General features: G+C 69.2%; 394 protein-coding genes, 12 tRNA genes, 1 other RNA gene, 5 pseudogenes and 1 riboswitch (2 of these 413 cut by a window edge). Of the genes and pseudogenes, 177 read left to right on the plus strand and 235 right to left on the minus strand.

What is annotated here, in order from left to right:
* Positions 1-2,440, plus strand: the 3' portion of a protein-coding gene (locus SLW55_RS00235; RefSeq protein WP_152182826.1) for a TonB-dependent receptor. 323 nt of this gene lie to the left of the window's left edge; the window shows 2,440 of its 2,763 coding nt (coding positions 324-2,763); its start codon lies beyond the left edge, outside the window; its stop codon occupies positions 2,438-2,440.
* A 159-nt stretch (positions 2,441-2,599) separates the two neighbouring features.
* On the opposite strand, the gene rlmH is transcribed toward SLW55_RS00235, so the two are convergent.
* The 8 genes from rlmH to SLW55_RS00275 all read right to left on the minus strand — a co-directional run bounded on the left by rlmH (position 2,600) and on the right by SLW55_RS00275 (position 10,860).
* Positions 2,600-3,070 (minus strand): 23S rRNA (pseudouridine(1915)-N(3))-methyltransferase RlmH, encoded by a 471-nt coding sequence (rlmH, locus tag SLW55_RS00240; protein WP_010340439.1) that lies wholly within the window; start codon positions 3,068-3,070, stop codon positions 2,600-2,602.
* A gap of 22 nt (positions 3,071-3,092) precedes the next feature.
* On the minus strand, positions 3,093-4,250 hold the full coding sequence (locus tag SLW55_RS00245; protein ID WP_043090274.1) for a J domain-containing protein: 1,158 nt from the start codon (positions 4,248-4,250) through the stop codon (positions 3,093-3,095).
* A complete protein-coding gene (gene rsfS / locus SLW55_RS00250) occupies positions 4,243-4,653 on the minus strand; it encodes a ribosome silencing factor (RefSeq protein ID WP_043092642.1) in 411 nt (136 codons plus the stop codon). The genes SLW55_RS00245 and rsfS overlap by 8 nt, the downstream gene beginning before the upstream one ends.
* 56 nt (positions 4,654-4,709) lie before the next feature.
* Positions 4,710-5,501 carry a nicotinate-nucleotide adenylyltransferase gene (gene nadD / locus SLW55_RS00255; RefSeq protein WP_295965563.1) on the minus strand — a complete coding sequence of 264 codons (792 nt, stop codon included), beginning with the start codon at positions 5,499-5,501 and terminating at the stop codon, positions 4,710-4,712.
* Entirely contained in the window at positions 5,498-6,532 is a 1,035-nt protein-coding gene (holA, locus tag SLW55_RS00260) for a DNA polymerase III subunit delta (protein ID WP_017917515.1), read from the minus strand. Before holA ends, nadD begins: the two co-directional genes overlap by 4 nt.
* A 101-nt stretch (positions 6,533-6,633) precedes the next feature.
* Positions 6,634-7,248, minus strand: a complete 615-nt coding sequence (gene lptE, locus SLW55_RS00265; protein WP_017917516.1) for an LPS assembly lipoprotein LptE — start codon at positions 7,246-7,248, stop codon at positions 6,634-6,636.
* Positions 7,249-7,372: 124 nt separating this feature from the next.
* Positions 7,373-10,015, minus strand: coding sequence for a leucine--tRNA ligase (gene leuS, locus SLW55_RS00270; RefSeq protein WP_320744279.1), 2,643 nt, complete (start codon positions 10,013-10,015; stop codon positions 7,373-7,375).
* 221 nt (positions 10,016-10,236) lie between these two features.
* Entirely contained in the window at positions 10,237-10,860 is a 624-nt protein-coding gene (locus SLW55_RS00275; protein WP_320744280.1) for a DUF998 domain-containing protein, read from the minus strand.
* 154 nt (positions 10,861-11,014) lie between these two features.
* Between SLW55_RS00275 and trxA the strand changes: the two genes are divergently transcribed.
* The 7 genes from trxA to SLW55_RS00310 all read left to right on the plus strand — a co-directional run bounded on the left by trxA (position 11,015) and on the right by SLW55_RS00310 (position 19,573).
* Entirely contained in the window at positions 11,015-11,875 is an 861-nt protein-coding gene (gene trxA, locus SLW55_RS00280; protein WP_267093757.1) for a thioredoxin, read from the plus strand.
* A 160-nt stretch (positions 11,876-12,035) separates the two neighbouring features.
* Positions 12,036-13,712 (plus strand): FecR domain-containing protein, encoded by a 1,677-nt coding sequence (locus SLW55_RS00285; protein ID WP_320744281.1) that lies wholly within the window; start codon positions 12,036-12,038, stop codon positions 13,710-13,712.
* Between the two features lie 11 nt (positions 13,713-13,723).
* The gene (locus tag SLW55_RS00290) at positions 13,724-15,379 is read left to right on the plus strand and encodes a CHASE2 domain-containing protein (RefSeq protein ID WP_320744282.1); all 1,656 of its coding nucleotides are present in this window, start codon (positions 13,724-13,726) and stop codon (positions 15,377-15,379) included.
* A complete protein-coding gene (locus tag SLW55_RS00295; RefSeq protein ID WP_320744283.1) occupies positions 15,376-15,825 on the plus strand; it encodes a DUF4442 domain-containing protein in 450 nt (149 codons plus the stop codon). The genes SLW55_RS00290 and SLW55_RS00295 overlap by 4 nt, the downstream gene beginning before the upstream one ends.
* A gap of 214 nt (positions 15,826-16,039) precedes the next feature.
* Positions 16,040-16,717, plus strand: a complete 678-nt coding sequence (locus SLW55_RS00300; protein ID WP_017910205.1) for a DUF502 domain-containing protein — start codon at positions 16,040-16,042, stop codon at positions 16,715-16,717.
* A gap of 5 nt (positions 16,718-16,722) precedes the next feature.
* Positions 16,723-17,496 (plus strand): queuosine precursor transporter, encoded by a 774-nt coding sequence (locus SLW55_RS00305; RefSeq protein ID WP_320744284.1) that lies wholly within the window; start codon positions 16,723-16,725, stop codon positions 17,494-17,496.
* A 199-nt stretch (positions 17,497-17,695) separates the two neighbouring features.
* Positions 17,696-19,573, plus strand: a complete 1,878-nt coding sequence (locus SLW55_RS00310) for a DUF885 family protein (RefSeq protein WP_150410298.1) — start codon at positions 17,696-17,698, stop codon at positions 19,571-19,573.
* A 347-nt stretch (positions 19,574-19,920) separates the two neighbouring features.
* Here the strand turns inward: SLW55_RS00310 and mmuM are convergent, their stop codons facing one another.
* Positions 19,921-20,859, minus strand: coding sequence for a homocysteine S-methyltransferase (gene mmuM / locus SLW55_RS00315; protein ID WP_267099119.1), 939 nt, complete (start codon positions 20,857-20,859; stop codon positions 19,921-19,923).
* Positions 20,860-20,973: 114 nt separating this feature from the next.
* Between mmuM and SLW55_RS00320 the strand changes: the two genes are divergently transcribed.
* The 17 genes from SLW55_RS00320 (at position 20,974) to SLW55_RS00400 (ending at position 36,787) form a co-directional block, all read left to right on the plus strand.
* Positions 20,974-21,339 (plus strand): VOC family protein, encoded by a 366-nt coding sequence (locus SLW55_RS00320; RefSeq protein ID WP_295908617.1) that lies wholly within the window; start codon positions 20,974-20,976, stop codon positions 21,337-21,339.
* A 2-nt stretch (positions 21,340-21,341) separates the two neighbouring features.
* A complete protein-coding gene (locus SLW55_RS00325) occupies positions 21,342-21,731 on the plus strand; it encodes a VOC family protein (protein WP_295909058.1) in 390 nt (129 codons plus the stop codon).
* A 126-nt stretch (positions 21,732-21,857) separates the two neighbouring features.
* Positions 21,858-22,310 carry a DUF2147 domain-containing protein gene (locus SLW55_RS00330; RefSeq protein WP_152238286.1) on the plus strand — a complete coding sequence of 151 codons (453 nt, stop codon included), beginning with the start codon at positions 21,858-21,860 and terminating at the stop codon, positions 22,308-22,310.
* Positions 22,311-22,646: 336 nt separating this feature from the next.
* Positions 22,647-24,707 (plus strand): methionine--tRNA ligase, encoded by a 2,061-nt coding sequence (gene metG, locus SLW55_RS00335; RefSeq protein ID WP_320744285.1) that lies wholly within the window; start codon positions 22,647-22,649, stop codon positions 24,705-24,707.
* A gap of 95 nt (positions 24,708-24,802) precedes the next feature.
* On the plus strand, positions 24,803-25,393 hold the full coding sequence (locus SLW55_RS00340; protein ID WP_320744286.1) for an HAD family hydrolase: 591 nt from the start codon (positions 24,803-24,805) through the stop codon (positions 25,391-25,393).
* A 76-nt stretch (positions 25,394-25,469) separates the two neighbouring features.
* The gene (gene rnfB, locus SLW55_RS00345) at positions 25,470-25,934 is read left to right on the plus strand and encodes an Rnf electron transport complex subunit RnfB (protein ID WP_081613384.1); all 465 of its coding nucleotides are present in this window, start codon (positions 25,470-25,472) and stop codon (positions 25,932-25,934) included.
* A gap of 91 nt (positions 25,935-26,025) precedes the next feature.
* A complete protein-coding gene (locus tag SLW55_RS00350; protein ID WP_320744287.1) occupies positions 26,026-26,814 on the plus strand; it encodes a hypothetical protein in 789 nt (262 codons plus the stop codon).
* An 88-nt stretch (positions 26,815-26,902) separates the two neighbouring features.
* The gene (locus tag SLW55_RS00355; protein WP_267085097.1) at positions 26,903-27,274 is read left to right on the plus strand and encodes a DUF4345 domain-containing protein; all 372 of its coding nucleotides are present in this window, start codon (positions 26,903-26,905) and stop codon (positions 27,272-27,274) included.
* A 58-nt stretch (positions 27,275-27,332) separates the two neighbouring features.
* Complete coding sequence (locus SLW55_RS00360; RefSeq protein ID WP_267124874.1) at positions 27,333-27,890, plus strand: sigma-70 family RNA polymerase sigma factor; 558 nt, start codon at positions 27,333-27,335, stop codon at positions 27,888-27,890.
* Complete coding sequence (locus SLW55_RS00365) at positions 27,887-28,678, plus strand: anti-sigma factor (RefSeq protein WP_320744288.1); 792 nt, start codon at positions 27,887-27,889, stop codon at positions 28,676-28,678. Before SLW55_RS00360 ends, SLW55_RS00365 begins: the two co-directional genes overlap by 4 nt.
* 1,287 nt (positions 28,679-29,965) lie before the next feature.
* Positions 29,966-30,943 (plus strand): acyl-CoA desaturase, encoded by a 978-nt coding sequence (locus SLW55_RS00370; protein ID WP_295968333.1) that lies wholly within the window; start codon positions 29,966-29,968, stop codon positions 30,941-30,943.
* Complete coding sequence (locus SLW55_RS00375; RefSeq protein ID WP_320744289.1) at positions 30,940-32,193, plus strand: FAD-dependent oxidoreductase; 1,254 nt, start codon at positions 30,940-30,942, stop codon at positions 32,191-32,193. Before SLW55_RS00370 ends, SLW55_RS00375 begins: the two co-directional genes overlap by 4 nt.
* Positions 32,190-33,059: a DUF1365 domain-containing protein gene (locus SLW55_RS00380; RefSeq protein ID WP_320744290.1), complete on the plus strand. Its 870-nt coding sequence runs from the start codon at positions 32,190-32,192 to the stop codon at positions 33,057-33,059. The genes SLW55_RS00375 and SLW55_RS00380 overlap by 4 nt, the downstream gene beginning before the upstream one ends.
* The gene (locus SLW55_RS00385; protein WP_320744291.1) at positions 33,056-34,369 is read left to right on the plus strand and encodes a cyclopropane-fatty-acyl-phospholipid synthase family protein; all 1,314 of its coding nucleotides are present in this window, start codon (positions 33,056-33,058) and stop codon (positions 34,367-34,369) included. The genes SLW55_RS00380 and SLW55_RS00385 overlap by 4 nt, the downstream gene beginning before the upstream one ends.
* On the plus strand, positions 34,366-34,911 hold the full coding sequence (locus tag SLW55_RS00390; protein ID WP_295913288.1) for a DUF2878 domain-containing protein: 546 nt from the start codon (positions 34,366-34,368) through the stop codon (positions 34,909-34,911). The genes SLW55_RS00385 and SLW55_RS00390 overlap by 4 nt, the downstream gene beginning before the upstream one ends.
* Positions 34,908-35,690: a DUF1295 domain-containing protein gene (locus SLW55_RS00395; RefSeq protein WP_267085102.1), complete on the plus strand. Its 783-nt coding sequence runs from the start codon at positions 34,908-34,910 to the stop codon at positions 35,688-35,690. Before SLW55_RS00390 ends, SLW55_RS00395 begins: the two co-directional genes overlap by 4 nt.
* 20 nt (positions 35,691-35,710) lie before the next feature.
* The gene (locus tag SLW55_RS00400) at positions 35,711-36,787 is read left to right on the plus strand and encodes a cyclopropane-fatty-acyl-phospholipid synthase family protein (protein ID WP_267081747.1); all 1,077 of its coding nucleotides are present in this window, start codon (positions 35,711-35,713) and stop codon (positions 36,785-36,787) included.
* Positions 36,788-36,999: 212 nt separating this feature from the next.
* Here SLW55_RS00400 and SLW55_RS00405 read toward each other — a convergent pair whose 3' ends face one another.
* Together SLW55_RS00405 and SLW55_RS00410 are read right to left on the minus strand one after the other, a co-directional pair.
* Positions 37,000-37,344, minus strand: a complete 345-nt coding sequence (locus SLW55_RS00405) for a RidA family protein (RefSeq protein WP_017910151.1) — start codon at positions 37,342-37,344, stop codon at positions 37,000-37,002.
* Positions 37,341-38,033, minus strand: coding sequence for a DUF998 domain-containing protein (locus SLW55_RS00410; protein WP_320739342.1), 693 nt, complete (start codon positions 38,031-38,033; stop codon positions 37,341-37,343). The genes SLW55_RS00405 and SLW55_RS00410 overlap by 4 nt, the downstream gene beginning before the upstream one ends.
* A gap of 502 nt (positions 38,034-38,535) precedes the next feature.
* Here SLW55_RS00410 and mprF point away from each other — a divergent pair.
* Entirely contained in the window at positions 38,536-41,100 is a 2,565-nt protein-coding gene (mprF, locus tag SLW55_RS00415) for a bifunctional lysylphosphatidylglycerol flippase/synthetase MprF (RefSeq protein WP_150410310.1), read from the plus strand.
* A gap of 336 nt (positions 41,101-41,436) precedes the next feature.
* Here mprF and SLW55_RS00420 read toward each other — a convergent pair whose 3' ends face one another.
* The 5 genes from SLW55_RS00420 to SLW55_RS00440 form a co-directional block, all read right to left on the minus strand.
* Entirely contained in the window at positions 41,437-42,861 is a 1,425-nt protein-coding gene (locus SLW55_RS00420; RefSeq protein WP_051064877.1) for an AcvB/VirJ family lysyl-phosphatidylglycerol hydrolase, read from the minus strand.
* Positions 42,862-42,982: 121 nt separating this feature from the next.
* Positions 42,983-43,168 (minus strand): oxidoreductase-like domain-containing protein, encoded by a 186-nt coding sequence (locus SLW55_RS00425; RefSeq protein WP_017908246.1) that lies wholly within the window; start codon positions 43,166-43,168, stop codon positions 42,983-42,985.
* A 78-nt stretch (positions 43,169-43,246) separates the two neighbouring features.
* Entirely contained in the window at positions 43,247-43,846 is a 600-nt protein-coding gene (locus tag SLW55_RS00430) for a hypothetical protein (RefSeq protein WP_152180845.1), read from the minus strand.
* Positions 43,843-44,463 carry an RNA 2',3'-cyclic phosphodiesterase gene (gene thpR / locus SLW55_RS00435; protein WP_295911247.1) on the minus strand — a complete coding sequence of 207 codons (621 nt, stop codon included), beginning with the start codon at positions 44,461-44,463 and terminating at the stop codon, positions 43,843-43,845. Before thpR ends, SLW55_RS00430 begins: the two co-directional genes overlap by 4 nt.
* A 143-nt stretch (positions 44,464-44,606) precedes the next feature.
* Positions 44,607-45,062: a PA2169 family four-helix-bundle protein gene (locus SLW55_RS00440; RefSeq protein ID WP_041500455.1), complete on the minus strand. Its 456-nt coding sequence runs from the start codon at positions 45,060-45,062 to the stop codon at positions 44,607-44,609.
* A 618-nt stretch (positions 45,063-45,680) separates the two neighbouring features.
* Here SLW55_RS00440 and SLW55_RS00445 point away from each other — a divergent pair.
* Positions 45,681-46,676 (plus strand): tetratricopeptide repeat protein, encoded by a 996-nt coding sequence (locus tag SLW55_RS00445; RefSeq protein ID WP_320744292.1) that lies wholly within the window; start codon positions 45,681-45,683, stop codon positions 46,674-46,676.
* A 6-nt stretch (positions 46,677-46,682) separates the two neighbouring features.
* Here SLW55_RS00445 and SLW55_RS00450 read toward each other — a convergent pair whose 3' ends face one another.
* Positions 46,683-47,885 (minus strand): MFS transporter, encoded by a 1,203-nt coding sequence (locus SLW55_RS00450; protein WP_320744293.1) that lies wholly within the window; start codon positions 47,883-47,885, stop codon positions 46,683-46,685.
* Positions 47,886-48,148: 263 nt separating this feature from the next.
* On the opposite strand from SLW55_RS00450, the gene SLW55_RS00455 reads away from it, so the two are divergent.
* Positions 48,149-49,237, plus strand: a complete 1,089-nt coding sequence (locus SLW55_RS00455) for an alkene reductase (protein WP_320744294.1) — start codon at positions 48,149-48,151, stop codon at positions 49,235-49,237.
* Positions 49,238-49,301: 64 nt separating this feature from the next.
* Here the strand turns inward: SLW55_RS00455 and SLW55_RS00460 are convergent, their stop codons facing one another.
* Positions 49,302-49,643: a zinc ribbon domain-containing protein YjdM gene (locus SLW55_RS00460; RefSeq protein WP_017908239.1), complete on the minus strand. Its 342-nt coding sequence runs from the start codon at positions 49,641-49,643 to the stop codon at positions 49,302-49,304.
* Between the two features lie 105 nt (positions 49,644-49,748).
* On the opposite strand from SLW55_RS00460, the pseudogene SLW55_RS00465 reads away from it, so the two are divergent.
* The 8 genes and pseudogenes from SLW55_RS00465 to SLW55_RS00500 all read left to right on the plus strand — a co-directional run.
* A pseudogene (locus SLW55_RS00465) lies at positions 49,749-50,690 on the plus strand (cation diffusion facilitator family transporter); the annotation flags it as partial.
* A 125-nt stretch (positions 50,691-50,815) separates the two neighbouring features.
* Positions 50,816-51,286, plus strand: a complete 471-nt coding sequence (locus SLW55_RS00470; RefSeq protein ID WP_017908237.1) for a peptidylprolyl isomerase — start codon at positions 50,816-50,818, stop codon at positions 51,284-51,286.
* Positions 51,287-51,408: 122 nt separating this feature from the next.
* A complete protein-coding gene (locus tag SLW55_RS00475; RefSeq protein ID WP_320744295.1) occupies positions 51,409-52,767 on the plus strand; it encodes an Hsp70 family protein in 1,359 nt (452 codons plus the stop codon).
* A gap of 317 nt (positions 52,768-53,084) precedes the next feature.
* Complete coding sequence (locus SLW55_RS00480; protein ID WP_017908235.1) at positions 53,085-53,411, plus strand: YkgJ family cysteine cluster protein; 327 nt, start codon at positions 53,085-53,087, stop codon at positions 53,409-53,411.
* A gap of 16 nt (positions 53,412-53,427) precedes the next feature.
* Positions 53,428-53,628, plus strand: a complete 201-nt coding sequence (locus tag SLW55_RS00485; protein WP_017908234.1) for a hypothetical protein — start codon at positions 53,428-53,430, stop codon at positions 53,626-53,628.
* Between the two features lie 241 nt (positions 53,629-53,869).
* On the plus strand, positions 53,870-54,664 hold the full coding sequence (locus SLW55_RS00490) for an EAL domain-containing protein (protein WP_152180853.1): 795 nt from the start codon (positions 53,870-53,872) through the stop codon (positions 54,662-54,664).
* A gap of 91 nt (positions 54,665-54,755) precedes the next feature.
* Positions 54,756-55,334, plus strand: a complete 579-nt coding sequence (locus SLW55_RS00495; RefSeq protein WP_017908232.1) for a mechanosensitive ion channel domain-containing protein — start codon at positions 54,756-54,758, stop codon at positions 55,332-55,334.
* A gap of 109 nt (positions 55,335-55,443) precedes the next feature.
* Positions 55,444-55,689, plus strand: coding sequence for a DUF2789 domain-containing protein (locus SLW55_RS00500; protein ID WP_043092701.1), 246 nt, complete (start codon positions 55,444-55,446; stop codon positions 55,687-55,689).
* Positions 55,690-55,710: 21 nt separating this feature from the next.
* On the opposite strand, the gene SLW55_RS00505 is transcribed toward SLW55_RS00500, so the two are convergent.
* Both SLW55_RS00505 and SLW55_RS00510 read right to left on the minus strand, forming a co-directional pair.
* A complete protein-coding gene (locus tag SLW55_RS00505) occupies positions 55,711-55,977 on the minus strand; it encodes a DksA/TraR family C4-type zinc finger protein (RefSeq protein ID WP_010342319.1) in 267 nt (88 codons plus the stop codon).
* Between the two features lie 113 nt (positions 55,978-56,090).
* A complete protein-coding gene (locus SLW55_RS00510; protein WP_267105318.1) occupies positions 56,091-56,624 on the minus strand; it encodes a DUF2058 domain-containing protein in 534 nt (177 codons plus the stop codon).
* 117 nt (positions 56,625-56,741) lie between these two features.
* On the opposite strand from SLW55_RS00510, the gene SLW55_RS00515 reads away from it, so the two are divergent.
* Together SLW55_RS00515 and SLW55_RS00520 are read left to right on the plus strand one after the other, a co-directional pair.
* Positions 56,742-57,239, plus strand: coding sequence for a YgjP-like metallopeptidase domain-containing protein (locus SLW55_RS00515; RefSeq protein ID WP_267093740.1), 498 nt, complete (start codon positions 56,742-56,744; stop codon positions 57,237-57,239).
* A gap of 68 nt (positions 57,240-57,307) precedes the next feature.
* Entirely contained in the window at positions 57,308-58,018 is a 711-nt protein-coding gene (locus tag SLW55_RS00520) for an rRNA pseudouridine synthase (RefSeq protein WP_267085115.1), read from the plus strand.
* 98 nt (positions 58,019-58,116) lie between these two features.
* Here SLW55_RS00520 and SLW55_RS00525 read toward each other — a convergent pair whose 3' ends face one another.
* Complete coding sequence (locus SLW55_RS00525; RefSeq protein ID WP_267101131.1) at positions 58,117-58,923, minus strand: SGNH/GDSL hydrolase family protein; 807 nt, start codon at positions 58,921-58,923, stop codon at positions 58,117-58,119.
* A gap of 505 nt (positions 58,924-59,428) precedes the next feature.
* Here SLW55_RS00525 and SLW55_RS00530 point away from each other — a divergent pair.
* Positions 59,429-61,030, plus strand: coding sequence for a PQQ-binding-like beta-propeller repeat protein (locus SLW55_RS00530; RefSeq protein ID WP_295909054.1), 1,602 nt, complete (start codon positions 59,429-59,431; stop codon positions 61,028-61,030).
* A gap of 251 nt (positions 61,031-61,281) precedes the next feature.
* Here SLW55_RS00530 and SLW55_RS00535 read toward each other — a convergent pair whose 3' ends face one another.
* Positions 61,282-64,194 carry a TonB-dependent receptor gene (locus SLW55_RS00535; RefSeq protein ID WP_320744296.1) on the minus strand — a complete coding sequence of 971 codons (2,913 nt, stop codon included), beginning with the start codon at positions 64,192-64,194 and terminating at the stop codon, positions 61,282-61,284.
* A gap of 721 nt (positions 64,195-64,915) precedes the next feature.
* Between SLW55_RS00535 and SLW55_RS00540 the strand changes: the two genes are divergently transcribed.
* Together SLW55_RS00540 and SLW55_RS00545 are read left to right on the plus strand one after the other, a co-directional pair.
* Positions 64,916-66,316 carry an endoproteinase ArgC gene (locus SLW55_RS00540; RefSeq protein WP_026143237.1) on the plus strand — a complete coding sequence of 467 codons (1,401 nt, stop codon included), beginning with the start codon at positions 64,916-64,918 and terminating at the stop codon, positions 66,314-66,316.
* Between the two features lie 132 nt (positions 66,317-66,448).
* Positions 66,449-66,616, plus strand: coding sequence for a hypothetical protein (locus SLW55_RS00545; RefSeq protein WP_017908223.1), 168 nt, complete (start codon positions 66,449-66,451; stop codon positions 66,614-66,616).
* 103 nt (positions 66,617-66,719) lie between these two features.
* Here the strand turns inward: SLW55_RS00545 and SLW55_RS00550 are convergent, their stop codons facing one another.
* From SLW55_RS00550 to SLW55_RS00560, 3 genes are all read right to left on the minus strand, one after another.
* Positions 66,720-66,893, minus strand: coding sequence for a DUF1328 family protein (locus SLW55_RS00550; RefSeq protein ID WP_017908222.1), 174 nt, complete (start codon positions 66,891-66,893; stop codon positions 66,720-66,722).
* 153 nt (positions 66,894-67,046) lie between these two features.
* Positions 67,047-67,622 carry an N-acetylmuramidase gene (locus SLW55_RS00555; RefSeq protein ID WP_267102528.1) on the minus strand — a complete coding sequence of 192 codons (576 nt, stop codon included), beginning with the start codon at positions 67,620-67,622 and terminating at the stop codon, positions 67,047-67,049.
* A 97-nt stretch (positions 67,623-67,719) separates the two neighbouring features.
* Entirely contained in the window at positions 67,720-68,694 is a 975-nt protein-coding gene (locus SLW55_RS00560; RefSeq protein ID WP_320744297.1) for a lipase family protein, read from the minus strand.
* A gap of 289 nt (positions 68,695-68,983) precedes the next feature.
* Between SLW55_RS00560 and SLW55_RS00565 the strand changes: the two genes are divergently transcribed.
* Positions 68,984-69,472 carry a pyridoxamine 5'-phosphate oxidase family protein gene (locus SLW55_RS00565; RefSeq protein ID WP_010342308.1) on the plus strand — a complete coding sequence of 163 codons (489 nt, stop codon included), beginning with the start codon at positions 68,984-68,986 and terminating at the stop codon, positions 69,470-69,472.
* 171 nt (positions 69,473-69,643) lie between these two features.
* Here SLW55_RS00565 and SLW55_RS00570 read toward each other — a convergent pair whose 3' ends face one another.
* The 5 genes from SLW55_RS00570 to SLW55_RS00590 all read right to left on the minus strand — a co-directional run bounded on the left by SLW55_RS00570 (position 69,644) and on the right by SLW55_RS00590 (position 76,762).
* Positions 69,644-70,036 carry a hypothetical protein gene (locus SLW55_RS00570; protein WP_320744298.1) on the minus strand — a complete coding sequence of 131 codons (393 nt, stop codon included), beginning with the start codon at positions 70,034-70,036 and terminating at the stop codon, positions 69,644-69,646.
* Complete coding sequence (locus SLW55_RS00575) at positions 70,033-70,794, minus strand: M50 family metallopeptidase (RefSeq protein ID WP_295843215.1); 762 nt, start codon at positions 70,792-70,794, stop codon at positions 70,033-70,035. The genes SLW55_RS00570 and SLW55_RS00575 overlap by 4 nt, the downstream gene beginning before the upstream one ends.
* 311 nt (positions 70,795-71,105) lie before the next feature.
* Positions 71,106-72,152: an HDOD domain-containing protein gene (locus tag SLW55_RS00580; protein ID WP_320744299.1), complete on the minus strand. Its 1,047-nt coding sequence runs from the start codon at positions 72,150-72,152 to the stop codon at positions 71,106-71,108.
* Between the two features lie 335 nt (positions 72,153-72,487).
* Positions 72,488-72,973: a nuclear transport factor 2 family protein gene (locus tag SLW55_RS00585; protein WP_026143238.1), complete on the minus strand. Its 486-nt coding sequence runs from the start codon at positions 72,971-72,973 to the stop codon at positions 72,488-72,490.
* Positions 72,974-73,099: 126 nt separating this feature from the next.
* A complete protein-coding gene (locus SLW55_RS00590) occupies positions 73,100-76,762 on the minus strand; it encodes a methylmalonyl-CoA mutase family protein (protein WP_320744300.1) in 3,663 nt (1,220 codons plus the stop codon).
* A 218-nt stretch (positions 76,763-76,980) separates the two neighbouring features.
* On the opposite strand from SLW55_RS00590, the gene SLW55_RS00595 reads away from it, so the two are divergent.
* Positions 76,981-77,298: a hypothetical protein gene (locus SLW55_RS00595; protein WP_226978689.1), complete on the plus strand. Its 318-nt coding sequence runs from the start codon at positions 76,981-76,983 to the stop codon at positions 77,296-77,298.
* Positions 77,299-77,764: 466 nt separating this feature from the next.
* Positions 77,765-78,865, plus strand: coding sequence for a Glu/Leu/Phe/Val dehydrogenase dimerization domain-containing protein (locus SLW55_RS00600; protein WP_017908213.1), 1,101 nt, complete (start codon positions 77,765-77,767; stop codon positions 78,863-78,865).
* A 127-nt stretch (positions 78,866-78,992) separates the two neighbouring features.
* On the opposite strand, the gene SLW55_RS00605 is transcribed toward SLW55_RS00600, so the two are convergent.
* Positions 78,993-81,818 (minus strand): S8 family serine peptidase, encoded by a 2,826-nt coding sequence (locus SLW55_RS00605; RefSeq protein WP_320744301.1) that lies wholly within the window; start codon positions 81,816-81,818, stop codon positions 78,993-78,995.
* 204 nt (positions 81,819-82,022) lie between these two features.
* Here SLW55_RS00605 and SLW55_RS00610 point away from each other — a divergent pair, with 204 nt between their 5' ends.
* The 6 genes from SLW55_RS00610 (at position 82,023) to SLW55_RS00635 (ending at position 87,442) form a co-directional block, all read left to right on the plus strand.
* On the plus strand, positions 82,023-83,198 hold the full coding sequence (locus tag SLW55_RS00610) for a thiolase family protein (protein ID WP_017914368.1): 1,176 nt from the start codon (positions 82,023-82,025) through the stop codon (positions 83,196-83,198).
* Positions 83,199-83,320: 122 nt separating this feature from the next.
* Positions 83,321-83,662 carry a hypothetical protein gene (locus SLW55_RS00615; protein ID WP_048490955.1) on the plus strand — a complete coding sequence of 114 codons (342 nt, stop codon included), beginning with the start codon at positions 83,321-83,323 and terminating at the stop codon, positions 83,660-83,662.
* Between the two features lie 580 nt (positions 83,663-84,242).
* Complete coding sequence (locus SLW55_RS00620; protein WP_152237942.1) at positions 84,243-84,596, plus strand: hypothetical protein; 354 nt, start codon at positions 84,243-84,245, stop codon at positions 84,594-84,596.
* Positions 84,597-84,723: 127 nt separating this feature from the next.
* Positions 84,724-86,433, plus strand: a complete 1,710-nt coding sequence (locus SLW55_RS00625; RefSeq protein ID WP_320744302.1) for a diguanylate cyclase — start codon at positions 84,724-84,726, stop codon at positions 86,431-86,433.
* A gap of 104 nt (positions 86,434-86,537) precedes the next feature.
* Complete coding sequence (locus SLW55_RS00630; RefSeq protein WP_295919171.1) at positions 86,538-87,083, plus strand: polymer-forming cytoskeletal protein; 546 nt, start codon at positions 86,538-86,540, stop codon at positions 87,081-87,083.
* The gene (locus tag SLW55_RS00635; RefSeq protein WP_017916930.1) at positions 87,080-87,442 is read left to right on the plus strand and encodes a hypothetical protein; all 363 of its coding nucleotides are present in this window, start codon (positions 87,080-87,082) and stop codon (positions 87,440-87,442) included. Before SLW55_RS00630 ends, SLW55_RS00635 begins: the two co-directional genes overlap by 4 nt.
* 1,172 nt (positions 87,443-88,614) lie before the next feature.
* Here SLW55_RS00635 and SLW55_RS00640 read toward each other — a convergent pair.
* Positions 88,615-90,255, minus strand: coding sequence for an acyl-CoA dehydrogenase family protein (locus SLW55_RS00640; protein WP_320744303.1), 1,641 nt, complete (start codon positions 90,253-90,255; stop codon positions 88,615-88,617).
* Between the two features lie 111 nt (positions 90,256-90,366).
* Here SLW55_RS00640 and SLW55_RS00645 point away from each other — a divergent pair, with 111 nt between their 5' ends.
* Genes SLW55_RS00645 through pdeM form a run of 4 tightly spaced genes read left to right on the plus strand, consistent with a single transcriptional unit; the run spans position 90,367 to position 96,143 of the window.
* Positions 90,367-91,371, plus strand: coding sequence for a ligase-associated DNA damage response exonuclease (locus SLW55_RS00645; RefSeq protein WP_010342292.1), 1,005 nt, complete (start codon positions 90,367-90,369; stop codon positions 91,369-91,371).
* Positions 91,368-92,960: an ATP-dependent DNA ligase gene (locus SLW55_RS00650; protein ID WP_320694286.1), complete on the plus strand. Its 1,593-nt coding sequence runs from the start codon at positions 91,368-91,370 to the stop codon at positions 92,958-92,960. The genes SLW55_RS00645 and SLW55_RS00650 overlap by 4 nt, the downstream gene beginning before the upstream one ends.
* Entirely contained in the window at positions 92,957-95,503 is a 2,547-nt protein-coding gene (locus SLW55_RS00655) for a ligase-associated DNA damage response DEXH box helicase (protein WP_152181259.1), read from the plus strand. Before SLW55_RS00650 ends, SLW55_RS00655 begins: the two co-directional genes overlap by 4 nt.
* Entirely contained in the window at positions 95,493-96,143 is a 651-nt protein-coding gene (gene pdeM, locus SLW55_RS00660; RefSeq protein WP_152181258.1) for a ligase-associated DNA damage response endonuclease PdeM, read from the plus strand. The genes SLW55_RS00655 and pdeM overlap by 11 nt, the downstream gene beginning before the upstream one ends.
* A gap of 447 nt (positions 96,144-96,590) precedes the next feature.
* Here the strand turns inward: pdeM and SLW55_RS00665 are convergent, their stop codons facing one another.
* From SLW55_RS00665 to rlmD, 8 genes are all read right to left on the minus strand, one after another.
* A complete protein-coding gene (locus SLW55_RS00665; protein ID WP_193314124.1) occupies positions 96,591-97,841 on the minus strand; it encodes an NAD(P)/FAD-dependent oxidoreductase in 1,251 nt (416 codons plus the stop codon).
* A 95-nt stretch (positions 97,842-97,936) separates the two neighbouring features.
* Positions 97,937-98,143, minus strand: coding sequence for a cold-shock protein (locus SLW55_RS00670; RefSeq protein ID WP_003488188.1), 207 nt, complete (start codon positions 98,141-98,143; stop codon positions 97,937-97,939).
* 88 nt (positions 98,144-98,231) lie between these two features.
* Positions 98,232-98,984: an S-methyl-5'-thioinosine phosphorylase gene (locus SLW55_RS00675; RefSeq protein WP_267123396.1), complete on the minus strand. Its 753-nt coding sequence runs from the start codon at positions 98,982-98,984 to the stop codon at positions 98,232-98,234.
* Between the two features lie 89 nt (positions 98,985-99,073).
* The gene (locus tag SLW55_RS00680; protein WP_017917414.1) at positions 99,074-99,628 is read right to left on the minus strand and encodes a hypoxanthine-guanine phosphoribosyltransferase; all 555 of its coding nucleotides are present in this window, start codon (positions 99,626-99,628) and stop codon (positions 99,074-99,076) included.
* The gene (gene nagZ, locus SLW55_RS00685) at positions 99,628-100,635 is read right to left on the minus strand and encodes a beta-N-acetylhexosaminidase (protein WP_320744304.1); all 1,008 of its coding nucleotides are present in this window, start codon (positions 100,633-100,635) and stop codon (positions 99,628-99,630) included. The genes SLW55_RS00680 and nagZ overlap by 1 nt, the downstream gene beginning before the upstream one ends.
* A 365-nt stretch (positions 100,636-101,000) precedes the next feature.
* Positions 101,001-101,675: a DsbA family oxidoreductase gene (locus SLW55_RS00690; protein ID WP_267099087.1), complete on the minus strand. Its 675-nt coding sequence runs from the start codon at positions 101,673-101,675 to the stop codon at positions 101,001-101,003.
* 124 nt (positions 101,676-101,799) lie between these two features.
* Positions 101,800-102,324, minus strand: coding sequence for a CYTH domain-containing protein (locus SLW55_RS00695; RefSeq protein ID WP_152181255.1), 525 nt, complete (start codon positions 102,322-102,324; stop codon positions 101,800-101,802).
* A 76-nt stretch (positions 102,325-102,400) separates the two neighbouring features.
* Positions 102,401-103,747, minus strand: a complete 1,347-nt coding sequence (rlmD, locus tag SLW55_RS00700; protein WP_150409277.1) for a 23S rRNA (uracil(1939)-C(5))-methyltransferase RlmD — start codon at positions 103,745-103,747, stop codon at positions 102,401-102,403.
* Positions 103,748-103,899: 152 nt separating this feature from the next.
* Between rlmD and SLW55_RS00705 the strand changes: the two genes are divergently transcribed.
* Together SLW55_RS00705 and SLW55_RS00710 are read left to right on the plus strand one after the other, a co-directional pair.
* Positions 103,900-104,616, plus strand: coding sequence for a response regulator (locus tag SLW55_RS00705; protein WP_320744621.1), 717 nt, complete (start codon positions 103,900-103,902; stop codon positions 104,614-104,616).
* Between the two features lie 314 nt (positions 104,617-104,930).
* Complete coding sequence (locus tag SLW55_RS00710; RefSeq protein ID WP_295908453.1) at positions 104,931-107,108, plus strand: TonB-dependent siderophore receptor; 2,178 nt, start codon at positions 104,931-104,933, stop codon at positions 107,106-107,108.
* A 485-nt stretch (positions 107,109-107,593) separates the two neighbouring features.
* Here the strand turns inward: SLW55_RS00710 and recO are convergent.
* The 9 genes and pseudogenes from recO to rpoE form a co-directional block, all read right to left on the minus strand.
* Positions 107,594-108,310, minus strand: a pseudogene (gene recO, locus SLW55_RS00715) (DNA repair protein RecO); the annotation flags it as partial.
* Positions 108,311-108,540: 230 nt separating this feature from the next.
* Positions 108,541-109,446: a GTPase Era gene (gene era, locus SLW55_RS00720; RefSeq protein WP_010340598.1), complete on the minus strand. Its 906-nt coding sequence runs from the start codon at positions 109,444-109,446 to the stop codon at positions 108,541-108,543.
* Positions 109,443-110,123 (minus strand): ribonuclease III, encoded by a 681-nt coding sequence (rnc, locus tag SLW55_RS00725; RefSeq protein WP_026143959.1) that lies wholly within the window; start codon positions 110,121-110,123, stop codon positions 109,443-109,445. Before rnc ends, era begins: the two co-directional genes overlap by 4 nt.
* A complete protein-coding gene (locus SLW55_RS00730; RefSeq protein ID WP_010340596.1) occupies positions 110,113-110,490 on the minus strand; it encodes a DUF4845 domain-containing protein in 378 nt (125 codons plus the stop codon). Before SLW55_RS00730 ends, rnc begins: the two co-directional genes overlap by 11 nt.
* A 20-nt stretch (positions 110,491-110,510) precedes the next feature.
* Complete coding sequence (lepB, locus tag SLW55_RS00735; RefSeq protein ID WP_010340595.1) at positions 110,511-111,311, minus strand: signal peptidase I; 801 nt, start codon at positions 111,309-111,311, stop codon at positions 110,511-110,513.
* A 101-nt stretch (positions 111,312-111,412) separates the two neighbouring features.
* Positions 111,413-113,203 carry a translation elongation factor 4 gene (gene lepA, locus SLW55_RS00740; RefSeq protein ID WP_193314649.1) on the minus strand — a complete coding sequence of 597 codons (1,791 nt, stop codon included), beginning with the start codon at positions 113,201-113,203 and terminating at the stop codon, positions 111,413-111,415.
* Positions 113,204-113,908: 705 nt separating this feature from the next.
* On the minus strand, positions 113,909-115,468 hold the full coding sequence (locus tag SLW55_RS00745; RefSeq protein ID WP_193313860.1) for a DegQ family serine endoprotease: 1,560 nt from the start codon (positions 115,466-115,468) through the stop codon (positions 113,909-113,911).
* Positions 115,469-115,567: 99 nt separating this feature from the next.
* A complete protein-coding gene (locus SLW55_RS00750; protein ID WP_320744305.1) occupies positions 115,568-116,533 on the minus strand; it encodes a sigma-E factor negative regulatory protein in 966 nt (321 codons plus the stop codon).
* The gene (rpoE, locus tag SLW55_RS00755) at positions 116,530-117,150 is read right to left on the minus strand and encodes an RNA polymerase sigma factor RpoE (protein WP_010340494.1); all 621 of its coding nucleotides are present in this window, start codon (positions 117,148-117,150) and stop codon (positions 116,530-116,532) included. Before rpoE ends, SLW55_RS00750 begins: the two co-directional genes overlap by 4 nt.
* Before the next feature lie 239 nt (positions 117,151-117,389).
* Between rpoE and SLW55_RS00760 the strand changes: the two genes are divergently transcribed.
* Complete coding sequence (locus SLW55_RS00760; RefSeq protein ID WP_295908448.1) at positions 117,390-119,453, plus strand: 3-hydroxyacyl-CoA dehydrogenase NAD-binding domain-containing protein; 2,064 nt, start codon at positions 117,390-117,392, stop codon at positions 119,451-119,453.
* A gap of 398 nt (positions 119,454-119,851) precedes the next feature.
* On the opposite strand, the gene SLW55_RS00765 is transcribed toward SLW55_RS00760, so the two are convergent.
* From SLW55_RS00765 to SLW55_RS00775, 3 genes are all read right to left on the minus strand, one after another.
* On the minus strand, positions 119,852-120,865 hold the full coding sequence (locus SLW55_RS00765; protein ID WP_267119613.1) for a cation diffusion facilitator family transporter: 1,014 nt from the start codon (positions 120,863-120,865) through the stop codon (positions 119,852-119,854).
* Positions 120,866-121,130: 265 nt separating this feature from the next.
* Entirely contained in the window at positions 121,131-121,742 is a 612-nt protein-coding gene (locus SLW55_RS00770) for a DUF4142 domain-containing protein (RefSeq protein WP_295909051.1), read from the minus strand.
* Between the two features lie 150 nt (positions 121,743-121,892).
* Positions 121,893-122,906, minus strand: coding sequence for a putative sulfate exporter family transporter (locus SLW55_RS00775; RefSeq protein ID WP_295911326.1), 1,014 nt, complete (start codon positions 122,904-122,906; stop codon positions 121,893-121,895).
* A gap of 102 nt (positions 122,907-123,008) precedes the next feature.
* Between SLW55_RS00775 and SLW55_RS00780 the strand changes: the two genes are divergently transcribed.
* The 4 genes from SLW55_RS00780 to galA all read left to right on the plus strand — a co-directional run bounded on the left by SLW55_RS00780 (position 123,009) and on the right by galA (position 130,680).
* The gene (locus SLW55_RS00780; protein ID WP_320744306.1) at positions 123,009-123,902 is read left to right on the plus strand and encodes a LysR family transcriptional regulator; all 894 of its coding nucleotides are present in this window, start codon (positions 123,009-123,011) and stop codon (positions 123,900-123,902) included.
* Between the two features lie 325 nt (positions 123,903-124,227).
* Complete coding sequence (locus SLW55_RS00785) at positions 124,228-126,930, plus strand: TonB-dependent receptor (RefSeq protein WP_320744307.1); 2,703 nt, start codon at positions 124,228-124,230, stop codon at positions 126,928-126,930.
* A gap of 16 nt (positions 126,931-126,946) precedes the next feature.
* Positions 126,947-128,122: an arabinogalactan endo-1,4-beta-galactosidase gene (locus tag SLW55_RS00790; RefSeq protein WP_152237269.1), complete on the plus strand. Its 1,176-nt coding sequence runs from the start codon at positions 126,947-126,949 to the stop codon at positions 128,120-128,122.
* Positions 128,119-130,680: a beta-galactosidase GalA gene (gene galA / locus SLW55_RS00795; RefSeq protein ID WP_320744308.1), complete on the plus strand. Its 2,562-nt coding sequence runs from the start codon at positions 128,119-128,121 to the stop codon at positions 130,678-130,680. The genes SLW55_RS00790 and galA overlap by 4 nt, the downstream gene beginning before the upstream one ends.
* Before the next feature lie 186 nt (positions 130,681-130,866).
* On the opposite strand, the gene SLW55_RS00800 is transcribed toward galA, so the two are convergent.
* On the minus strand, positions 130,867-132,795 hold the full coding sequence (locus SLW55_RS00800; protein ID WP_320744622.1) for an alpha-L-fucosidase: 1,929 nt from the start codon (positions 132,793-132,795) through the stop codon (positions 130,867-130,869).
* Between the two features lie 445 nt (positions 132,796-133,240).
* On the opposite strand from SLW55_RS00800, the gene mutS reads away from it, so the two are divergent.
* Positions 133,241-135,868, plus strand: coding sequence for a DNA mismatch repair protein MutS (gene mutS, locus SLW55_RS00805; protein WP_320744309.1), 2,628 nt, complete (start codon positions 133,241-133,243; stop codon positions 135,866-135,868).
* Between the two features lie 536 nt (positions 135,869-136,404).
* Here the strand turns inward: mutS and SLW55_RS00810 are convergent.
* On the minus strand, positions 136,405-137,064 hold the full coding sequence (locus SLW55_RS00810) for a glutathione S-transferase family protein (RefSeq protein ID WP_267093712.1): 660 nt from the start codon (positions 137,062-137,064) through the stop codon (positions 136,405-136,407).
* A gap of 57 nt (positions 137,065-137,121) precedes the next feature.
* Positions 137,122-137,817 carry a YafY family protein gene (locus tag SLW55_RS00815; RefSeq protein WP_017907930.1) on the minus strand — a complete coding sequence of 232 codons (696 nt, stop codon included), beginning with the start codon at positions 137,815-137,817 and terminating at the stop codon, positions 137,122-137,124.
* A gap of 352 nt (positions 137,818-138,169) precedes the next feature.
* Between SLW55_RS00815 and SLW55_RS00820 the strand changes: the two genes are divergently transcribed.
* The gene (locus SLW55_RS00820) at positions 138,170-141,478 is read left to right on the plus strand and encodes an AAA family ATPase (RefSeq protein ID WP_320744310.1); all 3,309 of its coding nucleotides are present in this window, start codon (positions 138,170-138,172) and stop codon (positions 141,476-141,478) included.
* Positions 141,479-141,721: 243 nt separating this feature from the next.
* Complete coding sequence (gene katG, locus SLW55_RS00825; protein ID WP_320744311.1) at positions 141,722-143,971, plus strand: catalase/peroxidase HPI; 2,250 nt, start codon at positions 141,722-141,724, stop codon at positions 143,969-143,971.
* A 416-nt stretch (positions 143,972-144,387) separates the two neighbouring features.
* On the opposite strand, the gene SLW55_RS00830 is transcribed toward katG, so the two are convergent.
* Complete coding sequence (locus tag SLW55_RS00830) at positions 144,388-144,795, minus strand: RNA-binding S4 domain-containing protein (RefSeq protein WP_043092749.1); 408 nt, start codon at positions 144,793-144,795, stop codon at positions 144,388-144,390.
* A gap of 546 nt (positions 144,796-145,341) precedes the next feature.
* On the opposite strand from SLW55_RS00830, the gene SLW55_RS00835 reads away from it, so the two are divergent.
* Entirely contained in the window at positions 145,342-146,802 is a 1,461-nt protein-coding gene (locus SLW55_RS00835; protein ID WP_295911343.1) for an MATE family efflux transporter, read from the plus strand.
* 300 nt (positions 146,803-147,102) lie between these two features.
* On the opposite strand, the gene rplS is transcribed toward SLW55_RS00835, so the two are convergent.
* The 8 genes from rplS to ffh form a co-directional block, all read right to left on the minus strand.
* A complete protein-coding gene (gene rplS / locus SLW55_RS00840) occupies positions 147,103-147,519 on the minus strand; it encodes a 50S ribosomal protein L19 (protein ID WP_010342237.1) in 417 nt (138 codons plus the stop codon).
* Positions 147,520-147,650: 131 nt separating this feature from the next.
* A complete protein-coding gene (gene trmD, locus SLW55_RS00845; RefSeq protein WP_320744312.1) occupies positions 147,651-148,433 on the minus strand; it encodes a tRNA (guanosine(37)-N1)-methyltransferase TrmD in 783 nt (260 codons plus the stop codon).
* 72 nt (positions 148,434-148,505) lie between these two features.
* The gene (gene rimM, locus SLW55_RS00850) at positions 148,506-149,018 is read right to left on the minus strand and encodes a ribosome maturation factor RimM (RefSeq protein ID WP_017907937.1); all 513 of its coding nucleotides are present in this window, start codon (positions 149,016-149,018) and stop codon (positions 148,506-148,508) included.
* A 44-nt stretch (positions 149,019-149,062) separates the two neighbouring features.
* Positions 149,063-149,323, minus strand: a complete 261-nt coding sequence (gene rpsP / locus SLW55_RS00855) for a 30S ribosomal protein S16 (RefSeq protein WP_010342240.1) — start codon at positions 149,321-149,323, stop codon at positions 149,063-149,065.
* Between the two features lie 174 nt (positions 149,324-149,497).
* A complete protein-coding gene (locus SLW55_RS00860; RefSeq protein ID WP_295965501.1) occupies positions 149,498-150,298 on the minus strand; it encodes an aminotransferase class IV in 801 nt (266 codons plus the stop codon).
* Positions 150,295-151,359, minus strand: coding sequence for a nitronate monooxygenase (locus tag SLW55_RS00865; protein WP_284468855.1), 1,065 nt, complete (start codon positions 151,357-151,359; stop codon positions 150,295-150,297). The genes SLW55_RS00860 and SLW55_RS00865 overlap by 4 nt, the downstream gene beginning before the upstream one ends.
* A 219-nt stretch (positions 151,360-151,578) precedes the next feature.
* On the minus strand, positions 151,579-152,034 hold the full coding sequence (locus tag SLW55_RS00870) for an SRPBCC domain-containing protein (protein ID WP_284467618.1): 456 nt from the start codon (positions 152,032-152,034) through the stop codon (positions 151,579-151,581).
* A gap of 82 nt (positions 152,035-152,116) precedes the next feature.
* Entirely contained in the window at positions 152,117-153,496 is a 1,380-nt protein-coding gene (gene ffh, locus SLW55_RS00875) for a signal recognition particle protein (RefSeq protein ID WP_043092756.1), read from the minus strand.
* A 105-nt stretch (positions 153,497-153,601) separates the two neighbouring features.
* On the opposite strand from ffh, the gene ccsA reads away from it, so the two are divergent.
* The gene (gene ccsA, locus SLW55_RS00880) at positions 153,602-154,396 is read left to right on the plus strand and encodes a cytochrome c biogenesis protein CcsA (RefSeq protein WP_017910279.1); all 795 of its coding nucleotides are present in this window, start codon (positions 153,602-153,604) and stop codon (positions 154,394-154,396) included.
* A gap of 96 nt (positions 154,397-154,492) precedes the next feature.
* Here ccsA and SLW55_RS00885 read toward each other — a convergent pair whose 3' ends face one another.
* Positions 154,493-155,557 (minus strand): aldose epimerase family protein, encoded by a 1,065-nt coding sequence (locus tag SLW55_RS00885; protein ID WP_320744313.1) that lies wholly within the window; start codon positions 155,555-155,557, stop codon positions 154,493-154,495.
* A gap of 376 nt (positions 155,558-155,933) precedes the next feature.
* Between SLW55_RS00885 and SLW55_RS00890 the strand changes: the two genes are divergently transcribed.
* Positions 155,934-157,523 (plus strand): alpha-L-arabinofuranosidase C-terminal domain-containing protein, encoded by a 1,590-nt coding sequence (locus SLW55_RS00890; protein WP_320744314.1) that lies wholly within the window; start codon positions 155,934-155,936, stop codon positions 157,521-157,523.
* 137 nt (positions 157,524-157,660) lie between these two features.
* On the opposite strand, the gene SLW55_RS00895 is transcribed toward SLW55_RS00890, so the two are convergent.
* The 3 genes from SLW55_RS00895 to SLW55_RS00905 form a co-directional block, all read right to left on the minus strand.
* Positions 157,661-158,131 (minus strand): hypothetical protein, encoded by a 471-nt coding sequence (locus SLW55_RS00895; protein WP_152236242.1) that lies wholly within the window; start codon positions 158,129-158,131, stop codon positions 157,661-157,663.
* A 290-nt stretch (positions 158,132-158,421) separates the two neighbouring features.
* Positions 158,422-160,485: an elongation factor G gene (gene fusA / locus SLW55_RS00900; protein ID WP_152236241.1), complete on the minus strand. Its 2,064-nt coding sequence runs from the start codon at positions 160,483-160,485 to the stop codon at positions 158,422-158,424.
* 455 nt (positions 160,486-160,940) lie between these two features.
* Entirely contained in the window at positions 160,941-162,071 is a 1,131-nt protein-coding gene (locus tag SLW55_RS00905; RefSeq protein ID WP_226977737.1) for a membrane dipeptidase, read from the minus strand.
* A gap of 178 nt (positions 162,072-162,249) precedes the next feature.
* Here SLW55_RS00905 and SLW55_RS00910 point away from each other — a divergent pair, with 178 nt between their 5' ends.
* Complete coding sequence (locus SLW55_RS00910; protein ID WP_017910272.1) at positions 162,250-163,515, plus strand: cation:proton antiporter; 1,266 nt, start codon at positions 162,250-162,252, stop codon at positions 163,513-163,515.
* A 63-nt stretch (positions 163,516-163,578) separates the two neighbouring features.
* Here SLW55_RS00910 and SLW55_RS00915 read toward each other — a convergent pair whose 3' ends face one another.
* The 8 genes from SLW55_RS00915 to araD1 all read right to left on the minus strand — a co-directional run bounded on the left by SLW55_RS00915 (position 163,579) and on the right by araD1 (position 172,216).
* Positions 163,579-164,298 carry a hypothetical protein gene (locus tag SLW55_RS00915; protein WP_320744315.1) on the minus strand — a complete coding sequence of 240 codons (720 nt, stop codon included), beginning with the start codon at positions 164,296-164,298 and terminating at the stop codon, positions 163,579-163,581.
* A gap of 92 nt (positions 164,299-164,390) precedes the next feature.
* Positions 164,391-165,011: a glutathione S-transferase gene (locus SLW55_RS00920; RefSeq protein WP_267107905.1), complete on the minus strand. Its 621-nt coding sequence runs from the start codon at positions 165,009-165,011 to the stop codon at positions 164,391-164,393.
* A gap of 46 nt (positions 165,012-165,057) precedes the next feature.
* Positions 165,058-166,083: a galactofuranose ABC transporter, permease protein YjfF gene (gene yjfF, locus SLW55_RS00925; RefSeq protein ID WP_320744316.1), complete on the minus strand. Its 1,026-nt coding sequence runs from the start codon at positions 166,081-166,083 to the stop codon at positions 165,058-165,060.
* Entirely contained in the window at positions 166,080-167,135 is a 1,056-nt protein-coding gene (locus SLW55_RS00930) for an ABC transporter permease (protein ID WP_295942014.1), read from the minus strand. The genes yjfF and SLW55_RS00930 overlap by 4 nt, the downstream gene beginning before the upstream one ends.
* Entirely contained in the window at positions 167,132-168,643 is a 1,512-nt protein-coding gene (locus SLW55_RS00935) for a sugar ABC transporter ATP-binding protein (RefSeq protein ID WP_320744317.1), read from the minus strand. Before SLW55_RS00935 ends, SLW55_RS00930 begins: the two co-directional genes overlap by 4 nt.
* Positions 168,644-168,653: 10 nt before the next feature.
* Positions 168,654-169,652 carry an ABC transporter substrate-binding protein gene (locus SLW55_RS00940; RefSeq protein WP_295957346.1) on the minus strand — a complete coding sequence of 333 codons (999 nt, stop codon included), beginning with the start codon at positions 169,650-169,652 and terminating at the stop codon, positions 168,654-168,656.
* 98 nt (positions 169,653-169,750) lie between these two features.
* Positions 169,751-171,190 carry an aldehyde dehydrogenase family protein gene (locus tag SLW55_RS00945; protein WP_320744318.1) on the minus strand — a complete coding sequence of 480 codons (1,440 nt, stop codon included), beginning with the start codon at positions 171,188-171,190 and terminating at the stop codon, positions 169,751-169,753.
* Between the two features lie 18 nt (positions 171,191-171,208).
* A complete protein-coding gene (gene araD1, locus SLW55_RS00950) occupies positions 171,209-172,216 on the minus strand; it encodes an AraD1 family protein (protein WP_043092772.1) in 1,008 nt (335 codons plus the stop codon).
* 152 nt (positions 172,217-172,368) lie between these two features.
* Here araD1 and SLW55_RS00955 point away from each other — a divergent pair, with 152 nt between their 5' ends.
* Complete coding sequence (locus SLW55_RS00955; protein ID WP_267103735.1) at positions 172,369-173,352, plus strand: LysR substrate-binding domain-containing protein; 984 nt, start codon at positions 172,369-172,371, stop codon at positions 173,350-173,352.
* 105 nt (positions 173,353-173,457) lie between these two features.
* On the opposite strand, the gene SLW55_RS00960 is transcribed toward SLW55_RS00955, so the two are convergent.
* A complete protein-coding gene (locus tag SLW55_RS00960; RefSeq protein WP_150410456.1) occupies positions 173,458-174,255 on the minus strand; it encodes an SDR family oxidoreductase in 798 nt (265 codons plus the stop codon).
* A 174-nt stretch (positions 174,256-174,429) separates the two neighbouring features.
* On the opposite strand from SLW55_RS00960, the gene SLW55_RS00965 reads away from it, so the two are divergent.
* The 6 genes from SLW55_RS00965 (at position 174,430) to SLW55_RS00990 (ending at position 184,011) form a co-directional block, all read left to right on the plus strand.
* Positions 174,430-176,154 carry an IlvD/Edd family dehydratase gene (locus SLW55_RS00965; RefSeq protein WP_152236232.1) on the plus strand — a complete coding sequence of 575 codons (1,725 nt, stop codon included), beginning with the start codon at positions 174,430-174,432 and terminating at the stop codon, positions 176,152-176,154.
* Between the two features lie 256 nt (positions 176,155-176,410).
* The gene (locus SLW55_RS00970) at positions 176,411-176,935 is read left to right on the plus strand and encodes an RNA polymerase sigma factor (protein ID WP_026144275.1); all 525 of its coding nucleotides are present in this window, start codon (positions 176,411-176,413) and stop codon (positions 176,933-176,935) included.
* Positions 176,936-177,000: 65 nt separating this feature from the next.
* A complete protein-coding gene (locus tag SLW55_RS00975) occupies positions 177,001-177,999 on the plus strand; it encodes a FecR domain-containing protein (RefSeq protein WP_320744624.1) in 999 nt (332 codons plus the stop codon).
* Positions 178,000-178,274: 275 nt separating this feature from the next.
* Positions 178,275-181,166 (plus strand): TonB-dependent receptor, encoded by a 2,892-nt coding sequence (locus SLW55_RS00980; RefSeq protein WP_320744319.1) that lies wholly within the window; start codon positions 178,275-178,277, stop codon positions 181,164-181,166.
* A 129-nt stretch (positions 181,167-181,295) separates the two neighbouring features.
* On the plus strand, positions 181,296-182,597 hold the full coding sequence (locus SLW55_RS00985; protein ID WP_320744320.1) for a histidine-type phosphatase: 1,302 nt from the start codon (positions 181,296-181,298) through the stop codon (positions 182,595-182,597).
* Positions 182,598-182,706: 109 nt separating this feature from the next.
* Positions 182,707-184,011 carry a jacalin-like lectin gene (locus SLW55_RS00990; protein ID WP_320744321.1) on the plus strand — a complete coding sequence of 435 codons (1,305 nt, stop codon included), beginning with the start codon at positions 182,707-182,709 and terminating at the stop codon, positions 184,009-184,011.
* 298 nt (positions 184,012-184,309) lie between these two features.
* Here the strand turns inward: SLW55_RS00990 and radA are convergent, their stop codons facing one another.
* The 4 genes from radA to SLW55_RS01010 all read right to left on the minus strand — a co-directional run bounded on the left by radA (position 184,310) and on the right by SLW55_RS01010 (position 189,397).
* Positions 184,310-185,695 carry a DNA repair protein RadA gene (radA, locus tag SLW55_RS00995; protein ID WP_010341150.1) on the minus strand — a complete coding sequence of 462 codons (1,386 nt, stop codon included), beginning with the start codon at positions 185,693-185,695 and terminating at the stop codon, positions 184,310-184,312.
* 305 nt (positions 185,696-186,000) lie between these two features.
* Positions 186,001-186,537, minus strand: coding sequence for an adenylate kinase (locus SLW55_RS01000; RefSeq protein WP_267121216.1), 537 nt, complete (start codon positions 186,535-186,537; stop codon positions 186,001-186,003).
* A gap of 233 nt (positions 186,538-186,770) precedes the next feature.
* Positions 186,771-188,660 (minus strand): tetratricopeptide repeat protein, encoded by a 1,890-nt coding sequence (locus SLW55_RS01005; protein ID WP_320744322.1) that lies wholly within the window; start codon positions 188,658-188,660, stop codon positions 186,771-186,773.
* Between the two features lie 134 nt (positions 188,661-188,794).
* Complete coding sequence (locus tag SLW55_RS01010; RefSeq protein WP_017907385.1) at positions 188,795-189,397, minus strand: ATP-dependent Clp protease proteolytic subunit; 603 nt, start codon at positions 189,395-189,397, stop codon at positions 188,795-188,797.
* A 55-nt stretch (positions 189,398-189,452) separates the two neighbouring features.
* On the opposite strand from SLW55_RS01010, the gene SLW55_RS01015 reads away from it, so the two are divergent.
* A complete protein-coding gene (locus SLW55_RS01015; protein ID WP_320744323.1) occupies positions 189,453-190,259 on the plus strand; it encodes a sigma-70 family RNA polymerase sigma factor in 807 nt (268 codons plus the stop codon).
* A gap of 105 nt (positions 190,260-190,364) precedes the next feature.
* Here SLW55_RS01015 and cyoD read toward each other — a convergent pair whose 3' ends face one another.
* The 5 genes from cyoD to SLW55_RS01040 form a co-directional block, all read right to left on the minus strand.
* Complete coding sequence (gene cyoD, locus SLW55_RS01020; RefSeq protein WP_010341155.1) at positions 190,365-190,703, minus strand: cytochrome o ubiquinol oxidase subunit IV; 339 nt, start codon at positions 190,701-190,703, stop codon at positions 190,365-190,367.
* Complete coding sequence (gene cyoC, locus SLW55_RS01025; protein WP_010341156.1) at positions 190,703-191,329, minus strand: cytochrome o ubiquinol oxidase subunit III; 627 nt, start codon at positions 191,327-191,329, stop codon at positions 190,703-190,705. The genes cyoD and cyoC overlap by 1 nt, the downstream gene beginning before the upstream one ends.
* 3 nt (positions 191,330-191,332) lie before the next feature.
* A complete protein-coding gene (cyoB, locus tag SLW55_RS01030; RefSeq protein WP_148829215.1) occupies positions 191,333-193,333 on the minus strand; it encodes a cytochrome o ubiquinol oxidase subunit I in 2,001 nt (666 codons plus the stop codon).
* Entirely contained in the window at positions 193,333-194,274 is a 942-nt protein-coding gene (gene cyoA, locus SLW55_RS01035) for a ubiquinol oxidase subunit II (RefSeq protein WP_010341159.1), read from the minus strand. Before cyoA ends, cyoB begins: the two co-directional genes overlap by 1 nt.
* A 317-nt stretch (positions 194,275-194,591) precedes the next feature.
* Positions 194,592-194,667: transfer RNA gene (locus tag SLW55_RS01040), tRNA-Thr, on the minus strand.
* A gap of 119 nt (positions 194,668-194,786) precedes the next feature.
* On the opposite strand from SLW55_RS01040, the gene SLW55_RS01045 reads away from it, so the two are divergent.
* Together SLW55_RS01045 and SLW55_RS01050 are read left to right on the plus strand one after the other, a co-directional pair.
* Positions 194,787-195,743 carry a hypothetical protein gene (locus SLW55_RS01045; protein WP_267084583.1) on the plus strand — a complete coding sequence of 319 codons (957 nt, stop codon included), beginning with the start codon at positions 194,787-194,789 and terminating at the stop codon, positions 195,741-195,743.
* On the plus strand, positions 195,740-196,441 hold the full coding sequence (locus SLW55_RS01050) for a hypothetical protein (protein ID WP_267084584.1): 702 nt from the start codon (positions 195,740-195,742) through the stop codon (positions 196,439-196,441). The genes SLW55_RS01045 and SLW55_RS01050 overlap by 4 nt, the downstream gene beginning before the upstream one ends.
* A 184-nt stretch (positions 196,442-196,625) precedes the next feature.
* Here SLW55_RS01050 and ispH read toward each other — a convergent pair whose 3' ends face one another.
* The 5 genes from ispH to murJ all read right to left on the minus strand — a co-directional run bounded on the left by ispH (position 196,626) and on the right by murJ (position 203,978).
* A complete protein-coding gene (ispH, locus tag SLW55_RS01055; protein WP_017916364.1) occupies positions 196,626-197,576 on the minus strand; it encodes a 4-hydroxy-3-methylbut-2-enyl diphosphate reductase in 951 nt (316 codons plus the stop codon).
* Positions 197,577-197,633: 57 nt separating this feature from the next.
* Positions 197,634-198,137, minus strand: a complete 504-nt coding sequence (gene lspA / locus SLW55_RS01060; RefSeq protein WP_267123315.1) for a signal peptidase II — start codon at positions 198,135-198,137, stop codon at positions 197,634-197,636.
* Between the two features lie 109 nt (positions 198,138-198,246).
* Positions 198,247-201,078 (minus strand): isoleucine--tRNA ligase, encoded by a 2,832-nt coding sequence (gene ileS, locus SLW55_RS01065; protein WP_320744324.1) that lies wholly within the window; start codon positions 201,076-201,078, stop codon positions 198,247-198,249.
* Positions 201,079-201,084: 6 nt separating this feature from the next.
* Positions 201,085-202,083: a bifunctional riboflavin kinase/FAD synthetase gene (locus SLW55_RS01070; protein ID WP_152180458.1), complete on the minus strand. Its 999-nt coding sequence runs from the start codon at positions 202,081-202,083 to the stop codon at positions 201,085-201,087.
* Between the two features lie 302 nt (positions 202,084-202,385).
* Complete coding sequence (gene murJ, locus SLW55_RS01075) at positions 202,386-203,978, minus strand: murein biosynthesis integral membrane protein MurJ (protein ID WP_320744626.1); 1,593 nt, start codon at positions 203,976-203,978, stop codon at positions 202,386-202,388.
* A 116-nt stretch (positions 203,979-204,094) separates the two neighbouring features.
* Here murJ and rpsT point away from each other — a divergent pair, with 116 nt between their 5' ends.
* Positions 204,095-204,367 (plus strand): 30S ribosomal protein S20, encoded by a 273-nt coding sequence (gene rpsT, locus SLW55_RS01080; protein ID WP_010341167.1) that lies wholly within the window; start codon positions 204,095-204,097, stop codon positions 204,365-204,367.
* A 121-nt stretch (positions 204,368-204,488) separates the two neighbouring features.
* Here the strand turns inward: rpsT and cgtA are convergent, their stop codons facing one another.
* The 3 genes from cgtA to rplU all read right to left on the minus strand — a co-directional run bounded on the left by cgtA (position 204,489) and on the right by rplU (position 206,398).
* Positions 204,489-205,544: an Obg family GTPase CgtA gene (cgtA, locus tag SLW55_RS01085; protein ID WP_017916359.1), complete on the minus strand. Its 1,056-nt coding sequence runs from the start codon at positions 205,542-205,544 to the stop codon at positions 204,489-204,491.
* A gap of 260 nt (positions 205,545-205,804) precedes the next feature.
* Positions 205,805-206,065 carry a 50S ribosomal protein L27 gene (gene rpmA / locus SLW55_RS01090; RefSeq protein WP_010341169.1) on the minus strand — a complete coding sequence of 87 codons (261 nt, stop codon included), beginning with the start codon at positions 206,063-206,065 and terminating at the stop codon, positions 205,805-205,807.
* Between the two features lie 12 nt (positions 206,066-206,077).
* Positions 206,078-206,398: a 50S ribosomal protein L21 gene (gene rplU / locus SLW55_RS01095; protein ID WP_010341170.1), complete on the minus strand. Its 321-nt coding sequence runs from the start codon at positions 206,396-206,398 to the stop codon at positions 206,078-206,080.
* A gap of 296 nt (positions 206,399-206,694) precedes the next feature.
* Here rplU and uvrA point away from each other — a divergent pair, with 296 nt between their 5' ends.
* Together uvrA and SLW55_RS01105 are read left to right on the plus strand one after the other, a co-directional pair.
* Complete coding sequence (uvrA, locus tag SLW55_RS01100) at positions 206,695-209,694, plus strand: excinuclease ABC subunit UvrA (RefSeq protein ID WP_152247568.1); 3,000 nt, start codon at positions 206,695-206,697, stop codon at positions 209,692-209,694.
* A complete protein-coding gene (locus SLW55_RS01105) occupies positions 209,694-210,101 on the plus strand; it encodes a thioesterase family protein (RefSeq protein ID WP_267101181.1) in 408 nt (135 codons plus the stop codon). The genes uvrA and SLW55_RS01105 overlap by 1 nt, the downstream gene beginning before the upstream one ends.
* 19 nt (positions 210,102-210,120) lie before the next feature.
* On the opposite strand, the gene SLW55_RS01110 is transcribed toward SLW55_RS01105, so the two are convergent.
* The 3 genes from SLW55_RS01110 to SLW55_RS01120 all read right to left on the minus strand — a co-directional run bounded on the left by SLW55_RS01110 (position 210,121) and on the right by SLW55_RS01120 (position 212,724).
* Entirely contained in the window at positions 210,121-211,059 is a 939-nt protein-coding gene (locus tag SLW55_RS01110; protein WP_295915440.1) for an MAE_28990/MAE_18760 family HEPN-like nuclease, read from the minus strand.
* A gap of 12 nt (positions 211,060-211,071) precedes the next feature.
* On the minus strand, positions 211,072-212,070 hold the full coding sequence (locus SLW55_RS01115) for a DUF262 domain-containing protein (protein ID WP_295915442.1): 999 nt from the start codon (positions 212,068-212,070) through the stop codon (positions 211,072-211,074).
* A gap of 168 nt (positions 212,071-212,238) precedes the next feature.
* The gene (locus tag SLW55_RS01120) at positions 212,239-212,724 is read right to left on the minus strand and encodes a copper chaperone PCu(A)C (RefSeq protein ID WP_295915444.1); all 486 of its coding nucleotides are present in this window, start codon (positions 212,722-212,724) and stop codon (positions 212,239-212,241) included.
* Positions 212,725-212,772: 48 nt separating this feature from the next.
* Between SLW55_RS01120 and SLW55_RS01125 the strand changes: the two genes are divergently transcribed.
* The 3 genes from SLW55_RS01125 (at position 212,773) to SLW55_RS01135 (ending at position 215,064) form a co-directional block, all read left to right on the plus strand.
* Entirely contained in the window at positions 212,773-213,552 is a 780-nt protein-coding gene (locus SLW55_RS01125) for an enoyl-CoA hydratase/isomerase family protein (RefSeq protein WP_295915446.1), read from the plus strand.
* 71 nt (positions 213,553-213,623) lie between these two features.
* Positions 213,624-214,532 carry an acyl-CoA thioesterase II gene (tesB, locus tag SLW55_RS01130; protein WP_010341175.1) on the plus strand — a complete coding sequence of 303 codons (909 nt, stop codon included), beginning with the start codon at positions 213,624-213,626 and terminating at the stop codon, positions 214,530-214,532.
* 10 nt (positions 214,533-214,542) lie between these two features.
* Positions 214,543-215,064, plus strand: coding sequence for a pathogenicity-like protein (locus tag SLW55_RS01135; RefSeq protein WP_295915448.1), 522 nt, complete (start codon positions 214,543-214,545; stop codon positions 215,062-215,064).
* Positions 215,065-215,425: 361 nt separating this feature from the next.
* On the opposite strand, the gene SLW55_RS01140 is transcribed toward SLW55_RS01135, so the two are convergent.
* Complete coding sequence (locus tag SLW55_RS01140) at positions 215,426-216,046, minus strand: EF-hand domain-containing protein (protein WP_295915450.1); 621 nt, start codon at positions 216,044-216,046, stop codon at positions 215,426-215,428.
* A gap of 200 nt (positions 216,047-216,246) precedes the next feature.
* Here SLW55_RS01140 and SLW55_RS01145 point away from each other — a divergent pair, with 200 nt between their 5' ends.
* From SLW55_RS01145 to SLW55_RS01175, 7 genes are all read left to right on the plus strand, one after another.
* Positions 216,247-217,008 carry an arginyltransferase gene (locus SLW55_RS01145; protein ID WP_017912412.1) on the plus strand — a complete coding sequence of 254 codons (762 nt, stop codon included), beginning with the start codon at positions 216,247-216,249 and terminating at the stop codon, positions 217,006-217,008.
* A gap of 91 nt (positions 217,009-217,099) precedes the next feature.
* Positions 217,100-218,332, plus strand: coding sequence for an endonuclease/exonuclease/phosphatase family protein (locus tag SLW55_RS01150; RefSeq protein WP_267099038.1), 1,233 nt, complete (start codon positions 217,100-217,102; stop codon positions 218,330-218,332).
* A gap of 314 nt (positions 218,333-218,646) precedes the next feature.
* Positions 218,647-219,030, plus strand: coding sequence for a roadblock/LC7 domain-containing protein (locus SLW55_RS01155; protein ID WP_017909884.1), 384 nt, complete (start codon positions 218,647-218,649; stop codon positions 219,028-219,030).
* Between the two features lie 10 nt (positions 219,031-219,040).
* Complete coding sequence (locus SLW55_RS01160; protein WP_295927141.1) at positions 219,041-219,541, plus strand: PAS domain-containing protein; 501 nt, start codon at positions 219,041-219,043, stop codon at positions 219,539-219,541.
* Positions 219,538-220,293, plus strand: coding sequence for a PhnD/SsuA/transferrin family substrate-binding protein (locus SLW55_RS01165; protein WP_017912409.1), 756 nt, complete (start codon positions 219,538-219,540; stop codon positions 220,291-220,293). The genes SLW55_RS01160 and SLW55_RS01165 overlap by 4 nt, the downstream gene beginning before the upstream one ends.
* 7 nt (positions 220,294-220,300) lie before the next feature.
* Positions 220,301-220,942 carry a hypothetical protein gene (locus tag SLW55_RS01170; protein ID WP_223875685.1) on the plus strand — a complete coding sequence of 214 codons (642 nt, stop codon included), beginning with the start codon at positions 220,301-220,303 and terminating at the stop codon, positions 220,940-220,942.
* A complete protein-coding gene (locus SLW55_RS01175) occupies positions 220,939-221,574 on the plus strand; it encodes a hypothetical protein (protein ID WP_043092813.1) in 636 nt (211 codons plus the stop codon). The genes SLW55_RS01170 and SLW55_RS01175 overlap by 4 nt, the downstream gene beginning before the upstream one ends.
* Before the next feature lie 78 nt (positions 221,575-221,652).
* On the opposite strand, the gene purT is transcribed toward SLW55_RS01175, so the two are convergent.
* The gene (gene purT, locus SLW55_RS01180) at positions 221,653-222,840 is read right to left on the minus strand and encodes a formate-dependent phosphoribosylglycinamide formyltransferase (RefSeq protein ID WP_017916348.1); all 1,188 of its coding nucleotides are present in this window, start codon (positions 222,838-222,840) and stop codon (positions 221,653-221,655) included.
* Positions 222,841-223,034: 194 nt separating this feature from the next.
* On the opposite strand from purT, the gene SLW55_RS01185 reads away from it, so the two are divergent.
* The 12 genes from SLW55_RS01185 (at position 223,035) to SLW55_RS01240 (ending at position 232,624) form a co-directional block, all read left to right on the plus strand.
* Positions 223,035-224,186 (plus strand): Rieske 2Fe-2S domain-containing protein, encoded by a 1,152-nt coding sequence (locus SLW55_RS01185; RefSeq protein WP_267099037.1) that lies wholly within the window; start codon positions 223,035-223,037, stop codon positions 224,184-224,186.
* On the plus strand, positions 224,176-224,802 hold the full coding sequence (locus SLW55_RS01190) for a DapH/DapD/GlmU-related protein (protein ID WP_320744332.1): 627 nt from the start codon (positions 224,176-224,178) through the stop codon (positions 224,800-224,802). The genes SLW55_RS01185 and SLW55_RS01190 overlap by 11 nt, the downstream gene beginning before the upstream one ends.
* A 346-nt stretch (positions 224,803-225,148) precedes the next feature.
* Entirely contained in the window at positions 225,149-226,021 is an 873-nt protein-coding gene (locus SLW55_RS01195; protein WP_026143690.1) for an SPFH domain-containing protein, read from the plus strand.
* Positions 226,022-226,034: 13 nt separating this feature from the next.
* Positions 226,035-226,325, plus strand: coding sequence for a hypothetical protein (locus SLW55_RS01200; RefSeq protein WP_320744628.1), 291 nt, complete (start codon positions 226,035-226,037; stop codon positions 226,323-226,325).
* A complete protein-coding gene (locus SLW55_RS01205) occupies positions 226,322-226,501 on the plus strand; it encodes a hypothetical protein (protein WP_010341193.1) in 180 nt (59 codons plus the stop codon). Before SLW55_RS01200 ends, SLW55_RS01205 begins: the two co-directional genes overlap by 4 nt.
* Positions 226,498-226,674 carry a DUF4177 domain-containing protein gene (locus SLW55_RS01210; protein ID WP_320744334.1) on the plus strand — a complete coding sequence of 59 codons (177 nt, stop codon included), beginning with the start codon at positions 226,498-226,500 and terminating at the stop codon, positions 226,672-226,674. The genes SLW55_RS01205 and SLW55_RS01210 overlap by 4 nt, the downstream gene beginning before the upstream one ends.
* A 1-nt stretch (position 226,675) precedes the next feature.
* Positions 226,676-228,001, plus strand: coding sequence for an alpha/beta fold hydrolase (locus SLW55_RS01215; protein ID WP_320744336.1), 1,326 nt, complete (start codon positions 226,676-226,678; stop codon positions 227,999-228,001).
* On the plus strand, positions 227,998-228,591 hold the full coding sequence (locus tag SLW55_RS01220) for a hypothetical protein (RefSeq protein ID WP_320744338.1): 594 nt from the start codon (positions 227,998-228,000) through the stop codon (positions 228,589-228,591). Before SLW55_RS01215 ends, SLW55_RS01220 begins: the two co-directional genes overlap by 4 nt.
* A 246-nt stretch (positions 228,592-228,837) precedes the next feature.
* Positions 228,838-229,662: an APH(3') family aminoglycoside O-phosphotransferase gene (locus SLW55_RS01225; protein ID WP_267117837.1), complete on the plus strand. Its 825-nt coding sequence runs from the start codon at positions 228,838-228,840 to the stop codon at positions 229,660-229,662.
* Positions 229,663-229,744: 82 nt separating this feature from the next.
* The gene (locus SLW55_RS01230; RefSeq protein ID WP_267096969.1) at positions 229,745-230,554 is read left to right on the plus strand and encodes a M15 family metallopeptidase; all 810 of its coding nucleotides are present in this window, start codon (positions 229,745-229,747) and stop codon (positions 230,552-230,554) included.
* Positions 230,551-231,147 carry a hypothetical protein gene (locus SLW55_RS01235; protein WP_320744343.1) on the plus strand — a complete coding sequence of 199 codons (597 nt, stop codon included), beginning with the start codon at positions 230,551-230,553 and terminating at the stop codon, positions 231,145-231,147. The genes SLW55_RS01230 and SLW55_RS01235 overlap by 4 nt, the downstream gene beginning before the upstream one ends.
* Positions 231,148-231,187: 40 nt before the next feature.
* Positions 231,188-232,624 (plus strand): FAD-binding oxidoreductase, encoded by a 1,437-nt coding sequence (locus SLW55_RS01240; protein ID WP_320744345.1) that lies wholly within the window; start codon positions 231,188-231,190, stop codon positions 232,622-232,624.
* A 58-nt stretch (positions 232,625-232,682) separates the two neighbouring features.
* Here SLW55_RS01240 and SLW55_RS01245 read toward each other — a convergent pair whose 3' ends face one another.
* The 4 genes from SLW55_RS01245 to SLW55_RS01260 form a co-directional block, all read right to left on the minus strand.
* Positions 232,683-233,054: a DUF423 domain-containing protein gene (locus SLW55_RS01245; RefSeq protein WP_267093667.1), complete on the minus strand. Its 372-nt coding sequence runs from the start codon at positions 233,052-233,054 to the stop codon at positions 232,683-232,685.
* A gap of 101 nt (positions 233,055-233,155) precedes the next feature.
* Entirely contained in the window at positions 233,156-234,322 is a 1,167-nt protein-coding gene (locus SLW55_RS01250) for a polyketide cyclase (RefSeq protein ID WP_017907694.1), read from the minus strand.
* A 456-nt stretch (positions 234,323-234,778) separates the two neighbouring features.
* Positions 234,779-235,420: a response regulator transcription factor gene (locus tag SLW55_RS01255; protein ID WP_017907693.1), complete on the minus strand. Its 642-nt coding sequence runs from the start codon at positions 235,418-235,420 to the stop codon at positions 234,779-234,781.
* A complete protein-coding gene (locus tag SLW55_RS01260; protein ID WP_267099033.1) occupies positions 235,420-236,610 on the minus strand; it encodes a sensor histidine kinase in 1,191 nt (396 codons plus the stop codon). Before SLW55_RS01260 ends, SLW55_RS01255 begins: the two co-directional genes overlap by 1 nt.
* A gap of 140 nt (positions 236,611-236,750) precedes the next feature.
* Here SLW55_RS01260 and SLW55_RS01265 point away from each other — a divergent pair, with 140 nt between their 5' ends.
* The 5 genes from SLW55_RS01265 (at position 236,751) to SLW55_RS01285 (ending at position 239,835) form a co-directional block, all read left to right on the plus strand.
* Positions 236,751-237,344: a GNAT family N-acetyltransferase gene (locus tag SLW55_RS01265; protein WP_010341204.1), complete on the plus strand. Its 594-nt coding sequence runs from the start codon at positions 236,751-236,753 to the stop codon at positions 237,342-237,344.
* 2 nt (positions 237,345-237,346) lie between these two features.
* Entirely contained in the window at positions 237,347-238,108 is a 762-nt protein-coding gene (minC, locus tag SLW55_RS01270) for a septum site-determining protein MinC (protein WP_320744347.1), read from the plus strand.
* 36 nt (positions 238,109-238,144) lie between these two features.
* Positions 238,145-238,954 (plus strand): septum site-determining protein MinD, encoded by an 810-nt coding sequence (gene minD / locus SLW55_RS01275; protein ID WP_010340244.1) that lies wholly within the window; start codon positions 238,145-238,147, stop codon positions 238,952-238,954.
* Positions 238,955-238,956: 2 nt separating this feature from the next.
* A complete protein-coding gene (gene minE / locus SLW55_RS01280) occupies positions 238,957-239,214 on the plus strand; it encodes a cell division topological specificity factor MinE (RefSeq protein WP_017910131.1) in 258 nt (85 codons plus the stop codon).
* Positions 239,215-239,340: 126 nt separating this feature from the next.
* Positions 239,341-239,835 (plus strand): hypothetical protein, encoded by a 495-nt coding sequence (locus SLW55_RS01285; RefSeq protein WP_152240200.1) that lies wholly within the window; start codon positions 239,341-239,343, stop codon positions 239,833-239,835.
* 10 nt (positions 239,836-239,845) lie between these two features.
* Here SLW55_RS01285 and SLW55_RS01290 read toward each other — a convergent pair whose 3' ends face one another.
* Together SLW55_RS01290 and SLW55_RS01295 are read right to left on the minus strand one after the other, a co-directional pair.
* On the minus strand, positions 239,846-241,159 hold the full coding sequence (locus tag SLW55_RS01290; RefSeq protein ID WP_017910133.1) for a HAMP domain-containing sensor histidine kinase: 1,314 nt from the start codon (positions 241,157-241,159) through the stop codon (positions 239,846-239,848).
* Complete coding sequence (locus tag SLW55_RS01295) at positions 241,149-241,850, minus strand: response regulator transcription factor (protein WP_010340248.1); 702 nt, start codon at positions 241,848-241,850, stop codon at positions 241,149-241,151. Before SLW55_RS01295 ends, SLW55_RS01290 begins: the two co-directional genes overlap by 11 nt.
* A gap of 304 nt (positions 241,851-242,154) precedes the next feature.
* Here SLW55_RS01295 and SLW55_RS01300 point away from each other — a divergent pair, with 304 nt between their 5' ends.
* The 3 genes from SLW55_RS01300 to SLW55_RS01310 all read left to right on the plus strand — a co-directional run bounded on the left by SLW55_RS01300 (position 242,155) and on the right by SLW55_RS01310 (position 246,737).
* Positions 242,155-242,934, plus strand: coding sequence for a phosphatase PAP2 family protein (locus SLW55_RS01300; protein WP_267099032.1), 780 nt, complete (start codon positions 242,155-242,157; stop codon positions 242,932-242,934).
* Positions 242,931-244,592, plus strand: a complete 1,662-nt coding sequence (locus SLW55_RS01305) for a phosphoethanolamine--lipid A transferase (RefSeq protein ID WP_017915118.1) — start codon at positions 242,931-242,933, stop codon at positions 244,590-244,592. The genes SLW55_RS01300 and SLW55_RS01305 overlap by 4 nt, the downstream gene beginning before the upstream one ends.
* Before the next feature lie 126 nt (positions 244,593-244,718).
* Positions 244,719-246,737 (plus strand): M2 family metallopeptidase, encoded by a 2,019-nt coding sequence (locus SLW55_RS01310; protein ID WP_267099031.1) that lies wholly within the window; start codon positions 244,719-244,721, stop codon positions 246,735-246,737.
* A gap of 30 nt (positions 246,738-246,767) precedes the next feature.
* Here the strand turns inward: SLW55_RS01310 and SLW55_RS01315 are convergent, their stop codons facing one another.
* Genes SLW55_RS01315 through SLW55_RS01325 form a run of 3 tightly spaced genes read right to left on the minus strand, consistent with a single transcriptional unit; the run spans position 246,768 to position 249,013 of the window.
* Positions 246,768-247,298 carry a GNAT family N-acetyltransferase gene (locus SLW55_RS01315; RefSeq protein WP_017911298.1) on the minus strand — a complete coding sequence of 177 codons (531 nt, stop codon included), beginning with the start codon at positions 247,296-247,298 and terminating at the stop codon, positions 246,768-246,770.
* 3 nt (positions 247,299-247,301) lie between these two features.
* A complete protein-coding gene (locus SLW55_RS01320) occupies positions 247,302-247,712 on the minus strand; it encodes a hypothetical protein (RefSeq protein ID WP_017910138.1) in 411 nt (136 codons plus the stop codon).
* Between the two features lie 50 nt (positions 247,713-247,762).
* Positions 247,763-249,013 (minus strand): multidrug effflux MFS transporter, encoded by a 1,251-nt coding sequence (locus SLW55_RS01325; protein ID WP_295953509.1) that lies wholly within the window; start codon positions 249,011-249,013, stop codon positions 247,763-247,765.
* Between the two features lie 288 nt (positions 249,014-249,301).
* A riboswitch (glycine riboswitch) is annotated at positions 249,302-249,406 on the plus strand.
* A 102-nt stretch (positions 249,407-249,508) separates the two neighbouring features.
* Between SLW55_RS01325 and gcvP the strand changes: the two genes are divergently transcribed.
* Both gcvP and SLW55_RS01335 read left to right on the plus strand, forming a co-directional pair.
* Positions 249,509-252,385 carry an aminomethyl-transferring glycine dehydrogenase gene (gcvP, locus tag SLW55_RS01330; protein ID WP_295953511.1) on the plus strand — a complete coding sequence of 959 codons (2,877 nt, stop codon included), beginning with the start codon at positions 249,509-249,511 and terminating at the stop codon, positions 252,383-252,385.
* Positions 252,386-252,617: 232 nt separating this feature from the next.
* Positions 252,618-254,732, plus strand: coding sequence for a catalase (locus SLW55_RS01335; protein WP_152243678.1), 2,115 nt, complete (start codon positions 252,618-252,620; stop codon positions 254,730-254,732).
* An 817-nt stretch (positions 254,733-255,549) separates the two neighbouring features.
* Here SLW55_RS01335 and SLW55_RS01340 read toward each other — a convergent pair.
* A complete protein-coding gene (locus SLW55_RS01340) occupies positions 255,550-256,713 on the minus strand; it encodes a zinc-dependent alcohol dehydrogenase (RefSeq protein ID WP_017911294.1) in 1,164 nt (387 codons plus the stop codon).
* 153 nt (positions 256,714-256,866) lie between these two features.
* On the opposite strand from SLW55_RS01340, the gene SLW55_RS01345 reads away from it, so the two are divergent.
* Positions 256,867-257,217 (plus strand): nucleotide pyrophosphohydrolase, encoded by a 351-nt coding sequence (locus tag SLW55_RS01345; protein WP_017910143.1) that lies wholly within the window; start codon positions 256,867-256,869, stop codon positions 257,215-257,217.
* Between the two features lie 367 nt (positions 257,218-257,584).
* Here SLW55_RS01345 and SLW55_RS01350 read toward each other — a convergent pair.
* The 3 genes and pseudogenes from SLW55_RS01350 to SLW55_RS01360 all read right to left on the minus strand — a co-directional run.
* Positions 257,585-258,100: pseudogene (locus tag SLW55_RS01350) on the minus strand (DUF6496 domain-containing protein); the annotation flags it as partial.
* 124 nt (positions 258,101-258,224) lie between these two features.
* Complete coding sequence (locus SLW55_RS01355) at positions 258,225-258,866, minus strand: phosphatase PAP2 family protein (RefSeq protein WP_320744352.1); 642 nt, start codon at positions 258,864-258,866, stop codon at positions 258,225-258,227.
* A 298-nt stretch (positions 258,867-259,164) separates the two neighbouring features.
* Positions 259,165-260,550, minus strand: coding sequence for a DUF763 domain-containing protein (locus tag SLW55_RS01360; protein ID WP_295953519.1), 1,386 nt, complete (start codon positions 260,548-260,550; stop codon positions 259,165-259,167).
* 503 nt (positions 260,551-261,053) lie between these two features.
* On the opposite strand from SLW55_RS01360, the pseudogene SLW55_RS01365 reads away from it, so the two are divergent.
* The 3 genes and pseudogenes from SLW55_RS01365 (at position 261,054) to SLW55_RS01375 (ending at position 264,635) form a co-directional block, all read left to right on the plus strand.
* Positions 261,054-261,511, plus strand: a pseudogene (locus SLW55_RS01365) (DUF4291 family protein).
* 32 nt (positions 261,512-261,543) lie between these two features.
* Positions 261,544-262,134 carry a hypothetical protein gene (locus SLW55_RS01370; protein WP_152240207.1) on the plus strand — a complete coding sequence of 197 codons (591 nt, stop codon included), beginning with the start codon at positions 261,544-261,546 and terminating at the stop codon, positions 262,132-262,134.
* Between the two features lie 218 nt (positions 262,135-262,352).
* The gene (locus tag SLW55_RS01375; protein WP_152181994.1) at positions 262,353-264,635 is read left to right on the plus strand and encodes a glycoside hydrolase family 3 N-terminal domain-containing protein; all 2,283 of its coding nucleotides are present in this window, start codon (positions 262,353-262,355) and stop codon (positions 264,633-264,635) included.
* 361 nt (positions 264,636-264,996) lie between these two features.
* Here the strand turns inward: SLW55_RS01375 and SLW55_RS01380 are convergent, their stop codons facing one another.
* Together SLW55_RS01380 and SLW55_RS01385 are read right to left on the minus strand one after the other, a co-directional pair.
* Positions 264,997-267,513 (minus strand): excinuclease ABC subunit UvrA, encoded by a 2,517-nt coding sequence (locus SLW55_RS01380; protein ID WP_017916168.1) that lies wholly within the window; start codon positions 267,511-267,513, stop codon positions 264,997-264,999.
* Between the two features lie 127 nt (positions 267,514-267,640).
* A complete protein-coding gene (locus SLW55_RS01385) occupies positions 267,641-268,282 on the minus strand; it encodes an HD domain-containing protein (RefSeq protein WP_320744355.1) in 642 nt (213 codons plus the stop codon).
* Positions 268,283-268,508: 226 nt separating this feature from the next.
* Here SLW55_RS01385 and SLW55_RS01390 point away from each other — a divergent pair, with 226 nt between their 5' ends.
* The 6 genes from SLW55_RS01390 to SLW55_RS01415 all read left to right on the plus strand — a co-directional run bounded on the left by SLW55_RS01390 (position 268,509) and on the right by SLW55_RS01415 (position 273,260).
* Positions 268,509-268,970 (plus strand): GNAT family N-acetyltransferase, encoded by a 462-nt coding sequence (locus SLW55_RS01390; protein ID WP_320744357.1) that lies wholly within the window; start codon positions 268,509-268,511, stop codon positions 268,968-268,970.
* A 147-nt stretch (positions 268,971-269,117) separates the two neighbouring features.
* Entirely contained in the window at positions 269,118-269,378 is a 261-nt protein-coding gene (locus SLW55_RS01395) for a hypothetical protein (RefSeq protein WP_244667378.1), read from the plus strand.
* A 78-nt stretch (positions 269,379-269,456) separates the two neighbouring features.
* A complete protein-coding gene (locus tag SLW55_RS01400) occupies positions 269,457-269,879 on the plus strand; it encodes a hypothetical protein (RefSeq protein WP_320744360.1) in 423 nt (140 codons plus the stop codon).
* 338 nt (positions 269,880-270,217) lie between these two features.
* Complete coding sequence (locus SLW55_RS01405) at positions 270,218-270,673, plus strand: hypothetical protein (protein ID WP_320744361.1); 456 nt, start codon at positions 270,218-270,220, stop codon at positions 270,671-270,673.
* Positions 270,674-270,678: 5 nt separating this feature from the next.
* The gene (locus tag SLW55_RS01410; RefSeq protein ID WP_320744363.1) at positions 270,679-271,437 is read left to right on the plus strand and encodes a hypothetical protein; all 759 of its coding nucleotides are present in this window, start codon (positions 270,679-270,681) and stop codon (positions 271,435-271,437) included.
* 5 nt (positions 271,438-271,442) lie between these two features.
* Complete coding sequence (locus SLW55_RS01415) at positions 271,443-273,260, plus strand: XVIPCD domain-containing protein (RefSeq protein ID WP_320744365.1); 1,818 nt, start codon at positions 271,443-271,445, stop codon at positions 273,258-273,260.
* A gap of 164 nt (positions 273,261-273,424) precedes the next feature.
* Here SLW55_RS01415 and SLW55_RS01420 read toward each other — a convergent pair whose 3' ends face one another.
* The 17 genes from SLW55_RS01420 to hflK form a co-directional block, all read right to left on the minus strand.
* Entirely contained in the window at positions 273,425-273,721 is a 297-nt protein-coding gene (locus SLW55_RS01420) for a hypothetical protein (RefSeq protein ID WP_320744367.1), read from the minus strand.
* A 315-nt stretch (positions 273,722-274,036) separates the two neighbouring features.
* The gene (locus SLW55_RS01425) at positions 274,037-275,644 is read right to left on the minus strand and encodes a type I restriction-modification system subunit M (RefSeq protein WP_320744369.1); all 1,608 of its coding nucleotides are present in this window, start codon (positions 275,642-275,644) and stop codon (positions 274,037-274,039) included.
* A complete protein-coding gene (locus SLW55_RS01430; RefSeq protein ID WP_320744370.1) occupies positions 275,641-275,835 on the minus strand; it encodes a hypothetical protein in 195 nt (64 codons plus the stop codon). Before SLW55_RS01430 ends, SLW55_RS01425 begins: the two co-directional genes overlap by 4 nt.
* The gene (locus SLW55_RS01435; protein WP_320744371.1) at positions 275,832-276,350 is read right to left on the minus strand and encodes a zeta toxin family protein; all 519 of its coding nucleotides are present in this window, start codon (positions 276,348-276,350) and stop codon (positions 275,832-275,834) included. Before SLW55_RS01435 ends, SLW55_RS01430 begins: the two co-directional genes overlap by 4 nt.
* Positions 276,347-277,531 carry an AAA family ATPase gene (locus tag SLW55_RS01440; RefSeq protein ID WP_320744372.1) on the minus strand — a complete coding sequence of 395 codons (1,185 nt, stop codon included), beginning with the start codon at positions 277,529-277,531 and terminating at the stop codon, positions 276,347-276,349. The genes SLW55_RS01435 and SLW55_RS01440 overlap by 4 nt, the downstream gene beginning before the upstream one ends.
* Positions 277,528-278,826 carry a restriction endonuclease subunit S gene (locus SLW55_RS01445; protein WP_320744374.1) on the minus strand — a complete coding sequence of 433 codons (1,299 nt, stop codon included), beginning with the start codon at positions 278,824-278,826 and terminating at the stop codon, positions 277,528-277,530. The genes SLW55_RS01440 and SLW55_RS01445 overlap by 4 nt, the downstream gene beginning before the upstream one ends.
* Positions 278,816-281,830 carry a type I restriction endonuclease subunit R gene (locus SLW55_RS01450; protein ID WP_320744375.1) on the minus strand — a complete coding sequence of 1,005 codons (3,015 nt, stop codon included), beginning with the start codon at positions 281,828-281,830 and terminating at the stop codon, positions 278,816-278,818. Before SLW55_RS01450 ends, SLW55_RS01445 begins: the two co-directional genes overlap by 11 nt.
* 341 nt (positions 281,831-282,171) lie before the next feature.
* On the minus strand, positions 282,172-283,062 hold the full coding sequence (locus SLW55_RS01455) for a restriction endonuclease (RefSeq protein WP_320744377.1): 891 nt from the start codon (positions 283,060-283,062) through the stop codon (positions 282,172-282,174).
* Between the two features lie 90 nt (positions 283,063-283,152).
* Positions 283,153-283,341 (minus strand): hypothetical protein, encoded by a 189-nt coding sequence (locus SLW55_RS01460; protein ID WP_320744630.1) that lies wholly within the window; start codon positions 283,339-283,341, stop codon positions 283,153-283,155.
* Positions 283,342-283,429: 88 nt separating this feature from the next.
* Positions 283,430-283,843 (minus strand): hypothetical protein, encoded by a 414-nt coding sequence (locus tag SLW55_RS01465; RefSeq protein ID WP_320744379.1) that lies wholly within the window; start codon positions 283,841-283,843, stop codon positions 283,430-283,432.
* A complete protein-coding gene (locus SLW55_RS01470) occupies positions 283,827-284,498 on the minus strand; it encodes a transcriptional regulator (protein WP_232760428.1) in 672 nt (223 codons plus the stop codon). The genes SLW55_RS01465 and SLW55_RS01470 overlap by 17 nt, the downstream gene beginning before the upstream one ends.
* Before the next feature lie 98 nt (positions 284,499-284,596).
* Positions 284,597-286,759: a GGDEF domain-containing protein gene (locus SLW55_RS01475; RefSeq protein ID WP_320744381.1), complete on the minus strand. Its 2,163-nt coding sequence runs from the start codon at positions 286,757-286,759 to the stop codon at positions 284,597-284,599.
* A 363-nt stretch (positions 286,760-287,122) separates the two neighbouring features.
* Positions 287,123-288,358, minus strand: a complete 1,236-nt coding sequence (locus SLW55_RS01480; RefSeq protein WP_320744384.1) for a hypothetical protein — start codon at positions 288,356-288,358, stop codon at positions 287,123-287,125.
* Between the two features lie 310 nt (positions 288,359-288,668).
* A complete protein-coding gene (locus SLW55_RS01485) occupies positions 288,669-289,961 on the minus strand; it encodes an adenylosuccinate synthase (RefSeq protein WP_010340110.1) in 1,293 nt (430 codons plus the stop codon).
* Positions 289,962-290,226: 265 nt separating this feature from the next.
* Positions 290,227-290,412 carry a DUF2065 family protein gene (locus SLW55_RS01490; RefSeq protein ID WP_267093648.1) on the minus strand — a complete coding sequence of 62 codons (186 nt, stop codon included), beginning with the start codon at positions 290,410-290,412 and terminating at the stop codon, positions 290,227-290,229.
* Positions 290,413-290,647: 235 nt separating this feature from the next.
* A complete protein-coding gene (locus SLW55_RS01495; RefSeq protein WP_026144397.1) occupies positions 290,648-291,514 on the minus strand; it encodes a protease modulator HflC in 867 nt (288 codons plus the stop codon).
* Positions 291,511-292,653 (minus strand): FtsH protease activity modulator HflK, encoded by a 1,143-nt coding sequence (gene hflK / locus SLW55_RS01500; protein ID WP_026143730.1) that lies wholly within the window; start codon positions 292,651-292,653, stop codon positions 291,511-291,513. Before hflK ends, SLW55_RS01495 begins: the two co-directional genes overlap by 4 nt.
* Positions 292,654-292,795: 142 nt before the next feature.
* Here hflK and SLW55_RS01505 point away from each other — a divergent pair, with 142 nt between their 5' ends.
* Positions 292,796-293,800 carry an acryloyl-CoA reductase gene (locus SLW55_RS01505; protein ID WP_320744387.1) on the plus strand — a complete coding sequence of 335 codons (1,005 nt, stop codon included), beginning with the start codon at positions 292,796-292,798 and terminating at the stop codon, positions 293,798-293,800.
* 82 nt (positions 293,801-293,882) lie between these two features.
* Positions 293,883-294,260 carry a twitching motility response regulator PilH gene (pilH, locus tag SLW55_RS01510; RefSeq protein ID WP_010340114.1) on the plus strand — a complete coding sequence of 126 codons (378 nt, stop codon included), beginning with the start codon at positions 293,883-293,885 and terminating at the stop codon, positions 294,258-294,260.
* Between the two features lie 234 nt (positions 294,261-294,494).
* Here pilH and SLW55_RS01515 read toward each other — a convergent pair whose 3' ends face one another.
* Both SLW55_RS01515 and SLW55_RS01520 read right to left on the minus strand, forming a co-directional pair.
* A complete protein-coding gene (locus SLW55_RS01515) occupies positions 294,495-295,382 on the minus strand; it encodes a DnaJ C-terminal domain-containing protein (protein ID WP_148829409.1) in 888 nt (295 codons plus the stop codon).
* Positions 295,383-295,517: 135 nt separating this feature from the next.
* Complete coding sequence (locus tag SLW55_RS01520) at positions 295,518-295,985, minus strand: Hsp20/alpha crystallin family protein (RefSeq protein ID WP_010341349.1); 468 nt, start codon at positions 295,983-295,985, stop codon at positions 295,518-295,520.
* Positions 295,986-296,154: 169 nt separating this feature from the next.
* On the opposite strand from SLW55_RS01520, the gene SLW55_RS01525 reads away from it, so the two are divergent.
* Positions 296,155-296,637 (plus strand): peroxiredoxin, encoded by a 483-nt coding sequence (locus SLW55_RS01525; protein ID WP_010341348.1) that lies wholly within the window; start codon positions 296,155-296,157, stop codon positions 296,635-296,637.
* Positions 296,638-296,675: 38 nt separating this feature from the next.
* A complete protein-coding gene (locus tag SLW55_RS01530) occupies positions 296,676-297,260 on the plus strand; it encodes a ferritin-like domain-containing protein (protein WP_019801047.1) in 585 nt (194 codons plus the stop codon).
* 602 nt (positions 297,261-297,862) lie between these two features.
* On the opposite strand, the gene pbpC is transcribed toward SLW55_RS01530, so the two are convergent.
* The 15 genes and pseudogenes from pbpC to SLW55_RS01605 all read right to left on the minus strand — a co-directional run bounded on the left by pbpC (position 297,863) and on the right by SLW55_RS01605 (position 324,036).
* Positions 297,863-300,256 (minus strand): penicillin-binding protein 1C, encoded by a 2,394-nt coding sequence (gene pbpC / locus SLW55_RS01535; protein WP_320744391.1) that lies wholly within the window; start codon positions 300,254-300,256, stop codon positions 297,863-297,865.
* 139 nt (positions 300,257-300,395) lie between these two features.
* Positions 300,396-300,884, minus strand: a complete 489-nt coding sequence (locus SLW55_RS01540; RefSeq protein ID WP_320744632.1) for an ATP-binding protein — start codon at positions 300,882-300,884, stop codon at positions 300,396-300,398.
* 799 nt (positions 300,885-301,683) lie between these two features.
* Positions 301,684-303,078, minus strand: coding sequence for a sigma-54 dependent transcriptional regulator (locus SLW55_RS01545; protein ID WP_320744392.1), 1,395 nt, complete (start codon positions 303,076-303,078; stop codon positions 301,684-301,686).
* An 82-nt stretch (positions 303,079-303,160) separates the two neighbouring features.
* Positions 303,161-305,602, minus strand: coding sequence for an ADOP family duplicated permease (locus tag SLW55_RS01550; protein ID WP_320744393.1), 2,442 nt, complete (start codon positions 305,600-305,602; stop codon positions 303,161-303,163).
* Positions 305,599-306,369 carry an ABC transporter ATP-binding protein gene (locus SLW55_RS01555; protein WP_320744395.1) on the minus strand — a complete coding sequence of 257 codons (771 nt, stop codon included), beginning with the start codon at positions 306,367-306,369 and terminating at the stop codon, positions 305,599-305,601. Before SLW55_RS01555 ends, SLW55_RS01550 begins: the two co-directional genes overlap by 4 nt.
* A 21-nt stretch (positions 306,370-306,390) precedes the next feature.
* Positions 306,391-307,641: an efflux RND transporter periplasmic adaptor subunit gene (locus SLW55_RS01560; RefSeq protein WP_267093641.1), complete on the minus strand. Its 1,251-nt coding sequence runs from the start codon at positions 307,639-307,641 to the stop codon at positions 306,391-306,393.
* A 147-nt stretch (positions 307,642-307,788) separates the two neighbouring features.
* A complete protein-coding gene (locus tag SLW55_RS01565) occupies positions 307,789-308,730 on the minus strand; it encodes a glycerophosphodiester phosphodiesterase family protein (RefSeq protein ID WP_267093640.1) in 942 nt (313 codons plus the stop codon).
* Positions 308,731-308,749: 19 nt separating this feature from the next.
* Entirely contained in the window at positions 308,750-311,440 is a 2,691-nt protein-coding gene (locus SLW55_RS01570; RefSeq protein ID WP_295937533.1) for a TonB-dependent receptor, read from the minus strand.
* 453 nt (positions 311,441-311,893) lie between these two features.
* A complete protein-coding gene (locus tag SLW55_RS01575) occupies positions 311,894-312,685 on the minus strand; it encodes a DeoR/GlpR family DNA-binding transcription regulator (RefSeq protein ID WP_320744397.1) in 792 nt (263 codons plus the stop codon).
* On the minus strand, positions 312,682-313,341 hold the full coding sequence (locus SLW55_RS01580; protein ID WP_193312560.1) for an HAD family phosphatase: 660 nt from the start codon (positions 313,339-313,341) through the stop codon (positions 312,682-312,684). Before SLW55_RS01580 ends, SLW55_RS01575 begins: the two co-directional genes overlap by 4 nt.
* A gap of 28 nt (positions 313,342-313,369) precedes the next feature.
* Positions 313,370-313,924: a hypothetical protein gene (locus SLW55_RS01585; protein WP_226978480.1), complete on the minus strand. Its 555-nt coding sequence runs from the start codon at positions 313,922-313,924 to the stop codon at positions 313,370-313,372.
* Positions 313,925-314,027: 103 nt separating this feature from the next.
* A pseudogene (locus tag SLW55_RS01590) lies at positions 314,028-314,537 on the minus strand (MFS transporter); the annotation flags it as partial.
* Positions 314,538-314,981: 444 nt separating this feature from the next.
* Positions 314,982-319,871, minus strand: coding sequence for an alpha-2-macroglobulin (locus SLW55_RS01595; RefSeq protein ID WP_320744633.1), 4,890 nt, complete (start codon positions 319,869-319,871; stop codon positions 314,982-314,984).
* Positions 319,872-320,750: 879 nt separating this feature from the next.
* Entirely contained in the window at positions 320,751-321,740 is a 990-nt protein-coding gene (locus SLW55_RS01600; RefSeq protein WP_320744634.1) for a nucleoside hydrolase, read from the minus strand.
* Between the two features lie 76 nt (positions 321,741-321,816).
* Positions 321,817-324,036: a TonB-dependent receptor gene (locus SLW55_RS01605; protein WP_152181532.1), complete on the minus strand. Its 2,220-nt coding sequence runs from the start codon at positions 324,034-324,036 to the stop codon at positions 321,817-321,819.
* Between the two features lie 636 nt (positions 324,037-324,672).
* Between SLW55_RS01605 and SLW55_RS01610 the strand changes: the two genes are divergently transcribed.
* On the plus strand, positions 324,673-325,203 hold the full coding sequence (locus tag SLW55_RS01610; protein ID WP_152181531.1) for a hypothetical protein: 531 nt from the start codon (positions 324,673-324,675) through the stop codon (positions 325,201-325,203).
* Between the two features lie 59 nt (positions 325,204-325,262).
* Here SLW55_RS01610 and prpF read toward each other — a convergent pair whose 3' ends face one another.
* From prpF to prpB, 6 genes are all read right to left on the minus strand, one after another.
* Positions 325,263-326,456, minus strand: coding sequence for a 2-methylaconitate cis-trans isomerase PrpF (gene prpF, locus SLW55_RS01615; protein WP_152181530.1), 1,194 nt, complete (start codon positions 326,454-326,456; stop codon positions 325,263-325,265).
* Between the two features lie 38 nt (positions 326,457-326,494).
* Positions 326,495-326,998 carry an SRPBCC family protein gene (locus SLW55_RS01620; protein ID WP_017910829.1) on the minus strand — a complete coding sequence of 168 codons (504 nt, stop codon included), beginning with the start codon at positions 326,996-326,998 and terminating at the stop codon, positions 326,495-326,497.
* A gap of 30 nt (positions 326,999-327,028) precedes the next feature.
* Positions 327,029-329,644, minus strand: a complete 2,616-nt coding sequence (acnD, locus tag SLW55_RS01625; RefSeq protein WP_320744401.1) for a Fe/S-dependent 2-methylisocitrate dehydratase AcnD — start codon at positions 329,642-329,644, stop codon at positions 327,029-327,031.
* 314 nt (positions 329,645-329,958) lie between these two features.
* The gene (gene prpC, locus SLW55_RS01630) at positions 329,959-331,122 is read right to left on the minus strand and encodes a 2-methylcitrate synthase (RefSeq protein WP_320744402.1); all 1,164 of its coding nucleotides are present in this window, start codon (positions 331,120-331,122) and stop codon (positions 329,959-329,961) included.
* A gap of 40 nt (positions 331,123-331,162) precedes the next feature.
* The gene (locus tag SLW55_RS01635; protein WP_320744403.1) at positions 331,163-331,768 is read right to left on the minus strand and encodes a DUF1003 domain-containing protein; all 606 of its coding nucleotides are present in this window, start codon (positions 331,766-331,768) and stop codon (positions 331,163-331,165) included.
* 31 nt (positions 331,769-331,799) lie between these two features.
* Positions 331,800-332,687: a methylisocitrate lyase gene (prpB, locus tag SLW55_RS01640; RefSeq protein ID WP_017910833.1), complete on the minus strand. Its 888-nt coding sequence runs from the start codon at positions 332,685-332,687 to the stop codon at positions 331,800-331,802.
* Positions 332,688-332,806: 119 nt separating this feature from the next.
* On the opposite strand from prpB, the gene SLW55_RS01645 reads away from it, so the two are divergent.
* The 4 genes from SLW55_RS01645 to SLW55_RS01660 are packed head-to-tail and all read left to right on the plus strand — an operon-like array spanning position 332,807 to position 334,796.
* On the plus strand, positions 332,807-334,048 hold the full coding sequence (locus tag SLW55_RS01645) for a citrate synthase family protein (RefSeq protein ID WP_320744404.1): 1,242 nt from the start codon (positions 332,807-332,809) through the stop codon (positions 334,046-334,048).
* Positions 334,049-334,101: 53 nt separating this feature from the next.
* Positions 334,102-334,284, plus strand: a complete 183-nt coding sequence (locus SLW55_RS01650; protein WP_320744405.1) for a hypothetical protein — start codon at positions 334,102-334,104, stop codon at positions 334,282-334,284.
* A 3-nt stretch (positions 334,285-334,287) separates the two neighbouring features.
* Positions 334,288-334,443, plus strand: coding sequence for a type II toxin-antitoxin system RelE/ParE family toxin (locus SLW55_RS01655; protein ID WP_320744406.1), 156 nt, complete (start codon positions 334,288-334,290; stop codon positions 334,441-334,443).
* Complete coding sequence (locus tag SLW55_RS01660; protein WP_320744408.1) at positions 334,440-334,796, plus strand: XRE family transcriptional regulator; 357 nt, start codon at positions 334,440-334,442, stop codon at positions 334,794-334,796. Before SLW55_RS01655 ends, SLW55_RS01660 begins: the two co-directional genes overlap by 4 nt.
* 68 nt (positions 334,797-334,864) lie before the next feature.
* On the opposite strand, the gene SLW55_RS01665 is transcribed toward SLW55_RS01660, so the two are convergent.
* Entirely contained in the window at positions 334,865-335,920 is a 1,056-nt protein-coding gene (locus SLW55_RS01665) for a DUF6624 domain-containing protein (protein ID WP_320744409.1), read from the minus strand.
* Positions 335,921-336,314: 394 nt separating this feature from the next.
* Here SLW55_RS01665 and lexA point away from each other — a divergent pair, with 394 nt between their 5' ends.
* Genes lexA through SLW55_RS01685 form a run of 4 tightly spaced genes read left to right on the plus strand, consistent with a single transcriptional unit; the run spans position 336,315 to position 342,175 of the window.
* Positions 336,315-336,923, plus strand: coding sequence for a transcriptional repressor LexA (lexA, locus tag SLW55_RS01670; RefSeq protein ID WP_320744410.1), 609 nt, complete (start codon positions 336,315-336,317; stop codon positions 336,921-336,923).
* Complete coding sequence (gene imuA / locus SLW55_RS01675) at positions 336,923-337,543, plus strand: translesion DNA synthesis-associated protein ImuA (protein WP_320744412.1); 621 nt, start codon at positions 336,923-336,925, stop codon at positions 337,541-337,543. The genes lexA and imuA overlap by 1 nt, the downstream gene beginning before the upstream one ends.
* Before the next feature lie 10 nt (positions 337,544-337,553).
* Complete coding sequence (locus tag SLW55_RS01680; protein WP_320744414.1) at positions 337,554-338,966, plus strand: DNA polymerase Y family protein; 1,413 nt, start codon at positions 337,554-337,556, stop codon at positions 338,964-338,966.
* Positions 338,963-342,175: an error-prone DNA polymerase gene (locus SLW55_RS01685; protein ID WP_320744416.1), complete on the plus strand. Its 3,213-nt coding sequence runs from the start codon at positions 338,963-338,965 to the stop codon at positions 342,173-342,175. Before SLW55_RS01680 ends, SLW55_RS01685 begins: the two co-directional genes overlap by 4 nt.
* Positions 342,176-342,251: 76 nt before the next feature.
* Here SLW55_RS01685 and SLW55_RS01690 read toward each other — a convergent pair whose 3' ends face one another.
* On the minus strand, positions 342,252-342,701 hold the full coding sequence (locus SLW55_RS01690; RefSeq protein WP_267100639.1) for a nuclear transport factor 2 family protein: 450 nt from the start codon (positions 342,699-342,701) through the stop codon (positions 342,252-342,254).
* Positions 342,702-342,822: 121 nt separating this feature from the next.
* Here SLW55_RS01690 and SLW55_RS01695 point away from each other — a divergent pair, with 121 nt between their 5' ends.
* Positions 342,823-343,548, plus strand: coding sequence for a helix-turn-helix transcriptional regulator (locus tag SLW55_RS01695; protein ID WP_267100640.1), 726 nt, complete (start codon positions 342,823-342,825; stop codon positions 343,546-343,548).
* Between the two features lie 180 nt (positions 343,549-343,728).
* Here the strand turns inward: SLW55_RS01695 and SLW55_RS01700 are convergent, their stop codons facing one another.
* Positions 343,729-344,499 (minus strand): DNA-formamidopyrimidine glycosylase family protein, encoded by a 771-nt coding sequence (locus tag SLW55_RS01700; RefSeq protein WP_267100650.1) that lies wholly within the window; start codon positions 344,497-344,499, stop codon positions 343,729-343,731.
* Positions 344,500-344,661: 162 nt separating this feature from the next.
* Between SLW55_RS01700 and SLW55_RS01705 the strand changes: the two genes are divergently transcribed.
* Positions 344,662-344,913 carry a type II toxin-antitoxin system prevent-host-death family antitoxin gene (locus tag SLW55_RS01705; protein ID WP_017907919.1) on the plus strand — a complete coding sequence of 84 codons (252 nt, stop codon included), beginning with the start codon at positions 344,662-344,664 and terminating at the stop codon, positions 344,911-344,913.
* Entirely contained in the window at positions 344,910-345,167 is a 258-nt protein-coding gene (locus tag SLW55_RS01710; protein ID WP_017907918.1) for a Txe/YoeB family addiction module toxin, read from the plus strand. The genes SLW55_RS01705 and SLW55_RS01710 overlap by 4 nt, the downstream gene beginning before the upstream one ends.
* Positions 345,168-345,269: 102 nt before the next feature.
* On the opposite strand, the gene SLW55_RS01715 is transcribed toward SLW55_RS01710, so the two are convergent.
* The 13 genes from SLW55_RS01715 to SLW55_RS01775 form a co-directional block, all read right to left on the minus strand.
* A tRNA-Val gene (locus tag SLW55_RS01715) sits at positions 345,270-345,344 on the minus strand.
* Positions 345,345-345,431: 87 nt separating this feature from the next.
* Positions 345,432-345,785, minus strand: coding sequence for a PilZ domain-containing protein (locus SLW55_RS01720; RefSeq protein WP_010342469.1), 354 nt, complete (start codon positions 345,783-345,785; stop codon positions 345,432-345,434).
* Positions 345,782-346,744: a DNA polymerase III subunit delta' gene (locus SLW55_RS01725; protein ID WP_017917513.1), complete on the minus strand. Its 963-nt coding sequence runs from the start codon at positions 346,742-346,744 to the stop codon at positions 345,782-345,784. Before SLW55_RS01725 ends, SLW55_RS01720 begins: the two co-directional genes overlap by 4 nt.
* Positions 346,741-347,412: a dTMP kinase gene (tmk, locus tag SLW55_RS01730; protein WP_017917512.1), complete on the minus strand. Its 672-nt coding sequence runs from the start codon at positions 347,410-347,412 to the stop codon at positions 346,741-346,743. Before tmk ends, SLW55_RS01725 begins: the two co-directional genes overlap by 4 nt.
* Positions 347,409-348,470 carry an endolytic transglycosylase MltG gene (gene mltG / locus SLW55_RS01735; protein WP_267100643.1) on the minus strand — a complete coding sequence of 354 codons (1,062 nt, stop codon included), beginning with the start codon at positions 348,468-348,470 and terminating at the stop codon, positions 347,409-347,411. The genes tmk and mltG overlap by 4 nt, the downstream gene beginning before the upstream one ends.
* 74 nt (positions 348,471-348,544) lie before the next feature.
* The gene (locus SLW55_RS01740; RefSeq protein WP_267100644.1) at positions 348,545-349,894 is read right to left on the minus strand and encodes an aminodeoxychorismate synthase component I; all 1,350 of its coding nucleotides are present in this window, start codon (positions 349,892-349,894) and stop codon (positions 348,545-348,547) included.
* 183 nt (positions 349,895-350,077) lie between these two features.
* Positions 350,078-351,313: a beta-ketoacyl-ACP synthase II gene (gene fabF, locus SLW55_RS01745; protein ID WP_026144355.1), complete on the minus strand. Its 1,236-nt coding sequence runs from the start codon at positions 351,311-351,313 to the stop codon at positions 350,078-350,080.
* 129 nt (positions 351,314-351,442) lie between these two features.
* Positions 351,443-351,682, minus strand: a complete 240-nt coding sequence (acpP, locus tag SLW55_RS01750; RefSeq protein ID WP_010342475.1) for an acyl carrier protein — start codon at positions 351,680-351,682, stop codon at positions 351,443-351,445.
* Positions 351,683-351,887: 205 nt separating this feature from the next.
* Positions 351,888-352,631, minus strand: coding sequence for a 3-oxoacyl-ACP reductase FabG (gene fabG / locus SLW55_RS01755; RefSeq protein WP_010342476.1), 744 nt, complete (start codon positions 352,629-352,631; stop codon positions 351,888-351,890).
* Positions 352,632-352,722: 91 nt separating this feature from the next.
* Complete coding sequence (gene fabD, locus SLW55_RS01760; protein ID WP_043092930.1) at positions 352,723-353,667, minus strand: ACP S-malonyltransferase; 945 nt, start codon at positions 353,665-353,667, stop codon at positions 352,723-352,725.
* Positions 353,668-354,223: 556 nt separating this feature from the next.
* The gene (locus tag SLW55_RS01765) at positions 354,224-355,207 is read right to left on the minus strand and encodes a beta-ketoacyl-ACP synthase III (protein WP_010342478.1); all 984 of its coding nucleotides are present in this window, start codon (positions 355,205-355,207) and stop codon (positions 354,224-354,226) included.
* A gap of 97 nt (positions 355,208-355,304) precedes the next feature.
* Positions 355,305-355,499, minus strand: coding sequence for a 50S ribosomal protein L32 (gene rpmF, locus SLW55_RS01770; RefSeq protein WP_010342479.1), 195 nt, complete (start codon positions 355,497-355,499; stop codon positions 355,305-355,307).
* 101 nt (positions 355,500-355,600) lie between these two features.
* Positions 355,601-356,110 (minus strand): YceD family protein, encoded by a 510-nt coding sequence (locus SLW55_RS01775; protein WP_010342480.1) that lies wholly within the window; start codon positions 356,108-356,110, stop codon positions 355,601-355,603.
* Between the two features lie 131 nt (positions 356,111-356,241).
* Here SLW55_RS01775 and SLW55_RS01780 point away from each other — a divergent pair, with 131 nt between their 5' ends.
* Positions 356,242-356,814: a Maf family nucleotide pyrophosphatase gene (locus SLW55_RS01780; RefSeq protein ID WP_320744422.1), complete on the plus strand. Its 573-nt coding sequence runs from the start codon at positions 356,242-356,244 to the stop codon at positions 356,812-356,814.
* A gap of 1 nt (position 356,815) precedes the next feature.
* On the opposite strand, the gene SLW55_RS01785 is transcribed toward SLW55_RS01780, so the two are convergent.
* From SLW55_RS01785 to SLW55_RS01795, 3 genes are read right to left on the minus strand one after another with little or no spacing between them, the layout of a single operon-like run.
* Positions 356,816-358,663: a glycosyltransferase 87 family protein gene (locus tag SLW55_RS01785; RefSeq protein WP_320744424.1), complete on the minus strand. Its 1,848-nt coding sequence runs from the start codon at positions 358,661-358,663 to the stop codon at positions 356,816-356,818.
* Positions 358,660-359,646, minus strand: coding sequence for a glycosyltransferase family 2 protein (locus SLW55_RS01790; RefSeq protein ID WP_320744425.1), 987 nt, complete (start codon positions 359,644-359,646; stop codon positions 358,660-358,662). The genes SLW55_RS01785 and SLW55_RS01790 overlap by 4 nt, the downstream gene beginning before the upstream one ends.
* A 50-nt stretch (positions 359,647-359,696) precedes the next feature.
* Complete coding sequence (locus SLW55_RS01795; protein ID WP_320744427.1) at positions 359,697-361,541, minus strand: glycosyltransferase family 39 protein; 1,845 nt, start codon at positions 361,539-361,541, stop codon at positions 359,697-359,699.
* Between the two features lie 36 nt (positions 361,542-361,577).
* On the opposite strand from SLW55_RS01795, the gene SLW55_RS01800 reads away from it, so the two are divergent.
* From SLW55_RS01800 to SLW55_RS01815, 4 genes are read left to right on the plus strand one after another with little or no spacing between them, the layout of a single operon-like run.
* The gene (locus SLW55_RS01800; RefSeq protein ID WP_150410543.1) at positions 361,578-362,531 is read left to right on the plus strand and encodes a MoxR family ATPase; all 954 of its coding nucleotides are present in this window, start codon (positions 361,578-361,580) and stop codon (positions 362,529-362,531) included.
* 5 nt (positions 362,532-362,536) lie between these two features.
* Positions 362,537-363,493 carry a DUF58 domain-containing protein gene (locus tag SLW55_RS01805; protein WP_267100648.1) on the plus strand — a complete coding sequence of 319 codons (957 nt, stop codon included), beginning with the start codon at positions 362,537-362,539 and terminating at the stop codon, positions 363,491-363,493.
* The gene (locus SLW55_RS01810; RefSeq protein WP_320744429.1) at positions 363,486-365,435 is read left to right on the plus strand and encodes a DUF3488 and transglutaminase-like domain-containing protein; all 1,950 of its coding nucleotides are present in this window, start codon (positions 363,486-363,488) and stop codon (positions 365,433-365,435) included. The genes SLW55_RS01805 and SLW55_RS01810 overlap by 8 nt, the downstream gene beginning before the upstream one ends.
* Entirely contained in the window at positions 365,432-365,950 is a 519-nt protein-coding gene (locus tag SLW55_RS01815; protein WP_017914772.1) for a Slp family lipoprotein, read from the plus strand. Before SLW55_RS01810 ends, SLW55_RS01815 begins: the two co-directional genes overlap by 4 nt.
* An 84-nt stretch (positions 365,951-366,034) precedes the next feature.
* Here the strand turns inward: SLW55_RS01815 and SLW55_RS01820 are convergent, their stop codons facing one another.
* The 4 genes from SLW55_RS01820 to dnaX all read right to left on the minus strand — a co-directional run bounded on the left by SLW55_RS01820 (position 366,035) and on the right by dnaX (position 369,490).
* Positions 366,035-366,382, minus strand: a complete 348-nt coding sequence (locus SLW55_RS01820; protein ID WP_267124775.1) for a histidine triad nucleotide-binding protein — start codon at positions 366,380-366,382, stop codon at positions 366,035-366,037.
* Between the two features lie 75 nt (positions 366,383-366,457).
* Positions 366,458-367,072 (minus strand): recombination mediator RecR, encoded by a 615-nt coding sequence (recR, locus tag SLW55_RS01825; protein ID WP_017909283.1) that lies wholly within the window; start codon positions 367,070-367,072, stop codon positions 366,458-366,460.
* A gap of 213 nt (positions 367,073-367,285) precedes the next feature.
* The gene (locus SLW55_RS01830) at positions 367,286-367,606 is read right to left on the minus strand and encodes a YbaB/EbfC family nucleoid-associated protein (RefSeq protein ID WP_017909282.1); all 321 of its coding nucleotides are present in this window, start codon (positions 367,604-367,606) and stop codon (positions 367,286-367,288) included.
* Positions 367,607-367,612: 6 nt separating this feature from the next.
* Complete coding sequence (gene dnaX, locus SLW55_RS01835; protein ID WP_320744431.1) at positions 367,613-369,490, minus strand: DNA polymerase III subunit gamma/tau; 1,878 nt, start codon at positions 369,488-369,490, stop codon at positions 367,613-367,615.
* A 236-nt stretch (positions 369,491-369,726) separates the two neighbouring features.
* Here dnaX and SLW55_RS01840 point away from each other — a divergent pair.
* Positions 369,727-369,819 (plus strand) — tRNA-Ser (locus tag SLW55_RS01840).
* Between the two features lie 101 nt (positions 369,820-369,920).
* Positions 369,921-370,017, plus strand: an RNA gene (gene ffs, locus SLW55_RS01845) — signal recognition particle sRNA small type.
* 760 nt (positions 370,018-370,777) lie between these two features.
* Here the strand turns inward: ffs and SLW55_RS01850 are convergent.
* From SLW55_RS01850 to SLW55_RS01880, 7 genes are read right to left on the minus strand one after another with little or no spacing between them, the layout of a single operon-like run.
* Entirely contained in the window at positions 370,778-371,224 is a 447-nt protein-coding gene (locus SLW55_RS01850) for a molybdenum cofactor biosynthesis protein MoaE (RefSeq protein ID WP_320744432.1), read from the minus strand.
* Between the two features lie 3 nt (positions 371,225-371,227).
* Positions 371,228-371,473, minus strand: coding sequence for a MoaD/ThiS family protein (locus SLW55_RS01855; RefSeq protein ID WP_017915900.1), 246 nt, complete (start codon positions 371,471-371,473; stop codon positions 371,228-371,230).
* On the minus strand, positions 371,470-371,988 hold the full coding sequence (gene moaC, locus SLW55_RS01860; RefSeq protein WP_043092946.1) for a cyclic pyranopterin monophosphate synthase MoaC: 519 nt from the start codon (positions 371,986-371,988) through the stop codon (positions 371,470-371,472). Before moaC ends, SLW55_RS01855 begins: the two co-directional genes overlap by 4 nt.
* Positions 371,989-372,019: 31 nt before the next feature.
* Positions 372,020-372,394 carry a nuclear transport factor 2 family protein gene (locus SLW55_RS01865; RefSeq protein WP_043092947.1) on the minus strand — a complete coding sequence of 125 codons (375 nt, stop codon included), beginning with the start codon at positions 372,392-372,394 and terminating at the stop codon, positions 372,020-372,022.
* A gap of 3 nt (positions 372,395-372,397) precedes the next feature.
* Complete coding sequence (gene moaA / locus SLW55_RS01870) at positions 372,398-373,432, minus strand: GTP 3',8-cyclase MoaA (protein ID WP_320744435.1); 1,035 nt, start codon at positions 373,430-373,432, stop codon at positions 372,398-372,400.
* Entirely contained in the window at positions 373,429-374,187 is a 759-nt protein-coding gene (locus SLW55_RS01875; protein ID WP_320744437.1) for an MBL fold metallo-hydrolase, read from the minus strand. The genes moaA and SLW55_RS01875 overlap by 4 nt, the downstream gene beginning before the upstream one ends.
* Positions 374,187-374,936: a 3-deoxy-D-manno-octulosonic acid kinase gene (locus tag SLW55_RS01880; RefSeq protein ID WP_017914809.1), complete on the minus strand. Its 750-nt coding sequence runs from the start codon at positions 374,934-374,936 to the stop codon at positions 374,187-374,189. Before SLW55_RS01880 ends, SLW55_RS01875 begins: the two co-directional genes overlap by 1 nt.
* A gap of 20 nt (positions 374,937-374,956) precedes the next feature.
* Here SLW55_RS01880 and SLW55_RS01885 point away from each other — a divergent pair, with 20 nt between their 5' ends.
* Together SLW55_RS01885 and SLW55_RS01890 are read left to right on the plus strand one after the other, a co-directional pair.
* Positions 374,957-376,006: a glycosyltransferase family 9 protein gene (locus tag SLW55_RS01885; RefSeq protein WP_267113470.1), complete on the plus strand. Its 1,050-nt coding sequence runs from the start codon at positions 374,957-374,959 to the stop codon at positions 376,004-376,006.
* A 199-nt stretch (positions 376,007-376,205) separates the two neighbouring features.
* Positions 376,206-376,460: a DUF2798 domain-containing protein gene (locus SLW55_RS01890; protein ID WP_043092951.1), complete on the plus strand. Its 255-nt coding sequence runs from the start codon at positions 376,206-376,208 to the stop codon at positions 376,458-376,460.
* Between the two features lie 47 nt (positions 376,461-376,507).
* On the opposite strand, the gene SLW55_RS01895 is transcribed toward SLW55_RS01890, so the two are convergent.
* Both SLW55_RS01895 and SLW55_RS01900 read right to left on the minus strand, forming a co-directional pair.
* The gene (locus tag SLW55_RS01895; protein ID WP_017907820.1) at positions 376,508-376,912 is read right to left on the minus strand and encodes a DUF6165 family protein; all 405 of its coding nucleotides are present in this window, start codon (positions 376,910-376,912) and stop codon (positions 376,508-376,510) included.
* Between the two features lie 283 nt (positions 376,913-377,195).
* A tRNA-Ser gene (locus SLW55_RS01900) sits at positions 377,196-377,286 on the minus strand.
* 209 nt (positions 377,287-377,495) lie between these two features.
* On the opposite strand from SLW55_RS01900, the gene SLW55_RS01905 reads away from it, so the two are divergent.
* Positions 377,496-378,200, plus strand: a complete 705-nt coding sequence (locus SLW55_RS01905) for a protein phosphatase 2C domain-containing protein (protein WP_017907821.1) — start codon at positions 377,496-377,498, stop codon at positions 378,198-378,200.
* A gap of 195 nt (positions 378,201-378,395) precedes the next feature.
* Here the strand turns inward: SLW55_RS01905 and dnaQ are convergent, their stop codons facing one another.
* Genes dnaQ through SLW55_RS01920 form a run of 3 tightly spaced genes read right to left on the minus strand, consistent with a single transcriptional unit; the run spans position 378,396 to position 380,293 of the window.
* Entirely contained in the window at positions 378,396-379,133 is a 738-nt protein-coding gene (gene dnaQ, locus SLW55_RS01910; protein WP_267100307.1) for a DNA polymerase III subunit epsilon, read from the minus strand.
* Between the two features lie 29 nt (positions 379,134-379,162).
* Positions 379,163-379,621 (minus strand): ribonuclease HI, encoded by a 459-nt coding sequence (gene rnhA, locus SLW55_RS01915; RefSeq protein ID WP_267100308.1) that lies wholly within the window; start codon positions 379,619-379,621, stop codon positions 379,163-379,165.
* Positions 379,622-379,633: 12 nt separating this feature from the next.
* A complete protein-coding gene (locus SLW55_RS01920) occupies positions 379,634-380,293 on the minus strand; it encodes a hypothetical protein (protein WP_267100309.1) in 660 nt (219 codons plus the stop codon).
* Positions 380,294-380,305: 12 nt separating this feature from the next.
* Here SLW55_RS01920 and gloB point away from each other — a divergent pair, with 12 nt between their 5' ends.
* Positions 380,306-381,073: a hydroxyacylglutathione hydrolase gene (gene gloB, locus SLW55_RS01925; RefSeq protein ID WP_267100310.1), complete on the plus strand. Its 768-nt coding sequence runs from the start codon at positions 380,306-380,308 to the stop codon at positions 381,071-381,073.
* Positions 381,070-382,281 (plus strand): lytic transglycosylase domain-containing protein, encoded by a 1,212-nt coding sequence (locus SLW55_RS01930; RefSeq protein WP_267100311.1) that lies wholly within the window; start codon positions 381,070-381,072, stop codon positions 382,279-382,281. Before gloB ends, SLW55_RS01930 begins: the two co-directional genes overlap by 4 nt.
* Before the next feature lie 441 nt (positions 382,282-382,722).
* Here SLW55_RS01930 and SLW55_RS01935 read toward each other — a convergent pair whose 3' ends face one another.
* The 14 genes from SLW55_RS01935 to SLW55_RS02000 form a co-directional block, all read right to left on the minus strand.
* Complete coding sequence (locus SLW55_RS01935) at positions 382,723-384,711, minus strand: peptidylprolyl isomerase (protein ID WP_320744438.1); 1,989 nt, start codon at positions 384,709-384,711, stop codon at positions 382,723-382,725.
* Positions 384,712-384,897: 186 nt separating this feature from the next.
* Positions 384,898-384,974: transfer RNA gene (locus SLW55_RS01940), tRNA-Asp, on the minus strand.
* Positions 384,975-385,091: 117 nt separating this feature from the next.
* Positions 385,092-385,168, minus strand: a tRNA-Asp gene (locus tag SLW55_RS01945).
* Positions 385,169-385,195: 27 nt separating this feature from the next.
* A tRNA-Val gene (locus SLW55_RS01950) sits at positions 385,196-385,270 on the minus strand.
* Positions 385,271-385,281: 11 nt separating this feature from the next.
* On the minus strand, positions 385,282-385,695 hold the full coding sequence (locus tag SLW55_RS01955; RefSeq protein WP_267104330.1) for an HU family DNA-binding protein: 414 nt from the start codon (positions 385,693-385,695) through the stop codon (positions 385,282-385,284).
* A gap of 88 nt (positions 385,696-385,783) precedes the next feature.
* Positions 385,784-388,252, minus strand: a complete 2,469-nt coding sequence (gene lon, locus SLW55_RS01960; protein WP_043092956.1) for an endopeptidase La — start codon at positions 388,250-388,252, stop codon at positions 385,784-385,786.
* Between the two features lie 177 nt (positions 388,253-388,429).
* The gene (gene clpX / locus SLW55_RS01965; protein ID WP_017907830.1) at positions 388,430-389,716 is read right to left on the minus strand and encodes an ATP-dependent Clp protease ATP-binding subunit ClpX; all 1,287 of its coding nucleotides are present in this window, start codon (positions 389,714-389,716) and stop codon (positions 388,430-388,432) included.
* Between the two features lie 128 nt (positions 389,717-389,844).
* Complete coding sequence (gene clpP, locus SLW55_RS01970) at positions 389,845-390,471, minus strand: ATP-dependent Clp endopeptidase proteolytic subunit ClpP (RefSeq protein WP_017907831.1); 627 nt, start codon at positions 390,469-390,471, stop codon at positions 389,845-389,847.
* A 141-nt stretch (positions 390,472-390,612) separates the two neighbouring features.
* A complete protein-coding gene (gene tig, locus SLW55_RS01975) occupies positions 390,613-391,908 on the minus strand; it encodes a trigger factor (protein WP_320744440.1) in 1,296 nt (431 codons plus the stop codon).
* A gap of 190 nt (positions 391,909-392,098) precedes the next feature.
* Positions 392,099-392,183, minus strand: a tRNA-Leu gene (locus SLW55_RS01980).
* An 89-nt stretch (positions 392,184-392,272) separates the two neighbouring features.
* A tRNA-Lys gene (locus SLW55_RS01985) sits at positions 392,273-392,348 on the minus strand.
* Between the two features lie 76 nt (positions 392,349-392,424).
* A tRNA-His gene (locus tag SLW55_RS01990) sits at positions 392,425-392,501 on the minus strand.
* A gap of 34 nt (positions 392,502-392,535) precedes the next feature.
* Positions 392,536-392,612, minus strand: a tRNA-Arg gene (locus tag SLW55_RS01995).
* A gap of 44 nt (positions 392,613-392,656) precedes the next feature.
* Positions 392,657-392,733: transfer RNA gene (locus SLW55_RS02000), tRNA-Pro, on the minus strand.
* A gap of 153 nt (positions 392,734-392,886) precedes the next feature.
* Between SLW55_RS02000 and SLW55_RS02005 the strand changes: the two genes are divergently transcribed.
* Positions 392,887-393,687, plus strand: a complete 801-nt coding sequence (locus tag SLW55_RS02005) for a Bax inhibitor-1/YccA family protein (RefSeq protein WP_017917385.1) — start codon at positions 392,887-392,889, stop codon at positions 393,685-393,687.
* 138 nt (positions 393,688-393,825) lie between these two features.
* Here SLW55_RS02005 and SLW55_RS02010 read toward each other — a convergent pair whose 3' ends face one another.
* From SLW55_RS02010 to grxC, 3 genes are all read right to left on the minus strand, one after another.
* Positions 393,826-394,833 (minus strand): isocitrate dehydrogenase, encoded by a 1,008-nt coding sequence (locus tag SLW55_RS02010; protein ID WP_017914031.1) that lies wholly within the window; start codon positions 394,831-394,833, stop codon positions 393,826-393,828.
* Positions 394,834-394,997: 164 nt separating this feature from the next.
* Positions 394,998-395,408, minus strand: coding sequence for a carboxymuconolactone decarboxylase family protein (locus tag SLW55_RS02015; RefSeq protein WP_295931647.1), 411 nt, complete (start codon positions 395,406-395,408; stop codon positions 394,998-395,000).
* On the minus strand, positions 395,405-395,716 hold the full coding sequence (gene grxC, locus SLW55_RS02020) for a glutaredoxin 3 (RefSeq protein WP_017907836.1): 312 nt from the start codon (positions 395,714-395,716) through the stop codon (positions 395,405-395,407). The genes SLW55_RS02015 and grxC overlap by 4 nt, the downstream gene beginning before the upstream one ends.
* 148 nt (positions 395,717-395,864) lie before the next feature.
* Between grxC and SLW55_RS02025 the strand changes: the two genes are divergently transcribed.
* The 8 genes from SLW55_RS02025 to lpxH all read left to right on the plus strand — a co-directional run bounded on the left by SLW55_RS02025 (position 395,865) and on the right by lpxH (position 406,456).
* Positions 395,865-397,508, plus strand: coding sequence for a M48 family metalloprotease (locus tag SLW55_RS02025; protein WP_017907837.1), 1,644 nt, complete (start codon positions 395,865-395,867; stop codon positions 397,506-397,508).
* Positions 397,509-397,591: 83 nt separating this feature from the next.
* The gene (gene phoB, locus SLW55_RS02030; protein WP_017907838.1) at positions 397,592-398,281 is read left to right on the plus strand and encodes a phosphate regulon transcriptional regulator PhoB; all 690 of its coding nucleotides are present in this window, start codon (positions 397,592-397,594) and stop codon (positions 398,279-398,281) included.
* A 64-nt stretch (positions 398,282-398,345) separates the two neighbouring features.
* The gene (gene phoR, locus SLW55_RS02035) at positions 398,346-399,671 is read left to right on the plus strand and encodes a phosphate regulon sensor histidine kinase PhoR (protein ID WP_017907839.1); all 1,326 of its coding nucleotides are present in this window, start codon (positions 398,346-398,348) and stop codon (positions 399,669-399,671) included.
* Positions 399,672-399,682: 11 nt separating this feature from the next.
* Positions 399,683-401,782, plus strand: a complete 2,100-nt coding sequence (gene ppk1, locus SLW55_RS02040) for a polyphosphate kinase 1 (RefSeq protein ID WP_152240407.1) — start codon at positions 399,683-399,685, stop codon at positions 401,780-401,782.
* Between the two features lie 55 nt (positions 401,783-401,837).
* Complete coding sequence (gene ppx / locus SLW55_RS02045) at positions 401,838-403,364, plus strand: exopolyphosphatase (protein ID WP_017907841.1); 1,527 nt, start codon at positions 401,838-401,840, stop codon at positions 403,362-403,364.
* Between the two features lie 443 nt (positions 403,365-403,807).
* A complete protein-coding gene (locus tag SLW55_RS02050) occupies positions 403,808-404,941 on the plus strand; it encodes a glycosyltransferase family 1 protein (RefSeq protein WP_017907842.1) in 1,134 nt (377 codons plus the stop codon).
* Positions 404,925-405,449: a phosphatase PAP2 family protein gene (locus SLW55_RS02055; protein ID WP_152180698.1), complete on the plus strand. Its 525-nt coding sequence runs from the start codon at positions 404,925-404,927 to the stop codon at positions 405,447-405,449. Before SLW55_RS02050 ends, SLW55_RS02055 begins: the two co-directional genes overlap by 17 nt.
* Positions 405,450-405,718: 269 nt before the next feature.
* Positions 405,719-406,456 carry a UDP-2,3-diacylglucosamine diphosphatase gene (gene lpxH / locus SLW55_RS02060; protein WP_295943130.1) on the plus strand — a complete coding sequence of 246 codons (738 nt, stop codon included), beginning with the start codon at positions 405,719-405,721 and terminating at the stop codon, positions 406,454-406,456.
* 317 nt (positions 406,457-406,773) lie between these two features.
* On the opposite strand, the gene SLW55_RS02065 is transcribed toward lpxH, so the two are convergent.
* The 10 genes from SLW55_RS02065 to SLW55_RS02110 form a co-directional block, all read right to left on the minus strand.
* Positions 406,774-407,271, minus strand: a complete 498-nt coding sequence (locus SLW55_RS02065) for a hypothetical protein (protein ID WP_295966212.1) — start codon at positions 407,269-407,271, stop codon at positions 406,774-406,776.
* 141 nt (positions 407,272-407,412) lie between these two features.
* On the minus strand, positions 407,413-408,657 hold the full coding sequence (locus tag SLW55_RS02070) for a zinc-dependent metalloprotease (RefSeq protein WP_267118205.1): 1,245 nt from the start codon (positions 408,655-408,657) through the stop codon (positions 407,413-407,415).
* Positions 408,658-408,887: 230 nt separating this feature from the next.
* Positions 408,888-409,739 carry a ferritin-like domain-containing protein gene (locus SLW55_RS02075; RefSeq protein ID WP_320744638.1) on the minus strand — a complete coding sequence of 284 codons (852 nt, stop codon included), beginning with the start codon at positions 409,737-409,739 and terminating at the stop codon, positions 408,888-408,890.
* Positions 409,691-410,239: a hypothetical protein gene (locus SLW55_RS02080; RefSeq protein WP_295958962.1), complete on the minus strand. Its 549-nt coding sequence runs from the start codon at positions 410,237-410,239 to the stop codon at positions 409,691-409,693. The genes SLW55_RS02075 and SLW55_RS02080 overlap by 49 nt, the downstream gene beginning before the upstream one ends.
* A 28-nt stretch (positions 410,240-410,267) precedes the next feature.
* Positions 410,268-411,734, minus strand: a complete 1,467-nt coding sequence (purF, locus tag SLW55_RS02085; RefSeq protein WP_017913998.1) for an amidophosphoribosyltransferase — start codon at positions 411,732-411,734, stop codon at positions 410,268-410,270.
* A gap of 28 nt (positions 411,735-411,762) precedes the next feature.
* The gene (locus SLW55_RS02090) at positions 411,763-412,524 is read right to left on the minus strand and encodes a CvpA family protein (RefSeq protein WP_017915234.1); all 762 of its coding nucleotides are present in this window, start codon (positions 412,522-412,524) and stop codon (positions 411,763-411,765) included.
* Between the two features lie 95 nt (positions 412,525-412,619).
* Positions 412,620-413,726: an SPOR domain-containing protein gene (locus tag SLW55_RS02095; RefSeq protein ID WP_320744446.1), complete on the minus strand. Its 1,107-nt coding sequence runs from the start codon at positions 413,724-413,726 to the stop codon at positions 412,620-412,622.
* 69 nt (positions 413,727-413,795) lie between these two features.
* On the minus strand, positions 413,796-415,055 hold the full coding sequence (gene folC / locus SLW55_RS02100; RefSeq protein WP_320694350.1) for a bifunctional tetrahydrofolate synthase/dihydrofolate synthase: 1,260 nt from the start codon (positions 415,053-415,055) through the stop codon (positions 413,796-413,798).
* A gap of 416 nt (positions 415,056-415,471) precedes the next feature.
* The gene (locus SLW55_RS02105) at positions 415,472-416,116 is read right to left on the minus strand and encodes a histidine phosphatase family protein (protein WP_152236555.1); all 645 of its coding nucleotides are present in this window, start codon (positions 416,114-416,116) and stop codon (positions 415,472-415,474) included.
* A gap of 165 nt (positions 416,117-416,281) precedes the next feature.
* Positions 416,282-418,441, minus strand: coding sequence for a S46 family peptidase (locus tag SLW55_RS02110; RefSeq protein ID WP_320694351.1), 2,160 nt, complete (start codon positions 418,439-418,441; stop codon positions 416,282-416,284).
* A 151-nt stretch (positions 418,442-418,592) separates the two neighbouring features.
* Between SLW55_RS02110 and tdh the strand changes: the two genes are divergently transcribed.
* The gene (gene tdh / locus SLW55_RS02115) at positions 418,593-419,624 is read left to right on the plus strand and encodes an L-threonine 3-dehydrogenase (protein WP_026144006.1); all 1,032 of its coding nucleotides are present in this window, start codon (positions 418,593-418,595) and stop codon (positions 419,622-419,624) included.
* A gap of 89 nt (positions 419,625-419,713) precedes the next feature.
* Here tdh and SLW55_RS02120 read toward each other — a convergent pair whose 3' ends face one another.
* The 5 genes from SLW55_RS02120 to SLW55_RS02140 form a co-directional block, all read right to left on the minus strand.
* Complete coding sequence (locus SLW55_RS02120) at positions 419,714-420,412, minus strand: TorF family putative porin (protein ID WP_152244630.1); 699 nt, start codon at positions 420,410-420,412, stop codon at positions 419,714-419,716.
* Positions 420,413-420,715: 303 nt separating this feature from the next.
* Complete coding sequence (locus SLW55_RS02125) at positions 420,716-421,756, minus strand: sulfate/molybdate ABC transporter ATP-binding protein (RefSeq protein WP_017914302.1); 1,041 nt, start codon at positions 421,754-421,756, stop codon at positions 420,716-420,718.
* Between the two features lie 7 nt (positions 421,757-421,763).
* Positions 421,764-422,720, minus strand: coding sequence for a sulfate ABC transporter permease subunit CysW (cysW, locus tag SLW55_RS02130; RefSeq protein WP_267100340.1), 957 nt, complete (start codon positions 422,718-422,720; stop codon positions 421,764-421,766).
* Entirely contained in the window at positions 422,720-423,820 is a 1,101-nt protein-coding gene (locus SLW55_RS02135; RefSeq protein ID WP_319019453.1) for an ABC transporter permease subunit, read from the minus strand. The genes cysW and SLW55_RS02135 overlap by 1 nt, the downstream gene beginning before the upstream one ends.
* 4 nt (positions 423,821-423,824) lie before the next feature.
* A complete protein-coding gene (locus SLW55_RS02140; protein ID WP_017917609.1) occupies positions 423,825-424,847 on the minus strand; it encodes a sulfate ABC transporter substrate-binding protein in 1,023 nt (340 codons plus the stop codon).
* Positions 424,848-425,040: 193 nt separating this feature from the next.
* On the opposite strand from SLW55_RS02140, the gene kbl reads away from it, so the two are divergent.
* Positions 425,041-426,243 carry a glycine C-acetyltransferase gene (gene kbl / locus SLW55_RS02145; protein WP_320744451.1) on the plus strand — a complete coding sequence of 401 codons (1,203 nt, stop codon included), beginning with the start codon at positions 425,041-425,043 and terminating at the stop codon, positions 426,241-426,243.
* Between the two features lies 1 nt (position 426,244).
* Entirely contained in the window at positions 426,245-426,637 is a 393-nt protein-coding gene (locus SLW55_RS02150) for an HNH endonuclease (RefSeq protein ID WP_320744452.1), read from the plus strand.
* On the opposite strand, the gene SLW55_RS02155 is transcribed toward SLW55_RS02150, so the two are convergent.
* The 4 genes from SLW55_RS02155 to SLW55_RS02170 all read right to left on the minus strand — a co-directional run bounded on the left by SLW55_RS02155 (position 426,588) and on the right by SLW55_RS02170 (position 430,535).
* A complete protein-coding gene (locus SLW55_RS02155; RefSeq protein ID WP_295843231.1) occupies positions 426,588-427,361 on the minus strand; it encodes a pseudouridine synthase in 774 nt (257 codons plus the stop codon). The genes SLW55_RS02150 and SLW55_RS02155 overlap by 50 nt on opposite strands.
* Before the next feature lie 109 nt (positions 427,362-427,470).
* Complete coding sequence (locus SLW55_RS02160; RefSeq protein WP_152236546.1) at positions 427,471-427,965, minus strand: hypothetical protein; 495 nt, start codon at positions 427,963-427,965, stop codon at positions 427,471-427,473.
* Positions 427,966-428,248: 283 nt separating this feature from the next.
* The gene (locus SLW55_RS02165; protein ID WP_160966123.1) at positions 428,249-429,346 is read right to left on the minus strand and encodes an OmpA family protein; all 1,098 of its coding nucleotides are present in this window, start codon (positions 429,344-429,346) and stop codon (positions 428,249-428,251) included.
* Positions 429,347-429,623: 277 nt separating this feature from the next.
* Positions 429,624-430,535 (minus strand): LysR family transcriptional regulator, encoded by a 912-nt coding sequence (locus tag SLW55_RS02170; protein ID WP_017914119.1) that lies wholly within the window; start codon positions 430,533-430,535, stop codon positions 429,624-429,626.
* Between the two features lie 99 nt (positions 430,536-430,634).
* Between SLW55_RS02170 and SLW55_RS02175 the strand changes: the two genes are divergently transcribed.
* From SLW55_RS02175 to SLW55_RS02200, 6 genes are all read left to right on the plus strand, one after another.
* The gene (locus SLW55_RS02175; RefSeq protein ID WP_267100323.1) at positions 430,635-431,885 is read left to right on the plus strand and encodes an MFS transporter; all 1,251 of its coding nucleotides are present in this window, start codon (positions 430,635-430,637) and stop codon (positions 431,883-431,885) included.
* Entirely contained in the window at positions 431,882-433,183 is a 1,302-nt protein-coding gene (locus SLW55_RS02180; protein WP_320744453.1) for an SGNH/GDSL hydrolase family protein, read from the plus strand. Before SLW55_RS02175 ends, SLW55_RS02180 begins: the two co-directional genes overlap by 4 nt.
* A 37-nt stretch (positions 433,184-433,220) precedes the next feature.
* Positions 433,221-434,255 (plus strand): aldo/keto reductase, encoded by a 1,035-nt coding sequence (locus tag SLW55_RS02185; RefSeq protein WP_152236539.1) that lies wholly within the window; start codon positions 433,221-433,223, stop codon positions 434,253-434,255.
* Between the two features lie 42 nt (positions 434,256-434,297).
* Positions 434,298-435,323 (plus strand): zinc-binding alcohol dehydrogenase family protein, encoded by a 1,026-nt coding sequence (locus tag SLW55_RS02190; RefSeq protein ID WP_267100325.1) that lies wholly within the window; start codon positions 434,298-434,300, stop codon positions 435,321-435,323.
* Positions 435,324-435,837: 514 nt separating this feature from the next.
* A complete protein-coding gene (locus tag SLW55_RS02195; protein WP_267100326.1) occupies positions 435,838-437,886 on the plus strand; it encodes an NADPH-dependent 2,4-dienoyl-CoA reductase in 2,049 nt (682 codons plus the stop codon).
* Between the two features lie 49 nt (positions 437,887-437,935).
* Positions 437,936-439,309, plus strand: coding sequence for an MFS transporter (locus tag SLW55_RS02200; RefSeq protein WP_267100327.1), 1,374 nt, complete (start codon positions 437,936-437,938; stop codon positions 439,307-439,309).
* Positions 439,310-439,413: 104 nt separating this feature from the next.
* Here SLW55_RS02200 and SLW55_RS02205 read toward each other — a convergent pair whose 3' ends face one another.
* Entirely contained in the window at positions 439,414-440,535 is a 1,122-nt protein-coding gene (locus SLW55_RS02205; protein WP_152182206.1) for an ROK family protein, read from the minus strand.
* Between the two features lie 113 nt (positions 440,536-440,648).
* Here SLW55_RS02205 and SLW55_RS02210 point away from each other — a divergent pair, with 113 nt between their 5' ends.
* The 6 genes from SLW55_RS02210 (at position 440,649) to SLW55_RS02235 (ending at position 448,506) form a co-directional block, all read left to right on the plus strand.
* On the plus strand, positions 440,649-443,147 hold the full coding sequence (locus SLW55_RS02210) for a TonB-dependent receptor (RefSeq protein ID WP_320744457.1): 2,499 nt from the start codon (positions 440,649-440,651) through the stop codon (positions 443,145-443,147).
* Positions 443,148-443,170: 23 nt separating this feature from the next.
* Complete coding sequence (locus SLW55_RS02215) at positions 443,171-444,067, plus strand: glycerophosphodiester phosphodiesterase family protein (RefSeq protein WP_320744459.1); 897 nt, start codon at positions 443,171-443,173, stop codon at positions 444,065-444,067.
* Positions 444,068-444,276: 209 nt separating this feature from the next.
* Positions 444,277-445,434: a glycerophosphodiester phosphodiesterase family protein gene (locus SLW55_RS02220; RefSeq protein ID WP_043093006.1), complete on the plus strand. Its 1,158-nt coding sequence runs from the start codon at positions 444,277-444,279 to the stop codon at positions 445,432-445,434.
* Between the two features lie 89 nt (positions 445,435-445,523).
* Entirely contained in the window at positions 445,524-447,014 is a 1,491-nt protein-coding gene (locus SLW55_RS02225) for a hypothetical protein (protein WP_267100330.1), read from the plus strand.
* A 299-nt stretch (positions 447,015-447,313) separates the two neighbouring features.
* Complete coding sequence (locus SLW55_RS02230) at positions 447,314-447,775, plus strand: cell wall hydrolase (RefSeq protein ID WP_019797714.1); 462 nt, start codon at positions 447,314-447,316, stop codon at positions 447,773-447,775.
* Positions 447,776-447,897: 122 nt separating this feature from the next.
* Positions 447,898-448,506 (plus strand): glutathione binding-like protein, encoded by a 609-nt coding sequence (locus SLW55_RS02235; RefSeq protein ID WP_017911124.1) that lies wholly within the window; start codon positions 447,898-447,900, stop codon positions 448,504-448,506.
* A gap of 49 nt (positions 448,507-448,555) precedes the next feature.
* Here the strand turns inward: SLW55_RS02235 and prpE are convergent, their stop codons facing one another.
* The 9 genes from prpE to SLW55_RS02280 form a co-directional block, all read right to left on the minus strand.
* The gene (prpE, locus tag SLW55_RS02240) at positions 448,556-450,427 is read right to left on the minus strand and encodes a propionate--CoA ligase (protein WP_320744463.1); all 1,872 of its coding nucleotides are present in this window, start codon (positions 450,425-450,427) and stop codon (positions 448,556-448,558) included.
* A 449-nt stretch (positions 450,428-450,876) separates the two neighbouring features.
* Entirely contained in the window at positions 450,877-451,146 is a 270-nt protein-coding gene (locus tag SLW55_RS02245) for a GIY-YIG nuclease family protein (protein ID WP_320739507.1), read from the minus strand.
* A gap of 69 nt (positions 451,147-451,215) precedes the next feature.
* Positions 451,216-451,872 (minus strand): hypothetical protein, encoded by a 657-nt coding sequence (locus tag SLW55_RS02250; RefSeq protein WP_320739509.1) that lies wholly within the window; start codon positions 451,870-451,872, stop codon positions 451,216-451,218.
* A gap of 14 nt (positions 451,873-451,886) precedes the next feature.
* Positions 451,887-454,406, minus strand: coding sequence for a prolyl oligopeptidase family serine peptidase (locus SLW55_RS02255; protein WP_320744466.1), 2,520 nt, complete (start codon positions 454,404-454,406; stop codon positions 451,887-451,889).
* A gap of 99 nt (positions 454,407-454,505) precedes the next feature.
* Complete coding sequence (gene gstA, locus SLW55_RS02260) at positions 454,506-455,126, minus strand: glutathione transferase GstA (RefSeq protein ID WP_267100334.1); 621 nt, start codon at positions 455,124-455,126, stop codon at positions 454,506-454,508.
* Positions 455,127-455,205: 79 nt separating this feature from the next.
* Complete coding sequence (locus SLW55_RS02265) at positions 455,206-456,084, minus strand: LysR family transcriptional regulator (RefSeq protein ID WP_267100335.1); 879 nt, start codon at positions 456,082-456,084, stop codon at positions 455,206-455,208.
* Between the two features lie 70 nt (positions 456,085-456,154).
* Positions 456,155-457,141: a malate dehydrogenase gene (locus tag SLW55_RS02270; RefSeq protein ID WP_152182218.1), complete on the minus strand. Its 987-nt coding sequence runs from the start codon at positions 457,139-457,141 to the stop codon at positions 456,155-456,157.
* A gap of 37 nt (positions 457,142-457,178) precedes the next feature.
* On the minus strand, positions 457,179-457,556 hold the full coding sequence (locus tag SLW55_RS02275; protein ID WP_267100336.1) for a glutaredoxin family protein: 378 nt from the start codon (positions 457,554-457,556) through the stop codon (positions 457,179-457,181).
* Positions 457,557-457,647: 91 nt separating this feature from the next.
* Entirely contained in the window at positions 457,648-458,142 is a 495-nt protein-coding gene (locus SLW55_RS02280) for a peptidylprolyl isomerase (protein ID WP_010340465.1), read from the minus strand.
* A gap of 199 nt (positions 458,143-458,341) precedes the next feature.
* Here SLW55_RS02280 and typA point away from each other — a divergent pair, with 199 nt between their 5' ends.
* Positions 458,342-460,171: a translational GTPase TypA gene (gene typA, locus SLW55_RS02285; RefSeq protein ID WP_010340464.1), complete on the plus strand. Its 1,830-nt coding sequence runs from the start codon at positions 458,342-458,344 to the stop codon at positions 460,169-460,171.
* 16 nt (positions 460,172-460,187) lie between these two features.
* On the plus strand, positions 460,188-460,208 hold the start of the coding sequence (locus SLW55_RS02290; RefSeq protein ID WP_017913015.1) for a DUF2127 domain-containing protein. Its footprint extends 465 nt past the window's final position; only the first 21 of its 486 coding nucleotides appear in the window; its start codon is at positions 460,188-460,190; its stop codon lies off the right edge, out of view.

Below are 460,208 nucleotides of genomic sequence, written 5' to 3' on the forward strand. Positions count from 1 at the left end.
GCTGCGCGGCCTGGGCGCCGGCTCCACGCTGGTGCTGTTGAATGGCCGGCGCATGGCCACCTACGGCCTGGCCGACGACGGCCAGAAGGTCTTCACCGACCTGAGCACCATCCCACTGGACGCGGTCGAGCGGGTCGAAGTGCTCAAGGACGGCGCCTCGGCGATCTACGGCTCCGACGCCATCGCCGGCGTGGTCAACATCATCCTGCGCAGCGACTTCCAGGGCGCGATCCTGCGCGGCTCCTACGGTCTCTCCGGCGACGGCGACGGCGATGCGCGCAAGGCCACCCTGACCGCCGGTACCGGCGACCTCGCCAGCGACGGCTGGAACGCGTTCTTCAGCCTGGACGTGGGCAAGACCGACGCGATCAAGATCAGCGACCGCAAGGACCGCAAGTGGATCGGCACCGGCGACATCCGCCGCTGGGGCTATGCGGCACAGGATGCGCAGTTCCTCGGCGGCGCCTATCTCAGCGGCGGCACTGCCGGCGGCACGGGTCCCAATGGCTCGGTGTTCAACACCGCCGGCCGCTTGGTGGCACTGCCCGGCTGCGCCGGTCTGACCACCATCCCCGGCCAGAGCGACGCCACCGCGCAGGCGCAGGGCTGCCTGTGGGATCCGGCACAGCAGTTCCGCGATCTGACCCCCGAGGAGAAGTACGTCAACGTGTTCGGCCGCGCCAGCTTCGCCTTCGGCGAGGGCGGCGAGATCTACACCGAGATCGGCTACTCGAAGAAGAACACCGTGTTCTCCAATACCCCTTCCGGGGTATCCGGCGGCTGGGGCTACCCGGGCGGTCCGGTCAACGCCAACAGCGGCGCAGGCGCCACCGTGCTCTACGCCGGCCATCCCGACAATCCCCTGCCCTACGCCGCGCGCCTGCGCTACAGCGCCTGGGACGTGGGCCCGCGCGTCACCGACAACACCAACGAGTTCAACCGCTTCCTGGTGGGCGTCAAGGGCAACTGGGGCGACTGGAGCTACGACACCGGCTACCTGCACTCGGGTACCAACCTGGTCAACAAGCGCACCGGCTTCCTGCGCTACAGCGCCGTGCGCTGCGTGCTCGGCAACCCGGCCTGCCCGGCCGGCACCTGGCGGATCGGCGACAACGCCAACCTGAACTCGCAGGCGCTCTACGACTACATCTCGCCGACCATCAGCGCACGTGCCAAGTCCGAACTGGACATGTTCGACTTCACCGTCTCGCGCAGCCTGATGGACCTCAAGGGCGGGCCGCTGGGCCTGGCGCTGGGCGCGGAATGGCGCAAGACCAGCAACAGCCTGACCCCGCAGACCTACACCGACATCGGCGACATCATCGGCCTTGGCTACTCTGCCTACGACGGCACCCAGAACGTCTATGCCGCGCACGTCGAGTTGTCGGCGCCGGTGCTGGAGCAACTGGAACTGTCGGCGGCACTGCGCTACGACAAGTACGACGGCGGCGACGGCAAGGCCACGCCGAAGCTGGGCGTGAAGTGGACGCCGGCCAACTGGATCGCGCTGCGCGCCAGCTATGCCGAAGGCTTCCGTGCGCCGAACCCGGCCGAGAACGGCGACGGCGGCCTGGCCGCGTTCTCCAACGCCCGCGATCCGGTGCGCTGCGCGATCGATCCGGCCAACGAGTGCACCGCGCGCTCGGTGGCGATCATCACCCGTCCGAACCCGGCGCTGAAGCCCGAGGAGTCCAAGAGCTATTCGGTGGGCTTCGTGCTGCAGCCGACCTCGACGACCTCGCTGACCGTGGACGGCTGGGAGATCAAGCGCACCAACGAGATCGCCCAGGGCAGTACCGCCGATGCGATCGCCGCCGGCAACGTCTTGCGCGACAGCAACAACATCGGCGGCGTCGCCAACAGCGGCACCATCCTGGCGGTCAACACCGGCTACGTGAACGCGAACTCCTCGCGCGTGCGCGGCATCGACACCGACATCCGCCAGACCTTCGAGATCGGTCCCGGCCAGTTGGAGCTGGACGCGCAGTGGAGCCACCTGCTCAAGTTCGAGCGCACCGAAGGCGACACCACCGTCGACTACGTGGGCACGCACGGCAACTGCGACGTGACCAACTGCATCGGCACGCCGCAGGACCGCATCAACTTCGGCACCACCTGGAAGCAGGGCAGCTGGAGCGTGAGCGGCGTGGTGAACTACATCGACAGCATCGAGAACAAGGATCGCCGCGGCGGCGACTACCAGGCGTTCTACGCCGACGGTACGCCGGTCAAGAAGATCGCCTCGTTCACCACCTTCGATCTGTCGGGCCGCTGGAACATCACCGAGGCGTTCGAACTGAACGCGTCGGTGCAGAACGTGTTCGACCGGATCGCCCCGCTGGATCCGACCACCTACGGTGCGGTCAACTACAACCCGCTGCACTTCAGCGGTGCGATCGGCCGCTACTTCACGGTGGGTGCGAAGTACACGTTCAATTGATCGCGAACGTCGCAAGGCCGTAACGAAAAGCCCGGGCGAAAGCCCGGGCTTTTTTTGTTGCCTGAGCGGTGCGCCAGCATCGGCATCACGCACGCATTGCCGCCACGCGCACGCGATCCGCGATCCGCGATCCGCGATCCGCGATCCGCGATCAGGCGATCAGGCGCGATGGTAAGGATGATTGGCCAGCATCGCCGCCGCACGGTACAACTGCTCGGCCACCACCAGCCGCACCAGCATGTGCGGCAGGGTCAGCGGCCCCAGCGACCAGGATTCGCTGGCCACCGCCAGCACCTCCGGCGAATGGCCCTCGGGGCCGCCGATCAGGAACGCCAGATCGCGTCCCTGTCCACGCCAGTGCTCCATGCGCTGCGCCAGTTGCTCGGAACTGTGTTGCTTGCCGGGCACGTCCAGCGCCACCACCAGTGCATTCTTCGGCAGCGCCGCCAGGACCCGGCGGCCTTCGTCCTCGATCGCGCGCTGCGCATCGCGGCCCTTGCCGCGCAGGCCGGGTTCGATCTCGACCAGATCCAGCGGCAACCAGTGCGAGAGCCGCTTGCGGTACTCGGCGAAGCCTTGCGCCACCCAGGCCGGGGCGCGCTCGCCGGTGGCGATGAGGCGCGCCTTCATCGCTGCGCGCGGCAGGCGCGCTTCACCAACGCTCGCCCAGCAGCAGGGCGTCGTACATCGCGTCGTCCAGTTCCTGCTCGGCCAGCCGGGCACGCTCCCGCTTCAACCATTGTTTCAGCGTGTCGGCCTGCCGCGCCGCAGCGCGATCGTCGGCACAGGAGCGGATCTCCTCCTGCACCTGCCGCTTGATCTGCGCCAACAGCGCATCCAGGCGCTGCGGCTGCGGCGCGCGCTCGTCTTGAAGACCGTAACGCCCCATGAAGTCATCGACCAGTCCGGCCAATGTCTGCTCGACCTGCCGCAGTTGCGCGGCGAACAGGTCGTTGTAGTCACGGATGCGCTCCTCGGCCATCGCCGCGATGCCGGCCTGATCCAACTGGCCGATTTCCAGTTGCAGTTCCAGCAGTGCCAGCAGGTCGTCGTTTTGATACGCCTGGTTGAGCCGCTGCATCAAGGCGGTCTTGCGCTCGCGCTGCTGCGGATCGGGCTCGCGGTCCGGATGCAATGCGGCGACCAGGTTGCGGTACAGCGCGCGACGCGTCTGTTGCGGATCGGCGGCGACCTGCGCGGCCTTGCCTGCACCGGCACGGCGGCGCTTGTCGCGCTGCTGGGCGCGCCCGGCCGCATGCGCCTGCTGTGCGTGCAGCCGCTCCTGGATCTGCGCATACAGCGCTTCGGGGGAGTGGATATGCGCCATTTCCTCTTCGGTCAGGCCGAATTCCTCACCGATGACCGACGTCAGCAATGCCTCGGATTCGGCCAGATCCTGGTCGAATCCAAGGGGGCTATGCCGGTCGTAGATGTCCTTCAGGCCATCGTTGTCGCCGTCCCGGATCAACAGCGCAGCCAACTCGCAAATGAGCTCGGACAGATCGGCGCGATCGCGCTTGCTCAACTTGAAGGTGGCATGCGCTGCGTCCAGTTCCCGCAACAACTGTACCTGCGCCGCATCGCGCTCCTGCAGCAAGGGATCGACCTGCTCGTGGAAACGCTGCTCCCAGCGCGGCAGCGCGTCCTGCCACGCATGCAACTGCGCACGGGCGCGCTCCAGACGCTTGACCAGGGAGTCGAAGCGCTTGCGTGCCGGCGTCGCGGGTGTCGATTCGGTCGCGCCGACACGCTTGCTGACCGGCAACGCCTCGCTGCCGACGCTGCGCGCGGGATTGCGCCGCTTAGGCATCGCGTGCCGAGTCGTCGTCGCCCGGCGGCTGGTCGCCGACCGTCCACAGCCGCTCCAGCGCATAGAACTCGCGCACCCGCGGCAGCATCACGTGCACCACCACGTCGCCGAGATCGACCAGTACCCACTCGGCCTCGCGCTCGCCTTCCACGCCCAGCGGCATGACATCCAGGCGCTTGGCGTACTTGATGACTTCGTCGGCGATCGACTTGACGTGGCGGGTGGAGGTGCCCGAAACGATGACCAGGTAGTCGGTGACGCTGGACTTGCCGCGCACGTCGATTTCCGCCACGTCCTTGGCCTTGAGTTCCTCGACTGCCTCGCGGACGTGGGCGAGCAGGACCGGCAGCGGCGGCGGCGGATTGGGGACTTGGGTCTTGATGACGTGGGCTTGACTGGACAAAGCGGCGAACTCGATGGAATGGGGCGAATTATAGGCGACCCCGGCAGGGCGCGTATTCAGCCAGCGGCGGCGGCACCGGACGCATACAGCGCATGGTCGCGGATATAGGCCGCCACTGGTGCAGGCAGCAAGGCCGCCCAGTCCTCGCCGGCGGCGATGCGCGCGCGCACCAGGCTGGCCGATTCGCTGCGCAGCGGCTGCCGCAGGCACCACAGGCGGCCGCCCGGCGCACGGGCCAGCGCCTGCGGCGTGTCGGCCCAGCGTCCGGCCGCCGCCTGCGCCAGTTCCGCCGGCACCGCCCGCTCCCAGCCGCTGCCGGCGCGGTCGGCGACGATCAGGTGCGCGGCCTCGAGCAGCGCCCGCCACTCGCGCCAGCCGTTGAAGCCGACGAAGCTGTCGCTGCCGATCAGCAGCGCCAGCGGCGCGTCGGCGCCGAGCTCGGCGCGCAGCTCGCGCACCGTGTCGATGCTGTAGGACGCCACGCCCGGCCGGGCCTGCGCGCGCCGCACTTCGTGCAGGTCCAGCACCAGCCCCGGCGTATCGGCGATGGCCAGCGCCAGCATCGCGCAGCGCTGCTGCGCATCGGCGCCGGGGGCCGGCCGATGCGGTGGATCGGCCGCCGGCATCAGCCGCACCGGCACCCCGAACGCATCCCGCGCCGCCCGCGCGATCGCCAGGTGGCCGTTGTGGATGGGATCGAAGGTGCCGCCGTAGATCAGATGCAGTGGTGGGGAATGGGGAATGGGGAATGGGGAAGAAGCAACAGCCGCGGGCTGCGGGGTCTCTGGCGGAACCGCAGCGCCGCTGTTCCCATTCCCGATTCCCGATTCCCGACTCCCGGCGCTCATACCACCAACAACCGCACCGCCCGCGCCTCGGCGATCGCCAGCAGCAGGCGTTCCAGGGCGATCCAGGCATCGCCGTCGGCGCGGCCCTTGGCGATGCGGTCGATGCGGCCGGCCTCGGCGGCGAAACGTTCCCAGCGGCGCGGTTCGGCGTGGCGCTGCAGCGCGCGCTTGAACGGCGCCTGCCGCGATTCCCAGATGCCCTGCCCCTTCATTTCCGCCGCCAGGTTGCCGCCGGCGGCCTGCACCTTGGCCAGCGCCGCGGTACGCAGCAATTCCTTGATCAGGATCGGCAGCAGCGCGGCCACCGCCTCGCCCTCGGCGCGCAGGCCGGCGAGCATGCGCCGCACCGCCGGCGCCTGCCCGCCGAGCGTGGCCTCGGCCAGGCGGAACACGTCGTAGCGGGCGGCATCGGCGACCAGCGACTCCATCGCCGCCACGTCCAGGCCCTGGCCGTCGGCCAGCAGAGCCAGCTTGTCGATCTCCTGCGCCGCCGCCAGCAGGTTGCCTTCCACCCGTTCGGCCAGGCGCTGCACCGCGCCGGCGTCGGCGCGCAGGCCCTTGCTGCGCAGGCGCCGCTCGATCCAGTCGCCCAGTTCGTGCGGCTTGATCGCCCAGGCCACGGCGATGGTGCCGATGCGCGCGACCGCGTCGGCCCACTTGCCCTGGTGCGCCTTGCTCCATTCGTTGCAGGTGATCAGCAGCACCACGTCCGGCGGCGGATCGGCGCAGAACGCACTGATGACCTCGCCGCCCTCCTTGCCGGGCTTGCCGCTGGGCAGGCGCAGCTCGATCAGGCGTTGCGCGCTGAACAGGCTGGGCGCATTGAAGCTGGAATACAGCTGGCCCCAGTCGAAATCGCGACCATCGGCATCGAACACCTCGCGCTCGCCGATGCCGGCAGCGCGCGCGCGGGCGCGCACCGCATCGGCGGCTTCGAGCACGCGCAGGGTTTCCGGACCGGCGATCAAATAGACCGGCTGCAGCGGCTGCGACGCCGGCTGGGTGGCGAGTTGTTCGGGGCGCAGTTCCATGGCGACAGCCTACGCTGCTGCAGGCGGAGACGGCGAACGCCATGCGCCGGCAGCGAACGGCGTGGCCGCCGTGCGCGGCGGCGAAAGCAGCAGGGCCAAGCTCAAGGCTGCGGCGTGGTCGCCGGCTTGCCTGCGGCCGGGGTACCGTCGGCCGGCTTGCCCTCCACCGGCGTGCCATCGGTGGACGGCGGCGCGGCGTTGACGTCCTTGCCGTCGCGCACCTGCGCGCGCACCACGCTGTCGATCCGGCGCAGCATCGACGCCGACATCTCGCGGCGCAGTTCGTCGGCCAGGATCTCGCGCTCGGTGGAGGTACCGGTGGCGTCGGTCGGCGGGGAGACGTAGTCGCGCGACAGCTCGATCACCTGCTGCGGCACCAGCACGCTGCCGTCGGCCCGACGGAACAGGAAGATCGCCGCGTAGCGCAGGCTGTATTCCTGGGCGCGGCCTTCGGCGTCGAGCGCGATCGGCAGATCGCCCCAGCGCTCGGACAGCACCTCCAGGCGGGCCACACCGGTGTTGACGTCCTTGGGCGCGATCTGCGCGCCGGCCGCGCGCAGGCCGCGCTCAAGCAGCTTGGCCAGCTCGCTGTACGGCGCCGAGGACACCACCTTCACCGACGGCGTGTCGGCCGGCAGGGTCAGCTTGTTGCGCAGGTGGAAACCGCAGGCGGTCAGGGACGCCGCGAAGACGAGAGCGAGCAGGAGTCGGGTCATGGACACAGTCTGGAGGAGCCGGCTGGGCGCGGCAACAGGCGGCTAGCCTGCCGTACGCCGCGTGAACGCGGGTTGAGACCTGCCGCGCCGCACGGCCGCGACGCGGCCGCAGCGGCGCGCCGGCTCACGCCGCCACCAGATTCACGATCTTGCCGGGGACGATGATGATCTTGCGGATGCTCAGGCCTTCCAGGAACTTGGCCGCATTCGGCTCGGCCTGGGCCAGCGCCTCGATCTGCTCGCGCGGGGTGTCGGCGCCGACCTCGATGGTGCCGCGCAGCTTGCCGTTGACCTGCACCGCCAGGGTCACCGCGTCGCGCACCAGCGCGGCCGGGTCCGGCTGCGGGAACGGCACGTCCTCCAGCAGCGTCGCCGGATGGCCCAGCGCCTGCCACAGCGCGTGGCTGGCGTGCGGGGTGATCGGGTTGAGCAGCAGCACCGCCGCTTCCAGCGCTTCCTGGCGCACCGCGCGGCCCTGATCGCCGGCGTCGTCGAACTTGGCCAGCGCGTTGGTCAGCTCCATCACCGCGGCGATGGCGGTGTTGAAGCTGTGGCGGCGGCCGTAGTCGTCGGCGACCTTGCCGATGGTCTCGTGGGTCTTGCGCCGCAGCGCCTTGTGCTCGGCGTTGAGCGCGGCCGGGTCCAGCGCCGGCGCGGCGCCGTCGGCGACATGCTTGTGCACCTGCGCCCACAGCCGGCGCAGGAACCGCGCCATGCCGTCCACGCCGGCCTCGTTCCACTCCAGCGACTGCTCCGGCGGCGCGGCGAACATCGAGAACAGGCGCACCGTGTCGGCGCCGTACTTGCCGACCATCGCCTGCGGATCCACGCCGTTGTTCTTGGACTTGGACATCTTCTCGGTGCCGCCGATCAGCACCGGCTGGCCGTCGCCGCGGTGCACCGCGCCGATCACCCGCGCCTTGTCGTCGCGCTGCACGTCCACGTCGGCCGGGTTGATCCAGTCCTTGGAGCCGTCCGGGTTCTGCCGGTAGAAGGTCTCGGCGATCACCATGCCCTGGGTCAGCAGGTTGGTCGCCGGCTCGTCGCTGTCCACCAGGCGCGCGTCGCGCAGCAGCTTGTGGAAGAAGCGGAAGTACATCAGGTGCAGGATCGCGTGCTCGATGCCGCCGATGTACTGGTCCACCGGCAACCAGTAGTTGCCGCGCTTGTCGACCATGTCCTTGGCGCCGGGCGAGGTGTAGCGCGCGTAGTACCAGCTCGACTCCATGAAGGTGTCGAAGGTGTCGGTCTCGCGCTCGGCCGCCGCGCCGCACTGCGGGCAGGTGGTCTTGCGCCATTCCGGGTCGGTCTTCAGCGGCGAGCCGGTGCCGCTCAGGGCCACGTTCTCCGGCAGCAGCACCGGCAACTGGTCCTCGGGGACCGGCACCGCGCCGCAGCTCCGGCAATAGATCACCGGGATCGGGCAGCCCCAGTAGCGCTGGCGGCTGACGCCCCAGTCGCGCAGGCGGTAGTTGACCCGACGCTGGCCCTGGCCCTTGCGCTCGAAGCGCTCGGCCAGCGCCTCGAACGCGCCCTGGAAGTCCAGCCCGTCGAACTCGGCGGAATTGACCAGTTCCAGCTCGCGGGTCTTGTCGCCGTACCAGTCCTGCCAGCGGCTCGGGTCGTAGCTGCGCTCGTCGTCGTTCTTCGGCGCCTTCAGCGCGATCACCTGGCGGATCGGCAGGGCGTACTTGCTGGCGAACTCGAAATCGCGCTGGTCGTGGCCGGGCACCGCCATCACCGCGCCGGTGCCGTAGCCCATCAGCACGAAGTTGGCGACCCACACCGGCACCTGCTCGCCGCTGATCGGGTGCACCGCGGTCAGGCCGGTGGCCATGCCGCGCTTTTCCTGGGTTTCCAGTTCGGCTTCGGAGACGCCGCCCTGCTTCAGCTCGGCCAGCAGCGCGGCCAGCTCGGGATTGGACTTGGCCGCGTGCAACGCCAGCGGGTGCTCGCTGGCGATGGACACGAAGGTCACGCCCATCAGCGTGTCCGGGCGCGTGGTGAACACGCGCAGCGGGTCCAGCGCGCTGCCGTCGGCGTCGCGCACGTCGAACTGGATCTCCAGGCCCTCGGAGCGGCCGATCCAGTTGCGCTGCATGGTCTTGACCGACTCAGGCCAGCCCGGCAACTGGTCCAGGCCGTCCAGCAGTTCCTGCGCGTAGTCGGTGATGCGCAGGAACCACTGCGGGATCTCGCGCTTTTCGACAAGCGCGCCGGAGCGCCAGCCGCGGCCGTCGATGACCTGCTCGTTGGCCAGCACGGTCTGGTCGATCGGGTCCCAGTTGACCACCGCGTTGCGGCGGTAGGCCAGGCCCTTGCGCATCAGCCGGGTGAACATGCGCTGCTCGTGCACGTAGTACTCGGGCCGGCAGGTGGCGAATTCGCGCGACCAGTCGATGGCATAGCCCAGCGACTTGAGCTGGCTGCGCATGTGGTCGATGTTGGCGTAGGTCCACTTCGCCGGCGCGGTCTTGTTCTTGATCGCCGCGTTCTCGGCCGGCAGGCCGAACGCGTCCCAGCCCATCGGCTGCAGCACGTTCTTGCCGATCATGCGCTGGTAGCGGCTGATCACGTCGCCGATGGTGTAGTTGCGCACGTGGCCCATGTGCAGCGCCCCGGACGGGTACGGCAGCATCGACAGGCAGTAGAACTTGGGCTTGTCGGAGGTCTCGTCGACCTCGAAGGCGCGGGTGGCGTCCCAGAACTGCTGGGCGGAGGATTCGACCTGCTGCGGGTCGTAGGCGGTGGGCTCGACGGCGGACATGGAAACGGGCAAGGGCCAGGCGGCAACAAAGCGGCCAAGGGTACCGTAGCGCGGCAAGCCGCTCCAATCCCGGCGACGGGCGGCAGCGGCGCGGGACGCCGCGGCGGCGCCTGGCAGGCGCCGGAACCGCGGCTGCAACGCGATTGGCGACGCCGGGCCGCACGCCGGCATCGCCCCTGCCGCAGCCCACCTCGACGGCCGACTGCGCAAGTCCGACCGGGTCAGCCGCGGTGCGGGACCCTCGTTGGCCCCGGCCACCAGGCCAGCAGCGCCAGCCAGCCCCACCACAGCAGGAACACCAGCCGCTGCGCCAGCGCCGGCGACAGCAGCCGGTCCAGCGCGAACGCGCCCAGCGCCGCCAGCAACGCCATTGCCAACGCCAGCGCGGCCCAGCCGCGCGCGGCGGGATCGCGGCGCGCGCCCAGCCCCAGCAGGGCCGCGGCCGCCACCAGCGCCACCACCCACAGCAACCACGCGCTGGCATGCAACTCGGTCGCGCGCGCCTCCAGGTCGGTCGGGTCCAGCGGCAGCAGGCCCATGCCGGCGAAGGCCAGGCCGGCCAACAGCAGCAACTGCCCACCGACCCGCAGCGACCAGGGCGCGTGGCGGCCGGCGCGGCGCAGCAGCCGCAGCGCCAGCGCCATCGCCAGGCACCCGGGCAGCACGAATGCCAACAGGTTGAACGCCCAGGCGTGCGGGATGCCGCGCGCGCCGAGCAGGGCCAGCGGATGCGACCACGGCAGATAGCCGGGCAGCACCGCGCCGAAGCCCAGCATCGCCGCCACCGAGGCCACCGCCAGCAGCGGCCCGATCCAGCGCAGCACCCGTTCGCTCACCTCGCCCATCCGTTCCCGTCCTTTCGCGCCGCCATGGCGCCTCCAGCCCGGCATTGTCGCCGCTGCGGCCGCGGCCGGCACGCGCGGCGTGGCGGCGCCGCCCTTGCATCGGCGCCGCGACGCCTCCATACAGAGCGTCCTCTCGCCTGCGATGACACTGCCCATGTCCGACACGCCCCACGTTTTCGACGCCAAGACCGAGACCTTCGAAGCCGACGTGCTGCAGCGCTCGCTGCAGACCCCGGTGCTGGTGGACTTCTGGGCGCCCTGGTGCGGCCCGTGCAAGACCCTGAGCCCGATCCTGGAAAAGCTGGCGGCCGAGTACAACGGCGGCTTCGTGCTGGCCAAGGTCGACGTGGACCAGGAGCAGCAGATCGCGGCGGCGTTCCAGATCCGCTCGGTGCCGACCGTGTTCCTGGTCAAGGGCGGGCAACTGGTCGACGGCTTCCCCGGCGCCCTGCCGGAGGGCCAGTTGCGCGAGTTCCTGACCCAGCACGGGATCGCGCCGCTGGCGGCGCAGGAACCGGCCGAGGACGTGCCGGCGGCGCCGCTGGATCCGCAGGCCGAGGTACAGCGCCTGCGCGAGGCGGTGGCGGCCGAGCCGGACAAGGACGAACTGAAGCTGGATCTGGCCCTGGCCCTGGTCAAGGTCGGCGCCGCCGCCGAGGCCGAGACCCTGATCGACGCACTGCCGGCCAATCTCGCCACCGACGAGCGCGCGGTGCGGGCACGGGCGCGACTGGGCTTCGTCGGCGCGCTGCAGGCCGCCCCGCCGCTGGAGACCCTGCAGGCCACGCTGGCGCAGGATCCGGCCGATCTCAAGGCGCGCTACCTGCTGGGCGTGCGCCACCTTGTCGGCGGCGACGACGCGGCCGCGCTGGAACAGTTCCTGGAGATGCTGCGCCAGGACCGCACGTTCGAGGACGGCCTGCCGAAGAAGGCGCTGATCGATGCGTTCCGGGTGATCGAGGACGAGGATCTGGTCGGGCAGTACCGTCGGAAGATGTCCGCCCTGTTGTTCTGAGATTACAATCTCAGGTCCAGCGGCTGACTACGGCGTCTCCAGCCGCTGCGACGGACGGACGGACGCGACCCGGCCTGACCCCAGGATGCCGCGATCAGGGACGAACGCCGCCTGCAGCCCCGCAGGCAGCGCCGGCCTGGTCTTTTGCCGGATGTATGCCGTGAACCAGTTCGATCGCCGCATGGCCTCGCCCACCCGCACCTCGTGGGCAGGCGCACGCAGACTGGTCGGCCTGCTGTGCTGGATTGGCCTGCTGCTCGCCCCCACTGCGATGGCGCAGGACTGGCACTACCGGGTGCGCCCCGGCGATACGCTCTGGGATCTCGGCCGGCTGTATCTGCGCCCGGGCATGGACTGGGCGCGGTTGGGCCAGCACAACCAAGTCGCCGATCCGCAGCGGCTGGTGCCGGGATCGCGCCTGCGGTTTCCGATCGCCTGGCTGCGCATGCAACCGGCGCCGGCGCGGCTGGTCGCCCTGCGTGGACAGATCAGCGTGCAGACCGCCGACCGGGCGACGCTCTCGGCGCAGCAAGGCATGCCGCTGCCGATCGGCAGCGCCCTGCAGACCGGTGCCGATGCCAGCGCGACCGTGCAGTTCGCCGACGGCTCGCGCATGCAGGTGCGCGAGAACAGCCTGGTGCGCTTCGACCAGCTCGTCCGCTACGGCGCCACCGGCATGGTCGATACCCGGGTGCGGCTGGAGAAGGGTCGCACCAGCAACGACGTCATCCCCGCCACCGGCCCCGCCTCGCGCTACATCATCCAGACCCCGTCCAGCACCAGCAGTGTGCGCGGCACCCGCTTCCGGGTCGGCGCCGGCAGCGACAGCGCGTTCGCCAGCACCGAGGTGCTGCAGGGCGCGGTGCGCGTCGCCGGCCAGGGCGGCCAGCGCCTGCTGCAGCCAGGCGAGGCGGCGCGGGTCGCCACCGGGTCGGCGCCGCGGCAGGAAGCGCTGCTGCCGGCGCCGATCCTGGACCTGGCGCACAGTCGCCTGCAGCGTCCGCCCTACCTGCTCGCCTGGGCGCCGCTGGCCGGCGCCAGCCACTACCGCCTCGAGGCGGTGGACGCGCAGCAACGCGAGGTGCTGCGCTTCGCCCAGGAAACCGAGACCACCGCACTGGCGCTGGACGCGCTGCCGGCCGGCGACCTGCGACTGCTGCTGCGTGGCGTCACCGCCACTGGCGTGGAAGGCGAGGACGCCGAGCAGCCGCTGCAGGTCTCGGCCACGCCGCTGCCGCCGCTGACCGTGCAGCCGCTGCACGAGCAGCAACTGCGCATCGCGCGGCCGCGCTTCGCCTGGACCCGCAACCCGGAGGCGACCAGCAGCGTGCTGCAAGTGGCGCGCGATGCGCAGTTCCAGGACCTGCTGCTGGAGCAGGAGACCGACGCGACCCATCTGCGCGCGCCGCAGCCCCTGCCGCCCGGCACCTACTTCTGGCGCCTTGCCTCGCGCGATGCGCAAGGCCGGCAAGGCCCGTTCGGGCAGGCGCTGACGCTGCATCTCAGCGATACGCCGGTCGATCCCGGCCTGGCGCCGGCGCAGGCCGAGCGCAGCACGCTGACCCTGCGCTGGCAGCCGGATCCGGACGCGCACCATTACCGGGTGCAGCTGGCGCGCGATCCCGCGTTCCGCCGCGGCCTGCTCGAACGCACCGTGACCCAGCCGCAGGTCGCGCTGCCGCGGCCGCGCCGCGGCACCTGGTACGTGCGCATCCAGACCCTGGACGCCGACGGCGAGGCCGCGCCGTTCTCGACGCCGCAGACGCTGGACCTGCCCTGCCGCTACTGCAAGCTCGGCACGGCCGGCGGCGCGCTGCTGCTGTGGCTGGCGTTGTGAACGGCGCGCTGTTGCGACACGTTCTGGTGGCGCTCGCCGCAGCCGCACTGGCCGCGGCACTGAGCCTGGGCGATGTCACCGGGCGACTGGACAACGCGCTGTACGACGCGGCAATCGCGCAGGCGCCGCGTCCGGCCGATCCGCGCATGCTGCTGATCGCCATCGACGACCGCAGCCTGCAGGCACTCGGCCAGTGGCCATGGCGACGCGACCTGCACGCGCGCCTGCTCGACCGGCTCAGCGCAGCGGGCACCGAGCGGGTGGCGCTGGATCTGCTGTTCAGCGAACCCGACCTGCAACACGCCGACGACGATGCGCGCCTGGCCGCGGCGCTGCGGCGCAATGGCCGCACCGTGCTGCCGGTGATCGGCAGCGCCAGCGGTGCGGACATGCCGCAGGAGCTGCTGCCGATCCCCGCCATCGCCACCGCCGCGGCGGCGCTGGCGCACACCGACCTCGCCGTCGATGCCGACGGCATCGCGCGCGGCGTCTACCTGCGCGCCGGGCTCGGCAGTGCGCACTGGCCGGCGCTGGCCGCGGCCCTCACCGGCCGCGCGCTGCCGCCGGCGCCGGCCACCACCGACGCACCCTATGCCTGGCATCGCGCGGACTACGTCGGCCTGCGTTTCGCCGCGCCGTCGGCAGCGTTCGCGCAGGTGTCCTACGTCGACGTCGTGCAGGGCCGGATTCCGCCGCAGTCGCTGCGCGGACGCCTGGCGATCGTCGGCGTCACCGCCACCGGTCTGGGGCAGCGGGTGATGACGCCGATGTCCGATGCGCGCTGGATGAGCGCGCCCGAATACCAGGCCAACGTCGCGGCGATGCTGTTGCGCGGCGACCCGATCCTGCCGTCGTCGCGCACTGCCCAGGTGGCCGGGTCCACGCTGCTGGTGCTGCTGGCCTGCCTGGGCACGCAGTGCGCCGGTGGGCGCCGACGGCGCTGGCTGGTGCCGCTGGCGAGCATGGCGGTGGTCGCCGGCGGCAGCCTGCTGTGGCTGCTGCTCGGCAGCCGCTGGTTCGCGCCAGGGGCGGCCCTGCTCGCCCTGGCCATCGTCGCCGCCGGTCAGTTGTGCCTGCACGCGGCACGCTGGCGCCGCCAGGCGCATCGCGACGCCCTGACCGGGCTGGTGAACCGCCACGGCTTCGAACAGGCGTTCGCCCAGGCGCTGGACGAGGCGCGGCGCAGCGGCCGGCCGCTGACGCTGATCATCGTCGATGTGGATCATTTCAAGCGCTACAACGACACCCTGGGCCATCGCACCGGCGACCGCGCACTGAAGCTGGTGGCCGCCGCGGTGGCGCGGCATGCACGACATCCGCGCGAGGTCGCCGCGCGCTTTGGCGGCGACGAGTTCGCCATGATCCTGCCCGCCACCGATGCCGCCGATGCCAGCCGCATCGCCGCGGCGCTGGTCGAGGAGATCCGCGGGCTGTCGCTGCGCGCGCCGAACGGCAGCGTCGCCATCACCGCCAGCCTGGGCGTGCACAGCGCCACCGCGACAGCGCTCACGTCGGAGCGCGCGTTCTTCGAATCCGCCGACGCGGCGCTGTACCGGGTCAAGCGCGACGGACGCGACGGCTACGCGCTCAGCGACGCGACACCAGCACACCATACGCATGCGTCTGGTAACCTGCCGCACTCCGATCCACCCACTGCCGCGCAATGAAGCCATCGCTGTTCCGCCTGGGCCTGAACCTGTGGCCGCCGTTCCTGTGCGCCGGCATCCATGTGACCGAACTGAGCGCGGACTACCGCCACGCCCGGGTCGAACTGCGCATGCGGCCGTGGAACCGCAACTACGTGGGCACCCATTTCGGCGGCAGCCTGTTCGCCATGACCGATCCGTTCTGGATGCTGCTGACCATGCAGACCCTGGGGCGCGACTACTACGTCTGGGACAAGGCCGGCAGCATCGAGTTCGTGCGCCCGGGCCGCGGCACGGTCAGCGCGCGGTTCGATCTGGACCAGGCCCTGCTGGACGAACTGCGCGCGGCCACCGCAAGCGGCGACAAGCATCTGCGCTGGTTCGAGACCGACGTGGTCGACGCCCAGGGCGAGGTGGTGGCGCGGACGCGCAAGCAGCTGTACGTCAAGCGCAAGCCGCCGCGTTAGCGCGCCTGCCGCCCGCGGGTTCGCCAAGGCCGGCGCCGCCTCTGCGCACGCAGGCGGGTACACATCGCATGCGATACCGACCGCGCCGTCAGCGTGCGCGGCGTCGCAAGGCGGGCCGCATGGGCGGGCCCCGGCCCAATCGCAGCTGCACGGCCGCGCCGCGAGACCATGCGGCGCCGCACCAACGGCCATCACGCGCCGCTACACTACGCGGATGTCGCCCGATCTCTCCGCTCCCGCCCCCCGCCCGTCCCTGCAACGGCTGTTCTTCACCGGCCTGCTGACCCTGTTGCCGATCTGGCTGACCTGGGTGGTGGTCAAGTTCGTGTTCGTGCTGCTCTCGGGCATCAGCAGCCCCTGGGTGGTGCCGCTGTCGGTGCGCATCGCCGCCTCGTTCCCGCGCGAGCTGGGCTGGGCCACCGCGCAATGGGTGCAGAACACCATCGCCCTGATCGCCACCCTGGCGGTGATCCTGCTGGTCGGCATCCTCAGCCGGCGCATGATCGGCCAGCGCCTGCTGCGCTGGTTCGAGGCCGTGATGCGCCGCATCCCGCTGGCCAGCGTGGTCTACGACAGCGTGCGCAAGCTGGTGGACATCCTGCAGACCCAGCCCGGCAGCACCCAGCGCGTGGTGCTGATCGACTTCCCGCACCGGGACATGAAGTCGGTGGGCCTGGTGACGCGGGTGATCAAGGAGCACGGCACCGGCCGCGAGCTGGCCGCGGTGTACGTGCCGACCACGCCCAACCCGACCTCCGGCTACCTGGAGATCGTGCCGGTCGAGTTGCTCACGCCCACCGACTGGAGCGTGGACCAGGCCATGAGCTTCATCATCTCCGGCGGCGCGGTGTCGCCGGAGAGCGTGCCCTTCACCCGCACCGTGGACCGCTGACGCCGATGCGCCGCGGCACGCTCGACGATCGCGCGGTCCGGCTGTTCATCGCCCTGGCGGCGTTCTTCTGCGTCAACGCCGCGCTGGCCGAGTTCATCGGGGTCAAGATCTTCGCCCTGGAAGACACCCTCGGCATCGCGCCGCTGAACTGGAACCTGTTCGGGCAGATCGGCTCGATGAACTTCACCGCCGGCACCCTGCTGTGGCCGCTGGTGTTCATCCTCACCGACACCATCAACGAGTTCTTCGGCCGCCGCGGCGTGCGCTTCATCTCCTGGCTGGCGGTGGCGCTGATCGGCTATGGCTTCCTGTTCGCTTTCGCCGCGATCGCGCTGGCCCCAGCCGGCTTCTGGGTCACCGCCGCGCAACACCAGGGCGTGCCCGACTACCAGGCCGCGTTCGCCGCGGTGTTCGGCCAGGGCATGTGGACCATCGCCGGCTCGCTGGTCGCATTCATGGCCGGCCAGCTGATCGACGTGGCGGTGTTCCACCGCATCCGCAACGTGACCGGGGAGAAGCACGTGTGGCTGCGCGCCACCGGCTCCACCGCGGTCTCGCAGCTGATCGACAGCTTCGTGGTGATCTACATCGCCTTCGTGCTCGGCCCGCAGCACTGGTCGATGCAGCTGTTCCTGGCGGTGAGCACGCTGAACTACATCTGCAAGATGCTGCTGGCGGTGCTGCTGATCCCGCTGCTGTACCTGATGCGGCGGCTGATCACCGACTATCTGACCCCCGAACGCGCCGAACAATTGCGCGAGGAAGCCGCCGCCGACTGAACGCCGGCACACGCGCGAGCGCACCGCACGCGCTTGCGCGCGGCCATCGTGCAGCGCCGCAGAGGCCGCTGCCGCCTGGCCCGTCGCGACACGGCGCCCGCCCGCGACAGGGCGGTGGGCGCCCGCAGGCAGCGGCCATGGGTGGCCTCGGCGGTGCGGATCGGGCAAGCTCCCCGCTCGCTTGTCGTTGGAGCCCGCAATGCCGCCCCGCTTTTCCCGCCTGCTGTCCCTGGCCATCGCCACCGCCCTGAGCCTGTCGCTGGCGGCCCCGGCGGACGCGGCCAAGAAGAAGACCACCAAGCAGACCACCGCGCAGACCCGCGCCAAGGCCAGCAAGGCCCGCAAGGCGCGGCCGGCGCCGGCCCCGGTGGTGCTGACCAAGGCGCAACAGCTGAACCGGCTGTACGACGACTACTGGGAAGCCTCGCTCAAGCTCAATCCGCTGCAGGCGACCTTCCAGGGCGACAGCCGCTACAACGACCAGTTGCCGAACTTCCTCTCGGCTGCGTTCCGCCAGCAGTCGCACGACTTCACCGTGGAGTGGCTGGGCAAGGCCGAGGCGATCGGCAAGGACGGCCTCAGCGGCCAGGACCTGCTCAGCTACGAGATCTTCGTCGGCGACGCGCGCAACGCGCTGGAGGCGGAGAAGTACCCGAGCTGGATGCAGCCGGTGAACCAGTTCTACAACGTCGGCAGCATCATGGTGATGCTCGGCTCCGGCACCGGCGCGCAGCCGTTCCGCACGGTCAAGGATTACGACAACTGGTCGCGGCGCGCGCTCGGCATCCCGGCGCTGTTCGACCAGGCCATCGCCAACATGCGCGAAGGCATGAAGGCCGGCGTGGTGCAGCCGCGCGCGTTGATGGAGAAGGTGCTGCCGCAGCTCGATGCGATCATCAAGCCCACCGCCGAGGAGAGCCTGTTCTGGGGCCCGGTGCGCAACCTGCCGGCGGACATTCCGGAGGCCGAGAAGCAGCGCATCACCGCCGAATACAAGCGCATGATCGAGTACCGGATCATGCCGGCCTACCGCGCGCTGCGCGGCTTCATCGCCACCGAATATCTGCCGGCCACGCGCAATACCGCCGGCATCGGCGCCCTGCCCGGCGGCGATGCCTGGTACGCCTGGAACGTGCGCCAGAGCACCACCACCGACCTGACCCCCGCCCAGATCCACCAGATCGGCCTGGACGAGGTGGCGCGCATCCAGGGCCAGATCCAGGCGGTGATGAAGCAGGTGCGCTTCCGCGGCTCGATGCAGAAGTTCTTCAAGTTCATGCAGACCGACAAGCGCTTCACCTTCAAGAGCGAGGACGAGCTGCTGAGCTACTACCGCGGCCTGGAAGGCCGGGTCGACGCGGCGGTGCCGCGCATGTTCTCGCTCAAGCCCAAGGCCGCGTTCGAGATCCGCCCGGTGGAGCCGTACCGCGCGCAGTCGGCCGCCAGCGGCTCGTACATGCGTCCCAGCGAGGATGGCCGCCCCGGCATCTTCTACGTCAACACCTACGACCTGCCCAGCCGCAAAACCTGGGATGCGGAAGACCTGTACCTGCACGAGGCCATTCCCGGCCACCACTTCCAGCTCGGCCTGCAGCAGGAGCTGACCAACCTGCCCAAGTTCCGCCGCTTCGGCGGCGAGACCGCCTTCATCGAAGGCTGGGGTCTGTACGCCGAATCGCTGGGCAAGGACCTGGGCCTGTACCAGGATCCCTACAACTATTTCGGCTACCTGCAGAACGAGCTGTGGCGCGCGATCCGCCTGGTGGTGGACACCGGCCTGCACAGCAAGGGCTGGACCCGCGAGCAGGTGATCGACTACATGCTGCAGAACTCGGCCACCAGCCGCACCGACGCCGAAGCCGAGGCCGAGCGCTACATGGCCATCCCCGGCCAGGCGCTGTCCTACAAGATCGGCGAGATGAAGATCATGCAACTGCGCGACTACGCGCGCGCGCAACTCGGCGACAAGTTCGATATCCGCGAGTTCCACGCCGAAGTGCTGAAGGATGGCTCGGTACCGCTGAACGTGCTGCAGGAAAAGATCGAGCGCTGGGTGGCGAGCAAGAAGAAGGGGTGAGCGGGAAGCCGCTCCTTCGGCGGAACATGCGACCTGAGGCGTCGCGGGATCGTCGCAGGAGCGGCTTCAGCCGCGATGGTGCCGTGCTGGTGAAGCCCGGTCGCGGCTGAAGCCGCCCCTACGGGAAAGCAGCCGCCGCACGGAGGCAGATAGCACGCCAGTTCCACCAGGACATGAGCGCGCACGAACCCATTGTGGGAGGGACTTCAGTCCCGACGCGTTGTAGTGAAGGGCGTCGGGACTGAAGTCCCTCCCACAAACGGCCAAGGCGATCGATCAGCGCCGACACCCACTGAAAACCGACGGCGAAGGCATCGCGCCGTCGCGTGCAAGGCGACCCGCCCTCTCTAAGACGATGCCAGACGCCGCGCCAGCTGCGCGATGTCCTGCGGGGTGGTGCGGCAGCAGCCGCCGATCAGGCGGGCGCCGGCCGCACGCCAGGCGGCGAGGTGGTCGACCAGGGCGCCGGCATCGGCGCTGTCGGCCTGCCAGCATTTGCGCTCGGCGTCGTAGCGCTCGCCCGCGTTCGGATACACCACCAGCGGCAACCGCGTCAGCGTCGCCAGATGACGCAACGCCGCAGTGGCCAGCGACGGCGCGACGCAGTTGACGCCGAGCGCGACCACCTGCGGATGGCCGTCGAGCAACGCCACCACCTCGCGCAACGGCGTGCCGTCGCTGAGATGCGTGGCATCGCGCAGGGTGCAGGCGAACCAGGCGACAACCCCAGGAAACTCCTCCAGCACCTGCAGCAATGCCACCATTTCCGCCAATGACGGCTGCGTCTCGCAGACCAGCAGATCCACGCCGGCTTCCATCAACGCGGCGATGCGCGGGCGGTGGAAGTCCCGCAATACCGCCTGCGGCAACGTGTAGTCGCCACGGTATTCGGACCCGTCGGCCAAGTAGGCGCCATACGGACCGACCGAGCCGGCGACCAGCAAGGCATCCGCCTGCGGATGCCGCGCGAGATGCGCCTGCCGTGCCTGCTGCGCCAGTTCGACGCTGCGTGCGATCAAGCGATGCGCTTGCACGAGGTCGATCCCGCGTGCGTCATACCCCTGCGGCGTGGCCTGGTAGCTGGCGGTGATCGCGCACTGTGCACCGGCGGCGAAATAATCCTGGTGCACTTGGCGGATCAGGTCCGGCTGTTCCAGCAGGATCTTCGCCGACCACAGCGGATCGCGCAGATCGCAGCCGCGACGCTCCAGTTCGGTGGCCAGCGCGCCGTCGAGCACCAGGCACCGGTCCTCGGCCAGCAGCGCGGCAAGCGGGTTGTGCGGCATGGCGCGGCCTCGCAGCGATGGAATGCGCAGTGTCGCAGACGGCGGCGGCACGGTCGCGACGCTGCGCTATCCTCCGCAGATGGATCGCTTCCCTCGCTCGCGCCGGGTCAACCCATGACCTTCACTTCTTTGACCCCGATGCTGCGCTGTGCCGACCTGACCAGGGCATTGGCGTTCTACACCGAAACGCTGGCGTTTCGCCTCGACAGCGGCACGGTGGCGGCGGGCTGGGTGTCGCTGCGGCACGGTCCACTGGCGCTGATGCTGGCCACGCGACTGTCGGAGGACGATGCAACCGTCTCCGATGTCGCCTGCTCGCTGTACTTCCGCACCGACGAGGTCGATGCCTGGTGGCAGCGGCTGCATCCGCATGGGCGCATCGTCTATCCGTTGCAAGACTTCGACTACGGCATGCGCGAGTTCGCGATCCACGATGCGGACGGCCATGTACTGCAGTTCGGCCAGGCGCTGTGCCGATGAGCCTGACCCTGGATGGCCTGCACCACGTGGCGATCATCGCCTCCGACTACGCGCGCTCCAAGGACTTCTATTGCCGCATCCTGGGCCTGCCGGTGATCGCCGAGGTCTACCGCGATGCGCGCGACTCCTGGAAGCTGGACCTGGCCCTGCCCGACGGCAGCCAGCTCGAACTGTTCTCGTTCCCGACCCCACCGCCGCGACCGAGCCGCCCGGAAGCCTGTGGGCTGCGCCACCTGGCGCTGCGCGTGCGCGACCTGGACGCCGCCGTCGCGCACCTGAAGGCGCACGGCGTGGAGGTCGAACCGATGCGTGTGGACGAGTACACCGGCCGCCGCTTCACCTTCTTCGCCGATCCCGACGACCTGCCGCTGGAACTGTACGAAAGCGGCTGAACGCCCACCGCCGGCCACGCTGAACCGCATACCGCAGTGCGGATTCCCAGCACCATACGCTTGGGTATACAGTCGGATCAGGCCGGCATCGCGCCGGCCGCACCGGACATCCCTCGGGAGGGGAACATGCGCACGACCTTCAAGACCCTGATGCTGGCCCTGCCGCTGAGCGCGGCGGCATTCATGGCGCACGCCGCCGACACCTCGCCGGTCGGCCGCTGGCAGACCATCGACGACGAAACCGGCAAGCCCAAGTCGATCGTGCAGATCGAACAGGCCGCCAACGGCACACTGAGCGGCAAGGTGGTCGAGATCCTGCAGTCCAACCACGGCCCCAACCCGATGTGCGACAAGTGCGACGGCGAGCGCAAGGGCAAGCCGATCAAGGGCATGACCATCCTGTGGGGCCTCAAGCCGGACGGCACCGCGGTGTGGGACGGCGGCTCGGTGCTGGACCCGGCCAAGGGCAAGACCTACAAGGCCAAGATCACCCTGACCGACGGCGGCAAGAAGCTGCAGATGCGCGGCTACATCGGCATCGAGGCGCTGGGGCGGACGCAGACCTGGATCAGGGAGTAGAAGCTGGGAATCGGGAGTGGAGAATCGGGAGTCGTTAAAAGCGGCATCTGCTGGCCTGATGCCGCCCCACTCCGACAAGGCGCCTGCAAAGGCGCCTTTTTCGTGGCCCATCGGCTCGCGGGCGGCCGCTCTTGCGAGTCCCCATTCTCGCGAATCGGGAATGGGGAATCGGGAATCGCAAAAGCGGCATCTGCTGGCCTGATGCCACCCCACTCCAACAAGGCGCCTTTTTCGTGGCCCATCAGCTCGCGGGCGGCGCTCTTGCGATTCCCCATTCCCGATTCCCCATTCCCAGCTCCATGCAATAATCCCCGGCCCCCAGAAACGCCGGCCGCCATGACCACCGCCCTCGTCACCACCGCCCTGCCCTATGCCAACGGACCGCTGCATCTGGGGCATCTGGTCGGCTATATCCAGGCCGACATCTGGGTGCGCGCGCGGCGGCTGCGCGGCGACCGCACCTGGTTCGTGTGCGCCGACGACACCCACGGCACGCCGATCATGCTGGCCGCCGAGAAGGCCGGGGTCACCCCGGAGAGCTTCATCGCCGCCATCCAGGCCAGCCACGAGCGCGATTTCGCCGCGTTCGGCGTGGCCTTCGACCATTACGACTCGACCAACTCGGACGCCAACCGCGCCTTGACCGAGGCGTTCTACGCCAAGCTCGACGCCGGCGGCCACATCGCGCGGCGCTCGGTGGCGCAGTTCTACGACCCGGCCAAGGGCATGTTCCTGCCCGACCGCTACATCAAGGGCATCTGCCCGAACTGCGGCAGCGCCGACCAGTACGGCGACAACTGCGAGGTCTGCGGCGCCACCTATTCCCCGACCGAACTGAAGGAGCCCAAGTCGGTGATCTCCGGCGCCACGCCGGAGCTGCGCGATTCGGAGCACTTCTTCTTCGAGGTCGGCCGCTTCGACGGCTTCCTGCGGCAGTGGCTGGCCGGCGACGTCGCCCTGCCCGGGGTCAAGGCCAAGCTGATGGAATGGCTGGACAGCGAAGGCGGCCTGCGCGCCTGGGACATCTCCCGCGATGCGCCGTACTTCGGCTTCCAGATTCCCGGCCAGCCGGGCAAGTATTTCTACGTGTGGCTGGACGCGCCGATCGGCTACCTGAGCAGCTTCCAGACCCTGTGCGCGAGCCTGGGCGAAGCGTTCGAGCCGCACCTGGCCGCCGGCACCGCCACCGAACTGCACCACTTCATCGGCAAGGACATCGTCAACTTCCACGGCCTGTTCTGGCCGGCGGTGCTGCACGGCACCGGCCACCGCGCGCCGACCCGGCTGCACGTCAACGGCTACCTGACCGTCGACGGCGCCAAGATGTCCAAGTCGCGCGGCACCTTCGTGATGGCCCGCACCTACCTGGACGTGGGCCTGGAGCCGGAAGCGCTGCGCTACTACTTCGCGGCCAAGTCCTCCGGCGGCGTCGACGATCTCGACCTGAACCTGGGCGACTTCGTGGCGCGGGTCAACGCGGACCTGGTCGGCAAGTTCGTCAACCTGGCCAGCCGCTGCGCAGGCTTCATCGACAAGCGCTTCGGCGGCACGCTCGCCGACGCGCTGCCGGATGCGGCGCAGTACGCGCGTTTCGTCGCCGCGCTGGCACCGATCCGCGAGGCCTACGAGCGCAACGACCCGGCCAGCGCGATCCGCCAGACCATGGCCCTGGCCGACGAGGCCAACAAGTACATCGACGAACACAAGCCCTGGGTGCTGGCCAAGCAGGACGGCGCCGAAGCGCAACTGCAGGCCGTGTGCACGCAGGGCCTGAACCTGTTCCGGGTGCTGGCCGCCGCGCTCAAGCCGGTGCTGCCGCGCACTTGCGCCGAAGCCGAGGCGTTCCTGTCGGCCCCGCTCGGCGCCTGGGAAGACCTCGACGCCCCGCTGCTGGCGCACGTGATCCAACCGTACGCCCCCCTGTTCACCCGTATCGACCCCAAGCTGCTGGACGCCATGACCGACGCCTCCAAGGACACCCTCGCCCCCACTCCAACTGCCGCGCCCCCCGCCAAGCAGGAAGCGAAGGCCGCCACCAATCCCCAATCCCCAATCCCCAATCCCGGCCACATCGGCATCGACGACTTCGCCAAGCTCGACCTGCGCATCGGCAAGGTGCTGGCCTGCGAGTTCGTCGAAGGCTCGGACAAGCTGCTGCGCTTCGAACTGGACGCCGGCGAGCTGGGCAAGCGGCAGATCTTCTCCGGCATCCGCGGCAGCTACGGCGAGCCGGAGAAGCTGGTCGGCCGCAACGTGGTGTTCATCGCCAACCTGGCCCCGCGCAAGATGCGCTTCGGCCTCAGCGAAGGCATGATCCTGTCGGCCGGCTTCGACGGCGGCGCCCTGGCCCTGCTCGACGCCGACAGCGGCGCGCAGCCGGGCATGCCGGTGCGGTAAGGCCGGGAAAGGAGAATCGGGAATCGGGAATCGCAGAGCTGCAGCCCGCCGCCAGACCCGCTTTTACGATTCCCGTTTCCCCATTCCCCATTCCCATGGACTTGGCCCTATTCGACTTCGACCACACGGTCACCACCGCCGATACCTATTCGGGATTCCTGCGCCGTGTGGCCACGCCGGCGCAGCAGGCGCGGGCGCGCTGGGCGGTCGGGCCGTGGCTGGCCGGCTATCGGCTGGGCCTGGTGTCGGCGGCGACGTTGCGCACGCGGGTCACCCGGCTTGTGTTCGCCGGCCGCGACGCAGACGAGATCGCCCGCGAGGCCGAGCGCTATGCGCACGAGGCGCTGCCGCCGCTGCTGCGACCGGACATGATGCAGCGGATCGCCTGGCACCAGGCCCAGGGGCACAGCGTGGTGCTGGTCTCCGGTTCGCTGGATCTGTATCTGCGGCCCTGGTGCACGCAACATGGGCTGGGCCTGATCTGCAACCGCCTGGAAGTGCAGGATGGGCGCCTGACCGGCCGCTATCGCCACGGCGACTGCGGACCCCGCAAGGCCGCGCTGATCCGCATGCAGTACGACCTGAACGCTTATCGGCGCATCCATGCGTACGGCGACAGTCGCGAGGACCGACCGATGCTGGCGCTGGCGCACGAGCGCTGGTACCGCGGGCGCCGGATCGCCTGAGCCGACGACACTGCCCGATGCGGCGCCGTCGGGCGAACATGGGCACCGCGTTACACTGTGCGGGCTGACCACGCCGATGCATCTTCTTCGCTCTGTAGTCCCCGCGGCGCTGCCGCGCGCCGCCTCCGCCATGACGCCCGCCCACGCCCCCCTGCTCGAACGTCTCGATCGCCTGCTGCCGCAAACCCAATGCGGCCAGTGTGGGTTCGACGGCTGTCGTCCCTATGCCGAGGCGATGGCCGCCGGCACGGCGCAGGTGGACCGCTGCCCGCCCGGCGGCGACGCCGGCGCGCGCGCCCTGGCGCGGGTGCTCGGCGTCCCCGCCCTGCCCTATGACCGCAGCCGCGGCACCCACACGCCGCCGCAGGTGGCGTGGGTGGTCGAGGCCGACTGCATCGGCTGCACCAAGTGCATCCAGGCCTGCCCGGTGGACGCCATCGTCGGCGGCGCCAAGCACATGCACACGGTGCTGGCGCCCTTGTGCACCGGCTGCGCGCTGTGCCTGCCGGCCTGTCCGGTGGACTGCATCGTCCTGCGCTGAGACAGCCGCTGCAGCGCGAGCGCCACGGCCTGCGCATCCGAATCGGCACCCGCCGCGTATGTCCTGGTGTCATCCCACCGGAGCGCCGTGCATGCCGACGTCGACCGCCGCCTTCCCGCTCATCCGAGCGCACCTGCCGCTGGCCCTGGCCCTCGGCGCCGCCGCCCTGGTCGCCGCCGCGCCTGCGCGGGCGATGCTGCACTACGAGGGCATCGCCTATGCCGCCGACGGCAAACAGGTGCTGTACCGCGAAAGCCACTGGGTCCGCGAGGATGGCGCGCGCCTGGTGCTGTACCAGTGCACCGACGGCGCCGCGTTCGCGCGCAAGCGCGTGGACGACGGCAGCGCCGCGCCGGACTTCGAACTGGTCGATGCGCGCAGCGGCTACCGCGAGGGTGTGCGCCGCAGCGGCAGCGGGCGCGAGATGTTCAGTCAGGCCAAGGGTCAGGCCGAACGCCGCGCGCCGCTGCCCAAGAGCACCGAGGCGCAGGTGATCGACGCCGGTTTCGACGCCTACCTGCGCCAGCGCTGGGACAGCCTGGGCAGCGGCGCACCGCAGCGCATCGCCTTCGTGCTGCCCAGCGAACTGCGCACGCTCGACTTCCGCATCACCCCCGGTCCGGCCGATGCCGAGGTGCAGCGTTACACCCTGAGCCTGGCCGCCTGGTACGGCACGCTGCTGCCCGACCTCAGCGTCGCCTACACGCGCCAGGATCGGCGCCTGCGCGAGTTCCGCGGCGTCGGCAACATCCGCGACGCGCGCGGCCGCTACCCGAGCGTGCGCATCGAATTCCCCGAACGCCTGCGCGGCCAGGCCGATGCCGGCGCCTGGGAGCAGGCGCTGCAGCAACCGTTGGTCGCGCAATGCAGCGCGCGCTGAGCCGCGCCGCCAGCGCATTCACGCCGGCCATCGCCGCACCCGCTACAACCATTCCTGCGCATCGCCCGCGCTTCGACGAGGACACCTCATGGCCAAGGCCTACCTGTGGTTCAACGCCGCGCTGTACGCGCTCCTGGCCGTCTGGTGCACGCTGCTGCCGGCACAGACCGCCGCGGCGGTGGGCTACGTCGGCCTGGACCGCTCCGGCCAGTCCGAATACCTGGTCATCTACGGCGGCCTGCAATTGGGCATGGCCTTCCTGTTCGGCTACTTCGCCCGCACCGGGCAACTGCGCACCGGCCTGCTCCTGGCGCTGGCGTTCTACGTGCCCATCGTGCTCTACCGCAGCGCCAGCCTGCTGCGGCTGTGGCCGGTCGGCCCGACCACGACCGGCCTGGCCGCGTTCGAGATCGTCCTGCTGCTCACCGCGTGCGTACTGTGGCGGCGCCAGCACGTCTGAGCGACGGGCGCGGCGAAAGCCTGTAGCATCGCGCCGACCTTCGCTACCGTCTCCCGGCATGACCGAGTCGCCCGATCACGACGAAGCAGGACAATTGCTGGTGGCCACCGCCACCGGCGACAGCGCCGCGTTCGAACGCCTGTACCGCACCACGTCCTCGCGCCTGTTCGGCGTGTGCCTGCGCATCGTGCCGCAGCGCGGCGAAGCCGAGGACGTGCTGCAGGAAGTGTTTTCCTCGGTCTGGCGCAAGGCGGCGCAATTCGACCCGCAGCGCGCGCGCGGCCTGACCTGGCTGACCATGATCGCCCGCAACAAGGCCATCGACCATCTGCGCGCACGCGCACCGGCGCGGCAGTCGGTGACGCTGGACGACGCCGGTGAACTGCAGGACGAAGGCCGCGATCCGCTCGCCGACACCGAGTGGCGGGTGGCCGGGCGGCGCCTGGACGTGTGCATGGGCGAACTGGAGCCGCCGCGCGGCGACTTGATCCGCACCGCGTTTTTCGAAGGCATCACCTACGAGGAACTGGCCCAGCGCAGCGGCACGCCGTTGGGCACGGTCAAGAGCTGGATCCGCCGTGGCCTGGCCAAACTGAAAGCGTGTTTGGAACGATGAACGCCTCCGTGCCCGATCCACAGGAAACCCCGCCGCCGCGCGACGTGCTGGCCGGCGAGTACGTGCTCGGCGTGCTCGACGCGCAGGAGCGCCGCGCCGCCGAAGCACGCATCGACAGCGACCGCGAATTCGCCGCGGCCGTGCTGCAATGGCAGCAACACCTGATGCCGCTGGCCGACGAGATCGCCCCGGTAGCGGTGCCCGAGCGCGTGTGGGTGCGCATCCGCGCCTCGCTGGGCCTGGATGCGCCGGCGCCGCGCCCGCGCGCCGCCGCACCCGGGCTCTGGGACAGCGTGCGGACCTGGCGCTGGCTCAGCGCCGGCGGCTTCGCCACCGCCACGGCCTGCCTGCTGGCGCTGCTGCTGGCGCGTGCGCCGGTGCCGCCGCCGGCCGCGCAGCCCCCGCCGGTCGCCACTACCACCACGCCCAAGCCCAGCGGCATCGCGATGACCTCCACGCTGATGCAGGACGACGGCAAGCCCGGCTACGTGGCGCTGATGGACGCCGACAAGCGCAGCATCACCCTCACCCCGCTGGCCGGCGCCCGCGACGCCGGCCGCGTGCCGGAACTGTGGCTGATCCCGGCCGACGGCAAGGCGCGCTCGATGGGTGTGTTCGACGAGGCCAAGGCGCGCGTGGCGCGCATTCCCGATGCGTTGATGCCCTTGCTCAGCGACGGCGCGGTGCTGGCGGTGACCATGGAACCGCCCGGCGGCGCGCCCGGCGGCGTCGCCACCGGCCCGGTCGTGGCCAAGGGCGGCATCAGCACGCTGCAGCTGGCGCCGTAGACAACCCCTTCTCCCATCGGGAGAAGGTGCCCCGAAGGGGCGGATGAGGGTAAGGGCGAAGCCTCGTACAGTGTCCGCTAGCGCAAGTTGGATGCGCGAGGGCTTCGCTCCGTCCCCTCACCCCAACCCCTCTCCCGCCGGGAGAGGGGCAATAACGCCTTAGCACGCTGCAGCTGGCGCCGTAGACAACTATTCTCCCATCGGGACCATGGACTCCCTTCTCCCGTCGGGAGAAGGTGCCCCGAAGGGGCGGATGAGGGTCCGGGCGAAGCCTCGTACAGCGTCCGCTAGCGCAAGTTGGATACGCGAGGGCGTCGCTCCGTACCCTCACCCCAACCCCTCTCCCGATGGGAGAGGGGCAATAACGCCTCAGCACGCCGCAGCTGGCGCCGTAGACAACCCTTCTCCTACCGGGACCATGGATCCCCTTCTCCCATCGGGAGAAGGTGCCCCGAAGGGGCGGATGAGGGTACGGCCGAAGCCTCGTACAGCGTCCGCTAGCGCAAGTTGGATGCGCAGGGCTTCGCTCCGTACCCTCACCCCAACCCCTCTCCCGCCGGGAGAGGGGCAGTAACGCCTTAGCTCGCTGCAGCTGGCGCCGTAGACAACCCCTTCTCCCACCGAGACCATGGATCCCCTTCTCCCGTCAGGAGAAGGTGCCCCGAAGGGGCGGATGAGGGTCCGGGCGAAGCCTCGTACAGCGTCCGCTAGCGCAAGTTGGATGCGCGAGGGCTACGCTCCGTACCCTCACCCCAACCCCTCTCCCGATGGGAGAGGGGCAATAACGCCTTAGCTCGCTGCAGCTGGCTCAGTAGACAATCCTTCTCCCACCAAGACCACGGATCCCCTTCTCCCATCGGGAGAAGGTGCCCCGAAGGGGCGGATGAGGGTACGGGCGAAGCCTCGTACAGCGTCCGCTAGCGCAAGTTGGATACGCGGAGGGCTTCGCTCCGTACCCTCACCCCAACCCCTCTCCCGATGGGAGAGGGGCAGTGCACCACGTACCTTGCACGCGCCGCGGAGAGATCGGGCCGCGGTCAGGCTATGCCGCGCTCGTCTACAAGAACCGGTCGCGCATTCACCCGCCCACCACTCGTGCGCAGGCAACATCCCCGCCGCCATCGCGCATCCGCACGACAGCCAGATCTTCCGATTCGTGCGACGCCTGCGCTGCGCCGTCGTGGCCGCCATGCCGCGCCCGCAGCCGTGCAGGGGAAATGCGACGCGGGTGCATCCGTGTTCCGGTTTCGCCCGTATCGCTCCCAAGTCCCCCAATGAGACGCGCTTGTGCCGAGTCCCGTTCCGGAACCCAGCCCTTCCACAACGCCACCTGCCGCGCGTGGCCGCATCCTGCGCACCTTGCGGCGGTGGTTCGACACCAGTGCCGAGATCGAGCTGGATCCGGCGCGCGCCGACCGTATCGACTGGCTGCGCGCCGCGCCCTACATCGGCCTGCACCTGGCGTGCCTGGGCGTGTTCTGGGTCGGCGTGTCCTGGTTCGCCGTCGGCATGGCGGTGGCGATGTACGCCGTGCGCATGTTCGCGCTCACCGGCTTCTACCACCGCTATTTCGCGCACCGCGCGTTCAAGACCTCGCGCCCGGTGCAGTTCCTGTTCGCCGCGATCGGCGCCACCTGCGTGCAGCGCGGGCCGCTGTGGTGGGCCGCCCACCACCGCAACCATCATCGCCATACCGATACCCCGGCCGATCCGCATTCGCCGCGCCAGCACGGCTTCTGGTGGAGCCATAGCGGCTGGTTCCTGACCCCGCGCGGCTTCCGCACCGACTGGGAAGCGATCCCGGACCTGCGCCGCTTCCCCGAACTGCGCTTCCTCGACCGCTTCGACCTGCTGCTGCCAGTGCTGCTGGCGCTGGCGCTGTTCCTGCTCGGCGGGTGGCTGCAGCGGCACGTGCCGCAGCTCGGCACCGATGGCCCGCAGTTGCTCGTGTGGGGCTTCTTCGTCTCGACCGTGGCGCTGTTCCATGCCACCTTCACCATCAACTCGCTGGCGCACCGCTTCGGCAGCCGCCGCTTCGACACCCGCGACGACAGCCGCAACAACCTGTGGCTGGCGCTGCTGACCTTCGGCGAAGGCTGGCACAACAACCACCATTTCTTCCCCGGCGCCGCGCGCCAGGGCTTCCGCTGGTGGGAACTGGACCTGACCTGGTACGGCCTGAAGGCGCTGTCGTGGACCCGCGTGATCCGCGAGCTCAAGCCGGTGCCGGCCGGGCTGGTGCGTGCGCAGGCGCGTGCCCGATGAGCCGGATCGCGGTGGTAGGCTCGGGGATCGCCGGCCTCGGCGCGGCGTGGCTGCTGTCGCAGCGCCACGAGGTGACGCTGTACGAGGCGGCCGACTATCTCGGCGGCCACACCCATACCCACGCGATCGAACTGGACGGCGCGGAATACGCGGTGGACAGCGGCTTCATCGTGTTCAATCCGGAGCATTACCCGCTGCTGAGCGCGTTGTTCGCGCGGCTGGGAGTCGAGTCGCAGCCGACCACGATGAGTTTTTCGGTGCACGAGGAACGCACCGGGCTGGAGTACAACGCCGGCACGCTCGACGGGCTGTTCTGCCAGCGCCGCAACCTGCTGTCGCCGCGCTTCTGGCGCATGCTGCGCGATCTGCGGCGGTTCTACCGTGAGGCGCCGCAGGTGCTGCACGACGCCAGGCTGGCGCAGCTCACCCTCGGCGACTTCCTGCAGCGCCACCGCTACTCCGAGGTATTCCGCGACGCGCACCTGGTGCCGATGGCCTCGGCGCTGTGGTCCTCGCCGTCGCGGCAGATCCTCGATTTCCCGATGCGCCAGCTGATCGGCTTCATGGCCAATCACCACATGCTGCAGGTCAGCGGCCGCCCGCAGTGGCGGGTGGTGCGCGGCGGCTCCAACAGCTACGTGCGCGCGCTGCGCAGCCGCTGGCGCGTGCGCGAGCGGCTCGGCACGCCGGTGCGCGCGCTGCAGCGCACGGCCCACGGCAGCGTCGCGATCGCCTGCGATGCCGACACCCAGCAATACGACCACGCGGTATTGGCCTGCCATGCCGACGACGCGCTGCGCCTGCTGACCGACCCCAGCGACGCGGAAATCGCGATCCTCGGCGCGATCGGCTACCAGGACAACGAGACCGTGCTGCACACCGATGCGCGCGTGCTGCCGCGCGACCGCCGCGCCTGGGCCGCCTGGAACGCGCACGTGCCGGCGGATCCGGACGCGCCGTGCACGGTCAGCTACTGGATGAACGCGCTGCAGTCGCTGCAGGCGCCGCAGCCGTTCATCGTCAGCCTCAACCGCACGGATGCGATCGATCCGGCCAAGGTGCTGCGACGCATGCGCTACCGGCATCCGCTGCAGACCCAGGCGTCGGTGGCGGCGCAGGCGCGCAAGGGCGAGATCCAGGGCCAGCGCAATACCTGGTTCGCCGGCGCCGGCTGGGGCTTCGGCTTCCACGAGGACGGCCTGCGCAGCGCGGTCGACGTCGCCGCCGCGCTGGGGGTACCCTGGTCATGACGCTGATGCGCCGTGCTGCCGTGCCCGCCCCGCCGACTGGCGCCGTCTCGACAACGTCGGCGGCGGCGGGCACGACCCTGCATGGCCTGCACAGCGCGGTATACACCGGCTGGGTGCGGCATCGCCGTTACGCGCCGAAAGCGCTGGCGTTCCGCTATCCGCTGTTCCTGCTGTACCTGGACCTGGACGAACTGGAGCAGGTGTTCGCGCGGCGCTGGCTGTGGTCGGTGAACCGGCGCAACCTGGCCGAGTTCCGCCGCAGCGACTACCTGGGCGACCCCGCGCAGCCGCTGGACGAGGCGGTGCGCGACCGCGTGCAGCAGCACACCGGCGAGCGTCCGCTGGGCCCGGTGCGCATGCTCACCCACCTGCGCTACTTCGGCCACTGCTTCAATCCGGTCACGTTCTACTACTGCCACGACGCGCAGCAGCGCCTGCACAGCATCGTCGCCGAGATCACCAACACGCCGTGGCGGCAGCGCCACGCCTATGTGCTGCCGATGGCCGAGGCGCGCAGTCACGGCACCACGCACGCCTGGGGCTTCGCCAAGCGCTTCCACGTCTCGCCGTTCATGGCGATGGCGCACACCTACGCCTGGCGCTTCAGCGAACCCGGCGCGCAACTGCGCGTGCACATGGACGTGCTCGATCCCGCGCCGGCTGCGACGCGGCGGCGCTTCGACGCCACCCTGGTGCTCGAACGCCGGGCCCTCGATGGCGCCAGCCTGGCGCAGGCGCTGCTGCGCTATCCGGCGATGACCCTGCAGGTCATGGCTAAGATCCACTGGCAGGCGCTGCGGCTGTGGCTGCGCGGCAACCCGGTGCACGACCACCCCGACCACTCCCTTCCGCGAGAACGCCGATGAACGCTCCGCACGCGCCCTCTTCCGCCGCCGCGCTGGCCCCTGCCGCACCGCCGCTGCGCGGGCTCGACCGCCTGCTGCGGCAGCGCCTGCTCGCCACCCTGGACGGCCTGCGCGAGGGCCAGTTGCGCATCGAGGAAGCCGGCACGCTGACCACGCTGGGCGATCCCAGCGTCAGCGCCGACACACTGCAGGCGCATCTGCGCATCCACGACCCGCGCTTCTACCGCCAGGCCGCGCTCAACGGCAGCGTCGGCGTCGGCGAGGCGTACATGGACGGCCTGTGGGACTGCGACGACCTGGTCGCACTGGTACGCCTGCTGGTGCGCAACCGCGACCGCCTGGACGCGATGGAAACCGGCCTGGCCCGGCTCGGCGGCCTGGCGATGCGCGGCCTGCACGCGTTCGCGCGCAATACCCGCGCCGGCAGCCGCCGCAACATCGCCGCGCACTACGACCTGGGCAATCCGTTGTTCGAGCTGTTCCTGGATCGCAACCTGATGTACTCCTCGGCGATCTTCCGCGACGCCGACGCCGCCTTGGGCGAAGCCGCGCTGGAACGCGCCGCCGAACGCAAGCTGCAGCGCATCTGCGCCAAGCTCGACCTGCAGCCGCACCACCACCTGGTCGAGATCGGCACCGGCTGGGGCGGGTTCGCGCTGCACGCGGCCAAGCACCACGGCTGCCGCGTCACCACCACCACCATCTCGCGCGAGCAGTACGAACTGGCCCGGCAGCGCATCGCGGCCGCCGGGCTGTCGGACCGGGTCGAGGTGCTGCTGCGCGACTACCGCGATCTCGACGGCCGCTACGATCGCCTGGTCTCGATCGAGATGATCGAGGCGATCGGCCATCAATACCTGGATACCTACTTCGGCAAGGTCGGCAGCCTGCTCAAGGACGACGGCCAGGCGCTGATCCAGGCCATCACCATCGAGGACCACCGCTACGCGCAGGCGCTCAAGTCGGTGGACTTCATCAAGCGCCACATCTTCCCGGGCAGCTTCATTCCCTCGGTGGCGGCGATGACCGGGGCGATCGGCCGCGCCAGCGACCTGCGTCTGTTCAACCTGGAAGACATCGGCCCCAGCTACGCGCTGACCCTGCGCGCCTGGCGCGAGCGCTTCATGGCAAAGCTGCCGCAGGTGCGCGCGCTCGGCTACGACGAACGCTTCATCCGCATGTGGGAGTTCTACCTGGCCTACTGCGAAGGCGGTTTCCTGGAGCGCTCGATCGGCGACGTGCACCTGTGGCTGAGCAAGCCGCGCGCACGGCCGGCGCAGTTCGCGCCGGCGCTGGCGGGCGACGCATGAGCAACCTGATCAACTACCTCGCCCTGCAGGGGCTGTGGCTGGCCGCCGTCGTCGGCGCCGCGCACGGCTTGGCCTGGGCCGGCCCGGCGGCGCTGGCGCTGTTCGCGCTGTACCAGTTGCAGGCGCGGCGCCGCGCGCATGGCGACGCCGCGCTGATCGCCCTGGCGTTGCCGCTGGGTGCCGGTGTCGATGCGGCTATGCGCGCCGGCGACTGGGTGCGCTACGCCGCCGCGCCGCCGGCACCGTGGCCGCCGCTGTGGATCCTGGCGCTGTGGGCCGGCTTCGCGCTGACCTTCCAGCACTCGCTGGCCTGGGTGATGCGCCATCCCTGGCGCGCGGCGCTGTTCGGCGCCATTGGCGGCCCGCTGGGCTATGTGCTGGCCGCGCGCGGCTGGCAGGCGGTGACGCTGGTGGCGCCCACGCCGCAGGCGCTGCTGGCGCTGGCTGTGGGCTGGGCCGCGGCGCTGACCTTGCTGAGCCTGGCGACGCGCCGCCTGATGGTCGCCACGCCGGCGCTGCCGGCCACCGGAGCGGTGCGATGAACGCCTGGCCGCTCCTGCATGTGGGCATCTTCACCGTGCTGGTCATGCTCGCCGGCTGGGCCTGGCAGCGACATACCCGCAATGCCGGCGTGGTCGATGTGCTGTGGTCGGCCTGCATGGCGCTGACCGCGGTGTACTGCGCCTGGCGCGCCGATGGCGCGCTGCTGCCGCGGGTGCTGACCGCGGTGCTGGGCGGGCTGTGGGGCGCGCGCCTGGCCTGGCATCTGGGCGTACGCGTGTTCGGCGATGCGCACGAAGACGGCCGCTATCGTGCCCTGCGCGAGCACTGGCACGGCGACCAGCGCAAGTTCCTGGCGTTCTTCCTCGGCCAGGCGCTGGTGGTGCTGGCGTTCGCGGTGCCGCTGTCGGTGGCCGCGCGCAATCCGCAGCCGCAGTGGAGCGTGTGGACCACGTTGGCGGTCGCGACCTGGCTGATCGCGGTCGGCGGGGAAAGCCTGGCCGACCGGCAACTGGCCGCGTTCCGCACCGACCCGGCGAACAAGGGCAAGACCTGCCGCCAAGGCCTGTGGCGCTATTCGCGGCATCCGAACTACTTCTTCGAATTCGTGCACTGGTTCGCCTACGTGTTCCTGGCGGTGGGCAGCGGCGCGCTGTGGGTCGGCGTGGCCGCGCTGGGCCCGTTGCTGATGTTCGCCTTCCTCTATCGCGTCACCGGCATTCCCTATACCGAACAGCAAGCGCTGCGCTCGCGCGGCCGCGATTACGCCGACTACCAGCGCAGCACCAGCGCCTTCTTCCCCATGCCGCCGCGGCACTGAGCCGCGCGAGGAGATCCGCCATGTCCAGTACCTTCGCCACCTCTTCCCCGCCTGCCGCGCCGGCCGAGCCGCTGGCCACGCGCCTGGCCGAATCCGGCCTGCTGCCCGACGCCATGCTGCGCGCGGCGATGCGCCGGTTGTGCGCGCAACGCTTGCGCGACGAGCGCGCCGGCGGCGCCGACGCGGCCTGGGAACGCCAGCGCCTGCTGATCGAATCGTTGCGCGAGAGCGCCATCGCGATCGAGACCGACGCAGCCAACCGCCAGCACTACGAAGTGCCGCCGCGCTTCTTCGAGCTGTGCCTGGGCAAGCGCCTGAAGTACAGCAGCTGCTATTGGGATGCGACCACGCCCGACCTGGACGCGGCCGAAGAACGCATGCTGCAGCTGTACGCCGAACGCGCACAGTTGCGCGACCGTCAGCGCATCCTCGAACTGGGCTGCGGCTGGGGCTCGCTGACGCTGTGGATGGCCGAGCAGTTCCCCGGCGCACGCATCACCGCGGTCTCCAACTCGCGGCCGCAGCGCGAGCACATCGAAGCGCAATGCCGCGCGCGCGGACTGGGCAACGTCAAGGTGATCACCCACGACGCCAACACCCTGACCCTGCCGACCGAGAGCTACGACCGTGTTGTCTCGATCGAGATGTTCGAGCACATGCGCAACTACCGCGAACTGCTCAAGCGGGTCAGCCACTGGCTGGTGCCGGGCGGCCGGCTGTTCGTGCACATCTTCTGCCATCGCGACCTGGCCTACCCGTTCGAGGTGCAGGGCGAGGACAACTGGATGGGCCGGCACTTCTTCACCGGCGGCCTGATGCCGGCGGCCGACACCCTGCTGCAGTTCCAGGACGACCTGGCGATCGAACGCCGCTGGCTGCTGTCCGGCCAGCATTACGAGAAGACCGCCAACGCCTGGCTGCACAACCAGGACCGCCACCGCGACACGCTGATGCCGGTGCTGCAGGCCACCTACGGCGCCGACGCCAAGATCTGGTGGCAACGCTGGCGCATGTTCTGGATGGCCTGCGCGGAACTGTTCGGCTACGAACAGGGCCAGCAGTGGGGCGTGGCGCATTACCGGTTCGTCAGGCGCTGAGGCGCTGGGGTGCCGGGAATGGAGAATGGGGAAACGGGAATGGGTGTCCCGCGAGTGCCCGGGTTACCTGCGCACCCAAGGAACTTCCGGTCAACCGCGACGGGCTTTACCGGCGACGCCTGTCGCGGCTAAAGCCACTGCTTCACGCGGTCGCTCAGGCGACGCACTGCCGGCTTTCCCATTCCCGATTCCCGACTCCCCATTCCCGGCTTTCACGCCGCAGCGGTAATCACGATCTCGATCTTCCAGGCCGGGTCGGCCAGCTTGGCCTGCACGGTGGCGCGGGCCGGGGTGTTGCCCGGGCTGACCCATTCTTCCCAGACCTTGTTCATTTCGGCGAACTCGGCCAGGTCGGTCATGAAGATCTCCGCGCGCAGGATCCGGCTCTTGTCGGTGGCGGCGAGCGCCAGCAACCGGTCGATCGCGGCCAGCACCTGGCGGGTCTGGCCGGCGATGTCTTCGCTGGTATCGTCCGCGATCTGCCCGGCCAGATAGGCCACGCCGTTGTACACGGTCATCTCCGACATCCGCGGGCCGGTATCGAAACGCTGGATCATGATGCGCTGTCCTGTAGTGGGAAGACCGCGCCATTGTCGCGCGATTGCGCCGCGGCTGCAGGCACCGGCCGCCACACGCGATACGCCACCGGCAGCAGCCAGGCCAGGATCAACACGATCGGCAGTTTCTGGGTCAGCCCGCGCGGCGGTGCGCGCCACAGCACATGCACCCACAGGGCCACGAACGCCAGCACCGCCAGCAGCAACAGCGGCCCGGCGCGGCCCTTCCACGCCGCCTGCCCGCGCAGCCACGCGCTCTGCAGCAGCATCGCCGTGGTCACGCACAGGAACGCGGTCTGCGCGGAGAGTCCGTGCACCAGCGGCGCCAGCAGCGGTGCGCGCTGCGGCAGGTAGCTGTCGCCGATCGCCACGCCGCACAGGCCGAGCGCGGCGCAGCCGAACAGCAATACAGGCGCACCGCTGCGCGCGCGTGGCGGCGCCTGCGCATACAGCCCGGCCGCCAGCGCCACCACGCCGACGGCCAGCAGGACGTAGACGGTGCGCAGCAGCAGGCCGCCGGGCCCATGCAGGTACTGGCTGAGCGTGGCCTGCTGCCAGTGCAGATCGGCACGCACGACCTGCAACGCCATGGCCACGCCGAGGAACAGCAGCGCCAGCAGCAGCGCCGCGGCGCCGGCCAGGCGCGTCCAGCGCGGCGGCGAGGGAAAGGGAGATGCGGACAAGGGCATCGACAGGCTCCGGAACCGACACAGACCGTCGCCACATGCGCCGGCCACGGCCCCTGCCGCGGTCCAGACGCCGTGGCGACGTGCGATTCCACTATCATGCGCGTCGCCGGCACGGCCGGTATAGCCTGGAGCGTGGGATGCACGGCAAGAGGAGCGGTACGGCTGACAGGGGTGCGATGTGTGCGCTGCGGGGTGCGGCCCGGGAGGGCGCCAAGCTCACCGGTACCGCACTCGCCTTCGCGCCGCTGACCGCGACCGCTGTCGGGACCTGACGCGTGGCATCCCACCGGGGTGATGCGCGGCAGGCCGGTGCAACCCGGCTTGCCCCGACACCCCACCCACCGCGACGCAGCCACTTGGCCGCAGCCCTCTCAATGTTCGTCACACGCTTTCATCCAACCGGTATCGCGATGGCCCGTCTTCGTTTCACCCGCACTTCCGCTCCGACCGCGTCGCGCACCGCGCAACGTGCGCCGTCGCGCCTCGCCGCCGTCCGTCCGCAATGACCGACGCCGCGCCCTCTACTCCCGCCCCCACGCCCGGCTGGCGCCGTGCGCTGCCGGTGCTGGCCAGCCTGGCGATCCTGGCCCTGGCGCTGCACGCGCTGGCCACGGAGTTCAGCACCCACGGCTACAGTGCGATCCGTCACGCCTTCAACCAGCTGAGCCTCAGCCAGATCGTGCTGACCCTGCTGCTGGGCCTGAGCAGCTATGCCTGCCTGATCGGCTTCGATGCCGTCGGCCTGCGCCGCAGCGGGCGCAAGCTGCACCCGATGCGGATCAGCATTACCGCGTTCCTGGCGCATGCGGTCGGGCAGACCCTGGGCTTCGCCGCATTGACCGGCGGCGCGGTGCGCCTGCGCGGTTACGGCCGGGTCGGGCTGAGCCTGGCCGAGATCGGCCAGGTGGTGCTGATGAGCACGCTCGGCTTCGTGTTCGGCGCGTGGCTGCTGCTGGCGCTGGCCCTGACCCTGGAACCGGCCGCGGCGGCGCTGGCGCTGCCGGTCGGCGCGACTGCGGTGCGCGCGATCGGCATCGCGTTGCTGGTCGGCTTCGCCACGATGCTGCTGCTGGCCGGCCGCGACGGCCGCACCCTGCGCTGGCGCAGCCACGAACTGTGGCTGCCGGACCGGCGCACCACCCTGGGCGTGACCGCGCTGAGCGTGGTCGAACTGGGCCTGGCCAGTGCCGCGTTCTACGTGCTGCTGCCCAACGAATCGGGCATCGAGTACATCGGCTTCGTCGGCCTTTACCTGGTCGCGGTGGTGGCGGGCCTGGTCTCGACCGTGCCGGCCGGCCTGGGCGTGTTCGAGTGGAGCCTGCTCAAGCTGCTGCCCGGCGTGGCGCCGGCGGCGGTGCTGGCGGCGGCGCTGATCTACCGCATCACCTACTACGTGGTGCCGCTGCTGCTGTCGGTGCTGATGGCGTCGCTGTCCGGCCTGCGTCGGCCGCTGGCCGCCAGTGCCGGCGGGGTCCGCGTGGCCTGGCGCACGCTGCGCCCGTGGCTGCCGCAGATCATCGCCCTGGCGGTGTTCGCGGTCGGCGCGGCGCTGGTCATCGACGGCACCCTGCCCACGCCCAAGCGCCGCCAGGACATGGCGCCGCTGTCGATCATGGAAACCTCGCACCTGCTGGCCAGCCTCGGCGGCGTGGTGCTGCTGCTGATCGGCCAGGGCCTGCAGCGGCGCAGCCATGCCGCCTGGGTGCTGGCGATCGGCATCTGCGTGCTGCTGCCGCTGCCGGCCTGGCTGCGCGGCGGCCACGTCTCGGTGGCGCTGTCCTCGCTGGTGGTGGCGGTCGGCCTGTGGGGCGCGCGCCGCGAGTTCTATCGCGAGGGCGCCCTGCTCGACGAGGCCTGGTCGTGGCCGTGGCTGCGCAACCTCGGCCTGGTGCTGATCGCCACGATCTGGCTGCTGTTCTTCGTCTACAGCCACGTCGAATACCAGAACGAGCTGTGGTGGGAATTCGCCACCTCGGCCAACGCCCCACGCGCGCTGCGCGCGGTGCTGCTGGTCAGCGTGGCGGTGGTGGTATTCGGGCTGGCGCGGCTGCTGCACAGCACGCGCTCGCCGTTGCCGCCGGCCGATGGCGCGCAGCTGGACGCGCTGGCGCCGGTGCTGGCCGAGGCCACCGACACCCAGGCCTGCCTGGTGCTGACCGGCGACAAGGCGCTGCTGCAGGCCGAGGACGGCCCCGGCTTCGTGATGATGCAGCGCTACGGCGGCTCGCTGGTGGCGATGGGCGACCCGGTCGGCGCGCCGGAAGTGGCCCGCGCGCTGATCTGGCGCTTCCGCGAGGAAGCCGACCGCATGGGCCTGCGCCCGGTGTTCTACCAGGTCGGCGAGCAGCACTGGCAGACCTACCTGGACCTGGGCCTGACCCTGGTCAAGCTCGGCGAGGAAGCGATGGTGTCGCTGGAGGGCTTCCACCTGGAAGGCCGCGACCGCGCCGACCTGCGCCAGGCCTGGAACCGCGGCAAGCGCAGCGGGCTGAGCTTCCGCATCGTCGAGACCGACGCGGTGGACGCGCTGATGCCGGTGCTGGCCGAGGTCTCGCAGCAGTGGCTGGAAGACAAGGCCGGCGCCGAGAAGGGCTTCTCGCTGGGCAGCTTCGACCCGGCCTACCTGCGCCGCTTCCCGATCGCGGTGGTGGAGTTCGAAGGCAAGGTCGTGGCCTTCGCCAACCTGTGGCAGGCCCCGGCCGGCCACGAGCTGTCGGTGGACCTGATGCGGCACATCGCCGATGCGCCGAAGGGCACGATGGACTTCCTGTTCATCGAGCTGTTCCTGTGGGGCCGCGACCAGGGCTACAAGCGCTTCTCGCTGGGCATGGCGCCGCTGTCGGGCCTGGCCCAGCACCGCCTGGCCGGCCGCTGGAACCGCTTCGGCAACCTGATCGTGCGCCACGGCGAACGCTTCTACGGCTTCACCGGCCTGCGCCGCTTCAAGTCCAAGTTCGCCCCTGCCTGGCGCACCCGCTACCTCGCCGCCCCCGGCGGCATGCACCTGCCGGCCGCCCTGCTGGACGTGACCCGGCTGATCTCGCTGGATCCACGCAAGCCGGAGTGAGGCGGGGATTGGGGAGTCGGGATTGGGGATTGGCCTGGCTACCCCGTTTGCAGGAGCTTTACGAGGCTTCGCGCCGTACCCTCATCCGCCCCTTCGGGGCACCTTCTCCCGAGGGGAGAAGGAACAGCAAAGCCCCTCTCCCCCCGGGAGAGGGGTTGGGGTGAGGGTACGACCGCCATGGAGTCCGGCGACACCGAACGGGCGCTTGTCCCGCGCAGAACTGGCGTTTCAGCGATCAGTGTCGCGGCTGAAGCCGCTCCTAAGACGGCGCGAACGGACAAGCCCGCACCCGCGACCAACCCCCAATCCCCAATCCCGCCTCCCCAATCCCGGCGTCTACTGAATCCGCTGCAGAATCTGCTTGGCCAGCGTGGCGTAGTCGCCCTGGAAATGATGGTCGCCGGGCAGCTTGACCAGTTGCACCGCGCCCTTGGGCAGGTCCGGGCACAGCGCGTCGTCGTCGTCCTCGCCGTAGATGCACAGGGTCTGCGCCGGCGGCATCTTCGCCACTTCCGGGGCGATCGGCAGGCCGTCGTCGCCGGAGCTGATCCAGTTGGACACGTGGAACTCGTAGTCGGCAGTCTTGCCGACCGACAGCAAGGCGGTGAGCTGCACCTGGTCGCGCATCGCTTCCGGCAACTGGTTGTAGGCCGCCGGCAGCACGTCGGCGCCCTGCGAGAAGCCGATCAGCACCACCCGCCCGCGTTGCCACAGGTGGCTGTAGTGGCGGTAGATGCGGTCCAGGTCGGTGGCGAAGCCCTGCGGCGTGCGCTCGCTCCAGAAGTAGCGCAGCGAATCCACGCCCACCACCGGGATGCCGGCCTTGGCCAGGGCGCCGGCAACCTGCTGGTCGAGCCCGGCCCAGCCGCCGTCGCCGGAGACGAAGATCGCGAACACGTTGCCGTTGTCGGCATCGCCCGCGCCCGCGGCGGCAGGCACTTCGACCACCGGCAGCCCGGCCAGGTCGGCCGGGGTCGGCGGCAGGCTGACGCCGGGCCGGTCGCCCAGCGAACGCACCGCCGCACGCAGCCCCGGCAGCGCATCGCCGCTGGCGCTGCGGCGGAACTGCCGCGCCTGCGCCACCTTCTGCAGGAACGCGTCGCTCTGCTGGGTGCAACGGTCGCGGCGGGTCTTGGCATCGAGCGCGGCCAGCCACGGCACCGGCAGCGCAGTCGCCTGCAACGCACGCGCCGGCGCGGTGATGCCGGCGCCGCAGATCTGGTCGTCGAGTACCTGCACCGGGCAGAAATCCTCGGTCAGCAGGCCCGCCAGCAGATGCTTGGGCGCCTGCGCCGCGACCGCATAGGCCAGCGCGGCGCCGTCGCCATCGCCCACCAGCAACGGCAGGTGGTAGGTCGGCACGTGGAAATAGGCCTGCACGTAGCGCGAGAAATTCTCCACGTCGCCGGCGGAGAAGCCGCAGGTGCCGTCGATCTTGGCCAGCACCGCCTGCAGGTGCGCACTGTCGATCACCGCGACCATCGCGCCGTCGTCGCGCAGCGCCTCGATCTGGCGCATGCGCTCGGCGTCGGCATGCTTGCCGCCGGCGAACCACAGCACCACGCGCTGCGCGTTGCCCTTGGGCAACAGCACCGGCACCTGCTCGAAGCGGCCATGGCTGAGCTTTTCCGGCGCCGCAGCCGGTGCGCCGGCATGCGGCGCGGCGGTGGCCGCAGCGCCCGGTGCTGCGCCGGCGACGCCGGCCGCGAGCAGTCCGCCCAATGCACATCCCCACATCCAACCGCCACGCTTCTGCATCATCCGGCAATCCTGAAAAGGCGTGTAAAGATAATCCCGAACGGCGACGGCGCGAAGCGCGGCGCGCTCCCTGGTTCATGCCAGGTACGCCGGACCTGCGCCAGCGCCTGCACCGGCAGGCCTGTCAGGCGTCCGCGTCGGCGCCGGGATGGCGCAGCCGCCAGGCGGCCAGCGCCTGCCGGTAGCGCTCCAGCTCCTCGTGGTAGAGGTCGTAGACGCACAGCGGACAGCCGCTGTCGCAGCAGTCGCTGGGGCCCGGCGGCAGCGGCGCCTGCGGGCGGGGATCGGCATTGGCGGCAGGGTCGGACATGGGGCTCCGTGGCGGCGGCCGGGGCAGACCGGCGCGGCAGTGTAGAAGAAGGCGGCGCAGGCCGCGGTCCGCGTCCCCTCAGCCGATGGCGTGACGCAGGTTGGCGCGCGCGGCCGCGTCGTAGCGCGCATGGAAGCGCTCGCTGAGGAAGATGCGCGGCTGCGCCAGCACGGTGCGCAGGAACGCGCGGCGCTTGCGTCGGTACAACCAGCCCGGCACCACGCCGCGGTACTCCTCGGCGATGGCGCGGTCGTAGGCGGCGAAGGCCTCCGGCGCGGCGCCGAGGATGGCCATGTCGCAATCCAGGAACAGCGCGGCGTCCGCATCCACCGAGTCGACGGTCAGTTGCCCGTGGCGCGCGGTGAGTTCGATCAGTGCAGCCACCCGCGTCGCCTCCACCCCGGCGTCCGGCAGCCATTGCGCGATCGCCGCCTCGGCCAGGCGCGCCGACTGCGCTTCGTTGTCGCCGCGGCCGGCACGATAGACCGCATCGTGATAGAGCACGGCCAGGTAGACCTCGCGTGGCTGCCGCCAGCCGGTGTCGGCGGCGACCTCGGCGTAGTGCGCCAGCACCGCCTCGACGTGGCCGAAATGGTGATACGCCCGCGGCGGTTCGGCGTAGGCCGCCCGCAGCTGCGCCCATTGCGCCTCGGGCAGGGTCAGCGGCGCCGCGTTCATGCGTCGCGCTGCGCAGGGGCCGCGCGCAACGGCCAGCTGGCTTCGTGCAGGTAACGGCCCTGGCCCTGTACGCTGCGGATCAGGCTCAGCGACGTCGCCTGCCAATGCAGCGCCGGCACCTGCTGCGACGCCAACGCCTGATCGACATAGGCCAGGGTCATGTGCGGCAGATAGGCGCCGTCGGCGCGCGGCGCCACGCCGTGTCGGGCCAACTGCTGCTGCAGCGCCTGACGCAACGCCAGCAACGGCGCGGGCTCGGCATCACCGCGCAGTACCAGCGGTCGGCTACGCGCGCGGCTGTCGAAAGTCACCGCCTGGTCGAATGCAAGTTGAAAGGGCGAGGCCGCAAGCGCCTGCCCGGCGGCGCATGCCTGCTGCAGCAAGCGTGGCGGAATCCCGGCGTATTCGCCCAGATAGTGCAAGGTCACGTGCAGCCGCTCGGGCGGCAGCGCACGCCCGTGCAGACCATGCGCCTGGCACAGTTGCTGGCCAAGGCTGTGCACCGCTTGCGCGGTTCGCGTGTCGGGTAGCAGTGCAAAGAACAGGCTTTCGCGTGCGGCAGGCGCATCGAAACCGAGCGAGAACTGGGCGCCGGCAGGCGCAGCATCGGGAGACATGGGCAGAAGCGGCAAACGCCGCAATCAGGTCGGGCAGCGGTCGAGCACGCATGGTAGCAAGCGCACCGTCCCGCTGCAGACCATCGGCACGCCGACCCGGACAACGCCGCGATGCGGCGCGCCGGGCCGGCGGCGGGCGGCGCTTATGCCGCGTTCTTCATCGCGTGCTTGCGGGTGCGCATCACGTCGTGGCAGGCGCGCACTTCCGGCAGCAGGCGGGTGGCGGCGTCGCGCGCGGCCACCGGGGTGTCGGCGTCGGCGATGGTCTCGTTGAAGGCCTTCAGCAGGCGATCTTCTGACTCTTCCAGCTCGGCGACGTAGCCGTACTTGGTGTCGCCCAGCGCGGCGCGGACCTTGCCGTACATCTGCTGCATGCTGCCGACCATGGTGCCGTGCTCTTCCGGCTTGCCGCCGACCGACTGCACCACTGCGCTCAGGCTGCTCACGATGTCCGACTTGACGCCGGCGATGCGCAGGAACAGCGCGGACAACTCGGCGTCGCCCACCTTCTTGGCGGCTTCTTCGTAGAAGTCCTTGCCGTCGCGGGAAATGGCGATGAGGTCGTTGAGGCTGTGCGTGGTCTTGCTCTGGATGCTCATGGGAAACTCCTGTGGCGAGGCCAGCGATATCGCGCAACGGGCACACGAGGGTGAACCTGGATATCGCACGGCGCGGTCGAGAGGATTGCCGCGTTGCGTGGTGTTGGCAATGCTGGGCAGAGCGGCATAAAGCGCACGTGAGCCATCGGCGCTCGCTCGTCACGCCGCATTGCCCGTGGTGAACACGCGTTCATGGCCGCACTGCGCAGTCAGACATGTGGCGAAGTTTTCACCATCCTGTCTGCGTGCATTGTGGCGCCTGGGTGGCAGCGACTTATCCACACGGTTGCCCCACGTTCGTCCACAGCGGTTGTGGATGACCGCCGCCATCGATCGCGTCGGCCGGAGACCGCTCGTCGGCACCGCCACGATGACCGTCCTGTCTCGCCAGCGAGGGCCTATAGTGCAGGCGAGCCCTCGCCACTGCAGGGCACCGCGAGGTGCGTCATGTTCGCCTGGACCGCGTTCGCCCTGCTCGCCGCCGCCACGGCCGCCCCGTCGCCGCCCACACCGTCGCGACCTTCATCGCACACGGCAGCGGCCGTCCAGAGAGAGGCGACACCGCCGGTTCCGGCGATGACTACCGCGGCAACCGCCGTTCCGATCCCTGAGCAGATCATGCAACTTCCACCGGCGCTGCATGCGCTGCTGCAGCAGCGCATCGACCGCGGCGCCGATGCCGAACACCGTCTGCAGCAACTGGTGGCGCTGGCCTTCGATGCCAACGGCCTGGACCTGCAATACGACCCCAAGGCCACCCACAGCGTCGCCGAGAGCTACGCCACGCGCCACGTCAACTGCCTGTCCTTCACCCTGCTGTTCGTGGCGATGGCGCGCGACGTCGGGCTGCAGGCACAGGTCCAGGAGGTGCGTCGCGTGCTGAGCTGGTACGAGGACGGCAATGCGCTGTACAACGTCGGCCACGTCAACGCCGGCGTGCGCGTGGACAGCGGCCGCGGCAGCATCGACCTGGACCGCAGCGTGCTGATGGACCGGCGCGGGCCGCAGCCCATCTCCGACCGCCGCGCCCTCGCCCACTACTACAACAACCGCGGCGCCGAGCTGATGGTCGACGGCGATCTCGACGGCGCCCGCGCGCATCTGGCGATGGCCCTGCAGATGGACCCACGCTTCGCCGGGGCCTGGAACAACCAGGGCGTGCTGGCGATGCGCGATGGCGACAGCACCGCCGCCGCACGCGACTACGCCAAGGCGCTGGAGATCGATCCGGAACACCTGCCGGCGCTGTCCAATGCCGTGGGCCTCGCCCGACGCCTGGGCGACGGCACGCGGGAGGCCGCCCTGCAGCGGCAGATGGAACAGGTGCGCCAACACGACCCATTCCAGCAATACCTGCTCGGCAACGAGGCGGAACGGCGCCAGGACTACGCCGCGGCCATTACCTATTACCGTCACGCGCTGCACCTGTACGACGGCGCCCACCTGCTGTACTTCGCCCTGGCCCGCGCCTACCTGCACAGCGGCGACACCCGCCGCGCCACCGCAGCGCTGCGCGAGGCCATGGCCCACGCCGATCCGGCCACGCAACCGCGCTACCAAGGCAAGCTGGACGCGCTGCGGCGGCTGTCTTCCACCGCGCGGCCGCTGCGCTAGCGCACCCTAGCCGGCCGCGTGCGCGCAGGCGCCACGCCGTGCCGCCTGGCGCGCCCATAGGTAGATCAGCAAGCCGCCCACGGCCATCGCCGCGCCGACATAGCCGGTGGAGGTCCAGCCCAGGCCGGCGCCGATCGCGATGCCGCCCAGCCACGGCCCCAGCGCGTTGGCCAGGTTGAACGCGGCATGGTTGGAGGCCGCGGCCAGGGTCTGCGCGTCGCTGGCCACGTCCATCAGGCGGGTCTGCAGCACCGGCGCCAAAGCGCCCATGCTGCCGACCGCGACCACCGCCGGCAGCACCGCCCACGGCGAAGTGGCCGCCAGCGGGAACACCAGCAACACCGCCAGCGACCACAGCAGCACCAGCGGCACCGCGCGGAACTGCATCCGGTCGAACAGCCAGCCGCCGGCCAGGTTGCCGAGCAGGCCGCCCAGCCCGAATGCGCCCATCGCCACCGGGATCCAGTGTTCGGACACGCCGGTGACCTCCATCAGGGTCGGTGCCAGATAGCTGAAGACGCAGAACATGCCGGCGAAGCCGATCGCGCCAATGCCCAGCGCCAGCCACACCTGCGTGCGATTGAAGGCGCGCAGTTCGCGCAACGGCGAGGGCCGCGCCTCCTGCGGATCGGCCGGCAGCAGTCGCCACACCAGCACCACCGTCAGCACCGCGATCGCCGCGACCAGGGCGTAGGCGTAGCGCCATTCCGCCACCTGGCCGAGCCAGGTCGCCAGCGGGTTGCCGACCAGCACCGCCAGGTTGAGGCCGAGCAGCACCCGGCTGACCGCCGCGCCACGCTGGTCGGGCGGACCGATCGACGCGGCCACCAGGGTCGCCACACCGAAATAGGCGCCATGCGGCAGGCCGGCGACGAAGCGCGCCAGCAGCATGCTGTGATAGTCCGGCGCCACCGCGCTGGCCAGATTGCCGAACGCATAGAAACCCATCAGCGCCAGCAGCAGATCGCGGCGCGACCAGCGCGCGCCGAGGATCGCCAGCAGCGGCGCACCGACCACCACGCCCAGCGCATAGGCACTGATCAGATGCCCGACCTGCGGCGCATCGATGACCAGACCACGGCCGATGTACGGCATCAGCCCCATGGTGGAGAACTCGCTGGTGCCGATCGCGAAACCGCCCATCGCCAGCGCGAACAGGATCAGCACGTAGCCGCGCTGCGACAGCGGCACCGTGGCGGATGAGGTCATGCGCACGTCCCGAAGGAAAGGGCCGCCCATTATTGTGCATTGCAGCAAGTCCTGCAGCCCCGCCTGCGCAACGCCGCGTTGCGCGGTGCCGCTGGTGGCGCCCGGGGTGGCGATGCCCTCGCGAAGGTGCCGCCGCAGCAACGCACTGTCCCACCGCACCGCCGGGAAACCGCCGCGCGCGTCCCCATGTCCTGCACGCACGCCGCCTTGCAGCGCCCCGCTGTAGGGTCGGCCGCCCCACCCCACCACCAAGAGACCCCCCGATGACCGACACCGCTTCCCCGCTGTTCACGCCGCTGCGCTTGGGCGCGATCGCACTGGCCAACCGCATCGTGATGGCGCCCCTGACCCGCAACCGTGCCGAAGGCGAAGGCCGCATCCCCTCGCCGCTGGCCGCCGAGTACTACGGCCAGCGCGCCAGCGCCGGCCTGCTCATCGCCGAGGCGACCCAGATCAGCCCGATGGGCCAGGGCTACAAGGACACCCCGGGGATCTACAGCGACGCGCAGGTCGCGGCCTGGAAGAAAGTCACCGACGAGGTGCATCGCCGTGGCGGCAAGATCGTGCTGCAGCTGTGGCACGTCGGCCGCATCTCGCACGTCAGCCTGCTGCCGGGCGGCGCCGCGCCGGTGGCACCCAGCGCGCTGCGCGCCGATGCCAAGACCTTCACCGCCGAGGGCTTCACCGACGTCTCCGCCCCGCGCGCACTGCGCGTGGACGAAATCCCCGCGCTGATCGAGGACTTCCGCCGCGCCGCCCGCAACGCCATCGCCGCCGGCTTCGACGGCGTGGAAGTGCATGCCGCCAACGGCTACCTGATCGACCAGTTCCTGCGCGACGGCAGCAACCACCGCGACGACGCCTACGGCGGCAGCATCGAGAACCGCACCCGCCTGCTGTTCGAAGTGGTGGAGGCGGTGGCGCAGGAGATCGGCGCCGACCGTACCGGCGTGCGCCTGTCGCCGGTGACCCCGGCCAACGATGCGCGCGACAGCGACCCGCAGCCGCTGTTCGAGCGCGCGGTGGAACGCCTGGATCCGCTGGGCCTGGCCTTCGTGCACGTGATCGAAGGTGCCACCGGCGGCCCGCGCGACAACATCGCCTTCGACTACGCCGCGCTGCGCGCCAAGTTCCACGGTCCGTGGCTGGTCAACAACGGCTACGACAAGGCACTGGCCGAAGAAGCCGTGGCCTCCGGCCGCGCCGATGCGGTGGCGTTCGGCCGCCCGTTCATCGCCAACCCGGACCTGGTGGAACGGCTGCGCCGCGACGCGCCCTTGAACCAGGTGGACGCCGACACGCTGTACGGCGGCGGTGCCAAGGGCTACACCGACTACCCGACGCTGGTTTGATCGCGTCCTGCGGCGGCACCGCATCGGTGCCGCCGCAGCGGGCGATGCAGTGGGGCTCGCCCGCTCACGCCTTGCGCAGGAAGCAGGTCTTCAGCACCAGGCCCTTGATCTTGTCCGAGTTGCCTTCGATGTGTTCGGCATCGTCTTCGACCAGGCGGATGCCGCGGATCACCGTGCCCTGCTTCAGCGGGATCGACGAGCCCTTGACCTTCAGGTCCTTGATCACCACCACCGTGTCGCCGGCCTGCAGCACGTTGCCGTTGCTGTCGCGTACCACCGTCGCCGCGTCGTTGGCGGCGTCGGCCGCGACCGGCCACTCGTGGCCGCAGTCCGCGCACACCCAGTTGGCGCCGTCGACATAGGTGTTTTCCAGGGTGCATTGCGGACAGGCGGGTGCGGCGGGCATGGGAATCCTTGATACGGCGACGACGGCGAGCCGCCTATTGTAGCCGCCCGCCCCGTGCCGCCGTGCGGCCGCGCCAGCCGCAGGAATCTCATGCCCGCTTCGTCCGGGTCCCGCCTCGCGATCTACGCCGCGCTCGCCGGCAATCTGGCCATCGCCATCGCCAAGTTCGTCGCCGCCGGGCTCTCCGGCAGTTCGGCGATGCTCAGCGAAGGCGTGCATTCGCTGGTGGACACGGTCAACGAGCTGTTGCTGCTGTACGGCCTGCGCCGCGCCGCGCGCCCGGCCGATGCCACCCATCCGTTCGGCCACGGGCGCGAACTGTACTTCTGGAGCTTCATCGTCGCCCTGTTGGTGTTCGCGCTCGGCGCGGGGGTGTCGCTGTACGAGGGCATCGCCCATATCCGCGATCCGCAGCCGGCCAGCGACCACACCCTCAACTACATCGTGCTGGGGCTGTCGCTGGTGTTCGAGGGCGGCTCGTGGTGGGTCTCGCTGCGCGAGTTCCGCGCGCGCAAGGGCCGCCTGAGCTACGTACAGGCGTTCCGCGAGAGCAAGGACCCGAGCCTGTTCACCGTGCTGGTGGAAGACAGCGCAGCGTTGATCGGCCTGTTGATCGCGCTGGCCGGGCTGTTCGCCGCGCAATGGCTGGACATGCCGGAACTGGACGGCGTCGCCTCCGTCGGCATCGCCGCGGTGCTGGCCTGCTCGGCGTTCGTGCTGGCGCGCGAGACCAAGGGCCTGCTGATCGGCGAGCCGGCGGCGCGCCCGCTCGGCGACGCGCTGCGGCGCATCGCCGCGGCCGATCCGGACGTGCGCGCGGTCAACGGCGTACTCAGCGTGCAGATGGGGCCGGACCAGGTGGTGGCCGCGCTCAGCGCCGAGTTCGAGGACCAGCGCAGCACCGCGCAGATCGAAGCGTGCATCGAGCGCATCGAGGCCGCCGCGCGCGCCGAGCATCCGGAACTGCAGGCGCTGTTCGTCAAGCCGCAGACCCCGGAGACCTGGCTGGCCCGGCGCACCGCGCTGCGCCGGCCGCCGCCGGCCTGAATGGCGGCGCCCCGACGCGACTTGCGGCCCTGCGCCGCTTTTCGTTAGGGTAGCCGGGTAGCACCCCTCTCATCGCGCTGTGACTGTGCCGGCGTATCCCCCTTACTCACTGAACGAGGTTTCCCATGGAGATCGCCAACGGGCTTGTCGCCACCATCCACTACACCCTCACCGACGACGCCGGTGAAGTGATCGACCAGTCCTCGCCGGACAATCCGCTGAGCTACCTGCACGGCGCCGGCAACATCGTGCCGGGCCTGGAAAAGGCGCTGACCGGCAAGCGCACCGGCGAGTCGGTCACCGCCGACGTGATCCCGGCCGAGGGCTACGGCCCGCGCCACGAGCAACTGGTGCAGCAGGTGCCGCGCGGTTCGTTCCCGGATGCCGGGTCGCTGGCGCCGGGCATGCAGTTCCAGGCGCAGACCGACCAGGGCCCGCTGCTGGTCACGGTCACCGAGGTCGGCGAAGAACTGGTGACCATCGACGGCAACCACCCGCTGGCCGGGCAGGTGCTGCACTTCGCCGTGGAAGTGGCCGGCGTGCGCGAGGCCACCGAGCAGGAAAAGAACCAGGGCCACGCCGGCGCCGCGCTGTAAGCGACCCGGTTTCGCGTCCCCGACGAGGCCCGCCGATGCGGGCCTCGTGCGTTTGCGACCGCGCTTGCGTCGCGCGGCGGCTTGCCCCACAGTGCGCGGCCCCTCCCGCCCCCGGCACCGTCATGCGCCTCGGTATCGACTTCGGCACCAGCAATTCCGCCGCCGCCGCGGTGATCGACGGCCGCGTGGTGCCGATCGAGTTCGGCGCGCAGCAGCAGTTCCGCACCACGGTGTACTTCCCCGAGGTGATGCGCGACCCGGCCGAGTTCGACCTGACCCCGGCGCTGGAACGGCAGGTGGACGAGCTGATCGAATCCGGCCGCCGCGACGCGCTCGCCGCCGGCCGCGAACGCAGCCCCGACGCGTTGCGCCGCGACGCGATCCGGGTGGTGCGCCGGCAGTGGATGGAAACGCAGATGCGCGAGCCGCGCAGTTCCGCGGCGCTGCTGCAGAACGCGGTGTACGGCGATGATGCACTGGACGCGTATTTCGTCGAAGGCGAAGGCAACCTGGTGCAGAGCCCCAAGTCGATGCTGGGCTACAACCTGCATCCGCGCGCGCGCCAGACCATCACCGGCATCGCCGCGCACATTCTCGAACACATCCGCCTGACCGCCTCGCAGCAACTGGGCGTGCAGGTGCGCCGCGCCCTGCTCGGGCGCCCGGTGCAGTTCCGCAGTTCGATCGGCGAGGCCGGCAACGCGCAGGCGCTGGAGATCCTGCACAGCGCCGCGATCACCGCCGGCTTCGACGACGTCGCCTTCCTGGAGGAACCGGCCGCCGCGGCGATGCATTACCACGCGGTCAGCCGCGAGCGCCACGCCGCAGTGGTGGTGGACATCGGCGGCGGCACCACCGACATCGCCCACGCCAGCGTCGGCGGCGACGCCGCGCCGCAGGTGCACCGCGCCTGGGGCATCCCGCGCGGCGGCACCGACATCGACCTGGCGCTGAGCCTGGCCGGGTTCATGCCGCAGTTCGGCCGCGGCCTCACCCGCGTGCCCTCGCACCACTACGTCGAGGCGGCGATGGTGCAGGACACCACCCGCCAGCGCGATTTCCGCCAGCATCGCTACGACGGCGTGCCTGCCCCCTACGACACGCGCCTGCAGGCGCTGCAGGAACCGGGCAACACCGCGCGCCTGTACCGTGCGGTGGAGCGCAGCAAGATCCGCCTCAGCGACGCCGAGCACCATGCCGAGACCCTGGACTACATCGAAGCCGGCTTGCAGGTGCAGGTGCAGGCCGAGGAACTGGTGCAGGCCGCACGCAGCTATCTGGAGGCCCTGCAGGAGTTGCTGGCGCAGGTGCGCCAGGACATCGGCGGCGACCCGGCCGCGGTGTTCCTGACCGGCGGCATGTCGCGCGCCGGCTACCTGCAGCGCCTGGTCGCTGCCGCGTTCCCGCAAGCGCGCCTGGTCCACGGCGACCCCTCGTTCGGCGTGGTACAGGGCCTGGCGCTGGCCGCCGCGCAGGACTGACGCAGCACAGGCGTCGGCGGCCCCTCCCCGACCGGCCGCTCGCGGCCGGCGCGCCGCCTGCGGCCCGCATTGTTCATGCAGCGGGCGCACGACTGGCGTAGCATGGCGGCACGCTTCAGCGTCACGTCGCTACGCGCGTCTCGTCCGGCCGTTCCTGTCGCCCGACTCGCTTCCTTCTCGCGCCAACCTCCGTCCTTTGCCGGCCGGATCCTTCGGAGCGCCATGTCCCCCGCCCTTGCCACGCTCCAGATCGAGCGCCTGGCGTCGCCGCTTCAGCCACCTGCCCGACCGACAGGTCCGGATCGGGGCGGCGACGCATGAGCGAGAGCGCGCGGGACGCGACCGACGCTGACATCGCCTGCGACCGCTGCGACGCGATCTGCTGCCGCCTGACCGTCCTGGTGATGCCGGACGACCACGTCCCCGAGCATCTCACCGAGTACACCCGCGAGGGTCTGCACGTGATGGCGCGCGACGAGGACGGCTGGTGCGTGGCGGTGGACGGCGCGCGCATGTGTTGCTCGATCTACGCGCAGCGCCCGGCGGTCTGCCGCAAGTTCGCGATGGCCGGCCCGTACTGCCGCGAGATCCGCCGTACCCACCACGAGCAACTGACCCGTGGCATTCCCCTGACGATGTACTGACTGCAGGAGTTCCAGCATGGCACGACCGACCAGCACCACCGCTTCGCCCAGCGCCAGGAACACACGCGGCGCCAGCGCCGCGGACAAGGCGCAAAAGGGCCTCAGCCGCGAGCGCATCGAGGCCGACTTGGCAGCGTTTCACCAGGCCGGCGGCCGCGTCGAGGTGCTCGGCACCACCCGCGTGCTGAAGAAGGTCGACGTCGCCGACGCGGGCTAGCGCCCGCGCATCCCCCGCCATCGCGCGTACCTGCGGCGGGAAACGGCCGGACATGGACGCCGGTCCACGCCGCGCGAGGACGCGGCGCCTGGGACGCGACGACGGCGCCTCCGGTTGGCGCCGACGACCACACGGCCAGGCCAACACGGCGCCCTCGGAGTGCCGGCGCCGGTGCGCAAGCACGGCACCGTCTTCACACCAGAAGCGCATACTGCGATCTCTTCCACGGTCTCGTTTCGGCATGCTCCTGCGCTCCCTGTCCGCCGAACTCGGCCAGCCCGCCTGCGGCAACTGTCGCGATGGCGAGCCGCTGGATTTCGCCGTGCGCATGGCGTTCCAGCCGATCGTCGATGCCGCCACCCGCTCCATCTACGCCTACGAGGCGCTGGTGCGCGGCGAGGACGGCAGCGGCGCGGCGGCGGTGCTGGCGCGGGTGCGCCCGCAGCAGATGTACCGCTTCGACCAGACCTGCCGGGTGCAGGCGATCGCCACCGCCGCGCAGCTGGGCCTGCGCACGCGCCTGTCGATCAACTTCATTCCCAATGCGGTGTACGAGCCGGCGACCTGCATCCGCCTGACCCTGAGGGCGGCCGAGCACTTCGGCGTGCCCACCGGCGACCTGATCTTCGAGTTGAGCGAGTCCGAACGCATCGCCGACCTGCCCAAGGTCGTGCGCATCCTGCGCGACTACGCGCAGCGCGGCTTCCTGACCGCGATCGACGACTTCGGCGCCGGCCACTCCGGCCTCAACCTGCTCGCCGATTTCCAGCCGCACCTGATCAAGCTGGACATGGCGCTGATCCGCGGCATCGACGGCAGCGCCGCGCGCCGCCACATCGTCGGCGGCATCGTCGCGATGGCCGCGCCGCTGGGCTGCCGCATCCTCGCCGAGGGCGTGGAGACGCCTGCCGAGTACCGCGCACTGCGTGCGCTGGGCATCGACCTCTACCAGGGCTATCTGTTCGCCAAGCCGGCGCTGGAAGCCTTGCCGGACGTCACCGAGGCGCAGTGGGAGGCGCTGGAACGCGCCGGCTGAACCGCCCACCGCCGCAGCGCACGCCAGCACGACTTGCCCGCGGCGGCGACGCTTGCGACCATCGCGCCTCCCCTGCGTGTTCCGAAGTGCAATGCCCTCGCTCCATACCCTGCTGCCGCCGTGGACGCACCGCTGGCTCGACGTGATCGTGCCCGGCGCGCAGATCGTGCTGATCGTGCTCGGCGCCTGGTTGCTGCGGACCTTGCTGCGACGGTTGATCCGGCGCCTGGGCGAGCACTACGCACTGCCGCCGGAACTGGTGATGATGGCGCGCCGCGGCAGCGGCTTCGTGATCTACGCGGCGGCGCTGCTGCTGATCCTGGACCGCTTCGGCGTCTCCGGCACCGTGCTGTGGACCGCCTTCACCGGCTTCGCCGCGGTCGCGGCGGTGGCGTTCTTCGCCGCCTGGAGCGTGCTGTCCAACATCTTCTGCACGCTGTTGATCTTCACCACGCGCCCGTTCCGCCTGCACGACCACATCGAATTGCTGGAGAACGGCGAAAAGCCGGGACTGAAGGGCCAGGTGATCGACATCAACCTGATCTACACCACGCTACGCGAGGAACGCGACGGCGACGGCGAGAGCGTGCTGCAGATCCCCAACAGCCTGTTCTTCCAGCGCAGCACGCGCCGCTGGCGCGGCCATCCGGTTCCATCCGGGCTGGGCTGAGCGCCGCACGCCACCGACGCCGACGCTGACGCCACGCACATGACGCAGCCGCTATGGTCGATGCCAGCCGCCTAGCGCGGCGATCTCCCCTTTCCCGACCAGGTACTGCATGGAACCCGTCATTCATCCGTTCGCCGACCTCTTCGCCCAACTTGGCCTGCCCAACAGCGAAGGCGAGATTCGCCAGTTCATCGCCCAGCATGCGCCGCTGCCCGATGACATGCGCCTGGAAGAAGCCCCGTTCTGGACACCCGCGCAGGCGCAACTGCTGCGCGAGGAGCGCCTGGAAGACGCCGACTGGGCGATCGTGGTCGATCAGCTCAACATCGCGCTGCACGCGCAGCCCAAGCCTTGACCCGACCGCGCCGGCTGAGCATCAACGCAGCTGGCTATCCTTGCTGCCGCGGCGGTTGTAGCCGCTGTGCTCGTGCTGCGCGCGGTCCTGCGCGTCCTGGCAGGCCACGCACAGGCGCACACCCGGCACGGCCTTGCGCCGCGCCTCCGGAATCGGCGCGTCGCAGTCCTCGCAGTGGCTCAGCCCCGGCCCCTGCGGAAGTTGGCTGCGCGCCCGCTTGATCGCATCCTCGACGGTCGCATCGATCTGGTCCTGCACCGCGCCGTCGCCTGCCCACCCAGTGGCCATGGTCGTCTCCGCACTGTTGCCTTGCCTGGATGATGCGGCCGGCACCGGCGAATGCAATGCACGCCGGCTTCACCTCGCCGAGACGTTCATGCAGCGCCGCCCGGCGTCCCGCCTCACCAGATCAGATCGTCCGGCACCTTGAACTGGCTGTAGTACGGATCGTCCTCGCCGCTGGCCGGCGTTGCCGCCAGCGCATCGAACACGATGGTCGCCGGATCGCGCGCGACGATCTTCTCCACGACGGCGCGCGGCACCGGCACATAGCCGGCATCCAGCCGCGCGATCGCCACGCTGCCGGCGATCAGCTGCGCGCGCAAGGCCGCATCCACCCGCAGCCGCTGGATCTTGCCGGCATCGGTGAAGTGGTAGTCGATCTCGCCGTCGGCCTTGAACTTATGGGTCTCGACCAGTTGCCGCGCCTGCGCGCGCTGCTCCTGCGCACGCGCCTGCGCATTGCGCTCGGCGGACAGCGCACGATCGCGCTCCACCCGCTCCTGCCGCAACCGCTCGCTCTCCAGCTGCTCGGCACTGGGCGGCGGCGGGGTCTTGCCCTGGCGCGCCTTGGCCTGCTCGCGCGCGACCTGCGCCACCTGGCTCTTCTTCACCAGGCCGGCCTTGAGCAGTTGCTCCTGCAGGGGATTGCGCATCGGAAGCGTCCACGGACTCGGATTCGGGAGGCGCATGATACCCGCAGCGCCGGTGCCCGCCCGCGAAGGCCGCACACGGCGGATGCCCCGCCGCGCGCGGCAGGCTAAGGTGGCGGGATGGACACCCTGCGCTACCTCGTCGGCTACCCACCCCAGGTCCTGGACCAGGTGCGCGAACTGATCGCGCGCCAGCGCCTGGGCGACTGGCTGCGCCGCCGCTACCCCGAGGCCAACGCGGTGCGCACCGATCGCCAGTTGTACGACTACACGCAGGCGCTGAAGGACCGTTGCATGCGCAGCGCCGAGCCGCTGCACAAGGTGATCTACGACAACCGCCTGCAGGCGGTGAAGCATGCGCTGGGCACCCACACCACGGTGTCGCGGGTGCAGGGCGGCAAGCTCAAGGCCAGCCGCGAGATCCGCATCGCTGGCGTGTTCCGCGACGCGCCGGCGGCGTTCCTGCCGATGATCGTGGCCCACGAACTGGCGCACCTGAAGGAAAGCGCGCACAACAAGGCCTTCTACCAGCTGTGCGCACACATGACGCCGGACTACCATCAGTTGGAGTTCGACCTGCGTCTGTACCTGACCCAGTTGGAACTGGGCGAGCACTGAGGCGCAGCTGCGTGGCAGCGTCCCCGCGACGCCCGTACACTGCGCCCCCGACCGATCGCGTACTGCCGATGCCCAGCCCCGTCCGTCTCGACAAGCATCTCGCCGCCCTGCTGCCGTGTTCGCGCGGCGAGGCGCAGCAGTACATCGAGGGCGGCTGGGTCAGCGTGGACGGGGTGGTGGTCGAGGAACCGCAGACGCCGATCACCACCCAGCAGGTGACGCTGGCGCCCGACGCGCAACTCGGCCCGGCGCAGGCGGTCACGCTGCTGCTGCACAAACCGGCCGGGATGCGCGCCGAGGATGCGATGGCATTGGCGACGCCCGGCAACCGCAGCGCGCTGGATGCCAGCGACATGCGTGTGCTCAAGCGCCATTTCCTGCGCCTGAGTCTGCCGCTGCCATTGGAGACCGAGGCCAGCGGATTGCTGGTGCTGAGCCAGGACCGCCGCGTACTGCGGCGGCTGAGCGAGGACGCGGCCACGCTGGAGCAGGAGTTCGTGGTGGAGGTGAGCGGCACGTTGCAGCCCTACGGCCTGCATCGGCTCGCGCACGGCCTGCGCCATGGCCAGCGCACGCTGCCGCCGTGCAAGGTCAGCTGGCAGAGCGAACAGCGCCTGCGCTTCGCGATCAAGCACGTGCAGCCGGGCCAGTTGCACGACATGTGCGCGCAGGTCGGGCTGGAAGTGACCGGCCTGCGCCGCCTGCGCATCGGCCGCATTCCGCTGGGCAAGCTGGCGCCGGGCGAGTGGCGCTATCTGCCGGAGGGTGAGCGGTTCTGAGGGGCGGTGGGCGCTGTGGCGATGATCATTGTTTCCGGCGGTCGTACCCTCACCCCAACCCCTCTCCCGGGGGGAGAGGGGCTAGGAGCGCGCGTGGCTCAGGGCTTTGCCAGCGCGCGCTGGATGGCCCGCTCGGCCAGCGGCGCCATCACCGCATAGCCGGCGTTGTTGGGGTGCACGCCGTCGATGGCCACGGTCTTGTCCATGCCGCCGTCGCGGTTGCTCAGCTTACTGTAGTAGTCCAGATACACCGCGTCGTGCTGCTGCGCGTACTGCTGCATCCAGGCATTGAGCGCACGCACCTTCTGCGCCGGCTGCAGGCCCGGGCGCCACGGATAGTCGGTCACCGGCAGCACCGAGGCCAGCACCACCTTGATGTGGTGGGCCTGCGCCAGTTCGGTCATCGAGCGCAAGTTGTCCTCGATCATCTCCAGGGTGGACAGGCCGGTGTTGCCGGCCAGGTCATTGGTGCCGGCCAGGATCACCACCACCGCCGGCTTCAGGTCGATCACGTCCTGGCGGAAGCGCACCAGCATCTGCGCGGTGGTCTGCCCGGAAATGCCGCGATTGACGTAGGCGGACTTGCCGGGGAAGAACGTGGTGCCTTCGCGACGGCCCCAGGCGTCGGTGATGGAGTCGCCGTAGAACACCACGCGCGGCGCGTCCGCGGCCGGCGCCGGCAGCGCGGCATTGTCGGCGCGATAGCGCTGCAGTTGCGCCCAATCGAGCAGGCGCTGCTGCATCGCCTTCACTTCGTCGGGCTTGAGCGTGTCCGGCGCCCGCGTGTACAGCGCATCGACCTTGCCCTCCAGCGCCGCGGTGGACACGGGCGTTGCCGCCTGCACGGCGCCTGCGGCCGTGGCGCACAGCGCGATGGCGAGGGACAACAGCGAGGGGCATTTCATCGAGGCATTCCTTGTGCGGACAACGGTGATCGCACAGTGTAACCAACCGCTCGCACCGCCCATGCGGCGTCGCCGCAGCGCACTGCGGCACGTCCGACTGCACCGCAATTCAGCCCGCGCTCACGCGGCGAATCCGGCACACGGGATCGATGGCGCATATCGCCACGCGCCACGCGGACGCAATCTGCCGCGCCGTGTCGATGCGCGACAACACGCGGCCGCGACGGCCATCGCAGCCTGCGACGACATGCGTCACGCGCGTGCCGGCACGATGACAACGCGATGCCGCCACCATCGTTTTTCGCTATCGCAGCAACCTTTTGCAAAGGCCCTAACTTTTTCGTAAGTACATGACACGCAAGGATTTTCACTTCTAGGATGGCCGCGGACGTGACGGGGGGATCCTCACTCCCAAGCCCGAAGGACATCCATGAAAACGCGTGATGCACACCAGAACCACTCCCGCCTGCGGCTGGCGTTGATTCCCGGCTTGATGTTCAGCGCAATGGCGATGGCGCAGTCCGCAGGCACCGCAGCGGCGACGACCAACACCAGCGCCGCCAGCGCACAATGGCGCAGCACGTTCTCCGGCGGCACGCCGTTCGCCACGCACAGCCTCTGGGACAGCGCCGGCGGCGGCTTCCTCAACACCCGCTTCGCGCCCGGCGAATGGCAGATCACTCCGTTCAACGCCGCGCGCCTGAAGACCGCGTGGACCTTCACCACCCAGGGCGACGTCTCGGCCACGCCGACCGTGCAGGGCACGGCGCTGTACGTGCCGGACTGGGGCGGCCAGCTGTATCGCATCGACACCGACCTGGGCAAGGCGGTGTGGCAGGTGAAGCTGGCCGACTACACCGGCATCGCCGGTTCGCTGTCGCGCAACAGCCCGGCGATCGCGCGCGACAGCGTGCTGGTCGGCGACCAGGCCAGCGGCACGGTGCTGGCGATCGACAAGGCCACCGGCAAGCTGCTGTGGAAGACCCTGGTCGAATCCAACCCGCAGGCGCGCATCACCGCCTCGCCGGTGATCTACGGCGACCGCGTCTACGTCGGCGTGTCCTCCGGCGACTGGGGCGGCCTGAGCGCCGGCTACAAGTATTCCTTCCGCGGCAGCGTCGCCGCGCTGGACCTGAAGACCGGCAAGTTGCTGTGGAGCTTCCGCACCACGCCGGAGGGCTACACCGGTGCCTCGGTGTGGGGCACGCTGGCGATCGATCCGCTGCGCCAGCGCGTCTACGCCACCACCGGCAACAACTACTCGGTGCCGACCGAGGTGGCCAGCTGCGTCAAGAACGCCAACGGCGACAAGACCGCGCAACTGGCGTGCATGGCGCCGGACAACTACGTCGACTCGGTGCTGGCGCTGGACATGCGCAGCGGCAAGCCGGTGTGGACGCGCCGCCTGCAGGGTGCCGACGCCTGGTCGCTGTCGTGCCTGGTCGCGCCGACCAATGGCCTGTGCCAGGACCCGCAGGGACCGGACTACGATTTCAGCGGCGGCGGCGCCAACCTGTTCACGGCGATCCGCAACGGCAAGCCGCAGGCGCTGGTCGGTGCCGGCCAGAAGAGCGGCGTGTACTGGGCCTTCGACGCCGACACCGGGCAGACCGTGTGGTCGACCCAGGTCGGCCCGGGCGGCACCGCCGGCGGCATCGAGTGGGGCTCGTCGGTGGATCCGTTCTCCGGTCGCGTGTACGTGGCCATCAACAACAACGAGCACACGCCGTACACGCTGGCGCCTGGCAACACCGAGACCTGGAACGCCGGCTCGTGGGCCGCGCTGGATGCGGCCAGCGGCAAGATCCTCTGGCAGGTCAAGGTGCCGGGTACCGATCCGGTGCAGACCGCGTTCGGCGCCGGCGGCCGCGGCCCGCTGGCGTCGTCGCCGGGCCTGGTCTACGCGGGCTCGATGTCCGGCGCGATGACCGTGCTCGATGCCAAGACCGGCGCCACGCTGTGGAGCTTCGATGCCGGCGGCTCGGTGTCCAGCGCACCGGCGATCGTCGATGGTGCGGTGTACTGGGGTGCGGGCTACAGCCGCTTCAACTTCGGCACCGGCGTCAACAAGCTGTACAAGTTCGTGCCGTCGAACCGGCGCCGCTGAGCGCAGCTCAGGACCGCCTCTTCGGTTGTAATGCCTCTCCTGCGAATGCCTCTCCTGCGCAAGCGGGAGAGGCTGTTGCACGACGATCGAGCGCATCGCATCGCGAAGCGCAAGGCGCCAGGTGAGATCACGTGGCGCACGTACGCTTGGACAGCGCGCGCTGCGACGAGAGCTGACACGAGGCAACGCCAGGCCCATGAAGATCCGGGGGCTCCGCTTCCCGCGAAGCCCGCCGACGATCAGCTGCCCGCTCAGTTGAACGTGTAGTCCAGGGTCAGGAACATTTCCCGGCCGTTGTACTCGCTCGCGGTCTGCCCGGTGGTGACGAACTCGAAGCCGCCGGCGTAATACGGAATCGCACCGACTTTGTCGAAGATGTTCGACACGGTGAGCTTCGCATGCAGGTCCGGCGTGACCTGCAGGCCGACCGAGCCGTTCCAGGTGATCCAGGCCGGCGCGTGGCCCCGGTAGGTCGTATCCGGCACGGCGACCTGGTTGCCGTCCTGGGTGACCTGGCAGACGCCGGTGGAGATCGTGTTGCCGCCATTGGACACCGTGACCATGCCGGGCTGGATGCCGTTGGGCAGCACGTCGCAGCCGGCGTAGTTGGGGGCGCGCATGCGGCCGTTGCGCACGCCGGAGATCGACACGTTCCAGCGGCCCTTGGTCCAGTCGGCGATCCAGGTCATGCGGCTGGCCACGTTCTGATAGCGGGTGTTCTGCAACGGATCCGACGCCAGCACGCGCTGCTTGTACGACAGGTTGTTGGTGTAGTTGATGCCGGCGCGGAAGTCGCCGTAGCCGTCGGTGTGGAACTTGTAGTCCAGCGTCGCATCGACGCCGGCCACGTACAGCGAGGCTTCGTTGATCGGGCCCGATTGCACCGAGACGATCTGGCCGTTGGCGTCGCGCTTCACCATCTGGGTGACCATCTGGCAATACTCCGATCCGGCCACGTGCGCCGTGTACGGCGACAGGCCCGACGTCCCGTTCGGCTTCAGCCCGGTCAGGCAGCCGGCTTCGTCGGCCAGCACGGTGTCCTGGCCGAGGTACTGGATGGCGTTGTCCACGCCCATGTTCCAGTAGTCCGCCGACACCGACAGCCCCTGCACGCCCGGCACCTGCCAGACGAAGCCGTAGGTCCAAGAGTGGCCGGTCTGCGGCAGCAGCAGGCGGCTGCCGTTGGTGTAGAGCGTGTAGTACTGCGACCCGGGACGCTGCACGCTGTTGCACCAGGTGTTGTTGTTCTGCCCGGCCTTGATCGCGTTCACGCACTGCAGCGGGTCGGCGTAGAAGCCCACTGGCGAGGTCGAACCGGTCAGGTAGATGGCCTGCATGTCCGGCGCCTTGAAGTTGGTGCCGTAGCTGCCGCGCAGCAGCAGACCGTCGTACGGGCGCCATTCCAGGCCCGAGCCCCAGGTACGAGCGATGTCGGCACGGCTGGCGTCGTTGTACTTGTCCAGGCGGCCGGACAGCGTCCAGGTCACCGACTCCAGCACCGGCACGCGGAACTCCGTGCCCAGCGAGAAACGCTGCCGGGTACCGGCACCGGTGAGGTAGGCGCCGAACGGGTTCTGGAACGTGGACGGATCGGCCGCACGCGGGTCGGGCGACAGCTTGAAGCCGTTGTGTGCGGCTTCGAGCACCGCGGCCCAGCCCACCGACCGGTCGGCCCAGGGCAGCTTGAACAGGTCGCCGTTGACGCGCAGTTGCGCCTGGTCGAGCCAGGACGACGCGGTGTTCACGCCGGTCACCGCGAACTGGTCGTACTGCTGCGGGGTGATCGGGTTCCAGAACTGCTGCCAGTTGAAGGCGTAGATCGGCAGGCCGTCGGCGGTGGTGCCCTGCTGCTGGCCGAGGAAGAAGTTGTTGGTGGCCTGCGCGTTGTAGCCGGTGAACTCCTCGCGGACGATGTACTTCTGCGTGTTGAGGTTGAGGTCCCAGTTGAAACGGCCGTCGAACACGGTGCCGCGCAGGCCGGCCTGCAGGTTCCAGTTGCGCTCGCGATCGTAGGTGTTGGCGCTGACGCCGATCTCTTTCTGAGTCAGCTGGCGGATCACCTGGTTGACCGTCTGCCCGGTGGTCTGGTCGTAGAACGGGCCGGCGCTGAACACGTTGAGCTGCGTGTTGGAGATGCCCACGGTCTGGTACAGCGCGGCCGAGCCGTAGAACTGCAGACCGTTCTGGAAGTCGTACTCGCCCGCCAGATAGCCGCTGTTGCTGATGCTGCCCGGGGTCAGCACCCAGTTCTGGAACAGCGCCGGCTGCGCGCAGTAGAAGCCGTTGTCGGTGACGCCGGTGACCTGGGTGCCGTTGGTGGTCACCGAGTGCGACTGGGTCAGGCGCGAGTTGGTGAACTTGTCGCAGGTGCCGGCGGGCGGCGTGATGTAGCGGCCGTTGGCGTCGGTGGCCGACAGCGCGATCGCGCCGGCGGCATCGTACTGGTAGCCGAACATGCGCGAGGCCGGACCCCAGGCGCCGTAGCCCGCGTCGGCCACGGAATCCTGGTAGGACCTGTCCATGCCCCACAGCGCGCTGCGGTTGGAGTGCTCCAAATTGTAGGTCACGTGCCAGTTGTCGCCCGCGCGGCCACCGACGTAGTTGATGTCGCCGTATCGGCGGCCGCCACGCGTCGCGCCGCCCGCAGTGACCTGCAACTGGTTGCCCTGGTAGTTCTTCTTCAGGATCACGTTCACCACGCCGGCGACCGCGTCCGAGCCGTAGATCGACGACGCGCCGGAGGCCAGCACTTCGACGTGATCGATCATCCCGGTGGGGAGGTTGTTGAAGTTCTGGAAGTTGCTCTGCTTGTTGAGCGGCTGCGGGTAGTCGACCACGCGATGGCCGTCGATCATCAGCAGGCTGAACCCGGGGCCGAGCCCGCGCAGGTTCACCGAGCGCGCATTGACCGAACTGGAGCCCCAGGAGGCCGGGTCGGACACCTGCTGGCCCACCTGCGGCAGCGAGTCGAGGAATTCCCACAGCGTGGTGTAGCCCTGCTTCTTGATCTCTTCGCCGGTGATGGTGACCACCGGCGCAGGGCCTTCGACCTCCACGCGCGGGATCAGCGATCCGGTGACCGTCACCGCCTTGAGTTCGACCGGCTTGTCGGCCTTGCCGGCGCCATTGGGCGGGGCCGCGTCATCGGGCGCGGATTGCGCCATGACAGAGGGCGCCCACAGGGCGAGCGCAACGGAACTGGCGATGAGTCCACGCCGGAAAGCGGTTCTGTTCACTGGTCTCCCCCCACAGGAGCGATCGATGTTGGAGATGTGCCGAGCCCGCCCTAGCCCCCTGGCCTCGCGCGGGCCGTCCGCAAGGCGGTGCATACAAGAACGCAAAGTTCATATATGCGACGCCAGCGTTATAGGCCGAATTTGAATCGATGCAAGCTGCGTCGCAGCACGCCAGATGCCGATTCAAGTGATTGAATCTACTGAAATTTGTCGGAAAGATTGCAGAAAGGTGGCAACCGGTCAGGACCGTGCTCGGCGGGAGCGTCCGCGCCTTGCTTCATGCGGTTCGGCGGGGCGGCCTGAGCCGCTGGTGAGCGTGTGCGGGGGGACTGGCCGACGTCCGTGTCGACGTGTCGATCAGGCCGCTCCAGATAGCGCTACCCATCCTGCCCTTCCCAATCGACAGGCTCGTATCCGCATTGCAGCGCGCAGGCAACGGCACCGCTGCGGCATCGCAGCGCCGTGCGCTTCTTTCGCGCCATCACACGCAATGTGAGCAGCTGTCTACGAAACCGGCCCTCCGAGCGTGACGCCTGACACGCAACCGCCCTGGCGTCGTCCGTAGCCTCGGCAGGCACCTCGAACTCGGGTGCAATGGCATCCGGTCCCCTGCCGGATGGTCTCGTCCCTCTTCGCAGAAGGAAGATCGATGAATCGCAAGCATGCGTTGTACCTGGCGTTGCTCGCCGGCATTGCCGGCATGTCCCCCGCCGCCATGGCTGCCACTCCCCCAGCAGCCGAAATGGATTCCGCCCCGGTCGAAGCCCGCCCGGATGCAGCCGCGCTCGGTGGCGCGGAACTGCGCAGCCTTCCCCCGGGCAGCGCGCACGCCCCCCGCCTGATCGAACTGGCCGCGCCCGACAGCAGCAAGGCCGCGGCGATGAAGCAGGCACGCGGGCAACAGGTCAAGCACGGCCAGCCGCTGCAGATCGGCTTTTCCCGCGACGTCGCCAAGCCCGACATCAACCTGCGTCGCCTGCGCTGGCAGACGCTGCCCAACGGCGCCCAGGTCACCAGTTTCGAAATCGCCTCGACCAACGCGCAGGCGCTGCGCGCAGCGCTGCAGCTCAGCGGCAGCGGCGCCCAGCCCGGCGATCCGCGCAAGGCGACGCTGCGCTTCGCCGGCGACGACGGCCGCGTGTTCCAGCAGAGCGGCGCCGAGTTCGCCGGCAGCCAGCCCGGCTGGTCGGCGGTGATCGCCGGCGCGCGCATGGTGGTGGAGATCGAACTGCCGGCCGGCCAGTACCCGCAAGGCTTCGCGCTGAAGATCCCGCAGCTCTCGCACCTGGACATCAGCCCGGTGGCCAGCGAGACGATGATGCGGCCGATGATCGGCGAGAGCGATTCGTGCGAGCGTGACATCGTCTGCCGCGCCAATCCGACCTCCGGCTTCACCTCGGCGGCCAAGTCGGTGGCGCGCATGACCTTCACCAGCGGCGGCAGCACCTACCTGTGCACCGGCACCCTGCTCAACAACAGCAATTCGCCGAAGAAAGCGATGTTCTGGAGCGCGGCGCACTGCATCAGCACCCAGACCGTGGCCAATACGTTGCAGACCTACTGGTTCTACGACGCCACCACCTGCGGCGGCTCCACGGTCAATTCCAACTACACCACCCTCGGCGGCGGCGCCTACCTGCGCTATACCAACACCACCCGCGACACCACGCTGCTCGAGCTCAAGAGCGCTCCGCCGAGCGGCGCGTTCTACGCGGGCTGGAGCAGTTCGGCGATCGGCTCGACCGGCACCGCGATCGAGGGCATCCACCACCCGGCCGGCGACGTCAAGAAGTACTCGCTGGGCAAGGTCACCGCGCTGTCCAGCTCCATCGACGGCAAGTCGCCGCTGTATCGCGTGCAGTGGAGCACCGGCGTCACCGAAGGCGGCTCGTCCGGCTCCGGCCTGTTCACCGTCAACAGCAGCGGCGCCTACCAATTGCGCGGCGGCCTGTATGGCGGCACCTCGTACTGCAGCGCACCGAGCGATCCCGACTACTACTCGCGCTTCGCCGACGTGTATTCGTCGATCCAGCAGTATCTGAGCCCGTAAGCCAAGGTCCGGGAGGGCCGTACTCCCGCACCTGCGCCTAGGACAGGCCGTCCCGATGACGGCCTGTCCGTTTCGCACGCCGAAGCCGCGCAGCGGCTACACTCAGGGCATTCCCCTGACGGCAGACATGCATTGGCCAAGCCCAACTACTCCTTCGAAAAGCGGCAGCGCGAGCTGGCCAAGAAGAAACAGCAGGAAGAAAAAGAAGCGCGCAAGCGCGAAGCGCGTGCCGCAGCGGCCAAGCCCGCCTCCGACGACGACGCTGCAACGCACGAAGCGGATACCGCCAGCGACGCCTAGGCCTTCAATGGCACGGCAGGCGCCTGCCGACCACCACAGGGCCTCGCTCTACGGACCTGTCGCGCCACGCACCTGCATCGACGCGACATGCCCGGCCTGGTGCCTAACTGACCTTCTTGGCCAGCATGGTGCCCAGCACGAACAGCACCAGGGCGATGGCGATGCCGGCCCAGAACAGGAACTTGGCGACGCCGATCGCCGCGCCCGCCACGCCGCTGAAGCCGAGCGCGCCGGCGATGAGTCCGATGATGGCGATGATGATGGCCCACTTGATCATGATGCGGTCTTCCCGAAAACGAGGACAGGCGCACGCCGTCATCGCGTGCGCTGGCGTCGGCAGATGGCCGACGCTGGTTCGGGAGACTAGACAGCGCGGCATGCGCATGCGGTGAAACGCAGATGCACGCGCCGTGCACGGCGCGGCGTCGCATCAGGCGGTGCCGGTCTGCGCAGGCGCCGACGCATCGGCCGGCAGGCTCGCCGGGAACCATTCCGCGCGGCGCAGCCAGCCGGCCAGGAACTCGGCATCGGCCGGACGCTCCGCCACCAGGCGCTGGTAGTAGACGATGCGCTGCTGCCGGTACTGCGCGTACACCTGTGCCGTGTCCGCACTGGCAAGCGCCGCCAGGGTCGCCGGCCCCATCTCGCCATCGACCGCCAAGCCGGTCGCGCCCAGTTGCTGCAGGACGCGCTGCAGCAGCGAGATCGCGACATCGCCGGCATTGACGTAGAAATCGAACACGAGCTCGGCCACCGTCTGCGAGGCGATCTGATCGGCGCCGATCCTGTCCCAGTAGTCGTGCTGGTAGATCGTCGCGGCCTGCTGCACAGTCAATGCGCGCAGGTTCTGCAGCGTCGGCGCTTGGCCCAGCAGCGCTTGCGCGCAGCGCTGGAAGGTGGCCAGGGTGATGCCGTGGTTGGTGGCGCCGCCCGGATCGTTCGGATCATCGACGAAGCCGCCCTCGAACCGCAGCAGCTGTGGGAGATACAGGTCGAACGATGCCATGGCGACGTCCTCGCGATCGATGGGCGGTCAGCGTGGCACCCGCGGCGGCACCATGCAGTGACCGCGGGCACAACGGGCGCGCCGCCAGGCCGCGCACTCATGGCGTGGCCGCCGCCGGCGACGCCACTGCCCCCTCCGGAAAGCCCAGCGCCTGCTCGGCCGCCCGCGCGGTCAGCGCCATGTCCGCCCAGGCCGGATGCGGCGTGGTGGGCGGGATCTGGCTGCGCATCAGCCGCTGCGGATCGGTCTGGTCGGCGAAGGTCCCGCTCCAGGCCTGCGGCGTCTGCCACAGGGCGTGCTGCAGCACGATCTGCATGTTGGCGATGGAGTGCCGCGCCAGCAGATGCGGAAACCAGGCGCCGTTGACGTCGTAAGCAGTGCGGAACGCCTGCCCCACCGACGCATAGCCGAACGTGGACGGCGGCAGCGACGGCGCGTAGTCCCAGTAGTTGTAGCAGCGCGTGCTGTCGGCCGCAGCGATATGCGCGGCATAGGCCTGTTCCCAGCTCGCGTCGCCGACCATCGGGCTGCAGAAGTTGATGTTGCGGCTGGGCAGCCCCGGCCGGCTCAGCGCCAGGTCCAGCGAGAACAACTGGCTCAGCGCGCCGCCCAGGCTGTGCCCGGTGACGTAGACCTGGGTCGGCGCGAAGTGCTCCAGCAGCGCGAACAACTGCGCGCGCATCGAGGCGCGCATGGCGCCGCCCCTGCCGTTGTAGATGCCGTAGAACCCGGCCGACACCTGCGGCACCGGCGTGACGGTATGGGCGCTGGGCACGAAGGCGGTGGTGGAGAAGTCCAGGTCCTCGTAGATGTCCAGGTCCGAATCGGTGCCGCGGAACGCGAACAGATAGGTCCCTGCGGTGGCGGTGGAACGGAACAGCAGACCGAACAGCTCCTCGCTGCCCCCCAGCGGGTCGCCATCCCAGCCGGACCAGCGGGCGACCAGACGGTAGTCGGACGGCGCCGAGACCGGCTTGCCTTCGTAGGCCGCGTAGGCGGCGATGCTGGCGGCGGCCATCGCCAGGGTCAGTTGCGGCGGCAACAGTGGTTGCGTCGCGGGAATCGCACTCATCGGCAAACGTCCTGTCGGAAAGCGGCGCGTGCCGCGGGCAATCGGCACACGCCTTCCCTGCGGAACCGTGGTCCGTCCGCCACGCTGCATGCGTGGCGTGGTCGCTTAGTAGCACCGGGGATCGGCGCGATGCTTCGATGCGCATCGCAGCGCGCTGCGCATCGCCGCACTTGTCTACAGGAGTCAGCGCGCACCGGCTCTGCACGTGGCCTGCACCCTCCCGTCACGGACTGCGCGCGCGCCTGCCGGCACAGTGCAGGCGGGCACTGTCGCCCGCTCGGAGATCCGCATGGCCAGCCCGCAGGAACTGGAAGAGAAATTCTGGAAGGCATTGAAGTCCGACCGCACCGTGATGCTGGGCCTGGACGGCGTCGAGGACGGCCACGCCCGGCCGATGACCGCGCAGTTCGAGGGCGATCGCGGCGGCCCGATCTGGTTCTTCACCTCCAAGGACAACGCGCTGGTGCAGAAGCTGACGCAGAGCCAGCGGGTGATCGCGGCGTTCAGCGCCAAGAACCACGACCTGTTCGCCAGCATCAGCGGCACGCTCAGCGTCGATAACGACCAGGCGGTGATCGAGCGCCTGTGGAACGGCTTCATCGACGCCTGGTACGAACAGGGCAAGGACGATCCGAAGCTGGCGCTGCTGCGCCTGGACCCGGATCACGCGCAGATCTGGCTCAACGGTTCCAGCCTGATGGCCGGCATCAAGGTGCTGTTCGGCATCGACCCCAAGCGCGACTACCAGGACAAGGTCGCCGACGTGCCGCTGCGCTGAGGTAGACGCGCTCGCCACGCCGCCGTAGCGCCGGCTGCATGCGTGCAGCCGGTGCATCCGCTCGGCCGGCCGCCTCCTGCCCGCCGGGCGCATCGCGTCTGCATGAGGTCGAGAAAACGCGCCGCGCTTCATGCAAGCGGCGCATGGCGTCGACCGCGCCGAAGCAACGGGTCATTCGGCCTTCAGCAGTCCACGAATCGCATCGCGCAGCACGGCTTCGGTGGCTCGCAGGGCACGATCGACCTGGTCTTCGGCCACCGCCTCCGCCAGCCGCAACCACGCCTGCGCCCCCGCCGGGTCGGCGTGCCACACGGCCATCAATGCCCGGCAGCGCGGGCGCAACGCAGGAGCGATCCAGTCCGCCTCCGCCGTCAGTCCCGCATCCAGCATCTCCATCTCGGCGCTTCCTGCCATTGCACGCGAAAATGCGAATTCGCACCGCAGCAGCATGACCAGCGTCTCCCATTGCGCGGCAGCGTGCCCCGCCTCGGCGAGGCGCTGTTCCATCTGCGGTTGCAGTTCCGCCGCTTGCCGCCACTGACCACGCTGTTGCGCCGCCTTCAACGCAAACCAGCTGTGGCACAAGGCCAGGTCGCTGCGTGCGAGCACGTCCAGGCGGGACGGCGACAGCCTGTCGCGGTGACGCCCTGGCATGTCCACCCATTGAGTTCTGCAAGCACGTACGCCGGGGCATCCGCTTCGTGCCACTGCGCCACATTCGCCCATTGCAAGCCGTCGGTTGCTCCCGACCGTCCCTGCACCGGCAACAGATTGATCAGCGCGACCGCGAAGTTGAGGACGCCGATGCCAACGCAGAATGCGCCCAGATTGCTGTCGACCCCGGCGCATCGCGCGGCAAGCCATGCGATCGACGCCACCAGCAGATTGGCCGCCGGCCCGCCGACGATCGTCAATCGATACTGCCGGCGCAGCGACAGGGAGGGATCCGGCACGGGCAGCACGAAACCGATCGGATGGCCCGGACGCACGCGCCGCCAACGCATCCTCCAGCCACGGCGGCGCGCATGCAGTTGCAGCGGGCCGATATGGATCAGGTAGACGGTCATGCCCGCGGCACGCGCCGCCAGCACGTGGCCGCACTCGTGCAGCGCCACCGTCGCCATGCCCGCCAGCGGAAGACTGAGCAGGATCACCGGCAGCTCGACCATGCCCGGTGCCCAGACGCCCTGGACCAGGGCGATAGCGCCGACCGCCATCGCCGAGACGCCGATCAGCAACAGCACGCCCTGCACGCCTGTCAGGAGCCGATTGAGCCAAGGCGATGGCATCCACGCGCCGCGTGTTGTCCCGGCCGAACTCATGGCCGGCTCCGCGCGGCACCGAGCGGCCACCCGCCAAGCCGGAACCGCGCAGCGCACGCACGCGCATGCGTCGCCAGCAGGGCGCCACCTTCATGGACGGCGATCGTCGCCAACGGCGTCAGCAAGCAGATCAGCCTCGGCGCCAGCGTGGACACGACAGGGATCCGCGCCTGCGTCAGCGCATGCTGTCTCGCGCTGTCGGCTGCGCCGACCTCCCGTCGCATCGCCCGGTAGCCGAGCATCGCTTCGGCACCCGTCCGCTCTGCCGCACGTTTCGACCAATCACTGGCTGGACCACGCAACGGCGCCACCTAACGGCGATAGCGCACCGCCAGCTGCGCGGCCGCCGCAGCGCGATGCCGGCGCAGGGCCAGGCCAAGCGGACTCATGGTCGCCGTGTCGGCGTCGCCCGACTGCTCCTCCAGGGCGCGTTGCACGCGCGGCGACAGTCCCCAGTCCGCGGAAATGGCCTTGGCGCAGTGCGCCGACCAGGCCTCCAGCATCTCGGTCATCGCCGCCGGCGTGGGCGCTGCCTCGGCGTGGCGTGCGTGGACATCGCGCAGCACCTGCACCACCGAGACCGCACCCAACCCGCACAACAGCGCCAGCAACTGCGCGGCGTTCGCATCCTCGCGGTCGGGCACTTGGGAGGCGGCGTGCGCCGACAGCAGGGTGTGTTCCCACAGGACCGCCGCACAGCGGCCGAAGACGCTGCCGTCGTCGACGATCACCGGTTGCAGCAGCGCCGCCAGCACGATCTGGCGCAAGCCCTCGGTGCCGAGCAGGGCCACCGCCCGTTCCAGATTCTCGATCGGCTCGGGATGGCGGCGGTAGACGACGCTGTTGGCGATGCGCAGCAGGTTGCCGGCCAGCGCCGGGTCCTGGCCCAGGATCGTGGCGATGGAATGGGCGCCGGCGGTCGGGTCGTTGATCGCGCGGGTGAGCTGCGGCAGCAGGTGCGGGCGTCGCGGCGTGTAGCGCGGATGCGCGTCGATGCGCGCCAGCACCGCGGCGGCCTCAGCCATGACCGCCGGCGCAGGCGTGGCCGACGTGCTCACCGGCCGGCCGGCGAATGCCAGCTCGCACAGGCGCGCCAGGATCGCGGCGTCCGGCACCGGATCCAGATCGAGCAGGGCCGGGTCGGCGAAAGGGTCGAGGCCCGGGTCCACCGGGTCCACCGGGGCAACAGGCGCGGCTGGCGCGGTGGGTGCAGACACTGCCGGTGCCGCGGATACGTCGGCATCCTCGACATGGGCGCGCGCCTGCGGCGCCTCGGCCGCATCGCCAGGGCCACGCCGCAGCCACCACCACAGTCCGCCCCCCAGCACCAGCGCACCCGCACTGATGGCAATCCACATGATCGGCACGATCGTCGTCATCCGCAAAACATCGCCAGGTCCCCGCGCCCGGCCACCGGTGCGCGCCCACGCGGCACGCCATGTCATTCAAGCACGCCGCGCGGGTTTCTGCGCAACGCCGACGTGATGCGGTGGCCGACCGCCGTGAGGCGGTCATGGACAACGCGCGATCGCGCCACTCAGCAGCAAGCAAGCGGCGTGCCGACAGCGCCATTCACCACTCCATCAGCCTGTGGCGCCGCTCCTCGCTGCCGCCTGCGGACGGCACGTGGCGGATCTGGTCGGGGCGATGCGGCTTGAACGCCGCCCTATGGGGGCGACGGCCACCCGCACGCTCAGTGCGGCGCCGGTGCGGGCGCGGTGCGATGCCCGTAGCTGAGTACCCGCGTCAACTTCCAACCGTCCGGGTCCTGGCGCCACACCATCACGAACTTGGCGATGCCCTCGCAGCGGCCGCTGGCCAGCTCGCAGAAGCGGTGCTCGCCTTCCTCGATCGCCCCGAAGTCCTTGATCGGATAGACCCGCAACGTACCGGGCAGCAACTCGCGGCGGACCTTGCCGCAGATCCATTTGCGCGTGTTGTCGACGACGCTCGCACGGTCCCAGGTGACGCCGCCGGTGTCGTGGTAGAACTCCACGTCCGGCACGAACGACGACTCGAACGCCGCCAGGTCGCAGCGGTTGTAGGCCTCGAACAGGCGCTGGTCCAGCGCCGCGACGGTGTCGAACAGCGGCCCCGCCGCCCCATCCCCGGCCGGTTCCGCCGCGCGGGTCGTCGCCGCGCACGCCATCAACACTGCCAACGCTCCCCAGACTTTCATCTGCACCCTCTGCGTGAGTCGATGGGACACTATGAGACCGCCCGGGCCGCGGCCGCAAGATTGCCGCATGCGCTGGCGCGGCGCCGCAGAAGCGCACGCGGCAGGCACCCTGGCCGACGCCGGCACCTACATGTTGCGCCGATACTCGCCGCCCACCTCATACAGCGCATGGCTGATCTGGCCCAGGCTGTGAGTCTTGACCGCCTCCATCAGCGCCGCGAACACGTTGCGGCGCTCGCGCGCGGTGCGCTGCAGCGCGCCCAGGCCGGCGCCGCTGGCGGCCAGCGCCAGCGCGTTGCGGCGCTGCTGCCAGTCGCGCACGTTGCCGATCTGCTGATCCTTTTCCTGCTCGGTGGAGCGGATCAGCTCGATCTCGGTCGCGGTCTCGCCGGCATGCTCCTTGGGCAGGAAGGTGTTGACCCCGACCAGCGGCAGACTGCCGTCGTGCTTCTTGTGTTCGTAGTACAGGCTCTCTTCCTGGATCTTGCCGCGCTGGTACATGGTGTCCATCGCGCCGAGCACGCCGCCGCGCTCGCTGATCGCCTCGAACTCCTTGTACACCGCTTCTTCCACCAGGTCGGTGAGCTGCTCGACGATGAAGCTGCCCTGCCAGGGGTTCTCGCAGAAGTTCAGCCCCAGCTCCTTGTTGATGATCATCTGGATCGCCACCGCGCGGCGCACGCTTTCCTCGGTCGGCGTGGTGATCGCCTCGTCGTAGGCGTTGGTGTGCAGGCTGTTGCAGTTGTCGAACAGCGCGTACAGCGCCTGCAGCGTGGTGCGGATGTCGTTGAACTGGATCTCCTGCGCGTGCAGCGAACGGCCCGAGGTCTGGATGTGGTACTTCATCATCTGGCTGCGCTCGTTGCCGCCGTAGCGCTCGCGCATCGCCCGCGCCCAGATCCGCCGCGCCACCCGGCCGATCACCGTGTACTCCGGGTCCATGCCGTTGCTGAAGAAGAAGCTCAGGTTCGGCGCGAAATCGTCGATGTGCATGCCGCGCGCCAGGTAGTACTCGACGATGGTGAAACCGTTGCTGAGGGTGAAGGCGAGCTGGCTGATCGGGTTCGCGCCGGCCTCGGCGATGTGATAGCCGGAGATCGACACCGAGTAGAAGTTGCGCACCTTCTGCTCGACGAAATACTGCTGAATGTCGCCCATCATGCGCAGCGCGAACTCGGTGCTGAAGATGCAGGTGTTCTGCGCCTGGTCCTCCTTGAGGATGTCGGCCTGCACCGTGCCGCGCACGCTGGACAGGGTCTGCGCCTTGATCTGCGCGTAGGTCTCCGCGTCCAGCAACTGGTCGCCGCTGACCCCGAGCAGGGCCAGGCCGAGGCCGTCGTTGCCCGGCGGCAACTCGCCGTGATAGCGCGGGCGTTCGCGGCCTTCGAACAACCGGGCCAGCGTCTGCTCGGCCTGGGCCCAGCGCTGCGCGTCGGCCTTCAGATACTTCTCCACCTGCTGGTCGATGGCGGTGTTCATGAACATCGCCAGGATCATCGGCGCCGGACCGTTGATGGTCATCGACACGCTGGTGGTCGGCGCGCACAGGTCGAAGCCGGAGTACAGCTTCTTCATGTCGTCCAGGGTCGGGATGTTGACTCCGGAGTTGCCGATCTTGCCGTAGATGTCCGGGCGCGGCGCCGGGTCCTCGCCGTACAGGGTGACGCTGTCGAAGGCCGTGGACAGGCGTGCGGCCGGCTGGCCGACGCTCAGGTAGTGGAAGCGCCGGTTGGTGCGCTCGGGCGTGCCCTCGCCGGCGAACATGCGGATCGGATCCTCGCCGGTGCGCCGGTACGGATACACGCCGCCGGTGTACGGATAGCTGCCGGGCAGGTTCTCCTTGCCGAGGAAGGTCAGCAGTTCGCCCCAGCTCTTGTAGCGCGGCGCGGCGATCTTCGGAATGGACTGGTGGCTCAGCGACTCCCGGTAGTTCTCCACCCGGATCGGCTTGCCGCGCACCGCGTATTCGGTGACCGGGTCGGTGATCGACTTCAGCCGCTGCGGCCACTCGCGCAGCAGTTTCAGCGATTCGCTGGACAGCGACTGCAGCGCATCGTTGTAGCGCTGGCGCAGCAACAATAGGGTTTGATCGACTTGTTGCAACGGATAACTTGGCTCGGCATTTGCATAAGTGGTCGCCGCCACACGATTACCACTCCGAACTATATTCGACTGACCGATAAACGTATTCGGAGGAGCCGCAGCATCGCGCGCATATGCTATTGCAGAGCCATGCAGATAGCCGTCGGCATACAGTTCCAGTTGCGCCGGCAGTTGCGGATCCTGCAGTTCGTGCAGCGCCTGCCAGAACGCCTGCGCGCGGTCGGCGGCCTCGGCCTGGCGCAGCACCCCGGCATTGATCGCCCGGCCCTGCTCGGCGATCTCGGCCAGGTAGCGCACGCGTGCGCCGGGAATCAGCACGGTGGCGCGCGGCTCCTTCAGCGTGGTGTCGAGCTGCGGGCGGAAATCGCAGTGCGCCGGCGGGCCGGCGGCGGCATCGGCCGGCGTGGCCAGCTTGTCGCGCAGCAGGCGGCACAGGTTGACGAACATCCAACTCACGCCCGGGTCGTTGAACTGGCTGGCGATGGTCGGGTACACCGGCACCGCCTCGTCCTCCAGCTGGAACGCCGCGCGGTTGCGCCGCCACTGCTTGCGCACGTCGCGCAGCGCGTCCTCGGCGCCGCGCCGGTCGTACTTGTTCAGCACCACCAACTCGGCGAAGTCGAGCATGTCGATCTTCTCCAACTGGCTCGGCGCGCCGTAGTCGCTGGTCATCACGTACACCGGGAAATCCACCAGATCGACGATCTCCGAATCGCTCTGGCCGATGCCGGCGGTCTCCACGATCACCAGGTCGTAGCCGACCGCCTTCAACAACGCGATGCAGTCCTTCAGCACCCGGTTGGTGGCGGCGTGCTGGCGCCGCGTGGCCATCGAACGCATGTACACGCGCGGGCTGCGCAGCGCGTTCATGCGGATGCGGTCGCCGAGCAGCGCGCCGCCGGTGCGGCGCCGGCTCGGGTCGACCGAGACCACCGCGATGCGCATCTGCGGGAAGCTGGCCAGGAAGCGGTTGAGCAGTTCGTCGGTGACCGAGGACTTGCCGGCACCGCCGGTGCCGGTGAGGCCGAGCACGGGCGCGGCGCGCCGACTGCGCGACTCCGCCGCGGACGCCGTGCCGGACTGCCACTGCTTGCGCAACAGCGCCAGTTCCGCCTCCGAGAACGCGCCGTCCTCGATCGCCGACAGCATCCGGCCGATGCCGATCTCGTCGTCGATGTCCGGCAGCGGGGAGCCGGCCGGCGTCGCGCCACGCGCCTCCGCCGCGGTCTCGCGCCCTTGCCCGGCACGCGCCACCACGTCCTCGATCATCTCCACCAGGCCCATCTTCATGCCGTCGTTGGGGTGGTAGATGCGCTCCACGCCATAGGCCTGCAGTTCGGCGATTTCCTCGGGCGTGATGGTGCCGCCACCGCCACCGAACACCCGCACATGGCCGGCGCCGCGCTCGCGCAGCATGTCGACCATGTACTTGAAGTACTCCACGTGCCCACCCTGGTAGGACGACAGCGCGATCGCGTCGGCGTCCTCGTGCAGCGCCGCGCGCACCACGTCCTCGACGCTGCGGTTGTGGCCGAGATGGATCACCTCGGCGCCCTGCGCCTGGATCAGGCGGCGCATGATGTTGATCGCCGCATCGTGGCCGTCGAACAGGCTGGCGGCGGTGACGAAACGCAGGGGACTGGCGTCGGTCTGCGGCAACGGAACGCGGGACGCGGGAAGGCTCATCGTGCGGACATCGAAAAGAGAATGCCGCGATTCTAGGCGCGCAGCGCGACACGGGCAGGTTGCGCTGCAGCATGCGCACGTGGGCGGCAAACCGCGTACGCGACGTCGCACCTGGCTATCCGCTGCATGAATACGCCCTCGGAAACGCGTCAACAACCGTGCCGGTCGCGGCGTTTCCTCCCGCGTCGGCAGCCCGCCGATGCCTTCGGAGACATCGCATGTTCGCTCGTCCCTTGTTGCTGGCCACCCTGCTCGGCGGCGCGCTCGCCGGCGCCATGGCCGCCGCGCCCGCGCAGGCGCGCGAAGTGGTGGAACTGTCGGTTCGCACCGCGCCACCGCCGCCTCGGGTGGAACGGGTGGTGGTGCGGCCCGGCTATGTCTGGATGCCCGGCTACTGGCAATGGAACGGACGCCACCACGTCTGGGTCGCCGGCCGCTACGTGGTGGAACGGCCGGGCTACGTCTACGTCGGCCCGCGCTGGGAGCACTACGGCCCCGCCTATCGCTTCCACGCCGGCTATTGGGCACGCCACTAATCCCAGCTCCCCGAACCAGGCCCGCGATCGCCGTGCCGGCGGCGATCGCGGGCAACGCCGCCGCGGCGTGCTTGGCCGCGGCAAGGCGTCAACAATCGCTGCCGCCCATGGCGCCAACGTGCGCCTCCTCCCGCCGCACCAGCATCGGTCACCGCGACCGCGGGACCGACCCAGGCCACATCGCGCCGCCCGCCCCTATGTGCCCGGCGCCAAAACCGCCCTCTCCCGCGACTCATGCGCCTCCCGGCGAACGCGCACACACCGCCTGTGGCGTCGCACAGCGCCACGAGATGCCCGCCCCGCCCGGCCACCACGCCATCGCACCGGCGGCCGGCAATTGCTTTAAAATGTCGGCATCGCGACGCTCAGGGCCTGTTCCGGAACCGTCGCGTTTTTGTTTTGCGCCACCCACCAGGCACGTTCCTGGATCATGGTGTCCGACACCTGCAACGCCAGCGGAGCCCCCATGCTTTTCGAAACGCTAGCCAACACCGGCCACGAACAGGTCGTCTTCTGCCACAACCGCGACGTGGGACTGCAGGCGATCATCGCCATCCACAACACCGTGCTCGGCCCCGCGCTGGGCGGCGTGCGCATGCGCCCCTACGCCAACACCGAGTCCGCCCTGCAGGACGCGCTGCGGCTCAGCCGCACCATGACCTACAAGAACGCGCTGGCCGGGCTCAACATCGGTGGCGGCAAGGCGGTGATCATCGGCGACCCGAAGAGCGACAAGTCCGAAGCGCTGTTCCGCGCCTTCGGCCGCTACGTCGATTCGCTGGGCGGCCGCTACATCACCGCCGAGGACGTCGGCACCGACGTCAACGACATGGAGCAGATCTACCTGGAGACCGAGTACGTCACCGGCGTGCACCAGGTGCACGGCGGCTCCGGCGACCCGGCCCCGTTCACCGCCTACGGCGCGCTGCAGGCGCTGATGGCCTCGCTGCAACGCAAGTTCGGCCACGAGGAGATCGGCAAGACCAGCATCGCCGTGCAGGGCCTGGGCCACATCGGCATGGAGCTGGTGAAGCTGCTCAAGGAACGCGGCGCCAAGCTGTTCGTGACCGACCTGGACCCGGCGCTGGTCGCGCGCGCGGTGGCCGAATACGGCGCCGAAGCGGTGGACCCGGACGATATCTACGACGTCGCCGCCGACGTGCTGGCGCCGTGCGCCATGGAGAGCGCGCTCGACGAGGCCAAGCTGCCGCGGCTCAAGGTCAAGATCGTCTGCGGCACCGCCAACAACCAACTGGCCAATGCCGCGGTCGGCGAGGAACTGCACCGCCGCGGCATCCTCTACGCGCCCGACTACGCGGTCAACGCCGGCGGCGTCATGAACGTGTCGCTGGAGATCGACGGCTACAACCGCGAACGCGCGATGCGGCTGATCCGCAGCATGTACCACAACCTCGGCAAGATCTTCGACCTGTCCGAGCGCGAGAACATTCCGCCGCAACAGGCCGCCGACCGCATCGCCGAGGCGCGCATGCAGGCGATCGGCAAGCTCAAGCTGCCGCTGGGCCGTACCGCACCGCGCTCGATGGGCCACCTGCGCGGCGAGTGATGCCTCGCGCCGCCGCCTGCGCCGCAGGCGGGAGGCCGCAGATCGCAGGGCCGGGACGTCCCGGCCCTGCTTGACTGACTGATCGACCCCGCACCGGCGCAGCACGCGCCGGTTCGGGCACCGGAACTCAGAAGCCCAGGCGATAGCGCAGCGACACCGCGCGGTCGTCGCCGCGCGGGCCGAAGCGCTGGTCGTAACCCAGCCCCAGCAACGCCCCATTCCAGCGCGTCTGCAGGCTGGCGCCGAACAGGCCGCCGGAGCGCGCCGGCTGCAGGTCCACCAGCGGCGCCCACGCGTTCACGCCGACGAAGCTGGCCTGCCGGTCCAGCCCCTGCGCGGCCAGCGTCTGCTGCCACTCGGCATAGCCCTGCAGCGACCAGCCGCGCCCGCCGAATCCGCCGCGCAGGCCGGCCAACGCCTGGCTGCGCGAGGAACTGGCGGCACCGGCCATCAGCCCGAAGCCATCGCCGCCCTGTTCGCGGAAGCCATCGCTGTCGATGCGGCTGTAGTCGGCGCCGGCATACGGGGTCAGCCACGCCGGGCCGCGCCCGAGCCGATAGCCGACCTCCACGCTGGAGGACAGGAAGCGACCGGCATAACGGCTGGAGGCGTCGGCAACGGTGTCGCCGAGCAGCAGGCTGCGGTCGAGCTGGCGCTGGTACTGGCCGCTGCCCAGTTGCGCCAGCGCGTACGCATTGCCCGCCATCGCGCCGAGATAGGCCTGGCCCTGCACCTGGCGGTTGCGGCTGCGGTCCAGGCTGCCGGCGTCGCTGGCGCGGCTCTCGCCGAAGGCGAAGCCGGCCACCGCGTGCTCGCCCAGACGCAGGTCCTGGCCCATCAGCCAGCCATCGAGCTGGAACTGGCTGCCGGCGAAGCTGCCCTGCCCGGTCTCGCCCAGGCGCTGACTCCAGGCACCGACCGCGCGCGGCTGGTCGACCAGCGTATCGAAGCGGCTGGACAGCGCGCGCCGCTGCAGATCCATCGTGTCGAAGGTCATCGCGGTGGCCGCGGCATGCGCCTCGCCGGACAGGCTGCGCAGGGTTGCCGACGCCGCCGCCACGCTCGGCGACTGCTGCACCGCGCCGGCCGCCTTGAGCAGGGCGCCATCGACCGTGGCCGGGTCGTGGCTCAGCTGCGTGTTGAGCTGCGCGAACGCCGCGTCCACGCGCGTCGCCGAGGCCAGCGTGGCGGCGGTGATGTTGCCGAAGCTGGCCGCGGCCGCGGTGACGCTCAGCGACTGCACGGTGATCGAGGCGCTGGTGGCGTCGTAGGACAGCGACGAGGTCAGGAACACGTTCGACGGCGTGGTCACCGAGGCGAAGGTGCCGGTGAGCCCGCCGTTGGCCTGCAGCACCGTGTACGCGGTGTTGTTGACCACGTAGTCGCGCTTGCCGAGCACGTACAGCGAACCGCCCTGCAGGGTGGCGCTGCCGCCGACCGAGAGCTTGTCGCCGACCAGCAGCGCCAGGCGGCCGTTGCTGCTCTGCACGTAGTTGCCGCTCAGGCTCAGCGTGGCCGCACCGACCTGAAAGGTGCCGGCATTGGCGACGCTGCCGCCGAGCGCGCCGGCGCCGACGAAGGTGGCGCCATTGCTGATCGCCACGTTCGAGCTGCCCAGGCTGGCCGCGCTGAGCGTGCCGCCCTGCACCTGGGTGTCGCCGCTGTAGGTGTTCTGGGTGCCGCTGAGATTCAGCGTGCCGCTGCCCTGCTTGATCAGCCCGCCGCTGCCGGCGATGTTGTTGGCCCAGGTCGAATTGCCGGTGAATCCCACCGTCACGTCACCCCAGTCGAAGCGGCCCGGTCCCTGCACCGCCTTGCCGACGTTGAGCAGGCCGTAGCCGAAGGTCGCGTCCACGCCGGGCGTGCCCAGGTCGGTGGCGGTGCCGAGCAGGGTCTGCCGGACCAGATCGTTGGTGAAGTACGGGAAGGCCTGCCAGACCAGCGCCGCCGCGCCGGACACCAGCGGCGCCGCGAACGAGGTGCCGCTGCCGTAGTAGTAGTCGGGGTTGCTGGTAGAGGTGGTCGCCTTGGGATCGACGAACACCTCGGTGCCGGGCGCGACCAGGCAGTAGCGCATCGCCGCGCCGCAGGCGTTGGAGTAAGAGGCCAGTTGCGTGCCGGTGCTCGAATCGGTTGCCGCCACCACCAGCCAGCCGCGCTCCAGGTCCGCCGCCGGCAGGGTGCCGTTGGGGCCCGCCTTGCTGGGCAGCGAAGCGATGTCCGAGGGCGTGGACTTGGATTCGTTGCCGGCCGCGAACACCACCAGGCCACCGTTGCCGAGCACGAACGGGCGGTACTCGGCGGCGATGGCATTGGTCGAGTTCAGGTCGGTCCAGTAGATGCCGCCCCAGGAGTTGTTCATCACCTTGACGCCGGCATTGATCAGGTCCTGGTGCACCTGGGTCAGGCCCAGTCCGCCGCTGACCTGGTTGCCGCTGCCGCTGCCGTCGTCCTTGGGCGGCGTATCGGAAATGATGCGCGCGGACACGATCTGCGCGCCCGGCGCGATGCCGCCCGGCCACTGCCCGACCGACTTGCCTGCCGCCAGCTGCGCCACGGTGGTGCCGTGGCCGTCGACGTCGTCGACCTTGGTGTTGTTCTGGCTCGGATCGACGTAGATCAGGTTCGACACCACCCGCCCGGCCAGGGCCGGATGGTTGCGGTTGACGCCGGTGTCGACCACGCCGATGCGGTAACCGCTGCCGTCGTAGCCGGCGTTGTGCGCGGCCAGCGTATTGGTCAGGGTCAGGTGCGCGTCGAACGCCGGCTGGGGCGGCGGCGGCGAGGTCGGAGGTGGCGACGTCGGCGGCGGCGGCGGAGGCGGCGGTGGTGGGGGCGGAGGCGGCGAGGTCGGTGGCGGGCTGCCATGGGTCAGATTGCCGCCACCGCCACCGCCGCCACCGCACGAGGTGAGCGCAACCGCTACCGCGGCCGCCAGCAGCGACCGTGCCATCAATGCCCGCATGTTCTTCCCCTCAAATGTCGTCTGCCGGCCATACGGCCGGTGTTGCCCACGTTAGCGGCCGCCTACGACGGCGCTGAACTACGTCAAATCTACACGGGAATGCAAACCATAGGACTGGCCCGGCAGTGGACGCAATTGGCAGAACCCGCGCCGCGGCCGATAATCGGCACACCACTTTCGTAAGGGTTTGCCATGACCGAGATCGTCATCGCCGCGGCCAAGCGCACCGCCATCGGCGCGTTCCTGGGCCAGTTCAACGGCGTGCCCACGCCGACGCTGGGCGCCGCGGCCATCCGCGCCGCGCTGGAGCAGTCCGGCATCCCCGCCGCCGACGTTTCCGAAGTCATCATGGGCTGCGTGCTGCCGGCCAACCTCGGCCAGGCCCCGGCACGTCAGGCCGCGCGCGCGGCCGGCGTGCCCGACGGCACCGGCGCCACCACCATCAACAAGGTCTGCGGCTCGGGCATGAAGGCGGTGATGCTCGGACACGACCTGATCAAGGCCGGTTCGGCCAGCATCGTCGTCGCCGGCGGCATGGAATCGATGAGCAACGCGCCGCACCTGCTGCCGAACTCGCGTACCGGCAACCGCTACGGCAACTTCCAGGCGGTCGACCACATGGCCTGGGACGGCCTGACCAATCCCGACGACGGCCAGGCGATGGGCGTGTTCGGCGAGGCCACCGCGGAGAAGTTCGGCTTCAGCCGCCAGGACCAGGACGCGTTCGCGATCGAATCGGTGAACCGCGCGCAGGCCGCGCAGCGCGATGGCGCCTTCGCCGACGAGATCGTCCCGGTCGCCGTGGCCACCCGCAAGGGCGAGGTACGGGTCGACAGCGACGAGCAGCCGGGCAAGTCCGACGTGACCAAGATCCCGGCGCTGAAGCCGGCGTTCAAGAAGGACGGCACGGTCACCGCGGCCAGCTCCTCGAGCATCTCCGACGGCGCCGCCGCGCTGGTGCTGCTGGGCGCCGACGAGGCCGCCCGCCGCGGCGTCGCGCCGCTGGCGCGAATCGTCGGCCATGCGACCTTCTCGCAGGCGCCGGAATGGTTCACCACCGCGCCGGTGGGCGCGATCCGCAAGCTGCTTGACCAGGTCGGCTGGAGCCTGGACGACGTCGACCTGTTCGAGATCAACGAAGCCTTCGCCGTGGTGGCGATGGTGCCGATCAAGGAACTGGGCCTGGACCACGCCAAGGTCAACGTTCATGGCGGCGCCTGCGCGCTCGGCCATCCGATCGGCGCCTCCGGTGCGCGGCTGCTGGTGACATTGCTAAATGCGTTGCGCAGCCGTGGCGGCCGCCGCGGAATCGCGACGCTATGCATCGGCGGTGGCGAAGCGACAGCGGTCGCCATCGAATTGATTTGATTGGGATTAACCCCTGAAACACAAAAATGAATGCGCGTGCGCTTGACAGCCGACTTTGGCTTGTCATCATGTTGAGGGCGCGCATTCGCGCGTTGCCTAACTAAACGACGAGGATAGACACAATGAGCATCAACAAGCTGCTGATCGCAATGGCCCTGGGCCTGGCCCTGGCCGCGTGCTCGAAGCAGGAGCAGGCCCAGGACGCCGCCGCTTCGGCTAACGAAGCCGCCACCGACGCGCAGGCTGCTGCCGACCAGTCGGCTGCCGCCGGCGCCCCGACCGCCGACGCCGCTCAGGCCGCTGCCGACACCGCCGCGACCGCCGCCAACACCGCTGCCGACGCTTCGGCCGCTGCCGCCGCTGCCCCGACCGATGCCGCTGCCGACAAGGCTGCCGACACCGCCAAGGCTGCGGAAGACACCGCCGACAAGGCGAAGGACGCTGCTCAGGAAGCCAAGAAGTAATCACTTCTTGCTTTTTGCAGTCCTGAAAGAGCCGCTGGTCCGCCAGCGGCTTTTTCTTTGCCTGGCGTTTGCCGGGCAGCACGGCAACGGCGCCACCAGCGTGCCGGCACAGCCTGTTGCCGGAGGGCGACTAGGTGACGACGCATGCATGTCGCCTCGCGCGAATGCCGCGCCGTCGTCCGTCGCTGACGTCACTGACGTCGCCTCGCAAGCGTGCGTCCCCGCACACAGGATTTGTCCGCGCCATTGCGTCGTCCACGCGTAGCGCGCATGCAAGCGCGACGCATGACCCGCACGACGCGCCGCATCGCCGCCCGCGGCGGGCGATGCGCACCGCTGCCACGCGCCATGCACGTGCGGCGCGTACGCGCCGACGCCGCACATCCGCATGGCCCGCATCGCCGGCATGCGACGGCAGCCGCGCGCATCGCAGTGCCTGGCTCCCACCCCACGGCGCCTCCCCCACCAGCGACAGCTCCTTCCTGAACACTGCCCCGCGCCACCGCTTCGCCTTGACGCAGGCTGCATGCGCGTCCGCCTAGGCTGCGCCGCGTCACCCACCCGTGGACGGAGAAGCCGCATGAACAAGACCCCGATCGTGGCCCTGCTGGGCGCCCTCGCACTGGCCGGCTGCCAGGGTCCCGAATCGCAGCAGGCACAACGCGACGCCAAGGTCGCTGCCGAACAGACCGGCGAAGCGGCCAAGGAAGCCGCCGGCGAGGTCGCGCAGGCCGGGCGCGAGGTCGCCGCCGACGCGCGCGATGCCGCGCACCGTGCGGCCAACTCCGATGCCGTCCAGGATGCCTCGGCCGCAGCCAAGGAGATGGCGGCCGATGCCAGCGAGGCCACGGCGAATGCGGCGCAGAAAGTCGCCGACAAGGCACGCGAGAACGCCAACGAAGATCCGCACAACGGCGACCGCGAGCAGCATTGAGTCATTGGCCGTCCCCGTGCATGCGGGGGCGGCCTCTGCCGCGCAGCGCGTGCCGCGCGCTGTGCCGGCAGGGCGTCTTTTGTGACGCCGGTCCAAGGCGTTTGCGACGTCACAGTAGACTTTTGCGATGCCGATTCTCCAACGTGTGCGGGCCAGGACCCGTCTAGCCCTGTTGTTCTCCGCCGCGGTCTTCGTCCTGATCGGCGTCGGCGTTTTCTATGGCGCGCAGCGCGCCATCTCCGATGCCGCACGCGTCGCCCACACCCACGAAGTGCTGCGCAACATCGACGAGGTGCAATCGACCTTGCTGATGACCGAATCCTCGTTGCGCGGCTACGAGTTGACCGACAACCAGGCCTATCTGAGCCTCTACTACGACAGCGCCGAACGCGTGCCGCGGCAGTTGGCGCAACTGCGCAAGCTGGTCGCCGACAATCCCGTGCAGATCGCCAATGTGCAGATGCTGGAGCAACTGGCGAACACGCGGCTGGTGCAGATGCGGCAGATGCTGGCGGTGTACCAGCGCGACGGCCTGGAAGCGCTGCAGCGGGCGATGGCGCCCAGCGTGTACCAGAGCTCCAGCGCGGTCCGCGATCAGGTGCAGCAGATGACCGACGTGGAACTGCAACTGCTGCAGAGCCGCGACACGTCCAACCAGCGCAGCGCCGACATGTTGCTTGCCCTGGCCCTGGCCGGCATTCCGTTCGGCCTGGGCAGCGTCGGCGTCGTCTATGCGCTGCTGTTCCGCGAGTTGCGTAACCGCAGCAACGCCGAACAGGCCGCCTCGATCGCCAATGAGAGGATGGAAGCCAGCATCAACGAGCTGGAGCGCACCAGTGCCGACCTCAACGCGCTCAGCCGCTATACCGGCCTGTTGCAGAGCTGTGCCGAACCGGCCGAGGCGCTGACAGTGACCGCGCGCCTGCTCGCCGCGCTGATGCCCGACGCCGGCGGCAGCGTCTATCTGCTGCGCGCCTCGCGCGACCGTGCCGAGGAAATCGTCAGCTGGGGCCAGCCGCCGGTCGGCAGCGAGCCGGCGGTGGCGCCGCAGGACTGCTGGGCCTTGCGCCGCGACAAGAGCCATTTCGTGCACGCGCAGGGCCACGACTCGGTCTGCGCGCATCTGCGCGAGGATCCCTACGCGGCCGGCGCCAGCACCGCCTGCATTCCGTTGTCGGCACAGGGCACCCAACTGGGCTTCGTGTTCCTGGCCGGGCGCGGCCCCGGCGCGCTGCCGCGCATCGCCATCGCCGAGGCCGCCGCCGAGCAGCTGTCGCTGGCGCTGAGCAACCTGCGCCTGCGCGAGTCGCTGCGCCTGCAGTCGATCCGCGACCCGCTCACCGGCCTGTTCAACCGGCGCTACCTGGAAGAATCGCTCAACCACGAACTGGCGCGCTGCGGGCGCCGGCAGATGCCGCTGTCGCTGCTGATGCTGGACGTGGACCACTTCAAGCAGTTCAACGACCTGCACGGCCACGGCGGCGGCGACGCCCTGCTGGCCGCGGTCGGGCAGATGCTGTCGACGCGGCTGCGCGGCGAGGACATCGCCTGCCGCTACGGCGGCGAGGAGTTCACGGTGATCCTGCCGGAGACCGGGCCGGAACAGGCGCAGGCCATCGCCGAGCAGATCCGCAGCGCTGCCCAGCAATTGAGCGCGACCGTGGACGGCAAGGCGCTGCCGGCGGTGACCATGTCGATCGGCGTGGCCAGCTATGCGCGCGACGGCGTGGTCGCCACCACCCTGCTGCGCAAGGCCGATGCGGCGCTGTACCGGGCCAAGCGCTGCGGCCGCAACCAGATGCAGGCCTACGACCCGACGCTGGACGGCATGGGCTGAACCGGCGGCGGTCGCAGTCGGGCCGCCGTTTTGAAGAAAGCGTCACAAAACCGACGCGATAGAGCGGCGATAGTCGCGCTTCCCCCGACTGGAGACGACAGCCCATGTCCATCTGGAAAGACCAGGGTCCTGCGCGCAAGGATGGCCTGCCGCCCGTTCCCGGCAACGGCGCGTTGCCGCCGGAGCCGCGCCCGGCGGGCGATGCCGCCCCAGGCGAACCGCTCGCCGCGGTCGCCGCCGCCGCCCCTGCCGCCCGCGCCGCTGCGCCGGCACCCGCCGCGAAGGAATCGCTGATCGCCGCCGACATCAGTATCGAGGGCAAGATCGAGGGCACCGGCCACATCCGCATCGCCGGCAAGTTCAAGGGCGACGTCAATGTGCAGGGCGACCTCACCATCGAGACCGGCGCCAAGCTCAGCGGCGGCGTGCGCGCCGACAAGGTGGTGATCGCCGGCGAGCTGGAGGGCAACATCGAATCCGCCTCGCGGGTGGAGCTGCTTGCGTCCGGCGCGCTGATCGGCGACGTCAAGGCCGGCTCGCTGACCGTGGCCGCCGGCTCGCGCATGCGCGGCCAGGCCGACTTCGGCTGGGACGACGACAAACATGCCCGCAAGGGCGGCAAGCCCGCGGAGTCCGACGCCGGCGCATGAGCAGCCCGCGTCCCGGCAGTCCGGGGGCGACCCGGACCTGCCCGCACTGCAAGGCCACCATTCTCGAAAGCGCCAGCGTCTGCCCGGCGTGCAAGCATCATCTGCGCTTCGATTCGGCGGTGCTGCAGCAGTCGGCGCCGTCGGCGCTGGTGCCGCTACGGGTGGAGGGCAGCATCCGCCACCCGGCCGACGGCAGCGCCTGGGAGTACACCGTGCTGGTGAGCATCCGCAACGGCCGCGGCGAGGAGATCAAGCGCCAGTTGGTCGGCGTCGGCGCCATGCTCGACGGCGAGGAGCGCAGTTTCACGCTCTCGGTCGAGGCGACGCCGGTGCGGGGTGGGAAGCGCGGAAAGCATTAGCGTCTGTGGCGCTGGGATTGGGGATTGGGGATTCGTAGGAGCCTGGCCCCTCTCCCGTCGGGAGAGGGGTTGGGGTGAGGGTACGGCTGCGCGTCGCCTCTGATCACCGCACTTGCTGCGTGGCTACGTTGGCCGCCGTACCCTCATCCGCCCCTTCGGGGCACCTTCCCCCAAAAAGGGGGCCGTGGTCCCGGAGGGAGAAGGAAGTGCTGGCCCACTTTTCCACATGTCGAGGGCGCGCTGGCCTCCATAGCGCAGCCCAAGGCATTGCAGAAGCTGAGCCCCTCTCCCGTCGTGAGAGGGGTTGGGGTGAGGGTACGGTCGCGCGACGCCGGTGATCACTGCACTTGCTGCCTGACTAGGCTGGCAGCCGTACCCTCATCCGCCCCTGCGGGGCACCTTCCCCCAAAAAGGGGGCCGTGGTCCCGAAGGGAGAAGGAAGTGCCGGCCCGCTTTTCCACATGTCGAGGGCGCGCTGGCCTTCATACCGCAGCTCATGGCATTGCAGAAGCTGAGCCCCTCTCCCGTCGGGAGAGGGGTTGGGGTGAGGGTACGGTCGCGCGACGCCGGTGATCGCTGCACTTGCTGTCTGGCGACGCTGGCCGCCGTACCCTCATCCGCCTCTTCGGGGCACCTTCTCCCGAAGGGAGAAGGAAGTCCCGGCTAGCCCAATTTTCCACATGCCGAGGGCGCGCTGGCCTCCATAGCGCAGCCCAAGGCATCGCGGAAGCTGAGCCCCTCTCCCACCGGGAGAGGGGTTGGGGTGAGGGTACGACTGCGCGTCGCCTCTGATCACCGCACTTGCTGCGTGGCTACGTTGGCCGCCGTACCCTCATCCGCCCCTTCGGGGCACCTTCTCCCGAAGGGAGAAGGAAGTCCCGGCTAGCCCGCTTTTCCACATGTCGAGGGCGCGCTGGCCTTCATACCGCAGCTCATGGCATTGCAGAAGCTGAGCCCCTCTCCCGTCGGGAGAGGGGTTGGGGTGAGGGTACGGTCGCGCGACGCCGGTGATCGCTGCACTTGCTGCCTGACTAGGCTGGCAGCCGTACCCTCATCCGCCCCTTCGGGGCACCTTCCCCCAAAAAGGGGGCCGTGGTCCCGGAGGGAGAAGGAAGTGCCGGCCCACTCATTTCCCACTTGGCGACGGCGCGGTGCGTCGGCATGCCACACGCCTACGGCAACGCACGCATCAGCAGTTCCTCGACCGGCACACCCGGCTCCAGCGTGCCGAACGCCAGGCCATGCGCGCCGGCCAGTCGGCTTTGCACGAACACAGTGGCGGCCGGACTGCCGCTGCGCAGCAGGAGCGCGGCCTGCAAGGCCAGCGCGACGCGTTCGGCCAGGCGCCGTGCGCTGTACTCGTCCACTTCGGCGTTGCCGGACAGCGACGCGCGCAGTGCGTCCAGCGCCGCGTCATAGGCCCGGTCGCTGCCGGCCGCGGTCTGCAGCTCCGCCAGGACCGAGGCCGCGCTGGCCGGCTCGCGCGCCAGCGCACGCAGCACGTCCAGGCACTGGATGTTGCCGCTCCCCTCCCAGATCGAATTCAGCGGCGCCTGCCGGTACAGCCGCGGCAGGATCGACTCCTCGACGTAGCCGGCGCCGCCCAGGCATTCCTGCGCCTCGTTAACGAAGGCCGGCGCGCGCCTGCACAGCCAATACTTGCCCAGCGCGGTGGCGATGCGCGCGAATGCGGCCTCGGCGGCATCGGTGTCGGCCGCGTCCACTGCGCGGGCCACGCGCAGCGCGAACGCGGTGGCGGCTTCCGATTCCAGGGCCAGATCGGCCAGCACGTTGCGCATCAGCGGCTGCTCGACCAGGCGCTTGCCGAACGCGATGCGATGCCGCGCGTGGTGCAGCGCCTGGGCGAGCGCCATGCGCATCTGCGCGGCGGCGGCGAGCATGCAGTCGAGCCGGGTCAGCATCACCATGCCGATGATCCGCGCCACGCCACGCCCTTCCTCGCCGACGCGCTGCGCCCAGGCACCGGCGAACTCGACTTCGCTGGACGCGTTGGACCAGTCGCCCAGCTTGTCCTTCAGCCGCATCAGCCGCAGCGCGTTGAGCTGCCCATCGGGCAGGCGCCGTGGCAGCAGGAAGCAGGTCAGGCCGCCCGGCGCCTGCGCCAGCACCAGGAAGCCGTCGGACATCGGTGCGGAGAAGAACCACTTGTGCCCGACCAGACTGTACGCGCCGGCGCCGTCCAGCGGCGTGGCGACGGTGGCGTTGCGGCGCACGTCCGAGCCGCCCTGCTTCTCGGTCATGCCCATGCCCAGGGTGATGCCGGCCTTGTCGGCGATCGGCACATCGCGCGGGTCGTAGTGCGGTGCGGCGGCCTTGTCGGCCCACTCACGCAAGGCCGGGTCCTGGCGCAACACCGCGACCGCGGCATGGGTCATGGTCAGCGGGCAACTGGTGCCGGCTTCGGCCTGGTGGTGCAGGTAGCTCAGCGCCGCACGCGCCACATGCGCGCCCGGCTGCGGGCTGTGCCAGGACAGCCCGGCCACGCCATGGCGCTTGGCCGCGTCCAGCAACTGGTGATAGGCCGGGTGAAACTCGACCGTGTCGATGCGGTGGCCGTAGCGGTCGTGCGTGCGCAGCCGCGGACGGTCGCGGTTGGCGTCGAAGCCGAGCCGATATAGCGCATCGCCGGCCAGCACGCCGTACTGCGCCAGCGTCGCCGCGAAGCCGTCCGCGCCCTCGCGTGCGCAGGCCTCACGCAGCACCGCGTCGCCGGCCCAAAGATCGCGCGGTTCGAACGGCGGCGGCTGATTCTCGACCGTATGCGTGGCGAACGCCGGCAGGTCCGTGTGCATGCATCTCCCTCCCAGAAGCGCTGCACGCATTGTGGCCGATCCGTCGCGTCGCCGCGAACGCGCGGGGCGGATTCTCATCTCCTGCACACCGGCTTGGACACAGTGGCGCCCATGCCGAATGCCGCTTCCCAGGACCTGGTGGTGCTGCGCCCGGAAGGGCTGTACTGCCCCGCCGGCGATTTCCATATCGATCCCTGGCGGCCGGTGCCGCGCGCGGTCATCACCCACGGCCACGGCGACCACGCGCGCTCGGGCATGGGCGAATACCACTGCGCCGCCGCCGGCCTGCCCATCCTGCGCTGGCGGCTGGGCGAGCAGGCCTATCGGGCCTACGATTACGGCACCCGCTTCACGCTCGGCCGCGCGCAGGTGTCGCTGCATCCGGCCGGGCACGTGCTCGGCTCGGCGCAGGTACGCATCGAAGTGGATGGCGAGGTCTGGGTCGCCTCGGGCGACTACAAGCGCCAGCCGGATCCGACCTGCGCGCCGTTCGAGGTGGTGCGTTGCGACACCTTCATCACCGAGGCCACCTTCGCCCTGCCGGTGTACCGCTGGCCGGACACCAGCGCGGTGGCGCGCGAGATCGTCGCCTGGCGCCGCGAATGCGGCGCGCGCGGCGAGGCCGCGGTGCTGTTCTGCTACGCATTGGGCAAGGCGCAGCGCGTGCTCGCCGAATTGCAGCCGTGGGACGACCAGCCGGCGCTGCTGCACGGCGCGGTGGCGGCCGGCGTGGCGGTGTATCGCGAGGCCGGCGTGGCGATGCTGGACACGCGCACCGTGTCCGAACTGGACAAGCGCGCCGACTACGCCGGGCAGTTGGTGCTGGCGCCGCCGTCGGCCGCCGGCAGCCCGTGGCTGCGCCGCTTCCGCCATGCGCAACTCGGCTTCGCCTCGGGCTGGATGCGGCTGCGCGGCAACCGCCGCCGGCGCAACTACGACCGCGGCTTCGTGGTCTCCGACCATGCCGACTGGCCCGATCTGCTGCGCACCATCGACGAGACCGGCGCGCGGCGCGTGATTGCGACCCACGGCAACACCGACGCGATCATCCGCGCGCTCAACGAACGCGGTGTCGCCGCCGAGGCGTTCCGTACCGACTATGGTGGCGAGGAATGAAGCGCTTCGCCGCGCTGTACCGGCAACTGGACCAGAGCACCGCGACGCTGGACAAGCGCGCCGCACTGGTGGCGTATTTCGAGCAGGCGCCGCCCGCCGACGCGGCCTGGGCGATCTGGCTGCTCAGCGGCGGCAAACTGCGGCGCATCGCCAACACCCGCGAACTGCGCGAATGGATCGCACAGGAAAGCGGCCTGCCCGGCTGGCTGGTGGACGACAGCTACGACCACGTCGGCGATCTGGCCGAGACCCTGACCCTGCTGCTCGACGATCCGGCGGAAACCCCGGACCCGGCACCGCTGCGCGACTGGATCGAGGAGCGCCTGCTGCCGGTGGCCGCACAGGACGACACCGCACGCCGCGCCGCGGTGGTGGCCGGCTGGCGCAGCCTGGCCTTCGACGAGCGCCTGCTGTTCAACAAGCTGCTGACCGGCGCGCTGCGCGTGGGCGTGTCGCAGCGACTGGTGCAGCAAGCCTTGGCAGCGATGTCCGGGATCGACATCGCACGCATCGCCCAGCGCATGCTCGGCGCCTGGTCGCCGACGCCGCAGGCGCTGGAGCAGTTGCTGTCCGACGAGGTGCTGCCCAGCGACCGCCAGCAGCCCTACCCGTTCTTCCTCGCCTCGCCGCTGGAAGCCGAAGTCGCCACGCTCGGCGCTCTCGACGATTGGCTGCTGGAGTGGAAATGGGACGGCATCCGCCTGCAGCTGATCCGCCGCGACGGCGAAGTGGCGCTGTGGTCGCGTGGCGAGGAACGCCTGGACGGGCGCTTCCCGGAGATCGAGGCGGCCGCGGCGACGCTGCCGCGCGATGCGGTGATCGATGGCGAGCTGCTGGTCTGGCGCGAAGGCGAGCCCGCGCCGCTGCCGTTCACCGCACTGCAGACCCGCATCCAGCGACGCAAGCCTGGTGCCAAGACCCTGGCCGATACGCCGGCGCGGGTGCTCGCCTATGACCTGCTGGAACTGGACGGCCAGGACCTGCGCGAGCAGCCGCTGCAGCAGCGCCGCGCGCAGTTGCAAACGTTGCTGGAGGCGCACGCCGATCCGCGCCTCACGCTGTCGCCGCAGGTGCAGGCCGCGACGTGGGAGCAGGCGGCGGCGCTGCGCGAGGATTCGCGCGTGCAAGGCGTGGAAGGGCTGATGCTCAAGCGTGCGACGTCGCCCTACCAGTCCGGCCGCCGCCGTGGCGACTGGTGGAAGTGGAAGGTGGCGCCACTGACCATCGACGCGGTACTGCTGTACGCGCAGGCTGGTCACGGCCGGCGCAGCACGCTGTACACCGACTACACCTTCGGCCTGTGGGACGGCGAGCAACTGGTGCCGGTGGCCAAGGCCTACTCGGGCCTGGACGACAGCGAGATCCTGGCGCTGGACCGCTGGATCCGCGCGCACACCACCGAGCGCTTCGGCCCGGTGCGCGCGGTGACGCCGTATCACGTGTTCGAGCTCGGTTTCGAGGCGGTGAATCGCAGCAGCCGGCACAAGTCCGGCATCGCCGTGCGCTTCCCGCGCATCCTGCGCTGGCGCCACGACAAGCCGTTCGCCGAGGCCGACCGCTTGACCACGCTGCAGGCGCTGGCGCGATGAGCGCAACCGCGGCGCGGCGGCGCCCGGCCGATGCGCCGCTGCACGCCTGGTTCGCGCAGCAGGGCTGGCAACCGCTGCCGTTCCAGCGCGCGCTGTGGCGGCAGTACCTGGACGGCGGCTCCGGGCTGCTGCACACGCCCACCGGCAGCGGCAAGACCCTGGCTGCGTTCGGCGGCCCGTTGTTGGAGGGTCTGCGTGCGCAGGCCGCGGCGCAGGCGGCCGCCGCCAAACAGAAGCCCGCCCGTGGCAACGGCGCCAGCGCGACTGCCAAGACCGTCGCGCCGCCGCGCACGCGCCGGCAGGCGCAGCGCGACCTCAAGGTGCTGTGGATCACCCCGTTGCGCGCGCTCGCCGCCGACACGGTACGCGCGCTGCGCGAACCGGCGCAGGCGCTGGGCCTGGACTGGCAGATCGGCCTGCGCACCGGCGACACCAGCGCCCGCGACAAGCGCCTGGCGCGCAGCGGCAAGCTCGACGTGCTGGTGACCACGCCCGAATCGCTGGCACTGCTGCTGTCCTATCCCGACACCGCGCCGCAACTGGCGACGCTGCGCTGCGTGATCGTCGACGAGTGGCACGAGCTGCTCGGCAACAAGCGCGGTGTGCTGCTGCAGCTGTGCCTGGCGCGGCTGCGCGGCTGGGCGCCGACGCTGCGCACCTGGGGCCTGTCGGCCACGCTCGGCAACCTGGACGAAGCGCGCGACGTGCTGCTGCCGCACCTGCCGCAGGCGCCGATCGTGGCCGGGGTCAAGCCGCGCACCCTGACCCTGGAGACGCTGGCACCCGCGGTCGGCGAGCGCTTTCCCTGGGCCGGGCACCTGGGCCTGGCGCAATTGCCACGGGTGCTGGAAAAACTCTTCGCGGTGCGCACCAGCCTGCTGTTCACCAACACCCGCGCGCAGGCCGAGCTGTGGCATCAGGCGCTGACCTCGGTGTGGCCGGAAGAAGCGCACACCCTGGCGCTGCACCACGGCTCGCTGGACCCAGCGCTGCGCAGCGCGGCCGAGCAGGGCCTGCGCGACGGCAGCCTGCGCTGCGTGGTGGCGACCTCCAGCCTGGACCTGGGCGTGGATTTCCCCGCCGTCGATCAGGTGCTGCAGATCGGCAGCCCCAAGGGCGTGGCGCGGCTGCTGCAGCGTGCCGGCCGCGCCAAGCACCGCCCCGGCGAGGCCGGCCACGTGTTGTGCGTGCCCTCGCACGCGCTGGAACTGGTCGAGTACGCCGCGGCGCGCCGCGCCATCGCCCATGGCCGCATCGAATCGCGGCCCTCGCCGCGGCTGTCGCTGGACGTGCTGGCGCAGCACTGCATCACCTGCGCACTGGGCGGCGGCTTCGCTGCCGACGCGCTGTACGCCGAAGTGCGCGGCACCGCCGCCTTCGCCATGCTGGATGCGCCGACCTGGCAGGCGGTGCTGGAGTTCGTCGTGCAGGGCGGACGCGCGCTGGCGCAGTATCCGGACTACCGCAAGGTGGTGCTGGACGCGGACGGCCGGTACCGCGTGCACGACCGCCGCATCGCCCTGCGTCATCGCCTGTCGATCGGCACCATCACCAGCGATGGCAGCGTCGCGGTGCGCTTCCTGCGCGGCGGCCGGCTCGGCGCGGTGGAGGAGCAGTTCGTCGGCCGTCTGCGCCGCGGCGATCGCTTCCAGTTCGCCGGGCGCCTGCTGGAACTGGTGCGACTGGAGGACATGACCGCCTACGTGCGTCTGGCCAAGGGCGGCGACGGCAGCGTGCCGAAGTGGATGGGCGGGCGCATGCCGCTGTCTTCGGAACTGGGCCGCGAGGTGGAAGCGGTGTTCGCCGATCCGCGTGGCGAGGCCGAACTGCGCGCGCTGGCGCCGCTGCTCGGCCTGCAGCGCGCGCTGTCGGCTCTGCCGGCACCGCAGCGGCTGCTGGCCGAGCGCGTGCGCGCCCGCGACGGCCAGCACCTGTTCGTGTATCCGTTCGCCGGCCGCCAGGTGCACGAAGGCCTGGCCGCGTTGCTGGCGCTGCGCTGGGGCCGACGGCAGCGCAATACCTTCAGCTTCGCCGCCAACGACTATGGCTTCGTGCTGTCGCCGGCGGAGGACGCGCCGATCGATGCGGCGCTGCTGCGCGAACTGCTGAGTCCGGCGCAGTTGTTCGAGGATCTGCGCGAGAGCCTCAACCTCGGCGAACTGGCGCGCCGCCAGTTCCGCGAGATCGCCCGCGTCGCCGGCCTGTTGCCGCCCAGCCTGCCCGGCCGCCTGCCGCGCAGCCTGCGCCAGCTGCAGGCCTCCAGCGGCCTGCTGTACGACGTGCTGAGCCGCTTCGATCCCGAGCACTTGCTGCTGGCGCAGGCCGAGCGCGAGGTGCTGCAGGGCGAGATGGAACTGACCAGGCTCGCCGCCACCCTGGACGATTGCGCCGCGCGCGAGCTGGCGCTGCACAGCCCGCGCAGCCTTACCCCGCTGGCGTTCCCGCTGTGGGCCGAGAGCATCCGCGGCCAGCTCAGCACCGAGGACTGGAAGGCACGGGTAATGCGCGCGGCGGCGCAACTGGAGCAGCGCAATGCGCGCTGAACTGGACTGGCTGCTGGCCGGGGAACCGATGCGCCTGCTCGGCGACCGCGCGCTGTACTGGCCGGCGCGGCGACGGCTGCTGATCGCCGACCTGCACCTGGGCAAGGCCGACGTCTTCCGCCGCGCCGGCATCGGCCTGCCGCGCGGCGGCACCGCGCTCGACCTGGCGCGGCTGTCGGCCCTGCTGCAGGCGCAGGACGCGGCGGAACTGTGGATCCTCGGCGACGTGCTGCACGGCGCCGCACCCGATGCCGACTGGCAACGCCAGTGGCATGCCTGGCGCGCGCAGCATCCGCAACTGCGCGTGGCGGCGATCACCGGCAACCATGACCGCGCCCTGGCCGGCGCTGGGCTGGATATCGCGCCGCTTGGCACGCAGGTGGAAGACGGCCCGTTCGTGTTGCGTCACGATCCGGTGACGGATGCGCAGCGCCATGTGCTGTGCGGACATTTGCACCCGCTGGCCAAACTGCCGGGCCTTCGCCCGCGCTGGCCGGCGTTCTGGCTGCGCGACGGCATGACCGTGCTGCCGGCGTTCTCGCACTTCACCGCCGGCGTCGCCCCGGTCCTGGCGCCGGGCGAGCGCCTGGTCGCCTGCGTCGAAGGCGCGGCCTTCGCCCTTCCAGTGGCGACGGCGTAGATCGGGCGGGGTGGCGACTGGTCGTGACTGCAACCGAAGTGGCGAGTGCGATGCCATGCTGTGGGAGGGACTTCAGTCCCGACGCGACAACTGAAGGGCGTCGGGGCTGAAGCCCCTCCCACAATGCAGTCGCAATGCATTGCGCGAGTGCTTGGCACCGTGCCGGAGGAAGCGTCGGCGTAACGCGGGGCAGCCCATGACCGCGATCAAAGCAACAAGTGCACTGCCCTAATGTGGGAGGGACTTCAGTCCCGACGCGACCAACTGAAGGGTGCAGGGGGCTGAAGCCCATCCCACACAAGATTGGCGAATCGCGGCACGACAATGTTGCAAGTGCAAAGACAGAACATCGCCGTCGGGCCGCGCTCGCCGCGTTGCGCTCTGCACGCGCCGTCGCCGCGACGAATCACCCAAGCGCGCGTCCACCTGCGTCCGCGATCTCGCCGCCTACGGCAGCGCCACGCGTCGCGCCACCGCGTCCTGCAACGCTTCGAGAAACTCTGGCGCCAGCGGCAGCTTGCCAAACCAGCCGTGCTGGGTGCCGCTGAGCACGCGCAGCATGTGTCCGCGGCCCCCCGGCATGCGCCCGGCCGGCAACATGCCCACATCGCGCAGCCGCGCCACCACGTCGCGCTCGGACTGGAACAGCGGGGTCAGCCAGCGGCTCCAGAACTGGTACACCGCCACGTGCGCCTGGCGCTGCGCCTGGTAGCGCGCCAATGCCGCGTCGATGTCCGGCGCGGTGCGCAGGCTCTCACTCAATGCCCAGGCATCCATCAGCGCCATGTTGACGCCCTGCCCCAGTTGCGGGCTCATCGCATGCGCCGCGTCGCCGGCCAGCACCAGGCGGCCGCGGTACCAGTGCCGCTGCACCGCATCGCGGTAGCTGGCCCGCGCCAGTTGCGCAGGTGCGTCGATCTGCGCCAGGCGTTCGCGCGCCTGCGGCCACAACTGCGCGATCTCCTCCAGCCACGGCTGCACACCGCGCGCCTGCCAGGCATCGAACTCGGCGGTCGGCAGGCTCCAGAAGAAACTCACCCGGGGCTCGGCATCGCCTGGGCGGGTGCCCACCGGCAGCAGGCCGATCATCTTGCGCGCGGCCACGTAGCGCTGGCGCAGTTCGTCGGGGAAGGCCCAGTCGCCGCGCGGCAGCAGGCACCACAGCGCGCCCCACGGATACATCCGGTCCAGCCGCGTCGCCTGCACCTGCGCGCGCAGCGCCGAGGCCGAGCCGTCGCAGGCGATCACCAGGTCGAACGGCCCGTGCCAGCGGCCGTGCTGGTCCTGCACCCGGCGCAGCGTGTCGTCGATGGCGACGATGCGCGTATCGCGCTGCAGCGTGGCGTAGCCGTCCCAGGCCTGCGCCAGCAGGGCGAACAAGGCGCCGCGCTGCATGCCCAGCCCGAACAGGCGCGCCTCCAGGTCGCGGTAGCGCATGTCCATCACCGCGCGCCCGCACGGGGTCTCGCCGTACAGGCGGTGCACCGGCGCGCCGTAGGCCAGGGCCTGCTCGAGCAGGCCGATCCGCCACAGCACCTGCAGGCCGGTCGGCTGCAGCAGGAAACCGGCGCCGACCGGCCCGGGCTCGGCGGCGCGCTCGAACACCTGCACGCGGTGCCCGTCGCGCGCCAGCAGCAGCGCCAGTGCCTGGCCTGCGGTGCCATACCCCACGATCCCGATCTGCAATCCTTGCGTCATTGCCCGCACCGCCTGCCGACGCCGACACCACGGCATCTCCCATAAAAAACCCCGCCGAAGCGGGGTTCAAGGCACAACCGAGTCAACGCGCGCGCTTACTCGACCGGCGTGATATTCGAGGCTTGCGCGCCCTTCGGACCCTGGGTCACGTCGTAGCTGACACGCTGTCCTTCCTGCAGGCTGCGGAAGCCCTTGGAGTTGATCGCGGAGAAGTGCGCGAACACATCGGCGCTACCGTCTTCCGGAGAAATAAAACCAAATCCCTTGGCGTCGTTGAACCACTTGACGGTACCGTTCGGCATGGTGATGCGAGACCTTTTGCAGTGAATGGGTGGTGGTTGTGCGGCAGCCGCACCGGCGGAGTATGCAAAGCTTGCGCAACGAAGACAATCACCCGCGCGCCAGTTCCCCCACCAGCTCCGGCAGCCCGACCGAGGCCGCCTCGACATTGGCCAGCACCTCGGCCAGGGTGATTTCCTCGGCGTCGCCGCAGCCGGCCGCCCAGTTCGCCACGATCGCCAGGCAGGCGTAGTCCAGGCCCAGCTCGCGCGCCAACCCGGCTTCGGGCATGCCGGTCATGCCGACCAGGTCGCAACCGTCGCGGCGCAGCCGCGCGATCTCGGCGATGGTTTCCAGGCGCGGCCCCTGCGTGGCGGCGTAGCAGCCACCGTCCACAAGCGCGGTGCCGGTGACGCGCGCGGCGGCGAGGATCTTGCTGCGCAGCAGCGGCGAATACGGATGACCGAAATCCACGTGCAACACCTCGCTGCCCGGCTCTTCGCACAGGGTGGAGATGCGCCCCCAGGTGTAGTCGATCAACTGGTCCGGGCAGGCCAGCACGCGCGGGCCGAAGCGCTCGGTGATGCCGCCCACCGTGTTCAACGCGAGCACGCGCGTGGCGCCGATCTGTTGCAGTGCAGCAAGGTTGGCGCGGTAGTTGATCTTGTGCGGCGGCAGCGAATGGCCTTCGCCGTGGCGGGCCAGGAAGGCGACGCGGTGGCCGAGCAGCGTGCCGACCCGCACCGGGCCGGAAGGCGCGCCGTAGCGCGTCTCGACCTCGTGGGTCCGCACATCGTCCAGTTGTGCGAGCTTGTAGACGCCGGTGCCGCCGATGACGGCCAGTGCGATGTTGTCCATGCGGATCCTCGAACGAAAGGGAACGCCTGCGCCGGCGACGCGCGCCGGCAGCGGGAAACTTCAGCGACGGAGGCGAGGCTGGCTCGCCTGCCCCGCTACTCCTTCATCGCGTAGATCGCCGGCAGGTTGCGCAGGGCCTCGTTGACGTCCATGCCGAAGCCGAACACGTAGCGGTCCGGCACTTCGACGCCGACGTAGTCGGCGCTGACCCCGGGCACGCAGCGGTCGTGGCGCTTGACCGTCAGCGCGGCGATGCGCACGTCGGTGGCGCCCTGCTCCAGGCACCACTCGCGCACCGCCTTCAGGGTCAGGCCTTCGTCGAGGATGTCGTCGAGCAACAGCACGCGGCGACCGTACAGCGCGGTGGCCGGGCGGTGCTTCCACACCAGTTCGCCGCCGACGGTCTCGCCGCGGTAGCGGGTGGCGTGCAGGTAGTCCAGCTGCAGGTCCTGGCCGCGGCTGCCCAGTTCCAGCGCCAGCTGGCCGGCGAACGGCAGCGCGCCGTGCATGATGGTCAGGTAGACCGGGGTTTCGCCGCGGTAGTCGGCGGCGATGGCGTCGGCCATTTGGGCGATGGCCTGGTCGATGCGGGTGCGATCGACCAGCAGGTCGGCCTGGGCCAGGGCCTGGGCGATGGTGAGAGTGGACATCAGGCGGTTTTTCCGAAGGTGGAGAGCAGATGGGATTGGGTGTGGCCATAGCGGGCGTCGGCCAGCAGGCCGTCCCAGCCAAGGCCGCCGCGGCCGATCAGGCCGAGCAGCGCGGCGGTGTTGAGCGGGCGATCGCGCACGGCCTGCAGCGAGTCTTCGACCAGTTCCGGGTGGCAGACCAGGACCACGTCGCAGCCGGCGTCCAGGTGCGCAGTGACCCGCGCGGCGACGCCGCCAGCGGCGAACGAGGCGGCCATGTCGATGTCGTCGGAGAACACCACGCCACGGAAGCCCAGCTCCTGGCGCAGAATCTGCTGGATCCAGCGCGGCGAGTAGCCGGCCGGTTCCGGCGCCACCTGCGGGTAGACCACGTGCGCCATCATCACCGCATCGGCGCCGGCGGCGATGCCGGCGGCGAACGGCACCAGGTCTTCCTGGTGCAGGGTGTCCAGCGAACGCGGGTCCTCGGCGTTATCGACGTGGGTGTCCTCGAGCACGGTGCCATGGCCGGGGAAATGCTTGAGGGTGGCGCCCATGCCGACGCTGTGCATGCCGCGCACATAGGCCGCGGCGAAGGCCGCGACCACCTGCGGATCGTCGCTGAAGGCGCGGTCGCCGATGGCGCGGTTGCCGCGGGCCAGGTCCAGCACCGGGGCGAAGCTGAGGTCGACACCGCTGGCGCGCACTTCGCTGGCCATCAGCCAGGCGTGCTGCTCGGCCATCTCCAGCGCCGCGGCCGGATCGCGCGCGTACAGCGCGCCGAAATCCTGCAGCGGCGGCAATGCGCTGTAGCCCTCGCGGAAGCGCTGCACGCGCCCGCCTTCCTGGTCCACGCAGAGCAGCAGCGGCCGCGGCGTGGCGGCGCGGATCGCCGCGCTCAACTCGGTCACCTGCGCGCGCGAGGCGAAATTGCGTTTGAACAGGACCACGCCGGCCACCGCATCGTGCTGCAGCCAGTCGCGCTCCTGCGCGGTGAGTTCGGTACCGGCAACGCCGATCGCGAGCATGCGGGGGATTCCTCCTGCCGGCGCGGTTCAGGCGCCTGTGGGTCGGCATTGTCGCAGATGCCGGCGTCGGCGGCAGGTCGCGCCGCTGCCAGCTGACACGTCTCGGTAATGAACGCGTCCGAGTTGAGGCGCGCGCGGCGACGCGCAGCGCAGCAGTCCGCCCGGTCCGCGCGCGCAAGGCGGCCTTGCGGCCCGTTGCCTGGCCGCCTGGCTGGCACGCGCGCGATGCGGGAGAGGTCCGCGGCGAACCGGCATGGGCATCAGCAGGATGCCTGCGCACCACCGCGGGCCGCCCCTCGCCTCCTGCGACGCTGTCTGGCGCGCCGCCCGCGGCGCGGGGCACCCAACGTACAGCGCGCGACGTTCTAGACCGCGCACCCCTCCGGACCGCAATCGCGGCCCGCCTGGGCGTCGGCCAGCAAACCGCGCACGGTGGCGGCGAACACCTCCGGCGGCTGCGCGCCCTGCAGCGCCTGGCGGCCATCGATGACGTAGGTGGGTACCGCGCGGATGCCCATGGCCTGCGCCTGCTGCAGTTCCGCCTCGATCTCGTCCAGTCCCTCGCCGCCGGCCAGCAGCGCCTGCACCCGCGGCGCCGACAACCCACCTGCGGCGCCGGCATCGCACAGCGTCTGCGGATCGGCCAGGTTGCGGCCCTCGGCGAAGTGCGCATGGAACAGCGCCTCGGCGACCGCGTCCACGTCGCCCTCGCGCGCGGCCAGCCACAGCAGCCGGTGTGCGGGCAGCGTGGTCACCCGCACCTGGCCGCGACCGAAGTCGAACGGCAGGCCTTCGGCGCGCGCGGTGGCCTGGGTCTGCGCCAGGATCTGCTCGGTGCGCGCCGCACCGCCGAACTTGGCCGCATAGGCCTCGCGCAACGGCACCGGCTCGGTGCCGGCGTCCGGATCCAGCTGATACGGATGCCAGTGGATCTCCAGCGCCGGCGCATCCGCGCCGAGCGACGCAAGACCTTGCTGCAACCGGCGCTTGCCGATCCAGCACCAGGGACAGACCACGTCGGACCAGATATCGATGCGCATCAGCGGGGATTCGGGATTGGGGATTCGGGATTGGCAAAAGCATAAGCCCGATTGCCGCGAGAAGCGGGGATTCGGGATTCGGGATTGGGGATTCGCAAAAGCGGGCCGCGTGCGGCGTTTGGCTTTACGCTTTTGCCAATCCCGAATCCCCACTCCCCAATCCCGTCCATTCGCAGAATGGACACGTCGCCAGCGCCACGTTGTAGTACCGCGGGTCGTCGGTGACTTCGGCGCCGAGCCAGTCCGGCGTGGCGAACGCCTCGTCGGCGCTGTCCAGCTCGATCTCGGCGACCACCAGCCCGGCGTTGTCGCCGAGGAACTCGTCCACTTCCCAGAGATGGCCCTGGTACTGCACGAGATGCCGGCGCTTGTCGATCAGCCCGCCCACGCACAGCGCCAGCAGCGCGCGCGCATCGTCCGGCGGGATCGGATACTCGAACTCCTGGCGGGTATGCCCGAGCTCGCGCGACTTGAGGTTGAGGAACGCGGCCTCGCCCTGCACCCGCACCCGCACCGACGCCTTCTGCGCCCCGCTGGCCAGCGCCGCCTGGTCGTTGAGATAGCCCTGCGCCATCGGAATCACCGCGTGCGCCGCCGCGCGCCAGCCGTCGCCGATGACGAGGAATTTGCGTTCGATTTCGATGGCCATGGGAATCGGGAATGGGGAAAGGAGAATGGAAAAAGCTTAAACCGCGCGCGCAGCCGCTGTGACGAATCCCTAATCCCTAATCCCGATTCCCCATTCCCGGCTTTTCGAACACCGCAATGCTCTCCACATGCGCGGTGTGCGGGAACATGTCCATCGCGCCGGCGGCCTTGAGCACGAAGCCCTGTTCGTTGACCAAGTAGCCGGCGTCGCGCGCCAGCGAGCCGGGATGGCAGCTGACGTAGACGATGCGCTGGAACTGTTTCAGCGGCAGTTGCTGCAGCACCTCCAGCGCGCCGGAGCGCGGCGGGTCCAGCAGCAGCTTGTCGAAGCCCTGGCGCATCCACGGCGCCTGGCGCTGGTCCTGGGTCAGATCGGCGGCGAAGAACTGGGCATTGTCCAGGCCGTTGCGCTGCGCGTTGTCCCGCGCGCGCGCCACCAGCCCGGCGTCGCCTTCCACGCCGACCACCTCGCGCACGGTGCGCGCCAGCGGCAGGGTGAAGTTGCCCAGGCCGCAGAACAGGTCCAGCACGCGGTCGTCGGGTTGCGCGTCGAGCAGCGCCAGCGCGTGCGCGATCATCTTCTCGTTGAGCGCGGCGTTGACCTGGATGAAGTCCAGCGGCCGGAACGCCAGTTCCACGTCCCATTGCGGCAGCCGGAACGACAGCGGTACCTCTTGTGGATACAGCGGGTGCACGCTGTCCACACCACCGGGCTGCAGGAAGATGGCGAAGTCGTGCTCCTGGGCGAAGGCGATCAGCGCATCCTGGTCGCGCGCGCTCAGCGGCTGCATGTGGCGGAAGGTCAACGCCACCGCGGCGTCGCCGGCGATGAACTCGATCTGCGGGATGTCGCGTTTGCCGTCCAGGCTTTCCACCAGTTCGGCCAGCGCGGTCACCTTGAAACCGATCTGCGGGATCACCGTGTGGCAGACCGACAGGTCGGCGACGAAGCGCGGATCCTGCTCGCGGAACCCGACCAGGGTCTTGTCCTTCTTTTCCACCCGCCTAACCGAGAAGCGGCCCTTGCGCCGGTAGCCCCAGGGCGCGCCGGTCAGCGCCGGCAGCACCGCCTGCGGGGTCACGTGGCCGATGCGCTCCAGGTTCTCGGTCAGCACCCGCTGCTTGGCGACGATCTGCTGGTCCTCGGCCAGGTGCTGCAGCACGCAGCCGGCGCAGACCCCGAAATGCGGGCAGCGCGGCGTCACCCGCTGCGGCGAGGCCTGCAGCACCTGCACGGTGCGCGCCTCGTCGAAGTGGCGGTTGCGCGCGGTCGGTTCGGCCAGGACGGTCTCGCCGGGCAGCGCGCCGGCGACGAAGGCGACCTTGTCGCCCTCGCGGCGGGCCACGCCGCGGCCATCGTGGCTGAGGTCGGCGATGTCGGTCTGGAAGGGCGTGCGGTCGAGACGGTTTCTGGATCGGGCCACGTGGCAACAGGCTGCGGGCGGAAAAGGGCGGCTATTGTCGCAGATGGGCCGGGCCGGGACCGGCTTGCGATTGCCGCGCCGGCGAGGCAAAGTGGCGCACGCACGCACGCACGCGCGCCGCCGCGCGGGATGCGACCACGCCGCATGGAGGCATCAGCATGGCATCGAACCAGGACCCGGTAACGCGACTGCTGCTCGTCGAAGACGACCCGATCAGCCGCGCTTTCTTCGACGCGACGCTGCAGGCGCTGCCGGCCCGGGTGGACCTGGCCGACTCCGTCGCCAGCGCCCTCGCCCGCGCGCAGACGCAGGCGCACGACCTGTGGCTGATCGACGCCAACCTGCCCGACGGCAGCGGCAGCGATTTGCTGCGCCAGTTGCAGCGGCAACGCCCCGGCACCCTGGGGCTGGCGCATACCGCCGACACCAGCGCCACGGTCCGCGCGCAGTTGCTCGACGCCGGGTTCGCCGACGTGCTGCTGAAACCGCTCAGCACCGAACGGCTGCTGCAATCGGTGCGCCGGCTGCTCGCGCGCGGCCGCCTCGCCGGGACCGCCGGGACCGCCGAACCGACCCTGGACTGGGACGAGACCACCGCGCTGGCCGCGCTCAACGGCGAGCGCGCGCACCTGATCGCATTGCGCGAACTGTTCCTGGCCGAGCTGCCCGGCACCCGCGATGCGGTGGCCTCGGCCCTGCAACTCAGCGACGACCAGGCCGTGCGCAGCCACCTGCACCGGCTGCAGGCCAGCTGCGGCTTCGTCGGCGCCGCCCGCCTGGCGCGGGCCGTGCGCCAGCTGCATGGCGACCCGGCCTCTTCGCAGGCCCGCCACCAGTTCAGCGAGGCGGTGGCGGCGTTGTTGCACTGAAGGCCGGGATTGGGGATTGGGGATTGGAGATTGGGGGTGGCTCCCCGTCACTTTCCACGCGTCGGCGTGGGGCGCCAACTGCCGCAACCCGTGCTTCTCGAGCGTTGCCCTGGCGGTCCCGGCTGGTCGCCGCCCTTCCCCGTGTGGTCACGATCCGGTCTCGCGACGGTGACCACAACGACGGTGTCCGCATGGCGCTCGCGACACAGCGAAACTTGCAAATAAGATTCGTTCTCGAATAAATTAACGCCCCGACGACATCTGCGGACCAGCCATCGCCCCGTCCGTTCACTACACGCAACAGGGGCCTTCTCATGTTTCAGACATCATTCCACCGGCCAGCGCCGGCCATGGGCGTGCTCGCCCGCGCGCTGCTGGCCGCTCTCGTGGCCGCCGCGTCCACCTCGGCCAGCGCCCAGGACACCGCCAGTGACGGCACCCGCGATGCCGGGTCATCGGCCGAGGCCACGCAACTGGACACGGTCATGGTCAAAGGCCAGCGGCTCAGCCTGGACCTGCAGCAGGATGCGGCGGTCGGCGCGCTGGGCACGTCGCGCCTGCTGGATACGCCGTTCTCGGTGAGCCTGATCGAAGAACCCGAGATCGCGCGGCGCCAGGCCACCACGCTGGGGCAGATCTTCATCAACGATCCATCGGTGTTCGCGGCCGAGCCGCCGGCCACCACCAATTGGTGGGGCACGCAGATCCGCGGCATCGGCGTGCGCAATTTCTACGTGGACGGCGTGCCCATGCTGATGGAATGGGGCGGCGAGTTCCCGCTGGAAGCGGTGCAATCGGTGCAGGCGCTGAAGGGCCTGGGCGGCTTCATGTACGGCTTCGGCGCACCGGGCGGCATCGTCAGCTACCAGACCAAGCGCCCCACCGACACGCCACTGCTGGCCACCACGGTTGGCTACCGCAACGACAACGTGTTCTCGGCGCAGGTGGATGCGGGCGGCCGTGCCAACGGCGCCGACTCTTTCGGCTACCGCCTCAACGCCGGCATCGAACGCGGCGACGCGTACAACGGCGCGGGCATCGACCGCAAGACGATCGCTCTTGCGGTCGAGCAACCGATCGTCGAGGGCCTGACCTGGCATGCCGAACTGGTGCACGAGCGCAACACGCTCGAGCACGAGCCGCTGTATTTCTATTGGGACGCCTACCAGGGCACCCGCCTGCCCCGCCCCACCAGCGACTACGACAAGATCCGCGTCGACGGGGCCTACTACGAGACCGCCCTGCTGCACGCGACCACCGGCCTGAACTGGCGCATCGACGAGCGCTGGAGTGCGGCACTGAGCCTGGGCGGCAGCCGCCGCCGGCACACGTCGCACAAGATGTTCGCCAATCTGCTGAACGAAGCGGGCGACTACGCCGGTTTCGCCTACGACTTCGGTGCGGTGCTGCGCAACAGCGTGGTGCAGTTGCTGGTCAACGGCCGCGTCGACACCGGTCCGGTGACGCACGCGTTGGTGTTCGGTGCCTCGGTGCAGCGCAGTTGGGACCAGTGGAGCAAGGCGTTCTACTGGAGCAACGACTTCGACGGCAACCTGTATCGCCCGCAGTCCTTCCACCCCACCCGCCGACCGGACTACAGCCTGGCGCCGGTCAGCGCGGACCTGCGCCAGAAGGCGGTGTTCGTCAGCGACACCCTGCAGTTCGGCGACCACTGGCGCGCCATCCTCGGCGCGCGCCACGTGGATTACCAGCAACGCGATCTGGATGGCGACGCGTCGGTGGACAGCGGCTACCGCACCTCGGTGACGACCCCGACCGTGGCGCTGATCTACAAGCCCGTCGACGACGTGTCGCTCTACGCCAGCTACGTGGAGGCGCTGGAGCCCGGCAGCCGCGTCGGCACCGATGCGCTGCCCGCCTATGCCAACGCCGGCAGCGTGCTGGCGCCGACGGTGAGCAAGCAGTACGAACTGGGCGCCAAGCTGCAGAGCGGGCGCTTCGCGCTGACCACCGCCGCGTTCCGCATCGAGCGCGGCGCGCAGATCGACGCCTACCGCGACGGCCTGCGCTACCTGACCCAGGACGGCCTGACCCTGTATCGCGGGCTGGAAGTGATCGGTAGCGTCGGCGTGACCGAGGATCTGGAAGTGGGCGTCGGCGGACTGTGGATGGACCCGCGGCTGGAGGATCTGTCGCCGGACAACGCGGCCCTGCGCGGCAACCGCCCGGCCGGCGCCGCACGCCGGCAACTGCTGGCCAATGCCACCTGGCGCGTGCCGGGCGTGCGCGGCCTGAGCCTGCACGGCAACGTGCGCTACTCCGGCGATGCCTACTACGAGGATCAGAATCGCGTGCTCATCCCCGGGCATACCGTCGCCGCGGCCGGCTTCCAGTACGCCACCACGCTGGGCGGCTACGACGCATTGCTGACCGGCAACATCAACAACCTGTTCGATCGCACCTACTGGAACCAGCACACGCTGGGCGAGGCACGCAATGCGGCGCTGAGCCTGCGGATCGATTGGCGCTGAGTGCGCCTGCCGCTGCCGTGGCCCCGCGTGGCGACGGCGACGGCGGCGACGGGCGGCGGCGCGGAGGTCTGTGGTCGTGACGGAAGCGACCGCAGGCGCGGCTTGAGCTGCGAAGGCGTTACCAGGAAAACCCGTCGCCGCTGAGCCCGCAAGAACGGACAAGAACCGCTTCTACGGAGCAAGCCGCATCCGGTTGGGCGTGTGACGAACGCAGCTCACTCGGGTGTCCGCGTGGCGGCAGCGCTCGCGCCGTCGATCCGCCGCACTCACGACGCCGCGGAAGGCGGCGACCGCGGCGGCGCTTCGGGTGTGGATGTCGACATCGGATCGCGCTGCGCATCCAGCTCGGCGTCCGGCTCCGGCGTCGCCGCGGGCGCTGCCGACGCCGGCATTGCGGCGACGCCGGGTGCATCCGATGGCGGCGGATCGTCCTGCGGCGGTTCGGGATCGGCGACCGCCGGCGCGATGCCCGCGGCGCTGGCACTACGCTGCCGCGCCAGGTCCTCGACCATTTCCCAGGATTTCAGGCCGCGCCCGCCGAGGTGGTGCAGCAGCACCACGCGCATGCCGCGGCGCAGGCCCGGCAGATCCTCGGCAGCCGGTTCGGTATCGTCGGCCAGCGCCAGCAGGGCGCGCCCGGTCGCCATGCCGCTGCGCTGATCGTGGCCACGGTCGCTCAGCAGCCGGCGTGGCCCGTGCTCGGCGTCGAGCACGTAGCGCGCGGCCGGGTCGATCGGGTCGCCGTCGCCGTCGTGACGCAGGTCGAATCCCACGCCCAGCGCCTCCAGCAGGTCGCGCTCGAAGCAGCGCAGCGACCAGGCCAGCGGCGCTTCGGCGGCCAGCCGCGCGCGCACCCGCGCGTACGCCAGATACAGGTCCGGCGCCGGATCGTCGCGCGGCGCCAGACGCAGCGTCAGTTCGTTGATGTAGAAGCCGGCCAGCATCGCCTCGCCGCTCAGCCGCGGCGCCGCATCCATCGCCTCGGCCTCGCGCAGTTGCGCCAGTTCGCCGCGGCGCTGCGCGCTGAAGCGGATCGACTGCAGCGGCTGCAGTGCCGCGCGCAAGGCCTGCTTCTTCGGCCCGTGCACGCCGCGCGCCAGCACGCCGAGCCGGCCGTGATGCACGCTCAGCACCTCCACCAGCAGGCTGGTCTCGCGCCAGGGCCGGGCGTGCAGGACGAAACCGGGTTCGTGCTCGATCAAGGCTGCAGGGGCTGGGAATGGGGAGTGGGGAATAGGGAATGGAACAGCATGCCGTCCCTGGCCGCATCATCGTCCAACGAACGGAAGGAGCCAGCGTCGTGTAGAAGCGGCTTCAGCCGCGGCGGGGGTTACCGGGGGAGCGCACGTGGCTGAAGCCGCCCCTACGCACGCCATGATTGTCCGGGAGGCGCGGAAATCCGATTCCCGATTCCCGATTCACCATTCCCGGCTTATTCCCCGTACCCGAACGCCTTCAGCGCGGCTTCGTCGTCGGACCAGCCCTCGCGCACGCGGACCCAGGTCTCCAGGAACACCTTGGCGCCGAACAGGCGTTCCATCTGCTGGCGGGCCTTGGCGCCGATGTCCTTCAGGCGTGTGCCGCCCTTGCCGATCACGATCGCCTTCTGGCCTTCGCGCTCGACCCAGATCACCGCGCCGATGCGCAGCAGCGCGCCGTCCTCGGCGAAGCGTTCGATCTCCACGGTGGTGGCGTACGGCAGTTCCTCGCCGAGCTGGCGCATCAACTGCTCGCGCACCAGTTCGCCGGCCAGGAAGCGCTGGCTGCGGTCGGTGATCTCGTCCTCGCCGAACATCGGCGGCGCTTCCGGCACCAGCGCCAGCAGGTCGCGCACCAGCGCCTCCAGGCCCTTGCGCTTGAGTGCGGAGATCGGATGCACCGCGGCGAAGCTGCGGCCTTCGCTGACCTGCTGCAGGAACGGCAGCAGCGCGGTCTTGTCCTTGAGCCGGTCGACCTTGTTGACCACCAGCACCACCGGGATGCCGGCGTCGCTGAGCACGTTGAACGCCAGCGTGTCCTCCTCGTCCCAGCGCCCGGCCTCGATGACCAGCAGGCCGGCGTCCACGCCTTCCAGGGAGCCGCGCGCGGCGCGGTTCATCACCCGGTTCATGGCGCGCTTCTGCTCGCGGTGCAGGCCGGGGGTATCGACCAGCAGCAACTGGCCGGCCGGGAAGCTGGCGATACCCAGCAGCCGGTGCCGGGTGGTCTGCGGCCGATTGGAGACGATACTGACCTTGGCGCCCACCAGGGCGTTGGTCAGGGTGGACTTGCCCACGTTGGGGCGGCCGATCACGGCCACGCTGCCGCTGCGGTAAGGGGGAGTGGCTTGTTCGTTCACTTGCTCGAATCCAGTTGCTCGATGGCGGCGGCGGCGGCCTGCTGCTCGGCCAGGCGCCGCGAGGTGCCCTCGCCCTCGGTCACCAGGGCGGGCTCGGCGAGTACGCAGCGTACCCGGAATAGCTTGGCGTGGTCGTCGCCGGTCTCGCTGATCAGTTCGTAGGCCGGCAAGGTCCGCTGCCGGGCCTGCAGCCATTCCTGCAGGCGGGTCTTGGCGTCCTTCTCCACCTTGCCGACCGGCAACGCCGCCAGCGCGGCCTCGAACCAGGGCAGGATGGTGGCGCGGCAGGTCTCGAAGCCGGCGTCCAGGTAGATCGCCGCGACCACGGCCTCCACCGCATCGGCCAGGATCGAGTCGCGGCGATGGCCGCCGGACTTCATCTCGCCCGGCCCCAGGGTCAGGCGTTCGCCCAGCTCCAGTTGCCGGCCGATCGCGGCCAGCGAGGCCTCGCGCACCAGCTCGGCGCGGGCGCGGGTCAGCGCGCCCTCGTCGGCCTTGGGCCAGCGCTGGTACAGCGCCTCGGCGATCAGCAGGTTGACGATGCCATCGCCGAGGAATTCCAGGCGTTCGTTGTGCGGTGCGCCGGCACTGCGATGGGTCAGCGCCTGTGCCAGCAACTGCGGCTCAGCGAAGCGGTGACCGATGCGGTCACCGCGCAGGATGGTCTTACTGGCCACCACGCGTCGTCAGGTCCTGGGTGGCGTCGAACTTGCCGACCACGTCCAGATTGGCGATCAGCGGGCGGCGCACTTCGTAGGCCACGTGCATCTTCACGCCGGTGTCGGTGCGCTCGAAGGTGACGTCGCCCGGCTTCACGTTGTCCGAGTTGTTGATGTCCAGGCGCCGGAACAACGAGGCCTTGGCCTGCGACGGGTCCATCTCGGCGCTGCCGGCTTCGGTCGCCAGACCCTTCATCGCCGAGCGCACCGCATAGAACTCCATGTACATCGGGAACAGCTTCATGCCGATGTAGACGAAGAAGCCGACCACCGCCAGCACGATCACGAACGAGGTCAAGGTCATGCCACTTTGCTTGTGCTTCATCGCGCTTCCCCTCACGCAAGTCACTGAATGGTCGTCCCGATCCGCGACGGATCGAAACTGCCGCTGCAAAACCAGCCTTCGCAATTGAGCCAGATCAGGAACGCCTTGCCGCGCAGGTTCTCCTCGGGCAGGAAATGGGTCTGGGTCCAGAACCGGCTGTCCTCGCTGTTGTCGCGATTATCGCCCATCACGAAGTACTTGCCCGGCGGGACCACCCAGTCGCCCTGGCCGGCCGGATTGTTGCGGTCGATCCACTCCAGCTCGGTGTGGGTGCGGCCCGGCAGGTACTCGGTGAGCAGCGTGGCACCGGTCATTTCCGCGCCCTTGCCCTTGCCGACGTACTCGCCCATGACCTTGTACTTCATCGGCGTGCCGTTGATGTACAGGGTGTCGCCGTGGAAGCCGATGCGGTCGCCCGGCAGGCCGATCACGCGCTTGATCCAGTTTTCGTCCGGCTTGTGCGGCGGCTTGAACACCACCACGTCGCCGCGCTTGGGCTCGCCGACCGGAATGATCTTCTGGTTGGTGATCGGCAGGCGGAAGCCATAGGAGAACTTGTTGACCAGGATGAAATCGCCGACCAGCAGATTCGGCATCATCGAGCTGGACGGGATCTTGTACGGCTCGGCGATGAAGCTGCGCAGGATCAGCACCACCGCCAGCACCGGGAAGAACGCCCGCGAGTAGTCGACGATCACCGGCTCGCTGTCGAGCAACCCGGCCCGCGCGGCGCGGCGCTTGGCGAAGAACAGCTTGTCCAGCAGGGTGATGATGCCGGTGGCGAAGGTCAGGACCACCAGCGCGATTTCAAACCATTTCATTCGTATTCCTTCGGAATGGGAATCGGGAATGGAGAACGGGGAATCGGGAAGGCAAGAGCATGCGCTCTTTCGATTCCCCATTCCCTATTCACGACTCCCAGCTACTTGTCCATCTGCAGCACAGCCAGGAAGGCTTCCTGCGGGATTTCCACGCGGCCGACCTGCTTCATGCGCTTCTTGCCTTCCTTCTGCTTTTCCAACAGCTTCTTCTTGCGCGAGACGTCGCCACCATAGCACTTGGCCAGCACGTTCTTGCGCATCGCCTTGACCGTGGTGCGGGCGATGATCTGCGAGCCGATCGCGGCCTGGATCGCCACGTCGAACATCTGCCGCGGGATCAGGTCCTTCATCTTCTCGCACAGTTCGCGGCCGCGGCGGTCGGCGTGGCTGCGGTGGGCGATCAGCGACAGCGCATCGACCTTGTCGCCGTTGATCAGCACGTCCACGCGCACGAACGGGCCGGTGTCGAAACGCACGAAGTGGTAGTCCAGCGAGGCGTAGCCGCGGCTGACCGACTTGAGCTTGTCGAAGAAGTCCAGCACCACCTCGGCCATCGGCAGCTCGTAGCTGATCTGCACCTGGCTGCCCAGGTAGTTGATGCCGATCTGGCTGCCGCGCTTTTCCTCGCACAGCTTGATGATGTTGCCGATGTATTCCTCGGGGGTGAGGATGTTGGCGCGGATGATCGGCTCGCGGATCTCCTCGACCATGTTCACCGGCGGCAGCTTGGCCGGGTTGTCCATGCTGATGATCGAGCCGTCGGTCTTCAGCACCTCGTAGACCACGGTCGGCGCGGTGCTGATCAGGTCCAGGTTGTACTCGCGCTCCAGGCGCTCCTGCACGATCTCCATGTGCAGCATGCCAAGGAAGCCGCAGCGGAAACCGAAGCCCATCGCCTCGGAGCTTTCCGGCTCGAAGCGCAGCGCCGCGTCGTTCAGGCGCAGCTTGTCCAGCGCCTCGCGCAGGTTGGTGTAGTCCTCGGCATCGACCGGGAACAGGCCGGCGAACACGCGCGGCTGCATTTCCTGGAAGCCCGGCAGCGGCTTGCTCGCCGGGTCGCCGGCCAGGGTCAGGGTGTCGCCGACCGGCGCGCCGTGCACGTCCTTGATGCTGGCGGTGACCCAGCCCACCTCGCCCGCGCGCAGCGCCGGCAGCACCTTGCGCTTGGGCGTGAACACGCCGACGTTGTCGACCTGGTGGGTGCGGCCGGTGGACATCACCAGCAGCTTGTCGCCAGCCTTGATCTCGCCCTGCATCACCCGCACCAGCGAGACCACACCCAGGTAGTTGTCGAACCAGGAGTCGATGATCAGCGCCTGCAGCTTGTCGGTGTCGCGCGGCACCGGCGGCGGGATGCGGTGAACGATCGCCTCCAGCACGTCGCGCACGTTCAGCCCGGTCTTGGCGCTGACCGGCACGGCGTCGGTGGCGTCGATGCCGATCACCGCCTCGATCTCGGCCTTGGCGCGGTCGATGTCGGCGGTGGGCAGGTCGATCTTGTTCAGAACCGGCACCACTTCCAGGCCCTGCTCCACCGCGGTGTAGCAGTTGGCCACCGACTGCGCTTCCACGCCCTGCGCCGCGTCGACCACCAGCAGCGCGCCCTCGCAGGCGGCCAGCGAGCGGCTGACCTCGTAGGAGAAGTCGACGTGGCCGGGGGTGTCGATGAAGTTCAGGTGGTAGACCTGCCCGTCCTGCGCGGTGTACGGCAGCGACACGGACTGGGCCTTGATGGTGATGCCGCGTTCGCGCTCGATCGGGTTGGAATCGAGCACCTGCGCTTCCATCTCGCGCGCCTGCAGGCCGCCGCAGAGCTGGATGATGCGATCGGCCAGGGTCGATTTGCCGTGGTCGACGTGGGCGATGATGGAGAAATTGCGGATGTTCCGCATCGAATCAGAGGACATGAGGTGGGCGGCCAACAAAACCAGCGGCAAAGACATCAACTATGTCGCCATGTACCACATCGCGCAAGTACCGCTCATCTGCATTGGCGGGCAGGATAGCCGAAACAGGCTAACACCTTGACTTTTCAGAAAAATTCAAGTACCAAACCGCAGCCCGGTATCGCACTGGGCAGTCGACACTTTTCTCTTCGAAAGGAACATGAAATGAAAAGGTCAATTTTCTTCAAGAACGTCACGATCGCTTGCATCGCAGCGCTTTGGTCCGTATTGGCCACAGCGGCAGCAGCGCCATCGGACAATAGCGACGACGCTCACCGGCCGACTTCGGCTTTCAGCAACAGCGGCATGCCCAAGCAAAGCTTCAAAATTTGCCCGGTAAAGAACGACAGCGGAAAATCTCAGAAGTACATTGCGTCCCCCAACAAATTGATGGATTGGTGCGACCACTATTGTTGCTGGGTCGAGAATGGGGTTAAGTACTGCCGTGTGGACTGCACATGCGCTTGATGAGAAACACCAGCGACATGACCTTGGCGAGGCGCACACTCGACTAGAAGCATCGACTCACGCAGCGATCAATAGCGTCGATGCCGCAATCACGAACCGTGCCTCACCAGAACCAACGCAGGGCTGGAGTGCCAGCCCTGCGTTTTTCTTCATCCAAAGAGGCAATGCATTACGACAGCGAGATCATTCCACGCTGATGGCCACGAACTGACTCGCCGGACTACCTGGCGCACGCACCAACAACATCACCACGTCGCCCTTCTTAGCGTCGGACGTGAGCTTGTGGAATTGAGCCGGACTGGAAACCGGAACCCGCCCGACCTGCAGCACGATCATGCCAGGTCGCAATTGCGACTTTCTCGCAAGCGCACTGCTGACCTGCGCCACTTGCACGCCTTGGTCGGGCTCCAATCCAAGCTTCTGGCGCATTTGCGCAGGGATCTCCTGGACGCTGATGCCCAGCGCGGTGCCCTCAGCCGCCTGTGGCGCAGGCGCCGCCCCGGCGCGACCAGGCAGTTGCTGACCCAACATTCCATCGTCGGCAATCAGCTCGCTCAAGGTCACCATGACGTCCCGCTCCTTGCCATCGCGAACGATCGTAACGCGCGCCTTGCTTCCAGGCGGCAACATGCCCACCAACGGAGGCAAATCCTCGCGCGTGTTGATCCTCTGACCATTGAAGGCAACGATGAAGTCGCCGGGTTCGATACCGGCCTTGGCCGCACCAGTGCCCGGCTGGACACCATTGACCAGAGCACCGCGCGTGTCCGGCAGCCCCAGCCCCTTAGCCTCGACGTCACTGATGTTCGGTTGCATGGTCACGCCCAGCATTCCGCGACTGACCTTGCCGGTCTTCTTGATCTGCTCGACCGCGCTCATCGCCAGGTCGATCGGGATCGCGAAGCTGATGCCCATGTAGCCGCCGGATGCGGAGAAGATCTGCGAGTTGATGCCGACCACCTCACCGCGGGTGTTGAGCAGCGGGCCGCCGGAGTTGCCCTGGTTGATCGCCACGTCGGTCTGGATGAACGGCACGTAGCGCTGGTCGGCGTAGGGGTTGCTGCGGCCGGTGGCGCTGACGATGCCGGCGGTGACCGAGTGGTCCAGGCCGAACGGCGAACCGATCGCCACCACCCACTGGCCGGGCTTGAGCAGGTTGGAGTCGCCGATGCGCACCGTCGGCAGGTTCTTGCCGTCGATCTTCAGCAGCGCCACGTCGTACTGCTGGTCGCTGCCGACCACCTTGGCGGTGAACTCGCGGCGGTCGGTGAGCTTGACCTTGACCTCGCTGGCGCCGTCGACCACGTGGTGGTTGGTCAGCACGTAGCCGTCGGGCGAAATGATGAAGCCCGAGCCCATCGAACGGCCGGCGGGCGCGCCATCGTCGTCGTCCGGCGCGCCGCGGCCGCCGCGCGGCTGCCCGGGCATGCCCGGCATGCCGTCCGGGCCGAAGAAGCGCCGGAAGAACTCGGGCATCTGGTCGTCGTCGGGCATGCCGCCGCCGGAGCGTGCGGCCGCGGCGCGGCGGCTGATGGTGGTCTCGACATTGACCACGCCCGGGCCGACCTGCTCGACCAGGCGGGTGAAGTCGGGAAGGTTGCCGACCAGCTGCGGCGCCGGCGCGGCCTGCGCGGCCGGCGGCGGGGCGCTGGCGGCGCTGGGACTGGGCTGCTGCGCGCAGGCGGCCAGCGGCACGGTCAGCGCCAGCAGGCCCAACAGATGGTGGCGGATACGGTGAGTCATCGGACGCAAGCCTCCGGTTCGGGAAGGGGAACAACGAGGGGACGAAGCAACGGGGACCACGCGCCGGAATGAGGCACGGACGCCTGCCGGCGCGCGGGGTCAGGGCTGCGGATGCAGCGGCGGGTTGGCCACGGCGTCGGCAGGCAATCGGGGTTCGAACGGATAGAACGCCGCCGGGTCCGCGCCGCTGTGCGGGAAGCTGGCGGTGAATTCGCTCCCGGCATCGGCGGATGGCAGCGTCGAGCGCGGCCACGGCCGGGCCTGCAGCGGCGTCGCCGGATGCCCGAACGGATCGCTGGCGCGTTGCGCGACCATCGTCGGCGGCGCGACCGGCGCAACGAACGGCGTCTGCACCGGCGCCTTGGCCTGCGGTTTGGTAGGCGCCGCTGCGGCATAGGCGGGCTCGGCCGGGACGCTGCGGGTGCGCGCGGCCTGTGCGCTACGGGTGGCCTCGCGTCGCGCCGCCGCGGCCGCCTCCTGGCGACGATTGGCGGCGATCGCCATTGCCGGCGCGGCAGCGACGGCTGCGGCGAGATCGCCCTGCGGATCGGCCGGTGCCGGCGCGGGTGTCGGGACCTGCGGCGTGGTGGCGGCCGGTGCCGGGCTCGGCGCGGTGGCATCGGCGACCTGCGCCGGCGCCAACGCCTCGGGCGTCTGCGGCAGGCGCTGGGTCACGAACAGCGCGAGCAGCGCGACCGAAGCGGCCAGGGTGGCACTGCCGCCCCAGCGCCAGGTGCGACGCTTGCCGGCGGCGCTGGCTGCATCGGCACGCGCGGCCTGCTGCGCTTCGGCGGCCACCGCCTGGCGCACGCGCGCACTGAAATCGCTGGGCGCCGGCACGCTGACACGGCCGCGCAGGATGTCGCCGCACAGCTGCCAGCGCTCATGGCAGCCGGACAATTCCTCGTCGTGCTGCAGCCGGCGCAGCACGAAGCGTGCTTCGTCGGCCGGCAGTTCGCCGTCGATCAGGGCGGACAGTTGCTGCCGGTAGTGCAGCTCGAACTTGTCCGGCGCGGCGCTGTCGGGCGCCGGCACAGGCTTGGGAAAGGGCGTGCTATCGGTCATACGCGGTGTCGCTCACGGGTGGCGCTGTCGGTATCCAGCAGGGGACGGAGTTCGGCGTCGATGGCCTCGCGGGCGCGGAAGATCCGCGAACGCACGGTGCCGATCGGGCAGCCCATCTTCTGCGCGATGTCCTCGTAGCTCATGCCCTCCACCTCGCGCAGGGTGATGGCGGTGCGCAACTCTTCCGGCAAGGCGTCGACCGCCTTCATCACCGTGCGCTCCAGCTCCTGGCGCATCAACTCGCGTTCGGGCGTGTCGGTGTCGCGCAGGCGGGTGCCGCTGTCGAACTGCTCGGCATCGAGCACATCGACGTCGTCGGTGGGCGGCCTGCGGTTGTGCGCGACCAGGTAGTTCTTGGCGGTGTTCACGGCGATCCGGTGCAACCATGTGGAGAACTGGGCGTCGCCGCGGAAACTCCCGATCGCGCGGTAGGCGCGGATGAAAGTGTCCTGGGCCACGTCCTGACATTCGCTCCAGTCGGCGATGTAGCGCCCGATCAGGCCGACGATCCGATGCTGGTACTTGCGCACCAGCACATCGAACGCCGCGCTTTCGCCGCGCTGCACACGCCGGACCAGTTCAAGGTCCAGCTCCTGGGGTGTTTCGACATCGGCCATAGCGGGCCGCACTCCTGTCAGCCCAACCTACGTCGGACCCTCTGACCGCCAATTCGGAAAAAAGTTCAGCGCCCCTCAGCGGATCGCCGCCCCACGACGTTAACCGGCGTTCCGTTAGGCTGGCGCAAGGCCAGCGGTCGCGGGACGCGCCTCAATTCCCCTGCATTGGGATTTGACGCGACGGAAACAACCTCTGGATGATAACGATCTTCTCCATACACAAGCGGATGGTCCTCCCCATGCTTTCAGGCTTCGACGGGCTCCGATTCAGTCACTGGCAAGCGGACATCCGCGGCGACGGCATCGTCGTGCTCAGCCTCGACCGCCAGGACGCGCCCGTCAATGCGCTGTCGCAGGACGTGTTGCTGGAGCTGGGCAATCTGCTCGAGCGCATCGCCATCGATCCGCCCAAGGGCGTGGTGATCCGCTCGGCCAAGGACAACGGCTTCATCGCCGGCGCCGACCTCAAGGAATTCCAGGAATTCGACCGCCGCGGCACCGTCAACGACGCCATCCGCCGCGGCCAGGCCACCTTCCAGAAACTGGCCGAACTGCCCTGCCCCACGGTCGCGGCGATCCACGGCTTCTGCATGGGCGGCGGCACCGAGATCGCCCTGGCTTGCCGCTACCGCGTCGCCTCCAGCGATGCGGCCACCCGCATCGGCCTGCCCGAGACCAAGCTCGGCATCTTCCCCGGCTGGGGCGGCAGCGCGCGCCTGCCACGGCTGATCGGCGCGCCGGCGGCGATGGACCTCATGCTCACCGGGCGCACCGTGTCGGCCTCGGCGGCGCGGGCGATGGGCCTGGTCGACAAGGTCGCCGCGCCGGCCGTGCTCACCGATACCGCGGTGGCGCTGGCGCTGTCCGGCAGCGCCCGCCCCTTCAAGCAGCGCGCCACCGCCTGGGCCACCAACACCTGGCCGGCGCGCAAGCTGCTGGCGCCGCAGATGCGCAAGCAGGTGGCGCGCAAGGCGCGCAAGGAGCACTACCCGGCGCCGTACGCGCTGATCGGGGTGTGGGAACGCAGCGGCGGCAGCGGCATCCAGGCGCGCCTGGACGCCGAGCGCAAGGCGGTGGTCAAGCTGGCCAGCACCCCGACCGCGCGCAACCTGATCCGCATCTTCTTCCTCACCGAGCGGCTCAAGGCGCTGGGCGGCAAGGAGCACGGCATCCGCCACGTGCACGTGGTCGGTGCCGGGGTGATGGGCGGCGACATCGCCGCCTGGTCGGCCTACAAGGGCTTCGAGGTGACCCTGCAGGACCGCGAGCAGCGCTTCATCGACGGCGCGCTGAGCCGCGCCGGCGAGCTGTTCGCCAAGCGGGTCAAGGACGACAGCAAGCGCCCGGCGGTGGCGGCGCGCCTGAAGGGCGATCTGGCCGGCGAGGGCGTGCCGAGCGCCGATCTGGTGATCGAGGCGATCATCGAGAACCCGCAGGCCAAGCGCGAGCTGTACCAGGCGCTGGAGCCGCGCATGCAGCCGACTGCGCTGCTCAGCACCAACACCTCCTCGATCCCGCTGACCGAACTGCGCGAGCACATCCAGCGCCCGGCGCAGTTCGGCGGCCTGCACTACTTCAATCCGGTGGCGCAGATGCCGCTGGTGGAGATCGTCTGCCACGACGGCCTGGCGCCGGAGAACCAGAAGCGGCTGGCCGCCTTCTGCAAGGCCATCGACAAGCTGCCGGTGCCGGTCGCCGGCACCCCCGGATTCCTGGTCAACCGCGTGCTGTTCCCGTACATGCTGGAAGCGGCCACCGCCTATGCCGAAGGCATTCCCGGCCCGGCGATCGACAAGGCTGCGGTCAAGTTCGGCATGCCGATGGGCCCGATCGAACTGATCGACACCGTGGGCCTGGACGTGGCCGCGGGCGTGGGCGCCGAACTGGCACCGTTCCTGGGCCTGCCGATCCCGGCGGCGCTGCAGACGGTGGAGCCGGGCAAGCGCGGCAAGAAGGACGGCCAGGGCCTGTACGCCTGGGAGAACGGCCGCGCCAAGAAGCCCGAACTGCCGAAGGACTACCGCGCGCCGGACGACCTGGAAGACCGCCTGATCCTGCCGCTGCTCAACGAAGCGGTGGCCTGCCTGCACGAGGGCGTGGTCGCCGACGCCGACCTGCTCGATGCCGGCGTGATCTTCGGTACCGGCTTCGCCCCGTTCCGCGGCGGCCCGATCCAGCACATCCGCGCCGCCGGCGCCGACGTGCTGCTGGCGCGCCTGCGCGCCCTGCACACGCGCTACGGCGAGCGTTTCGCCCCGCGACCGGGTTGGGAGTCGCCGGCGTTGCGCGAACCGGTGGTGTGAGGCGCGCGCACGCCTTCTGTAAGCGTGCGTCAGGGCACCTCCCATAACGACGGGTCGCGCCCCTTTGGTAGCGGCTTCAGCCGCGGCGGGCGTTTCCCGGCAAGACCCGTCGCGGCTGAAGCCGCTCCCACGCGATCTTGCGGCGAATTCGCCGGGCGTACTGTGGGAGGGACTTCAGTCCCGACGCATTACGCCATCGGAAAGCATGGCCGCTTCGCCAGGCGCTGCTGCATGACAGGTGATTCCCACAAAGCAAGCTGCCCGTAGCTTGATTGTGGGGAAAGCAGGTCGCTGCAGGCGCCCTTCAGTCGCACTCGGCATTCCAGGTGCGCGCGGACGACAAATCCCAAACCAGAACAAAGCCGCACCTGCACGAATGCCGTTACGCAGCCGTGCTGCTAGTGCGAATGCCCCTGCATGTGGCCGTGCCCATGTGCGGGATGGGGATGGGCATGATCGTGATCGTGGTCCTCGTGACCATGCCCGTGATGATCGTGACCACCACCCTCGCCCGCCGCCGGCGTGCCGCACGGGGTAGCGCCGCAATGGCCGGCTTCCATCTGCAGGGTGATGTGATCGATGCCGAACTGCGCATGCAGGCCATCGCACAGCGCGGCGCGCACGGCATCGGCGTCACCGCCGTCGGCGACCACCACATGCGCGGTCAGCGCCGGCGTGCTGGAGGCCAGCGCCCACACGTGCAGGTCGTGCACGCTGGCCACGCCGGGCGCGGCCTGCAGATAGCCGCGCACCGCGCCCAGGTCCACGCCCTTGGGCACGCCTTCCAGCAGCACGTTGATCGCCTCGCGCAGCAGCACCCAGGTCCGCGGCAACACCCACAGACCGATCAGCACCGCCAGGATCGGATCGATCAGTTTCCACCCGGTGACGCGGATCGCCAGCGCGCCGACGATCACCGCGACCGAGCCGAGCATGTCGCTCCACACTTCCAGGTACGCGCCCTTCATGTTGAGGCTCTCGCCGCTGCCGGCCTTGAGCAGGCGCATCGAGATCAGGTTGATCAGCAGGCCGAATGCGGCGATGCCGAGCATGCCGACGGTGGCGATCTCCTGCGGCTGGCGGAAGCGCTGCACCGCCTCCCACAGGATGTAGCCGGCCACCACGAACAGCAGCGCGCCGTTGACCAGCGCGCCCAGCGCCTCCAGCCGTGCGTAGCCATAGCTGCGCTTGGCATCGGGCGGGCGCCGGCTCAGCCGCACCGCGATCAGCGCGATCATCAGCGCCAGCGTGTCGGTGGCCATGTGCGCAGCGTCGGACAGCAGCGCCAGGCTGTTGGTGAGGAAAGCGCCGGCCACTTCCACCACCAGGAACAGCGCGGTGAGACCGAGCGCCCACCACAGGGGCTGCTCGTGGCGGATTTCGGTGGGGGCGTGGCTGTGATCGTGTCCCATGGGGCGACCGGGCGGCGATGCGGAGGAAGATGGCCGCTACCTTAGGCCGCCGCCCGCGCGGAGACTATTACACCGTTCGACAGCGGCACGCGCTCTTGATGCTGTTGTGCAGCCGATGGACCGCAAGCAGACACGGCAACCAGGCACGCCAGATACCGGGCTCAGGAAGTCTGATCGCGGCCCGACCTGCCACACGCTGGCCAAGGAAGAGGCGCGACTCATGAAAGCGCGGATCTCGGCATGGCGGCCGAGACCCGCACGACGCTCAACGGGCCGGCGCCGCCGATGGCGCGCCAGCGCTCTGCAACTGCTGCGCCTTGGCCAGGTGCTCGGCCACGTGCGTGCGCGTGGTGCGCAGATGCGCGACCACTTCCGGGGTCTTCGCGGCGGGGATGAGGGTGCTGTCGAGCATCTGCAGGGCGGCCTGGTGATCCTTGACCATCGCCATGACATAGGCCTGCTCGAAGCGACCGCCGTCCAGGGCCTGCAGCTTGCCGGCCTCCGCCTTGGCCTGCTGCATCTGCTGCTGCGCCGGTGCCGCCTTCGCATCAGGACCCCACGGCGCGATCTTGGCGTTGTTGTCGGCGTGCTCCTTGACCATCTGCATGGCGTAATCGCGCACCGGGCCCTTGACCTGCTTCTGCAAGGCCAGGTTGCCAGCGTTGACCTCGCTGGTGTTGATCGCCGACAACACGCCGAGCGCCTGCTTTTCGTTGAGCGCGGACGCGCGCGCGCCTTGCGCGCCCTGCATGCCGGTCGACGTCTGCGCGGCGGACGTCGACGGCGTTTGCTGCTGCATCGCGCCGGGATCGGCACTGCCAACCTCGCCGGACGTATCGGTCTGCGCATGCGCAAGGCCGACGCCGAGAACCGACATGAGCGCCAGAGAGAACGCGGAACGGGAATGACGCATGACAATCTCCTTTGCATGGCAGGTATCGCCATGCTCCGCGGCCTTTCGTGAGCGCCTGGTTGAACGTGGGTGCAGGCGATGCGAAATGCTGCAGATGCACGTGGACTGCGGCGCCTACGCCGACGGCAAGCAGCGCAGCAGCAACACGCTGAGGCTGGCCAGTGCCAGCAACGAGAGCGTGCCGGCCGCCAAGACGCGGCCGCCGGACGCGAGCACCGTGCGCAGATTCACCGACAGGCCCAACGCGGCCATCGCCACCAGGGTAAACAGCAGCGACAGCGACTGCGCCGCTTCGATCGCCGGCGCCGGCAGCACGCCCAGCGCGCGCAGGCCCATCATGCCGACGAAGCCGAACACGAACCACGGCACCAGCGCGTGCGCCGGGCGCCGCTGCGTCGGCGATCCATCACGGACCAGCCCCAGCAGCAACATCACCGGCCCGAGCATCAGCACCCGCATCAGCTTGACCAGCGCACCGACCTGCGCGCTCAGCGCACCGACCGGCACGGTCGCCGCCAGCACCTGCGGCACCGCGTACACGGTCAGGCCGGCGAGGATGCCGTAGTGGCGCTGGTCCAGGCCCAGCACGGGCACCGCCAGCGGCAACAGCAACACCACCAGCACGCCCAGCGCCGCGGTGAAGGCGATCGCTGCAGCGACATCCTCGGAGTCGGCGTCGATCACCGGCGCCGCCGCCACGATCGCCGAATTGCCGCAGATCGCATTGCCGCACGCGACCAGCGTGGCCAGCCGCGACGGCAGACCCAGCGCGCGACCGATGCCGTAGCCGATGGCGATCGCCAGCAGCACCACCGCGGCGATGGCGCCCAGCAACAGACCGCCGGCCGCGCCGATGGCGCCGATGCCGACCGAGGCGCCGAGCAGCACGATGGCCAGTTCCAGCGGCAGCTTGGCGGCGAAGGCGATGCCGGCGTGCGTGGACGGCGGCAGGCGCCACGCCGTGCGCAGCAAGGTGCCGAGCACGATCGCGAACACCAGCGCGTCGATCCAGCGCCGGCCCAGCCACTGCAGTTGCGCGCGCTCGGCCAGCCAGGCCAGCGCCGCCACCGCGATGGCCAGGGCCAGGCCGGGCAGCAAGGCGGAAGGTCTGTGCAGTTGGGTGCGCATGGCAGCGATCCGGATCGAGTGGCCCCAGGTTGCGCCCGCAGACCGTTTCGATCCATCGCATAATGGTGCAGATTTCATTCGATCTTTCCGAACGGTCTTCGCATGACCCTGGAACAACTCACGCTGTTCGTGGCGGTGGCCGAGCGCCAGCACCTGACTCAGGGTGCGCAGGCCGCGCACCGCACGCCCTCGGCCGCCAGTGCCGCGATCAAGGCGTTGGAGCAGCAGTACGGTGTGGCCCTGTTCGACCGGGTCGGCCGCGGCCTGGTGCTGACCGCGGCCGGTGCGGCGTTCTGTGAGGACGCCAAGGCGATCCTGGCGCGCAGCCGTGCGGCCGAACTGGCGCTGAGCGAGTGGCGCGGCGTGCTGCGCGGCACCCTCGACCTGCACGCCAGCCAGACCGTGGCCAGCTATTGGCTGCCGACCCGGCTGATGGCGTTCCATGCGCGCTATCCGCAGATCGAGATCCGCCTGAGCGTGGGCAACACCGACAGCGTGGCGCGCGCGGTGCGCGAGGGCCGCGCCGAAATGGGCTTCGTCGAGGGCCGCGTGCAGGCCCCCGAACTGCTGAGTTCGGCGCTGGACCACGACCGGCTGCGCGTGGTCGCCGCGCCGGACCATCCGTTGGCGGGGCGTCGCCGCGTCGGGCTGGCACGATTGGTCGCCGACAGCACCTGGATCATGCGCGAACCCGGCTCGGGCACGCGCTCGGCGTTCGAGGCGGCGCTGCGCGATGCCGGCATCGGCCCGGAACGCCTGCGCGTGGCCCTGTCTCTGCCCTCCAACGAAGCGGTGCTGTCGGCGGTGCAGGCCGGGCCCAGCCTGGCGGCGATCTCGCAGCTGGCCGCGGCGCCGTGGCTGGAGAGCGGCCGCCTGCAGCCCCTCGCCGTGGCCCTGGGCGAACGCACCTTCCATGCCCTGCGCCACCGCGAACGCGGGCTGGGTGCGGCGGCCGCCGCCCTGCTCGACTTGCAGGCCCCATCCACCGCGGCCTGAGCCTGGCGTGGGCGACGGTAAACGCGGCGCGCGATATCCATTCCAAAACGAGATAGCCCTCGGCAAATGCTTCATTGGAATGGAATGCCTGTCGCTTCTATCCTCGTTTCCGGTCTCTCGCGCGCCAAGGCAGCGGACGGGGAATGTCCGCGGCGCCGCCAGCAGACACGCCACGTACGCCCCGCCACGTCGACAGACACGCCATCGAGGACAGCGACCGGGACAGCCTGCAGCCCTGCATGACGCCCTGCCGATGCCTCCAGGACCGGGTTTTCCGGTCCACGCCAATTTGATCGGTCACTTTTTGTCCTGGGAGGGAACAAAAATGCCTTTGGAACAGTCCCGTCGCCCGGTCGGCCGGCGCGCGCACCGCCCTGCCGCCCGCACCCTGCTGGGCGCGGCCATCGTCCTGGCCCTGTCCGGCAGCTTCGCCGCGCAGGCGCAGAGCGCCAGCGCCGATCCGGCAGCCACGCCACCCGCCAAGCCCGATGCCACGACCGACGCCAAGACCGGCCAGCAGCCGGTCACCCTGGACAACGTGATGGTGGTCGGCCAGCGCGCCAGCCTGGAACAGGCCGTGCAGGCCAAGCAGCTCGACGACCACGTGGTGGAAGTCATCTCCGCCGACAACATGGGGCAGATGCCCAACGTCACCGTGGCCGAGGCGCTGGTGCGCCTGCCCGGCGTCAACGGCACCCGCGACCGCGGCAACGAAAGCCTGGCCACCGTGCGCGGCCTCGGCCCGCGCATGACCATGGGCACGGTCAACGGCCGCGAGATCGCCTCCTCCGAACCCAACCGCGCGGTGCGCTGGGAAGTCTTCCCCACCGAGATCGTCTCCACCGTCAAGGTCTACAAGACCCCGTCGGCGGACCTGATCGCCGGCGGCATCGCCGCCACCGTGGACATCTCCACCATCAACCCGCTCGACCACACCGGCCCGACCTTCGTCGCCACCGGCGGCCCGGTCTACTACGACGAGGCCAAGGACGCGCGCGACTACTCGCCGTGGGGCCAGCGCCTGGGCGCGAGCTGGATCCACCGCATCAACGACAACCTGGCGGTCGCGCTCGGCGCCACCTACCAGAAGCAGAAGAACGCCGGCGTCTCGATCGGCAGCTGGGGCTACACCGACGCCAGCAACGCACGCGATGTGGATGGCGACGGCAAGGTCGACTACACCCCCTGGGGCGCGGCCGACCAGCTCAAGCTCACCGAGCAGACCCGCACCGGCGCCATGGGCACCGTGCAGTGGCGCTCGGGCAACCTGGAACTCAAGCTCGACGGCCTGTACTCGCGCATCCGCATCGACGAGGACCAGCGCCAGAACTGGTTCAACAACCTCGGCTACAGCATCTACTCGGCCAGCAATCCGTACACCACGCCTGGCTCGTCCTACACCATCGTCGACGGCGACGTGGTCGCCGGTACCCTGGCCAATTCCAAGCTGCAGGTGGACCACGTCGTGGCCCGCTACGACGAGGTCAAGACGCTGGCGGCCGGCGGCCTCAACGCCAAGTGGCGCGGCGACGTGTGGACGCTGGGCAGCGACCTGTCGTTCTCGCAGGCCAAGCGCGACAACGACTGGCGCGCGGTGCGCTTCGGCAGCAACCCGGACACGGTATCGTTCGACTTCCGCCATGGCGTCACCCCCACCATCAGCACCAGTTCCGACGCGCCGGAATGGGGCATCAGTGGCCAGACCGAACCGCAGGCGCTGCGCGACCGCATCGCTGCTCTGGCGCTGAGCGCCAGCCGCGCGATCGAGGATTCGCCGGTCACCGCGCTGGAATTCGGCGCGCGCGCCTCACGCCGCGAGAAGCAGAACCGCCACTTCACCAGCTTCCAGTCCGGCTACAGCCAGCCGATCTCGGCCTACCAGGACCTGATCTACCCGGTGACGATGCCGGACCTGAACGTGCCGACCCTGACCGGCGGCGACCTGGACGCGATCGCCAAGCTCGGCTTCGGCGGTTTCGATCCGAGCCTGGCCACCGAGCAGCGCCTGGATCACTGGAATGTCGAGGAGAACGTGCGCGAGGCCTTCGCCAAGGCGGTGTTCAGTTCGCAGTGGTTCGGCGTCGACGTCACCGGCAACGCCGGCGTCCGCGTGGTCCACACCGACACCGACAGCCATGGCTACGACACCGTCGGCGGCGTGGTGCAGCCGAGCAGCGCCGGCAAGACCTACACCGACGTGCTGCCCAGCGCCACGGTCAATTTCCTGATCGATCCCGAGCGCATCCTGCGTCTGTCGGTGGCCAAGGTGATGGCGCGGCCGCCGCTGGACGAACTGCGCACCGGGCGCGCGCTCGACGACCCCAACACCACCGTCGGCCAGCTCACCGGCAGCGGCGGCAACCCGCAGCTCAACCCGTTCCGCGCCACCCAGTTGGACCTGTCCTACGAGTGGTACTTCCACAAGGAGGCGCTGGCGGCGCTGGCGCTGTACCGCAAGTGGGTGGATTCGAGCATCGGCTACAAGACCCAGCACGAGACCATCGACGGCCGCGACTACCTGATCAGCGGCCCGTTCAACGGCGGCGGCGGCTACATCAACGGTGCCGAGCTGACCTTCCAGACCCCGTTCTTCTTCATCCCGCACATGGAGAACTTCGGCATCTACTCGAACTACTCGTACGTGGAATCCAACCTGCACGAGTTCTCGCCGGCGGACAATCCGCTGCCGCTCAGCGGCCTGGCGCGCAACACCGGCACGCTGGACCTCTGGTACAACAACAACAAGTTCGAAGCGCGGATCGGCTACAAGTACCACAGCCCCTACACCGTGGTGTACGGCTGGAACGCGGCGCGGCTGGCGCGACTGGAGAGCGAAGGCACGGTGGACCTGAGCCTGGCGTGGCGCTACAGCGAGCACCTGGGCTTCAAGTTCCAGGTCGGCAACCTGACCAACGAACCGCTGCGCGCCTACAGCGACAACAAGCGCAACCGGCTCGCCAACCAGGACGATGGCGGCTACCAGCTGTTCGGCCGCCGCTTCGCCCTGGAAGCGACCTACACGTTCTGAGCCGGTGGAGACCCGCATGCGATCCAGACGCACCTGGCTGCCGGCGCTCGCGCTGGCTCTCGCCACCGCCCTCGCCGCGCCCATGGCCGGCGCCGGCACGCTGTACCTCGGCGCCGACCTGTCCTACGTCAACGAGATGGAGGATTGCGGCGTGCAGTACCGCGACCACGGCGCGCTGCGCGACCCGTTCGCGCTGTTCCATGCGCACGGCGCCAACCTGGTGCGCGTGCGCCTGTGGAACGATGCGCGCTGGACGCGCTACAGCGATCTGAGCGACGTCAAGAAGACCATCCGCCGCGCGCGCGCGCAGGGCATGCAGGTGCTGCTGGACTTCCACTACTCCGACGACTGGGCCGACGGCGAGAAGCAACTGATCCCCAAGGCCTGGGCCAACATCACCGACCAGGACGAACTGGCGCGCACGCTGTACGGCTTCACCTACGACACGCTCAGCGCGCTGGACCGCGCTGGGCTGATGCCGGAACTGGTACAGATCGGCAACGAGAGCAATTCCGACCTGATGGACAGCCAGCCCTGGGACAAGCGCCGGCCGATCGACTGGACCCGCAACGCCAAGCTGTTCAACGCCGGCATCCAGGCAGTACGCGACGCCGGCGCGCGCTCGACGATCAAGCCCAGGGTGATGCTGCACATCGCCCAGCCGGAGAACGTGGAGCCGTGGTTCGCCGCCGCGGCCAAGGCCGGCGTGCGCGACTTCGATTTCATCGGCATCAGCTACTACCGCAAGTGGTCGCGCGAGACCATGGACCAGCTCGGCGCCACCATCAAGCGCCTGCGCCAGCGCTATCCGGCCGAAGTGATGGTGGTGGAGACCGCCTATCCGTGGACGCTGGAAAGCGGCGACCCCTCGCCCAACCTGCTCGGCGCCGACTCGCTGATCAAGAGCTACCCGGCCACCCCGCAGGGCCAGCTGAACTACCTGGTCGACCTCACCCAACTGGTGGTCGACAACGGCGGCAGCGGCGTCGTGTACTGGGAGCCGGCCTGGACCAGCAACACCTGCAAGACCCGCTGGGGCGTCGGCTCCTCGTGGGAGAACGCCAGCTTCTTCGATTTCCGCCACGGCAACGAACTGCTGCCCGGCATCGGCTTCATGCAGCACGCCTACCGACCGGCCCCGGCGGCGGCCGCAGGAACCACCGCCGCGCCCGCACAGGACGCGCAGCCATGATCGAACTGAGCCGCCGCGACCTGCTGCGCTCGCTGGTCGCCGGCGGCGTGCAGGCGGCGGTGCCCGGTGCCGCCTCGGCGCTGGCGCCGGCCGCGCTGGCCGCCACGCCCACCGGCAACGATGCCAGTGCGCCGCTCTCGCTGGATCTGGACGACGATGCGCCGCGCCAGCGCCTGCTGTGCGATGGCGGCTGGCGCTTCCATCTCGGCCACGCCGACGACCCGGCGCGCGACTTCAATTTCGGCACCTTCCAGCGCACCTACGCCAAGGCCGGCAAGGACACCGCCGATGCGGCCCTGCTCGGATTCGACGACAGCGCTTGGGAGCGCATCGACCTGCCGCACGACTGGGCGGTGGCGCTGCCGCCGCGCCAGGACCCGACCTCCACCCTGGTCAACGGCGAAGACCCGGCCGCCGCGCACGGCTACACGCCGCTGGGGCGCACCGATCCGCAGACCAGCATCGGCTGGTACCGGCGCGTGCTGGAGATTCCGGCCGAGGACCTGGGCAAGCGGATCAGCCTGGAATTCGACGGCGTGTTCCGCGACTGCATCGTGTTCTGCAACGGCCACATCGTCGGCCGCAACGGCAGCGGCTACTGCGGCTTCGAAGTCGACCTCAGCGACGTGCTCGACTACGGCGCCGAAAACATCATCGCCGTACGCGTGGACGCAACCCTCGGCGAAGGCTGGTTCTACGAGGGCGCCGGCATCTACCGCCACGTCTGGCTGCGCACCACCGACGCGCTGCACGTGCCGATGGACGGCGTGTACGTGCGCAGCGCCTGGGACGGCGGCGCCGCGCAGGCGCTGGTGGAGACCGAACTCGGCAACCACGGCGCGACGCCGCGGCAGTGCAGCGTGGTCTCGGTGATCCGCGCGCCGGACGGGCGCATCGTCGCCCAGGCCAGTTCCGCGCCGATCACGGTCGAGCCCGGCGTGGTGCAGCGCGTGCAGCAGACCCTGGACCTGGGCACGCCCGCGCCGTGGTCGCCGGAACACCCGCAACGCTACACGCTGTCCACGCGCCTGCTCGGCGACGGCCATACCTGCGACGCGACCACCACCCACTTCGGCGTGCGCCGCCTGCAGTTCGATCCGCAGCGCGGCCTGCTGCTCAATGGCGCGGCCTACAAGCTGCACGGCACCAACAACCACCAGGACCATGCCGGCGTCGGCACCGCCATTCCCGACCGCCTGCACGAATGGCGCCTGCGCCAGCTCAAGTCGATGGGCTGCAACGCCTACCGCAGCGCGCACAACCCGGCCTCGCCGGCGGTGCTGGAGCTGTGCGACCGGCTGGGCCTGCTGCTGATCGACGAGACCCGGCGCATGTCCTCCGACGACGAGGCCATGGCCGAACTGACGTCGATGGTGCGTCGCGGCCGCAACCATCCCTGCGTGATGCTGTGGTCGCTGGGCAACGAAGAGCCGCAGATGGTCACCGCGCGCGGCGCGCGCATCGTCGCGCGCATGCAGCGCCTGGTGCGGCGCCTGGATCCGAGCCGCCCCACCACCTTCGCCATGGACAAGGGCTTCGACGACGGCGTCGGCCAGGTCGTGGACGTGGTCGGCTTCAACTACCGTACCACGCAGATGGACGCCTTCCATGCGCGCCATCCGCAGATCCCGGTCTACGGCAGCGAGACCGGCAGCACCGTCGGCGTGCGCGGCAACTACCGCACCGACGACGTGCGCGGCTATGCCCGCGCCTACGACCTCGACTACCCCTGGTGGGCCAGCAGCGCCGAAGCCTGGTGGAGCTATGTCGCGCAGCGCCCGTACATCGCCGGCGGCTTCGTCTGGACCGGCTTCGACTACCGCGGCGAGCCGACCCCGTACAACCGCTGGCCGAACGTGGCCTCGCAGTTCGGCCTCCTCGACAGCTGCGGCTTCCCCAAGGACAACTACTGGTACTACCGCGCGCAATGGACCACCGCGCCGGTGCTGCACCTGTTCCCGCACTGGAACTGGGACGGCCTGCTGGACGAGCGCGACAACGGCATGGTCGACGTCTGGTGCCACAGCAACCTGGACGCGGTGGAACTGCTGGTCAACGGCGTCAGCCAGGGCCTGCAGCAGGTGCCGGCCTACGGCCATGTCGAGTGGCGCGTGCGCTACGCACCCGGCCGCATCGAAGCGCGCGGCTACCGCGGCGGCAAACAGGTGCTGACGCAGCTCCGCGAGACCGTGGGCGCCCCGGCCGCGGTGCGCCTGCGCTGCGAACGGGCGAATCTGCTGGCCGACGCCGAGGACGTGGCCGTGGTCGCGGTGGAGATCGTCGACGCCAAGGGCCGCGTCGTGCCCACCGCCAGCGACGCCGTGCGCTTCGCCGTCCGCGGCCCCGGCCGCCTGATCGGCGTGGGCAACGGCGACCCGTCCAGCCACGAACCCGACAAGGCCGACCAGCGCCGCGCCTTCAACGGTCTGTGCATGGCCTTGCTGCAGACCACGCGCGATGCCGGCACGCTGACACTGGAAGCGACCGCGCCCGGATTGGCGCCTGCGCGGCTGGCGCTGAAGAGTGTGCGTACCAAGCCGCGGCCGTTCGTCGCCTGAGGCGGCCGCGCGCTTTCGAGGCGCTGCGCGGCGCCATCGTCATGCGCTACCGACTCGGTGCTCCTACGACGCGTCATTCCGAAGCCGATCTACGACGCCTCGCCAGCATCGCCGCAGCCACGACGCTGCATCGCCCCGGCGATGCGCGCTCCCCCACCGCGCATCGCGGCGAGGGAGCGCCAGCCCTCACCGCAAGCGCGAGAAGGCACCGATCCCGGCGATCGCCAGCCGCTCGGCGGGCAGCGCCGTTTCGGCGAACGACAGCCGCAGGTAACGGATCTGCCGCACCTCGGGGAAATTCAGCCGCTGGGTCGAGAGCGCGTAGGCGATATTGGACAACTCGCCGCCACCGGCCGGCTGCCAGTGCTGGCCATCCTCGCTGCTTTCGGCGCGATAGCCCTTCGGCGGCGCCGCACCGTTCATCACCGTGCGCGAGGGGGTGAGGCTGAAGCCGGCGACCTGGCGCAGCGCACCGAGGTCGATGGTCACCTGCGCGGGATGGCCCGGCGTGGGAGCGGGCACGACCCAGATCGTGCCCGCATCGTCGTCGAGCAACTTCTCCGCTCCCGGCGCGCTGGCGGCGACGATGCGCCAACCCGCGGTGGACAGCACGTCCGGCGCGTTCGTCGTGGGCCGCGCAACCGCAACGGGCGCCACCGCGCGAAACAGCGCGAATTCGCTGATCGCCGGACAGACCGGCGCCTCGAGCACACGCAAGCGCACACGGCGCGCGGCAATCGGACGATCGAGCCGCAGGATCCGCTGCGCGCCGATGCATTGCGCTTCGGCCAAGCGCTGCCATTGCCCGTCCACCTCGGCGTCGATCGCGAAGCGGGTGACGCGCACGCCCAGCGGCAGGTATTCGCGCAGCCGGATCAGGTCGAAGCTCTGCGCCGCCGACAGTTCCAACGTCAGCGTCGGCGTGGTGACGTCGTCCGGCGTGGACCAGTAGCTGTCCGGCTGGCGGTCGAGCACACGCTCCGGCTCGAACCCCGGACCGCGCGCCGCGCTGGCGCTGGCCTTGGCGCCCTTGGCCAGATCGATGGCGAAGCTGGCGCGGATCGCATCGCCGAAGCTCTTCAACACCGCGACGTCATGGTCGGCGATGCGGCCGCGCCGGTCCGGCGGAAGATTGAGGTTCATGTTGGTGCCGCGCGCGACCGAGGTATCGAAGTAGCGCACCAGATTCTCCGGGCTGCGCACCTTGCCGTCTTCGTCGGCATGGTAGAACCAGCCCGGGCGGATAGAGGTGTTGGTTTCCGCAGGCCACCACAGCGCCCCGCCCCGCACGCCGGCATTGCCGTTTTCCTGCGTGTAAGGCGCATTGGGCATGGTCGGCCAGCACGGATCGCCGGCCACGCCCTCCTCGTTGCCGACCCAACGGATATCTGCGCCCAGCGGATCGAAGGTGCAGGCCATCGGCTGGTGTTGGTGCACCAGCTCGATCATCCGCGGCCAGTTGTAGTAGGCGGGGGCATCGATCTTGCGGGTTTCGCGCGCTCCGCCGTAGTAACCGTCGCCACCATTGGCGCCGTCGAACCAGAACTCGAACAGGTCGCCATAACCCGTGCACAGCTCGACGATCTGCTTGCGGAAATAGTCGAGGTAGCCGGGACGGCCATACTCGGCGTGGTTGCGATCCCAGGGAGAGAGATAGATGCCGAAGGCCAGGCCGGCACGCCGGCACGCCGCGGCCATTTCGCCGACGATGTCGCCCTTGCCGTTCTTGTAGGGCGAATTGCGAATGCAATGCTCGGTCAGGCGCGTCGGCCACAGGCAGAAGCCATCGTGGTGCTTGGCGGTAAAGATGATCCCTTTGAGGTTGCCGGCCTTGGCCGCGGCGACGATTTGATCGGCGGAGAAATCGCTGGGATCGAATCTGCGCGGATCTTCGTCACCGTAACCCCATTCCTTGTCGGTGAAGGTGTTCATCGCAAAATGCACGAAGGCGTATTGCTCCCACCGGTGCCACCGCAGTTGCCGCGCGCTTGGTACGGCGCCCCACGGTGCCGGCTCTTTCGGACGCGGTGCGGCCACGATCCGGGCGGCGGATGCGCTGAAGCCCGCGGCGACGGCCACGACACCCGTGGCAAGAAAGGTACGACGATCGATCATGGACGCCTCCGGCTCTACACAAGCCCGGATCTTAGCTTTTCCAACGGCGAAACAGTCCTGCCCGAAACGACACACGGGCATTCGAAGGACACAACGTCACCGTGTGGCCGATCCTCCGCCGCATGCTCGGAAATTGCACTGCGCGCTGTCGCCAATCCGCTTTTTTACGGACAATGGCAGCTGGCGCCGAGACGACTCGCACGCAGTTGCTGCGGACTCGGCATTGCACATGCTGCGTGCGCACCGGACATTCGCTGTCTCGCGATTGACCTTCCTGCCTTTGTCCGTGGAAACGGTGCGCCCCCGACGTTGCACCGTGGATCGGCAGGTGGCGCATCGAACCACGCACCGGGCTGGCGCCGCGCCACGCTGTCATTTGCTGCCGGCACCCGTCCATACTTGTCCACGGACAGTCACCCCGAAATTCCTTAAGTCACTGAATCAGATGCAGAATCGAGAAAAAACCCAAGCTCCTGGAAGCGCAGCGGAGCACACCCCGCTGATGAAGCAGTTCTTCGCCGCCAAGTCCGAATACCCGGACCTGCTGCTGTTCTTCCGCATGGGCGATTTCTACGAACTGTTCTACGACGACGCGCGCAAGGCCGCGCGGCTGCTGGACATCACCCTGACCCAGCGCGGCAGTTCCGGCGGTGCGCCGATTCCGATGGCCGGGGTGCCGGTGCATGCCTACGAGGGCTATCTGGCACGGCTGGTGGCGCTGGGCGAGTCGGTGGCGATCTGCGAGCAGATCGGCGATCCGGCGCTGGCCAAGGGCCTGGTCGAGCGCAAGGTGGTGCGCATCGTCACTCCCGGCACGGTGACCGACGAGGCCTTGCTGGACGAGCGCCGCGACACCTTGCTGATGGCGATCGCGCGCACCAAACAGGGCTACGGCCTGGCCTGGGCCGACCTGGCCGGCGGCCGTTTCCTGGTCAACGAGGTGGACAACGAGGACGCGCTGGAGGCGGAACTGGCGCGACTGGAGCCTGCCGAACTGCTGGTGCCCGACGAGGACCAGTGGCCGGAGTTCCTGCGCGAGCGCCGCGGCGTGCGCCGCCGGCCGCCGTGGCTGTTCGACGCCGACAGCGGCCGCCGCCAGTTGCTGGCGTTCTTCCAGTTGCACGATCTGAGCGGCTTCGGCCTCGACGACGACATCACCGGCAAAGGCCGGCGCGCCACCGCCGCCGCCGGCGCCCTGCTCGGCTACGTGGAGGAAACCCAGAAACAGCGCCTGCCGCACCTGACCGCGATCGCGATGGAGACCGCCGGCGAGGCGATCGCGATGAACGCGGCCACGCGACGTCACCTGGAACTGGACACGCGTGTGGACGGGGACACCCGCAACACCCTGCTCGGCGTGCTCGACAGCACGGTCACGCCGATGGGCGGGCGCCTGCTGCGGCGCTGGCTGCACCGCCCGCTGCGCCTGCGCGAGGTGTTGGTGCAGCGCCACCATGCCGTCGGCACGCTGATCGACCGCGGCGTCGACGCCGACCTGCGCGAGGCGTTCCGCGCGCTCGGCGACGTCGAACGCATCCTCACCCGTGTCGCGCTGCGTTCGGCGCGCCCGCGCGACTTCTCCACCCTGCGCGACGGCCTGGGCCTGCTGCCGAAGGTGCGCGCGGTCCTGGCACCGCTGGATTCGCCGCGGCTGGCCGCGCTGGCGGCGGAGCTGGGCCAGCACGACGAGATCGCGCACCTGCTCGCCTCGGCGATCGCCGAGCAGCCGCCGCTCAAGCTAAGCGACGGCGGCGTCATCGCCGCCGACTACGACGCCGAACTGGACGAGCTGCGCCGGCTCAGCACCAACGCCGACCAGTTCCTGATCGACCTGGAAGCGCGCGAACGCGCCAATAGCGGCATCGCCACGCTGAAGGTCGGCTACAACCGCGTGCACGGTTACTACATCGAGATCAGCAAGGGCCAGGCCGACAAGGCGCCGGTACACTACAGCCGGCGCCAGACCCTGACCAACGCCGAACGCTACATCACCGAGGAACTGAAGAACTTCGAGGACAAGGTGCTGTCGGCGCGCGAGCGCGCGTTGTCGCGCGAGAAGCTGCTCTACGAAGGCCTGCTGGACACGCTGGGCGAGCGCCTGGAGCCGCTCAAGCGCGCCGCCGCCGCGCTCAGCGAACTGGACGTGCTGGCCGGCTTCGCCGAACGCGCGCAGGCGCTGGACTGGACCCAGCCGGAACTGGAGACCGGTGCGTGCCTGCGCATCGAACGCGGCCGCCACCCGGTGGTGGAAGCAGTGCGCGAGCAGCCGTTCGAGCCGAACGACCTGAACCTGCACCCCGACCGCCGCATGCTGGTGATCACCGGCCCGAACATGGGCGGTAAATCGACCTACATGCGCCAGAACGCGCTGATCGTGCTGCTCGCGCACATCGGCAGCTACGTGCCGGCGCGGCGCGCGGTGATCGGCCCGATCGACCGCATCCTCACCCGCATCGGCGCCGGCGACGACCTGGCCCGCGGCCAGTCCACCTTCATGGTCGAAATGGCCGAAACCAGCTACATCCTGCATCACGCCACCGCGCAGTCGCTGGTGCTGATGGACGAGATCGGCCGCGGCACCTCCACCTACGATGGTCTGGCCCTGGCCGACGCGGTGGCGCGCCATCTCGCGCACCACAATCGCTGCTACACGCTGTTCGCCACGCACTATTTCGAGCTGACCGCATTGGCCGACGAATCGGTCGAAGGCGGCGCCAGCGGCATCGCCAACGTGCACCTGGACGCGGTCGAGCACGGCGACCGCCTGGTGTTCATGCACGCGGTCAAGGACGGCCCGGCCAACCGCAGCTTCGGCCTGCAGGTGGCGGCGCTGGCCGGCCTGCCCAAGGCCACGGTGGCGCAGGCGCGGCGACGCCTGGCGGAACTGGAGCAACGCGGCGGCGAAAGCCATGCCTCGCAGATGGCGCCGCAGGCGCTGGACGCGCCGCAGCAGTTCGGCCTGTTCGCGGCCACGCCCTCCGCCGCGCAGGAAGCATTGGCTGCGCTGGATCCGGACGAACTCACGCCCAAGCAGGCGCTGGAAGCGCTGTACCGGCTCAAGTCGCTGCTGTAGGCGGCCTGCGATTCAGCCCCTCTCCCACCGGAAGAGGGATTGGGGTGAGGGTCCGGCGCGAAGCGTCTCGCAGTGTCAGGTGCACGAGGCTGCGCCCGCACCCTCATCCGCCCTTCGGGGCACCTTCTCCCACTGGGAGAAGGGAAGCGCCAAAGCCCCTCTCCCACCGGGAGAGGGGTTGGGGTGAGGGTTCGGCGCGAAGCGTCTCGCAGCGCCAGGACACACGAGGCTGCGCCCGCACCCTCATCCGCCCCTTCGGGGCACCTTCTCCCAAAAAGGGGGCCATGGTCCCGGAGGGAGCAGGGAAGCGCCAAAGCCCCCCTCCCATCGGGAGAGGGGTTGGGGTGAGGGTCCGGCGCGAAGCGTCTCGCAGTGTCAGGACGCACGAGGCTGCGCCCGCACCCTCATCCGCCCCTTCGGGGCACCTTCTCCCAGTGGGAGAAGGAAAGGCTGCAAGCCCCTCTCCCGTCGGGAGAGGGGTTGGGGTGAGGGTCCGCCCGCACGGCACACCCAACCGCAAGTCATCCCACATCCCGCTAGGCGCTCGCCGGCACGGCGCTCGGGCGCGGCATGAACGGGTTGGGATGCGCCGCTAGCAACGCATCGTCGATGGCCGCGGCACGCTGCGCCGCCAGGCGCGCCATGTGCCGCTGCACGAAGGCGACAAACGCCGGCCGTGCCTGCAGCACACCGATGCGCGTGTAGAAGCCGAGGAACGCGGCGGCATACAGGTCGGCTGCGCTGAAGCGATCGCCGGCCAGGTGCTCGCGACCGGCGACGCCCTGCTCCAGCATGTCCAGCAGATCCTCGCCATGGCCGTAGCCCGCGCTGTGCGCCGGGGCCAGCGTGCCGTGCTGCCTGGCGGTCAGGAACGCCTCGGCCGGACCGGCCAGCAGGAACAGCCAGCGGTAGTAATCGCCACGCGCCGGCGATCCAAGCGGCGGCGCCAGTTGCCGCTCCGGCACCAGGTCGGCCAGGTAGGCGCAGATCGCCGCGTTCTCGGTGACGCTGGTGGTGCCGTGGACCAGCGCCGGCACCTTGCCCATCGGGTTGATCGCCAGATACGCCGGCGTCTTCATGCCGGTGCCGTAGTCGAGGATCTGCGCGCGGTACGGCAGGCCGGTTTCTTCGAGCATCCAGCGCGCGATGCGGCCGCGCGACATGGGGTGGGTGTAGAGCACAAGATCGTGGGTCATGGTCGGACTCCGTGGTGGACGCCACGCAGTCTGCGCGTGCCCTGCTGACACCTGCTGTCAGGAGCCGACGCCGTGTCCGGTGGCGGCGCGCCAGCGCCGGATCAGCAGATGCCGCCGCGTCGGGTAGCGTTCGCTGTCGTCGCGCAGCGCCAACACCCGGTCGGCACGGAAATGGCGGAAATCGCCGCGCAGTTCGCACCACGCCGCGATCATGCCGAAACCGCCCAGGAAGGCCATCGCGAACGGCCAGATGCGCCGTTGCGAGGCGACGCCGCCGGCATCGGCGTAGTCCATGTGCAGCACGTGTTCCAGGCGGATGCCACGACGCAGCACCGGCAGCCACGGTGCCGCCGGCTGCGCGGGCGTCGCCGCGGGCACCAGCAACCCGCTGGTCTCCAGCGCCAGCCGCAACGGTGCCGGCAGCGACGCCCCGATCCGGGTGATGGCGCGCTGCGCGGCCTGCGCCAGCTCCGGATCGGCCTGGCTCGCCACCCAGCGCGCGCCCAGGGTCAGCGCTTCCAGTTCGTCCTCGCTGAAGTTCAACTCCGGCAGCAGGAAGCCCGGACGCAGCACGTAGCCCACGCCCGGGTCGCCGAGGATGTCGGCGCCCTGCCCGCGCAGGCTGGCGATGTCGCGGTACAGCGTGCGCAGGCTCACTCCCAGATCGGCAGCGAGCTGCGCCCCGGCCACGGGCCGGCGTCGCCCGCGCAGGGCGTCGAGCAGGCGCAGCAGACGGGTGGCGCGTTGGGTCATCGCGACAGGATAGTAGGCAGGCGCCGCCAACGGGAGGCACTGTTGCGTCAGGCATCGCCCGCTTGTCGCTGCAGTCCGATCGGTGTCGCACTGCGCAGCGACGCTGTCGCCTGGAGGAAACACGGACTTCTATACTCGACGGCGAACGCGCCGCCCCGCTCCGTCGCAAACGGGGCCGCGCACACCAGCACAGGCCGCACGCGTCCGCGACGGCTACATCCAACGAGGGAACGCATGCAGCCACGCTCGCGAACGTCGTCACGCCCCCCGGTCCGCTGCACCATCGCAGGTGCCATGCGGGCGCCACATCCGCGCAGCGGCCGTCGCGGCATCCGGGACTGAGGCGACGATGATGGAATTTGCCCTTTTCGCCATCGGCGTGGTCGTCGGTGCGGTGCTGTTGCATCTGGCGCGCCCTCTCGGGCGCAGCGCCTCCGCGCAGCGGCCTGCACCGGCGACCGACGCCGGCGACAACCACCACGCCGCGCCCGAGGCAACGCAGGAGACCCCGGCGCAGCATCTGCAGCGGCTGCGCCAGCAGGTGGAAGCACAGGACGAGCAGATCCACAGCCCTGCCGATCTGGCACAGATTCCGCAGTTCCAGCACGGCGTGGCGCTGCTGGCAGGCGCGGAGTTCTCCCATCAGGAACTGGTCGAGGCGCTGGGCAGCCCAGGCTACGTGCTGCCGTGCATGGCAGCGCAGGCCTTGGCGCAACGCCGCCCCCAGGATGCGGACGCGGTCCTGGACGTGCTCCCGCACCTGGGTTCGTATCCGCTGAGCTTCCTGTTCGACTACCTGCAGCGCCTGCCGGATGCCGACCATCTGCACGCGCTGCTGCGCCACGCACGCGACTGGTGGTGGAACGTCGTCCCGTTCCGGCAACGCCTGCGCGCCTATCTGCAGTGGGCCGCAAGCAAGGCCCCGGCGGACCGCCCGGTGGATTTCGACGAACTCGACGATGCAGCGCTGACCGCACTCGGCGACACCCTGGCGCAGTTCAAGGAACCCGTGCTGGAGCCGTTCCTGCAGCGCCTGCACGACGCACGCAAGCAGCGTCGCGAGCAGCGCGTGCTCGGCGGCTTCGGCCGTGTCGTCGCCGCGGTGCCGGCGCGCCTGCGCCTGCGCCACCCGGGGCTGGACGCGGCCTTGCAGCGCGCCTATGAGCACGTGGTGACCACGCCTCCGCAGCCGGTCCTGCTGGTCGGCGAGCACGGCGTGGGCAAGAGCGTGCTGATCGACCTGCTCAGCGAACGCCTGCTCGGCGAGGGCTGGCGTGTGTTCGAGGCCTCCGCCGCGGAGATCCTGGCGGGGCAGAGCTACATCGGCGAACTGGAGGGACGCATCCGCGAGATGCTGGCGGTCCTGCACCGCGAGCGCGCCCTGTGGCGCGCGCCGGACTTCTACGACCTGCTGCACAAGGGCGCGCATTCGCGCGATCCGCGCGGCATCCTCGATCTGGTGCTGCCGGCGCTGGAGCGCGGTGAGCTGCGCCTGATCGGCGAGATCACGCCGCGGCAACTGGCGCAGCTGCAGGTGGCGCGGCCGACCACGCGTTCGCGCTTCGAAGTGGTGACGCTGGCACCGGCCGCGTCCACCGCGCTGGCGCAGATCGGCGCACAGTGGGCGCAGGCCCAGGCGCAGGCACTGCAGACCGAGGTGATCGACGCGCGCGCCCTGGCCGAAGCCGAACGCCTCGCCGCGCAGTACTTCCCCGATCAGCACGAACCCGGCCGCCTGCTGCAACTGCTCGACGAGACCCTGCAGGCCGCGAAGGACGGCGACGACGCACGCCTGCCGCTGGACGACGATGCCTTGCTGCAGGCGGTGGCCAGGCGCAGCGGGCTGCCGCTGGAGGTGATCGATGATCGCCAACGGCTGGAACTGGAGACGCTGCGCCGTTTCTTCCGCAAGCGCGTGCTGGGCCAGGACGAGGCGGTGGAGACCCTGCTCGATCGCATCGCCATGCTCAAGGCCGGGCTGATCGACAGCCGCCGCCCGATCGGCGTGTTCCTGTTCGCCGGCCCGACCGGCACCGGCAAGACCGAATTGGCCAAGGCACTGGGCGAACTGCTGTTCGGCACTCCCGAGCGCCTACTGCGCCTGGACATGAGCGAGTTCCAGGGCGAGGACGCGCTGTACCGGCTCACCGGCGACGACAGCGCCGGGCAGCGCACGCTGATCGCACGCATCCGCGAGCAGCCGTTCTCGGTGGTGCTGCTGGACGAGTTCGAGAAGGCCCACCCCAAGGTCTGGGACCTGTTCCTGCAGGTGTTCGACGACGCCCGCCTGAGCGACCGCAACGGCAACACCGCCGACTTCCGCCACAGCATCATCATTCTCACCAGCAACGTCGGCGCCACGCTGGCCCGCGGCGCCGGCCCCGGCTTCGCCACCGTCGCCGGTGGCTACTCGCGCAACGCGGTGGAAAAGGCGGTGTACGAGACCTTCCGCCGCGAGTTCGTCAACCGGCTCGACAAAGTGGTGCTGTTCAACCCGCTGGATCGGGCGCTGATGCGCGAGATCCTGCACAAGGAACTGGATCGCACGCTGACCCGGCGCGGCCTGCGCAATCGCGCCTGGGCGGTGGAATGGGAGCCGTCGGCGATCGAGTTCCTGCTCGACCGCGGCTTCACTCCGGACCTGGGCGCGCGGCCACTGCGCCGCGCGATCGAACAGCATCTGCTGGCGCCCCTGGCACGCAGCATCGTCGAGCAACGCGCCCCCGAAGGCGACCAGTTCCTGTTCGTGCGCGGCGCCGGCGACCGCCTCGACGTGCGCTTCATCGCAGCGGACGCGCCGCCGACGCCGGAACCCCTGCCCGCGGCGGTCGACCCCGCCACGCCCACGGATCTGCGCGACCTGGTGTACGCGCCCAATGCAGACAGCGCGGTCCTGCCGCGCCTGGATGCGGCCTTGCATCGCCTGCAGGAATCGCACGCCGCGCCGGCCTGGCGGCAGGCGCGCGAGGCCGATTTCGCCGCCATGGGCGAGCGCGATTTCTGGTCGCAATCCGGCCGCTTCCAGGTGCTGGACCGGATCGAGCGCCGCGACCGCATCGAAAGCGCGCTGGCCACCGCCGTGCGCCTGCGCGCGCGGCTGGACGGCGGCGCTCAGCGCGACGGCGAGTTCGTGGCGCGCCTGACCCAGTTGCTGTGGCTGCTGCACCTGGCCAGCACCGCGCTGCAGGAGCAACGCCCGCAGGATGCGCTGCTGGACCTGCGCATCGGCGCCAGCGAGCTGCACCGGCATCCGGCCGAAGCACGGCAGTGGTGGCAACGTCTGCTGCAGATGTATCTGGCCTGGGCCGAGCAGCGCAACATGCGGGTGGACGTGCTGGCACAGGATCCGCAGCAAGGCCGCGCCTGGCTGGCCATCGCCGGTTTCGGGGCACTGGCGTTGCTGGACGCGGAAGCCGGCCTGCATGTGCAGGAGCAGGAGGTCGACGAACCGACCCTGCGCCGGCTCGCGGTGCAGGTGCGGGTCGCCCCGGACCTGCCCGGGCAGGCACGGCGCGCGCCCATCGGCGAGGACGAACTGCGGGTGTGCCGACGCTATCGGATCGCGCCTTCGCCGCTGGTGCGCGACAGCGTCCGCGGCTGGCGCAGCGGACGCCTGGAACGCGTGCTGGGCGGCGATTTCGACGTGATGCCGATCGACTGAGTCCTGTCACGGACGCACGCGGCATGCGGCCACTGCAGGGAGCGCTGGGCAGGCGAGCGATGCGCGGCCACACCGCACACCGCCATCGATGCGATAGCTGCACGCTATCGATTGATTAGAAGAATTCGAATTCTCTAAATCGCGGCTTCCGCCTATCGTGTCTCCAGTTTCACCGTGTCGCCGCCGTATGATCGCGGCGCCGAGCCACCCCATCTCGTCCACCAAGAGCCAAGGCAGCCTCCCATGACCAGCGAATCGAAATGCCCGTTCCACCAGGCTGCCAGCGGCAGCGGCACCAGCAATCGCGACTGGTGGCCCAAGCAGTTGCGCGTGGACCTGCTCAACCAGCATTCGGCCCGTTCCAACCCGCTGGACCCGCAGTTCGATTACGCCACGGCGTTCAAGCAGCTCGATCTGGAAGCGCTCAAGCGCGACCTGCACGCACTGATGACCGATTCGCAGGACTGGTGGCCGGCCGACTTCGGTCACTACGGCCCGCTGTTCGTGCGCATGGCCTGGCATAGCGCCGGCACCTACCGCACCGGCGACGGCCGTGGCGGCGGTGGCCGCGGCCAGCAGCGTTTCGCTCCGCTCAACAGCTGGCCGGACAACGTCAGCCTGGACAAGGCGCGGCGCCTGCTATGGCCGATCAAGCAGAAGTACGGCCAGGCCATCTCCTGGGCCGACCTGCTGATCCTCACCGGCAACGTCGCGCTGGAATCGATGGGCTTCAAGACCTTCGGCTTCGCCGGCGGCCGCGCCGACACCTGGGAGCCGGACCAGGACGTGTATTGGGGCCGCGAGACCAAGTGGCTGGGCGGCGACGAGCGCTACGCACACGGCTCGCCGGGCGTGGACGAGGCGCACGGCGTGCTGGTGAAGGACGACGACAGCGAAGTGCGCCATACCCGCGACCTGGAGAACCCGCTGGCCGCGGTGCAGATGGGCCTGATCTACGTCAATCCGGAAGGCCCGGACGGCAATCCCGACCCGCTGCTGGCGGCCAAGGACATCCGCGACACCTTCGGCCGCATGGCCATGAACGACGAAGAGACCGTGGCACTGATCGCCGGCGGCCACACCTTCGGCAAGACCCACGGCGCCGGCCCGGCCGACCACGTCGGCGCCGAGCCGGAAGCGTCCGACCTGGAAAGCCAGGGCCTGGGCTGGTCCAACAGCTTCGGCAGCGGCAAGGGCGGCGACACCATCACCAGCGGCCTGGAAGTCACCTGGACCACCAGGCCGGCGCAGTGGACCAACGAGTTCTTCGAGCACCTGTTCAAGTTCGACTGGGAACTGAGCAAGAGCCCGGCCGGCGCCCACCAGTGGGTGGCCAAGAACGCCGAGGCGGTGATTCCGGACGCGCACGATGCGTCGAAGAAGCACCTGCCGACCATGCTCACCACCGACCTGGCGCTGCGCTTCGACCCGGCCTACGAGAAGATCTCGCGCCGCTTCCTGGAGAATCCGCAACAGTTCGCCGATGCCTTCGCCCGCGCCTGGTTCAAGCTGACCCACCGCGACATGGGCCCGCGTGCGCGCTACCTCGGCCCGGACGTGCCGGCCGAAGAACTGCTGTGGCAGGACCCGATCCCGGCCGTGAACCACCCGCTGGTCGACGCGCAGGATATCGCCGCACTGAAGAAGACCCTGCTCGACTCCGGGCTGAGCGTGGCGCAACTGGTGTCCACCGCCTGGGCCGCGGCCTCCACCTTCCGTGGCTCGGACATGCGCGGCGGCGCCAACGGTGCGCGCATTCGCCTGGCCCCGCAGAAGGATTGGGAAGTCAACCAGCCGGCGCAGCTGGCACAGGTGCTGGCCACGCTGGAGGACATCCAGGCGCAGTTCAACGGCGCGCAGAGCGGCGGCAAGAAGATCTCGCTGGCCGACCTGATCGTGCTCGGCGGTGCCGCCGCGGTGGAACAGGCAGCCAAGCTGGCCGGACAGATCGTCGAGGTGCCGTTCGTGCCGGGCCGCATGGATGCCTCGCAGGAACAGACCGACGTGGAATCGTTCGCGGTACTGGAACCGATCGCCGATGGTTTCCGCAACTACGCCAGGCGCCGTTACGCACTGTCGGCCGAAGCCCTGCTGATCGACAAGGCGCAGTTGCTGACCCTGACCGCCCCGGAGATGACTGTGCTGGTCGGCGGCCTGCGCGTACTCGGCGCCAACAGCGGCCAGTCCGCGCACGGCGTGTTCACCGATCGCCCGGGCGTGCTCAGCAACGACTTCTTCGCCAACCTGCTGGACATGGGCACCGAGTGGAAGGCGACCTCGGAGATGAAGGACGTCTACGAAGGCCGCGACCGCAAGAGCGGCGCGTTGAAGTGGACCGGCACCCGCGCCGACCTGGTGTTCGGCTCCAACTCGGTGCTGCGCGCGGTGGCCGAGGTCTACGCCAGCGCCGACGCGCAGGCGAAGTTCGTACGCGACTTCGTCGCCGCCTGGACCAAGGTGATGCAGCTGGATCGCTTCGACCTGGCCGCCTGACGACGGCAGACGGGGCGCCGCAACGGCGCCTCGCGTGTCCTGCTTGCATGACGACAACGCCCCGCTCGCCGGGGCGTTGTCGCGAGTGCAACGGCTCCACACGCTCTGTCGCAGAGGGCAACGCACGAATGGGGATGACGAGGAATGACCGCCCTGCGTCGCGGCTGAAGTCGCTCCCACGGTGTGTCAACCGCCATGAGCACGCCGACGCTCGCCAGAACGCAAGCCGGTCGTGGGAGGGACTTCAGTCCCGACTGCATGCAGTCGAGGAAACATGGTGTTGCTTGCAGCGACTGGACATCGAGCGAAACACGCGACCAGCGCACCACCCACCTTCGGCAACGTCACGGCACCATTCGGTCGTCGCTGCAACTCGGTCAACCGCACCGATCCTCGGCCAGGCGCAGCGGACTCGGCTACAGCGCGTCCAGATCCCCCAGCGCGCGGATCAGCCGCCGCGCACGCTTGTCCGGTTTGCCCTCCGGCGCCTGGTAGCCGTTGCGCTCGGCGCTGCGCTGCGCGCGCAACTGCGCACGGCGCTCGCGCGAGGCCTCGCTCTCCAGGTACAGGGTCTGCGCCACGCTGGCCGGGCCGCGGGTATCGCTCAATCCCAGCACCTGGATCTCGAACACCTCGTCGCCGCGCTGCACGCGCACCTGCTCGCCCACGCGCACCGCGCGCGAGGATTTCGGCCGCTGCCCGGCCACGTCCACCTTGCCGGTCTCCACTGCCTGCTTGGCCAGGCTGCGGGTCTTGAAGAAGCGCGCGGCCCACAGCCAGACATCCAGGCGCACCGCGGCAGCTTGTACGACAGATTCATTCATTGCGTTGCTCGACATCCACTCGCGTTGGGGATTGCAGGCAGTCAAAAGGCGGCGCCGGAGCGGAGACCATCGCGCCGCTGAGGGCATGCGCGGCGCACACGTCTCTCCGCACAGATGGCGATGCGATCGCACCAATGCAAGCACCGCGCCGCAGGGGCTCACCTTTCCGGGATGAATGGGTTGGCAGAGAGCGAGCGACCTCGAGGCAGGTCCCATGCCGGGGCTCACCTTTCCGGGATGAATGGGTTGGCAGAGAGCGAGCGACCTCGAGGCAGGTCCCATGCCGTTGCTGGCGTCGCCCCCTACCCGGCACCAAGCAATGACCCGAGCCGTGCCGAACGCAGTTCCACCCTCGCCGCAGCGCACCACCGCGACTCGGACAGGACCGGCCGCCGAGCGCGACGGCCCACGCCACCCGCCGTGGGGCGGCGCAGGCCCGTCCCCTGCCTGCCTGCGGCACGAACGCTGCAGACCCAGATCCGCCCATCGCCCCGCCGACATCCGTCGGTGCTAGTGTGGCCGGCTCACGCTCGCTCCCGACCCGCGATGACCAAGCCCGCTGCGCTCACCGAAGGCCCGATCGGCCGCCAGTTGCTGCTGTTCTCGCTGCCGATCCTGGCCGGCAACATCGCGCAGTCGCTCAACGGCTCGGTCAATGCCGTGTGGATCGGCCGCTATCTCGGCGAAGCGGCGCTCACCGCCGCGGCCAACGCCAACAGCATCATGTTCTTCCTGATCGGCTCGGTGTTCGGCATCGGCATGGCCGCCACCATCCTGATCGGCCAGGCGATGGGCCGCAGTGACGTGGCCCAGGCGCGGCGGGTGATGGGCACCAGCGCCACCTTCTTCATCGGCATCTCGGTATTGATCGCCGCCGGCGGCTGGTGGCTGGCGCGGCACCTGCTGGCGGCGATGGGCACGCCGGCGGCGTCGCTGCCGCTGGCCGAGGCCTATCTGCGGGTGATCTTCCTGGCGATGCCGCTGCTGTACACCTTCGCGTTCCTGTCGGCGGCGCTGCGCGGCACCGGCGATTCGCGCACGCCGTTCCGCTTCCTGCTGCTGTCGGTGGCGTTGGACATCGGCTTCAATCCGCTGCTGCTGTTCGGGCTGGGGCCGTTCCCCAAGCTGGGCATCGCCGGGGCGGCCTGGGCCACGCTGATCGCGCAGGCGGTGTCGCTGACCGGGTTGCTGCTGTACCTGCGGCAAAAACGCCACGTGCTGTGGCTGGGCCGCCGCGACGCGCGGCTGTTCCGGCTCGACCTGCCGATCCTGCGCGCGCTGATCGTCAAGGGCGTGCCGATGGGCCTGCAGATGGTGCTGATCTCGCTGGCGATGATCGTGATGATCTCGCTGGTCAACGGCTATGGCACCGCCACCTCCGCGGCCTACGGCGCGGCGCTGCAGCTGTGGGCCTACCTGCAGATGCCGGCGATGGCGATCGGCGCGGCCTGCTCGTCGATGGCCGCGCAGAACGTCGGCGCGCAGCGCTGGGACCGGGTCGCGGCGACCGCGCGCAAGGGCGTGCTGTTCAACTTCCTGCTGACCGGCGCGCTGATCGCGCCGCTGATCCTGTTCGACCGCTGGACCCTGGCGCTGTTCCTGCCGCCGCACAGCGCGGCGCTGGAGATCGCGCGCCACCTCAACCACATCGCGGTGTGGTCGTTCCTGTTCTTCGGCGTCACCTTCGTCATCTCCGGCGTGGTCCGCGCCACCGGTGCGGTGGTGCCGCCACTGCTGATCCTGGCGCTGTCGCTCTGGGGCATCCGCGTGCCGTTCGCGCAGTTGCTGCAGCCGCAGCTGGGCGTGGATGCGGTGTGGTGGAGCTTCCCGACCAGCGCCACCTGCGCGATGCTGCTGTCGCTGGCGTATTACCGCTGGGGCAACTGGCGCACCGCGCGGATGCTGGCGCCGTCGCGGCCGGAGACCGTGGCGCATCCGGCGGAAGTGCCGGTGCAGCCGCCGGCACCGGTCGCCGACGTGGCGGTGGCGCAGGATCCGGCGCGCTGAGCGCTGCGCTCGCGTCGCGATCCACAGGCGCCATTGTCTGTGCGGGAGTCGACTGTCATGCAGCCGCAGCGAACTAAGCCAAAGCCGTCCGACACCGTCACGCGTCGGGACTGAAGTCCCTCCCACAAGGGCGCCAGCCCTGCCCTTGTGGGGAAGCGACTGACGCTATCCCTACAACGGCCAGACCCCACAACGCGGGCCTGATGGCGCCGCCTCCACGAGGTGCAACACACGCTGCCACAAACGCAAACGGCCGCCCGAAGGCGGCCGTTGCGGCAGCGACCGAGGGTCGCCGGATGATTACTCGGCCTTGGCGGCGGCAGCAGCGGCCTGGCGCGCGACCTTGGCCTGCGCAGCGGCGGCCAGATCTTCCTTGATGCGGGCGGCCTTGCCTTCCAGGCCACGCAGGTAGTACAGCTTGCCGGCGCGGACCTTGCCGCGGCGCTTCACTTCGACCGAGTCGATGGTGGCGCTGTGGGTCTGGAACACGCGCTCGACGCCGTAGCCGTGCGAGATCTTGCGCACGGTGAACGAGGAGTTCAGGCCGGCGTTCTTGGTGCCGATCACCACGCCTTCGTAGGCCTGCACGCGCTCGCGGTTGCCTTCCTTCACCTTGACGTTGACGACGACGGTGTCGCCCTGGTTGAACTCCGGCAGCTTGCGCTGGATCTGGGCGGCTTCGAAGTCGGCCAGGATGGTCTTGTTGAGCTTGCTCATGGTGGGCACCGCTTGTGTCTGGTGAGGTGGTCCGGCAGTCGCCGCACGGCGATTGCGCGATATCGGATGGGCCAAGCACGGAGCGCACTGGCCGGAAAGCCGGGCATTTTAACCCAGCCCGGCGGCAATGGCTAGGGCTTGGATGGATTTTCCTGTTCGGCGGCCTGCGCCGCCTCCCGCTCCTGGCGGAATTCCTGCAGCAGGCGCCGGTCGGCCGCGCTCAGCGCCGTCTCGTCCAGCAGTTCCGGACGCCGCAGCCAGGTCCGCCCCAGCGCCTGCATGCGCCGCCAGCGCGCGATCGCGGCGTGGTTGCCGGAACGCAGCACCGCCGGCACCTCGCCCAATGCGTGTTCGCGCGGATGGGTGTAGTGCGGGCAGTCGAGCAGGCCGTCCGGGCCCTCGAAACTGTCCTGGGCCGCGGATTCGGCGTCGTTCAGCGCCCCCCCCTGCAGCCGGGTGACCGCATCCACCAGCACCGCCGCGGCCAGTTCGCCGCCGGACAGCACGTAGTCGCCGATCGAGATTTCCTCGTCCACCGCGGCGGCGACAAAACGCTCGTCCACGCCCTCGTAGCGCCCGCACAGCAGCAGCAGCCGCGGCAGCGCGGCCAGTTCGCGGGCCTTGGCCTGGGTCAGCGGCCGGCCTTGCGGGCTCAGGTAGATCAGCGGCGCCGGCTGCGGATCGGCCGCGCGCACCGCCTGCAGGCAGGCCTGCAGCGGCTCGATCATCATCACCATGCCCGGGCCGCCGCCGAACGGCCGGTCGTCGACCTTGCGGTAGCCGCCGCTGGCGTAGTCGCGCGGGTTCCAACCGTGCAGGTCCAGCAGCGCGCGCTCCTGCGCCCGCCCGACCACGCCGAACCCGGCGCACTGGGCGACGAACTCGGGGAACAGACTGATGACGTCGATGCGCATGAGGCTGGGAATGGGGAGCCGGGAATGGGGAATGGGAAAGGCAACGCCAAATCGGCCGCATGGCCGCTTCGCTCAGAACTCGGGGTCCCAGTCGACCACGACCAGGTTGGCTTCGAAATCCACCGACTTGATGTAGTCCGGCTGCACGAACGGCACCAGCCGTTCGCGGTCGCCGCGTACCACCAGCACGTCGTTGGCGCCGGTGGAGAACAGGTGCGACACCTGCCCCAGCGCCACGCCGTCGACGGTGCGCACGTCCAGGCCTTCCAGGTCCACCCAGTAGTACTCGTCCGGGCGCGGCGGCGGCAGGCTGCTGCGCGCCACGTAGATCTCGGTGCCGCGCAGGGCCTCGACCGCGTCGCGGTCGGTGACCTCGGGCAGCGTGGCGATCAGGTACTTGCCGGACTCGCGGCCGCGCACGCCGCTGAGGCTGCTCTCGCTGCCGTCGGGCTTGCGCACGATCCAGGGCTGATAACGGAAAATGGCGAGGCGCGGCTCGGTCCAGGACTCGAGCTTGGCCTCGCCACGGATGCCGAACGCGCCGAGGACCCGACCGAGCAGGATGCGGCGCTGGCTGTCTTTCATTGGGGGCAAACGCGAGGGCCGCGCGCTGGGCGCGGCCCGCGGAATCAGGCCGCGGCGGCCTGGTTCTTGGTGGCTTCCTTGTACAGGTTGCGCACCTTGTCGGTCAGCTGCGCGCCATTGGACACCCAATGGTCGACGCGGGCCAGGTCCAGCACCACGCGCGGCTCGGCGCCCTGGGCGACCGGGTTGTAGTAACCGACGCGTTCGATGTTGCGGCCGTCGCGCGCGCTGCGCACGTCGGTGACGATGATGTGGTAGAAGGGGCGCTTCTTGGCGCCGCCACGGGTAAGGCGGATCTTGACCATGGTGAGTTTCCGGTGTTGCCCAGTCGCCAGGATGGCGCGGTGAACCGACGATTATAGCGGCCGGCCCCGGCTCTGCCAAGTCTGGGCCGTGGCCTGCGGCCGCGGGATTGGGGATTCGAGATTGGGGATTCGCCAGGAGCGGCAGCCATGCCACGATGGCCGTCCACGGAGTGCTCAGATCGCCTGCCAGGGCTGGGTGTGCAACGCCGCCTCCAGCATGGCCAATAGATCCGCGGCCGGGCGCAGCGCGCGCCCGTCCACCGCCGCCACCGCCTGCTGGCCGCGGGCGTTGCAGGTGAAGGCGGCCACGTCCGGCCCGAGTTCGTGGAGCGACAGCGGCCGCACCTCCTGCGCCACGCCCAGCGCGGCGAGCCCGGCCTGCAGCAACCGTTCCTGGGTGCCGCGCAGCGCTGATGCCTGCGGCCAGTGCAGACAGGCGCCGTCCCACAGTCCCAGGTTCCAGGTCGGCCCTTCGGCCACCTGCCCCTGCGCGTCGACGAACAGCGCATCGTCGCTGCCGGCCTGCAGCGCAAGGCGGCGCTGGTGGAAGGCGCCGAAGGTGCCGACGTGCTTAATGTGGGGCGTCTCCCGGGCAAATACGCCACTGCGCAGCCGCAGCGGCGCCGCCTCGGCCTGTGCCGGTAGCGCCAGTGACACCAGCAGCTCCACAGCGCAATCGGCATCGGCCCGGCGCAACGTGAATGCCGGCGAGAACACGGTGACGCGGAGCGAGGCGTCGCCAGTGCCGAAGGCGGCCAGCGCCGCGCGTAGCTCGGCGCGCACGCGCTCATGCGGCAAGACACTCCCGAACAGCGCCGCGTTGGCCTGCTGCAAGCGCTGCAGATGCAGGTCGAACCCGCGCACGGCACCGTCGCGGACCTGCATGGTGCTGAAATGCCCGTAATTCACCAGCGCGGCGGCGGCCAGCAGGTCGGCATCCGCCGGCTGCCCGTGGTGGAAGACCTGCGATGTCACAGCAGGGCCTGCGCCTGCGACCACCAGCGTTCAACCAACGTCGCGGCGGGCTCGGCCGGTGCCATCCACGCCGACTGCCCGGCCCAGGCCTGCATCGCCGCCAGGCGGCCGGCGCGCTGTGCGGCCTGGCGCATCGGTGCAGTCAGGCCACGCTGCACCGGGTACGGCCGCGGCGGCGGCGCCTCCGCGGCAGCGGCGGCGCGCACGTAGTCGGTGGCCACCGCGCGGCCCAGGCGGCCGGAAAAGGCGCGGGTCAACGTGGTCTGCTCGGGTTCGGCCTGGGCCAGCGCATCCGCCCAGGCCGGTGCCAGCGCAGCCTCCGGGGTACGCAGCAGGGCGGTGCCGATCTGCACCGCGCTCGCGCCCAGGGTCAGCGCGGCGGCGATGCCGCGGCCGTCGCCGATGCCACCGGCGGCGATCACCGGGATCTGCAACTGGTCGACCAGCCGCGGCAGCAGCGCGAACAGCCCGGTCAACTGCCGCTCGGCGCTGCCGGCCTCGAAGGCGCCGCGATGGCCGCCGGCCTCCGCCCCCTGCGCGACCACCGCATCGGCACCGGCGGCCTGCGCGGCCAGAGCCTCGTCCAAGGTGGTGGCGCAGGCGAACCAGGCGATCCCGGCCTGCTGCAGGCGCTGCACCTGGTCCGGCCGGAACAGGCCCATGATCGACGAGGCCACTGCCGGCCGCGCCGCGAGCAGGGCCTCGAACTGGGCATCGAAATCGGCGGGCGCCGCATCGCCGGCGGCGGCGTCGACCGGCGGTCCCCAGGCCGCGAGAAAGGCACGCACCTCGGCCTCGGCGGCAGCATCGCGCGCGGGCGATGGATCCGGCACCCACAGGTTGACCTGCGCCGGCCCGCCGCCGGCGGCGCGGAACGCGTCCATCCACGCCACGATGTCCTGCGGCGCCGACAGCACCGCGCCCATCGCCCCCATGCCGCCGGCCGTGGCGACCGCGGCCGACAGCGGCACCGGGCAGGCACCGGCCATCGGGCTGAGCAAGATCGGCAGGCGCAGGCCGAAGCGCTGCCGAAAGGCGTCCACGCGCGCCAGGCGCTGCATCATGCGTGCTCCGCGACTCCGGGAACGGCCATGGTAGCCGCACCGCATCCAGGCCACGGTGCAGCGGACACTGCTGCGCTCACCTGCAGTGAAGATCGTCGCAAGGAACCCCCTTCAAACAACGCAAAAATCCGATCCCCTAGCCCGAGGCTGACGCTTTAGCGACGATTCGCCACAACGCCACGCAGCATGCACCTGCAGCCGATCCGCCCAGAGAAGTCATCGGGCTACGAACGCAACCAAGTTGTCGAGCGCCGCGTTGTTTCCGGCTTCGATTCCTTCGAACATCTCATCGCCGCAGAAAGAGGTCGCCTGAACGGTCATACAAACCCTGGTTTCATCGACATGCGCTTCAAGCAACACCGTATTCAGAAGCGCCGCCAGGGTCTGGCTGCCGGATTCCACGATTTCGCTCCATACGATCCGAGAGTTCGGCACGATGGAAACATAGGTAGCGATGCCCGTGTATTGCGGATCGTCCTTGTCCCCACATCGGAAAACATCCCGCCCGCCTTCACGGAAATCGGTCACATCGTAGATGACGGCCGCACTCTCGGATGGAGCGCTCCAGGTCGCACGCTGCGTGGAATCGGAAAAGGCGGCGAAGACGCGCGCACTGCCAGCCTTGCATGAACGTTCGAAGACGAACGTGCGGTGCTTGATCTGCCGGTCCATACCCTTCCCAAGCGAATGAACGAAAACTCAAAAAAGAACGGACGGCGACCGCAGCAAGGAGGAAAACCGTGCACGGCCAGATTCAGCGGAACGGCAGGCCGCCGCGGCCGCCCATGCCGCCGAGCATGCCCTTCATGCCGCGCATCAGGCCCTTCATGCCGCCGCCGGCCATCTTGCTCATCATCTTTTCCATCTGCTGATACTGCTTCATCAGCTTGTTGACGTCGGCCGGCTGGGTGCCGGAGCCGCGGGCGATGCGCGCGCGGCGCGAGCCGTTGAGCAGGCCCGGGTTGCGCCGCTCCTTCTTGGTCATCGAGCCGATGATGGCGATCATCCGCGGCACGTCCTTGTTGCCGGCGACCTGCTGCTTCAGATGGTCGGGGATCTGGCCCATGCCCGGCAGCTTGTCCATCAGCCCGGACAGGCCGCCCATGTTCTGCATCTGCTCAAGCTGGTCGCGCATGTCGTTGAGGTCGAACTTCTTGCCCTTGGCGACCTTCTCGGCCAGCTTCTGCGCCTTGTCCTTGTCGACCTGGTGCTCGACCTGCTCGACCAGCGACAGCACGTCGCCCATGTCGAGGATGCGGCTGGCCAGGCGGTCGGGATGGAACACGTCCAGGCCGTCCGGCTTCTCGCCGACGCCGATGAACTTGATCGGCTTGCCGGTGATGTAGCGCACGCTCAGCGCCGCGCCGCCGCGGGCGTCGCCATCGGTCTTGGTCAGCACCACGCCGGTCAGCGGCAGCGCCTCGCTGAACGCCTTGGCGGTGTTGGCCGCGTCCTGGCCGGTCATCGCGTCGACCACGAACAGGGTCTCGACCGGGGTGATCGCCGCGTGCAGCGCCTTGATCTCCTCCATCATCGCCGCGTCGATGGCCAGGCGGCCGGCGGTATCCACCAGCAGCACGTCGACGAAGGACTTGCGCGCGTCGGCGATGGCGGCGCGGACGATGTCCACGGGCTTCTGCGAGGCCTCGGACGGGAAGAACAGCACCCCGACCTGCTCGGCCAGGGTCTTGAGCTGCTCGATCGCGGCCGGGCGGTACACATCGGCCGACACCACCATCACCTTCTTCTTGCGCTTTTCCTTCAGGTGCTTGGCCAGCTTGCCGACCGTGGTGGTCTTGCCCGCGCCCTGCAGGCCGGCCATCAGCACGATCGCCGGCGCCGGCACGTTGAGGTTGAGGTCGCTGGCGGCCGAGCCCATCACCGCGGTCAGCTCGTCGCGCACGACCTTGATCAGCGCCTGGCCCGGGGTCAGGCTCTTGAGCACTTCCTGGCCGACCGCGCGCACCTTGATGCGCTCGATCAGCGCCTGCACCACCGGCAGGGCGACGTCGGCCTCGAGCAGCGCGATGCGCACTTCGCGGGTGGCTTCGCGGATGTTCTCCTCGGTCAGGCGACCGCGGCCGCGCAGGCGCTGCATGGTGCCGGAGAGGCGTTGGGTGAGGGATTCGAACATGCGGGCGGGTCGCGGACGGGAAACGGCCGTCGATTATAGCCGGGCGCGCCGGCGATCCCCGGCGGCGCCGTCACGGCGGCGGGCCCGATATGCGAAACTGGCGCGATGCTCATCACCGTCCTTGCCGCCCTGCTGTACCTGGCCGCCACCGGCCTGCTGATCGCCGCGGTGGTGCGCGACCGGGTGGACCGCAGCCGCGCCTGGCTTTGGCCGGCGCTGCCAGCGGTGGCGCTGCATGCGGGCTATCACGTGCAGGTGGCCCTGCACACCGCCGGTGGCCCGGACATGCACTTCTTCGCCGCGCTGTCGCTGGTCAGCCTGGGCATGGCCTTGATGACCGCCCTGGTCGGCGCCAGCGGGCGCATGGCCGCGCTGGGCGTGGTGGTGTTCCCGCTGTCGGCGGCGCTGCTGCTGGCCTACCACGGATACGGCCACGAGCCCGCGCCGGTGCTGGACTGGCGGCTGCAGTTGCACGCCTGGCTGGCGCTGCTGGCCTACGCCACGCTGGGCATCGCCGCGCTGCTGGCGGTGATGCTGTGGCTGCAGGAACGCGCGCTGCGACGCCGCGACTTCCATCCTTGGCTGCGCGCGTTGCCGCCGCTGACCGCGCTGGAAACGCTGCTGTTCCGCACCATCGTGGTCGGCTTCATCCTGCTGACCCTGACCCTGCTGACTGGGGTGCTGTTCGTGCAGGATTTCCTGGCGCAGCGGCTGGTGCACAAGACCGTGCTCAGCGTGCTGTCGTGGATCGTGTTCGGCGCGCTGCTGTTCGGCCGCTGGCGCTACGGCTGGCGCGGGGTCAAGGCGGTGCACTGGACCCTGGCGGCAATGGTGCTCCTGCTGCTGTCGTTCTTCGGCAGCAAGTTTGTGATCGAACTGGTGCTGGGGCACGCGCAGTAGCGGCCCGGTCTTCCCGTAGAAGCGGCTTCAGCCGCGACGGGTGACACTGGGAAAGGCCCGGTCGCGGCTTCAGATACGCCTGCGACGTCCCACGCCTCAACCGCCGCCCTGCTCCGCCAGCGCCGCCTCCACCGCCGCCCAGTCGGCGCCGCGGCCGACCTCGGCGAAGCGATAGTCGATGCGGTGCCGATAGACCTGGCCGGGACGCAGGATGCAATCGGGAAAGCCCGGCTGGTTCGGCGCGTCCGGATAGCCCTGCGGCTCCAGGCAGATACCGCGGCCCAGCGCCGGATGCTGCCGGTCCAGGCCCTGGCCTTCATAGAGTTGCACCGCCGGCATCGGACTGACGATGCGCATGGCCACGCCGCTGTGCGGCGAATACAGCAGCGCGGTGCAATCGTGGCCGTCGGCCAGCACCAGGCAGTGGTCGTAGCCGGCGCTGAGCGAGAGCTGCGGATCGGCGGCGATGTCCTTGTCGGCGATGGCACGCGCCTGACGGAAATCGAACGGCGTAGCGGCCACCGTGGCGATTTCGCCGCGCGGCAGCAGCGCCGCGTCGCGCACCGGCAGGTAGCGATCGGCCGGCACCCGCAGCCACTGCGCCGCGGCCGGCACCGCGGCATCGCCGGCCAGGTTGAAATAGGGGTGATGGGTCAGATTGAGCGGCGTCGGCGCATCGGTCTGCGCGACGAACTCGACGCTCAGGCAGCGGCCTTCGACGCGGTAGCTCGCCTCCACCGACAGGTTGCCCGGGTAACCTTCCTCGCCGGCCGGCGAGTCGTAGCGCAACTGCAGCATGCGCTCGGTCTGCGCCGACACCGTCCACACCCGGCGGCCGAAGCCCAGCGCGCCGCCGTGCAGATGGTTGGCGCCCTCGTTGGCGGTGACCGCGTAGTGCAGGCCATCGACGGTGAAGGCCGACCCGGCGATGCGGTTGCCGAAGCGGCCCACCAGCACGCCCAGATAGGCCGGGTCGTGCAGGTAGTCCTGCAGCGTCGGCAGCCCCAGCACCAGCTCGCTCTCGCCATGCGCGCCGTGCAGGCGCAGGCTGCGCAGCAGGCCGCCATAGGTCAGCAGTTCGGCGCGCAGGCCGTCGCCGCTGTCCAGGATCATGCGCTGGATGGCTGTACCGTCGGGAAGATGACCGAAAAGCGAGGACATGCAGGAGCCTTGGAAGTCGGTGCGCATGCGCGGGGTCCGCAGCATAACCAGCGATGGCGCGACACGGCCATCGCCGCGCGAGCGCCGACAGCGCGCTGTGCGATCCCGCGCACGTTCTGAGAACACACCGCATGCGGCGCCGTACCGCGCATTGCAATTCCGGTATGGCGACGTCGCATTTGGGCATTGGTTCGCCCTCCACGTGTCTTCTATGCTCGGGAGCGGGGCACACCGGGGACAGGCACGGAAGCGATCGTGCCGGGGGGTGTGCGCCCGAATACGGCAGCGCCTGGGCGTCATGGCCAAGGCCGCGCGCCGGCCGTCACTCCCACGCGACGCTGGCGACGGCGCCGCCCTACCCGACAAGGAGCTCCCGATGCGTTCGCCCCGTTTCCTGCAGCAGCGTGCGGCACACTGGCGGCGGCTGCCGCTGATCGCTGCGACGCTCGGCCTGGCACTGGCCGCCACGCTGGCCCAGGCCGCCAACGTCGAGGTGCGCGGCACGCTGCGTGCCGACCGCCCTGGCGCCGCGGTGTCGCGCCACCTGTTCGGACAGTTCGCCGAGCATCTGGGCAACGGCATCTACGGCGGCGTCTGGGTCGGCCCGGACTCGAAGATCCCCAACACCCGCGGCTACCGCAACGACGTGGTCGCCGCGCTGAAGGCGCTGGATGTCCCCGACATCCGCTGGCCCGGCGGCTGCTTCGCCGACGAATACCACTGGCGCGACGGCATCGGTCCGCGCAACCAGCGCCCGACCAGCGTCAACACCCACTGGGGCGGCGTGGAGGAACCCAACAGCTTCGGCACCCACGAGTTCATGGACCTCACCGAACTGCTCGGCACGCAGGCGTACGTGGCCGGCAACGTCGGCGACGCGGCGCCGGACGAGATGGCGCAGTGGGTGGAGTACATGACCGCGCCCACGCGCTCGACCCTGGCCGAACAGCGCCGCCGCAACGGCCGCCAGGCCCCGTGGAAGGTGCCGTTCTTCGGCGTCGGCAACGAACTGTGGGGCTGCGGCGGCAACATGCGCGCCGAGTACGCCGCCGACGTGTTCCGCCGCTACCAGACCTTCGTCAAGGCGCCGGCCGACCAGAAGATCCTCAAGATCGCGCCCGGCCCGAACGAAGACGACTACCACTGGACCGAGGTGATGATGCGCGAGGCCAGCAAGTTCATGGATGGCCTGAGCCTGCACTACTACACCGTGCCCGGCGGCTGGCCGCCGCGCGCCTCCTCCACCAGCTTCGACGAGGCGGCGTGGATCGAAACGCTGTCGCGCACGCTGCGGATGGACGAGCTGATCAGCAAGCACAGCGCGATCATGGACAAGTACGACCCGGACAGGAAGGTCGCCCTGGTGGTCGACGAATGGGGCACCTGGTACAAGGGCCTGCCCGACGTGAACCCGGGCTTCCTGCACCAGCAGAACACCTTGCGCGATGCGCTGGTGGCGTCGCTCAACCTGGACATCTTCGCCCAGCATGCCGACCGCGTGCGCATGGCCAACATCGCGCAGATGGTCAACGTGCTGCAGGCGATGATCCTCACCGACGGCGACAGGATGCTGCTGACGCCGACCTACCACGTCTTCATGCTGTACAAGCCGTACCAGGACGCGACCGCGCTGCCGCTGCAGATCAGCACGCCCGACTACCGGCATGCCGGCTATACGGTGCCGGCGGTGCACGGCTCGGCGGTGCGGGCCAAGGACGGGCACGTGTACGTGGCGCTGACCAATCTGGACCCGAACCGCAGCGCCGACGTTACGGTGCAGGTCGACGGCGTGCAGACGCGCGGCGTCGATGGGCAGATCCTGACCGCACCGACCATCGACGCGCTCAACACCTTCGCCCAGCCGCAGGCGGTGCGCCCGGCCGCCTTCGCCGGCGCGCGCGTGCAAGGCGACACGTTGCAGGTGGCGCTGCCGGCCAAGGCGATCGTGATGCTGAAGCTAAAGTAGCCCCAGGCCCTTGCCGCGCTCCTAGCCCCTCTCCCCCCGGGAGAGGGGTTGGGGTGAGGGTCGGCCCGCGCAGCAGCCAATCCTCGCCAATTCCAAAAAGGGATCTGAATTCCTATGCGGCGTGCCGCGCTGCGCGACTAGTCCTGCGCGTCGGTCAGCAGCGCGAACAGCGATTGTCCATCCGGCGCGATCAGGTCGCTGACCGCCCAGCAGCCGTTGCCGCGGCGCTGCAGTTCGATCTTGACCGAGCCGGCGCCGCCGAGCGTGCGCCGGTAATCCATCCGCACCTCCACCACCGTGGCCTGCGCACCACCGGAGACCAGAGTGAATCTCGGCGCGCCCTGCAGTTGCCCGTCCTGGGCATCTGTCCACGGGGCGAAGTCCAGCCGACACCTGCCATCGCGCCTGGCGCAGCGCCGGTCGGCCTGGAGCGCCTGGGCGAAGGGCGGCGTCAGCAGCTTCTCCAGGTTCTGCGGCTGCCAATCGACATCGCGCGCCCGGAACAGACCCTCGGCCACCTGCAACGGCGTCTGGCATCCCGGCGGCTGCGCCGCGGCGAGTACCGGCGACAGGGCGAACAAGGTCAGCAGGGCAAGACGGCGATGCATGGGCGGCTCCGGCGATCGGGGCCGGCTATGAAGCCTGGATCGCGGCGTCGACGCAAGCACCGGGCATCGGCATGACGCTGGCACCGTCGCGGGCCGTCGTCAGGCAAGTTCGGGCGACACAGAGGAAACGCCATGGACGCGTGCCCATGCGGATCCAGAACACCATCGCCGCCGCCCCATCGGCGAGTGCGCCGCAGTGTCGCCGCCGCTAGAAAATCCGTACGCAAAAAAAGAGGAGCCGGCGAACCGGCTCCTCGTCCTCCTGCCGCATTGCCAGATGGCAATGCGGCTCACGCGGCCTTGACCGGCGCATAGCCGTCGAAGGTCATGCTCGCCGATGCCCGTCCCTGGGTCAGCGAACGCAACGCCGTGGCATAGGCCTGCAGTTGCGCCAGTGGCGCCTGCGCGACCACCTCGGCACGGGAGCCGCGCTCTTCGATCGCCACGACGCGTCCCTCGCGCCGCTGCAGATCGCCGAGCACGTCGCCGACGCTGTGCGCAGGCGCATCGATCGCCACCGCCATCACCGGCTCCAGCAGCAGCGTGCCGGCCTGCGCCAGCGCCGCCTTCACCGCGTCCGAAGCCGCGCGCTGGAACGCCAGGTCCGACGAATCCACCGCATGCGCCTGGCCATCGACCAGCACCACCTCCACGCCGACCACCGGATGGCCGAGCGGGCCTTGCGCCAGCGCCGCACGCGCCCCCTTCTCGGTGGCGGCGACGAAGGCCTTCGGCACCACCCCGCCACGGCTGCGGTCGACGAAGGTCACTGCGCCGTCCGCACGCGGCAGCACATCCAGCACCACCTGCGCGAACTGGCCCTGGCCGCCGTTCTGCTTGGACAGCCGTGCCGCCACGCCCAGCGCGGCCGCGCGCGGCGTTTCCTGGTAGGCCACGCGCGGCGCGCCGGTGCGCACGTCCACGTGCCACTCGCTGCGCAAGCGCTCGACCATCACCTCCAGGTGCAGCTCGCCCATGCCCCAGATCACCGCTTCACCGGTCTCCGGATCGCTGTCGACGCGGAAGGACGGATCCTCCTGCGCCAACCGCGCCAGGCCCTGTCCCAGCCGCACCAGGTCGGCCGCGTTGGCCGCGCCGAGCCGCCACGCCAGCACCGGCGGTTGCGTGCGGATGCGTTCCAGCACCCACCGCGCCTGCACGCCGCTGAGCGTCTCGCCGCTGACCGCGTCCTTCCAGCCGAGCACGGCGACGATCTCGCCGGCCTGCGCCTGCGCCACGTCGTGGGTGCGCTGCGCCTGCACCACCGCCAGCCGCCCGACCCGGCGCGGACGCCGCGCATGCGACGTCCATACCGTGTCGCCGACGCGCAAGGTGCCCGAATACACGCGCACGAAGGCCAGCGGCCCCTGCGCGGTATGCGCGAACTTGAACACCAGCGCCGCCAGCGGACCGGACGGATCCGGCGCCAGCAAGGTCTCGTGCCCGTCTTCGGCACCGGCATCGGTGTCCGCATCGGCGCGGGCGACGACCGGCGGGCGGTCCAGCGGCGACGGCAGCCAGTCGACGATCGCGTCCAGCAACGGCTCGATGCCCTTGCGCTTGAACGCCGAGCCGGCCAGCACCGGCACGCCGGCGCCGGCCAGGGTGGCCCGGCGCAAGGCGGCGCGCAGCAGCTCGGCGTCGATCGCGCGTTCCTCGAGATAGGCCTGCGCCAGCGCCTCGTCGTGCTCGGCCACCGCGGCGATCAACTGCTCGCGTGCGTCCGCGAACGCGGCCGCCTCTTCGGCCTGCCAGGCGCGCGCATGCAGGTGCCCCTCGTCGTCCCAGCTCAGCAGGCGGCCGTCGACCAGGTCACTCCAGCCGTCGAAGCCGGAGTCGCCCGACACCGGTACGCCGACCGCCCAGACCGTCGCGTCGAGCTTGCTGCGCAACTGCGCCAGCACGCCGTCGAACGAGGCACCGGCACGGTCCATCTTGTTGACGAACGCGAGCATCGGCACGCCGTGGCGGCGTGCTTGCCGCCACACGGTTTCGGATTGCGGCTGCACGCCGTCGACCGCGGAGAACACCGCGACCGCGCCGTCGAGTACGCGCAGCGAGCGTTCCACCTCGATCGCGAAATCGATATGTCCGGGGGTATCGATCAGGGTCAGGCGATGCGCCGGCTGCCCGGCCGGCGCCCACTGCACCTGCACCGCAGCCGCACCGATGCTGATGCCGCGCGCACGTTCGATGTCCGAGAAATCGGTGGTGGCGGCACCGTCGTGGACTTCGCCCACACGATGGATCGCACCGGCGGCCCACAACAGGCGTTCGGTGAGTGTGGTCTTGCCGGCGTCGATGTGGGCGATGATGCCGAGATTGCGCCAGCTGGAAAGGGTGTTCGTGTTCATGAGAAAGACTCCGCATTGCCAACACGGGGGACGCCGCATGCCCCGGTTGGCGAGGCGGGCATGCGGCTAGGTTTCGGGTTCGGCGGCGTAGTGCATGGCACGTTCTCCTTGGCGTGTCGGAACGGTGGAACAGCGAAAAACAGGCAATAAAAAAGCACCCATCGGGTGCTTGTCTGCGGCGGATCGGCGATGGCCGGCGTTAGCGCACGGCGTCGACCACTCCTTCAGGCAGGCGCACCCGGCCTGCGCTGACGCGCAGGGCGTTGGGCAATATCAGCAGCGGTGCGTGGGCCATGGCGGCGTGGACGTTCGGGTGGAAATGTGGCCGCAAGTCTGAACCTGTGCGAGGGCCCGGTCAATGCGGGCGGCGCGGCGCCGCTGGAACGGTGAACGACGCCGCGTGCAACGCACCACCTACCGGGGCGTCACGCAGGTCCTTTGCGCACAGCACAGCGTCACACACTCCAGATCTCGCCGAACACCCGTTCGAAATTCGCTCCCAGCACCTTCTCGGCGACCCGGGCACTGTAGCCCTGGCGCAGCAGCGCGTCGGCGACGCGTTCGAGCTTGCGCGGGGTATTGGCGTCGGGCAGATAGGGCAGACGGTTCTCGCCCGGGGCGCCGATGCCGTCGCGACGGCGCTGCACCAGGTCTTCCTCGAAGGCGCGCCGGTCCTGCTCGGTGATCGGGAAGAACAGCGAGTCGGTGCCGATGCCGACATGGTCCTCGCCGCACACGTCCAGTGCGTGCAGCAGGTGGCGCATGTAGTCGGCCAGCTGCGGTTGGCGGCTGTCCTCGGTCAGGAACGGCAGCATGTACACGCCCATCACCCCGCCCTTGTCGGCCAGCGCGCGCAGTTCGGCGTCCTGCTTGTTGCGCGGATGCACGAACACCGCGGCGCAGCCGGCATGGGTGATGACCGGCGGGCGCTGCGACAGGGCGATGCCGTCGCGGGTGGTCTGCAGGTTGCAATGGCTGAGATCCAGTGCCACCCCGAGTCGGTTCATGCGCGCGATGGCGTCGCGGCCGAGCGCGGTGACGCCGCCCGTGTCGCCGTCCAGGCAGCCCACGCCGAACGGCGTGGTGCGGTTGTAGGTCAGTTGCATGACCCGCACCCCGAGCTGGCGGAACAGGTCGATGCGCGCGGGCTTGTCCTCCAGCATCGCTGCCGATTCGAAGGAGAAGATCAGCGCGACGCGCCCCTCGCGCTTGGCGCGGCGCAGGTCGGCCGGCTGCAGCACCTTGAGGAAATGCTGCGGATAGCGCTCGACCAGCGCCTGCGCGGCGGCGATGTCCTGCACGGCGGTCTCGAAGTCGCCGGCCGCACCGCCCAGCGTGGTCTTCAGCGCCGACACGCCGGAGTCGCGCAATTGCTGCAACAGCTGCGGTGCATCCGGGCCATCGAATACCTGCCCGATCGAGGCCAGGGCGTTGGCGTCGAGCACCAACGCACGCCGGTACAGCGCGTCGGCATCGTCCGCACCGGCAGCGGCGGCGCCCGCGATGGCGGCCCCGGGCAGCACGCCGGCCACTGCGCCCGCGGCAGCGGCGCCCAGGCATTGCCGCCGCGTCCATCCCTTGCTCATCGCTTCGCTCCCCGGTGCGTCCTGCGGTGTCGGCCCGCATGCGTGTACGGCCTGCGCCATGCGCGCGCGCCAGGCACCATACCGCAAACGCGCCCCGCCCCACCATGTGCGGCGCGGCCGCGTGGATTTCATCGCCACGGCCTCCTATCATCCGCCGACACTTCCAGGACGGCCGCCCATGACCACCCCGCAGATGTCGGTGTATTTCTTCCTGCAGGCGGCGGTGATCCTGCTGGTGTGCCGGCTGGTCGGCCTGCTGGCCAGGCGCCTGGGCCAGCCGCAGGTGGTCGGCGAGATGATCGCCGGCGTGGCGCTGGGGCCGTCGCTGTTCGGCGCGCTGCTGCCGGACCTGCAGCAGGCGCTGTTCCCCAAGCCGACCCTGGACATGCTGTACGTGGCCGCGCAGTTCGGCGTGGGCCTGTACATGTTCCTGGTCGGCACCGATTTCCGTGGCGAGCACTTCCGCACGCGCTACCGCAGCGCGATGGGCGTGTCGCTGGCCGGCATCGCCGTGCCGTTCGTGCTCGCCTTCGTGCTGGCGCCATGGCTGCTGCACGTGCCCGGGCTGTTCTCGGCCAAGGCCAAGCTGCTGGAGGCGTCGCTGTTCCTGGGCGCGGCCATCGCCATCACCGCGTTCCCGATGCTGGCGCGGATCATCCACGAGCGCGGCCTCACCGGCAGCCCGCTGGGCACTCTGGCGTTGACCGCCGGCGCGGTCGACGACGCCGCGGCCTGGTGCATCCTCGCGCTGGTGCTGGCCAGCTTCGGCGGCAGCTGGGGCAGCGCCTATCTGGCGATCGGCGGCGGCGTGGGCTACGCGCTGTTCATGCTGCTGGTCGGCCGCCACTGGCTGCGCCGCCTGGCCGACCACGTGCGCCCCGAGCAGCCGCTGAGCGCCGGGGTGCTGGCCGTGGTGCTGATGCTGTTCTGCGTCAGCGCCTGGGCGATGGACGCGATCGGCATCCACGCGGTGTTCGGCGGTTTCCTGCTCGGCGCCTGCCTGCCCAAGGGCGCACTGACCGAAAAGCTGCGCGAGCAATTGCAGCCGTTCGTGGTGGTGTTCCTGCTGCCGATGTTCTTCACCTTCTCCGGGCTCAAGACCGAGCTGAGCGTGCTGCTGGACCCGCAGATCCTGCTGGCCGCCGGCGCGGTGCTGCTGGCTTCGTTCCTGGGCAAGGGCATCGCCTGCTGGGCCGCGGCGCGGATCAGCGGCGAGACCAACCGCAATGCGATGGCGATCGGCGCACTGATGAACGCGCGCGGCCTGATGGAGCTGATCATCATCAACATCGGCCTGCAGGCCGGGGTGATCGAACAGGGCCTGTTCTCGATCCTGGTGCTGATGGCCATCACCTCCACGCTGATGGCCACCCCGCTGTTCAACTGGGTGATGCGCCGCGCGGGCGGCGACGCGCTGCCGGCGGTGGCGGGCGGGAGACCCTGAGGCGCGCACGCGTTCGGCGGCGCGTCGCCGACACCGCACACGGATGCAGGAAGCAACGCGGCGTCAGAGCGGCGTCAGCCGCCACAGTCCATAGGGATTGGCGAACAGGTCGCCGGGCTGGAACTGGCTGCTGGCTTCGGCCTGGATCCGGTAGCGCGGCGCATCCGCCGCGACCGAGAAGGTATGGCCGGCGCGCACGTCGGGCGCTTCGTTGAACAGGTAGCAGGTGAAGGTGTGCAGCAGGCCGACCGGGTCGGATGCCGCCTGCGCCGCGACGATCGCGTCCTTCATGCCGAACTGGTGCATGCCGCAGGAGTGGACCTGCTCGCCGGTGATGTTCAACACATAGGCGCGGTGGGCGCTGCCTAGCGCCAGGTCCGCGCACAGTTGCCGCCAGTCGGCGGGGCTGTGGGCGACGCCGCTGCTTTCCACCTTCACCCCCAGGCCGCCGGCGTCCAGCAACGCCGCGGCTGCGCGCATCATCGTCTCCGCACGCACCCGCGAGCCGCCGGCACCGATCAGGTAGACGACGGACGCATGCGTCCCGATACGCGCCATGTCGGCCGAGCCGCGCCAGTGCGGGCCGGCGGCGGCGAACGCGGCGGCCATGCGCGCATCGTGCGGTTCGTACTGCAGTTCGCATGCCTGGCCGCTGTCCATGTGCATCAGCACGTGCCCGGCGAACAGGTAGCCGCCGCTGTCCTGGACGATGCGCGCGAGCAGGTCCGCGCGATCCGGCCATGGGCCGGGAATGCAGAGCACGATCTTGGGAGGTTCGATCACGGGTGGCGGCTCCTTGCCGTCAGGTGGGAGCGAGCGGTTGACGGGCATGGCCACCGCCGCGACGGCACCGTCCCCCGCCGGAAACGCCGCACTCAGGTCAGCGCCGTCATCACGCCCTTGCGATAGGCCGGGCGCTGCTGCAGACGTTGGTACCAGGCGTGCAGGTGCGGCAGTGCCGGGCGTTCGATCGGCATCTCGAACCAGGCATAGGCGAAGCTGCCCAACGGGATGTCGCCCATGGCGAAGTGCTCGCCCGACAGCCAGGGCTGTTGTGACAGTGCGGCGTCGGCGGTGTGCAACAGCTCGGCCGATTGTTCCAGCGCGGCGGCGATCCTGGCTGCATCGCGCTGTTCCGGCGCGGTGCGCAACACGCCCCAGAACAGATCGCGGAAGGCGCCGGCGAAGCGCGAGGTGGTCCAGTCCATCCACTTGTCGCCCTGCGCGCGCAGCACCGGATCCTGCGGGTACAGCGTGTCCGGGGCGTAGCGCGCGGCCAGGTAGCGGACGATGGCATTGGATTCCCACAGCGCCAGGCCATCGTCCTCGATCGCCGGCACCAGGCCATTGGGATTGAGCGCGCGATAGGCCGGCTGATCGTTGCCGCCGAACGCGCCGCCGACCTCGATGGAGGTGTAGGCCAGGCCGATCTCCTCCGCGCACCACAGCACCTTGCGCACGTTGCTCGAATTGTGGCGGCCCCAGATGGTCAGCATGTCGGCGCTCCGGTTGCGGTTGCCGAATTCTACGCCGCCGTGCCGCTCACTCGCTCGCCGCACCCTGCGGCAGGCGCCGGGTCAGCAGTCGCTGCAACAGGCAGAACAGCAGCAACAGGCCACCGATCACGATGCGCGTCCACCACGAGCTGAGCGTGCCGTCGAACACGATCAGGGTCTGGATCGCGCCCAGGATCAGCACGCCGAACAGGGTGCCGATCACGTAGCCGCTGCCGCCGGCGAGCAAGGTGCCGCCGATCACCACCGCGGCGATGGCGTCCAGCTCCAGACCCTGCGCATGCAGGCTGTAACCGGACAGCATGTAGAACGTGCACACCACCCCGGCCAGCGCCGAGCAGAAACCGCTGAAGGCGTAGACGCGCACCTGCGTCGCCTCCACCGGCAGCCCCATCAGCCGCGCGGAGGCCTCGCTGCCGCCGAGCGCGTACACGCAGCGGCCGAAGCGGGTGCACTGGGTCAGCCACATGCCCAGCGCCACCATCGCCAGCGCGATCAACGCACCGACCGACAGCGACGCGTCGCCGCCCAGCGGCAGCCGCGCCTGCGCGATCGCGGTGTACAGCGGGTCGGTGATCGGGATCGAGTCGACGCTGATCAGCGTGCTGGCGCCGCGCGCCAGGAACATGCCGGCCAGGGTCACCACGAACGGCTGCAGACGGTAGCGCTGGATCAGCAGGCCCATGCCGGCGCCGAACACGCTGCCGAGCAGCAGCACCAGCGGGATCGCCGCCAGCGGCGACCAGCCGTGGCGCTCGACCAGCGACGCCGACAGCACCGTGCTGAAGGCCAGCACCGCGCCCACCGACAGGTCGATGCCGCCGCTGAGGATCACCAGGCTCATGCCCACCGCGGCAATGCACAGGAAGGCGTTGTCGATCAGCAGATTGGCCAGCACTTGCGGCGCCAGGAAGCCGTCGTAGAGCACCCCGCCAGCCGCGAGCATGGCCACGAACAGCGCCACGGTGATCGCCAGCGGCAGGCGCGCGCCCTGCAGCATGCCCGCCGCCTTGCGCAGGCCGGACCCAACCAGGCGTGGAGCCGCCGCGCTCATGGCCGCACCTGCGGCGGCGGCCGCCGGATCCAGCCGCGCAGGTTGGCGCGGAAGCGCGGCGATTGCAGCAGCATCACCGCGAACACCAGCAGCGCCTTGATCAGCATGGTGACCTGCGCCGGCACGCCGAAGGCGTAGATGGTCGCGGTCAGAGTCTGGATGATCAACGCGCCGATCACGCTGCCGGCCAGGCTGAAGCGGCCACCATCGAGCAGCGTGCCGCCGAGCGTGACCGCGAGGATCGCGTCCAGTTCCATCAGTTGCCCGGCGTTGTTGGCGTCGGCGCTCTTGACGTTGGAACTGATCAGCAACCCGGCCAGGCCGGCGCTGAACGCGCAGAACACGTACAGCAGCACCGCGATCAGCCGCGCACGCACGCCCGCCACACGCGCCGCGCGCGGGTTGTGGCCGATCGCGCGCACGAACAGCCCCAGCGCGGTGTGCCCCAGCAGCAGTTGCAAGGCCGCGAACACCGCCGCGACCACGAACAAGGCGAACGGCAGGCCGAGCAGGAAGCCGTTGCCGAGATAGAAATAAGGCGGGTAGTAGATGGTGAGGATCTGCCCGTCGCCGATCAGCTGCGCGATGCCGCGCCCGGCCACCATCAGGATCAGCGTGGCGATAATCGGCTGCATGCCGACCTTGACCACCAGCAGCCCGTTCCACAGCCCGCACAGCGCCGCCACCAGCAGCGGCGCCAGCAGCACCGCCCACAGCGGGAAGCGGCTGTGTTCGCCGCCGCCGATCATCCACGCCGCCACCGTCGCGGCGATCGCCACTACCGCGCCGACCGAGATGTCCAGGCCGCGCACCGCGATCACCAGGGTCATGCCCATCGCCACCAGCGCCAGCGGCGCGGCACGGTTGCCGATGTCGACCAGGTTGCCGTACAGGTGACCGTCGCGCCATTGCAGGCTCAGGAAGCCGGGGTCGAACAGGCCGTTGCCGAGCAGCAGCACCGCCAGCGTCGCCAGCGGCCAGAACAACGGATGCGCGCGCAGCCGCGCCGACCAGCGCGATGCGGTGGTGTCGGGCGTGGCGGTGGCGCTCATGCCGCGCTCCCAGCGATCAGCTCGAAGATCGCGCGCTCGCCGCAGCCGCCGGGCAGTTCGCCGACCAGGCGGCGTTCGCGCAGCACCGCGATGCGGTCGGCGATGCGCGCGATCTCGGCGACCTCGGCGGAGATGAACAGCACCGCCATGCCCTCGCGGGCCAGGGCCAGGATCCGGGTCATGATCTCCTGCTTGGCGGCGATGTCGATGCCGCGGGTGGGTTCGTCCAGGATCAGCAGCCGCGGCCGCGTCGCCAGCCAGCGCGCCAGCACCACCTTCTGCTGGTTGCCGCCGGACAGCAGCCCCACCGGCGTCTCCAGGCTGGCGGTCTTGATGCCCAGCACGTCCACGTAGCCCTGCGCGATGCGTAGCTGCTCGGCCGGCGCCAGGAACCGGCGCAGGCCCATGCGCGCCTGCAAGGCCAGCACGATGTTCTCGCGCACCGACAGTTCGGCGACGATGCCCTCGGTCTTGCGTTCTTCCGGGCACAGCGCCAGGCCGTGGGCGATCGCATCGGGCGGGCCGCGCAGCGCCACGTCGCGGCCGTCGATCGCCACGCGGCCGCGATCGGCACGGTCCAGCCCGAATAGCAGCCGCGCCAGTTCGGTGCGGCCGGCGCCGAGCAGGCCGGCCAGGCCCAGCACCTGGCCTTGGCGCAGTTGCAGGTCGACCGGCTGCAACTGGCCGCGCCGGCCCAGACCCTGCGCCTGCAGCAGCGGCGCAGCGTCCTCGGGCGCGGCCGCGCGCACCGCGGCGGCCGCGGCGCTGGCCGGGTCGAGCGCGCGCCCGACCATCGCCGCGACCAGTTGCGGCGCCGGCAATTCCGCCGGCGTGTATTCGCCGACCAGGCGGCCGTTGCGCAGCACGCTGATGCGGTCGGCCACCGCGTACACCTGGTCCAGGAAGTGGGTGACGAACAGGATCGCCATGCCGCCATTGCGCAGCGCGCGCATCACCCGGAACAGTTCGGCCACCTCGCCTTCGTCGAGGCTGGAGGTGGGTTCGTCGAGGATCAGCACCCGCGCCGACACGCCGACCGCGCGCGCGATCGCCACCATCTGCTGCACCGCCACCGGATAGCTGCCCAGCGCGCGCCGCACGTCGATGGCGATGCCCAAACGCTGCAGGCCGGCCTCGGCCTCGCGCTCGATCCGGCGCCAGTCGATGCGCCGCAGCCAGCCGCGCAGCGGGTAGCGGCCGGCGAACAGGTTCTCGGCCACCGACAGGTTCGGGCACAGGTTCACTTCCTGGTACACGGTGCTGATGCCGAGCCGTTGCGCCTGCTGCGGCGACGCCGGCGCCACCACCGCGCCATCCAGCACGATGCGCCCGGCGTCGGCGGCGGTCACACCGGTGAGCAGCTTGATCAGGGTCGACTTGCCGGCGCCGTTCTGGCCCATCAACGCGTGGATCTCGCCGCCGCGCAAACGCAGCGCCACGTCCTCCAGCGCGGCCACGCCGGCATAGGCCTTGCTCAGTCCCTGCGCCTCCAGCACCAGCGGATGCATGCGCGCGGCCTCAGTACTTGCGCTTGGGCAGTTCGGCCGCGGCCTGGTCCTGGGTGTACACCGACTCCTCCACCACGATGCGCTTGGGCAGCGGCTTGCCGGCCTTGAGGTCGCGGATGGCCTGCACCAGTTGCGGGCCCAGCAGCGGATTGCATTCGACGGTGACGTTGAGCTTGCCGGCCTGCATCGCCTCGAACGCGCCCTTCACTCCGTCCACCGAGATCACCAGGATGTCCTTGCCCGGCTTCAGCCCGGCTTCCTCGATCGCCTGGATCGCGCCGATCGCCATGTCGTCGTTATGCGCGTAGAGCACGTCGATGTTGCGTCCCTCCGACTTCAGGAACGCCTCCATCACTTCCTTGCCCTTGGCGCGGGTGAAATCGCCGCTTTGCGAGCGCACGATCTGGAAGCGCGGATGCGAGGCCAGGATCTCCTTGAAGCCCTTCATGCGATCGATCGCCGGCGCCGAGCCGACGGTGCCCTGCAGTTCGACGATGCGCACCGGTTTGTCGCCGTCCTTCAACGGCGAGCGCTCGACCAGCCAGCGCGCCGCCTTGCGCCCTTCCTCGACAAAATCCGAACCGATCAAGGTCACGTACAGGCTGTCGTCGGACACCTTCACCGCGCGGTCGGTCAGCACCACCGGAATCTGCGCGGCCTTGGCTTCGCGCAGCACCGTCTCCCAACCCGACTCCACCACCGGCGAGAACGCGATCACATCCACGCGCTGGGCGATGAACGAGCGCAGCGCCTTGATCTGGTTCTCCTGCTTCTGCTGCGCATCGGAGAACTTCAGTTTCATGCCGGCGTCGGCGACGGCCTGCTTGATCGACGCGGTGTTGGCGGTGCGCCACTCGCTTTCGGCACCGACCTGGCTGAAACCGACGGTCAGCTGCCCCGGCGCCTTGGCCGCGTCCTTGCCACCGCCGGAACAGGCGACCAGCGCCATGCCCAGCAACGCCGCCATACCCCGCACGCACATGCGTGTTCCCAAGTTCTGCAGTTGCATAGCCCCTCCTCGTTGATGACACGCTGGCGGCGGACGCGGCCCTGCGGCCGCGGCGCGCCGCCCACCCTCCCAGGCCGGCGTGCGCTGGATCGATCAGTTCATGGCGCGGATGTATAAGCGGTTTTGACCGTGGTGTAGAACTCGACCGCATAGCGGCCCTGCTCGCGCGGGCCGTAGCTGGAGGCCTTGCGTCCGCCGAACGGCACGTGCGGGTCGACGCCGGCGGTGGGCAGGTTGACCATCACCATGCCCGCCTGCGCATGCCGCTTGAAATGCGTGGCGTGCTTCAGCGAGCGCGTGGCGATGCCGGCGCACAGGCCGAACTCGGTGTCGTTGGCCAAGGCCAGCGCGTGCTCGTAGTCGTCGGCCACCAGCACCGCGGCGACCGGGCCGAACACCTCCTCGCGGGCGATGCGGTGCTGCGGCTGCGCGGCCACCAGCGCCGGGCGCAGGTAGTAGCCGCGGTGCGCGCACTCCAGCGCCTCGCCGCCGTAGAGCAGTTCGGCGCCTTCCTCGCGGGCGATGCGCAGGTAGTCGCGGTCCTGTTCGAACTGGCTGGCGCTGGCGACCGGCCCGATGTCCACGCCCGGCTCCAGCGCATGGCCGATCTTCAGTGCGGCCAGGCGCGTGCGCACGCGCGCGACGAAGTCGTCGTGCACCGCGCGTTCGACGATCAGCCGGCTCGACGCAGTGCAGCGCTGGCCGGTGGAGAAGTAGGCGCCGTTGACCGCGATCTCCGCCGCCAGGTCCAGGTCGGCATCGGCCAGCACCACCAGCGGATTCTTGCCGCCCATCTCCAACTGGATCTTCAGCCCGCGCTCGGCGGCCTGCTTGAGCAGCCGGTTGCCGGTGGGCACCGAGCCGGTGAAGCTCAGCGCATCGATGCCGCGCTCGCCGACCAGCGCCTGGCCGACCGTGCTGCCGCTGCCGAGCACCAGGTTGAACGCGCCGTCGGGCAGGCCGGCGCGGCTGAGGATCTCGGCCAGCGCCCAGGCACAGCCGGGCACGATCTCCGCCGGCTTGAACACCACGGTGTTGCCGTAGGCCAGCGCCGGCGCGATCTTCCACGCCGGGATCGCCAGCGGGAAATTCCACGGCGCGATGATGCCGACCGTGCCGACCGGCTCGCGGGTGATCTCGACGTTGACCCCGGGCCGGGTGGAGGCCAGCGTTTCGCCGGGAATGCGCAGGGCCTCGCCGGCGAAGAACTTGAAGATCTGCCCTGCGCGCGCCGCCTCGCCGATGCTCTCCGGCAAGGTCTTGCCCTCTTCCGAGGCCAGCAGCGCGCCCAGTTCCTGCTTGCGCGCCAGGATCTCGCTGCCGACCGCGTCCAGCGCGTCGGCGCGCTGCTGCGGGGTGCTCGCGGCCCACGCCGACTGCGCCGCGTTGGCCGCGGCGATCGCCTCGCGCACCGTGGCCGCGTCGAGGCTGCCGGCTTCGCCGACCGGTGCCGACAGGTCGGACGGATTCTCGTCGGGGGCGAGGTCGTCGCCGGCCACCCAGCGGCCGTCGATGTAGCTCTGGAAACGTCGGGTCATGCCTACCTCCGTGCGGTTCTACAGCGCGCGCACGCCGCCCAGGGCGAATCCGCTGTCGACGCGCTGCAAGGGATTGACCAGCGCCGCGCCGAACTCGGCCAGTTCGATCTCGAAGCGGTCGCCGGCCTGCGCCTGCACGCCATCGGCAAAACTCAGCGTGGCGGTACCGAAGAAATGCAGGTGCACGTCGCCGGGCACGCGGTGCGCGGCGTACTTGAAATGGTGGTATTCGAGATTGGCCAGCGAATGGCACATGTTGGCCTCGCCGGTGACGAAGGGTTTCTCCCAGATCACCGCATCGCCGCGACGGATGCGACTGTGGCCGCGCAGGTCGCGCGGCAACGCGCCGCAGCGCAGCTCCGGGCCGACCGCGCAGGCACGCAGCTTGGAATGGGCCAGGTACAGGTAGTTCTGGCGCTCGGTGACGTGGTCGGAGAACTCGTTGCCCAGCGCGAAGCCGAGCCGGTACGGCACACCGTCGGCGCCGATGACGTAAAGCCCGACCAGTTCCGGCTCCTCGCCGCCATCCAGGGCGAAGTCCGGCGACGGCAGCGGCGCGCCCGGCGCGACCAGGCTGCTGCCGTCGCCCTTGTAGAACCATTCCGGCTGCGCGCCGGGCTGGCCGTCGCGCGGGATGCCGCCGTCCACGCCGAGCTGGAAGATCTTCATCGAATCGGTGAGCGTGCCCTGTGCCGCCTGCTGCTGCAGGTTCTGGTGCATGGCATCGCGGGTGGCGGCGCTGCCCAGGTGGGTCAGGCCGGTGCCGGTGACGCGGCAATGCGCCGGGTCCGGATGGGTCAGCGGCGACAGCACCCGGCCGGCGGCCAGCAGCGCGGCGTAGTCGAGCACGCGCTCGCCGCGCAGCTGCTGCGCCTGCGCCTCCAGGCTGTTGCCGGCGGCCAGCGCCGCGTTGGCCAGCGCATAGGTGGACGCCACCTCGCGCAGCAGCCGCACCTGGCGGCCATCGTCTTCCACCACACCGACGCCGGGCGTGCCGGCGTCATCGAGCAACTGGATCAATCGCATGCATCGGTCGCCTGTCGGAATGCGGACGCGCAGCGGGCGGCGCGGGACACGCGCGGCGCGATGCGCCCGACCTATTCTGGCCGGACGACCTATATGCAACAAATATCGGTTTTGGCTTAACGTATACGAACATTCGTATCGCTGTGAGCGCCATGCCTGCCGCCCCGCCCTGGTTCGTCCGCGCCCGCCTGAAGACCCGGCAATTGATGCTGCTGCTGGCGATCGAGGAGGAAGGCAACATCCACCGCGCTGCCGAGACCTTGAACATGTCGCAGCCGGCCGCCTCCAAGCTGCTCAAGGACCTGGAGGACATGCTGGCGGTGCCGCTGTTCGAGCGCCTGCCGCGCGGCATGCGCGCCACCTGGTACGGCGAGGCGATGATCCGCCACGCGCGCATCGCCCTGGCCAGCCTGGGCGAGGCCGGCGCCGAGATCGAGGCGCTGAAGGCCGGCTATGCCGGCAGCGTGGCCGTCGGCGCGATCGCCGGGCCGGCGATGAGCCTGCTGCCGTCGGCGCTGGCCCAGGTCGGCGCGCAGCATCCGCTGCTGCGGGTGAGCCTGCGCGTGGACGGCAGCGACGTGCTGCTGGAGCAACTGGCACAGAACAAACTGGACATCGTGGTGGCGCGTCTGTTCGCGCGGCACGACAAGCGCCACCTGCACTACCAGGCACTGGCCGAGGAAAAGGTCTGCGCCATCGCCCGCCCCGGCCATCCGCTGCTGGCGGCGCCGGCGCCGACGCTGGCGGTGCTGGCCGAGGCACCTTGGATCGTGCCGCCGGACGGCAGCGTGTTGCGCCACCGCTTCGAACTGATGTTCCAGAACGCCGGGCTGGAGGCGCCCAAGCGGGTGATCGAGACCTCGGCGCTGGTGGTGCTGCCGCAGTTGCTGCGGCATGGCGACGCGCTGGCGGTGGTACCGGAGGACGTGGCCCGGCATTTCGCCGACCACGGCAGCGTGGCGATCGTGCCGGTGGCGCTGTCCTGCCGCATGGACGCCTTCGGCCTGATCACCCGCCGCGACTGGCTGCTGTCGCCGGGCGCGCGAATCGTGCTGCAGGCGCTGCAGGAGGCGGCGGCCACGGTGTACGGTGTCGCCGTGACGGCGGCCACGCCGTCGCTGCCTGCGGACGGCTGATCGCGTCGGACTGAAGTCCTCCCACAACGCCGCCGCTGGTCCCGGCGTGCGGCTTTTGTGGGAGCGGCTTCAGCCGCGACGCGCTGAGCCCGAATCCAGCGCCACTCAGGTCCAGCCGCCGTCCACCACGAACTCCTGCGCGGTGATCGCGCGCGCCTCGTCCGAGGCCAGGAACAGCGCCATGCGCGCGATGTCCTCCGGCATCACCTTGTCCGGCAGGCACTGATTGCGTGCCAGTTCGCGCTCGCCGGCCTCGTCCAGCCACAGGGTGACCTGGCGTTCGGTCATCACCCAGCCCGGGGTCAGCACGTTGATGCGGATCCGCGCCGCGCCCAGGTCGCGGGCCAGGCCGCGGGTCAGGCCGTTCACCGAGGACTTGGCGGTGGCGTACACCGGGTAGCCGCCGGTCTTGCTCTGCCAGCCGGTGGAGCCGAGGTTGACGATGGAACCGCCGCCCAGCCGCTGCATGCCCGGCACCACCGCCTGGATGGCGAAGAACGCCGCCCGCTGGTTGATCGACACGCAGCGCTCCCAGTACTCCGGGGTCACCGCGTCGAGCGCGTGGCGGTCGTCGCTGCCGACGTTGTTGAGCAGCACGTGGAAGTCGCCCAGCTCGGTCGCCGCCTCGCCGATCGCCGCCTGCAGCGCGGCCACGTCGGTGACGTCGCAGCGGCGCCACCACGGCGCGGTCAGGCCGGCCGCGGCCAGCCGCTCGGCCAGCGCGGCGCTGGCCTCGGCCGCGACGTCGACGAAGGCCACCTGCGCGCCCTGCGCGGCGAAGGCCTCGACCAGCGCGGCACCGATGCCGGAGCCGCCGCCGGTGATGAAGACGCGGCGCCCGTGCAGGCTGCCGTAGGTTGCGTTGCCGAGGGAGGAAGGCGCTGCGCTTGCCGAGTTGTCCATGCCGTTTCGCTCTAGGTGGATAGGATTTCGATATATGAAAACAAATATCCATTTGTAGATATTTGCTATTTTTCACGTATCAATATGCCCGCTAGCATCCCCGGCGTAAAGCATCCGGGGGCGGCTTGCGCACAAGGCGGATCCCGGCGTCCTGGACTCGAGGAATCCGCCGACATGGGCTCACCCAGCAAACCGCCGCGCCGCAGCCAGGCGTGGTTCGGGCGCGAAGGCAAGCAGGGCTTCTACTACCGCAGCTGGCTCAAGAGCGCCGGCCATCCGCACGACATGTTCGATGGCCGCCCGGTGATCGGCATCTGCAACACCTGGTCGGAACTGACCCCGTGCAACGGCCACCTGCGCGAACTGGCCGAACACGTCAAAAAGGGCGTGTACGAGGCCGGCGGGTTCCCGCTGGAGTTCCCGGTGATGTCGCTGGGCGAGACGCAGATGCGCCCCACCGCGATGCTGTTCCGCAACCTCGCCAGCATGGACGTGGAGGAATCGATCCGCGCCAATCCGCTGGACGGCGTGGTGCTGCTGATGGGCTGCGACAAGACCACCCCGTCCTTGCTGATGGGCGCGGCCAGCGTGGACCTGCCGACCATCGGCGTATCCGGCGGGCCGTCGCTGTCGGGCAACTGGCGCGGGCAGCCGCTGGGCTCGGGCACCGGCGTGATCGAGATGTCGGAGATGGTCCGCGCCGGCACCCTGAGCCAGGACGACTTCGTCGAGGCCGAGGCCTGCATGCAGCGCTCCAAGGGCAGCTGCATGACCATGGGCACCGCCTCGACCATGGCCAGCATGGTCGAGGCGCTGGGCATGTCGCTGCCGGAGAACGCGGCGATCCCGGCGGTGGATGCGCGCCGCGCGCGGCTGGCGCGGCTCAGCGGGCGGCGCATCGTGCAGATGGTGGAAGAGGATCTGCGCATGTCGCAGATCCTCACCGCCGACGCCTTCGCCAATGCGATCAAGGTCAATGCGGCGATCGGCGGCTCCACCAACGCGGTGCTGCACCTGCTCGCCCTGGCCGGCCGCGTGGGCGTGCCGCTGCAGTTGGACGACTGGGACCGGCTGGGTTCGCGGCTGCCGTGCCTGGTGAACCTCAAACCGTCCGGCCAGTACCTGATGGAAGACTTCTACTATGCCGGCGGGCTGCCGGCGGTGATGCGCGAACTCGGCAGCGAACTGGCGCTGGACGCGCGCACCGTCAACGGCCGCACCCTGGGCGAGAACGTGGCGCAGGCGCCGTGCTGGAACCGCGAGGTGATCCATCCGCTGGACGCGCCGGTGCGCGCGGAGGCCGGCATCGCCGTGCTGCGCGGCAACCTGGCGCCGGACGGCGCGGTGATCAAGCCGTCGGCCGCCTCGCCGCACCTATTGCGGCACCGCGGGCGCGCGGTGGTGTTCGAGAGCATCGAGGACTTCAAGGCGCGCATCGACGACGAGGCGCTGGACATCGACGCCGACTGCATCATGGTGCTCAAGCACTGCGGCCCGCGCGGCTACCCGGGCATGGCCGAGGTCGGCAACATGCCGTTGCCGCCGAAGCTGCTGCGCGCCGGCATCACCGACATGGTGCGCATCTCCGATGCGCGCATGAGCGGCACCGCCTACGGCACCGTTGTGCTGCACGCCTCGCCGGAGGCCGCCGCCGGCGGCACCCTGGCACTGGTGCGCGACGGCGACATCATCGAACTCGACGTCCCCGGCCGCGCGTTGCACCTGGAAGTCAGCGACGAGGAACTACTGCGCCGGCGCAGCGAATGGACCCCGCCGCCGGCGCCGCCGCGCGGCTGGAGCAAGCTCTACGTGGAGCACGTGCAACAGGCGCACCTGGGCGCCGACCTGGATTTCCTGGTGGGCGGCAGCGGCGACGCGGTGGCGCGCGATTCGCATTAGCGGTCGCGGCGGGATGCATCCACCTTGCCTTCGCAGGAGCGGCGGCGAGCCCGCCGTGCGCACTGTGGGAGGGACTTCAGTCCCGACGCATTGCGCCATCGAAACGCAGACCACGTCGCGCGTCGCAGCTGCATGACAGGCGACTCCCGCAGGAAGTGGCGAACACCGCCTTGCTCCGCACGCACCGCCCCCACGTCACCGAACCGTCATCTGCAGCTTCTAGCCTGCCCCGCACCCCAGGGACAAGGCAGGCTCGGTGGCGGCTCACCCCAAACGCGCATGGGCGCGCATGTTCGCGGAACACGGCCCGGTGCTGCGCGGCTTCTTCGTGCGCCGTGGCGCACGCGAAGACGCCGAGGACATGGTGCAGGAAACCTATCTGCGGCTGCTGCGCGCGCATCGGCAGCAGGGCGAGGCCATCGCCAATCCCGAAGCCTATCTGTACACCGTCGCGCAGAACCTGGCGCGCGAACAGGCCGCGCGTCGCCGCCAGGCGCCGCTGCGCATCGACGAGATGGAGCAGTTCTCGCAATTGCTGGCGGCGGGAGACGACGTGGAAGACAGCGCACACCGGCGGCAGCGCCAGCAGCACCTGCAGGCCCTGCTCGCCGAGCTGCCCGCGCGCACCCGCGCGGTGCTGGTGATGCAGTACCGCGACGGGCTGAGCTACAAGCAGATCGCCGAACGCATGGGCGTGTCGCCGCACATGGTCAAGAAGCACGTGGTGCGCGGATTGTCGGCCTGCCGCCGCGCGCTGGCCGAGAGCGGAGACCGCTGGTGAACGACAGTACGTTCTCTTCGCGCAGTGCCATCGCCGATGCCGCGCACTGGCATGCGGTGCAACGCATGCAGCCGCTGGACGCGAAACAGGAACAGCAGTTGCTGGACTGGCTGACCGCCTCGCCGCAGCATCTGCGCGAGTATCTGGCCATGCAGCGCGTGGCCGGCGAACTCGGCGAGGCGCTGCGCGGCATGGACCTGGACGTGGACGCCTTGCTCGCCAGCGACGACACCGCCGATGGCGCGGCGAGCGGCAACGTCATCGCCCTGCCCGTGCCGCGGCGCGCGACAGCGGCAGCGCCAACGCGTGCGGCGCGCGCCCACGCCGCGCCGCGCTGGCGTCTGGCCGCGGCCGCCGCGGTGTGCGCGGTGGCGGTGCTGGTCGGCTGGGCCTGGCCGCGCAGCCAGACCTACCGCACCGCGCTCGGCGAACAACGCAGCGTGCAACTGGCCGACGGCAGCACGGTGCGGCTCAATGCGCAGACCCGCTTACGCGCCACGCTGACGCCCTGGAGCCGAAAACTGCAGTTGCTGCAGGGCCAGGCCAGTTTCGTGGTCGCCGCCGACCGGCGCCCGCTGCAGGTGCAGGCCGGGGGCCTGCGCGTGGAAGATATCGGCACCACCTTCGACATCGCCCTGCACCCCGACCAGGCGCGCATCGAGGTCTCGGCCGGGCGCGTGCACGTGTGGCGCCAGGACCGGCCGCAACAGCCCATGCTGGCCGATCTCGGCGCCGGCCAGAGCGCGCGCATCGACACCGCCGATGGCCGGGTCGAACTGGGCAACGAGGACGTCGCGGCGATGCACGCGTGGTGGCAACACCGCATCGTGTTCCGCGACGAACCGCTGGCCAATGTCGCCGAGGATTTCAACCGGCTCAACCGGCACCGCCTGCTGATCGACGACGCCGACGCCGGGGCGATGCGGCTGACCGGCAACCTGCGTGGCGACGATGTCGCCGCACTACGCGCCTTCCTCGAGGCGCAACCGACACTGCAGGTGCGCACCGGCGCCGACGGCATCCACGTGCGCAGCCGCGCGCCGACGCAGGCACGCCTGCAGTAGCGCGGCAGCTGTGTCGCGCGCGATGCGCGACGCACCCTTCTTCCAGACCGACGGGTCGACGCGCACTTGCGTGCCATCGGCGCGTCACACGCGGCGTGCACGCGCGCCTTCGTGTGCGCACGCGAGGCCAGCATCGCCTGCACGTGTCACAGAAAATTCATCGAAAAACGGTGCCCGATCTTCGCCGTCGCGCCTCGTAGTCCGGGGACAGCGCAGGCAATCGCCCGATCGCGATGCCGCGCGCACCACCACCCCCGCTCTCACTGGACCCGACGATGCGCCGCACTCTGTTCCTTTCCATCGCCCTCGCCCTGCATGCCGGCGCCGCTGGCGCGCAGACCGCGCCCGTCGCGGTCGATGCGATTCCAGCGCAGCCGCTGGCGCGTGCGCTCAATGCCCTGTCGCGGCAGACCGGGCTGCAGTTCGTCTATGCCGCCGGCAGCACCGGCAACCCGCAGACCCACGGCAGCCGCGCCGGTGCGCCGCCGGAACAGGCGCTGCAGCAACTGCTCGACGGCACCGGCCTGCGCTACCGCTTCCTGACCCCGACCACGGTGACGATCGAGGCCGCGAGCGCGCCGGCCGAGACCGCCGCCACCGCGCCGGCGGCGATGACGGCGGCACCGCCGCAGGCCACGCCCGCGGACGCGCCGGTCAAGCAACTGGACGGCATCCAGGTGCTCGGCAGCTACGCCGGCAGCCTCAGCGCCGCGCTGCGCGAGAAGCGCTACGCCGACAGCGTGGTCGACGTGATCGCCGCCGAGGACATCGGCAAGCTGCCGGCGCAGAACGTGGCCGAAGCGCTGCAGCGCGTGCCCGGCGTGTCGATCGTGCGCGACCGCGGCGAAGGCGTGTACGTGCGCGTGCGCGGCCTGGGGCCCAACTTCCAGGTGACCACGCTCAACGGCCAGACCATGGCGGTCAACGAGAACGTGCGCACCTCCGGCCAGACCGGCCGCCAGTTCCGCTACGACACCCTGCCGGCGGAACTGGTCGCCGGCCTGGAAGTGATCAAGAGCCCCACCGCCGACCTGGACGAAGGCGCGATCGGCGGCATCGTCAACGTGCGCACGTTCCGCCCGCTTGAACTGGGGAAAACGCTTACCAACGTGTCGCTGGAGTCGAGCCAGGCGCAGCGCACCCACGCCAACGACCCGCGCGTGTCCGGCCTGTTCAACTGGGTCAACGCCGACGGCACCTTCGGCCTGCTGCTGTCCGGCGCCTACGCGCAGCGCAGCCTGCGCCAGGACCGGGTCAACGAAGTGAGCTGGGACTACTACCGCAACGGCGTGCCGGGCGTGCCTGGCGCCAACTACGTCCCCACCGGCCTGCGCCCGACGTTGGAACTGGAGCAGCGCGAACGCACCGGCATCGCCGCCTCGCTGCAGTGGAAACCGAGCGCGGCCTGGGAAACCAACCTGGACCTGCTCTACGCCAAGCAGACCGTGCACTACGACGAATACAGCCTGGGCGTGGGCTTCGACAGCCTGGCCAAGCTCAGCAACCTGCGCGTGGCGCATGGCGGCGTCGCCGGCTTCGACTACCGCAACGGCCAGGTGCAGATCTCGCGCGAGACCTCCGGGATCACCGACGACAACCGCAGCGCGCGCCTGTCCAGCACCTGGAGCGGCGATGCGTGGACGCTGGGCGCGGTGGCGTTCCACTCGCAGGCGCACAGCTACGACTCCGATCCGATCCGGCGCACGCGCCTGCGCAGCGGCACCACCCTGTCGATGCGCGTGGACATGCCGCAGGCCGATGGCGACGACGTGCCCGACTGGCGCTTCACCAACGGCTTCGACCCGACCAACCCGGCCAGCGTGGCCGGGCGCCGCCTGGAGTGGCGCGAGATCGATGCGCGCGACAAGGAGGACGCGCTGCAGCTCGACGCCAAGCGCGCGCTCGGCGACGGCTTCTTCCACGAACTCAAGTTCGGCGCCAAGTACCGGCAGCGCTCGCGCACCTACGATCGCGCCGACCTGCTGCTGACCAGCATCGCCGGGGTGCGCTTCCCGGCCGGCAACTTCACCGCGCTGCCGGTGGACGACATGCTGACCGACGCCAACGGCAACCTGCCGCGGCAGTGGCTGGCGCCGATCGAATCGCGCTTCTTCGGTACCTGGCCGACCGCCGCGGACCTGGTCAACACGCCGAACAGCGCCGACCTGCAGAACTCCTACGAGGTCAAGGAGAAGATCGGCTCGGCCTATGCGATGGCCGACTTCGGCAGCGAACTGGCCGGCCGCGAACTGCGTGGCAACCTCGGCGTGCGCCTGGTGCGCACCGAGCAGACCACCGACGGCCATGCCGACGTCAACGGCAGCGCGCAACCGGTGCACTTCGCACGCAGCTACAGCAACGCGCTGCCCTCGTTCAACGCGGCCTGGGACGTGCGCGAGGACATGGTGCTGCGCAGCTCCGCGGCCAAGGTCATCACCCGTCCCGACCTCACCGACCTGTCGTCCAAGCTCACCTTCAATTCCAGCGGCGAGATCCTCACCGCCAGCGGCGGCAATCCGTCGCTGCGTCCGTTCGAGGCCTGGCAGTACGACCTGACCTTCGAGTGGTACATCGACGGCACCTCGGCGCTGACCGGCGGCGTGTTCTACAAGGACATCTCGCGCTTCATCCAGACCCAGATGTCGAACCTGCAGTACCAGGGCCAGACCTACCTGCTCTCGTCCAAGACCAACGGCAGCCAGGCCAGCGTCAAGGGCGTGGAAGTGGCCTACCAGCAGGTCTTCGCCGGCCTGCCGGCGCCGCTGGACGGGCTGGGCATGCAGCTCAACTACACCTGGACCGACAGCGAGGCCACCTATCGCGACGGCGGCCGCACCTTCACCGACAGCCTCGAAGGCGTGGCCAAGAACACCTACAACGCGGTGCTGTTCTACGAGAAGGGACCGCTGATGGCGCGGGTGAGCTATGGCTGGAGCGACGACATCGTCAACGCGGTCGGTACCGCCAACGTCGCCACGCTCAACAGCGACAAGTTCGGCAGCCTCGACGCGAACGTGGCCTGGAAGGTCAACGACACCCTGTCGGTGTTCGTCAACGCGATCAATCTCACCGGTGCGGTGCAGCGCCAGTACGTCGGCGACCGCCTGTTCGGCGGCTACACCGACTACGGCCGCACCTGGTCGGTGGGCTTGCGCGCACGTTTCTGATCCGCCGCGCTGCCGCCCAAGCGCGGCAGCCAGCCCGCCCCGCGGCCTGCATCGCCGCGGGCGCCGGCCATCGCACCGTGCGCCGCCCACCGCCGCGCGCGGCGCACCGCCTCTGCCTGGAGCTTGCCGATGCCATCGCTGCCGCGCCTCGCCACCCTCGTCCTGTTCGCCCTGATGCCACTGGCCTGCGCCGCGGCACGCGCACAAGCGGCCGCGACAGACACGCTGGAAAAAGTCGTCATCCTCAAGCGCCACGGCGTGCGCGCGGCGATGTCCAGCGCGGAGCAACTGGAGCGTTACTCGGCGCGCCCCTGGCCGCGCTTCGCGGTGCCCGCCGGGTATCTCACCGCGAACGGCGCGGCGCTGGAACGCTTGTTCGGCGCCTACTACCGCGCCCGCTATGCGCCGCTGGGGCTGTTCGCCGGCGACGGCTGCGCGGCCGCGTACTACTGGGCCAACCGCACCCAACGCACCCTCGCCTCGGCGCAGGCGCTGGCCAGCACGCTGACCCCGGGCTGCGCCAATCCGGTGCACAGCGTCGCCGACGATGCCTCCGATCCGCTGTTCGACGGCGCGCCCGCCCTGCGCACTCCCGCCGCGGTGGCGCAGATGCGTGCGGCCATCGCCGGCCGCATCGGCGGCGACGCGCAGGCCTGGAACGCGGCCCAGGCGGATGCCATCGACAGCCTGCAACAACTGCTGCTGCAGTGCGCGCAACGGCCCTGCCCGGCCGACGCCGGCAGCGGCAAGCTGCGCCTGGATGCGGTGCCGGCGCGGTTGGGCGATGCCGAGGACGCGATCCCCGGCATCGAAGGCCCGGCCTCGACTGCCTCCGGCCTCAGCGAAAGCCTGCTGATGGCCTGGGCCGACGGTCAGGACTTCGCCGCGCTCGGCTGGCGCGGGGTCGACGAGGCCAGCCTGCTGCGCGCCTTCGCCCCGCACCAGGCCGAGTTCGCGCTGCGCCTGCGCGCGCCGGCGGTGGCGCGCATGGCCGCCTCGCCGCTGGCGACACGGCTGCTGGCGACGCTGCTGGACGGCAGCGGCCAGGCCACGCGGGCCGAACCGATCGGCGGCGCGGCGCGGCTGTTGGTGCTGTCCGGCCACGACGGCACCTTGACCCTGCTGGCCGGCATGCTCGACCTGCACTGGCAACTGCCTGGCTACCAGCCCGACCAGACCGTGCCCGGCGGCGCGCTGGTGTTCGAGCGCTGGCGCCGCGCCGACGGCGAACGGGTGATCCGCCTGCGCTACACCGCGCAGAGCCTGGCGCAACTGCGCGAACGCCGCGCGCTGACCGTGCAGGCGCCGCCGCTGGAGTCGCCCGTGTTCATCCCGCAGTGCAGCCGCGCCGACGCCGCCTACGACTGCCCGCTACCCGCCTTCGCCGCCGCGGTCGAAGCCGCGCTCGATCCGCAGTTCCTGACCCCATGACGCCACGTGCGCCGGCTCCGGCCGGTCGCGCGGCGGCATCGGTGCCTTCCGGCACCGCCCCTGGCGCTCGCGCCACCCGCTGTTCCTCCCAACCCGCAAGAGGCGATTCATGATCCAGCATCTACGCACCCTCGTGAGCTACGGCATCGGATTGAGCCTGGCCTGCGCCGGCGTGGTCCACGCGCAATCGGACGTCGGCGTGCTCGACGTGCTCACCTACAACGTCGCCGGCCTGCCGCAGGGCATCTCCAGCAGCAACCCGGCCGCCAACACCGCCCAGATCGCACCGAAGCTGGCGCCCTACGGTCTGATCAACGTGCAGGAAGACTTCAACTATCACGCCACCTTGTACGCGGGCGACAAGCACCCCTACCGCACGCCCACCAGCGGCGGCGCGGCGATCGGCGACGGCCTCAACACGCTGAGCAACTACCGCTTCGACGACTTCACCCGCATCAAGTGGGACAAGTGCAACGGCACCGACTGCCTCACCCCCAAGGGCTTCAGCTACATGCGCGTGCGGCTGGACGACGGCGTGCTGCTGGACGTGTACAACGCGCACCCCAACGCCGGCACCGAGAGCGCCGACCTGGCCGCGCGGCGCGCCAACATCAGCCAGCTCTCGCAATTCATCCAGACCTGGTCGGCCGGCAACGCGGTGCTGGTGATGATGGACTCCAACACCCGCTACACCCGCGCCGACGACAACATCCGTGCGTTGATTTCCGCCAACGGCCTGACCGATGCCTGGGTGGAACTGGTCAAGGGCAGCGCCCCGGCGGCCGGCGCCGCGCCGCTGCTGTGCGGCACCCCGCCGACCAACGACTGCGAAGTGGTGGACAAGATCCTGTACCGCGACGCGCCGCAGCTGACGCTGGTCGCCAACCGCTACAAGCTCGACGACGGCAACTTCTACGACAGCGCCGGCAAGCCGCTGTCCGACCACTACCCGCTGGCCGCGCAGTTCGGCTGGGCGGTCGGGAGCACCGTGCGCACCAGCGACCAGTTCGGCGGCCCGCACGGCACCCCGTTCAACGACATCGCCAAGGGCGCCGAGCAGCGCACCATCGCCAGCGTGACCCTGCGCGGCGCCTCGCGCCTGGACGGCATCGCGCTGGGCCTGGACAACGGCAGCACCCTGGCCCACGGCGGCAGCGGCGGCGACCCGGTCACGCTGCGCCTGGGCAGCAACGAGCGGCTGACCTCGGCCACGCTGAGCGTGGGCCAGTACAACGGCCACACCCGGCTGTTCTCGCTGAGCCTGCGCACCAACCAGGGCCGCAGCCTCAGCGCCGGCACGCCGACCGCCGAGACTTACACGCTCACCGCGCCCAGCGGCTGGCACATCGCCGGCTTCACCGGCCGCGACGGCGACGAGATCGACAAGCTCGGCGTGGTGTACCGCAAGGATTGACGGACCCGCGGGCGCCATCGCGCCTGCGGCACCGCAAGGGCAACGGCGCGCGTGGCGACGCGCGCCGTTCGCCTTACCGAAGAAAAGGCGCCGGCTGCGACCTGCGGCCGGTCGCGCGCATCGACGTGCAGCGAGCGGATGCATTGCCGCTGACGATGCGGATCGGCAATCTCCACACCAGGCCGCGCGATGCGGCCACGCGTCTACGTGGGCCGCACTCGCGCACACACCACCGCATCGCGATTCGAAGCGACGCAGTACACGGGGACGACGCGCCGCTGCCCGCCGACGCCGCAGCCTATTCGCTCGCCGCCTCCAACGCCTGCGACAAACGCTCCACCGCGATCACTTCCATGCCCTTGACCGTGCCGGTCTTGGGCGCATTGGCCTTGGGCACGATGGCGCGCTTGAAGCCGTGCGTGGCCGCCTCGCGCAGCCGGTCCTCGCCGTTGGGCACCGGGCGGATCTCGCCGGACAGGCCGACCTCGCCGAAGGCGATGGTCTTTTCCGCCAGCGGCCGGTCGCGCAGCGACGACAGCACCGCCAGCAGCACCGGCAGGTCGGCCGCGGTCTCCTGCACGCGGATGCCGCCGACCACGTTGACGAACACGTCCTGGTCGCCGACCACGATGCCGCCATGGCGGTGCAGCACCGCCAGCAGCATCGCCAGCCGGTTCTGTTCCAGGCCCACCGCCACGCGCCGCGGATTGGACAGCGGCGAGGCATCGACCAGGGCCTGCACTTCCACCATCAGCGGCCGCGTACCCTCGCGGGTGACCATCACGCAACTGCCGGGCTGGTGCGCGCTGCCGCCGGACAGGAAGATCGCCGACGGATTGGAGACTTCCTTCAGCCCCTTCTCGCCCATCGCGAACACGCCCAGTTCGTTGACCGCGCCGAAGCGGTTCTTGAACGCGCGCAGCAGGCGGAAGCGGCTGCCGCTCTCGCCCTCGAAGTACAGCACCGCATCGACCATGTGCTCGAGCACGCGCGGGCCGGCGATGCCGCCCTCCTTGGTGACGTGGCCGACCAGGAACACCGCCGTGCCGGTCTCCTTGGCGTAGCGCACCAGGCGCGCCGCGCTCTCGCGCACCTGGCTGACCGACCCCGGCGCGGCGGTCAGCGCCTCGGTCCACAGGGTCTGCACCGAGTCGGCGACGATCAGCTTGGGCCGCGCCGCGCTGGCGTGCTGCAGGATGTGCTCGATGCCGGTCTCGGCCAGCGCGTTGAGGCCGTCCAGCGGCAGGTCCAGGCGCACCGCGCGCCCGGCGACCTGGCCCAGCGATTCCTCGCCGGTCACGTACAGCACCGGCAGCGTGCCGGCCATCTTCGCCAGCGCCTGCAGCAGCAGGGTCGATTTGCCGATGCCGGGGTCGCCGCCGATCAGCACCACCGCGCCCTCGACCAGGCCGCCGCCGAGCACCCGGTCGAACTCGCCGATGCCGGTGGACACGCGCGCCTGGTCGCGGTGCTCCACGTCCTTGAGCGCGGTGATCTTCGGCGTCTCGGCCTTGCCGGCCCAGCCGCTGCGCCGCGCCGCGGCCGGCGCCTTGGCCGTGGCCGCGCTCTCCAGCACGATCTCGCTCAGCGTGTTCCAGGCGCCACATTCGGTGCACTGGCCCTGCCACTTGTTGTACTCGGCGCCGCACTCGCCGCAGACATAGGCCGTTTTCGCTTTCGCCATCTGCTTCTGGTCCGCTCAGACAATGCACCAGCATAGTGGCTGGCGGTCTCAAGGTCCGCGACGCGGCGCCAGGCACCGCATCGCATTCGCTTCCCCAGCGTGTAACGCGGCGCCGGGAAGACGTCGCGCACTCGGCAGCGACGACGATGTACGGCGGCGCTGCTGCGTTTCCCCGCGACTGGTGACCCAAGTCGCCCGCGCACGGCCGCCAGGCGGCAGCAGGAGGCAGCATGTGGCGCCGACGTCGGGTCAGACCGATTCTGCCCGGGACGATGTCCTCTTCGCTTGTCGCGGCAGGGAGGCCGTCAGCGCGCCTTCAAGGCAGCAAGCAGGTGTTCCGCCTGCTCCCGTCGCCTAATGCGCACGAAGCGAATATGCGCGTACTGCGGGTTGTGCAGATCGGCCTGGTAGCGCGCGCGGTTGCTGCCCCAGGTCTTGAGCATCCAGATGATGATGGACTCCCGGCTAAAGAACGCGCGGCGAAAACTCTCGCGATTTCCCGTACCGGGCCACAGCTCATGTTTGTGCCAGGCCCGTTTGAACGCTCTGGCGACAGCTTGGAACAGCGTGCGCAAAAATCCATAGTCCACCCACACCACCAGGTCCACGTCGCGCCATTTCACGGGGCGCGTCCGGTTGTAGTTGCCATCCAGCACCCAGTCCGCAGAGGCGGCTAACGCACGCTCCAGTTCTTTCAGGAACACATCGTCCGGGGTCCCCTGCCAGTCCGGGCGCCAGTAGAGTCTGTCCATTTCGACATAGGGAATCGCAAGTTCCTTGGCGATCAGCCTGGCGAGTGTGCTTTTCCCGCTTGCGCTGGTGCCGACCACATTGATTTTCACCGCCTGACCCCGTCCTCGCAAAGAAGATCGGCCACCTCGGCCGCTCCCGCACGGTGCTGCGCTCGCTGCAGGAACGGCTTCACATGGACTGCGCCATCGGTGGCGACCAAACAATGAGCATCGCGCGCGCAACCGCCGCAAGCGACACGCGCCAGCACGACGACGCCGTCGCCGCACCGCGCACCGAGGCGCCGGCACAACGAAGCGCCGGGCGGCGATCGCGCTCGCCGCCCTCAACGCGCCTTGTACAACTCGCTCAGGCGATCCGGCGTGCCGGCGATGCGCTCCAGGTGCGGATACTGCAGGCCGCCGTAGTAGGCGATGCGCACGGTGTCGTAGCGGTCGCCGCGCTTGACCAGCAGCTCGATCGGCGTGCTGCCGCCCTTGGCCGCGGTGACCGCGTCCTTGAGCGCCTCGGCGCTGTACTCGCGGCCGCCGACTGCGACCACGCGGTTGCCGGCGATGAGGCCGGCATTGAACGTCGGGCTGTCCCACAGCACGGATTGCACCCGGCCCTGCTCGTCCAGGCTCAGGCCCAGCGAGTAGCTCAGGTCCAGGTTCTTGTTGCGCGCCTCGGAGGTCTTGCTGGCCGCGTTCGGCTGATCGGTATAGACCAGCTTCCAGCCGCTGGCCTCGATCCCGCCGACCAGCGACCCGTGCGCATCGAGACGGCTGCGCAGCAGGCTCGCCCAGTCGTACTTGGCGATCCCATCGAGCGTGGCGACGATGTCGTCGAAGGTGTAGGTGTTCACGTCCCAGGCGCCGTCGTGCATGCCGAAGAACGCCTTGGCGAAATCGTCCAGCGAGCGCTTGCCGCCGCTGAGCTCGCGCAGCTTGGCGTTGACCTCCAGCCAGACCATCTGCCCGCCGGAATAATAGTCCTCGCTCAGCTGGTAGCTGCGGTAGGCGCGCGGCCGGCGCATCGACATGGTCGGGTCGTTGGTGGTGTCCTGCAGCGCGCGCCAGGCCAGACCGGGACGGCCGCGCTGGTAGACCGCGGCGACGTTGGCCAGCATGTCGCGGGCCTGGTCCTGGGTCCACAGCCCTGCGCGCGCGGCGATCACCTCGCCCCAGAACTGGGTCTGGCCCTCGTACAGCCACAGCAGACTGTCGCCCATCGGCACGTTGAAGTTGGGCGTGGCCAGGTCGGCGCCGCGCCGGTACTTGCCGTTCCAGGAGTGGTTGAACTCGTGCGCGAGCAGGTCGCGCATCTCCCAGCTCTTGTCCCACTCGGTGAAGTAGTCGAGCGGGCCACTGTTCTCGCTGGAGCGATGATGCTCCAGGCCGATGCCACCGAGCTTGTCGGTCAACGCCAGCAGGAACTCGTAGTGGTCGAAGTGACGCGCGCCGTACAGCTTGTCCATCTGCTGCACCAGGGCCACGTGCGCCTTGATCTGGTCGGGCTTGGCCTCCAGCGACTTGGGCTTGTCGGCGAACACGTTCAGCGCCACCGGCGCCTTGCCCTTGTCGTCCAGCATGATGCGCTTGTAGTACTTGCCGGCGAACATCGGCGAATCGACCAGGTCGTCGAAATCGATCGGCTTGAACGTCACCGTATCGCCGCTGCGCGTGGCGGTTTCCAGCGCGGTGGCGTAGCTCCAGCCGGCCGGCAGGGTCACGCTGGCCTGCGCCTTGATGTTGCGCGCGTACACCCCGGCTGGATACAGCGCGGTGGTGTTCCACTGCAGGTTGAGCATCTCCGGGGTCATCATCACCCGGCCCTGGCCGTCGCCCTGCGAGGACAGGAACTGGTACTCGGCGACGATCTCGCTGACGCCGGCGGGCACGTCGATCTTGAACGCATAGACGTCGAACTGGTCGCGCGTCCACGGCAACACCTTGCCGTTGGCCTTGATCACCAGCCCGGCGAGCTTGTCGATCGGACCGGTCGGCGAATGGTTGCCGGGGATCCACTGCGGATACAGCAGGGTCATCGGCCCCGGCGTGGCCGGGATGGTGCTGCGCACGCGGAAGATACGGTGCGCCAGATCGGTGGCATCGACATCGATCTTCAACGTACCGGCGAAGGGCACGTCGCGCGGCGGGGCGGTCTGCGCCGAGGCCTGGAACGCGACAGTGGCGGCCAGCAGCAACGGCGCCATCCAGGCGGTGGACTTGTTCATGGGATCTCCAGGGGGGCGAACGACAGCGGACAGGCAAACTCCCATGCTATGCCTGCGCCGCCGCCGCGTGCCATGCCATAGGTCATGCCCGCGGCGATCGCCGCGCACGGCGCCTGCCGCATTGGCCGGAGCCCTCAGCGCCCGGCCAGTTGGCTGCGCCGCTCGACGATGCGCGAGACCAGGCCGTAGTCCATCGCCTCCTGCGCCGACATCCAGCAGTCGCGCTCGATGTCGGTCTCCACGCGCTCCAGCGGCTGGCCGGTCTCGCGGGCAATGACCTTGGCGATGCGGGCGCGCGCCTTGAGGATCTCGCTGGCCTGGATGGCGATGTCGCTGGCCGGGCCGCCGGCGCCGCCGCTGGGCTGATGGATCAGGAACCGGGTCTGCGGCAGGCACACCCGGCGCTCGCGCGGCACGCCCAGGAACACGTGCGTGGCCGCGCTGCCGACCCAACCCGAGCCGATCATGTCGACCGGTGCGGAAATGAAGCGCAGCGCATCGTGGATGGCGTCGCCGGATTCGAGATGCCCGCCCGGCGAGGACACGATCATCGCGATCGGCGCATCGGACTCGGCATCCAGCGCCAGCAGATGGCGTACCGTCTGGTAGGCGCTGGCGTCGGTGATGGTGCCAAACAGCAGCAGGGTCCGCGCGCGGAACGCCTTTTCCTCGAGGAAGGCGGCGGACGGCGACTGCGCGGAGGGCGCGGCGGGGGACGTTTCGTCGGAACGCAGCATCGGCCTGTCTCCATGTATGGTGGGTGTCCCTCCCAACGAACGACGGGGCCACGACGTGACATCTCCGACCGACACGCCCACGCCGGCCGACGGCGAGGCGCTGCGCCGCCAGTTGCTGGCCCTGGCGCATCGCTGGCTTGGCCAGGGCCAGGACGCCGAGGATCTCGTGCAGGAGGCCTATTTGCGCGCCGCACAGGGACCGCTGCCGGCCAGCGGCCGCGACGCCTGGCTGACCACCGTGCTGCGCCATCTGTGCATCGACCGCCTGCGCCGCCGCGGCCGCTACCGGGTCCTGCTGGAGCGCATCGCACAGGAACACGCACTGTCCGTCACCGACGATCCGGACGGGCCGGAACGCCACGCCCTCCACAGCGCGGCAGTGGCGCACGCGCTGGCGGCGCTGGTGCGCACGCTGCCGGCCGGCGACGTGGCGATGCTGCTGCTCGCCGAGGCCTTCGACTTCAGCCATGCCGACCTGGCGGCATTGTCAGCGCGCAGCGAAAGCGCCTCGCGCCAGTACCTGCGGCGCCTGCTGCAGCGCGCGCGTACAGCGATCGAGGACGCCACTGCACCGACGCGCGCGCACCCGCACGACGACGACGCCTGCCTGCTGGCGCTGTGCCGCCACGCCCTGCGGCACGGCGATCCGGCCGGACTGGTCGCCACGTTGCGTGCGGCGCGGCCGCAGACCCTGCTGGCCAGCGCCTGGTCGGCCTCCGCGCACGCCGCGCCCAGCGCCGCGCCGGTCTATGCCCAGCCGCTGCAGCAACACGGGCAGCTGGGGCTGCTGATCCGCAACGGCGACGGCGTATTGACCTGGCTACCGTTGTGCGAACTCGCCGAGCCGCCCTGCCTGGCGTGATCCCGGCGCATTCCTGCGGACATCGCCAGCGCGATTGCACGCCCCAAACGCAACGGGCCGCCAGTCGCCTGGCGGCCCGTTGCGTTGCGCGGCAGGAGTGCCCGCTCAGTGCATCATGTTGACGTTGAGGTTGTGCATGACCCACAGCGAACCGACCACCACGATGCCGATGATCAGCAGCGAGAACAGGCCCACGTGCACGTTGGAGCGCTGTTCGGCCGACCGGTCCATGTGCAGGAAGTAGATCAGGTGCACCAGCATCTGCACCGCGGCCAGCACCGCGATGACGATGACGGTGACGCCGCGCGGGAACGCCCCGCTCATCACCATGCCGAACGGGATCACGGTCAGGATCACCGCCAGCACGAAGCCGACCAGGTAGGACTTCAGGCCGCCGCCATGGCCGTGCTCGGCGTGCGTGTCGGAGGAATGATGGTTGGCCATTACAGCGCTCCCAGCAGGTAGACGATGGTGAACACGCCGATCCAGATCACGTCCAGGAAGTGCCAGAACAGGCTCAGGCACGCCAGGCGGGTCATGTTGCGCGGGGTCAGGCCGTTCTTCGCGATCTGGATCACCAGCACGGTCATCCACAGCAGGCCCGAGGCCACGTGCAGACCATGGGTGCCGACCAGGGTGAAGAAGGCCGACAGGAACGCGCTGCGGCCGGGGCCGGCGCCTTCTTCGATCAGGTGGTGGAACTCGTAGAGCTCCATGCCCAGGAAGCCCAGGCCCAGCGCCGCGGTGACTGCCAGCCAGCCGTACAGGCCGCCCATGCTGCGCTTGTTCGCCGAGATCATCGCCAGGCCGAAGCCCAGGCTGCTGAACAGCAGCAGGAAGGTTTCCACCAGCACGAACTTCAGATCGAACAGTTCCTTGGCGGTCGGGCCGTCCACCGTCGCGCCGGCCAGCACCGCGTAGGTGGCGAACAGGCCGGCGAAGATGAGGCAGTCGCTCATCAGGTAGACCCAGAACCCGAAGACGGTGTTGCCGCCCGCGTCGTGGTGTTCGTGGTCGTGGTCGTGGCCGCCCGCGTGGGCGGCGTGGGGATCGAGCGTCGTGGAAGCCATGGTTCAGACCGCCTTTGCGGCGTTGGCCGCGTGTTGCTGTTCCAGCAGGGCGAAGCGCGCGTTCTCGATGCGCTCCACTTCCTCCGCCGGGACCCAGTAATCGATGTCGTCATCGAAGGTGCGCGCGATGAAGCTGCCGATCATGCCGACCAGGCCGATCACCGCCATCCACCAGATGTGCCAGGTCAGACCGAAGCCCATGACGATGCTGAAGGCGCCGATCCAGAAGCCCGCCGCCGTGTTGCGCGGCATGTGGATCGGTTCGTACTTGGCCGGACGCGGCCAGCCCTTGCCCTTGAGCTTGTCTTCCCAGAACTGGTCGCGGTCGTCGATGTGCGGCAGCACCGCGAAGTTGTAGAACGGCGGCGGCGAGGAGGTCGCCCACTCCAGGGTGCGGCCATCCCATGGGTCGCCGGTCAGGTCCATGTTCTCCTTGCGCTTCCAGATGCTGTAGCCGATCTGCACCAGGTTCAGGAAGATGCCGGTGCCGATGATCGCCGCACCCACCGCGGCCACCATCAGCCACGGCGCCCACTCGGGGTGGTTGTAGCTGTTCATGCGCCGGGTCATGCCCATGAAGCCGAGCACGTACAGCGGCATGAAGGCGATGAAGAAGCCGATGATCCAGCACCAGAACGAGGCCTTGCCCAGCTTCTCGTTGAGCTTGAAGCCGAACGCCTTCGGGAACCAGTAGGTCAGGCCCGCCAGGTAGCCGAACACCACGCCGCCGATGATCACGTTATGGAAGTGCGCGATCAGGAACAGGCTGTTGTGCAGCACGAAGTCCACCGCCGGGATCGCCAGCATCACGCCGGTCATGCCGCCGATGACGAAGGTGATGATGAAGCCGATGGTCCACAGCACCGGTGCGGTCATGTGCACGCGGCCGCGGAACATGGTGAACAGCCAGTTGAAGATCTTCACGCCGGTGGGGATCGAGATGATCATCGTCGTGATGCCGAAGAAGGCATTGACGTTGGCGCCCGAGCCCATGGTGAAGAAGTGGTGCAGCCACACGATGAACGACAGCACGCCGATGCACGAGGTCGCGTACACCATCGAGGTGTAGCCGAACAGGCGCTTGCGGCTGAAGGTGGCGATCAGCTCGGAGAAGATGCCGAACGCCGGCAGGATCAGGATGTAGACCTCCGGGTGGCCCCAGATCCAGATCAGGTTGACGTACATCATGGCGTTGCCGCCACCGTCGTTGGTGAAGAAGTGCGTGCCCAGGTAGCGGTCCGCACCCAGCAGCGCCAGCGCCACGGTCAGGATCGGGAACGCGGCGATGATCAGGATGTTGGTGATCAGCGCGGTCCAGGTGAAGATCGGCATGCGCATCAGGGTCATGCCCGGCGCGCGCATGCGCATGATCGTCACGAAGAAGTTGATGCCGGTGAGCAATGTGCCCAGGCCCGAGATCTGCAACGCCCAGATGTAGTAGTCAACACCGACGCCTGGACTGTATTCCAGCCCGGACAGCGGCGGGTAGGCCAGCCAGCCGGTCTGCGCGAACTCGCCCACGCCCAGGGAGATGTTGACCAGCGCCGCGCCGGCCACGAACAGCCAGAAGCTCAGCGAGTTCAGGAACGGGAACGCCACGTCGCGCGCGCCGATCTGCAGCGGCACGATCAGGTTCAGCAGGCCGGTCATGAACGGCATGGCCATGAAGAAGATCATGATCACGCCGTGCGCGGTGAAGATCTGATCGTAGTGGTGCGGCGGGAAGATGCCTTCGTTGCCGCCGTGCGCGATCGCCTGCTGGGTGCGCATCATCGCCGCGTCGGCGAAGCCGCGCAGCAGCATGATCAGCGCCACCACGATGTACATGACGCCGATGCGCTTGTGGTCGACCGAGGTGAACCACTCCTTCCAGAGGTAGCCCCACAGCTTGTACTTGGTGACCGCGGCCACCACCAGCAGGCCGAGCAGGCCGGCGCCGCCGAGGGCCGCCATGATGATCGGCTCGTGGTACGGAACCGCCTCGAGCGTGAGTTTGCCTAGCATCACTTGTCTCCAGAAGTGCACATGGCGACCGGCTCAGCAGCCGATGCCGGATGAGCGTCGTGGCCTTCCATCTTGTGGCCCTTGCCCATCATGTATTTGTCGATCAACGACTTGAACAGGCCGTCCTGCACCGAGGCGTAGTACGTCACCGGGTAGGCGGCCTTGTCGTTGCGGTTGGCCGCCAGCACCTGGAACTCGGCCTGGTCCAGGGTCTTCTGCGAGGCCTTGACCTTGGCCACCCATGCGTCGAAACCGGCGCGGTCGGTGGCATGCGCGGCGAAGCCCATCTTCGAGAAGCCGTGGCCGCTGTAGTTGGCCGACAGGCCGAACATCTCGCCCGGCTCGTTGGCGATCAGGTGCAGCTTGGTCTCCATGCCGGCCATCGCGTAGATCTGCGTGCCCAGGTGCGGGATGAAGAACGAGTTCATCACCGTGTCGGAGGTGATCTTGAAGTTCAGCGGCGTGTCGACCGGGAACGCGATCTCGTTGACCGTGGCGATGCCCTGCTCCGGGTAGATGAACATCCACTTCCAGTCCAGCGCCACCGCCTCGATGGTGATCGGCTTGACCTTGGAGTCCAGCGGCTTGTACGGATCCAGCGCATGCGAGGAGCGCCAGGTCAGCACCGCCAGGACCAGGATGATCATGCACGGGATCGACCACACCACCACCTCGATCGCAGTGGAGTGCGACCAGTTCGGCTCGTAGCGGGCCTTGGTGTTGGACGCGCGGTAGCGCCAGGCGAAGGCCAGGGTCATCACGATGACCGGGATCACCACCAGCAGCATCAGCACCACCGAGGTGATCAGCAGCGTCTTCTCGTCGTGGCCGATCTGACCCTTGGGGTTGAGGATGGCCGAGTTGCAGCCGGCCAACAGCAGTGCGGCCAGCAGCAACAGACCGGAGCGCAGCGAGCGCCGGAGTTGTTTCAACGGAATCATCGAACGATCCAATTGCGTAGGGGATGCGAACCGCGCGGGAGCGGGAGGCGGAGCGCCGTAGAGGGGGCTGTTCCGCGTCCGCCGCGGCATCCGGGCCGGCATGCGCGATCAACGACGCATTTTATGCTGCCGTACGGCAACTCCGGAAGTCATTGACAAGCCCGGGCGGGCGCCAGGCCGCGTTTTTATGTGCGACACATTGCCGCACCCGCCTGCGACACGGCGTCGCAGGCCGCTGCGCGCACGGACCTGCGTCGCAGAAAAACGGGAGCGCAGACACCAGGAAGGCAGCCTCGCGGCTGCCTTCTGGGTACGACTGGTGCCGGAAACAGGAGTCGAACCTGCGACCTACGCATTACGAATGCGCCGCTCTACCGACTGAGCTATTCCGGCGGAACTTGCAATTCTAGGCGTCGGCCCGGGCCGGGGTCAATCGCTGCCCGGGCCTTCGCGCGCGCGCCGCAATCGGTGGGTTACCCTCCCGCCCCCGTCGTCCCCCTCCCCCGCTCATCGTGAAGTTGTTCGCCTGGTTCTGGCTCGCGTTTCTGCTGTTCTTCGCCATCCCCTTCCCCTGCATCCTGTATTTCGCCAACGACTGGCCACGCGTGCTGGCCCAGCCCAGCACGCCCGCATGGGCGCTGACCCTGCTGGCGCTGTCGCTGGGCCTGTGGCTGCACCTGCTCTACGCCTACCTGGACACCTTGCTGCTGATGCCCGGGCGCGCCCTGCACCGCGTGCGCCACCTCCTCGCCCACGGCGTGCGCCGCGAGGCGGTGATCGAACGCGCCGCCCCCACCGGCGTCGAGGTCAAGGGCTGGCCGCAGCTGTCGCTGACCCTGGCCTTCGACAACCTGTCCGGCATCCCCATCCAAGACACCGTGGTGATCGTGGACCGCAAGCCGGCGCAACGCCGCTTCGAGAGCGGACGCACCGTGCCGCTGCGGCTGAGCACCACGCCGGGCGCCGCGCCGAACCTGGTGCTGGAGGACGCCGAGCCGGCGCTGGACCGCGCCAGCCTGTGGCGACGCGCGGCCGGCGCCGTGCTGCTGGTGGTCCTGGTCGGTGCGGCCTACGTCGTGGCCTGGCGCCTGCAGAACCGCGGCATGGGCTGGACCTTCCTGTCCTTCAACCATCCGCTGCTGATGAGTGCGCTGGTACTCAACGGCTACGTGCTGGCGCTGCGCGTGATCCTGCGCGTGATCCGCCGCAACGCCACCGACGAGACCCTGAAGTACCGCGGCCTGCGCGCACGTGCGCGGGTGCTGGACGTGCGCCAGACCGGCACCACCCTCAACGAGCAGCCGCAGGTGGAGTTCCGCGTGGCGTTCGAGGACGCGTCAGGCAACCCGCACGAGGCGACGATGCGGCGGTTCGTGTCGCTGCTCGACGTCGGACAACTGCCGCGCGACACGGTGTCGGTGCTGTACGACCCACAACACCCCACCCGCGCCGACCTGGAGCTGCCATGAAGACGCCGCCCACCCCACTGGTCTTTGCCGGCGTGGTGCTGCTGCTCGGCGGCCTGGCCTTCGCCGGCGGCGCCTGGGACACCATCCGCGCCACCCTGCAGGCGGCGGGCCCAGGGACTGGCCTGCAGGCCCCCTCCAGGCCGCAATCGCTGGCGGCGCCGACCCCGACTGCCCGTGCTGCCGACACCGCGCCGGAACCGACGCCGGCACCACGCGGCAACCTGCTGTTCGACCCGCAGCGGCTGCGCGCGGCCCGGCAGGCGCTGGCGGCCCTGCCCGCCCTGCAGGGCCACGACCTGCGCGTGTTCCATGCCGTGCATTTCTACGACAACCGGATCGGGCTCGAACTGCTGGACCCCGCACAGCCGGACCACGTGGACGAATACAGCTTCCACGACGAGGCCTGGCACAAGGATGCGCCAGTGAATCCGCGCATGTTCGGGCCGTTCCTCAAGCCAGCCACCGACACCGCCGCGCTGCAGGACATCGATTTCGAGGGCGCCTACCGGGTGGCCACGACCCTGCAGGAACAGGGCGAGGCGCTGCAGGCCGAGCCGGAGAAGGTGGATCACGTGTACGTGCTGGTGGGCCGGCGCGGCCGCCTGCGCTGGATGCCGGACGGCGTGCAAGGCGATCGCGTCAGCGTGGGCATCGAGTTCGATGCACAGGGACGGCCGCGCGGCATGCAGCACCAGTAAGCCGTGGCGCTTGCCACGCGACAGCACCCCATCACGTCATCTCGCAGGAGCGGCTCTTGTCCCCTTTTCGGGGATCAGCCGCGCCGGCTTCACCAAGAACACCCGTCGCGGCTGACAGCCGCTCCTACGCGCGCCGCGACAGATACGCCCATCCAGCGTACGAACACGCGACCGAACGCGACCGTCAGTCGACCAGCCGCAACCGCAATTCCTTCGGCAGGGCGAACACCATCGACTCCGGTTCGCCCGCCAGTTCCGACACGCCATCGGCGCCGAGTTCGCGCAGCCGCGCGATGACCCCGTCCACCAGCACCTGCGGCGCCGAGGCGCCGGCGGTCAGGCCGATGCGGCGCTTGCCGGCGATCCAGGCGGGATCGATCTCGTCGGCGCCGTCGATCAGGTAGGACTCCACCCCGTCGCGCCGCGCCAGCTCGCTGAGCCGGTTGGAATTGGAACTGTTCGGCGAACCGACCACCAGCACCAGGTCGCACTCCCTGGCCAGGTCGCGCACGGCGTCCTGGCGGTTCTGGGTGGCGTAGCAGATATCGTCGTTCTTGGGCCCCTGCATCGCCGGGTAGCGCGCGCGCAGCGCCTCGATGATGCCGCGGGTGTCGTCCACCGACAGCGTGGTCTGGGTGGTGTAGGCCAGGTTCTCCGGCTGCTGCACGTCCAGCGTGGCGACCTGCTCGATGTCCTCGACCAGGTAGATGCGGCCGGTGCCGCACTCGCGGTCCCACTGCCCCATCGTGCCTTCCACCTCGGGGTGGCCGGCGTGGCCGATCAGCACCACGTCGCGGCCGGCGCGGCAGTGCCGGGCCACCTCGAAATGCACCTTGGTGACCAGCGGGCAGGTCGCATCGAACACCTTCAGCCCGCGCCGCTCGGCTTCCTGGCGCACCGCCTGGGCCACGCCGTGGGCGCTGAAGATCACCGTGTTGCCGTCGGGCACCTCGTCCAGTTCCTCGACGAAGATCGCGCCGCGCTGCTTGAGGTCGTCGACCACGAAGCGGTTGTGCACCACCTCGTGGCGCACGTAGATCGGCGCGCCCAGGGTTTCGATGGCGCGCTTGACGATCTCGATGGCGCGATCGACGCCGGCGCAGAAGCCGCGGGGGTTGGCGAGCAGGACATCCATTAGCTAGATCCGCCGGCCGCAGGGGGCCAGGCGCTTCGACAGGGAGAGTGGCACCGATTATCCCGCTTTTCGCTTCGCCTTGCCGTCGAACACGCCGAACAGGGCGATGCCGATGGCGCCGGCGACGATCGCCGAGTCGGCGATGTTGAACGAGGGCCAGTAGTGCTCGCCCACGTACCACTGGATGAAATCGACCACGTGGCCGTGCATCAGCCGGTCGATCACGTTGCCGATCGCCCCGCCGATCACCAGCGCGTACGGCAGCGCGCTGCGCCACTCGCCGCGCGGGGTGCGCGCCAGCCACCAGGCCAGCAGGGCGCTGATGCCCACCGCCAGCGCGGTGAAGAACCAGAGCTGCCAGCCGCCGGCCTGGCTCAGGAAACTGAACGCGGCGCCGGTGTTGTAGGTCCGGTACCAGTTCCAGAAGCCGGGGATCACCGGCACCGCGGCGAACTCGGGCAGGCTGGACAGCACCCAGGCCTTGCTCCACTGGTCCAGGCCGATCACCGCGGCCGACAGCAGCAGCCAGATCAGGGCGGAGGGGTTGGGTCGTGCGGTCATGCGGGAAGTCCGCCTTGGGCGAAGAAGGAAAGGAAGGATGGCCGGCGCCGCAGCCACGGCGCCGCCGTCGGCCCCGGCGACGCGCAAGCCGCGTGGCCGGGGACGGCACTCAGAACCAGCGGCGCTCCTCGCCCGGTCCTTCGATGTTGCTGACGCAGCGGCCGCACAGTTCCGGGTGCGCCGGATCGGCGCCGACGTCGGCGCGGTAGTGCCAGCAACGCACGCACTTGGGCTTCTCGGTGGCCTGGGCGCTGACGAAGATCTCGTCGGTGCTGGCCTCGCGCACCACCACGTCGCCGCTGATGAACAGGAAGCGCAGCTCTTCCTGCAGCGGCTGCAACTTCGCCGCGGTGGCGGCGTCGGCGGCGACGGTGATCTCCGCCTCGAGCGCCGCGCCGATCACGCCGTTGCCGCGCATCGGCTCCAGCACCTTGGCCACCTGCTCGCGCAGCGCCAGCAACTGCTCGAAGTCGGCCGCGCTCAGCGCCGCGTCGTCCGGCAACGGCGCCAGGCCTTCGTACCAGGTGGCGAACAGCACGTTGCCCAGGTGCGCGCCCGGCAGGTAGCCCCACAGCTCGTCGGCGGTGAAGCTCAGGATCGGCGCGATCCAGCGCACGAAGGCCTCGGCGACATGGAACATCGCGGTCTGCGCCGAGCGCCGGCCGAGCGAGTCCTCGGCCATCGTGTACAGCCGGTCCTTGGTCACGTCCAGGTACAGCGACCCCAGGTCCACGCTGCAGAAGTTCAGCAGCGCCTGCACGATGGCGGCGAAGTCGTAGCGCGCGTAGGCGGCCTTGATCTGCTCCTGCACCTCGTAGGCGCGGTGCACGATCCAGCGGTCCAGCGCCACCAGCTCCGGCAGCGGCCGCAGGTGCACGGCCGGGTTGAAGCCGTGCAGGTTGCCGAGCAGGAAGCGCGCGGTGTTGCGCAGGCGCCGGTAGGCGTCGGCATTGCGCTTGAGGATCTCCTGCGACAGCGACATCTCGTTGCTGTAGTCGGCCGAGGCGATCCACAGGCGCAGGATGTCCGCGCCCAGGGTCTTCATGATGTCCTGCGGCTCGATGCCGTTGCCCAGCGACTTGGACATCTTGCGGCCGTGCTCGTCCACGGTGAAGCCGTGGGTCAGGCACTGCCGGTACGGCGCGGCGTGGTCCAGCGCCACGCCGGTCAGCAGCGAGGACTGGAACCAGCCGCGGTGCTGGTCGGAGCCTTCCAGGTACAGGTCAGCCGGCTTGGGCAGGCCGCGTTCGGTCAGCACCGCCTCGTGGGTGACGCCGGAATCGAACCAGACGTCGAGGATGTCGGTGATCTTCTCGTAGTCGCCGGCTTCGTCGCCGAGCAACTCGGCGGCGTCGAGCGCGTACCACACGTCCACCCCGCCCTCCTCGACGCGGTCGGCGACCTGGCGCATCAGTTCGGTGCTGCGCGGGTGCGGCTCGCCCGTCTCGCGGTGCACGAACAGCGCGATCGGCACGCCCCAGGTGCGCTGGCGCGAGATCGTCCAGTCCGGGCGCCCGGCGACCATGCCGGCGATGCGCGCCTGGCCCCAGGCCGGGTACCAGTGCACGCCCTCGATGGCCTGCAGCGCCTCGGCGCGCAGGTTGGCCTGCTCCATCGAGATGAACCACTGCGGCGTGGCGCGGAACGCGATCGGGGTCTTGTGGCGCCAGCAATGCGGGTAGCTGTGGACCATGCTGGCGCGCGCCAGCAGCAGCCCGCGCGCGGCCAGCAGGTCGGCGATGACGTCGTTGGCCTTCCAGATGTGCAGCCCGGCCAGTTCCGTGCCATCGACCGCCGGGGTCGACGGCAGGTACACGCCGCGCGCATCGACCGGGTTGATCTGCGCCGCGCTGTAGCGCTCCAGCAGCCCGTACGGCTTGACCGCCACGTAGTCCTCCTGGCCGTGGCCGGGGGCGGTGTGCACCGCGCCGGTACCGTCGGTGTCGGACACGTGGGTGCCGAGGATCACCGGCACGTCGCGTTCGTCGTAGAAGGGGTGCGCCAGCACCTGGTGCTCCAGCGCCGCGCCGGCGACGCGGCCGTGCACCACCACCTCATCGACGCCGTAGCGTTGCAGCGCGCGCTCGGCCAGCGCATCGGCCAGCACCAGCCAGCGGCGGCGGCCGTCGCGGGCCGGGCCTTCGACCAGCGCATAGATCAGCTCCGGCCCCAGCGACACCGCCAGCGAGGCCGGCAGCGTCCACGGCGTGGTGGTCCAGATCGGCACGGCCACTTCGGCACCGTCCGGCAGGGTCGCGCCGAACGCGGCGGCCAGCGCCGCGCCGTCGCGGGCCGTGTAGGCCACGTCCACCGTCGGCGACTGCTTGTCGGCGTACTCGATCTCGGCCTCGGCCAGCGCCGAACCGCAGTCGAAGCACCAGTGCACCGGCTTCACGCCGCGGGTCAGGTGGCCGTTCTCGACGATCCGCGCCAGCGCACGGATCTCGTTGGCCTCGAAATGGAAGTCCAGCGTACGGTACGGGTTGTCCCAGTCGCCGATCACGCCCAGGCGCTTGAAGTCACGGCGCTGGATGTCGATCTGCGCGTTGGCGTATTCGCGGCACTTCTGCCGGAACTCCACCGCATCCAGCTTGACCCCGACCTTGCCGAACTTCTTCTCGATCGCGATCTCGATCGGCAGGCCATGGCAGTCCCAGCCCGGGATGTACGGCGCGTCGTAGCCGGACAGGTACTTGGACTTGACGATGATGTCCTTGAGGATCTTGTTGACCGCATGGCCGAGGTGGATCGCGCCATTGGCGTACGGCGGGCCGTCGTGCAGCACGAACAGCGGCCGGCCTTGGGCGTTGTCGCGCAGCCGCGTGTACAGGCCCTCGCTCTCCCAGCGCGCCAGGATGTCCGGCTCGCGCTTGGGCAGGTCGCCGCGCATCGGGAACTCGGTCGCCGGCAGATGGAGGGTGGCTTTGTAGTCCTGGGTCACGGGCAGTTACCGGTCGGTGGTCTTCAGGGGGAGGTCCGCGCGCGGGGCGGCGGACACGGGCGGCAGGCCCGCGCCGGCAGGCGCAGCGAGCAGTTGCCGCGCCAGCGCGGCGTCGCGGTGCATCTGCGCGGTCAACGCCGGCAGATCGGCAAAGGTTTCCTCGTCGCGCAGCTTGGCGACGAACTCCACCTCGATGTGGCGACCGTACAGGTCGCCCTGGAAATCGAACAGGTGCGCTTCCAGCAGCGGCTCCACGCCCTGCACGGTCGGGCGGGTGCCGAAACTGGACACCGACGGCCACGGCTGCGCCGCCACCCCGTGCACCCAGGTGGCGTAGATGCCGGACAGCGCCGGGGTGCGGGCGAACCGCAGGTTGGCGGTGGGATAGCCGAGCGTGCGCCCGAGCTGCTTGCCGCGCACCACGCGGCCGCCGATCGCATACGGGCGGCCGAGCAGTTCGGCGGCATGGGCGAACTCGCCGGCCACCAGCAGCTCGCGGATGCGGGTGCTGGAAATGCGCTCCTCGCGCAGGTGCACCGGCGCGATCTCGTCGGCGGCGAAGCCATGCTGGGCGCCCAGCGCACGCAGCAGCGCGATGTCGCCGCCGCGCTTGTGGCCGAAGCGGAACGCCGGGCCGATCCAGACCTCGCGCGCGCGCAGGCGCTCGACCAGCACGCGCTGCACGAAATCCTCCGCGCTCATCGAGGCCATGCGCCGGTCGAAGCGCAGCAGGCCGACGCTGTCGATGCCGAGTTGGAGCAGGCCCTGCACCTTGGCCCGGGCCAGGGTCAACCGCGGCGGCGGCGCGGCCGGGGCGAAGAACTCGCGCGGCAGCGGCTCGAAGCTCAGCGCCACCGCCGGCACGCCCGCTTCGCGCGCGCGCGCGATCGCCTGCCGCACCAGCGCGCGGTGGCCCAGGTGCAGGCCATCGAAGGCGCCGATGCAGACCACGCTTCCCTGCGGGAACAGGGTCCCGCCCTCGACGTCTCTAAACAGCCTGCTCATTCCTCGGTCCGAAGCGCCGGCGCAGGAAGCGCCGGTCGATGATGCGTAACCGTCGAGTATAGCGGGTGGGGGCTTGGCTCGGGGCTCGGGGCTCGGGGCTCGGGACGGCAGCATCGGCGTGCGGAGCCAGACCGCCGCCAGGCGATCCGGCAAAAACAAAGTGATCACTTTCTGTGGGAGGGACTTCAGTCCCGACGGGCTTTCCCGGGAAGGCCCGTCGGGGCTGAAGCCCCTCCCACAGTGCAATCGCAAGCGCTTGGCACTCGCGGAAACTCCCGGGTCCCGGGTCCCGGGTCCCGGCTTCAATGCTCGCGCAGATCCCGCGGCCGGAACCCCAGCGCCAGCAACGCCAGCAGATACACCGCGCCGCCGCCGCCGACCAGCAGCAACAGGCTGCCGATCCGGTGCCACTTGTCCATGGTGGTAAATGCCGGCAGCCAGTGCAGGCCCAGCGCCAGCACCGCAGCCATCGCCGCGCAGGCCACGCCCAGCCGCAGCAGGTAACCGCCCCAGCCCGGCTTGGGCTGGTAGACCTGGTCGCGGCGCAGCCAGCGCCACAGCAGCGACAGGTTGAGGTAGCTGGCCACCGCACTGGCCAGGCCCAGCGCCAGGTGCAGGCCCGGCACCGCCTCCAGCGCCGCGCGCACGCCCTGCGCACGCAGCTCCGCCGGCACCCACAACTGGTACAGGATCGCCAGGAACAACAGGTTCAGCGCCATGTTGGCGACCAGCGCGGCGACGCCGGCACGCACCGGCGTGCGCGTGTCCTGGCGCGAATAGAACGCCGGCAGCAGCACCTTGAGCAGGGCGAACGCCGGCAGGCCGAAGCTCAGCCCGAACACCGACATCGCCGCCATGCGCGTGTCGAAGGCGGTGAACTTGCCGTACTGGAACAAGGTCGCCACCAGCGGCTGGCTCAGCAGCATCAACCCCAGCATCGCCGGCACCGCGATCAGCAAGGTGGTGCGCAGCCCCCAGTCCAGCGCGCTGGAAAAGCCCGCGCGATCGGTCTTGACGTGGTGCCGCGACAGCGCCGGCAGGATCACCGTGCCCAGGGCCACGCCGAATACGCCCAGCGGCAGCTCCAGGAAGCGGTCGGCCTGCGACAGCCAGCTCTGCGAGCCGGCGTACAGGAACGAGGCGATCACCGTGTCCAGCAGCAGGTTGATCTGCGCGATCGAGGAGCCGAACAGGGTCGGCACCATCAGGGTCAGCACCCGGCGCACGTCCGGATGCCGCCAGCCCCAGCGCGGCAGGGTCAGCAGGTCGATGCCGCGCAAGGCCGGCAACTGGAACAGCAACTGCAGCACGCCGGCCACCAGCACCGCCCAGCCCATCGCCAGGATCGGCACCTGCAGCCGCGGCGCCAGCCACAGTGCGCCGGCGATCATGCACAGGTTGAGGATCACCGGGGTCAGCGCCGGCAGGCCGAAGCGGTGGAAGCTATTGAGCGCACCGCCGGCCAGCGCGGTCAGCGACACGAACAGCAGGAACGGGAAGGTCAACCGCAGCAGATCGACGATCAACCCGAACTTGGCCGGGTCGTCGGTAGCGCCAGGATTGAACAGCATCGCCACCTGCGGGGTGAAGATCAGCCCCAGCGCGGTGACCAGCAGCAGCACCCCGCCCAGGGTGCCGGACACCCGCGACATCAGCGCGCGCAGGTCGGCGTGCGGGCGGATTTCCTTCACCTCGGTGAACACCGGCACGAACGCGGTGGCGAATGAGCCCTCGGCGAACAGCCTGCGCAGGAAGTTGGGAATGCGGAACGCCACCCAGAACGCGTCGGTGGTGGCGTTGGCGCCGAAGGAAATGGTGATGGCCTGGTCGCGCACCAGGCCCAGCACGCGCGAGACCATGGTCATGCTGCTGAAGGAGAGCAGCCCGCGGAGCATGCGCGGCTGGCTCATGCGGCAGCCCTCTTGACAATTGACTTGACGCGAATATTCGGACGCTTCATACTCTCCCGCTTGTTTTTATCCACCACACAGCTTTCCAGGAAACCACCACCGTGGCCAATATCAAGTCCGCCAAGAAGCGCGCCAAGCAGACCGTCGTGCGCAACGCGCGCAACACGGCTCAGCGTTCGATGCTGCGCACCGCCGTCAAGAAGGTCATCAAGGCCCTGGACGCCAACGACGCAGCCGGCGCCGAAGCCGCTTTCGCCATCGCCCAGCCGATCCTCGACCGTTTCAGCTCGCGTGGCCTGATCCACAAGAACAAGGCTGCCCGTCACAAGAGCCGCCTGAGCGCCCGCATCAAGGCGATCAAGACCGCCGCCTGATCGGCTGCCGTCGACGCCGGAAGCGCGCACGCTTCCGGCAGCACCACGAAAAAGCCCGGCCTCGGCCGGGTTTTTCGTGTGCGCGTCACCCTGCCCCGCGCGCCGCGGGACGGCGCGACGCTCAGGAGGCATTGGCGGCCGCCTCCAGCGCCTCCTCGCGCTGGCGGTCGAAGAACGCCATCACGTCCTTCATGATCGGCCAGGTGCCTTCGCGGCCCAGCGCCGACACCAGGTACCAGGGCTGGGTCCAGCCCAGCTCGGCGACGACCTGCTCGGCCAGCGCACGCGCCTCGTCCTCGAACATCAGGTCGGCCTTGTTCAGCACCAGCCAGCGCGGCTTGGCCAGCAGCTCCGGGTCGTGCTTCTGCAGCTCGCGCTCGATCGCCCGCACCTGCTCGGTCGGCGACACGCCATCCACGCCACCCTCCATCGGCGCCAGATCCACCAGGTGCAGCAGCAGGCGGGTGCGCTGCAGGTGGCGCAGGAACTGCGCGCCAAGGCCGGCGCCGTCGGCGGCACCCTCGATCAGCCCGGGAATGTCGGCGATCACGAAGCTGCGGTAGGCCTCGACGCTGACCACGCCCAGGTTTGGATACAGCGTGGTGAACGGGTAGTCGGCGACCTTCGGCGTCGCCGCGGACACGGCGCGGATGAAGGTGCTCTTGCCGGCATTGGGGAAGCCCAGCAGGCCGACGTCGGCCAGCAGCTTCAGCTCCAGCTTGAGCGTGCGCTCCTCGCCCTCCTCGCCCGGCGTCGCCTTGCGCGGCGCACGCGTCACCGAACTCTTGAAATGCATGTTGCCCAGGCCGCCCTTGCCGCCCTGCGCGACCAGCAGGCGGTCGCCGTGCGCGATCAGGTCGCCAATGACCTCGTCGGTCTCGACGTTGATCACCACTGTACCGACCGGCACGGTGATGGTCAGGTCCTCGCCGGCCTTGCCGTACATCTGCCGGCCCATGCCGTTCTCGCCGCGCTGCGCACGGAACGCGCGCTGGTGGCGGAAGTCGACCAGGGTATTGAGATTCTCGTCGGCGACCAGCCACACGCTGCCGCCGTTGCCGCCGTCGCCGCCGTCGGGCCCACCCAGCGGGATGAACTTCTCGCGGCGAAAGCCGATGCAGCCATTGCCGCCATTGCCGGCCGTGACCTGGATTTCCGCTTCGTCTACGAGTTTCATGGATAACAACCGGGAATGGGGAATAGTGAATCGGGAATGGGAAAAGCGAGCCATCGCCGTGGCGACGATTCTATGTCGCAGCCACAGATCGGCAAAATCCATCACTGCATTGCCTGACGCAACCAAGACAGGGCGAGTTCACGGGAGGCGCCTTTGCCCATTCCCGATTCCCCACTCCCAGCCGCAAAACAAAAACCCCGCCGAAGCGGGGCTTTCGTCAGCAAGCCTGCGCCACGGCGCAGGCCCTGGACACCGGCGACTTACGCCTCGGTGACCACGCTCACGGTGCGGCGCTTCTTGGCACCCTTCACCGAGAACTCGACCTTGCCGTCGACCAGCGCGAACAGGGTGTGGTCGCGGCCCAGGCCGACGCCGGCGCCCGGGTGGAACTGGGTGCCGCGCTGACGCACGATGATGTTGCCGGCTTCGATGGCCTGGCCGCCGAACATCTTCACGCCCAGGTACTTCGGGTTGGAGTCGCGGCCGTTGCGCGAGGAACCTACGCCTTTTTTGTGTGCCATGACTGCTGCTCCTTACTTCTTGTCGCCACCGGCGATGCCGGTGATCTCGATTTCGGTGTAGTGCTGCCGATGACCCTGACGCTTCATGTGGTGCTTGCGGCGGCGGAACTTGATGATGCGCACCTTGTCGGCGCGGCCATGGGCCACGACCTTGGCGGTGACGGCGGCGCCCTTCAGCGCGTCGCCGATCTTGATGCCGTCGCTGTCGCCCAGCATCAGGATGTTGTCGAACGTGATCTCGTTGCCGGCTTCGACTTCGAGCTTTTCCACGCGGAGCGTTTCGCCCTGCGCGACGCGGTATTGCTTACCGCCGGTGACCAGTACTGCGTACATGACCAGACTTCCTCTGTAGTTATTGTGGTCGTTCCTGCCGTGCCGTTTCGGGCAGACAGGAGCGGGATTGTAAGCCGCCGCGCGCGGCAGGGTCAAGCCCACCCAGGCCCGGACTGTCAAGCCCCGCGGGCCGGCGCGGCTGCCTGAACCAGCCAGCCGCCGGCGCCCGGCGGCGCTGGGATCTGCGGCAATTGCCCCCACCTGACAAGCTGGGTACGCTGATCGATTGCCGTCCCCTTTCCGCCCCCACACTGGCCAGCGGCACCGCCACGGCCGGCACATTCCGGAATCTCTTCATGGCGATGGATTACATCCGCATCCGCGGCGCGCGGACGCACAACCTCAAGAACCTCGACCTCGACCTGCCGCGCGACAAGCTGATCGTGATCACCGGCCTGTCCGGGTCCGGCAAGTCCTCGCTGGCGTTCGACACCATCTACGCCGAGGGCCAGCGCCGCTACGTGGAGTCGCTGTCGGCGTACGCGCGGCAGTTCCTCAGCGTGATGGAGAAGCCCGACATCGATCACATCGAAGGCCTGTCGCCGGCGATCGCGATCGAGCAGAAGTCGACCTCGCACAACCCGCGCTCGACCGTCGGCACCATCACCGAGATCTACGACTACCTGCGCCTGCTGTACGCGCGCGTCGGCCAGCCGCGCTGCCCCGACCACGGCTATCCGCTGGAGGCGCAGACGGTCAGCCAGATGGTCGACCAGGTGCTGACCCTGGACCCGGAGCAGCGCTACATGCTGCTGGCGCCGGTGATCCGCGAGCGCAAGGGCGAGCATGCGCAGGTGTTCGAACAACTGCGCGCGCAGGGCTTCGTGCGCGTGCGCGTGGACGGCGAGCTGTACGAGATCGACGCGGTGCCGGCGCTGGCGCTGCGCCAGAAGCACACCATCGAGGCGGTGATCGACCGCTTCCGCCCGCGCGAGGACATCAAGCAGCGCCTGGCCGAGAGCTTCGAGACCGCGCTGAAGCTGGCCGACGGCATGGTGTCGGTGCAGTCGCTGGACGACACCGCGGCCGCGCCGCACCTGTTCTCCTCCAAGTACAGCTGCCCGGTCTGCGACTACTCGCTGCCGGAGCTGGAACCGCGCCTGTTCTCGTTCAACGCGCCGATGGGCGCCTGTCCGAGCTGCGACGGCCTGGGCGTGGCCGAGTTCTTCGATCCCGAGCGGGTGGTGGTGCATCCGGAGCTGTCGCTGTCGGCCGGCGCGGTGCGCGGCTGGGACCGGCGCAACGCGTACTACTTCCAGCTGATCGCCTCGCTGGCCAAGCACTACAAGTTCGACGTCGACGCGCCCTGGCAATCGCTGCCGGCGAGCGTGCGCCAGGCGGTGCTGTACGGCAGCGGCGATGAGACCATCACCTTCACCTACTTCACCGATGCCGGCGGCCGCACCCAGCGCAAGCATCGCTTCGAAGGCATCATCCCCAACCTGGAGCGCCGCTACCGCGAGACCGAATCGCCGGCGGTGCGCGAGGAACTGGCCAAGTACATCAGCGAACGGCCGTGCCCGGACTGCAAGGGCGCGCGCCTGAACAAGGCAGCGCGCAACGTGTTCGTCGCCGACCGCCCGCTGCCGGACCTGGTGGTGCTGCCGATCGACGATGCACTGAGCTTCTTCCGCCAGCTCGACCTGCCCGGCTGGCGCGGCGAGATCGCCAGCAAGATCGTCAAGGAGATCGCCGAACGACTGGGCTTCCTGGTCGACGTCGGCCTGGATTACCTCACCCTCGAGCGCAAGGCCGACACCCTGTCCGGCGGCGAGGCGCAGCGCATCCGCCTGGCCAGCCAGATCGGCGCCGGCCTGGTCGGGGTGATGTACGTGCTCGACGAGCCGTCGATCGGCCTGCACCAGCGCGACAACGAACGCCTGCTCGGCACCCTCACCCGCCTGCGCGATCTTGGCAACACGGTGATCGTGGTCGAGCACGACGAGGACGCGATCCGCCTGGCCGACTACGTGCTGGACATCGGCCCCGGCGCCGGCGTGCACGGCGGCGAGGTGGTCGGCCACGGCAGCGTGCAGGACTTGCTGAAGGCGCCGCGCTCGCTGACCGGGCAATACCTGTCGGGCAAGCGCCGCATCGAGATCCCGGCCAAGCGCCACAAGGCCAATCCGAAGATGACCCTGCACCTGCGCGGGGCCACCGGCAACAACCTCAAGAACGTCGACCTGGACATCCCGGCCGGCCTGCTGACCTGCATCACCGGCGTGTCCGGCTCGGGCAAGTCGACGCTGATCAACGACACCCTGTTCACCCTGGCCGCCAACGAGATCAACGGCGCCTCGCACAGCGTGGCGCCGTACCGCGAGATCGAGCACCTGGACCTGTTCGACAAGGTCGTGGACATCGACCAGTCGCCGATCGGCCGCACCCCGCGCTCCAACCCGGCCACCTATACCGGCCTGTTCACGCCGCTGCGCGAACTGTTCGCGCAGGTGCCGGAAGCGCGCTCGCGCGGCTACTCGCCGGGCCGCTTCAGCTTCAACGTGCGCGGCGGCCGTTGCGAGGCCTGCCAGGGCGACGGCCTGATCAAGGTGGAGATGCACTTCCTGCCGGACGTGTACGTGCCCTGCGACGTCTGCCACGGCAAGCGCTACAACCGCGAGACGCTGGAGATCCTGTACAAGGGCTTCAACATCAACGACGTGCTGGAAATGACCGTCGAGGATGCGCTGAAGCTGTTCGAGCCGGTGCCGTCGATCGCGCGCAAGCTGGAGACCCTGGTCGACGTGGGCCTGAGCTACATCAAGCTCGGACAGAGCGCGACCACCCTGTCTGGCGGTGAGGCGCAGCGCGTGAAGCTGTCCAAGGAACTGTCGCGGCGCGATACCGGTCGCACCCTGTACATCCTCGACGAGCCGACCACCGGCCTGCACTTCCACGATATCGAGGCGCTGCTGGGCGTGCTGCACAAGCTGCGCGACGAAGGCAACACCGTGGTGGTGATCGAACACAACCTGGACGTGATCAAGACCGCGGACTGGATCGTCGACCTCGGCCCGGAAGGCGGCCACCGCGGCGGCACCATCCTGGTCACAGGCACGCCGGAAGACGTGGCGGCCTGCCCGCAGTCGTACACCGGCCAGTTCCTGGCGCGGATGCTGCCCTCCACCAGCGCACGCCCGGAGCAGCCGGCGGCGATGGCCAACAAGCCCGATGCGCGCCCGCCGCGCAAGGTCAAGCCGGAAAAGCCGGCGAAGAAGCAGGCGGTGGCGGCCAAGAGCGGCAAGGCCAGCAAGAGCACCACCAGTACCGGCACCAAGAAGAAGAAGGACGTTTGATGAGCAGCGAACACAAGATCCTGGCGCGCATCCCGATCAGCGTGCGCTGGCGCGACATGGACAGCATGGGCCACGTCAACAACGCCAAGTACATCTCCTACCTGGAAGAGGCGCGCGTGCGCTGGATGCTGGGCGTGGAAGGCGTCTCGATGAGCGACCGCATCGCACCGGTGGTGGCGGCGACCAACGTCAACTACCGTGCACCGATCGTGTGGCCCAACGACATCCTGGTCGAACTGTTCGTCGAGCGCCTGGGCACCAGCAGCGTGACCATCGGTCACCGCATCGTCGACCAGCAGGACGAGAGCCGGCTCTATTCCGACGGCCACGTGGTAGTGGTGTGGATGGACACCCAGACCGGCAAGAGCGCGCCGCTGCCGGACGAAATTCGAGCAGCCTGCAATTAATAAATCAGCATCAACGCCGCTAGTCTCCGGAAGATTTGCAATACCATTCAATGGGCCTGCCAGAAGAATCTTGCACAACTAAAACTGCAACCAAACCAGCCAACCGCCTTACACCTTCAGCCCTGACAACAGACAAGTTGTTACCTTTAAAGATTGCTCGCCTACCCCCCTCTTGTCGAAGCAAAAAATTACCCCTGACAGGCTTGTTTGAAATAGTAAAAATTCCAATATCCGCCGCCCGCATCACAGACAATCCACCTCTTGTAGCAGCATACGAATTACGAAGATTTAGAGCCGCACAACTTAAGACAACATCAAACGCCAAACCTATTGAAAAGGCGGAGGATATATTATTCAGAAAATCTGCACTAGGTATTTCATAAGACTGGTCATGAGCAGCGGAATGCCTAGACCCAGATAGATTCTCGAAAGCTGTTTTCGCGCTATTCACCGCTCCCAATTGGAGCCGCTGTATTGTACGAAATATAGTCTCGTATGGCTTTTCGACATTAAACCCCGTCAAAACCGCCTCAAATTCTGAGGAAAGCAGGTTTGTCTTCGAATGACCAAACGAATACTTAGACAAAGAATAGTTTTGCTCTCCAAGGCTACCAAGTTTTTTCAACTCATCCATCAAAAATCTTAACTTTCTATCAGCACTTACAAATTGAGCTTGAAATCCCAGACTACTTAAAGCCTCAACTGTTGCAGCATTCTGAAATGCCTGTGGAAGACTTGAAAAAGGCACAGCTGAAGACTTTATGTTATCTACAACCTGCGCAATTCGTTCCCTTACAAAATCTTCAAGGGAGGAAAACAACATGACGCAAAGCCCAGACCTCAATTGTTTCGCACGCTCATTGTGATCAGAATCACCATTATTTATCAAGAGCGGTTCATTGCACGCACTTGCCATTGCATTAAGTCTGCGAATAAAGGCGAGCCGTTCTGGTCGCATGTCAACTCCCTGTCAACCAAGAATTTGCAACATTTTCTCAACGCGAATTTTTACTCGTGAAGGCGAATTTGTTGAAATTCTAATTGCATCATCAAACTCGTCATCTTTAAAAAGCTGTACCGTAGCCTTAGCCAGGGCCGACTTCCGCTTAAGATTTTTATTGAACTGAGCACTGGTTAAAAGGCTAACCGCAATCATTTGCGCGTCATACAACGCAGAAAGAAATTGATCGCGGTATACTCCAGCCTGACTATCATAACGACGAAAAGCCCTCTCTCCCCACAACTTTCTACACCTTTCAACAGCATTCTCAAAAGAATCACCAAGAGTTCTAAGCTTCACCTTTGAAGGGCGCCTATTTAACTCCATATATTTATCCATCGACCTTCGATAGTCACCCGAGAATGACTTCCAGCTTTCGGACATAGTGAAATAGCGGAGGACATACTCAACGTCGGACATCGACAAATAAACATCTTCCTTCATTGTCCTTATCTTCAGCTGCTCTCTTAAAAATGTGTTTCCCGAAGCAAGACGAACAAGGAGGTCATTGAAAGGCCCCCTATACATCGCATTTCTTATTTCTTGAGGCTTCAAAGAAACCCCGCCCGTGTTAAGCCTCGTAAAAACTTCATATTTCAACTGAGGATCGCTCTGTTTAAGCAGAGTAACCATCCGAACATAAGGACGAATCTTTAGAGCATTAGCCAAGTCAGGCGGCAACATTGAGAATGTCAGACCCTCCAACTCAGAGAACTTTGCTAAATTTCGCAACTCAAATTCATTCCTCATGAATTTCTTAATCGTGGTGAGTCGCTGCTTTCCGTCGATCACAGAATATGTACCAAAATCCTCCTCAGCCAAATAAACTGGCGGCACCGGGATATTCAGCAAAAATGACTCAACAAGAGCCGACTGCCTATCAGACTCCCATCTTTCCCGACGCTGGTACTCCGGCTGAACATCAATTGAATTTTGTTCGACCATGACCGCAATAGTCTCAAGCGACATGTCTGCAGCCTGAATTACCAAACTATCCTGAGCGTCATTAAACCTACTAACAATTTTTTTGGAAGTAGCCACAGTGCTCCCCTTTAACAATTAACCCCATTCAAAAACATTAGCCCACTACAAGAAAAAGCTTTAGGCAGCTTACAATGATTAGCCTGTCCTACTGGGTCACTTAGTTTCTGAAGTCCTTATTATTGACTTACCTTGCACTTCCCGCCCATCGTCAAGCACGAAGATGATTGGCATGCTCGTACCGACATGAAGCGGCTGCACCGACTGCATAAACATTAAGTGCAACCCACCTGGTTCCAGCACCGCAGTGGCGCCAGCGGCCAGCGAAAGACGCTCAACCTCGCGCATCTTGCTGATCCCATGAATCACGGTTGTCTGATGCAGACTGACTTCGGCAAACACTGGGCTGCGCACCGAGACTACCGCAAACGCTTGGCCACATGGGTTATACAGACGACCAAACCCAGCGGCCATCGACATCGCGGCATTCGGAGGTAGCCGAATCCAGCCATCCCGCCATATTGGCAAGCAACTCCCTGGTTTGACAGAGGGCGCCGCTAACGCAGTAACCGGCACGAGCGGCAAAAGTACCGTCAGGCCGGCGGCCAGTCTCCAAGCGTATAAGGATAGTTTGAGCTTCATGGCCCTATCATAGCCGCCTAACCCCCAGACCGCTTTTGGACGCTTTGCATGACTCCCTTGATACAGGCGATCAACCACGGCCCCCTCCGCGAACTGCGCCTGGCGCGGCCGCCGGTCAATGCGCTGGACACCGACCTGTGCCGGCAGCTGATCCAGGCCATCGAGCAGGCCGGCGCCGACGGCGCGCACGGTCTGGTGCTGTCGGGCAACGAGCGCCTGTTCTCCGCCGGCATGGACGTCCCGCACCTGCTGAGTCACGGCGACGACCGCGCCAAGCTGCTCGCCAGCTGGCAGCAGTTCTTCGGCGCGGCGCGCGCGCTGGCCGCCAGCCCGATGCCGGTGGTGGCGGCGCTGACCGGCCACGCCCCGGCCGGCGGCTGCGTGCTGGCGCTGTGCTGCGACTACCGGGTGATGGCGCGCAGCCCCGAGCCGGCGCGCCCGGTCACCATCGGGCTCAACGAGACTCAGGTCGGTCTGGTCGCGCCGGAGGGCATCCAGCGCCTGCTGCGGCGGGTAGTCGGCGCGCACCGTGCCGAGCGTCTGCTGGTCGGCGGCGACCTGGTCAGCGCCGAGCGCGCGCTGGAGATCGATCTGGTCGACGAACTGGTCGATGCCGACCTGGTGGTGGCGCGCGCGCTGGCCTGGCTGCTGGACCTGCTGAAGCGGCCGCGACAGCCGATGCTGCAGACCCGCGCCATCGCCCGCGCCGACCTGCGCGCGGCGCTGGCCGACGAGCACATCGGGCTGGAGCGACTGATCGACGACTGGCAGGCGCCGGACACCCAGGCCGCACTGCGCGCGCTGGTGGCGCGGCTGGGCAAGGGCTGAGCGGAGCGGGACGCGGGCGGGCGCGGACGGCCCGCTATAATCGGCACACGTCCGTCGCCAGGCCCCGCCTCTTGTCCGCCAAGCCCGCCCCCGTCGTCTCCGAACTGATCGAGCTGCTGTCGCTGGAGCGGCTGGAGGACAACCTGTTCCGCGGCCAGAGCCGCGACATCGGCACCAAGTACGTGTTCGGCGGCCAGGTGCTGGGCCAGGCGCTGTCGGCGGCGCAGGCCACGGTGGAGAACGCGCGCCGCGTGCATTCGCTGCACGCCTACTTCCTGCGCGCCGGCGACATCGAGCACCCCATCGTCTACGACGTGGACCGCACCCGGGACGGCGGCAGCTTCTCGGTGCGCCGGGTCACCGCGATCCAGCACGGCAAGGTGATCTTCTTCTGCGCGGCCTCGTTCCAGGAACAGGAGGACGGCGCCACGCACCAGCTGAAGATGCCGGAAGTGCCGCAGCCGGAAGACATCGAGCCGACTCCGGCGGCGCGCCCGGAAGTGCTGGCGACGCTGCCGACCAAGGTGCAGCGCTGGCTCTCGCGCGGCGGCCCGTTCGAGTTCCGCCACGTGTATCCGCGCGACGAACTGAATCCGCCCAAGCGTCCGCCGTTCCAGCAGATGTGGCTGCGTCTGAGCGAGCCGGTCGGCGATGCGCCGGAACTGCACCAGGCGCTGCTCGCCTACGCCTCCGACTTCCACCTGCTCGGCACCGCCACGTTCCCGCACGGCATCAGCTATTACACGCCGAACGTGCAGATGGCCTCGCTCGACCATGCGCTGTGGTTCCACCGCCCGTTCCGTGCCGACGACTGGCTGCTGTACTCGCTGGACAGCCCCAGCGCGCAGGGGGCGCGCGGCCTGGCGCGCGGGCAGTTCTTCACCCGCGACGGCACCCTGGTGGCGAGCACCGCGCAGGAAGGCCTGATCCGGGTGGTGCCCGACGCCGATGCCGCGGCGCAGGTTCCGGCAAAACGCTGAGGACACGAACATGCGTCAGATCTTCAGCAGCCAACGCGTGGAAACCGCCGAAGGCGTCGCCGCCCTGCTGCGCGATGCCGGCATCGACGTGCGCCTGAGCAACGGCCGCTCCTACCGGACCCGGCGCAGCGGCCAGTTTAGCTATCTCGACCCGGTCGCGGCGCAGGCCCAGCCCACGGTGTGGGTGGTGCACGCCGACGACCAGCCGCGCGCACGCGAACTGCTGCGCGACGCCGGCCTGCTCGACAGCACCCGCCGCGATCCGGAACAGGGCCGTGCGCCCTACTTGAACGAGTTCCGCTCGCAGGTGGAAGCGGACGGCGGCAAGCGCTGGGCCTGGCGCATCCGCATCGCCCTGCTGCTGGCGATCGGTGCGGTGGCGCTGATCACCGTGCTGCGCCATCGCGACAACCGCGCGCAGACCACCGCACCGGCACAGGCACCCGCGACGCAACCGGCCACGCCCCCGGCGCAGGACACCGGCAGCGACGAAGTGCGCGTGCGCGTGCAGCCGGCACCCCGCGGCAACTGAGCCGCGCCGAACGCAGGTCCACGCATGCGGTGGACGTCGCCTCTGGCGATGACGCCCTGCCGGTGATCGTCCTTGCGCGACGGCGGAGGCGCCAACGCTGCGACGGCAATCCGGTCGGCACGGCGATCGCATCCTGCGCGCGGTGTCCGCCGTAGCGGAGACCGCCACCGCAACCGGCCGCGACGCTGTCGACGCGCCCCGCGCGACCACACGCGTCCCGCGCTGCACCTGCGCCGCACTGCACGCGACGGCAGGTTTCGGCAGATGGAAAAACAAGAACGCCCCTGCGCGCGGGGCGCAGGGGCGCTGTCGATCGGCGCCTTGGTGCAGTGACACCGCGGCCACCGCCGCGGCGGATGGCTCAGTTGCTGTCCGGCGCCGGCATCGGCGGCGGTGCGTCGCCACCGCGCTGCCCGCCCGGGCGATGCGCCCAGCGCTTGGCCTGCGCCGCATCGAACTCGGCGCGGCTGAGCATGCCGTCCTTGTTGGTGTCGGCGGCGGCGAACCAGGCATCGCGATGCTGCTTGGCGCGCAACTCGAAGTCGGCACGGTCGATGTAGCCGTCCTTGTTCACGTCCATCTTGTCGAAGCGCGCGGCGAGCTTGGGATCGGCCTGCGCTTCGGCGCGGCTGATGCGGCCGTCCTTGTTGGTGTCCAGCTTGGCCATCATCGCGCCGGGCACGCCGTGTTCGCCCGGGCCACCCGGGCCGCCACGGCCACCGTGGCGGCCGTGACGCGGCCACTCGTCGCGGCTGAGCTTGCCGTCGTGGTTCTTGTCCAGCGCGTCGAAATGCTCGGCCAGGCGCGGATCGGCGGCGGCCTCGCTGCGGTCGATGACACCGTCGCCGTTCTTGTCGAGCGCGGCGATGCCGCCGGCATCGGCGGGCGCGGCGGGATCGGCCGGCGGCGGGGGAACGGCGTAGGCGGTACCGGACAGCACGGCCAGCACGGCCAGGGCGAGCAGCGGGTTGCGAGACTTCATGGGTCACTCCCTGAGGATGATGAGGAACCTGCCGAGGACGGCAGGCGTCCGGCGCCGCAAGCGGCCCGCATCGCGGGCCGGCACCGCGGTGCCTTCCCTGCTGACAACGCCCCGTCGCCGCCGCGGTTGACCCGCCGCCGGGCGCATTCATCGACGGGACAGTCGCGGCCCCTGCGATGGCGAAGCGCTATGCTCGACGCATGGCCATCCATTCCGACGCCAGCGACGACCTGCGGCTGTTCCAGACCGGCCAGCACGCGTGTGGCTACTGGCCCGAGCGGCAGGCCCGCGACCTGGTGCTGGACCCGCACGATCCACGCCTGGGCGCGCTGTATCCGCTGGCGCTGAGCTGGGGCTTCCGCCGCTCCGGCGATCTGGTCTATCGCCCGCACTGCGACCATTGCCGCGCCTGCGTTGCGGTGCGCATCCCGATCGACGCGTTCGTGCCCGATCGCAGCCAGCGCCGCTGCCTGGCGCGCAATGCCGATGTCGAAGTCCGCATCGTCGCCGCCGAGCGCAGCGAGGAGCAGCTGGCGCTGTACCAGCGCTACCTGCGCCACCGCCATCCCGGCGGCGGCATGGACGATCACGGCGCGCACGAGTTCGACCAGTTCCTGATCGGCCGCTGGTCGCATGGGCGCTTCCTGGAGCTGCGGCAACGCATGCCGGACGGACGGCGCGGGCCGCTGCTGGCGGTAGCGGTCACCGATATCGCCGCGCAGGCGCTGTCGGCGGTCTACACCTTCTACGACCCGGACGCCGGCGCGCGCGGCCTGGGCACCCTGGCGATCCTGCAGCAGATCGCCTGGGCGCGACGCGAGGGACTGCGCCACCTGTATCTGGGCTACTGGATCCGCGGCCACCAGAAGATGGACTACAAACGCCGCTTCCGGCCGCTGCAGGCCTACGACGGCCGCCACTGGCGCGACTTCGACGACTATCTGCGCCAGCTCGGCGGCTAGCCGACGGCAACCGATACCGCGCTGCCCAGCCGATGCCGCCGCACGTCGCGGCGCCATCGTGCCGACATGCCGCGCATGCGAAAATCGGCGCATGACATCACGCCTCCTCCTGCTCGCCCTGACCCTGCTGTGCGGCGCCTGCGCGCACACTGCTCCCACTTCCTCCCCGATGACCGACGCCGCCGCGCCCGCCGCCAGGACGCTGCGTCTGGCCACCTACAACACCTCGCTCAATGCCGACGAACCCGGCGCGCTGATCGCCGCCCTGCAGGGCGACAGCGCGCAGGCGCGCAAGATCGCCGCGGTGCTGCAGCAGGTGCGCCCGGACATCGTGCTGCTCAACGAGTTCGACTACGACGATGCGCACCGCGCCGCCGACCTGTTCGAGCAGCGCTACCTCGCGGTGCCGCAACCGCACGGCGGCGCTGCGCTGCGCTATCCCTACCGGTACCTGGCCCCGGTCAACACCGGCGTGCCCAGCGGCCTGGACCTGGACAACGACGGCCATGTCGGCGGCGAAGGCCGCGCGCGCGGCAACGACGCCTGGGGCTACGGCCTGCATCCCGGCCAGTACGGCATGCTGCTGCTGTCGAAGTACCCGATCGACGCCGCGGCGGTGCGCAGCTTCCGCCTGCTGAAATGGAGCGCGATGCCCGACGCGCTGCGCCCGGTCGATCCGGCCACCGGCCGCTTCTTCCACAGCGACGCGGTGTGGGCGCAGTTGCGGCTGTCGTCCAAGTCGCACTGGGACGTGCCGGTGCGCACCCCGCTGGGCGTGCTGCATGCGCTGGTGGCGCACCCGACCCCGCCGGTGTTCGACGGCGCGGAGAAGCGCAACGCCGCACGCAACCACGACGAACTGCGGCTGTGGCGCGAGTACCTGGACGATGCCGGCAGCGGCAAGGCGCGCTGGCTGTGCGACGACGCCGGCCGCTGCGGCGGGCTGGCCGCCGATGCGCAGTTCGTGATGCTCGGCGACCTCAACAACGACGTGATCGACGGCGACGGCCACCACGACGCGATCCGCGCGCTGGTGACGCATCCGCGCGTCCTGCAATACCCCACCCCGCACAGCGCTGGCGGCGAGGAGACCACGCGCGCCTACGCGGCCACCGGCATCGACCATCGCGGCCCACCGCAGCAGGTCACCGGCGATTTCGGCCCCAAGGCCGGCACCATGCGCCTGGACTACGTGCTGCCGTCGCGCAACTTCCGCTACCTGGACAGCGGCGTGTTCTGGCCGGCCTCCGATGATGCCTCCGCCGCCATCGCCGACGGCAGCGACCACCACCTGGTCTGGGTCGACGTCGCAGCGGGACGGTAAGCGCAGGAGGACCGGGGCGGCGCGCAGCATGGCGCCGCCTAGCAGCACCCCACAGGCGGCCTGGCGGCCGCCTTTTGCTTGCCTGGCCGGCGCGCCAAGCCCCTGGCGAGCGGCCTGCACCCGCGCGGCCGCGTTGACCGCCGGCCGCGAGCCGGCGCCGGTGTGAGCAGGGCCCGACGCGTTCGCGGCAGCGGTGCCGCCCATCGGATCGCCCCTCGTGCGCAGCGCCTGCGCCGGGCGTCGCCATCGGCCTTGATCCAGATCAAGGGCAAGACTGCGCCGACGCGGTCCAATGCCTCCCGCACCCGGTCGGGATGCGCAAGCGGATGGCGAGCATGCGAACGCAACAGTTGCAACAGGCGCTGGAAGGCCTCAATGGCGCCACCGCCGATATCGAGGCCTCGGCGCTGATCTCCCTGGACGGGCTGATGATCGCCTCGGCGATGCCGCAGGGCATGGACGAGGACCGCGTCGGCGCGATGTCCGCGGCGCTGCTCGCGCTGGGCGAGCGCAGCGCGCGCGAACTGGCGCGCGGCGCGCTGGAGCGGGTGCTGATCCAGGGCGAACTCGGCTACGTGATCATGAGTGCGGCCGGCCGCGAGGCGGTGCTCACCGTGCTGGCCAAGCCCAGCGCCAAGCTCGGCCTGGTGTTCCTGGACATCAAGCGCGCCGCGCAGGCGCTGCAACAGATCCTGTAGGGGCGCCGCCATGCCGCTGCCGCCGATGGATCCGCCGCACGAGCCGCACCGCAGCGCCGAGCTGCGCTACCACGACGGCAGCCGCCGCACGGTGTACTGGAGCGAACGCGAGGTGGCCTATCCGGACGGGCGCCTGATCGTCTCGCGCACCGACCTGGACGGCATCATCACCCACGCCAACGACGCCTTCGTCGAACTCAGCGGCTGGCCGCGCGAACTGCTGATCGGCGCGCCGCACTGCATCCTGCGCCACCCGGAGATGCCGCGGCGCGCATTCCGCGAACTCTGGGACACCGTGCTGGCCGGCGAGAAGTGGCACGGCTACGTCAAGAACCTGCGCCGCGACGGCGCCTGCTACTGGGTCTACGCCACCGCCTTGCCGAACGTCCGCGACGGCCGCGTGGTCGGCTTCACCTCGGTGCGGCGCAAGCCGTCGCGGCGGCGCATCGACGCGCTGCAGCCGCTGTACGCGCAATGGCTGCAGGACGAACGCGCGGAGCCGCTGGCATGAGCTGCACGTTCCTGGTCGCGCCGGACTTCGCGCCCGAGTACTTCGGCGGCTGGTACCTGCTCAGCACGGTGCTGCAGCGCCGCGCCGGCCTCGGCCTGCGCCTGCTGATGCCGGCCGATGCCGCCGAACAGCGGCAATTGCTGGACGACAGCGTCGTCGACCTGGTGTACGCCAGCCCGTTCGACGCCAGCGCGTTGATCCGCGACCGCGGCTACCTGCCGCTGGTCAGGCCGCGCGGGCACGCCGACGAGGTGGTGATCGCGACCGCGGCCGAGGCGCCGGCGCGCTGCGTGGAAGACTTGCCCTACGGCTGCCGCATCGCGCTGACCGCCAACCACGACGTACGCCTGATCGGCCTGCGCCTGCTGGAACCGGCCGACCTGGAGCCGGAACGCATCGCCTGGCGCCCGGCCAGCAGCTACGCCGCGGTAGCGCGGCTGCTGCTGGAAGGCGAAGCCGATGCCGGCCTGTTCCTGGCCACCGCCTACCACGGTCTGTCGCGCCTGACCCGCGCGCGATTGCGTCCGCTGGTGGAAAGCGCGCTGTGCGACATCGGCCACGTGCTGCTGGCGCATCCGCGCCTGGGCCCGCAACTGCCGGCGCTGCGCGACGCCCTGCTGGCGCTGGGCGATGCCGCGCATCGCGACGACCAGGCGGTGCTCGACGCGCTGGGCCTGGAACGCGGCTTCGAGGCGATGGCCACGGAGGACGCCGAATTCATGATCGACCTGATCGACACCTTGCTGGACTGAGGCGCCCATGCCCACGCTTCCCGCTCGCGATCCCGCACGCCTGGTGATGCGCACCCATGCCCGTGCCCTGCTGCGCGACCCGCGCGACGCCGCCGCGCACCTGGCGCGGCTGCACGCCGCACTGCAGTTGCACGACAACGAACCGACCCAGGGCGTGCTGGCCGACCTGTTCGTGGCCTTGCCGCGGCACGACGTCGCCTTGCGCCAGCTGGCGCTGCAGATGGCCGCGGCGCATCTGGCGCCGCACGTGGCCGAGACCTTCCAGCGCCACAGCCAGGGCCACGCGCTGCTGCCGATCAACGCCCTGGCCACGCGCTGGAGCGTGCTGGCGCGGCCGTCCGCCGACGTGCCGGCGCGGGTGCGCCGGGCCAGCCCGGACCATTCGCGGCGGATGGTGCGCGAGGTGGTGGACGCGCTGTGCGACGGCGCACCGATCGCCGCGGCGCGCTGCGAGCGCGAGTTCCTGGACTACTGCATCAGTTGCCAGGACAAGCTCGCCTTCATGCTCGCCACGCGCGAACTGCGCCGCCATGCGCTGGCCCTGGGCGACCGCTGGGACAGCACCGCGCGCTGGCTGCAGCAGCGCGAGCCGCTGGGTGGCCGCAACGTCGACGCCCTGTCCTTTTCCAGCGCGAGTGCGCCGCGATGACCGCCCCCGACCCGACCGGCTCCGAACCGACCTGGCTGATGCCGACCCCGCACGGCGTGCTGCACGGCTTCGCCAGCGCCACGCCCGACCGCCTGCAGCGCGCGCTGCAACTGCTGCTCGGCGCGCACGGCGCGCTGTCGCTGCAGGAGTGGCGCCAGCGCGTGGGCGGCGACGCACAGCGGCTGCTGCAGGAGGCGCGCGAACAGCAATGGGTGCAGTTGCTGCGGCGCGCAGTGCCGGGCCCGGAAATCCGCCTGGACGATTTCGCCCAGCATGTGATCGCCCCGCTGTCGGCCGAACGCCGCGCGGTGCTGGCCTCCGACAGCGGCTTCTGCCTGGGCCATGCCGGCCTGGACCAGGAACAGGCCGACACGCTGAGCGTGGCCGCGGCCGACTTCTCCGGCTTCGCTCAGCGTCAGAGCGCGCGCGGCTGGCACGGCGCGCACCGCTACGTGGCGTTCTACAGCGAGCCGCAACTGCTGCTGCCGGACTGGTCGTTCGTGCCGTTCTGGGTCGACGGCGCCGGCTACTGGCTGGTGCTGGGCGGCGAGGCGCTGCTCAACAACCTGGCGATGGTCGAACTGGTGTGGAGCATCCGCCTGGCGGCGGCACGGTTCGCGCCGCCGGCTTGAGGGCCGGGAATGGGGAATCGGGAGTGGGGAATGGGAAAGCGGGTCCCCTTTGGCCCCCGCTTTCGAGCGCTCGCCGTTTTATGCGTCCAGGTCGATGGTGAGGGCGGCGGCGGCGTCGCGGGCGGTTTGCCGCGCTTCGTCGATGCTTGCGCCACGGGCCAGGGTCACGCCGACGCGGCGGTGGCCGTGCACGCTGGGCTTGCCGAACAGACGCAGGGCGGTGTCCGGGGCCTGCAGGGCGGCATCGACGTTGCCGAAGCGCGGCACGCCTTCGCCGTGGGCCAGCAGCGCGCACGAGGCCGACGGGCCGTTCTGGCGGATCGCCGGAATCGGCAGGCCGAGGATCGCACGCGCATGCAGGGCGAACTCGCTCAGTTCCTGCGACACCAGGGTGACCAGGCCGGTGTCGTGCGGCCGCGGCGACACCTCGCTGAACCAGACCTCGTCGCCCTTGACGAACAGCTCCACGCCGAACAGGCCCCAGCCGCCGAGATCGTCGGTGACCGCGCGGGCGATGTCCTGCGCGCGTTGCAGGGCCAGCGCCGACATCGGCTGCGGCTGCCAGCTCTCGCGGTAGTCGCCGTCCTTCTGCCAGTGCCCGATCGGATCGCAGAACGCGGTGCCGCCGGCGTGGCGCACGGTCAGCAGGGTGATCTCGTACTCGAAGTCGATGAAACCCTCGACGATGCAGCGGCCGGCGCCGGCGCGGCCGCCGGTCTGCGCGTACTCCCACGCCGCGTCGATATCGGCGGCGCTGCGCAGCGTGCTCTGGCCCTTGCCGGAGGACGACATCACCGGCTTGACCACGCACGGCAGGCCGACCGCGGCGATCGCCTCGCGGTACTGCTCGGGCGTGTCCACGAAGCGGTAAGGCGAGGTCGGCAGGCCCAGGGTCTCGGCGGCCAGGCGGCGGATGCCTTCGCGATCCATGGTCAGCCGCGCCGCACGCGCCGTCGGGATCACCCGCTGGCCGAGGTCGCGCTCCAGCGCCACCAGGGTCTCGGTGTGGATCGCCTCGATCTCCGGCACGATCAGGTGCGGCTGCTCGCGCGCGATCAGTTCGCGCAGCGCCATCGCATCGAGCATGTCGACCACGTGGCTGCGATGCGCGACCTGCATCGCCGGGGCGTCGGCATAGCGGTCCACCGCGATCACCTCCACGCCGAAGCGCTGCAGTTCGATCGCCACTTCCTTGCCCAGTTCGCCGGAGCCGAGCAGCAGCACGCGGGTGGCGGAAGCGGACAGCGGGGTTCCCAGAGTGACCATGACGGCGGCGCCTGCGCGAAGAGGGGAGCCGTATTCTACCGGGCCGGCGCCCCACGCCGGCACAGGATCGGCCACGCCATCGTCGGCGCGCAGCGAGGTGCTATCTTCCGCAACGTCACTGGGGATGTCGCCATGCACGCACACAGCGCCGAACACCGCCACGGCACGCCCTGCCGCACCGCCGAGGAGCGTCCATGCATTCGCTGATGCCGGCCGAGGCCTACATCGACGAGGCCTGGTTCGCCCGCGAGCGCACCCAGCTGATGATGCCGCTGTGGCAGTTCGTGGCGCCGCGCATGCTGCTGGACAAGCCCAACGCCTTCGTGCGCCGCTCGATCTGCGGGGTGGACGTGGTGGTGCAGCACATCGACGGCGAACTGCGCGCCTTCGACAACCTGTGCCTGCACCGGCAGAACCCGCTGCAACAGCAACCGCAGGGCGTGCGCCCGCTGGTCTGCAGCTACCACGGCTGGCGCTACGGCGCCGACGGCGGCGTGGACAACATCCCGTTCCAGGACGATGCCTACCGCCTCGCTCCAGAGGCGCGCGCCTGCCTGCGGCTGCGCCGCTTCGCGGTGGCCTGCATCGGCAAGCTGGTGTTCGTGAACCTGTCGCCCGCGCCGATGCCGCTGGAGGCGCAGTTCTCGCTGGAGGCGCTGGAGATGCTGCGCGCCGCTTCCGAACAGTTCGACGACGAAGTGCTGGTGGCGACCTTCGAGGCCGACTTCAACTGGAAGCTGGCCTACGAGAACCTGCGCGACGCGCTGCACCCGCGCTTCGTGCATGCGCGCACGCTGGCGCAGCAGGTGAAGTTCCAGGTGCAGATGGACGATGCCGGCGTCGCCGAGGCGCGCCGCTACCATGCCGAGGGCAGCGCCTCGCGCGAGGCGCATCTGGCGCGCCTGCGCGATTTCAGCAGCGGCGGGCTCAACGAGCCGTTGGTGGCGATGGCGCACTATCCCTGGCACGCGCACGTCGAACGCTTCGGCAACGACGACTGGTATCTGAACTGGCTGCTGTACCCGAACCTGCACATCGCCTCGGGCTCGGGTGGCTATTCCTTCATCATCGAGCACCACCAGCCGGTATCGGCGCAGCGCACCGACCTGCTGGTCTACTACGTCACCGCGCGCAAGAAGCATCGCTATCCGGGTTCCGACGCAGTGTTGCTGGGGCACCTGCACGGCGCCGAGAAGGTGCTGCGCGAGGACATCGAGATCATGGAACAGGTGCAGTCGGGACTGCGCGCCGGCGCCCCGCGCGCGGTGCTGGGCGACTACGAGCACGCCAACATGCAGATCGAACGCTGGTACATGGATGTCATGGAGGGCCGCCATGTCCTCTGACAAGTACGTGGTCGGCAGCGGTGCGCTGCTGCGCTGGGCGCTGGCGGCCTGGGCCGAGGCGGCGCCGGACTGCGTGCTGCACCCGGTGGACGTGGCCCAGGGCAAGGACTACCGCTTCGACCTGGATGCCCTGCACGCGCTGGCCGATACCGGTGCCACCGCCTTCGTCGCCTGGGGCGCGCAATTCCTCAACTTCCGCCGCCAGGAACTGATGGGCGAACTGAAGGCACGCGGTTTCAGGATGCCGCCGTTGATCTGCCGCGGCGCGCAGGTGGCGGCCAGCGCACGCGTCGGCGAGAACTGCGCGATCGGCGCCGGCGCCATCGTCGATACGCACTGCGACATCGGCTTCAACGCCTGGATCGGCGCGGCGGCGGTGCTGGAATCGGCGGTCAAGGTCGGCGCCTCGGCATGGATCGAGGCCGGCGTGACGCTCGCTGCCGAAGCGCAGATCGGCGCCCAGGCCACGCTCGGCCGACAGGTCGACATCGGCCCCGGCGTGCGCATCGGCAAACGCTGCCAGATCGAGATCCCCGGCCGCTACCGCAGCGACATCGCCACCGGCACCCACCACCTCAGCGGCTTTCGCACGCCGGTGCTGATCCTCGGCGGGTGAGTGGCCGCCTCGGCGGCCGGGAATCGGGAATCGGGATTGGGGAATAGTAAAAGCGCTGGGTCTGCTGCCCCCGGCGTGACGGCACGCGGCCGATGGATGCACACCGCCGACGCCCGCCAAGTCGACACCCGGGCTGCCCGCCTCTGCATACCGCGCGACTTCAGCACCTTCCCGGTCCTCAAAAGCGGATGCCGCACGCAGGTGGGTAGCCGGCTCCCCTAGACCCGCCCGCCCGCCCCCATGAACCCGCTCCCACGATTCCCCATTCCCGATTCCCCACTCCCCGTCTCTTGCAAACTGATATCAATTTGATATCTTTTCGTCCAACCACCCAAGGACGTCCACCATGAAAGAGCAGCCCCGTTCCTCCCTGCCCGGCATCCCGATGATCGTGGGCCTGGTCCTGGTGTTCGTGGCCGGCGCCGGCGCGATCATCGCCACCGGCGTGCTGCAGCCGTCGGCGATGCCGTGGACCCTGCTGGTCGCGATCCCGGTGCTGACCGTCGCGCTGTTCCTGGTGGTCGGCCTGTATGCGCTGGAACCGAACCAGGCCGCGGTGCTGAGCCTGTTCGGCCGCTACGTGGGCACGGTCAAGGACCCGGGCCTGCGCTGGAACAATCCCTTCTTCAGCAAGCGCAAGGTCAGCCAGCGCGTGCGCAACTTCGAGAGCGGGCGGCTCAAGGTCAACGAACTGGACGGCAGCCCGATCGAGATCGCCGCGGTGATCGTGTGGCAGGTGATGGACGCGTCCGAGGCGGTCTACAACGTCGACGACTACGAGAGCTTCGTGCACATCCAGTCGGAGGCGGCACTGCGCGCGATGGCCACCAGCTATCCCTACGACCAGCACGAGGACGGGCAGATCTCGCTGCGCAGCCATCCCAACGAGATCAGCGAGCAGCTCAAGCGCCACCTCGACGAACGCCTGACCCAGGCCGGCGTCGACGTGATCGAGGCGCGCATCAGCCACCTCGCCTACGCCCCGGAAATCGCCCAGGCGATGCTGCAGCGGCAGCAGGCCAACGCGGTGATCGCCGCGCGCACGCGCATCGTCGCTGGCGCGGTGGGCATGGTCGAGATGGCCCTGGCCGAACTGCAGAAGAACGGCGTGGTCGAGCTGGACGAGGAGCGCAAGGCGCACATGGTCAGCAACCTGCTGACCGTGCTGTGCTCGGACCGCGGCACCCAGCCGATCGTCAACGCCGGCTCGCTGTACTGAGGTGCCGATGTCCATGCACGCCGCCATCGCGCCGCTGGCGCTCGCTTTCTCCGGCCTGCCGGCCCTGGTCATCGCCGCCTGGGTCGGCGGCAAGGGCGACGACCGCGCGCGCGGGCTGGGCCTGCGCTGGGCGCTGATCGGCCTGGCGATCCTGCTCGGCGCGGCGGCGCTGTACTGGAGCGGCGGCCAGCGCGCCGGCGTCTATGCGGTGGCGATCGCACTGCTGCTGGTGGTGAACGCGCTGATCGTGTCGATGCTGCTGCACCTGCGGCGCAGCGACGCCGCGCGGCGGGAGCGGTCATGAGCGAGAAGAAGGCCTATCCGCTGCGCATCAACGCCGACGTGCTGGCGGCGGCGCAGCGCTGGGCCGACGACGAACTGCGCAGCCTCAACGCGCAGATCGAATACGTGTTGCGCGACGCGCTGCGCAAGGCAGGGCGGCTACCCAAGCCGCGTGACGACAAGGAGCCGGAAGCATGAGCAAGCGCTGGGAATACCTCACCGTCGAGGCCAAGACCAATCTGATGCTGGGGCTGAAACTGGACGAACTGCAGGCCGACCTGAACAAGCACGGCAAGCTCGGCTGGGAACTGGTCAACGTCATCGCACTACCGGGCACCAAGCCGCTGCTGCTGTTCAAGCGGGAGGTCTGACATGCACCGGCATCGGGTCCTCGCGGCTTTGCTGACGGCGCTGCTGGCACCGCTCACGGCGCTGGCTGCGGCGCCGCAACAGACCGCCAGCGCGCTGCTGGATCGCCTGCAGGCCGGCGACCTGGCCGCGGTCGAGGCCGAGTTCACCCCGGCGATGGCCAAGGCGGTGCCACCCGAAAAGCTGGCCCAGGCCTGGCGCACGCTGTCCACGCAACTGGGCGCGCTGCAGCAGCGCGGCCCGGCCAGCGAACGCGAGCAGCACGGGCTGCGCGTGATCGAACAGCGCCTGCAGTTCGAGCGTGGCGCACTGCTGGCGCATGTGTCGATCGACGCGGACGGCAAGATCGCCGGCCTGCTGTTCACTCCCGCACCACCGCCGGCGCCGGCGCCGCCCGCCGCCGACGCCGGCTTCAGCGAACAGGCGTTTGCGGTCGGTCCGCTGCCGGGCACGCTGGCCCTGCCGGCAGGCAAGGGTCCGTTCCCGGCGGTGGTCCTGGTGCACGGCTCGGGCCCGCAGGACCGCGACGAGACCATCGGCCCGAACCGTCCGTTCCTCGACGTCGCCCGCGGGCTTGCCGCACAGGGCATCGCGGTGCTGCGCTACGACAAGCGCACCTTCGCCTTGCCGGAGAGCTTTGCCGGGCGCATCAACCAGGGGTTCACCATGGACGACGAGACCACCGACGACGCCGTCGCCGCGGTGGCGGCGCTGGCGCGCACGCCCGGCATCGACCCTGCGCGCATCGTGGTCATGGGCCACAGTCAGGGCGGCATGCTCGCCGCCCGCGTCGCGCGCCGCTCCGGCAAGACCGCCGGCATCGTGCTGTGGGCGGCGCCGGCGCGACCGCTGCTGGACCTGTTGATCGAGCAGAACCGCTACCTGCTGAGCCAGGAACATCCACCGTCGCCGCAGCGGCAGGCGGCGCTGGCCGAGCTTGAGCGCCGCGTGGCCAAGGTCCGCGGCAGTGGCGAGGTCGCGCGCAGCGATTCGCCATTGGACGTACCTGCCACCTATTGGCGCGCGATCGAACAGGTCGATCCGGTCGCCGACGTCCGCGCGCTCGGGCCGATGCCGGTGCTGTGGCTGCAGGGCGAGCGCGATTTCCAGGTCACCGCGCCGGACTGGCAACGGTGGCAACAGGCGCTGGCCGACGATCCGCATGCCACCCTGCACCGCTACGCCGCGCTGAACCACCTGGGCATCGCCGGCAGCGATGCCCCCGGACCGGCCGAGTACGCCACGCCCGGCCACGTCGACCCGGCCCTGATCGCCGATGTCGCCGCCTGGGTGCGCGCCCTGCCCGCCAGCCACGGCGCCGCACCATGAGCCGGCTGCGCTCCACGTCGCCCTCCCCGGCGCGGCAGTATCCGGTGGCGCCGGCGCATCGGCTGGGCCTGGCCTTGTGGCTGTGGCTGCCGCTGCTGCTTGTCGCCGCCGTGATCGGTGGCTTCGCGTTGCACGCCGCGCGGCCTGGTGCGCTGTGGTGGCATTTCGGGCTGCTGGCGCTGATCGGCGTGGCCGGCACCGCCACCTTCGCGCGGCAGCGCGTGCTGCTGCACGAGGGCCTGGTGGAAGTGCGTGCGACGTTCCTGACCAAGCGCGTACCGCTGGCCGCGCTGCGCCTGGGGGACGCGCGCGTGATCGCGCTGTCCGAGCACACCGGCTTCAAGCCGGCCTTGAAGCTGCTCGGCTTCGGCTACCCGGGCTTTCATGCGGGCCACTACCGGACCCGCGACGGGCACAAGGCGTTCTGCCTGATCACCAGCGATCGCGTCCTGGCCGTTCCGCTGCACGCCGGCGGCTGGCTGCTGCTCAGCGTCGAACACCCCAGGCAGGTGCTGCAGGAATGGCAGACACTCGCGGCGCAAGCACACTGCGGCGAAGACACGCGCGGCACGGCGCGCCGCATGGCCTGAGTCCGGCGGGCCTCGCCGCGTCGGTCGCTGCTGCGACCGGCCGCGCAGGGCACGACATGCTGCGCGGTGCGGCAAGGTCTCGCCGCGCGACGCGCCCGATCCGTGGAGCACACCGCGTCGAGCGTTCTGGCGTACGCGAAGCGATATATGCTGGAACACCAGCCACGCGCGTCTTCGTCGCCAGCCGCGCGCGTCGCGACGACGGCGACGACGCCGCCGCCACATGACACCTCGAGGATCGGTCCGATGGACCACACCGCGCCCCGCGAGACTCCCGCCACCGCACCGGCGCTGCCGCCGACGCTGTCGGCGCGGCTGCACGGCCTGCACTGGCACCGCAATCTGGTCGGCGAAGCCGGCGCCATGGTCTATCGGCTCGGCGGCACCGGCACGCCGGACCTGTACCTCAAGCGCGGCACCGGCGCCTCGCACGACGACGTGGTGGACGAGTTCGCACGGCTGCACTGGCTGCGCGGAACAGGCTGCGTGCCGCGCGTGCTGCATTTCGAGGCCGATGCCGCCGGCGCGTGGCTGCTGAGCGAAGCGCTGCCGGGCAGGACCGCCTACCAATGGCTGCAGGACGCGCCCGCGCAGGCGCAGGCGCAACGCATCGCGCAGGCGCTGGCCGAGTTCCTGCGCCGCTTCCACGCCACGCCGATCGATACCTGTCCGTTCGACGCCACTCACCCGCTGCGCCTGGCCGCTGCGCAACGCCGGCTGCAGGCGGGCCTGGTCGACACCGAGGACTTCAACGAGGCGCGTGCCGGCTGGTCGGCGGAGGCGGTGTGGCAGGCGATGACCGCGCTGCTGCCGCTGGCCAGCGAGCGCGTGCTGTGCCACGGCGACTACTCGCTGGACAACATCCTGCTCGATGCGCCAGACCACGTGGTCGGCGTGATCGACCTCGGCCGCGCCGGCGTCGCCGACCCGTACCAGGACCTGGCGATCCTGGCCAGTTGCCTGGACGAATTCGACCCGGCGCTCGCCGATCGCTTCTTCGCCGCGTACGGCATCGCCACGCCGGACCTCACGCGGCTGCAGTTCCACCAGTTGCTCGACGAGTTCTTCTGAGCCGCGTCTGCCGCGTCGTGTGCAACGCGGCAGGATCGCCCCACGACTGGCCGCCCGCGCTGCTTGGCCCTACCCTGTGCCGATGCGCACCGTCCCCAGCCTGCTGCTCAACACCGAGACCATTGAACTGCTGCCGGCCGCGCGACTGCGCGCGCGCAGCAACGCCGACGCGCGCCAGCTCGCGCAGGCGACCTGGCTGCTGCGGCGCAAGCACGACGGGCGCTACCTGGCGACCGCGAACGCACACGGGCTGCACGCGCTGGTGCCGCGACTGATGCACGAACCCGGCATCGACGCGGCCCTGGATCGGCTCGACGCGCTGCCCGCACGCGGCACAATGGCGGCTGATGAGACCTGGTTGCCGCTGCACGCGCTGCAGGAGCAACTGGACCAGTTGGGCCTGGCCGCCGACGCCTACGCGCAACGCACCGGCCTGCCGCTGCAGCCGGAACCGGCCACCCTGCACGCGGCCGGCGACGACCGCTACCGACGCCCGCTGTGGCTGAGCGCCGGCGCCGCACGCGCCTGGCACGCGCTGCGCCATGCCGCCGCGCGCGATGGCGTGGTGCTGGAGGCGATCTCCGGCTATCGCAGCCACGCGTATCAACTGGGCATCTTCGCGCGCAAGTTCGCCCGCAGGCAGACCCTGGAACAGATCCTCGCGGTCAATGCCGCGCCGGGCTTCAGCGAGCACCACAGCGGGCACGCCCTGGACATCGGCACACCCGGCGAGCCGCCGGCCGAGGAAAGTTTCGAGCGCACGCCGGCCTTCGCCTGGCTGCACGACCACGCCGGCGCCTTCGGTTACCGCATGAGCTATCCGCGCGACAACCCGCATGGCATCGTCTACGAACCCTGGCACTGGTGCTGGCAGGAGGCCGCTTGCGCATGACCCGTTCCGACACCCGCCGGCCGCGCGCCGGCACCGCCGCCTGGCGGGCCTTGACCCTGCTGGCCCTGGCCCTGCCCACCTGCGCCGCCGCGCAATGGCACGACCGGCAGGGCCAGGCGCTGCCGGACAGCGCCGAGCGCGGCCACGACAAGGCCTTCGCCGCCGCACTGCAGGTCGCCGACGACGCCGACTTCAGCGCGTTCGCGCAGGAGTGGGGGCAGACCGAGGCCGCGCATGCGCCGAACCTGCGCACGATCGCGCGCGTGCAGCGCGGCCAGTTGCTGCGCGTGGCGCTGCTGTACGCCGGCTGCGCGCCCAGCCCCAACAACGGCGGCGCCTGCGATGCGCAGATGAGCCTGCGCGTGCTCGGCCCCGACGGCAGCACCACGCTGCAGGACCCGATGCGGCCCCTGGGCATGGGCGGCCCACCGGCCGCCGCCGGCCTGCTGGAACTGGCGCCGCTGTCGGTGCAACTGCGTTTCGAGGACAGCGACCCGCTCGGTACCTACACCGTGCAGGTCACGGTCAACGATCCCAGCCAGGACGCGTGGGTGCGGCTGCAGACGCAGATCGAGTTGGTGACCGCCCCCTGAGCGACCCACTGCCCCATCGGTTCCAAGGACAGCGTCGTTGATGGACGAGCACATCGATCATAGCCGCCGTGCCGCCTGCGCCACGCTGCTCGGCGCGGGCACCGCCCTGACGCTGCCGGGATGCGGCCGCAGCGCCCCGGATCCACTGGAGGTCGGCGACATCGCCGCCATCGACCGGACCCGCGTCGCACGTATCGCGCAACCGCGCAGCACCGCGGAGGTGGCCACCCTGCTGCGCGACAGCAACGGCGCGGTGTCGGTTGGGGGCGCGTGCTACAGCATGGGCGGCCAGGTCAGTGCCGCCGATTCGCTGCATCTGGATCTGCGCAGCCTGGTCGGCGTGGTGCGGCTGGATCGGGAAGCGCAGCGGATCCGCGTGCGCAGCGGCATGCGCTGGCGCGATGTGCAGGACCGGATCGATCCGCACGATCTTTCGATTGCGGTGATGCAGAGCTACAGCAACTTCAGCGTCGGTGGCTCGATCTCGGTCAATTGCCACGGCCGCTACCTGCACGCCGGCCCGATCGCGCACACGGTGCAGGCACTGCAACTGGTCGATGCGCAAGGCAACGTGCACGAACTCGATCGCCAGCGTGAACCGGCGCTGTTCGCCGCGGCGATCGGCGGCTACGGCGGGCTCGGCGTGATCACCGAGGCCGAGCTGTCGCTGGCCCACAACGATGTACTCGAACGCCACGTCCAGCAGCTACCACTGGCCGACTACCCGGCCTTCTTCGCCGAACGCATCGCCGGCGATCCGCTGGCGGTCATGCACAACGCCGATCTGATGCCACCACGCTTCGACCGGCCACTGGCGGTGACCTGGCGACGCAGCACCGCGACACCGACCGAGCCCCGCCGGTTGCTGCCCCGCGGGCAGGACTACGCGCGCGAACAGACCATGATCTGGGCTGCCTCGGAGCTACCGATAGGCCCGTGGCTGCGCGAGCGCTATCAGACCGAACCGCTGCTGCACACACCAGCGGTCATGCGCCGCAACTGCCAGGCCAGCCTGGATGCGAATGCGCTGGAACCGCGCACCCGGCGGCTATCCACCTTCCTGCTGCAGGAATACTTCGTGCCGGTGTCCGCATTCGCCGCATTCGCGCAGGAAATGGCCGCGATCCTGCGTCGCCACGCGGTCACTGCGCTCAACGTGTCCATCCGCCACTCGCCCGCCGATACGGTGGCGTTGCTGCGCTGGGCGACGCAACCGGTGTTCTCGTTCGTGCTGTACCACAAGCAGCGCAGCGGAATGGCCGCGGACCGCGCCTCGGCGATATGGACGCGGCAGCTGATCGATGCCGCACTGGCACACGGCGGCCGCTACTACCTGCCATACCGTCTGCATGCCAGCACACGCCAGTTCGCCGCGGCCTATCCGGAGGCAGCGGCGTTCGCGCGGATCAAGCGTCAGGTGGACCCAGAGGGACGTTTCCGCAACCATCTGTGGGACAAGTACCTGCCGCGCGCGTAGCCCGGTACGCGCGCCCGACACTGCCAGGGCCGGGACGGCATGCGGCGAATTGCCGGCCTCAGCGCCGCAGCGCGTCCACCGCCCACAGCAGCCAGCCCAGCATCAGCGTGGTGCCACCGATCGGCGCCAGACGCGTCGGCCACTGCGCCAGCGCGTTGCCGGCCAGGCTGCCGGAGAACAGCACGGTGCCGAGCAGCAACAGGCACAGCGCACTCCGGGCGAGCAAGCGCTCGCTGCGGCGTCCCAGCGCCGCCAGCGCCACGCCGTGGCCGAAGGCGTACAGCGCCGCGGTCTGCAGGTGCGATTGCGCCAGGGGCTCGGCCACGCCGTGCGAAGCATAGGCGGACAGGCCGATGGACACGGCCGCCAGCAGCGCGCCGGCACTGCACAGCCAGAACGGCCCGCGCGTACGGCGATCGAACGTCAGCATGAGGGTTTCCTCCGGGAGCGCGGCAGCGTTTGCCGGCCCCATAAACAGAACGCGCCGCAAGATGCGGCGCGTTCCGGTTCACTCGTCCACCAGGGCAGGACTTACTTGATCGCCCAGTAGATGTCGTAGGTGCCTTCCGGCGTGAACGACTTGTCCACTCCGCCCTTCCAGGCTTCGTACGGACGGTCGGTCACGTCGTAGCCGCTGGTCGCGGCCCAGGCACGCAGCGCATTGCGCGCCGCATCCAGGCCCGCCATGTGGCCGGTGTAGCTGGCGAAGGCGGAACGGTGCGCTTCGGTACGCAGGTAGGTGACCGGGGCGCCCTGCGGGATGGTCACCTTCAGCGGCTCGCCGGAGGCGGCAACCGGGGTGGCATCGACCGGCGCGGCGGCCACGTCGTCCTTCTTGTCGTCCTTCTTCTCATCCTTCTTGGCGTCGTCCTTCGGCGCGCCACCGGCACGCTTGCGGACCGGCTGGGCGACGTCGAACGCGTACTTGTCCGAGCCGAAGTCGGTGGTGACGATGCGCACCGGACCGGCCGCTTCCAGGCCGTTGGCGTCCATCACCCGCTTGATCCACTCCTGGTTGTCCTTGATGGACTTCTTGATGGAGTCGTTGTCGCGGTCGATGTTGCCGGCGTTGACCACCAGCAGGTCCTCGGCCGGGACGTCGACGACCTTCAGATCCTTCAGCGGGGTGTCGTCGGAGCGGTAGTCCACGTTCGGCACGGTGGCCAACACGTTGCTCAGGCGCGACAGACCCAGCTTGATGTCGTCGCCGACATGGCGGCTGACGTACAGGCCGGCGTAACGACCCAGCAGGTCCCAACCGTACTTGACGGTGTAGTCCTGGGTGATCTTCACGTTGCGGCCGTTCTTGCCGGTCGACTCGAGCTTGAAGGTGGTGGTCTTGTCCTTGCCCTTGGTCTCGTCCTCGATGGCGATGACCACGTCCTTGTTCTTCTCGGTCGAGGTGATGGTCCAGCTACCCTTGCCGATGTAGCCCTCCTTGGAGCTGTAGTCCAGGCGCGCGCCGACACCGGATTCCGGGCCGGAGAGCTTCAGCTCGATGCGCGGGTCGCGCAGCACCAGGGGGTTCCAGTCCTTGAACCGACGCAGGCTGTTGACCGTGTCATAGACGATGGTCATGCGCCGATTGGTCTCGACGCTTTCGGACATGTGACGCTCCGAGGGCAGCACCACGCCGACAATGACGAACAGGCCAGCCACGATCCCCAGGGCGATCAGGAACTCGATAATACGGGTCATTCAGGAGGTCTCCGGGGCCGATCCCACGGCCGGGTTGATGAAGCGAAGCGCCCATCCTAGCAGGCTTCGCTGTCCGTGGTCAGCACATCACGGAACGCCGCTTCGCCCCGCGCCGCAACGGCCTTGCGCGGTGCCGGCAGCGCCGGTGCGCGCGGCGCCAGGGACGACCAGACCATTGTCCCGATGACGGCGGCGGACAGGCCGACGCACTCAGGACCTGCCCGCATCGAATCGAGCAACGGCGGCACTCTCGGACAGCCGGAGGTGTCCGGGCCACGCCAAGCCGAGGCCAGACCACTTGCCTGCGCGCGACAGGCGCGACAACGCCATGCCGGCACGGTTTGCATGGCCTCCGGTGACACGGGACCCGGCCGGCGCGCGCGCGACCCGCCTCCGCCGGCCGTCATCCTGTCTCGTTCAGACCACCTGCGGCGCCGCGCGGGGCATCCTGCCCGGTCAGACCAGCTGCAGCTCGAACGCCTTCAGCACCGCCCGGGTGCGGTCGCGCACGCCCAGCTTGGACAGGATGTTGGAGACGTGGTTCTTGATCGTGCCCTCGGCCACGCCCAGCGAGTTGGCGATCTCTTTGTTGGAGAAGCCGCTGGCCATCAGCCGCAGGATCTCGGTCTCGCGGTCGGTCAGCGGGTCGGGCCGGTCCAGACTGACGAAGTCGTTGCGCATGTGCTCCAGGCCGGACAGCAGGCGCTGGGTCACCGCCGGCTGCACCAGCGAGCCGCCGGCGGCCACGGTGCGGATCGCGCCGACCAGCTGCTCCAGCGACACGTCCTTGAGCAGATAGCCCTTGGCCCCGGCCTTGAGCCCGGCCAGCACCAACTGGTCGTCGTCGAAGGTGGTCAGGATGATGGTCGGCGGCAGCGCGGCGGCGCGCGACAACGTCTGCAGCGCCTCCAGCCCGGACATCGACGGCATGCGCATGTCCATCAGCACCACGTCGGGCAGCACCTGCGGGATCAGCTCCACCGCCTGGCGGCCGTCGCTGGCCTCGGCCACCACCTCGATGCCGCCATCCAGCGCCAGCAGCGAGCGGATGCCCTGCCGCACCAGGGTTTGATCGTCGACCAGACACACACGGATCATCACAACACTCCTTGGGGAACGGCGGGCGGCAGCAGGGTGGCGGCGCCGGGGACCGCGGCGCGCAGGCGGAAGCCGGCACCCGGCGCGACCACAACGTCCAGGCTGCCGCCGTACTGGCTCAGGCGCTCGCGCATGCCGCGCAGGCCGTTGCCGGGGGCCAGGGTCTCGCAACCGCGGCCGTCGTCGCGCGCCTGGATCACCACCTGCGGGCCGTCGCGGCGCACCTCGATCCACAGATTGTCGGCCTGGGCGTGGCGCACCGCGTTGGTGATGATTTCCTGGGTGCAGCGCAGCAACACGTGCGCGCGCTCGGGATCCTCCACGGTCAGCGGCTCCTCCACCTGCAGATGGATCTGCAGCGACGGCACCCGCTCTGCCAGCGGCCGCAGCGCCGCCGCCAGGTCGATCGCGCCGCTGTCGCGCAATTGGCTGACCGCCTCGCGCACGTCGGTCAGCAGCAGCTTGGCCAGGGTATGCGCCTGCTGCACGTGCTCCTGCGCGCGGCCCTCGGTGATGTGGCCGGCCACTTCCAGGTTCAGGCTGAGCGCGGTCAGGTGGTGGCCGAGCAGGTCGTGCAGTTCGCGCGAGATCCGCGTGCGCTCGTTGACCCGGGCGCTCTCGGCCAGCAGCGCGCGGGTGGCGCGCAGCTCGGCGTTGAGCTGGCGCTGCTCCTCGCGCGCCTGGGTCTGCTGGCGCGCGACCAGGCTGGTGACGAAGATGAACATGGAGAAGCCGCCGTACAGCAGCGACTGCATCAGCGCCTCGAACGGAGGGAAGCCGATGGTCAGGTACACCGGCAGCACCGCCAGCTGGCTCAGCAGCAGCCAGGCCACGCCGGCGCGCACCGGCAGCAGCCAGGGGATCACCCCGGCCGCGACCATCATCAGGATGCTACCCAGCCCCGAGCGGTGCAGGTAGCCGACCGCCAGCGCGCAGATGGTCAGCAGCACCAGCATGCCGCGGTCGTACCAACGCACGCCGTCGCCGCTGTGCAGACGCCGGGTCAGCAGGAAATAGACCACGCCGAAGCCCAGGTAGCTGGTCAGCAGCAGCCACACCTCGCCGCTGGGCATCCGTCCCGATTCCTCGACCGGCTCCCAGTACAGGTACAGCAACGGCATGCAGATGACGGCCCAGGTGAACAGGCCGGCATAGCGCAGGACGCGGGTGTGGCTGAGATATCCCAACATGCAGCCATCTTAGGATGAACGGCGCGCATTGCACTCCCACGGAAGTCATGCCGGCGCGGCTCGCCGCCCCGGGTCGCGCGTGCGATAATCCGCCCCTGCGGTCCGCACGGGGCCGCGCGCGCATCAGCAATGGAGTCTCAATGTCGATCGTCATCCGCGACGTGCGCGAGCACGAGCTCGATTCGGTCCTGGCCCTGAACAACAACGCCGGACTGGCGATCCTGCCGCTGGATTCGGCCAAGCTGCACCGCTTCTACGAAACCGCAGAGTACTTCCGCGTCGCCGAGCGCGACGGCAACCTGGCCGGCTTCCTGGTCGGCTTCGGCAGCGACAGCGACCACGACAGCAGCAACTTCGCCTGGTTCCGCGAGCGCTACCCGCAGTTTTTCTATATCGACCGCATCGTGGTGGCCAGCCGCCGCCGCGGCGGCGGCGTCGGCCGGGCGTTCTACGCCGACGTGCAGAGCTACGCCGAGTTGCGCTACCCGCAACTGGCGTGCGAGGTTTTCCTGGATCACGGCGCCGATGCGGCGCTGCTGTTCCATGGCAGCTTCGGTTTCCGCGAAGTGGGCCAGAACACGATGAACGAAGTGGAGGTGCGTGCGAGCATGCTGTTGAAGGATCTGTGCAGTTACGCCTGGGTGCGCGAAACCTACGGCGACACCCTGCCCGACCTGCCCTGGGCCGGCCACGCCCATCGTCTGCAGCGGGCGCAGCGCCCGACCGGGACCTGAGCGTGTCGTCGGTGAATCTGGACTTCGAGCAGGCCGGCGAACTGAAGATCGGCCAGGTCGGCATCGCCAACCTGCGCGTGCGCACGCTGGACGTGGCGCGGCTGAGCCAGGAGATGCGCGAGCGCGTGCAGCGCGCGCCCAAGCTGTTCGGCCGGGCCGCGGTGATCATCGATTTCGGCGGCCTGGCGCAGACCCCGGACGTGGCCACCGCGCAGGCGCTGCTGGACGGGCTGCGCGACGCCGGCGTGCTGCCGGTGGCGCTGGCCTACGGCACCCGCGAGATCGAGGAACTGTCGGTGGCGCTGGGTCTGCCGCTGCTGGCCAAGTTCCGCGCGCAGTACGAGCGCTTCGATGGCGGCGCGCCCGCTGCGGCGGCGGCACCGGTCTCGCCGCCGTCCCCGCCTCCGCCGCCGCCTGCTCCGGCGGCGCGGCCGCAACCCGGGCGCATGCAGAAGAGCGCGGTGCGCTCCGGACAACAGCTGTATGCGGAGAACTGCGACCTGACCGTGGTAGCCACCGTCGGCGCCGGCGCCGAGGTGATCTCCGACGGCAGCATCCACATCTACGGCACGCTGCGCGGCCGTGCGCTGGCCGGCGCCCAGGGCAACACCGAGGCGCGGATCTTCTGCCGCGACTTCCACGCCGAACTGGTCGCCATTGCCGGCCACTACAAGGTGCTGGACGATATTCCCAAGGAACTGCGTGGCAAGGCCGTCCAGGTCTGGCTGGAGCAGGACCAGATCATGATCGCCGCGCAAGACTGACGCGGCCCAACCTCGAACGTATCAGGAGATAGTCCTTTGGCTGAAATTATCGTTGTCACCTCCGGCAAGGGCGGCGTCGGCAAGACCACCACCAGCGCGAGCCTGGCCTGCGGGCTGGCGCGACGCGGCAAGAAGGTCGCCGTGATCGACTTCGACGTGGGCCTGCGCAACCTCGACCTGATCATGGGCTGCGAGCGCCGCGTGGTGTACGACTTCGTCAACGTGGTGCACAACGAAGCCACGCTGAAGCAGGCGCTGATCAAGGACAAGCGCTTCGACAACCTGTTCGTGCTGGCCGCCTCGCAGACCCGCGACAAGGACGCGCTGACCCAGGAAGGCGTGGAGAAGGTGCTCAAGGACCTGGCCGCCGACGGCTTCGACTACATCGTCTGCGATTCGCCGGCCGGCATCGAGAAGGGCGCGTTCCTGGCGATGTACTTCGCCGACCGCGCGGTGGTGGTGGTCAACCCGGAAGTGTCCTCGGTGCGCGACTCCGACCGCATCCTCGGCCTGCTCGACTCCAAGACCCACAAGGCCGAGAGCGGCAAGAGCCTGCCCGCGTTCCTGCTGCTGACCCGCTACAGCCCGGCACGCGTGGAAACCGGCGAGATGCTCAGCATCGGCGACGTGGAGGAAGTGCTCGGCCTGAAGGCGATCGGCGTGATCCCCGAATCCGGCGACGTGCTCAACGCTTCCAACAAGGGCGAGCCGGTGATCCTGGACGCCGAATCCCCGGCCGGCCAGGCCTACGAGGACGCCGTGGCGCGCATCCTCGGCGAGGAACGTCCGATGCGTTTCATCTCCGTGGAGAAGAAGGGCTTCTTCACCAAGTTGTTCGGAGGGTGAGCATGGGACTATTCGATTTCCTCAAGACCAAGAAGAACACCGCCGAAACCGCGAAGAACCGCCTGCAGATCATCATCGCGCAGGAACGCAGCCAGCGCGGCGGCCCGGACTACCTGCCGCTGCTGCAGCGCGAACTGCTGGAAGTGATCAAGAAGTACGTCAACATCGACGCCGACGCGGTCAAGGTGGACCTGGTCAAGGACGGCGAGCACGACGTGCTCGACATCTCCGTCGCCCTGCCGGAAGGGCCGACGCCCTGAGGCCGCGCGTCGGCCGTGGCAGCCGCCGCGGCTGACGCGTCGATCCGGGCCGGCGCCGCGACGCGCTGTGCCTGCCGTGATCGGGCGCGCCCGCCGCGCCTTTTCCATCCCGACGACCTCCACACGATGCAGACCGATACCGCCCTCCCCGCCGCCGCCCAGGTGCTGACCGTGGGCGCCATCGGCCTGGACGCCCCGCGTGCGCTGCTGGCCGGCTACGGGCTGACCCTGCACCGCGTCGCCGACGGCGCCGCCATTCCCGGCAGCTACTGGGGCGAGCCGGAGGCGGGGGTGATCGCCAGCGACGTCTATGTGCGCGACGACACGCCGGTGCATTCGCTGCTGCACGAAGCCTGCCACCTGATCGTGCTGCCGCCGCAGCGGCGCGCGCAGGTGCATACCGACGCCACCGACTCGGTGGAAGAAGAAGACGCCACCTGCTACCTGCAGATCGTGCTGGCCGACGCCCTGCCCGGCGTGGGCCGTGCGCGGCTGATGGCGGACATGGACGCCTGGGGCTACACCTACCGGCTGGGCTCCACCCGCGCCTGGTTCGAACAGGACGCCGACGACGCGCGCGCCTGGCTGGCGCAACGCGGGCTGCTGCCGGCGCAAGCCTAGCCCGTCGTCCTTACGACGCGGGCGACGGCGGCGACGCGCCGGGGCGCTTCAGCGCGCTGCTCAGGTCCAGCGTCGCGCGGGTGCCGCTGCCGGCCAGCGAATCCAGGTGCAGCGCCCAGCCCAGGTGCTCGCACAGCCGCGCGATCAGGTCAAGGCCGATACCGCTGCCCTCGCGGCTGCCGCCGCCGCGCGCCATGCGCATGTAGATCGCGCTGATCTCTTCCGGGCTCATGCCGTGGCCGGGATCGTCGATGCAGACCACGCCCGGCGCCAACATCGTGATCTGGATCTGCCCCTTGTCGCTGTTCTCGATGGCGTTGCGCAACAGGTTGCCGATGGCGACCTGCAGGATCGCCAGCGGCGTCTCCACCTCGCACGGCGGCATCGGCGCCAGGGCCAGCTCCAGGCGCTTGTCCGCGCACAGGTGGCGGTGGTCCTCGACGATCTCCGGCAACAACTGGTCCAGCCGCACCAGGTCGCTGCCACGCGCCATCCGCGCCGGATCCTTGGCCAGCACCAGCAGCAGCGAGATGAGTTGGCCGACGCCGCTGGCGGTACGGCGGATGCGCAGCAACTGGTTGCGCACGCTGGGCGGTACGTCGTGCTGCTCCAGCGCCAGCTCGGCGGCGCCGCCGATCACCGCCACCGGCGTGCGCAGTTCGTGGCTGGTGCTGTCGATGAAGGCGCGCTCGCGCTCCACGAACAGGTCGTTGCGCGCCAGGTAGTCGTTCAGCGCTTCGGCAATCACCACCTGCTCGGCGCTGGCGCGCGGATGCACCTCGATGCGCTGCCCGGGCCGGTCCGGGCGCAGGCTGCCGATGCGCTGGGCCATGTCGATCAGCGGCTGCACCACCCGGCCCATGCCCCAGGCCACCAGCGCGCCGAGCAGCAGCACCGCCACCGCGTTGGACACCAGCATCCACAGCGCCAGGTTGTCCTCGTGGTCGTGCAGTTCGGTGATGTCCAGCGCCAGCGCCAGGCGGCGGCCGCGCACGTCCTGCACCAGCACCACCTTCTCGCTGCCTTCCAGTTGCACTTCGTCGTGCAGGCCCGGACCCAGCGCCGTCACTGCCGGCGGCAGCGGTGCGCCACCCTCGTCGCCGTACAGGCTCACGGTGCGGGTGTCGATCCAGCGATAGTCCGGGTCGGCCGCGCTGCGCGCCAGGAAGTGGTCCAGCTCGGAGGTCAGCAACGAACGCCAGGTGAGCTGCTCGGCCTGGTCGTTGACGATGTAGCCATGCACGAACACCGCCAGCGACAGCAGCGCCGCGTAGCCCACCAGCCACAGGGTCAGCCGCTGCCGCAGCCCGGCCCTAGTCGGCATGCTCGCCCTCGTGGGGGCCGACCACCGCCAGGCGGTAGCCGATGCGCGGCAGGGTGTGGATCAGCTTGGCCGCGAACGGGCCATCGACGCTGCGGCGCAGGTCGTAGATGTGCGAACGCAGCATGTCCCCGTCCGGCGGCTCGTCGCCCCACAGCGCCTGCTCCAGGCGATCGCGGGTGACCGCGGCCGGGCTGGCCTGCATCAGCACCTCCAGCAGCTTGCGACAGGCCGGGTACAGATGCAGGGTGCGCCCGCCACGGGTCACTTCCAGCGTGGACAGGTCCAGCTGCAGGTCGCCCACGCGCAGCAGCTTGCTGCGGCCGCGGCCGCTGGCGCGCACCAGCAGCGCCTCCAGCCGCACTTCCAGTTCCGGCAGCGCGAACGGCTTGGTCAGATAGTCGTCGGCGCCGGCGCGGAAGCCGGCGATCTTGTCCGGCAGCTCGTCGCGCGCGGTCAGCATGATCACCGGCACGTCGGCATGGTGCTCCTCGCGCAGCGCACGCAGCACCTGCTGCCCGTCCAGGCGCGGCAGCATCCAGTCCAGGATCAGCGCGTCGTAGCGCTGGGTGGTGGCCAGGTGCAGGCCGGTCACGCCATCGGGCGCCGCGTCCAGCGTGTGGCCGCGCACCTCGAAGTAGTCGAACAGATTGGCGACCAGGTTCCGGTTGTCTTCTATGACCAGCAGCCGCATGGGCGCGCTCGAATTCGGGGGACGGACCTGCCCATGCTAGCGGAAGCGTGTCGGAACGAAGTCAGAACGGCCGCGCGCCCTTGATCGAATCTCGACAAACCCTGGAAGGAATCCCAACACGACATCCTCAGGCTGGCATTCCTGCCGGTCACGGACTTGTATGGCCCGGCGCTTGCATCAGTGCGGCGGTGCGCAACCTTCGCTGAAGCCCGGGCCCTCTCACCGACAGTTCCGACAGCTATCCGACACCGGCAACCCGACCATGCCCCCACTTTCCCGCCGTCCCTGGCCGCTTTCGTCGACCATGATCAGTACGCCCCTGCGATTGTCCGCTGCGGCGGCGCCCCACCTCGGCGCACGCCGGCATTTCTATTTGTTCCACCTCTGGGTGCCGCTGGCGCTGGTGCTGCTGGCCAGTGGCGTGCTGATGGGCCTGGGCGGGGATTTCTGGATCGCCGACCTGCTGTATCGCTGGGAAGGCGGACAGTGGGCGCTGAAGGATGCTGCGCTGACCCGTAGCCTGATCCACCACGACGGCAAGATGCTGAGCGCGGCGGCATGGGCGGTGACCGCCGCGCTGGCGGTGTGGGCCTGGCGCCGTCCGGATGCCCGCCGCTACCGGCTGCCGCTGCTGTACCTGCTGCTGGCGGTGGCGCTGAGCACCGGCGTGGTGTCGCTGCTGAAGTCGGTGACCCACATGGACTGCCCCTGGGACCTGACCCGCTACGGCGGCGAGCGGATCTTCGTGGGCCTGTTCGAGACCCGCCCGGCGGGCATGCCGCGCGGGGTATGCTTCCCCGCCGGTCATTCCAGTGCCGGCTATGCCTGGGTGGGGCTGTACTTCGTCGCGTTGGCGCTCAAGCCGGCCTGGCGTTGGCCAGCGCTGGCGATCGGCCTCGGGGGAGGCCTGCTGTTCGGTCTCGGCCAACAGCTGCGCGGCGCGCATTTCATGTCGCACGACCTGTGGACGCTGGCCCTGTGCTGGGGCGTGGCACTGGGCCTGTACCGGGCGATGCTGTGGCCGCGCGCGACCCTGTCGCAGGCCGATCGACGCCCTTCCACTACCAACGATTCCGCCGCATGAGCCATTCCGTCGCCCCGCCCTCGCCGTCCACCGCCTCCCGCGCCCGCTGGTGGGCCTGGCGCCCGCAGTTGAGCAACGAGATGCTGGCGCTGGCGGCCAGCGCGTTCTTCGCCCTGGCCTGCAACGGCATGTTCTGGCGCAGCGCGATGAGCGGCCACGGCGGCGACGTGAAGCTGGCGCTGTCGCTGTTCCTGCTGCTGCTGGCGGTGCACGGCCTGCTGCTGGGCCTGCTGCTGTGGCGCGGCATCGCCAAGCCGGTGCTGACGGTGCTGCTGATCACCACCGCGTTCGCCGCGCACTACATGAACAGCTACAGCGTCTACCTGGACGCGGACATGCTGCGCAACGTGCTGGCCACCGACCACAAGGAATCGCGCGAGCTGATGACCCCGGCGCTGATCGCGCCGCTGCTGTTCTACGCGGCGCTGCCGATCCTGGTGCTGTGGCGCGTGCGGCTGATCCGGCGTTCGCCGCTGAAGGCGCTGGCGATCCGCGCCGGCTTCCTGATCGGCATGCTGGCGCTGGGCGGCGTCGCTGCGATGCTGTCGTTCCAGGACCTGTCGGCGATGATGCGCAACCATCGCGAGATCCGCTACCTGGCCACGCCGATCAATTACCTGGTCGCGCTGCGGCAGAACTTCAAGTCCGACAGCCCCACGCGCAAGGCGCCGAAGCTGCCGCTGGAACACGACGCCAAGGCCACCGCGCGTGCGCCGGGCAGCAAGCCGCGGCTGCTGGTGGTGGTGCTGGGCGAAACCGCCCGCGCGCAGAACTGGGGCCTCAACGGCTATGCGCGGCAGACCACGCCGGAGCTGGCCAAGCGCGACGTGATCAATTTCCCCGACATGCACTCCTGCGGCACCAGCACCGAAGTCTCGGTGCCGTGCATGTTCTCGCCGTTCGGCCGCCACGACTACAACGAGAGCAACATCCGCAAGCACCAGTCGCTGCTGCACGTGCTCGAACACGCCGGCATCAGCACGCTGTGGCGCGACAACCAGTCCGGCTGCAAGGGCGTGTGCGACGGCCTGCAGATCCAGCACCTGGACGACGCCAAGGATCCGCAGTTGTGCAAGGACGGACGCTGCATGGACGAGATCCTGCTGCAGGACTTGGCGGCGCAGGTGCGCGCCAAGCCCGGCGACCGCGTGGTGGTGCTGCACCAGCTCGGCAGCCACGGCCCCAGCTACTTCGAGCGCTACCCGGCCGCGTTCCGCCGCTTCACCCCGACCTGCGACACCGCCGACCTGGGCAACTGCAGCCGCGAACTGATCACCAACGCCTACGACAATTCGCTGCTGTACACCGACCACCTGCTGGCGCGCACCATCGACGCGCTGCAGGCGATGCCCGACTACGACACGGCGATGATCTATCTCTCCGACCACGGCGAGTCGCTGGGCGAGAAGGGCCTGTACCTGCATGGCGTGCCCTACGCGATCGCGCCGCAGGAGCAGACCCACGTGCCGATGGTGATGTGGTTCTCGCCGGGTTTCGCCAGCGCGCGCGGCCTGGACCTGGCCTGCCTGCAGGCGCGGTCGCGCCGCTACGCCGACCAGGACAACCTGTTCCCGTCGGTGCTGGGCCTGATGCAGGTCAGGACCGGCGTCTACGACCATGCGCGCGACCTGTTCGCGCAGTGCGCCAAGCCGCAATGACCGCCGGCCCACGCGCGGTCGTGGCGTAAGCGGACGCGGCGGCGCGACCCAGAGCGCGCCGCCCGAACTTGCGGCGGTGCGGGCGGGCCACTAGCCTTCCGGGCAATCGCCCTGCAAGGATTCGCCGTGACCCATCGCTCTCCGCTGCTCGCGCTGTGCCTCGGCGCGAGCCTGCTGACGCTGTCCGCCTGCCGCAAGGAACCCGCGGCCGAGACCGCCGCCCCCGCCGCGGCCCAGCCCCAGGGCGAGAGCGCCGACCAGTTCGTCGCCCGCATCAACGAGGAGTACCGCGCGCTGCTGCCGGAACTGACTGCGGCGCAGTGGCTGTCGGCGACCTACATCAACGGCGACAGCGAGCGACTGGCGGCCAGGGCCAACGCGCGCTGGCTGACCACGCTCAACGGCTGGATCGCGCAGGCCCGGCGCTACGACGGCAAGCCGATGTCGGCCGACAGCGCCCGCGCACTGCGCCTGCTGCAGCAGATGACCGCGATGCCGGCGCCACGCGATCCGGCGCGACTGGGCGAACTGGCCGCGCTGGCGACGAAGATGGAAGGCGCCTACGGTGCCGCGTCCTACTGCACCGGCGAGGGCGACGCGCGCCGTTGCCGGCAGTTGGGCGAACTGGAGGACGTGCTGCGCCGCAGCCGCGACTACGACCAGCAACTGGATGCCTGGCAGGGCTGGCACGCCGCCGTGCAACCGATGCGCAAGGATTACCAGCGCTTCGTCGAACTGGTCAACGAAGGCGCGCGCGACATGGGCTACGCCGACACCGGCGCACTGTGGCGCAGCGGCTACGACATGCCGCCGGCACAGCTCGCCGCCGAGACCGACCGGCTGTGGACCCAGGTCAAGCCGCTGTACGAACAACTGCACTGCTACGCGCGCGGCAAGCTCGACGCCGAGTACGGCAAGGACAAGGGCGAACTGGCCGGCGGCCTGCTGCCGGCGCACCTGATGGGCAACATGTGGCAGCAGGACTGGAGCAACCTGTGGGACCTGCTGCAGCCCTACCCCGGCGCCGGCAGCCTCGACATCACCGACGCGCTGGAGCGGCAGTACCAGGGCAACCTGAGCGCGGCGCTGGCGCGGCGCAATGGCGACACCTCGGTGGACGCGCGGTTCATGGCCCAGCGCGAGGCGCAGTTGCTCAGCGCACGGCAGATGACCGAGCGCGCGCAGGACTTCTACACCTCGCTGGCGATGCCCAGGCTGCCCGACAGCTACTGGACGCGCAGCCAGTTCATCAAGCCGCTGGACCGCGACGTGGTCTGCCACGCCAGCGCCTGGGACATGGATATGGCCGGCGACGTGCGCACCAAGATGTGCGTCAAGCCGAACGAAGAGGACTTCACCACCGTCTACCACGAACTCGGCCACGTCTATTACGACCTGGCCTACAACCCGCTGCCGCCGCTGTTCCAGGCGGGTGCCAACGACGGCTTCCACGAAGCCATCGGCGACACCGTGGTGCTGGCGATGACCCCGCAGTACCTGCATTCGATCGGCCTGGTCGACGCGCCACAGGTGGGCCGCGAGGCGCTGATCAACGCGCAGATGCGCATGGCGCTGAGCAAGGTCGCGTTCCTGCCGTTCGGGCTGATGATCGACCGCTGGCGTTGGGGCGTGTTCGACGGCTCGATCGCCCCGGACCGCTACAACCAGGCCTGGTGGGAGCTCAAGGCCAGGTACCAGGGCGTGGCACCGGCGACACCGCGCGGCGAGGACTTCTTCGACCCCGGCGCCAAGTACCACGTGCCGGCCAACACCCCCTACACCCGCTACTTCCTCTCGCACATCCTGCAGTTCCAGTTCTACAAGAGCCTGTGCGACGCCGCCGGCTACAAGGGCCCGCTGTACGAGTGCACCTTCTACGGCAACAAGGAGGCCGGACAGAAGTTCTGGTCGATGCTGCAACGTGGCGCCAGCCAGCCGTGGCAGGCCACGCTCAAGGAACTGACCGGCAGCGAGCGCATCGACGCCGGCCCGCTGCTGGAATACTTCGCGCCGATGCAGGAGTGGCTCAAGCAACAGAACCAGGGGCGGATGTGCGGATGGGAGGCGTCGGCGCCTGTCTCGGCGCAAACCACCTCGCCCGCATCCCCTACGCCGGCCCCGACCACGCCACCGTCTCGGCATTGAGCGCTGCCAGCCGCATGGGCCACCGCCAGCTCAGTCGTCCGCCAGCCGCGCCCAGCGCTCGTGGTCGCGCCAGACCCCACCGATGCGCAGGTAGCGTGGCGAATAGCCTTCGCGGCGGAAGCCGGCGCGCTGCGCCAGTGCCAGCGAGCGGGTGTTGTCCGGCTGGATGTTGGCTTCCACCCGGTGCAGGCCCAGTTCGGCGAAGGCGTAGGCCACGCACAGGCGCAGCGCATGCGTCATCAGCCCGCGGCCTTCGCAGCCGGCCATGGCGTGGTAGCCGAGGTAGGCGCTCTGGAAACAGCCGCCGACCACCTGGCTGAAGGTGAACAGGCCGGCGAGCGCGCCGCTGCTGCGTTCGCGCGCCAGCAGGGCGATGTTGCTGCCGTCCAGGGTCTGCGCGTACCAGGCCTCGAAGCCAGGCACATCGGTGAACGGGTAGGTCCACGGGTGATGCAGGGCGACGCTGGCGCGGTGCGCCTGGATCAGCGCGATGCCGTCGCGGCGCCGCACCCGCGCCAGCGACACGGCCTCCTGCGCAGCCTGGCCCGCGCTCTGGCCCATGCCTCAGGCCGGAGCCGCCGCGCCGTCGTCGCGACGCATGACCTGGGCGTGGCGCGTCTTGAACTCCTCGAAGCTAAGGCCCTGCGCCTGCGCATCGGCCTGCGCCGCGTCCTTCAGCGCGTCCGAGTACATCAGCCGCACCGGCGTGCCGGCGCGCTCGTGCAGCTCCGCCGCCTGCATGATCAGCGAGAGCACCTGCGCGGCGCTCTCGCTCTGCCCGGCGATGCGCCCGTCCATGCCCAGCACCCACTCGCCGTCGCGGCGCACGATGCCGGCCAGCAAGGTGCGCTGCTGGTCGCGCAGTTCCGCATGCGGTTCGATGGGCGCGGCCGGCGCGGCGCCCTCGGCGCGGTGGCGCAGGCGTTCGGCCAGCTTCTTGCGCAGGTCGCGGCGCTGCTTGGACTGGATGGACATGCGGTTTCCTCAACGATGACCCGACGACGATAGCCCAACCGCGGCGATGCTCACAGCGGGTCGGCCGGTTCCAGCCGCGGCACCTGCGCATCCGGCCGCGGCAGGCGCTTGCCGCTGCGCCGCTCCCAGCGCCAGAAGCCCCAGCCGAGCAGGAAGAAGGCGCCCGAGCCCAGCGCCAGGTGCAGGGCATGGCCGCTGAGCAGCGGCGACAGCACCCCGGCCACCAGCACGGTGACCATCAACTGGGTGAAGGCCTGCAGCGACGAGGCCAGCCCACGCTGGCGCGGATACATGTCCAGCACCGCCAGCGCCAGGATCGGGAAGATCAGCGCGGTGCCCAGGCCGGCGAAGAAGATCGGCAGCACCGCCCACGGCAGCGCGATGGCCGGCGCCAGCGCGGTGTAGGCGATGTTGCCGGCCATCGACAGGCCGCAGCAGACGAAGCCGAAGCGCACCTGGCGCATCGGCCCGAACCGCCCGGCCATGCGCCCGGACAGGAACGCGCCCAGGGTCATGCCGCCGATGGTGGGCAGGAACAGCCAGGCGAAGTCGCGCTCGGTCTTGCCCAGCAGGTCGATCATGAACACCGGCGCCGAGGCGATGTACAGGAACACCCCGCCGAAATTGAACGCGCCGGCCGCGGCCAGCCGCTGGAACCGCGGATTCAGCGCGATGCCGATGTAGTCGCGCAGCAGCGTGCGCGGCGCCAACGGCGTGCGCGCCTGCGGCGGATGCGTCTCCGGCATCCAGCGCAGGGTGGCGACCAGCAGCAACGAGGAGAAGCCGACCAGGAACCAGAAGATCGTCGGCCAGCCGCGGCCGCTGCCCAGGATCCAGCCGCCGATGATCGGCGCGATCGCCGGGGCGATGCCGAACAGCATCGACACCTGGCTCATCAGCCGCTGCGCGTCGTCGCCGTGGAACAGGTCGCGGATCACCGCCCGTCCGACGATCATGCCGACCCCGGCCGACACACCCTGCAGCGCGCGGAACACCAGCAGGGTCGGCAGGTCGCGCGACAGCGCACAGCCGGCCGAGGCCAGAATGAACACGACCAGCCCGGCCACGATCACCCGGCGTCGTCCCAAGGCGTCGGACAGCGGCCCGTGGGCCAGGCCCATCAGCGCGTAGGCCAGCAGGTACACGCTCACCGTCTGCTGGATCGCCACCGGATCGGCATGCAGGCGCTGCGCCAGCTGCGGGAACGCCGGGAAGATCGTGTCGATGGAGAACGGACCGAACATCGCCAGCCCGGCCAGCAACAGGGCCATGCGGCGTGTGGACACGGACGGGAGCGTCATGGGGACATCATCCTGAAAGCCGGCCGCGGCGGCCGCAGGACGGGCGCACGCGCGGCGACGCCGTCCGGCATGGACGGGCGCGAGAAAAGGGAGTGCGGCCATGATACGCGCTGCGGCCGCAGGCGCGCATCCGCCGCGGCTTGCCCATTCAGCCTGGCGTGGGCGCGCGCGGCCCGCCGTGGGCGCCGCCGGCCACGTTATAATCGCGGCGCAGCAAGGTGGGAGAAGCGGGGCGACCCGCTGCCGAAGGCGCAAACGCCCGTAATCGCTCAGGCCCGATACCACCCGCACCAAGACTCTGGAGAGACCGGTCAAACCCGGCGCCGAAGGGGCACGAAGCGCAGCGCCAGCCGCCGCTTCCAAACTCTCAGGCAAAAGGACAGAGGGGCATTGGGAAGACGCGTGCTTCCCGTCGATCGTGCCCGCCGCTGCGGCCCGACGACGGCCTTGCGCGCGTCCCCGCTTCCTCGTGCCTTCCTCAGCCGGACGACTGCCATGTCTCACACCTCTTCGCTGCGCGACCTCGAACACCACTCGGCCTTCATCGAGCGCCACATCGGCCCGAACGACGCCGAGATCGCGCACATGCTGCGCACCGTCGGCCACGACTCGCTGGAGGCGATGACCGACGCCATCGTGCCCGGCCTGATCAAAATAGGCACGGACAAGTCGCCCGCCGCGCTGGCGTTGCCCGACGCCATCACCGAGGAGGAGGCGCTGGCCAAGATCCGCGCCATCGCCGACAAGAACACCGTGTTCCGCAGCTTCATCGGCCAGGGCTACTACGGCACCCACACGCCGAAGGTGATCCTGCGCAACATTCTCGAGAACCCGGCCTGGTACACCGCCTACACCCCGTACCAGGCGGAGATCTCGCAGGGCCGCATGGAAGCGCTGATCAACTTCCAGACCATGTGCGCCGACCTCACCGGCATGGAGATCGCCAACGCCTCGCTGCTGGACGAAGCCACCGCCGCGGCCGAGGCGATGACCCTGGCCAAGCGCTCGGCCAAGTCCAGGTCCGACACCTTCTTCGTGCACGACGCGGTGCATCCGCAGACCCTGGAACTGCTGCGCACCCGCGCCGAGCCGCTGGGCATCGTGCTGCGCGTGGGCACGCCGGAGGAAGCGTTGCAGGCCGAGTGCTTCGGCGTGCTGCTGCAGTATCCGGACAGCTTCGGCCACATCGGCGACCACAAGGCGCTGGCCGACGCGGTGCATGCGCAAGGCGGCCTGGTCGCCGTCGCCACCGACCTGCTCGCGCTGACCCTGATCGCCGCGCCCGGCGAATGGGGCGCGGACATCGTCGTCGGCAACTCGCAGCGCTTCGGCGTGCCGTTCGGCTTCGGCGGCCCGCATGCCGCGTTCATGGCCTGCCGCGACGCCTACAAGCGTTCGATGCCGGGCCGCCTGATCGGCGTGTCGATCGACGCCGCCGGCAACCCCGCCTACCGCCTCACCCTGCAGACCCGCGAGCAGCACATCCGCCGCGAGAAGGCCACCTCCAACATCTGCACCGCGCAGGTGCTGCTGGCGGTGATGGCCTCGATGTACGCGGTGTACCACGGCCCCGAGGGCCTGGTGCGCATCGCCCGCCGCACCCACCGCCTGGCCGCGATCCTCGCCGCGGCGCTGCGCGGCGCCGGCGTCGCCGTCGGCGAGCGCTTCTTCGACACCCTGCACGTCACCGGCGTCGATGCCGAGGCCATCCACGCCAAGGCGCGTGCGGCCGGCATCAACCTGCGCGCGATCGACAGCGCGTCGCTGGGCATCAGCCTGGACGAGACCGCCACCCGCGCCGACGTGGTCGCGCTGGCGCAGCTGTTCGGCGCGCAGGCCGACGTGGACGCGCTCGACGCCGCCACCGCCGATGCGCTGCCGCCGCAGCTGCTGCGGCACAGCGCGTTCCTGCAGCACCCGGTGTTCAACACCCACCACAGCGAGCACGAACTGCTGCGCTACATGCGCGCGCTGGCCGACAAGGACCTGGCGATGGATCGCACCATGATCCCGCTGGGCAGCTGCACCATGAAGCTCAACGCCACCGCCGAGATGATCCCGGTGACCTGGCCGCAGTTCGGCGCGATCCATCCGCTGGCCCCGGCCGAGCAGAGCGTCGGCTACAAGCAGCTGATCGACGAACTGGAAGCGATGCTGGTCGAGTGCACCGGCTACGACGCGGTCAGCCTGCAGCCCAACTCCGGCGCGCAGGGCGAGTACGCCGGCCTGCTGGCGATCCGCGCCTACCACCGCGCCCGCGGCGAAGGCCATCGCGACATCTGCCTGATCCCCGAATCGGCGCACGGCACCAACCCGGCCTCGGCGCAGATGTGCGGCATGACCGTGGTGGTGACCAAGTGCGACGGCAACGGCAACGTCGACGTCGCCGACATCCGCGCCAAGGCCGAGAAGTATTCGGAACGCCTGGCCGCGCTGATGATCACCTACCCGTCCACCCACGGCGTGTTCGAGGAAGACGTGGTGGCCATCTGCGAAGCGGTGCACGCGCACGGCGGCCAGGTCTACACCGACGGCGCCAACATGAACGCGCTGGTCGGCCTGGCCAAGCCCGGCAAGTGGGGCTCGGACGTGTCGCACCTGAACCTGCACAAGACCTTCTGCATCCCGCACGGCGGCGGCGGCCCCGGCGTCGGTCCGTGCGCGGTGAAGGCGCACCTGGCGCCGTACCTGCCCAAGACCCTGGGCGGCGACGGCGAGGTCGGCATGGTCAGCGCCGCCAGCTTCGGCAGCGCCTCGATCCTGCCGATCAGCTGGATGTACATCACCATGATGGGCAACAGCGGGCTGCGCAAGGCCACCCAGGTGGCGCTGCTCAACGCCAACTACATCGCCAAGCGCCTGGCGCCGTACTACAAGACGCTGTACACCGGCCGCAACGGCCTGGTCGCGCACGAGTGCATCCTCGACGTGCGCCCGCTGGAGAAGACCAGCGGCATCGGCGCCGAGGACATCGCCAAGCGCCTGATCGACTTCGGCTTCCACGCGCCGACGCTGAGCTTCCCGGTCGCCGGCACGCTGATGGTGGAGCCGACCGAGAGCGAATCGCAGCACGAGTTGGACCGCTTCATCGACGCGATGATCCAGATCCGCGAGGAGATCGCCGCGATCGAGGACGGCCGCCTGGACCGCGAGGACAATCCGCTCAAGCACGCCCCGCACACCGCCGCGCAGGTCACCGCCAGCGAGTGGACCCACGCCTATCCGCGCGAGCTGGCCGCGTTCCCGCTGCCCACGCTGAAGCAGCAGAAGTACTGGCCGCCGGTGGCGCGCGTGGACAACGTGTACGGCGACAAGAACGTGATGTGCGCGTGCATCCCGGTGGATGCGTACAAGGAAGACGCGGTGGTCTGAGCCGCGTTACCGTTCGACGCTGCACCCGAGACCCAGCCTCGTGCGCGAGGCTGGGTTTTTTTATGCGTGCGCAATGCGCGTACCGAGGTAGACAAGTGCGCGCGATGCGGCGCGTTGCACGGCTCGTTCACGCCGCGCCGCCCAGGATCGGGACTTCCGCCGCGCCCGCATCCTCACGCACCGGGCACCCCACCGCGACGCCTTCTTCCGCCACGCACCGGAGCGATCTCCCATGGCCAGCCGCAAGCGCACGCCCAGCGATTCCGCATCGTCCACCGCCCTCGCCTCCACCGCCGCGCCCGCCGATCAGCGCGGCCATGGCGACGAACTGCACCAGCAGGCCGGCGGCACGCATCCGCCGCTGACCACCAACCAGGGCATTCCGGTCGCCGACAACCAGAACTCGCTGCGTGCCACGCCGCGCGGGCCGACGTTGCTGGAAGACTTCATCCTGCGCGAGAAGATCACCCACTTCGATCACGAGCGCATTCCCGAACGCATCGTGCACGCGCGCGGCAGCGCCGCCCACGGCTACTTCGAACTGACCAAGTCGCTGGCCAAGTACACCACTGCCTCGCTGCTCACCGAGGTCGGGGTGAAGACGCCGGTGTTCACCCGCTTCTCCACCGTCGCCGGCGGCGCCGGCTCGGTGGACACGCCACGCGACGTGCGCGGCTTCGCGGTCAAGTTCTACACCAAGGAAGGCAACTGGGACCTGGTGGGCAACAACATCCCGGTGTTCTTCATCCAGGACGCGCTGAAGTTCCCCGACCTGATCCACGCGGTGAAGATGGAGCCGGACCGCGGCTTTCCGCAGGCGGCCAGCGCGCACGACACGTTCTGGGACTTCGTCTCGCTGATGCCCGAGTCGCTGCACATGATCATGTGGGCGATGAGCGACCGCACCATCCCGCGCTCGCTGCGCATGATGGAAGGCTTCGGCATCCACAGCTTCCGCCTGCTCGACGCGGAAGGCCGCAGCACCTTCGTCAAGTTCCACTGGCGGCCCAAGCTCGGCCTGCAGTCCACGATCTGGGACGAGGCGGTGAAGCTGGCCGGCGCCGACCCGGACTTCCACCGCCGCGACCTGTTCGAGGCGATCGAACGCGGCGACTTCCCGGAATGGGAACTGGGCGTGCAGTTGTTCACCCAGGAACAGGCCGACGCCTTCCCGTTCGACCACCTGGACGCCACCAAGCTGATCCCGGAGGAACTGGTGCCGCTGCAGATCGTCGGGCGCATGGTGCTGGACCGCTGGCCGGACAACTTCTTCGCCGAAACCGAACAGGTGGCGTACTGCCCGGCCAACATCGTGCCCGGCATCGACTTCTCCAACGACCCGCTGCTGCAGGGCCGCCTGTTCTCGTACCTGGACACCCAGCTCAGCCGCCTGGGCGGGCCGAACTTCCACCAGTTGCCGATCAACGCGCCGAAGTGCCCGTTCGCCAACATGCAGCGCGACGGCCACATGCAGATGGGCGTGCCCCAGGGCCGCGTCGCCTACGAACCCAGCTCGCTGCAGGCCGACAGCCCACGCGAGACCGCGCGCGGCTTCGTCAGCCACCGCACCCAGCCCGACGACGGCGCCAAGGGCCGCGTGCGTGCCGAGAGCTTCGCCGACCACTACAGCCAGGCGCGGATGTTCTACCGCAGCCAGACGCAGCCGGAACAGGCGCACGTGGCCTCGGCGCTGGTGTTCGAGCTGTCCAAGGTCGACACCGCGCACGTGCGCGAGGCGGTGGTCGGACACCTGCGCCACGTCGATCCCAAGCTGGCGCAGCGCGTCGCCGACGGCCTCGGCCTGGACGCGCTGCCGCCGGCGCCGCCGGCCGCGGTCGCGCCGCAGGACCTGCCGCTCTCGCCAGCGCTGCAGCTCATCGGCCGCATGAAGCCGACCCTGCAGGGCCGCGCGATCGGCATCCTGATCGACGAGGGCTCGGACGCGAAACTGGTGCGCGACCTGCGCAAGGCCGCCACCGACGCCGGCGCGGCGGTCAAGATCGTCGCGCCCAAGCTAGGGGGCGCCGTCCTCAGTGACGGCAAGCGCCTGGCCGCCGACGGCCAGCTGGCCGGCACACCCTCGTTCGTGTTCGACGCGGTGGCGGTGGTGCTGTCGGCCGAGGCCGGCAAGCGGCTGAGCAAGGAGTCGGCGGCCATCGATTTCGTCAGCAACGCCTTCGCCCACCTCAAGGCGATCGCCGCCGACGCCGGCGCGCAGCCGCTGCTGAAGGCCGGCAATGTGCAGAAGGATGCCGGGGTGGTCGAGGCCAGCGACAACAAGGGCTTCGTGACCGCGGCCAAGACCCGGCAGTGGAGCCGCGAGCCGAAGCTGCGCCTGCTGGCCTGAGCAGGGCAGCGGTTTCCGCCATGGCGCCGCAGGGCTGGCGCCATGGCGATGCCAGGAAAGCTGGCAGGGCGCCGGCTTCACGCGGAACCCGGGGCCACACGCTGGTCGCGATCCAGGATCTTCGGCACGCTGGCACTGCCATCGCCCCGGGGCAGCCACACCCTCGCCTGATGGTCGCGCCCGCGCGTTCTCCGGACTGCCGTGCCGCACAGGCACCGATACGACCGCGAGGCGATCGGCGCCCGTCGCCAACGCCCCGACCGCGACCCGGACATGCCCCCTGCGAGGTCACGGCACAGGCCCCAAGGTGCGGCCCACTGGCGGCCGTAAAAAATCGCCTGGTCAATTTTTCGCCACCCCTCTTGACACTGTTGTGTCACGGGCCGGCATCGGCCTTATCCACAACCTTATGCAGAAGTCATCCACACCCCCTGTGGACAAGCCGCCGATGCCACCCTCACCGCACCGGAACATCCAAGTGATTGATTCGTGGTCAAAAAGCTTGTCACGCACTTGACAAGAAGCGGGCGGGCCACTCCCGCGTGGCCGCCTGACGGCGACGGCGGGAAAAACTTATCCCGAGCCTCGGGGCGGCGCATCTACATCGGAGCAAGGTGAAGGAGGCGTGAAATCTTCACCTGTTCGCGACGGACGGTTGGCGCTATGTCCCCCATTCGCGCCAGGCAGGCCGAACGCCCATGCCCAGGGGCGCAGGACCGCCTCGCAGGTTGTGCAACGCACAATGCTTTACGCCCGTTCCGACACCTTCAGGCGCGAGCCGGGCGACCCGCCATGGGGCCACCCGGCCACACCACGGTCACGGCGTCAGGATCACCTTGCGGCAGTCCTGCTCCTTCTTGTCGAAGATCGAATACCCCTGCGCCGCCTCGGCCAGGCTCAGGCGGTGGGTGATGATCTCGTTGGGCCGCAGCCGGCCCTCGCCGATGTGCTCCAGCAGTTCGGGCATGAAACGCTGCACATGGGTCTGGCCCATCTTGAAGCTCAGCCCCTTGTCGAAGGCATCGCCGAACAGGAAGCCGTGGATGAAGCCGGCATACACGCCCGGCACGCTGACCGTGCCACCGCGGCGGGTGGCGGCGATGCACTGGCGCAGCGCCGTGCCGCTGCTGCCTTCCAGCTTCAGCGTGGCCATCACCGTCTCCACCGTGCTGCCCTTGGCTTCGAAGCCTACCGCGTCGATGCTGGCGTCCACGCCACGCCCGTCGGTCTGGCCGACGATGATGTCGGCCGGATCGTCGATCTCCTCGAAGTTCAGCGGAATCACCCCGTAGGTGCGCTGCGCGAAGTCGAGCCGGTACGGATAGCGATCGACCATGAAGATCCGCTCGGCGCCGAGCATGCGGCAGCAGGCCGCGGTCATCAGCCCGACCGGGCCGGCGCCGAAGATCGCCACGGTACTGCCCTGACGCACGCCCGCGTTGACCGCCGCCTGGTAGCCGGTGGGCAGGATGTCGGACAGGAACAGCACCTGCTCGTCGTGCAACACGTCCGGCACCACCAACGGGCCGACATTGGCCTTGGGCACGCGCACGTACTCCGCCTGGCCACCGGCCACGCCGCCGTACAGATGGCTGTAGCCGAACAGCGCCGCCGGCGGGCGGATGCCCTTCTGGTTCAGCGCCGCGCCCTTGCCGGTGTTGGTGGTCTCGCAGGCGGCGTATTCGGTCAGGCGGCAATGGAAGCACTCGCCGCAGGCGATCACGAACGGGATCACCACGCGGTCGCCCTTCTTCACCCGCTGCACGTCCGGGCCGACGTCTTCCACCACGCCCATGAACTCGTGCCCGAGCACGTCGCCGGTGTGCAGATCGGGGATCTTGCCGCGGTACAGGTGCAGGTCCGAGCCGCAGATCGCGGTGGCGGTGACGCGCAGGATGATGTCGTCGGTCTCGACCAGCACCGGGTCGGGAACGGTTTCCACGCGCACGTCCCGGGTGCCGTGATAGGTCAGAGCTTGCATGGGTAGGTCCTTTCGTCTGCGAACGTGCCCGCAGTGTCGCCGCCGATGCCGTGCATCGTCGGTGACCACGCCGTGAGTCCGATGTCGCGACCGCAGTGCCTGCGCGCGTGATTGCTGCTTTACCATGCGCCGTCCCCACTGCGAGCCGATGCCATGCCCGACAGCCTCCACGACCTGCAGGCCGCCCAGCGCGCCTTCGCCGACGCCCGCGACTGGGGTCAGTTCCACAGTCCGCGCAATCTCGCCGCGGCGCTGTCGGTGGAAGCGGCGGAATTGCTGGAGCACTTCCAGTGGCTGGACGATGCGCAGAGCCGGCAACTGTCTGCAGAAAAAAAGCAGCAGGTCGGCAGCGAGATCGCCGACGTGCTGCTGTATCTGGTCCAGTTGTGCGACAAGCTGGAGATCGATCCGATCGACGCCGCGCAACGCAAGATGCTGGCCAACGCCGCCAAGTATCCGGTGGAGCGCGCCAAGGGCCGCATCACCAAGTACACCGAACTGTAAGACCCCGGCGAGTCGCGCCGATCGCGGATGCGTCGACGCGCGGCGGTGGCATCCGCCGCCGCGCGTCATGGAGCGACTAGCCGCTCGAGCGCGAACCGCGTCTGCGCGCGGACGACGTCTTGCCTGCGCGCTTGCTGGTCTTACGCTTGCTGGATGCGCTCTTCTTCGCTGGCGTCTTCCTGGCGACCGCAGTTTTCGCCGTCGACTTTTTCGACGCTGTCTTCCTGGATGCCGTCTTCTTCGAGGCCGTCTTCTTGGTCGCAGTCTTCTTTGCCGAAGAAGTCTTGCTCGCCGCTTTCTTGCTCGCGGCCTGCTTGGCCGGCGTCTTCCTGGCCGAAGCGGTCTTCGCCGTGCGCTTCTTCGCGGCAGCCGTCCGCGTGCCGGCCTGTTTGGCCCGGGTCTTCGCGGCCTTCTTGGCCGCGCTCTTGCGCACCGTCGCCCCCTTGGTCTGCGCGGCCTTCTTCGCCGCGGCCGAGCGGCTGCTGGCGCTGCGCTTCTTCGCTGCGCGCTTGGTCTGTGTCGACAGCGCCTCGCTGCCCACCGTCTGCGTCGCGCTCTTGCCCTTGCTGGCGGTCTTCAGCGCCGTCTTGGCGCCGCGCGAGCGCGTTGGCGACGGCTTGGCCTGCTTGCCGCCCTTGGCCTCTTCCTGCGCAACCTTCTTCCTGGTGGCTTTCGACGCGGTCTTCGACGCGCCGGTCTTGACCCCGGCGCGGCGCGCCTTGGACAGGCCGATGGCGATCGCCTGCTTGGTCGACTTCACCTGGGTCTTGCCCTCGCGCACGCGGTCGATCTCCTCGCGCACGAACTCGCCGGCCTGGGTCGTGCCGGCCTTGCCTTCGCGCTTGGCGCGGCGCGCACGGGTGGTGGTGGATTGCTCCGGCATCGATCCATCTCCTGAAAGCGGCCACGACGGCCATCGGCTCCGGGTGTAGCAACGCGCAGGTCAAGAGCAGGCATACGACAGGCGAAGCGCGCGTGCATATGCCTGCACGCGGAAGACGGCGCCATCAGCTGTCGCGACCGCACAACGCCGGCGAATAGGTCTGGATGGCATGCTGGATCGGCGCGTGTCGTCCGTACATCAACGCGCCGACCAGGACCACCGACACGATGGCGTACATGCGCAGGCGCGCGGGCAACTGCGGCGCACCGCGCCACTGCAGATAGCACGCCGTCGTCGCGGCCCCGACCACCACACCGGCAGCGACCTCGGACAGGCTGTGCGCTCGCGCGTAGACGCGGGCAATGGCGATCACGCTGGCGATGGCGAAACCGCAGGCGATCGCCAGCCGCGGCCGCGGACGGGCGCGCAGACACAGCATGCACACCATCGGCCATACGCAGGCGGCGAGCATGGTGTGTCCACTGATCACCCGGAACTGCAGCGCGCGCAGCTCCACCCCACAGCCGGCGTAGAGAATCTTGGTCGCCCCGACCAGGGCCGCGGCGCTCGCCAGCAGGCCAAGCCACGTCGCCGCGGCACGCCATCCCGCGCTACCCAGCGCCAGCCACAGTGCGCAGACGAGCGCGAGCGGCAGCGTCATCGCCGCGTCGCCGAAGTTGCTGATGGCAGACCACATGCTGGGGAAAACGTCCTTCGGCGTACGCGTCGTTCGGAGCCACCGACACCGTGCGCCGGGGGCGGCCATGATACGGGCGATCGCTCGAACGGGAGGAACCTGGCACGCGCTCAGACCGCGTCCCCTCCTCCGACCAGCGCTATGGCACGACAGCGGACTCCCGGAGAGGCGCAACCGTGATCTTCTGCGCGAGTGCCGACGGCAGCGCTGACCACAAGTCCCTGCTTGTGGGAGGGACTTCAGTCCCGACTGCAACGAGGTCGGTTGCGCAGATGGACTCGCGCATTGCCGGCGAATCGCCGTCGACGCCTGCACGACACACGACCGCCGGTTCGATCGCGTCGCACTCAGACCACTAGGCGAGCTCTTACTTTGCGCGTGCGGTGCGTCTCTCCGCCACAGCCTCCGGCACCGGCTCCCAGCCGAACACACTGCGCCCGCCATAGGCATGCGACTGCGCGCGTTCCTCGGCGATGTAGTCCTCCACCGACGGCCCGCGCGCGGTCGGTTCGAGCAGGCGCGCCTGCGCGTCCAGGCGGCGGATCGCGTCCAGTTTCTCCTCGCGGCCCAGCTTGGCTTGCGCCACCGCCGTCTTGAGCACGCCGATGGTGTGGTCGTAGACCCGCGTCGGCACCGGGAACGGATGCCGGTCCTTGCCGCCATGGGCCAGCGAGAACCGTGCCGGATCGCTGAAACGGCACGGCGCGCCGTGCAGCACCTCGGCCACCAGCGCCAGCGCGCGCACCGTGCGCGCACCAACGCCCGGCACCTGCAGCAGGTCGGCGAAATCGCGCGGCCCGCATTCGGCAGCGGCGGCCAGCGCCCCGTGCAGTCGCCGCACCACGATGTCGCTGCCGCGCACGTCGTGGTGGTCGGGCAGCGACAGATGCGGCAGGTCGGCCGGCCGGCGCTCGGGCACCGTGGCGGCCGCCGGCGCGAACAGGTCGCCGGTCTCCGCGAACAGCGCATCGGCGGCCAGCGCGGTGGCGCCCCGCCCCTGCGCGGCGTGGGTCGGCGCCGCGGCGGCCGATGCCGGCGTCTGCGCGGCCTCCAGCGCAGCGTATTCGCGGGCGATGCGCTCCGGTGCCAGCGTCTGCAGCAGCTCCACCTGCGCCGCACGCGCGGCGGCGGCGCGATGATCGGCGAGATTGACGATGCGGCCCTGGCGCGGGCCGTCGATCGCCGCATGCGGTGCATCGACGAAGCTGCTCAGGCCTTCCGACAGCCAGTGGTAGCGGCGTGCCTGCTTGCGCGCGCCGTGCATGCCCTGCTGCACCACCACCCAGCGCCCGTCGTCGCTGACGATGAAGCCGTGCAGGTACAGGTCGAAGCCGTCCTGCACCGCGGCGCTGTCGACCTTGGCCACCAGGCGGCTGACCCGCGCCAGTTCCGCGCCGTCCAGGCCGGTGCGCTCGCCCACCGCCTGCAGCTCGTCCGGCGTGGCCCGCGAATGCCGCCCACGGCCGCCGCACACGTGGATGCCCAGTTCGCCGGACAGCGGCGCCAGGCCGCGCTTGAGCGCGCCCAGCACGCTGGTGGTGATGCCGGAGGAATGCCAGTCCATGCCCATCACCGCCCCCAGCGACTGGAACCAGAACGGATGCGCCAGGCGCCGCAGCAATTCGTCGCGGCCATAGCTGTGCACGATGGCCTGGCACATCACCGCGCCGAGCCGGGTCATGCGCGCGCCCAGCCAGTGCGGCACGCGACCGCCATGCAGGGGCAGATCGGCGCTGCCGGAACGTCGGCTCATGGGGGCTCCGAGGAACGGGGTGCACCAGGGTAGCCAGTGCAGGTCTCAGCGCGCGAGTCTGGAGGCGAGCGCAGGCTGAGTGATTCAGTGCGGCCGCACGCGCGAAAGCACCCAGGGCGCTGCATGGAACGGCCCTGCTCGTTGCGTGTCCCGCAGGGCATGCCTTTCGACGACGCCGGCGGGCAACTGGATCCCGAAGGAAGTCAGCGCCGCCCTCACGGGGGCAAGCACCTCCGCGCAACCGCGCCTGTTGTCGAGGCTTCAGCCCTGACAGGGGGCGTTACGGCTGGCGTCCCGATCCAGGCGAACGCATCGCGCGGCATCCCGCCGGCACGGGAGACGTGACAGCGGATCGACGACGTTGCTGCGACGAGGTAGTCTGCGCGACGCTGCATCCCGTTCCTTGCGCTGCCTTGCAGCTCACCTGGCCGCGCCGGGGTCGTGACATCCTGTCGTGCTTCGACACCGATGCGATCGATGTCTACCAGGTGGATCGCCCTGCGATTGCGCAGTTCGCCATGGACCACCAGCGCTTCGGCGGCGAGTTCAGCTACCACCGGATGAGCTGGATCAAGCCGAATTTCCTGTGGATGATGTCCCGCGCCGGTTGGGCGCAGAAGCAAGGCAGGAGCGGATCCTGGCGATCCGGCTGCCACACGCCTGCTTCGACCCCCTACTGCGTGCCACGGCCCCGTCGACCTTCGATCCGGCGCGCTTCGCCAGTCAGGCCGCGTGGAAAGACGCGATCGAGCGGTCCGATGTGCGCCTGCAATGGGACCACGACAGCGTCGCGGCAGGTGCCGCACGAGTTGGTCCACGTGCCGCAAGCCAGCGCGGCGCAGAACATCGGGCTGGACAACCAGCCCTGTCGTCGGCCGCAGCGCCGCACGCGCCAGGTGCCCGTTGCAAGCGCTGCCGGCACGGCATCATGCACACGGCGCACGACACGCGCCGGGCATAATGCGCCTCAGGTCGACTGCCGCCACACGCCCGATGTCCTACGCCACCCTCCGCACGCTGCTCGCCTCCTGGGGCGAACTGCGTCCGCAACCTGCATCCGACTGGCAGGGCACGCTGCCGCTGCCGCAGGTGCTCGCCGACTTCTATGCGCAGGTGGGGCCATGGGGCGACATCCGCGACGCCACGGCCGGCCCGACCGGCCTGTCGCTGCAACTCGGCGGCAACCCGCTCGACATTCCGCCGTTGTGCAAGCTGTGGGCGCTGCAGGCCGGCTACCGCTGGAACGCGATCGACGGCAAGCCCATTGCCGCCTGGCGCGACCACTGGCTGGTGATCGCGGACCAGGGCGCGGACCCTGTCATTCTCGACACCGCCAGCGGCGGCGTGCTGTTCGCGTTCCACGGGGCCGGCGCATGGCGCCCCCGACCGCTGGCCGCCAGCCTGGAGATCGCATTCGGTGGTCTGGCGACCATGGCCAACACCATGGCCGAACTCGGCGATGCCGCATTCGACGACAGCGCCGCGCTGTGCGCCACTGCCCGCAACGCGGTCGCCGCGTCGCTGGCCGCCTATCTGGGCAGCGACGTCGAGGCCGCGCGCTTTCTGGAAACGCTGGATTGGTAGCGGGCTGAGCAAGCAAGGCGCGGCTGCGCCAAGCGCGACGTCTACGCCCACGTTGGCGACGGCATCGCCCCTGCCGGTCGCCCCATCGCGATCACGCGGCTGCACGGTGATGTTCCAGGGAGCGCGCCTGCCGATCCGCGGTTATCGTGCACCGCATCACAACTTCTCGCTCCCGATGAGGTAGCGTGACCATCGGGGTCCAAACAGGGGATTTGCCGATGACGTTTCGTACCACGCGGCGCGGGCTGTTGCTCGGCGCCGGTTCGTTCGCGTTGCTGTCGCACGTGCCGATGGGCCTGGCCCTGCCGCGCACGCCGGCGAAGACGCCGGCCTTCATCGATGCGCTGATCGCGCGGATGACGCCGGAAGAGAAGGCCGGGCAGCTGACCCTGTTCGGTTCGGCGCAGCAGACCGATGCGGCGGCGGCCGCCAATCCGGTCAACGTGCGCCCCACCGCCGAGGGCCAGTTGGCCGCGGCGCGCGCCGGACGCCTGACCGGCATCTTCAACGGCTCCAACGTGCGCTGGCACCAGCAACTGCAGCAGGCCGCGCTGGAGAGCCGGCTGAAGATCCCGATGCTGTTCGCCGCCGATGTGATCCACGGCTTCACCACCGTGTTCCCGGTGCCGCTGGGCGAAGCCGCCAGCTTCGAGCCGGAGCTGGCGCAACGCACCGCGCGGGCCGCCGCACTGGAAGCCAGCGCGGTCGGCATCGACTGGACCTTCGCGCCGATGGTCGACATCGCCCGCGATGCGCGCTGGGGCCGCGGCGTGGAAGGCAGCGGCGAGGACGTGCTGCTGGGCCGGCGTTTCGCCGAGGCCCGCGTGCGCGGCTTCCAGGGCGAGGGCATCGACCATGCCGATGCGCTGGCCGCCTGCGCCAAGCACTTCGCCGCCTACGGCGCGGCCGAGGCCGGCCTGGACTACAACACCGTCGACATCTCCGAGCGCACCCTGCGCGAGGTGTATTTCCCGCCGTTCCAGGCCGCCTTCGGCGCCGGCGCGGTGACCACCATGGCCTCCTTCAACGAGCTGTCCGGCGTGCCCGCCACCGCCAACACCTGGCTGCTGAGCCAGGTGCTGCGCGGCGAGTGGAACTACAGCGGCCTGGTCGTCTCCGACTACACCGGCGACCTGGAACTGGTCGCGCACGGCTACGCCCGCGATGCGCGCGACGCGGCGCGGCTGGCGTTCCTGGCCGGCGTGGACATCAGCATGCAGAGCGGGCTGTACCTGCAGCACCTGCCTGGCCTGGTCGCCGACGGTGCGGTGCCGATGGCGCGGCTGGACGACGCGGTGCGCCGCGTGCTGCGCTTCAAGGCCGCACTGGGCCTGTTCGACGACCCGTTCCTGCGCATCGTGCCCGAGCGCGCGCAGGCGCGGCAGCGGCGCCCGGAGACGCTGGCACTGGCGCACGAGGCCGCACGCAAATCGGTGGTGCTGCTCAAGAACGAGGGCGAACTGCTGCCGCTCAAGCGCCAGGGCCAGCGCATCGCGCTGATCGGGCCGATGGCCAGCAACTGGGTGGAGAGCGCCGGACCGTGGACGCTGTTCGGCGGCGACGACAGCGGCAACGACCTGGCCACGGCCCTGCGCGCGCAATTGGCCGATCCGGCCGCGTTGCAGGTGGTGGAAGGCTGCGCGTTCGAACACGCACTGCCGGGCGGCGTGCAGGCGGCGGTGGCCGCAGCGACCGCCGCCGACGTGGCGATCCTGGCGATCGGCGAACCGCTGCGCTACTCCGGCGAAGCACAGTCGCGCACCGACATCAGCATCCCCGGCGCGCAGCAGTCGCTGCTGGCCGCCGTGGCGGCCACCGGCACGCCGGTGGTGGTGGTGCTCAGCAATGGCCGTGCGCTGGTGCTCGACGGCGCGGTGCTGGACGCGCCGGCGATCCTGGTCAGCTGGTTCCTCGGCTCGGCCTCCGGCCCGGCGCTGGCCGACATCCTGCTCGGCGTGCACGGCCCCTCCGGGCGCCTGCCGGTGAGCTTCCCGCACGAATCCGGGCAGTCGCCGTACTACTACGCGCACAAGCCCACCGGTCGCCCGGATCCGCGCCCGAACGCGCTGACGCCCTTCACCACCCACTACCGCACGATCTCCAACACCGCGCTGTTCCCGTTCGGCCACGGTCTGACCTATGGCCGCATCGAGTACGGCGAACTGACCTTGAGCACGTCGCGGCTGGCCGCCGGCGGCACGCTGAAGATCGCCGCACGCATCCACAACCGCGGCCACCGCGACGCCGAGGAAGTGGTGCAACTGTACGTCCGCGACCGCAGCGCCAGCATCACCCGCCCGGTGCGCGAACTGAAGGATTTCCGCAAGGTCGCGGTGCCGGCCGGTGGCAGCGCCAGCGTGGACTTCGTGCTGCGCCGCGAGGATCTGCTGTTCGTGGGCCAGGCGCTCAAGCCGACGGTGGAACCGGGCCAGTTCGATCTGTGGGTCGCGCCTTCGGCGCAGGCACCGGGGCTGACGGCCAGCTTCGAACTGCTGGGCTGATCGCCGCAGCCTCGGCAACCGCTGGCGGTGGCGGCCACGCGGTCGCCACCATGGCCGGCGCGTGGCCAACGTGGGCAGCGTTTCACGTCGGCGGCACTGCGGTCTGTCGCGTCACAATGCGCGATGCGGCATGGGACCTCATTGCGGGAGCGGCTCCAGGCGGTTTTCAGACTACACGGAGCCGTTCCCGCAGAGCCGTGCGGAGCCTTACCTGGGTGCACTCTGGGAGGGACTTCAGTCCCGACGCTTTGCAGGGGCAGGCACCCGGCAGGCTTCGCTTGCTGCGACTGCATCATCGTGCATTCCGGCATGCCCTCGCCGTGTCGAAACTGACGAAGACCACGCGCCGCGACGCGCGCGCCTACCCCGCCAATTCCGCAGCCAGGAAAGGCGCCGTTCGGCTGCCTGCATGCGTCGCCACCACGCCCGGCACGCCCGCCGCCACGACCTTGCCGCCCGCCCCGCCCGCGCCTGGCCCCATGTCGATGATCCAGTCGCTGGCCGCGGCCACGCGCATGTCGTGCTCCACCGCCACCACGGTGTTGCCCGCCTCCACCAGCCCGTGCAATTGCCGCAGCAGCGTGTCCACGTCGGCCGGATGCAGGCCGGTGGTGGGTTCGTCCAGCACGTACACGGTGCCGCGGCGCTGTGCGCGCTGCAGCTCGCTGGCCAGCTTGATCCGCTGCGCCTCGCCGCCGGACAGTTCGGTGGCCGGCTGGCCCAGGCGCAGATAGCCCAGGCCCACCTCCATCAGCACCTGCAGCGGCCGCGCGATCGCCGCATCGTCGGCAAAGAACTCCAGCGCCTGCGCCACGGTCATGCGCAGCACCTGTGCGATGTTCTGGCCGTGCAATTCGATCTCCAGCGTCTTGGCGTTGTAGCGCGCACCATGGCAGGTGGGGCACGGCGCATACACGCTGGGCATGAACAGCAGTTCCACGCTCACCGCACCCTCGCCTTCGCAGGTCTCGCAGCGGCCCTTGGCGACGTTGAACGAAAAACGCCCGGCGTCGTACTTGCGCTTGCGCGCTGCCGGCGTGGCCGCGAAGCGCTTGCGCACATGGTCGAACAGGCCGGTGTAGGTCGCCAGGTTGGAGCGCGGCGTGCGCCCGATCGGCGCCTGGTCCACCTGCACCAGCCGCCGCACGTGTTCCAGGCCGCCGGCAATGTAGCCATCGGTGGCGACACGCGCACCGCGCTCCAGCGGATCCAGTTCCTCCTCCGCCTCGGCCGGCGCCTGCCCCAGTTGCGTGCCCAGCAACTCCACCAGCGCCTGGCTGACCAGCGAGGACTTGCCCGAGCCGGACACGCCGGTGACCGTGGTGAACACGCCCAGCGGGATGTCCACGTCCAGCGCGACCACGTTGTTGCGGCTGACCTCGCGCAACTGCAGCCAGGTCTCCGGCGAGCGCGGCGCATGGGCAGCGGCGTGCGGTTCGGCGAACAGGTAGCGGCGCGTGGACGAGGCCTGCACCTGCGCCAATCCCACCGGCGGACCGCTGTACAGCACCTGCCCGCCGTGCTCGCCGGCACCGGGGCCGACATCGACGATCCAGTCGGCATGGCGGATCACGTCGATTTCGTGCTCGACCACGAACAACGAATTGCCCGCGCCCTTGAGCTGGTCCAGCGCGCCCAGCAACGCCTGCGTGTCGGCCGGATGCAGGCCCGCCGACGGCTCGTCCATCACATAGACCACGCCGAACAGCTGCGAGCGGATCTGCGTGGCCAGGCGCAGCCGCTGCAGTTCGCCGGGCGACAGCGTCGGCGTGCTGCGCTCCAGGGTCAGATAACCCAGCCCCAGCGCCTCCACCACCTGGATCCGCGCCAGCAGGTCCTGGGCGATGCGCTGCGCGGCCAGCGCCTGCTCCGGATGCCGCGATCGGCCCTGCATGCGGCCTTCCGCCGCGGGACGCAGCAGGTCGGCCACCTCGCCGAGCGGGCGCTGCGACAGTGCGCCGATGTCCAGCCCGGCGAAGGTCACCGACAGCGCCTCGCGGCGCAGCCGCTTGCCGTCGCAGCTGGGGCACGCGGTGCTGATCAGGTACTGCGCCACACGCTTCTTGATCAGCGCGCTCTGCGTGGTGGCGAAGGTGTGCAGCACGTAGCGGCGCGCGCTGCTGAAGGTGCCCATGTACGCCGGCTCCTGCTTGCGCTTGAGCGCGCGCTGGGTCTCGGCCAGGGTGAAGCCGGGATACACCGGCACGGTCGGTTGCTCGTCGGTGTACAGGATCCAGTCGCGGGTCTTCTTTGGCAGCTTCGCCCATGGCACGTCGACGTCGTGGCCGAGCGTGGTGAGGATGTCGCGCAGGTTCTGCCCGTGCCAGGCCGGTGGCCACGCCGCCACCGCGCGTTCGCGGATGCTCAGCGAACGGTCCGGCACCATCGACGCCTCGGTGGCGTCGTAGATGCGGCCCAGCCCGTGGCAGGTGGGGCAGGCACCGGCCGGCGTGTTCGGCGAGAAGCCGTCGGCATGGATGATGTCCTGCCCCGGCGGATACGTGCCGGCGCGCGAATACAGCATGCGCAGCGAATTGGAGATGGTGGTGACGCTGCCGACCGACGAGCGCGTGCTCGGCGCGCCGCGATGCTGCTGCAGCGCCACCGCCGGCGGCAGGCCGTCGATGGCGTCGACGTCGGCGACGCCGGCCTGGTCGATCAGGCGCCGCGCATACGGCGAGATCGAATCCAGATAGCGCCGCTGCGCCTCGGCGAACAGCGTGCCGAACGCCAGCGACGACTTGCCGGAGCCAGACACGCCGGTGAATACCACCAGTGCATCGCGCGGCAGCTCCAAGTCCACATCCTTGAGGTTGTGCTCGCGCGCGCCACGGACGCGCACGAAGCCGGAAGCGGCGAAAGCGGGAGGCGTGGACATGGGCAGGACCGGCAACGCAAAGGAGCGCGCAAGCTTAGCCGGTCGGCTGCCATGGGCGTGTCGCGGCCATCGCGCTGCAGCGCGCTCGGTCGTCGGCGAAGGCGCACCGTCGCCGGCGACGCAAGTCTCAGCTCAGCGCGGGCGCCGTCAGCGTGTCGATATCTTCGGCGCGCGCGGCCAGCGCCTGCATCCGCGTCACCGCGCCGGAGAAAGCGCGCAGCACCGCCACGCCGCGTTCGGCATAGATCGCATGCAGCGCCTGGTAGTACCACAGCGTGCCGTCGCGGCCGGCGGTGAAGCGCTCGAACACTGCCGCACCGACCTCGGGGTCTTCCAGGTCGGCGACGATGCTGCGCGCGTTGTAGAGCTTGTCGCAGGCCGACACCAACAGCACCGAATCCGGGGCCTGCGCCAGATGCGCCAGATACGCCTGCTTGCGGATGCGCCAGTCGCGGCGCTTGGCCGGCACGTCCGCGGGCACCGCCTTGCGCTCGGCCGTGGCGTCGGTACACGCCATCACCATGTCCGCCACCGCCTGGCCGAACTGCGCGCGGATCACGCCCTCATGGCCGGCGCCGCAATCCTCCACCACGTCGTGCAGCAGCGCCGCGATCGCCTGGTCCTCGTCGCCGCCGGCCTCCAGCACCAGCGTCGACACGCCCAGCACGTGGCTCAGATACGGCACCGTGCCGCCCTTGCGGAACTGGCCGGCGTGGGCGATGCGCGCGTAGTCCACGGCGCGCGCGTAACGTTCGGTGAGAGCGGTCATGCGGCGATCCTGACGGAACAGGCCGGCATTATCGCCAAACTTGCCGGCGTGAGCGCGTGGAGATGCGGGTGGACGTGGCTGCCGTTCAAGCCGCGTGTGGCGGCCATGGCGTATCTGATCGGCCGACAACGCGTACGGACGCGGGCTGCCGTGCAGCCCTGCCCTGGTTCAAGCGCGTTCCCCGCTTACACTTCCCTGTTCCCGCACCACCGCAACGCTCGCACGCATGAACGTCCGTCATCTCGACCAGCACGCCCCGGAACTGCCGCAGATCGCCGCCTGGTACCACGCGGCCTGGGGCCGCGAAGCGGGTTTCACGCTGGACGACGAACTGCGCCAACTCCAGCGCGCCGCGGATGCGCATGGCCTGCCGCGGCGGCTGGCCGCCTTCGATGGCGCCCGGCCGATCGCCGTGGTGCAGCTGAAAGACCGGGAAATGGACGCCTTTCCGCAATATCCGTACTGGCTGGGCGGCATGTACGTCGCCGATGCCTATCGAGGGCGCGGCATCGCCGGTCGCCTGCTCGCCCATGCCCTGGCAGACGCCGCGGACCTGGGCCTGGACGCCCTGTACCTGCAGACCGAGTACTTGGACGGCGGCCTGTACGCCCGCCACGGCTGGCAGCCCGTGCAGGAAGCCGATTCCTACGGCACCCGCGTGTTGCTGATGGTCCGCCAGGTCGGCTGAGCCAACGCCAGCGGGACCCGGGCGTCTGTACATTACTTTTCCCCCGCGCCGCGTTAACGTGGCGCTTGGAAAGATAGGGCGTCAGCCACCAACCGACCGCTCGATCGACAGACACGCATGAACGCAGCGCCGAGGATGCAACCCACCATGATCACCGACACCGCCCACGCCGTGGACGACACCGCCACCGACAGCGCCCCGACCCCGCCCGCGCGCCGTGCCGCCCTCTCCGGCCGCGCCGCCGCGCACAGCGTGTACCGCTCGCCGCTGTCCGCCGACGACGCCGACGCGGAAGCGCTGCGCCTTCGCGAACAACGCGCCAAGCGCGCGGCGCAGGTGGCCGCAGTCGGCACCGTCGCCGCCCTGGCTGCCGTGGCCCTGATCGCCTGGCGTCGCGCACGGCGCTGACCGCGCAACAGCCCTAGACGCATCCGGCATCATGCGCCGAGCAGGAAGCTCGCCACCGCCCACGCAGGGAAAGTCCTCATGACGCCATGGCACCGCATCGCCCAATTCGCCGGCCTGGCGCTGGTCCCCAGCGCCTGCAGCATGCCCGCCGCCGCCCGCAAGACGCCCATGGCCTCGGCGGTGCTGCGCGTACCGACCGACCTGCCCAACCAGCGCCTGTTCGACTGCACCGAATCCAGCATCGCCACCCTGTCCGAGAACAGCAGCTCCTGGCCCAAGGTCACCCGCGAAGATCCAGCCAAGGGCATCCTGGAATCGGGCGACTTCCCCGAAACGAATCGCAGCGGCTTTCGCCTGCGCCTGGAGCGCCCACCGGGCGCCAGCCAGGCCAAGCTCGCCCTCAAGGGCGCCGGCGCCTATTTCGTCGACCTGGGCGTCGACCAGGCGATGCAGGATCTCAAGACCGCGTTGGATCGCTGCGTCGCCACGCGGCCGCTGTGAGCCCGAATAGCACACGATAGTTCTGACTCCCGCGCCGTACAGCGACCAAGGAAGGACACGACCATGCCCAATTACGCCATCGAAGCCCGCTCGCTCGGCGTCATCGGCATCGCCGGCCACGCCTTCTGGGTGCTGCGCGAGAACACGGCAAGGCCGTGGCGGAACTGCATGGCCTGGCCACCGATCGCCAGACCGGCTAGGCCATCCCCATCGGCACCGACGAAACCCGGCACTCGCTGCGCGCCTGGCACTACCCGCACGATCCTGCGTACGCCCGCTCCATCGGCGAAAAGGTCGACAGCACCACCTACATCCGCGACGACCAACCGTCACGCACGGTGGCCACCGGCGACAAGCACGAGATCCTGGAGCGCTGGAATACCGCGGTGCGCGCCGTGCCGGAACTGAACGCGCAGGACCGCGACTATCCGAACTACGGCTTCAAGGTCTTCGGCGACACCGTCAACAGCAACTCCGGCTACCGCACCTTCGGCGAGCTGATGGACTTGCCCGTGCAACGCTTCCCTGGACGCCTCGAACCGGGCATCGGCAACCGCATGCTGTCGCCGGAACGCACGGAAGAACTGCGGTATCACGCAGCGGACGGGCAGGAAAGGCAGCACTTACCGGATCCCACACGTGCCGACCACCCCGATGACACAATGGTCCAGCAGATCCGCAGCGTCGGCCCTAAACGCCCTGAACGGAAGGCGATCCGTGCCATACCCATGGTCTACGACATCAGCCCGGCAGCGCAGTACCCTATCGAAAGCGGCAAGCCAACGAGCTATTAACGCTTATGCAAAGCAAATGGCGGATGCGTATGTGCCATTGCTCCGACCAAAAAGAAGACATCCATGGGACGCCCAAACATGAACGTTTGAGGTCGACGTCGTTGTGCGGCGCAAGAAGAAGCAGCGTCCAGGCCAGCAAAAATGGAGCAGGCAACGTGAAAGCAACTTCAACGATTCCATTGGCCATAGCAATCATCTTTCTATCAACATCCTGCGCAACCACCGGCTTGGCAGCCAACGAGCGACAAGCAGGAAACATGAAGGAGCACACGGAAATGACGCCAGCCGAACTGGGCCATCGCTTCCTAGCGATGATAGAGACTATCGACAAATTCGATGACCTGTCCGCGGAGTCGCTGCAACGGCTCATGGACGTCCCATTCACCAGGGATGAAGCGAAAAATTCCGGGTTCTACGTACTAAATTCCCAAGAAAACTGGAAGTACAACCTCACCTACAACTTCGACGAGAAATTTTCAAGATACTCGAATGTAAATCTGGAAATATCCGCAGCAGGAGGCACAAGTGAAGCAACTTCACCGCCATGCGACCTGATATTGAAAAACTACGATGACTCCTTGAAGAAGCACGGCTTCAAGCCCGAGCCAACGTCCTACAACGAGTTCGGCTGGGCGCTTTCCTTCTATTATTCGCGCAACGATCTTTACATCCAAATCATCCCCCAGAACAAAGCACTGAAGTCTCCAGACGCACCTGGCGGAACCTGCATCGAAGCGATCAGCCTCCACAAACTAGAAGGGTGACGACAATGCCAGCAGCTAACGCACAGTTGCAGGCGGCCTTGGCGCGATTCGGCAGCCAGCCCGGAGTCACCGCCGATCAGGCAGCACAGTTGCGCGCAACCATTGCTGCAGATCAGGACCTTACACAGCGTCTGAATCAAGAAGCTGCCAACGGTCATTTGAGCGGCTTCGCATTGAGCCAAAGCGGCTCCCAATCGTTGATCGGGTCTTACGACAAGTCGTCCGGGGTTGTCACCCTTCCCACACTCCAACCTGGCTCCGCCGCTGCAGAAGATTTGCGCGGTACTCTGCGTCTGCAGGAGATGAGCATACGCTTCGCTCACACCACCTATGTAGACGCCAACCAGCAAAGCCATGCGGTGACCCAAGACATGGTCACCAATCTGCAAGCGACGATCAACAGCTCGCCCGCACTGGCCACTGAAATGAAGCGAGCGGTCACCACGATCGACAGCAACACCAGTAGCAACCGGCAACAGCACATGTTGCTTGAGAATTTTGCACCTCTTAGCGGAACTGTCGCAGGCGGAACCTTCAATCCTGCAAACAAGACGATGAGCATCCCGCCTACTACGCTGGGGCAATCGCCAAGCCGGTTCAATCAGAACGGCGCTACCGACCTGACATTCGTACTGGGCCACGAGACCCAACACGCCTTCAATCAAGTGCCGATGGTCGGCGCCTATCGTCAATTCGATTCCGCCGTGAAGGCGATCGCCAGCGACAACAATCCGATCAACGACTACACGGTTCCTATCGAAAACTTGGTTGCAAGAAACCGGGAGGATGAGGCAAAGGCACAAATTTCGGGCTGGAACGCATTGATCGATCGAGAGCGTCAGATCAACCCTCAGGTCGATCTGACCGCCATGAAAGGCATTCCGAATAGCCGCATCAAGGACTTTGTCGAAGCAGACCCGGCCAATCCTAGTCAAGCCAGAGCACGACCAGGACTCAGCTTCAATGCGGACGGTTCGCTCCCGATGACGCCGGAGAACATTGCCGCACAAGGGCACTACTACTTCGACAAGCTTCCCAAAGGCACGCCTGGCCTGTCAGTGGATCAGACAACCGGCATCGGCTATCACGGCGACTCGGACTACCCCAATTACTACGGCGCCTTGGCACTGAGCCGCGCGATCAAGATCGACAGAGAAAACGCGCACTCCATCCGCGGCGTCGCGCCGCAAATGCATCTGAACATGCAACGCTTGCACTTCAACGAGACCTTGCTGGAGCGCAACGGCATCACCTTGCCGCAAGGCAGCACGGCCACCCCTCAGGCGTTCTGGGATACCAGCACGACCCCGCCAACACCCGGCCTGCTGCAACACACTCAAGATTCCCACCAGCACATCAGTCCAACCTCCGAGCGCGACTCGCCGCACGCAGGGCGCGCCCAGCCCGGCGACCCTGGACATCCCAGCACCCACTTGTTAGAGAAGATCCGCGATGGCGTGCGCGGGCTGGACCAACAAGCCGGCAAACCGTGGGACGAGAACAGCGAGCGGCTGAGCGCGAGCCTGTTGCTGTTGGCTGGCGAAAAGGGGTTCACGGCAAAGGACGATCTGAAGGTCGCGACCAATACGCCTACCGCCACCTTGGGCAGCGGCGAGGTGGTGCACCTGTGGCGCACCGGCCATCCATCGCCCGACCCCGCCGCGCACCGAGCGCACATGCCTATGCAGGAAGCGCTCGCGGCGCCGACGGAACAGCGCTTCGCGCAGTTGGAGGCGGTGCGGCAAGCCAGGACCGAGGAACTGCAACGTAGCCATCAGCAGGAGACCGTGCAGACGCAATCGGCGCCGGTGCGTTCGATGTAGGTGCCGCAAGCCCGCCTACCGTGCGCCAGGGCGGGCGCGGCATCGGACTAGCCACGGCGGTGCTGGCAGCCGCGAGCGACGGGCTGCACAACAGCTTCAACTCCATCGACCAGAAATCACACGCAAGAGCGAATAGCAACTCGCCTACCGCCGACGAGCACCTATCATGGCGCCCTGCTATCGGCTCCATAGCGCTGTGCCTGATGCGGGGACTGACGCTGCGCCGGCCACGACACCTCGCGCAGCACCATATCCAGCTGTTCCGCGAGCAGTTCCATGCACACCGCCAGCTCACCCGCACGCACTTTCGGGGCGGCCTCGCGCTCTTCGGCCACACTGCGCGGCTCTGCCAATCTTGCGAGGAACTTGACGAACTCGCCTAACCGCACCAACCGAAACTGGCTCTCTTCGGGCAGGAAATAGCCCGCCATTTCAAGATCGTCCGTTCTGTACTCCGACATCGTCGCCTCTCCTTCCATGAAGTGGCCGTCCGCCGCAATGGCGGACGGGAAGTCGGGAGGCTAGAAACCGCACACAGCCGGCGGGCTTATTCCCCTTGCGGGTGTTGTATTCACCGCCCTCCCGACACAGACGTTGCGTCGGTTGCACCTGCTTAAAACATGCAGGCACAAAAAACCCACCAGTTTGTCGGAGGTGGGTACCGCTGTGTGCGGAGTTTCTAGGCTCCGTTTAGTAATTTTGCTACTGGCAGCGAAGAACGTCAAGCCTCTCATCGCTGGTGAAGCAATAATCCTCTGCTACAAACATCGTCACACCTATGGCAACGGAGGCAAGCCCAACTCGGCCAGAAACGCGTTGTGCCGCCGCTTCGCTTCTGCGATGTCCTTCTCGATCTCTACCAGATTCGCATGTACGGCAACAAGGTCGATTTCTTCCTCCGCCTGCGCCGTGCTGACATATCGAGAAATATTGAGGTTGAAATCGTTGCGCTCGATCTCCGCCATATCCACACGACGCGCGTAGCGTGGCGCTTCCTTCCGGTACTGGTAGGTATCGACGATCTTGGCGATGTGCTCGGGCAACAAGCGATTTTGGCGTTTTCCCTTCTCGAAATGCTCGGCAGCATTGATGAACAGCACGTCATCAGGCTGTTTGCACTTTTTCAGCACAAGGATGCAGACCGGAATACCAGTGGAATAGAACAAGTTGGCCGGCAGCCCGATTACGGTATCGATGTGGCCGTTCTTGAGCAGCTTGGTGCGGATGCGCGCCTCTGCGCCACCGCGGAACAGCACGCCGTGCGGAAGAATGATGGCCATTACGCCATCGTCCTTCAGGTAATGGAAGCCGTGCAGGAGGAACGCAAAATCTGCTGCCGATTTTGGCGCCAGGCCGTGGTTGCGGAAGCGCATGTCTTCCGGAGACGCCTTGTCTGGGTCCCAGCGGTAGCTGAAAGGCGGGTTGGCCACGACCGCATCGAAACGCGGCATAAGCGCTGGGTTGGACTCGCGCAACCAGTCCCAGTCGTTGATCAGCGTGTCGCCGTGATGAATCGCGAACTCCGAATCCTTTGCCCCGTGCAGCAGCATGTTCATGCGCGCCAGGTTGTAGGTGGTGACGTTCTTTTCCTGCCCTACCAGCTTGCCGATGCCGTGCGGGCCCATGCGCTTGCGCACGTTGAGTAGCAAAGAACCAGACCCGCAGGCGAAGTCCAGCACCTGATCCATATGCTCGCGCGGTCCTGCCGCGGGGTTCTGCCCGTCCAAGGTGACGACGGCCGAAAGAATGTCCGATATCGGCTGTGGCGTGTAGAACTCGCCCGCCTTCTTGCCTGACCCGGCCGCGAACTGACCGATCAGATACTCGTAGGCATCACCCAGCGTATCGCTGTCAGTGGAAAACTGAGCCAATCCCTTCGCAATTTCGCCCACGATCTTGACGAGTTGCGCATTGCGCGCCTTGCGCGTCTTGCCCAGCTTCTCGGAATTCAGATTGATTTCAGAGAACAGCCCTCGGAAGGTGCTTTCGAACGATCTCTCTTCGATGTGCTTGAACGCATCCTCTAACGTCCCTAGCAGATCTTCATCCTGCTCTCTCGCCAATTCGGCGATATTGGTCCAGAGGTAATCCGGAGGAATCACGTAATGCACCTTCCGCCGCATCTGCTTCTCGAACGCAGGCACGTCAGCCTTGTTGTCGGCATACCAAAACGACAACGGTGCTAGGCGATCGCCTTCCTCTAGCTCGGGATAGTCCTCGCCCAGTTCCCGTTTCGCAGCGGCTTCGTAGTTGTCCGACAGATAACGCAGGAACAGGAAGGCCAGCATGTAGTCGCGGAAGTCGTCCGCGTCCATGCTGCCGCGCAGCTTGTCGGCAATGCTCCAAAGGAGCTTACCTAGCTTGTTTTTCTCGTCGTGGGTCATACAGTTTTCGATTTATCGTCTAGGCGCAGCTGTTCCCCAGAAATCCGGATCAGCTTTCCATCCTTCACAACCAACAAGTCGGTATTGGTCTGGATCGCGGTCTTGCGTGCCAACGCAGCAGCCCGCTGCAATGCAGCCAACGACGCACGAAGCTCCGGGCTTCTTGCTTTGTACAGATCCTGCGTTTTCATGTATTTTCTCCCCACTCCAGCAGCACTGGCTCTGGACCGGCATTGTCGTACAAGGCCCATGCGTCTACCCGGGCCTTGTAGTGATGATGGAAATTGTGAAACCCGGCGGCAAAACGGCGCCGGATGATGGGTTCCGGAATGCTGTGGCCGCCTTGCTTGACCCGTTCGGCGACACGTCCGATGGCAGCTTCCGCGCTGGGCAGCGAAAGAAAATAGAGGCTGACATGGTAGCCAAGCGATCGCCATCGGTCGATGTGCCGGCGATAGGCGAGACCAGACAGCGTCGTCTCAAATGCAAAGCTTTCCCCGCGCTTCACGCACTCATCGATTTCCTCCAACATCAGGCGGCCGGCCTTGACCGCCTCGGCCTCAGGCGCGAATGGCGAAAGCCCGGCTGCAATCAAATCGGCATTGATGAAGCGTGGGCATTGCGCGTCCTCTGGCAAAAAAACACGGGCGAACGTCGTTTTTCCCGCGCCATTCGGGCCAGAAATGACGATGATCCGCTTGGTCATTGCCCCTCCCTCTGATCGCGAGAGCCGCCTAGACTCACTTGATCAGGCGCGGAATTTTCCGCGCCCGCCTCAACGCTAGCGAGCAAAGCTCTGTTAAACGGGTAGAACTCCAGAAAATCGTCGAGCACCTTCTCGAAATGCTCCCTGTTCTCCTGAAGCATCTCCACAGGATCGTAGAACGAATAATTTCCGTGACTCATGATGTTGACAACGCGACCGTACAGCGTGGCATCAGGATCATCGCTTGCATCCTGTTTTATGCACACCGAGAACTTGTCGTGGCCGTGGAAGATCTGCGCCTTCTCCAACAAGCCGCGCAGCGCGTTGAAGTGATGCGTGTAGATCTGGCCCGAGTCACGGGCACGACACAGTTCCTCCAGCAAGGCCAGATGATGGAAGAACGGCGTGTCACCGCTATAGGTCAGCGCGAACTCGTCCGTTGCGCGCGCGCGCGACAACAACCATGGCTGGAACTTGTTGCGATCGATCAGTCTGATCTCGTTCCACAGCACGTTGAAGAACAGGGCGTGATGGGTTGAGATCACCGTCTTGATGTTGTGGTCTTTCCGCGCTAGGAATTGCCCAAGGTGATTGGCCACAACAATGGCATTGTGTTCGTCGAGCGAGGAAATAGGATCGTCGATGACGATGTACTTCACCCATCGATAAGCATCCGCCCCATCCATTGCCAGTTGCACGATGGCCAAGAAAAAGCACCAAATGAACATGGTCTCCTCGCCACGGGAAATCTTGATAGGCTGCTCGGCATTGCCTTTCGGATAGAAGCGCACCAGCCCGGCTTCCGCATCGATCTGGAAATCGAAGTCCGCGTAGCGTTGCAGCAGTGGACGAATGCGGGTGTCCATTTCCAGCTCGCGCAAGCCGTCAAAAAAACGGGATTCTTTGTTGAGAACCAATTTTCGGTCGCTGTCGCCGACCAAGTCGTTATCCCAACCAAACAGGTCCTCGGTGTAGGCATTGAAGTACAGGGTGTCGCGCTCATCGCCGTGCCGGCCGATGTTCTTGAACGCCATGGACAGCTGGGTCTTGCCTACGCCATTGTGCCCGTATAGCAGCACGAAGCGCTTGGCCTTTTCAGATGCGTTTGCTGGGCCGTTAAGTGTTGTCCGCATGTGGACTGCGAGCGCGGACAGATCCGAAAATTTTGGTGGCGGACTCATGGTTTAGTACCCGTCATGGCAGGGAACAAACCCTGCATCAGACCCTGCTTGTGTTTCCGCAGCTCGACGATCTGGCGTGACTGCGCTGCGATAACACCATCAAGAGAGCGCACACAGGACGCTATACGTTCTTGCTCATCCTGCCCTGGCACCATCACCTCAACCGACTCCAAGGTAGTTTTGTTTACGGACGGGATAGCACCGCCACAATATTCATTAAGATCAACCAGCTGACTTAATAAATATAAAAAGTAATCATCAGCAACCCCATTAAATGCCTTTATACCCACAACATTGTTATCGATCAAACACTCCTTCAACACGAAAGCGCGCCTATTTAAACGAAGTCCTTCACCAATTCTGGCAAATACCGTGGCACCCTCAGGAATCAACTTTGCCCTCAACTGCAATAGCTCTATGTCGTCCACATAATTCGCAGCAGAAAAGAGCAAGCCCGCATCATTAGCAACAGCCCTCGAAACATCGCTCACTTTACAAAAAGGATATTTCCCACTGACTTTGCCCTGCAATACCTCAGGAAATCCATAGCCCTGAAGAACTTCGCACACTTCTCCTAGCGGCTTGCGCTTCCAGCCACTCTCAAACCCCGAGAAGCGCAGCCGCGGCAAGTACTGGCCTTCAGTGGGAAAAAGCTGCTGCATCAGACCCTGCTTGTGAGTCTTGAGGGCGTCGAGCTTGCGGGTTTCTCTGCGTATGTAGTCGTCCAAGGAAGATAGGCACTCGGATATTTTTCCTTGCTCCTCCGGAGAGGGGACTTTTATCGGAAGCTTCTCAATTTGGTGCGGGTAAAGATGGACCACTGAGTCTCCTTGAGCCACTCGAGCAATAGTGGCCGCAAGGGGTCCATTGAGATAATAACTAAGGAAAATTCCATTCTCGCGCGGACGCAAGACGTTGAGATCGCCACCTAATGCAACACCACCAGGAACGACACAGGCAGCCGTGGCAATATCCTCCCTTGTTTCACCCGATGACGGGATGATAACGTCGTATGGCTCACTGAAGAATAGCGAATCTGATGGCAGCGAGGTCCTTGACAGAACATTTTCAATAACTTCTTCATAAACCGTGTAAAGCTCGCCATATCGAATGCATTGATGAACACCGTCGCTACTAACTTCGGCCTTGGCGATACCTTTTCCTTTGTAGAGGTCTGCAACCTCATCAATTCTTTTTGTCGCCCATTCCCCCGAAAAATTAGGAAATCGCATCCAGCGCTGAACCCCTTGCGCGCCCTCCAAGCACATCGCCGCACCCTCTGCCTTAGTTTGCATACGCACTCAACCCCGCGATCTCCCGCCCCTGCGCCAGCCGCTCCAGCACAGGCCCCAGATCTTCCATCAATGCCAATTCGCGCCGAGTACGTTCCTTCCAACTCAGATCCAGAGGCGCCATCAACACACTCAGCGCTTCGCCGTCGAATACGCGCCGACGCAGGATGTCGTCCACGAAAACGCGGAATTGCTCAGGGTCCAGACCGTGCGCCTGGGCGATGCCCTGCAGCAGTTCGGCGTTGCGGCGCGCCTTGAACGCCTCGTAGCCTTTCCGGATCTCAGCCTCGTCGAGCGCCCGGTCGGTCGGCAGGCCACGGAGGTAGTCGGCAATCACTTCGCGCTCGTCCATGAATTTGGCGTCGGCCTGAATCAGGCCAATCAACTGCTCGCGGGTCATGCTGCGCTCGGCCGGCGGTTTGCCGCTGTCGCGCGCCACCAGGGCCATGATGTAGTCGTAGTCGATCAGGTTGGAGGCGAACAGCACGAACTCGAAGTCCAGATTCTGCACTTCCTGCAGTGCGGACTCACCCTGGGTCTGCTGCTGGGCCTTGAGCCGCTGCGCGGTTTCCAGATACGTGCCGCGCCAGGCGCGCAGGTCATCCGGGCTGACCACCGCATCCACCAGCGCTTGCTGCTCAGGCGTAATGTCGGTGTACTGGTCCACCTGGGTCTTGAGCCGTTGCACTTCCTTGAATAGGGTAACGAACTGGCTGCGGGCAGCGTCTCCGCGCAGGTTGGCGACCTGCTCGGGCCGGTTGTGCAGGCCCTGCGATTGCATGAACGTCTCCAGTTGCTGCATCGCCTCGCTAAGCTGCTCGATGACCTTGGGCGCCGGGTCCACCATCCAAATCCTGCGCGCTCTGTCCCCCTTCTCGCCGGAGAACAGCGCAATGGCCTCGTCCACCTGCGTCTGTTGCCGGCGGAAGTCGAGGATGTTGCCGTAAGGCTTGGAGTCGTTGAGCACGCGGTTGGTGCGCGAGAACGCCTGGATCAGGCCGTGATGCTTGAGGCTCTTGTCCACATACAGGGTATTGAGATACTTGGAGTCGAAGCCGGTGAGCAACATGTCCACAACGATCGTGATGTCGATCTTCTCTGCGCCCTTGCCGGGCAAGTCGGTATCTGGAATCTGCTGCAGCTTGATGCGCTGCTGCACGTCCTTGTAGTAGCCGTCGAACTCGCCGATGCGGAAGTTGCCGCCATAACGGGCGTTGTAGCCTGCGATGATCCGCTTGAGCGCGGCGGCCTTGCCGTCCGGATCCTCGCGATTGTCAGCCTGCTCCTGCGGCAGGTCTTCCTGCAGCTGCCGCACGTCGGCCGCACTTCGGACCGCCTCGTCGCCGCCCTCGGCCGCCACCGCCTGCGCCGGCGGGGAGAACACGCAGGCAATCTTCAGAGGCCGGAAGTCGGGGTCGCAAGCCTGGCGCTGGGCTTGGACGTTGTCGAATAGGTCGTAGTACTCGATGGCTTCATTGATCGAAGCAGTGGCCAGCACCGCGTTGAAACGGCGCTGCGCAGTTGCGGCGTCATGTTTTTCCAAGATCTTTTCGATGACCTTGAGCTTGGGCAGTGCATCGCCTGCTTTGGGAGGTCGCTCGCCATCTGGCTTGAAGTAGTCAACGTGGAACTTCAGCACGTTGCGGTCGTCAATGGCGTGGGTGATGGTGTAGGCATGCAGTTGACGTTGGAACAGATCCTGGGTGGTGCGCAGGCGCTTCTCTTTGCCCTCGCGCTGCACGCTGGAGGCGTTCTCCTCGAAGATCGGCGTACCCGTGAAACCGAACAACTGCGCAGCAGGAAAAAACTCCTTGATAGCTTGGTGGTTCTCGCCGAACTGGGAACGATGGCATTCGTCGAAGATGAATACCATCCGCTTGCTGCGCAAAGGTTCCAGCCGCTGGGCGTAATTGCGCCGGTTGGCGCCATCCAGCGCAAGACCCAGCTTCTGGATGGTAGTGACGATCACCTTGTCGGCCTTGTCGTCGGAGAGCAGCCGGCGCACCAAGGTTTCGGTGTTGGTGTTCTCCTCTACGCATCCTTCCTGGAAGCGATTGAATTCTTCGCGGGTCTGCCGATCCAGATCCTTGCGATCCACCACGAACAGGCACTTCTCGATGTCCGGGTTGTCTTTGAGCAGGGTGGATGCCTTGAACGAGGTCAGCGTCTTGCCGCTACCGGTGGTATGCCAGACATAGCCGTTGCCGCCGTTCTTGTCGATGCAATCGACGATGGCTTTGACTGCGTAGATTTGGTAGGGCCGCATCATCAACAGCTTTTGCTCGCTGGCCACGAGCACCATGTAGCGGCTAAGCATCTGCCCCAAAGCGCACTTGGCCAGGAAAGCGTCGGCGAAGGCATCCAAGTGACTGATCTTGTTGTTGGCCTCATCAGCGAACTGATAGACCGGCAGGAACTGCTCATCCGCGCTGAAGTTGAAGTGGCGCGGATTGTTGTTTGCGAAGTAGTAGGTATTGGTGCGGTTGCTGACGATGAATAGCTGCATGAAGCACAGCAACGTGCGTGTGTAGCCGTTGCCAAGATCCGATTTGTAGTCAACGATCTGCTGCATGGCCCGTCGCGGACTGATGCCCAACGTCTTCAGCTCGACCTGTACAACCGGCACGCCATTGATCAGCAGAATCACGTCGTAGCGATGGTGGCTAGAGTCGTGATTGATGCGCAGTTGGCTGACTACCTCGAAGGTGTTCTTGCACCAATCGCGGGTATTGACCAGGGTGTAGTGCAGCGGCGTGCCGTCGTCCCGGATGAAGGTAGAGATTTCTCGTAGACGCTGCGCAGCGATGAAAACGTCATCAGTGACGATTTCGTCGAGCAGACGCGTGCGCTCACCATTGGTTAGATAGACCCGATTAAGCGCGTCAAACTTGTCCAGGAAGTTGCATTCCAGCGCGTTGCGATCGCGGATATCCGGACGCAAGGTGTACTTCAGCTCGCCCAACTTGACGAGGAGTTCCTGCTCAATTGCGCTTTCCCTGACGTGCATAGATGCTACCCGGCTTACCTTGTTGAACGTAGATAACGGAGAGCCTAATGGCCAGGGCAACTTCATGTCTCTGGGCAGCCCATTGCCGAATGAAAAAATCTCCGCTCAAGGGAGACTTGAGGCCAGCATCAGGCCGTAGGAATCTCGCGATGCCATTGTATGACCCAGACCTTGGCGGGTCGAGAAGGTGCCGACCAGCGCTCGGCCGGTGCACTCATTCAGCACAGGCCAGATGCGCCAGTGGCACGCGCCCAGCCTTGGGCGCGACTGCCTCGGCGATCACCGCAGCGCGCTCATGCCACATAGCACTCCGATCAGGCACAGGGCGTGCCAGCCCGCCGTCACTCGCCCCCAGCAAGAAACCACACCGGTTTTAGCGGCAGACGCGCGCGGGCGATGTCGTCGAGCTGGGCGTAATGCGCCGTCCACAACCCCAGCAGCTTGCGCGCATCGATCAGGCTGATACGCCGATGCGACTGCCGCGCCTCATAGTCCGCATCCTTGGTGAAGCCGGACAAGGCCACGAATAGGCCCACGTCGCCCTCGCCGAGCACGGCCATGAAGCTGCGCAAACCCATCACGTCGATGCGCGGGGAGTTGGCATTGCGCTTGACCTGCACCTTGATACGCGGCGGCCGGGTGCCGAGCGGGTCGTTGTAGGCGATGATGTCGGTGCCGCCGTCCTTGCCGGGCGGGGCGATCCAGGCGACGTGGTAGCCCATCGCCTTCAGCAGTGAGCCGACCAGTTCCTGAAAGTCGTATGGCGGCATCGCCGCCAGGTACGCCTCGATCTCGGTCCAGGCCCTCTCTTCGGCCTCTTCCAGCGTGATGGTGGCCGAGCCTTCGCCGAGTTCTTCCTCGCCCTCCTCGTCCTCGACGGGGTCCGGCTGGGCGCTCTTCCATTTGCGGTAGAGCTGGCCGACCGCGCGGGTGAACTGTTCGGGGTCTGGATAGGTCTGCAAGGCGGCTTCGCCATCGGGCGTCAGGGTCCAGATGCCCTTATCCTTGACCATCCAACCGGCCTTCACCGGCGCCACGGTGCTGAAGCGCACGATCTTCTCGAAGCGGCGGCCACCGGTCTGGTAATCCCCTGCCTCGTACTCGGTCATCGCGACCTGCTTCGCCAGCACCTCCAGCGCGTCGCTGGCGCGCATACCCTCCGGCTGTGCCTTGAGGATCTGGAACAGCATGCGAATCAGCTCGCCTTTGCGGCGCTTGGTGATGTTGGCCATCGGCTTTCCATGTCTCCGGTGTATAGGGTGCGGGACGCGCGCTCAATGATAGCCGCCTTCACGCTGGGGGCTTACCGCTAGGCTCCCGGCTTAAACCTTGCGTGCCGTGTCCAACCGGGACTGCAACGCCGCCAACACGTCGTTTGCCTCGACATAGCGACCCGAGCGACGGGCCTCGGCGCGGGATGCCAACCCACGTGCGACGAAATGCGATGTACCTTCTGCCTCCTCGCACAGCGCCGGATCGAGCCGAAGCGAAGGAGAGGACGCAGGTTTCATCGCTGACGTGGGCCGGATATTTCGCTGGTTGGATTTCGCCATTGCGATGCTCCTTGCAGGAATGGTTGCTTCATCCCGCAGCGCTGACCTATGCGTCAAGCCCAAGCGCCACCCGCACCGCATCGCACGCCGCAATCAAATCCAGCACCAGCCGCTCGCTCACATCCATTTCGCCCTCGTACTCGGCGACGTTGCGTTGGTGATGGCATTTGTCCAGCACCCGCCACACCTCCGGCCCCAGGCCCAAGGTGTGCGGCAACACCTGGAACACGATGTAGCGGTTGTTGGCGCGATAGCCCTTGGCGCGCAGCGCTGCCAGGCACAGCGCGTGCGCAGCGTTGTAGGCCAGGTCGAAGCGGCTTTCCAGGGCCAGCGTGGCGTTCTTGGCGTCGCCCAGGCGGGCCAGGCCGGAGCGGATCAGGCCATCGAATTCGCGTTGGTCGGTCGGTTCGGCGCTGAGTTGCTTGCCGGGGCCAGACAGGTTTTCAAGTGGCGAGGTCATCCATGCCTCCAATTACCCATATCTTGGGTTGCTGCAGCACCCGCTGCAGGAATGCGTTTTCGTCGCGCAGGCGCTTGGCGTAGTCGGCACGCGTGTACAGCGTGGGATTGACCGGGCGGCCCAGCCGCGCCTGCATGCCATCCAGCGCGCGCATCAGGTCGGCATAGCCCAGCGTATCGGAGATCACCATCAGGTCGATATCGCTGCGCGCGGTGTCGCTGTGCTTGGCGACCGATCCGTAGACGAAGGCGGCCACGATGTCGTCGGCGATGGGCTGCAAGGCCTCGCCGAGCGGGCCGGCCAAGCCGATGGTCTTCTGCACGATGCCGAGCAGCTCGTCGTGGATGGGCGAATGCGGATTGGCTTGGTAGCGCTTCTGGTTGCCGATGCGCTGTACCGTGAGCAAGCCGGCGTCGGCCAGCTTGGTCAGTTCGCGCTGCACGGCGCCGGAGCCGCCGCTGGCAGCGGCGATCAGTTCGCCGACACCGAAGCTGCGCTGAGGCTGACCGTACAACAGGCCTAACACGCGTTGCTGGGTGCGAGTGAACAAGGCATCCGCCAGGCCCAGCGTCAGCGCGCGGGAAGAGCGCAGCGCCTCGCCTACGCCCGCGGGATTGAGCAGGTTGTTGACCATGCGGTGCAGCTTACTACCCACATGGACAATTTTCTTCCCATTATGGGTATTTATTTGCCCTTTTTGGGTATATTTCGTTGCTTGATCCGCTTTGATCTTGCATCCCTCCCAGCGCTAACTCACACCACTCCCTGCCCCACCAGAAACACCACTCCATCGCCCCCACCCTCGGTCTGCCGCAGCAGCCCCTCCGCCTCCAGGGTCTCCAGCGACACATCGGCGCCGAGATATGTGACCACCCCGTCCAACGTCAACCCCACCCAACGATCGCGGCCGGCATGCTTGGCGCGGTACAGGGCGGCGTCGGCGATGCGCAGGCTCAGCGGCCAGTCGCCACCGGGGTGGGTGGGGAACAGGCTCACGCCCATCGACACGGTGAGGGCAATGCGGCCGGTCGGGCGTACCAGGGGGTCGGCCTGCAGGCGCTCGCGCAGGCGGCGGAACAGGCGCGGGGCGTCGGCCAGGGTACCGCCCGGGCAGATCCACAGGAATTCTTCGCCGCCCCAGCGGGCGATGATGTCCGAGCTGCGTGCACACTCGCGCAGCAGATCGCCCAGTCGTATCAGGGCGTGGTCGCCGCCTTCGTGGCCGTGCAGGTCGTTGACGCGTTTGAAGTGGTCGATGTCCAGCAGGGCGATCAGCAGCGGTTCCTGCGTGCGCTCGGGCGTCGCTGCAGCCTCGCGCGCCTGCAGCCAGGCGGTGACGTAGCGGCGATTGCGCAGGCCGGTGAGGGCGTCTTCCTCGCTCTGGCGACGGATGGTGGCGGCGAGCTGTTCCAGTTCGCGGTGCTGCGCCTGGATCTCCTCGTTCTTGCGCGCCAGTTCCGCGTTGATGCGCCGACGCGCACGGCCTTCGCGCACCTTGAGCAGGAAAAAGCCGGCCAGCGCCAGGAGTGCGGCGAGTAGACCGTAGAGCACGCTGCGCTGGCGCTGCGCGCGCGCCTGCAGTTGCGCATACGCCGCCTGTTCGGCGGCACGGGTGCGGGCAAGTGCGGCCAGTTCGCTGTTCTTGCGCGCCAGGTCCACCGCCGATTCGAGCTCGGCGATCCGGGTCTTGGATTCGACGTTCACCGCCTTGTCGTTGACCTCCTTGTACTCGCGCATGAGGGCAAGCGCCTCGCGGTCGCGGCCGAGTGCGTCGAGGTTGTCGATCATGCGCGGGTACAGTTCCAGCCGCCGGGGGACGTTGTCCCACTGCGTGAACATCTGCCGCGCGCGCTCGAACGCGGCGGCCGCGGCGTCGCGTTGGCCGAGATCGGCCAGAACGTTGCCGAGCGTGGAATAGACGATGCCTCCCTCGCCATGGTCGCCGCCTGGCGCCGCCCCCTCCAGCATCGCGGCCGCTTCGCGCAACAAGGGCAACGCCTCCCGCGGGCGATGCTGCAGCGCGAGTACGTTGCCCAGGTTGTTCAGCAATCCGATCAGCGACGTCTTGCCATCGGCACGTCCCGCCGCCAACGCCTGCCGGTAGATCGCTTCGGCGCGCTGCAGTTCGTTTGCGCCCTGATAGGCCGTGCCCAGGTTGTTGAGTATGTCCGCGCGCGTCAGGTCCTTGTACGGCATCGCATCGTAGGCAGCGAGCGCACGCTGGCCGTAGGCGATCGCCTTTTTCCATTCGTGGGCATAGATGAACACGCCGGTGGCGTTGTGCAGCATGGAGACGTCGTCGGGCATGCCCAGTGCCTTGACCACACGCTCCGCCTCGAGCAGGGCGGCGATGGCATCGGGCATGCGCCCCTGCTGAGCCGACACCAGGAACACGGTCTGGTTGGCCTTGTATTCCACCGGATCCGGATGCCGACGTACTCTGGACAATGCGATGCGGGCGACCCGCAAGGCGTCGTCCTGCGCACCCATCTTGTAGTAGGAGCGGGCCAGCAGTCGCCACAGCTCGGCGATGTGGGGATCGTGCGGCAGTTCCGTTTCCAGCCGCCGCATCTCGCCTTCGAGCTGCGCGATGCGGAGCGCGTCGCGCGGCCGCCAGATCTCGGCATTGAGTTGCGTGAACAGGCGCACCCGCTGTTGCGGCGACAACGGCTGGGCGAGCAGCGCCGAGCCGATGGAGACCACCCTGTTCGGCTGGCCCGCGGCGGCGGCCGCATCGACCAGTTCCAGGCCGAGCGCGATCGAGCCTTGCTTGTCAGCCGCGGCGTCCCAGGCCGGTATGCCCATCTGCAGCGCGGCCGCCGGGTCTGCGGCACGCACCGCCGCCACGCAGGCCGGCAACGCCTGCGCCGGTGCGCACCGCTGCATCGCGGCCGCGTGCGCCACCGCGGACGACACCAGCACACTCCCACACAGCAGCATCCTGAGCGACTGCAAGATCAAGCGACTGCGCACTGCCGTTCTCCCCAAGATGCCGCAGCACACGCCGGATCCGTGAATGCGGCGGATATCGTCGCACTCTGGTCCCACGCACGCCGTTGCCGGCGCGCAACAACGCCGACCCGTGCAAGGCTATCGGCCATACGGGCGATTTCTTGAGCTCCATCCCATGCAAGAAGCCACGTTACTTACGCTACGCCTGCACGCGCCTTTACCCGTGGGACCGCAACTAGCCCCTCTCCCACCGGGAGAAGGGTTGGGGTGAGGGTCCGAGCACGCAGCACATCCATGCATCCCCCAACTCCGCCCCCCCAAGTCCCATCACAGCGGCGTCAGCTGCCTGAGCTGCGCGTCATCGGGAAACGCCCGCACGCGGTAACGCGGCGGATACAGCGGCGGCTGGGGCTCCATCAGGTCGCCGAACGCGGCAACAGCCTCGTCCCAGGACACCAGGACGACCGCGTCCTCCTCGGCGTCGTCGCGCGGGACGACCAGGGCGATCCGGTCGGCTCTGGGCAACAACGTATCGACGCCCTTGGTCCAGGTGCAGAGCGAAAACTGCCGCGCGCCGTCGTCGCGCTCCTGGTAGACGCTGAACGATGCGACGAAGATGTCCTGCTCGGTCGCGTCGTGGAGCTTGTCCAGCGCCGCCTTCTGATCGGCATAGGCAGGCGCGTCCAGCAGCCGGCGCAGGTCCGCCTGGCGCTGGCGGTGCTCGGGCGACGCCAGCGCGAACGGCACCATGCGGCGTGCCTGGTCGTAAGTGAACACCAGCGCGGAGACGTTGCGGCCCTGCGCGGCCGCTTCCACGCTCAGTTCCAGCATCGCACCGATGGCGGCGGCGTCGCGATCGCCCACCACCAGCAGGCAGTCACGCGCCGGCAGCATGAACAGCGGATTGCCCGCCACCGGAACGCGGTACAGCACGTCGGGCAGCAACGCGCGGCTGGTGTCGTAGGCATCCTGCCATGCGCCGCGGAACACCCCGGGTGCGACTTCGACGAAATGGTCGGCGGTCGCGTCGCGCAGATTGTCGCGGGCGATCGCCAGGCCTTCGTCCAGGGTGATCCCCCATGCCGCGCGCGGCCCCTGGAATAGCGTGGAGATCGTATCCGGCAGATCCAGCGCCAGCAGCTCGACGCAATCCTCGGCGATGTCGCGCCATGCATATGGGAATGGCGCATCGAGGCCTTTCTCCAGCAGGTGCTCCAGCCGCAGCTCCTCGAACATGCCGCGATTGCGGATCACCGGCATCAGCGTCGCGCGCACCTCGTCGAATGTCTTTTCCCGGCCACTCTCTTCCTGCGCGTTGAGCGAGGACGTCACATAGGCGCGCAATGCCTCGGCGCGGCCTTTGCGCGTCGCGGTCCTGTAGGCTTGATAGGCGTTGTGCAGATAGATGGTGTAGCCATTGCCGCCGACCAGTCGGAACGCGTCGGGCTGATAGACCAGCTCCTCGCGATAGCCCCGCGCGCGCAGGGCATCGGTGTACAGCCTGGCGAAGGCGTCGGGGCTGGGCGTGCGGCGGAACAGCGTGTCGAACAGTGCAGCGAACATCGGCGGTCGTCCTTGTCGAGTGGCGGCATGCGGGCGCCGCGCGGAATGCTAGCGCAGCTTTGCGGCAGCCGCAGATGGACGCGGACTGCGGTGTCCGCAACGGCACTCCGGCAACTCCGATCGCATCGAGCAACCAGAAAGCGCGCGCACGCTGCTCGGTCAGCTGCCCTTCCCACGTGCATGCACAGCGCACCGCATTACGCGTATCCGTGTGCGGCGCGAAATAAAAAGCCCCGCTGTCGCGGGGCTTTCTGGAGACTCGGCACTTCCTTCTCCCGCATGCGGGAGAAGGAGTCGCGTGCTGCCCGCCTCAGGCGAACGGATCCTGCAGCACCATGGTGTGCTCGCGGTCCGGACCGGTGGAGACGATCGAGATCGGGCAGCCGGCCAGTTCCTCCAGCGCACGCAGGTAGGCGCGGGCGGCGGGCGGCAGTTCGTCCCACACGGTGATGCCGTGGGTGTTCTCGCTCCAGCCCGGGAACTCCAGGTACACCGGGGTGCACTCTTCCCAGCCCTGCGCGTCCAGCGGCGCGTACTCGGTGCGCTTGCCGCGGTATTCGTAGGCGATGCACACCTTCAGCTTCTCCATGCCGTCGAGCACGTCGAGCTTGGTGATGCACAGGCCGGAGATGCCGTTGATGGCCACCGCGCGCTTGAGCGCGACGATGTCCATCCAGCCGCAGCGGCGCGGACGGCCGGTGGAGGCGCCGTACTCGGCACCGCGGTCGCGAATGCCCTGGCCGATCTCGTCGTCCAGTTCGGTCGGGAACGGGCCGCCGCCGACGCGGGTGGCATAGGCCTTGGCGATGCCCAGCACGTAGTCGATGTCCTGCGCGCCCACGCCGGTGCCGGCCAGTGCGCCGCCGACGGTGGTGTTGGAACTGGTGACGTAGGGATAGGTGCCGTGGTCGATGTCCAGCAGCGCACCCTGCGCGCCTTCGAACAGCACGCGCTTGCCCTGCTTGCGCAGGTCGTGAAGGATGCCGGCCACGTCGGACTTCATCGGCTGCACGTACTCGCCGAAGGCCAGCGCTTCGTCGAAGGTCTTCTGGAAGTCGACCGCTTCCACGCCCAGGTACTTGGTCAGCACGAAGTTGTGGTAGTCCAGCGCGGTGCGCAGCAGCTCTTCCAGCTGCGGCGGGTAATGCAGGTCGGCGACGCGGATGCCGCGGCGCGCCACCTTGTCTTCGTAGGCCGGGCCGATGCCGCGGCCGGTGGTGCCGATGGCCTTGCCGCCGGCGGCCTTCTCGCGGGCCTGATCCAGGGCGATGTGGTACGGCATGATCAGCGGCGCGGCCGGCGAGATCTTCAGGCGCGACCGCACTTCCACGCCGGAGGTCTCCAGCTCCTCGATTTCCTTGCGCAGCGCGGCCGGGGAGATCACCACGCCGTTGCCGATCAGGCACAGCGCGTCGGCGCGCAGGATGCCGGACGGGATCAGGTGCAGGACGGTCTTCTTGCCGTTGATGACGAGGGTGTGGCCGGCATTGTGGCCGCCCTGGAAACGCACGACGGCACCGATTTCCTCGGTGAGCAGATCGACGATCTTGCCTTTGCCTTCATCGCCCCACTGGGCGCCGAGCACGACAACTGACTGACCCATGGCTGGGTAACTCCTGGTTTGCTGCGCGACCGTCGGGGCCACGCGGATGTGGTGGCCGTGCGGGGACCGACCGACACCGGTGCGGCCGCTCCATCGGGGAGCGTCCAGGCGGCGGCAGGACCCATACACGGAAAAAGCCGGTCGAGACGCTCACATGGAGCGGGCCCGGCCGGCTTTTGTGCATTATCCGGGTTTTGGGTGGCGGTCACCACCCCTGCCCCTGCCGCGTTCAGCGACCTGCCCATCGGGCACGATCAGAATGCTGTCAGGCGCGAACCCACAGCAAGGCCATCAATCCCACCGCCAGAGCTACGCCGCCAGCGATCCGCAACTGCCTGGTCGGCATGGCCAGCATCTGCTGCACCATCCGCTTCCAGGCCTCCGGCGCGACCAACAGGATCAGACCTTCGAAGACGACGACCAGGCACACCGCGGCGATCAGATCGTGCATGGGGGTCTCGGCGAGCGGGGATGGGTGGGCCGCGTCGACGCTGAAGCGGCTTGATCGTTCAGGAGCGGCTGAAGTGCCGCAAGCCTTCCCGGTGAAGCCCGTCGCGACTGAAGTCGCTCCCACAAAAGACTTCCTGCGCCGGGTACCGGCGTCTGCAACCGGCCATCCTGCACGACGTCAGAGACCGGGGACCCGCCTTTGCGAATCCCCAATCCCGACTCCCCAATCCCGCCACTCAGCGATCGCTCTTGAGGTATTGCAGGAACGGATCGTTCTTGTCGAGCACGATCACGCCGTTGCCGTCGGCCATGGCGCCGCGGTAGGCCTCCAGACTGCGGTAGAAGGCGTAGAACGACGGGTCGGCGGAGCCGGCCTTGCCGTACACGCTGGCGGCCTCGGCATCGCCTTCGCCGCGCAGTTTCTGCGCGTCGCGCTCGGCCTCGGCGACCAGCACCGTGCTCTCGCGGTCGGCCTGGGCGCGGATGGTCAGTGCCTGCTCCTCGCCTTCGGCGCGCAGCTTGGCTGCTTCCTGCTTGCGCTGCGCGCGCATGCGTTCGTACACGTCGGTGATCACCTGGCTGTCGGTCGGCAGGTCGATCTGCTTGATGCGCAGGTCGACGATCTGCATGCCCAGGGTCTTGCTGGCCGCGTTGATCGCCACCAGTTGCTTGGCGATCAGTTCGCTGCGGTCGCCGGACACCAGCTGCTGCAGGGTGCGCGAGTTGATCTGGTTGCGCAGCGAGTCGGTGATGATCGGCGCCAGCAGGCTGTTGGCCACCTTCTCGTCGCCGCCGGTGGTGGCGCGATAGAAGGCGCGCACGTCGGAGATGTAGCCGATGGCGAAGAAGCTGACGCTGACGTCCTTCTGCTCGGCGGTGAAGTAGCGCGCCGGGTTGGTGTCGATCACCTGGAAACGGCGGTCGAACATGCGCACCGATTCCACCAGCGGCACCTTGAAGTGCAGGCCCGGCTTGAGATCGGCACGCACCACGCGGCCCAGGTTCAGCACCATCGCCGCCTTGTCCTCGGGCACCACGAACACCGAGCTGAGCAGCGCGAACAGCGCGACGACGGCAATGCCCGCCCACAATGACAGTTTCATCGCTGGATCTCCTCACGGCCGGTCGGGCGCGGCGTGCGCTCCGGGTTGCGGACACTCTCGGCCGAACTGCTGTTCAACGCCGGCATCAACACGTCCTGCGGCACCGTCGGCAGCGACGTGGTCGGCGCCGGCGGCGTCGCCGCGGCCGGCGCCTTGCTGTCGGCGGGCATCGGCACGTAGATCAGCTGGCGGCCGTCGCCGCCGATGACCTTGCGGTTCTCCGCCAGCACCTGCTGGATCGTCTCCAGCCACAGCCGCTTGCGGGTGACCTCCGGCGCGTTCTGGTACTGCTGCTGCAGCAGGGTGAAGCGCTCGGCGTCGCCCTGTGCGCGGGCGATCGCCGCTTCCTTGTAGCCTTCGGCGACGGTGCGGGTGCGTGCGGCCTGGCCACGCGCCTCCGGCACCACCTTGGCGGCGTAGGCCTGGGCCTCGTTGATCAGCCGCTCCTTGACCTGCTGGGCGCCGTTGACCTCGTCGAACGCCGATTTCACTTCCTCCGGCGGACGCGCGTCGGGCAGAGTCAGGCCGGTCACGATCAGGCCGGTGTGATAGGCCTTCAGCGCGGCCTGCAGGCGCTCGCGCGCGGCCACGGCCATCGGCCCGCGGTTGTTGAGCACCGTGTTGAGATCCGAGCGGCCGATCTGTTCGCGCACCGCGCTCTGCGCGGCCTGCTCCAGCACCAGGTCGGCGTTGCGCGCGCCGAACACGTAGGTGCGCGGGTCCTCGACCCGGTACTGCACATTGAGCGAGACGTTGACGATATTCTCGTCGCCGGTCAGCACCGGCAGTTGGCTGTCGAAGGTCTTGATGCGGGTGGCATCGACCTTGCGCACAGTCTCGATCGGCCACGGCAGCTTGAAGTTCGGGCCAGGCTGCAGAATCCGCGAGAACTGGCCGAAACGCAGCACCACGCCGCGCTGCTGCTCGCCGATCAACTGGAAGCTGCTGAACAGCAGCACCAGCACCACCGCACCCAGGATCCAGCGGCCGATGCCGCCGCCATCGCCGAACAGGTCCTTCAACGGACCCGGCAACCCGCCCCACCTGCCTCCCCCATTGCCGCCACGCGGCGGCCAGGGACCGCGCCCGTGATTGTCGGGGCCGTCTCCGCCCTTGCCGCCAGGTGTGTTCCAGGCCATGCATGCTCCAAGAAGGAAGGTGGCGACGCGTCGGTCACGCGCCGGTCACCGGATAATGAGTCGCCGATTCTACAAGATGGGGCAGACCCGCCGTTTCGAAAGGGTATCTTGGTGCATTCCTGCGTGCCGACCAAGGTGTTCCATGTCCGTTCCCGCCCAGTTCTCCGCCTTCCGCATCCATCAGGACGCCACCGGCTACCACGCCGGCCTCGTCCCGCTGTCCCTGGACCAGCTCAGCGAGGGCGAAGTGGTGATCCGCGCCGCCTGGTCGTCGGTGAACTTCAAGGACGCGCTGGCCGGCACCGGCCAGGGCAAGATCCTGCGCCGCTTCCCGCTGGTCGGCGGCATCGACGTGGCCGGGCACGTGGTCGCCTCCCGCGAGCCGGCGTTCAAGGAAGGCGACGCGGTGCTGGTCACCGGCTGCGGCCTCAGCGAGACCCGCGACGGCGGCTACAGCGAGTACGTGCGCCTGGAGTCCAAGTGGGTGGTGCCGCTGCCGGCCGGGCTGAGCCTGCGCGAGAGCATGGTGCTGGGCACCGCCGGCTTCACCGCGGCGCTGGCGCTGCTGCGCCTGCTCGACAACCGCCAGACCCCGGCGCTCGGCCCGCTGTGCGTGACCGGCGCCACCGGCGGGGTCGGCTCGCTGGCGGTCGACATCTTCAGCCGCGCCGGCTTCGAAGTGCATGCGGTCAGCGGCAAGGCCGAGCGCGCCGAGCAGCTCAAGGCCTGGGGCGCCACCCAGGTGCTCGGCCGCGAGGCCCTGCAGACCAGCCGGCCGCTGGAATCGGTGCGCTTCGGCGGCGGCCTGGACAACGTGGGCGGGGCGATGCTGACCAGCCTGCTGGCGCAGACGGCACCGTACGGCAACGTCGCCAGCGCCGGGCTGGCCGCGACCGCGGAGCTGGACATGACGGTGATGCCCTTCATCCTGCGCGGGGTGTCGCTGTTGGGCATCGGCTCGGCCGGCACCGCCCGCGACCTGCGCGACCGCATCTGGCAGCACCTGGGCAGCGACTGGAAGCCGCGCCACCTGGAGACGATCTGCACCCGCGAAGTGGACCTGGCCGGCCTGCCGGAGGTGTTCGCGACGATGCTGGCCGGGCAGTCGTTCGGGCGCACCGTGGTGCGGCTGGATGCGAGCGCGTAGCCACGCCGACGCTTTGTGACACGCAACGCTTTCCGCCTTCGCGCCGCTGCCTCTACACTCGGAGCCTCCTAGGGGGAACCACATGGCACGCATTCTGATCGTCGACGATTCGCCGTCGCAGTTGCTGGGCATCCAGCGCATCGTCGAAAAACTGGGGCACGAAACGATCACCGCCACCGACGGCGCCGCCGGCGTGGAAGCGGCCAAGGCGGCCTTGCCGGATCTGGTGCTGATGGACGTGGTGATGCCCAACCTCAACGGTTTCCAGGCCACCCGCACCCTGCGCCGCGAGCCGACCACGCAGAACATCCCGGTGATCCTGGTCACCACCAAGGACCAGGACACCGACCGCATGTGGGGCATGCGCCAGGGCGCCCGCGCCTACATCACCAAGCCGTTCTCCGAGGACGAGCTGTACGAGGTGATCGAGCGTGTGTTCAGTGGCGAGGATGCGCCGTAGAAGCCGGGATTGGGGATTGGGGAATGGGGATTCGTAGGGGCGGGTTTCTGGGCGGCGTTTGAGTGCGCGGCGTAAGGCCGCATTGCACTCGGCGCGCCTTGTAGGAGGGGCTTCAGCCGCGACGGGCGTTACCGGTAACGCCTGTCGCGGCTGAAGCCGCTCCTACGACGCCACAGCGCGACGGGAGCCCGCTTTTGCGAATCCCCAATCCCGACTCCCCAATCCCGCCTCACCTCATACGGCCTCGCCAAACGCCTTGGCCAACCCGCGATACGCCTTGCGCTGCGCTTCGGTTTCCGGCGCCGGCGCCAGCACTTCCAGTTCGACGATCTGGTCGCCCGGCGGAGTGCCGGGCAGGCCGCGGCCGCGCAGGCGCAGCTTGCGGCCGGCGTCGGACTCGGGCGGAATCTTCAGTTCCACCGCCCCGCCCAGGGTCGGCACGCTGATGCTGGTGCCCAGCGCCGCCTGCCAGGGCGTCACCTGCAGGGTGTAGAGGATGTTGCGGCCGTCCACCTCGAACTGCGGATGCGCGGCGTACTCGATCTCCAGCAGCAGGTTGCTGCCGCCGTTGCCCTGCCCGCCCAGCCGGATCACCTGGCCGGGGCGCACGCCCTTGGGCACGCGCACGTCCAACTGCTTGCCGTTGATGGTGATGCGCACGCTGTCGCCGGCGTACACCGCCTCCAGCGGCACCGCCAGCTTGGCGCGGGTGTCGCCGCGCGGCGCGCCGGGTCCCGGGCCGGGGCCGGCGCCGCCCTGGCGGGCACGCTGCTGGCGGGCGAACAGACTCTCGAAGAAATCGCTGAAGCCGCCACCGGCGCCGCCGTTGCCGAACACTTCCTCGAAGTCGAAGCCCTGCGCGCCGCCGTAGTTCGGCGGCGCGTGGAACTCCTCGCCCGGCCGGTAGCCCTGCGCGCGCAACTGATCGTAGGCGGCGCGCTTGGGCGGGTCGCGCAAGGCCTCGTAGGCCTCGTTGATCGCCTTGAACTTCTCTTCGGCCCCAGGCTCCTTGCTGACATCGGGATGGTACTTGCGCGCCAGCCGCCGGTACGCGGTCTTGATCTCGGCATCGCCGGCGCTGGGTTCCACGCCCAGGGTCGCGTAGTAATCCTTGAATTCCATCCATCACCTCAAAAAGAGTCGGCCCGCCGCCTTGCGGCAACGGGCCGGTTGCATGCACTGCGCCATCGCCCGGCCATTCTACGGCCGGCGGCGAGGGCGCGGCGTCGCGGTGGCGGCGCCGCTGCGAGCAGGCGCTTACTGCACGATCGTGGCCCCGGTATCGACCTGGATGCGACGCGGCGTGCTCGCCGGACGCTTGGGGATGCGCACTTCCAGCACCCCATGGTAGCCGGTGGCGGAAATGCCGTCCGGATCGGCGCTGTCGGGCAGCGCGAAGCGGCGATGGAAGCTGCCGTAGCGGCGCTCGATGCGCGAGAAACGCTCGGTGTCGGCGGCCGATTCGCTCTTGCGCTCGCCCTTGATCGAGAGGATGCCCTTGTCCATCGACACCTCGATCTCCGACGGGTCGATACCCGGCAGGTCGGCGTACAGCACGAAGCGCTCCGGCTCCTCCTTGATGTCCACGCGCGGCACCCACTGCGCGGTGACGACGGCCGATTCGTCGGTGCCGCCGTTGGGGTCGAAGAAGCGGTCGAACACCTGCTTGATCTCGTTCTGGAATGCGGCCTGGGCCGGCCACTGGCGATAACGGACGATGCTCATCGTGGTCTCCTGAAACGTGAATGAGGTACACCCCCGAGGGGACGGTTCGCGGCGGCGGGGCCGGCCCGCCGTCCATGCCGGTCAGATAGGCCTGCCGCGGCGCTTTTCAAGGCGTTGACGCCACCTTCCCATTTCCGTTTCTAGACTCGGTTCATCCAAGGAGCCCGACATGCCCATCCAGACCGGCGAACGCATTCCCGAAGTGGTGCTGCAGCGCATCCGCGACGGCGTCGAAGCCGTGGACACGCGCACCCTGTTCGATGGCCGCCGCGTGCTGCTGTTCGCGGTACCCGGCGCCTTCACCCCGACCTGTTCCGAGAAGCACCTGCCCGGCTACGTGGAGCACTTCGAGGAATTCCGCAAGCGCGGCATCGAGGTGTACTGCATGGCGGTCAACGATCCGTTCGTCATGCAGGCCTGGGGCAAGAGCCAGCTGGTGCCGGATGGCCTGCAGATGCTGTCCGACGGCAACGGCGACTTCGCCAAGGCGCTGGGCCTCGAACTGGATGCCAGCAGCTACGGCATGGGCGTGCGGGCGCGCCGCTTCGCACTGTACGCCGACGACGGCGTGGTGCGTGCGCTGTTTGTCGAGGCGCCGGGCGAGTTCAAGGTCTCCGCCGCCGACTACGTACTGCAGCATCTTCCGGACTGATTCCCCTTCCCCTTACCCACCACAGGAAACGGCCAGCCATGTCCAACAAGCCAGCCTCCCCGAAGACCGATGCCAAGCCGCTGCAGCACACTGCCGGCCTGACCGATACCGCCACGCTGCGCGCCAACGCCCGCCAGAGCATCGAGGACGGTGCGATCACCAAGACCTACAGCGCCGACCGCGAGGCGGTGATCAAGATGCTCAACGACGCGCTCGCCACCGAGTACGTGTGCGTGCTGCGCTACTACCGCCACTACTTCATGGCCGCCGGCATGCTCGCCGACGCGGTCAAGGCCGAGTTCCTGGAGCACGCGCAGCAGGAGCAGGCGCATGCGCACAAGCTGGCCGAGCGCATCGTGCAGCTGGGCGGCGAGCCGGACCTCAATCCGGACACGCTGACCGCGCGCTCGCACGCGGAGTACAAGGAAGGCGAGGATCTGCGCGACATGGTCAAGGAGAATCTGATCGCCGAGCGCATCGCCATCGACAGTTACCGCGAGATGATCAATTTCGTCGGCGACAAGGACACCACCACCAAGCGCATCCTGGAAGACATCCTGGCCCAGGAAGAAGAGCATGCCGACGAGTTCTCGGACATGCTGGAAGGCTGGATCGGCAAGTAAGCCGGTTCCGCATTCAAGCGCTTTCGTGGGAGCGGCTTCAGCCGCGACAGGCCGTTTCGATGGCGCCTGTCGCGGCTGAAGCCGCTCCTGCTTTTTTTCTTTTCGCGCGATACGCAAATCTCAAGCGAAAGCGAAGGCTTTCGCCCTTGCGGGCGAGTTACTTTGATCAGCCTTCGGCTGCTGAGAAGCGCTTCTTTGCTTGTGCAAAGAAAAGTAACCAAAAGAAGCGCTTTACCACAGCCGAAGGCTGGTCAAGCACACCCTGCCTCGCGCCCTCCGCGCTGCGCGCTCCGGGTCCGCGTCCAGCCCGGGGATTCGCGGAAGGGGCATCCTGCCCCTGCCGCGAACGGCGCACATCCATGTGCGCCGCCCCTTCGGGGTTTTTCCCCGTACTGGCCGCCGCTTCGGAAGGGAACCCGGCAAGTCAAAAGCAACAGCAACAGCCAAAGCCAAGCGCCCCCCAGGGACTCGCGGTTATCGGTGTCCGGGAGCGATTGTGGGAGGAACTTCAGTCCCGACTGCTTCCGAGGTCGGATCGCCCGCCTACTCTGATCGTCGTCGTTGCGTGACAGTTGGCTTCTACGAGCGCGCGCCACCGCTGCTCAACGCAACACCCGGAACCGTACCTGGGTCCAGGCGCCGTTGCTGGCCAGGGCGGTCAGGGTGTGGTCGCCGGCGTCGGCGAAGTCGCGTTGGAAGGTGCGTGCGCCCTCGGTGCGGGCGATCCAGCGGCCGTCCAGCAGCCAGTCCACCGGGGTGCTCGTGCCCAGCGCGCGTACCTGCAGACGCACCGTGGTGCTGCCCGGCGCGCGTGCCAGGGTGGCGCGGTCGTTGAGGCCTTCGATACGCAATACGTCGCTGCGACCGCGGCCGTCGTCGCGGCAGTCCGGTGACAGCGCCGGCAATTGCCCGGCCTGGCGCTCGCTGGCGTGTAGCCACGGCGTCAGCAGCGCCGGCCAGCGCGCCAAATCGCGGGTGACCGCCTCATGCGGTTGCGCGCAGTCCGGCGACAGGCGCAGGCCGCTGTGCGCGTCCACCTGCACGGTCTCGCGGCCGGCGCTCCACAGCCGCGCGTCGCGCTCGGCGAAGGTCGGCGGCACGGCGCCGTCCAGCGCATAGGCGGAGAAACGGCGCTGGCACAACGCCGGCGGCGTCTGCTCGGCGGCGATGCCCAGCGGCCAGCACACGTCCACCTGCTGCACCGTCGCCGGCATCGGCCTCGGTGCGTTGTCGCCGCGCAGGCGCGGCAGGCTGTCGATGGTCTCGAACATGAGCGGCAAGGCGGTCACCGCGCCGTATTGGCCGGGCAGCGGCGTGCCGTCGGGACGGCCAACCCACACGCCGACGGTGTAGCGGCGGGTGCTGCCGATCGCCCAGGCATCGCGGTAGCCGTAGCTGGTGCCGGTCTTCCAGGCCACCCGCGGGCGCGTCCCGACGTCGAAGGTGCCGACGCCGTAGCCCGGACGCGGATTGGCCTCGAGCATCTCGCGCACGATCCAGGCCGCGCCGGGCGACATCAGGCGCCGTTCGATGCGCTTGTCGGTTGCGCTGTAGCGCACGTGGCCGGCGATGCCGTCGCGGTTGAGCGCGGCGAAGGCGCCGACCAGTTCCTCCAGCTTGGCGCCGGTGCCGCCGAGGATCAGCGCCAGGTTGGGCGTGCTGCCGCGCGGGAACTTCAGGCCGATGCCGGCGTTGCTCAGGCGCGCGGCGAAGCGCGCCGGACCGACTCGGTCGAGCAGGTCCACCGCCGGCACGTTGAGCGACAGGCGCAGCGCGCTGGCCGCACCGATCGGGCCGTTGAAGGCTTCGTCGAAATTGCCCGGGCGGTAGTCGCCGAAACTCTGCGGCGCGTCGACCAGCAGGCTTTCGGAGTGGATCAGGCCATCGTCCAGGGCCATGCCGTACAGGAACGGCTTGAGCGTGGAGCCGGGCGACCGCCAGGCCTGCACCATGTCCACGTCGCCGAGCCGGCGGCGGTCGCCGAACTGCACCGAGCCGATGTAGGCGCGCGCCTGCAGGTCGCGATTGTCCACCACCAGCAAGGCCGCCGAGGTGCGCTCGGGCAATTGCGAGAAGTAGGCGCTGACCCGGTCCTCCAGCGTGCGCTGCAGGTCCGCGTCGAGGGTGGAGACGATGTGCGCGGCGTGCGGGCGCTGCTGACGCAGGCGCTCGGCCAGCAGCGCGGCGTGCAGCGGCGTCTGCAGCGAGCGCGCCACCACCGGTTCGATGCGCGCATCGTCGACCTGTGCGCGCGGCCACACGCGCAGCGCGACCATGCGTTCGAGCACCTTGTCGCGCGCCGCGCGCGCCGCCTCCGGATGCCGGTCCGGACGCAACCGGCTTGGCGCCTGCGGCAGTACCGCCAGCAACGCCGCCTCGGCCTGCGACAGACGCGCGGCCGGTTTGCCCAGGTAGGCCCAGCTCGCCGCCTCCACGCCTTCGATGGTGCCGCCGTAAGGCGCGCGCTCCAGGTACAACTGCAGGATCTGCCGCTTGCTCAGGTGCGCTTCCAGCTGCAGCGCACGCAGCGCCTGCTGGGCCTTGCCCCACGGCGTGCGCGTACTGACCTCGGGCGGCATCAGGATGCGCGCCACCTGCATGGTCAGGGTGGAACCACCGGAGACGATGTGGCGCGAAAACAGCCACTGCTTGGCCGCGCGCAGCAGCGCCCAGGGATTGACCCCGGGGTGCTGCCAGAACCAGCGGTCCTCGTAGTTCAGCAGCGCCTGCAGGTACAGCGGCGAGACGCTGTCCGGCGTGGCCGGATAACGCCAGACGCCGTTGCTGTCGGCGAAGGCACGCAGCGGGGTGCCGTCGGCGGCCACCACCAGGGTCGAGGTGTCGCGCGACTTCGGCAGCGGCAGCGGGAACGCCAGGTCCAGCAACAACAGACTCGACAGCAGCGCCACCGTACCCCAGCGCAGCCACGGCAGCAGGCGCGTCCAGCGCCGGGGGCGCCGCGCGGCGTGCGTGGCGGCGGTGTCGTCCAGTGGCATGCGGGCTCCCGATGGAAGCGGCCATTTTGCCTGTTGCGGCGACGGCGCGGCGAGCGGGATATCCCCTGCCCGTTCGGTATCGCCGACAATGGGTGCCCAACTGCTCCGGGGCACCAGCAACAATGCACTCCTTCTGCCACTACGCCAGCGGCAGGCGCAGCGTCGCCACGCTGCCGGGCGCATCGGTGCGGGCCTCCAGGCGCAGGCTGCCGCCCTGTGCTTCCAGGATCTGCCGCGACAGCACCAGGCCGATGCCCGAACCGCCGGGCTTGGTGGTGAAGAACGGCACGAACAGATTGTCGCTGGGCGGCAGGCCGGCACCGCCGTCGCACACCTCGATCGACACGCTGGCGCCGTCGGCACTCGCGCGCAGCGTCACCGGCGCGCTGCCGCCGGCTTCCAGCGCGTTGCGCAGCAGGTTGATCAGCACCTGTTCGAGCTGGTCGGCGTCGGCGCACGCATGCAGTGACGGCGCGACCTCGACCTGCACTCGTGCATCGTCCAGCAGCCGCTGCACGCGCGCGCACAGCGGCGCCAGTACCACCGGCGCCGGGACCGGCGCGGGCAGCCTGGCCAGCCGCGCGTAGCCGCCTAGGAAGCGCTGCAGCGCCGCGCTGCGCTGTTCGATCACGCCCAGCCCGTTGTGCAGATCGGCCTGCAGTTCGGCGTCGAGCGCCTGCGGCGCGGCCGCCAGCAGCCGCACGAGCGTGTCGGCGATCGAGGCGATCGGCGTCAGCGAGTTGTTGATCTCGTGACTGAGCACGCGCAGCAGGCGGCGGAAGGCCTGCGCCTCCTCCTCGCGCAGCGCGCGCTCCATCGGCTGCACCAGCAGCAGCCTGCCGGCCTGGCTGCGGCTGCGCAAGGCGGCGTGGCCGATCTGCCAGCGCCCCTGCTGTCCGGCGAACGCATGCGCCTGGATGCTGCCCGACGGCACATCGAACAGGCCGGCCAGTCCCAATGCCTGCGCGGATTGCCCGATCGCCTGCGGGGCGGCGACGCCGAGCAGGCGCTCGCCGGCCGGATTGACCAGGCGCAGGCGCTGGTCCTGCTCGAAGGCGAACACCGCCCCGTCCAGCGCCGCCAGGGTCTTGCTCAGCAGTTGCAGGCTCTCGTGCGAATCGCGCTGTTCGTCCTGCAGGCGTTGCGCCAGGGCGTTGAACCGCGCCAGCAGGCCGTCGGCATCGCGCGCGTCCTGCGCCGCACGCACGCTGTAGTCGCCCTCGCGCAGCGCGTCCAGCAGGCCACCGAGGGTGCGCAGACGCTGCCCGGCGTCGCGCTGCTGCCAGCGCCACAGCGCCGCGGTCAGCAGCAGCACGCACAGCAGCAACAGCAGCGCCTCGGGCCACCGCGGCGCGCCGGCGGCGAGCACCAGCACCAAGGCCAGCGCGGCCGGCGCCACCAGCCACAGCGGCCGGAAGCGCTGTCGCTCAGCCGGCGTCATCGCTGCGCAGCCCGTGCTTGCCCAGGCGCCGGTACAGGCTCTGCCTGGTGATGCCGAGCTGGTCGGCGGTGCGCTGCAGGTTGCCCTGGTGCTGCGCCAGCGCCTGCTTCAGCAGCAGCGCCTCGGCTTCTTCCAGGGTGAGTTGCGTCGACAGTGCCGGCGCGGCATTCGTCGCCGGCTGCAGGCGCAGATCGTCGCTGCCCAGGGTACTGCCGTCGGCCAGCAGCGCCGCACGCTCCATCGCATGCGCCAGCTCACGCACATTGCCGGGCCAGGCGTAACCGAGCAGCGCGCGCTCGGCGTCGCGCGCCAGCGTCGCCAGCGGCCGCCGATAGCGGGTGCAGGCGACGGCAAGGTAATGCCGCGCCAGCGGCAGGATGTCGGCGCCGCGCTCGCGCAGCGGCGGCACCCACACCTGGAAGGTGTTGAGCCGGTACAGCAGATCCTGGCGGAAGCGGCCGGCCGCCACCTCCGCCTCCAGGTCTGCGTTGGTTGCCGAAACGATGCGAACGTCCACCCGTTGCGTGCGCGAGGAGCCGAGCCGCTCGAACTCGCCGTCCTCGATCGCGCGCAGCAGCTTGGGCTGCTGCTGCAGCGGCAGGTTGCCGATTTCGTCCAGGAACAGGGTGCCGCCGTCGGCCAGTTCGAAACGGCCGGCACGGTCCTGGCGCGCGTCGGTGTAGGCGCCGCGCACGTGACCGAACAGTTCGGCCTCGAACAGGGTCGGCGCCAGGCCGCCGATGTTGACCTTGACGAAGGCCTGCGTGCGGCGCGGCGACCACTGGTGCAGCAACTGCGCCAGCAGGCTCTTGCCGGTACCGTTCTCGCCCAGCAGCAGCACGTTGGCGCCGCTGCCGGCGATGCGCAGCAGATCCTCGACCAGGCGCTGCATCTGTGCCGATTCGGCGACGAAGCCGGCCGCGCCGTCCTGCAGCAACAGTGCCTGCGCCTCGCCGAGCCGTTGCGCGGCGCGGCGGCTGCGGTCCAACGCGATGCGGCTCTCCAGCACCGCCAGGACCCGCGCGTTCTGCCAGGGCTTCTCGATGAAATCCACCGCGCCCTCGCGCATCGCCGCCACCGCCAGTTCGATGCTGGCCCAGGCGGTCATCGCGATCACCGGCAGTCCCGGCCATTGCGCGGCGATCTGCGCGATCAACGCCAGGCCTTCGGCGCCGGAGGTGGTATCGCGGGCATAGTTCATGTCCACCAGCACCGCGGCGAACGCGTCGCCGCGCAGGCAGGCCAGCGCCAGCTCCGGCGACTCGGCGCCGACCATGCCGTAGCCGGCGCTCTTGAGCAGCATGCGCAAGGCCTCGCGCACGTCGGCCTGGTCGTCGACGACGAGAATGCGCGGCAAGGGCGGTGTGCGGGTTTCGGTCATGGCGCAGAGTCTAGCGGCCGGGCGTGGCGGACAGGCGCCACGGCGCCTGTCGTGGCGTACCCGCATCGGAACGCAAAGCGCATCATTCGGCGCGCAAGGCCTGCATCGGCGGCACCCGCGCCGCGCGCCGTGCCGGCGCCAGCGCGGCGAGCAGGCCGGCCGCGGCCAGCACCAACAGCACCGCGCCGATCGCCAGCGGGTCGGCCACGCGCACCTCGAACAAATACCGCTGCAGCAGCCGCGACAGCGCCATCGCCACGCCCAGGCCCAGCAGCAGGCCCACCCCGATCTGCACGCCGGCCTCGCCCAGCACCTGCCGCCGCAGCCGCGCCGGCGGTGCGCCGAGCGCGGCGCGCACGCCGAACTCATGCTGGCGCGCGGCCACCGCCACCGCCATCACCGCATACAGGCCGACCGCCGCCAGCAACAAGGCCAGCCCCGCGAACAGGCCGACCAGCAGCAGGTTGAGCTTCTGTTCGCCGGTGGTGCTGGCGACCAGCGCCTGCATCGGCTGCAGATCGGCGATCGGTTGCTGCGGCGCCACTTCGTCGATCGCCGCGCGCAGCGCGCGCTCGTCGGCACCCAGTGCGCCGGCCCGCAGATGCACCGCATAGGTCAGCGCACCGAAGCCGCGGAGGATCTGCCACATCGGCTCGCTCATCTGTGCCAGCGGCTGGTACACGGTCGGCTCCGGTGGCTCGGCCGGGCTGGTGTGGCGCACGTCGCCGACCACGCCGACCACCCGCATCGACACGCGCTGGTCGCCGCCGTCGTCGGGCAAGCTGACGATCTTGCCGAGCGCCTGCCCGTGCAGGTAACGCGCAGCGAAGCTGGCGCTGACCACGCAGACCCGCTCGCCTCCGGCCACATCGCTGTCGGCGATCCCGCGCCCGGCCAGCAAGGGAATGCGGAAGACCTCCAGGAACTGCGGCGTGGCCAACCGGTACTGGCTGTCGACGGACGGCGCGCCATCGATCTCCACGCTCCAGCTCAACCGCGTCGCCGTCGGCGGATTGGTCGACACCCCCACGCGGTCGATGCCAGGCACCTGCTGCAAGCGCGCGACGATGCGCCGGGTCTGCTCCACCGCATCGGCCGCGGTGATGTAGCGCTCCTTCACCGGCGCCAGGGTGAACACCACCGCCGAGCGGCTCTCGAAGCCCATCGGCACCTCCGCCAGCTTCTGCAAGGTGCGGGTGAACAGGGCCGCGCCGATCAGCAGCACCACGGCGATGGCCACCTGCGCGATCACCAGGACACGGCCGAGGCGGCCGGCCTGCAGGCTCCAGCCGCCGCGCCCACCGCCAGCCAGTTCAGTCACCAGATTGCGGCGGCGGCCGCGGACGATGCCCAGCGCTGCGGCCAACAGCGCCGTCGCACCGCCGGCGAGCAGCGCGAACAGCACGCTGGCGCCGCTCAGATGCGGCGCCTCGCCGCGCATCCACATCAGCGGCACCCAGCCGCCGAGCAGGCGCAGCCCCAGCCAGGCCAGCACCAGGCCGGCCAGGCTGCCGAGCGCGCCGATCAGCAGGCCTTCGGCCAATGCCGGCAGGCTCAAGCGCAGCCACGAGGCGCCCAGCGCGGCACGCACCGCGCTGTCGTGGCTGCGCCCGAGCGCGCGCAACAACATCAGGCTGGTCAGGTTGATCGCGGCGATCAACAGCACGCAGGCGGCCGCGGCGAAGAACAGCCACAGGGTGTTGCCGCTGTTGGCGGCGTACAGGCTGTCCTGCAGCGGCAGCGCGTTGGGCGGCCGTCGCTGCAGCGACGCCCACCACGACGCGTCCATGTGCGGGCTGTTGCGCAACAAGGCCTGGAGCGTCGTCGCGGTCTGCGCGGACGCCGCGGCCACGCTGATGCCGGGCCGCAACCGCGCCACCACGATCTCGTTGGTGGACAGGTTGGTCGCGGCCAGGTCCGGCTGCATGTTGCGGATCAGGTCGAACGGCTCGGCCCAGGGGAAGGCCGCCGGCAGCACGCCGACGATCTGCACCGGCTTGCCTTCCACCTGCAGGTTGCGTCCCACCGCGGACGGGTCGCCATCGAAATAGCGCTGCCAGAAACGATGGCTGAGGATCACCGCCTGCGGCCCGCCGGGCCGGCTTTCCTCGTCGTTGAAGTTGCGCCCGGCCGCCATCGGCAGGCCGAGCGTGCGCAGGAAGCCGGCATCGGCACTGATCGACGCGACCACCTCGCTGGCAGCGCCGCGGGCGACGTTGGCCGGCACCGGGAACCCGCGCGCGATGCCCACCGACTGCAGGCTCGACATGCGCCGCAACACCGGGTAATAGCCGGGTGCGGCGACATTGCGGCCAGGGTCGCTGGACAGGCCGAGGGTGACCAGCCGCTCCGGCTGCGGGAACGGCAGCGGCTTCAGCAAGGCCTGGTCGAGCAGCGCGAACACCGCGGTGGTGGTGGCCACGCCCAGCGCCAGGGTGAGCACCGCCAGCAGCAGATAGCCCGGCTTGCGCGCGAGCGTGCGCCAGGATTGCCGCATCTCGGTCCACTGCAGGGCGGCGCTCATCGTGCCTGCCCCGCGGCGCGTGCCGGCAGCGCCACGTCCTGTTCGTGGCGCAACCGCTCGAAGGTGTCCTCGTCGACGATGCGGCCGTCGAGCATGTGCACGATGCGCTGCGCGCGCCGCGCGAACGCCGGATCATGGGTGACCATGCACAAGGTGGTGCCGTGGTCGTGCAGTTGTTCGAGCAACTGCATCACCGCCTCGCCGTTGCGGCTGTCCAGGTTGCCGGTGGGCTCGTCGGCGAGCAGGATCGCCGGGTTGCCGGCCAGCGCGCGCGCCACCGCCACGCGCTGCTGCTGGCCGCCGGACAACTGCCCCGGATAGTGCTTGTGGCGATGCTGCATGCCGACCAGCTCCAGCACCTCGCGCACGCGCTGGCGGATCTGGCCGCGCTGGGCGCCCTCGCGGTAGGTCAGCGGCAGCGCCACGTTCTCTTCCACGGTGAGGTCGGCGATCAGGTTGAAGGCCTGGAAGATGAAGCCGATCTCGGCGTTGCGGATGCGTGCGCGGCCGACCGTGTCCAGTTCGGCGACGCTGCGGCCATTGAGCCGGTAGGTGCCGCCGCTGGGCGCATCGAGCAGGCCCAGGATCGACAGCAGGGTCGACTTGCCGCAGCCGGACGGGCCGGTGATGGCGACGAAATCGCCAGGCGCCACGTCCAGTGCGATCTCGGCCAGGGCGTGGGTTTCCACTTCCTCGGTGTGGAAGACCTTGCTGAGCCCGTGCAGGTGGATCAGCGGCGTGGCGGATGGTGCGGGAACTGCGGTCATGCGGGATCTCTCCTGGTGAGGCTAGCGTAAGCGCAAGGTGGCGTCGGCATTCCACTGGCTGGTGTCGGACAGCACGACGCGGTCGCCGGCGCGCAGGCCGGCGCGGACTTCGATACGGTCGCTGGAGGCGGCGCCGAAGCGCACGCGGATGCGCTGCGCGGTGTCGCCGCCGTCGCGCAGCACGAACAGGCTGCCGGCGGCGTTGGGCACGGCCAGCGCCGGGCGCGGGATGCTGACCACGTCGCGCAGCGTGCCGAGCACGATGCGGCCGTCCACCGACAGGTCCGGGCGCACGCCGGGCGGCAACGGCGGCGTCAGCCGCACGTCGACCGCCACACTGCCGCTGCGCACCGCCGGATCGATCCGTGCCACCTGCCCGCCGACCACGCCGTTGTGCGTGTCCACCGCCACCGGCAGGCCTTCGATCACGTCCTTGGCCAGGAGTTCGGGCACCTGCAGACGCGCCAGCAGATCGTCCGGGCGCGCCACCCGCGCTAGCTTGGCGCCGGCCTCGACGCGTTGGCCGGGCTCCACGTCCACTTGTTGCAGGATGCCGTCGCTGCCGGCACGCACCTGCAGCGAGTCGGCCTGTTGCGTGGCGATGGCCAGCGCACTGGCGGCCTGCTCGCGCCGTGCCTGTGCCGCACGCAGTTGCGCGGCCATGTTCTGCCGGAACGCGGCGACGCGCTTGCGTTCGATATCGGCACGGCCGCGTTGCTGCGCCTCGACGATCTGGCTCTGGGTGAGATCGATCGCCGAGATCGCGCCGCCGTCGTGGCCGCGCCGGTAGGCCTTGGCCTTGATCTGCGCGATCTGCAACTCGGACTCGGCCTGCGCCTGCAGCGCCTGCTGGTCGAGCAGTTGCGAGGCCAACGCGGCGTGCAGTGCGGCCAGGTCGGCATCGGCGCCGGCCAGCGCGGCGCGTGCGCGATCCAGGCCGGCCTCCAGTTCCGGATTGACCAGTTGCAGGATCGGCGTATCGGCCAGCACGCGCGCGCCGGCCTCGACCCGTTGCTGTTGCACGGTGGCCGGGGCCCCGGCGGTGATCCAGCGGATCTGCCGCGGCACCAGCACGCCGTTGGCGCGGACCTCGCGACGCATCTCGCCGCGCGTGGCCGCATCGATCCACACTTCGCTGCGCACCACCCTTGGTGCGGCGCGGCCGCTGCCGAGCAGCGCCACGCCCAGGACGATCGCCACGGCAGCGGCTGCCACCAGCCAGCGGCGGCGGTGGCGCCAGAACGAACGGTTCGGTGATTTCGCGATATCCATGCCTGCTGTACAGCAGGCTGCATGCCAATCGGCGAACCGCGCTAACCCATTGAATCCGTTGCGCCGCGACCGCGGCGCGCGCGGTCGCGGCGTCCGCAAGCGGTCGCGCAGCGACCGATTACGGACAGTTGAACGGCCATGCGCCGGTCAGGGCTTTTCCAGCGACGCGCGATAGCGCAGCAGCGCTTCCGGCTCATCGGTCTGGAAGGCGCCGATGCCGGCGCGATACAGCCGCCCCCACACCGCCTCCGGATCGCGCACCGCATCGGCATCGCCGCCGACATCGGCGACGAAGCCTTCCCACAGCGTATTGACCAGTAGCCGCACGTGCCGCTGCTTGGCCAACGCCGCCACCGCCGGCAACTGGGCCAGGCGCATCCGCGGCAGTTCGATCGCCACCGGCCGCACCTTGCCGTCGGTCTGGGTGCGCACGGTCTGCACCAGGTCGTCGGTGCCCGGCGGGTTGAGCAGCACCGGGGTGAAGTTGATCCGGTCGAACGGCGGCATCGACGCCAGATCCTGGCTGGCGACGCCGACTTCGGTCTTCACCACCACCTGCCGCTCCATGCCGGCGCGGCGCACCGCCTCGACCACCTCGGCGTAGATGGGTGCCTTGACGTCGAGGTTGAGCATGATCCGGCCCTTGGCCGCGGCCAGCATCTGCTGCAGGGTCAGCGGATGCTGGTCGGTGAGCGGCGCGTCGGCGCCGCCCTCGTCGTCGCGCAGGCGCAACCGCGACAGTTGCGGCCAGGTCAGTTCGGCGACCTTGCCGGTGCCGTCGGTGGTGCGGTCGACGGTGGCGTCATGGAACATCACCAGGGTGCCATCGCCGGCGCGGCGGATGTCGGTTTCGAGCATGTCCACGCCCAGCGTCACGCAGCGTTCCAGGCCCAGCAGCGAATTCTCCGGCGCATGCCCGGCGAAGCCATGCGCCGGCGCGGGATTGTGGCAGCCGCGGTGGGCGACGACGAAGATGCCGCCATCGGGTGCGGCCAGGCGCGCCTGGATCGGGGCGATGGCGGCGATGGCCGGGGCCGTCGCGGTCAGCAGTGCGGCAATGATCGCGCCGCGCGAGAAAAGCAGGTTCATGGAAGGTCTCCGGCAACGGTCACAGCGACGGGGTGAAGCGCAGGCCGAGCCAGTAGGTGGTCGGCATCGAATAACTGTCCTTCAGCAGGTTCTCGCCGGGGCCGGTGAAGCTGGTGAGGCGGCTGTGGGTGACATTGCTGATCTGGCCGACCACGCTGAGCTGCTTGCTCACCGCCCAGGTCGCCGACAGGTCCAGCTGCGAACGCGGCGCCCAGTACAGATCCTGCCAGGCGATGTTGCTGACAATGGCGCGCAGCGCCTTGCCCTGGCGGTTGTAGGCCGCACGCAGTTCGACGCCGCCGACGGTGTAGAACAGCGAGGCGTTGGCGGTGTAGTCCGGCTGCCCGACCAGGCGATCGACGGTGCGCTGGCTCTGCACCAGGTTGGGCGCGCTGCCGCTGGTGAACGGCACGTCCATGCCGCCATCGAGCAGCGCCAGGTTGGCGCTGGCGCCCAGGCCGGACAGCGCCGGCACACCCGGGAACAAGGTGTTGAACACTGCGCTCAATTCCAGGCCGCGCACGTGCGCCTTGGCGGCGTTGGCCGGGGTGCTGATCAGCACGTTGGAATAGGTGGTGCCGTTGAAGCTGAACTGGTCGGTGCGCGAGAGGGTGAAGATCTCGTCCTGGATGCGCTTGTCGAACAGCGCCGCGGCGAGCATGCCGTCGAAATCGTCGGGCAGGCGCCATTCCAGCGACAGGTCCAGGTTGGTGGACACGCGCGGCTTGATGTCGGGATTGCCGATGGTGACGGTCACGCCCTGGGCGTTGGGATTGCCCATGTCGCTGCTGTTGACGAAGCCGATCGAAGTGCGCGCGGCATAGGCGTCGTAGGGCGGACGGCCGAGCGTGCGGCTGGCGCCGGCGCGCAGGTCGAGGCGGTCGTTGACGTGGTAGGTCATCACCGCCGACGGCAGCACCTTGGCGTAGCGCGACTCGGTGGGCGCATCGACGTAGACGTAGCTGCCGGTGGCCGCGTCCAGTTGCCGCTGGCGGCCGACCGTGGACTGGTCGGTATGGTCGTAGTGCAGGCCGGCCTCCACATCGAAATCGTCGGCGCGATAGCCGACCAGGCCGTAGGCACCGAAGATCTCCTCGCGATGGCTGAAGTTGTCCTGGTTGCTGAAGGCGCTCTGGTCGGTGCGGTTGAACGCGCTCAACGGCGTGGCGCCCAGCACCTGGTTGGCCTTGTCCGGATCGATCGCGATCAGGTTCAGGCCCAGGTAGCGCATCGGCGCATTGGACGGCGCCAGCACGTCGGCGATCTTCAGCGGCGGCGCGCTGCGGTTGGGCTGGTATTCGACGCGGTAGATATCGAAACCGGGTTCGTCTCGGGTGTAGCTCAGGCCGCCGCCGAAGCCGAAACCGCGGTCCATCTCGCCACGGTTGAAGGCGTAGTCCAGGCGCCCGGTGAGCACCTTGTCGCGCGCATTGCGCTGGTAGTCCGGACGCCAGTACAGCAGGCTGTAGTTGTCGTAGTTGTAGTACGCCTGCGCCGCCATCGGGAAACGCTGGTTGAGCGCGGATGTGTCGTAGTTGAAGCCATAGGCCGCCGTCGGCACCACGGTGACGCCGGCGCCGGTCTGCCCGGTGGGCACCGCCGCCGGGCGCTGCGCGCCGGTGACGTACTTGATCATCTTGATCGGTTCGGCATAGGTGGCATCGGACCAGGACGCGCGCGCCGACAGCACCTGACGGTCGTCCGGACGCCACTCGAAGCCGGTCTGGCCGAGCTTGGTGCGGGTGGTGGTGATCTGGTTGGAGTAGCCCACTTCCACGTCGCCGACCGGGTAGGTGCCGCTGGTGGCGGTCTGGTTGTAGACGCGGTTGCGGTTGCGCGGATCGAGGATGACCTCGTTGCGCTCCATGTTGTCGCGGAAATAGTAGTAGCCGGCCATGGCGTAGGCCTGGAGGGATTCGCTCAACCGCGCCTCGAACTTGCCGGTGAGGCCGTAGCGGTCGCGCTTGTCCATCACGTACCAGTACTTGTCCTGCTGCGGCACGGCCCAGCCGTTGCCCAGGTTGGTGCCGCTCTGCAGTACGCCGCTGTTGTCGTAGAACCCGTAGTGCACCGTGTCGGTGGTCATGTGGGTTTCGGTGTAGCTGCTCAGCGTCTGGTAGTTGCCGGACAGGGTCAGGCCGTACTGCCCTTCGCTGCCGAAAGTGCGGCTGCCGGTGGCGAGCAGGCGGTAGCCCGGGTCGTCCTGGTCGCGCGGCTTGCCGACGTCGTTGGCATGGCCCAGCGAGGCCTCGGCGGTGAAGAACGGCTTGCCGCCGTTCTCGAACGCGCTGCGGGTCTTGAGGTTGATCGCACCGCCGGTGGCGTTCGGGTCCAGGTCCGGAGTGAAGGTCTTGATGACCTGCAGTTCGCTGACCATCGAGGCCGGCAGGATGTCCAGGCGCACGCCGCGGGTGATCGAGCCGAGCGTGCCGTTGGGCGTGCCCGGCGAGGCCACGGTCAGGCCGTCGATGGTGACGTTGTTGTAGGACGGGCCGAGGCCGCGCAGCACCGGAGTGGCGGCTTCGTCGCGCGGATGTTCGTTGTCGGTGGCCGGCAGCACCGACAGGCCGGGGATGCGGCGCAGCGCCTCGACGATGGTGGTGTCCGGCAGCGCACGCACGTCGGTGGAGCTGACCACGTCGGTGATGTTGGTGGCCGCGCGCTTGCTCTCGATCGCGGCGGCATTGGCCTTGCGCACGCCGGTGACCATCACGCTGGACAGCGTGGTGGTGCCGTCGGCGCTGGCGGCGGCGTTGGGCGTGGTGTCGGGCGTGGCGTCGCCGACGGCCGGTGCGGTGGCGGCCGCGACGGCGCTGGCGTCGGCAGCGAGCGTCGCCGTGGTGGACGCGGCGTCCTGCGCGAGCGCGGCCTGGCAGCTGGCGGCGAGCGCGCAGACGATCAGCGCGCGGCGCCGATGGGTGAGTGGTTGCATGGCGATGTCCCCTGGTTGACCGAATTAAGTAACTTAAAGTTCGTTATTTAATCCCAGGGATATGACGCTGCGATGGCGGCGTGAGGAAAGCGCGAAGACACGGCGTCCCGGCCCGGCCTGACTTGGCGTCGGGCAGCAGATCACTCGCGATGGCATAGCTGTGCGGACGCCGCGCCCTTGCCGCGTTCGATGCCGTCGTGTGCTCTGCAGCGGCCGCCCGGCCGCCGTCCCTCAGTCGGCGTCCGCAGGCGCAGCGCGATGCACCTGCACCGCCTGCGCGGCGAACGCGGCAAGCACACCATCCGGGGTGTCGTGCTCCACCACCAGCCGGTCGATCGCCTCCACGCCGACCACGCGGTGCGCGGCCAGGGTGCCGAGCTTGTCGCTGGTCACCACCGCCACGGTCTCGGCGCTGGCCTCGACCATCGCCCGCTTGAACAGGCTTTCCTCATCGTCCACGCCCCACAGGCCGCGCTCGGGGTCGATCGCGCAGGCGCCGGGGAAGCACAGGTCGGCGCGCAGTTGCCGCAGTTGCTGCAGCGCCTGGGCACCGACGGCCGCGCCGCTGCGCGGGTCCAGTCGCCCGCCGATCAGCAGGATCTCGATGCCCTCGCGACGCAGCAGGATCTGCGCGATGTCCGGCGCATTGGTGACCACGCTCAACCCCTGCCGCGCCGGCAGCGCAGAGGCGATGGCGCTGTTGGTGGAGCCGGCATCGATCAACAGCCGCTGCCCGGGCTTGACCAGCGCCACCGCGGCCAGCGCCAGTGCGCACTTGCGCTCGGCATGCTCGGCCTGGCGCTGCGGCAGCGGCGCGAAGGTCGGCGTGGGCAGCAGCGCGCCGCCGTAGACACGCCGGCACAGCCCCTGCGCGGCGAGTTCGCGCAGGTCGCGGCGGATCGAATCCTCGGACACCGCGAAGCGCTCGGCCAGTTCCGCGGCCACCACCCGGCCGTGCTCGCGCAGGCGCTGCAGGATCGCATGCTGCCGCTCCTGCGGCAGCGTGTCGCGCTCGCCGCTCATGGCGCCGCGGCGTCGGTGCGCGGCGGCAGCAGGCCCAGTGCGACCAACTCCTCGCGCAGCGCGGCGGCGTCGCGGAACTGCAGCGCGTGCATGCCGGTGGCGGCCGCGGCGTGCACGTTGCGCGGCGCGTCGTCGATGAACACCGCCCGCGCCGGGTCGATCGCGTAGCGTTCGCACAGCAGCGCGAAGATCGCCGGGTCCGGCTTGACCAGGCGCTCCTCGCCAGACACCAGCACGCCTTCGAACCACTGCAGGAACGGATAGCGTTCGCGCGCGATCGGGAAGGTCTCGTGCGACCAGTTGGTCAACGCGTACAGCCGCACGCCCTGCCCGCGCAGCTCGTCCAGCACCGCCACCGTGGCGTCCAGCGCGCCGCCCAGCATCTCCGGCCAGCGCGCGTGGTAGGCGGCGATCATCGGCGCATGCGCCGGATGCAGCGCACTCAGTTCCGCCACCGCCTCCTGCCACGGCCGCCCGGCGTCCTGGCGCTCGTTCCACTGCGGGCTGCACACCTCGCGCAGGAAGGCTTCCATCGCCGCCTCCTCGTCGAACAGTTGGCGGTACAGATGGCGCGGGTTCCAGTCGATCAGGACGCCGCCGAGATCGAACACCACGGTGTCCAGGCGAGGCGAGGCGGAGGGATCGGACGACGGCATGGCAAGCTCCAACGGACGGAAGTGGGGATCAGCGACGGACCAGGCGCGCGCCGGCGGCGACCAGCAGCAACAGCGTCGCCACCGCGGCCAGCGCCAGCGGCAGGCCGATGGCGTGGGCCAGGAACCCGATCAACGCCGGCCCGGCGAGCAGGCCGGTATACCCGAGCGTGGTCAAGGTCGCCAGCGCCAGCGCGGGCGAGGTGCCGGGCATGCGCCCGGCGGCGCCGAACATCACCGGCACCAGGTTGGACGCGCCCAGGCCGACCAGCACGCAGCCGAGCAGGCCGCTGCCCGGCAAGGTGCCGAGGCTGGCCAGCGCCAACCCGGCGGCGGCCAGCACCGCGCCGAGGGCGACGGTGCGCACCGGCCCCAGCCAGGCCACCAGGCGGTCGCCGCCGAGCCGGCCCAGCGCCATCGCCACCGAGAACGCGGCATAGCCCATGCCCGCCGCGCTGGGTGCCAGGCCGTGATGCTCGCGCAGCAGCACCGCGCTCCAGTCGAGCATGGCGCCCTCGGCCAGCAGGCAGACGAAGCACAGCGCACCCAGCAGCAGCACCGGCCCCTGCGGCAGGCGCAGCGGCACCGCTTTCGCTGGTGGACGCCGCGTGCCGCAGCAAGCCGCCGCGCTGCCACAGCAGCACGCCCAGCAGCAGCACGGCGACCAGCACGGCGCCGGCCAACAGCGGCAGGCCGGCACCGAGCAAGGCGCTCATGCCGGCCGCGCCGATCAGCCCGCCGACGCTGAACAGGCCATGGAAGCCGGACATCGCCGCCTTCTGCAGGCGCCGCTCCACCTCCACCGCATGCGCGTTCATCGAGACGTCGAGCGCGCCCAGCGCCGCGCTGAAATACAGCAGCGCCGCCACCAGCAGCGGCACGCTGGGCGCCAGCGCCAACGCCGGCAATGCCAGGCACAGCGCCAGCGCGCTGGCGACGATGACCGTGCGCGCGCCCAGGCGGTGGCTGAGCAGCCCGCCCAGCGGCATCGCCAGCACCGAGCCGGCGCCGAAGGCCAGCAGCACCATGCCCAGCCGCGCGTCGTCCAGCGCGAAGCGCGCCTTGACGTAGGGGACCATCGGCGCCCAGGCGGCCATGGCCATGCCCGACAGCAGGAACATGCCGCGGGTGGCGGCGACGGCGCGGGAGACGGTGGGCGCGGGGGTTGGTGCGGAAGCTGGAGGTGAGGCGGGCGGCATGCGGGGAACCTGCGATCGAATGCGAGCCCAGCTTAGACGAACGCGCTAAATCGTGCAAAAACGTGCATCAATCGACGTCGGCGTGCTGCGGCGGTCATTCGGTCTCTGAGCAGCGGCCGGCGCGATTCCGCCTGGGAGTCAGCACTGTGGCGACGCATGCGCTGCCCGCAACGACGACAGGACCCTGCTGGGTCCTGTGTTAGGTGCGAAGTGTGGGAGGCGTGGGCGGCGCGATGGGTACGGCGGTCTCTGGGCGCCACCCTCACCCCTGCCCTCTTGGGGAGGTTGAGCGCGGCGGCTTCTGGTGCATTTCTGGCCGCCGTACCCTCACCCCCGACCCCTCTCCCGGAGGGAGAGGGGAGGTTGGCGCGGCGGTTTCTGGTGCATCTCTGGCCGCCGTACTCTCACCCCCGCCCCTCTCCCGGGGGGAGAGGGGAGGTTGGATCACGGCTGCACGACGTTGATCGTGCCGGGGTTGCTGCGCCCCACCCCGCGCAGGTCGGGGCGGTACATGTCCTCGACCAGCGACGGCGGCACCGTGTAGGTGCCCGGGGTCACCGCGCGCACCAGGTAGAACACCTGCGCCTTGCTGCCCGCCGACAGGCTCAGCGCGGCCACGTAGCGGTCGTCGCGGAACTCCTCGTGCTTGACGTCGGCGGCGTTGGAGCGGTCGCTGATCTCGATGCCGTCCACCACCACGTCGGCCCACTGCTTGGCGTCGCCCAGGTTGAAGTTCTCGATCTCCAGGCCGGCCGGCAGCAGGTCGGTCAGCAGCGCGTCGGGCATGCTGGTGTCGGAGGTGATGGTGACGCGCACGATCAGCGCCTCGCCTTCCTTCAACGGCTGCGGCGTCCACGGCTTGCCGTCGGTGCCGTAGAAGCTGCGCTCCACCTTCAGCGTGCTGTCGTCGGCCGCCGGCGGGGTGCGCGGCACGCCGGCGATTTCCAGGCTGGCGTACAGCGGCGGCTGGCCCTGCGGCACGAAGTGCACGCCGCGCGCCAGCTCGGCCTCGCCGAACTGGCGGCCGAAGGCCTTGGCCGGGGCGATCGCCTCGCTGCTGTCGCCGATGCTCAACTGCCCGGACACCTGCGCGGTCTGGCTGTTGAGCAAGGCCTTGCCCATGCGCGCCAGCGCCACCTGCTCCTGCGTGCTCAGCCACAGCCAGCCACCGCGGCGGCGCGCGTCCAGCTCGCGGCCCAGCGCCATCACCCGCGCGTCGTACTCGGGCTTGGCCAGGCCACGCTCGTGCAGCAGCGCGATCATCAGCGCGTCGTCGCGGACCACGCTGCCGTAGTCGCCGAAGTAGCGCGGCCGGTCGGCGCTGTCCTTGGCGAAACCGGCGGCGATCGCCGCTTCGCCGCGCTTCTTGTCGCCCTGCAGCGACAGCGCCACGCCCAGGTGCACCAGCGACAGGCCGGTCAGCGCCTTGCTGCGGTCGTTGTCGTACAGCGCGCGCAGCGTGCCCAGCGGCGCGCGGTTGACCCGCGCCAGCACGTAGCCGGACCAGGCCTGGTTGGCGAACTTCAGGTTCTCGCGGCGGTCCTGGCCGTAGAAGTTGTTGCCGCCGGACAGCAGGTCCTCGCTGAGCCGGTTCAACGCCTTCTGCAGCACGTTGTCGGGCACCGCGAAACCGGCGTCCTTGGCGTCGAGCAGGAACTCGGCGATGTACGGGGTCAGCCCCGGATTGACGTAGCCGTCGTCGCCCCACATCGAGAAGTGACCGCTGGACACCTGCATCGAGGCCAGCCGCCCGAACGCACCTTCCATGCGCGCGCGGCGCGTGGCCGCATCCAGGCCCTTGACCCCGAGCAGGCGCGCGGTGGCGTCGTCGAGCAGCAGCGCGGCGTAGCCCTTGCTGGTGGTCTGCTCGGCGCAGCCGTAGGGGTATTCCAGCGCGCCCTGCAGGGCGCTGGCGAATGGAATCGGCGGCAAGGCGCTGACCAGCATGCGCGCGTTGACCGAGCCGGCCATCAGGCCTTCGGCATCGCTGGCGCCCAGCGTCACCGGCGCCAGCGTGTCCAGCACGCGGGTCTGCGTGCGCAGCACCGACGGCCACGCCGCGCGCACCGGCAGGTCGTAGCGGCGGTCGGCGGCATAGCCATTGCCTTCCACCCGCACCCGCACCTTGGCCACCGTGTAGCCCTCCTGCGCCACCAGCGGGAAGCTCAGCGTGGCCTTGCCGTCCTTGCCCAGCTTGGCGCTGCGTGCGTTGTCGGCGATCGCCAGCGGGCCTTCGCCGTCCACGCGCACCTTGAACTCGCCCGGCTGGCCGGTGAAGTTCTGCACGTCCAGGGTCACCGTGCTGCGGTCGCCCGGCGCCATCACCCGCGGCATGCTGGCCTCGGCCACGATCGGCGCGCGCACCAGGGTCTCCACGTCGCGGTTGCCGTAGCGCTCGTCCGAATAGACCAGCGCCGACACGCGCAGGGTGCCGTTGAAGTCCGGCACCGGCAGTTGCACGCGGGCGTTGCCCTTGGCGTCCAGTTGCACCGGACCGGAGAACAGGTCCACTGTCTGCACCCGCGCGGTCGGCCGCTTGGCCTGCGGCAATGCCGCCAGCGCCATGTCGCCGCCGAAGCGCAGCTTGCCGGTGCCGCCCTCGAAGCTCTCGATGACCCGGCCGTAGATGTCGTACGCATCCACGCCCAGGCGCCGCTGCGCGAAGAACTGCGCATTGGCGTCGGGCACCGGGAAGCGGGTGATGTTGAGGATGCCCACGTCCACTGCGGAGATGGTCACGTGCGCCTGCTTGCCGGCCAGTTCCGGCACGCTCACCGTCACCGGCAGCGGCTGCTCCGGACGCATCTGCTTGGGCGCGACCAGGCCCACCGCCACGCGCCGGGCCTTGCGGTCCATCGGCACGTAGGCCACGCCGACCGCGCGCGCCGGGGTGATCTTGCTCGGTGCCGAGCCGCCGCGGAACACCAGCGCGGTGACGTAGACGTCGTGGCGCTCCCAGTCCTTGGTCACCGGGATCTCAAACGTGCTGCCCGGCTTCACGTCGATGTCCTGCACGTACAGCATGCGGTCGCTCTCGACCATCAGCAGGCCGGGGCCGGCGTGCGGCGGGGTCAGAGTGACCTTGAGCGTGTCGCCGGCCTTGTAGCCGGTCTTGTCCAGCGCCAGCTTGACCTTGTCCGGACGCGCATCGAGGCCGCGGTTGTCGTCGTTCCAGCTCCAGCCCGCATGGAACGGATAGCGCGTGGTCAGGCCGGTGGCCGGGTCGAACACGTCCACCCGGTACTCGCCCCACTCCACCGGGAAATCGAACTTGGCGGCGCTGGCGCCGGCATCGACGGTGAGCGTCTGCTTGTTCTCGAAGCGACGGGTGAAGTCGTAGTCCCAGCGGTTGTCGGCGAACGCCCAGTGGTAGTCGCGCAGCTCGCGCACCAGGGTCACCTTCAGCCCCTTGGCCGGCTGCGGCTTGCCCTGCGCATCCACCCGCATCAGCTCGAAGCGCGCGTTGGCGTTGGCGTCGGCACCGTCCTTGTCGTCGAACAGCGGGCGCACGCCGACCAGCGCCGGCGCCGGCCACAGCACGCGCTTGAGCGTGCGGGTGACGGTGCGGCCGCCGGTCTCGTACACGCTGGCCGAGACCAGCGCGGCGATGGTGCTGGTCGGCTTGGCCTCGTCGGGCAGCGCCAGGTCCTCGCTGAGCTTGCCGTCGGCGCCGAACTCGGTATCGACCACGTCCTTGGCTTCGCGCGGCAACTGCAGGGTCGGGTCGCCGAAGAAGTAGCCCGGCAACGCCTCCACCGGATGCTGCTCGACCGCCACCGCCAGCTTGGCGGTGAAGCGGTTGCCCGCCGCCGGCGCGCCGTACAGGTAGGCGGCGGTGGCCTGCAGCTTGAACGGCTCGCCCGGCTTGAGCGTCTTCTGCGCGCTGTCCAGGTCCAGCTTCATGCGCTCGGGCAGGAACTCCTCGATGCGCAGCGTCATGCCCTGCACCGCTTCCTTGCTGGTCGGGTCGGTGCGGAACTCCACCTGCCAGCGCCCGGTCGGCGCATCGGCGGGGATCAGTTGCTCGAAACTGAAGTAGCCCTGCTCGCCCGGCTGCAGCCGGGTCTCGCGGAAGATCTTGCCGTCGGGCTGCTTGAGCCGCAGGAACACCGGCTGCGCGCCCTTGCCGGTGGTCGGCACCGGCTTGCCGTCGTTGTCGCGCAGCAGCGCCGACACCCGCACGGTCTCGCCGGGGCGGTACAGGTCGCGGCCGGACCAGGCGAACACGTCGAACCAGGCGTTCTCGCGCCCGGCCACCGCGAACTCGCTCAGGTCCAGCGCCGGCTGGTTGAACGGCAGCATCGACAGGTCGGTGCCGCTGCGCGCCACCAGCACCTGGCCGGCGTCGAGCGTGTAGTTCAGCAGCGCGTTGCCGTTGTCGTCGGTCTGGCCCTTGAGGAACAGCTCGCCGTCGGCGCCGAGCACGCGCAGCTCCACCTTCTTCAGCGGCTCGCCGCTCTGCAGCGAGGCGGTGTGCACGAACAGCTTGTCCTTGTAGGCGCGCGCGTGCAGGCCGATGTCGCTGACGGTGAAGAAGGCGGTGTCGTATTCGTTGTCGAACTTGCCGGGGCGGCGCAGCACCGCGAAGTACAGGCCCGGCGCCTGCAGTTCCTTGATCTCCTGGATCGGCAGGTAGGTCAGCGCGCGCTCGTTCTTGTCGCCACCGAGCACGAAGCGGTTGACGTAGACCGAGTCGGCCATCTGCGAGATCGGGGTGTGCTCGCCGTAGTCGCTGTCCAGCTCCCAGGTACCGCGGCGGCCGCCGCGCTGGTACTGGGCGAAGAACGTCGGCAGCGCGCCCTCCTTGACCCGCATGAACTCCACGTCCACTTCCGGCACGTTGAGCGAGACCACCGGCAGCCCGCGGCTCTTGCGCGCCGGCAGCACGCTGCCCTGCGAGGCGAAGCCGACCGCCGGGGTCAGCTCGCCGGTGTAGACCTTCTGCTTGAGCGGCTTGCCCAGGCGGCTGCCGTCGGCGGCCAGCAGGTCGGCCGAGATCACCACGGTGTAGTCCTTGGCCGCCTCCACGTAGGGATAGCGCAGGGTCTTGCCGTCGTCGGACAGCGACCAGGCGCTCTCGTCGGTGCCGACCTTCTCCTCGAAGCGCAGCAGCTTGTCGAAATCCTGGGTGCCGACCAGCGGCCGCGAGAACTCCAGCGCCAGCGACAGCCCGTCGCTCTTCTGGTCGGGATAGGCGCGGACCAGGCCGAAGCCCTTCATCGCTTCCTTCTGCCCCTTCACCGGCTCGCCGCTGGCCTCGGGCAGCTGCCCGGATTCGTTGCGCTTGCAGCCGCCCAGCGCCAACGCCAGGCCCAGCAGCAAGAACGTTCCCATCAACCCTGCGCGCAGGCCCGCCCAGCGCCGCTTCGAATCCGTGTGCATGCGTTCGCTCCGTGAATGTGGCGCGAGTATAAAGCGCCGGCGCGACGGCTGGAGAGGCGAAGGTGCGCCATCCGTCGGCGTGTGCGCGGCAGGCCACCGTCGGCGCGGAAGCACGTACCGCAACCGCGCCACCGGCCGCCGTGGAGCCCCCCCAGCTCTACATGGCTTCGGGCCATCGGCCGCGACAGGTAGCCCCGGGAACACCCGTCGCGGCCGAAGCCGCTCTTACCCTGAGTACCCGCGCACCTTCGCTCGAGGTCATGTGGGAGGGACTTCGGTCCCGGCGCGGCGGCAGTGGAGGCGCCGATGGCTCCACTCGTCGGGACTGAAGTCCCTCCCACGGCGCGAGCCTCTTGTGGGAGGGACTTCAGTCCCGACTGCAGCGCAACGGATCAGCCACTGGCTCCGCTTGTCGCGATGAAGCTGCTTCCACAGCGGGCAATCCCATGCGCCATGCCGACCCCCACAGCACCGAGGGCACGAGCCTCTTGTGGGAGAGACTTCAGTCCCGACTGCAGTGCAACGGATCGGCCAGTGGCTGCGCTTGTCGCGATGAAGCTGCTTCCACAGCGGGCAATCCCATGCGCCATGCCGACACCCACAGCACCGGCGGCGCGAGCCTCTTGTGGGAGGGACTTCAGTCCCGACTGCAGCGCAACGGATCGGCCAGTGGCTGCGCTTGTCGCGATGAAGCTGCTTCCACAGCGGGCAATCCCATGCGCCATGCCGACATCCACAGCACCGACGGCACGAGACCTCTTGTGGGAGGGACTTCAGTTCCGACTGCAGTGCAACGGATCGGCCCACTGCCCCGCTTGTCGCGACCACACGTCAGCGCAGCAGCCGCTGCATGTACAGCGCGATCAGCCGCGGCCGGTCCAGCGCCAGGCAGACCTGCGCATTGGCCGCAGCCCCCGGCGCGTCCGCCGTCGGCGTCTCGCGGGTATAACCCTTGTCGTCGACCACGATGCGCAGCGGCACGGTGGGGCACAGGCCGGGATCCAGCAACTGCGCCACCGGCACCACGTCGAACAGGGTCGGGGTGGCGCTGGCCCAGGGCTGGTCGGTGTCGCGCCACTGGTAGTAGAGCTGTGCCAGCGCGTCGGTCAGCGGTTCGCCATGGGCGAACAGCGCCACCCGCTCCGGCTCCTCCAGGGTCACCTGGGTGGCGTCCAGCGGCAGCATCACGATCGGCACGCCGGCGCCGAACACGCGCCGCGCAGCGGGGATGTCGGCGGCGATGTTGTACTCGGCCGCCGGCGGACTCGGCGGGCGGTAGCGCGACTTGCCGTAGCCCACGCGCACCGAGCCGCCCATCAGCACCACCTGCTTGAGTTGCGCGAAACCGGCCGGGTCGCGCTGCTGCGCGCGCGCCGCGTCGGTCAGCGGGCCGAGCACCAGCAGAGTGACCTCGCCGGGATGCCGCCGCGCCTGGTCCAGGATGAACTGCGCCGCATCCGGCGCCTTGCGCGGCAGCGTACCCTTGGCTGCCCAGCGCGCTTGGCTGAAGGGAATCGTGCTGTCGGTGCGCTGGCCGATCGCCAGCGGAATCTCGCTGCGGCCGGCCTGCTGCAGCAGCCGCTGCAGCAGTTGTGCGCGCAGGCCGGTGTCGCCCCAGGCCGAAGCGATGCCCAGCACCTGCAGCTCCGGGCTGCGCAACAGTAGTGCCAGCGCGAATGCATCGTCGATGTCGTCGCCGACGTCGGTGGACACCACCACCTTCTGCACCGGTGCGCTCGTCGTTGGCGCTGGCGCCGCCACCGCATCGGCCGCCCAGGTGGCCGCGATCAGCAGCGCCGACGCCGCCCATTGCTTCAGCACGCGCATGCGCGTCTCCCAAAAAAAGAACCGCCGGCATGATAGCCGGCGGTCGGTGTTGCGACGGCGAGGCCGCGAATCAGAAGTTGGCGCGGAACTGTGCGCCGACGATGCGCGGATCGTTGATGAAGCCGGTGAGGTTGTTGAAGTCGATCGCACCGGTGGCGCGGATCTGGTTGGTGCAGTTGCGGCAGAACACCGAGACTTCGTACGCGCCGGCGCCCCAGTTGTAGCCGATCTTGGCACCGCCCTCGAGCAGCGGCTGGCCGACGAACTCGCGCGAGTCGTATAGGAAGAAGTTGATCTCGCTGCGGTAGGACCAATCGGTGAAGAAGAAGAACTCGGCGTCGTCGCCGACCGGGATGCCGTAGCGCAGGGTCGCGTTGCCCATCCACTTGGCCGCCTGCGGCAGCACGTTGCCGTCGATCAGCGCGCGGCCGGAGGCATTGATCGGATCGGTCACGGTGCAGGTGCGGCACACGCCCACCGACAGGGTCGGGTCCTCGATGCGGGTCCAGTTGTAGGCGCCGCCCAGGGTCATGCGCAGGTTCTGGGTCAGCAGCGCTTCGAAGTCGAACTCGGCGCCGCGCGCCTTGGAGGCCTTGGCGTTGAGCAGGCGCACGTCGTTGGAGGCGCCGCCGACCGCGGTCAGCTGCTGGTTCTTCACCTTGAAGTCGTAGACGTCGAAGCTCAGGCGCGCACGCTTGTCGAACAGGTCGGACTTGATGCCGATCTCGTAGGAGTCCACGGTCTCCGGCGCGGCCACGGTCAGCGGCGCGGTGGCCGACGGCACGCCGAAGCTGGCGCCGCGGAAACCGCGGGCGGCGCGCCCGTAGACGTTGACGTTGTCGTTGATGGTGTAAGTGGCGCTGAGGTCGCCGGTGACCTTGGAATTGTCGGTGCTGCCGCTGGAGGGCTGCTGCAGGGTCACGCGGTCCAGCGCGAGCACGTCGAAGGTCTTCTTGTCGTAGGTGTAGCGGATGCCGGCGCGCAGGTTCAGGCGCTCGGTGGCCGCGTAGTTCAGCGAGCCGAACGCCGCCCACGAGGTGTTGCGCTGGCGGGTCAACTGGTAGCTGGACAGGGTGCCGCCGGCCAGGGTGTTGTAGGTGTAGTTCTCGCCTTCCACCGAATCGTTGAAGTAGTACAGGCCGGCCTGCCAGTTCAGCGGCCCGGCGTACTGCGACTCGGCGCGCAGCTCCTGCGAATACTGGTCCAGGTTCTTGATGCCGCCGGCGGTCTCCACCGGGAACGCGATCACCCCGGGGCCGGACGGCGGCGCGAACACCGCGCCGTAGCCGCCGTCGATGTCGCCGCGGCTGTAGTACTTGCCGATGCCCTCGTAGCCGGTGATCGAGTGCAGCACGATGTCGCCCAGGTCCCAGGTCAGGTTGGCGCTGCCGCCGTAAGTCTGCAGTTCCTGGGTGTTCTTGCCGTCGATGGACACCTTGTCCGGGTCGAAGCCGGCGACCAGCTGGTTGGTGCCCGGCTGGAAGATGTTGGCGCGGAACAGCCGCGCGGTGCCGTCGAGGTGGCGCGCATGCGCGTTGAACAGCGCGCTGAAGTCCTCGCCCGGCTGGAACAGCACCTGCAGGCGCACCGCCGAGTCCATGTAGCCTTCGAAGGAGCGATTGTCGATGGTGTTGTCGACCCAGTCGCCGCGGCGCTGGCCCAGCGCCGACAGGCGCGCGGCCCACTTGTCGCCCATCGCCACGCTCAGGCCGGTTTCCATGGTCATGGTGCCGTAGGTGCCGTAGGACAGGCTGGCGTAGCCGTCGTTGGCGCCGATGGTCGGCTTGACCGAGTTGAACTTGACCACGCCGGCGGGGGTGTTGCGGCCGAACAGCGTGCCCTGCGGACCGCGCAGCACTTCCAGGCTCTGCAGGTCGAAGATCGGGAAGCCCTTCAGGAACGCGTTCTCGGCGACCACGTCGTCATAGATCAGCGACACCGGCTGCGAGGCGTAGGTGTTGAAGTCGGTGTTGCCGTAGCCGCGGATGTAGAAGCGCGGGAACACGCGGCCGTTGGACGACTCGACGTTGAGGCTGGGCGCCTTGCCGGCCAGCACGCGCACGTCCGAGCCGCTGGTGGCGATGGCGTCCAGGTATTCCGGGCGCAGCACGCTGGCCGACACCGGCACGTCCTTGGAGTCCTCGGCGCGGCGCTCGGCGGTGACCTTGATCGTGTCCAGACGGGCGACCCCGTCGGTGCTGTCCGCCTGCTGGGCGGCGGCGGGGAACGAAAGCGCGGAAACGACGGCAACGGCAAGCGCACTGGCGCGCAGCGACCAACTGGCAGACATGGGAACTCCGGGATGGGTGGGCGTAATCGGGAGCGCGCCGAGTCCTTGCCGCGCCGCAGCATAATTAACACAAAATATACAACCTGCGGCGGCCGGCGTCACCTGGGGAGGCGGGGATTTGGGATTGGGGAGTCGGGATTGGCAAAAGCGGGGCGGTTGCGGTGGCTGCTCGCCTGCCGGCCCGGGCCGGCTTCCCTTCTCGGATGGCCGCAGCCGCTTTTGGTCGCGTCGGGACTGAAGTCCCTCCCACAAGGGCATGCACAGCGCGCAGTCGCAGTCGCCGGTGACGACGGCGGCGGCGGCGGCGGCGGCGGAGCATGGAACCGCGAGATGCCTTGTGGGGGGGACTTCAGTCCCGACGCGCGAAGTCCTCAGGCTCCAGACCGCGTTGGCGCACGGGTGGCACCAACCCGCCGCGACGATGCTCGATCCATGGCACGCCACTTTCCCAAAAGCCCACGCCAAACCGCACGTTCGTCGCCCTCGGCCGAAAGGCAAGCAGCGCAGACGGCCATCCCGCTGCCGCAAGTCCACCCGGGCCGCACGAAATCGCATCGCATACCGCGCGCCGCTTCACATAGCGACCGCTACTGACGTCTGAAGAGCGCGCATCCGCGCTGCCCTGGAGAGACCCCGATGTTCACACCCCGATCCCTGTCCCTCGTCGCCGCGTTCTGCGCGACGCTGCTCACCTGTTCCGCTCAGGCCAAGACCTGCACCGCGGTCGACAACATCGTGGCCAGCACCGCGTCGGACACCGCCAATCGCGACGCTGGCGGTACTGGCGGGCATGTCGGCCTGCACATGCAGAACGCCACGACGCCGCTGCCGCCCAGCGGCGCGCAGAGTCAGCTCGGAAAATCGGCGTTCGCCAACTGGGCGACGTTCCAGGGCGCCTTCAACAACTGGGCAGCGGCCAAGACCGGCAAGCACGTCGACTGCGGCACCGGTGGCGGCGCGAAAGACATCGTCGATGCGGCCAGTGTCGGCATCACTGCGGGATGGGCCTGCACCTCCGCGGACGGGGACGGCATCTGCACCAACTGGCGCAAGTTCAGGCCGGTCAAGGTCTGCTTCTGGTACGCCAACTCTCCAGGCGCGAAAGGCACGGCGGGCAAGTGGCTGCTCAACACGGCCTACCCGTCGCTCAACGCGGACTGCAGTTGAGCGGTCCCGCCAGCGTTGGCAGCGCCGTGCGGAGCTGTGCCTGCGCACGGCCTGCCAGCTCAGCCCGCCGGCGTCTCCGGCACCCGCACCCAGCCTTCCATCAGCACGCGCGCGCTGCGGCTCATCAAGGCCTTGGTGACGGTCCACTGGCCGTCCACCTGGCGCGCCTCGGCGCCGACCCGCAAGGTGCCCGAGGGGTGACCGAAGCGCACCGCGGTGCGTTCGCCGCCGCCGGCGGCGCGGTTGACCAGGGTGCCGGGGATCGCCGCGGCGGTGCCGATCGCCACCGCCGCGGTGCCCATCATCGCGTGGTGCAGCTTGCCCATCGACATCGCCCGCACCAGCAGGTCGATGTCGGCGGCCGCCACCGGCTTGCCGCTGGAGGCGATGTAGTCGGCCGGCGGCGCGACGAAGGCGACCTTGGGCGTGTGCTGGCGCGTCGTCGCGTCGTCCAGCGTGGCGATCAGGCCCATGCGCAGCGCGCCGTACGCGCGGATGGTTTCGAAACGCTGCAGTGCCTTCGCATCGCTGTTGATCGGGTCCTGCAGCTCGGTGCCCTGGTAACCCAGCGCCTGCGCCTCGAGGAAGATGGTGGGAATGCCGGCGTTGATCAGGGTCGCCTGGAACGTGCCGACACCCGGCACCTCCAGCGTGTCGACCAGGTTGCCGGTGGGGAACATGGCGCCGCCGGCGCCGTCCTCGTCGGCGGCCGGGTCGAGGAATTCCAGCGCGATCTCCGCCGCCGGGAAGGTCACCCCGTCCAGCTCGAAATCGCCGGTTTCCTGCACTGCGCCGTCGGTCATCGGCACCTGCGCGACGATGGTCTTGCCGATGTTGGCCTGCCAGATCCGCACCGTGGCCACGCCATCGCGCGGAATCCGCGCCGGATCCACCAGCCCGGCGGCGATCGCGAACGGCCCCACCGCCGCCGACAGGTTGCCGCAGTTGCCGCTCCAGTCCACGAACGCGCGCTCGATCGCCACCTGGCCGAACAGATAGTCCACGTCGTGGTCCGGGCGCGTGCTCGGCGCCACGATCACGGTCTTGCTGGTGCTGGAGGTGGCCCCGCCCATGCCGTCGATCTGCTTGGCGTAGGGATCGGGGCTGCCGATCACCCGCTGCAGCAGCGCGTCGCGCGCCGGGCCCGGCGTCTGCGCCGCCGCGGGCAGGTCCTGCAGGCGGAAGAACACGCCCTTGGAGGTGCCGCCGCGCATGTAGGTGGCGGGGATGCGGAGTTGCGGAGCGTGGGCCATGGCGGTTCCGGGTGCGTACGAAAAGAAGAGACAGCGGATCAGGGCGAATCGGGAATCTCGGGCTCGACCAGTTGCGTCAGCAGGGTCAGCGACTCCTGCCAGCCGAGGTGGCAGAACTCCACCGGGATCTGCGGCGGGATGCCCTCCTGCACGATCTCCAGCGCGGTGCCGCAGGCCACCGGCCGCAGCCGCACGGTCACGATCATCTCGCCGGGCAGGTCCGGGTTGTCGAAGCGGTCGGTGTGACGGATCAGCTGGCCGGGCACCAGTTCCAGATAGGTGCCGCCGAAAGCGCTGCTGGTGCCGGTGCCGAGGTTGGTGAAGCTCATCCGGTAGCTGCCGCCCACCCGCGCGTCCAGCGCATGCACGGTGGCGACGAAGCCGTGCGGCGGCAGCCATTTGACCAGCGCCGCCGGTTCCAGGAAGGCGCGGTAGACGCGCTCGGCCGGCGCGCGCAGCACGCGATGCAGGTGGACGGTCCCGGTGGTGGCGGCGGACGTGGTCATGGCGGTCTCCTCGGCGGTAGCGGGCGCGGCCAGCATGGCACGCGCCCGATGACAGCGGCAGCCGGCTCAGGCGCTGCGGGCGTCCTCGAGGAAATCCTGGGCGAAGCGCTGCAGCACGCCGCCGGCCTCGTAGATGGACACTTCCTCGTTGCTGTCCAGGCGGCACAGCACCGGCACCTCCACCACGCCGCCGTCCTTGCGGACGATGCGCAGGGTCAGCGTGGCGCCCGGCGTGCGCGCGCCGACCACGTCGAAGGTCTCGCTGCCGTCGATGCCCAGGGTCGTGCGCGTGGTGCCCGGCAGGAACTGCAGCGGCAGCACGCCCATGCCGATCAGGTTGGTGCGGTGGATGCGCTCGAAGCCCTCGGCCACGATCGCCTCGACCCCGGCCAGGCGCACGCCCTTGGCCGCCCAGTCGCGCGAGGAGCCCTGGCCGTAGTCGGCGCCGGCGATCACGATCAGCGGCTGCTTGCGCGCCATGTAGGTCTCGATCGCCTCCCACATGCGCAGCACCTGCCCGTCCGGCTCCAGCCGGGTCAGCGAGCCCTGCTGCACCTTGCCATCGACCACCGCCATTTCGTTGATCAGCTTCGGGTTGGCGAAAGTGGCGCGCTGCGCGGTGAGGTGGTCGCCGCGATGGGTGGCGTAGGAATTGAAGTCCTCCTCCGGCAAGCCCATGTGCGCCAGGTATTCGCCGGCGGCGCTGTCGGCCAGGATCGCGTTGGACGGCGACAGGTGGTCGGTGGTGATGTTGTCGCCGAGCACCGCCAGCGCGCGCATGCCGCGCAGCGTGCGTTCGCCGGCCAGCGCGCCTTCCCAGTACGGCGGGCGGCGGATGTAGGTGCTGCGCGGGCGCCAGGCGTACAGCGGCGCCACCGGCGCGCCCTGCTCCACGCGCACGTTGAACATCGGCGCATAGACGCGGCGGAACTGCTCCGGCTTCACCGCGGCGCGCACCGCCGCATCGATCTCGGCGTCGCTGGGCCAGATGTCCTTCAGCCGCACCTGGCGGCCGTCGGCGTCGGTGCCCAGCACGTCCTTCTCGATGTCGAAGCGCACCGTGCCGGCGATGGCGTAGGCGATCACCAGCGGCGGCGAGGCCAGGAACGCCTGCTTGGCGTAGGGATGGATGCGCCCGTCGAAGTTGCGGTTGCCCGACAGCACCGCGGTGGCGTACAGGTCGCGCTCCACGATCTCCTGCTGGATGCGCGGATCCAGCGCGCCGCTCATGCCGTTGCAGGTGGTGCAGGCGAAGGCGACGATGCCGAAGCCCAACGCCTCCAGGTCCGGCAGCAGGCCGGCCTCTTCCAGGTACAGCTGCACCGCCTTGGAACCGGGCGCCAGCGAGGTCTTCACCCATGGCTTGCGGGCCAGGCCGCGTGCGCGCGCATTGCGCGCCAGCAGGCCGGCGGCGATGACGTTGCGCGGGTTGGAGGTGTTGGTGCAACTGGTGATGGCGGCGATGATCACCGCACCGTCGGGCATGCGCCCCTGCGCCTGCTCGGCCTGGCCGGCGGCCAGCTTGGTGGCGTCGGCGATGCCGCGCGCGGCCAGTTCAGTGGTCGCCACGCGCTTGTGCGGATTGCTGGGGCCGGCCATGTTGCGCACCACCTGCGACAGGTCGAAGCGCAGCACGCGCTCGTACTGCGCGGTGGCCAGCGCATCGGCCCACAGCCCAGTGGTGCGCGCGTACTGTTCCACCAGCGCCACCTGCGCTTCCTCGCGCCCGGTCAGGCGCAGGTAGTCCAGGGTCTGCTGGTCGATGTAGAACATCGCCGCGGTGGCGCCGTATTCCGGGCACATGTTGGATATGGTGGCGCGGTCGCCGATGGTCAGCGCGGCGGCACCTTCGCCGAAGAATTCCAGGTACGCGCCGACCACGCGCTCCTGGCGCAGGAACTCGGTCAACGCCAGCACCACGTCGGTGGCGGTGATGCCGGGCTGCGGCCGGCCGCTCAGCTCGACGCCGACGATGTCCGGCAGGCGCATCCACGAGGCCCGGCCTAGCATCACGCTCTCCGCTTCCAGCCCGCCGACGCCGATCGCGATCACCCCCAGCGCATCCACGTGCGGGGTGTGGCTGTCGGTGCCCACGCAGGTATCGGGAAACGCGACGCCGTCGTGCACGTAGATCACCGGCGACATCTTCTCCAGGTTGATCTGGTGCATGATGCCGTTGCCCGGCGGGATCACGTCCACGTTGCGGAACGCGCGCTTGCTCCAGTCGATGAAGTGGAAGCGGTCCTCGTTGCGGCGATCCTCGATCGCGCGGTTCTTGGCGAAGGCCTGCGGATCGTCGCCGCCGCACTCCACCGCCAGCGAGTGATCGACGATCAACTGCACCGGCACCACCGGATTGACCTTGGCCGGGTCGCCGCCCTGCTCGGCGATGGCATCGCGCAGCCCGGCCAGGTCGACCAGCGCGGTCTGGCCGAGGATGTCGTGGCATACCACCCGCGCCGGAAACCACGGGAAATCCAGGTCGCGGCGGCGCTCGATCAACTGCAGCAAGGCGTCGTGCAGCAGGTCCGGATCGCAGCGGCGCACCAGGTTCTCGGCGAACACCCGCGACACATAGGGCAGGCCGGCATAGGCGCCCGGGCTGATCGCATCGACTGCGGCCTGCGCATCGAAGTAGTCCAACGCGGTGCCGGGAATGGATTTACGGTAGTGGCTGTTCATGGCTGGCTACAGTAGAAAAAACGAAGACAGGACCCCTTCTCCCTTCGGGACCTTGGCCCCCTTCTTGGGGGAAGGTGCCCCGAAGGGGCGGATGAGGGTACGGGGCGAAGCCTGGTGCAACCCGATTCCTCATGAGGGGCGGATGAGGGTACGAGCGAAGCCTGGTGCACCCCGATTCCTCATGAGGGGCGGATGAGGGTACGGGCGAAGCTCAATGCAACCCAACACCACGAGGCTGCGCCCGTACCCTCACCCCCAACCCCTCTCCCGATGGGAGAGGGGAGTGTCACGCGGGGTCGAGGCGTACAGGCGCATCACTTGCGCTGATCGATCGGCACGAACGCCTGATCCTCCGGCCCCACGTAGTTCGCGCTGGGGCGAATGATCTTGCCGTCGATGCGCTGCTCGATGATGTGCGCGCTCCAGCCGGCGGTGCGGGCGATCACGAACAGCGGGGTGAACATCGCCGTCGGCACGCCCATCATGTGGTAGCTGACCGCGCTGAACCAGTCCAGGTTCGGGAACATCTTCTTGATGTCCCACATCACCGTCTCCAGGCGCTCGGCGATGTCGTACATCTTGCGGCTGCCCTGCGCTTCGGACAGTTCGCGCGCCACGTCCTTGATGACCTGGTTGCGCGGGTCCGACACCGTGTACACCGGGTGGCCGAAGCCGATGATCACTTCCTTGCGCTCGACCCGCGCGCGGATGTCGGCTTCGGCCTCGTCCGGGGTGTCGTAGCGCTTCTGCACCTCGAAGGCGACCTCGTTGGCACCGCCGTGCTTGGGCCCGCGCAGCGCGCCGATGCCGCCGGCGATGGCGCTGTACATGTCGCTGCCGGTGCCGGCGATGACCCGGCAGGCGAAGGTGGAGGCGTTGAACTCGTGCTCGGCGTACAGGATCAGGCTGGTGTGCATCGCCTGCACCCATTCCTCGTGCGGCTTGAAGCCGTGCAGCAGGCGCAGGAAATGCCCGCCGATCGAATCGTCGTCGGTCTCCACCTCGATGCGCCGGCCGTTGTGGCTGTAGTGGTACCAGTACAGCAGCATCGAACCGAGGCTGGCCATCAGCTTGTCGGCGATGTCGCGCGCGCCGGGATGGTTGTGGTCGTCCTTCTCCGGCTGCACGCAGCCCAGCACCGACACGCCGGTGCGCATCACGTCCATCGGATGCGCCGACGGCGGCAACTGCTCCAGCGCGGCCTTGACCGCGGCCGGGATGCCGCGCAGCGAGCGCAGCTTGGCCTTGTAGCCGCGCAGCTCGCTGTTGCTGGGCAGCTTGCCGTGCACCAGCAGGTAGGCGACCTCCTCGAACTGGCTGGTGCGCGCCAGGTCCAGGATGTCGTAGCCGCGGTAGTGCAGATCGTTGCCGCTGCGGCCCACCGTGCACAGCGCGGTGTTGCCGGCGGCGGTGCCGGACAGGGCCACCGATTTCTTCGGCTTGAAGGCGGGGGCGGTCTGCGGAGCGGTGTCGTTCATGGCGAGTCTCCCGGTGTTGCGGTCGGATGGACGCAGTGGATCAGGGGGCGTGCGGCGCCGGTGGCCAGGCCCCGGAGCGCTCGAGCAGTTGCTGCAGCATGGCGATCTGGCGGTTCTGCTGATCCACCAGCGTCGCCCAGTCCTGCTCGCGCAGCTGGTTGAGCTTCTCGTGCACCTGCAGGATCTCCAGCTCGGCCTTGATGTTCACTTCGTAGTCGTTCTGCGCATGCAGGCGGTCCACCGCCGCCTGGCGGTTCTGGCTCATCATGATCACCGGCGCCTGGATCGCGGCCAGGCACGACAGGCACAGGTTGAGCAGGATGTAGGGATACGGATCGAAGGCGTGCGCCAGCACCAGGCTGTTGAGCACGATCCAGCCCAGCAGCACCACGCAGAAGCCGATGATGAACGTCCAGCTGCCGCCGATCGCGGCGACGCGGTCGGCGACGCGCTCGCCCAGCGAGCGGTCGCGGTCGGCCTGCGTGACGATGTCGCGGGCCACGTGGCGCTTGGCGATGAAGCGCTCCACCACCTCGCGCTCGGCCTCGGACAGCTTGTCCAGTTCGGTCTGCAGCAGATGCCGCGCGGTCTGGCGGCGGTCGATGCGGCTGCGCAGGAACGAGGCAGCGCTGGCGTGGGTATTCATGGGCAGGCCCGGGCAGGAAAATCGCCGCCGATCATGCGCCCTTGCCGGCGAACAGCGCATCCAGGCGCTGCTCGAAGGCGTGGTAGCCGATGCGCTCGTACAGCTCCTCGCGGGTCTGCATGCGCTCCAGCACTCCCTGCTGATGGCCATCGCGACGGATCGCGGTGTACACGTCCTCGGCGGCCTTGTTGGCGGCGCGGAACGCCGACAGCGGGAACAACTGGATCGCCACGCCGGCCGACGCCAGTTCGTCGCGGGTGAACAGCGGTGTCTTGCCGAACTCGGTGATGTTGGCCAGCACCGGCACCTTCACCGCGTCGACGAACCGGCGGTAGGTGTCCAGGTCGTAGGCGGCCTCGGCGAAGATGCCGTCGGCGCCGGCCTCCACGCAGGCGATGGCGCGTTCGATCGCCGCGTCCACGCCCTCGGCCTGGATCGCATCGGTGCGCGCGATCAGGAAAAAGTCCGGATCGGTCTTGGCATCGGCCGCGGCCTTGACCCGGTCCACCATCTCGCCCTGGCTGACGATCTCCTTGCCGGGACGGTGGCCGCAGCGCTTGGCGCCGACCTGGTCCTCGATGTGGCAGGCGGCCGCGCCGGCCTTGATCAACGCCTTGATGGTGCGCTCGATGTTGAACGCGCTCGGCCCGAAGCCGGTATCGATGTCCACCAGCAGCGGCAGAGGGCACACGTCGGTGATGCGGCGCACGTCGATCAGCACATCGTCCAGGGTGTTGATGCCCAGGTCCGGCAGGCCCAGCGAACCAGCCGCGACGCCGCCGCCGGACAGGTAGATGGCCTTGTAGCCGGCGCGCTGCGCCAGCAGCGCATGGTTGGCGTTGATCGCACCGATCACCTGCAACGGCGCTTCGGCGGCCAGGGCGGCGCGGAAACCGGCGCCGGGGGAAACGAGGGACATGGGCGGCTCCTGACGAAGAGGCGGCGGCGCCCTGCCGGGCGTTCCGCGATGGGCGCCAATCTGGCACTCTCGCCGGCATGGATCAATCTTGATTCAATGAATCAACCTATCGTCCCTTCATGTCCGACAGCCCCGACCGCAACCTGATTTCCGCCGCGCAGGCCTGCGCCCTGCTCGGCATCAGCAGCGCCACCCTGTACGCCTACGTCAGCCGCGGCCTGCTCAGCTCGCGCGCCGGTCCCGACCACCGCAGCCGCGCCTACCTGCGCGCCGAAGTGGAGCGGCTGGCGCAGCGCAAGCGCGCCGGCCGCGGCGCCGCGCGTGGTGCCGCGCAGAGCCTGGACCGCGGCCTGCCGGTGCTGGAGACGCGGATCTCGCTGATCCGCCCCGACGGCCCCTACTACCGCGGACGTTCGGCGGTGGCCATGGTGCGCGCCGGCGCCAGCCTGGAGGACGTCGCGCGGCTGCTGTGGGACTGCCCGGAGGGCGAAGACCCGTTCGCCAGCGCCCCGGTCGCGCCCTGGCCGGAGGTAGTGGCGCCGCTGGCCGGACATGCCGCGTTGCCGCCGCTGGAACGTGCCATGGCCTGCATCCCGCTGCTGGCCCTGGAGCTTCGGCAGTCGCTCAACGCCGCCCCCGGCGTGCGCCGCGAAATCGCCGCCACCCTGCTGCGGCAGAACGCCGCGCTGCTGGTCGGCACCGCGCCGGACGCGCGCCCGCTGCATCGCCTGATCGCCGACCACTGGCGTCCCGGCGATGCCGACTTCGCCGAACTGGTGCGCGCCGCGCTGCTGCTGTGCGCCGACCACGAACTCAACGTCTCCGCCTTCGCCGCCCGCGTGGTCGCCTCCACCGGTGCGCCGCTGCACGCCACCGTCAGCGCCGGCCTGGCCGCCCTGTCCGGCCCGCGCCACGGCGGTGCCACCGCCCGCGCCCATGCCCTGCTGCGCGACGCCCAGGACGCGCCCAGCGCCGCCGCCCTGATCGCCGAACGCTGGCAGCGCGGCGACGACCTGCCCGGCTTCCACCACGCCCTGTACCCCGACGGCGATCCGCGCGCGGCCGAAGTGCTGCGCCTGCTGCGCGAACGCAGCGGCGGCAGCGCGCGCATGCAGCACGTGGATTCGGTGATCGCCGCCGCCCAGGACTGCAGCGGCCAGCGCCCGAACATCGACTGCCTGCTGGCCGCGCTCTGCTTCGTCCACGACCTGCCGGCGGCGCACGCCCTGGTGCTGTTCGCCGCCGCCCGCCAGGCCGGCTGGCTGGCCCACGCCCTGGAGCAGCAGGCCCTGGGCAAGCTGATCCGGCCACGCGCCCGCTACACCGGGGCGATGCCGGAGGATGGCGGCGCGCCGAGCTGAGGGGACGGCGAGCGCACCTTGCGCATGCACCAATATTGGTACACCATACCGTCATGGAGACCACACTGGACGTGCGCTTCTACCGTGCCGTATCGGGCGTCGAGCCGGTGCGGGTCTGGCTCAGGGAAGCGGTGTCGGCCGATGCCAGGAAAGCGATCGGCGGCGACATCAAGACGGTGCAGTTGGGATGGCCGCTGGGCATGCCCCTGGTGCGCAAGCTGGACCAGCGCCTGTAGGAAGTGCGCAGCGCGATTCCCGAAGGCATTGCGCGGATTTTTTTCACCACCGTTGGATCGGACATGGTGCTGCTGCACGGCATCGTCAAGAAGTCGGGCAAGACCCCGAGCGCCGATCTCGCCACCGCCAAACGCCGCAGAGACAAGGTGATGCGATGAGCCGCAATGCCCATATCGGGTCCAGCTTCGACAGCTTCCTGGCCGAGGAAGGCATCCTCGAAGACACCGCCGCACTCGCCGCCAAGCGCGTGATCGCCTGGCAGGTCGCCGAAGCGATGAAGTCCGCCAAGCTCACCAAGAGCGCACTGGCCCGGCGCATGAACACCAGTCGCTCGCAACTGGACCGCGTGCTGGACGCCACCGACACCAGCCTCACCCTGGACACGCTGAGCCGCGCCGCCACGGCGCTGGGCTACCGGATCCAGATCGACCTGGTCGCCGCGCAGTCGGGCAGGTCAGTCGGCAAACCGCCAACGGCGAAGGCCAAGACTTCGGCCGGCATCCTTCGCTGACGCAATCTCCACCCTGCGACTCAACGCATGGCCTCGGACATTGGCATCCGCCAATGACATGGTCTTGATCAATTGCCTTGCATCGAGCTCAGGTATACATCGAACGGTTCCATCCCCATGACCTCCCGCCGGCGATCCAGCGATGCCCTGTCCTGGATCGGATACGGCTCGACCTTTCCGCCATCCTCGCTGACCTGAGAGCCGTAAATCTGCTCTTTCCCCTGGTACATGCGCAGTCGATCGACCATGAGTGCGTAATCATGGCGAGCCATCTCGCCCCGGAGCATCAGCGGCCGCGCCATTCCGAGCGCCTCCCGTATCAGCTCAGGACTGTGGGAGTGCTGCACCAGGATGTAGAACGCCATGACGCCCTTGCGCCCCACCATTTGCGCGTCGGGAAAGCCGTACTTCTTGAGCACATCCGCAACGAACACCGCGTTCTTGGCATCGTCGGCGTCTGCCGCCCTTGCTTCGGCGGAATCCGCCCCCGTCCCTGCCTCGTCCCACGCTTCCCTCAGCTTCTGGTCCCGCGCGTATCGCTCATTTAGAGAGCGCCTCAGATCGGGATGCGTGATGGGTGGCGGCCGCTGGCACAACGCGGCCCCACCGATCACTTGGTCATAGGGCACGCCGACAGAGATCAGGTCACTCGCAGCCCGAAGGCCCACAGCGATGGGCGCAAGCCCCAGGTCATCACGCTCCTCATTCACCGCCATCTCGCTCAAGCCCTCTTGCAGCCGGAGCACGCCGTCCTTCAGTTCGGGGACTGCCCCGTAGGACGGCTTCTTTCCGCTGGAGAGCGCCAAGCGGTCAGCCAGTTCGGCATAGCCCTCGGCGTCGACATCATCTCCCACACGCTCGTAGAGCGCGTCCATGAGCCTACTCTGGAGTTTCCCATCACCGCGCGACGCGAGCACGATCGCTCCCAAGGCATTGATCCCTTCGCAGCCGACCTGGCCTTCGGACGGAATACCGCCATCCAGCACCTTCGCCACTTCGCGCAATTCTTCTGGCCCGAAAGGCCCGACGCTCGCCTTGGCGCGAAAGGCCAGGAGTGTGTCCCGCAGATCCTGCTGAGTGATGCCTGCAGCGTGCCCGGACACCGCCAAGACGCCGAGCAACATACAACTCCAACCCCTGACCAATCTGCCCATCGCGACGTCACCCCGTGTGCTTGTCAAGACGCTCGTATCGACAGCTTCGGACGCGACACGCCGCCCGGCAAGCGGCAGCACCGGCGGAAGTCGCAGGCAACCTGCAACTCCACTCGGTGAACGCAACAATGGCGCCAGGCCGCAGCGGCCAGGCGCCGTAAGTCTGCCCCAGATGACCATCATGCTCATCGCGGACTCCACCGCAAGCAGTCCCGACCAGAAAGGAGGCGGCGACGAATTGGCGTCCTCCAGACCAGCGATACCGCCAAGGACGACTGCTCTGGAAAAACCGACAGTGCCTCCTCCAAAAGCATTCAGCACGTCGATTCGCCAAGGCACCGCCGAAGGTGTACAAATGTACACCATGACCACCCTGTCCCCGCAGCGCGCCGCCATCCTCGCCTACGTCCATGCCTGCATCGAGCAGGACGGGCGGCCGCCGAGCCTGGCCGAGATCGCCGAACGCTTCGGCTTCGCCTCGCGCAATGCCGCGCGCAAGCACGTGCAGGCGCTGGTCGAGGCCGGCTTGCTGGAGCAGGTGCCGCAGCAGGCGCGCAGCCTGCGTCCGGCGCAGGCCGGCAGCCGCAGCGAACTGCTGCAACTGCCGGTGCTGGGCCGGGTCGCCGCCGGCGCGCCGATCGGTGCCGACATCGGCCTGGACCAGCAGTTGCGCCTGGACCGCGCGGTGTTCGCGCTGCGCCCGGACTACCTGCTGCGGGTGCAGGGCGATTCGATGATCGACGACGGCATCCTCGACGGCGACCTGGTCGGGGTGCGCCGCGCCGCCGACGCGCACAACGGCCAGATCGTGGTGGCACGGCTGGACGGCGAGCTCACCATCAAGCGCTACCGCGCCGATGGCAACGGCATCGCGCTGCTGCCGCGCAATCCCGCCTATGCGCCGATCGTGGTCGCTCCCGGGCAGGACTTCGCCATCGAAGGGCATTACTGCGGCCTGATCCGGCCCGGCTGATGGCCGCCGTCGTCGCCCTCGATCGTCTGCTGGCCGAGCGCCGGGTCTGGCGCGGCCAGCCGACGGCGCTGCCGCCCAGCGCGCAGCCCACCGGGCACGCCGCGCTGGACGCGGTGCTGCCCGCACGCGGCTGGCCGGAGATGGCGCTGACCGAGCTGCTGCACGCCGCCGACGGCATCGGCGAACTGCAGCTGCTGTGGCCAACGCTGGCGCGGCTGTCGCAGGGCGGCGGCCGCATCGTGCTGGTCGATCCGCCGTACCTGCCCTACCCCGCCGCCTGGGCCCAGGCCGGCGTGGCGCTGGCGCAACTGCAGATCGTCCGTGCCGGCGCCGACGCGGCCTGGGCCGCCGAGCAATGCCTGCGTTCGGGCAGTTGCGCGGCGGTGCTGTGCTGGCCGGGGCTGGCCGGCGACAAGACCCTGCGCCGGCTGCAGGTGGCCGCCGAGACCGGGCGCACACTGGGCTTCGCCTATCGGCCGATGAAGGCCGCCGCCAATCCGTCGCCGGCCGCGCTGCGCATCGCCCTCGACGCCGCGCCGGCGCAACTGCGCGTGCTCAAGTGCCGCGGCGGGCTGCCGCCGGCGCAGCCGATCGCGCTGTCCGCCCTAGCGACCGGGTGAGACCGCACACATGCGCTGGGCCTGCATCCTGTTGCCGCAATTGGCGCTGGACACTGTCCTGCGCCGCTGGCCGTCGCCGGACGAACCGCTGGCGCTGCTCGACGGCCCGCCGCAGCGGCGCACGCTGAAGGCGGTCAACGCCGCTGCGCGCGCCCGCGGCCTACGCCCCGGACAATCGCTGGTCACCGCGCAGGCGCTGTGCGACCGCTTCGCCACCGCCCTGCACGATGCCGAGGAAAGCCGCCGCAGCCAGCAGTTCCTCGCGGCGTGGGCGTACCGCTTCAGTTCGCTGGTCAGCACCGACTACCCCGGCGCGCTGCTGCTGGAGATCGAAGCCAGCCTCGGCCTGTTCGGGCCGTGGCCGCGTTTCGAGGCGCGACTGCGCGAGGAACTGACCGCGCTGGGCTTCCGCCACCGCATCGTGGTCGCGCCGCACCCGTTGGCCGCGCGCGCGCTGGTCAATGCCCACGACGGCATCGCCCTGCTCGACAACGCCGCGCTGCAGCGCGCGCTGGGGCAGTTACCGATCGCCCGCGCCGGGCTGTCGCCGGCCCTGGCCGAGGGCTTCGCGCGGATGGGCCTGCGCCGCCTGCAGCAGCTGTTCGCACTGCCGCGCACCGCGCTGGCGCGGCGCTATCCGCCCGCCCTGCTGCAACACTTGGATGCGCTGCGCGGGCAGGCGCCGCTGCCGCTGCAGTACTACCTGCCGCCGGACCGCTTCGATGCGCGCGTGGAACTGGGCTATGCCACCGAATCCAACCAAGCGCTGCTGTTCCCGCTGCGTCGCCTGACCCAGGACCTGGCCGCGTTCCTGGCCGGACGCGACGGCGGCGTGCAGCGCTTCCGCCTGCTGCTGGAACACGAAGATCTGGAACCGAGCGTGGTGCCGGTGGGCCTGCTCGCCGCCGAGCGCGATGCGGCGATGCTGTTCGAACTGGCGCGCGGGCGCCTGCAGCAGGCCAGCGTGCCGGCATCGGTGCAGGCACTACGCCTGTGTGCCGACGAACTGCCGCCGTTCGTGCCAGCCGCGCGCGAACTGTTCGACGAACGCGCGCAGCAGGCGCTGCCGTGGGAACAACTGCGCGAACGCCTGCGCGCGCGCCTGGGCGACGACGCCGTGCACGGCCTGCGCGCGCACGCCGACCATCGCCCGGAACTGGCCTGGCGCGCCGAATCCAGCACGGCCACACCCGCCACCAACGCGCCGCCACGGCCCGGCTGGCTGCTGGCGCGGCCAGTGCCGCTGCGCGAACGCGCGCCCGAGCGCCTGGCCGGGCCGGAACGCATCGAGAGCGGCTGGTGGGATGACGGCGACGTGCGCCGCGATTACTACGTCGTGCGCACCCGCCAGGGCCAGCGCGCCTGGGCCTTCGCCCCGGCCGACGCGCCGGACGCACTGATGCTGCACGGCTGGTTCGCATGAGCCACACCCCGCCGCATCCGCGCATGCCGCCGCGCCTGCGGCTGCTGCCGACGCCTGCCCCTGCGCCAACCAGCGCACCCGCCGCCAACGTGCCGCGCACGCCAGCGGACTCCACCCTGCCCGACTACGCCGAACTGCATTGCCTGTCCAACTTCAGCTTCCAGCGCGGCGCCTCGCACCCCTGGGAACTGTGCGAACGCGCGCTGCACCATGGCTACCGCGCCCTGGCGATCACCGACGAATGCAGCCTGGCCGGCATCGTGCGTGCGTGGCAGGCGGCCCGGGACATGGGCCTGCACCTCATCGTCGGCAGCGAGATCCAATTCGAGCACGGCCCCAAGCTGGTGCTGCTGGCCGAGACCCTGCACGGCTACCAGCGGCTGTGCCGGCTGATCACCTTGGCCCGGCGCCGCGCCGACAAGGGCCGCTACCGCGCGCTGCGCGAGGATCTGGCCAGCGCGGACGACGGCGCCGGCCTGCTGTGCCTGTGGCTACCGCGCGGCGATGGCGACGACGCCGCGGACGGCGCCTGGCTGCAAGCCGGTTTCCCGCAGCGGCTCTGGCTGGCGGTGGAACTGCTGCGCGGCCCCGACGATGCCGTGCTGCTGCAGGCGCGCCTGCAGTTGGCGCATGCGCTGCAGCTACCGGCCGTGGCCAGTGGCGACGTGCACATGCATGCGCGCGGCCGCCGCGCGTTGCAGGACACCCTGACCGCGATCCGCCAGCGCCTGCCGCTGCACGAAGCCGGCGCCCACCTGTATCCCAACGGCGAACGTCACCTGCGCCCGCGCGCCACGCTGGCGTCGCTGTATCCGCCGGAACTGCTGGCCGAAACCGTGCGCATCGCCCAGCGCTGCACATTCGACCTCGGCCAACTGCAGTACGAATACCCGCACGAACTGGTGCCCCCCGGGCACACGCCCACGCAATGGCTGCGCATCCTCACCGAACGCGGCGCGGCGCAGCGCTGGCCGCACGGCGTGCCGGACAAGGCGCGGCGCCTGATCGAACACGAACTCGGCGTGATCGAGCGGCTGAAGTACGAGTCCTACTTCCTCACCGTCTACGACCTGGTGCGCTTCGCGCGCTCCAAGGACATCCTATGCCAGGGCCGCGGCTCGGCGGCGAACTCGGCGGTGTGCTACGCACTGGGCATCACCGCGATCGATCCGGACCGCATCGGCATGTTGTTCGAGCGCTTCATCTCCGAAGAGCGCAAGGAGCGGCCGGACATCGACATCGATTTCGAGCACGACCGCCGCGAGGAAGTGATCCAGTACATCTTCAGTCACTACGGCCGCGAGCGCGCCGCGCTGGCGGCGGTGGCGATCAGCTACCACACGCGCAGCGCCGTGCGCGACGTGGCGCGCGCGCTGGGCCTGCCCAGCGACACCGTCGATGCGCTGTCCTCCGCGCTGGGCCAGCGTGATCCGGTGGAGTCGGCACAAGAGCTGCTGCGCGAGCGCGGCTTCGATCCGGACACGCCGGTGATGCGCCGGCTGCTGGTGCTCACCAGCCAACTGATCGGCTTCCCACGGCACCTGTCGCAGCATCCCGGCGGCTTCGTCATCTCCGAGCATGCGCTGCACACCCTGGTGCCGGTGGAGAACGCGACCATGGCCGAGCGCACGGTGATCCAGTGGGACAAGGACGACCTGGAACTGGTCGGACTGATGAAGGTCGACGTGCTCGCGCTGGGCATGCTCAGCGCGCTACGCCGCACCCTGGACCTGCTGCGCGCGCACCGCGGCCGCGACTACACGCTCGCGACCATTCCTGCCGAAGACCCTGAGACCTACGCCATGATCCAACGCGCCGACACCATCGGCGTGTTCCAGATCGAATCGCGCGCGCAGATGGCGATGCTGCCGCGGCTGCAGCCGAAAGAGTTCTACGATCTGGTCATCCAGGTGGCGATCGTGCGTCCCGGCCCGATCCAGGGCGGCATGGTGCATCCATACCTGCGTCGGCGCAGCGGCGAGGAGGCCACCGACGATCTGCCAGACGAGTTGCGCGAGGTCTTCAAACGCACGCTTGGCGTGCCGCTATTCCAGGAACAGGTGATGCAACTCGCGGTGGTCGCCGCCGGCTACACGCCGGGCCAGGCCGATCAGTTGCGCCGTTCGATGGCGGCCTGGAAACGCCACGGCGGGCTGGAACCGCATCGCGACAAGTTGTTGCAGGGCATGCTGGAGAGGAACTACACCGCCGAATTCGCCGCACGCATCTTCGAGCAGATCAAGGGCTTCGGCAGCTACGGGTTTCCCGAAAGCCACGCCGCCAGCTTCGCCCTGCTCACCTACGCCAGTTGCTGGCTCAAGTGCCACGAACCGGCGGCATTCACCTGCGCGCTGATCAACAGTTGGCCGATGGGCTTCTACAGCCCCGACCAGTTGCTGCAGGATGCGCGCCGCCACGGCCTGCAGGTGCGGCCGGTGGACGTGCGCTACAGCGATTGGGATTGCAGCCTGGAAGCGTACAGCCCCGACCCGCAGGTGCAGCCGGCGATCCGCCTGGGCCTGCGTCTGGTCCGCGGTCTGGCCGAGGACGCCGCCCTGCGTCTGCAGCAGGCGCGCGCGCAGGCGCCGTTCCACGACCTCGCCGACCTGTGCCACCGCGCCGTGCTCGACGACAAGGCCCGTGCCGCGCTCGCCGACGCCGGCGCACTGAAAGCGCTGGCCGGCCATCGCCATCGCGCCCGCTGGGCCGTGGCCGGCGTCGAAGCGCAGCGGCCGCTGTTCGAAGCGCTCGCAGCCACGCCCGAACAGCAGGTCGCGCTGCCGCTGCCCAGCCAGGGCGAAGACATCCGCGCCGACTACGCGACGCTCGGCACTACCCTTGGCAAGCACCCGCTGACCCTGCTGCGTGCGCAGCTACGCGCGCGCCGCTACCGCCATTCCGGCGAACTGCGCGCGCTGCCGCATGCCAGCGCCGTCGCCATCGCCGGCCTGGTGACCATGCGCCAGCGCCCGCAGACCGCCAGCGGCGTCACCTTCGTCACCCTCGAAGACGAGCACGGCCTGGTCAACGTGGTGGTGTGGCGGCGCCTGGCCGAGCGCCAGCGCCAGGCCCTGCTCGAATCCCGGCTGCTGCTGGTACGCGGCCGCATGGAAACCGCCGATGGCGTGCGCCACCTGATCGCCGCCCACCTCGAAGACCTGACGCCCATGCTGCTCGGCCTGGACATCCGCAGCCGGGATTTTCATTGAGGCGGTGCCACGGCCCGCGGATGGACGCGACGCCTGCGCACGTGCAGCCGCGCTCGCTACTGTGACATCCGCAAGTTCAGGACTGCCTATCAAGTGCAGCCAGCAACGTCTGCACGCCTTTCCAGCCCCAGTACACGCGGTGGCAGGCGATCAATCCGGCGGCGTCCAGGTCCATCACTTCCACCAGATCGACCTGGTCGCCCTGCGGCGTGTCGCGCGGATACTCCCAGACCAATTGCCGCCCCGCGACATGACAGCGGCCGCTGCGATACCAGCGCCCCAGGCCGTTCTCGGGCTGGGCGAAGGACGAGGCGAAGAACGCCGCGATGGCCTCGCGGCCCTGCAGCCGCCCGTCGTGGCGCGTCGCTGACGCCACGTAGGCCAACGGCGATTCCAACTGCGCATCCGGCGCATACAGCGCCATCAACGCCGGCAGATCGCGCGCCACCACATGCCGGTGCCAGCGTTCGAACACGAGGTGCGCATCGCGTTCGGAGGGGTTCGGCGGCGTTTCGTTCGTCTGCATCGGCAGGCTCCGGTGGGAATCCGCGCAGTCTAGGAATCGGCCGCCGGCATCGTTTCGGTGCGCATCGAAACGTCGCGGCGCGGCCGGTCCTATGATGACCACGTCCATCGGGAGTGCAGCAATGCATCTGGAACACCCCAAGCTGGCAGCGACCGCGTTCCTGATCGCCGACCCGGCCCGCGCCGCCATGCTGATGGCGCTGGTCGATGGACGCGCACTGCCGGCCGGCGAACTGGCCTTCGCCGGCGGCGTCACCCCGCAGACCGCCAGCGCGCACCTGGCAAAGCTGCTGGAGGGCGGCCTGCTCGCGGTCGAGGTCCAGGGCCGCCATCGCTACTACCGCCTGGCCAACGCGCACGTCGCCACCGTGCTCGAAACCCTGGCCACTCTCGCGCCACCACAGACATCGCGCCGCCGCACCCCGCATCGCGACGCCCAATCGCTGCGCCTGGCACGCTGCTGCTACGACCACCTCGCCGGGCGTCTCGGCGTGGCGATCACCGAGGCACTGGAACAGCGCGCCTGGCTGACCGACGACGACGACACCACACGCTACGCCGTCTCTTCCGAAGGCGCGGCATGGTTCGCGCGCATGGGCGTGGATCTGCCACAGCTTGCCCAAGGCCGCCGCGCTCTGGCCCGGCGCTGCCTGGACTGGACCGAACGCCGCCACCACCTCGCCGGCTCCCTGGGCGCCGCCCTGCTCGATCAGTTCTGCGCCAGACACTGGCTACGCCGCGCCGACGGCTCCCGCGCCTTGGTGGTCACCGATCTCGGCTGGGCCGGCCTGCTCACCGAACTAGGCATTCGGCAATTCGAAGACGAGGCCGTAGCGCTGCCTTCCTGACCAAGGACGATCAGCGCGCGTGGCGGACGGCGACGCCCCATTTCCCTGCCCGACGCATGCGCGCCGGCCGCCGGCACCGACGACGCGGTCTCCGCCACTTCATCCAATGCGGACACTGCAGCCAAGGTACATGCGTCTTCAGACGCCAACACGATCCGCACTTCGCTGGCGATAACAGGATTACTTGAACATGTCGGTCTGGAGCCCATCATCCAGCGCATAACGCCGCTGACAATGCTCGCAGAAGAACGCGCGTCGTTGCGCCTTGCCGAGCTGCTTGCGGTAGGTGAGCAGATGACCATCGCGCGGACACACTGTTTTGGTGTGCACCTGGTAGTGCTTCTTCAGTTCGTAGGCTTTCTTCCAGCGATAGAAATCGAAACTGTACTCGCGCGCCTGCGTCACCAGTTCGCCCAGCTTCCGCGCCGGCAATGCGCCGATTTCGCTCTCTGGATGCACGCGAATCCGGTGCAGCACCTCGTTCTTGATGATGTTGCCGACCCCGGCGAACACATCCTGATCGAGCAAGGCATCGGCAGCGAGCATATGCGGCCGCAGCCGCAACTTGCGCCGCGCCTGCGCCGCATCCCAATCGGGATTCATCACGTCCGCGGTCCAGTCGTAGGCCGCCTCCAGCGGACCGTCGATGAACTTGATCGAACACGCGTAGAAGTTCAACTCCTCGCCCTTGGCGAAGCCCAGACTCAAGCGCGCCGACGCGTCCTTGCGCGCATTGATCCGATAGCTGCCGAACAGCAGGAAATGGATGCGCACACTGAACGCATCGAACTCGATCAGGAAATGCTTGCCCCAACTGCGCAGCGACAGGATCTTGCGCCCTCGCATCCGCTCCAGGTCCAGCTTGCTGTTGCCGGAGACCCGTAACACCTTGCGTCCGGCAAACGCGTCGGCTTCTTCCTTGAGGATGACGATCGAGGGACCTTCGGGCATGCGTGCAGTATCGAGCGGTGTTGTGATCGGGTCGTGAGCCGGTCGCATCCAAGTGGTCATCGCTTGGTGACTCCAGCCAGAATCTCCACGCATCCGGTCAAGGGATGCCCGTTGACAGGGGTACACGCGAGCGTACAATTTATTGTACAACTCGGAGCCATCATGGACACCATCACCTACAGCGCCGCACGTGCCGCTCTCGCGGACACCATGGACCGCGTGGTCAACAACCACGAGCCGGTGATCATCACGCGCAGCCGCGAGCAAGCCGTTGTCATGCTGTCGCTGGAGGACTACAAGGCGATGGAGGAAACCGCCTATCTGCTGCGCAGCCCGAAGAACGCGCAGCGCTTGCTGGAATCCATCGCCCAACTCGAATCCGGTCGCGGCAAGGCGCGGGAACTGAGCGAGTGACGCTGCAGTTCTCGGACAACGCCTGGGAGGATTATCTCTACTGGCAACAGGCCGACAAAAAGATGCTCAAGCGCATCAACGACCTGATCAAGGCCATTCAACGCGATCCCTTCCAGGGCATCGGCAAACCCGAACCGCTACGCCATGCACTTGCAGGCTACTGGTCGCGACGCATCAACGACGAACACCGGATCGTCTACAAGGTCGAGCATGGCGTTCTGCTGATTGCACAAGTGCGATATCACTACGTTTAACCTCAATGCCTGCGTGAGGCACGCAATTACTGATAGAGACTCCATCTCGCAACAACGAAAAAGCCGGCACAAGGCCGGCTTTTTTGTTGACGCTCAAATTCGTGGTGGGCGGTGCAGGGTTCGAACCTGCGACCCTTGCCGTGTGAAGGCAATGCTCTACCGCTGAGCTAACCGCCCGTGTCGCGAGCCGCACATTATAGGGCTGTGGCGCGCGGCGTCAATGGGTCCTTGCGAGGTCCGTTGCGCGGCGTCGCCGCGCGGCCGCTACATGGTCTGGGTGGGCTTGTCGGCGTTGAGGATGCCGGCCAGCTGGGTCTCGATCTTGGTGCGGATGGTCTCGCCTTCGCTGTTGTCCGGCAGCTGCACGCCGATGCCGGCGGCGCGGTTGCCCTGGGCGCCGACCGGGGTCACCCAGATCACCTTGCCGGCCACCGGCAGGCGCTCGCTGGAATCGGGCAGGGTCAGCAGCAGGAACACCTCGTCGCCGAGGAAGTAGCGCTTGGGGGTGGGCACGAAGATGCCGCCGTTCTTCACGAACGGCATGTAGGCGTTGTACAGCGCCGCCTTGTCCTTCACCGCCAGCGACAGGATGCCCTGGCGTCCGCTCATCGCGCTCATCGTTGTGCCCCTCTCCGGGCCGGGCGATCGCCATCGCGCCAGGCCAGCAACAGTTCCGCGATCGCCAGGTCGGCGCGCACGGTGGTCCGCAGCAGGTCGCGGGTGCGATTGGCGGCGTCGAACCACGCGGCCAGCTTGTGCAATCGCGCCGGGTCGGTCAAGCCGGCCTGCGAGGCCTGCGCCAGCGCCAGGTCGGCGGCATGGCCCAGGCGCTGCTCAGCGAGTGCGTCGCCGCTCCAGCGCTGCGCGGCGTCCAGCGCGCCGAGTTTGCCGGCGGCGACCTGTTCCAGGTCGGCGGCTACCTGCCGGCGCAGCTTCAATCCGTCCTCGCGCAGCCACTGCGCGGCCAGGCCGGGATGGCCGCGTGCGGCGTCCAGCGCTTCGCGCGCGGTCTTCTCGGGAAAGTCCTGGGCCAGCAGCCACGCGATCGCTTCGTCGGCCGGCGGCAACTTGAATTCCAGCCGCTGGCAACGGCTGCGGATGGTCGCCGGCAGGCGCGCCGGCTGCGCGCTGATCAACCACAGATAGCGGCCGGGCTGCGGCTCTTCCAACGTCTTCAGCAGGGCGTTGCAGGCGGCGCGGTTGATCGCGTCGGCCGGGTCCACCACCACCACCTGGGCCACGCCGTACTGCGGGGTCAGCGCCAGCTTCTGCGAGATCTCGCGCACCTGTTCGATGACGATCTCGGTGCGCAGCTTGTCGCCGGTGCGGTTGGGGATGAACGAGATCAGTTGCAGGTCCGGATGGGTGCCGGCGGCGATCAACTGCGCGCTGCGCAGCGCCGCGGCCGGCTCGCCCTGGCCGAGTACGTGCGCGGCCAGCTTCAGCGCCACCGCCCGCTTGCCCAGGCCTTCCGGCCCGCAGATCAGCAGGCCGTGGCCGAGACGGCCGGCGTCGAGCGCGGCCACGGTCTGGTCGTAGGCGCGCTGCTGCCAGGGCGCGAACGGCACGTCGCTCATGGCGTCGGCTCCTGTTGCTGCTGCACCCACGCCGCCAGTGCGGCGGCGACCGCCTGCGCCACCGCCTGCGGCGGCTGGCTGGCGTCGATGACGCGGAAGCGCTGCGGGTCCTGCGCGGCGCGCTGGCGAAAGCCGGCACGCACGCGCTGGAAGAAATCGTCCTGCTCGCTCTCGATCCGGTCCGGCCACAAATCGCGGCCACTGGTGCGGGCGCGGCCGATCTGCACGTCCAGGTCCAGCAGCAGGGTCAAGCCCGGCTGCAGGCCGACCGCGCGCCGCTCCAGGTCGGCGATCCAGGCGCGATCCAGGCCGCGGCCTTCGCCCTGGTAGGCGTAGCTGGAATCGGTGAAGCGGTCGCTGACCACGTAAGCGCCGCGCTGCAGCGCCGGGCGGATCACCTCGCGCACGTGCTGCGCGCGCGCGGCGAACACCAGCAGCAGTTCGGTTTCGGCGGCCAGCGGCTCGGCGACCTCGCCGGGGGTCTTGTCCAGCAGCAGCGCGCGGATGCGCTCGGCCAGCGGCGTACCGCCCGGTTCGCGGGTCAGCACCACTTCGTGGCCCTGCGCCTGCAACGCATCGCGGATCGCGTTGATCGCGGTGGTCTTGCCGGCGCCCTCGCCACCTTCCAGGCTGACGAAGCGATGGTGACGCAGCACGGCCTCGCTCATGGCGACACCGCCGCGTCGCTGCGCGCCTGGCGCAGGCGCTGCAGGTAGCGCGCCACCGCCGCGTTGTGCTCGGCGTAGTTGGCGGAGAACGCATGCGCGCCGCTGCCGTCGCCGATGGCCACGAAGTACAGGCTGTTGCCCGGCGCCGGGTTGGTGGCGGCACGCAGCGCGTCGCGGCCGGGCATGGCGATCGGGGTCGGGGTCAGGCCGGTGCGGGTGTAGGTGTTGTACGGCGTATCGGTCTCCAGGTCGCGCTTGCGGATGTTGCCGTCGTAGGCGCTGCCGATGCCGTAGATCACGGTCGGGTCGGTCTGCAGTTTCATGCCCAGTTGCAGGCGGCGCACGAACACGCCGGCGATCTGCGGACGCTCGGCGGCCAGGCCAGTCTCCTTTTCCACGATCGAGGCCAGGATCAGCGCCTGCTCCGGCGACTGCAGCGACAGGTCCTTGGCGCGCGCGTCCCAGGCCTCGGCCAGCGCCTTGTCCATCGCCGCATGCGCGCGGCGCAGCACCTGCAGGTCGGTGTCGCCGCGCTGGTAGAGGTAGGTCTCGGGCAGGAAGCGGCCTTCCGGGTGCTGGCCGGGCTGGCCGAGCTTGGCCATCAGTTCGCTGTCGCTGAGGTCGGTGGTGGTGTGCACCAGCGGCGTGGCCGCGTTCAAGGCGCTGCGCAGCTGGCGCACGTTCCAGCCTTCGACGATGGTGAAACGGTACTGGATCACCTGGCCCTTGCGCATGCGCAGCAGCAGCTCGCGCGGGCTCAGCGCTGGCTGCAACGCGTATTCGCCGAACTTGAGCTTGCCGGCCACGCCCAGTTCGCGCGCCAGCACCTGCCATTGCAGGTCGCTGCCCTGGGTCACGCCGGCGGCGCGCAGCTTGCGCAGCACGCCGTTGAGCGAGGCGCCGCGCGCCACGTCCACGCTGGGCTGGGACGCCTGCAGCGGTTGCTCGGCGAAGGCGCGATAGCTGTGCCACCACCAGGCGCCGGCCGCGGCCACCAGCAGCGCCAGCACCAGCAATGTCCCCAGCAGGGTCAGACACCCGCGTTTAGCCCAAGCCACGACCACCTCGGAGCGAATTCAATGGCGTGCAGGATACCGCGCGGCCGGCATGGCCCGGTATCGCGCGGCCCCGCTCATGGCTCCAGCGCACGCAGCAGGCCGCGCGCCTTGGCCCGGGTCTCGTCGAGTTCGCGCTCCGGGTCGGAATCGAACACGATGCCGGCGCCGGTGCGGAACTGCACCTGCGCGCCGTCCACCTCGGCGGTGCGGATGAGGATGTTCAGGTCCATGTCGCCGTCGCGGTTGAGCCAGCCGAACGCGCCGGTGTAGGCGCCGCGCGGGGTCTGCTCGAGCTCGGCGATGATCTGCATGCAGCGCACCTTGGGGCAGCCGGTGATGGTGCCGCCCGGGAAGGTGGCGCGGATCGTCTCGCCCGGCGTGGTGCCCGCACGCAGCCGGCCACGCACATTGCTGACGATGTGGTGCACGTGGGCGTAGCTCTCCACGGTCATCAGTTCGTCGACCTCGACACTGCCCGGCGCGCAGATCCGCCCCAGGTCGTTGCGCTCCAGGTCGATCAGCATCACGTGCTCGGCGCGCTCCTTGGGGTGCCCGACCAGTTCGCGGATGCGCGCGGCCTCGTCGTCGCCCGGCGCGCGTGCGCGGGTGCCGGCGATCGGCCGGGTCTCGACCACGTCGCCGCGCACCGACACCAGCCGTTCCGGCGAGGAACTGACCACGGCGCGGCCGTGGCCGACGAACAGGCCGGCGAACGGTGCCGGATTGGCGCGGCGCAGTTGCGCGTACAGCGCCGCCGGCGCCAGCGGCGCGGCGAAGCGCGCCGACCAGCGCCGCGACAGGTTGACCTGGAACACGTCGCCGGCACGCAGGTAGTCGAGGATGCGGCGCACGCCGTCGACGAAGCGCTGTGGCGGGTCTTCCTCGATCGCCAGCGGCGCCTGCCAGGCCGGCGCCGGTGCGGCCGCGGTCAGCGCCTGCAGATCGGCGAGCACGGCGTCCAGCAGCGCTGCATGCGCGGGCTCGGCCAGCGCGACGCAGTCGCCGCTGACGTGATCGCGCAGCAGCGCGGCGGGACAACGCAAGGCCAGCGCCGCAGGCGTGGCCGCGGCGGAGGGCGGCAACTGCAGCACCGGCTCCACCTGCGCGGCCAGTTCGTAGTCCAGCAGCAGCGCCCAGCCGCCACGAAACGGCCAGCGCGGCTCGTCGCGCTCGCAGCGTTCGGCCTGCCAGTGCGCGTCCAGCGCATCGAGGAAATCGCCGGCGACCGCGGCGCCATCGAGCGTGCGGGTGCCCCCATCGCGATCCAGCCGCAGGCCCTGCCCGTCGGCGACCAGCAACAGATCCCAGCGCCCCTGCGCCGTGCCCGACGCCGCCGATTCCAGCAACACCGGATACCGCTGCGGCACCAGGCGATGCAGCGCCAGCAGATCGACCTCGGCCGGCAAGGGAACGGTACGCAGCATCGAAGATCCGCTGGAAGAATGAAAGAAACGTCAGGGAACGGGAGGCGTCGCCAGACAAGCTCCAAGCGATACCACAGCAACGCGCGCCGACCTCACGCGCGCCGCCCGATAGATGGACGCGCGCGATGGGAGTGAGGCGCCGGCTGTGACGATTCCCGATTCCCTATTCCCGAATCCCGGCCCTCAGACCCGCTTGAACACCAACGTCCCGTTGGTCCCGCCGAAGCCGAACCCATTGGACATCGCCACGTCGATCTGCTTCTCGCGCGCCACGTTCGGCACGTAGTCCAGATCGCAGCCTTCGCCCGGCTCGTGCAGGTTGATGGTCGGCGGGATGATGCCGGCGTGGATCGCCATCACCGAGAAGATCGCCTCGGCACCGCCGGCCGCGCCGAGCAGGTGGCCGGTCATCGACTTGGTGGAGCTGACCATGGTCTTGTAGGCGTGATCGCCCAGCGCACGCTTCATCGCCAGGGTCTCGGCCAGGTCGCCCAGCGGCGTGGAGGTGCCGTGCGCGTTGAGGTAGTGGATCTGGTCCGGATTGAGCTTGGCGTCCTTCATCGCCGCCACCATGCTGCGCGCGGCGCCTTCGCCGTCCTCGCTCGGGGCGGTCATGTGGAAAGCGTCGGAGCTGGCGCCGAAACCGACCAGCTCGGCATAGATGCGCGCGCCGCGCGCCTTGGCGTGTTCGTACTCTTCCAGCACCAGCACGCCGGCGCCGTCGCCGAGCACGAAGCCGTCGCGCTCCTTGTCCCACGGCCGCGAGGCGGCGGCAGGATCGTCGTTGCGGGTGGACATCGCCTTCATCGAGCAGAAGCCGCCCACCGAGGTCGGCGAGGAGCCGCGCTCGGCGCCACCGGCCAGCATCACGTCGGCATCGCCGTGCTGGATCATGCGCATCGCGGTACCGATGGAATGGTTGGAGGTGGCGCAGGCCGAGACCGCGGAGAAGGTCGGCCCCTTCAGCCCTTTGATCAGGCTCACCTGCCCCGGCAGCATGTTGATGATGGTGCTGGGCACGTAGAACGGCGAGATCTTGCGCGCGCCGCCCTCGTGGAATTTGATGGTCTGCTCCTCGATGCCGAGCAGGCCGCCGATGCCGGAGCCGAGGATCGCGCCGATGCGCTCGGCATTGGCCTCGGTGATCTCCAGGCCGGAATCGTCCAGCGCCATGAACGAGGCGCCGACGCCGTAATGGATGAACGAATCCATCTTGCGCGCGTCCTTGGACGAGATGAACTTGGTCGGATCGAAATCCTTGATCTCGCCGGCGATCTTGGTGGTGAACTGAGACGCATCGATCTGGGTGATCGGGCCGATGCCGGAGCGTCCGTTGACGATCCCTTCCCAACTGCTGGCCAGGTCATTGCCCAACGGCGACACCAGGCCCATGCCGGTTACGACGACACGACGGCTCATTGCGAAATCTCCTCACCGCGATACGCGCGGCCTTGACGCTGTAAAAACACAGGGCCGCATGCGCGGCCCCATGGGATTGTCACGCGCATCGGGCCCACGCAGGCGCCGAAGGCGATCGCGAACGCAGCCTCAGCTCTTGACGTGCGCCTTGACGTAGTCGATGGCCTGCTGCACCGAGGTGATCTTCTCGGCTTCTTCGTCCGGGATCTCGCACTCGAACTCTTCTTCCAGGGCCATCACCAGCTCGACGGTGTCCAGCGAGTCGGCACCCAGGTCATCGACGAACGATGCGTTGTTGGTGACTTCTTCTTCCTTGACGCCGAGCTGTTCGACGACGATTTTCTTGACGCGTTCTTCGATGGTGCTCATTGGGATATCGCTCCAGATGGAGTAGTGGTGGTTCGAGTTTTAGGATCCCCGCACACGGATGTGCGGTGCTCCTGTGAGGGACTCACAAAACGCCATCGGGCTGCGATGGCCGCGTTGGGTAGTGTAGTGGAAACCGACTGGCCCTTGCAGCACTGCACAAATGCCGGCCGATCAGCCACTTAGGCGCGTCCGCTGCGCCGCAGGCTCACGGCATGTACATCCCGCCGTTCACGTGCAGGGTTTCGCCGGTGATATAGCCGGCGCCGGGCCCGGCCAGGAACGCCACCGCGTTGGCGATGTCGGACGGCTGGCCGAGCTGGCCGAGCGCGATCTGCTCCAGCAGCGCGGTGCGCTGCGCTTCCGGCAGCGCCTTGGTCATGTCGGTGTCGATGAAGCCCGGCGCGACCACGTTGACGGTGATGCCGCGCGAGCCGATTTCCTTGGCCATCGACTTGGAGAAGGCGATGATGCCGGCCTTGGCCGCGGCGTAGTTGGCCTGGCCCGGATTGCCGGTCACGCCGACCACCGAAGCGATGTTGACGATGCGGCCCTTGCGCGCCTTCATCATGCCGCGCAGCACCGCCTTGGAAGTGCGGAACACGCTGGTCAGGTTGGTGTCGATGATCGCCTGCCAGTCGTCGTCCTTCATCCGCATCAGCAGGTTGTCGCGGGTGATGCCGGCGTTGTTGACCAGGATCGAGACCGGGCCGAATTCCTTGGCGATCGCCTCGATCAGCGCATCGACCGCGGCGCCGTCGGTGACGTCCAGCGCACGGCCGTGGCCGCCGTGGGCGGCCAGGCGCGCGCCGATCGCTTGCGCGCCGGCGTCGGAGGTGGCGGTGCCGATGACGGTGGCGCCCTGCGCGGCCAGTTCGTCGGCGATGGCGGCACCGATGCCGCGGCTGGCGCCGGTGACCAGCGCGATCTCGCCCTGCAATGGCTTGCTCATCTGCGTTTCCTTGGAGACGGACGGCGCATGGCGCCGGGGGAAAGGAGGGAAACCAGCGCGGGCGAACGGCGCACCGCGCGGCGACCGGCGATCAGGAGGCCCAGGCCTCGCGCGCGCCGGCGAACTCGGCGGGCGTGCCCAGGGCGCGGCCGTCGAGCGACTTGTCGATGCGCTTGACCAACCCGGTCAGCACCTTGCCCGGGCCGCACTCGGCCAGGCGGGTAGCGCCGCCGGCGGCCAGCGCCTGCACGCAGCCGGTCCAGCGCACCGGCAGATACAACTGCTCGACCAACGCCTGGCGGATCGCCTCGACGCCCTCGTGCACCTGCGCATCGGCGTTCTGCACCACCGGCAGCTGCGGCGCCTGCCAGGCCAGCCCGCGCATCGCTTCGGCCAGGCGGTTGGCCGCCTCGCGCATCAGCGGGGTGTGCGACGGCACGCTGACCGCCAGCTTCACCGCCTTGCGCACGCCGCGCTCGGCCAGCAGCGCCAGCGCGCGGTCGACCGCCGCGGCATCGCCGCCGATCACCACCTGCCCCGGCGAGTTGTAGTTGGCCGGCACCACCACCTGGCTGCCGGCGGCCTGCGCGCAGACCTCTTCGACCAGCGCGTCCTCGGCGCCGAGCACGGCGGCCATCGCGCCCACGCCGGCCGGCGCAGCGTCCTGCATCAGTTGCCCGCGCAGCCGCACCAAGTGCGCGCCGTCGTGCAGCGACAGGGCGCCGGCGGCGACCAGCGCGCTGTATTCGCCCAGGCTGTGCCCGGCCAGCTGCGCCGGACGCGCCCCACCCTCGGCCAGCCACAGCCGCCACAGCGCCACGCTGGCGGCCAGCAGCGCCGGCTGGGTGTACTCGGTGCGGTTGAGCATCTCTTCCGGGCCGCCCTGGCTCAGCGCCCACAGGTCCACGCCGGCGCCCTCGGAGGCTTCGGCGAAGCTGTCGCGCAACTGCGGATGCAATTCGGCCAGTTCGGCCAGCATGCCCAGCGATTGCGAACCCTGGCCGGGGAAGACGAAGGCGAGTGTGGAATCGGTCACGCGGTCGGCCCTGCGAAAATCGAGCGGCGATGATACGGGCGAAACCGGCCGGGCGTCTGTACCCGGGCGTATGTGAAATGGCGGCTGGCCCATCGCGTGCCGCTGGTCGCGCCTCGCTCGGCGGCGCCCGGTGTCAGGCCGACAGCACACGTGAAGCGCGGGACGCGCGCCAGCGCAAGGCGTTGCGATCGTGCGCGCGGGCCAGGGTGCTGGCAGCGCGTCACCGCGGAGAGGCGGAACGAGGGGCATGTCCGATGGGCGCGGCTGGACGCCCAGGCGACAACGCAAAAAGCGCGCACCCACAGTCACCCACGCTGGGCGAATCGCGCTTTTCGCGCGCGGCGTGATGTCGCGAAAGGAAGGCAGGCGCGGACGCATCGCGGCACAGGCCGCGCGCGACCACGCACCGCGATGCACGCGCCGGACGCGCTGACGTCATGAGAATTGGGTTCGGCGAGCGCATTGCCGCGCGTCGTGGCGACGACGCACGGCGCCCGGCATCGGATCGCGATCGCGCGCCACGACGCCGCCAACGGCGCCGGGCGCGGAAACAGGCTCAGTAGCGCAGCAGCGCCGAGCCCCAGGTGAAGCCGCCGCCGAAGGCTTCCAGCAGCAGCAACTGGCCGCGCTGCACGCGGCCCGAACGCACCGCCACGTCCAGCGCCATCGGCACCGAGGCGGACGAGGTGTTGCCATGGATGTCCACCGTCACCACCACCTGCTCCATCGGCAGCTCCAGGCGCTTGGCGGTGGCTTCGATGATGCGCAGGTTGGCCTGGTGCGGGATCAGCCAGTCCAGGTCGTGCTTGTCCAGGCCGTTGGCCTCGAGGGTCTCGTCGACCACGGCGTCGAGCGCCTTGACCGCGTACTTGAACACCTCGCTGCCCTTCATCTGGATGCCGCCGGCAGCGGGGTCGCCGGTGCCGTCGCCCAGCCCGGTGGCGATGCCGACCGGATTCCACAGCAGTTCCTTCTTGCTGCCGTCGGCATGCAGATGGGTGCTGAGGATGCCGGTGTCTTCGTCGGCACGCAGGACCACCGCACCGGCGCCGTCGCCGAACAGCACGCAGGTGGTGCGCTCGGTCCAGTCGACGATGCGGCTGAGGGTTTCGGTGCCGATGACCAGCACGGTCTTGGCGTCGCCGCTGCGGATGAACTTGTCGGCCACGCTGAGCGCGTAGACGAAGCCGGAACAGGCGGCGTTGACGTCCAGCGCCGGGCAGCCGACCACGCCGAGGCGGGCCTGGATCAGGCAGGCGGTGGACGGGAAGATCAGATCCGGCGTGGTGGTGCCGACCACGATCATGTCGAGTTCGGCGGCATCGATGCCGGCGGCTTCGATGGCCTTCAGCGCGGCCTCGTAGCCCAGGTCGCCGGCGGTCTGGCCGGGGGCGGCGATGTGCCGCTCGCGGATGCCGGTACGGCTGCGGATCCATTCGTCGCTGGTGTCGACCATGTGCGACAGATCGTCGTTGGTCAACACTTTTTCAGGCAAATAGCTGCCGGTGCCCGCGATCCTGGAATAGATCCGCTTGCTCATGCTGGTTCCTGTTGCCTGTTACGCAGGCCGCCCCGGTGCGGCGCGGCCTGTGAAGATGGGTGACTCCGTCCGCCGCAGCGCGGTGGACGGGCACGGATCAATCTTCTTCGACCTGCGCGGTCTTGGTGGCGATCACCTTCTTGCCACGGTAGTAACCGTCGGCGGTGACGTGGTGGCGCAGGTGAATCTCGCCGCTGGTCGGATCGGTCGACAGCTGCTTGGCGCTGAGGGCGTCGTGCGAACGGCGCTGGCCGCGGCGGGACGGGGTGACACGGGATTTCTGCACAGCCATGGGATTGCTCCAAACTCGGTTCGTTTACATCTGTCGTCATTACGTCGCGCAGGACGCGCGCGTCCGGCAACAACCTCAGGCAGCGGCAGGCGGACCGACCGCTACTGTTTCTTCAGCGCCGCCAACGCCGCGAACGGGTTGACCTTGCTCGTTTCTTCCTCGGTCGCCGGCCAGTCGCGATCGACCGCCTCGCTTCCGGGCGCCACCGGCACCAACGGTACCGCCAGCACCAACTCGTCCTCGACCAGATCGGCCGGCCGCAGCATGCCGTCTTCCGGCACCAGCAAGGCCTCGTGATCCGGCGGCAGCGCGGCTTCTTCTTCCTCGCTGCGGATCAGCCCCAGCCGCTGCACGCTCGACACCGGCAGCAGGAAGCGCTGCAGGCTGCGCTGACAGATCAGCGGCAGCTCGGTTTCGATCTTCAGTTCGACATAGGACACTTGCAGTACAGCGTCGCGGCCGAATTCCAGCGTGTAGCGGCATTCGCCTTCGGTGTCGGCCAGGCTGCCTTGCAGACGGGTCATCGCCGAGAGCGGCAGGCGGTCTTCGAAGACCCTGCGCGCTGCGACCATCCGCCAGGCATCCAACAGTTCGGGCACGTTCGCGGACATAAGCCGCAGAATGTTAAGGACTGCCGGGGCCGCTGTCAAACCGCCCCCGCCCGGTCCCGGGTTTCCTTGCCGGCCCGCGCCGGCCGCCGCAGACTGCCGACCCCGGCCCGCCGCCGCCCTGCCCACCGCCGATGCCGCCGCTGATCCTGGCTTCCACTTCTGCCTACCGCCGCGAACTGCTGCAGCGGCTGCGCCTGCCCTTCGACTGCGCCCGCCCGCAGGTCGACGAGACCCCGCTGCCCGGCGAAGCGCCGCTGGCGCTGGCGCAACGACTGGCCGCGGCCAAGGCGGCGGCGGTCGCGGCCACTGCCGGGGAGGCCTGGGTGATCGGCTCGGACCAGGTCGCCGAGCTGGAGGGCCAGCCGCTGGGCAAGCCCGGCGAGGTGGCCGCGGCGCACGCGCAACTGGCGGCCATGTCCGGGCGCAGCGTGCGCTTCCACACGGCGGTGTGCCTGCAGCGCGGCGCGCGCACCCTGCACGCCTGCGATCTCACCGAAGTACAGTTCCGCGACCTGCAGGCCGATGCCATCGCCCGCTACGTCGCCGCCGAACAGCCGCTGGACTGCGCCGGCAGCTTCAAGTGCGAAGGCCTGGGCATCAGCCTGTTCCGCGCGATCCAGACCCAGGATCCGACTGCGCTGATCGGCCTGCCGTTGATCGCGCTGTCCGAGTTGCTGCGCGAGGCCGGCTTCGTGCTGCCCTAACTCACTGCAGCCGGCACCACTGGTACGGGAAGCGCGCCTGCCCGACCCAGGATTGGTAGATCTGACAGGACCCCGGCTGCAGCGCCAGGCCGTAGCGCACCAGTTGCTGCGCCGCCAGCGCCTGGGTCTGGCGATCCGCGGCGGCGACATCCACGGCCCGTTCCGGCAGCAGCACCCAGCGGCAGCGACCGGCATCCACCTCCACGCCCGCGCGCACCGGGCGATGCGCCAGCCGCCGCATCAGCGCGCAGTCGGGACCGCGATCCAGACCCAGGCGCGCGGCCACCGCATTGAGCCGCTGCAGGCGCTCGACATTGCGATCCACTTCCGCCGGCAACATCGCGTAGCCCTGCCCGCGCGCCGCCAGCATCTCGCGCACCCGCGCGGCGTAGGCCGGCGTTTCCGGGAAATTGGAGGCGACCGACGCGTAGGCTGCCTGCGCGGGCAGGAACGGAATGCGCCAGGACTCCGGCGCATCGCCGACCAGCAGCACCAGGCTGCGCTCGGGTTGCGGCATCGGCGGCGCCTGCACCCGGAACGCCTCGCGCGCCCAGCGCTCGTGCCCCCACTCGCCCCAGCCGTACAGCGCAAAGGCCGCACAAGCGATCAGGGTCCAGCGCGCCGCCGGGGCGGCGATGCGCGCCGGCAGCAGCCGCCGCAACCCCACCCACAGCAGCAGCGGCGCCAGCAGTTCCGGCACCACCAGATAGCGCTGGATGCTGAAGGCCGCCTGCCAGGCGAGGAAGGCGACCACCACGAACACCAGCACCGCACGCCACGCCGGCGCGACCACCTCCGCCGGCGCGGAGGCACGCGGACGCCGCAGCACCCAGCGCAGCAGCGCCACCAGGCCCAGCAGATACAGCAGCGGCCATACCAGTTGCCGCAGGCGCACCTCGCTGACCCGGTTCGGCGCCAGCGAGAACTGCAGCGGCCAGGTCAGCCACTCCCACAGCGTCTTCGGCAACCAGCGCGTGTCGCTGACCGCCACCGGCGGCGCCAGCGGCGCCAGGAAGTGGCTGTTGAACTGTGGGAACAGCGGATTGCCGAAGGTCTGCCACACCCGCAGCAGCCACGGCCCGGCCAGCAGCGCGAAGCTGAGCAGTGTCACCGCGGTCAGTACCGCGGCGCCGCCGATCCGTTGCCGCGGGCGACCGCCGGCGACCAGTGCGGCCACGCCCAGGGCCAGCGCGAACAGGGCGTTGGTCAGCTTGCAGGCCATCGCCAGCCCGAGCAGGGCGCCGGCCAGCGCCCACCAGCCCAGCGCCACGCCCTGCCCCGCGGCCTGCTGGCGGCGTTGCGCGTGCAGCGCGGCGAGCAGCGCGCCCAACACCGGCAGCGCGCTGGTGTTGTCGCCCATGGTGCCGGCGAACTCGGACAGGAACGCGGCGCTGCACAGCCCGGCCAGCGCCAGCCACGGCACCAGCCGCGCACGGTCCAGCCGCGGGTCCAGCACCTGCCAGACGATGCCGGCCAGCAGCAGGAACGCCAGTGCGTGCAGCACGCCCATCGCGAACCCGGCCAGCGGCGCAGGCAGGCCGACGAACAGCGCGTAATGCAGCACGTCCAGCAGCGGATTGAAGTAGCTCTGCATCTGCGCCGGCGCCAGATCGATGCCGAGGCGGCCGTGCAATGCGGCGTAGCCGTTGTACAGGTGGTAGTTGCGCAGATCCCAGTTGGCGTCCTGGCCCAGCCATAGCGACAGCAGTCCGCCCAGCAGCGCGACCGCCACGCCCGCCGCGATCACGTTGCCGCGGCTGTGGAAGGCGAAGCGGCGGTCCAGTGCGGCCAGCAGGCGCTGGCGGCGGGTCGGACGCGGCAGTGCCGCCGCAGCAACGGTCGTGCTCATGCGGCGTCGCTCCGCTGCGCGCCCTGCGCATCCACCGGCCAGGCCGGGATCGCCAGGTAAGCCAGGCGCTTGGCCTCGATGCGGCCGCGCGTGACCGTGTCCAGGATCAGCCCGCAGGCCAGCAGCAGCACACCCAGCAACACCAACGCCGAACACAGGATCGCGGTGGGAAACCGCGGCACCAGGCCGGTCTGCGCATAGGTCAGCAACAGCGGCACCGCCAGCGCCAGCGCCAGCAGCACGCAGGCGCCGAAGCCGAGCGAGAAGAACAGCAAGGGCCGCTCGGCCTTGAACAGGCGCAGGATGGTCAACAGGATGCGGGTGCCGTCGTGCCAGGTGCGCAGCTTGCTCTGCGATCCTTCCGGACGCGCGCCGTAGGCAGTGTCGACTTCCGCCACCGGCATGCGCAGTTGCAGCGCGTGCACCGCCAGTTCGGTCTCGGTCTCGAAGCCGGCGGCATGCGCGGGAAACGACTTCACGTAGCGCCGCGAGAACACCCGGTAGCCGGACAGCATGTCGTCGAAGCTGCGCCCGAACAGGAAGCCCACGCAGCGGGTCAGCAGCACGTTGCCGGTGCGATGGCCGGCGCGGTACGCCGCCGCTTCGTCGCTGCGGCGCGCGCCGACCACCATGTCCAGTCCGTCGCGCAGCAGCCGCTCGACCAGCGCCGGCGCCATCGCCGCGTCGTAGGTCGCGTCGCCGTCGACCAGCACGTAGACGTCGGCCTCGATGTCGGCGAACAGGCGCCGCACCACGTTGCCCTTGCCCTGCAGCGCGACCTCGCGCACCACCGCGCCGGCCGCCCGCGCCCGGGCGATGGTGGCGTCGCTGGAATTGTTGTCGAACACGTGGACCTGCGCGCCGGGCAGATGCGTGGCGAAATCGGCCACCACCCGGCCGATGGTGGCCGCTTCGTTGTGGCACGGCACCAGCACCGCGATCCGCGGCACGGCCGCGGGGCGATCGGAGGGGAAACTGGACATGGGCGGCGTGCGGTCCTGCGCGGCAGCGTGGAAAGGCGCGCCATCCTAGCTCAGTGCGGGCGCAGCACGATCGGTTGTTCCCACCAGTCCTCGACGCTGCCGTCGCGGCCGTGCAGGCGCAGGCCCAGCCAGTGCGTGCCCGGTGCCAGGCCACTGGCATCGACGGTGGCACGGAAGCCGATGTTCGGATGATTGGGATCCGTGGAGATCTTCCAGAACCTGGTGACGTCGTAGCCGTCGCCGTAGTGCGCCTGCGCCGCGACCTTGCCATCGAGCAGCACCTCGACCCGGTCGATCCCCACGCCGTCCTTGAACGCCCAGCCGGACACGTCGAAGCGGCGGCCGACGCTGGCGTCCACGTCGGGGGTGTTGAACCAGGCCATCGCCGGCGTGGTGCAGGGGCCGGTCGCACGCTGCGCCGGCAGCGCGAACAGCAGGAAACGCTGGCTGCCGTGGTCGCTGGACACCACCCGCGGCGGCGGCAGCGGACCGACCAGGTCGCAGACCGCGTGGTAGCGCTGCAGCAGCAGCCGGTACTTCATGTCGCTGGGCGAGAGCACCAGCAGCCGTGGACCGTCGCGGTGGCCGTCGCTGAGCAGACCCCACTGCTGCAGTTGTGCGCTGCGCCCGTGCTTGTCGTTCAACGGATGCGGCAGCACCTGGATGTTGGGATCGCGCAGTTCGAAGCCGAGTTCGGCGCCGACCTTGAAGTTGTCCGCCAGCACCTGGGTGCCGGGCGGCATGCTCGCCAGTTCGCGACGCACCGCGTCGGCCAGCGGCCGCCAGCCGGCGAAGTTGCGCGGGTAGTACTTGTCGCCGGCGGTGTGCGCGCGCACCGCCGGCACCGACACCGCCAGGTAGTAGCCGAACGCACCGACCAGGCCCAGCCCGGCCAGCAACCAGGTGGCGCGGCGCAGCGGCTTGCTCCAGCCGTTGAGGATCACCGGCGTGGCGATCAGCAGCGCCAGATAACCCGGCAGCGGCCAGTGGAAGCTGACCCGCTCGGCGTCGGTGAAGAACCCGAGCAGGAAGATGCCCAGCGTGGACACCCCGCCGAGCAGGCCGAAATACCGCCACTGCACGCGCGTGCCGCTGCTGCCGCCGCGCGTGGCCATCAGCGCCACCTTGGTCATCGCCACCGCCAGCAGCGGCGTGACCAGTAGCAACTGGATCAGCAGGAAGGCGATGCCGGCGGGCTGGAAACTCCAGGGATGGCGGTCGACCAGCTGGAACTTGAGACCGGCCTCGCCGTTGTCCGCGTTCCAGGCCAGCAGCGGCAGCCAGGCGACCATGCCCAACGCCAGCGCGACCCATACCTGCGGATCGCGCAGCATGCGCCGGCCCTGCGGGATCAGCAGCAACGCGATCGCGCCGACGCCGATCACGCCGACGAAGCGGTAATGGCTCAGCGCGCCGATGACCAGGCCCAGCGCCAGCTCCACCGCGCTCAGCGCCTCGGTCTGGCGCAGCAGCCGCGCGCTGGCGTCGATGCACAGGATCGTCGCCAGCGCCATCGGCACGTCCGGCAGCGCCAGGATGCCCAGGGTGCCGGACAGCGGCATCAGCAAGGCCAGGCTGCCGGCGCGCCAGCCCGCCACTGCGCCGAACCAGCGCGTGGCGATGCGTGCGATCAGCCACGGCACGGCCGCACCCAGCAGCAGGAACGGCGCGCGCAACGCCAGCAGGTGGTCGCCGCCGAGCGCCACGCCCAACCGCGCCAGCCACGCGGTCAGCCCGGGCAGGTCCGAGTAGGCCAGCGCCAGATGCTGGCCTTCCTGCCAATAGAATGCCTCGTCCACGAACAACGGCAGGCGCGCGGCGACCAGCAGTTTGGCGGCGGTGACGAGCGTCCACAGCACGATGAAGACGCTGCGTGCACGTTGTTCCCCTTGCATTGCCCGTACACTCCCTGAAACCGTTGCGAGACTGCGATGCCTACTCCGCTCCGCTTGCCGGAAATGCTAACCGATACGTTGCGCGAGGCGCTCACGCGCGCCCAGCAGCAGGTCAACGCGCTGGTCCTGGGCAAGCCGCAACAGGTGCGCATGGCGTTTGTCGCCCTGCTGTCCGGCGGACATCTGCTGATCGAGGACCTGCCCGGCCTGGGCAAGACCACGCTGGCGCATGCGCTGGCGGCGAGCCTGGGGCTTGGCTTCCAGCGCGTGCAGTTCACCTCCGATCTGTTGCCGGCCGATGTGCTCGGTGTGTCGGTGTACGACGCGCAGTCGCGCCAGTTCCAGTTCCATCCGGGCCCGGTGTTCACCCACGTGCTGCTCGCCGACGAGATCAATCGCGCGCCGCCGCGCACGCAGAGTGCGCTGCTGGAGGCGATGGCCGAACAGCAGGTCACCCTCGACGGCACCACCCATCCGCTGCCGTCGCCGTTCTTCGTGATCGCCACGCAGAACCCGGTGGACCTGTCGGGCACGTTCCCGCTGCCCGACTCGCAACTGGACCGCTTCTTGCTGCGCTTGGCGCTGGGCTATCCCAACGCCGAGGCCGAACGCGCGCTGCTCAGCGGCAGCGACCGCCGCGACCTCATCGCACAGGCGCAGCCACTGCTCGGCGAGGCCGACATGGCCACGCTGCGCCAGGGCGTGGAGCAGATCCACGCCAGCGAGGCGCTGGTTGCCTATGTGCAGGCACTGCTGGCGCGCAGCCGCCAGCACCCGGGCGTGCGCGTGGGCCTGTCGCCGCGCGCCGGCATCGCCCTGCTGCGCGCGGCCAAGGCGCATGCGCTGCTGCTCGGCCGCGGCCATGTGCTGCCCGAGGACGTGCAGGCGCTGTTCGTGGCCGTCGCCGAGCATCGCCTGGTGGCCGAACAGGAATCGGCCTCCGGCCAGGCCCTGGCCAAGGCGATCCTGCACAGCGTCGCGGTGGACTGACGCCGATGCCGAGCGGGCGGCGCGACTGGCGGCAGCGACTGGCGCAGTTGGCCGCGCCGCGCGCGCCGGAAGCGCTGCCGGTGCATCTGGACCGGCGCCGCATCTACATCCTGCCGACGCCGTTCGGCGGCTTCCTGGCGCTGCTGCTGGCGGCGATGCTGCTCGGCGCGCTGAACTACAACAACAACCCCGCGCTGCTGCTGGCGATGCTGCTTGGCGCGGCGGCGATGGCCAGCGCCATCGTCGCCCATCTGCAGTTGTCCGGACTGCGCCTGGAGGCGCTGTCGGCCGAGCCGGTCGCGGCCGGGCAACCGCTGCGCCTGCGGCTGGCATTGGCCACCGCCGACGGCCGCCGCCGCCGCGGCCTGCGCGTGCGCCACGGTGCCGCCCACACCTACCTGGACCTGCACCGCGACGATCGCAACGAGGCCGACCTGGAGGTGCCCACCGAGCGTCGCGGCTGGCTGGACCTGCAACGCATCCAGGTCTCCACCACCCAGCCGCTGGGCCTGCTGCGCGCCTGGGCCTGGTTCTGGCCGGATGCCCCGCTGCTGGTCTATCCGCAACCGGAAGCCGACGGCCCGCCGCTGCCTGCAGGCGCCGGCACCCCAACCCAGACCCGCCTGCACGCGCTCGGCGAGGAACTGCATCAGTTACGTCCCTACCGCGCCGGCGATGCGCCGCGGGCGATCGCGTGGAAACACTCGGCGCGCCGCGACACCCTGCTGGTGCGCGAGTACGAACGCCCGATCGGCGTGGACGTGGTACTGGACTGGCGCACGCTGCCGGCCTTGCCGCACGAACGCCGCATCGCGCGGCTGGCGCGCTGGGTCGAGGAAGCCGAACGCGACGGCCGCCGCTACCGCCTGCTGCTGCCTGGGCAACCGGCGCTGGGGCCGGGCCGCGGCCCGCAGCACCGGCATCTGTGCCTGCGCGCGCTGGCGCTGCTGCCGCATGACTGAGCCACACTCGCCCGCACTGCACGCCGCCAGCCGCGCCTGGGCGCTGGGCGCGGCGCTGCTGGCCTTGCTGCCGCTGCTGCTGCAATTACCCGGCACCCTGGCCTGGCTGATCGCGCTGTCCGCCCTGCTGATCGGCGCCAGTTCGGCGTGGCGGCCGCTGCCGGCGCTGCTGCGCTTGGTCCTGGTCGCCGTCATGCTCGCGGCGCTGTACTGGCAGGTCGGCCTGCGCTTCGGCCGCGACACCGGCTGCGCACTGCTGGCGGCGATGCTGGCGATCAAGCCCTCGGAACTGAAGAGCCTGCGCGATGCGCGCAGCCTGCTCGGCTTCGCCCTGTTCGCGCCGTTCGCCGCCTTCCTGCTCGACCAGGGGCCGGTGACGATGGCGCTGGGGCTGGCCGCGGTGATCGCGGCCCTGCTGTGCATGCAGCGCCTGGCCGACCAGGAAGGCCACAGCGCGCGGCGCCCGTTGCGTGGGCAACTGCGCGGCGTCGGCCGCCTGCTGGCGCTGGGCCTGCCGCTGGCGCTGGCCGCGTTCTGGCTGTTCCCGCGCCTGGGCTCGCCGTTGTGGGGCGTACCGGAACGTGCGCTGGGCCGTCCCGGCCTGTCGGACACGATGAGCCCCGGGGAATGGTTGGACCTGTTGGCCGACGACACCCCGGCGTTGCGCGTGCAGTTCTTCGGCCCGGTGCCGGCGCCGGCGCAGCGCTACTGGCGCGGCCCGGTGCTGTGGGATTTCGACGGTCGCACCTGGCGTGCGCAGCGCGAGAACGCCTTCGCGCCGGCACCCACGATCCAGCTCGCACCCGGCGGCTGGGACTACCAGCTCGAGGTGGAACCGACCGACCGCCGGCAACTGGTCGCCCTGGACCTGCCGCGGCAGGCACCGGCCGGCACCCGGCTGACGGCCGACGCCGTGCTGCAGACCGAGCGCCCGCTCAGCGCGCTGACCCGCTGGCGGCTGCGGTCGGCGCTACCGCAGCGGGTCGAGCCCGATCTCGCGCCGGCGCAACGGCAGCGCGCGCTGGCGTTACCGCCCGGCTACAACCCGCGCACCCTGGCGCTGGCCCGGCAGTGGCGGCAGCAGGCCGGCGCCGACGATGCGGCGATCGTCGCCCGCGCCCTGCAATGGATCCGCCGCGACTTCGCCTACACCCTGGAGACGCCGCTGCCCGGCCGCGACGGCGTGGACGAGTTCCTGTTCCAGCAGAAGGCCGGGTTCTGCCAGCACTTCAGTTCGGCGTTCGTGGTGCTGATGCGCGGCGCCGGCATTCCTGCACGTGTGGTCACCGGTTATGCCGGCGGCACCCGCAATGCGTTCGGCGACTACTGGGTGGTGCGGCGCATGGACGCGCACGCCTGGGCCGAGGTGTGGCTGCCGCAACGCGGCTGGGTGCGGGTGGACCCGACCGCGGCGGTGGCGCCGGAACGCATCTACGACACCCTGGAGGACCGCCTGGGCAGCGATGCCGGCGCGCAGGGCGGCGGCGCCGACTGGCGCTGGCGCGACCTCGCCGACTGGGCACGGCGCGGCTGGAACGACCTGGTGCTGTCCTTCGATGCCAACCGCCAGCAGCGTCTGCTCAGCCAGTTCGGCATCGCCCGCCTGGAACCCGGGCAACTGGTGGCGCTGTTCGCCGGGTTCGCGGTGCTGCTGCTGGGTGCGATGGCCTGGTGGCTGGCCCGCGGCGAGCGCGAACGCGATCCGCTGCTGCGCGCCTGGCGGGCGCTGGGCCGGCGCTACGCCCGGCGCGGGCTGGGCCGCGACCCGCACGAACCGGCCCTGGCGTGGGCGGCGCGCGTACAGCGGGAAACCGGCGATGCGAGCCTGATTCCGCTCAGCCGGCGTTTCGCCGATGCGCGCTACGCTGGCGCTGATTCGGACAGCGCTTCATTGTTGCGCGACCTGCGCAGGCACCGTCCGCCCACTGGAGCATCCCGATGAAGATTCGCCTGCTGTTCCCCGTGATCGCTGCGTTGGCGCTCGGCGCCTGCGCCACCGCCCCCAAGCCGCTGCAGGGCCAGTTCGCGCCTGTCAGTCCGCGCGACTCGGTCGCCGGCCAGCAGGCCGGCGCGCCGGTGCGCTGGGGCGGCAAGATCATCAAGACCACGCCCGGCCAGGGCCAGACCTGCTTCCAGATGCTGTCGCGTCCGCTCAATGCCAGCGGCCGCCCGGACAGCGATGCCGCCGACGCCAGCGATGGCCGCTTCATCGCCTGCCGCGCCGGCTTCTACGACCCGGCGGTGTTCGAGCCCGGCCGCGAGGTGACCTTCATCGGCCACGTGTCCGGCTACGACAACACCCGCATCGGCGAGTACGACTACCGCCTGCCGAAGATGGACGCGGACGTGGTGTACCTGTGGCCGGTGGTGCGCCAGGTCGAAGTGGTGCCCGCCTATCCGTACGGCCCCTGGGGCGGCCCGTGGGGCCCGTGGGGTCCGCGCTGGGGCTGGTGGTAAGCCCTGCGTTTCTGCCGCAACGAAAAACGCCGCTGATCCCAGCGGCGTTTTTTTATACCTGCCGGTTGGCGCCGGCCGCGCGACTCAGGGCGTGCCGAAGTGTCCCAGCGGCGCGCCGGCGAGCAGATGCAGGTGCAGATGGAACACGGTCTGCCCGGCGTGCTCGCGGCAGTTGATCACCACCCGGTAGCCGTCCTGGGCCAGGCCCTGCTCGCGCGCATAGCTGGCCGCGGCCAGCACCAGCCGGCCGACCAGGGTCGCCTGCTCCGGCGCCAGGTCGTCCAGGGTCGGAATCTCCACCTGCTTGGGAATGAAGAGCACATGCACCGGCGCCTGCGGCGCGATGTCCTTGAAGCCGAGCACGGCGTCGTCCTCGTAGACGATGCTGGCCGGAATTTCGCGACGGATGATCTTGCCGAAGATGGTGTCCATGGAGCGCGCCCGGAACGAAAGAAGGGGCCGCCGTTATAGCCCAATTCGGCGTCGTACCGCAGCCGCGTGCGGCGGTTATTCGCCGGTGCCGGTGCGCGGCACTTCGCTGCGGCTGCCGAAGGCGTGCGACAGCGTGCCGCGATCCACGTACTCCAGCTCGCCGCCGAGCGGCAGGCCCTGCGCCAACCGGCTCGGCCGCACGCCATGCTGACGCGCCAGTTGCGCCAGGTAATGCGCGGTGGCCTCGCCTTCGACGGTGGAGTTGGTGGCGATGATCAGTTCGGCCACCTCGCCCTGCGCCAACCGCGCGGCCAGCCGGTCCAGGCCCAGCTCGCGCGGTCCGATGCCGTCCAGCGGCGACAGCCGGCCCTGCAGGATGAAGTACAGGCCGCGGTAGCCGGTGGCGTGCTCGATCGCCAGGCGGTCGGCCGGCGACTCCACCGCGCACAGCTGCTGGCGATCGCGGGCCGGGCTGGCGCAGATCGCGCAGACCTCGGTTTCGCTGAAATCGCGGCACTGCGCGCAATGGCCGATGCGCTCGATCGCCTCGTGCAACCGCTCGGCCAGACGCTGCCCGCCCTCGCGCTCGCGCTCGAGCACGTGATACGCCATGCGCTGCGCGGTCTTCTGGCCGACGCCAGGCAACACGCGGAACGCATCGATCAGTTGTTCGAGCAGCGGCGAGCTCATTGTGGTTGGGGATTCGGGAGTAGGGATTGGGGATTCGCAAAAGAAACATCGCTGTCACGCGATGTTTTCGTAGGAGCGGCTTCAGCCGCTACGGCTTGACCTGACCGGTCGCGGCTGAAGCCGCTCCTGCAAGAGGAATTCACCGAAGCAGGAAAGGCAGCGCACTCGCGAGACACCGCGAATCCCCACTCCCGAATCCCCAATCCCGGCAACTCAGAACGGCAGCTTCATGCCCGGCGGGATCGGCATGCCGGCGGTGGCCGCGCCCATGCGCGCCTTGGATTCGGCATCGATCTTGTTGGACGCATCGTTGAACGCAGCGGCGATCAGGTCCTCGGCCATCTCCTGGTCGGCGAGGATGCTCGGATCGATCCGCACCTTGCGGCACTCCTTGGCGCCGGTCAGGGTCACGTTGACCATGCCGCCGCCGGCGCTGCCGGTGACTTCCAGCTTGGCCAGTTCTTCCTGGGCGCGCTGCAGGTTTTCCTGCATCTTCTGCGCCTGTTGCATCAGTTGGGCGATATTGCCGCGCATCGTGGTTCACTCATCGTAGGGACGGATGGAATCGGGGACGACCCGCGCGCCTTGCTGCTGGATCAGCGCCTGCACCGCCGGGTCGTTCATGAACGCGGTCTCGGCCGCGTTCTGGCGCTCGCCGCGTTGCCGGTGCGAGCGCTCATGCAGGGTTTCGGCATCGACCGCGATGCCGCTTTCGATGACGATCTTCGGACGCTGACCCAGCGCATCGGCCAGGGCCGCGGCCAGTTCGCCCAGCGAGCGTTCCGACTGCAGGTACTCGAAGCCCGGCGACAGCGACAGCCGCAGCACGCCCTCGGCATGGCTGACGAAGGCGGCGTTGGCGGCGAGTTGCCGCGACGGGCCGCTCAGGCCGCAATCGGCGACCAGTTCCAGCCAGTCCTCGGCGCTGTGCAGCGCGCGCGGCGTATCGGACACGGCGGCGTGGGTGCGCGGCGGCGCCAGCGGCGGCACCATCGCCATTTCCGGTTCGGCGGCGGCGGCCGTGGCCGCGGCCGGAACGACCGCTGGCGCCGGCGTCGCGACGGGCGCGGACGGCGCTGGGCGTGCCGCCGGCGGTGCCGGCGGATCCCATGGCGGATCGAGCGGGGCCGCCGCCGCACTGGGCGCAGCCGCGACGGGCGCAGCGGGAACCTGCGCCGGCGCGGCAACGGCAGGCGCCGCCGGGGCAGCGACAGGCACCGCGGCCGGTGCCGCCATCGCCGCGGCAGGCGCACTGGCAGCGGCCGCCGTCGCATTGCCGTGCCCCTGGGTGGGGGTAGCCGCGCCGGTCGTCGTGCCGGCCGGCAGCGCCGCGGCGCCCATCGGCCGGAACGCCAGCATGCGCAGCAGCGCCATCTCGAACCCGGCGCGCGGGCTCGGCGCCAGGTACAGGTCGCGGCGCCCGTTCAGCGCCATCTGGTACCACAGCTGCACGATCTCCGGCCGCAGGCGCTCGGCCAGCGGCGCGGGGTCCAGTCCGTCCAGCGCGGGCATGGCCGCGCCCGGCACCAGTTGCCGCACCTGGATGCGATGCAGGGCCTCGGCCAGCGCCTCCAGCACCCCGCCCCAGTCGGGCGAGAACTCGGCCAGCCCGGCCACCACCTGCAGCAGCCGCTGCCCATCGGCATCGGCCAGGGCGTCCAGCATCGCCCCGACCTGGGTGCGATCGACCGTACCCAGCATCGTTCGCACCACGTCGTCGCGCAGCGCACCGCCGGCATAGGCGATGGCCTGGTCGAGCAGCGACAGGCCGTCGCGCAGGCTGCCGTCGGCGGCCTTGGCCAGTTGCACGATCGCCGAGGCATCCACCTCGATCTGCTCGGCGGCCAGGATCTTGGTCATCTGCCCCTGGATCTGCTCCTCGTCCAGGCGCTTGAGGTTGAACTGCAGGCAGCGCGACAGCACCGTCACCGGCAGCTTCTGCGGGTCGGTGGTGGCGAGCAGAAACTTCACGTGCTCCGGCGGCTCTTCCAGGGTCTTCAGCAGCGCGTTGAACGCCGCCTTGGAGAGCATGTGCACTTCGTCGATCAGGTAGACCTTGAACTTGCCGCGCGAGGGCATGTACTGCGCGTTCTCGATCACCTCGCGCACGTCGTCCACACCGGTGTTGGACGCGGCGTCGATCTCCAGCAGATCGATGTAGCGGCCGGCGTCGATGTCCAGGCAGGCCGCGCACTGACCGCACGGGTCGGCGCTGGTGCCCTGCTCGCAGTTCAGCGACTTGGCGAAGATGCGCGCGATCGTGGTCTTGCCGACGCCGCGGGTGCCGGTGAACAGGAACGCGTGGTGCACCCGGCCGCTGTCCAGCGCGTTGGTGAGCGCGCGGACCACATGCTCCTGCCCCACCAGCTCGGCGAAACGCTTGGGGCGCCACTTGCGGGCGAGAACGAGATAGGACATCAGGCGACCGTCTTCATCTGAACCGCCATTGTGCCACGCCGGGCCATCGCGATCGTTCAGTCGCCCGGTCATCCGCCATCACGCGCGCGCCGACCTTTGGCGCAGGGCTGCCTGCGACGATGAACAGGGCAAAGGTGACGCCGGTCAGCGCGGCGGCCGCGATTCGCCTTGTGAACGGCGGCCATGACGGCTAGAATTCCCGCCCTTGCCCGGACCGCATGGCCCGCGCAAGACCCGGAGAGGTGTCCGAGTGGTTGAAGGAGCACGCCTGGAAAGTGTGTAAGCGTCTAAACCGCGCTTCGGGGGTTCGAATCCCCCTCTCTCCGCCAGATTCGAATGCGTGTCCTCTCGCAGAATGCTCCCACCTTGGTGGCGGTGTTCAAATGAGGAAAGACCGCGCCACTGGCGCGGTTTCGTCTCTATGGTGGCCCCGTCGGCCCCTCGCGACGCTAGGTCGAAAACCCCGCCAGGGCCGGAAGGCAGCAACGGTATCGATCGACGCGGGCGCCGAGGTCAGCCGGCGGGGTTACCACCCTCGTCCTGCAACGCTGCCTGCCGCATGGACACACATTGCCTGCGCGATGCGCCCTGCCAGGCATGAGCATCCTCGCGGTACGCCACGCCTTCCGCCCGCGTCGGGTCCCTGGCTAGTCGTTGGCACCGGCCGTGGCGACGGCGCACGCATCTCTACAACGGCGGCACCACTTCGGCGCGTATCGATCGACGCGGGCGTCGAGGTCAGCCGGCGGGGTTGCCACCCTTCTACGACGACGAACGATCAGCCTCGATCGCAGGCAGCGGCTGCGCCTATAAGAAAGCAACAGCCACCCCGGCGTGTCATTCGTTCCGGCCGTGGCGACGGCACAGAGATCCTTGCGGCGGCAGGCTATGCCTGGCGCGGTCAGCCGGCGGGGTTACCACCCTTCTCGACGACGAACGATCAACCTAGATCGCAAGCAGCGGCTGCGCCTGCAGAAAGCAACAGCCATCACGGCCTGTCATTCGTTCCGGCCGTGGCGACGGCACAGAAATCCGCACGGCGGCAGGCTATGCCTGGCGCGGTCAGCCGGCGGGGTTACCACCCTTCTACGACGACGAACGATCAGCCTAGATCTCAGGCAGCGGCTGCGCCTATAAGAAAGCAACAACCATCCCGGCGTGTCATTCGTTCCGGCCGTGGCGACGGCACAGAGAGCCTTGCGGCGGCAGACTATGCCTGGCGCGGTCAGCCGGCGGGTTACCACCCTCCTCTACGAAGACACGATCGACACCTGGTCGCGCGCGCCGCTACTCGGGTTGCGGCGCCTGCGCCTCCGGATGCAGCCAGCCCGCATCGCCGTCGCGGTAGCGTTCGCGCTTCCAGATCGGTACGCGCGCCTTGACCTCGTCGATGACGTAACGACAGGCGTCGAACGCGGCGCCTCGGTGCGCGGCGACCACACCAACCCACACCGCCAGGTCGCCGATCGCCAGTTCGCCGACGCGGTGCACGCAGCGCAGGTCGAGGATGGCGAAGCGGGCCAGGGCCTCGTCGACGATGCGTTGGCCTTCGGCCTCGGCCAGTGCGGCGTAGGCCTCGTAGTGCAGGCCGTCGACCGCGCGGCCGTCGTTGTGGTCGCGCACCCAGCCTTCGAAGCTGGCATAGGCGCCTGCCTGGGCGTGCGCCAGCGGCGCGCGCAGCGTGGCGATGTCGAGCGGGTGGTCGGCCAGCCGGAAACGCGGTTCGGTGGACATGGCTCAGCCTCCCGAAACCGGCGGAATGAACACCACTTCGCTGCCGTCGCGCACCGCCTCGTCCCAGCCGACGAAGGCGCTGTCCACCGCCACCCGCAAGCGATCCAGCGGCCAGCGCAGGCCATGGCGGGCATCGAGTTCGGCATACAGCGCGCGCAGGTCGGGCGCATCGGTGCGCACCTGTTCGCGCTCCAGGCCCGCAGCCTCGCGCAGGCTGGCGAAGTACAGCACGCTCACCTGGACGCTCATGCCACGCTCCCGACGTCGCGCTTGCCGCCACGCTTGCCGACCAGCCGCACCGGGCCGATGGTCATCGCGTGGGTCAGCGCCTTGCACATGTCGTAGACGGTCAGCGCGGCGACGCTGGCGCCGGTCAGTGCCTCCATCTCCACGCCGGTGCGGTGCACGGTGCGCACCGTGCATTCGATGCCCAGCACCTGCGGCGAGCGCCAGTCGATGGCGAAGCGGCAGCCGTCGATCGGCAGCGGATGGCAGAACGGAATCAGTTCGTGGGTGCGCTTGACCGCCATCGTGCCGGCGATCACCGCGGTGTCGACGATTCCGCCCTTGGCGCTGCGCAGCGCATCGGCGCGCAACTGCGCGGCCACGGCCGCGGGAAAGCGCACCTGCGCCTCGGCCACCGCCACACGCGCGGTGGCAGCCTTGGCGGAGACGTCGACCATGGTCGGCAATCCCTGCGGGTCCAGATGGGTGAGCGCCGGCGCGACGGCGCGCGCGGACGTGGCGGAGGTCTTCTTGGTCATGGATTGCGCTGCCGCTCCCACGGCGCGATCTTCAAGCGCCGCCGGGGATCGGCGTGCCTTGGTGGAACAGCATGCGCCATTGGCCGTCGCGATACCGCCAAAGCGAACTGTGCAGCGCCTGTCGCGGCGGCTCGCCACCGCCGCTGCGCTCGCTGCGATAACGCAGGTGCGCCAACTCCGGTTCCAGCAGCTGCACATCGATGTCGAATGCACAGTAGCGAAATGCGCCCGACTCAGCCGGTAACGCCTGGAGCACCGCTGGCTTGTCGAAGCAGCGGCCGGAGGCACCGAACTCGACGAAGGCGTCGTCGAGCAGTTCCGCCACGCGCGCCGCCGAGGCACGCACCGCCGGTTCCAGCAATTCCAGTTCCAGCGCGACCAGCGCGCGTTGCACGGCGGCGTCCATGGCTCAACCGCCGATCAGGAACATTTCGACGTGCTTGCCGCGCGTGGCGGTCGCCGCGCCGCGCAGTTCGCTGTAGCGATCGTCGCGGCGTTCCCACAGCGCACGCACGCGTTCGGCCAGCGCCTCCTCGCCCCCCGCCAGCGCCGACCGCAGGTCGGTGCCCTCGCCCGCGAACAGGCAGGTGTAGAGATGGCCGTCGGCGGACACGCGAGCGCGGTGGCAATCGCCGCAGAACGGCGTGCTGACCGAGGTGACGAAGCCGATCTCGCCGCCGCCATCGGCGAACGCATAGCGCGCGGCGACCTCGCCGGAATAGTGCGGCGCCAGCGCCTGCAGCGGCCAGCGCGCGGCGATGCGGTCACGCAACTCGGCGGCCGGCACCACCCGCTCGCGGCGCCAGGCATTGCAGGTACCGACGTCCATGTATTCGATGAAGCGCAGCACATGGCCGCTGCCGCGGAAATGCGCCAACAATGGCAGCACCTGGTCGTCGTTGATGCCGCGCTGGACCACGCAATTGAGCTTGACCGGCCCCAGCCCGGCCGCGACCGCCGCGTCGATGCCCTCCAGCACCTGCGCGATCTCGCCACGGTCACCGGACAGCTTCCGGAACACCGTCGGCTCGATCGCATCCAGGCTGACCGTGACCCGGCGCAGGCCGGCCTCGCGCAAGGCCTGCGCATGCCGTGCCAGCAGCGCGCCATTGGTGGTCATGGCCAGATCGTCCACGCCGGGGATGCGCGCCAGCCGCCGCACCAACTCGGGCAGATCGCGGCGCAGCAGCGGTTCGCCGCCGGTCAGGCGCAGCTTGTTGACGCCGTTGCGGACGAAGGCGCGGGCTAGGGTCTCCAGTTGCGCGAACGACAGCCGCGAAGCGGCGTCGAAGCCGTAATCGTCCGGGACCTTGTCGGCCGGCATGCAGTAGCCGCAACGGAAGTTGCAGGCCTCGATCACCGACAGGCGCAGGTCGCGCAACGGCCGCCCGCGCCGGTCCGCCGGCGTCGCCGACGCGAGCGGCGGGCGCGGCAGCGCGTTCATCCCGCCGGCACCTGCGGCGCGCACGGCGCGGCCAGCGCCACGCGCTCGCCCGGGCACGCCACGCGGTGGCCGCGGGCGCGCAGGGCCTCGGCATCGTCGTCGCTGGCGTAGTGGTAGAGCATGGTCCGTTGCAGCAGCTCTGCGGGGTATTCCCGCTCCAGGTCGTCCACCCCAGTATGCGACGGGTTGCCGTGAAGACCGCAGTCGTGGGCCACCAGTTCGCCGTCGTCGGCATACCGGTTCAGCATTTCCGGGATCGGCCGGGTGTCCCCGCTCCACACCAGCGCGCCCTGCAGGCGCAGGCCGTAGGCGGTCTCCGGCCAGTGGTGGCGCACCGGGAACACCTCCAGGCGCACGCCCTCGTGCCAGAACGCATCGCCCACCGCGATCAGTTGGAACGCATCCCAGAAGTTGGCGCCGCCCTCGGCCAGCACGTTCGGATAGTCGGCCACGCGGCGGTGCAGCAGCGGCACCACCGTCGCCGGCACGTACAGGCGCACCTTGCCGCGACGCTCGGAAAAATAGCTGTCCACGAACAGCCGTTCGAAGCCGGCGACGTGGTCCAGATGCACATGGGTGACGAACAGTGCCTGCGGCATCGCGCCGTAGTGCGCCTGATAGGCGGTCAGCCCCTCGCCGCCGCAGTCGATGGTCAGCCATGGCCGGCCATCGCGCTCGATGGTGGCCATCGGCGAGCCAAGCGCCACCGCCGAAGCATTGCCCACGCCCTGGAAACGCAGCGCCCAGTCCGCCATCAGCAGCCGCGCTCCCAGGCCAGGTCGTAGGCGCGGCGCAGGCGCGCGTAGTCCTTCTCCACCGCATCGACGCTGCGCTCGCCGCGCAGTTTCAGCAGCGAACGACGCAGCCGCTTGAGGTTGCGCTCGCGCCAGCGGGTGGCAGGAATGCGCAGCACGCCGCGGTCGAAGTCGATCAGCCAGCCGCGGCCGTTGCCGTCGAACAGGATGTTCTGCGCGTTGAGGTCGGCGTGATCGAGGCCGGCGCGATGGAAGCGCGCGATCAGCCGCCCCGCCTCCTCCCACGGCGCGCCGCGGCCGGCCAGATGTGCGCGCTCGGCCAGCGAGCGCACGCCCTCCAGCCGCTCCATCAGGATCGCCGCGCGGTAGCGCAACCCCTGGCGCAGATAGCAGGCCGCCAGCGGCCGCGGCACCGGCAGCTTGCGCGCGATCAGCGCGCGCATCAGCCGGAACTCGGCGAAGCTGCGGGTGCGGTCGGCACCGGTCCACAGGTAGCGGTCGCGGACCAGCTTGGCGACCAGCCCACCGCGGCGGTACTGGCGCAGCACGCAACTGCCGAACGGGGCATCGACGAACCAGGCGCCGCCGCGGCCGCCGGCATCCACCGGGCGCGCGCGTTCGCCCCAGGCGGCGGCGGAGAACAGCGCCGGTTCGGCTTGCCGCAGCCGTTCGCGGTCGAACAGAATGGCTCCGTATCCGCGGCCCTCGCGGTACGGCGTCAGCGCTTCGGTGGCGTCGAATGCAACCATCCAGCGAGTCTAACAACACCATGCCGGCAACGCTCCCTTCGTTGTGCCTGTTGCGCCTGTCGGCGCTGGGGGACGTGACCCACGTGGTGCCGCTGGTACGGACCCTGCAACGCGCCTGGCCGCAGGCGCCGGCGTTGCACTGGATCATCGACAAGGCCGGGCACAAGCTGCTCGACGGTCTGCCGGGCGTGGTCTTCCACCCCTACGACAAGCGCAGCGGCCTGGCCGGCATGCGCGCCTTGCGCCGCGCCCTGCCGGCGCCAGGTTTCGACGCGCTGCTGCAGATGCAGGTGGCGTTGCGCGCCAACGTGCTGTCGGCGTTCGTGCCGGCGCGCCGCCGCATCGGCTACGACCGCAGCCGCTCCAAGGACCTGCACGGCCTGTTCGTCAACGAACGCATCCCCGACCGCCCCGGCATCCACGTACTGGAGGCGATCGGCAGCTTCTGCGAGCCGCTGGGGCTGCGCCAGACCGAGGTGCGCTGGGACCTGCCAGTGCCCGAGGACGCCCATGCCTGGGCGCGTGCGCAATGGCCCGAGGACGGCCGTCCGGCGCTGCTGATCTCGCCCTGCTCCAGCCATCAGCGTCGCAACTGGTATGCCGAGCGCTACGCCGCGGTGGCCGACCATGCCGCCGCGCAGGGCTGGCGGGTGGTGCTGTGCGGCGGCCGCAGCGACCTGGAGCGCAGCACCGCCGACGCCATCGTCGCAGCGGCGCGCACGCCGGTGCTCGACCTGGTCGGCCGCGACACGCTCAAGCAACTGCCGGCGCTGCTGCAGCGCGCCGCATTGGTGATGACACCCGACTCCGGCCCCATGCACATCGCCAACGCCATGGGCACCAAGGTGCTGGGCCTGCACGCGGCCAGCAACCCGCGCCGCAGCGGCCCGTATTCGGACATCCGCTACTGCGTGGACAAGTACGACGCGGCTGCGCGCAAATACCTGGGCAAGCCGGCCGCGCAGTTGAAGTGGGGCAGCAAGATCGAGTTCGACGGGGTGATGGAGCTCATCGCGGTGGACGATGCGATCGCCGCATTCGAGCGCTATCGCGCCGACCACGGCCACTGAGCCCGGTTGCGGCGCCCGCGGCGCCGCTCTACCATCGCCGCGCGTCCTGCCGCCGACCCGGCCCGCAGGAGCCGCCGTAAGCGTTTACGTCAATCAACGCGCCAACTGCGCCGGATCCGTCCGGGGCTGTTTCCCGCCCGGGCCTGGCAGGCCGTTGGTGGGTGGCGCCTTCGATCGACCGGCTTACGGAGAGTCCGCAATGTCACGTTCCCCGCTGTTTTCCCGCAAGCTGTCCCCGCGCCACGCCGCCTGGGTGACCCCGCTGCTGCTGTCGGTGCTGATGACCTGCATCGTCTCGATGATCAGCACCCTGCGCAGCGTCGGGCTGGCGCCCGGCGTCGGCACGCTCTGGCTCGGCGCCTGGGCGCTGTCCTGGCTGGTGGCCTTCCCCACCCTGCTGCTGGTGCTGCCGCTGGTGCGGCGCCTGACCGGACTGGTGGTCGCACGCAACTGAGGTGCGGCGCGTTCCGGGAGACGGCAACGCCTCCCGGAACTCTGCCCTCACGCCGAGGCGTTGCGGTAGTCCTGGTAGGACTTCTCTTCCACGTAGCTGGAGCCCAGTGCCAGGTTGATTTCCTTCTTGAGCCGCGCGCGTTCGTCGTTTTCGTAGTACACGCTGCGCGCCAGCTTGATGAACTCCTCGTCGAAGGCCTGCGCCTTCTCCTTGATCCGGATCTCGTCCTCGATCACCCACAGGCGCTCGTTGACCGCCTTCAGTTCCGCGCGCAGGCGCGCCACGTCGCCGCCGGCCGCCGGATGCGCCATCCAGGTCTTTTCCAGCGCCGACAGTTCGGCACGCACATTGGCCAGCTTGCCCGGATCTTCGATGCGCTCGGACTTGATCTGCAGGATGGCGATCTTGTCGAGCAATTCGCCGAAGGACACGGGCACCAGGATTTCGGACATGGCAGACACCAAAAACAGGAGAAAAGAGAGTGTAACGGCCGCGTCTTAAAGCGGCGTCGGCACGCTGTCGCGATCGCCCAAAAACAAAAGGCCCCTGACGGGGCCTGATGCGAAACTGGCGGGAAGGGGGGGATGCACTCGGTGCATGCTGCACCTCGCCCTGCGGGCGACTGCGCCGTGCGCATCGGCTGTCGCCGATGGGTCGAACCCGCGTGGCTTCTCACCCCCCACTCCTGCACCGATCACACTCTGCGACCGCTGGAGGGTGCGCGCGCGATGAAACTGGCGGGAAGGGGGGGATTCGAACCCCCGAGGCGCTATAAACGCCTGCCTGATTTCGAGTCAGGTACATTCAACCACTCTGCCACCTTCCCGGGTGGTCCCCGGCGGACCGGGGGCGTGCATCATACGGTCCCCGCCGCGCGCGGACAAGCGGCCAGGCGCCGAGCCCCCGCAAGCGCCCCGGCGCCGCGGGGCGATGAACCCCGCCTGCTGCGTGCCGCGTGCGGCGATTGCCTGATCCGCGCGCGACCGCGATGATGCCCGTCGACCCCAGAAAACACCGGCCGGCCGCAGGCGCGCAATGATCGAATTCGGACATCTCACCCACGTCGGCCTGCGCCGCGACCTCAACGAGGACACCTACTACGGCGACCACGAACTGGGGCTGTGGCTGGTGGCCGACGGCATGGGCGGCCATGCCTGCGGCGAGGTCGCCAGCGCGCTGGCGCGCGAGGCCATCGTGCGCGAAGTGCGCGGCGGCACCGCACTGGCGCAGGCCATCCGCATCGCCGACGAGGAGATCATCCGCGCCTCGCAGCGCCGCAACGACACCCTGCCGATGGGCACCACGGTGGTGGCGGCGCGGGTCCAGGGCAACCGCTTCGAGGTGGCCTGGGTCGGCGACAGCCGCGCCTATCTGTGGCGCGACGGCAAGCTGGCCCAGCTCAGCCAGGACCACAGCTACGTGCAGGAACTGATCGCGCAGGGCGCGCTCACCGCCGAACAGGCGCGCGCGCATCCGCACCGCAACGTGGTCACCCAGGCACTGGGCGTCACCGATCCGCAGCACCTGAACGTGGCGACGATGACCGGCGAGCTACGCCCGGGCATGCGCCTGCTGCTGTGCAGCGACGGGCTGACCGAGGAAGTGGACGATGCCGGCCTGGCCAACGCGCTGGGCCACGACGACTGCAGCGCGCAGGAGTGCGTGGACATGCTGGTCGCCGCCGCGCTCGACGAAGGCGGCTCGGACAACATCACCGCGATCCTGGTGCGCTGTCACTGAATTCGGTGCGGCGCGGCCGCCGCTCCGTCCGCGCAAACCACGTCAGGGCACCGCTGGATACTGCATTCTCAACGCTCAAGCCGGCCAGGCTGCCCTGCAGGAGCAGTTGCAGCCGCGACCGGGCTTTACCGGGAACGCTCCGTCGCGGCTGACGCCGCTCCTACAACAGACGTCCCATCGTCATTCGAGCGCCCTTCAGCCGGCCACCGCGTCCGCCACGACCGGTTCGGCGTCGTCCCACAGCGCGCGGCCGGCCTTCTTGCGCAGCTTCTCCAGCCGCGCCTGGTGCGCTTCCAGTTCCGAGGCCGTCGGCAACACCCGCGGCCGCGGCAGCAGCCTGGTCATGTCAAATGCCGGACCCTGCGCCGCCGCATGCGCGGCGCCGTCCTCGGCCAGGGCGAAGCCGATTTCCTCCTGGCCGGAGGTCAGCGCGATGTACACGTCGCTGAGGATCTGCGCATCGAGCAGCGCGCCGTGCAGTTGCCGGTGCGAGTTGTCCACGCCCAGCCGCTTGCACAGCGCGTCCAGCGAATTGCGCTGGCCGGGGAAGCGCTCGCGCGCCAGCAGCAGGGTGTCGATCACCGTGGCGCGATCGAGGATGCGGCCGTAGGACTCGCCCAGCCGCGACAGTTCGTAATCCAGAAAGCCCAGGTCGAACGAGGCGTTGTGGATGATCAGCTCGGCGCCGTCGATGAACTCCAGGAATTCGTCGACCACCTCGTGGAATTCCGGCTTGTCGGCAAGGAAATCCAGGGTCAGGCCGGTGACTTCCTGCGCGCCGGGTTCGAAATCGCAGTCCGGGCGCAGGTAGCGATGGAAGTTGCGCCCGCTGGGGCGGCGTTCGAGCAGTTCCACCGCGCCGATTTCGACGACACGGTTGCCCTTCTTCCATTCCAGGCCGGTGGTTTCGGTATCGAGGATGATCTGACGCATGGGACTCGCAGCGGAAAAGGGAGACAAGATCAGGTCGCGCCGGCGGCGCCGCCGGCGCGCACGTGCAGGGCCTGGTTGCGCGCCAGCTGGTCGACCCGCTCGTTGTCCGGATCGCCGTTGTGGCCCTTGACCCAGCGCCAGTCGATCGTATGCCGCTGCGCGGCCGCATGCAGCCGCTCCCACAGATCGCGGTTCTTGACCGGATCGCCGCCGGCGGTCTTCCACTGCCGGCGCACCCAGCCCGGCATCCATTCGGTGATGCCCTGGCGCACGTACTGCGAGTCGGTGTGCAACACGATCTGGCACGGCTCGTTGAGCGTCTCCAGGGCCATGATCGCGGCCATCAGCTCCATGCGGTTGTTGGTGGTGTGCGCCTCGGCGCCGGCCACCTCGCGCTCCAGTCCCTTGTAGCGCAGCAGCGCGGCCCAGCCGCCGGGGCCGGGGTTGCCGAGGCAGGCGCCATCGGTATGGATGTCGACAGTCTTCATGAAACTCCGTGTTCAGATGGAAGCGACCGAGCCGCGCCAGCGGACCGGCGCGCGCAGCGGAATGGGGCCGATGCCGGCGGCGGTGCGTTTTTCCGCCTGCAGCAGGCAGACCGCGCGCAGCGGCGCGGTGGAGGTGGCAGGGCCGACGCCGCCGCGGGTCGGCCACACCGGCCCGAGATAGCGCAGTTGCTCCACGCACGGCAGGCCGACCTGTTCGAGCAGGCCGCGCCAGCTACCTGGCGGACGCGCCACCAGGCCCTGGCGGCGCCAGCGCAGCCGGTACGGGCTCACCGCATTGAGCGCGAACAGCCACAGCCGCCCGCCCGGCATCAGGATGCGCTCGCATTCCTCCAGCAGCGCCGCCGCGTCGGCGGCGAGCACGTGCTGCAGGACGATGGCGTTGACGCTTTCCGACGGCAGCGGCAGTGGCAGCGTGCACACCAGGTCGCCGGCGTAGCCGCAGGCGCTGCGGTGCAGGCGCACGCCCCGCCCCGGCAGCTCGCGCGCGGGGGACGGTAGCGGCACCGGGGCCAGCCACAGCCAGGGCTGCGCGGGGCGCTTGAGCAAGGCGTCGAGGATCAGCGGCTGCTCGGCCTGCAGCAACGCCTGCGCCCCGGCAGTATCAAACCAGGATGAGACGTTGGCTTGACGAGGGAGCGACACGGCAGGCATGGTGCCAATTCTATGCGACTGATCGCCCTGCCCGCATTCCAGGATAACTACATCTGGGCGATCGCCACGGACGACGGGCGTGCGTTGCTGGTCGATCCAGGCCAGGCCGAGCCGGTGCTGGAGGCCGCGGCCCAAGGGCTGCAACCCGCCGCCATCCTGCTGACCCATCACCACGACGACCATATCGGTGGCGTCGCCGCCTTGCGCGAACGCTGGCCGGATCTGCCGGTGTACGCGCCGGACGACCCCCGCATTGCCGGATTTTCGTGCGAGCGGGTCGGAGATGGCGAGGTCGTGAAGGTGCTGGACTGGCAGTTCGATACCCTGGCCGTCCCCGGCCACACCCGCTCGCACCTGGCCTATGTCGGCCACGGCCACCTGTTCAGCGGCGATACGCTGTTCAGCCTGGGCTGTGGGCGCATGTTCGAAGGTACGCCCTCCCAGATGTTGGGTTCGCTGCAGCGCCTGTCCGCCCTCCCGGGGCAGACGCTGGTCTGCTGCGGACACGAATACACCTTGGCCAATGCGGCATTCGCCGTCACGGTCGATCCCACCAACGCTGCCCTGCGGCAGCGCCATCAGGAAGCCCAGGCCATGCGTCACGCTGCCCGCCCCACCGTTCCCGTCACTCTCGCCACCGAACTGGCGACCAATCCGTTCCTGCGCACCGCTTCGGCGGCGATCCAGCAGGCGATCGGCGCCCGGCTCGGCCGGGGGGTGTCCGACGAAGTGGAAGTCTTCGCCGAATTGAGGCGCTGGAAAGACGATTTCCGCGCATGAGGGCGCTGGCGTTGACGGCGGCGCTGACGCTGGCGATAGCGTCGGCGGCGCCCCCCGCGGCGGCCGCGACCCCGCTTGCAGCGGCACTTGAGCAGACCGTAGCCGGCCTGAACGGCCTACCGACGGACGCGGCGGCACTGCCGCCGCCGACCACCCGTAACGGGCACGACATCCTCGCCCGTTTCCGCGACGGCCTGGCCGATGCGCGCTGCGACGCCGGCGCCACCGACGCGCGCTGGCAGCAGCAGTTCTCGCGCGCGCCGTCACGGCTGGCCGACGAGGACGAGGACGTGCTGCCGCTGTTCGGCTACGTGGTCGACGAACTGCGTGCGGCCAACCTGCCGACCGAATTCGCGCTGATCCCGTTCGTGGAGAGCGGCTACCGCCCGGCGGCGCGCAACAGCAGCGGCCCCGCCGGCCTGTGGCAGTTCATCCCGGGCACCGCGCGCAACCACGATGTCCCGCTGGAGAACGGTTACGACGGCCGTCTGTCCGCGGTGGACTCCACCCGCGCCGCAGTGCGCTATCTGAAGACCCTGCACGGCATGTTCGGCGGCGACTGGCGCCTGGCGATCATGGCCTACAACGCCGGCGAATACCGCGTGCTGCAGTCGATGCGCCGCGCCGGCATGAACGCGCAGAACGCGCAGCCGGACAAGCTGCCCGGGCTGTCCTCGGTCACCTACGCCTACGTCGAGAAACTGCACGCGCTGGCCTGCGTGCTGGAACAGGCGCAGACCCGCGACGAATGGATGGCCTCGCTGGACCGCGACGTGCCGATCCTGCAGGCGCAGACCCTGCCCGCCGGCATGGCACTGGACGAATGGGCGCGGCGCCAGGCGCTGCAGGGCAATCAGCTCGCCCGGCTGAACCCGGCCCTGGGCAGTGGCCGCAGCACCAAGCGCGCGCTGCCGGTGCTGGCGCCGCGCAGTCTGGGCGGCCCCGTGCTGGCCCAGGACACCGCGCCGCCGGCGCAGGACGACGCCCCGGTCGTCGCCACCGTGGCCAGCGCCGACGACACTCCCGCGCCGAACCGTGCCACGCGCGCCGGCGCACGCTCCCGCCACACGCACACCGTGCGCGACGGCGACACCGCCTGGAACATCGCCAAGCGCTACGGCATCACCGTGCAGGCGCTGCTGATGAAGAACGGCCTGTCCGCGCGCAGCGTGCTGCGTCCCGGCATGGTGCTGAGCTACGAGGACTGATCGCACTCCCGCTGCGGCGGGACGAGGCCCGGCCCATGCTGCAACGTCCGCGGATGTGCCGCCACGCTGCGGGGATGACCACCCGTTTCCTCGGCCCGATGGGCACCTACGATCAGCATGAGCGCCTGGAAGGCAGGCGTATCGCCACGTCCAGCCGCTAGCGCAACTGCGCGCACGCGCCATCGGCAACAGACTCTGTTTCGATGGCCGCCAGCAGGGACAGCGCATCGCGCCGGCCAAGGTAGCGACGTAACGCGCTTGCCGCCCATTCGCGCCACTGAAGGCATGCCGGCCATCGGCAGGCGCACGTCCACACTTGCGTCAACGTTGCGCGCCTCCCCCACAGCAAATCGCACACGCCGATAAACCACGCACCTGAAACGCAACAGGCCCGGCAATGCCGGGCCTGTTGCGTGCCGCTTTGCGCTGTCGAAGCAGCGGTTACAGCTGCGATTCCTGCACGCTGATCTTGAAGTGCTTGCGCATCGCATCGACGTAGGCCTTGGCATCGGCCTCGCCTTCGATCCGCGCCAGCTGCTGCTGGAACATCGTCTGCTGCTCGGCCGGCACCTTGCTCAGGTCGCCCGGCGTCACCTTGGTGACCGCAAACAGCGCATAGCGCTTGCCCACGGTGCCCGGCGCGGCAGGCAGCTCGACCTTGCCCACCGACGGCTTGCCGTCGGCCGGCTGCGGCGCGCTGAAGATCGCCTGGCTGGCCTGCGCACTCGGCATCGGCACGTTGCGCGGCAGACCCGGCATCGGGTTGATCTGCAGCTTCTCCGGGCCGGCCAGGGCCTGCAGGGTCTCGCCCTTGCGCAAACGCTCCAGCAGCGCATCGGCCTTGGCAGCGGCAGCCTTGGCGGTGCGGTCGGCATGCACCGCGGCCACGACCTGTTCGTGCACCTTGGCCAGCGGCTGGATCTGCTCCGGCTGGTGCTGGGTCACGCGGATCAGCACGCTGTGGTTCGGCCCCAGGTTGATCGGGTCGCTGACCGTGCCGTCCTGCACCAGGGTGTCGGAGAACGCGGCGCGCAGCACCGCCGGCTGTGCGGCAATGCCGCTGGCGGTGGCGCGCGAGAACGGTCCCAGCGTCTGCACCGGCAGTCCCACTTCCTTCGCCGCCGAAGCCAGCGCGGTCGGGTTCTTGTAGACCAGGTCCACCAGCTTGCCGCTCAGGTCGCTGAAGGCCTTCTCGCCGTCTGCCTTCAACTGCTCGCTGGCGAGCTGGTCGCGCACCTGCTCGAACGACTTGCCTTCGCCGCCCTTGACCTGGCGCAGCTGGATCACGTGATAGCCGAATTCGCTCTTGATCGGGCCGACGATCTCGCCGGGCTTCATCGCGAACAGCGCGTCCTCGAACGGCTTCACCATCACGCCCTTCTCCACCCAGCCCAGATCGCCGCCGGCGTTCTTGGAACCAGGGTCATCGGAGTTGGCGCGGGCCAGCGCGGCGAAATCGGCGCCGGGCTGCTTGGCTTCGGCCGCCAGCTTGGCCGCCTTGGCCTCGGCCGCCTTCTGCGAGGCCGCGTCCTTGCCGGCGCTGATCAGGATGTGCGAAGCCAGCCGCTGATCGGGCTCGACGAAGCGCGCCTTCTCGTCGTCGTAGCGCTTGCGCAGCGTCGCCTCGTCGGCCGGCTTGACCGGCGGCAGGCTGGCCGCGTTGAGGTCGACGTACTCGATCGTCACGGTTTCCGGCTGCTTGAAGTCGGACTTGTGCGAGTCGTACCACTGCTGCACCTGCGCGTCGCTGACCGGTGCGGTGTCGGCCGGCATTTCCGGCAACAGCGCCATCTCCACGTCGCGGGTCTCGCCCAGCATCTTCAGCAGGCGCTCGGTTTCCGGCTTGGTGGCGAACGCCGATTCGGCGATGCCCGACGGAATCACCGACTGCTGCAGCGCGTCGCGCACCAGTTGCTGGAACATGGTCGGCGTACGCGGCGGCGTGCCCGAGGCCAGAGCCAGGCGGTAGCGCTCCGGATCGAACTTGCCGTCGTTCTGGAACGCAGGCATGGAGCTGATGTAATCGCGCACCGCGGCATCGCCGATGACCACGCCGGCGCGTTCTGCCGACAGCTTCGCCACCTGCTCGTCGATCAGCTGATCGAGCAGCTTGCGCTTGTTGTCGATGCTTTCGAACGCGCGCGGATCGAAGTTCTCGCCCTGCTGTTCGCGCGCCTGGATGCGCGCCTGCTCGAAGCGGGTACGGAACTGCTCCGTGCTCACTTCGTGGTGCTGCCACAGCAGCGACACCGGCCACCACGACGGCGCCGACGACCACCACGACGGCGGCGCCTGCACCTTGGCGACATTGTTGGCACCGACGCCACCGAGGTAGCTGTTGTCGATGACGAACAGGAACGGAATCATCAACAGACCGATGATCGCGGTGGCGATCCAGCCCGAGGTCTTTTCGCGAAGTTTCTGCAGCATTGGGAACCGACGGCCTATTGGCGAGCCGCGCAGTTTAACCCGCTTCACGCCTTGCGGCAGAACCGGCGGCCCGGCAACCCGCGCCGCTCATGCGTCGAAGCGGCGAATCCGGAGCGCATCGACGACCAAACCAGCGCACTGCGGAAAAAAAGAAACCCCCGATCGCTCGGGGGTTTCGCGTACAAATGGCGGAGTGGACGGGACTCGAACCCGCGACCTCCGGCGTGACAGGCCAGCATTCTAACCGACTGAACTACCACTCCGCGTTTGAACGGAGGCGGGCGCGAGGCCCGCTTTCCCGCAAAGGCCGGGCCGACGCTGGCGCGTGGCGGCGACTGCGAGAAACGAAACCCCCGATCGCTCGGGGGCTTCAGTACAACTGGCGGAGTGGACGGGACTCGAACCCGCGACCTCCGGCGTGACAGGCCAGCATTCTAACCGACTGAACTACCACTCCGCTTTTGAAACTTGTCGCTCGGTGCTCTGGTGGGTGCTGAGGGTTTCGAACCCCCGACCCTCTCCGTGTAAAGGAGACGCTCTACCGCTGAGCTAAGCACCCTAGCGAGTCGATTAGTTTACGGCATCCTTCAGCGCTTTACCAGCCTTGAACGTCGGATTCTTCGACGCCGCGATCTTGATGGAGTCGCCGGTCTTCGGGTTGCGGCCGGTGCGCTCGGCACGGTCGCGCACCTGGAAGGTGCCGAAGCCCACGAGCGTGACGCTGTCGCCCTTCTTCAGGGCCTTGGTCACTTCCGACACGAAGGCGTCGATGGCACGACCGGCTTCGGCCTTGGAGATGTCGGCGGCAGCGGCGATCGCGTCGTTCAGTTCGGCTTTATTCATTTCTTGATGACTCCATGTGCGGCAGAAGACCGCGGATTGAGGATCGGGTGTCGGCGTGGCCTGCCTCGCCTGGGCGAGACCCCGATGGATATGTTTTTCACTACCAAGCACGCCCGTTCGCGGTGCTCGCAAGCGCTGCATTTATACCAGCGGGCCCATACCCGCGCAAGCCGAAAAGCCAACAACGGCGCGGGTTTGAGCCGTTTGCGCGGGTGCGGTTCAGCGCGCGTCAGTGCTTGACGCGCGGGTTCGAGGATGCTTTCTGCTTGCGCCGCGACGGTGCCTGTTCGGCGTCGGCGGCGGGCTTGGGCGCGAGCGGACGCTCCAGTGCCAGATCCAGCACTTCGTCGATCCACTTCACCGGCACGATCTTCAGATCGCGGGTGACGTTCTCCGGGATGTCGGCCAGATCCTTGCGGTTCTCCTCGGGGATCAGCACGGTGCGGATGCCGCCGCGCAATGCGGCCAGCAGCTTCTCCTTGAGTCCGCCGATCGCCGAGACGCGGCCACGCAGGGTGATCTCGCCGGTCATCGCCACCTCCGACTTGACCGGCACCTTGGTCAGCATCGACACCAGCGAGGTCACCATCGCGATGCCGGCACTGGGGCCGTCCTTCGGCGTGGCGCCGTCGGGCACGTGCAGGTGCACGTCGTGCTTCTGCAGGAAGTCCGCCTCGATGCCGAGCCGTTCGGCGCGCGAACGCACCACCGACAATGCGGCCGACGCCGATTCCTTCATCACGTCGCCGAGCTGGCCGGTCAGGATCACCGCGCCCTTGCCCGGGACCAGGGTCGATTCGATCTGCAGCAGATCGCCGCCGACCTCGGTCCAGGCCAGGCCGGTCACCAGGCCGATCTCGTTCTGCTCCTCGGCGCGACCGAAGTCGTAGCGGCGCACGCCCAGGTACTTGTCCAGGTTCTTCGAGCCGACGCTGACGCGCGCCTTGTCCTTGCGCGCGGCGCCCTTCTTCGCTGCGGCCTTCTTCGCCGGGGCGGCCGGCTGCGGACCGGCCAGGGCGATCTCCTTGACCACCTTGCGGCAGATCTTGGCCACTTCGCGCTCGAGGTTGCGCACGCCGGATTCGCGCGTGTAGTAGCGCACGATGTCGCGGATCGCGTCGGCGCCGATCTCCAGCTCGTCCTGCTTCAGGCCATTGGCCTTGAGCTGCTTGGGCACCAGATAGCGCGTCGCGATGTTGAGCTTCTCGTCCTCGGTGTAGCCGGGGATGCGGATCACCTCCATGCGGTCCAGCAACGGGCCGGGGATGTTCAGCGAATTGGAGGTCGCCACGAACATCACTTCGGACAGGTCCAGGTCCACTTCCAGGTAGTGGTCGTTGAAGGCGTTGTTCTGCTCGGGGTCGAGCACTTCCAGCAGCGCCGAGGACGGATCGCCGCGGAAATCCATCGACATCTTGTCGATCTCGTCGAGCACGAACAGCGGGTTCTTGCTGCCGACCTTGTTGAGGTTCTGCACGATGCGGCCCGGCATCGAGCCGACGTAGGTGCGGCGATGGCCGCGGATCTCCGCCTCGTCGCGCACGCCGCCCAGCGACATGCGCACGAACTTGCGGTTGGTGGCCTTGGCGATGGACTGGCCCAGCGAGGTCTTGCCCACGCCCGGCGGTCCGACCAGGCACAGAATCGGCCCCTTCATCTGCTTCACCCGCGACTGCACCGCCAGGTACTCGAGGATGCGGTCCTTGACCTTCTCCAGGCCGTAGTGATCGGCGTCGAGGGTTTCCTGCGCGACCTTCAGGTCCTTGCGCACCTTGCTGCGCTTCTTCCACGGCACGCCCAGCAGCCAGTCGAGGTAGTTGCGTACCACCGCGGCTTCGGCCGACATCGGCGACATCTGCTTGAGCTTGTTGAGTTCGGCCTTGGCCTTGGTCTCGACCGGCTTGGGCATGCCGGCCTCGGCGATCTTGCGCGCCAGCTCCTCCAGCTCGCCTGGCGCGTCGTCGAGGTCGCCCAGTTCCTTCTGGATCGCCTTCATCTGCTCGTTGAGGTAGTACTCGCGCTGGCTCTTCTCCATCTGCGACTTGACCCGGCCGCGGATGCGCTTTTCCAGCTGCTGCACGTCGATCTCGCCGTCGACCAGGCCGACCAGCATCTCCAGGCGTTCGCCCACTTCCAGGGTTTCCAGCAGGCGCTGCTTGTCGGCCAGGCGCACGCCGATGTGCGCGGCGATGGTATCGGCCAGGCGGCCGGGCTCGTCGATGCCGGACAGGGTCTGCAGCAGCTCCGGCGGCAGCTTGCGGTTGGTCTTGACGTACTGCTCGAACAGCGACATCAGCGAGCGCGCGATCGCCTCGACTTCGCGCTCCTCGCGCGATTCGGCGGCATCGATCTCGCGGCCTTCGCCCTGCAGCGCGCCGTCGCGCTCGGCGACCTTGTCGACGCTGACCCGCGACAGGCCCTCGACCAGCACCTTGATGGTGCCGTCGGGCAGCTTCAGCAGTTGCAGCACCTGCGCCAGCGTGCCGACGTTGTACAAGTCGGCCGCCGCCGGGTCGTCGGTCTCGGCGGACTTCTGCGCGACCAGCAGGATGCGCTTGTCGGCCTCCATCGCGTGCTCGAGCGCGCGCATGGATTTGTCGCGACCGACGAACAGCGGGATGACCATGTGCGGAAAGACCACGACGTCGCGCAACGGCAGGACCGGCAGGTCGAGGACTTCGGATTGGGACTGGGCCATGAGGATTCCGATTTGGGAGGCGGGAACGCGATGCGGGCGGCCATAAAAACGCCGATGGCCCCGTTATGGGGCCATCGGCTGGACGATGCAAGGGGAGCGCATAACCCCTTTATGTTTCAGCGACTTACCGGCAGGCACGGGGCGCGCGACGGGGTCGCCGCGCACCGCCCGCCCGGGTCACTCCGCGGAGGCGACCTTCGGCGCCGCCGGCGGGGTCTGGTAGATCAGGTACGGCTCGGACTTGTGCTCGATCACCGACTCGTCCACCACCACCTTGCTGACGTTTTCCTGCGACGGCAGCTCGTACATCGTGTCCAGCAGCACCGACTCGACGATGGTGCGCAGGCCGCGCGCGCCGGTCTTGCGCTTGAGCGCCTTCTTGGCGATGGCCAGCAGCGCGTCCTGGCGGAACTCCAGCTCCACGCCTTCCATCTCGAACAGCTTCTTGAACTGCTTGGTGATGGCGTTCTTCGGCTCGGTCAGGATCTTGATCAGCGCCGGCTCGTCCAGTTCCTCGAGCGTGGCGACCACCGGCAGGCGGCCGACGAACTCGGGGATCAGGCCGAACTTGATCAGGTCTTCCGGCTCGACGTCGGCCAGGATCTTGCCGACCTCGCGCTTGCGCTCGGAGCTCTTCACCTTGGCACCGAAGCCGATGCCGCCGGCGTCGTTGGAGCGCTGCTGGATCACCTTGTCCAGGCCGGCGAACGCGCCGCCGCAGATGAACAGGATGTTCTTGGTGTCCACCTGCAGGAATTCCTGCTGCGGATGCTTGCGCCCGCCCTGCGGCGGCACCGAGGCGACCGTGCCTTCGATCAGCTTCAGCAGCGCCTGCTGCACGCCTTCGCCGGACACGTCGCGGGTGATCGACGGGTTCTCGCTCTTGCGCGAGATCTTGTCGATCTCGTCGATGTAGACGATGCCCTGCTGCGCCTTGTCGACGTCGTAGTCGCACTTCTGCAGCAGCTTCTGGATGATGTTCTCCACGTCCTCGCCGACGTAGCCGGCCTCGGTCAGCGTGGTCGCATCGGCGATGGTGAACGGCACGTTGAGCAAGCGCGCCAGCGTCTCGGCCAGCAGCGTCTTGCCCGAGCCGGTCGGACCGACCAGCAGGATGTTGGACTTGGCCAGTTCGACCTCGTCGTTCTTCTGCCGGCTCTCGATGCGCTTGTAGTGGTTGTACACGGCCACGGCGAGCGTGCGCTTGGCGCGCTGCTGGCCGATCACGTACTGGTCGAGCACTTCCAGGATCTCGCGCGGCTTGGGCAGGCTGCTGCGTGCCGACTGCGCCTTCTCCTCGAGCTCCTCGCGGATGATGTCGTTGCACAACTCGACGCATTCGTCGCAGATGAACACGCTGGGCCCGGCGATCAGCTTACGGACCTCGTGTTGACTCTTGCCGCAGAACGAGCAGTACAGGATCTTGTTGCTGTCGCCGGAACGGCCTTGCCGGTCTTCGCTCATTGCTTCGCTTACCCAGTTACCCCACCCGATGAACGGGGGTTCGATTTCGAGAATAGCACAGGGCCGGGAGGACGCTAGCCCGACCCCGGCCCTGCGGAATACGCTGCGTTTTGCAGTACATGCAAGCCTTATGCCGGCTGGATGGACTCATCCGGACGACGCTCCAGGACCTGGTCGACGAGGCCGTAGGCCTGCGCGTCGACGGCGCTCTTGAAGTTGTCGCGCTCGGTGTCGCGGGCGATGGTTTCCAGCGACTGGCCCGTGTGCTTGGCCAGGATTTCGTTCAGCCGCGCGCGCAGCGTCAGGATCTCGCGGGCGTGGATGTCGATGTCGGTGGCCTGGCCCTGGAAGCCGCCCAGCGGCTGGTGGATCATCACCCGCGAGTTCGGCAGCGCATAGCGCTTGCCGGCAGCGCCCGACGCCAGCAGCAGCGCGCCCATCGAGGCGGCCTGGCCGACGCAGATGGTGCTCACGTCCGGCTTGATGTACTGCATGGTGTCGTAGATCGCCATGCCGGCGGTGACCACGCCGCCCGGCGAGTTGATGTAGATGCTGATGTCCTTCTCCGGATTGTCCGCTTCCAGGAACAGCAGCTGGGCCACGATCACATTGGCCATGTGGTCGTCGATCGGGCCAACCAGGAAGATCAGGCGCTCCTTCAGCAGGCGCGAATAGATGTCGTAGGCGCGCTCGCCGCGGCTGGTCTGTTCGACCACCATCGGAACCAGATTCAAGGCCTTGGTCACATTGTCCACGCGGTGATCTCCTGCTGCTCGGGGTCCGTCCCTGCACGGGGGTGTGCAGGGCTTCGCATCGTGTTGCGCCCCGCCGCCGCGGGGAGGTGAAACGGGATCCGCGTCGCGCAGGTCGGCTGCGCAACGCGGCGACGCGCCGTCTTATTGACGGATCGCGTCCTGGAACGACATCGCCTGCTCGGTGTGCTGGGCGCGCTCGGCGATCCAGTCGATCACCTGCTCTTCCATCACACGGCTCTGCAGTCCCCCCATCAACTGGGGATCGTTGCGGTACATCTCAATGACCTGTTCCGGCTCTTCGTAGGTCGAGGCGATCAGGCGCAGCGTCTCCGAGACCCGCTTCGGGTCCAGGCGCAGCTCGTTGCGGCGGGCGACCTCGCCGACCAGCAGGCCGACCAGCACGCGCTTGCGCGCGGCGTCCATGAAGCCCTGATGGGCGTCGTCCGGCACCTGGCCCGGGTCGCGGCCGGAACGGCGGATCTGCTCGACCTGCTGCGCCAGCATGGCGCGCGCTTCGTTCTCGACCAGGCGCGGCGGCATTTCGACCGAGGCGTAGGCGGCGATCAGCTGCTCACCGACTTCGCGACGCAGGCGGTTCATCAGCGCGCCCTTGAGCTCGCGCTCGAGGTTGATGCGGATGTCCTTGCGGAACTGCTCGGCATCGCCGCTCTTGACGCCGAAGCTCTTGATGAACTCTTTGTCCACCTCCGGCAGCACCGGCGCGGCGACGTCGACCGCCTTCACATGGACCTGGACCTGCTTGCCGGCGAACTGCGGCACGCGCCAGTCGGCCGGGAAGTCGACGGTCAGCGTCTTCTCTTCGTCCTTGGACAGGCCGACCAGGCCCTGCTCGATCGCCGGGAACATGACGCCCGAGCCGATCACGCTGCTGCCCTTCTCCACGCCCTCGGCCGGCAGGCGCTCGTCGCCGACCTGCGACCAGGTCTCCAGGGTCACCAGGTCGCCGTCCTGCGCCGGACGCGCGGCCGGCTGCCAGGTACGACGCTGCAGGCGCAGGTTCTCGATCATCTGCTCGATGTCGGCGTCGGTGACCTCGGCGGTGTGGCGGATCACTTGCAGCTTGGACACGTCGATGTCGCCGAAGTCAGGCACCACTTCGAAGGTGGCCACGAACTGCAGCTCGTTGTCGCCGGCGCGGTCGATGCGCGGGTTGCCGGCCAGGCGCAGTTCGTGCTCGCGCACGGCCGAGTCGAAGGTCTCGCGCAGCAGGCCGTCCAGCGCCTCGGCGCGGATCTGCGGCCCGAAGCGCTGCTCGATCACCTTGGCCGGAATCTTGCCCGGACGGAAGCCCTTGATCCGCGCGGTGCGCGCGACTTCGCGCAGGCGGCCGCCGACATGGGTTTCCAGGCGATCCTCCGGCAGGGTGAAGGTCAGACGCCGTTCCAGGGTACCGGTGGTTTCGATCGAAGCTTGCATGTGGACTCCTGCCACCGGGAGCCCACGGCTCTCGGCACGATGTAGAAAAGTACGGGTTGGCGCGGGCACGGGACAGCCGCCGCAGCCGGATAGTTTCGCCTATTCCCGCGGCGCCTGCCAGCGCAGGGCCGGGAGGCCGCCGTGGCGACGCCGAACCCGCCATCGCCACAAGGGGCCATCGGGGGCTGGATGGTGCGAAAGAGGGGACTCGAACCCCTACGCCTTGCGGCACTGGTACCTAAAACCAGGGCGTCTACCAATTCCGCCACTTTCGCGCTGCGGCGCCGGAAGGCGCCTGCCGGCACATTGTTGCAGGCCGGCCGGCAAAGAAAAAGGCACCTGCCGGAGCAGGTGCCTTTCGTTTTGGTGGGCCGTCAAGGATTCGAACCTTGGACCTATTGATTAAGAGTCAACTGCTCTACCAACTGAGCTAACGGCCCTGAAACTGAGTCGCACATTCTATGTGCTTTTTTGCTTCGTTGCAACACCCCGCGAAGCATCGGGTCACGCGATCAATGGGGTGGCTGAGGGGACTCGAACCCCCGACATCTGGAATCACAATCCAGTACTCTAACCAACTGAGCTACAGCCACCATTGAAACCTTGCATCTCCTGCCCGGCGCCATGTGGCGCGCCCGACAGGAATCGAACCTGTAACCGCCGGCTTAGAAGGCCGGTGCTCTATCCAGTTGAGCTACGGGCGCCCTGGCTGGATTGTCGCATTCCTTTCCGCCGTTGGACATCGGATTGGTCGGGGTAGAGGGATTCGAACCCCCGACATCCTGCTCCCAAAGCAGGCGCGCTACCAGACTGCGCTATACCCCGGCGGAACATCCCTCGCGGCCAAGGCCGGAAAGGTCGGCTATTGTGGGAAGCTTGCGGCCCGCTGTCAACGTCGCATGCACGCAACATCGCCTGCGCTATGCTCACGGCTTGCCATCGGCATCGGCCGAGAGCCATTTTGAAGGAGAAAACAGCATGCTTCGCAGCGGCAACCCCGCCCTGAAGGAATCCACCTTCCTCGATCTGCACAGCGGCAACGTGGTCTCGCCCGGCAACGGCACGGTCGTCGCGCGCGACAGCGGTGCGATGACCCTGAACGGCACCGCCAACAAGACCGGCATCCTGTTGATGCTGACAGCGCTCACCGCCGTATTCGCCTGGAGCCAGTCGGTTTCGATCGATGCCGCGGGCAACGCGATGATCGCTCCTGGCGTGGCCGGCTACGCGCTGGGCGGCCTGATCGGCGGCTTCATCCTGGCCCTGATCACGATCTTCAAGAAGGAATGGTCGCCCATCACCGCGCCGCTGTACGCGCTGGTGGAAGGCTTCTTCCTGGGATCGATCTCGGCGATGTACGAAGTGCGCTTTAACGGCATCGTGCTGCAGGCCGTGCTGCTGACCTTCGGCACCCTGTTCGCGATGCTGTTCGCCTACCGCAGCGGCATGATCAAGGCCACCGAGAACTTCAAGCTGGGCGTGGTCGCGGCCACCGGCGGCATCGCGCTGGTGTACCTGGCCACGATGGTGCTTGGCTTCTTCAACATCCAGATCCCCTACATCCACGCCTCCGGCACGGTCGGCATCCTGTTCAGCCTGTTCGTGGTGGTGGTGGCGGCGCTGAACCTGGTACTGGACTTCGACTTCATCGAGAGCGGCGTCGAACAGGGCGCCCCCAAGTACATGGAGTGGTACGGCGCGTTCGGCCTGATGGTGACGCTGGTGTGGCTGTACCTGGAGTTCCTGCGCCTGCTGTCGAAGCTGCAGTCGCGGAATTGAAGTCGGGAATCGGGATTGGGGAATCGTAAAAGCGAACTCCCCTTGATCGATGAGCGGGCTTGGCTTCAGACAAGTTTCCGAGCAAAAGAAAGGGCGCCCTGGGGCGCCCTTTCTTTATTTCTGCGATCTTCCGGACGCTCAGAGGCGGCTGGCGATGGCCTTGGCGAAGCCCATGGTGTTGCCGCTGCCACCCAGGTCCGGGGTCAGACCGTCCTTGGCTTCCAGCGTGGCGACGATGGCGTTGCGCAGGCGCTCGGCGTTCTGCGGCTGGCCGATATGGTCCAGCAGCTGCGCCGCGCCCAGCAGCAGCGCGCACGGGTTGGCCTTGCCCTGCCCGGCGATGTCCGGGGCCGAGCCGTGCACGGCTTCGAAGATCGCCGCGTCCACGCCGATGTTGGCGCCCGGGGCCAGACCCAGGCCGCCGACCAGGCCGGCGCACAGGTCCGACAGGATGTCGCCGAACAGGTTGGTGGTGACGATGACGTCGAACTGCTCCGGGCGCATCACCAACTGCATGCAGGCGTTGTCGACGATCATTTCCTGGAATTCGATCTCCGGGTAGTTCGCCGCCACGTCGCGCGCCACCTTCAGGAACAGGCCCGAGGTGGACTTGATGATGTTGGCCTTGTGCACCGCGGTGACCTTCTTGCGGCCGGTCGCGCGGGCCAGGTCGAAGGCGTAGCGGACGATGCGCTCGGAACCCTTGCGGGTCACCTTGGCCATCGACAGCGCGGTCTCGCCGTCGGCGGACACTTCCTGGCCTTCGCTCAGGTAGGCGCCTTCGGTGTTCTCGCGCACGGTGATCAGGTCCACGCCGGCGCCGAAGCGCGACTTGGTGTTGGGGAACGACTTGGCCGGACGCACGTTGGCGTACAGGTCGAACTGGCGGCGCATGGCCACGTTGATCGAGCTGAAGCCCTCGCCCACCGGCGTGGTCAGCGGGCTCTTCAGCGCCACCTTGTTCTTGCGGATCGACTCCAGCGTGGCGGCCGGCAGCAGGTCGCCGTGCTTCTCCAGCGCCACCAGGCCCGCATCGGCGTATTCGTAGGTGAGGCCGGCGTTCAGCGCGTCGAGCACGAACAGCGTGGCGTCCATGATCTCCGGGCCGATGCCATCGCCACGGATGACCGTGATTGTCTGCGTCATAGGGTTGCGGTTTCCGTACAAGAGGGGGGAGCGCCGCCCGGGAACCGGGGCTGCAGGCGCAAGGAGGTTTCAGCGGTAATTATGCCCGAAGCCGGTGAAGGCGCCCAAAACCGGACGGCCTCCGGCGCGGGCGCCGGTGGCCATCGGGGCAGCCCGAAGCGGGCTCAGTCGTGCGCGTGCTGCGCTGGCGCGGCGGCGCCGGCCTCCAGCGTGTCGAGGAAGTCCACGGCGCGGCGCAGGTGCGGGATCACGATGGAACCGCCGACCACCAGGCCCACCGAGAACGTCTCGAAAAACTCCTCGCGGCTGACCCCGGCCTGCTTGCACTGGGCCACGTGGTAGCTGATGCAGTCGTCGCAGCGCAGCACCAGCGAGGCGACCAGGCCGAGCAGTTCCTTGGTCTTCACGTCCAGCGCGCCGGCCTGGTAGGTCTGGGTGTCCAGCGCGAAGAAGCGCCGCACCACCTGGTTCGGCTCGGCCAGGATGCGCTGGTTCATGCGCTGGCGGAACTCGGTGAACTCGCGGACGCGGTCCTGCCCGGAAGCGCCGCCCTCGCCCGTCGCGGTGCCGCTCATGCCTGCGCCTCGGGGGCGTGGCCGTCGAGCAGCGGCTCCAGCTTGCCGGCGCGGTGCAGCGCCATCATGTCGTCGTAGCCGCCGACGTGGACGTCGCCGACGAAGATCTGCGGCACGCTGGTGCGCCGCGCCAGCGCGACCATCTTCTCGCGCTCGGCCGGGTCCAGGTCGATCCGCACCTCGTTCCAGGTGCGGCCCTTGCTCTTGAGGAAGTTCTTGGCCGCCACGCAGTACGGGCAAATCGCGGTGGAATAGAGGGTGATCGGCGGGCCGCCGGCGTGGCCGGTGTCGGCAGTTGGGTTGTCCAAGGGAAACTCCGGGCGGTGTAGAAGGTCCAAGCCACTATGGTAGCGGCCGGGTGGATTTTCGAGGCCGCTGCCGCAACACTGCGAATCATCCCGGATTCACCGTCGTCCCGGCCGCCACCCGGCGTCCGCCTGCCCCCTGGAGCCTGTCTTGCGCCTGCTGCCGCTCGCCTTCGCGATCACCCTGGCCACCGCCTGCGCCGTGGCGCCGGCCCAGGAGAACAAGCTGCCGGACATCGGCTCCTCGGCCGGCGAGTTGCTGACCCCGGCGCGCCAGGCCGAGTACGGCAAGATGATGCTGGCCGAGCTGCGCAGCTACGGCTACGTGCTCGAGGACCCGCTGATCGACGACTGGCTGCAGACCATGGGCACCCGGCTCGGCGCCAACAGCGACCAGCCGCAGCAGAAGTTCACCTTCTTCATGCTGCGCGACCGCCAGATCAACGCCTTCGCCACCCTCGGCGGCTACGTGGCGGTCAACGCCGGGCTGGTGCTGACCGCCGAGCGCGAGGACGAGGTGGCCGCGGTGCTGTCGCACGAGATCGCCCACGTCACCCAGCAGCACGTGCTGCGCGGGGTCGAGCGGGCGCAGCGCGACCAGATCCCGATCCTGCTCGGCATGCTCGCCGCGGTGGTCGCGGCGCAGCAGGCCGGCGGGCGCTCCAGCGGCGACGCCACCCAGGCGGCGATCGCCAGCGGCCTGGGGCTGATGCAGCAGCGCCAGATCGACTACACCCGCTCCAACGAATCGGAGGCCGACCGTCTGGGCATCCGCACCCTGGCGCGCAGCGGCTACGACGTCGACGCGATGGCCGGCTTCTTCGAGCGCATGTCGCTGGCGATGCGCGGCAACCAGGGCGGCTACAGCACCCCCGACTTCCTGATGACCCACCCGGTCACCACCACCCGCATCAGCGAGGCGCGCGAGCGCGCCGAGCAGATGAAGAAGAACACCCTGACCCTGACCACCAGCGTGCCCGGCGGCACCCTGAAGGAGCGCGTCGATCCGAACGACGTGTCGCTGAGCCAGCCGCTGGGCGCGCCCAGCAACCCGCTGCTGCCCGGCGGCCTGCAACTGCCGTTCGCCAACTACGCGCGCGGCCCCAGCGGCCAGTTCGAATGGGCCCGCGAGCGGCTGCGGGTGTTCAGCGCCAACACCCCGGCCGATGCGATCCGCGAGTACGAAGGCCTGCGCCAGGGCAGCAAACAGGGCCTGAGCGATGCCCAGCGCTACGGCCTGGCGCTGGCCCGGCTGCGTGCCGGCGGCAGTGCGCAGGAGGTCGCGCAGACGCTGGAAAGCCTGCTGCAGGCGCACCCGGACAACTGGTGGCTGACCGTGGCGGTGGCCGAGGCCGAGGCCAAGGCCGGCCGCAACCAGGCCGCCGACCAGCGCTTCGAGGCGCTGGTCAAGCGCATGCCCAGCAACCGGGCAGTGGCGCTGAGCTATGCGACTGCCCTCAACGAACAGGGCGGCCGCCAGGCCGGCCAGCGCGCCCAGGCGGTGCTGCGGCCGCTGCTCGGGGCGGCCGCGGAGGATCCGGTGTTCCAGCGCACCTTCGCCCGTGCCTGCGAACTGGCCGGCGACGACACCCGGGCCGGCGAGGCGTATGCCGAGGCGGCCTACCTGAACGGGCATCCGGAGCAGGCCCTGATCCAGCTGAGCAACCTGAAGAAGCGCAGCGACCTGGACTACGTGGCGCGCGCGCGCATCGACGCCCGCATCGCCGCGATCACCCCGACGGTGCTGGAACTGCGCCGCCAGGGCGTGCAGGACCCGGACATGCAACGGCGCTGAAACGCGCCCGTGTCAGGCGTCACTCAATCGTAATAAAACCGTAGTCTACTGGCGACCTTCCTCCCCAGTTCCACGGTGCCGTTGTGCAGAAACGCATCCTGATCGTCGACGACGAGCCGGCCATCCGCGACATGGTCGCGTTCGCCCTGCGCAAGGGCGACTTCGAGCCGGTGCACGCCGGCGATGCCCGCGAGGCGCAGACCTCGATCGCCGACCGGGTCCCGGATCTGATCCTGCTGGACTGGATGCTGCCCGGCACCAGCGGCCTGGAACTGGCCCGGCGCTGGCGCAAGGATGCGATGACCCGCGAAGTGCCGATCATCATGCTCACCGCCCGCGGCGAGGAGAACGACCGCGTCGGCGGCCTGGAGGCCGGCGTCGACGACTATGTGGTCAAACCGTTCTCGGCACGCGAGCTGCTGGCGCGGATCCGCGCGGTGATGCGCCGCACCCGCGAGGACGACGAGGACGGCAGCGTCTCGGTCGGCAGCCTGCGCATCGACGGCGCCGCGCACCGGGTGTTCGCCGGCGAGGCGCCGGTGCCGATCGGCCCGACCGAGTACCGCCTGCTGCACTTCTTCATGACCCACCCCGAGCGCGTCTACAGCCGCGCGCAGTTGCTCGATCACGTCTGGGGCGGCAGCGTCTACGTGGAAGAGCGCACCATCGACGTGCACATCCGCCGCCTGCGCAAGACGCTGGAGCCGTTCTCGGTGGAAAACATGGTGCAGACCGTCCGCGGTTCCGGCTATCGCTTCTCTGCGTCCATCTGACCGCCGCCTTCGCCTGCTATAACGGCGGACGGATCACGATCCTTTGCGACAGAGTGCGTTCCCGATGCCCCGCCACATCCGCTCCGCCTGGTTGAAGACCCTCGGCACGCTCGCCGGCCTGCTGTTGCTGGCGTTGCTGATCGGCTGGATCGGCGGCCATGTGTGGATGGCGCTGACCCTGATGTCGCTGGGGGTGATGGGCTGGCACTACTGGCGGCTGCGGCGGGTGCTGCGGCGGCTGACCGCGCGCCAGCGCTGGGAGCCGCCGGCCGGCACCGGCGTGTGGAACGAACTGGACCGGCTGCTGTACCGCAGCCAGGCGGAAATGCGCGTGCGCAAGCGGCGCCTGCTGGACATGCTGCGCGCCTACCGCGCCGCCGCCGCGGCGCTGCCGGACGCGGTGGTGGTGGTGGACCGCAACAGCCAGCGCATCCAATGGTTCAACGAAGCAGCCGGCACCCTGCTCGGCCTGCGCCACCCCGGCGACCTCGGCGCGCCGGTGGTGGAGCGGCTGCAGCCGATGCCGCTGGCGCACTGGCTCAGCGGCGGCCGCAACGCCGAGCCGATGCTGGACATGCCCTCGCCGGTCGACGACCGCCTGCGCCTGAACCTGCGCCTGATTCCCTATTCCGACGACCACTGGCTGCTGGTCGCGCGCGACGTCAGCAAGCTGCTGCAACTGGAGCAGGTGCGCCGCGATTTCGTCGCCAACGTCTCGCACGAGTTGCGCACGCCGCTGACCGTGGTCCACGGCTACCTGGACATGCTCGACCCGGAGGACTTCCCGGATTCGGGGCCGATGATCGCCGAGATGCGCAAGCAGTCGCAGCGCATGACCCAGCTGGTCGAGGACCTGCTGACCCTGTCGCGGCTGGAATCGCAGGAACACGCCAACGAGGAGTCGATCGCGATGGCGCCGATGCTGGCCACGCTGCGCCGCGAGGCCGAGGCGCACAGCCAGGGCCGGCACCGCATTGAGGTCCACGACGAAGCCGATTGCGACCTGGTCGGCTCCAACAAGGAACTGCACAGCGCCTTCTCCAACCTGGTCACCAACGCGGTGCGCTACACCGCGGCCGGCGGCACCATCCGCATCACCTTCGCCCGCGAGGGCGATGGCGCGGTGCTGGCGGTGCGCGACAGCGGCTACGGCATTCCCGCGCATCACCTGCCGCGGATCACCGAGCGCTTCTACCGCGTCTCCAGCAGCCGCTCGCGCGAGAGCGGCGGCACCGGCCTGGGCCTGTCGATCGTCAAGCACGTGCTCGGCCTGCACCAGGCGCGGCTGGAGATCGAGAGCGAAGTCGGCAAGGGCAGCACCTTCTCCTGCCACTTCGGCGCCGGGCGCGTGCATCCGCGGCACGACCATGCCACCCTGACCTCCGCCTAACGAGAGACACCATGCCCCGCCGCGCCCCTGCCCTGCCGCCCACGCCGCCCCCGGACATTCCCAGCGACCCGCTGCGCGACCCCGCGCTGTACATCAACCGCGAGCTGTCGCAACTGGACTTCAACTTCCGGGTGCTGGCGCAGGCGCAGGATCCGCAGGTGCCGTTGCTGGAGCGGCTGCGTTTCCTGTGCATCTCCTGCACCAACCTCGACGAGTTCTTCGAGATCCGCGCCGCCACCGTGCGCCACGCGCAGGAATTCGGGCTGCCGCCGGCGCCGGACGGGATGAGCCCCAACGCCATCCTCACCTCGATCCACGACCGCGCCGCGCAACTGGTCGACCAGCAGTACCGCTGCTGGAACGAGGTGCTGCGCCCGGCGCTGAAGGACGCCGGCATCGGCGTGCTCGGCCGGCATTCCTGGAACGCGCGGCAGAAGCGCTGGCTGCGCGCCTACTTCCGCAACGAGATCATGCCGGTGCTGTCGCCGCTGGGCCTGGACCCGGCGCACCCGTTCCCGAAGATCCTCAACAAGTCGCTAAACATCGTGGTGGTGCTCAAAGGCACCGACGCGTTCGGCCGCGTCGGCCACCTGGCGATCGTGCGCGCGCCGCGCTCGCTGCCGCGCATCATCCAGTTGCCGGAAAGCCTGGCCGAGGGCGGCCAGAGCTTCGTGTTCCTGTCCTCGGTGCTGTCCACCTTCGTCGACGAGCTGTTCCCGGGCATGGAGGTGATGGGCTCCTACCAGTTCCGCGTCACCCGCAACTCGGAACTGGTGGTGGACGAGGAGGAAGTGGAGAATCTGGCGCTGGCGCTGCGCGACGAACTGGTCAACCGCGGCTACCGGCCGGCGGTGCGGCTGGAGATCGCCGAGGACTGCCCGAAGTCGATCGTGCGCACCCTGCTGCAGAACTTCGAACTGCCGGAAAACGCGGTCTACCGGATCAACGGCCCGGTCAACCTGAGCCGGGTCAACCAGGTCTACGACCTAGTGCAGCGCCCGGACCTGAAGTATCCGCCGATGAACCCGCGCACGCTGCGCGACAGCGAAGGCATCTTCGAGATCGCCGCCGCCGGCGACGTGTTGCTGCACCACCCGTTCGACGCCTTCACCGCGGTGCTGGACCTGATCAAGCAGGCCGCGATCGACCCCAACGTGCTGGCGATCAAGCAGACCCTGTACCGCACCGGCAAGGACTCGGCGATCGTCGATGCGCTGGTGCTGGCCGCGCGCAACGGCAAGGACGTCACCGTGGTGGTGGAACTGCGCGCGCGCTTCGATGAAGAGGCCAACCTGGGCCTGGCCGACCGCCTGCAGGAAGCCGGCGTGCAGGTGGTGTACGGCGTGGTCGGCTACAAGACCCACGCCAAGATGCTGCTGATCGTGCGCCGCGAGGGCCGCAAGCTGCGCCGCTACGTGCACCTGGGCACCGGCAACTACCACAGCGGCACCGCGCGCGCCTACACCGACCTGAGCCTCATCACCTCCGACGTGGACATCGGCAACGACGTGCACCTGCTGTTCCAGCAGTTGTCCGGGCTGGCGCCGAAGATCCGCCTCAAGCGCCTGCTGCAATCGCCCTTCACCCTGCACCCGGGCGTGCTGCACCGGATCGAGCGCGAGACCAAGCTGGCGCATGCCGGCCGCCCGGGCCGCATCATCGCCAAGATGAACGCGCTCAACGAGCCGCAGGTGATCCGCGCGCTGTACGCGGCCTCGCAGGCCGGGGTCAAGATCGACCTGATCGTGCGCGGCGCCTGCACCCTGCGCCCGGGCGTGCCGGGCGTGTCCGACAACATCCGGGTGCGCTCGATCGTCGGCCGCTTCCTCGAGCACAGCCGGGTCTACTGGTTCGGCAACGACGGTGCGCCGGAACTGTTCTGCGCCAGCGCCGACTGGCTGGAACGCAACCTGCTGCGGCGCGTGGAGACCGGCTTCCCGATCCTGGATCCGGACCTGGTCAAGCGCATCCACCGCGAGGTGCTGCAGAACTACCTGGCCGACAATCTCAACGCCTGGGAACTGGACGCCGACGGCAACTACCGCAAGCTGGCCCCGGGCCAGGACCAGCCGCCGCATTCGGCGCAGCTGGCCCTGCTCGACGGGCTCTGAGCACACCGCGGCGCAGCGCCAACGGCGCGCGCCGCGCATCGGCTACCATTCCGCCATGCCTGCCACCTCCCCCACTCATCCGCCGCTGCGCGACGGCGACCTGCTGGCCGCCATCGACCTGGGCTCCAACAGCTTCCACATGGTCATCGCCCGCTACCAGCTCGGGCAGCTGCGGGTGGTGGACCGCCTGCGCGAGACCGTGCGCATGGCCGACGGCCTGGACAACAAGGGCGGACTGTCCACCGAGGCGCGACAGCGCGCGCTGGAATGCCTGGCGCGCTTCGGCCAGCGCCTCCGCGACCTGCCCTCGCTGCGGGTGCGCGCGCTGGCCACCAACACCGTGCGCCAGCTGCGCTCGCCGCAGACCTTCCTGATTCCCGGCGAAACCGCGCTGGGCCATCCGATCGAAGTGGTCAGCGGCCGCGAGGAAGCGCGCCTGATCTACCTCGGCGTGGCCCATGCGCAGCCGCCCAAGCCGGACGAACGCCGCCTGGTGATCGACATCGGCGGCGGCTCCACCGAATTCATCATCGGCAGCGGCTTCCAAACCCTGGAACGCGAGAGCCTGCAGGCCGGCTGCATCGCCAGCACGCGGCGCTTCTTCCCGGGCGGCAAGCTGTCCAAGAAGAAGTGGAAGGACGCGCTGACCGAGATCGGCGCCGAGTTCCAGCAGTTCGCCGGGCAGTACCGTGCGCTGGGCTGGCACGAGGCGCTGGGCTCGTCCGGCACGCACAAGGCGATCGGCGAGATCTGCGCGGCGATGAAGCTGACCAAGGGCGCGATCACCGCCGAGGCGCTGCCGCAGTTGCGCGACCGCCTGCTGCTGGCCAAGCGCATCGAGGACATCGACCTGCCCGGCCTGTCCGCCGACCGCCGGCCGATCATCGCCGGCGGCGTGCTGGTGCTGGAGGCGGCATTCCAGGCCTTGGGCCTGCAACGGCTGATGGTGAGCAAGGCGGCCATGCGCGAAGGCATCCTCTACGACATGCTCGGCCGCGGCGGCGAGAACGATCCGCGCGAAACCGCGATCGCCGCGCTGACCCAGCGCTACGGCATCGACGAGGCGCAGGCCGCGCGCGTGGAGCACACCGCGATGGCGCTGTTCGAGCAGGTCGCCGGCGACTGGGCGCTGGATGCCGACGACGCGCGCATGCTCGGCTGGGCCGCGCGCCTGCACGAACTCGGCCAGGCCATCGCGCACAGCCAGTACCACGTGCACGGCGCCTACGTGCTGGAGCACTCGGACATTGCCGGCTTCTCGCGGCAGGAGCAGCAGGTGCTGGCCACGCTGGTGCGCACGCACCGCCGCAACGTGTCCAAGACCGCGTTCGACGCACTGCCCGACCGCCTGCTGCTCAGCGCCAAGCGCAAGGCCGCGCTGCTGCGCCTGGCGGTGCTGCTGCACCGCGCGCATGAAGCCGACCCGATCCCGGCGCTGGAACTGAAGGCCGACGGCGCCAACCTGCACCTGATCCTGTCGCAGCCGTGGATCGAGTCGCGGCCGTTGCAGCGTGCCGACCTGATCGGCGAGGTCGAGGGCATGGCCGGGTTGGGGATCAATTTCCGTCCATTTGTCGCTTGAAAGCCGGGATTCGGGATTCGGGATTCGGGATTCGGGATTCGGGATTCGGGATTCGGGATTCGGGATTCGGGATTCGGGATTCGGGATTCGGGATTCGGGATTCGGGATTCGGGATTCGGGACGGCAGCATGCTGTCCGCGGTCAAATCGTAGTCAAGCGATTTGATGAGAAAAGTGCCGGTTTTTGAAAGAAAACCCGCCCCTCGTGAAGCCGCGACACCGCGGCTTTTTTGTGGGAGGGGCTTCAGCCCCGACGCCTTACCGATACCGCGTCGGGGCTGAAGCCCCTCCCACAGAAAAGCGGCACGGCGACGCACTTGCGAAAAACCCCGAATCCCCAATCCCGAATCCCCAATCCCGGCTTTTAGCGTCATCGTTCCTACATGCGCTGGACATGTTCGCTTCACTGCATTGCGCGAGGCTTAGTCAAACCGGAGCCCCCGCATGCGCTACGCGATCGTCACCGAGACGTATCCCCCTGAGGTCAACGGCGTCGCGCTGACCGTGCAGGGGCTGGAACTGGGGCTGCGCGCGCGCGGCCATACGGTCGACGTGGTGCGTCCGCGCCAGGCCGGCGACGCCGACCCGGCGGATCTGCGGCTGGTGCGCGGTGCGGCGCTGCCGCGCTACCCCGGATTGAAATTCGGCCTGCCCGCGCCGCGGCGCCTGACCAAGCTGTGGCAGGCGGCGCCGCCGGATGCGGTGTACATCGCCACCGAGGGCCCGCTGGGCTGGTCGGCGCTGCGCAGCGCGCGGCGCCTGGGCATTCCGATCGCCACCGGCTTCCACACCCGCTTCGACGAGTACCTGCCGCAGTACGGCGCGGCCTGGCTGCAGTCGACCGCGCTGCGCTGGATGCGGCGCTTCCACAACCAGGCCCAGGCGACCCTGGTGCCGACCCGCGAACTGCGCGACTTCCTCGCCACCCAGGGTTTCGAGCGGGTGCGCCTGCTGGCGCGCGCGGTGGACAGCAAGCAGTTCGAGCCGCAGCGCCGCGATCCGCAGTTGCGCGCGCAGTGGGGCCTGCAGGACGACGACTGCGCGGTGCTCTACGTGGGCCGCATCGCCTCGGAGAAGAACCTGCCGCTGGCGGTGCGCGCGTTCCGCCAGTTGCAGCAGCAGCGTCCGCGGGCGCGCTTCGTCTGGGTCGGCGACGGCCCGCTGCGCGAGCGTCTGGCGCAGGAGAATCCCGACTTCATTTTCTGCGGCATCCAGCGCGGCGACGCGCTGGCGCGGCATTTCGCCAGCGGCGACCTGTTCCTGTTCCCCAGCCGCAGCGAGACCTTCGGCAACGTGACCCTGGAAGCGATGGCCAGTGGCGTGGCCACCGTCGCCTTCGACTACGGCGCGGCACGCGAATACCTGCGCGACGGCATCAATGGTGCGGCGGTGGCCGACGACGAGGCCTTCATCGCCGCCGCGCTGCGCCTGGGCAGCGACGACGCGCTGCGCCAGCGTCTCGGCGAGGCGGCCTGCGCGTCGATGCAGCAACTGCGCCCGGAGCGCGTGGTGGCCGATTTCGATGCCCTGCTCAACCAACTGGCGGACACCCGGAGGACGCATGTCGACGCGGCTTGAGATCCTGCGCGGGCACGAGACCCGCTGGTGCCGGCGCGCCAACCACTGGTGCCGGCGGCGCTCGGTGCGACGCTTCTTCGCGGTGATCAGCCGCCTCGGCGACGGCGTGTTCTGGTACGCGCTGATGACCCTGCTGGTGCTGTGCGACGGCATGGACGGCGTGTTCGCCTCCGCGCACATGGCCGCCACCGGCGTGGTCGCGCTGAGCCTGTACAAGGGTCTGAAGCGCTGGACCCGCCGCCCGCGTCCATACGCCGCCGATATGCGCATCCGCGCCTGGGTGGCGCCGCTGGACGAGTTCAGCTTCCCCTCCGGCCACACCCTGCACGCGGTGTCCTTCGGCATCGTCGCCCTGGCCTACTACCCCTGGCTGGCGCCCCTGCTGGTGCCCTTCATCGCCTGCGTGGCGCTGTCGCGGGTGGTGCTGGGCCTGCACTACCCCAGCGACGTGCTCGCCGCCACCGGCATCGGCACGTTGTTGGCGGGCGTGTCGTTGTGGTTGATATAAGGCCGGGAATGGGGAACCGGGAATAGGGAATGGAAACAGCCGGCGCCGTCCGGCTCCATGCTCTCTCCTCACTCCTGGCTCCGGACAAGGTCGCAGCTGAAGCCGCTCCTACGAGAGCGCAACATCGCCTGCGTTAGCGCACCCTCCGAATCCCTAATTCCCGTTCCGAATCCCAATCCCGGCCCTTCGAAAGCGTAGCAACGCCTGCGCTCGCGAACACTCACCATTCCCCAATCCCGATTCCCCACTCCCGGCCTTACAATGGCCGAATGACCACGCTGTTCATCTCCGACCTGCATCTGGACCCGGCACGGCCGGCGATCACCGCGCTGTTTCTCGACTTCCTGCGCGGGCAGGCGCGGCAGGCCGAGGCGTTGTACATCCTCGGCGACCTGTTCGAGGCCTGGATCGGCGACGACACGCCGTCCGAGGCGGCCGATGCGGTGGCGGTGGAGCTGCACGCGCTGCACGAGGCCGGGGTGCCGGTGTTCTTCATGCACGGCAACCGCGATTTCCTGCTCGGCGCCGACTACGCGCGGCGTGCGGGCCTGCGCCTGCTGCCCGATCCCTGCGTGATCGATCTGTACGGCGAGCCGACCCTACTGCTGCACGGCGACCTGCTGTGCACCGACGACACCGCCTACCAGGCGTTCCGCGCGCAGACCCGCGACCCGGCCTTCCAGCAGCAGTTCCTGGCGCAGCCGCTGGCCGCGCGCATCGCCTACGCGCAACAGGCGCGCGCCGCCAGCCAGGCGCGCCAGGCCGAGTTGAAACAGGACGACAGCGCGCAGTTCGAAACCGTCACCGACGTGGCCCCGGCCGAAGTCGCCGCCACCTTCGCCCGCTACGGCGTGGCGCGGATGATCCATGGCCACACTCACCGGCCAGCGGTGCATGCGCTGGACGTGGAGGGCCGCGCCTGCACCCGCATCGTACTCGGCGACTGGTACGAACAGGGCTCAGTGCTGGGCGTGGATGCGCAGGGCTGCCAACTGCAACAGCTCTAGCGCCCGCGTTCGGCGCGGCCGCGCGCAGCCCGGCGATGCGCACCCGGCACTTCGCGGCAACGCATTTCCCTGCGACCGCGGCGCGGCTGCAGGACGGCGCCGAATAGCGCTTCCGCCCCGGATTCCGCAGGGCCGTCGATGACGACGACCCAGTGCACCGGGTCGTCTCCGCCCACCTCATGGCAATCCGCAATCAGGCCTGACAATCCGGGCCGCGACGTCGACACCGCTCACATCCAGGCCACCGTCCTCCACCCGCGTTTCCTGGCCGCGCAGCGCCGCGACCACGCGCGCGGCGCGGTGCGAAAATCCGCCTGTCAGGGCAAGCCGCCACCGGCTTGCTGCTGCCGCCATTGCGCGTATTCGACGAAATCGCCGTCGACCACGTCGTACCACTGGATCGCACCGGAGCGCTCGACACGGAAGCGGTCGCGGACCGGCTCGGTCTGCGGGTCGCCCGGGCAGCCGTCGCCGTGCTTCTCGCGTACGGCGATCTCGATCGCCGCCGGCGCGGCGGCCTCGGGTGCGGCCGCCGCAGACGCTGCCGGGGAGGCGGCGTCCTCGCCGTCCTCGACAACGTAGCCCAGGCACTGCAGATCGGGATAGGCATGATCGGCCGACAGGCGCGCCTGCAACACGTCCATCGCGCGGTTCCCGTCGAAGGTGTCGGCCGGTGCGGCCGGCGGGGTCGCCCGTGGCGCCTCGGTCTTGGCGGTCGGCGACGGCGTATCGGTCTGCCGATCGGGGGCGGGGCCGCAGCCCGCGCTCAGCATCGCCAGCAGCAGCGCGGCCGGCAGTCGCATGCGCTTGAACATCGTCGTTCCCAGGAAGTCGGTCGCCACCGGCCGTGCCGGCGCCGCTTCCCAGCATAGCCGAAGCGGGCGCCGCCGCGCCCGCTCCGGCCGTCTTCGCCGCACGTGGCGCAGGCAGGCAGCCTGCGCCACGCGCGCGCCGGCTCAGCGGAACCCGGCCACCGTCGCCTTGGTGTTGACCAGCACGCGCTGGTTGTCGGCGGTGCTGGCATTGCCCATCGGCACGCCGTTGTAGGACACGTTCGGGTTGGACCAGTAGTTCAGCCGCGGGCAGCTGCTGGTGCAGTTGTAGGCCATGATCGTGCGCCAGCTGTTGCCGTAGCGATAGCCGTGGCCATAGGCGTACGGCGAGGTGCTGGAGTCGGTGGCCACGTCGTGGCGCGCGCTCTGCAGGTGGCCGATCTCGTGGGCGAAGCTGTAGTAGCCGGTGGCGCAATCCCAGTACACCGCCGCGAACGCGGTGGCGGCGGTGGAACCGATGCCCGAGGCGAGGCCGCAATAGGCGGAGTTGTCGATGATCAGCACGCCGACGTCGGCCGCGGTGCTGTTGCGCGAGGTATGGATGCTGTCCATGTAGCCGTCGCTGGTGCCGCGGAAACGGGTCAGGTCGGTGTTGAAGTCGCCCGACTCGGTGTAGTTGGTGGTCTCGTAGCCGGCCAGCTGCATGGTGATGCCGACGTTGCTGTTGGTGTAGCCCTGGTTGGACTCGGCCACCGCCAACTGCACCAGCGACTGCATGTTGCCGCCGTAGCTGGTCACCGCCTTGTTGGTCGCCACCACCAGCACACGGATGGTCGCGGGCGAACCCGACGAGGCACCGGCGGCGGTCACGCGTTCGTCGATCACCGACTGCGGCATCTGCACGGTCGGCAACAGCGCGTAGTCGGCCGGATGCTCGGCCGGCATGCGGCGTTCGTCGACTTCCACCAGCACATGGCCGCCACCGGCGACCGGACGCAGGTGGAACAGGGTGCCGTTGCTGCGGATGCTGCCGGTGATGGTGTCGCCGCTGCGCACCAGGATCGCCGAGTTCAGCGGATCCAGGCCGGACAGCGCACGGGTCCGCGCCACCGCGGCATTGCCGAGATTGCCGTACCAGATGCTGTTGCCGCCTTCCAATTGCTCGGTCTTCAATTGCGTGGCGGTGATGCGCTGGCCCAGCAGGTCCAGCTCGAGTTGCTTCTGTCCGGCGGTGACCGCGGCGGCGTTCACGCCGACCCGCTGCACCGCGCCGGTGGCGGGATTGGCCAGCAGGCGGCTCAGCGCCGGCTCGCCGGCGATGGATTTGGAGACGTACTGGCTGCTCTGGAACAGGGGCGTTCCGGCTGCGGAGGCGGAACCGGCGACACACAGGGCAAGCATCGCGGTAAGGCTGCACATCGACTTCATGTCGGACTCCTGGGTGGTGAGTAGGGACGAACGTCGCCCCGCGCGCGGCCGGAGACGGGGGAGGCCGCGCGGGGGAGTTCGATTAGCCGCTCAGCCACCGTTCAGCGCAAGCAACAAATGCAGCGGGGTCTCCGCTCGGAGATAGGCGTCACAGAACGCACGCAAGGGCGTTCATGCCGCCGCCTGCGCGTTGACGCGACCCGGGCGCCATGCCGCGGGAGGACGCCGCCTCAGCCGGCCTGCTGCTGCAGCGCCAGCAATTCGTCCTCGTCGAACCCGGCCAGCAGGCGCGCCTGCAGGTTGAACGGGCCGTGCAGGTAGCCGCCGGCGTACTCGCGCAGCAGCGCCGCGAAGCGGGCGCGCGGTTCGATCCCGGCCTGCGCGCAGTACCAGCGGTACCAGCGCGAGCCGGCGGCCACGTGCGCCACTTCCTCGCGCAGGATGATGTCCAGGATGTCGGCGGTGGCGTCGTCGCCGAGCGCGCGCAGCTTGGCGATCATGCCCGGGGTCACGTCCAGGCCGCGCGCCTCCAGCACGCGCGGCACCAGCGCCATCCGCGCCAGGCCGTCGTGGGCGGTCTTCTCGCACATCTCCCACAGGCCGTTGTGCGCGGCGAAATCGCCGTAGGCATGGCCCAGCGCGCGCAGGCGGTCGCGCAGCAGCACGAAATGGCGCGATTCGTCGTCCGCCACCGCCACCCAGTCGGCGTAGAACGCCGGCGGCAGGCCGCGGAAGCGGTAGACCGCGTCCCAGGCCAGGTCGATGGCGTTGAGTTCGATGTGGGCGATGGCGTGGATGAACGCCGCACGGCCCTCGGCACTGCCGAGGCCGCGCCGCGGCAGCTCGCGTGGATGCACCAGCAGCGGTCGCGGTGGCCGCCCCGGCATGCGGATCGGCTCGGGCGGCGGCGCCACGGCCGGCACCGCGAGCGCGCCGTCGCGCCAGGCCGCGGCATGGCGCTGGGTCAGCGCCACCTTCTCGTCGGGGTCGGCGGCGTCCAGGCAGGCGCGCGCGGCCTGGTACAGGTCGCCGTTCACGGCGCCACCGGCGGATGGGCTGCCGCCTGGCGCCGTTCCAGCCAGGTGCGCTGGGCCTGCTCGCAGCGGTTGCCGGGCACCTTGAACACGCAGTCCACGCGATGCGCGCAGGCCAGGGCGAAGGCGCTGCGGCGGTCGGCCGCGGGCGGTTCGGGGATGCTCGCCAGCGCTGCGCCCGACGGCCAGCCGGCGTCGACGCCGATGCCGGCGGCAAGCAGGCGCGCCGTGCCATCCCGGCAATCGACGGCATACCCCCACTGCGGCGCATCGGCGCGCACGTCGTCGGAGGAGCCCTGCGCACGCAGGCGCAGCAGCAGCAGGTCCTCGCCGATGCGCTGCGCGCCGGCGATCGCCAGCGGTGCGCGGTAGCCCGGCTGCAGCACCGCCAACTGGTCCGGGGCCATGTACAGCTGCAGCATGGTCAACTGCGCACTCGGCACGCTGCCGTCGCGCAGGCGCGGGTCGTCCAGCGCCTGCACCGGCCGCGTGGCGTCGTCAGCAGTGCAGCCGCCGCACAGCGCCGCCAGACCCGCCAGCGCGAGCATGCGCCGCGCCCGGGCGCGGCGGCGGGACTCAGGCACGGCGCTTGCGCTTGGCCTCGTCCGAGCGCAGCTGCATGATCCGCTCGAAATAGCCGGGTTCGATGCCGGTGGTGTACTGGCCGTTGAAGCACGAGGAGTCGAACGCCTTCAGTTCCGGGTTGCCCTCGCGCACCGCGGTCTCCAGGTCTTCCAGGTCCTGGTAGATCAGCCAGTCGCAGCCGAGGAATTCCTGGATCTCCTGCTCGCTGCGGCCGTGCGCGACCAGTTCGTCGGCGGCCGGCATGTCGATGCCGTAGATGTTGGGATAGCGCACCGGCGGCGCGGCGCTGGCCAGGTACACCTTGCGCGCGCCGGCGTCGCGCGCCATCTGCACGATCTGCCGGCTGGTGGTGCCGCGCACGATCGAGTCGTCGACCAGCAGCACCACGCGGTTGCGGAATTCCAGGTGGATCGGATTGAGCTTGCGGCGCACCGACTTCACCCGCTCGCCCTGCCCCGGCATGATGAAGGTGCGGCCGATGTAGCGGTTCTTGACGAAGCCCTCGCGGTACTTCACCCCGAGCACGTTGGAGATCTCCAGCGCGGCGTCGCGCGAGGTGTCCGGGATCGGGATGATGGTGTCGATGTCGTGGTCCGGGCGCAGGCGCAGGATCTTCTCGCCCAGCTTCATGCCCATGCGCATGCGCGCCTTGTGCACCGAGACGTTGTCGATCATCGAGTCCGGCCGCGCGAAGTACACGTACTCGAAGATGCACGGGGTGTGGTCGGTGGGCGAGGCGCAGACCTCGGAGAACAGCTCGCCGCGGCCGGTGATCACCAGCGCTTCGCCGGGGCGCACGTCGCGCACGCGGGTGAAGCCGAGGATGTCCAGCGCCGAGGACTCGGAGGCGACGATGTACTCGTCGCCCTCCACGCTCTCGCGCTTGCCCAGCACCAGCGGACGGATGCCGTGCGGGTCGCGGAACGCGACCAGGCCCAGTCCCAGCACCACGCTGACCACCGCGTAGCCGCCCTTGCAGCGGCGGTGCACGCCGGCCACGGCGCGGATCGCCGCCTCCGGGGTCAGCATGCGCTGCGCGTCGAGCTCGTAGGCGAACACGTTCAGCAGCACTTCACTGTCCGAATCGGTGTTGATGTTGCGGCGGTCGGCCTCGAACACCTGCTGGCGCAGGGCTTCGGTATTGACCAGGTTGCCGTTGTGGGCCAGCGCGATGCCGTACGGCGAATTCACGTAGAACGGCTGCGCCTCGTCCATGCCTTCCGAGCCGGCGGTCGGATAGCGGCAATGGGCGATGCCGACGCGGCCTTCCAGCACCGCCATGCGCTTCTCGTCGAAGACGTCGCGGACCAGCCCGTTGGCCTTCTGCACGCGCAGGCGGGTGCCGTCGGCGGTGGCGATGCCCGCCGCGTCCTGGCCGCGGTGCTGCAGCACGGCCAGGCCGTCATAGAGTTGCCCGGCCACGTTCTGGTTGCCGACGATTCCGACGATGCCACACATGTCAACGCTCTCCGCGGCGGGGATGCCGCTATTGGGAAGGTGGCCGTGCCTGGCCGTTGGGTTCGACCCGTGCCGGGTCGAATTGCGCCGGACGCGCCTGCGCCGGATCGATGTTCGCGGGCATCAGTTGCGACGGATCGCCCCCGGGCTGCGCGGACCGCACCCCGGGACGTCCCAGGGCCTTGGACATCATCTCCTGCAGCCCACTGGCCTGCAGGGCGTTGCCCAGCGCGGCATTATCGCCTGCCGCGGGCAAGTTGCCCAAATTCATCTGCGACACGTTCAGTTGCGGCATCTGCGACAGGTTCATCTGCGGCATCTGCGGCATGTGCCAGTCCGGTATCTGCGCGCGCATCCAGCCCACGCCCGGGTTGAGCACCGGCAGCACCATGGAATGCTGCCAGTCCGGCTCGCGGGTCAGCGGAGTGAAGCTCATCAGGAACGCCAGCACCGCGGCGAAGAAGCCGCCGCGCGCCGCACCCAGGCCGAAGCCGAGCGCGCGGTCGGTGCCCGACAGCGCGGTCGAGCGCACCGCAGTGCGGATCACCATGCCGGTGATGCCGACCACCGCCATCACCGTCACGAAGGTCAGCGCGTAGCCGCCCAGGTAGTAGCTCATGCTCGGCCGGGACCCGTTGGCCAGCCACTGCCCGGCATTGCCGCCGAACTGGAACGTGGCCCAGCCGGCCAGGAACCAGGACAGCGTGCCGACCACGATGCCGACGAACCCGCGCAGGGCCCCGAGCAGGGCCGAGACCAGGATCACCGTCAACAGCACCATGTCGATCATGCGCGCCTCCCGCGGCCGAGCCGCTGCATCGCGCCGATCGCGCGTCGCGCCTGCCTTCCCTGGACCATCGTGCTACTCCATGGGCCGCGGCCCGATCAAGGATGTGGACGTACCATACCGCTGATGCCGACCTTGGCTGCCACCTGGGCGCGCAACTGCTCGGCATCGGCGCGGTTGGCGACCGGGCCGACCCGCACCCGGTTCAGCGCGCCCTTGTCGGTGCGCACCTGCTCGACGAAGGCGCTGAAGCCGGCCGCGCGCACCTTGTCGCGCAGGGCATTGGCGTCCTCGGCCTTGCCGAACGCGCCCAGCTGCACGGCGAAGCCGGTGCCGGAAGCGGCAGGCGCGGCGGGCACGCTCGGCGCCGGCTTGGCCGCCGCCGTGGTGGCCGGGGTGGCCGGGGTGGCCACGGGCTTGGCGGGTTCGGGCTTGGTCGCAGCCGGCTTGACCGGCTCCGGCTTGGGCGCCGGCGGCGTCGCCGGCTTGGCGGTGGCGACCGGCTTGGCCGGCTCCGGCGGCAGCGCCTCGGTCCTGGCCGGGGCGGCGGGCGCGACGGCGGCGACGTTGCTGGCGGCAGCCGGCGTAGCGCTGGCCGGGGTGGCGTTGCTCGGCGCCGCATCCAGGGTCACCACCTGGGCGTTGACGTCGTTGCGGACCTTGACCGCCTGCAGGCGCACGGATTCGGCCTGGGCGCGATCGGCATACGGTCCGATCCGCACCCGCCAGGCCTGGCGCCCGCCGATCGTGGCCTGCTCGCGGAAGCCCGGCAGCTGCGCCTGCTTGAGCCGCGCGATCACCGCATCGGCATCGGCGGCGGTGGCATAGGCGCCGAAATTCACCGCGTAGTTGCCGGCGGCCGTGCTCGGCGGCAACGGTTGCGCGGCGCTGCCAGCGGCCGGATCGGCCAGGTCGGCGGCATCGGGGTTGTCCTTGACCGGCGCCGGCGCGGCGGCTGGCGCAGCGGCGGCGCCCGGCGCCTTGGCCATGCCCACCGCCCCGCCACTGGGTGCGTCGCCCGGGGTCACCAGCGGTAGCTCGCGGGTCTCGAACTGGCCGTCGGCCGGCGCGTCGGGCGCCTTCAGCGGCACATTGGCCACGCCGCTGTCGGGCGCAGGCCCCTTCACCAGCATCGGCAGGAAGATCACGGCGAGCGCTACCAGGACAAGGGCGCCAATCAATCGCTGTTTCAGGACGGTATCCACGGAAAGGCTGAGGGGGCGGCGTGGCGGAGTGCCGTGCCGATTATAAGGTGGGCCCGCGCGGAGGCGGGATCAGCCGGCTGAATGCAGCCAGTGCAAGGCCTCGGCGGCGGTATGGAACGAACCGAACACCAGCACCCGGTCGCCCGGATGCGCCTGCGCCAACGCCGATTGCAGCGCCTGCGCCACGCTCTCGGCGCCGCCGGCCTCGGCGGCGGCGGTCCCCGCCAGCCGCGTGCGCAACTGCGCAGCGCTCTGGCCGCGGTTGCCGGCCAGGCCGGCCAGGTGCCAGGCATCGACCTGCGCGGCCAGTGCCTCCACCACCCCGGCGGCGTCCTTGTCGGCCAGCGCCGCGAACACGGCGCAGGTGCGGCCGGCGACCGGCTGCGCCTGCAGCGCGGTGGCCAGTTCGCGGGCCGCCTGCGGGTTGTGGCCGACGTCGACCAGCACCTCCACCCCGTCGCGCACGCACGGCTGCAGGCGTCCGCGCAGGCGCGCGGCGCCGATGCCTTCGGCGTAGGCGTTGCGTGGCAGCGAGCGGCGCAGCGCGCGCAAGGCAGCGATGGCGGTGGCGGCGTTGGCGCGCTGCACCGGCGCGCGCAGCTGCGGCAACGGCAACTGCAGTTCGGTGCCGACGTCGCGCCAGCGCCAGCGGCCGGCGTCGATCGGCTCGTGGAAGAAGTCGCTGCCGGCGCGCAGCGCGTTGGCGCCGATCGCGTAGGCGCGGCGCAGCACACTGGAGGGCGGATCGATCTCGCCGAGCACCAGCGGTTTCCACGGCCGCGCGATGCCGGCCTTCTCCGCACCGATCGCTTCGCGGTCGGTGCCGAGCCAGTCGGTGTGGTCGATGTCCACGGTGGTGATGACCGCCACATCGGCATCGACCAGGTTCACCGCATCCAGGCGGCCGCCGAGGCCGACTTCCAGCACGGCCAGATCCAACTTGGCTTGCTGGAACAGCCACAACGCCGCCAGCGTGCCGTACTCGAAGTAGGTCAGCGCGGTGTCGCCGCGCGCGGCCTCCACTGCCGCGAAGGCGGTCACCAGATCGGCATCGCTGGCCTCTTCGCCGTCGATGCGCACGCGCTCGTTGTAGCGCAGCAGGTGCGGCGAGGTGTAGCTGCCCACCCGCCAGCCGGCGGCACGCGCGATGGCCTCGACGAAGGCGACGGTCGAGCCCTTGCCGTTGGTGCCGCCAACGGTGATGACGTGCTTGGCTGGCTTGGTCAGGTGCATGCGTGCGGCGACCGCGCGCACCCGTTCCAGGCCCATGGCGATGTCCTGGGGGTGCTGGCGCTCGATGTAGGCGAGCCATTCGGGGAGGGTGTTCATTTGTGTATTTCTAGCCTTTCAGGCAAGCGCGCTCGCTCGCCTTCGTCAGAAGCAACAGCTTTGGAGCGACAGCTTTCGCGCTGACGCGCGAGTCACTTTTCTTTGCTTGTGCAAAGAAAAGTAACCAAAAGAAAGCACACCCGGGCGCCGCGCCCTCCGCGCTGCGCGCTCCGGGTTCGCACTTGGCCTGGGCATTTTTCGACGGCACATCCATGTGCCGGCGAAAAACGGCGCGCTTCCTGCGCGCCGCCCCTTCGGGGTTTTCGCCCAGGCCAAGTGCCGCGGCTCACGGGATCCCGAAAAGCAAAGCAAAAGCACAGCAACGGCAACGGCAACGGCCAAGCGAACCGCATCGGAAGCGGGACAGATCAACTCGTCGACGAGACGACGCACGCTATACGCGCATCTTGTTCGTCCTACAGCGCCCGATGCTTCGCCTCGCCGAAGAACGGCGTGTGGTGCGCGCAATCGTTCAAGCGCACCACTTCCAGATGCTCCACATCCGGCCCTTCCAGCAGGTTCAGCGTGGTCGGCGCCTGGCGGAAACTCCACAGCCGCGCGATCGGCAGGCCCAGCACCCGGCACAGGATCACCCGGTTGACCGCATCGTGCGCCACCACCAGCAGCGTGTCGTGCTCGCCCAGGCCCTCGGCGGCGCGGGTCAGGCCGCGCCAGGAACGCTCCAGCACCTGCCGCAGCGACTCGCCACCCGGCATCAGCACCGTATCCGGTTCCTCGCGCCAGGCGCGCAGGCGTGCCGGGTCCTTCTCGTGGATCTCGCTGGCCAGCAGGCCTTCCCACTCGCCATGGGCGATCTCCTGCAGGTCCGGATCGGTCTGCAGCAACGCCTCGCGCTCAGGGCCCAGCGCGAAGCGCGCGGTGCGCTGCGCACGGGACAGCGGCGAGGCCACGGCGCGGGTCAGCGACACCTCGCGCAGGCGTGCGCCAAGCGCCTGCGCCTGGGCGTCGCCGACCGGCGACAGCGGGATGTCGATCTGGCCCTGGTAGCGGCCTTCGGCGTTCCACGGGGTTTCGCCATGGCGGGCGAGCAGAATGCGCATGCGCTGGATTCCTTGGGGGGAAGGGGCCGTCTCGCAAACGAAAACGGAGCGGCATGATACCCGCTCCGTCGCCGGAAACCCTGTGCTGCATCCCGCGTGCCCGCCGCCGCGTGCCGGGGCGGACATGCGGACGGCGGCCGTCGCCGCCGCCCGCCGGAACCCGGCTCACCTGGCCAGGTTCAACTCCTTCAACAGCCGCGGCGCCGGCATCACTTCCTGCATGATCCAGTGCAGGTAGCGCGAATCGACCGCAATCATGCGCGTCATCGCCGGATCGAACACCCAGTTCGAGCTCACCGACTCCCAGTTGCCGTCGAAGGCCAGGCCGACCAGCTTGCCGTGCGCGTCCATCACCGGCGAACCGGAATTGCCGCCGGTGATGTCCAGGTCGGACAGGAAGTTGACCGGCACCGTGCCCAGCCGCTTGTCCTCCAGCCCACCGTAGCGCTTGGCCTTGGCCGCCTCCAGCAGCGCCTTGGGCGAGTCGAACGGCTCCACGCCGGTGTCCTTGGCGACCACGCCTTCCAGCGTGGTGAACGGGGTGTAGGCCACGCCGTCCTTCGGCACGTAGCCCTTGACGTTGCCGAAGGTGATGCGCAGCGAGGAGTTGGCGTCCGGATACACGAACTCGCCCTGGCTCTTCTTGTAGTCGGCCACGGCCTGCAGGTAGCGCGGACGCGCCAGCAGTTCCTCGCCCTCACGCCGCTTCTCGTCCTGCTCGATCTGCAGCAGGGTCGGCATCAGTGCCACCGCATAGCGCAGCGCCGGGTCGTCGCTGGCCTCGAACGCGGCGCGGTCGGCATGCAGCCACTTCAGGCGCGCCTCGGTATTGCCCAGCTGGGTGCCGGCCAGACGCGTGGCGGCGGCCTGCGCGTCGGCACCGGCCAGCCACTGGTCCAGCGCCGGCAGGCGCTGCGCCTTCGGCAGCTTCAGGTACTGGTCGAACCAGTAGCGCTGCAACTGGCTGTCCATGGCGGCGACGTAGCGGCGCTCCATCTGCTTCATCGCGCCCTCGATCTCGGGCAGGTCGCGCTCCTGGTAGCCCGGCTCGCGTTCGGCGTCCGGCTTGGCGCGTTCGATCGACAGGCGATACAGGGACACCGCACTGCCGAGCACGCCGGTGCGGCGCATCTGCCGCAGCACCAGGTCGCGATCGCGGGTGGCCTTGGCCTGCTCGCCCAGCGCCAGCAGTTGCGCATGCGCCTGCAGGGCGGCCTTGCCCTCGCCGCCCTGGCGCTTGAGCCAGGCCAGCACCGCGTCTTCCTCGGCGTGCTTCTTGGCCGCCGCGTCGATGCGCTTGAAGCCCTCCAGCTGGCCCTCGTAATTCTTGGCGACGTTGTTCCAGCTGGCCATGGTCGCGGCGTACTTCACCTGGATGTCCGGGTTCTGTTTGCCGGCCTGCTCGACCAACGCGATCAGGTCGCGGTACTGGCGCGCGGCGATGGGGTAGCCCCAGCTCGCGGTGGCGTCGAACTCGGAGGCCAGCGCATAGCGGTTGGTGCGGCCCGGGTAGCCGGCGACCATGACGAAATCGCCGGCGCCCAGCGGCTGGTCGGCGAACTTCAGGAAGTGCTTGGGCTGGTACGGCACGTTGTCCTTGGCGTAGGCGGCCGGCTTGCCGTCCTTGCCGACGTAGGCGCGGTAGAACGAGAAGTCGCCGGTGTGGCGCGGCCACATCCAGTTGTCGACGTCGCCGCCGAACTTGCCGATGCCCGACGGCGGCGCGTAGGCCAGGCGCACGTCGCGGATTTCCAGGGTGCGGAACAGGCGGTAGGTGTTGCCGCCAGAGAAGCTGTACAGCTCGCAGCGGTAGCCGGCATCGGCTTCGCACGCGGCGACCTGGGCCTTGTCGAAATCCTCCAGCGCCTGCGTGCGCTTGAGCGCATCGTTGCCGGCGGCGGCCATCGCCGCCTTGGCCTGCGCGGTGACGTCGGTGATGCGGTCGAGCACGTAGATGCGCGCGTTCGGGCCCGCACTCAGTTCGGCGCCCTGGCTGGCGGCGCTGAAGCCGTCGCGGATCAGGTTCTTCTGCGGAGTGGAGTTGAGCTGGATCGCGCCGTAGGCGCAGTGGTGGTTGGTCACCACCAGGCCCTGCGGCGAGACGAAGCTGGCGGTGCAGCCGCCGAGCGAGACGACCGCGCCCATCGGGTCGCCGGTGAGATCGGACAGTTGTTGCGGCGACAGCTTCAGGCCGGCCTGCTGCAGCGGCCCGGCGATGTCCGGCAACTGCTGCGGGACCCACATGCCCTCGCCAGCGTGGGCGACGGAGGCGCCGGACAGGGCGGCCACGGCGGCGATGGCGACAGCCAACGAATTCGAACGCATCGAATAGCTTCCTTGATGACAGACGTTAGAGTGTAACGGCTGTCATCAAGCGGCCGGACCGTGACCAATGGCACCCTGACCGCGCCGCAACATGGCCGCGTCGGCCGGGCGCTTATACTGCGCGCCCTCTTCCCATCGAATCTGCACCGACATGGCGCAAACAATGAAGGCGCTGGTCAAGCGCGAGGCCGCCAAGGGCATCTGGCTGGAACAGGTGCCGGTGCCGGTGCCCGGCCCCAACGAGGTGCTGATCAAGCTGGAAAAGACCGCGATCTGCGGCACCGACCTGCACATCTACCTGTGGGACGAGTGGAGCCAGCGCACCATCAAGCCCGGCCTGACCATCGGCCACGAGTTCGTCGGCCGCATCGCCCAGCTCGGCTCGGCGGTCACCGGCTACGAGGTCGGGCAGCGCGTCTCGGCCGAAGGCCACATCGTCTGCGGCCACTGCCGCAACTGCCGCGGCGGGCGTCCGCACCTGTGCCCGAACACGGTCGGCATCGGCGTCAACGTCAACGGCGCCTTCGCCGAGTACATGGTGATGCCGGCCTCCAACCTGTGGCCGATCCCCGACCAGATCCCGTCCGAACTGGCCGCGTTCTTCGACCCCTACGGCAACGCCGCGCACTGCGCGCTGGAGTTCGACGTGATCGGCGAGGACGTGCTGATCACCGGCGCCGGCCCGATCGGCATCATCGCCGCGGGCATCTGCAAGCACATCGGCGCGCGCAACGTGGTGGTCACCGACGTCAACGATTTCCGCCTGAAGCTGGCCGCGGACATGGGCGCGACCCGCGTGGTCAACGTCGCCAACACCTCGCTCAAGGACGTGATGGCCGACCTGCACATGGAAGGCTTCGACGTGGGCCTGGAGATGAGCGGCAATCCGCGCGCGTTCAACGACATGCTCGACTGCATGTACCACGGCGGCAAGATCGCCATGCTCGGCATCATGCCGCGCGGCGCCGGCTGCGACTGGGACAAGATCATCTTCAAGGGCCTGACCGTGCAGGGCATCTACGGCCGCAAGATGTACGAGACCTGGTACAAGATGACCCAGTTGGTGCTGTCCGGCTTCCCGCTGGGCAAGGTGCTCACCCACCAGTTGACCATCGACGAATTCCAGAAGGGCTTCGACCTGATGGAAGAAGGCAAGGCCGGCAAGGTCGTGCTGAGCTGGTGATGCGCGCGCCGCGGCTACGCGGCGATGCGATGCCGAAAAAGACGAAGGGCGCCTCGCGGCGCCCTTCGTCGTTTCACGAGACGATGCGATCAGAACGCGATCGTGCCCGAGACCACCACGCGGTGACCGGCCAGGCGCTCGGTGAAGTTCGCCGCGCCCTTGTTGTCGGTGTCGTAGTAGCCCACGCTCAACGCCAGCGGGCCGACCATCTTGCCCACGCTGACGTTGTAGTCGGTGTAGTCCTGGTACGCGGTCAACGCGCTTTCGTAGGTGGTGCGGCCGACGTGCGCGCCGACGCTGAAGCCCTGCGGCAGCGACCAGTTCCCGTCCAGCGCGTAGTAGAAGCTGTCCCGGTCCAGGTTGTACACGTTGTCGGTGTAGGCCACGGTCAGGGTGTAGGTCTTGAGGAACTTGGTCTTGGTGATCAGTTCGTTGTAGTTCGACTTGCCGGCGCCCGGATAGCCGTAGCGGTTGACCATCACGTCGAAGTTCCAGTCCGGCGAGAAATCGACGTTGTAGCCGACGAAGCCGTCCACTTCCCAATCCGGATCGCCCGCGCCGAAATCGACGTTGGAACCCCAGGTGCCCACGTACAGGCCGAACGGCGAGGTGTAGGTGAGGCCGGCCTGGAACGCCGGGCCCTTGTCGGTCTGGGAGACGCCACGGAACACGTAGTCGCTGACCACGCCATAGGAGCCGGTGATCGGCGAGGTGGGCTCGTCCTGGGCCAGGACGGTGAGCGGCGAAGCGGCCAGTGCGACGGCCAGGGCGAGAGTGGTCTTGTTCACCGGTCATTCTCCTAGGGTTGACGAGGGAGGGGTGCAGCGACGAGGCGGATGCGCCTTTACGGTTTTTTAACTGCTTTGATCGTGCAGTGCAACAACTTTTCACGCGGCGCATGCCACGCCGTGACACAAAACCCCGGATTCGCGCCAAGCGCGGACACAGCGAGCCGCCGACAGCGGGAGCCGGCCTGCCAGGGAAGGCCCTCGTCCGGGAGTTGGCGGTCAGGCCGCGACCGGGCAGGCAGCCGCTGGCCACACCAATGCGCAGGCGCGGGCGATCGCCGATCGGCAGGGCGCGATGGCGCCTCAGTCGGGCCGGGCGAAGACCCCGAAACGGCGTGCGCGCAGGTGCAATGGCTGGCCCGGCGCGTAGTCGGGTGCCCCCTCACCCGCCGGCAGTTCCACCTCGACCTCGTCGTGGCCGTGCGCCAACTGCGCACGCAGGCGCAGCCGCGGGCCGCTGCGCTGGATCGACAGCACCGTCGCCGCCCAGCCCTCGTTGCCTGGCGCCAGGTCTTCCGGCCGCACATACAGCTCGACCGGACCACTGGACAGCGGCGTCGACGGCGCCGGCAAGGCCAGGCCGCCGACCTGCACCGCCCCGTCGTGCAGACGCGCGGGCAGCCGGTTCACCGCACCGACGAAGGCGTAGACGAAGGGCGAAGCCGGCTGTTCGTAGACCTGTGCCGGGCTGCCGATCTGCTCGATCCGGCCGCGGTTGAGGATGGCCACGCGGTCGGCCAGTTCCAGCGCCTCTTCCTGGTCGTGGGTGACGAACACCGTGGTCAGGCCGGTGCGTTCGTGCAGCTCGCGCAGCCAGCGCCGCAGGTCGCGGCGGACCTGCGCGTCGAGCGCGCCGAACGGTTCGTCGAGCAACAGCACGCGCGGCTCGATCGCCAGCGCGCGGGCCAGCGCCACGCGCTGGCGCTGGCCGCCGGACAGTTGCGCCGGGTAGCGTCGCTCCAGGTCGTGCAACTGCACCAGCGCCAGCAGTTCCTGCACCCGCGCGCGGATGCGCGACTCGCTCCAGCGCGCCTCGCGGCGGACACGCAGACCGAAGGCAATGTTCTCGTACACGCTCATGTGCTTGAACAAGGCGTAGTGCTGGAACACGAAGCCGACCCGGCGCGCCTGCACCGACAGCGCGGTGGCGTCCTCGCCGTGGATCAGCACGCGTCCGCGGTCGGCATGTTCCAGCCCCGCGATCACCCGCAGCAGCGTGGTCTTACCGGAGCCGGAGGGCCCCAGCAGCGCCAGCAGTTCGCCCTGGCGGATGTCCAGGCTGACGTCGTCGAGCGCGGCGAAATCGCCGAAGCGCTTGCCCAGATGCTGTACGCGAATGCTCATCGCAACCTCAATGTCGGTGAGTGGCGGCCAGCGCCGCGCCGTGGCGCCAGTGCAGCCAGGACTTGACGGCGAGCGTCAGCAGCGCGGTCAGCGCCAGCAGGCTGGCGCAGGCGAAGGCCGCGCTGTAGGCGTATTCGTTGTAGAGGATCTCCACATGCAGCGGCAGCGTGTTGGTGCGCCCGCGGATCTGTCCGGACACCACCGACACCGCACCGAACTCGCCCATCGCCCGCGCACTGCACAGCAGCACGCCGTACAGCAGGCCCCAGCGGATGTTCGGCAGGGTCACCCGCAGGAACGTCTGCCAACCGCTGGCGCCCAGGCTCAGCGCCGCCAGTTCCTCGTCGTCGCCCTGCTGCTCCATCAGCGGCATCAGCTCACGGGCGATGAAGGGAAAGGTGACAAAGGTGGTCGCCAGCACGATGCCCGGCAGTGCGAACACGATGCGCGGCAGATGCAGCGACACGTCGCCCAGCGGCGGCAGGTGCAGCCACACGCCTTCGTCGATCAACGGCCAGGCCCAGCCGTTACGGCCGAAGATCAGGATGAACAACAGGCCGGCGACCACCGGCGACACCGAGAACGGCAGGTCGATCAGGCTCACCAGCAGGCGCTTGCCGGGGAAACGGTGCTTGCTGACCGCCCAGGCCGCGGCCACGCCGAACACCAGGTTCAACGGCACCACGATCGCCGCCACCAGCAGGGTCAGGCGGATCGCCGCCAACGCGTCCGGATCGGAGATCGCGCGCCAGAACACGCCGACGCCGCTGCGCAACGCCTCGGTGAACACCAGCAGCAAGGGCAGCAGCAGGAACGCCAGCAGGAAGGCGAGCACGCCGCCGATCAGCAACCGCCGCACCCAGCGCGGCTCGTCGACCACCGAAGCCTGCACGTGCGCGGCGACGGCGACCGCACCGGCCTGCCCGGGGACGTGCGCGGCCAGCGCGGACACGACCGACACCATCACGCCACCGCCCTGCCGCGCCGCGCGAACCAGGCCTGCGCCCCATTCACCAGCAGCAGCGACAGCAGCGACAACAGCAGCATCGCTGCGGCGATCGCGCTGGCGCCGCCGTAGTCGAACTCTTCCAGGCGGATGGTGATCAGCAACGGCGCGATCTCGGTGGCATTGGGCAGGTTGCCGGCGATGAAGATCACCGAGCCGTACTCGCCGACGCCACGCGCGAAGGCCAGCGCGAATCCGGTCAGCACCGCCGGCCACAGGGTCGGCAGCACGACCCGGCGCACCGTCTGCCAGCGCCCGGCACCGAGCGTGGCCGCCGCCTCTTCCAGTTCGCGCTCGGCCTCGGCCAGCACCGGCTGCACGATCCGCACCACGAACGGCAGCCCCACGAACACCAGCGCCACGACGATGCCCAGTGGCGCGTAAGCGACCTTGACCCCGCTCGCCCCGCTGACCTGCATCAGCCCGACATAGCCGATCAGCAGGCCGCCGACGCCCAGTGCGGCCAGGCTCAGCACGGCGATCGTGCCGAGCAGGCGCTGCAGCACACGCAGCGGTGCCGGCAGCAGCGCCTGGCTACGCCGCAGCAGCGCGTAGCCGGTCGCCGCCATCGCCAGCAGCAGCGCCAGCCGCGGCCACCACCAGGCCAGCGTCGGCAGGCTGGCCGCCAGCGCCTGCGTCGGCTGCTCCAGCCAGCGCCCGATCCAGCCGTTGCTGCCGTACAGCGCGGTCAGGGCGATGCCGGCCACCGCGGTCGGCAGCGCGAACGGCAGGTCGATCATCGCGTCGAACAGGCGCTTGCCGGGAAAGCGATAGCGCACGAACACCCAGGCCACCCAGGTGCCCATCACCGCATTGAACGCGGCCGCGGCCAACGCGGTGCCGAAGCTCAAGCGCAACGCCGCCAGCACCCGCGGCTCGCTCCACACCCGCCACACGCCGTCCCAGCCCAGCCCGCTGGTCTTGAGCAGCACCGCGAACAAGGGGATCAGCACCACCAGTCCCAGCCAGGTCAGGGTGATGCCCAGACTCAGCCCCAACCCCGGCATCACCCGGCGCCGGCGCGGTGCGCGGGCAACGGCGGCGGCGGTCACGGCCATCGCGTCACTTGCTCGCCTGGATCTGGTCGAACAGGCCGCCGTCGTCGAAGTGCGTGGCCTGCGCCTTGGCCCAGGAACCGAACGCCTGATCGATGGTGACCAGGCGCACCTTCGGCAGCCGCGCCAGATCGGCGCGGTCGGCGTACTCGGGATGACGCGGCCGGTAATAGTGTCTGGCCGCGATCTTCTGTCCTTCCGGCGAGTACAGGTACTTCAGGTATTCCTCGGCCACCGCGCGGGTGCCGTGCTTGTCCACGTTCTTGTCGACCAGCGCCACCGACGGCTCGGCCAGGATCGACAGCTTCGGCACCACGATCTCGAACTTGTCCTGGCCCAGTTCCTGCTGCGCCAGGAACGCCTCGTTCTCCCAGGCCAGCAGCACGTCGCCGATGCCGCGCTGGACGAAGGTGGTGGTGGCGCCGCGCGCGCCGGTATCCAGCACCGGCACGTTGCGGAACAGCGCGCGCATGTAGTTGAGGATGCGCTCGCGGTCGCCCTTGAAGATGTGGTCGGCGTAGGCCCAGGCGGCCAGATAGTTCCAGCGCGCGCCGCCGGAGGTCTTGGGATTGGGCGTGATCACCGACACCCCGCTGCGCAGCAGATCCGGCCAGTCCTTGATGCCCTTGGGATTGCCCTTGCGCACCAGGAACACGATGGTCGAGGTGTACGGCGCGCTGTTGTCGGGCAGGCGCGTGGCCCAGTTCGCATCGATCAGCTTGCTCTTGGCGGCGATCGCATCGACGTCGTAGGCCAATGCCAGCGTCACCACGTCCGCCTCGACCCCGTCGATCACCGCGCGCGCCTGCTTGCCGGAGCCGCCGTGCGAGGTCTCCACCGCGACCTGCTCGCCGGGATGCAGTTGCGCCCAGTGCCTGGCGAAGGCGGCGTTGTAGTCCCGGTACAGCTCGCGGGTGGGATCGTAGGACACGTTGAGCAGTTGCGTCTCGGCGGCGGCCGCGGCCCCGGCGAACACGCACAAGGCGAGCGCGAGCAGCGGGCGCCAGCGGCGCGGCGGAAGGCTGGACATGGGCGGTTCTCCGAAAACACACAGGCCGACGCCGCGGCCGATACCCGCCGCGGACCATGACGCATGCTGCGCAGCGGCAGGCGGCGGGTGAAATGACTTCCCGGCAGCGGCTCATGCCATTTGTGCATGACGGCCGCGGCCGGCGCGGGCGCCGCGGTAACATCGCCGCTTCTTTCCGCCGCGCGTGCCCGTCATGACCGACTCCCACCTCACCCAGCACTACGCCGAGGAACTGGACGCGATCCGCGCCCAGGGCCTGTTCAAGTCCGAGCGCATCATCGTCGGCCCGCAGGCGGCGGAAATCGTCCTCGCCGACGGCCGCCGCGTGCTGAACTTCTGCGCCAACAACTACCTGGGCCTGGCCGATCATCCGGCACTGATCCAGGCCGCCAAGGACGCGCTGGACACGCACGGCTTCGGCATGGCCTCCGTGCGCTTCATCTGCGGCACCCAGGACCTGCACAAGCAACTGGAAGCGCAGATCGCCGCGTTCTTCGGCACCGAGGACACCATCCTCTACGCCGCCTGCTTCGACGCCAACGGCGGCCTGTTCGAACCGCTGCTGGGCGAGCAGGACGCGATCATCTCCGACGCGCTCAACCACGCCTCGATCATCGACGGCGTGCGCCTGTGCAAGGCCAAGCGCTTCCGCTACGCCAACTGCGACATGGCCGACCTGGAAGCGCAGCTGCAGGCGGCCGACGCCGCCGGCTGCAAGACCAAGCTGATCACCAGCGACGGCGTGTTCTCGATGGACGGCTTCATCGCTCCGCTGGACGAGATCACCGCGCTGGCGAAGAAGTACAACGCGCTGGTGCACATCGACGAATGCCATGCCACCGGCTTCCTCGGCGCCAGCGGCCGCGGCTCGGCCGAGGTCAAGGGCGTGCTGGACCGGATCGATATCGTCACCGGCACCCTGGGCAAGGCCATGGGCGGCGCGCTGGGCGGTTTCACCACCGGCCGCCGCGAGGTGATCGAACTGCTGCGTCAGCGCTCGCGACCCTACCTGTTCTCCAACTCGCTGCCGCCGCACGTGGTCGCGGCCGGGATCAAGGCCTTCGCGATGCTCGACGCCGCCGACGACCTGCGCGCGCGCCTGGTCGAGAACACCGCCTACTTCCGCGAACGCATGGCCGCCGCCGGTTTCGACATCAAGCCCGGCACCCATCCGATCTGCCCGGTGATGCTGTACGACGCGCCGCTGGCGCAGCGCTTCGCCGAGCGGCTGCTGGAGGAAGGCATCTACGCCATCGGCTTCTTCTTCCCGGTGGTGCCCAAGGGCCAGGCGCGGATCCGCACCCAGATCAGCGCCGCACACACCCGCGAGCACCTGGATCGGGCGATCGACGCGTTCACCCGCATCGGCCGCGAACTGGGCGTACTCGCCGCCTGAGATGCGCGCCGCGCTGCGCCAACGGCTGTTGCTGGCGGCGCAGACCGACGCCCAGGCGCAAGCGCTGGAGGACGGCTGGGAGACCCGCTGCCTGCATTGCCGCCGGCGCCTGCGCCTGCGCGCTGACGGCGAACCGCTCGGACACAGCACGCTGGAACACGTAGTACCGCAGGCCTGGTTCGGGCGCCGCGTCGCCGCGGCGCTGTGCGCCCAGGTCGGCGACGATGCCAACGATGCGCGAAACCTGGCGCTGGCCTGCGCCGACTGCAATCACGCCAAGGGCCGTCACCACGATGCGCGTGGGCCGCAGGATGCGCGCGCCCGCGAGGTGGTCGCCGCCCTGCTCAGCGCGCGGCTGGCGCGCTGGCGTCCGCCGCCGGCGCCAACGCCCTGACTTCAGCGGCGCTGAGTTCGCGCCACGCGCCCTTGCCCAGGTCGCCCAGCACCAGGTCGCCGACCGCCACCCGCACCAGCCGCAGCACGTCCAGGCCGAGCGCGGCCAGCAGCCGCCGGATCTGCCGGTTGCGTCCCTCGTCCAGCACCACTTCCAGCCAGGCATGGCGCTCGCCCTGGCGCAGCAGGCGCGCCTGCTTGGCCCGCAGCGGTTCGCCATCGTCGACCACGCCGGCACACATCCGTGCCAGCAGCGCCGCGTCGGGCACCGCGTCCACCTGCACGTGATAGGTCTTGTCCGGGCCGCTGCCCGGATCGGTGACCCGCGCCGCCCACTGCGGGTCGTTGCTGAACAGCAGCAGGCCCTCGCTGGCCTTGTCCAGGCGCCCGACCGGCGCCAGCCACGGCAGGCCGGCACCGTCGAAACAGCGGTACACGGTGTCGCGGCCACGCTCGTCCTGCGCACTGGTGACCAGCCCGCGCGGCTTGTTGAGCATCAGGTACCGGCGCGCGGTGTCGGCCAGCGGCGCGCCGTCCACGGCCAGCCGGTGGCGGCCCTGCAGGATCGGGAATTCGGGATCGGTGACGATGCGTCCGTCGACGGCGACGCGGCCGGTGGCGATCCAGCGCGCGGCCTCGGTGCGCGAGCACAGGCCCAGCTTGGACAGGGTGCGGGCCAGGCCGTGGCGCGGCACGGCCGGCGCGGCGGCGCTGCGCGCGGGCAGGCGCGGACGTGCGGGCGCCGCCGGGGACGACGCCGGACGGCGGGAACGCGGCGGCTTGGCCCCTCGCACGGCGCGAACGGGCGCGGCCGCGAGCGGCCGCGCGCCGGACTTACTGCTTGTTGGCGTCGGCCGGCGCCGGCGCCTCGGCGGCGGCGGCGGGTGCCGGAGCCGGACGCGCCTTGACCACGCGCACGCCGCGCGCCTTCATCCAGGCGTCGAACTCCTCGGCGGTCATGCGCTTGCCGTTCTGGCTCATGTCGAACCGCCACGGCGTGTTGTCGAAGGCCGTGGCCGGCTTGTAGGCAGCCGGATCGTTCGGCTTCACCGCGCCCGGGGTGGCGTTGGCCAGGCTCTGGCAGCCTTCGGCGCGCAGTCGCAGCAGCACGCGGTCCAGCGACTGGTCGCTGCTGTAGGACTGGGTCAGCACGCCGCTGGGCATGCCCAGCTGCACGTTGCGGCTGAACAGTTCCGAAGCGACCGGCGCGGCGACCGTGGCCGGCAACGCCAGCGGCTTGGGCAGCAGATCGCCGGAGCAATCCGGTGCGGCGTGGGCCGCAGGAATCAGGGCGAGCGCGAGCAGGCTGGCCGTCACGATACGCAGCATCGGTTTTTTTCCATTCAGGCGAGTCGACGAGCGAGTGTAGGCAGGCCCCGGCGTGCTTTCAACTGTTACCGGCACTACATGCGCTAAATAATTGGGATTGCTGAAAAAATTCAGCTTGAATGCTTTGTGCATCCTGCAGAAGCGGCTTCAGCCGCGGTAGGCATTTCCGGGACGTCTGTCGCGGCTGAAGCCGCTCCCACAACGACACCGACATACATTTCCCACCCCACAAAAACAAAGCCCGGCACGAGGCCGGGCTTTGCTTGAGACTGGAAGCGTCCGATTAGTTCTGGACGTTCAGCTCGGTACGACGGTTCTTCGCACGGCCTTCCGGATTGTCCGAACCATCCGGGTTGGTGTTCGGGGCAATCGGACGGCTCTCGCCGTAGCCGATCGGACCGACCAGACGCGAAGCGTCCACGCCGTTCTTGGTCAGGTAGTCGTACACGACGCGGGCGCGGCGCTCGGACAGCTTCTGGTTGTAGGCTTCGGTACCCTTCGAGTCGGTGTGACCGGCAACCTCGACGCGCAGGTCGGGGTAACGCTTCAGGATCTCGGTGGCCTCGCCCAGGATCGCCACGGCGTCCGGACGCAGGTTCGCCTTGTTGAAGTCGAAGTTGACGCCCTTCAGGTCGATCGACACCGGCACCGGGCAGCCGTCCGGACCGATGGTCTGGCCAGGCTGGGAGTTCGGGCACTTGTCGTCGCAGTTGTTGACGCCGTCACCGTCGTCGTCCAGATCGGCGCAGCTCGGCGCAGCGGCCGGCGGCGGCGGCGGGGCGACCGGGGCAGCCGGCGGCGGGCCCAGCGGGATCACGACGCCGACCGAAGCCAGCACGTCGCCGAACCAGTTCTGCGACGGAGCGGCAACGCTCTGGTCGTCGAAGTCAGCGCGGTAGGCCACTTCGGCACGCACGGCAACGCGCTTGTCGAAGGTGGTCTGCAGACCGACGCCGGCCTTGGCGGCAAAGTTGCCGTCCTTGCGCTGGCCCGGGGAGACCGGACCGCCGGTGTCGAACTCTTCTTCCGAGCGCTGGTAGCCCAGGCCGAACAGCAGGTACGGGTTCCAGCCGCGGCCTTCCTGGATGAAGTGGCGACGCAGGTCGAACGAGATGCCGTACTGGCTCCAGTTCAGGTCCTGGTTCTTGTCGAAGTTCGGGTTCTGATAGTTCAGCTCACCGTCCAGCGACCAGTTCGGGTTGATGAACTTGCCCAGGCCCAGGGTGACGAAGGGCGCATCGTTGGTGGTGCGGTCCTTGTCCTGGAAGTTGAAACCAGCCGAACCGGTCAGGTACCAGCGGTCGTCGAATTCCTGCGCGGACGCTGCCTGGGCGACGGCCAGACCGCCCAGCAACGCGGCGGTGAGAATTTTCTTGTTCATTAATACAACTCCTTGTTTCGGGGAGATAGAAACCGGTAGAGGCATGGTTCAGTACAGATGTCTCGTCACATCCAGACGGCCGTTTCCGCACGCCATCGCCGCGCACATTATGCGCGGCATAGTGAAGATGGCGTTAACGAGCACGTAACATGTGAAAGTCAACGCCAGCCCCTCCTAGGCCGTGGATACACCCTATACAGGTTAATGAAATCCCGCAATGCGGCACGGAGATGACCGTTTGCGGTCGTAGACAACGGCCAGCAGGGCGACCCAGTTCTCACCGCGGCCGCGCCCATGGCGGCGGGTCGGCCAACTCGGCCTGCATGAACTCGACGAAGGCCCGCACCCGCGGCGGCACCAGCCGGCGCTGCGGCATCACCGCGTGGATGCCGGTTTCGGTCAGCGGGTAATCGGCCAGCACCTGACGCAACCGCCCCTGCCGCAGGTCCTCGGCCACGTGCCATTCCGAATGCAGGGCGATGCCCTGGCCGTTGACCGCGGCATCGCGCAGCACCTCGCCGAAGTTGGTCTCCAGCGGCCCGGCCACGCGGACGGCGATTTCGCCGTCGGGTCCCTGCAGCCGCCAGGTGTCCTGGCGGCCGTCGCTGCCGGTCAGCAGCAGGCAGGCGTGCGCGGCCAGGTCGGCCGGCGTGGCCGGGGTGCCGTGGCGGCGCAGGTAGTCGGGCGAGGCGCAGAGCATGCGCCGATTGCCGGCCAGGCGCCGCGCGACCAGGCTGGAGTCGCGCAGGGTGCCGATGCGGATCGCCAGGTCGAAGCCTTCGCTGACCAGGTCCACGACGTTGTCGCTCAGGTGCACGCTCAGCCGCACCTGCGGATGCAGCGCCATGAAGCGCGGCAGCAGCGGCGACACATACAGGCGGCCGAATGCCGCCGACATCGTCACCCGCAAGGTGCCGGCGGCGACGACGCCGGCCTGGCGCAGGCCGCCGGCCAGCGATTCCAGGTCCTCGACCAGCGGCCGCCCCTGTTCGGCCAGTTGCAGGCCTTCGGGGGTCGGGTGCAGGCGCCGCGTGGTCCGGTGCAGCAGGCGCACGCCGAGCGCGCGCTCCAGCCGCTGCAGCCGCTGGCTGGCCACCGCCACCGACAGGTCCAGGCTGCGCGCGGCGGCGCTGATCGAGCCGAGGTCGAGCACGCGCAGGAACAGGGCGATATCGCCGATCCGGTCCATTGTGTGGATTCCATTGAAAGTCGTTCAATATTTTTACTGTTTTTGCTGAGAACCTGCAGGCCTAGGCTGCCGTCCTCCCGTCACTTCCGGAGCCGCCGCATGGCCGCCTCGCTCGCCCCGCCTCCCCATCCGCCCGCTGCCGGGCGCACGCCGATCGCGCTGTTCGCGCTGACCGCTGGCGCCTTCGGCATCGGCACCACCGAGTTCGTGATCATGGGCCTGCTGCTGCAGGTCGCCGCCGACCTGCGGGTCAGCGTTCCGTCCGCCGGACTGCTGATCTCCGGCTATGCGCTGGGCGTGTTCCTCGGCGCGCCGCTGCTGACCGTGGCCAGCCGGCGCTGGCCGCGTAAGCGCGTGCTGCTGGCGCTGATGCTGGTGTTCACCGCCGGCAACCTGGCCTGCGCGCTGGCGCCGAGCTACGCGGCGCTGATGGCGGCGCGGGTGGTGACCTCGCTGGCGCACGGCACCTTCTTCGGCGTCGGCGCGGTGGTCGCCACCACCCTGGTGCCCCCGCAGCGCAAGGCCTCGGCGATCTCGACCATGTTCACCGGCCTCACCGTCGCCACCCTGCTCGGAGTGCCGGCCGGCGCCTGGCTGGGCCTGCATTACGGCTGGCGCGCCACGTTCTGGGCGGTGGCGGGGATCGGCGCGCTGGCCACCGTGGTGATCGCCGCGCTGGTGCCGGCCGATCGTGCCGCACCGGCGGCCGTGCCGCTGCGCGAGGAACTGCGCGCGGTCGGCCGCGCCCCGGTGCTGCTGGGCCTGGCGACGACGGTGCTGGGCTATGCGGGCGTGTTCGCCGTGTACACCTATGTGCAGCCGCTGCTGACCCAGGTCACTGGAGTTTCCGAGAGTGCGGTGTCGCCGCTGCTGCTGGTGTTCGGCGTGGGCATGATCGTCGGCAACGTGCTCGGCGGACGTCTGGCCGACCGCCGCCCGCAGCAGGCGCTGCCGCTGAGCCTGGGCGTGCTGGCGGTGGTGCTGGCGGCACTGCCCCTCGCCTTGCCGTCGGCGCCGGCGATGACGCTGGGCATCGGCCTGCTGGGCGTGGCCGCGTTCGCCACGGTGGCGCCCCTGCAGGTGTGGGTGCTGGGCAAGGCCGGCGAGGCCGGCCGGCATCTGGCCTCAAGCCTGAACATCGGTGCGTTCAACCTGGGCAATGCGCTGGGTGCCTGGCTGGGCGGCCTGGTGCTCGGCCATGGCGGCAGCCTGTCGCAACTGCCCTGGGTGGCGGCACTGCTGACCCTGGCCGGATTGGCGGTGGCGCTGGGCGCGCTGCGGCTGTCGCCGGCCACCGCCACACCCGCCGCCAATCACGGCGCGGGTTGCGCCGCCGGCGGTGCGGCATGAGCCGGCCGATGGCGCGGGCTGCGCTGGCGACGGCGCTGCTGGGCGCGGCGCTCGTTGGGGACGCGGCGTCGCGCGAGTGGATCGCGACCTGGCAGGCCAGCCCGCAGCCGCTGTGGGCCGCGGACTTCCCGTTCCCGACACAGACGCCATTCCACCTGTGGCGGCAGACCGTGCGCCAGGTGGCGCGGGTGAGCCTCGGCGGCAGCGAGCTGCGGGTGGAACTGAGCAACGCCTATGGCGATGCGCCGCTACACATCGGCGCCGCCTCGCTGGCGCTGGCCGGCGAAGGCGCGGCAATCCTGCCCGGCTCGCAGCGGCCGCTGCGCTTCGGCGGCAAGACCGAGGTGACCGTGCCGCCGGGCGCACCGGTGCTCAGCGACCCGGTGGCGCTGAGCGTGCCGGACCTGGCCCGGCTCAGCATCAGTCTGTACCTGCCGCAGCCGACCGCACCGTCCACCTTTCACTGGGAGGGCCTGCAGAGCGCCTGGCTGGCCGAGGGCGAGCGCACCGCCGACGCCACGCTGGCCGATGCCACGGCGCTGCCGGTGCGGCTGTTCGTCAGCGGCATCCAGGTGCGCCGCGCCGATGCCATCGGCGCGGTGGTGGCGCTGGGCGATTCGATCACCGACGGCGCCGCCTCGACGCCGGGGCAGGACCGGCGCTGGCCGGACCAGTTGGCCACGCGGCTGGCCGCGCAGCGGGTGGCGGTGCTCAACGCGGGCATCTCCGGCGGGCGCGTGCTGCGCGACCGCATGGGCCGCAACGCGCTGGCGCGGCTGGACCGCGACGTGCTGGCGCAGCCCGGCGTGCGCACCGTGATCCTGCTGATGGGCATCAACGACATCAGTTGGTACGCCACGCCGTTCGCGCCGGACGATGCGCCGGTGCCGGCCGAGGACCTGATCGCCGGCTACCGGCAGGTGCTGCAGCGCGCGCAGGCGCGCGGCCTGCGGGTGATCGGCGCCACCCTCACCCCGTTCGAGGGCGCGCTGCCGGACTCGCCGATCCCCGGCTACTACAGCCCGCAGAAAGAGGCCGTGCGCCAGCAGGTCAATGCCTGGCTGCGCGCGGGCAACGGCTTCGACGCGATCCTGGATTTCGACGCCCTGCTGCGCGACCCCGCGCATCCGGCGCGGATGCGGTCGGAATTCGACTCGGGCGATCACCTGCATCCCGGCGATGCCGGTTACGCGGCCATGGCCGAGGCCGCCGCGCAGTTGCTCGGCGCCGACGCAACCGCGCGCCCTCCCGCTCACGCCACTGCGGACGCGGTCGACACCGACGCCGCGGCGCGCTGACGCCTTCTCTCCCCTTCCCCACCATCAGGAGTGTTCCATGGAATACCGTCATCTCGGCGCGTCCGGCTTCAAGGTCCCCGTGCTCAGCTTCGGCACCGGCACCTTCGCCGGCACCGATCCCTTCTTCGCCACCTGGGGCAACTCGGACGTGGACCAGGCGCGGCGCCTGATCGACATCTGCCTGGAGGCCGGCGTCACCCTGTTCGACAGTGCCGACGTCTACTCCGGCGGCGCCGCCGAATCGGTGCTGGGCGTGGCGATCAAGGGCCGCCGCGACCAGGTGCTGCTCTCGACCAAGGCCGGCTTCCGCTTTGACCGGGCCGCAGCCAACAGTGTCGGTTCCTCGCGCCTCCACCTGGTGCGCGCGGTGGAAGCGGCGCTGACCCGCCTGGGCACGGACTATCTCGACCTGTTCCAGTTGCACGGCTTCGACGCGCACACGCCGGTGGAGGAAACCCTGGCCACGCTCGACGACCTGGTGCGCGCCGGCAAGATCCGCTACCTCGGCGTGTCCAACTTCTCCGGCTGGCACCTGATGAAGTCGCTGGCGGCGGCCGACCGCCACGGCTGGTCGCGCTATGTCGCGCACCAGGCCTATTACTCGCTGATCGGGCGCGACTACGAGGAGGAACTGATGCCGCTGGGCCTGGACCAGGGCGTGGGCGCGCTGGTGTGGAGCCCGCTGGGCTGGGGCCGGCTGACCGGCAAGCTGCGCCGCGGCCAGCCGCTGCCGGAAAGCAGCCGCCTGCACGACAAGGCGGTCACCGAGGCCGGGCCGCCGGTGGAGGAAGAGCGCCTGTACGGGGTGATCGACGCCCTGGAAGCCATCGCCGCCGAAACCGGCCGCAGCGTGCCGCAGATCGCACTGAATTGGCTGTTGCAGCGACCGACGGTCAGCAGCGTGATCATTGGCGCACGGACCGAAGACCAGTTGCGGCAGAATCTGGGGGCGGTCGGCTGGACCCTCGATGCCGCCCACGTGCAGCAGCTGGATGCGGCCAGCGCGGCGGTACCGGCGTATCCGTACTGGCACCAGCGCGGCTTCGCCGAGCGCAACCCGCGGCCGGTCTGAGCCGCGGCCGTGCCCTCCTTTCCCTCACGTCCAGGAGCCTCCATGAAAGCGGTCGCTACCCTCCATCCCCTTCCGATCGACGATCCGCAGTCGCTGCACGACCTCGACCTGCCGACGCCGCCCGCGCCCGCCGGCCACGACCTGCTGGTGCGGGTGGAGGCGGTATCGGTCAATCCGGTGGACACCAAGGTCCGCGCCAAGGGCGCGAGCGACGGCCAGCCCAAGGTGCTGGGCTACGACGCCGCCGGCGTGGTCGAGGCGGTCGGGCCCGAGGTCGACGGTTTCGAGCCGGGCGACGAGGTCTACTACGCCGGCGACATCACCCGCGCCGGCAGCAACGCGCAATACCAACTGGTGGATGCGCGCATCGTCGCGCGCAAGCCGGCCACGCTGGACTTCGCCCAGGCCGCGGCGCTGCCGCTGACCACCCTGACCGCCTGGGAGCTGCTGTTCCAGCGCATGCCGTTCGACTTCGACGACGAACACAACCGCGGCCGCCGCCTGCTGGTGATCGGCGGCGCCGGCGGGGTCGGCTCGATCGCGATCCAGTTGGCGCGGCATGCCGGCTTCGAGGTGATCGCCACCGCCTCGCGGCCGCAGACCCGCGACTGGTGCCTGCAACTCGGCGCGCACCACGTCATCGACCATCGCCAGGCGCTGGCGCCGCAGCTGCAGGCACTGGGCATCGACCAGGTGGACGCCGCGTTGAACCTGGCCGACACCGACCGCTACTGGCAGGCGCTGGGCGAGCTGCTGGCGCCGCAGGGCCACGTCGGCCTGATCGTCGAGCCGAGCGGTCCGCTGCACATCGGCGACCCGTACAAGGCCAAGTGCATCGGCATCCACTGGGAAATGATGTTCGCACGCGCCCGGTTCCGCACCGACGACATGATCGAACAGCACCGCATCCTGGCGCGCACTGCCAGCCTGGTGGACGCCGGCGAACTGCGTACCACCCTGACCGAGACCCTGAGCCCGATCAACGCCACCACCCTGCGCGAGGCGCACCGCCGCCTGGAGTCGGGCAGCACCATCGGCAAACTGGCGCTGGTCGGCTGGGGCGGCTGAACGGCGGCGCGGTGACCAAGCATTAGCGTGGCCGCCCCGCCGGCCGTAATCGCTCCCGATTTGCTGTTGCTCTTGCTGTGCTTCTGCCTTTGTTGTGCTCTTGATCTACCGGGTCCCCTCGGCGCGGCAGCCACGGCGGGCGAATACCCGAAGGGCGACGCGCAGGATGCGCGTCGTTTTCCGCCGGCACATGGATGTGCCGTCGGAAAATGCCCGACGTGGCTGCGGACCCGGAGCGCGCTAGCGCGGAGGGCGCGCTGCGGGGTGTGCTTGACCAGCCTTCGGCTGTGGTGAAGCGCTTCTTTTGGTTACTTTTCTTTGCACAAGCAAAGAAAAGTAACCCGCGTTAGCGGAAGCTTTTGCCTTTGCTTCAAAGCTTCATGCTTCAAATACCAGCGCCATAACCAAGGCGACCTCAACGTCAGTGCAAAGGCACGTCAAGGCAACGCACCTCTTGCCGTAGCCCAAGTTTCACGGCACCCTGCGCCCTTCCGTACGCCTGCGTATCCACGCCATGTCGCCCGCCCCCGGCCAGCCCGACCCCACCCCCACCGCCTACCCGCACCTGTTCGCCCCACTGGACCTGGGCTTCACCCAGCTGCGCAACCGCATCCTGATGGGCTCCATGCACACCGGCCTGGAAGACCGCGCCCGCGACTTCCCCAAGCTCGCCGCGTACTTCGCCGAGCGCGCCGCCGGCGGCGTCGGCCTGATCGTCACCGGCGGCTTCGCACCGAACGTGGTCGGCTGGCTGAAACCGTTCGGCGGCAAGCTGTCCTGGCCGTGGGAAGTGCGCCCGCACCGGCAGGTGACCGCCGCGGTGCACGCACACGGCGCCAAGATCTGCCTGCAGTTGCTGCACGCCGGACGCTACGCCTACCACCCCTTGTCGGTGGCACCGTCGAAGCTGAAGGCGCCGATCAACCCGTTCACCCCGCGCGCACTGTCGGCGCGCGGCGTCGAACGCCAGATCGATGCCTACGCACACGCCGCCAGGCTGGCGCGCGAGGCCGGCTACGACGGCGTCGAGGTGATGGGCTCGGAAGGCTATCTGATCAACGAGTTCATCGCCCCGCGCAGCAACCGCCGCAACGACGCCTGGGGCGGCGATGCGGCCAAGCGCATGCGCTTCGCGGTGGAGATCGTGCGCCGCATCCGCGCCGCCTGCGGACCGGACTTCATCATCGTCTACCGGCTGTCGCTGGTGGACCTGGTCGAGGACGGCAGCGACTGGCAGGAGATCGTGCTGCAGGCGCAGGCGATCGAGGCCGCCGGCGCGACCCTCATCAACTCCGGCATCGGCTGGCACGAAGCACGCGTGCCGACCATCGCCACCTCGGTGCCGCGCGCGGCGTTCGCGGCGGTGACCGCCAAGCTCAAGCCGCACGTGCGGCTGCCGCTGATCGCCACCAACCGCATCAACATGCCCGACGTGGCCGAGCGCATCCTGGCCGGCGGCGGCGCCGACATGGTGTCGCTGGCGCGGCCGCTGCTGGCCGACCCGGAATGGGCGAACAAGGCGCAGCGCGGCCAGGCGCAGGCGATCAACACCTGCATCGCCTGCAACCAGGCCTGCCTGGACCACGTGTTCGAGAACAAGACCGCCAGCTGCCTGGTCAATCCGCGCGCGGCCGCCGAGACCGAACTGAATTACCTGCCGACCCGCGCGCCCAAGCGCATCGCCGTGGTCGGCGCAGGCCCGGCCGGCCTGGCCTGCGCCACCGTGGCCGCGCAGCGCGGCCACCGCGTCACTCTGTTCGACAGCGCCAGCGAGATCGGCGGCCAGTTCAACGTGGCCAAGCGCATTCCCGGCAAGGAGGAATTCCACGAGACGCTGCGCTACTTCCGCCACCAGATCGACGCCACCGGCGTGGAACTGCGCCTGCACACCACCGCCGATGCGGCCCTGCTGGCCGACTTCGACGAAGTGGTGCTGGCCACCGGCATCGTGCCGCGCACGGTGGATTTCCCTGGCGCCGACCATCCCAGTGTGGTCAGCTATCTGGACGTACTGCAGGGCCGGGTACAGGCCGCGGACAAGGTCGCGATCATCGGCGCCGGCGGCATCGGCTTCGATGTCGGCGAGTTCCTGGTGCACGCCGGCGAGTCGACCGCGCTGGACCCGGCGCGCTGGATGGCCGAATGGGGCGTGGACCCGCAATTCGAAGGCCGTGGCGCGCTGTGCAAGCCACGCCCGGAGCCGCCGGCGCGCAGCGTGTGGCTGCTGCAGCGCAGCCCGGGCCGGCCCGGCGCGCGGCTGGGCAAGACCACCGGCTGGATCCATCGCGCCACGCTCAAGGCCAAGGGCGTGACCATGCTCGGCGGCGTCGAATACCTGGGCGTGGACGACAGCGGCCTGCGCATCCGCGTGGACGGCGCCGAGCAACTGTTGCCGGTGGGCACCGTGGTGGTCTGCGCCGGCCAGGAACCGCGGCGCGACCTGCAGGCGGCGCTGCAGGCCGCCGGCCGCAGCGCGCACCTGATCGGCGGTGCCGATGTCGCCGCCGAACTGGACGCCAAGCGCGCCATCGCCCAGGGCAGCCGGCTGGCGGCGCAACTGTAGGCATGGTCAGCCGGTAGCCGGGAGGCCGCCGGCCAAAGGAGCGGACTTGGTGCTGTCGCATCGCGCGGCTATAAGCCTGGGCATGCCGCACCCCTCGCCCCTGCCCGCCCTGCCCGCCCTGCCCCGCCTGCCGCAAACGGCGCTGGCGGCGTATGCCGGCGCGCATTTCGGCAAGAGCCTGCTGTGGTACGCCGGGGAACTGCTGCTGATCTACTCGATGACCGAACATGCCGGCCTGCGCGCGATCACGGCCGGGCTGGTGCTGGCGCTGGGCCTGCTGCTCAGCGCCGCGATCGGCCTCGGCGCCGGCTGGGGCCTGCGCCGGCGCCTGCGCGACGTGCGCAGCGCCGGGCGCCTGCAATGGCACGGCCTGGCCGCCGCGGCGCTGGCGCTGCTGCTGGTGTTCGCCGCACCCTTGCTGCCGCCGCCGTGGCGGCTGGGCTATGTGCTGGCGGTGAGTTTGCTGTTCCGGCTGGCCTACGCCGCCTGCGACGTGGCCCAGAACACCTTGCTGAGCCTGGCACAGTGGCCCTGGCGCGGCCACGACGGCGCCAGCGCGCTGCGCCTGGCCGGCAGCGGCGCGGCGGCGCTGCTGATCAGCAGCGTGGTCGGTGCGGTGCTGGCGCGCGGGACCGATGGCGGCAGCCTGGCGCTGCAGGCCAGCGCGGTGCTGGCGGCGGTGGCGATGCTGTGCGCCTGGCAGTTGCAGCGGGTGCTGCGCCATCACGCCACTGCGCACCCGGCCCCGGCCGACGCCACGGCTGTGCTCGCGATCGACCGAGCGCCCTCGTGGCGCGCGATTCCCTGGCAGCCGCTGGCACTGATCGCAGCGGTCTCGCTGACCCTGCCCGCGTTCACCAAGCTCGCCCCGTACGTGGCCGCCTACGGCCTGCTCTCGCCCGGCTGGGGCAGTGCGGTCCTGATCGCCTATGCGCTCGGCACGGTGCTGGTGCAACCGCTGGCCGCGCGCTGGGGCCGGCAGCGCACGCCGACGCAACGGCTGGCCTGGCTCGGCGGCGCCCTGTTGCTGTGCGCGCCGCTGTTCGCGCTGGCGTTGCCGGCGCAGCCGCTGCTGAGCCTGGCCGCAGCGGCCTGCATCGGCGCCATCGGCGGCAGCGGCGGGCAACTGGTATGGGCCTGGCACGCGCAGTGCACCGCGACCCGTGCGGTCGCCGAGCATGCGCTGTGCTTCGCCGCACTGACCGCCGCCGCACAGGTCGCCCTGGCCGCCGGGGTGGTGCTGATCGGCGTGCTGCTGGATGCGCTGGCCTACCGCGACGGGCACTGCCTGCTGCTGTGCTGGGCGATGGCGGCCGGCCCGCTGCTATGCGGGGCGCTGTGCCTGCTGCTGGCGCTGTTGACGGGACGCCGGCGATCGCATCCGATCGGTGCCGGCCTGGCGGCCAACGCCAGCAGCGGCTGAGACAGCGGACGCTGCGACGCAACGGGCGAGCATCAGGCCCGAATCCTCGGCGACACGGCGCCACGTCGCTGGCTTGAACGCGGCGCACAGCGCACGCGCATGTCTCAGGCGAAAAACGCCCGCTGCAGCGGCATCAACGCCGCGCCCAGGGTCACCGCGTCGCCGACGGTGCGGGCGATGCACAGTTGCGGCAGCGGCGGCGCCAGGCCGTGCCGGTTGGGTGCGCGCGGGATGCGGATGCGCTCGATCAGGCGCTGCGCGATCGCGGCCGGCAGGCGCCCGCCGATCACGATCGCCTGCGGATCCAGCGCATAGGCCAGATACGCGCACAACTGCGAGAACGGTGCCTCGGCCATGTCCAGCCAGGCGTCCACGCCCGGGGTGTGCGCGTCGATCGCGCCGAGCATCTGCTCGACTCCGGCGTAGTCCTGGCCGGCCGCGCGCACCAGCGACAGCAGCGCGTCCAGGTTCGGATACGCCATGCCGCCGACGGTCCAGATGCCGCCGAACTCGCCGGCATTGCCGCGGTGGCCACGGAACAGCCGGCCATCGGCGATGATGCCGCCGCCGAAGCCGTTGGTCAGGTGCAGGTAGACGAAGTCGCGGCAGTCGCGGCCGACCCCGTACAGACTCTCGGCCACCGCCGCCGCCGCGCCATCGTTCTCGATGGTGACCGCGCAGCCCAGGGCTTCTTCCAGAATCGGCACCAGGTCCACCTGGGTCCAGTCCTCCAGCGCCGGCGGCCCGGCCATCTGCCGGCCCTGCCCGGTGAAGAACGCCGAAATCGCCATGCCCATGCCGACCACCCGCGCCGGGTCCACGCCGGTCTCGGCCAGCAGCTCCGCACGGAATCGCTGCAACTGCGCCAGCACCGGTGCACGGCGCATGTCGGCCAGGCCCACGCGGCGCTGGCCGCGCACGGTGCCGGCGAAATCCACCAGCGCCAGCGCCACCACGTCGCCCATCAGGCCGATGCCGAAGGCGTAGGCGTAATCCGGCGCCAGCCGCACATCGACGCTGGGGTTGCCGCGACCCTCGGCGGCACGGGCGCTGAGCTGGACCATGCGGTCCTGCACGAAGCCCTGCAGCAGGCGCGCCACGGTGGGCTGCGACAGATCCAGGTCGCGGCTCAGCGCCGCCTGGGTCTGCACCCCGGTCTTGAACACACGGTCGAGCAATTGGCGGCCGCCGGCACTGACGCGCGGCGGGAAATCGGAATGCGGCATAGGCGGACGCAAAGCGTGATGGATGCACGAACCGCAACAACCTAGCACGTGGACATCTAAGTTTCATACATGGTAAATAGTATTAACCCCACATTCTTTTACTGGGGGTCTTCATGCGTACCGTTCATCCGCACCCGAGCCTGCTGGCACTGGCGCTCGCGTCCATCCTCGGCAGCGCCGCGACCGTCCATGCCGAGGACGCGCCAGCGCCCCCGGCCGACGCCACCACCACGCTGGACCAGATCGTGGTCACCGGCACGCCGCAGGGCCAGTCGCAGAAGGACGCCCCCTTCGCGATCAGCGTGGTGTCCAAAGAACGCCTGGAGCGCAGCACCCCGAGCAGCAGCGTGGACATGCTGCGGGCGGTCCCCGGCTTCTCCGCCGAACCCTCCGGCGGCCAGGGCGGCGGCCAGAACCTCTACGTGCGCGGCCTGCCGGCGGGCGGCTGGTACTACGTGCAGTACCAGGAAGACGGCCTGACCCTGTTCGACGAGCCGCAGGAAAGCTTCTTCAACGTCGACACCCTGTTCGCGCTGGACATGATGACCGAGCGCCTGGAAGTGGTGCGCGGCGGCACCTCGCCGCTGTTCGCGACCAACGCGCCGGGCGGCACGGTCAATGCCATCACCCGCCACGGCACCGCCACGCCCGAAGGCGCGGTGCGCATGAGCGTCGGCAGCGACGGCCTGCGCCGCGAGGACGCCTACAGCGCCGGCCCGCTCAGCGAGAACGTGCTGTACAGCATCGGCGGCTACCACCGCAGCGACGACGGCCTGCGTCGCACCGGCTACACCGCCGACCAGGGCGGCCAGCTGCGCGGCAACCTGACCTTCCTGATGGGCGATGCGATCCTCGACGTCGACGCCAAGTACCTCAACGACCGGACCGCCTTCTACAACCCGATCCCACTGGCCGACCCGCGCAATCCATCGCAATCGCTGTCGGCGCTGCTCGATCCGCTGGACGGCACCCTGTTGTCCAACGACCTGCGCCACACCACCGCGCTGAGCTTCGACGGCAACGGCCCGCTGGCGCGCAACCTCGACCTGGCCGACGGCATCCACAGCAAGGTCAAGCAACTCGGCACGCACCTGGAGTGGGATCTGGGCGACGGCCTGACCCTCAACAACCGCATGCGCTTCGTCGATGCGGAGGTGGACTACACCGCGCTGTTCTCCGGCGCCGCGCCCTACGACGCCGGCACCTACCTCAACACGCAACTCGGCCGCGCGCGCAGCGGCTTCGGTGCGCGGGTGGCGCGGGTCGGCTACGTCGCCAGCCGCAACGGCGCCGCCTACGATCCGGCCGCGGCCGACGGCCTGGTGCTGGAGAGCGGCCTGTGGAATGCGCGCACGCATCTGCGCACGCTGTCCGACGACCTGCGACTGAGCAAGGCGTTCGACGACACCGCGCTGGGCCAGCACACGCTCACCGCCGGCCTCAACGTGCAGCACTTCGAATATCGCCAGGACCGGTTGCAGAACACCGTGCTGACCACGCTGCAGAACAACGCGCAGCGCCTGGACGTACTGGCCTACGACGCCGCCGGCAACGTGGTCGGTTCGGTCACCCAGAACGGCTTCGTGCGCTACGGCAATGGCGTCACCAGCGGCTTCGCCAACGGCACCTACCTGTCGCCGTACCTGTGGGACTCGGTGCGCTTCGGCCGCCTTGGCCTGGATGCCGGCGTGCGCTACACCCGCTACAACGCCAACGGCGGCGTCTACGCCAACACCACGCGCAATCTCGGCGATCCGACCACGCTGGCCGACGACAACGTCGGCGGGCTCAGCGGCGCGTTCAGCCCGCGCACCGATCATCGCCATGCCACCCAGTGGACGCTCGGCGCCGAGTTCGCGCTGACCCCGCAGTTGCAGACCTTCGCCCGCTACACCCAGTCGCAGCGCCTGCCGCGGCTGCAGAACGTCTACCAGACACAGAACGCCGACGTCACCGACATCGACCAGGCCGAGGCCGGCCTGCGCGGCAGCTTCGGCGACACCTTCTCGTTCTCCACGGTCGGCTTCTGGAGCCGCTTCAACGATCTGTCGATCAGCGCCATCGTGCTCGACGGCAGCGGTGCGGTGCAAAGCCTGGCACTGGTCGGCAAGACCCGCACCCTGGGCCTGGAATCGGAGCTCACCTGGCGGCCGCTGCCGCTGTTCGGCATCACCGGTTCGGCCACGCTGCAGGATCCGCAGACGCGCGGCCTGAGCAACGCGACCACCGGCCTCAGCTACGGCGACCTGGACGGCAAGCAGATCTCGCGCATTCCCAAGTTCATGGCCTCGCTCAGCCCGACCCTGTACTTCGACATCGACGGCCGGCCGCTGGAACTGTCGGCCACCGCCTATCGCATGGGCCAGCGCTATGTGGACTACACCAACGCCACCGCCCTGCCCGCCTACACCACCTACGACCTGAGCCTGTTCGCGCGGCTGACCGACCACCTGGAACTGCAGCTGCACGCCGCCAACGTCGGCAACGCGCTCGGCCTGACCGAAGGCAATGCGCGCGTGGACACGCTGTCCGGCCAGGGCACCGCCGACGCGATCTACGCGCGGCCGATCTTCGGCCGCAACTACAACGCGTCGCTGACCTGGAGATGGTGAGCATGCGCTTCCGGAGACTGCTGATGAGCGCCGTGCTGTCGATGCCGGTCCTGGCCATGGCGGCAATGCCGAGCCTGCCCGACCAGCTACGCGACCCGCATGGGCCGGCGCTGGTGGTGTCGCACCGCGCCTGCTGGACGTTCGCATCGGAGAACACGCTTGACGGCATCGCCGCGTGCATCGCGCGCAGCGTGGACATGGTCGAGATCGACGTGCGCACCACCCGCGACGGCGCGCTGGTGCTGATGCACGACGAGACGGTGGACCGCACCACCGACGGACACGGCGCGGTGGCCGATCTGGAAGCGGCGCAGATCGCCGCCTTGCGCGTGCGCAGCCAGGGTGGCGGCCGCGACAGCACGCTTACCGCGCGGCATCCGCCGACGCTGGCGCAGGCGCTGGCCTTGGCGCGCGGCAAGGTGCTGGTGAACCTGGACGTCAAGGCCGCGGCGCTGGACCAGGTGATCGACGTGGTGGAGGCCGCCGGCGCGCAGCGCGACGTGCTGCTCAACGTGCCGCTGGACGCGCCCGCTGCGGTGCTGCAGCGCGCGCGCAAGGCCGACATCGCGGTGCAGGCGCTGTACCTGCAACGCGAATCGACGCTGCCGCCCGAGCAGGCCCTGCGCCGCGCCGCCAGCTTGCAGCCGGCGGTGGTGCAGCTGATGTTCGACGACCCGGTGGTGCTGGACATTGCGCAACGCGAACTGGCGCCGCACGCGCGTCTGTTCGTCAACACCATGACCAACGACATCGCCAGCGGCAAACCGATGCGGCTGTCCGCGCACTACACCGACCAGCGCGCACTGCGCGATCCGGCTGCGGTCTGGGGCGGGCTGCGCAAGCACGGCGTCAGCATGATCCAAACCGACGAGCCGTTGGCATTGCAACGCTACCTGCACGGCGCGGACACGCCCCGGTAGCGGGCCTCGGTCCAAATCCCGGCGACATCACGCGGTGGCCCACGCGCGGTGTCGCCAGGAGTCCAGTTTCAGACGGGTGGCATGCAACGCCAGGACGATGCCCGTCGCTTCGAGCATTGCGCTGCAGACAACCGCGCCCATGGGCGCGGCGGTTGCCGCGCGCTGCGCTGCTTCACTTCATTCCATCAACCCCGAACGGAAGAGAGCACATGAAACTGCCCAAGAAACCCGCCAAGGTTCTCGCCCTGGCGCTGGCCTGCGCGTCGCTGACCACGCTGTCCGGCATGGCGTCGGCCGCCAGCAACTGGAACCCGCAACATATCCTCAACGTGATGAAGAATCCCTACCAGGGGAATCACGCCGATGTCGTGGTGATCTCGCATCGCGGGCTGGTCGGCGACGGCTGCGCGGAAAACTCCACCTGCTCGATCCTCAGCACTTACAACAACAACATCGAAGCGATCGAACTCGATGTCAAGCAGGCCTCCGACGGCATCCTTTGGCTGTTCCACGACCAGAACGCCGGTCGCGTGGTGTATCACGAACCCGGCTTCTATATCTTCCAGCCGGCGACCAATCCGAAGGGCTGGAATCCGGACATCAGCACCCTGACCAGTCATGATCTGGTCAACTCGTTCCTGCGCGACAAGAACTTCGCCAAGACCAACGACAATCCGACCTCGCTGGCCAAGGCGCTGAACACCGTGGTGACCTACGCCAACCACATGGTGGTGGTGCTTGATCTGAAGAACCTGGATGCAGTCTCGCGCGCGGCCGACCAGGTCCATGCGTTCCGCATGGAGAACCAGGTGGTGCTGAAATTCAGCGCCTCGCTGCTGCCGAAGACGCCCAGCGAGATCACCCGCTTCACCAAGGGTGTGCCATTCGCGCCGACCATCTACGCCGGCGACATGGACAGGCTGGCCGACGGCGGCTACGTCGGCGAGTGCGGCTCGGGGCGCGGCGACACGCCGGCGTGCCGGGTCAACGCCTGGATCAACGAGGCGCGTCGCCAAAGCGGCTTCGCATGGCTGGAAATCGGCAACAAGCAGCCCCGCCGCGGCGACCCGACCGCCGAACTGCTGGCCGAGAACCAGGCGCAGAAACGCGCGATCGGCGCGTTCTCGCCGGTGCCCGAGTACCGCCTCAGCAGCCATGACGGCCAGCACTACGTGCGCAGCAACGGCACCTGCTGTGCCTCGCTGGACGACTACCTGACGCGTACCAAGTACTTCGGCAACGAGACCGCCGACGACCGTCCGGATTTCCGCGCGCAGGTCACCGCCGGCTTCACCAGCATCATCACCGACGATCCGCTCGGGGTGATTCGCGCCAACGTGCCGCGCAACACCGCGCGCTACAACTGACCACTGGATGGTCGCCCGGGGAGTGCGCTCCCCGGTCCTGCACGGCGCCCATGCGCCGTGCAGTCCGTCGCCCGCCTTCAGGAGTTCCCATGCGTTCCGCCCCACGTCCCCGCCATCTGCTTCTCGCGCTGCTGGTCGCCGGCGCCTGCGTGCCGCTGCTGCAACGCGCGGCCACCGCCCACGGCGCGCAAACCGCAGCGCCGGTTTCCCTCGCAACACACCCGCCTGCCGGTCCGGCCAGTGCGCAGACGCCGCCGTCCACTGGCGCCGATTCGATGAACGGTAGCGCCGTGCCCGGGCCACCTGCGAGTGCGGTGCTGGCCGCGGCGCAGGCGCTGCCTGCCGACTTCCAGGCCGATGTGCTGCTGCGCTTGGCTGCATCCGCCGATCTTCCAGCCGACGGCAACCGGGCCGCTGCCGCGCAACGGCTGACCCAACAGGCCGTGACACTGGCCGAGCGCGCGCAACGGCGCATGCCCGGCCTGGCCCGCGTCGGCAGCATCGACGAAGAGCACGACGACGAACTGCGCTCACCGCGCACCGCTGGTCTGGATCGGCTGACGCTGCAGGCACGCGCCGCACAACACGCCACGCCAGCGCAGGTTCAGGCGTTGTTCGCAGCGCTGCCGACGCCGCACGCTGGCAGTTGCGATGCGGACTATCTCGACGATCCCAGCCCGACCTATGCGTTGGCCAGCGCATTGCAGCCGGCGTCACCGGCAGCGCGCGCCAGCGCAATCGCCGCACGCGTGGACGCGGCGCAACACGAAACCGACACCGCCCCGGCGCTGAAGATGGCGCTCGCCGCGGCGCCGCTGGATACTGCAGGACAGGCACAGCTCGGCGACGGCCTGGTGCGCATGTTCGAACGCATCCGCGGCGACGATGCCGGTTTCACCGCCACCGAACTCAGCGTGGCCGGCGATATGCCGCTGGTGCTGCAACAGATGTCCGACAGCGCCCTGCGCGAGCGCCTGCACGCCGCCTACCGCGGCTACGTCGCCGCGCATCTTGCGCAGACGCGCTGCGCTTCCAGCGTGCTCGGCAACCACTGGCTGCTGGAACAGCGCTTCGTCGCCGAGCTGCCGGCCGAGCGCATCGTGCCGGCACCGCAGCTCCCCGCGCAGTCGATCGACGCCGATGCGATCTCGCTGATCCGCCAGGCCGGCTACAACATCCGCACGCAGTTGCTGGATCCGGCTTCCAGTGCAGGCGATGCGGCGACGGAAAAAGCATCGATCGAGTTCCTCGACCAACTCGACCACGGCGTGCTGCAGCAGACCGCCGCCAGCGACGACAGCGGCCGCGTGCAGCGCGCGCGCCTGCGCGAACTGCTGCGCTATCTCGAGTACGCGCCGGCGGGCGCGGCGCGCGACCGCGGCATGCACCTGCTCGCCACGCTGCTGAGCGGCCCGTATTACGCACGCGATCACGACACCTGGTTCGGCGATCTGCGCGTGCTCGCCGATCAGGCGCAGCGTTGGCCGGATCGCGATCAACGCCTGACGCAACTGAGCGGACACGCCGATCCGGTGGTGAAGGTGTACGCCATGCTGATGCAGCGCAAGCAGTTTCCCTGAGCCTCATGCGCCGCAGTGCGGCGTTGCACAATGCCGTCGCGCGGCCAGGCGCGACGGCATCTCGACACAGCGAGATGTGAACCCTGTCAACACTCGGGATTCAGTTGCGATTCGGGAACCGGCCCCTATCGTTCGCGCCTCTTCTCGATCCGCCCATCTTGGCGGATCCGCCGGACTTCAGATTGCCGGCACCCGGGCGGCCCGTGACAGGCCGCCTCCCCATGACGCCAAGCCGCATCGCTTGCCGCGCCATCCCGGCGCAGCGCCACGACGACGGCCCATACGGAGCAAGGAGTACGATGAAACTGGCCTGGATTCTCTGGCTCTCGCAATTGTTGCCGCAACCCGCTGCCGATTCGCTTTGCCTCAGCACCACCGTATACCTGGAAGCGCGCGACCAGACGCTGCGCGGACAACAAGCCGTCGCGGAAGTGGCGCTGCGTCGCCTGGACAGTGGCCTGTGGGGCGATTCGATGTGCCAGGTGGTCACCGCACGCAAGCAGTTCGCGCCAGGCCTGGTGAAGCCGGGCACCGAATTGAAGAACGACGACGCCTGGGCCGATGCGGTCAAGGTCGCCTTCGCCGCCGAGCGCAACTGGGCGCTGCCGCAGGGCCAGCGCAAGGAGATCGTGCCGGGCGCCAGCCACTTCGCCGCGCATGCCATCGCCAGCCCGAGTTGGCGCAATGCCTATCAGGTCGCGACCATCGGCGACCACACGTTCTATCGCGTGCAGAAGCTGCGCCCGCGCAACGCGTCCTGATCGTTCGCCACACAGGCATGCCCTGACGCAGGCGCGCGCGCCACGCATGGCGCGCCTTCATCGCCAAGCGCCCCGCGCAGCAGGTACGCTCTGCCGTCCTGACCGATGCGGAACCGCCTGCCATGAAACTCTATTCCAAGCCCGGCGCCTGTTCGCTGGCCGATCACATCGCGCTGCGCTGGGCCGGATTGCCGTTCGAACTGAAGCTGCTGGATGCCGCGGCGATGAAGGCGCCGGCGTACCTGGCGATCAATCCGGCCGGCGCGGTGCCTGCGCTGCAGATGGACGACTGGGTGCTGACCCAGAACTCGGCGATCCTCAACTACATCGCCGATCTCGCGCCCGACGCGCACCTGGCTGGCGACGGCAGCCCGCGCAGCCGTGCCGAAGTGCAGCGCTGGCTGGCCTTCCTCAACGCCGATCTACACCCGGCGTTTCATCCGCTGTTCGGCAGCACCCGCTATCTCGACGATGCCGCGGTGATCGCCCGCACCCAGGAACATGCACGCGAACGCGTGCGCACGCTGTACGCGCGCGTGGAAGCTGCGCTGGAACAGCAGACCTGGCTGGGCGGCGCGCGCCGTTCCATCGCCGATGCCTACCTGTTCGTCACCCTGCGCTGGGCGCGCGCGCAGCAGATCGCGCTCGGCCCCAATCTGCAACTGCATTTCGAACGCATGTCCGCCGATCCGCAGGTGCAGGCGGCGCTGCAGGCCGAAGGGCTGAGCTGATCGGCGATGCGAACGCCGGCGCGGCTGCGCCGGCGTCGCCAGTCGCACGTCAACCGCGCAAGGCGCGACGGATTTCCTCCAGCGCGCCGGGATCGTCCAGCGTCGACAGATCGCCCGGATCGCGCTGCTCGGCCAGCGCCTGCAGCGAGCGCCGCAACAATTTGCCCGACCGCGTCTTCGGCAAGGCCTGCACCAGATACACCTGCGCCGGCCGCGCCACCGCGCCAAGACGCTGCACCACGCACTGGCGCAGTTCCTCGACCACTGCCGCGGCATCCGGCGCGACCTGCTTCAGCGTCGCGAACACCACCGGCACCTGCCCCTTCAGTTCGTCATGCATGCCGATCACCGCGACCTCGGCCACGTCGGCGTGGCCGGCGATGGCTTCCTCGATCTCGCGCGTGCCCAGGCGATGTCCGGCCACGTTGATCACGTCGTCGGTGCGGCCGAGGATGAAGGTATAGCCGTCCTCGTCGCGGATCGCCCAGTCCAGCGAGCTGTACAGCAACGTATCGAAATGGCTGAAGTAGCTGCGCAGGAAGCGCGCGTCGTCGTTCCACACCGTGGTCATGCAGCCCGGCGGCAACGGCGGCTCGATCACCAGCACGCCCTTGCGCCCGGCCGGCACCTCGACGCCGTGCTCGTCGACGATGCGCGTGCGGTACCCAAGATTGGGAAAGCCGGGCGATCCCGGTTTCACCGGCCGCAACTCGACGCCCGGTAACAGGGTCAGCACCGGCCAGCCGGTTTCGGTCTGCCAATAGTTGTCGATCACCGGCTTGCCCAGCGCTTCGCCGATCCACAACGCAGTCGGCTCGTCCAGCGGCTCGCCGGCCAGGAACAGATAGCGCAGCGCACTCAGGTCGCGCTCGCGCAGGTAGCGCGCCGGATGCTTCTTCAGCACGCGGATCGCGGTCGGCGAGGAAAACATGGTGCGCACCCGGTACTTCTCGCACAGCGCCCACCACACGCCCGGATCCGGCTGCACCGGCAGGCCTTCGTACAGCAGCGAGGTCGCGCCGACGATCAGCGGGCCGTATACGTTGTACGAATGCCCCACCGCCCAGCCCACGTCGGAGGTGGAGAACATGGTCTGCCCCGGGCCGCAGTCGAACACCGTGCGCATCGACAACGCCAGCGCCACCGCATGCCCGCCGACATCGCGCTGCACGCCCTTGGGCTTGCCGGTGGTGCCGGAGGTGTACAGCAGGTAGCTGGGCTCGTTGGATTCCAGCCACACCACCGGCACCTGCGCATCGCCGACCTCGGCGCGCAGCTCGGCATAGTCGACGTCGCGCCCGGGCAAGCGCGGCTGCGCCGGATCCAGCCCGCGCGAGACGATCAGCACCGTCGGCGGCGGCGCACTGGCCTCCGCGCAGGCGGCATCGACCAGCGGCTTGTAGGGAATGCGCTTGCCGCCGCGGCTGCCGGCATCGGCGGCGATCAGCAGCTTGGGCCGCGCGTCGTCGATGCGCAGCGCCAAGTTGTGCGCGGCGAAGCCGCCGAACACCACCGAATGCACCGCGCCGATACGCGCGCAGGCCAGCATCGCGTACACCGCCTCGGCCATGTTCGGCATGTAGATGACCACGCGGTCGCCCCGCTGCACGTCCAGCCGCTGCAGCACCGCGGCGAAGGCGTTGACCTCGCGATGCAGCTGCGCATAGGTGATCTCCTGAGTCTGCCCGGTTTCGCTGGACACCGCGACCAGCGCCAGTTGCGTGGCGCGTTCGGGCAGATGCCGGTCCACCGCGTTGTGGCACAGATTGGTCAGGCCGCCGACGAACCAGCGCCGGAACGGCGGCGTGTCGTACTCCAGGATCGCCTGCGGCGGCCGCTCCCAGTGGATCGCCCTGGCCTGCTCGGCCCAGAACTCTTCGGGCCGCTCGATCGAACGTCGGTACAGCGTCGCGTAGTCCATGCCGCCCCTCCCAAGGCCGGTGCACCGGCTCCGAGCATAGTCCTTCGGCGGGGAGGGCGTCGTTCCGACCTTGGTAGAAGGGAGCGATGGATAAGCATCTGGCTCAAGCCGCATGGAAAAGTCACTTCGGCTTGGATGAACTGCCTATCACTACTTAGTCGTGACCTTATGTCTCTTAGGCTCTACTCGAACCATCTTGCCCTCACGCATAAGCAGTCCAAGTACACTCCAACTCAAATAATCTTTTGAGCCGCCAAGATAGTCACTCTGCAGGCCAAGTGCCTTTGCGACATCCGAATTAAGGACACCTTCCGGATTAGCTCGAGCCAACTCAAGAATAGATGACTTTAAAAATTCCAGACCAATTTGAGCCTTTTCTACGACTCCAGAAGGAATTATCAAGTCATCTTTGACCTTCTTCCTCACACCCTCCGGTATGACTGAGTTTGTCAACACCCCCCAGCCAATTCGCTCCCAAAAGCGGATATCAACTCCGCTTCGAGCTTCAAAGCTTGATATTCCGTCAGGTCATCCGCGAGAACCGCAGTGATTACATCATAACCATCAGCTTTAATTTTCTCAATTCTCTCACCCTTACGAGTCTTGTCGACTCTCAATGTGTGCTCCCACGCCCGAATCCCTGTACCCTTACCGATATAGAAAGGAATAGCAGGTGTTCTGCGTGGATCCTTGAGTGCATAGATGTAGTAAGGATTCATGCAGAGGCCAGCATCTAAATTAGGTTGCGCAGCGAAGGAGCATTGACCCTGAAGGATTTGCAATAATCATCATCCGCCCAAAATAAACCTAAACTCATCCTCAAGCTTAGCTTTAGCGAGAGGAACCTCTTTTTCCATAAATTCCCAAGCCCTCATCCAGACATCGTACTTTCTTTCGAGAGCCTTTGAATTCAGCCCCTCATCCTTGTGCTGCGTGTACATGCCGAAGCTAGCGATTTGCCGCCGAATACCCTCAACCAATTGATCAATTGAGTCACACAACTCTGATGTTGGCAAGTAGATTCTATTTCTATCAAAGTACTGAAAAAAATCGAACAAACTATTATGAGCCTCAATGTACTGCTCATCTTTCCCTGGCCCACCAGTCAACTCAACCGGCGACGCAAAGGTTGATGCCTTTCGGTAGGCTTCTGTCAGCAAAGAATAAAGCTGCCCTACCACTTCTGCCCTCTTCTCATGCAGTCTTTGGAATCGGACAGCGTGCTCCGTAGCTTGAATGCTTAGCTGAGAGCGGAGTCGCTCGGTCTCTACAGCTGCCTGGGCCTGCAGCTGCGCTTTGTGAGACTCTAGCTTTTCGTCGTATTCGTGCTTTATCGCGCTCTTCAAACGTTCTGATATCCATGAACGCAAAAGCCAGAATAGGGCGCCACTCAACGCCAAGCTAAGAGCTCCCGAGAGGACTAGCTGAGCGCCAAAGTCGATCATTTTGCTTACGCCTGCTAATGCTTCTGCGCCGCCGCGGTCGGTGACGCCGACGCCGCACGCGGCGGCGCCTGCTTCACGTAGCGGTCGAACCACTCCAGCATCTCAGCCACCACGTCCTCGTTGGACTCGCGCGCGGTGTACCAGTGCGGTTCGAACGGCAGCAGCACCAGCCGCGCGGTGCCGCCGAGGCCGCGGATGGCCTGGAACATGCGCGGGGCCTGGGTGGTCTCGGTGCCGGGGTTGGCATCGTCCATGCCGTGTACCAGCAGCAGCGGCTCGTTGATCTTGTCGGCGTGGAAGAACGCCGAGGCCTGCGCGTACACCTCCGGTGCGGCCCAGAACGAACGCCGCTCGTTCTGGAAGCCGAACGGGGTCAGGGTCTTGTTGTAGCTGCCGCTGGTGGCCACGCCGGCGCGGAACAGGTCGGTGTGCGCCAGCAGGTTGGCCGCCATCAGCGCGCCGTGGCTGTGGCCGGTGACGCCGATGCGGTCGCGGTCGACCACGCCCAGCGCCACCGCCTTGTCCACCGCCGCCTGCGCGTTCTCCACCAGCTGCTGCAGGTAAGTGTCGTAGGCGGTCTTGGGATCGCCGACGATCGGGAACGCGGCGTCGTCGATGATCGCGTAGCCGGCCAGCAGCAACAGCTGGTAGGAATGCAGGCGGGTGAAGTCGCGGTCGTTGGCGCCGCTGACCTGGCCGGCCTTGGAGGCATCGGCGTAGTCCAGCGGATAGGCGTAGAGGATCGCCGGCACCCGCGTGCCTTCCTTGTAGCCGGGTGGCGTGTACAGGGTGAAGGACAGTTCCACGCCGTCCTTGCGCTTGTAGGTCACCAGCCGCTTCTTGATCTGCCGCACCACCGGGGTCGGATCGGGGAAGCGGGTCACCGGCGCCAGGGTGGAGGCGACCACCGCCTCGCCGGCTGCCGCAGCCGGCTGCGGCTGGCCCAGCGTGCGCAGGTAGACGTTCGGCGGGTCGCTCGGCGACTGCCGCCAGGTCAGCAGGCGGGTGGTGTCCTCGCCGGCGAACCCGGCGAAGGCCTCATCGACGTCGGCGCCGCTGCGGAACAGACGCTGGGTCTTGCCGCTCGCCAGATCATAGCGGTCCAGGAACGGCCGGTCGCCGGCCGGGGTGGCGCCCTGCCCGCTCAGGAACAGTGCGCCGTTGTCCTCGCGCAGCACGTATTCGCCGTTGCCCAGGCGACGCAGCTCGGGCGTGCCGGGATCGGCGTAGAGGTCGTCGGTGGACAGGTCGAACAGCACCCGCCCGGCGCTGCCGGGGCGGTCCGCGTCCAGCAGCGTGGTGCGGCGCCAGTGGCGGTTCTCGTCGTACTCGTCCAGCAGCGCCTGCCCGCCCTGCGCGAACCAGCTCAGGCCGGCGTAGCGCTGGGTCACCTTGGCCAGTTCGCGCGGCTTGCCGGTGAACGGTGCCGACAGGGTCAGCAGCTTGTCGCGCGCCGGCACATTGGTCTTCCAGTCGCCGCCGTCCAGCGCCTCGGCCCAGACCAGGGTGGCCGGCTGGTTGGCGCGCCAGCCGTAGGCGCGCGGCCCGGTGGGCACGCCGTGTACCGGCACGCGATCGGCCACCGGCAGGTTCGCCAGCACGCGCTCGCTGCCGTCGGCCAGGTCCAGCACCGCCACGTCGTGGGCGAAGCGGCCGTAGGTGGTGACGTAGGAGTACGGACGCTGCAGGCGCTCCACGCGCACGTGGCGGCCGTCCGGCGCACCGTCGACCACCGAGTACACCGCCGGCTTGCCGACCGTGCGCAGCTTGCCGCTGGCGGCATCCACAGTGACCAGCTGCGCCGTGGCGTAGTAGGTGAACTGGGCCTCGTCCTCGGGACTGGACAGGGTGTCGCGAGCCTCGTAGGTACTGCTCTCGCCCTTGCCGCGGATCGCTTCCTTGACCTCCGGCCCCGGCGGCACCGCCGCCTTCACCGGCGCCGGACCGAGGTCCTGGGGCACCGCACGCACCAGCAGCGTGTCGCTGCCGCCCAGCCACTGGATCTCGCCGCCCAGTACCGGGTTGAGCTGCACGCCGTCGATACGACGCACCGCGCCGGTGGCGACATCGCCCAGCCACAGTTCGACGCGGTCGGCCGCGGTGTTGTTGAAGGCGAAGCGGCGCCCGTCCGGCGACCACACCGGCTGCGCCGGGCAGGCGCCGGCCGGCAGGGTCACCGCGGTCTGCTTGCCGCTGGCCACGTCGACCAGGCTGAAGCCGTCCAGGCAGGCGCGGATGCCATAGCCGTTGGACATGTCGTGGCGGGCGTGGGTGCGCGGTTCCACGCGCACTCCGGCCAGCTTCAGGTACGGCTCGGCGACGCGCGCGATCGGCGGGTAGGCCTGGCGCTCCACCAGCAACAGGGTGCGCCCGGTCGGGTCCAGCCGCGGCGTCGGATTGAGCGGGGCGCGCATCACGCCCAGCAGCGGCTCGGGCGGTTGCCGATACCCGCTGTCGGCGGTGGCGGCGTGGGCGGCGACAGGCAACGCACTGGCGAGCGCCAGGGCGCCGATCCAGCGGAACGGCATGAGCATGGTCGAAATCCCCTTTCGAATGGCCCGGGCAACCTAGCACGGCCGCCGCGCTGCGGCCGAGCGCCGAAGGTCATGCCTGGCACCGCCTGCGTGCCGCGCTCAGGCCGGTTGCAGCGCCTGCTCGGCGGCCAGCGCCGCCGCCACGCTGGGACGCTGCGCGATGCGCACCGCGTACGCCGCCAACGCCGGATGCGCGTCCAGCGACAGGCCGAACCGCGGCAGCCAGCCGAGCACGGTGAACAGATAGGCATCGGCCACACCGAAGCGCTCGCCGAGCAGGTACGGCTGCGTACACAGCATGGCCTCGGCATGGGCATAGCGCTGCAGCAGGCGGGCGGCGACCGCGCCGCGCCGCGCCGGTGCCAGCCCGGCATCGAACAGCGGCACGCTGCCGGCATGCAGTTCGCTGTTGATGAAGGCCAGCCACTCGTACAGGCGGTAGCGCGACAAGGCGTCTGCGTCCGCGGGCGGCGCCAGCGCCACCTGCGGACAGCGATCGGCCAGGTACAGCAGGATCGCCGGCCCCTCGGTCAGCACCTGGCCGTCGTCCAGCTGCAGCGCGGCCACGTAGCCCTTGGGGTTGATCGCGAGGTAATCCGCGCCCTCGGCGGTGCGCTTGCTGCGGTTGTCCACGCGCAGCAACCGGAACGGCAGCTGCAGTTCGCGCAGCACGATGTGCGGCGCCAGGGAACAGGCGCCAGGAGCGGCATAGAGAAGCATCGGAACGGTCTCGCAGGGGCGCCGGACAGTCGGCGCGCGCAGTGTGTGCGGCACGGCGGCCTGCGGAGAAACAAGAATGTCAGGACGGGTCAGTAGCGCCGCTAATGGCCTCGTCCAGGAACCGGCGCAGTTGCCGCGCGGCCGGCGCCGCGTGTGCAGCAGCGACCAGCGCGAAGCGGCGCTGCAGCCGCGGCTGCAAGGGCAGCACCTGCACGCCGTCGCGCTCGGTCGGCAGCACCGACGCCGGCAGCAGGCTGGCGCCCGCGCCATCGCGCACCAGGGCCCAGGCGCTGGACCAGTCGCGCACTTGCAGGCGCAGGTCGGCGATCGCCAGCCCGGCGCGTTCGGCCAGGCGCTGCGCATGCAGCCAGCAACCGCCGGTGGCCAGTACGAACGGCAGCGTCAGCAGTTCCGCCAGGGCGATGTCCCGCGCCTGCGGACGCGCCAGTGCCGGCGGCAGCACCGCCAGCCAGTCGTCCATGCCGAACACCATGGCGTCGCGCTCCGGCGCCGGATCCAGCACCACGCCCAGGTCGACCGTCCCGGCGGCCAGCCAGGCCTCGACCTCCTCGTCGCTGCCTTCCAGCCAGACCACACCCGTGTCCGGATGCGCCCGCTCGAACGCGCGCAGGCGTGGCGCCAGCCATGGCCGCGACGAGGCGAAGCCGGCGACCCGCAGCGAGGCCGCACCCGCTGCACGCTCCGCCTTGGCCAGGGCCTGGATCTGCCCCAGCTCGGCCAGCATCGCCCGCGCATGTTCCAGCGCACGCGTCCCGAATGGGGTCGGCCGGATCCGCCCGCGCTCGCGCAGCAGCAGCGCCGCGCCCAGCACGTGCTCCATCTGCGCGATGGCCTGGCTGGCGCCGGACTGGGTGATGCCGCAGCGCGCGGCGCCGGCGCTGATGCTGCCGCACTCGACGACGGCGACGTACAGCCGCCAGTGGATCAGATTCATCATGTTGGGTTCCCCACAACGCGAAACGCCGGGCGGGGCCCGGCGTTCCGTGACGACGCGATCGCGTTGGCGATCAGCCCAGCAGGTGGGCCACGCCGCTGCGCTCTTCTTCCAGCTCGGCCAGGGTCTTGTCGACGTACTTCTTGCTGAAGTCGTCGATCGGCAGATCCTTGACGATGGTGTAGGCCCCGTTCTCGGTGGTGACCGGGAACCCGAAGATCACGCCTTCCGGGATGCCGTAGGAGCCGTCGGACGGCACGCCCATCGTCACCCACTTGCCGTTACTGCCCAGCACCCAGTCGCGGACGTGGTCGATGGCGGCGTTGGCGGCCGAGGCGGCCGAGGACAGGCCGCGCGCTTCGATGATCGCCGCGCCGCGCTTGCCCACGGTCGGGATGAAGGTGCCGGCATTCCATTCCTGATCGTTGATCGCATCGGCGATGGAGGCGCCGTCGGCGGTGGCGAAACGGTAGTCCGGGTACATGGTCGGGCTGTGGTTGCCCCACACCACCAGCTTCTCGATGCCGCCGACCGGCTTGCCGAGCTTGAGCGAGAGCTGGCTCAGCGCGCGGTTGTGGTCCAGGCGCAGCATCGCGGTGAAGTTCTTCGGGTTCAGGTCCGGTGCCGACTTCATGGCGATGTAGGCATTGGTGTTGGCCGGGTTGCCGACCACCAGCACCTTGACGTCGCGCTTGGCCACCTTGTTCAGCGCCGCGCCCTGCGCGGTGAAGATCTTGGCGTTCTCCAGCAGCAGGTCCTTGCGCTCCATGCCCGGGCCGCGCGGACGCGCGCCGACCAGCAGGGCGATGTCGGCGTCCTTGAACGCGACTTCGGCGTCGTCGGTGCCGACCATGCCGGCCAGCAGCGGGAACGCGCAGTCTTCCAGCTCCATCATCACGCCCTTCAGCGCGGCCTGGGCCTTCTCCATCGGCAGTTCCAGCAACTGCAGGATCACCGGCTGGTCCTTGCCCAGCATTTCGCCGGAGGCGATGCGGAACAGCAGGGCATAACCGATCTGGCCGGCGGCGCCGGTCACGGCAACACGAACGGGTGCTTTCATGGGGGGATTCCTCTGCTAAGAAAGTGGGTGGGGTGGATCAGTAGACGCGATAGCCCAGCGGCTGCAGGTGCAGGTCCAGGGCGGTGGTGTCGTAGCCTTCGACCACGTGCTGGCCGATCACGGTGATCGGCACGCCTTCCAGGCCCAGCGCGGCGGTGGCCTGGCGGCCGGCCTCCTGCTCCACGTCCAGGACCGTGTAGCGGACCTGGGCGCGGGCGAAATCGGCCTGTTGCCGGCGGCAATAGCCGCACCAGTCGGCGGCGAGCATGACGATGCCGGCCTCGCCGGTCAGAAGCCGCGGGTCGCCGGCGGCCAGTGCGGCCGACGGTGTCGAGGCCGCACTGCGCCACCACGCGTGCACGCCGCCGCCGATCACGAGCAGCAGCAGGCACAACACAAGGGGGCGCATCGTCATCGGCGGTCGGGTGCGGCAATCAATCGGGAAAATGGTAGCACGCAGGTTCCGCGCGCCCGGCCGCAGGGCCGGTCGCGCGGACAGCGCCGGATCAGGCGTCGAGGGTGCGGTTCCACTCGGCGACGCGGTCGGCCTTGGCCGCCAGCACCGCGTCGGCGTCGCCTTCGATGGTGATCTTGTTGATCACGTCGCCCTGGGCGACGCTGTCGACCACGTCCAGGCCCTCGAGCACCTTGCCGAACACGGTGTGCTTGCCGTCCAGCCACGGGGTGGCGGTGTGGGTGATGAAGAACTGGCTGCCGTTGGTGCTGGGGCCGGCATTGGCCATGGACAGCACGCCGCGCTCGTGGCGCACGCCGTTGTTGGTTTCGTCCTCGAAGCGGTAGCCCGGGCCGCCGCGGCCGGAGCCTTCCGGGCAACCGCCCTGGATCATGAAGTCGGCGATCACGCGGTGGAAGTTCAGCCCGTCGTAGAAGCCGCGCTTGGCCAGATTCACGAAGTTGGCCACGGTCAGCGGGGCCTTGTCGGGATACAGCTCGATCTTGATCGGGCCGCGGGCGGTGTCGAAATGGGCGATCAGGGACATGGGATTCCTTGGAAACGGGGGCGTCATGAGGGGCGCATAGGATACACGTCGCCTCGTTCAGGCTTTGCCCGCGCCCGCCGCCGGCGCCTGAATGCCCCCGCCCGGCCCACCGCCGCCGGTCGCCGGCAGGCGTCACGGGATCCGGGTATACTAGGTGGCTTCCTTTCCTTCCTTCTGGCGCCGGCTGGCCCCCTTTCGCATGTCCATCGAAAATCTTCGCAATATCGCCATCGTCGCCCACGTCGACCACGGCAAGACCACCCTCGTCGACTGCCTGCTGAAGCAGTCCGGCACCCTGTCCGAGCGCACGGTGCTGGCCGAGCGCGTGATGGACAGCAACGACCAGGAAAAGGAACGCGGCATTACCATCCTGGCCAAGAACACCGCCATCACCTGGCAGGGCAACCGCATCAACATCGTCGACACCCCCGGACACGCCGACTTCGGCGGCGAGGTGGAGCGCGTTCTGTCGATGGTGGACACCGTGCTGATCCTGGTCGACGCGATGGACGGCCCGATGCCGCAGACCCGCTTCGTGACCCAGAAGGCGTTCGCGATGGGCTTCAAGCCGATCGTGGTGGTCAACAAGATCGACCGCCCCGGCGCGCGCCCGGACTGGGTGATCGACCAGGTGTTCGACCTGTTCGACAAGCTCGGCGCCACCAACGAGCAGCTCGACTTCCCGATCGTCTACACCTCGGCGCTGAACGGCTACGCCTCGCTGGACGACAGCGTGCGCGACGGCGACATGACCCCGCTGTACGAAGCGATCATGCAGCACGCGCCGAAGCCGGACGTGGACCCGGACGGCCCGTTCCAGATGCGCATCAGCCAGCTGGACTACAACAACTTCGTCGGCGTGATCGGCATCGGCCGCATCCAGCGCGGCGTGCTGAAGAAGAACATGCCGGTGGCGGTGATCGACCGCGAAGGCAAGAAGCGCCAGGGCAAGGTGCTGCAGGTGCTGGGCTTCCTGGGCCTGGAGCGCATCGAGCAGGACAGCGCACAGGCCGGCGACATCGTCGCCATCTCCGGCATCCAGGAGCTGACCATCTCCGACACCGTGTGCGCGCTGGAAGCCCCCGAGGCGCTGCCGCCGCTGACCGTGGACGAGCCGACCATCTCGATGACCTTCCAGGTCAACAACTCGCCGTTCGCCGGCAACAAGGACCTGTCCGGCGGCAAGTTCCTGACCAGCCGCCAGCTCAAGGACCGGCTGGAGCGCGAGACCGTGCACAACGTGGCGCTGAAGGTGCAGCAGCTGGAAGACGCCGACAAGTTCCTGGTCTCCGGCCGCGGCGAACTGCACCTGTCGGTGCTGATCGAGAACATGCGCCGCGAGGGCTTCGAACTGGCCGTGTCGCGCCCGGAAGTCATCATCAAGGAGATCGACGGGCAGTTGATGGAGCCGGTCGAGCAGCTGGTGGTGGACATCGAGGAGCAGCACCAGGGCGGCGTGATGGAGAAGCTGGGCATCCGCAAGGGCCAGCTGAAGAACATGGAGCCGGACGGCAAGGGCCGCGTGCGCCTGGACTACATGATCCCGGCGCGTGGCCTGATCGGCTTCCAGAACGAGTTCCGCACCCTGACCCAGGGTTCGGGCCTGCTGTTCCACGTGTTCGACCACTACGGCCCGAAGGAACAGGGCGCCATCGCCAAGCGCCAGAACGGCGTGATGATCGCCAATGCGCCGGGCGCCACCCCCGCCTACGCGCTGGGCCCGCTGGAAGAGCGCGGCCGCCTGTTTGCCGCCGAAGGCGACAACGTGTATGAAGGGCAGCTGGTCGGCATCCACTCCAAGGACAACGACCTGACCGTCAACGCGATCAAGACCAAGCCGCTGACCAACATGCGCGCCTCGGGCAAGGACGATGCGATCAAGCTGACTCCGGCGATCAAGTACACGCTGGAGCAGGCGCTGGACTTCATCGAGGACGACGAACTGGTCGAAGTCACCCCGAAGGAGATCCGCTTGCGCAAGAAGCACCTGACCGAAAACGAGCGCAAGCGCGCCGGTCGCGCGGGCTAAGGGATAGCGCACGCCCATGGCCGCCGACAAGGCGTAC

This window comes from Xanthomonas sp. LF06-19 (genome assembly GCF_034105425.1).
In the GTDB taxonomy this organism is placed as follows: Bacteria; Pseudomonadota; Gammaproteobacteria; order Xanthomonadales; family Xanthomonadaceae; genus Xanthomonas_A; species Xanthomonas_A sontii.

Coding starts and splice junctions, on each gene's coding strand:
- rlmH (WP_010340439.1), bottom strand. CDS start 3,070: ATGAAGGCGCGCCTCATCGCCACCGGCGAGCGCGCCCCGGCCTGGGTG.
- SLW55_RS00245 (WP_043090274.1), bottom strand. CDS start 4,250: ATGCCTAAGCGGCGCAATCCCGCGCGCAGCGTCGGCAGCGAGGCGTTG.
- nadD (WP_295965563.1), bottom strand. CDS start 5,501: ATGAGCGCCGGGAGTCGGGAATCGGGAATCGGGAATGGGAACAGCGGC.
- holA (WP_017917515.1), bottom strand. CDS start 6,532: ATGGAACTGCGCCCCGAACAACTCGCCACCCAGCCGGCGTCGCAGCCG.
- lptE (WP_017917516.1), bottom strand. CDS start 7,248: ATGACCCGACTCCTGCTCGCTCTCGTCTTCGCGGCGTCCCTGACCGCC.
- leuS (WP_320744279.1), bottom strand. CDS start 10,015: ATGTCCGCCGTCGAGCCCACCGCCTACGACCCGCAGCAGGTCGAATCC.
- SLW55_RS00275 (WP_320744280.1), bottom strand. CDS start 10,860: ATGGGCGAGGTGAGCGAACGGGTGCTGCGCTGGATCGGGCCGCTGCTG.
- trxA (WP_267093757.1), top strand. CDS start 11,015: ATGTCCGACACGCCCCACGTTTTCGACGCCAAGACCGAGACCTTCGAA.
- SLW55_RS00295 (WP_320744283.1), top strand. CDS start 15,376: ATGAAGCCATCGCTGTTCCGCCTGGGCCTGAACCTGTGGCCGCCGTTC.
- SLW55_RS00300 (WP_017910205.1), top strand. CDS start 16,040: ATGTCGCCCGATCTCTCCGCTCCCGCCCCCCGCCCGTCCCTGCAACGG.
- SLW55_RS00305 (WP_320744284.1), top strand. CDS start 16,723: ATGCGCCGCGGCACGCTCGACGATCGCGCGGTCCGGCTGTTCATCGCC.
- SLW55_RS00310 (WP_150410298.1), top strand. CDS start 17,696: ATGCCGCCCCGCTTTTCCCGCCTGCTGTCCCTGGCCATCGCCACCGCC.
- mmuM (WP_267099119.1), bottom strand. CDS start 20,859: ATGCCGCACAACCCGCTTGCCGCGCTGCTGGCCGAGGACCGGTGCCTG.
- SLW55_RS00320 (WP_295908617.1), top strand. CDS start 20,974: ATGACCTTCACTTCTTTGACCCCGATGCTGCGCTGTGCCGACCTGACC.
- SLW55_RS00330 (WP_152238286.1), top strand. CDS start 21,858: ATGCGCACGACCTTCAAGACCCTGATGCTGGCCCTGCCGCTGAGCGCG.
- metG (WP_320744285.1), top strand. CDS start 22,647: ATGACCACCGCCCTCGTCACCACCGCCCTGCCCTATGCCAACGGACCG.
- SLW55_RS00340 (WP_320744286.1), top strand. CDS start 24,803: ATGGACTTGGCCCTATTCGACTTCGACCACACGGTCACCACCGCCGAT.
- rnfB (WP_081613384.1), top strand. CDS start 25,470: ATGCATCTTCTTCGCTCTGTAGTCCCCGCGGCGCTGCCGCGCGCCGCC.
- SLW55_RS00350 (WP_320744287.1), top strand. CDS start 26,026: ATGCCGACGTCGACCGCCGCCTTCCCGCTCATCCGAGCGCACCTGCCG.
- SLW55_RS00355 (WP_267085097.1), top strand. CDS start 26,903: ATGGCCAAGGCCTACCTGTGGTTCAACGCCGCGCTGTACGCGCTCCTG.
- SLW55_RS00360 (WP_267124874.1), top strand. CDS start 27,333: ATGACCGAGTCGCCCGATCACGACGAAGCAGGACAATTGCTGGTGGCC.
- SLW55_RS00365 (WP_320744288.1), top strand. CDS start 27,887: ATGAACGCCTCCGTGCCCGATCCACAGGAAACCCCGCCGCCGCGCGAC.
- SLW55_RS00375 (WP_320744289.1), top strand. CDS start 30,940: ATGAGCCGGATCGCGGTGGTAGGCTCGGGGATCGCCGGCCTCGGCGCG.
- SLW55_RS00380 (WP_320744290.1), top strand. CDS start 32,190: ATGACGCTGATGCGCCGTGCTGCCGTGCCCGCCCCGCCGACTGGCGCC.
- SLW55_RS00385 (WP_320744291.1), top strand. CDS start 33,056: ATGAACGCTCCGCACGCGCCCTCTTCCGCCGCCGCGCTGGCCCCTGCC.
- SLW55_RS00390 (WP_295913288.1), top strand. CDS start 34,366: ATGAGCAACCTGATCAACTACCTCGCCCTGCAGGGGCTGTGGCTGGCC.
- SLW55_RS00395 (WP_267085102.1), top strand. CDS start 34,908: ATGAACGCCTGGCCGCTCCTGCATGTGGGCATCTTCACCGTGCTGGTC.
- SLW55_RS00400 (WP_267081747.1), top strand. CDS start 35,711: ATGTCCAGTACCTTCGCCACCTCTTCCCCGCCTGCCGCGCCGGCCGAG.
- SLW55_RS00405 (WP_017910151.1), bottom strand. CDS start 37,344: ATGATCCAGCGTTTCGATACCGGCCCGCGGATGTCGGAGATGACCGTG.
- SLW55_RS00410 (WP_320739342.1), bottom strand. CDS start 38,033: ATGCCCTTGTCCGCATCTCCCTTTCCCTCGCCGCCGCGCTGGACGCGC.
- mprF (WP_150410310.1), top strand. CDS start 38,536: ATGACCGACGCCGCGCCCTCTACTCCCGCCCCCACGCCCGGCTGGCGC.
- SLW55_RS00420 (WP_051064877.1), bottom strand. CDS start 42,861: ATGATGCAGAAGCGTGGCGGTTGGATGTGGGGATGTGCATTGGGCGGA.
- SLW55_RS00425 (WP_017908246.1), bottom strand. CDS start 43,168: ATGTCCGACCCTGCCGCCAATGCCGATCCCCGCCCGCAGGCGCCGCTG.
- SLW55_RS00430 (WP_152180845.1), bottom strand. CDS start 43,846: ATGAACGCGGCGCCGCTGACCCTGCCCGAGGCGCAATGGGCGCAGCTG.
- thpR (WP_295911247.1), bottom strand. CDS start 44,463: ATGTCTCCCGATGCTGCGCCTGCCGGCGCCCAGTTCTCGCTCGGTTTC.
- SLW55_RS00440 (WP_041500455.1), bottom strand. CDS start 45,062: ATGAGCATCCAGAGCAAGACCACGCACAGCCTCAACGACCTCATCGCC.
- SLW55_RS00445 (WP_320744292.1), top strand. CDS start 45,681: ATGCAACTTCCACCGGCGCTGCATGCGCTGCTGCAGCAGCGCATCGAC.
- SLW55_RS00450 (WP_320744293.1), bottom strand. CDS start 47,885: ATGACCTCATCCGCCACGGTGCCGCTGTCGCAGCGCGGCTACGTGCTG.
- SLW55_RS00455 (WP_320744294.1), top strand. CDS start 48,149: ATGACCGACACCGCTTCCCCGCTGTTCACGCCGCTGCGCTTGGGCGCG.
- SLW55_RS00460 (WP_017908239.1), bottom strand. CDS start 49,643: ATGCCCGCCGCACCCGCCTGTCCGCAATGCACCCTGGAAAACACCTAT.
- SLW55_RS00470 (WP_017908237.1), top strand. CDS start 50,816: ATGGAGATCGCCAACGGGCTTGTCGCCACCATCCACTACACCCTCACC.
- SLW55_RS00475 (WP_320744295.1), top strand. CDS start 51,409: ATGCGCCTCGGTATCGACTTCGGCACCAGCAATTCCGCCGCCGCCGCG.
- SLW55_RS00480 (WP_017908235.1), top strand. CDS start 53,085: ATGAGCGAGAGCGCGCGGGACGCGACCGACGCTGACATCGCCTGCGAC.
- SLW55_RS00485 (WP_017908234.1), top strand. CDS start 53,428: ATGGCACGACCGACCAGCACCACCGCTTCGCCCAGCGCCAGGAACACA.
- SLW55_RS00490 (WP_152180853.1), top strand. CDS start 53,870: ATGCTCCTGCGCTCCCTGTCCGCCGAACTCGGCCAGCCCGCCTGCGGC.
- SLW55_RS00495 (WP_017908232.1), top strand. CDS start 54,756: ATGCCCTCGCTCCATACCCTGCTGCCGCCGTGGACGCACCGCTGGCTC.
- SLW55_RS00500 (WP_043092701.1), top strand. CDS start 55,444: ATGGAACCCGTCATTCATCCGTTCGCCGACCTCTTCGCCCAACTTGGC.
- SLW55_RS00505 (WP_010342319.1), bottom strand. CDS start 55,977: ATGGCCACTGGGTGGGCAGGCGACGGCGCGGTGCAGGACCAGATCGAT.
- SLW55_RS00510 (WP_267105318.1), bottom strand. CDS start 56,624: ATGCGCAATCCCCTGCAGGAGCAACTGCTCAAGGCCGGCCTGGTGAAG.
- SLW55_RS00515 (WP_267093740.1), top strand. CDS start 56,742: ATGGACACCCTGCGCTACCTCGTCGGCTACCCACCCCAGGTCCTGGAC.
- SLW55_RS00520 (WP_267085115.1), top strand. CDS start 57,308: ATGCCCAGCCCCGTCCGTCTCGACAAGCATCTCGCCGCCCTGCTGCCG.
- SLW55_RS00525 (WP_267101131.1), bottom strand. CDS start 58,923: ATGAAATGCCCCTCGCTGTTGTCCCTCGCCATCGCGCTGTGCGCCACG.
- SLW55_RS00530 (WP_295909054.1), top strand. CDS start 59,429: ATGGCGATGGCGCAGTCCGCAGGCACCGCAGCGGCGACGACCAACACC.
- SLW55_RS00535 (WP_320744296.1), bottom strand. CDS start 64,194: ATGGCGCAATCCGCGCCCGATGACGCGGCCCCGCCCAATGGCGCCGGC.
- SLW55_RS00540 (WP_026143237.1), top strand. CDS start 64,916: ATGAATCGCAAGCATGCGTTGTACCTGGCGTTGCTCGCCGGCATTGCC.
- SLW55_RS00550 (WP_017908222.1), bottom strand. CDS start 66,893: ATGATCAAGTGGGCCATCATCATCGCCATCATCGGACTCATCGCCGGC.
- SLW55_RS00555 (WP_267102528.1), bottom strand. CDS start 67,622: ATGGCATCGTTCGACCTGTATCTCCCACAGCTGCTGCGGTTCGAGGGC.
- SLW55_RS00560 (WP_320744297.1), bottom strand. CDS start 68,694: ATGAGTGCGATTCCCGCGACGCAACCACTGTTGCCGCCGCAACTGACC.
- SLW55_RS00565 (WP_010342308.1), top strand. CDS start 68,984: ATGGCCAGCCCGCAGGAACTGGAAGAGAAATTCTGGAAGGCATTGAAG.
- SLW55_RS00575 (WP_295843215.1), bottom strand. CDS start 70,794: ATGAGTTCGGCCGGGACAACACGCGGCGCGTGGATGCCATCGCCTTGG.
- SLW55_RS00580 (WP_320744299.1), bottom strand. CDS start 72,152: ATGTGGATTGCCATCAGTGCGGGTGCGCTGGTGCTGGGGGGCGGACTG.
- SLW55_RS00585 (WP_026143238.1), bottom strand. CDS start 72,973: ATGAAAGTCTGGGGAGCGTTGGCAGTGTTGATGGCGTGCGCGGCGACG.
- SLW55_RS00590 (WP_320744300.1), bottom strand. CDS start 76,762: ATGAGCCTTCCCGCGTCCCGCGTTCCGTTGCCGCAGACCGACGCCAGT.
- SLW55_RS00595 (WP_226978689.1), top strand. CDS start 76,981: ATGTTCGCTCGTCCCTTGTTGCTGGCCACCCTGCTCGGCGGCGCGCTC.
- SLW55_RS00600 (WP_017908213.1), top strand. CDS start 77,765: ATGCTTTTCGAAACGCTAGCCAACACCGGCCACGAACAGGTCGTCTTC.
- SLW55_RS00605 (WP_320744301.1), bottom strand. CDS start 81,818: ATGGCACGGTCGCTGCTGGCGGCCGCGGTAGCGGTTGCGCTCACCTCG.
- SLW55_RS00610 (WP_017914368.1), top strand. CDS start 82,023: ATGACCGAGATCGTCATCGCCGCGGCCAAGCGCACCGCCATCGGCGCG.
- SLW55_RS00615 (WP_048490955.1), top strand. CDS start 83,321: ATGAGCATCAACAAGCTGCTGATCGCAATGGCCCTGGGCCTGGCCCTG.
- SLW55_RS00620 (WP_152237942.1), top strand. CDS start 84,243: ATGAACAAGACCCCGATCGTGGCCCTGCTGGGCGCCCTCGCACTGGCC.
- SLW55_RS00625 (WP_320744302.1), top strand. CDS start 84,724: ATGCCGATTCTCCAACGTGTGCGGGCCAGGACCCGTCTAGCCCTGTTG.
- SLW55_RS00630 (WP_295919171.1), top strand. CDS start 86,538: ATGTCCATCTGGAAAGACCAGGGTCCTGCGCGCAAGGATGGCCTGCCG.
- SLW55_RS00635 (WP_017916930.1), top strand. CDS start 87,080: ATGAGCAGCCCGCGTCCCGGCAGTCCGGGGGCGACCCGGACCTGCCCG.
- SLW55_RS00640 (WP_320744303.1), bottom strand. CDS start 90,255: ATGCACACGGACCTGCCGGCGTTCGCCACGCATACGGTCGAGAATCAG.
- SLW55_RS00645 (WP_010342292.1), top strand. CDS start 90,367: ATGCCGAATGCCGCTTCCCAGGACCTGGTGGTGCTGCGCCCGGAAGGG.
- SLW55_RS00650 (WP_320694286.1), top strand. CDS start 91,368: ATGAAGCGCTTCGCCGCGCTGTACCGGCAACTGGACCAGAGCACCGCG.
- SLW55_RS00655 (WP_152181259.1), top strand. CDS start 92,957: ATGAGCGCAACCGCGGCGCGGCGGCGCCCGGCCGATGCGCCGCTGCAC.
- pdeM (WP_152181258.1), top strand. CDS start 95,493: ATGCGCGCTGAACTGGACTGGCTGCTGGCCGGGGAACCGATGCGCCTG.
- SLW55_RS00665 (WP_193314124.1), bottom strand. CDS start 97,841: ATGACGCAAGGATTGCAGATCGGGATCGTGGGGTATGGCACCGCAGGC.
- SLW55_RS00670 (WP_003488188.1), bottom strand. CDS start 98,143: ATGCCGAACGGTACCGTCAAGTGGTTCAACGACGCCAAGGGATTTGGT.
- SLW55_RS00680 (WP_017917414.1), bottom strand. CDS start 99,628: ATGTCCACTCTCACCATCGCCCAGGCCCTGGCCCAGGCCGACCTGCTG.
- nagZ (WP_320744304.1), bottom strand. CDS start 100,635: ATGCTCGCGATCGGCGTTGCCGGTACCGAACTCACCGCGCAGGAGCGC.
- SLW55_RS00690 (WP_267099087.1), bottom strand. CDS start 101,675: ATGCGCATCGATATCTGGTCCGACGTGGTCTGTCCCTGGTGCTGGATC.
- SLW55_RS00695 (WP_152181255.1), bottom strand. CDS start 102,324: ATGGCCATCGAAATCGAACGCAAATTCCTCGTCATCGGCGACGGCTGG.
- SLW55_RS00710 (WP_295908453.1), top strand. CDS start 104,931: ATGTTTCAGACATCATTCCACCGGCCAGCGCCGGCCATGGGCGTGCTC.
- SLW55_RS00730 (WP_010340596.1), bottom strand. CDS start 110,490: ATGAAGCACAAGCAAAGTGGCATGACCTTGACCTCGTTCGTGATCGTG.
- lepB (WP_010340595.1), bottom strand. CDS start 111,311: ATGAAATGGTTTGAAATCGCGCTGGTGGTCCTGACCTTCGCCACCGGC.
- lepA (WP_193314649.1), bottom strand. CDS start 113,203: ATGCGGAACATCCGCAATTTCTCCATCATCGCCCACGTCGACCACGGC.
- SLW55_RS00745 (WP_193313860.1), bottom strand. CDS start 115,468: ATGACTCACCGTATCCGCCACCATCTGTTGGGCCTGCTGGCGCTGACC.
- SLW55_RS00750 (WP_320744305.1), bottom strand. CDS start 116,533: ATGACCGATAGCACGCCCTTTCCCAAGCCTGTGCCGGCGCCCGACAGC.
- rpoE (WP_010340494.1), bottom strand. CDS start 117,150: ATGGCCGATGTCGAAACACCCCAGGAGCTGGACCTTGAACTGGTCCGG.
- SLW55_RS00760 (WP_295908448.1), top strand. CDS start 117,390: ATGCTTTCAGGCTTCGACGGGCTCCGATTCAGTCACTGGCAAGCGGAC.
- SLW55_RS00765 (WP_267119613.1), bottom strand. CDS start 120,865: ATGGGACACGATCACAGCCACGCCCCCACCGAAATCCGCCACGAGCAG.
- SLW55_RS00770 (WP_295909051.1), bottom strand. CDS start 121,742: ATGTCGGTTCTCGGCGTCGGCCTTGCGCATGCGCAGACCGATACGTCC.
- SLW55_RS00775 (WP_295911326.1), bottom strand. CDS start 122,906: ATGCGCACCCAACTGCACAGACCTTCCGCCTTGCTGCCCGGCCTGGCC.
- SLW55_RS00780 (WP_320744306.1), top strand. CDS start 123,009: ATGACCCTGGAACAACTCACGCTGTTCGTGGCGGTGGCCGAGCGCCAG.
- SLW55_RS00785 (WP_320744307.1), top strand. CDS start 124,228: ATGCCTTTGGAACAGTCCCGTCGCCCGGTCGGCCGGCGCGCGCACCGC.
- SLW55_RS00790 (WP_152237269.1), top strand. CDS start 126,947: ATGCGATCCAGACGCACCTGGCTGCCGGCGCTCGCGCTGGCTCTCGCC.
- galA (WP_320744308.1), top strand. CDS start 128,119: ATGATCGAACTGAGCCGCCGCGACCTGCTGCGCTCGCTGGTCGCCGGC.
- SLW55_RS00800 (WP_320744622.1), bottom strand. CDS start 132,795: ATGATCGATCGTCGTACCTTTCTTGCCACGGGTGTCGTGGCCGTCGCC.
- mutS (WP_320744309.1), top strand. CDS start 133,241: ATGCAGAATCGAGAAAAAACCCAAGCTCCTGGAAGCGCAGCGGAGCAC.
- SLW55_RS00810 (WP_267093712.1), bottom strand. CDS start 137,064: ATGACCCACGATCTTGTGCTCTACACCCACCCCATGTCGCGCGGCCGC.
- SLW55_RS00815 (WP_017907930.1), bottom strand. CDS start 137,817: ATGACCCAACGCGCCACCCGTCTGCTGCGCCTGCTCGACGCCCTGCGC.
- SLW55_RS00820 (WP_320744310.1), top strand. CDS start 138,170: ATGGAATTTGCCCTTTTCGCCATCGGCGTGGTCGTCGGTGCGGTGCTG.
- katG (WP_320744311.1), top strand. CDS start 141,722: ATGACCAGCGAATCGAAATGCCCGTTCCACCAGGCTGCCAGCGGCAGC.
- SLW55_RS00830 (WP_043092749.1), bottom strand. CDS start 144,795: ATGAATGAATCTGTCGTACAAGCTGCCGCGGTGCGCCTGGATGTCTGG.
- SLW55_RS00835 (WP_295911343.1), top strand. CDS start 145,342: ATGACCAAGCCCGCTGCGCTCACCGAAGGCCCGATCGGCCGCCAGTTG.
- rplS (WP_010342237.1), bottom strand. CDS start 147,519: ATGAGCAAGCTCAACAAGACCATCCTGGCCGACTTCGAAGCCGCCCAG.
- trmD (WP_320744312.1), bottom strand. CDS start 148,433: ATGCGCATCGACGTCATCAGTCTGTTCCCCGAGTTCGTCGCCCAGTGC.
- rimM (WP_017907937.1), bottom strand. CDS start 149,018: ATGAAAGACAGCCAGCGCCGCATCCTGCTCGGTCGGGTCCTCGGCGCG.
- rpsP (WP_010342240.1), bottom strand. CDS start 149,323: ATGGTCAAGATCCGCCTTACCCGTGGCGGCGCCAAGAAGCGCCCCTTC.
- SLW55_RS00865 (WP_284468855.1), bottom strand. CDS start 151,359: ATGCAGCGCCTGGCGCGCGTGGACGCCTTTCGGCAGCGCTTCGGCCTG.
- SLW55_RS00870 (WP_284467618.1), bottom strand. CDS start 152,034: ATGGACCGGCAGATCAAGCACCGCACGTTCGTCTTCGAACGTTCATGC.
- ffh (WP_043092756.1), bottom strand. CDS start 153,496: ATGTTCGAATCCCTCACCCAACGCCTCTCCGGCACCATGCAGCGCCTG.
- ccsA (WP_017910279.1), top strand. CDS start 153,602: ATGCTCATCACCGTCCTTGCCGCCCTGCTGTACCTGGCCGCCACCGGC.
- SLW55_RS00885 (WP_320744313.1), bottom strand. CDS start 155,557: ATGTCCTCGCTTTTCGGTCATCTTCCCGACGGTACAGCCATCCAGCGC.
- SLW55_RS00890 (WP_320744314.1), top strand. CDS start 155,934: ATGCGTTCGCCCCGTTTCCTGCAGCAGCGTGCGGCACACTGGCGGCGG.
- SLW55_RS00895 (WP_152236242.1), bottom strand. CDS start 158,131: ATGCATCGCCGTCTTGCCCTGCTGACCTTGTTCGCCCTGTCGCCGGTA.
- fusA (WP_152236241.1), bottom strand. CDS start 160,485: ATGAACACGAACACCCTTTCCAGCTGGCGCAATCTCGGCATCATCGCC.
- SLW55_RS00905 (WP_226977737.1), bottom strand. CDS start 162,071: ATGAGCAAGGGATGGACGCGGCGGCAATGCCTGGGCGCCGCTGCCGCG.
- SLW55_RS00910 (WP_017910272.1), top strand. CDS start 162,250: ATGACCACCCCGCAGATGTCGGTGTATTTCTTCCTGCAGGCGGCGGTG.
- SLW55_RS00920 (WP_267107905.1), bottom strand. CDS start 165,011: ATGCTGACCATCTGGGGCCGCCACAATTCGAGCAACGTGCGCAAGGTG.
- yjfF (WP_320744316.1), bottom strand. CDS start 166,083: ATGAGCGCGGCGGCTCCACGCCTGGTTGGGTCCGGCCTGCGCAAGGCG.
- SLW55_RS00930 (WP_295942014.1), bottom strand. CDS start 167,135: ATGAGCGCCACCGCCACGCCCGACACCACCGCATCGCGCTGGTCGGCG.
- SLW55_RS00935 (WP_320744317.1), bottom strand. CDS start 168,643: ATGCATCCGCTGGTGCTGGAGGCGCAGGGACTGAGCAAGGCCTATGCC.
- SLW55_RS00940 (WP_295957346.1), bottom strand. CDS start 169,652: ATGCAACTGCAGAACTTGGGAACACGCATGTGCGTGCGGGGTATGGCG.
- SLW55_RS00945 (WP_320744318.1), bottom strand. CDS start 171,190: ATGACCCGACGTTTCCAGAGCTACATCGACGGCCGCTGGGTGGCCGGC.
- araD1 (WP_043092772.1), bottom strand. CDS start 172,216: ATGCGATTGATCCAGTTGCTCGATGACGCCGGCACGCCCGGCGTCGGT.
- SLW55_RS00955 (WP_267103735.1), top strand. CDS start 172,369: ATGCCTGCCGCCCCGCCCTGGTTCGTCCGCGCCCGCCTGAAGACCCGG.
- SLW55_RS00960 (WP_150410456.1), bottom strand. CDS start 174,255: ATGGACAACTCGGCAAGCGCAGCGCCTTCCTCCCTCGGCAACGCAACC.
- SLW55_RS00965 (WP_152236232.1), top strand. CDS start 174,430: ATGGGCTCACCCAGCAAACCGCCGCGCCGCAGCCAGGCGTGGTTCGGG.
- SLW55_RS00975 (WP_320744624.1), top strand. CDS start 177,001: ATGCAGCCGCTGGACGCGAAACAGGAACAGCAGTTGCTGGACTGGCTG.
- SLW55_RS00980 (WP_320744319.1), top strand. CDS start 178,275: ATGCGCCGCACTCTGTTCCTTTCCATCGCCCTCGCCCTGCATGCCGGC.
- SLW55_RS00985 (WP_320744320.1), top strand. CDS start 181,296: ATGCCATCGCTGCCGCGCCTCGCCACCCTCGTCCTGTTCGCCCTGATG.
- SLW55_RS00990 (WP_320744321.1), top strand. CDS start 182,707: ATGATCCAGCATCTACGCACCCTCGTGAGCTACGGCATCGGATTGAGC.
- radA (WP_010341150.1), bottom strand. CDS start 185,695: ATGGCGAAAGCGAAAACGGCCTATGTCTGCGGCGAGTGCGGCGCCGAG.
- SLW55_RS01005 (WP_320744322.1), bottom strand. CDS start 188,660: ATGAACAAGTCCACCGCCTGGATGGCGCCGTTGCTGCTGGCCGCCACT.
- SLW55_RS01010 (WP_017907385.1), bottom strand. CDS start 189,397: ATGCTGCGTTCCGACGAAACGTCCCCCGCCGCGCCCTCCGCGCAGTCG.
- cyoD (WP_010341155.1), bottom strand. CDS start 190,703: ATGGCCAACCATCATTCCTCCGACACGCACGCCGAGCACGGCCATGGC.
- cyoC (WP_010341156.1), bottom strand. CDS start 191,329: ATGGCTTCCACGACGCTCGATCCCCACGCCGCCCACGCGGGCGGCCAC.
- cyoB (WP_148829215.1), bottom strand. CDS start 193,333: ATGCTAGGCAAACTCACGCTCGAGGCGGTTCCGTACCACGAGCCGATC.
- cyoA (WP_010341159.1), bottom strand. CDS start 194,274: ATGATTCCGTTGAAACAACTCCGGCGCTCGCTGCGCTCCGGTCTGTTG.
- SLW55_RS01050 (WP_267084584.1), top strand. CDS start 195,740: ATGAAGACGCCGCCCACCCCACTGGTCTTTGCCGGCGTGGTGCTGCTG.
- ispH (WP_017916364.1), bottom strand. CDS start 197,576: ATGGATGTCCTGCTCGCCAACCCCCGCGGCTTCTGCGCCGGCGTCGAT.
- lspA (WP_267123315.1), bottom strand. CDS start 198,137: ATGACCGCACGACCCAACCCCTCCGCCCTGATCTGGCTGCTGCTGTCG.
- SLW55_RS01070 (WP_152180458.1), bottom strand. CDS start 202,083: ATGAGCAGGCTGTTTAGAGACGTCGAGGGCGGGACCCTGTTCCCGCAG.
- murJ (WP_320744626.1), bottom strand. CDS start 203,978: ATGCTCCGCGGGCTGCTCTCCTTCAGCAGCATGACCATGGTCTCGCGC.
- cgtA (WP_017916359.1), bottom strand. CDS start 205,544: ATGAAACTCGTAGACGAAGCGGAAATCCAGGTCACGGCCGGCAATGGC.
- rpmA (WP_010341169.1), bottom strand. CDS start 206,065: ATGGCACACAAAAAAGGCGTAGGTTCCTCGCGCAACGGCCGCGACTCC.
- rplU (WP_010341170.1), bottom strand. CDS start 206,398: ATGTACGCAGTACTGGTCACCGGCGGTAAGCAATACCGCGTCGCGCAG.
- uvrA (WP_152247568.1), top strand. CDS start 206,695: ATGGCGATGGATTACATCCGCATCCGCGGCGCGCGGACGCACAACCTC.
- SLW55_RS01105 (WP_267101181.1), top strand. CDS start 209,694: ATGAGCAGCGAACACAAGATCCTGGCGCGCATCCCGATCAGCGTGCGC.
- SLW55_RS01110 (WP_295915440.1), bottom strand. CDS start 211,059: ATGCGACCAGAACGGCTCGCCTTTATTCGCAGACTTAATGCAATGGCA.
- SLW55_RS01115 (WP_295915442.1), bottom strand. CDS start 212,070: ATGTCGCTTGAGACTATTGCGGTCATGGTCGAACAAAATTCAATTGAT.
- SLW55_RS01120 (WP_295915444.1), bottom strand. CDS start 212,724: ATGAAGCTCAAACTATCCTTATACGCTTGGAGACTGGCCGCCGGCCTG.
- SLW55_RS01125 (WP_295915446.1), top strand. CDS start 212,773: ATGACTCCCTTGATACAGGCGATCAACCACGGCCCCCTCCGCGAACTG.
- SLW55_RS01135 (WP_295915448.1), top strand. CDS start 214,543: ATGCGTCAGATCTTCAGCAGCCAACGCGTGGAAACCGCCGAAGGCGTC.
- SLW55_RS01140 (WP_295915450.1), bottom strand. CDS start 216,046: ATGAAGTCTCGCAACCCGCTGCTCGCCCTGGCCGTGCTGGCCGTGCTG.
- SLW55_RS01145 (WP_017912412.1), top strand. CDS start 216,247: ATGGCCATCCATTCCGACGCCAGCGACGACCTGCGGCTGTTCCAGACC.
- SLW55_RS01150 (WP_267099038.1), top strand. CDS start 217,100: ATGACATCACGCCTCCTCCTGCTCGCCCTGACCCTGCTGTGCGGCGCC.
- SLW55_RS01155 (WP_017909884.1), top strand. CDS start 218,647: ATGCGCAAGCGGATGGCGAGCATGCGAACGCAACAGTTGCAACAGGCG.
- SLW55_RS01160 (WP_295927141.1), top strand. CDS start 219,041: ATGCCGCTGCCGCCGATGGATCCGCCGCACGAGCCGCACCGCAGCGCC.
- SLW55_RS01165 (WP_017912409.1), top strand. CDS start 219,538: ATGAGCTGCACGTTCCTGGTCGCGCCGGACTTCGCGCCCGAGTACTTC.
- SLW55_RS01170 (WP_223875685.1), top strand. CDS start 220,301: ATGCCCACGCTTCCCGCTCGCGATCCCGCACGCCTGGTGATGCGCACC.
- SLW55_RS01175 (WP_043092813.1), top strand. CDS start 220,939: ATGACCGCCCCCGACCCGACCGGCTCCGAACCGACCTGGCTGATGCCG.
- purT (WP_017916348.1), bottom strand. CDS start 222,840: ATGGTCACTCTGGGAACCCCGCTGTCCGCTTCCGCCACCCGCGTGCTG.
- SLW55_RS01185 (WP_267099037.1), top strand. CDS start 223,035: ATGCATTCGCTGATGCCGGCCGAGGCCTACATCGACGAGGCCTGGTTC.
- SLW55_RS01190 (WP_320744332.1), top strand. CDS start 224,176: ATGTCCTCTGACAAGTACGTGGTCGGCAGCGGTGCGCTGCTGCGCTGG.
- SLW55_RS01195 (WP_026143690.1), top strand. CDS start 225,149: ATGAAAGAGCAGCCCCGTTCCTCCCTGCCCGGCATCCCGATGATCGTG.
- SLW55_RS01200 (WP_320744628.1), top strand. CDS start 226,035: ATGCACGCCGCCATCGCGCCGCTGGCGCTCGCTTTCTCCGGCCTGCCG.
- SLW55_RS01205 (WP_010341193.1), top strand. CDS start 226,322: ATGAGCGAGAAGAAGGCCTATCCGCTGCGCATCAACGCCGACGTGCTG.
- SLW55_RS01210 (WP_320744334.1), top strand. CDS start 226,498: ATGAGCAAGCGCTGGGAATACCTCACCGTCGAGGCCAAGACCAATCTG.
- SLW55_RS01215 (WP_320744336.1), top strand. CDS start 226,676: ATGCACCGGCATCGGGTCCTCGCGGCTTTGCTGACGGCGCTGCTGGCA.
- SLW55_RS01220 (WP_320744338.1), top strand. CDS start 227,998: ATGAGCCGGCTGCGCTCCACGTCGCCCTCCCCGGCGCGGCAGTATCCG.
- SLW55_RS01225 (WP_267117837.1), top strand. CDS start 228,838: ATGGACCACACCGCGCCCCGCGAGACTCCCGCCACCGCACCGGCGCTG.
- SLW55_RS01230 (WP_267096969.1), top strand. CDS start 229,745: ATGCGCACCGTCCCCAGCCTGCTGCTCAACACCGAGACCATTGAACTG.
- SLW55_RS01235 (WP_320744343.1), top strand. CDS start 230,551: ATGACCCGTTCCGACACCCGCCGGCCGCGCGCCGGCACCGCCGCCTGG.
- SLW55_RS01240 (WP_320744345.1), top strand. CDS start 231,188: ATGGACGAGCACATCGATCATAGCCGCCGTGCCGCCTGCGCCACGCTG.
- SLW55_RS01245 (WP_267093667.1), bottom strand. CDS start 233,054: ATGCTGACGTTCGATCGCCGTACGCGCGGGCCGTTCTGGCTGTGCAGT.
- SLW55_RS01250 (WP_017907694.1), bottom strand. CDS start 234,322: ATGACCCGTATTATCGAGTTCCTGATCGCCCTGGGGATCGTGGCTGGC.
- SLW55_RS01255 (WP_017907693.1), bottom strand. CDS start 235,420: ATGATCCGTGTGTGTCTGGTCGACGATCAAACCCTGGTGCGGCAGGGC.
- SLW55_RS01260 (WP_267099033.1), bottom strand. CDS start 236,610: ATGTTGGGATATCTCAGCCACACCCGCGTCCTGCGCTATGCCGGCCTG.
- SLW55_RS01265 (WP_010341204.1), top strand. CDS start 236,751: ATGTCGATCGTCATCCGCGACGTGCGCGAGCACGAGCTCGATTCGGTC.
- minE (WP_017910131.1), top strand. CDS start 238,957: ATGGGACTATTCGATTTCCTCAAGACCAAGAAGAACACCGCCGAAACC.
- SLW55_RS01285 (WP_152240200.1), top strand. CDS start 239,341: ATGCAGACCGATACCGCCCTCCCCGCCGCCGCCCAGGTGCTGACCGTG.
- SLW55_RS01290 (WP_017910133.1), bottom strand. CDS start 241,159: ATGCCGACTAGGGCCGGGCTGCGGCAGCGGCTGACCCTGTGGCTGGTG.
- SLW55_RS01295 (WP_010340248.1), bottom strand. CDS start 241,850: ATGCGGCTGCTGGTCATAGAAGACAACCGGAACCTGGTCGCCAATCTG.
- SLW55_RS01300 (WP_267099032.1), top strand. CDS start 242,155: ATGATCAGTACGCCCCTGCGATTGTCCGCTGCGGCGGCGCCCCACCTC.
- SLW55_RS01305 (WP_017915118.1), top strand. CDS start 242,931: ATGAGCCATTCCGTCGCCCCGCCCTCGCCGTCCACCGCCTCCCGCGCC.
- SLW55_RS01315 (WP_017911298.1), bottom strand. CDS start 247,298: ATGGGCCAGAGCGCGGGCCAGGCTGCGCAGGAGGCCGTGTCGCTGGCG.
- SLW55_RS01320 (WP_017910138.1), bottom strand. CDS start 247,712: ATGTCCATCCAGTCCAAGCAGCGCCGCGACCTGCGCAAGAAGCTGGCC.
- SLW55_RS01325 (WP_295953509.1), bottom strand. CDS start 249,013: ATGACGCTCCCGTCCGTGTCCACACGCCGCATGGCCCTGTTGCTGGCC.
- gcvP (WP_295953511.1), top strand. CDS start 249,509: ATGTCTCACACCTCTTCGCTGCGCGACCTCGAACACCACTCGGCCTTC.
- SLW55_RS01335 (WP_152243678.1), top strand. CDS start 252,618: ATGGCCAGCCGCAAGCGCACGCCCAGCGATTCCGCATCGTCCACCGCC.
- SLW55_RS01340 (WP_017911294.1), bottom strand. CDS start 256,713: ATGCAAGCTCTGACCTATCACGGCACCCGGGACGTGCGCGTGGAAACC.
- SLW55_RS01345 (WP_017910143.1), top strand. CDS start 256,867: ATGCCCGACAGCCTCCACGACCTGCAGGCCGCCCAGCGCGCCTTCGCC.
- SLW55_RS01355 (WP_320744352.1), bottom strand. CDS start 258,866: ATGGCCGCCCCCGGCGCACGGTGTCGGTGGCTCCGAACGACGCGTACG.
- SLW55_RS01360 (WP_295953519.1), bottom strand. CDS start 260,550: ATGAGCCGACGTTCCGGCAGCGCCGATCTGCCCCTGCATGGCGGTCGC.
- SLW55_RS01370 (WP_152240207.1), top strand. CDS start 261,544: ATGTCCTACGCCACCCTCCGCACGCTGCTCGCCTCCTGGGGCGAACTG.
- SLW55_RS01375 (WP_152181994.1), top strand. CDS start 262,353: ATGACGTTTCGTACCACGCGGCGCGGGCTGTTGCTCGGCGCCGGTTCG.
- SLW55_RS01380 (WP_017916168.1), bottom strand. CDS start 267,513: ATGTCCACGCCTCCCGCTTTCGCCGCTTCCGGCTTCGTGCGCGTCCGT.
- SLW55_RS01385 (WP_320744355.1), bottom strand. CDS start 268,282: ATGACCGCTCTCACCGAACGTTACGCGCGCGCCGTGGACTACGCGCGC.
- SLW55_RS01390 (WP_320744357.1), top strand. CDS start 268,509: ATGAACGTCCGTCATCTCGACCAGCACGCCCCGGAACTGCCGCAGATC.
- SLW55_RS01395 (WP_244667378.1), top strand. CDS start 269,118: ATGATCACCGACACCGCCCACGCCGTGGACGACACCGCCACCGACAGC.
- SLW55_RS01400 (WP_320744360.1), top strand. CDS start 269,457: ATGACGCCATGGCACCGCATCGCCCAATTCGCCGGCCTGGCGCTGGTC.
- SLW55_RS01410 (WP_320744363.1), top strand. CDS start 270,679: ATGCAAAGCAAATGGCGGATGCGTATGTGCCATTGCTCCGACCAAAAA.
- SLW55_RS01415 (WP_320744365.1), top strand. CDS start 271,443: ATGCCAGCAGCTAACGCACAGTTGCAGGCGGCCTTGGCGCGATTCGGC.
- SLW55_RS01420 (WP_320744367.1), bottom strand. CDS start 273,721: ATGTCGGAGTACAGAACGGACGATCTTGAAATGGCGGGCTATTTCCTG.
- SLW55_RS01425 (WP_320744369.1), bottom strand. CDS start 275,644: ATGACCCACGACGAGAAAAACAAGCTAGGTAAGCTCCTTTGGAGCATT.
- SLW55_RS01430 (WP_320744370.1), bottom strand. CDS start 275,835: ATGAAAACGCAGGATCTGTACAAAGCAAGAAGCCCGGAGCTTCGTGCG.
- SLW55_RS01435 (WP_320744371.1), bottom strand. CDS start 276,350: ATGACCAAGCGGATCATCGTCATTTCTGGCCCGAATGGCGCGGGAAAA.
- SLW55_RS01440 (WP_320744372.1), bottom strand. CDS start 277,531: ATGAGTCCGCCACCAAAATTTTCGGATCTGTCCGCGCTCGCAGTCCAC.
- SLW55_RS01445 (WP_320744374.1), bottom strand. CDS start 278,826: ATGCAAACTAAGGCAGAGGGTGCGGCGATGTGCTTGGAGGGCGCGCAA.
- SLW55_RS01450 (WP_320744375.1), bottom strand. CDS start 281,830: ATGCACGTCAGGGAAAGCGCAATTGAGCAGGAACTCCTCGTCAAGTTG.
- SLW55_RS01455 (WP_320744377.1), bottom strand. CDS start 283,062: ATGGCCAACATCACCAAGCGCCGCAAAGGCGAGCTGATTCGCATGCTG.
- SLW55_RS01460 (WP_320744630.1), bottom strand. CDS start 283,341: ATGAAACCTGCGTCCTCTCCTTCGCTTCGGCTCGATCCGGCGCTGTGC.
- SLW55_RS01465 (WP_320744379.1), bottom strand. CDS start 283,843: ATGACCTCGCCACTTGAAAACCTGTCTGGCCCCGGCAAGCAACTCAGC.
- SLW55_RS01480 (WP_320744384.1), bottom strand. CDS start 288,358: ATGTTCGCTGCACTGTTCGACACGCTGTTCCGCCGCACGCCCAGCCCC.
- SLW55_RS01485 (WP_010340110.1), bottom strand. CDS start 289,961: ATGGGTCAGTCAGTTGTCGTGCTCGGCGCCCAGTGGGGCGATGAAGGC.
- SLW55_RS01490 (WP_267093648.1), bottom strand. CDS start 290,412: ATGCACGATCTGATCGCCGCGGTGTGCCTGGTCGTCGTCTTCGAAGGT.
- SLW55_RS01495 (WP_026144397.1), bottom strand. CDS start 291,514: ATGAAACTGTCATTGTGGGCGGGCATTGCCGTCGTCGCGCTGTTCGCG.
- hflK (WP_026143730.1), bottom strand. CDS start 292,653: ATGGCCTGGAACACACCTGGCGGCAAGGGCGGAGACGGCCCCGACAAT.
- SLW55_RS01505 (WP_320744387.1), top strand. CDS start 292,796: ATGTCCGTTCCCGCCCAGTTCTCCGCCTTCCGCATCCATCAGGACGCC.
- pilH (WP_010340114.1), top strand. CDS start 293,883: ATGGCACGCATTCTGATCGTCGACGATTCGCCGTCGCAGTTGCTGGGC.
- SLW55_RS01515 (WP_148829409.1), bottom strand. CDS start 295,382: ATGGAATTCAAGGATTACTACGCGACCCTGGGCGTGGAACCCAGCGCC.
- SLW55_RS01520 (WP_010341349.1), bottom strand. CDS start 295,985: ATGAGCATCGTCCGTTATCGCCAGTGGCCGGCCCAGGCCGCATTCCAG.
- SLW55_RS01525 (WP_010341348.1), top strand. CDS start 296,155: ATGCCCATCCAGACCGGCGAACGCATTCCCGAAGTGGTGCTGCAGCGC.
- SLW55_RS01530 (WP_019801047.1), top strand. CDS start 296,676: ATGTCCAACAAGCCAGCCTCCCCGAAGACCGATGCCAAGCCGCTGCAG.
- pbpC (WP_320744391.1), bottom strand. CDS start 300,256: ATGCCACTGGACGACACCGCCGCCACGCACGCCGCGCGGCGCCCCCGG.
- SLW55_RS01545 (WP_320744392.1), bottom strand. CDS start 303,078: ATGACCGAAACCCGCACACCGCCCTTGCCGCGCATTCTCGTCGTCGAC.
- SLW55_RS01550 (WP_320744393.1), bottom strand. CDS start 305,602: ATGAGCGCCGCCCTGCAGTGGACCGAGATGCGGCAATCCTGGCGCACG.
- SLW55_RS01555 (WP_320744395.1), bottom strand. CDS start 306,369: ATGACCGCAGTTCCCGCACCATCCGCCACGCCGCTGATCCACCTGCAC.
- SLW55_RS01560 (WP_267093641.1), bottom strand. CDS start 307,641: ATGGATATCGCGAAATCACCGAACCGTTCGTTCTGGCGCCACCGCCGC.
- SLW55_RS01565 (WP_267093640.1), bottom strand. CDS start 308,730: ATGAACCTGCTTTTCTCGCGCGGCGCGATCATTGCCGCACTGCTGACC.
- SLW55_RS01570 (WP_295937533.1), bottom strand. CDS start 311,440: ATGGTCACCGGCGTGCGCAAGGCCAATGCCGCCGCGATCGAGAGCAAG.
- SLW55_RS01575 (WP_320744397.1), bottom strand. CDS start 312,685: ATGAGCGGCGAGCGCGACACGCTGCCGCAGGAGCGGCAGCATGCGATC.
- SLW55_RS01580 (WP_193312560.1), bottom strand. CDS start 313,341: ATGCCGTCGTCCGATCCCTCCGCCTCGCCTCGCCTGGACACCGTGGTG.
- SLW55_RS01595 (WP_320744633.1), bottom strand. CDS start 319,871: ATGGGAACGTTCTTGCTGCTGGGCCTGGCGTTGGCGCTGGGCGGCTGC.
- SLW55_RS01605 (WP_152181532.1), bottom strand. CDS start 324,036: ATGTCTGCCAGTTGGTCGCTGCGCGCCAGTGCGCTTGCCGTTGCCGTC.
- SLW55_RS01610 (WP_152181531.1), top strand. CDS start 324,673: ATGTTCACACCCCGATCCCTGTCCCTCGTCGCCGCGTTCTGCGCGACG.
- prpF (WP_152181530.1), bottom strand. CDS start 326,456: ATGGCCCACGCTCCGCAACTCCGCATCCCCGCCACCTACATGCGCGGC.
- SLW55_RS01620 (WP_017910829.1), bottom strand. CDS start 326,998: ATGCTGGCCGCGCCCGCTACCGCCGAGGAGACCGCCATGACCACGTCC.
- acnD (WP_320744401.1), bottom strand. CDS start 329,644: ATGAACAGCCACTACCGTAAATCCATTCCCGGCACCGCGTTGGACTAC.
- prpC (WP_320744402.1), bottom strand. CDS start 331,122: ATGAACGACACCGCTCCGCAGACCGCCCCCGCCTTCAAGCCGAAGAAA.
- SLW55_RS01635 (WP_320744403.1), bottom strand. CDS start 331,768: ATGAATACCCACGCCAGCGCTGCCTCGTTCCTGCGCAGCCGCATCGAC.
- prpB (WP_017910833.1), bottom strand. CDS start 332,687: ATGTCCCTCGTTTCCCCCGGCGCCGGTTTCCGCGCCGCCCTGGCCGCC.
- SLW55_RS01645 (WP_320744404.1), top strand. CDS start 332,807: ATGTCCGACAGCCCCGACCGCAACCTGATTTCCGCCGCGCAGGCCTGC.
- SLW55_RS01650 (WP_320744405.1), top strand. CDS start 334,102: ATGGAGACCACACTGGACGTGCGCTTCTACCGTGCCGTATCGGGCGTC.
- SLW55_RS01660 (WP_320744408.1), top strand. CDS start 334,440: ATGAGCCGCAATGCCCATATCGGGTCCAGCTTCGACAGCTTCCTGGCC.
- SLW55_RS01665 (WP_320744409.1), bottom strand. CDS start 335,920: ATGTTGCTCGGCGTCTTGGCGGTGTCCGGGCACGCTGCAGGCATCACT.
- lexA (WP_320744410.1), top strand. CDS start 336,315: ATGACCACCCTGTCCCCGCAGCGCGCCGCCATCCTCGCCTACGTCCAT.
- imuA (WP_320744412.1), top strand. CDS start 336,923: ATGGCCGCCGTCGTCGCCCTCGATCGTCTGCTGGCCGAGCGCCGGGTC.
- SLW55_RS01680 (WP_320744414.1), top strand. CDS start 337,554: ATGCGCTGGGCCTGCATCCTGTTGCCGCAATTGGCGCTGGACACTGTC.
- SLW55_RS01685 (WP_320744416.1), top strand. CDS start 338,963: ATGAGCCACACCCCGCCGCATCCGCGCATGCCGCCGCGCCTGCGGCTG.
- SLW55_RS01690 (WP_267100639.1), bottom strand. CDS start 342,701: ATGCAGACGAACGAAACGCCGCCGAACCCCTCCGAACGCGATGCGCAC.
- SLW55_RS01695 (WP_267100640.1), top strand. CDS start 342,823: ATGCATCTGGAACACCCCAAGCTGGCAGCGACCGCGTTCCTGATCGCC.
- SLW55_RS01700 (WP_267100650.1), bottom strand. CDS start 344,499: ATGCCCGAAGGTCCCTCGATCGTCATCCTCAAGGAAGAAGCCGACGCG.
- SLW55_RS01705 (WP_017907919.1), top strand. CDS start 344,662: ATGGACACCATCACCTACAGCGCCGCACGTGCCGCTCTCGCGGACACC.
- SLW55_RS01720 (WP_010342469.1), bottom strand. CDS start 345,785: ATGAGCGCGATGAGCGGACGCCAGGGCATCCTGTCGCTGGCGGTGAAG.
- SLW55_RS01725 (WP_017917513.1), bottom strand. CDS start 346,744: ATGAGCGACGTGCCGTTCGCGCCCTGGCAGCAGCGCGCCTACGACCAG.
- tmk (WP_017917512.1), bottom strand. CDS start 347,412: ATGAGCGAGGCCGTGCTGCGTCACCATCGCTTCGTCAGCCTGGAAGGT.
- SLW55_RS01740 (WP_267100644.1), bottom strand. CDS start 349,894: ATGCTGCGTACCGTTCCCTTGCCGGCCGAGGTCGATCTGCTGGCGCTG.
- fabF (WP_026144355.1), bottom strand. CDS start 351,313: ATGAGCCGTCGTGTCGTCGTAACCGGCATGGGCCTGGTGTCGCCGTTG.
- acpP (WP_010342475.1), bottom strand. CDS start 351,682: ATGAGCACCATCGAAGAACGCGTCAAGAAAATCGTCGTCGAACAGCTC.
- fabG (WP_010342476.1), bottom strand. CDS start 352,631: ATGAGCAAGCCATTGCAGGGCGAGATCGCGCTGGTCACCGGCGCCAGC.
- SLW55_RS01765 (WP_010342478.1), bottom strand. CDS start 355,207: ATGAGCAAGCGGATCTATTCCAGGATCGCGGGCACCGGCAGCTATTTG.
- rpmF (WP_010342479.1), bottom strand. CDS start 355,499: ATGGCTGTGCAGAAATCCCGTGTCACCCCGTCCCGCCGCGGCCAGCGC.
- SLW55_RS01775 (WP_010342480.1), bottom strand. CDS start 356,110: ATGTCCGCGAACGTGCCCGAACTGTTGGATGCCTGGCGGATGGTCGCA.
- SLW55_RS01780 (WP_320744422.1), top strand. CDS start 356,242: ATGCCGCCGCTGATCCTGGCTTCCACTTCTGCCTACCGCCGCGAACTG.
- SLW55_RS01785 (WP_320744424.1), bottom strand. CDS start 358,663: ATGAGCACGACCGTTGCTGCGGCGGCACTGCCGCGTCCGACCCGCCGC.
- SLW55_RS01790 (WP_320744425.1), bottom strand. CDS start 359,646: ATGTCCAGTTTCCCCTCCGATCGCCCCGCGGCCGTGCCGCGGATCGCG.
- SLW55_RS01795 (WP_320744427.1), bottom strand. CDS start 361,541: ATGCAAGGGGAACAACGTGCACGCAGCGTCTTCATCGTGCTGTGGACG.
- SLW55_RS01800 (WP_150410543.1), top strand. CDS start 361,578: ATGCCTACTCCGCTCCGCTTGCCGGAAATGCTAACCGATACGTTGCGC.
- SLW55_RS01805 (WP_267100648.1), top strand. CDS start 362,537: ATGCCGAGCGGGCGGCGCGACTGGCGGCAGCGACTGGCGCAGTTGGCC.
- SLW55_RS01810 (WP_320744429.1), top strand. CDS start 363,486: ATGACTGAGCCACACTCGCCCGCACTGCACGCCGCCAGCCGCGCCTGG.
- SLW55_RS01815 (WP_017914772.1), top strand. CDS start 365,432: ATGAAGATTCGCCTGCTGTTCCCCGTGATCGCTGCGTTGGCGCTCGGC.
- SLW55_RS01820 (WP_267124775.1), bottom strand. CDS start 366,382: ATGGACACCATCTTCGGCAAGATCATCCGTCGCGAAATTCCGGCCAGC.
- recR (WP_017909283.1), bottom strand. CDS start 367,072: ATGAGCTCGCCGCTGCTCGAACAACTGATCGATGCGTTCCGCGTGTTG.
- SLW55_RS01830 (WP_017909282.1), bottom strand. CDS start 367,606: ATGCGCGGCAATATCGCCCAACTGATGCAACAGGCGCAGAAGATGCAG.
- dnaX (WP_320744431.1), bottom strand. CDS start 369,490: ATGTCCTATCTCGTTCTCGCCCGCAAGTGGCGCCCCAAGCGTTTCGCC.
- SLW55_RS01850 (WP_320744432.1), bottom strand. CDS start 371,224: ATGTCCACCGAACCGCGTTTCCGGCTGGCCGACCACCCGCTCGACATC.
- SLW55_RS01855 (WP_017915900.1), bottom strand. CDS start 371,473: ATGAGCGTCCAGGTGAGCGTGCTGTACTTCGCCAGCCTGCGCGAGGCT.
- moaC (WP_043092946.1), bottom strand. CDS start 371,988: ATGACCAAGAAGACCTCCGCCACGTCCGCGCGCGCCGTCGCGCCGGCG.
- SLW55_RS01865 (WP_043092947.1), bottom strand. CDS start 372,394: ATGGACGCCGCCGTGCAACGCGCGCTGGTCGCGCTGGAACTGGAATTG.
- moaA (WP_320744435.1), bottom strand. CDS start 373,432: ATGAACGCGCTGCCGCGCCCGCCGCTCGCGTCGGCGACGCCGGCGGAC.
- SLW55_RS01875 (WP_320744437.1), bottom strand. CDS start 374,187: ATGGCGGACTGGGCGCTGCGTTTCCAGGGCGTGGGCAATGCTTCGGCG.
- SLW55_RS01880 (WP_017914809.1), bottom strand. CDS start 374,936: ATGGTTGCATTCGACGCCACCGAAGCGCTGACGCCGTACCGCGAGGGC.
- SLW55_RS01885 (WP_267113470.1), top strand. CDS start 374,957: ATGCCGGCAACGCTCCCTTCGTTGTGCCTGTTGCGCCTGTCGGCGCTG.
- SLW55_RS01890 (WP_043092951.1), top strand. CDS start 376,206: ATGTCACGTTCCCCGCTGTTTTCCCGCAAGCTGTCCCCGCGCCACGCC.
- SLW55_RS01895 (WP_017907820.1), bottom strand. CDS start 376,912: ATGTCCGAAATCCTGGTGCCCGTGTCCTTCGGCGAATTGCTCGACAAG.
- SLW55_RS01905 (WP_017907821.1), top strand. CDS start 377,496: ATGATCGAATTCGGACATCTCACCCACGTCGGCCTGCGCCGCGACCTC.
- dnaQ (WP_267100307.1), bottom strand. CDS start 379,133: ATGCGTCAGATCATCCTCGATACCGAAACCACCGGCCTGGAATGGAAG.
- rnhA (WP_267100308.1), bottom strand. CDS start 379,621: ATGAAGACTGTCGACATCCATACCGATGGCGCCTGCCTCGGCAACCCC.
- SLW55_RS01920 (WP_267100309.1), bottom strand. CDS start 380,293: ATGCCTGCCGTGTCGCTCCCTCGTCAAGCCAACGTCTCATCCTGGTTT.
- gloB (WP_267100310.1), top strand. CDS start 380,306: ATGCGACTGATCGCCCTGCCCGCATTCCAGGATAACTACATCTGGGCG.
- SLW55_RS01930 (WP_267100311.1), top strand. CDS start 381,070: ATGAGGGCGCTGGCGTTGACGGCGGCGCTGACGCTGGCGATAGCGTCG.
- SLW55_RS01935 (WP_320744438.1), bottom strand. CDS start 384,711: ATGCTGCAGAAACTTCGCGAAAAGACCTCGGGCTGGATCGCCACCGCG.
- SLW55_RS01955 (WP_267104330.1), bottom strand. CDS start 385,695: ATGCAGCGCTTGCGAGCACCGCGAACGGGCGTGCTTGGTAGTGAAAAA.
- lon (WP_043092956.1), bottom strand. CDS start 388,252: ATGGCCCAGTCCCAATCCGAAGTCCTCGACCTGCCGGTCCTGCCGTTG.
- clpX (WP_017907830.1), bottom strand. CDS start 389,716: ATGAGCGAAGACCGGCAAGGCCGTTCCGGCGACAGCAACAAGATCCTG.
- tig (WP_320744440.1), bottom strand. CDS start 391,908: ATGCAAGCTTCGATCGAAACCACCGGTACCCTGGAACGGCGTCTGACC.
- SLW55_RS02005 (WP_017917385.1), top strand. CDS start 392,887: ATGCTTCGCAGCGGCAACCCCGCCCTGAAGGAATCCACCTTCCTCGAT.
- SLW55_RS02010 (WP_017914031.1), bottom strand. CDS start 394,833: ATGACGCAGACAATCACGGTCATCCGTGGCGATGGCATCGGCCCGGAG.
- SLW55_RS02015 (WP_295931647.1), bottom strand. CDS start 395,408: ATGAGCGGCACCGCGACGGGCGAGGGCGGCGCTTCCGGGCAGGACCGC.
- phoR (WP_017907839.1), top strand. CDS start 398,346: ATGCCCCGCCACATCCGCTCCGCCTGGTTGAAGACCCTCGGCACGCTC.
- ppk1 (WP_152240407.1), top strand. CDS start 399,683: ATGCCCCGCCGCGCCCCTGCCCTGCCGCCCACGCCGCCCCCGGACATT.
- ppx (WP_017907841.1), top strand. CDS start 401,838: ATGCCTGCCACCTCCCCCACTCATCCGCCGCTGCGCGACGGCGACCTG.
- SLW55_RS02050 (WP_017907842.1), top strand. CDS start 403,808: ATGCGCTACGCGATCGTCACCGAGACGTATCCCCCTGAGGTCAACGGC.
- SLW55_RS02055 (WP_152180698.1), top strand. CDS start 404,925: ATGTCGACGCGGCTTGAGATCCTGCGCGGGCACGAGACCCGCTGGTGC.
- lpxH (WP_295943130.1), top strand. CDS start 405,719: ATGACCACGCTGTTCATCTCCGACCTGCATCTGGACCCGGCACGGCCG.
- SLW55_RS02065 (WP_295966212.1), bottom strand. CDS start 407,271: ATGTTCAAGCGCATGCGACTGCCGGCCGCGCTGCTGCTGGCGATGCTG.
- SLW55_RS02070 (WP_267118205.1), bottom strand. CDS start 408,657: ATGAAGTCGATGTGCAGCCTTACCGCGATGCTTGCCCTGTGTGTCGCC.
- SLW55_RS02080 (WP_295958962.1), bottom strand. CDS start 410,239: ATGCTCGCGCTGGCGGGTCTGGCGGCGCTGTGCGGCGGCTGCACTGCT.
- purF (WP_017913998.1), bottom strand. CDS start 411,734: ATGTGTGGCATCGTCGGAATCGTCGGCAACCAGAACGTGGCCGGGCAA.
- SLW55_RS02090 (WP_017915234.1), bottom strand. CDS start 412,524: ATGATCGACATGGTGCTGTTGACGGTGATCCTGGTCTCGGCCCTGCTC.
- folC (WP_320694350.1), bottom strand. CDS start 415,055: ATGAACACCCTCCCCGAATGGCTCGCCTACATCGAGCGCCAGCACCCC.
- SLW55_RS02105 (WP_152236555.1), bottom strand. CDS start 416,116: ATGCGCATTCTGCTCGCCCGCCATGGCGAAACCCCGTGGAACGCCGAA.
- SLW55_RS02110 (WP_320694351.1), bottom strand. CDS start 418,441: ATGCGTTCGAATTCGTTGGCTGTCGCCATCGCCGCCGTGGCCGCCCTG.
- tdh (WP_026144006.1), top strand. CDS start 418,593: ATGGCGCAAACAATGAAGGCGCTGGTCAAGCGCGAGGCCGCCAAGGGC.
- SLW55_RS02125 (WP_017914302.1), bottom strand. CDS start 421,756: ATGAGCATTCGCGTACAGCATCTGGGCAAGCGCTTCGGCGATTTCGCC.
- cysW (WP_267100340.1), bottom strand. CDS start 422,720: ATGGTGTCGGTCGTGTCCGCGCTGGCCGCGCACGTCCCCGGGCAGGCC.
- SLW55_RS02135 (WP_319019453.1), bottom strand. CDS start 423,820: ATGGCCGTGACCGCCGCCGCCGTTGCCCGCGCACCGCGCCGGCGCCGG.
- SLW55_RS02140 (WP_017917609.1), bottom strand. CDS start 424,847: ATGTCCAGCCTTCCGCCGCGCCGCTGGCGCCCGCTGCTCGCGCTCGCC.
- kbl (WP_320744451.1), top strand. CDS start 425,041: ATGACCGACTCCCACCTCACCCAGCACTACGCCGAGGAACTGGACGCG.
- SLW55_RS02150 (WP_320744452.1), top strand. CDS start 426,245: ATGCGCGCCGCGCTGCGCCAACGGCTGTTGCTGGCGGCGCAGACCGAC.
- SLW55_RS02160 (WP_152236546.1), bottom strand. CDS start 427,965: ATGCTGCGTATCGTGACGGCCAGCCTGCTCGCGCTCGCCCTGATTCCT.
- SLW55_RS02165 (WP_160966123.1), bottom strand. CDS start 429,346: ATGAACAAGAAAATTCTCACCGCCGCGTTGCTGGGCGGTCTGGCCGTC.
- SLW55_RS02170 (WP_017914119.1), bottom strand. CDS start 430,535: ATGGACCGGATCGGCGATATCGCCCTGTTCCTGCGCGTGCTCGACCTC.
- SLW55_RS02175 (WP_267100323.1), top strand. CDS start 430,635: ATGGCCGCCTCGCTCGCCCCGCCTCCCCATCCGCCCGCTGCCGGGCGC.
- SLW55_RS02180 (WP_320744453.1), top strand. CDS start 431,882: ATGAGCCGGCCGATGGCGCGGGCTGCGCTGGCGACGGCGCTGCTGGGC.
- SLW55_RS02185 (WP_152236539.1), top strand. CDS start 433,221: ATGGAATACCGTCATCTCGGCGCGTCCGGCTTCAAGGTCCCCGTGCTC.
- SLW55_RS02190 (WP_267100325.1), top strand. CDS start 434,298: ATGAAAGCGGTCGCTACCCTCCATCCCCTTCCGATCGACGATCCGCAG.
- SLW55_RS02195 (WP_267100326.1), top strand. CDS start 435,838: ATGTCGCCCGCCCCCGGCCAGCCCGACCCCACCCCCACCGCCTACCCG.
- SLW55_RS02205 (WP_152182206.1), bottom strand. CDS start 440,535: ATGCCGCATTCCGATTTCCCGCCGCGCGTCAGTGCCGGCGGCCGCCAA.
- SLW55_RS02210 (WP_320744457.1), top strand. CDS start 440,649: ATGCGTACCGTTCATCCGCACCCGAGCCTGCTGGCACTGGCGCTCGCG.
- SLW55_RS02215 (WP_320744459.1), top strand. CDS start 443,171: ATGAGCGCCGTGCTGTCGATGCCGGTCCTGGCCATGGCGGCAATGCCG.
- SLW55_RS02220 (WP_043093006.1), top strand. CDS start 444,277: ATGAAACTGCCCAAGAAACCCGCCAAGGTTCTCGCCCTGGCGCTGGCC.
- SLW55_RS02225 (WP_267100330.1), top strand. CDS start 445,524: ATGCGTTCCGCCCCACGTCCCCGCCATCTGCTTCTCGCGCTGCTGGTC.
- SLW55_RS02230 (WP_019797714.1), top strand. CDS start 447,314: ATGAAACTGGCCTGGATTCTCTGGCTCTCGCAATTGTTGCCGCAACCC.
- SLW55_RS02235 (WP_017911124.1), top strand. CDS start 447,898: ATGAAACTCTATTCCAAGCCCGGCGCCTGTTCGCTGGCCGATCACATC.
- prpE (WP_320744463.1), bottom strand. CDS start 450,427: ATGGACTACGCGACGCTGTACCGACGTTCGATCGAGCGGCCCGAAGAG.
- SLW55_RS02245 (WP_320739507.1), bottom strand. CDS start 451,146: ATGAATCCTTACTACATCTATGCACTCAAGGATCCACGCAGAACACCT.
- SLW55_RS02250 (WP_320739509.1), bottom strand. CDS start 451,872: ATGATCGACTTTGGCGCTCAGCTAGTCCTCTCGGGAGCTCTTAGCTTG.
- SLW55_RS02255 (WP_320744466.1), bottom strand. CDS start 454,406: ATGCTCATGCCGTTCCGCTGGATCGGCGCCCTGGCGCTCGCCAGTGCG.
- gstA (WP_267100334.1), bottom strand. CDS start 455,126: ATGCTTCTCTATGCCGCTCCTGGCGCCTGTTCCCTGGCGCCGCACATC.
- SLW55_RS02265 (WP_267100335.1), bottom strand. CDS start 456,084: ATGATGAATCTGATCCACTGGCGGCTGTACGTCGCCGTCGTCGAGTGC.
- SLW55_RS02270 (WP_152182218.1), bottom strand. CDS start 457,141: ATGAAAGCACCCGTTCGTGTTGCCGTGACCGGCGCCGCCGGCCAGATC.
- SLW55_RS02275 (WP_267100336.1), bottom strand. CDS start 457,556: ATGACGATGCGCCCCCTTGTGTTGTGCCTGCTGCTGCTCGTGATCGGC.
- SLW55_RS02280 (WP_010340465.1), bottom strand. CDS start 458,142: ATGTCCCTGATCGCCCATTTCGACACCGCCCGCGGCCCGATCAAGATC.
- typA (WP_010340464.1), top strand. CDS start 458,342: ATGTCCATCGAAAATCTTCGCAATATCGCCATCGTCGCCCACGTCGAC.